Source organism: Paenibacillus sp. FSL H8-0122 (assembly GCF_038005345.1).
GTDB lineage: Bacteria > Bacillota > Bacilli > Paenibacillales > Paenibacillaceae > Paenibacillus_AQ.
This window is the reverse complement of the sequence record NZ_JBBOTB010000001.1, coordinates 230,686-692,058: the sequence shown is the minus strand read 5'-3', so window position 1 is coordinate 692,058 and position 461,373 is coordinate 230,686. Positions and strand designations below refer to the sequence as shown.

At 52.4% G+C, this 461,373-nt stretch carries 398 protein-coding genes, 18 tRNA genes, 5 rRNA genes, 2 pseudogenes, 2 riboswitches and 1 other annotated feature (1 of these 426 only partly in view); of the genes and pseudogenes, 99 read left to right on the top strand and 324 right to left on the bottom strand.

What is annotated here, in order from left to right:
- Together tig and NSS64_RS03140 are read right to left on the bottom strand one after the other, a co-directional pair.
- On the bottom strand, positions 1 to 798 hold the 5' portion of the coding sequence (gene tig / locus NSS64_RS03145) for a trigger factor (protein ID WP_340938558.1). The gene continues 546 nt to the left of window position 1, outside the view; the window shows 798 of its 1,344 coding nt (coding positions 1-798); the start codon lies at positions 796 to 798; the stop codon falls past the left edge of the window.
- 95 nt (positions 799 to 893) lie between these two features.
- Entirely contained in the window at positions 894 to 1,823 is a 930-nt protein-coding gene (locus tag NSS64_RS03140) for a hypothetical protein (protein ID WP_341139182.1), read from the bottom strand.
- 153 nt (positions 1,824 to 1,976) lie between these two features.
- On the opposite strand from NSS64_RS03140, the gene NSS64_RS03135 reads away from it, so the two are divergent.
- Positions 1,977 to 2,050: transfer RNA gene (locus NSS64_RS03135), tRNA-Arg, on the top strand.
- 1,317 nt (positions 2,051 to 3,367) lie between these two features.
- On the opposite strand, the gene NSS64_RS03130 is transcribed toward NSS64_RS03135, so the two are convergent.
- The 7 genes from NSS64_RS03130 to NSS64_RS03100 form a co-directional block, all read right to left on the bottom strand.
- A complete protein-coding gene (locus tag NSS64_RS03130) occupies positions 3,368 to 3,754 on the bottom strand; it encodes a hypothetical protein (protein ID WP_341139181.1) in 387 nt (128 codons plus the stop codon).
- Entirely contained in the window at positions 3,747 to 4,553 is an 807-nt protein-coding gene (locus NSS64_RS03125) for an RQC-minor-1 family DNA-binding protein (protein WP_341139180.1), read from the bottom strand. Before NSS64_RS03125 ends, NSS64_RS03130 begins: the two co-directional genes overlap by 8 nt.
- Positions 4,554 to 4,801: 248 nt before the next feature.
- On the bottom strand, positions 4,802 to 5,683 hold the full coding sequence (gene pstA, locus NSS64_RS03120; RefSeq protein WP_036726033.1) for a phosphate ABC transporter permease PstA: 882 nt from the start codon (positions 5,681 to 5,683) through the stop codon (positions 4,802 to 4,804).
- Positions 5,683 to 6,627, bottom strand: coding sequence for a phosphate ABC transporter permease subunit PstC (gene pstC / locus NSS64_RS03115; protein ID WP_341139179.1), 945 nt, complete (start codon positions 6,625 to 6,627; stop codon positions 5,683 to 5,685). The genes pstA and pstC overlap by 1 nt, the downstream gene beginning before the upstream one ends.
- A 91-nt stretch (positions 6,628 to 6,718) precedes the next feature.
- The gene (locus tag NSS64_RS03110; RefSeq protein ID WP_340938545.1) at positions 6,719 to 7,582 is read right to left on the bottom strand and encodes a phosphate ABC transporter substrate-binding protein; all 864 of its coding nucleotides are present in this window, start codon (positions 7,580 to 7,582) and stop codon (positions 6,719 to 6,721) included.
- Between the two features lie 44 nt (positions 7,583 to 7,626).
- A complete protein-coding gene (locus tag NSS64_RS03105) occupies positions 7,627 to 9,060 on the bottom strand; it encodes a stalk domain-containing protein (protein WP_341139178.1) in 1,434 nt (477 codons plus the stop codon).
- Between the two features lie 171 nt (positions 9,061 to 9,231).
- A complete protein-coding gene (locus NSS64_RS03100) occupies positions 9,232 to 9,675 on the bottom strand; it encodes a hypothetical protein (protein ID WP_341139177.1) in 444 nt (147 codons plus the stop codon).
- Between the two features lie 184 nt (positions 9,676 to 9,859).
- On the opposite strand from NSS64_RS03100, the gene NSS64_RS03095 reads away from it, so the two are divergent.
- The 4 genes from NSS64_RS03095 to NSS64_RS03080 all read left to right on the top strand — a co-directional run bounded on the left by NSS64_RS03095 (position 9,860) and on the right by NSS64_RS03080 (position 15,780).
- Positions 9,860 to 10,591: an ABC transporter ATP-binding protein gene (locus NSS64_RS03095; protein ID WP_341139176.1), complete on the top strand. Its 732-nt coding sequence runs from the start codon at positions 9,860 to 9,862 to the stop codon at positions 10,589 to 10,591.
- Positions 10,588 to 11,625 (top strand): ABC transporter permease, encoded by a 1,038-nt coding sequence (locus NSS64_RS03090; RefSeq protein ID WP_341139175.1) that lies wholly within the window; start codon positions 10,588 to 10,590, stop codon positions 11,623 to 11,625. The genes NSS64_RS03095 and NSS64_RS03090 overlap by 4 nt, the downstream gene beginning before the upstream one ends.
- A gap of 57 nt (positions 11,626 to 11,682) precedes the next feature.
- Positions 11,683 to 12,369, top strand: coding sequence for a TetR/AcrR family transcriptional regulator (locus tag NSS64_RS03085; protein WP_341139174.1), 687 nt, complete (start codon positions 11,683 to 11,685; stop codon positions 12,367 to 12,369).
- 66 nt (positions 12,370 to 12,435) lie between these two features.
- On the top strand, positions 12,436 to 15,780 hold the full coding sequence (locus NSS64_RS03080) for a DEAD/DEAH box helicase (RefSeq protein WP_341139173.1): 3,345 nt from the start codon (positions 12,436 to 12,438) through the stop codon (positions 15,778 to 15,780).
- Between the two features lie 470 nt (positions 15,781 to 16,250).
- Here the strand turns inward: NSS64_RS03080 and NSS64_RS03075 are convergent, their stop codons facing one another.
- Positions 16,251 to 16,628, bottom strand: coding sequence for a hypothetical protein (locus tag NSS64_RS03075; RefSeq protein WP_340994205.1), 378 nt, complete (start codon positions 16,626 to 16,628; stop codon positions 16,251 to 16,253).
- Between the two features lie 192 nt (positions 16,629 to 16,820).
- Between NSS64_RS03075 and NSS64_RS03070 the strand changes: the two genes are divergently transcribed.
- Positions 16,821 to 17,126, top strand: coding sequence for a hypothetical protein (locus NSS64_RS03070; RefSeq protein ID WP_076086516.1), 306 nt, complete (start codon positions 16,821 to 16,823; stop codon positions 17,124 to 17,126).
- A 234-nt stretch (positions 17,127 to 17,360) separates the two neighbouring features.
- Positions 17,361 to 17,582 (top strand) — a binding site (T-box leader).
- A gap of 54 nt (positions 17,583 to 17,636) precedes the next feature.
- The gene (locus NSS64_RS03065) at positions 17,637 to 19,562 is read left to right on the top strand and encodes an arginine--tRNA ligase (protein ID WP_341142750.1); all 1,926 of its coding nucleotides are present in this window, start codon (positions 17,637 to 17,639) and stop codon (positions 19,560 to 19,562) included.
- Positions 19,563 to 20,909: 1,347 nt separating this feature from the next.
- On the opposite strand, the gene NSS64_RS03060 is transcribed toward NSS64_RS03065, so the two are convergent.
- Positions 20,910 to 20,983, bottom strand: a tRNA-Arg gene (locus NSS64_RS03060).
- A gap of 190 nt (positions 20,984 to 21,173) precedes the next feature.
- Positions 21,174 to 21,530: a hypothetical protein gene (locus tag NSS64_RS03055; RefSeq protein WP_340938526.1), complete on the bottom strand. Its 357-nt coding sequence runs from the start codon at positions 21,528 to 21,530 to the stop codon at positions 21,174 to 21,176.
- Positions 21,531 to 21,678: 148 nt separating this feature from the next.
- On the opposite strand from NSS64_RS03055, the gene asnB reads away from it, so the two are divergent.
- Complete coding sequence (asnB, locus tag NSS64_RS03050) at positions 21,679 to 23,523, top strand: asparagine synthase (glutamine-hydrolyzing) (RefSeq protein ID WP_341139172.1); 1,845 nt, start codon at positions 21,679 to 21,681, stop codon at positions 23,521 to 23,523.
- A 78-nt stretch (positions 23,524 to 23,601) separates the two neighbouring features.
- Here the strand turns inward: asnB and NSS64_RS03045 are convergent, their stop codons facing one another.
- The 14 genes from NSS64_RS03045 to NSS64_RS02980 all read right to left on the bottom strand — a co-directional run bounded on the left by NSS64_RS03045 (position 23,602) and on the right by NSS64_RS02980 (position 38,176).
- Positions 23,602 to 24,351: a class I SAM-dependent methyltransferase gene (locus tag NSS64_RS03045; protein ID WP_341139171.1), complete on the bottom strand. Its 750-nt coding sequence runs from the start codon at positions 24,349 to 24,351 to the stop codon at positions 23,602 to 23,604.
- Between the two features lie 36 nt (positions 24,352 to 24,387).
- Positions 24,388 to 25,887 (bottom strand): nickel ABC transporter substrate-binding protein, encoded by a 1,500-nt coding sequence (locus tag NSS64_RS03040; RefSeq protein ID WP_341139170.1) that lies wholly within the window; start codon positions 25,885 to 25,887, stop codon positions 24,388 to 24,390.
- Positions 25,888 to 26,060: 173 nt separating this feature from the next.
- Positions 26,061 to 26,888 carry an ATP-binding cassette domain-containing protein gene (locus NSS64_RS03035; protein ID WP_341139169.1) on the bottom strand — a complete coding sequence of 276 codons (828 nt, stop codon included), beginning with the start codon at positions 26,886 to 26,888 and terminating at the stop codon, positions 26,061 to 26,063.
- A 41-nt stretch (positions 26,889 to 26,929) separates the two neighbouring features.
- Positions 26,930 to 27,715 (bottom strand): ABC transporter ATP-binding protein, encoded by a 786-nt coding sequence (locus NSS64_RS03030; RefSeq protein WP_340938517.1) that lies wholly within the window; start codon positions 27,713 to 27,715, stop codon positions 26,930 to 26,932.
- Positions 27,716 to 28,555 carry a nickel transporter permease gene (nikC, locus tag NSS64_RS03025; RefSeq protein ID WP_341139168.1) on the bottom strand — a complete coding sequence of 280 codons (840 nt, stop codon included), beginning with the start codon at positions 28,553 to 28,555 and terminating at the stop codon, positions 27,716 to 27,718. It abuts the gene before it with no gap.
- Positions 28,556 to 28,578: 23 nt separating this feature from the next.
- Positions 28,579 to 29,523: a nickel ABC transporter permease gene (nikB, locus tag NSS64_RS03020; protein ID WP_340994211.1), complete on the bottom strand. Its 945-nt coding sequence runs from the start codon at positions 29,521 to 29,523 to the stop codon at positions 28,579 to 28,581.
- Between the two features lie 148 nt (positions 29,524 to 29,671).
- Positions 29,672 to 30,508 (bottom strand): aldo/keto reductase, encoded by an 837-nt coding sequence (locus NSS64_RS03015; RefSeq protein WP_341139167.1) that lies wholly within the window; start codon positions 30,506 to 30,508, stop codon positions 29,672 to 29,674.
- A gap of 189 nt (positions 30,509 to 30,697) precedes the next feature.
- Positions 30,698 to 31,156: a cupin domain-containing protein gene (locus tag NSS64_RS03010; protein ID WP_340938513.1), complete on the bottom strand. Its 459-nt coding sequence runs from the start codon at positions 31,154 to 31,156 to the stop codon at positions 30,698 to 30,700.
- A gap of 145 nt (positions 31,157 to 31,301) precedes the next feature.
- Positions 31,302 to 32,237: an SPFH domain-containing protein gene (locus NSS64_RS03005; protein WP_083685599.1), complete on the bottom strand. Its 936-nt coding sequence runs from the start codon at positions 32,235 to 32,237 to the stop codon at positions 31,302 to 31,304.
- Entirely contained in the window at positions 32,237 to 32,671 is a 435-nt protein-coding gene (locus tag NSS64_RS03000; protein WP_076083137.1) for an NfeD family protein, read from the bottom strand. The genes NSS64_RS03005 and NSS64_RS03000 overlap by 1 nt, the downstream gene beginning before the upstream one ends.
- A 409-nt stretch (positions 32,672 to 33,080) precedes the next feature.
- A complete protein-coding gene (locus NSS64_RS02995; RefSeq protein WP_341139166.1) occupies positions 33,081 to 34,979 on the bottom strand; it encodes a glycosyl hydrolase family 18 protein in 1,899 nt (632 codons plus the stop codon).
- Positions 34,980 to 35,461: 482 nt separating this feature from the next.
- On the bottom strand, positions 35,462 to 36,103 hold the full coding sequence (locus NSS64_RS02990) for an XTP/dITP diphosphatase (RefSeq protein ID WP_341139165.1): 642 nt from the start codon (positions 36,101 to 36,103) through the stop codon (positions 35,462 to 35,464).
- A gap of 1 nt (position 36,104) precedes the next feature.
- Positions 36,105 to 36,863, bottom strand: a complete 759-nt coding sequence (gene rph / locus NSS64_RS02985) for a ribonuclease PH (RefSeq protein ID WP_340938506.1) — start codon at positions 36,861 to 36,863, stop codon at positions 36,105 to 36,107.
- Positions 36,864 to 37,054: 191 nt separating this feature from the next.
- A complete protein-coding gene (locus NSS64_RS02980; protein WP_341139164.1) occupies positions 37,055 to 38,176 on the bottom strand; it encodes a GerMN domain-containing protein in 1,122 nt (373 codons plus the stop codon).
- Positions 38,177 to 38,372: 196 nt separating this feature from the next.
- On the opposite strand from NSS64_RS02980, the gene NSS64_RS02975 reads away from it, so the two are divergent.
- Positions 38,373 to 38,972, top strand: coding sequence for a phosphatidylglycerophosphatase A family protein (locus tag NSS64_RS02975; RefSeq protein ID WP_341139163.1), 600 nt, complete (start codon positions 38,373 to 38,375; stop codon positions 38,970 to 38,972).
- Positions 38,973 to 39,014: 42 nt separating this feature from the next.
- Positions 39,015 to 39,818, top strand: coding sequence for a hypothetical protein (locus NSS64_RS02970; RefSeq protein WP_340938501.1), 804 nt, complete (start codon positions 39,015 to 39,017; stop codon positions 39,816 to 39,818).
- A 46-nt stretch (positions 39,819 to 39,864) separates the two neighbouring features.
- Here NSS64_RS02970 and NSS64_RS02965 read toward each other — a convergent pair whose 3' ends face one another.
- From NSS64_RS02965 to nifB, 16 genes are all read right to left on the bottom strand, one after another.
- Positions 39,865 to 40,437 (bottom strand): TetR/AcrR family transcriptional regulator, encoded by a 573-nt coding sequence (locus NSS64_RS02965; RefSeq protein WP_341139162.1) that lies wholly within the window; start codon positions 40,435 to 40,437, stop codon positions 39,865 to 39,867.
- A gap of 1,053 nt (positions 40,438 to 41,490) precedes the next feature.
- A complete protein-coding gene (locus NSS64_RS02960) occupies positions 41,491 to 42,486 on the bottom strand; it encodes an MBL fold metallo-hydrolase (protein ID WP_341139161.1) in 996 nt (331 codons plus the stop codon).
- 41 nt (positions 42,487 to 42,527) lie between these two features.
- Positions 42,528 to 43,265, bottom strand: coding sequence for a class I SAM-dependent methyltransferase (locus tag NSS64_RS02955; protein ID WP_341139160.1), 738 nt, complete (start codon positions 43,263 to 43,265; stop codon positions 42,528 to 42,530).
- A 319-nt stretch (positions 43,266 to 43,584) separates the two neighbouring features.
- On the bottom strand, positions 43,585 to 45,291 hold the full coding sequence (locus NSS64_RS02950; protein ID WP_341139159.1) for a glycoside hydrolase family 13 protein: 1,707 nt from the start codon (positions 45,289 to 45,291) through the stop codon (positions 43,585 to 43,587).
- A gap of 343 nt (positions 45,292 to 45,634) precedes the next feature.
- Positions 45,635 to 46,861 (bottom strand): BclA C-terminal domain-containing protein, encoded by a 1,227-nt coding sequence (locus NSS64_RS02945; RefSeq protein ID WP_341139158.1) that lies wholly within the window; start codon positions 46,859 to 46,861, stop codon positions 45,635 to 45,637.
- Positions 46,862 to 47,328: 467 nt separating this feature from the next.
- Positions 47,329 to 48,138, bottom strand: a complete 810-nt coding sequence (locus tag NSS64_RS02940; RefSeq protein WP_340938491.1) for a Cof-type HAD-IIB family hydrolase — start codon at positions 48,136 to 48,138, stop codon at positions 47,329 to 47,331.
- Between the two features lie 150 nt (positions 48,139 to 48,288).
- Positions 48,289 to 49,431, bottom strand: coding sequence for a homocitrate synthase/isopropylmalate synthase family protein (locus NSS64_RS02935; protein ID WP_341139157.1), 1,143 nt, complete (start codon positions 49,429 to 49,431; stop codon positions 48,289 to 48,291).
- Positions 49,428 to 50,180: a HesA/MoeB/ThiF family protein gene (locus tag NSS64_RS02930; protein ID WP_341139156.1), complete on the bottom strand. Its 753-nt coding sequence runs from the start codon at positions 50,178 to 50,180 to the stop codon at positions 49,428 to 49,430. Before NSS64_RS02930 ends, NSS64_RS02935 begins: the two co-directional genes overlap by 4 nt.
- Before the next feature lie 254 nt (positions 50,181 to 50,434).
- Positions 50,435 to 51,001 (bottom strand): DUF269 domain-containing protein, encoded by a 567-nt coding sequence (locus NSS64_RS02925; RefSeq protein ID WP_341139155.1) that lies wholly within the window; start codon positions 50,999 to 51,001, stop codon positions 50,435 to 50,437.
- Positions 50,985 to 51,395, bottom strand: coding sequence for a nitrogen fixation protein NifX (nifX, locus tag NSS64_RS02920; RefSeq protein ID WP_341139154.1), 411 nt, complete (start codon positions 51,393 to 51,395; stop codon positions 50,985 to 50,987). The genes NSS64_RS02925 and nifX overlap by 17 nt, the downstream gene beginning before the upstream one ends.
- On the bottom strand, positions 51,370 to 52,698 hold the full coding sequence (gene nifN, locus NSS64_RS02915) for a nitrogenase iron-molybdenum cofactor biosynthesis protein NifN (RefSeq protein ID WP_341139153.1): 1,329 nt from the start codon (positions 52,696 to 52,698) through the stop codon (positions 51,370 to 51,372). Before nifN ends, nifX begins: the two co-directional genes overlap by 26 nt.
- Complete coding sequence (gene nifE / locus NSS64_RS02910) at positions 52,688 to 54,052, bottom strand: nitrogenase iron-molybdenum cofactor biosynthesis protein NifE (RefSeq protein WP_341139152.1); 1,365 nt, start codon at positions 54,050 to 54,052, stop codon at positions 52,688 to 52,690. The genes nifN and nifE overlap by 11 nt, the downstream gene beginning before the upstream one ends.
- A 56-nt stretch (positions 54,053 to 54,108) precedes the next feature.
- The gene (gene nifK, locus NSS64_RS02905; protein ID WP_341139151.1) at positions 54,109 to 55,668 is read right to left on the bottom strand and encodes a nitrogenase molybdenum-iron protein subunit beta; all 1,560 of its coding nucleotides are present in this window, start codon (positions 55,666 to 55,668) and stop codon (positions 54,109 to 54,111) included.
- Entirely contained in the window at positions 55,665 to 57,122 is a 1,458-nt protein-coding gene (gene nifD, locus NSS64_RS02900) for a nitrogenase molybdenum-iron protein alpha chain (RefSeq protein ID WP_340994233.1), read from the bottom strand. The genes nifK and nifD overlap by 4 nt, the downstream gene beginning before the upstream one ends.
- Before the next feature lie 222 nt (positions 57,123 to 57,344).
- Positions 57,345 to 58,211: a nitrogenase iron protein gene (gene nifH, locus NSS64_RS02895; protein WP_076083080.1), complete on the bottom strand. Its 867-nt coding sequence runs from the start codon at positions 58,209 to 58,211 to the stop codon at positions 57,345 to 57,347.
- 6 nt (positions 58,212 to 58,217) lie between these two features.
- Complete coding sequence (gene nifB, locus NSS64_RS02890) at positions 58,218 to 59,585, bottom strand: nitrogenase cofactor biosynthesis protein NifB (protein WP_341139150.1); 1,368 nt, start codon at positions 59,583 to 59,585, stop codon at positions 58,218 to 58,220.
- Positions 59,586 to 60,163: 578 nt separating this feature from the next.
- Between nifB and NSS64_RS02885 the strand changes: the two genes are divergently transcribed.
- On the top strand, positions 60,164 to 60,991 hold the full coding sequence (locus NSS64_RS02885; protein ID WP_076083072.1) for a TerC family protein: 828 nt from the start codon (positions 60,164 to 60,166) through the stop codon (positions 60,989 to 60,991).
- Between the two features lie 108 nt (positions 60,992 to 61,099).
- On the opposite strand, the gene NSS64_RS02880 is transcribed toward NSS64_RS02885, so the two are convergent.
- The 3 genes from NSS64_RS02880 to NSS64_RS02870 are packed head-to-tail and all read right to left on the bottom strand — an operon-like array spanning position 61,100 to position 63,607.
- Entirely contained in the window at positions 61,100 to 61,852 is a 753-nt protein-coding gene (locus NSS64_RS02880) for an ABC transporter permease (protein WP_340938470.1), read from the bottom strand.
- Positions 61,846 to 62,628 carry an ABC transporter ATP-binding protein gene (locus NSS64_RS02875; protein ID WP_340938468.1) on the bottom strand — a complete coding sequence of 261 codons (783 nt, stop codon included), beginning with the start codon at positions 62,626 to 62,628 and terminating at the stop codon, positions 61,846 to 61,848. Before NSS64_RS02875 ends, NSS64_RS02880 begins: the two co-directional genes overlap by 7 nt.
- A complete protein-coding gene (locus tag NSS64_RS02870) occupies positions 62,609 to 63,607 on the bottom strand; it encodes an ABC transporter substrate-binding protein (RefSeq protein ID WP_341139149.1) in 999 nt (332 codons plus the stop codon). Before NSS64_RS02870 ends, NSS64_RS02875 begins: the two co-directional genes overlap by 20 nt.
- A gap of 255 nt (positions 63,608 to 63,862) precedes the next feature.
- Between NSS64_RS02870 and NSS64_RS02865 the strand changes: the two genes are divergently transcribed.
- Together NSS64_RS02865 and NSS64_RS02860 are read left to right on the top strand one after the other, a co-directional pair.
- Positions 63,863 to 64,282 (top strand): histidine kinase, encoded by a 420-nt coding sequence (locus tag NSS64_RS02865; RefSeq protein WP_341139148.1) that lies wholly within the window; start codon positions 63,863 to 63,865, stop codon positions 64,280 to 64,282.
- 251 nt (positions 64,283 to 64,533) lie between these two features.
- Positions 64,534 to 64,719, top strand: a complete 186-nt coding sequence (locus tag NSS64_RS02860; RefSeq protein ID WP_036723496.1) for a hypothetical protein — start codon at positions 64,534 to 64,536, stop codon at positions 64,717 to 64,719.
- Positions 64,720 to 64,827: 108 nt separating this feature from the next.
- Here NSS64_RS02860 and NSS64_RS02855 read toward each other — a convergent pair whose 3' ends face one another.
- The 3 genes from NSS64_RS02855 to NSS64_RS02845 all read right to left on the bottom strand — a co-directional run bounded on the left by NSS64_RS02855 (position 64,828) and on the right by NSS64_RS02845 (position 66,554).
- Positions 64,828 to 65,664 (bottom strand): alpha/beta hydrolase family protein, encoded by an 837-nt coding sequence (locus tag NSS64_RS02855; RefSeq protein ID WP_341139147.1) that lies wholly within the window; start codon positions 65,662 to 65,664, stop codon positions 64,828 to 64,830.
- Between the two features lie 51 nt (positions 65,665 to 65,715).
- The gene (locus NSS64_RS02850; protein ID WP_341139146.1) at positions 65,716 to 66,120 is read right to left on the bottom strand and encodes a MarR family winged helix-turn-helix transcriptional regulator; all 405 of its coding nucleotides are present in this window, start codon (positions 66,118 to 66,120) and stop codon (positions 65,716 to 65,718) included.
- 80 nt (positions 66,121 to 66,200) lie between these two features.
- Positions 66,201 to 66,554, bottom strand: coding sequence for a winged helix-turn-helix transcriptional regulator (locus tag NSS64_RS02845; RefSeq protein ID WP_340994240.1), 354 nt, complete (start codon positions 66,552 to 66,554; stop codon positions 66,201 to 66,203).
- A 194-nt stretch (positions 66,555 to 66,748) separates the two neighbouring features.
- Here NSS64_RS02845 and NSS64_RS02840 point away from each other — a divergent pair, with 194 nt between their 5' ends.
- A complete protein-coding gene (locus tag NSS64_RS02840; protein ID WP_340994241.1) occupies positions 66,749 to 67,294 on the top strand; it encodes an NAD(P)H-dependent oxidoreductase in 546 nt (181 codons plus the stop codon).
- On the opposite strand, the gene NSS64_RS02835 is transcribed toward NSS64_RS02840, so the two are convergent.
- The 12 genes from NSS64_RS02835 to NSS64_RS02780 all read right to left on the bottom strand — a co-directional run bounded on the left by NSS64_RS02835 (position 67,263) and on the right by NSS64_RS02780 (position 79,595).
- Positions 67,263 to 67,670 carry a hypothetical protein gene (locus tag NSS64_RS02835; RefSeq protein WP_340938453.1) on the bottom strand — a complete coding sequence of 136 codons (408 nt, stop codon included), beginning with the start codon at positions 67,668 to 67,670 and terminating at the stop codon, positions 67,263 to 67,265. The genes NSS64_RS02840 and NSS64_RS02835 overlap by 32 nt on opposite strands.
- A 151-nt stretch (positions 67,671 to 67,821) precedes the next feature.
- On the bottom strand, positions 67,822 to 68,256 hold the full coding sequence (locus NSS64_RS02830) for a DUF6398 domain-containing protein (protein WP_340994242.1): 435 nt from the start codon (positions 68,254 to 68,256) through the stop codon (positions 67,822 to 67,824).
- Positions 68,257 to 68,313: 57 nt separating this feature from the next.
- Positions 68,314 to 68,688, bottom strand: a complete 375-nt coding sequence (locus tag NSS64_RS02825; protein ID WP_341139145.1) for a retropepsin-like aspartic protease — start codon at positions 68,686 to 68,688, stop codon at positions 68,314 to 68,316.
- On the bottom strand, positions 68,685 to 68,933 hold the full coding sequence (locus NSS64_RS02820; protein WP_036723516.1) for a hypothetical protein: 249 nt from the start codon (positions 68,931 to 68,933) through the stop codon (positions 68,685 to 68,687). Before NSS64_RS02820 ends, NSS64_RS02825 begins: the two co-directional genes overlap by 4 nt.
- Positions 68,934 to 69,148: 215 nt before the next feature.
- Complete coding sequence (locus NSS64_RS02815; protein WP_341139144.1) at positions 69,149 to 70,906, bottom strand: protein O-GlcNAcase; 1,758 nt, start codon at positions 70,904 to 70,906, stop codon at positions 69,149 to 69,151.
- Between the two features lie 56 nt (positions 70,907 to 70,962).
- Complete coding sequence (locus NSS64_RS02810; RefSeq protein ID WP_341139143.1) at positions 70,963 to 72,702, bottom strand: family 10 glycosylhydrolase; 1,740 nt, start codon at positions 72,700 to 72,702, stop codon at positions 70,963 to 70,965.
- Between the two features lie 56 nt (positions 72,703 to 72,758).
- Positions 72,759 to 74,393 (bottom strand): extracellular solute-binding protein, encoded by a 1,635-nt coding sequence (locus NSS64_RS02805; protein ID WP_341139142.1) that lies wholly within the window; start codon positions 74,391 to 74,393, stop codon positions 72,759 to 72,761.
- A gap of 34 nt (positions 74,394 to 74,427) precedes the next feature.
- Entirely contained in the window at positions 74,428 to 75,318 is an 891-nt protein-coding gene (locus NSS64_RS02800; RefSeq protein ID WP_341139141.1) for a carbohydrate ABC transporter permease, read from the bottom strand.
- Between the two features lie 43 nt (positions 75,319 to 75,361).
- Positions 75,362 to 76,288, bottom strand: a complete 927-nt coding sequence (locus NSS64_RS02795; RefSeq protein ID WP_076083030.1) for an ABC transporter permease — start codon at positions 76,286 to 76,288, stop codon at positions 75,362 to 75,364.
- 24 nt (positions 76,289 to 76,312) lie between these two features.
- Positions 76,313 to 77,611, bottom strand: coding sequence for a 6-phospho-beta-glucosidase (locus tag NSS64_RS02790; RefSeq protein ID WP_341139140.1), 1,299 nt, complete (start codon positions 77,609 to 77,611; stop codon positions 76,313 to 76,315).
- On the bottom strand, positions 77,596 to 78,585 hold the full coding sequence (locus tag NSS64_RS02785; protein WP_341139139.1) for an N-acetylglucosamine kinase: 990 nt from the start codon (positions 78,583 to 78,585) through the stop codon (positions 77,596 to 77,598). The genes NSS64_RS02790 and NSS64_RS02785 overlap by 16 nt, the downstream gene beginning before the upstream one ends.
- A gap of 20 nt (positions 78,586 to 78,605) precedes the next feature.
- Positions 78,606 to 79,595 carry a LacI family DNA-binding transcriptional regulator gene (locus NSS64_RS02780; RefSeq protein WP_339311404.1) on the bottom strand — a complete coding sequence of 330 codons (990 nt, stop codon included), beginning with the start codon at positions 79,593 to 79,595 and terminating at the stop codon, positions 78,606 to 78,608.
- A 389-nt stretch (positions 79,596 to 79,984) separates the two neighbouring features.
- Between NSS64_RS02780 and NSS64_RS02775 the strand changes: the two genes are divergently transcribed.
- Positions 79,985 to 80,245, top strand: a complete 261-nt coding sequence (locus tag NSS64_RS02775) for a hypothetical protein (RefSeq protein ID WP_341139138.1) — start codon at positions 79,985 to 79,987, stop codon at positions 80,243 to 80,245.
- Positions 80,242 to 80,631, top strand: coding sequence for a hypothetical protein (locus NSS64_RS02770; protein WP_341139137.1), 390 nt, complete (start codon positions 80,242 to 80,244; stop codon positions 80,629 to 80,631). The genes NSS64_RS02775 and NSS64_RS02770 overlap by 4 nt, the downstream gene beginning before the upstream one ends.
- Before the next feature lie 123 nt (positions 80,632 to 80,754).
- On the opposite strand, the gene NSS64_RS02765 is transcribed toward NSS64_RS02770, so the two are convergent.
- Positions 80,755 to 80,979 carry a helix-turn-helix domain-containing protein gene (locus tag NSS64_RS02765; protein WP_019908812.1) on the bottom strand — a complete coding sequence of 75 codons (225 nt, stop codon included), beginning with the start codon at positions 80,977 to 80,979 and terminating at the stop codon, positions 80,755 to 80,757.
- Between the two features lie 477 nt (positions 80,980 to 81,456).
- Between NSS64_RS02765 and NSS64_RS02760 the strand changes: the two genes are divergently transcribed.
- The 7 genes from NSS64_RS02760 (at position 81,457) to nagA (ending at position 90,620) form a co-directional block, all read left to right on the top strand.
- Positions 81,457 to 82,434, top strand: a complete 978-nt coding sequence (locus NSS64_RS02760; RefSeq protein ID WP_341139136.1) for a LacI family DNA-binding transcriptional regulator — start codon at positions 81,457 to 81,459, stop codon at positions 82,432 to 82,434.
- Between the two features lie 199 nt (positions 82,435 to 82,633).
- Positions 82,634 to 83,548: an iron uptake system protein EfeO gene (efeO, locus tag NSS64_RS02755; RefSeq protein ID WP_341139135.1), complete on the top strand. Its 915-nt coding sequence runs from the start codon at positions 82,634 to 82,636 to the stop codon at positions 83,546 to 83,548.
- Between the two features lie 4 nt (positions 83,549 to 83,552).
- Positions 83,553 to 84,902, top strand: a complete 1,350-nt coding sequence (efeB, locus tag NSS64_RS02750) for an iron uptake transporter deferrochelatase/peroxidase subunit (protein WP_341139134.1) — start codon at positions 83,553 to 83,555, stop codon at positions 84,900 to 84,902.
- Between the two features lie 336 nt (positions 84,903 to 85,238).
- Positions 85,239 to 87,056: an FTR1 family iron permease gene (locus NSS64_RS02745; protein WP_341139133.1), complete on the top strand. Its 1,818-nt coding sequence runs from the start codon at positions 85,239 to 85,241 to the stop codon at positions 87,054 to 87,056.
- A 776-nt stretch (positions 87,057 to 87,832) separates the two neighbouring features.
- The gene (locus tag NSS64_RS02740; protein WP_341139132.1) at positions 87,833 to 88,711 is read left to right on the top strand and encodes a MurR/RpiR family transcriptional regulator; all 879 of its coding nucleotides are present in this window, start codon (positions 87,833 to 87,835) and stop codon (positions 88,709 to 88,711) included.
- Positions 88,711 to 89,439: a glucosamine-6-phosphate deaminase gene (gene nagB, locus NSS64_RS02735; RefSeq protein WP_340994254.1), complete on the top strand. Its 729-nt coding sequence runs from the start codon at positions 88,711 to 88,713 to the stop codon at positions 89,437 to 89,439. The genes NSS64_RS02740 and nagB overlap by 1 nt, the downstream gene beginning before the upstream one ends.
- Positions 89,427 to 90,620 (top strand): N-acetylglucosamine-6-phosphate deacetylase, encoded by a 1,194-nt coding sequence (nagA, locus tag NSS64_RS02730; RefSeq protein WP_341139131.1) that lies wholly within the window; start codon positions 89,427 to 89,429, stop codon positions 90,618 to 90,620. Before nagB ends, nagA begins: the two co-directional genes overlap by 13 nt.
- 183 nt (positions 90,621 to 90,803) lie before the next feature.
- On the opposite strand, the gene NSS64_RS02725 is transcribed toward nagA, so the two are convergent.
- Positions 90,804 to 91,547 (bottom strand): YhcN/YlaJ family sporulation lipoprotein, encoded by a 744-nt coding sequence (locus tag NSS64_RS02725; protein WP_341139130.1) that lies wholly within the window; start codon positions 91,545 to 91,547, stop codon positions 90,804 to 90,806.
- A 190-nt stretch (positions 91,548 to 91,737) separates the two neighbouring features.
- On the opposite strand from NSS64_RS02725, the gene NSS64_RS02720 reads away from it, so the two are divergent.
- The gene (locus NSS64_RS02720; RefSeq protein WP_341139129.1) at positions 91,738 to 92,808 is read left to right on the top strand and encodes a glycosyltransferase family 4 protein; all 1,071 of its coding nucleotides are present in this window, start codon (positions 91,738 to 91,740) and stop codon (positions 92,806 to 92,808) included.
- Positions 92,809 to 92,914: 106 nt separating this feature from the next.
- On the opposite strand, the gene NSS64_RS02715 is transcribed toward NSS64_RS02720, so the two are convergent.
- From NSS64_RS02715 to NSS64_RS02665, 11 genes are all read right to left on the bottom strand, one after another.
- Positions 92,915 to 93,958: a glycosyltransferase family 4 protein gene (locus tag NSS64_RS02715; RefSeq protein ID WP_341139128.1), complete on the bottom strand. Its 1,044-nt coding sequence runs from the start codon at positions 93,956 to 93,958 to the stop codon at positions 92,915 to 92,917.
- Entirely contained in the window at positions 93,955 to 94,677 is a 723-nt protein-coding gene (locus NSS64_RS02710) for a glycosyltransferase family 2 protein (protein ID WP_341139127.1), read from the bottom strand. The genes NSS64_RS02715 and NSS64_RS02710 overlap by 4 nt, the downstream gene beginning before the upstream one ends.
- A gap of 25 nt (positions 94,678 to 94,702) precedes the next feature.
- On the bottom strand, positions 94,703 to 95,278 hold the full coding sequence (locus NSS64_RS02705) for a class I SAM-dependent methyltransferase (protein ID WP_340994259.1): 576 nt from the start codon (positions 95,276 to 95,278) through the stop codon (positions 94,703 to 94,705).
- 71 nt (positions 95,279 to 95,349) lie between these two features.
- Entirely contained in the window at positions 95,350 to 96,066 is a 717-nt protein-coding gene (locus NSS64_RS02700) for a glycosyltransferase (protein WP_341139126.1), read from the bottom strand.
- Positions 96,063 to 97,058, bottom strand: a complete 996-nt coding sequence (locus NSS64_RS02695; RefSeq protein WP_341139125.1) for an NAD-dependent epimerase/dehydratase family protein — start codon at positions 97,056 to 97,058, stop codon at positions 96,063 to 96,065. The genes NSS64_RS02700 and NSS64_RS02695 overlap by 4 nt, the downstream gene beginning before the upstream one ends.
- Positions 97,055 to 97,894, bottom strand: coding sequence for a dTDP-4-dehydrorhamnose reductase family protein (locus NSS64_RS02690; RefSeq protein ID WP_340994262.1), 840 nt, complete (start codon positions 97,892 to 97,894; stop codon positions 97,055 to 97,057). The genes NSS64_RS02695 and NSS64_RS02690 overlap by 4 nt, the downstream gene beginning before the upstream one ends.
- Positions 97,891 to 98,877 carry a polysaccharide biosynthesis protein gene (locus tag NSS64_RS02685; RefSeq protein ID WP_340938402.1) on the bottom strand — a complete coding sequence of 329 codons (987 nt, stop codon included), beginning with the start codon at positions 98,875 to 98,877 and terminating at the stop codon, positions 97,891 to 97,893. The genes NSS64_RS02690 and NSS64_RS02685 overlap by 4 nt, the downstream gene beginning before the upstream one ends.
- On the bottom strand, positions 98,867 to 99,961 hold the full coding sequence (gene wecB / locus NSS64_RS02680; protein ID WP_341139124.1) for a non-hydrolyzing UDP-N-acetylglucosamine 2-epimerase: 1,095 nt from the start codon (positions 99,959 to 99,961) through the stop codon (positions 98,867 to 98,869). Before wecB ends, NSS64_RS02685 begins: the two co-directional genes overlap by 11 nt.
- A gap of 51 nt (positions 99,962 to 100,012) precedes the next feature.
- Complete coding sequence (locus NSS64_RS02675; RefSeq protein ID WP_341139123.1) at positions 100,013 to 101,548, bottom strand: glycosyltransferase family 4 protein; 1,536 nt, start codon at positions 101,546 to 101,548, stop codon at positions 100,013 to 100,015.
- A gap of 195 nt (positions 101,549 to 101,743) precedes the next feature.
- Entirely contained in the window at positions 101,744 to 102,877 is a 1,134-nt protein-coding gene (locus tag NSS64_RS02670) for a CgeB family protein (RefSeq protein WP_341139122.1), read from the bottom strand.
- A 32-nt stretch (positions 102,878 to 102,909) separates the two neighbouring features.
- On the bottom strand, positions 102,910 to 104,007 hold the full coding sequence (locus tag NSS64_RS02665) for a CgeB family protein (RefSeq protein ID WP_445322032.1): 1,098 nt from the start codon (positions 104,005 to 104,007) through the stop codon (positions 102,910 to 102,912).
- A 443-nt stretch (positions 104,008 to 104,450) separates the two neighbouring features.
- On the opposite strand from NSS64_RS02665, the gene NSS64_RS02660 reads away from it, so the two are divergent.
- Positions 104,451 to 105,212, top strand: a complete 762-nt coding sequence (locus NSS64_RS02660) for an AAA family ATPase (protein ID WP_445667769.1) — start codon at positions 104,451 to 104,453, stop codon at positions 105,210 to 105,212.
- Positions 105,213 to 105,279: 67 nt separating this feature from the next.
- Here NSS64_RS02660 and NSS64_RS02655 read toward each other — a convergent pair whose 3' ends face one another.
- The 9 genes from NSS64_RS02655 to NSS64_RS02615 form a co-directional block, all read right to left on the bottom strand.
- The gene (locus NSS64_RS02655) at positions 105,280 to 105,453 is read right to left on the bottom strand and encodes an aspartyl-phosphate phosphatase Spo0E family protein (RefSeq protein ID WP_340938395.1); all 174 of its coding nucleotides are present in this window, start codon (positions 105,451 to 105,453) and stop codon (positions 105,280 to 105,282) included.
- Positions 105,454 to 105,569: 116 nt separating this feature from the next.
- Positions 105,570 to 106,982: a glycan biosynthesis hexose transferase WsfD gene (wsfD, locus tag NSS64_RS02650; protein ID WP_341139121.1), complete on the bottom strand. Its 1,413-nt coding sequence runs from the start codon at positions 106,980 to 106,982 to the stop codon at positions 105,570 to 105,572.
- A gap of 9 nt (positions 106,983 to 106,991) precedes the next feature.
- Entirely contained in the window at positions 106,992 to 108,890 is a 1,899-nt protein-coding gene (locus NSS64_RS02645; protein ID WP_341139120.1) for an LTA synthase family protein, read from the bottom strand.
- 311 nt (positions 108,891 to 109,201) lie between these two features.
- Positions 109,202 to 110,539, bottom strand: a complete 1,338-nt coding sequence (locus NSS64_RS02640; RefSeq protein ID WP_341139119.1) for a 5'-deoxyadenosine deaminase — start codon at positions 110,537 to 110,539, stop codon at positions 109,202 to 109,204.
- A 61-nt stretch (positions 110,540 to 110,600) separates the two neighbouring features.
- A riboswitch (purine riboswitch) is annotated at positions 110,601 to 110,699 on the bottom strand.
- A gap of 156 nt (positions 110,700 to 110,855) precedes the next feature.
- Positions 110,856 to 111,383: a GNAT family N-acetyltransferase gene (locus NSS64_RS02635; protein WP_341139118.1), complete on the bottom strand. Its 528-nt coding sequence runs from the start codon at positions 111,381 to 111,383 to the stop codon at positions 110,856 to 110,858.
- A 189-nt stretch (positions 111,384 to 111,572) separates the two neighbouring features.
- Positions 111,573 to 111,965, bottom strand: coding sequence for a hypothetical protein (locus NSS64_RS02630; protein ID WP_341139117.1), 393 nt, complete (start codon positions 111,963 to 111,965; stop codon positions 111,573 to 111,575).
- Positions 111,966 to 111,981: 16 nt separating this feature from the next.
- Positions 111,982 to 112,269, bottom strand: a complete 288-nt coding sequence (locus NSS64_RS02625; RefSeq protein WP_036701531.1) for a hypothetical protein — start codon at positions 112,267 to 112,269, stop codon at positions 111,982 to 111,984.
- Positions 112,266 to 112,601: a hypothetical protein gene (locus NSS64_RS02620; RefSeq protein ID WP_036727122.1), complete on the bottom strand. Its 336-nt coding sequence runs from the start codon at positions 112,599 to 112,601 to the stop codon at positions 112,266 to 112,268. The genes NSS64_RS02625 and NSS64_RS02620 overlap by 4 nt, the downstream gene beginning before the upstream one ends.
- A 35-nt stretch (positions 112,602 to 112,636) precedes the next feature.
- Positions 112,637 to 112,930 (bottom strand): nucleoside-diphosphate sugar epimerase, encoded by a 294-nt coding sequence (locus tag NSS64_RS02615; RefSeq protein WP_081751236.1) that lies wholly within the window; start codon positions 112,928 to 112,930, stop codon positions 112,637 to 112,639.
- Between the two features lie 272 nt (positions 112,931 to 113,202).
- On the opposite strand from NSS64_RS02615, the gene NSS64_RS02610 reads away from it, so the two are divergent.
- A complete protein-coding gene (locus NSS64_RS02610; protein WP_341139116.1) occupies positions 113,203 to 113,727 on the top strand; it encodes a GNAT family N-acetyltransferase in 525 nt (174 codons plus the stop codon).
- Positions 113,728 to 114,707: 980 nt separating this feature from the next.
- Here the strand turns inward: NSS64_RS02610 and NSS64_RS02605 are convergent.
- The 5 genes from NSS64_RS02605 to NSS64_RS02585 form a co-directional block, all read right to left on the bottom strand.
- On the bottom strand, positions 114,708 to 115,439 hold the full coding sequence (locus NSS64_RS02605) for a sugar phosphate nucleotidyltransferase (RefSeq protein ID WP_339250824.1): 732 nt from the start codon (positions 115,437 to 115,439) through the stop codon (positions 114,708 to 114,710).
- Between the two features lie 47 nt (positions 115,440 to 115,486).
- A complete protein-coding gene (locus NSS64_RS02600) occupies positions 115,487 to 116,224 on the bottom strand; it encodes a glycosyltransferase family 2 protein (protein WP_341139115.1) in 738 nt (245 codons plus the stop codon).
- On the bottom strand, positions 116,221 to 117,213 hold the full coding sequence (locus NSS64_RS02595; protein WP_341139114.1) for a glycosyltransferase family 2 protein: 993 nt from the start codon (positions 117,211 to 117,213) through the stop codon (positions 116,221 to 116,223). The genes NSS64_RS02600 and NSS64_RS02595 overlap by 4 nt, the downstream gene beginning before the upstream one ends.
- A complete protein-coding gene (locus tag NSS64_RS02590; protein ID WP_341139113.1) occupies positions 117,210 to 118,055 on the bottom strand; it encodes a glycosyltransferase family 2 protein in 846 nt (281 codons plus the stop codon). Before NSS64_RS02590 ends, NSS64_RS02595 begins: the two co-directional genes overlap by 4 nt.
- A gap of 332 nt (positions 118,056 to 118,387) precedes the next feature.
- Entirely contained in the window at positions 118,388 to 123,322 is a 4,935-nt protein-coding gene (locus NSS64_RS02585; protein WP_341139112.1) for a WIAG-tail domain, read from the bottom strand.
- Positions 123,323 to 123,542: 220 nt separating this feature from the next.
- On the opposite strand from NSS64_RS02585, the gene NSS64_RS02580 reads away from it, so the two are divergent.
- Both NSS64_RS02580 and asd read left to right on the top strand, forming a co-directional pair.
- Positions 123,543 to 124,640, top strand: coding sequence for a YheC/YheD family endospore coat-associated protein (locus NSS64_RS02580; protein ID WP_340938372.1), 1,098 nt, complete (start codon positions 123,543 to 123,545; stop codon positions 124,638 to 124,640).
- A gap of 91 nt (positions 124,641 to 124,731) precedes the next feature.
- The gene (gene asd, locus NSS64_RS02575; protein WP_341139111.1) at positions 124,732 to 125,523 is read left to right on the top strand and encodes an archaetidylserine decarboxylase; all 792 of its coding nucleotides are present in this window, start codon (positions 124,732 to 124,734) and stop codon (positions 125,521 to 125,523) included.
- A 148-nt stretch (positions 125,524 to 125,671) separates the two neighbouring features.
- Here the strand turns inward: asd and NSS64_RS32705 are convergent, their stop codons facing one another.
- From NSS64_RS32705 to NSS64_RS02565, 3 genes are all read right to left on the bottom strand, one after another.
- Positions 125,672 to 125,764, bottom strand: coding sequence for a DUF2569 family protein (locus NSS64_RS32705; RefSeq protein WP_445667768.1), 93 nt, complete (start codon positions 125,762 to 125,764; stop codon positions 125,672 to 125,674).
- Between the two features lie 23 nt (positions 125,765 to 125,787).
- On the bottom strand, positions 125,788 to 126,537 hold the full coding sequence (gene gpmA / locus NSS64_RS02570) for a 2,3-diphosphoglycerate-dependent phosphoglycerate mutase (RefSeq protein ID WP_341139110.1): 750 nt from the start codon (positions 126,535 to 126,537) through the stop codon (positions 125,788 to 125,790).
- Positions 126,538 to 126,923: 386 nt separating this feature from the next.
- Positions 126,924 to 127,709, bottom strand: a complete 786-nt coding sequence (locus tag NSS64_RS02565; RefSeq protein WP_076082292.1) for a helix-turn-helix domain-containing protein — start codon at positions 127,707 to 127,709, stop codon at positions 126,924 to 126,926.
- 225 nt (positions 127,710 to 127,934) lie between these two features.
- Here NSS64_RS02565 and NSS64_RS02560 point away from each other — a divergent pair, with 225 nt between their 5' ends.
- Positions 127,935 to 129,236, top strand: a complete 1,302-nt coding sequence (locus NSS64_RS02560; protein ID WP_340938366.1) for an aminotransferase class I/II-fold pyridoxal phosphate-dependent enzyme — start codon at positions 127,935 to 127,937, stop codon at positions 129,234 to 129,236.
- 153 nt (positions 129,237 to 129,389) lie between these two features.
- Complete coding sequence (locus NSS64_RS02555) at positions 129,390 to 129,503, top strand: YjcZ family sporulation protein (protein ID WP_209875980.1); 114 nt, start codon at positions 129,390 to 129,392, stop codon at positions 129,501 to 129,503.
- A gap of 211 nt (positions 129,504 to 129,714) precedes the next feature.
- Here the strand turns inward: NSS64_RS02555 and NSS64_RS02550 are convergent, their stop codons facing one another.
- From NSS64_RS02550 to NSS64_RS02530, 5 genes are all read right to left on the bottom strand, one after another.
- Positions 129,715 to 130,935 (bottom strand): ABC transporter permease, encoded by a 1,221-nt coding sequence (locus NSS64_RS02550; protein ID WP_341139109.1) that lies wholly within the window; start codon positions 130,933 to 130,935, stop codon positions 129,715 to 129,717.
- A gap of 1 nt (position 130,936) precedes the next feature.
- Complete coding sequence (locus NSS64_RS02545) at positions 130,937 to 131,683, bottom strand: ABC transporter ATP-binding protein (RefSeq protein ID WP_036701580.1); 747 nt, start codon at positions 131,681 to 131,683, stop codon at positions 130,937 to 130,939.
- Positions 131,680 to 133,170: a DEAD/DEAH box helicase gene (locus tag NSS64_RS02540; RefSeq protein WP_341139108.1), complete on the bottom strand. Its 1,491-nt coding sequence runs from the start codon at positions 133,168 to 133,170 to the stop codon at positions 131,680 to 131,682. The genes NSS64_RS02545 and NSS64_RS02540 overlap by 4 nt, the downstream gene beginning before the upstream one ends.
- Before the next feature lie 185 nt (positions 133,171 to 133,355).
- Positions 133,356 to 134,132, bottom strand: a complete 777-nt coding sequence (locus NSS64_RS02535) for an SDR family NAD(P)-dependent oxidoreductase (protein ID WP_341139107.1) — start codon at positions 134,130 to 134,132, stop codon at positions 133,356 to 133,358.
- Between the two features lie 28 nt (positions 134,133 to 134,160).
- Positions 134,161 to 134,616: a chemotaxis protein CheX gene (locus NSS64_RS02530; protein WP_341139106.1), complete on the bottom strand. Its 456-nt coding sequence runs from the start codon at positions 134,614 to 134,616 to the stop codon at positions 134,161 to 134,163.
- A gap of 386 nt (positions 134,617 to 135,002) precedes the next feature.
- On the opposite strand from NSS64_RS02530, the gene NSS64_RS02525 reads away from it, so the two are divergent.
- Positions 135,003 to 135,905: a LysR family transcriptional regulator gene (locus NSS64_RS02525; protein ID WP_036701586.1), complete on the top strand. Its 903-nt coding sequence runs from the start codon at positions 135,003 to 135,005 to the stop codon at positions 135,903 to 135,905.
- A 45-nt stretch (positions 135,906 to 135,950) separates the two neighbouring features.
- Positions 135,951 to 136,760: a histidinol-phosphatase gene (locus NSS64_RS02520; protein ID WP_340938360.1), complete on the top strand. Its 810-nt coding sequence runs from the start codon at positions 135,951 to 135,953 to the stop codon at positions 136,758 to 136,760.
- 189 nt (positions 136,761 to 136,949) lie between these two features.
- Here NSS64_RS02520 and NSS64_RS02515 read toward each other — a convergent pair whose 3' ends face one another.
- The 8 genes from NSS64_RS02515 to NSS64_RS02480 form a co-directional block, all read right to left on the bottom strand.
- Positions 136,950 to 137,690, bottom strand: a complete 741-nt coding sequence (locus NSS64_RS02515; protein ID WP_341142748.1) for an NADPH-dependent oxidoreductase — start codon at positions 137,688 to 137,690, stop codon at positions 136,950 to 136,952.
- Between the two features lie 596 nt (positions 137,691 to 138,286).
- Positions 138,287 to 138,829: a GNAT family N-acetyltransferase gene (locus NSS64_RS02510; protein WP_341139105.1), complete on the bottom strand. Its 543-nt coding sequence runs from the start codon at positions 138,827 to 138,829 to the stop codon at positions 138,287 to 138,289.
- 52 nt (positions 138,830 to 138,881) lie between these two features.
- Entirely contained in the window at positions 138,882 to 139,817 is a 936-nt protein-coding gene (locus NSS64_RS02505) for a metallophosphoesterase (RefSeq protein ID WP_341139104.1), read from the bottom strand.
- Between the two features lie 49 nt (positions 139,818 to 139,866).
- On the bottom strand, positions 139,867 to 140,595 hold the full coding sequence (locus NSS64_RS02500) for an ion channel (RefSeq protein ID WP_341139103.1): 729 nt from the start codon (positions 140,593 to 140,595) through the stop codon (positions 139,867 to 139,869).
- A 99-nt stretch (positions 140,596 to 140,694) separates the two neighbouring features.
- The gene (locus NSS64_RS02495; protein WP_341139102.1) at positions 140,695 to 141,528 is read right to left on the bottom strand and encodes a DUF3891 family protein; all 834 of its coding nucleotides are present in this window, start codon (positions 141,526 to 141,528) and stop codon (positions 140,695 to 140,697) included.
- Between the two features lie 373 nt (positions 141,529 to 141,901).
- Positions 141,902 to 142,666 carry a succinate dehydrogenase iron-sulfur subunit gene (gene sdhB, locus NSS64_RS02490; RefSeq protein WP_036727090.1) on the bottom strand — a complete coding sequence of 255 codons (765 nt, stop codon included), beginning with the start codon at positions 142,664 to 142,666 and terminating at the stop codon, positions 141,902 to 141,904.
- A 38-nt stretch (positions 142,667 to 142,704) separates the two neighbouring features.
- Complete coding sequence (gene sdhA, locus NSS64_RS02485; protein ID WP_036701593.1) at positions 142,705 to 144,447, bottom strand: succinate dehydrogenase flavoprotein subunit; 1,743 nt, start codon at positions 144,445 to 144,447, stop codon at positions 142,705 to 142,707.
- A gap of 74 nt (positions 144,448 to 144,521) precedes the next feature.
- Entirely contained in the window at positions 144,522 to 145,187 is a 666-nt protein-coding gene (locus tag NSS64_RS02480) for a succinate dehydrogenase cytochrome b558 subunit (protein WP_076162220.1), read from the bottom strand.
- Between the two features lie 415 nt (positions 145,188 to 145,602).
- Here NSS64_RS02480 and NSS64_RS02475 point away from each other — a divergent pair, with 415 nt between their 5' ends.
- Positions 145,603 to 146,502: a LysR family transcriptional regulator gene (locus NSS64_RS02475; protein ID WP_340938347.1), complete on the top strand. Its 900-nt coding sequence runs from the start codon at positions 145,603 to 145,605 to the stop codon at positions 146,500 to 146,502.
- Positions 146,503 to 146,616: 114 nt separating this feature from the next.
- On the opposite strand, the gene NSS64_RS02470 is transcribed toward NSS64_RS02475, so the two are convergent.
- From NSS64_RS02470 to NSS64_RS02440, 7 genes are all read right to left on the bottom strand, one after another.
- Positions 146,617 to 148,266: an ABC transporter substrate-binding protein gene (locus tag NSS64_RS02470; RefSeq protein ID WP_341139101.1), complete on the bottom strand. Its 1,650-nt coding sequence runs from the start codon at positions 148,264 to 148,266 to the stop codon at positions 146,617 to 146,619.
- A 66-nt stretch (positions 148,267 to 148,332) separates the two neighbouring features.
- On the bottom strand, positions 148,333 to 149,232 hold the full coding sequence (locus NSS64_RS02465) for a carbohydrate ABC transporter permease (RefSeq protein ID WP_340938344.1): 900 nt from the start codon (positions 149,230 to 149,232) through the stop codon (positions 148,333 to 148,335).
- Between the two features lie 14 nt (positions 149,233 to 149,246).
- Positions 149,247 to 150,206 carry an ABC transporter permease gene (locus tag NSS64_RS02460; protein WP_209875949.1) on the bottom strand — a complete coding sequence of 320 codons (960 nt, stop codon included), beginning with the start codon at positions 150,204 to 150,206 and terminating at the stop codon, positions 149,247 to 149,249.
- A 648-nt stretch (positions 150,207 to 150,854) separates the two neighbouring features.
- Positions 150,855 to 151,085: a hypothetical protein gene (locus tag NSS64_RS02455; RefSeq protein ID WP_341139100.1), complete on the bottom strand. Its 231-nt coding sequence runs from the start codon at positions 151,083 to 151,085 to the stop codon at positions 150,855 to 150,857.
- A 157-nt stretch (positions 151,086 to 151,242) separates the two neighbouring features.
- Positions 151,243 to 153,510, bottom strand: coding sequence for an AraC family transcriptional regulator (locus tag NSS64_RS02450; protein ID WP_341139099.1), 2,268 nt, complete (start codon positions 153,508 to 153,510; stop codon positions 151,243 to 151,245).
- 246 nt (positions 153,511 to 153,756) lie between these two features.
- On the bottom strand, positions 153,757 to 154,425 hold the full coding sequence (locus NSS64_RS02445) for a potassium channel family protein (RefSeq protein WP_036721939.1): 669 nt from the start codon (positions 154,423 to 154,425) through the stop codon (positions 153,757 to 153,759).
- 12 nt (positions 154,426 to 154,437) lie between these two features.
- The gene (locus NSS64_RS02440) at positions 154,438 to 155,808 is read right to left on the bottom strand and encodes a TrkH family potassium uptake protein (protein ID WP_341139098.1); all 1,371 of its coding nucleotides are present in this window, start codon (positions 155,806 to 155,808) and stop codon (positions 154,438 to 154,440) included.
- Positions 155,809 to 156,049: 241 nt separating this feature from the next.
- Between NSS64_RS02440 and NSS64_RS02435 the strand changes: the two genes are divergently transcribed.
- Positions 156,050 to 157,753 (top strand): CPBP family intramembrane glutamic endopeptidase, encoded by a 1,704-nt coding sequence (locus NSS64_RS02435; RefSeq protein WP_341139097.1) that lies wholly within the window; start codon positions 156,050 to 156,052, stop codon positions 157,751 to 157,753.
- 90 nt (positions 157,754 to 157,843) lie between these two features.
- Here the strand turns inward: NSS64_RS02435 and NSS64_RS02430 are convergent, their stop codons facing one another.
- The 4 genes from NSS64_RS02430 to NSS64_RS02415 all read right to left on the bottom strand — a co-directional run bounded on the left by NSS64_RS02430 (position 157,844) and on the right by NSS64_RS02415 (position 166,054).
- Positions 157,844 to 162,418: a galactose-binding domain-containing protein gene (locus tag NSS64_RS02430; RefSeq protein ID WP_341139096.1), complete on the bottom strand. Its 4,575-nt coding sequence runs from the start codon at positions 162,416 to 162,418 to the stop codon at positions 157,844 to 157,846.
- 404 nt (positions 162,419 to 162,822) lie between these two features.
- The gene (uvrC, locus tag NSS64_RS02425) at positions 162,823 to 164,871 is read right to left on the bottom strand and encodes an excinuclease ABC subunit UvrC (RefSeq protein WP_340938334.1); all 2,049 of its coding nucleotides are present in this window, start codon (positions 164,869 to 164,871) and stop codon (positions 162,823 to 162,825) included.
- Between the two features lie 177 nt (positions 164,872 to 165,048).
- Positions 165,049 to 165,366, bottom strand: a complete 318-nt coding sequence (trxA, locus tag NSS64_RS02420; RefSeq protein WP_036701616.1) for a thioredoxin — start codon at positions 165,364 to 165,366, stop codon at positions 165,049 to 165,051.
- Positions 165,367 to 165,607: 241 nt separating this feature from the next.
- Positions 165,608 to 166,054 (bottom strand): GNAT family N-acetyltransferase, encoded by a 447-nt coding sequence (locus tag NSS64_RS02415; RefSeq protein ID WP_340938333.1) that lies wholly within the window; start codon positions 166,052 to 166,054, stop codon positions 165,608 to 165,610.
- A gap of 197 nt (positions 166,055 to 166,251) precedes the next feature.
- Here NSS64_RS02415 and NSS64_RS02410 point away from each other — a divergent pair, with 197 nt between their 5' ends.
- Both NSS64_RS02410 and NSS64_RS02405 read left to right on the top strand, forming a co-directional pair.
- On the top strand, positions 166,252 to 166,413 hold the full coding sequence (locus tag NSS64_RS02410; protein WP_155991192.1) for a YqzM family protein: 162 nt from the start codon (positions 166,252 to 166,254) through the stop codon (positions 166,411 to 166,413).
- A gap of 207 nt (positions 166,414 to 166,620) precedes the next feature.
- Entirely contained in the window at positions 166,621 to 167,994 is a 1,374-nt protein-coding gene (locus tag NSS64_RS02405; protein ID WP_341139095.1) for a glycoside hydrolase family 43 protein, read from the top strand.
- Positions 167,995 to 168,068: 74 nt separating this feature from the next.
- On the opposite strand, the gene dnaI is transcribed toward NSS64_RS02405, so the two are convergent.
- From dnaI to NSS64_RS02390, 3 genes are all read right to left on the bottom strand, one after another.
- Positions 168,069 to 169,028, bottom strand: coding sequence for a primosomal protein DnaI (gene dnaI, locus NSS64_RS02400; RefSeq protein ID WP_341139094.1), 960 nt, complete (start codon positions 169,026 to 169,028; stop codon positions 168,069 to 168,071).
- Between the two features lie 18 nt (positions 169,029 to 169,046).
- Entirely contained in the window at positions 169,047 to 170,597 is a 1,551-nt protein-coding gene (locus NSS64_RS02395) for a helicase DnaB (protein WP_341139093.1), read from the bottom strand.
- Positions 170,598 to 170,779: 182 nt separating this feature from the next.
- On the bottom strand, positions 170,780 to 171,076 hold the full coding sequence (locus NSS64_RS02390) for a YuiB family protein (RefSeq protein ID WP_025707684.1): 297 nt from the start codon (positions 171,074 to 171,076) through the stop codon (positions 170,780 to 170,782).
- A gap of 268 nt (positions 171,077 to 171,344) precedes the next feature.
- On the opposite strand from NSS64_RS02390, the gene hemQ reads away from it, so the two are divergent.
- Positions 171,345 to 172,103, top strand: a complete 759-nt coding sequence (hemQ, locus tag NSS64_RS02385) for a hydrogen peroxide-dependent heme synthase (RefSeq protein ID WP_341139092.1) — start codon at positions 171,345 to 171,347, stop codon at positions 172,101 to 172,103.
- Positions 172,104 to 172,278: 175 nt separating this feature from the next.
- Here the strand turns inward: hemQ and NSS64_RS02380 are convergent, their stop codons facing one another.
- Both NSS64_RS02380 and NSS64_RS02375 read right to left on the bottom strand, forming a co-directional pair.
- Complete coding sequence (locus NSS64_RS02380) at positions 172,279 to 172,557, bottom strand: hypothetical protein (RefSeq protein WP_341139091.1); 279 nt, start codon at positions 172,555 to 172,557, stop codon at positions 172,279 to 172,281.
- A 1-nt stretch (position 172,558) separates the two neighbouring features.
- Positions 172,559 to 173,752: an NAD(P)/FAD-dependent oxidoreductase gene (locus NSS64_RS02375; protein WP_173131751.1), complete on the bottom strand. Its 1,194-nt coding sequence runs from the start codon at positions 173,750 to 173,752 to the stop codon at positions 172,559 to 172,561.
- Between the two features lie 324 nt (positions 173,753 to 174,076).
- Here NSS64_RS02375 and NSS64_RS02370 point away from each other — a divergent pair, with 324 nt between their 5' ends.
- The gene (locus NSS64_RS02370) at positions 174,077 to 175,051 is read left to right on the top strand and encodes an NAD(P)/FAD-dependent oxidoreductase (RefSeq protein ID WP_340944420.1); all 975 of its coding nucleotides are present in this window, start codon (positions 174,077 to 174,079) and stop codon (positions 175,049 to 175,051) included.
- A gap of 131 nt (positions 175,052 to 175,182) precedes the next feature.
- On the opposite strand, the gene NSS64_RS02365 is transcribed toward NSS64_RS02370, so the two are convergent.
- Complete coding sequence (locus NSS64_RS02365) at positions 175,183 to 175,326, bottom strand: sporulation histidine kinase inhibitor Sda (RefSeq protein ID WP_036721967.1); 144 nt, start codon at positions 175,324 to 175,326, stop codon at positions 175,183 to 175,185.
- 327 nt (positions 175,327 to 175,653) lie between these two features.
- A complete protein-coding gene (locus NSS64_RS02360; RefSeq protein ID WP_340938320.1) occupies positions 175,654 to 176,316 on the bottom strand; it encodes a YheC/YheD family protein in 663 nt (220 codons plus the stop codon).
- A 199-nt stretch (positions 176,317 to 176,515) separates the two neighbouring features.
- On the opposite strand from NSS64_RS02360, the gene NSS64_RS02355 reads away from it, so the two are divergent.
- Positions 176,516 to 176,725 carry a hypothetical protein gene (locus NSS64_RS02355; RefSeq protein WP_036701644.1) on the top strand — a complete coding sequence of 70 codons (210 nt, stop codon included), beginning with the start codon at positions 176,516 to 176,518 and terminating at the stop codon, positions 176,723 to 176,725.
- Positions 176,726 to 177,066: 341 nt separating this feature from the next.
- Positions 177,067 to 179,862: an O-antigen ligase family protein gene (locus NSS64_RS02350; RefSeq protein WP_341139090.1), complete on the top strand. Its 2,796-nt coding sequence runs from the start codon at positions 177,067 to 177,069 to the stop codon at positions 179,860 to 179,862.
- 364 nt (positions 179,863 to 180,226) lie between these two features.
- On the opposite strand, the gene NSS64_RS02345 is transcribed toward NSS64_RS02350, so the two are convergent.
- The 12 genes from NSS64_RS02345 to NSS64_RS02290 form a co-directional block, all read right to left on the bottom strand.
- Positions 180,227 to 180,778 (bottom strand): GNAT family N-acetyltransferase, encoded by a 552-nt coding sequence (locus NSS64_RS02345; protein WP_341139089.1) that lies wholly within the window; start codon positions 180,776 to 180,778, stop codon positions 180,227 to 180,229.
- Positions 180,779 to 180,893: 115 nt separating this feature from the next.
- Positions 180,894 to 181,670, bottom strand: a complete 777-nt coding sequence (locus tag NSS64_RS02340) for a VOC family protein (protein ID WP_341139088.1) — start codon at positions 181,668 to 181,670, stop codon at positions 180,894 to 180,896.
- On the bottom strand, positions 181,670 to 182,479 hold the full coding sequence (proC, locus tag NSS64_RS02335; protein ID WP_341139087.1) for a pyrroline-5-carboxylate reductase: 810 nt from the start codon (positions 182,477 to 182,479) through the stop codon (positions 181,670 to 181,672). Before proC ends, NSS64_RS02340 begins: the two co-directional genes overlap by 1 nt.
- A gap of 22 nt (positions 182,480 to 182,501) precedes the next feature.
- Positions 182,502 to 183,335, bottom strand: a complete 834-nt coding sequence (locus NSS64_RS02330; protein WP_341139086.1) for a MetQ/NlpA family ABC transporter substrate-binding protein — start codon at positions 183,333 to 183,335, stop codon at positions 182,502 to 182,504.
- Positions 183,336 to 183,347: 12 nt separating this feature from the next.
- On the bottom strand, positions 183,348 to 184,367 hold the full coding sequence (locus tag NSS64_RS02325) for a uroporphyrinogen decarboxylase family protein (protein ID WP_341139085.1): 1,020 nt from the start codon (positions 184,365 to 184,367) through the stop codon (positions 183,348 to 183,350).
- A gap of 27 nt (positions 184,368 to 184,394) precedes the next feature.
- Positions 184,395 to 185,054 (bottom strand): methionine ABC transporter permease, encoded by a 660-nt coding sequence (locus tag NSS64_RS02320; RefSeq protein ID WP_076081622.1) that lies wholly within the window; start codon positions 185,052 to 185,054, stop codon positions 184,395 to 184,397.
- Complete coding sequence (locus tag NSS64_RS02315; RefSeq protein ID WP_341139084.1) at positions 185,029 to 186,072, bottom strand: methionine ABC transporter ATP-binding protein; 1,044 nt, start codon at positions 186,070 to 186,072, stop codon at positions 185,029 to 185,031. The genes NSS64_RS02320 and NSS64_RS02315 overlap by 26 nt, the downstream gene beginning before the upstream one ends.
- Before the next feature lie 42 nt (positions 186,073 to 186,114).
- A complete protein-coding gene (locus NSS64_RS02310) occupies positions 186,115 to 187,275 on the bottom strand; it encodes an amidohydrolase (RefSeq protein ID WP_341139083.1) in 1,161 nt (386 codons plus the stop codon).
- A gap of 21 nt (positions 187,276 to 187,296) precedes the next feature.
- Positions 187,297 to 187,959 carry a GntR family transcriptional regulator gene (locus NSS64_RS02305; protein WP_036722000.1) on the bottom strand — a complete coding sequence of 221 codons (663 nt, stop codon included), beginning with the start codon at positions 187,957 to 187,959 and terminating at the stop codon, positions 187,297 to 187,299.
- Between the two features lie 304 nt (positions 187,960 to 188,263).
- A complete protein-coding gene (locus NSS64_RS02300) occupies positions 188,264 to 188,746 on the bottom strand; it encodes a hypothetical protein (protein WP_341139082.1) in 483 nt (160 codons plus the stop codon).
- Between the two features lie 132 nt (positions 188,747 to 188,878).
- A complete protein-coding gene (locus tag NSS64_RS02295) occupies positions 188,879 to 189,478 on the bottom strand; it encodes a hypothetical protein (protein ID WP_341139081.1) in 600 nt (199 codons plus the stop codon).
- A gap of 172 nt (positions 189,479 to 189,650) precedes the next feature.
- Complete coding sequence (locus NSS64_RS02290) at positions 189,651 to 190,010, bottom strand: HesB/IscA family protein (RefSeq protein ID WP_076081607.1); 360 nt, start codon at positions 190,008 to 190,010, stop codon at positions 189,651 to 189,653.
- 381 nt (positions 190,011 to 190,391) lie between these two features.
- Between NSS64_RS02290 and mqnE the strand changes: the two genes are divergently transcribed.
- Together mqnE and NSS64_RS02280 are read left to right on the top strand one after the other, a co-directional pair.
- Complete coding sequence (gene mqnE, locus NSS64_RS02285; protein WP_209875907.1) at positions 190,392 to 191,498, top strand: aminofutalosine synthase MqnE; 1,107 nt, start codon at positions 190,392 to 190,394, stop codon at positions 191,496 to 191,498.
- Positions 191,499 to 191,576: 78 nt separating this feature from the next.
- The gene (locus NSS64_RS02280; protein WP_036722010.1) at positions 191,577 to 192,638 is read left to right on the top strand and encodes an NAD(P)/FAD-dependent oxidoreductase; all 1,062 of its coding nucleotides are present in this window, start codon (positions 191,577 to 191,579) and stop codon (positions 192,636 to 192,638) included.
- Positions 192,639 to 192,664: 26 nt separating this feature from the next.
- On the opposite strand, the gene NSS64_RS02275 is transcribed toward NSS64_RS02280, so the two are convergent.
- Positions 192,665 to 192,919, bottom strand: a complete 255-nt coding sequence (locus NSS64_RS02275) for a YuzB family protein (protein ID WP_063829082.1) — start codon at positions 192,917 to 192,919, stop codon at positions 192,665 to 192,667.
- Between the two features lie 82 nt (positions 192,920 to 193,001).
- Here NSS64_RS02275 and NSS64_RS02270 point away from each other — a divergent pair, with 82 nt between their 5' ends.
- On the top strand, positions 193,002 to 193,250 hold the full coding sequence (locus tag NSS64_RS02270; RefSeq protein ID WP_036701687.1) for a NifU family protein: 249 nt from the start codon (positions 193,002 to 193,004) through the stop codon (positions 193,248 to 193,250).
- Positions 193,251 to 193,432: 182 nt separating this feature from the next.
- Here NSS64_RS02270 and NSS64_RS02265 read toward each other — a convergent pair whose 3' ends face one another.
- The 8 genes from NSS64_RS02265 to NSS64_RS02230 all read right to left on the bottom strand — a co-directional run bounded on the left by NSS64_RS02265 (position 193,433) and on the right by NSS64_RS02230 (position 202,109).
- Positions 193,433 to 194,308, bottom strand: a complete 876-nt coding sequence (locus NSS64_RS02265) for a MetQ/NlpA family ABC transporter substrate-binding protein (protein ID WP_340938298.1) — start codon at positions 194,306 to 194,308, stop codon at positions 193,433 to 193,435.
- 58 nt (positions 194,309 to 194,366) lie between these two features.
- On the bottom strand, positions 194,367 to 195,026 hold the full coding sequence (locus NSS64_RS02260; RefSeq protein WP_341139080.1) for a methionine ABC transporter permease: 660 nt from the start codon (positions 195,024 to 195,026) through the stop codon (positions 194,367 to 194,369).
- A complete protein-coding gene (locus tag NSS64_RS02255) occupies positions 195,026 to 196,042 on the bottom strand; it encodes a methionine ABC transporter ATP-binding protein (protein ID WP_341139079.1) in 1,017 nt (338 codons plus the stop codon). Before NSS64_RS02255 ends, NSS64_RS02260 begins: the two co-directional genes overlap by 1 nt.
- A 102-nt stretch (positions 196,043 to 196,144) precedes the next feature.
- Positions 196,145 to 196,280, bottom strand: a riboswitch (SAM riboswitch).
- A gap of 91 nt (positions 196,281 to 196,371) precedes the next feature.
- Positions 196,372 to 197,118 carry a Cthe_2314 family HEPN domain-containing protein gene (locus tag NSS64_RS02250; RefSeq protein WP_341139078.1) on the bottom strand — a complete coding sequence of 249 codons (747 nt, stop codon included), beginning with the start codon at positions 197,116 to 197,118 and terminating at the stop codon, positions 196,372 to 196,374.
- A gap of 25 nt (positions 197,119 to 197,143) precedes the next feature.
- Entirely contained in the window at positions 197,144 to 198,916 is a 1,773-nt protein-coding gene (locus NSS64_RS02245; RefSeq protein WP_341139077.1) for a UbiD family decarboxylase, read from the bottom strand.
- Between the two features lie 61 nt (positions 198,917 to 198,977).
- Positions 198,978 to 199,913 carry a COX15/CtaA family protein gene (locus NSS64_RS02240; RefSeq protein WP_341139076.1) on the bottom strand — a complete coding sequence of 312 codons (936 nt, stop codon included), beginning with the start codon at positions 199,911 to 199,913 and terminating at the stop codon, positions 198,978 to 198,980.
- Positions 199,914 to 200,021: 108 nt separating this feature from the next.
- Positions 200,022 to 200,366: a thioredoxin family protein gene (locus NSS64_RS02235; protein ID WP_341142747.1), complete on the bottom strand. Its 345-nt coding sequence runs from the start codon at positions 200,364 to 200,366 to the stop codon at positions 200,022 to 200,024.
- A gap of 114 nt (positions 200,367 to 200,480) precedes the next feature.
- Complete coding sequence (locus tag NSS64_RS02230; RefSeq protein WP_340938284.1) at positions 200,481 to 202,109, bottom strand: putative polysaccharide biosynthesis protein; 1,629 nt, start codon at positions 202,107 to 202,109, stop codon at positions 200,481 to 200,483.
- A 279-nt stretch (positions 202,110 to 202,388) separates the two neighbouring features.
- On the opposite strand from NSS64_RS02230, the gene tnpB reads away from it, so the two are divergent.
- Positions 202,389 to 203,528, top strand: coding sequence for an IS200/IS605 family element RNA-guided endonuclease TnpB (tnpB, locus tag NSS64_RS02225; protein ID WP_445667767.1), 1,140 nt, complete (start codon positions 202,389 to 202,391; stop codon positions 203,526 to 203,528).
- Positions 203,529 to 203,722: 194 nt separating this feature from the next.
- Here tnpB and NSS64_RS02220 read toward each other — a convergent pair whose 3' ends face one another.
- The 6 genes from NSS64_RS02220 to NSS64_RS02195 all read right to left on the bottom strand — a co-directional run bounded on the left by NSS64_RS02220 (position 203,723) and on the right by NSS64_RS02195 (position 211,160).
- Positions 203,723 to 204,205: a DUF456 domain-containing protein gene (locus NSS64_RS02220; RefSeq protein WP_340938282.1), complete on the bottom strand. Its 483-nt coding sequence runs from the start codon at positions 204,203 to 204,205 to the stop codon at positions 203,723 to 203,725.
- A gap of 19 nt (positions 204,206 to 204,224) precedes the next feature.
- The gene (locus NSS64_RS02215; RefSeq protein ID WP_341139075.1) at positions 204,225 to 205,004 is read right to left on the bottom strand and encodes a Cof-type HAD-IIB family hydrolase; all 780 of its coding nucleotides are present in this window, start codon (positions 205,002 to 205,004) and stop codon (positions 204,225 to 204,227) included.
- Positions 205,005 to 205,099: 95 nt separating this feature from the next.
- Complete coding sequence (locus tag NSS64_RS02210) at positions 205,100 to 207,214, bottom strand: peptidoglycan D,D-transpeptidase FtsI family protein (protein WP_341139074.1); 2,115 nt, start codon at positions 207,212 to 207,214, stop codon at positions 205,100 to 205,102.
- 33 nt (positions 207,215 to 207,247) lie between these two features.
- The gene (locus NSS64_RS02205) at positions 207,248 to 209,314 is read right to left on the bottom strand and encodes a peptidoglycan D,D-transpeptidase FtsI family protein (RefSeq protein ID WP_341139073.1); all 2,067 of its coding nucleotides are present in this window, start codon (positions 209,312 to 209,314) and stop codon (positions 207,248 to 207,250) included.
- Between the two features lie 211 nt (positions 209,315 to 209,525).
- Positions 209,526 to 210,665 carry a transglutaminase domain-containing protein gene (locus tag NSS64_RS02200; protein WP_341139072.1) on the bottom strand — a complete coding sequence of 380 codons (1,140 nt, stop codon included), beginning with the start codon at positions 210,663 to 210,665 and terminating at the stop codon, positions 209,526 to 209,528.
- Between the two features lie 51 nt (positions 210,666 to 210,716).
- Complete coding sequence (locus tag NSS64_RS02195) at positions 210,717 to 211,160, bottom strand: hypothetical protein (protein WP_036722049.1); 444 nt, start codon at positions 211,158 to 211,160, stop codon at positions 210,717 to 210,719.
- 253 nt (positions 211,161 to 211,413) lie between these two features.
- On the opposite strand from NSS64_RS02195, the gene NSS64_RS02190 reads away from it, so the two are divergent.
- The gene (locus NSS64_RS02190; protein WP_341139071.1) at positions 211,414 to 212,592 is read left to right on the top strand and encodes an MFS transporter; all 1,179 of its coding nucleotides are present in this window, start codon (positions 211,414 to 211,416) and stop codon (positions 212,590 to 212,592) included.
- Positions 212,593 to 212,702: 110 nt separating this feature from the next.
- The gene (locus tag NSS64_RS02185) at positions 212,703 to 213,062 is read left to right on the top strand and encodes a DNA primase (RefSeq protein WP_341139070.1); all 360 of its coding nucleotides are present in this window, start codon (positions 212,703 to 212,705) and stop codon (positions 213,060 to 213,062) included.
- 107 nt (positions 213,063 to 213,169) lie between these two features.
- On the opposite strand, the gene NSS64_RS02180 is transcribed toward NSS64_RS02185, so the two are convergent.
- Complete coding sequence (locus NSS64_RS02180) at positions 213,170 to 213,787, bottom strand: SCO family protein (RefSeq protein WP_143803800.1); 618 nt, start codon at positions 213,785 to 213,787, stop codon at positions 213,170 to 213,172.
- A 31-nt stretch (positions 213,788 to 213,818) separates the two neighbouring features.
- A complete protein-coding gene (gene cyoE / locus NSS64_RS02175) occupies positions 213,819 to 214,751 on the bottom strand; it encodes a heme o synthase (RefSeq protein ID WP_340938268.1) in 933 nt (310 codons plus the stop codon).
- A 206-nt stretch (positions 214,752 to 214,957) separates the two neighbouring features.
- Between cyoE and NSS64_RS02170 the strand changes: the two genes are divergently transcribed.
- Together NSS64_RS02170 and NSS64_RS02165 are read left to right on the top strand one after the other, a co-directional pair.
- Positions 214,958 to 215,962, top strand: a complete 1,005-nt coding sequence (locus NSS64_RS02170) for a metal-dependent hydrolase (RefSeq protein WP_340938266.1) — start codon at positions 214,958 to 214,960, stop codon at positions 215,960 to 215,962.
- Positions 215,963 to 216,194: 232 nt separating this feature from the next.
- Entirely contained in the window at positions 216,195 to 216,386 is a 192-nt protein-coding gene (locus NSS64_RS02165; RefSeq protein WP_340938264.1) for a hypothetical protein, read from the top strand.
- Position 216,387: 1 nt separating this feature from the next.
- On the opposite strand, the gene trpS is transcribed toward NSS64_RS02165, so the two are convergent.
- Complete coding sequence (gene trpS, locus NSS64_RS02160) at positions 216,388 to 217,377, bottom strand: tryptophan--tRNA ligase (protein WP_340938262.1); 990 nt, start codon at positions 217,375 to 217,377, stop codon at positions 216,388 to 216,390.
- 447 nt (positions 217,378 to 217,824) lie between these two features.
- Between trpS and NSS64_RS02155 the strand changes: the two genes are divergently transcribed.
- Complete coding sequence (locus NSS64_RS02155; protein ID WP_341139069.1) at positions 217,825 to 218,796, top strand: aldose 1-epimerase; 972 nt, start codon at positions 217,825 to 217,827, stop codon at positions 218,794 to 218,796.
- Positions 218,797 to 218,898: 102 nt separating this feature from the next.
- Positions 218,899 to 219,132 carry an alpha/beta-type small acid-soluble spore protein gene (locus NSS64_RS02150; RefSeq protein ID WP_036701727.1) on the top strand — a complete coding sequence of 78 codons (234 nt, stop codon included), beginning with the start codon at positions 218,899 to 218,901 and terminating at the stop codon, positions 219,130 to 219,132.
- A 114-nt stretch (positions 219,133 to 219,246) separates the two neighbouring features.
- Here NSS64_RS02150 and NSS64_RS02145 read toward each other — a convergent pair whose 3' ends face one another.
- On the bottom strand, positions 219,247 to 219,660 hold the full coding sequence (locus NSS64_RS02145; protein ID WP_036722066.1) for a hypothetical protein: 414 nt from the start codon (positions 219,658 to 219,660) through the stop codon (positions 219,247 to 219,249).
- Positions 219,661 to 220,013: 353 nt separating this feature from the next.
- Positions 220,014 to 221,813 carry a M3 family oligoendopeptidase gene (locus NSS64_RS02140; protein WP_341139068.1) on the bottom strand — a complete coding sequence of 600 codons (1,800 nt, stop codon included), beginning with the start codon at positions 221,811 to 221,813 and terminating at the stop codon, positions 220,014 to 220,016.
- 105 nt (positions 221,814 to 221,918) lie between these two features.
- Between NSS64_RS02140 and NSS64_RS02135 the strand changes: the two genes are divergently transcribed.
- On the top strand, positions 221,919 to 222,110 hold the full coding sequence (locus NSS64_RS02135; protein ID WP_036722071.1) for a YycC family protein: 192 nt from the start codon (positions 221,919 to 221,921) through the stop codon (positions 222,108 to 222,110).
- Positions 222,107 to 222,337, top strand: a complete 231-nt coding sequence (locus NSS64_RS02130; RefSeq protein ID WP_340938257.1) for a hypothetical protein — start codon at positions 222,107 to 222,109, stop codon at positions 222,335 to 222,337. Before NSS64_RS02135 ends, NSS64_RS02130 begins: the two co-directional genes overlap by 4 nt.
- A gap of 120 nt (positions 222,338 to 222,457) precedes the next feature.
- On the opposite strand, the gene NSS64_RS02125 is transcribed toward NSS64_RS02130, so the two are convergent.
- Positions 222,458 to 223,174: a DUF2225 domain-containing protein gene (locus tag NSS64_RS02125; RefSeq protein WP_341139067.1), complete on the bottom strand. Its 717-nt coding sequence runs from the start codon at positions 223,172 to 223,174 to the stop codon at positions 222,458 to 222,460.
- Between the two features lie 17 nt (positions 223,175 to 223,191).
- Complete coding sequence (locus NSS64_RS02120; RefSeq protein WP_036722077.1) at positions 223,192 to 223,575, bottom strand: globin domain-containing protein; 384 nt, start codon at positions 223,573 to 223,575, stop codon at positions 223,192 to 223,194.
- Positions 223,576 to 224,014: 439 nt separating this feature from the next.
- Between NSS64_RS02120 and ylbJ the strand changes: the two genes are divergently transcribed.
- The 4 genes from ylbJ (at position 224,015) to NSS64_RS02100 (ending at position 229,053) form a co-directional block, all read left to right on the top strand.
- Positions 224,015 to 225,286 (top strand): sporulation integral membrane protein YlbJ, encoded by a 1,272-nt coding sequence (gene ylbJ, locus NSS64_RS02115; protein ID WP_341139066.1) that lies wholly within the window; start codon positions 224,015 to 224,017, stop codon positions 225,284 to 225,286.
- A gap of 132 nt (positions 225,287 to 225,418) precedes the next feature.
- The gene (locus NSS64_RS02110; RefSeq protein WP_341139065.1) at positions 225,419 to 226,216 is read left to right on the top strand and encodes an NAD kinase; all 798 of its coding nucleotides are present in this window, start codon (positions 225,419 to 225,421) and stop codon (positions 226,214 to 226,216) included.
- A 172-nt stretch (positions 226,217 to 226,388) separates the two neighbouring features.
- Complete coding sequence (locus NSS64_RS02105) at positions 226,389 to 227,567, top strand: stalk domain-containing protein (protein ID WP_341139064.1); 1,179 nt, start codon at positions 226,389 to 226,391, stop codon at positions 227,565 to 227,567.
- A gap of 34 nt (positions 227,568 to 227,601) precedes the next feature.
- The gene (locus tag NSS64_RS02100; RefSeq protein ID WP_340938250.1) at positions 227,602 to 229,053 is read left to right on the top strand and encodes a S41 family peptidase; all 1,452 of its coding nucleotides are present in this window, start codon (positions 227,602 to 227,604) and stop codon (positions 229,051 to 229,053) included.
- A 254-nt stretch (positions 229,054 to 229,307) separates the two neighbouring features.
- Here the strand turns inward: NSS64_RS02100 and NSS64_RS02095 are convergent, their stop codons facing one another.
- Positions 229,308 to 230,060: a YutD family protein gene (locus NSS64_RS02095; protein WP_340938248.1), complete on the bottom strand. Its 753-nt coding sequence runs from the start codon at positions 230,058 to 230,060 to the stop codon at positions 229,308 to 229,310.
- A 392-nt stretch (positions 230,061 to 230,452) separates the two neighbouring features.
- Entirely contained in the window at positions 230,453 to 231,358 is a 906-nt protein-coding gene (gene lipA / locus NSS64_RS02090; protein WP_341139063.1) for a lipoyl synthase, read from the bottom strand.
- A 233-nt stretch (positions 231,359 to 231,591) separates the two neighbouring features.
- Here lipA and NSS64_RS02085 point away from each other — a divergent pair, with 233 nt between their 5' ends.
- Positions 231,592 to 232,701, top strand: a complete 1,110-nt coding sequence (locus NSS64_RS02085) for a M23 family metallopeptidase (protein ID WP_341139062.1) — start codon at positions 231,592 to 231,594, stop codon at positions 232,699 to 232,701.
- 60 nt (positions 232,702 to 232,761) lie between these two features.
- On the opposite strand, the gene NSS64_RS02080 is transcribed toward NSS64_RS02085, so the two are convergent.
- Positions 232,762 to 234,462 (bottom strand): alpha amylase N-terminal ig-like domain-containing protein, encoded by a 1,701-nt coding sequence (locus NSS64_RS02080; protein WP_341139061.1) that lies wholly within the window; start codon positions 234,460 to 234,462, stop codon positions 232,762 to 232,764.
- Between the two features lie 116 nt (positions 234,463 to 234,578).
- Here NSS64_RS02080 and NSS64_RS02075 point away from each other — a divergent pair, with 116 nt between their 5' ends.
- On the top strand, positions 234,579 to 235,607 hold the full coding sequence (locus NSS64_RS02075) for a LacI family DNA-binding transcriptional regulator (RefSeq protein ID WP_341139060.1): 1,029 nt from the start codon (positions 234,579 to 234,581) through the stop codon (positions 235,605 to 235,607).
- Positions 235,608 to 235,786: 179 nt separating this feature from the next.
- Here the strand turns inward: NSS64_RS02075 and NSS64_RS02070 are convergent, their stop codons facing one another.
- From NSS64_RS02070 to NSS64_RS02060, 3 genes are all read right to left on the bottom strand, one after another.
- Positions 235,787 to 236,458: an alpha/beta hydrolase gene (locus tag NSS64_RS02070; protein ID WP_341139059.1), complete on the bottom strand. Its 672-nt coding sequence runs from the start codon at positions 236,456 to 236,458 to the stop codon at positions 235,787 to 235,789.
- 172 nt (positions 236,459 to 236,630) lie between these two features.
- The gene (locus tag NSS64_RS02065; RefSeq protein WP_340994370.1) at positions 236,631 to 237,209 is read right to left on the bottom strand and encodes a hypothetical protein; all 579 of its coding nucleotides are present in this window, start codon (positions 237,207 to 237,209) and stop codon (positions 236,631 to 236,633) included.
- Positions 237,210 to 237,232: 23 nt separating this feature from the next.
- Positions 237,233 to 237,769, bottom strand: coding sequence for a hypothetical protein (locus NSS64_RS02060; RefSeq protein ID WP_340938235.1), 537 nt, complete (start codon positions 237,767 to 237,769; stop codon positions 237,233 to 237,235).
- A 273-nt stretch (positions 237,770 to 238,042) separates the two neighbouring features.
- Here NSS64_RS02060 and NSS64_RS02055 point away from each other — a divergent pair, with 273 nt between their 5' ends.
- From NSS64_RS02055 to NSS64_RS02040, 4 genes are all read left to right on the top strand, one after another.
- Positions 238,043 to 239,302, top strand: a complete 1,260-nt coding sequence (locus tag NSS64_RS02055; RefSeq protein WP_341139058.1) for a DUF6385 domain-containing protein — start codon at positions 238,043 to 238,045, stop codon at positions 239,300 to 239,302.
- 158 nt (positions 239,303 to 239,460) lie between these two features.
- A complete protein-coding gene (locus NSS64_RS02050) occupies positions 239,461 to 241,533 on the top strand; it encodes a glycosyltransferase (protein WP_341139057.1) in 2,073 nt (690 codons plus the stop codon).
- Positions 241,530 to 243,290 (top strand): tetratricopeptide repeat-containing glycosyltransferase family 2 protein, encoded by a 1,761-nt coding sequence (locus NSS64_RS02045; RefSeq protein WP_341139056.1) that lies wholly within the window; start codon positions 241,530 to 241,532, stop codon positions 243,288 to 243,290. The genes NSS64_RS02050 and NSS64_RS02045 overlap by 4 nt, the downstream gene beginning before the upstream one ends.
- A 327-nt stretch (positions 243,291 to 243,617) precedes the next feature.
- Positions 243,618 to 245,768, top strand: coding sequence for a glycosyltransferase (locus NSS64_RS02040; protein WP_341139055.1), 2,151 nt, complete (start codon positions 243,618 to 243,620; stop codon positions 245,766 to 245,768).
- 123 nt (positions 245,769 to 245,891) lie between these two features.
- Here NSS64_RS02040 and NSS64_RS02035 read toward each other — a convergent pair whose 3' ends face one another.
- Positions 245,892 to 246,314 carry a hypothetical protein gene (locus tag NSS64_RS02035; RefSeq protein ID WP_340938227.1) on the bottom strand — a complete coding sequence of 141 codons (423 nt, stop codon included), beginning with the start codon at positions 246,312 to 246,314 and terminating at the stop codon, positions 245,892 to 245,894.
- Positions 246,315 to 246,506: 192 nt separating this feature from the next.
- Here NSS64_RS02035 and NSS64_RS02030 point away from each other — a divergent pair, with 192 nt between their 5' ends.
- Positions 246,507 to 247,637, top strand: coding sequence for an IS4 family transposase (locus NSS64_RS02030; protein ID WP_341139054.1), 1,131 nt, complete (start codon positions 246,507 to 246,509; stop codon positions 247,635 to 247,637).
- A 217-nt stretch (positions 247,638 to 247,854) separates the two neighbouring features.
- Here the strand turns inward: NSS64_RS02030 and NSS64_RS02025 are convergent, their stop codons facing one another.
- The 12 genes from NSS64_RS02025 to NSS64_RS01970 form a co-directional block, all read right to left on the bottom strand.
- The gene (locus NSS64_RS02025) at positions 247,855 to 248,745 is read right to left on the bottom strand and encodes a glycoside hydrolase family 43 protein (protein WP_341139053.1); all 891 of its coding nucleotides are present in this window, start codon (positions 248,743 to 248,745) and stop codon (positions 247,855 to 247,857) included.
- 32 nt (positions 248,746 to 248,777) lie between these two features.
- A complete protein-coding gene (locus tag NSS64_RS02020) occupies positions 248,778 to 250,610 on the bottom strand; it encodes a glycoside hydrolase family 127 protein (RefSeq protein WP_341139052.1) in 1,833 nt (610 codons plus the stop codon).
- 18 nt (positions 250,611 to 250,628) lie between these two features.
- Complete coding sequence (locus NSS64_RS02015) at positions 250,629 to 251,399, bottom strand: carbohydrate ABC transporter permease (protein ID WP_340995705.1); 771 nt, start codon at positions 251,397 to 251,399, stop codon at positions 250,629 to 250,631.
- A 56-nt stretch (positions 251,400 to 251,455) separates the two neighbouring features.
- Positions 251,456 to 252,343, bottom strand: a complete 888-nt coding sequence (locus tag NSS64_RS02010) for a carbohydrate ABC transporter permease (RefSeq protein ID WP_076085002.1) — start codon at positions 252,341 to 252,343, stop codon at positions 251,456 to 251,458.
- Positions 252,344 to 252,443: 100 nt separating this feature from the next.
- Positions 252,444 to 253,847 carry an ABC transporter substrate-binding protein gene (locus NSS64_RS02005; protein ID WP_340938224.1) on the bottom strand — a complete coding sequence of 468 codons (1,404 nt, stop codon included), beginning with the start codon at positions 253,845 to 253,847 and terminating at the stop codon, positions 252,444 to 252,446.
- A gap of 127 nt (positions 253,848 to 253,974) precedes the next feature.
- Entirely contained in the window at positions 253,975 to 255,741 is a 1,767-nt protein-coding gene (locus NSS64_RS02000) for a sensor histidine kinase (protein WP_341139051.1), read from the bottom strand.
- On the bottom strand, positions 255,738 to 257,333 hold the full coding sequence (locus NSS64_RS01995; protein WP_341139050.1) for a response regulator transcription factor: 1,596 nt from the start codon (positions 257,331 to 257,333) through the stop codon (positions 255,738 to 255,740). Before NSS64_RS01995 ends, NSS64_RS02000 begins: the two co-directional genes overlap by 4 nt.
- A 270-nt stretch (positions 257,334 to 257,603) precedes the next feature.
- Positions 257,604 to 258,437, bottom strand: a complete 834-nt coding sequence (gene yunB, locus NSS64_RS01990) for a sporulation protein YunB (RefSeq protein WP_341142745.1) — start codon at positions 258,435 to 258,437, stop codon at positions 257,604 to 257,606.
- 661 nt (positions 258,438 to 259,098) lie between these two features.
- The gene (locus NSS64_RS01985) at positions 259,099 to 259,713 is read right to left on the bottom strand and encodes a TVP38/TMEM64 family protein (protein WP_341139049.1); all 615 of its coding nucleotides are present in this window, start codon (positions 259,711 to 259,713) and stop codon (positions 259,099 to 259,101) included.
- 208 nt (positions 259,714 to 259,921) lie between these two features.
- Positions 259,922 to 260,806, bottom strand: coding sequence for a glycine betaine ABC transporter substrate-binding protein (locus NSS64_RS01980; protein WP_341139048.1), 885 nt, complete (start codon positions 260,804 to 260,806; stop codon positions 259,922 to 259,924).
- A 15-nt stretch (positions 260,807 to 260,821) separates the two neighbouring features.
- Positions 260,822 to 261,658, bottom strand: coding sequence for an ABC transporter permease (locus tag NSS64_RS01975; RefSeq protein ID WP_036732574.1), 837 nt, complete (start codon positions 261,656 to 261,658; stop codon positions 260,822 to 260,824).
- Positions 261,655 to 262,854 carry a quaternary amine ABC transporter ATP-binding protein gene (locus NSS64_RS01970; RefSeq protein WP_076085023.1) on the bottom strand — a complete coding sequence of 400 codons (1,200 nt, stop codon included), beginning with the start codon at positions 262,852 to 262,854 and terminating at the stop codon, positions 261,655 to 261,657. The genes NSS64_RS01975 and NSS64_RS01970 overlap by 4 nt, the downstream gene beginning before the upstream one ends.
- Before the next feature lie 255 nt (positions 262,855 to 263,109).
- On the opposite strand from NSS64_RS01970, the gene NSS64_RS01965 reads away from it, so the two are divergent.
- Entirely contained in the window at positions 263,110 to 263,664 is a 555-nt protein-coding gene (locus NSS64_RS01965; protein ID WP_076085026.1) for a GbsR/MarR family transcriptional regulator, read from the top strand.
- Between the two features lie 714 nt (positions 263,665 to 264,378).
- Here the strand turns inward: NSS64_RS01965 and NSS64_RS01960 are convergent.
- Positions 264,379 to 269,532 (bottom strand): carbohydrate binding domain-containing protein, encoded by a 5,154-nt coding sequence (locus NSS64_RS01960; RefSeq protein WP_341139047.1) that lies wholly within the window; start codon positions 269,530 to 269,532, stop codon positions 264,379 to 264,381.
- Positions 269,533 to 269,846: 314 nt separating this feature from the next.
- Here NSS64_RS01960 and NSS64_RS01955 point away from each other — a divergent pair, with 314 nt between their 5' ends.
- Positions 269,847 to 270,872, top strand: coding sequence for a LacI family DNA-binding transcriptional regulator (locus tag NSS64_RS01955; RefSeq protein ID WP_341139046.1), 1,026 nt, complete (start codon positions 269,847 to 269,849; stop codon positions 270,870 to 270,872).
- Between the two features lie 268 nt (positions 270,873 to 271,140).
- Here the strand turns inward: NSS64_RS01955 and NSS64_RS01950 are convergent, their stop codons facing one another.
- The gene (locus NSS64_RS01950) at positions 271,141 to 272,157 is read right to left on the bottom strand and encodes a ketoacyl-ACP synthase III (RefSeq protein ID WP_340938208.1); all 1,017 of its coding nucleotides are present in this window, start codon (positions 272,155 to 272,157) and stop codon (positions 271,141 to 271,143) included.
- A gap of 204 nt (positions 272,158 to 272,361) precedes the next feature.
- Here NSS64_RS01950 and NSS64_RS01945 point away from each other — a divergent pair, with 204 nt between their 5' ends.
- From NSS64_RS01945 to NSS64_RS01930, 4 genes are all read left to right on the top strand, one after another.
- Positions 272,362 to 272,931, top strand: a complete 570-nt coding sequence (locus NSS64_RS01945; RefSeq protein WP_341139045.1) for a TetR/AcrR family transcriptional regulator — start codon at positions 272,362 to 272,364, stop codon at positions 272,929 to 272,931.
- 12 nt (positions 272,932 to 272,943) lie between these two features.
- Positions 272,944 to 273,453: a flavodoxin family protein gene (locus NSS64_RS01940; RefSeq protein ID WP_341139044.1), complete on the top strand. Its 510-nt coding sequence runs from the start codon at positions 272,944 to 272,946 to the stop codon at positions 273,451 to 273,453.
- Positions 273,450 to 274,088, top strand: coding sequence for a hypothetical protein (locus tag NSS64_RS01935; protein ID WP_341139043.1), 639 nt, complete (start codon positions 273,450 to 273,452; stop codon positions 274,086 to 274,088). The genes NSS64_RS01940 and NSS64_RS01935 overlap by 4 nt, the downstream gene beginning before the upstream one ends.
- A 334-nt stretch (positions 274,089 to 274,422) precedes the next feature.
- Positions 274,423 to 274,842 (top strand): hypothetical protein, encoded by a 420-nt coding sequence (locus tag NSS64_RS01930; protein WP_341139042.1) that lies wholly within the window; start codon positions 274,423 to 274,425, stop codon positions 274,840 to 274,842.
- A 136-nt stretch (positions 274,843 to 274,978) separates the two neighbouring features.
- Here NSS64_RS01930 and NSS64_RS01925 read toward each other — a convergent pair whose 3' ends face one another.
- The 6 genes from NSS64_RS01925 to NSS64_RS01900 all read right to left on the bottom strand — a co-directional run bounded on the left by NSS64_RS01925 (position 274,979) and on the right by NSS64_RS01900 (position 282,148).
- Positions 274,979 to 276,322, bottom strand: coding sequence for a glycoside hydrolase family 28 protein (locus NSS64_RS01925; RefSeq protein ID WP_341139041.1), 1,344 nt, complete (start codon positions 276,320 to 276,322; stop codon positions 274,979 to 274,981).
- A 93-nt stretch (positions 276,323 to 276,415) separates the two neighbouring features.
- Positions 276,416 to 277,525 (bottom strand): glycoside hydrolase family 88/105 protein, encoded by a 1,110-nt coding sequence (locus NSS64_RS01920; RefSeq protein WP_341139040.1) that lies wholly within the window; start codon positions 277,523 to 277,525, stop codon positions 276,416 to 276,418.
- A 67-nt stretch (positions 277,526 to 277,592) separates the two neighbouring features.
- Complete coding sequence (locus NSS64_RS01915) at positions 277,593 to 278,468, bottom strand: carbohydrate ABC transporter permease (protein ID WP_340938196.1); 876 nt, start codon at positions 278,466 to 278,468, stop codon at positions 277,593 to 277,595.
- 21 nt (positions 278,469 to 278,489) lie between these two features.
- Positions 278,490 to 279,458, bottom strand: a complete 969-nt coding sequence (locus tag NSS64_RS01910) for an ABC transporter permease (protein WP_339251019.1) — start codon at positions 279,456 to 279,458, stop codon at positions 278,490 to 278,492.
- Between the two features lie 115 nt (positions 279,459 to 279,573).
- Positions 279,574 to 281,136, bottom strand: coding sequence for an extracellular solute-binding protein (locus NSS64_RS01905; protein ID WP_340938193.1), 1,563 nt, complete (start codon positions 281,134 to 281,136; stop codon positions 279,574 to 279,576).
- A gap of 715 nt (positions 281,137 to 281,851) precedes the next feature.
- The gene (locus NSS64_RS01900; protein ID WP_341139039.1) at positions 281,852 to 282,148 is read right to left on the bottom strand and encodes a hypothetical protein; all 297 of its coding nucleotides are present in this window, start codon (positions 282,146 to 282,148) and stop codon (positions 281,852 to 281,854) included.
- A gap of 212 nt (positions 282,149 to 282,360) precedes the next feature.
- On the opposite strand from NSS64_RS01900, the gene NSS64_RS01895 reads away from it, so the two are divergent.
- Positions 282,361 to 282,540: a ribbon-helix-helix protein, CopG family gene (locus tag NSS64_RS01895; RefSeq protein ID WP_341139038.1), complete on the top strand. Its 180-nt coding sequence runs from the start codon at positions 282,361 to 282,363 to the stop codon at positions 282,538 to 282,540.
- A gap of 633 nt (positions 282,541 to 283,173) precedes the next feature.
- Here the strand turns inward: NSS64_RS01895 and NSS64_RS01890 are convergent.
- The 5 genes from NSS64_RS01890 to NSS64_RS01870 all read right to left on the bottom strand — a co-directional run bounded on the left by NSS64_RS01890 (position 283,174) and on the right by NSS64_RS01870 (position 288,369).
- The gene (locus NSS64_RS01890; protein WP_341139037.1) at positions 283,174 to 284,109 is read right to left on the bottom strand and encodes a hypothetical protein; all 936 of its coding nucleotides are present in this window, start codon (positions 284,107 to 284,109) and stop codon (positions 283,174 to 283,176) included.
- Positions 284,110 to 284,350: 241 nt separating this feature from the next.
- The gene (locus NSS64_RS01885; protein WP_341139036.1) at positions 284,351 to 285,349 is read right to left on the bottom strand and encodes an NADP-dependent oxidoreductase; all 999 of its coding nucleotides are present in this window, start codon (positions 285,347 to 285,349) and stop codon (positions 284,351 to 284,353) included.
- 426 nt (positions 285,350 to 285,775) lie between these two features.
- Positions 285,776 to 286,222 carry a GNAT family N-acetyltransferase gene (locus NSS64_RS01880; RefSeq protein ID WP_341139035.1) on the bottom strand — a complete coding sequence of 149 codons (447 nt, stop codon included), beginning with the start codon at positions 286,220 to 286,222 and terminating at the stop codon, positions 285,776 to 285,778.
- Between the two features lie 31 nt (positions 286,223 to 286,253).
- Entirely contained in the window at positions 286,254 to 286,715 is a 462-nt protein-coding gene (locus NSS64_RS01875) for a GNAT family N-acetyltransferase (RefSeq protein ID WP_341139034.1), read from the bottom strand.
- A 124-nt stretch (positions 286,716 to 286,839) separates the two neighbouring features.
- Entirely contained in the window at positions 286,840 to 288,369 is a 1,530-nt protein-coding gene (locus tag NSS64_RS01870; protein WP_341139033.1) for an extracellular solute-binding protein, read from the bottom strand.
- Between the two features lie 184 nt (positions 288,370 to 288,553).
- On the opposite strand from NSS64_RS01870, the gene NSS64_RS01865 reads away from it, so the two are divergent.
- Positions 288,554 to 290,893 carry an AraC family transcriptional regulator gene (locus NSS64_RS01865; RefSeq protein ID WP_341139032.1) on the top strand — a complete coding sequence of 780 codons (2,340 nt, stop codon included), beginning with the start codon at positions 288,554 to 288,556 and terminating at the stop codon, positions 290,891 to 290,893.
- Here NSS64_RS01865 and NSS64_RS01860 read toward each other — a convergent pair.
- From NSS64_RS01860 to NSS64_RS01850, 3 genes are all read right to left on the bottom strand, one after another.
- Entirely contained in the window at positions 290,868 to 291,632 is a 765-nt protein-coding gene (locus tag NSS64_RS01860) for a hypothetical protein (protein ID WP_341139031.1), read from the bottom strand. The two genes, NSS64_RS01865 and NSS64_RS01860, sit on opposite strands and share 26 nt — an antisense overlap.
- Before the next feature lie 161 nt (positions 291,633 to 291,793).
- Positions 291,794 to 293,623, bottom strand: coding sequence for an APC family permease (locus NSS64_RS01855; RefSeq protein ID WP_340938179.1), 1,830 nt, complete (start codon positions 293,621 to 293,623; stop codon positions 291,794 to 291,796).
- Between the two features lie 280 nt (positions 293,624 to 293,903).
- The gene (locus NSS64_RS01850; RefSeq protein ID WP_341139030.1) at positions 293,904 to 294,320 is read right to left on the bottom strand and encodes a MarR family winged helix-turn-helix transcriptional regulator; all 417 of its coding nucleotides are present in this window, start codon (positions 294,318 to 294,320) and stop codon (positions 293,904 to 293,906) included.
- Between the two features lie 143 nt (positions 294,321 to 294,463).
- On the opposite strand from NSS64_RS01850, the gene NSS64_RS01845 reads away from it, so the two are divergent.
- Positions 294,464 to 294,937, top strand: a complete 474-nt coding sequence (locus tag NSS64_RS01845; protein ID WP_341139029.1) for a DUF2798 domain-containing protein — start codon at positions 294,464 to 294,466, stop codon at positions 294,935 to 294,937.
- Between the two features lie 111 nt (positions 294,938 to 295,048).
- Here NSS64_RS01845 and NSS64_RS01840 read toward each other — a convergent pair whose 3' ends face one another.
- Complete coding sequence (locus NSS64_RS01840) at positions 295,049 to 295,399, bottom strand: GH32 C-terminal domain-containing protein (protein WP_340938172.1); 351 nt, start codon at positions 295,397 to 295,399, stop codon at positions 295,049 to 295,051.
- Between NSS64_RS01840 and NSS64_RS01835 the strand changes: the two are divergent.
- The 3 genes and pseudogenes from NSS64_RS01835 to NSS64_RS01825 form a co-directional block, all read left to right on the top strand.
- Positions 295,392 to 295,514, top strand: a pseudogene (locus tag NSS64_RS01835) (substrate-binding domain-containing protein); the annotation flags it as partial. The gene NSS64_RS01840 and the pseudogene NSS64_RS01835 sit on opposite strands and share 8 nt — an antisense overlap.
- 5 nt (positions 295,515 to 295,519) lie before the next feature.
- Complete coding sequence (locus tag NSS64_RS01830) at positions 295,520 to 295,906, top strand: carbohydrate kinase family protein (RefSeq protein ID WP_341142744.1); 387 nt, start codon at positions 295,520 to 295,522, stop codon at positions 295,904 to 295,906.
- Positions 295,907 to 296,019: 113 nt separating this feature from the next.
- Positions 296,020 to 296,718, top strand: coding sequence for a DUF6710 family protein (locus NSS64_RS01825; protein WP_341139028.1), 699 nt, complete (start codon positions 296,020 to 296,022; stop codon positions 296,716 to 296,718).
- Between the two features lie 624 nt (positions 296,719 to 297,342).
- On the opposite strand, the gene NSS64_RS01820 is transcribed toward NSS64_RS01825, so the two are convergent.
- Entirely contained in the window at positions 297,343 to 298,314 is a 972-nt protein-coding gene (locus NSS64_RS01820; RefSeq protein ID WP_341139027.1) for a LacI family DNA-binding transcriptional regulator, read from the bottom strand.
- Positions 298,315 to 298,451: 137 nt separating this feature from the next.
- On the opposite strand from NSS64_RS01820, the gene NSS64_RS01815 reads away from it, so the two are divergent.
- From NSS64_RS01815 to NSS64_RS01800, 4 genes are all read left to right on the top strand, one after another.
- Positions 298,452 to 299,873 carry a glycoside hydrolase family 1 protein gene (locus NSS64_RS01815; RefSeq protein WP_341139026.1) on the top strand — a complete coding sequence of 474 codons (1,422 nt, stop codon included), beginning with the start codon at positions 298,452 to 298,454 and terminating at the stop codon, positions 299,871 to 299,873.
- A gap of 508 nt (positions 299,874 to 300,381) precedes the next feature.
- The gene (locus NSS64_RS01810) at positions 300,382 to 301,854 is read left to right on the top strand and encodes a hypothetical protein (protein WP_341139025.1); all 1,473 of its coding nucleotides are present in this window, start codon (positions 300,382 to 300,384) and stop codon (positions 301,852 to 301,854) included.
- A 15-nt stretch (positions 301,855 to 301,869) separates the two neighbouring features.
- Positions 301,870 to 302,556: a response regulator transcription factor gene (locus NSS64_RS01805; protein WP_341139024.1), complete on the top strand. Its 687-nt coding sequence runs from the start codon at positions 301,870 to 301,872 to the stop codon at positions 302,554 to 302,556.
- Positions 302,557 to 302,558: 2 nt separating this feature from the next.
- A complete protein-coding gene (locus NSS64_RS01800; RefSeq protein WP_341139023.1) occupies positions 302,559 to 303,977 on the top strand; it encodes a sensor histidine kinase in 1,419 nt (472 codons plus the stop codon).
- Positions 303,978 to 304,006: 29 nt separating this feature from the next.
- Here the strand turns inward: NSS64_RS01800 and NSS64_RS01795 are convergent, their stop codons facing one another.
- The 13 genes from NSS64_RS01795 to NSS64_RS01735 all read right to left on the bottom strand — a co-directional run bounded on the left by NSS64_RS01795 (position 304,007) and on the right by NSS64_RS01735 (position 318,134).
- Positions 304,007 to 304,477, bottom strand: coding sequence for an OsmC family protein (locus tag NSS64_RS01795; protein WP_341139022.1), 471 nt, complete (start codon positions 304,475 to 304,477; stop codon positions 304,007 to 304,009).
- Between the two features lie 63 nt (positions 304,478 to 304,540).
- Positions 304,541 to 305,242 (bottom strand): metallophosphoesterase, encoded by a 702-nt coding sequence (locus NSS64_RS01790; RefSeq protein WP_341139021.1) that lies wholly within the window; start codon positions 305,240 to 305,242, stop codon positions 304,541 to 304,543.
- 33 nt (positions 305,243 to 305,275) lie between these two features.
- Positions 305,276 to 305,860, bottom strand: a complete 585-nt coding sequence (locus NSS64_RS01785; protein ID WP_341139020.1) for a DUF421 domain-containing protein — start codon at positions 305,858 to 305,860, stop codon at positions 305,276 to 305,278.
- Between the two features lie 64 nt (positions 305,861 to 305,924).
- On the bottom strand, positions 305,925 to 306,722 hold the full coding sequence (locus tag NSS64_RS01780) for a dihydrodipicolinate synthase family protein (RefSeq protein ID WP_341139019.1): 798 nt from the start codon (positions 306,720 to 306,722) through the stop codon (positions 305,925 to 305,927).
- 122 nt (positions 306,723 to 306,844) lie between these two features.
- Positions 306,845 to 307,936 (bottom strand): hypothetical protein, encoded by a 1,092-nt coding sequence (locus NSS64_RS01775; protein ID WP_341139018.1) that lies wholly within the window; start codon positions 307,934 to 307,936, stop codon positions 306,845 to 306,847.
- A gap of 103 nt (positions 307,937 to 308,039) precedes the next feature.
- Positions 308,040 to 309,392 carry a HAMP domain-containing sensor histidine kinase gene (locus NSS64_RS01770; protein WP_341139017.1) on the bottom strand — a complete coding sequence of 451 codons (1,353 nt, stop codon included), beginning with the start codon at positions 309,390 to 309,392 and terminating at the stop codon, positions 308,040 to 308,042.
- 2 nt (positions 309,393 to 309,394) lie between these two features.
- The gene (locus NSS64_RS01765; RefSeq protein WP_340938150.1) at positions 309,395 to 310,054 is read right to left on the bottom strand and encodes a response regulator transcription factor; all 660 of its coding nucleotides are present in this window, start codon (positions 310,052 to 310,054) and stop codon (positions 309,395 to 309,397) included.
- Positions 310,055 to 310,488: 434 nt separating this feature from the next.
- Positions 310,489 to 310,605 (bottom strand): 5S ribosomal RNA (gene rrf, locus NSS64_RS01760).
- 76 nt (positions 310,606 to 310,681) lie between these two features.
- Positions 310,682 to 313,608, bottom strand: a 23S ribosomal RNA gene (locus NSS64_RS01755).
- Positions 313,609 to 313,900: 292 nt separating this feature from the next.
- Positions 313,901 to 315,461 (bottom strand): 16S ribosomal RNA (locus tag NSS64_RS01750).
- The 16S, 23S and 5S rRNA genes sit together here, the layout of an rRNA operon.
- Positions 315,462 to 315,656: 195 nt before the next feature.
- Positions 315,657 to 316,541 carry a hypothetical protein gene (locus NSS64_RS01745; RefSeq protein WP_341139016.1) on the bottom strand — a complete coding sequence of 295 codons (885 nt, stop codon included), beginning with the start codon at positions 316,539 to 316,541 and terminating at the stop codon, positions 315,657 to 315,659.
- A gap of 156 nt (positions 316,542 to 316,697) precedes the next feature.
- Positions 316,698 to 317,468: a dioxygenase family protein gene (locus tag NSS64_RS01740; RefSeq protein ID WP_341139015.1), complete on the bottom strand. Its 771-nt coding sequence runs from the start codon at positions 317,466 to 317,468 to the stop codon at positions 316,698 to 316,700.
- Positions 317,469 to 317,474: 6 nt separating this feature from the next.
- Entirely contained in the window at positions 317,475 to 318,134 is a 660-nt protein-coding gene (locus NSS64_RS01735; protein WP_341139014.1) for an alpha/beta hydrolase, read from the bottom strand.
- 159 nt (positions 318,135 to 318,293) lie between these two features.
- Between NSS64_RS01735 and NSS64_RS01730 the strand changes: the two genes are divergently transcribed.
- Positions 318,294 to 318,845, top strand: coding sequence for a helix-turn-helix domain-containing protein (locus tag NSS64_RS01730; protein WP_209878909.1), 552 nt, complete (start codon positions 318,294 to 318,296; stop codon positions 318,843 to 318,845).
- Positions 318,846 to 318,898: 53 nt separating this feature from the next.
- On the opposite strand, the gene NSS64_RS01725 is transcribed toward NSS64_RS01730, so the two are convergent.
- The 18 genes from NSS64_RS01725 to NSS64_RS01640 form a co-directional block, all read right to left on the bottom strand.
- Positions 318,899 to 319,153 carry a Type 1 glutamine amidotransferase-like domain-containing protein gene (locus tag NSS64_RS01725; protein WP_341142743.1) on the bottom strand — a complete coding sequence of 85 codons (255 nt, stop codon included), beginning with the start codon at positions 319,151 to 319,153 and terminating at the stop codon, positions 318,899 to 318,901.
- A gap of 390 nt (positions 319,154 to 319,543) precedes the next feature.
- Positions 319,544 to 320,536 carry a glycosyltransferase family 2 protein gene (locus NSS64_RS01720; protein ID WP_341139013.1) on the bottom strand — a complete coding sequence of 331 codons (993 nt, stop codon included), beginning with the start codon at positions 320,534 to 320,536 and terminating at the stop codon, positions 319,544 to 319,546.
- Between the two features lie 47 nt (positions 320,537 to 320,583).
- Positions 320,584 to 322,230, bottom strand: a complete 1,647-nt coding sequence (gltX, locus tag NSS64_RS01715) for a glutamate--tRNA ligase (RefSeq protein ID WP_341139012.1) — start codon at positions 322,228 to 322,230, stop codon at positions 320,584 to 320,586.
- Positions 322,231 to 322,253: 23 nt separating this feature from the next.
- Positions 322,254 to 323,459 (bottom strand): alkaline phosphatase family protein, encoded by a 1,206-nt coding sequence (locus NSS64_RS01710; RefSeq protein ID WP_341139011.1) that lies wholly within the window; start codon positions 323,457 to 323,459, stop codon positions 322,254 to 322,256.
- Between the two features lie 52 nt (positions 323,460 to 323,511).
- Positions 323,512 to 324,177, bottom strand: a complete 666-nt coding sequence (locus NSS64_RS01705) for a hypothetical protein (protein ID WP_341139010.1) — start codon at positions 324,175 to 324,177, stop codon at positions 323,512 to 323,514.
- A complete protein-coding gene (gltX, locus tag NSS64_RS01700; protein WP_341139009.1) occupies positions 324,134 to 326,797 on the bottom strand; it encodes a glutamate--tRNA ligase in 2,664 nt (887 codons plus the stop codon). Before gltX (NSS64_RS01700) ends, NSS64_RS01705 begins: the two co-directional genes overlap by 44 nt.
- Positions 326,798 to 326,817: 20 nt before the next feature.
- Entirely contained in the window at positions 326,818 to 327,405 is a 588-nt protein-coding gene (locus NSS64_RS01695; protein WP_341139008.1) for a GTP cyclohydrolase II, read from the bottom strand.
- Complete coding sequence (locus NSS64_RS01690) at positions 327,406 to 328,578, bottom strand: glycosyltransferase (protein ID WP_341139007.1); 1,173 nt, start codon at positions 328,576 to 328,578, stop codon at positions 327,406 to 327,408.
- Complete coding sequence (locus tag NSS64_RS01685; protein WP_341139006.1) at positions 328,568 to 329,164, bottom strand: HAD-IA family hydrolase; 597 nt, start codon at positions 329,162 to 329,164, stop codon at positions 328,568 to 328,570. The genes NSS64_RS01690 and NSS64_RS01685 overlap by 11 nt, the downstream gene beginning before the upstream one ends.
- 7 nt (positions 329,165 to 329,171) lie before the next feature.
- On the bottom strand, positions 329,172 to 330,425 hold the full coding sequence (locus NSS64_RS01680) for a pyridoxal phosphate-dependent aminotransferase (RefSeq protein WP_341139005.1): 1,254 nt from the start codon (positions 330,423 to 330,425) through the stop codon (positions 329,172 to 329,174).
- 8 nt (positions 330,426 to 330,433) lie between these two features.
- Entirely contained in the window at positions 330,434 to 331,678 is a 1,245-nt protein-coding gene (locus NSS64_RS01675) for a hypothetical protein (RefSeq protein WP_341139004.1), read from the bottom strand.
- 61 nt (positions 331,679 to 331,739) lie between these two features.
- Positions 331,740 to 332,741, bottom strand: coding sequence for a glycosyltransferase family 2 protein (locus tag NSS64_RS01670; RefSeq protein WP_341139003.1), 1,002 nt, complete (start codon positions 332,739 to 332,741; stop codon positions 331,740 to 331,742).
- 33 nt (positions 332,742 to 332,774) lie between these two features.
- The gene (locus NSS64_RS01665) at positions 332,775 to 333,575 is read right to left on the bottom strand and encodes an ABC transporter permease (protein ID WP_341139002.1); all 801 of its coding nucleotides are present in this window, start codon (positions 333,573 to 333,575) and stop codon (positions 332,775 to 332,777) included.
- A 25-nt stretch (positions 333,576 to 333,600) separates the two neighbouring features.
- Entirely contained in the window at positions 333,601 to 334,398 is a 798-nt protein-coding gene (locus NSS64_RS01660; protein WP_341139001.1) for an ABC transporter permease, read from the bottom strand.
- Positions 334,395 to 335,399 (bottom strand): ABC transporter ATP-binding protein, encoded by a 1,005-nt coding sequence (locus tag NSS64_RS01655; RefSeq protein ID WP_341139000.1) that lies wholly within the window; start codon positions 335,397 to 335,399, stop codon positions 334,395 to 334,397. The genes NSS64_RS01660 and NSS64_RS01655 overlap by 4 nt, the downstream gene beginning before the upstream one ends.
- Before the next feature lie 1,563 nt (positions 335,400 to 336,962).
- The gene (locus NSS64_RS01650) at positions 336,963 to 337,754 is read right to left on the bottom strand and encodes a hypothetical protein (RefSeq protein ID WP_341138999.1); all 792 of its coding nucleotides are present in this window, start codon (positions 337,752 to 337,754) and stop codon (positions 336,963 to 336,965) included.
- A 37-nt stretch (positions 337,755 to 337,791) separates the two neighbouring features.
- On the bottom strand, positions 337,792 to 339,036 hold the full coding sequence (locus NSS64_RS01645; RefSeq protein ID WP_341138998.1) for a nucleotide-binding domain-containing protein: 1,245 nt from the start codon (positions 339,034 to 339,036) through the stop codon (positions 337,792 to 337,794).
- 121 nt (positions 339,037 to 339,157) lie between these two features.
- Complete coding sequence (locus tag NSS64_RS01640; RefSeq protein WP_341138997.1) at positions 339,158 to 340,015, bottom strand: SAVED domain-containing protein; 858 nt, start codon at positions 340,013 to 340,015, stop codon at positions 339,158 to 339,160.
- A 231-nt stretch (positions 340,016 to 340,246) separates the two neighbouring features.
- Here NSS64_RS01640 and NSS64_RS01635 point away from each other — a divergent pair, with 231 nt between their 5' ends.
- Positions 340,247 to 340,849 (top strand): hypothetical protein, encoded by a 603-nt coding sequence (locus tag NSS64_RS01635; protein WP_341138996.1) that lies wholly within the window; start codon positions 340,247 to 340,249, stop codon positions 340,847 to 340,849.
- 607 nt (positions 340,850 to 341,456) lie between these two features.
- On the opposite strand, the gene NSS64_RS01630 is transcribed toward NSS64_RS01635, so the two are convergent.
- Together NSS64_RS01630 and NSS64_RS01625 are read right to left on the bottom strand one after the other, a co-directional pair.
- Complete coding sequence (locus tag NSS64_RS01630; protein WP_341138995.1) at positions 341,457 to 342,254, bottom strand: TrmH family RNA methyltransferase; 798 nt, start codon at positions 342,252 to 342,254, stop codon at positions 341,457 to 341,459.
- Between the two features lie 31 nt (positions 342,255 to 342,285).
- Complete coding sequence (locus tag NSS64_RS01625) at positions 342,286 to 342,945, bottom strand: potassium channel family protein (RefSeq protein WP_340938132.1); 660 nt, start codon at positions 342,943 to 342,945, stop codon at positions 342,286 to 342,288.
- A gap of 194 nt (positions 342,946 to 343,139) precedes the next feature.
- Between NSS64_RS01625 and NSS64_RS01620 the strand changes: the two genes are divergently transcribed.
- Positions 343,140 to 343,376, top strand: coding sequence for a small acid-soluble spore protein SspI (locus NSS64_RS01620; RefSeq protein WP_036700271.1), 237 nt, complete (start codon positions 343,140 to 343,142; stop codon positions 343,374 to 343,376).
- Between the two features lie 122 nt (positions 343,377 to 343,498).
- Here NSS64_RS01620 and NSS64_RS01615 read toward each other — a convergent pair whose 3' ends face one another.
- The 7 genes and pseudogenes from NSS64_RS01615 to NSS64_RS01590 all read right to left on the bottom strand — a co-directional run bounded on the left by NSS64_RS01615 (position 343,499) and on the right by NSS64_RS01590 (position 353,307).
- The gene (locus NSS64_RS01615; RefSeq protein ID WP_340938131.1) at positions 343,499 to 345,085 is read right to left on the bottom strand and encodes a peptide chain release factor 3; all 1,587 of its coding nucleotides are present in this window, start codon (positions 345,083 to 345,085) and stop codon (positions 343,499 to 343,501) included.
- Positions 345,086 to 345,418: 333 nt separating this feature from the next.
- Positions 345,419 to 346,969, bottom strand: coding sequence for a glucose-6-phosphate dehydrogenase (gene zwf, locus NSS64_RS01610; protein ID WP_036731156.1), 1,551 nt, complete (start codon positions 346,967 to 346,969; stop codon positions 345,419 to 345,421).
- A 275-nt stretch (positions 346,970 to 347,244) separates the two neighbouring features.
- On the bottom strand, positions 347,245 to 348,072 hold the full coding sequence (locus NSS64_RS01605; protein ID WP_341138994.1) for a YwmB family TATA-box binding protein: 828 nt from the start codon (positions 348,070 to 348,072) through the stop codon (positions 347,245 to 347,247).
- Positions 348,073 to 348,169: 97 nt separating this feature from the next.
- Positions 348,170 to 349,828 (bottom strand): ABC transporter ATP-binding protein, encoded by a 1,659-nt coding sequence (locus NSS64_RS01600; protein WP_341138993.1) that lies wholly within the window; start codon positions 349,826 to 349,828, stop codon positions 348,170 to 348,172.
- Between the two features lie 94 nt (positions 349,829 to 349,922).
- Entirely contained in the window at positions 349,923 to 351,248 is a 1,326-nt protein-coding gene (locus NSS64_RS01595) for a Cys-every-fifth radical SAM/SPASM peptide maturase CefB (RefSeq protein ID WP_341138992.1), read from the bottom strand.
- Positions 351,249 to 351,479: 231 nt separating this feature from the next.
- A complete protein-coding gene (locus NSS64_RS32700; protein WP_445667766.1) occupies positions 351,480 to 351,737 on the bottom strand; it encodes a Cys-every-fifth RiPP peptide CefA in 258 nt (85 codons plus the stop codon).
- Between the two features lie 249 nt (positions 351,738 to 351,986).
- Positions 351,987 to 353,307 (bottom strand): annotated as a pseudogene (locus NSS64_RS01590) (IS4 family transposase).
- A 193-nt stretch (positions 353,308 to 353,500) separates the two neighbouring features.
- Between NSS64_RS01590 and NSS64_RS01585 the strand changes: the two are divergent.
- Both NSS64_RS01585 and NSS64_RS01580 read left to right on the top strand, forming a co-directional pair.
- Positions 353,501 to 353,830, top strand: a complete 330-nt coding sequence (locus NSS64_RS01585; protein ID WP_341138991.1) for a PadR family transcriptional regulator — start codon at positions 353,501 to 353,503, stop codon at positions 353,828 to 353,830.
- On the top strand, positions 353,827 to 354,480 hold the full coding sequence (locus NSS64_RS01580; RefSeq protein ID WP_341138990.1) for a DUF2812 domain-containing protein: 654 nt from the start codon (positions 353,827 to 353,829) through the stop codon (positions 354,478 to 354,480). Before NSS64_RS01585 ends, NSS64_RS01580 begins: the two co-directional genes overlap by 4 nt.
- Before the next feature lie 95 nt (positions 354,481 to 354,575).
- Here the strand turns inward: NSS64_RS01580 and NSS64_RS01575 are convergent, their stop codons facing one another.
- The 14 genes from NSS64_RS01575 to NSS64_RS01510 form a co-directional block, all read right to left on the bottom strand.
- Positions 354,576 to 355,235 (bottom strand): response regulator, encoded by a 660-nt coding sequence (locus tag NSS64_RS01575; RefSeq protein WP_173140636.1) that lies wholly within the window; start codon positions 355,233 to 355,235, stop codon positions 354,576 to 354,578.
- A gap of 16 nt (positions 355,236 to 355,251) precedes the next feature.
- Positions 355,252 to 356,286, bottom strand: coding sequence for a sensor histidine kinase (locus tag NSS64_RS01570; RefSeq protein ID WP_340938120.1), 1,035 nt, complete (start codon positions 356,284 to 356,286; stop codon positions 355,252 to 355,254).
- Between the two features lie 38 nt (positions 356,287 to 356,324).
- A complete protein-coding gene (liaF, locus tag NSS64_RS01565) occupies positions 356,325 to 356,972 on the bottom strand; it encodes a cell wall-active antibiotics response protein LiaF (RefSeq protein WP_076081998.1) in 648 nt (215 codons plus the stop codon).
- A 197-nt stretch (positions 356,973 to 357,169) separates the two neighbouring features.
- Positions 357,170 to 357,877: a PspA/IM30 family protein gene (locus NSS64_RS01560; protein WP_036700284.1), complete on the bottom strand. Its 708-nt coding sequence runs from the start codon at positions 357,875 to 357,877 to the stop codon at positions 357,170 to 357,172.
- A 3-nt stretch (positions 357,878 to 357,880) separates the two neighbouring features.
- Positions 357,881 to 358,360 (bottom strand): PspC domain-containing protein, encoded by a 480-nt coding sequence (locus NSS64_RS01555; protein WP_076082064.1) that lies wholly within the window; start codon positions 358,358 to 358,360, stop codon positions 357,881 to 357,883.
- 4 nt (positions 358,361 to 358,364) lie between these two features.
- Positions 358,365 to 359,045 (bottom strand): PspA/IM30 family protein, encoded by a 681-nt coding sequence (locus NSS64_RS01550; protein ID WP_340938118.1) that lies wholly within the window; start codon positions 359,043 to 359,045, stop codon positions 358,365 to 358,367.
- A gap of 47 nt (positions 359,046 to 359,092) precedes the next feature.
- On the bottom strand, positions 359,093 to 359,395 hold the full coding sequence (locus NSS64_RS01545; RefSeq protein ID WP_036731138.1) for a LiaF transmembrane domain-containing protein: 303 nt from the start codon (positions 359,393 to 359,395) through the stop codon (positions 359,093 to 359,095).
- 237 nt (positions 359,396 to 359,632) lie between these two features.
- Positions 359,633 to 360,604: an EamA family transporter gene (locus tag NSS64_RS01540; RefSeq protein WP_341138989.1), complete on the bottom strand. Its 972-nt coding sequence runs from the start codon at positions 360,602 to 360,604 to the stop codon at positions 359,633 to 359,635.
- A gap of 110 nt (positions 360,605 to 360,714) precedes the next feature.
- Positions 360,715 to 361,170: a hypothetical protein gene (locus NSS64_RS01535; RefSeq protein WP_341138988.1), complete on the bottom strand. Its 456-nt coding sequence runs from the start codon at positions 361,168 to 361,170 to the stop codon at positions 360,715 to 360,717.
- Between the two features lie 48 nt (positions 361,171 to 361,218).
- Positions 361,219 to 363,648, bottom strand: coding sequence for an ABC transporter permease (locus NSS64_RS01530; RefSeq protein WP_341138987.1), 2,430 nt, complete (start codon positions 363,646 to 363,648; stop codon positions 361,219 to 361,221).
- Positions 363,645 to 364,319: an ABC transporter ATP-binding protein gene (locus tag NSS64_RS01525; protein WP_341138986.1), complete on the bottom strand. Its 675-nt coding sequence runs from the start codon at positions 364,317 to 364,319 to the stop codon at positions 363,645 to 363,647. Before NSS64_RS01525 ends, NSS64_RS01530 begins: the two co-directional genes overlap by 4 nt.
- 89 nt (positions 364,320 to 364,408) lie before the next feature.
- On the bottom strand, positions 364,409 to 365,545 hold the full coding sequence (locus tag NSS64_RS01520) for a HAMP domain-containing sensor histidine kinase (RefSeq protein WP_341138985.1): 1,137 nt from the start codon (positions 365,543 to 365,545) through the stop codon (positions 364,409 to 364,411).
- 38 nt (positions 365,546 to 365,583) lie between these two features.
- Positions 365,584 to 366,258, bottom strand: a complete 675-nt coding sequence (locus NSS64_RS01515) for a response regulator transcription factor (protein WP_341138984.1) — start codon at positions 366,256 to 366,258, stop codon at positions 365,584 to 365,586.
- Between the two features lie 3 nt (positions 366,259 to 366,261).
- Complete coding sequence (locus NSS64_RS01510; protein ID WP_341138983.1) at positions 366,262 to 366,840, bottom strand: GbsR/MarR family transcriptional regulator; 579 nt, start codon at positions 366,838 to 366,840, stop codon at positions 366,262 to 366,264.
- A gap of 223 nt (positions 366,841 to 367,063) precedes the next feature.
- Here NSS64_RS01510 and NSS64_RS01505 point away from each other — a divergent pair, with 223 nt between their 5' ends.
- The 5 genes from NSS64_RS01505 to NSS64_RS01485 are packed head-to-tail and all read left to right on the top strand — an operon-like array spanning position 367,064 to position 372,073.
- On the top strand, positions 367,064 to 367,945 hold the full coding sequence (locus NSS64_RS01505; protein ID WP_341138982.1) for a carbohydrate ABC transporter permease: 882 nt from the start codon (positions 367,064 to 367,066) through the stop codon (positions 367,943 to 367,945).
- A 36-nt stretch (positions 367,946 to 367,981) separates the two neighbouring features.
- Complete coding sequence (locus NSS64_RS01500; protein ID WP_341138981.1) at positions 367,982 to 368,824, top strand: carbohydrate ABC transporter permease; 843 nt, start codon at positions 367,982 to 367,984, stop codon at positions 368,822 to 368,824.
- Positions 368,825 to 368,858: 34 nt separating this feature from the next.
- A complete protein-coding gene (locus tag NSS64_RS01495) occupies positions 368,859 to 370,208 on the top strand; it encodes an ABC transporter substrate-binding protein (protein WP_341138980.1) in 1,350 nt (449 codons plus the stop codon).
- A 40-nt stretch (positions 370,209 to 370,248) separates the two neighbouring features.
- Positions 370,249 to 371,133, top strand: coding sequence for an HAD family hydrolase (locus tag NSS64_RS01490; RefSeq protein WP_341138979.1), 885 nt, complete (start codon positions 370,249 to 370,251; stop codon positions 371,131 to 371,133).
- A 58-nt stretch (positions 371,134 to 371,191) separates the two neighbouring features.
- Entirely contained in the window at positions 371,192 to 372,073 is an 882-nt protein-coding gene (locus NSS64_RS01485; RefSeq protein ID WP_341138978.1) for a metallophosphoesterase family protein, read from the top strand.
- A gap of 91 nt (positions 372,074 to 372,164) precedes the next feature.
- Here NSS64_RS01485 and NSS64_RS01480 read toward each other — a convergent pair whose 3' ends face one another.
- From NSS64_RS01480 to NSS64_RS01400, 17 genes are all read right to left on the bottom strand, one after another.
- Complete coding sequence (locus tag NSS64_RS01480) at positions 372,165 to 372,992, bottom strand: MetQ/NlpA family ABC transporter substrate-binding protein (RefSeq protein WP_445667826.1); 828 nt, start codon at positions 372,990 to 372,992, stop codon at positions 372,165 to 372,167.
- Positions 372,993 to 373,047: 55 nt separating this feature from the next.
- Complete coding sequence (locus NSS64_RS01475; RefSeq protein ID WP_340938103.1) at positions 373,048 to 373,710, bottom strand: methionine ABC transporter permease; 663 nt, start codon at positions 373,708 to 373,710, stop codon at positions 373,048 to 373,050.
- Positions 373,703 to 374,464: a methionine ABC transporter ATP-binding protein gene (locus tag NSS64_RS01470; RefSeq protein WP_341142742.1), complete on the bottom strand. Its 762-nt coding sequence runs from the start codon at positions 374,462 to 374,464 to the stop codon at positions 373,703 to 373,705. Before NSS64_RS01470 ends, NSS64_RS01475 begins: the two co-directional genes overlap by 8 nt.
- Before the next feature lie 305 nt (positions 374,465 to 374,769).
- Complete coding sequence (locus NSS64_RS01465; protein WP_340938102.1) at positions 374,770 to 375,732, bottom strand: carbohydrate ABC transporter permease; 963 nt, start codon at positions 375,730 to 375,732, stop codon at positions 374,770 to 374,772.
- Positions 375,732 to 376,706 (bottom strand): ABC transporter permease, encoded by a 975-nt coding sequence (locus NSS64_RS01460; RefSeq protein ID WP_036700357.1) that lies wholly within the window; start codon positions 376,704 to 376,706, stop codon positions 375,732 to 375,734. Before NSS64_RS01460 ends, NSS64_RS01465 begins: the two co-directional genes overlap by 1 nt.
- Positions 376,707 to 376,796: 90 nt before the next feature.
- On the bottom strand, positions 376,797 to 378,497 hold the full coding sequence (locus NSS64_RS01455; protein ID WP_341138976.1) for a sugar ABC transporter substrate-binding protein: 1,701 nt from the start codon (positions 378,495 to 378,497) through the stop codon (positions 376,797 to 376,799).
- Positions 378,498 to 378,608: 111 nt separating this feature from the next.
- On the bottom strand, positions 378,609 to 380,156 hold the full coding sequence (locus NSS64_RS01450) for a response regulator transcription factor (RefSeq protein WP_341138975.1): 1,548 nt from the start codon (positions 380,154 to 380,156) through the stop codon (positions 378,609 to 378,611).
- A 3-nt stretch (positions 380,157 to 380,159) separates the two neighbouring features.
- Positions 380,160 to 381,983 (bottom strand): sensor histidine kinase, encoded by a 1,824-nt coding sequence (locus NSS64_RS01445; protein WP_036731099.1) that lies wholly within the window; start codon positions 381,981 to 381,983, stop codon positions 380,160 to 380,162.
- A gap of 93 nt (positions 381,984 to 382,076) precedes the next feature.
- Positions 382,077 to 383,624 (bottom strand): response regulator transcription factor, encoded by a 1,548-nt coding sequence (locus NSS64_RS01440; RefSeq protein ID WP_341138974.1) that lies wholly within the window; start codon positions 383,622 to 383,624, stop codon positions 382,077 to 382,079.
- Between the two features lie 784 nt (positions 383,625 to 384,408).
- A complete protein-coding gene (ltrA, locus tag NSS64_RS01435; RefSeq protein WP_341138973.1) occupies positions 384,409 to 385,701 on the bottom strand; it encodes a group II intron reverse transcriptase/maturase in 1,293 nt (430 codons plus the stop codon).
- A 150-nt stretch (positions 385,702 to 385,851) separates the two neighbouring features.
- Positions 385,852 to 386,031 carry a hypothetical protein gene (locus tag NSS64_RS01430; protein ID WP_341138972.1) on the bottom strand — a complete coding sequence of 60 codons (180 nt, stop codon included), beginning with the start codon at positions 386,029 to 386,031 and terminating at the stop codon, positions 385,852 to 385,854.
- Positions 386,032 to 386,358: 327 nt separating this feature from the next.
- Positions 386,359 to 387,753, bottom strand: a complete 1,395-nt coding sequence (locus NSS64_RS01425; RefSeq protein ID WP_341138971.1) for an ADP-ribosylglycohydrolase family protein — start codon at positions 387,751 to 387,753, stop codon at positions 386,359 to 386,361.
- A 3-nt stretch (positions 387,754 to 387,756) separates the two neighbouring features.
- Positions 387,757 to 388,713: a nucleoside hydrolase gene (locus tag NSS64_RS01420; RefSeq protein ID WP_341138970.1), complete on the bottom strand. Its 957-nt coding sequence runs from the start codon at positions 388,711 to 388,713 to the stop codon at positions 387,757 to 387,759.
- Between the two features lie 34 nt (positions 388,714 to 388,747).
- Entirely contained in the window at positions 388,748 to 389,683 is a 936-nt protein-coding gene (locus NSS64_RS01415; protein WP_341138969.1) for an ABC transporter permease, read from the bottom strand.
- Positions 389,680 to 390,726, bottom strand: coding sequence for an ABC transporter permease (locus tag NSS64_RS01410; protein WP_036731087.1), 1,047 nt, complete (start codon positions 390,724 to 390,726; stop codon positions 389,680 to 389,682). The genes NSS64_RS01415 and NSS64_RS01410 overlap by 4 nt, the downstream gene beginning before the upstream one ends.
- Positions 390,719 to 392,281 (bottom strand): ABC transporter ATP-binding protein, encoded by a 1,563-nt coding sequence (locus NSS64_RS01405; protein WP_341138968.1) that lies wholly within the window; start codon positions 392,279 to 392,281, stop codon positions 390,719 to 390,721. The genes NSS64_RS01410 and NSS64_RS01405 overlap by 8 nt, the downstream gene beginning before the upstream one ends.
- A 40-nt stretch (positions 392,282 to 392,321) precedes the next feature.
- A complete protein-coding gene (locus NSS64_RS01400; RefSeq protein ID WP_209878974.1) occupies positions 392,322 to 393,461 on the bottom strand; it encodes a BMP family ABC transporter substrate-binding protein in 1,140 nt (379 codons plus the stop codon).
- Positions 393,462 to 393,787: 326 nt separating this feature from the next.
- Between NSS64_RS01400 and NSS64_RS01395 the strand changes: the two genes are divergently transcribed.
- The gene (locus NSS64_RS01395) at positions 393,788 to 394,543 is read left to right on the top strand and encodes an AraC family transcriptional regulator (RefSeq protein WP_076085625.1); all 756 of its coding nucleotides are present in this window, start codon (positions 393,788 to 393,790) and stop codon (positions 394,541 to 394,543) included.
- A 200-nt stretch (positions 394,544 to 394,743) separates the two neighbouring features.
- On the top strand, positions 394,744 to 396,984 hold the full coding sequence (locus NSS64_RS01390; RefSeq protein ID WP_341138967.1) for a helix-turn-helix domain-containing protein: 2,241 nt from the start codon (positions 394,744 to 394,746) through the stop codon (positions 396,982 to 396,984).
- 947 nt (positions 396,985 to 397,931) lie between these two features.
- On the opposite strand, the gene NSS64_RS01385 is transcribed toward NSS64_RS01390, so the two are convergent.
- The 3 genes from NSS64_RS01385 to NSS64_RS01375 all read right to left on the bottom strand — a co-directional run bounded on the left by NSS64_RS01385 (position 397,932) and on the right by NSS64_RS01375 (position 401,477).
- Positions 397,932 to 399,533, bottom strand: coding sequence for an extracellular solute-binding protein (locus tag NSS64_RS01385; protein ID WP_341138966.1), 1,602 nt, complete (start codon positions 399,531 to 399,533; stop codon positions 397,932 to 397,934).
- Positions 399,534 to 399,680: 147 nt separating this feature from the next.
- Positions 399,681 to 400,574: a carbohydrate ABC transporter permease gene (locus NSS64_RS01380; protein ID WP_036700398.1), complete on the bottom strand. Its 894-nt coding sequence runs from the start codon at positions 400,572 to 400,574 to the stop codon at positions 399,681 to 399,683.
- Between the two features lie 36 nt (positions 400,575 to 400,610).
- Positions 400,611 to 401,477, bottom strand: a complete 867-nt coding sequence (locus tag NSS64_RS01375; RefSeq protein WP_235192047.1) for an ABC transporter permease — start codon at positions 401,475 to 401,477, stop codon at positions 400,611 to 400,613.
- Positions 401,478 to 402,046: 569 nt separating this feature from the next.
- Here NSS64_RS01375 and NSS64_RS01370 point away from each other — a divergent pair.
- Positions 402,047 to 402,928, top strand: coding sequence for an AraC family transcriptional regulator (locus tag NSS64_RS01370; protein ID WP_341138965.1), 882 nt, complete (start codon positions 402,047 to 402,049; stop codon positions 402,926 to 402,928).
- Positions 402,929 to 402,978: 50 nt separating this feature from the next.
- Here NSS64_RS01370 and NSS64_RS01365 read toward each other — a convergent pair whose 3' ends face one another.
- Complete coding sequence (locus tag NSS64_RS01365) at positions 402,979 to 406,044, bottom strand: glycoside hydrolase family 2 TIM barrel-domain containing protein (protein ID WP_341138964.1); 3,066 nt, start codon at positions 406,042 to 406,044, stop codon at positions 402,979 to 402,981.
- Between the two features lie 107 nt (positions 406,045 to 406,151).
- Positions 406,152 to 406,544 (bottom strand): MerR family transcriptional regulator, encoded by a 393-nt coding sequence (locus NSS64_RS01360; RefSeq protein ID WP_341138963.1) that lies wholly within the window; start codon positions 406,542 to 406,544, stop codon positions 406,152 to 406,154.
- A gap of 159 nt (positions 406,545 to 406,703) precedes the next feature.
- Between NSS64_RS01360 and NSS64_RS01355 the strand changes: the two genes are divergently transcribed.
- Both NSS64_RS01355 and NSS64_RS01350 read left to right on the top strand, forming a co-directional pair.
- Positions 406,704 to 407,624, top strand: a complete 921-nt coding sequence (locus NSS64_RS01355; RefSeq protein WP_341138962.1) for an aldo/keto reductase — start codon at positions 406,704 to 406,706, stop codon at positions 407,622 to 407,624.
- A gap of 178 nt (positions 407,625 to 407,802) precedes the next feature.
- Positions 407,803 to 408,783 carry a serine hydrolase domain-containing protein gene (locus NSS64_RS01350; RefSeq protein WP_341138961.1) on the top strand — a complete coding sequence of 327 codons (981 nt, stop codon included), beginning with the start codon at positions 407,803 to 407,805 and terminating at the stop codon, positions 408,781 to 408,783.
- Positions 408,784 to 408,911: 128 nt separating this feature from the next.
- On the opposite strand, the gene NSS64_RS01345 is transcribed toward NSS64_RS01350, so the two are convergent.
- Positions 408,912 to 409,871, bottom strand: coding sequence for a carotenoid biosynthesis protein (locus NSS64_RS01345; RefSeq protein ID WP_341138960.1), 960 nt, complete (start codon positions 409,869 to 409,871; stop codon positions 408,912 to 408,914).
- A gap of 164 nt (positions 409,872 to 410,035) precedes the next feature.
- Here NSS64_RS01345 and NSS64_RS01340 point away from each other — a divergent pair, with 164 nt between their 5' ends.
- Positions 410,036 to 410,605 (top strand): TetR/AcrR family transcriptional regulator, encoded by a 570-nt coding sequence (locus tag NSS64_RS01340; protein ID WP_341138959.1) that lies wholly within the window; start codon positions 410,036 to 410,038, stop codon positions 410,603 to 410,605.
- 70 nt (positions 410,606 to 410,675) lie between these two features.
- On the opposite strand, the gene NSS64_RS01335 is transcribed toward NSS64_RS01340, so the two are convergent.
- A complete protein-coding gene (locus NSS64_RS01335) occupies positions 410,676 to 410,891 on the bottom strand; it encodes a hypothetical protein (protein WP_341138958.1) in 216 nt (71 codons plus the stop codon).
- Positions 410,892 to 410,912: 21 nt separating this feature from the next.
- A complete protein-coding gene (locus tag NSS64_RS01330; protein ID WP_341138957.1) occupies positions 410,913 to 411,434 on the bottom strand; it encodes a MarR family transcriptional regulator in 522 nt (173 codons plus the stop codon).
- Between the two features lie 209 nt (positions 411,435 to 411,643).
- Here NSS64_RS01330 and NSS64_RS01325 point away from each other — a divergent pair, with 209 nt between their 5' ends.
- Both NSS64_RS01325 and NSS64_RS01320 read left to right on the top strand, forming a co-directional pair.
- Positions 411,644 to 412,321: a FadR/GntR family transcriptional regulator gene (locus tag NSS64_RS01325; RefSeq protein WP_340994448.1), complete on the top strand. Its 678-nt coding sequence runs from the start codon at positions 411,644 to 411,646 to the stop codon at positions 412,319 to 412,321.
- A complete protein-coding gene (locus NSS64_RS01320; RefSeq protein WP_341138956.1) occupies positions 412,318 to 413,583 on the top strand; it encodes a CynX/NimT family MFS transporter in 1,266 nt (421 codons plus the stop codon). Before NSS64_RS01325 ends, NSS64_RS01320 begins: the two co-directional genes overlap by 4 nt.
- Here the strand turns inward: NSS64_RS01320 and NSS64_RS01315 are convergent.
- The 21 genes from NSS64_RS01315 to NSS64_RS01215 all read right to left on the bottom strand — a co-directional run bounded on the left by NSS64_RS01315 (position 413,580) and on the right by NSS64_RS01215 (position 423,481).
- A complete protein-coding gene (locus NSS64_RS01315; RefSeq protein ID WP_341138955.1) occupies positions 413,580 to 414,374 on the bottom strand; it encodes an SDR family NAD(P)-dependent oxidoreductase in 795 nt (264 codons plus the stop codon). The genes NSS64_RS01320 and NSS64_RS01315 overlap by 4 nt on opposite strands.
- 50 nt (positions 414,375 to 414,424) lie before the next feature.
- Positions 414,425 to 415,453: a helix-turn-helix transcriptional regulator gene (locus NSS64_RS01310; protein WP_341138954.1), complete on the bottom strand. Its 1,029-nt coding sequence runs from the start codon at positions 415,451 to 415,453 to the stop codon at positions 414,425 to 414,427.
- Between the two features lie 161 nt (positions 415,454 to 415,614).
- Positions 415,615 to 415,693: transfer RNA gene (locus NSS64_RS01305), tRNA-Leu, on the bottom strand.
- Between the two features lie 29 nt (positions 415,694 to 415,722).
- Positions 415,723 to 415,796, bottom strand: a tRNA-Cys gene (locus tag NSS64_RS01300).
- Positions 415,797 to 415,804: 8 nt separating this feature from the next.
- Positions 415,805 to 415,879 (bottom strand) — tRNA-Gly (locus NSS64_RS01295).
- Positions 415,880 to 415,885: 6 nt separating this feature from the next.
- Positions 415,886 to 415,960, bottom strand: a tRNA-Gln gene (locus tag NSS64_RS01290).
- A 19-nt stretch (positions 415,961 to 415,979) separates the two neighbouring features.
- A tRNA-His gene (locus tag NSS64_RS01285) sits at positions 415,980 to 416,055 on the bottom strand.
- A gap of 48 nt (positions 416,056 to 416,103) precedes the next feature.
- Positions 416,104 to 416,179: transfer RNA gene (locus NSS64_RS01280), tRNA-His, on the bottom strand.
- 27 nt (positions 416,180 to 416,206) lie between these two features.
- Positions 416,207 to 416,280, bottom strand: a tRNA-Trp gene (locus tag NSS64_RS01275).
- A gap of 6 nt (positions 416,281 to 416,286) precedes the next feature.
- Positions 416,287 to 416,372: transfer RNA gene (locus tag NSS64_RS01270), tRNA-Tyr, on the bottom strand.
- Positions 416,373 to 416,378: 6 nt separating this feature from the next.
- Positions 416,379 to 416,454: transfer RNA gene (locus tag NSS64_RS01265), tRNA-Thr, on the bottom strand.
- A gap of 15 nt (positions 416,455 to 416,469) precedes the next feature.
- Positions 416,470 to 416,545: transfer RNA gene (locus tag NSS64_RS01260), tRNA-Phe, on the bottom strand.
- 133 nt (positions 416,546 to 416,678) lie between these two features.
- Positions 416,679 to 416,756: transfer RNA gene (locus NSS64_RS01255), tRNA-Asp, on the bottom strand.
- Positions 416,757 to 416,834: 78 nt separating this feature from the next.
- Positions 416,835 to 416,908, bottom strand: a tRNA-Met gene (locus NSS64_RS01250).
- Positions 416,909 to 416,940: 32 nt separating this feature from the next.
- Positions 416,941 to 417,016 (bottom strand) — tRNA-Val (locus NSS64_RS01245).
- Positions 417,017 to 417,054: 38 nt separating this feature from the next.
- A tRNA-Glu gene (locus tag NSS64_RS01240) sits at positions 417,055 to 417,129 on the bottom strand.
- A 23-nt stretch (positions 417,130 to 417,152) separates the two neighbouring features.
- Positions 417,153 to 417,242: transfer RNA gene (locus tag NSS64_RS01235), tRNA-Ser, on the bottom strand.
- A 3-nt stretch (positions 417,243 to 417,245) separates the two neighbouring features.
- Positions 417,246 to 417,321: transfer RNA gene (locus tag NSS64_RS01230), tRNA-Asn, on the bottom strand.
- A gap of 63 nt (positions 417,322 to 417,384) precedes the next feature.
- Positions 417,385 to 420,311, bottom strand: a 23S ribosomal RNA gene (locus NSS64_RS01225).
- A 228-nt stretch (positions 420,312 to 420,539) separates the two neighbouring features.
- Positions 420,540 to 422,100 (bottom strand): 16S ribosomal RNA (locus NSS64_RS01220).
- A gap of 505 nt (positions 422,101 to 422,605) precedes the next feature.
- Positions 422,606 to 423,481, bottom strand: coding sequence for a nucleotidyltransferase-like protein (locus tag NSS64_RS01215; RefSeq protein ID WP_341138953.1), 876 nt, complete (start codon positions 423,479 to 423,481; stop codon positions 422,606 to 422,608).
- Positions 423,482 to 423,609: 128 nt separating this feature from the next.
- On the opposite strand from NSS64_RS01215, the gene NSS64_RS01210 reads away from it, so the two are divergent.
- Positions 423,610 to 423,975, top strand: a complete 366-nt coding sequence (locus tag NSS64_RS01210) for a DUF2614 family zinc ribbon-containing protein (RefSeq protein WP_340938068.1) — start codon at positions 423,610 to 423,612, stop codon at positions 423,973 to 423,975.
- A gap of 126 nt (positions 423,976 to 424,101) precedes the next feature.
- Here NSS64_RS01210 and NSS64_RS01205 read toward each other — a convergent pair whose 3' ends face one another.
- The 21 genes from NSS64_RS01205 to NSS64_RS01105 all read right to left on the bottom strand — a co-directional run bounded on the left by NSS64_RS01205 (position 424,102) and on the right by NSS64_RS01105 (position 454,057).
- A complete protein-coding gene (locus NSS64_RS01205; protein WP_340938066.1) occupies positions 424,102 to 425,823 on the bottom strand; it encodes a glycosyl hydrolase family 18 protein in 1,722 nt (573 codons plus the stop codon).
- Positions 425,824 to 426,017: 194 nt separating this feature from the next.
- Positions 426,018 to 426,449, bottom strand: a complete 432-nt coding sequence (gene perR, locus NSS64_RS01200; protein WP_340938063.1) for a peroxide-responsive transcriptional repressor PerR — start codon at positions 426,447 to 426,449, stop codon at positions 426,018 to 426,020.
- A gap of 125 nt (positions 426,450 to 426,574) precedes the next feature.
- Entirely contained in the window at positions 426,575 to 428,503 is a 1,929-nt protein-coding gene (locus NSS64_RS01195; protein WP_341138952.1) for a DUF4097 family beta strand repeat-containing protein, read from the bottom strand.
- A 37-nt stretch (positions 428,504 to 428,540) separates the two neighbouring features.
- Positions 428,541 to 429,014 carry a GNAT family N-acetyltransferase gene (locus NSS64_RS01190; protein WP_341138951.1) on the bottom strand — a complete coding sequence of 158 codons (474 nt, stop codon included), beginning with the start codon at positions 429,012 to 429,014 and terminating at the stop codon, positions 428,541 to 428,543.
- Positions 429,015 to 429,103: 89 nt separating this feature from the next.
- Positions 429,104 to 430,549, bottom strand: coding sequence for an Asp-tRNA(Asn)/Glu-tRNA(Gln) amidotransferase subunit GatB (gatB, locus tag NSS64_RS01185; protein ID WP_341138950.1), 1,446 nt, complete (start codon positions 430,547 to 430,549; stop codon positions 429,104 to 429,106).
- A 31-nt stretch (positions 430,550 to 430,580) separates the two neighbouring features.
- Positions 430,581 to 432,038 (bottom strand): Asp-tRNA(Asn)/Glu-tRNA(Gln) amidotransferase subunit GatA, encoded by a 1,458-nt coding sequence (gatA, locus tag NSS64_RS01180; RefSeq protein ID WP_341138949.1) that lies wholly within the window; start codon positions 432,036 to 432,038, stop codon positions 430,581 to 430,583.
- A gap of 26 nt (positions 432,039 to 432,064) precedes the next feature.
- Positions 432,065 to 432,352: an Asp-tRNA(Asn)/Glu-tRNA(Gln) amidotransferase subunit GatC gene (gatC, locus tag NSS64_RS01175; RefSeq protein WP_173139646.1), complete on the bottom strand. Its 288-nt coding sequence runs from the start codon at positions 432,350 to 432,352 to the stop codon at positions 432,065 to 432,067.
- A gap of 174 nt (positions 432,353 to 432,526) precedes the next feature.
- On the bottom strand, positions 432,527 to 434,020 hold the full coding sequence (gene araA, locus NSS64_RS01170; RefSeq protein ID WP_341138948.1) for an L-arabinose isomerase: 1,494 nt from the start codon (positions 434,018 to 434,020) through the stop codon (positions 432,527 to 432,529).
- Between the two features lie 19 nt (positions 434,021 to 434,039).
- On the bottom strand, positions 434,040 to 435,089 hold the full coding sequence (locus tag NSS64_RS01165) for an aldose 1-epimerase family protein (RefSeq protein WP_341138947.1): 1,050 nt from the start codon (positions 435,087 to 435,089) through the stop codon (positions 434,040 to 434,042).
- A gap of 34 nt (positions 435,090 to 435,123) precedes the next feature.
- Positions 435,124 to 436,002, bottom strand: coding sequence for a class II fructose-bisphosphate aldolase (locus NSS64_RS01160; RefSeq protein ID WP_341138946.1), 879 nt, complete (start codon positions 436,000 to 436,002; stop codon positions 435,124 to 435,126).
- A 13-nt stretch (positions 436,003 to 436,015) separates the two neighbouring features.
- Positions 436,016 to 437,533, bottom strand: a complete 1,518-nt coding sequence (locus NSS64_RS01155) for an FGGY-family carbohydrate kinase (protein WP_341138945.1) — start codon at positions 437,531 to 437,533, stop codon at positions 436,016 to 436,018.
- Between the two features lie 9 nt (positions 437,534 to 437,542).
- A complete protein-coding gene (locus NSS64_RS01150) occupies positions 437,543 to 439,612 on the bottom strand; it encodes a TIM-barrel domain-containing protein (protein ID WP_341138944.1) in 2,070 nt (689 codons plus the stop codon).
- Between the two features lie 34 nt (positions 439,613 to 439,646).
- Positions 439,647 to 440,528 carry a carbohydrate ABC transporter permease gene (locus tag NSS64_RS01145; RefSeq protein ID WP_042139988.1) on the bottom strand — a complete coding sequence of 294 codons (882 nt, stop codon included), beginning with the start codon at positions 440,526 to 440,528 and terminating at the stop codon, positions 439,647 to 439,649.
- A 14-nt stretch (positions 440,529 to 440,542) separates the two neighbouring features.
- Positions 440,543 to 441,451 carry an ABC transporter permease gene (locus tag NSS64_RS01140; protein ID WP_442950218.1) on the bottom strand — a complete coding sequence of 303 codons (909 nt, stop codon included), beginning with the start codon at positions 441,449 to 441,451 and terminating at the stop codon, positions 440,543 to 440,545.
- A gap of 18 nt (positions 441,452 to 441,469) precedes the next feature.
- Positions 441,470 to 443,092 (bottom strand): extracellular solute-binding protein, encoded by a 1,623-nt coding sequence (locus NSS64_RS01135; protein WP_341138943.1) that lies wholly within the window; start codon positions 443,090 to 443,092, stop codon positions 441,470 to 441,472.
- 41 nt (positions 443,093 to 443,133) lie between these two features.
- Positions 443,134 to 446,376 (bottom strand): DUF6259 domain-containing protein, encoded by a 3,243-nt coding sequence (locus NSS64_RS01130; protein WP_341138942.1) that lies wholly within the window; start codon positions 446,374 to 446,376, stop codon positions 443,134 to 443,136.
- A gap of 36 nt (positions 446,377 to 446,412) precedes the next feature.
- Positions 446,413 to 447,831, bottom strand: coding sequence for a family 43 glycosylhydrolase (locus tag NSS64_RS01125; RefSeq protein WP_341138941.1), 1,419 nt, complete (start codon positions 447,829 to 447,831; stop codon positions 446,413 to 446,415).
- Between the two features lie 9 nt (positions 447,832 to 447,840).
- The gene (locus NSS64_RS01120) at positions 447,841 to 449,484 is read right to left on the bottom strand and encodes an extracellular solute-binding protein (protein ID WP_341138940.1); all 1,644 of its coding nucleotides are present in this window, start codon (positions 449,482 to 449,484) and stop codon (positions 447,841 to 447,843) included.
- 98 nt (positions 449,485 to 449,582) lie between these two features.
- A complete protein-coding gene (locus tag NSS64_RS01115) occupies positions 449,583 to 451,253 on the bottom strand; it encodes a response regulator (protein ID WP_341138939.1) in 1,671 nt (556 codons plus the stop codon).
- Entirely contained in the window at positions 451,250 to 452,911 is a 1,662-nt protein-coding gene (locus NSS64_RS01110) for a sensor histidine kinase (RefSeq protein WP_341138938.1), read from the bottom strand. The genes NSS64_RS01115 and NSS64_RS01110 overlap by 4 nt, the downstream gene beginning before the upstream one ends.
- A gap of 186 nt (positions 452,912 to 453,097) precedes the next feature.
- Entirely contained in the window at positions 453,098 to 454,057 is a 960-nt protein-coding gene (locus tag NSS64_RS01105) for an acetylxylan esterase (protein ID WP_341138937.1), read from the bottom strand.
- A gap of 103 nt (positions 454,058 to 454,160) precedes the next feature.
- On the opposite strand from NSS64_RS01105, the gene NSS64_RS01100 reads away from it, so the two are divergent.
- Complete coding sequence (locus NSS64_RS01100; RefSeq protein WP_341138936.1) at positions 454,161 to 455,024, top strand: PocR ligand-binding domain-containing protein; 864 nt, start codon at positions 454,161 to 454,163, stop codon at positions 455,022 to 455,024.
- A gap of 247 nt (positions 455,025 to 455,271) precedes the next feature.
- Here the strand turns inward: NSS64_RS01100 and NSS64_RS01095 are convergent, their stop codons facing one another.
- The 11 genes from NSS64_RS01095 to NSS64_RS01045 all read right to left on the bottom strand — a co-directional run bounded on the left by NSS64_RS01095 (position 455,272) and on the right by NSS64_RS01045 (position 461,106).
- Positions 455,272 to 455,655: an ATPase gene (locus tag NSS64_RS01095; protein ID WP_339314978.1), complete on the bottom strand. Its 384-nt coding sequence runs from the start codon at positions 455,653 to 455,655 to the stop codon at positions 455,272 to 455,274.
- A gap of 157 nt (positions 455,656 to 455,812) precedes the next feature.
- A complete protein-coding gene (locus NSS64_RS01090) occupies positions 455,813 to 456,586 on the bottom strand; it encodes an ABC transporter permease subunit (protein WP_341138935.1) in 774 nt (257 codons plus the stop codon).
- Positions 456,583 to 457,497, bottom strand: coding sequence for an ABC transporter ATP-binding protein (locus NSS64_RS01085; protein ID WP_341138934.1), 915 nt, complete (start codon positions 457,495 to 457,497; stop codon positions 456,583 to 456,585). The genes NSS64_RS01090 and NSS64_RS01085 overlap by 4 nt, the downstream gene beginning before the upstream one ends.
- On the bottom strand, positions 457,497 to 457,688 hold the full coding sequence (locus NSS64_RS01080; protein WP_036726214.1) for a PLD nuclease N-terminal domain-containing protein: 192 nt from the start codon (positions 457,686 to 457,688) through the stop codon (positions 457,497 to 457,499). Before NSS64_RS01080 ends, NSS64_RS01085 begins: the two co-directional genes overlap by 1 nt.
- Before the next feature lie 40 nt (positions 457,689 to 457,728).
- On the bottom strand, positions 457,729 to 457,956 hold the full coding sequence (locus tag NSS64_RS01075) for a hypothetical protein (protein WP_341138933.1): 228 nt from the start codon (positions 457,954 to 457,956) through the stop codon (positions 457,729 to 457,731).
- Between the two features lie 2 nt (positions 457,957 to 457,958).
- Positions 457,959 to 458,279 carry a YxlC family protein gene (locus tag NSS64_RS01070; protein WP_209879987.1) on the bottom strand — a complete coding sequence of 107 codons (321 nt, stop codon included), beginning with the start codon at positions 458,277 to 458,279 and terminating at the stop codon, positions 457,959 to 457,961.
- The gene (gene sigY / locus NSS64_RS01065; RefSeq protein ID WP_209880030.1) at positions 458,269 to 458,811 is read right to left on the bottom strand and encodes an RNA polymerase sigma factor SigY; all 543 of its coding nucleotides are present in this window, start codon (positions 458,809 to 458,811) and stop codon (positions 458,269 to 458,271) included. Before sigY ends, NSS64_RS01070 begins: the two co-directional genes overlap by 11 nt.
- 58 nt (positions 458,812 to 458,869) lie before the next feature.
- The gene (locus tag NSS64_RS01060; protein ID WP_036726218.1) at positions 458,870 to 459,076 is read right to left on the bottom strand and encodes a hypothetical protein; all 207 of its coding nucleotides are present in this window, start codon (positions 459,074 to 459,076) and stop codon (positions 458,870 to 458,872) included.
- A 217-nt stretch (positions 459,077 to 459,293) separates the two neighbouring features.
- Positions 459,294 to 459,923, bottom strand: coding sequence for an MBL fold metallo-hydrolase (locus NSS64_RS01055; RefSeq protein WP_036726226.1), 630 nt, complete (start codon positions 459,921 to 459,923; stop codon positions 459,294 to 459,296).
- 5 nt (positions 459,924 to 459,928) lie between these two features.
- Positions 459,929 to 460,495 (bottom strand): thioredoxin family protein, encoded by a 567-nt coding sequence (locus tag NSS64_RS01050; RefSeq protein WP_036726219.1) that lies wholly within the window; start codon positions 460,493 to 460,495, stop codon positions 459,929 to 459,931.
- Complete coding sequence (locus tag NSS64_RS01045) at positions 460,492 to 461,106, bottom strand: DedA family protein (protein ID WP_036726220.1); 615 nt, start codon at positions 461,104 to 461,106, stop codon at positions 460,492 to 460,494. The genes NSS64_RS01050 and NSS64_RS01045 overlap by 4 nt, the downstream gene beginning before the upstream one ends.
- Positions 461,107 to 461,373: the final 267 nt, after the last annotated feature.

Genomic DNA, 461,373 nt, shown 5'->3' with positions numbered 1-461,373 from the left:
TTCCTCCAGAGTGTCGAATTCACTAACATCCTTGGCGAATTCATCATCCAGCTCAGGAAGCTGTTTGCGCTTGATTTCGTGCAGCTTCACTTTGAATACAGCAGCTTTGCCTGCCAGTTCAGCAGCGTGGTAAGTCTCAGGGAAGGTTACTTCAACATCCTTGAAGTCTCCAGTGGACATGCCCACTACCTGCTCTTCGAATCCTGGAATGAAGGAATTGCTGCCCAGCTCCAGGGAATGACGCTCAGCCTGTCCGCCTTCGAATGGAACGCCGTCAACGGAACCGTCAAAATCAATTACTGTGATGTCGCCGTTCGCTGCTGCTCCTTCTTCGATGACAACAAGCTCAGCGTGACGCTCTTGCAGACGCTTCAGTTCAGCATTCAGCTCTTCGTCAGTGACTTCTGCCTTCTGTACTGGAACTTCCAGACCTTTGTACTCGCCCAGCTTCACTTCCGGCTTAACTGTGATCTTCGCTTTGAAGATGAACGGCTGGCCCTTGGCGAATTGCTCGATGTCCACTTCAGGACGGTCTACAGGGAAGATGTCAGTCTGTTCAACGGCTTCGCCGTAAGCTTCAGGAAGAAGAATGTCGATCGCATCCTGATACAGGCTTTCAACACCGAAACGGGATTCAAAAATCGGCCGCGGTACTTTACCTTTACGGAATCCAGGTACGTTTGCTTTCTTTACCACTTTATTAAAGGCTTTGTCGAGTGCTGCAGCTACGCGATCTGCTTCTACTTCGACTTCAAGAACTCCGAGGTTCTTCTCTATCTTTTCCCAAGTTGCTTTCATAATATACTTTTCCCTCCAAAAATAGGTTACATGTTTACTTAAATAGTCCAACATTTCACGCACAGAATAACCACTATATTATATACAACATTACTTTATTTATCAAGTAGAGAACTCTTCACGAATCCCCTGAGCGAACGGTAGGCCCCCTCAAATTGGAAGCGCATGCTATCGGTGATGCCGTACATCCCCCGTGTTTCCTCTTCTTTGCGGTTCCCGTTCAGGCTCTCCGACACCATCTGGTGCAGGGCCCCCGCCCAAATATCCAGCTGCGAATACTCCCCGTCCAACAGCTTGCGGTAATCCCCCGTCCCGTAGATGGACATGACAAACTGCCCCCACAGCTCCTGGGCAAAATAATACAGCGTCGGCTCATGCACCTCCGCCTGCTCCGCCACCCGTTCCAGCACCTGGCTGATCTGCGGCGGGAACTCGTCGCTGTGCAGCGGCACGGTCTCGATCTCCACCTCAGCGGCCTCATGGCCCCGGCTCAGCCTGATTGCCCCCTGAGCTCCTCTGCGCCGCAGCGTCTGCAGCGTGCGGAATTGCAGCAGCGGATGCACCTCGGCCTGCTGTAGCCAGCCGGTCAGCGCTTCATCCACCCCGCTCCCCTCCAGGTAGGAGAGCTGCTCCAGCGCCAGCACCGTCGCTTCAGACAACGGTTCGTTCATCACCCGCTTCAGCAGCTTATCCGGGTACTCCGCGTCCTCCTCCAGCTTCGATCTGGCCAGAATCCGGGCCATGTCCTCTTCCCCCAGATCCATCTCCTCCGCATCCGTGGCACCTTCCCCGTCACCGCCCTGCGCCGCGTGGGGGAAGGCTGCCGCCAGCCAATCCAGCAGCGACCGCCATTCCTCGTAGTGCCGCTCTTCCTGTCCCTGGCACTGCAGCAAAAAACGCAGCAGCTCCATCGCTTCCCCGTAACGTTCATTCTCCAGCATAACTGTGAGCTGAATCTGGTAGTAATCCAGGGTCTTGGGAAACAGCACGATGTTCTCTTTGGCGGGGGAATTGAATTGATTCATGAGGGCACCTCCTTTTCTCCGAACTGTAATCGCTTCTGAACCTTAATCAATTGTAGATTATAACATATCCCTGCACGGTTTCAAAAAAACAAGTTGAAAAAGTTAACTATGTATGATAACATAATTTTTGCTTGCTTTTCAGTCAGTGTTCATGTCCCGGTAGCTCAGTTGGATAGAGCATGCGCCTTCTAAGCGCACGGTCGGGGGTTCGAATCCCTTCCGGGACGTCAAAACAACAGCCTTCCTTCAGGAGGGCTGTTTTGTCGTCCGGGGGATGAGAACCCTTGGCGCCAGCCGGGGACGTTGGAGCATACGCTTCGATAGCACTACTTCGCAATCAGCCCGTATGGGCTGTATCCCTTCCGGGACGTCAAAACAACAGCCTTCCTTCGGGAGGGCTGTTTTGTCGTCCGGGGGATGAGAACCCTTGGCGCCAGCCGGGGACGTTGGAGCATATGCTTCGTTAGCACTACTTCGCAATCAGCCCGTATGGGCTGTATCCCTTCCGGGACGTCAAAACAACAGCCTTCCTTCGGGAGGGCTGTTTTGTCGTCCGGGGGATGAGAACCCATGGCGACAGCCGGGGACGTTGGAGCATCAGCTTCGTTAGCACTACTTCGCAATCAGCCCGTATGGGCTGTATCCCTTCCGGGACGTCAAAACAACAACCTTCCTTCAGGAGGGCTGTTTTGTCGTCCGGGGGGAGTCTTAGTTTTGAGCGGGATGTACTTTGGCACTTGGGTGAACGCTGCGCGAACGGACCGTTGTTACAATCGCTGTTGTCTCCAGATTTTATTTATTTCCCTAATCGGTAAAAATCCGGAGACAAAGGCGACCGCTATCGCTTTTCCACAATCGTTCCGTCCTCTCCGCTGTTTGAGCGGGAAATGACCTTCACAGACCCTCCCTCACTCTTTAGTAGTGGAGGAAGGGAATCCTGCACGTACTATGCGGACTGGAGATCCCTTATTCCGGCGGATCACGCTGTCCGCAGGGTCATGCGGACTCAGAGGCCGTTAAGTAACCTGTTTCTCCGCACTTCCTGCTCGAATGCACAGTTTAACGTCCTCTGAGTCCGTTTAAGAACAAAAAGTTGGTTTTTTCGACGAATAGCGTACCCTCAGTCCGCATAGCTCAGCTGGTGGCTACATTCTATTCGTTCACTTTGTCGTGCACATTGAACCGGCTACCTGGTGAGGATGCCGGAGTAACAGCGAACCGTGCACGTACTATGCGGACTGGAGATTCCTTATTCCGGCGGATCACGCCTGTCCGCAGGGTCATGCGGACTCAGAGGCCGTTAAGTAACCTGTTTCTCCGCACTTCCTGCTCGAATGCACAGTTTAACGTCCTCTGAGTCCGTTTAAGAACAAAAAGTTGGTTTTTTCGGCGAATAGCGTACCCTCAGTCCGCATAGCTCAGCTGGTGGCTACATTCTATTCGTTCACTTTGTTGTCCACGTTGAACCGGCTACCTGGGGAGGATGCCGGAGTAACAGCGAACCCTGCACGAACCCTGCGCACATTTCGCAGACTGGAGATCCCTTATTCAAGCGGATCATGCCTGTCCGCAGAGCTTGTTATTACATAATGTGTCGAATAACGCTGTTCCATCGTTGGATCTCCGGTCTTGGAGAAGCGAAGCGGACGCTTGGGGCCCTTGCCCCACTTCATATAAACGGTGTGAGATGGCTTCAGTTCATGCTCCCGTGCCTTCTGACGGATCAGTGAGAGGATGAAGTTGAACTGCGACAGATTGCCGCGAAGGACCCGTTCCAGATAAGGAACTTTGCCCAGACGCCACTCTTCTACCTGTTCAGGACTGACTGCTCCAAGTCTGAGGAAGACTTCCAACGGAGCGACAACGCCCTTTCCTGCAATGAGCTTCTTAACAATTTCGCCCACTTTCTTGTTCAATTCCTGCCTATTCATGCATGCCGTCCTCCGTATTCCTGCAACGCCCGCACTTCTCCGGGAAGTAAATGCCATCTGCCCGGTAGCAGCTAAAATCAAGGTGATCGAACACAAACGGACCGTCGCATTCCTGACACATAAGTATAACGGGATCTCGCGAACGTACAATCAGCGATTGCGCACGTTCACGCAGCAGCTCATGCCACTCCATCTCCCCGAGCCGTTCACGCTCATTCAGTTCTGCTATTACCTGCCGGATCTCAGCCCGTACCTTCCTGAACTCTATGGGCTCCCATTGCTGTAAAAAAGGAATGTATTTCCGGTCACAGGAACACAGGATTTTGAACAGGAACATCAGAATCATCCCCCGGTTCCGGTCCTTCAAATACTCCATACTGACCGGCGTGATCCCTTGGTCCAGCCAGTTCTCCCACTCCCGCAGCAGCTCTTCCGCCGCCCGCTCCCGCCGGACAGTCCAGCCGTAGACAGTGAATTCGATCATGGGAAGCTTCCCGGACAGCTCGGTCTTCAGGTACCCGGCCTCTATAAGGACGTCCACCTTCTCCATGATCTGCTCCATCGTCAGTTCGCGGTAGAAGCCATAGGCGGGTGTGTCATCCAAGTCGAGCTCGAGCAGCTTCTTCTCCTTCGAGCCCTTCAGGATCTTGGCCAAAAGCGTACGCCCTCCTGCACCGATAATCTCATCAGCTGCCTGCAGAATGGCAAGCAGCTCCGGTCTCGGCAGCGGTGTATTTAATGGATACGCGGTCGTCTGCTTCCGCTTCGGCTTACGGCGGCTCTTCTTCTGCGTACTCACAGAGTTCTTCCTCCTTGTCCTTATCATGGGCACAGGCTAGTCCAGCCTGCACTTATTTTATAGCCGAATTATAACATATCCAGACCCGGAAACAGGAAATTCAGGGTGAATTACAGCCCTTCCCTGAGCACTCCGAAGCTCCCTCCATTACACAGCAAACAGGCTGCCCGCCATGGATTGTCCATAGCAGAGCAGCCTGTTCTTACAGGGTTATAGCGATAGCGTGAATCCGCGCATCCGTATCCCTCTCAGCGTCCCCGGCGGCGGTTGCCCAGCCACAGCGGGAAGCGGAACATGAAGTTGATCAGCAGCACGACAAAGACCAGCACGGCGGCAGACTTATCCGCGATTTGCCGCGCATCCTCGACAATGGCCTCGGACTGCACGTACCACAGATGTACAGCCAGGGTCTCGCCCGGCGAGAACAGGTTGAAATCCCACATCTCGCCGGAGGTGCTGAGCCCGGCGGTCAGGATAATGACCGCCGATTCCCCGAAGGCGCGGCCGGCCACCAGGCAGACGCCGGTGACGATGGCCGGAAGGGCTACCGGCACGACGACCTTGCGGATGACATGGAACTTGGTCATGCCGAGGGCATAGCCGGCTTCACGGATCTCGCCTGGGACCGCGCGCACTGCTTCCTCCGTGACGCGGGCCAGCATCGGCAGATTCAGCAGCGCCAGGCTGACGCCCCCGCCGAGAATCGTTAAGCCAACACCGAAGTACTCGGCAAAGATCGCCAGGCCCAGGAGGCCGAACACGATGGACGGCACCGAGGACAGGGATTCCACGCAGATGCGCAGCGCGCCCGTGAAGGCATTATCCGGCGCGTACTCCGCCATATAGATCCCTGCCCCGATCCCGATCGGAACGGAGATCAGGAGGGAGATGAATAGGATATAGAAGGAATTGAACAGCACGGGACCAATCCCGCCGCCGGGATCGATCTCCTCCGGCTGCTTGAGCAGGAAGTCCGGTCTGAGCGAAGGCAAGCCTTTGCTTAGAATGGTGAACAGCAGCCAGAAGATCAGCAGCATGACCAGAACGCCCAGCGTATAGAAGCCGATGGTCGCCAGTTTATTACGCCGCTGGGCTCTGGCCGTATGGCGTGTGCGCGTGAACCCGTTCATCAGGCATCCCTCCGTTTGCGGCCCAGGAGCCGGATAATCAGAATCAGTACAAACGAGATCAGCAGCAGCAGGAAGGCCATCATATGCAAGGAATAGTTCCAGGTGGAGTCGAACTCCACGTTGGAGATCTGCATCACGATATTACTGGTCAGCACCGAGGTGGGTGCGAACAGGCTCTTCGCCAGCTGCGGCGTATTGCCGATGACCATCACCACCGCCATGGTCTCCCCGACTGCGCGGGTCATGCCAAGAATGACCGCCGAGATAATGCCCCGGCTGGCAGCGGGCAGAACGACGCGCATAATGACCTGAAGCCGGGTCGAGCCGAGCGCATAGGCAGCGTCACGGTATTTGCGCGGAACAGCCACAATCGCATCATCGCTGATCCGGCAGATGGTCGGCAGCACCATCAATGCCAGCACGAGTGCGGCGGCAAGCAGTCCGTCCCCGAGACCTTCTCCGCTGACTCTGCGCAGGAAGGGCAGCAGCACGGTCAAGCCCAGATAGCCGTATACAATAGAAGGAATACCGACCAGCAGATCAAGCACCGGACGGATGAAGCTCTTCAGCCAATTCGGGGCAATCTCCGCACAGAGCACAGCCATCCCGACCGAGATGGGCACGGCGATGACCAGGGTCAGCGCGGTAAGCGACAATGTATTTACGATGAAGGCGGCGGCGCCGAAGGCCTCCTCTTCCGGCGTCCAGTTGAACGAGAAGAAGAAATCCTGCGGGGAGATGCGGGTGAAGAGCAGCAGCGCCGTTTTGCCGATGAATACAATCACTAGTCCCAGCACAAGACAGAGCGCAAGGATGCTGAATAAAAAATAATAACGGGAGATGCTGTTGCCCATTAGATGTCTGCGGTGCCGCTTGGTGTTACGTTTAACTTCCTCTAGGCTTGTCTGTGTCTTTGCTGTCAGGCCATGAACCGGTGCCCCCATACTTTCCCTCCTGTAAGAGGCCAACCCCGTAGTTCCCGGAGCTGGCCGCTGTTACCTATCCATCTATTAGGCTTGCTTGTCTTGAGTGATCTTAGGATTGCATCGCAGAGATTGGAATGAACTTAAGCTTCTTAAGCGAGCCCTGCTGGAACTTCTTGCTCTGTACATATTCGATGAATTCTTTGGTCGCGCCGGTCGGCTGGCCCTTCGTCATGTAGTAGCCGTAGGCCCAGATCTTGTACGAGCCGTTGATCACGTTATCCGTAGTAGCTTCCACACCATTGAACTTTACAGCCTTGATATCATTGCCGGTTACATATACAAGGTCGATGTAGCCGATAGCGTTAGGCGTTGTACCTACAGCTGTTTTCATGTCGCCGCTGGAGCCGGTTTCCTTGTAGTTCTTCTCTTTCTTCACGATATCTCCGCCGCCCAGCGCCTTGGCCTGATAGTTAACGCGCGTACCGGAGCCGAAGGCACGGGTGATCACTACGATATTCGCGTCCGATCCGCCGACCTCTTTCCAGTTCGTGATTTTACCGGCGTAGATGCCTTTAAGCTGCTCTGTAGTCAGGTTGTCGACTCCGACATTCTTATTAACAATGGTTGCAAAAGGAATCACCGCGACCTTGTTCGCCACCTGTCCGTCAAAGGCCTTGAAGCCCGGAACATCAATGCTGGCATCCCAGTCACAGGCTCCGATATCGGCTATCCCCTTCTTCACGGCCTGAGGCCCGGTCACGGAGCCTTTGCCGGAAGCGGCGATCTTCACTTTAGGGTGCAGCTTCTGGAATTCCTTAGCGGCCTGCAGCGTCAGCGGAAGCAGGGCCGTAGAACCGTTAACGGTGATTTTACCTTTGAGGCTGTCCGCTGCTGCGGCTACCCCTGCAAAGGATGCGGTAACCGCGATCACCGCGGTAAGTGCTGTAACTGTGAATTTTTTGAACATCTTCATGTCTGAATTCTCCTCCCGGCGGTGTGCGCCGATAAATGTTGTAATTAATTAGCAGCTTCCGGTGAGACTGACAATTGCAGCGCTTTGCCGTTCTGAATGACCAGTACCTTGCCGTCGCTGATAATAGCCAGCTTGCTGCCGTCTGCCGATACCGCCACTTCCGATACATCTTCAGCTGTCCGGTACAGTTCAACTGGAGCTGCACTGCCTGCAATAGAGTAGATTACCGTGCTGCCGTCCGCTGTAGTCCCGGAGACCACAAGACCCGTGCTAACCCCTATGGACCAGTTCACCTCTGCACCGAGGGCAACATCTGTGCTTTTACCGTCTGCTGCAATCAGCTTCAGTGTGTTAGCCGCATTGCCGTCTGCATCTGCACTCAGGTAGGTCACGCTGCCGTCTGCCAGAATCTCAGGATACAGCTTGTTGTCAGGCGTAGTAGTCAAGGCTGCCGGCTTAGCACCTTTGGTCGTAAGATCCAGCTTATAGAGCTGTTCTCCGGCCTTGCTGAAGTCTACAGTAAGTGAATCTTCTGTGCTGTCGGCATCATTCTTCGCGGTACCGGTGATGTTGACGATGTACACTGCACTTTTGCCGTCTGCCGATATGCGAAGCTCCGATTTGTTCTCCACTTTATCCTCAAGCAGAGCCTTGATCTCTCCGGTCTCTACTGAAATCTGTGCCAGCTTCTCCTGCTTGTCGCCCTGGACGAAATAGAGCGTCTTGCCGTCACTGGACCACACGATATCTGTCTTCACGCTGGTGTCCTTGCCGAGCGGACTGATTAAGCCGGTGGACAGGTTGATCAGCTTCAGCTGGCCGGTCTCATCGCTGAATGCGCCCCATTGCTGGTCGGCGGAGACTGCGAAATCCACCGCGCCATCGCTGGAAGAGAACAGATCATAGTTGCCTGGAGTCTGGGTGAATTTATAGAGCAGGGTGGATTCAGCGTCGTTTCTGTTCGCAATCAGGCCGCCGTCAGCGCTCCAGTGAAGAGTATCGAATGAACCGGCGGGCCGGGCAAAGCTCAGAATCGTATGGGTATCGGCCGCAAGCTCACCGCCAAGCGCCGTAACCAGCTTCGTCAGCTCCACATACGTTTTGCTGTTACGTACAACCGGGGCCACTGTGAATTCCAGGGTTTCGCCATCCACCTGATAGCTTTTCACGCCAGGCTGGAGCTGCACACTATGTAGACCTTTGCTGTCATTCAGCTGGATTCCGCTGCTGCCGTGCACAAGTCCTGCTCCCAGCTCTGCGGCTACCTGGCTCAAGGAATAGAGCTTGTATCCGCCGCTGTTAATGGTGCTGAGTGTAACCGGCGTACCGTTGATGCTCCAGGACATGCTGCCCTCTACGGCTGCTGTTTTCACAGCTGCAGCACTTACTTGGCTGCTTGTGGCCAGAACACTAACAGCTCCCCCTGTTACGAGAAGTGCAGAAGCCAGAGCCGCGCCGATCCATTTACTATTCTTCAATTAGATTCACCCTTTTCCTATAGGTAACTGCTAATGTTATTTTCGTCTACGAGTGTCAATTCTGTTGCGCAGGAATGTTATGGAAATATTAACTGTAAAAATAATTACAAGCCCAAACCAAAGAAGACCCGCCCGGGAACCCTCCCGGACCGGCCTATTGTAAATCCTGTGTTAATTCACAATCCACGTCACGATAATCTCATTCCCGCCGCGCTCTGATTCCGAGGGACTGCCAATAATAGAATACGAATATGAGCCGTTCACTTTGCCGTTAATCAGCAGGTTATGGCTGTCGACAAGCTCTGTACCGAGTTCCAGCTCCTTCTCTCTTACATACTTCTGATATGTAGTTCCAAGAGCGGCCATGCTCTCCTTCGTCTGATAGATCAGCATAGAGGATTTCTTCCCCTCTGACTGTTCACCTTGGGTAAAAGTAATACCTGCCCCTTCGGGAATCGGCAGATCCTCCGGCAAATATTGCCTTGCCTCCGTCTTCTCGTCTGCCAAGGTATGAAACCGTCCGCCACTGCCAGACTTGTCCGCACCGCCGCAGCCGCTAAGTCCAGCCGCAGCCAGCACAGCTGCCAGAGGAAGGAGCAGCTTATGTCCTGCCATAATTCCACCGCCTTTAGTGAATTGGGTTTCAGGATGCCGGTAACCATAGGATGTCCCTTTTATTACCCGGATGAGGGGTGGGAGTAACGGATAATCCTTACAATTTTATTTACTTTTGAGCAGAGAATCATTAGTATAATGAGTGAGCGCTCACTCATTATTATGGTGGATGGAGGAGATTGGTATGGATGAGGGGAAACCTGTCATTGCGGTTACTCATGTGAACCGGGCTTTTGGTAATAAAACGGTGTTGAAGGATATTACGCTTCAGGTGAATCAGGCAGAGACCTTCGGGATTCTGGGGCCATCCGGCTCCGGCAAAACCACGCTGGTCAAGCTGCTTACAGGTATAGACGAGGTAACCTCCGGTGAGGTCACCGTGCTGGGGGTGCGGATGCCGAAGCTTGCCATGCTCCAGCAAATCGGATATATGGCCCAGTCGGATGCCTTGTATACCGAGCTTAGCGCCAAGGAGAATCTGGAGTTCTTCGCCGCGCTCTATGGACTGAAGGGCGGCAACCGCACGCGGCGGATCGGGGATGTGATGGAACTGGTGAACCTGCAGGAGCATCTGCGGAGGCGGGTGGACCAATATTCCGGCGGCATGAAGCGCCGGCTGTCCCTGGCGATTGCCCTGCTGCACGAGCCGCCGCTGCTCCTGCTGGATGAACCGACCGTCGGCATCGATCCGGTGCTGCGCCAGTCCATCTGGAAGGAGCTGAAGGCGCTGAACCGCAAGGGAACAACGATTGTGCTGACCACTCATGTGATGGATGAGGCGGAGAAATGTGACCGGCTGGCGATGATCCGGGACGGCGTGCTGCTGGCGGCTGATACTCCGGCCGGACTGCTTGAGGCTACCGGCACCGCCAGCATTGAAGAAGCCTTCCTCTGCTATGGAGGTGTACGCCGATGAGAATCCGGGCCATTACCCTGAGAATTCTGCAGCAGTTCATTCATGACCGGAGAACCATGGCGCTCATGTTCATCGCTCCCCTGCTGGTGCTTAGCCTGATGAGCCTGGTATTCGGCAGCGATGCCTATGAGCCTAGGATCGGCGTCTCGGAAGGTGCGGCAAGGTTCAGTTCAGCGCTGGAAGCCCAGCAGGCTGAGGTTACTAGCTATGCGGATGAAGCATCCGGGCATGCCGCCCTGAAGGCGGGAGACATCGATGCTCTCCTTACAATGAAGGGAGACGCTCCGGCTGTTGTCCTTGAAGGCAGCAATCCGGCGGCTAACCGTGCTGTGATCATGGCGCTCCAGGAAGCTGCCCAGAGCCTCCGGCCGCCAGCTCCGGGCGGCGGACAGCTCCAGCCGCAGATCAGCTACCTCTACGGCGCGGAGGATATGAAGACGATCGACCGCTTCGGCCCGATTATGATCGGAGTGTTCGTCTTCTTTTTTGTCTTCCTGATTGCCGGTGTCTCCTTCCTGCGGGAACGGACCACGGGCACGCTGGAGCGTCTGCTCTCCACCCCGCTTAAGCGATGGGAGATCGTGATCGGGTATGTCTGCGGCTTCGGCATCTTCACCGTCTTCCAGGCTCTGCTGATCTCCTGGTTCTCGATCCAGGTGCTGGGAATTATGATGACAGGCAGCTTCGGCTACGTGCTGCTGATGACGCTGCTGCTGTCGATGTCGGCGCTGACGCTCGGCACCTTGCTCTCGGCGTTCGCCGCCAATGAGCTGCAGATGATCCAGTTCATCCCCCTGGTCATTGTGCCGCAGATCTTCCTCAGCGGATTATTTCCGCTGGATACCCTGCCGCTCTGGCTCCAGCGCATTGGACTCGCCACCCCCATCTATTACGGCGCTCAGGCGCTGATGGACATCATGCTGCGCGGCAAAGGCTGGACCGACATCGCCCCGGATGTGCTCGTGCTGGCCGGCTTCTCCCTGCTGTTCATGGTGCTGAATGTGCTGGCGCTGCGCAAGCACCGACGCATGTAAAGGGAGAACAGGCTATGGTACACTAGGAGGAACTGCAAGAGTCTGGAGGTTCTATTGATGGAGAATAACCCTGCTGCCGATCAGGGGCAGCTGGAGCAAGACCAGTGGATTCAGGAGCTGCTGGACCTCAGCGAGAAGGAGCAGGTCACGCCCAAGCAGCTGTCCATTCTGCGGGCGGCGATTGATGTTTTTGCAGAGAAGGGATTCTCGGCGGCCGCCACCAGTGAGATTGCCCAGAAGGCCGGCGTGGCCGAAGGCACGATCTTCCGTTATTACCGTACCAAAAAAGATCTGCTGCTCGCCATCGTTGTGCCCACCATGAGCCGGATGATCGCCCCGTTCGTGCTGCGCAACTTCAGCGGTGTGCTGGATGTGCCGTTCGAGAGCTACGAAGCCTTCCTTAAGGCCTTCATGGTGAACCGGCTGGAGTTCGTCCGCAGGAATCTGAAAATCGTCAAAATTCTCATTCAGGAGATCCCCTTCCAGCCTGCGCTGAAGGAGCAGCTGACCGAGAATATCTTCGAGCAGGTTCTGGCGCGTGTCACTGCAATTACCGAGCATTTCAAGGCGAAAGGTGAAGTGATTGATGCGCCCACTCCTGCGATTATCCGCTTTACCATCTCCGCGATTGCCGGATACCTGCTGACCCGGCTGGTGCTGATGCCGGAGCAGGACTGGAATGATGAGGCAGAGATTGAACAGACAATAAGCTTCATTCTGCACGGGATCGGCGGGAATGGATAATCTTTAAGTACGATATCCCCCGTGGGGGTGGCTTAGATAGAAGCAATAAAAGGAAGTGAGTATACGGTGGGTTATCAGGTGCCGGAACGGGTAATCAAGCTGCTGTGCGGCAATGCCGCTTTTGACCAGGGAGCGGCTTATTATCATGCCCATAAGGTGGATCTTGTCTATACGGAGCATAACGAGGAAGACGAATATTCCAAATACCGCGCTGAGGTTCATGGCTTGGAGAGCTATGAGATAGCGCTAATTATCGACAGCGACGGGGATGTGCAAGGGGAATGCACCTGCCCTGCTTATGTTCACGGCGGCCCCTTCTGCAAGCATATTGCAGCGGCGCTGGTGGCGGTCCTCTACCGCAGCCGGGCGGCCGGAGTTGAACAGGCTGAGGATATGCAGGCAGATGCGGGGGAGGCTTATCCCGCAAAGGCTGGCAGTCCGCCGCTGGGGCAAGGCCGCTCCGGCCCCTCGGGGGCAGAGCACAGGGAGCGCAGCGGAGACCGGCAGCTGGTGAGCAGCATGCTCGGAATATTCACCGGCGGGCGGCAGCTGCCAAGCGGTGCAGGCACGTATATCGACCTGCGGACACCGCTCCAGGTCGAGTTCATCTGCCGGCCCTTCAACATCGGCTACAGCAGCACGATGCTTGGAATCGAAGTGAAGCTGGGTCCTAAGCGCCTCTATATCGCGCAGAAGATCAGACCTTTTCTGGAGCAGGTTCACCGGGGTGAGCCTTTTCAATTCACAGCGCACTTCAGCTATGATCCCGCCCTGCACAGCTTCTCCAAGGAAGATAATGAGGTCCTGCTGAAGCTGATTGAGATCATGCAGAATGAGAAGGTCTACAACAGACTCAACGATCCGTATGCCACCCGCTCCAACACTCTGGGGAATGACCGGCTGCTGCCGGTGGCCCCTTTTTTCTGGGAGAGTCTGTACCCCCTGCTAGAAGCAGCACCTGCCGTACGCCTTCAGCATGGACAGCTTCTGCTGGACCGATTGTCCCTCTCGGAGGAGCCGCTGCCGCTCAGCTTCCAATTCGATCAAGCACAGGAGGAAGGCTACCGGCTGGACGTCCGGGGGCTTGAGCAGCTTACGATACTGGAGAGCTACGGGCTGGTCTTGACCGAAGGCAGGCTGCTGAAGCTCCCGGCGCAGGAATGCGGGCGTCTCTCCGAGCTGAAGCGGATGCTCAGCGGCAGCCGGCGGGATAGCCTGGCGATTGCACCTGAGCAGATGGAGCCCTTCATGGAGACGGTCATTCCCGGACTGAAGAAGCTTGGCCGGGTAAGCATTGCCGACGCCATCGCGGACCGGATCGTCCAGACCCGGCTACACGCCAGACTCTACCTGGACCGGGTGCGGGACCGGCTGCTGGCCGTACTGGAATTCCAGTACGGCGGGATCGTCATCAATCCGCTGGAGGAGAAGGCGCATGAGCGGAGCAGCGAGGTCATACTGATGCGGGACGGGGAAGCGGAACGGCGGATTCTGGACCTGATGGCCCACGAGTCCTTCTCGCGGACGGAGAGCGGATATATCATGCGTGACGAGGACGGGGAATTCGACTTCCTGCACCATACCATCCCGCTCTTGGAACCGCTGCTTCAGGTCTATGCGACCACTGCGGTCAAGCAGCGGGTGCTTACGGAGCATGCAGCGCCCAAGGTCAGCCTGAGCTGGAACGAGAAGACGGACTGGCTGGACTTCAAGTTCGCCATGGAGGGCATCACGGAGAAGGACATTACAGAGGTCCTGAAATCTCTCCAGGAAAAACGTAAATATCACCGGCTCAAGGACGGAGCCCTGCTCCCGCTGGATACCGCAGAGTTCCAGGAGATTATCGCGCTGATGAACGAGCTGGGCGTCCGCAGCGTGGATATCCGAAGTACGGAGTTCTCCCTGCCGCTGGTCCGTGCCCTCCATCTCCATGCAGGCACCGTCCAGGGGCAGACCATCCAGACCGGGCGCTCCTTCCGGCGGCTGCTGGCCAACATGGCGAGTCCCGAGAATCTGGACTTCCCGGTGCCGGAGAGTCTGGCTCCCGTGCTGCGGGATTATCAGCAATACGGCTTCCAGTGGATGAGGACGCTGGCCCATTACCGCTTCGGCGGGATTCTGGCGGACGATATGGGCCTTGGCAAAACACTACAGAGCATCACCTTCCTGCTCTCGATGCGGGAAGACATCCGGCAGAGCGGCGTGCCTGCGCTCATTGTGGCGCCGGCCTCCCTGCTCTATAACTGGCTTAACGAGCTGAAGCGCTTTGCCCCGGAGCTTCAGGCGGTCATTGCCGACGGCACCGCCGGTGAACGCAGCCGGGCCCTGCGGAACACGGCCGGGCATGATGTCATCATCACCTCGTACCCGCTGCTGCGCAGAGATGTGGATGAGTATGCCAAGCGGTCGTTCCATACGCTCATTCTGGATGAAGCGCAGATGATTAAGAATCATGAGACCCAGACTTCGCAGGCGGTCAGATTGCTCCAGGCCCGCTACCGGTTTGCGCTGACCGGAACACCGGTGGAGAATGCGCTGGAGGATCTGTGGTCGATCTTCAGCGTCGTTTTCCCCGGCCTGTTCCCCGGGAAGAAGGCTTTCCATGACCTTCCCCGGGAGACGGTCGCCAGGCGCGCCCGCCCCTTCCTGCTGCGCCGCCTGAAGAGCGATGTGCTGAAGGAGCTGCCGGACAAAATCGAGTCCCTCCAGGCCTCCGAGCTGCTGCCGGAGCAGAAAAGGCTCTATGTCGCCTACCTGGCCAGATTGCGCAAAGAAGCGCTTAAGCATCTGGACAGCGACAGCTTCGGGAACGGCCGGCTCAAGGTGCTGGCCGGACTGACCCGGCTGCGCCAGCTGTGCTGTCATCCCGCCCTGTTCGTGGACGGGTACACAGGCGGCTCCGGTAAATTCGAGCAGCTCCTGGAGATTATCGACGAATGCCGCAGCTCCGGCAAGCGGATGCTGATCTTCTCGCAGTTCACGCAAATGCTTGGCATGATCAGTCGTGAACTGGCGCTGCTGGGGATTCCGCATTTCTATCTCGACGGACAGACCCCGGCCTCCCAGCGGGTTGAGCTGTGCAGCCGCTTCAATGAAGGCGAGCGCGACCTGTTCCTGATCTCGCTGAAGGCGGGCGGCACCGGCCTCAACCTGACCGGCGCCGATACGGTCATTCTCTATGACCTGTGGTGGAACCCTGCTGTCGAACAGCAGGCCGCCGACCGCGCCCACCGGATCGGGCAGAAAAAGATCGTCCAGGTCATCCGCCTGGTAGCCCAGGGTACGGTGGAGGATAAAATGTACGAGCTGCAGCAGAAAAAGAAAAACCTGATTGACGAGGTGATCCAGCCGGGGCAGGAGGCGTTGTCGAGCCTCAGCGAGCAGGATATACGTGAAATTCTCTCGATCTGAGGCATCTGCGAGTTGTTACCAGACCCGGCCTGGGAGATTTTCTGCTGTTCTGCTGCATTTTGTACACTAGAATAAGGCCATATCGGCTGAGAAATCCGATCTGTTGCACTTTGTACACTAGATTTTTACGTATCTGCTGTTTCCGAGCAGAAATTCAAAAATCAAATGTATGAAATGCAGTAGAATGGTTTTTTGCGTCCAAAAGTACAGTTTCTATTGCACAGAATACAATTACCAGCAAAATGCGTGCTTTGAAGACGGGACAAGAACCTGAAGCGAAACCCGGTTTGGATGCATCCGGCAAGTCCGGTATACAGTAGGGAAGGCATTGGATGCCTGCCGAGGCTTGCGATCTGGTATAGTCCGCTCTGCTCTATTCACAATATAAACAGGGACCTTCTGAGCGAGCAGCTCTGCAAGGTCCCTGTTTCATTTTACAACCGGGAAGTCCGGATCATTACCCTACCACTCTATAAGTCTGAGCTTAATACCTCTGAGCTTAATTTCTCATGCGTCACCACACGGTGTGCATTCACCAGCTGGCCGGTTGATGTCTTGCCCCACACGGATATTCCGATCTCATCCACGTCGTCTGGTTCATCGGTTAAGAACACAAATTCATAGGCATTCAGATCGGCAAAATAATCCCGAGTTACCACTTGATTCGGAGCAAGCGCAATCACCTCACTGACATACAGCGTTCTTGTGTTGCTCAGCACATACCCCTGAATACTGACGGTTGAGCTGCCTGAGGCACTGTTCTTGACAATTCTTACCGTCACCGTCTGCGTAGGTCTGACTCCCGAAACGGCATTGTTCTCTATCGGTCCTGTTGACAAAATCGCCATCCTGTCTCGTCCTCCCTTGAAGTTCTAGTGTCAAAGTACGATATATTCATATTCGGACTTTTCTATAACGGTGTGGACACAGGCCTGAGCCTATTCACCAATGACCGCAGGCACGCATATCCTTGAATAAGGAAAGACCGCCCATGGGCTGCGCTTTCTTCATACGAACGCCGAACGGAAGAAGGGAGTCCCATGCCCCCTCCTGGAAAAGGAAAGAAGCCCGCCGCCAAAAAAACACCGTCCAGCTCCAAAACCCAGACACCTAAGGGGCTTGAATTTGCCGTAGCTGCCCTTCTGTTGACCGGCAAGCTGAAAGTAGACTCTATCCAGATGTACACGGACGCGTCGATGTTCGTCAGTCTGGTAGGCAAATATAAAACCTTAAGCGAGCTAAGTAGTGACAACGTCGATAAGCTGGTCAGCTTCCTCGATGACAACAGCAGCCTGACGCTGAACGAGATCATGGCCGCTCTAAAAAAGAAAGCCGAAAACACATGAACACATGCGAAAAGTGAAAGTGAGGTACAAGGCTATGGACAGTTTTGACGGAGAAGGGTTTGCCGGCGGAATTCTGCTGGTCATTGTAATTATGCTGCTGATTTATGGTTCAACGGACATCAAGAACCTGACAGGGGCGCCCAATGACGAGTAACTCTTAACGGTTGGACTCCTGCTGCACGGTAATCCGCTCTTGCTTTCTCGCAGAAATTCGCTATACTGATACAAATCCATATTCAATCGATGACCGGGAGAGTAATGGTCTTATATCTAGTCCCCAGCGAGCCGGGAAAGTGGAAGCCGGTACAGATTAGAACCATGAAGCGCACCCGTGAGATGGACTTCTGAACCCTGTAGTAGGAAGCCCCGGCCGAGGACCGTTAACCTGTAAGGTGGCTGAACCGTAAGGCTCAGCAACGAGAGTGGTACCGCGAGCGCACAAGCCTCGTCTCTTAGGAGATGAAGGCTTTTTTTGTCGTTATTTTATTCAGGAGGTTGTTATTCATGCCAATGCTAAGTGAGCTAATCCAAGAGAGCTTGAAGCAGTCTGTTCACAAAATCGCGCTAACCCTGGGCGTGCCCGCCATCGCTGAAGTAAATGTTGCCCTGGAGCAGCCGGCGAGTGCCGACCACGGGGATTATTCAAGCAATATCGCCATGCAGCTGGCCCGCCCCTTGCGCAAAGCTCCACTGGCTATCGCCGCACTGATCGTCAACGAGCTCGAAGCTTCGGGCTCTGTTCACGGACTGGTGCTGAGAACCGAGGTTGCCGGTCCGGGGTTCATTAATATGTATCTGGATTGGCAGGCCTGGGCACGGGCGAAGGGGAATTTCACGCTGCCTCAGCATACAGAAGGGTCGAAGGTGATCGTGGAGCATACCTCCGTCAACCCCAATAAAAGTATGCATATCGGTCACCTGAGAAACTCCTGTATCGGGGACGCGCTGGTGAGAGTACTGCGGGCAACCGGCCATACCGTTGAGGTACACAACTATGTGGATGATCTCGGCAATCAGCTGGCAGATACCGTAGCCGGTCTGCTGAATGTTCCGCTGGCGGGAGAACATGTCCGGTTCGGGGATTACTGCTGGGATATTTATGCCGAGATCAACAAAACGTACGCGCAGCAGCCGGAGATGGTGCAGAAGCGGACCGGGATTCTTCACGCGCTGGAAGAGGGCCATGGCAACACCGCCTGGATTGGCACCCTCGTCGCCGGTCAGATCGTGAAAGAGCATGTGGAGGAGATGCGGGGCTTCGGCATTGACTACGATCTGCTGGTGTGGGAGAGCAGCATTCTGAAGGAGGGCTTCTGGGCCTCGGCATTCGAGCTTTTGTCGCAGACGGAGATCTTCGTGCAGGAGACGGAAGGCAAGCTGGCAGGCTGCTGGATTCTGAAGCAACCCGCTGAAGACGCTACACCAGACACGCTGGAGGAGCATCAGAAGGATAAGGTGCTGGTGCGCTCGAACGGAATTCTGACCTATACTGCCAAGGACATCGCCTATCATCTGTGGAAGTTCGGACTGCTGGAGAAGAATTTCAGCTACAGCGAATTTCAGAGCGGACTGTGGACGACCGGCTTGAGCGGACAGGCTCTGCCTTTTGGACGGGCGGACCAGGTTGTGAACGTCATCGATTACCGGCAGGAATATCCGCAGCAGATGGTCAAGCAGGCGCTTAAGGCACTGGGATTCGGTGCGCAGGCAGACGCGCTGCATCATGTCAGCTATGGGGTGGTCTCGCTGAGTCCCGCTTCTGCGGCCGGGCTGGGCATTGATACCTCCAGCGGCAAAAGCTCCTACGCCATGTCCGGGCGCCAGGGAATCGGCATTAAGGTAACCGAGCTGGTCCGGCTCATGGAAGACATGATTGAATCCACCCGTTCGGACAAAAACGGCCTGTCCAGCCGCCTCATCGCCACCGCTGCCATCCGTTACTACCTGCTGCGCTTCAATCTGGGCACCGAGATTGTGTTCGACTTCAAGCAGGCAATGGAAATCTCCGGCAACACCGGCGTCTACCTGATGTACGCCTACGCCCGGGCGCAGCGCGTGCTTAGTAAGGCCGCTGCGGCGGATGGCGGGAGCAGTGTTAGCGGGAGCGATGTTAGCGAGTCTGGCGTTGGCGAGTCCGGCGTTGGCGGGGTGCCGCTATTCCCGGCGCAGCTCGAAGCAGCTGAGCTTGCCCTGCTGAGACAGCTCAGCTTATGGCAGGACACACTCTATACAGCAAGCCGGGAGCTTACGCCGAATACGATCTGTAACTATGCCTATTCCCTGGCCTCGTTGTTCAGTAACTTCTACTCGGCTTGCCCGATTCTCAAGGGCGGGAAAGTCAGTATTACCTTCCGCCTGTGGCTGACCCGGTGCTTCACCGAGACGCTGGGAGAGGCGCTCGACGTACTCGGTCTGCCTAAGCCGGAGCGGATGTAGACACACAGAGTCTTCATCCGTTTAAGAACATACTTGCTCTATGGGATGAATGAGCAGGAACCTATGCGGGTCCGTGTAGCTTGCGTGGGCTGCTCCCCTTTCTCCATCTGCCCACTTCTGAGACATTCTACTTATTGAGGTGCACTAATGCACCTCATTTTCACATTTCGCCCGCTTCCGGTAAATTCAAGTGCACTTTTACACCACATTTTCTCATTTTGGCCGCTTCTGTTAAATTCAGGTGTACTTATGCACCTCATTTGTTCATCTCGCTCGCTTCTGTTAAATTCAGGTGTACTTATACACTACATTTGCTCATTTTGCTCACATCTGGTGAATTCAAGTGTACTTATGTACCTCATTTGCTCATTTGGGCCGCTTCTGTTAAATTCAGATGTACTTATACACCTCATTCGCTCATTTGGGCCGCATTCAGCAAATTTAGAGTCAATTGGTCTGTTCTAAATTGAGCGTACTAAGATCGCTCCTTTGGAATGGATGGTTTTTGAGCTTTTTTGGATTGTTATGTATTTTGCACCCCGCTTATACAGCGGAGCGGACGGAACGATTGTGTAAAAGCGATAGCGGTCGCCTTTGTGTCCGGATTTTCACCTCTAAGGGGAATACATAAAATCTGGACACAACAGCGATTGGAACAACGGTCCGTTCGCGGAGCGTCCACCCAAGTGCCCACGTTGATCCTACTCAAAATAAAATGAGGGTTCTCATCCCCGGACGCACAAACAGCCTCCCCGAAGGGAGGCTGCTGTTTTGACGTCCCGGAAGGGATACAGCCCCTTCGGGCTGATTGCGAAGTATTCCTAACGAAGCTTATGCTCCAACGTCCCCGGCTGGCGCCCAGGGTTCTCATCCCCCGGACGACAAAACAGCCCTCCCGAAGGAAGGCTGTTTCTTGACGTCCCGGAAGGGATACAGCCCATTCGGGCTGATTGCGAAGCAGGTGCTAACGAAGCGTATGCTCCAACGTCCCCGGCTGGCGCCCAGGGTTCTCATCCCCCGGACGACAAAACAGCCCTCCCGAAGGAAGGCTGCTGTTTTGACGTCCCGGAAGGGATACAGCCCTTTCGGGCTGATTGCGAAGTATTGCTATCGAAGCTTATGCTCCAACGTCCCCTCGCTCACGCGCCGGGTTCTCATCCCCCGGACGACAAAACAGCCCTCCCGAAGGAAGGCTGCTGTTTTGACGTCCCGGAAGGGATACAGCCCCTTCGGGCTGATTGCGAAGTATTCCTAACGAAGCTTATGCTCCAACGTCCCCGGCTGGCGCCCAGGGTTCTCATCCCCGGACGCACAAACAGCCCTCCCGAAGGAAGGCTGCTGTTTTGACGTCCCGGAAGGGATTCGAACCCCCGACCGTGCGCTTAGAAGGCGCATGCTCTATCCAACTGAGCTACCGGGACATGTAGGATAACGTTGTATCACTTGAAGCTTTTGAAGAGATATGTATTAACGCAACGTTATTCATTATACCTGATTCACCAGAATTAGCAAGACCAAACTCTTCCAGTTAAGAAGCTTCCCGCAACCGCCGTCACGGAAAGCCTCCTGCTCTATAGTTAAGCCTGGACATGACCTGCGGAAGATGTGGGCTCAGGGAAGCTGCCTGAAGTGCTCGCCCAGTTGACGCTTCAGATCGCCGAAGATCAGCAGCTCGCGCTGGAACTTGGAGCGTTCATCCTCCGGGGTCATCACCGTACTGCCGGTGAAGCCGCTGACCGTAACGTCCTGGAAGGCATCATGCAGATTATTGTCGAACCAGTCGGTGGCCGTATCCGCATCATTCGTCAGAATCCGGACAATTTCATAGCCCTCCTCGCGCTGATCCTCAACAATATACACCAGCAGTGCGGAATCGCCCACAGCTCCCGGCAATACGCCAACCTCTGCGCATGGTGCACCGTCGTAGTCAGTCATTCTGCGGATTTTGGCGTCTTTAATGTAATACACTTGTCATCATCCCTCCTGGCAAATTTCCCTCTCCCCTAGTGTTCGGATAAGGACATACATTTTATCCCTTCAATCGGCATATATCTGTATTACTTGGCAAAAAAGAAAGGACAGACAACAATCGCACAAAAGAGAGGATGAATCAGACATGTGCGGAATAACCGGATTTGTCCAGTGGCGCGGTGATCTTACCGGGCACTCGCAGCTGCTCGTCAGAATGACCGAAACGTTAGCCAACCGCGGACCGGATGCAGCCGGAACCTGGATTTCAGGGCCTATTGCCTTCGGACACCGCCGACTCAGCGTCATCGATCCCGAGAACGGTGCACAGCCGATGATTGCCCGCCATGAGGATAAGTTATACGCTATAGTATATAACGGCGAGCTATATAATGCCCCTGAGCTGAAAAAAGAGCTGAAGCAGCGCGGGCATCATTTTCTCACGGAATGCGATACCGAGGTTCTGCTGCATGCCTACATCGAATGGGGGCCGGATTGCACAGAGAAGCTCAATGGCATCTTCGCCTTCGCCGTCTGGGACAGCTTGCGCGATCAGGTGTTCCTGGCCCGCGACCGTCTGGGCGTGAAGCCGCTGTTCTACAGCCAAGTGGAGGACGTCTTCGTCTTCGGGTCCGAGCCCAAGGCGCTGCTGCAGCATCCCCTGGTCCAGCCGAAGGTCGGGCCGGAGGGTCTGGCCGAGATATTCATCATCGGTCCGGCACGGACTCCGGGACAAGGGGTATACAAAGATATATTCGAGCTTCGCCCGGGTCATGCCATGATTTACAGCCGCAGCGGAATCCGCAGCTATGCTTACTGGAAGCTGGAGAGCGTCCAGCATGCCGATAACGTGGATGAGACGGCAGCACGGGTGCGTGAATTGCTTCAGGATACGCTGGAGCGCCAGCTGGTCTCCGATGTTCCGGTCTGCTCGCTGCTCTCCGGCGGACTCGATTCCAGCGCCCTGACTGCGCTTGCCGTGGATTATTACAAGCGGACCGGCCAGGGCCGGGTCGACACCTTCTCGGTCGATTATGTAGACAACGACAAGCATTTCAAAAGCCACACCTTCCAGCCGGGAGCAGACGGCCCCTGGATTCAGCGGATGGTCGATGAGCTGGACACGAACCATCACTTTATCGCTTTTGACACACCGGAGCTGGTAGCCGCTCTCGATAATGCCCTGTACTCCCGCGATTTGCCGGGGATGACCGATGTGGATTCCTCACTCTATTTGTTCTGCCAGGAGATCAAAAAGAAGGCTACCGTAGCCATCTCAGGCGAAGCAGCAGACGAAATCTTCGGCGGCTATCCCTGGTTCCACCGTGAGGAGATGTTATCTTCCGGCACCTTCCCCTGGTCAGTGGCCCCCAATATGCGTGCCGGATTATTATCGCCGGAAATCCGGGAGTGGATACGTCCGCTGGAATATTTAGGAGACCGGTACAGCGATGCGGTGGCTGAGGTACCGAAGCTTGACGGCGAGACCGGCAAACAGGCACAGATGCGGGTGATGTCCTATCTCAACATAACCCGCTTCATGCCGACCCTGCTGGACCGTAAGGACCGGATGAGCATGGGCGTGGGGCTGGAGGTACGCGTTCCGTATTGTGACCACCGGCTGGTGCAATATGTTTTTAACATTCCATGGGAGATTAAGATGGTAGGCAACCGGGAGAAAGGCATCCTGCGCAAGGCGCTGGAGGGCGTACTGCCGGACGATGTGCTCTACCGCAAAAAAAGCCCGTACCCCAAAACGCATAACCCTGCCTATCTGAACAAGGTGCGCTCACAGGTACTAAGCATTCTGGACGATCCTTCCTCCCCCATTCTCCCGCTCCTTGATCCGGCCAAAATCCGTGAAATCGCCGCATCGCCAGAGTCCTCCACCAATCTGCCATGGTTCGGCCAGCTGATGTCCGGCCCGCAATTATTCGCTTATCTGGCCCAGGTCAACCTGTGGCTGAAGACATACAATGTGTCGATCGGCTGATGCCGCGTCAAGCCAAAAACAGCGGCTCTCATTAAAGAGAGCCGCTATTTCTATTTTATCGGTAAAAGCCGGTCCGCCTCATTTCTCAGCGCAAATCATGAACATCGGTGTGGACCGGTACAAGACCTGCTGTCTCTCATCCAACACCTTACCGTTCAGCTTCTCTTCCGTATAGACAGCAGAGAAGCCCAACTCTTCTAGTACCCGTACATCCCACTCCGGCCGCCACTCTCTGGTCAGCGGTAAGGCCAGGCTCAGACGGTCAGTCTCTTCGATGTTCTTATGATGCGGAAGCTCACCATAGCCCCTGTCGATATAGGCCTGCTGATCCTCTGCGTGCTTCCGCGCCATCTCTTCATCCCATAGATGACGATTCCAGTTGGCATCGAAGACCAGCAGCCGTCCCCCGGGCTTGAGTACTCTTCCCCACTCCTTGTAAGCTGACTGCGGATCGGTAAGACTCCAAGTCACATTGCGGCACACGATTAGATCAAAGCTCCCGGCAGCAAAATCCAGCTTATGCGAGTCCATCTTGCGGAACGTAACGTTGACGCCTTCCCGGCTGGAGTGCAGACGCGCCTCTTCCAGCATATTGTCTGTACAATCAATGGCCGTAACCAAATGCCCGGCACTTGAGAGAATGACCGAGAAGAAGCCGGGACCACAGCCAATATCCAGAACATGCAGGCTCTCCTTCTGCGGAGCATGATCCAGGATAAGCTTCAGCCAGGCCTCCCGCTGGAAACCGTTCAGTTCCTTTTGAATGCCTTCACTGTACAGCTCTGCTTCGCCTTCCCAATACTGTTCTACCTCTTGTTGTATACTCATTATCATTCGCTCCTTCTTGGCAAGTACTGTATCTTATCATTTACTGTCTACATCCAGCTGGTTCCAAAAGACAGGTGTGAACGTGGTGTACCCCGGCTTAAATCCGGTCACTCTATGATTTACAGCCAATATGTCATCAGGGAAATACACAGCTGCAAACATTGCTTCCTTATACATGCTTAAAAATATGGAATCATAAGCACTCTGACGTTCCTGAAGATCCATGGCTCCGACTGCGGTATCAATCTGTGCTTCCAGTTCCGCATCAGACCATACTACAGCAGGGGCTTCAGCCGACCGGTGGAACAGGGACAGCAGGAATGAATGAGGGTTATAGGCATCATCATAGGTCCGGTACAGGATGAGATCGTAGGCTTTGCTTGTCCATAAGGCATCATAATAGGCATTTGGCTCCAGCACCTGAAGATTAACCGCAATCCCAATCTCCTTAAGCTCCGATTGAATCAGCTCACTGATGGTCTTCCATTCCGGATATTCAGCCTGCTGAAGTACGAAATTGAATTCAAGCGGGTTTCCGTCCTTCTCGGCAATCCCATCTCCGTCCGCATCCTTATAGCCGGCAGCTGCCAGCAGTTGCTTCGCTTCCCCGGGATCGATGCCGTACCATGTGTTATTGGACTCTGTGACATAGGGAACGGTCAACGGGAATAGGCCCTTTGCCTCCTGTCCAATACCGTTCATGAGATCGTTCACAATGCTTTTTTTGTTCATTGCCAAATTAATTGCTTTGCGGACATTCAGGTCTTGCAGAGCAGATGTATTATAGTTAAAAATCATGAAATGCGAGCTTGTTCCTGGTGATTTTTGCAGAGTCAGTGAGGAATCCGCTTCGATCACGGGTACACTTTCGACTGGAAGCTTCCCCATTTGTCCCCCGGCAATATCTACATCCCCGCTTTGCAGCGCCAGTACTCTGGACTGTGGATCAGGAATGACCTTCATAATAATTTTGGACAGCTTCGGCATGTCTCCCCAATAATTAGGATTGCTGACCAGTACGGCTTCCTGATCCGTCTTATAGCTCTCTGCCATCCAGGGACCGGTTCCAATCGCCCGGACGAATGTACCGTTAATATCACCTGCCGGCTCCACTGCGGTGGGGCTGATAATCCGTACAGGTCTTGCAAAGGATAGCTCGGTCAAAAAAGGATAATAGGCTTTGTTGAATGTCATAGTAATAGTATGCTTGTCTACGACCTCAAGAGATTCCATGGCGGTAGCTACATTCAGCGAATTGGCCGGATCTTTAACCCAGCGTTCGAAGGAGAACTTGACTGCATCCGCATTAAATTCCGTACCGTCCGAGAATTTGACACCCTGACGAAGATGGAAGGTATAGACCTTCCCATCCTCAGAGATGTCCCATGACTCCGCAAGCGAAGGCAGGATTTCGCCCTTCTCGCCGTACTCCACTAATCCGTCATATATCATCGCATGTACATTCATCGAACCCTCATAGGCCCCGGCATCCAGCCGGTCAAGACCGGTATCAGCCGCTATGGCAACAGTAATCACCTTGTCCCCGGATTCAGAGGTTTGTACCGTTCCATTGCCTGCAGCAGAATTGGAATGAGTTGATGAATTGCTTCTGTTATCCGAACTACTGCAACCTGAAATTCCTATAATTAGCATAAGAAGCAGGAAGAATAGCGACGTTGTTAATACACTTTTTGACTTTGAGCTGGCTCTCATTCTCTGTACTCCTTTTCTCTATCTTTTCTCCTTAAGCGGGGGTCTTGCACCGGTACCGAGGAAAGCAATCTTCTTGTATACGGGTGGTCTGCCTGCTGCATGATATGCGCACCTGATTGCTTCTCCACAATTCCCCCTTGATACATAACCGCCACACTGTCGCAAAAACGGTTTACTACCGACAAGTCATGTGTAATGAACACGTAGGATAATCCCAGCTCACGCTTCAACTCCTGCAACAGATCCATCATCTGCTTGCGCAGGGTGACATCGAGACTGGAGAACGGTTCATCACAGATGATCAGCTCCGGGCGCAGTGCAATCGCTCTGGCAATTCCGACCCTTTGCTGCTGGCCGCCGCTGAGTTCATGCGGATAGCTATGAATGTGCTTCTGCTCAAGTCCAACAAGCTCAAGCGTGTCAGCTACCAGAATTCTCCGCGCGCCGGCCTTCCTCTCCCCGTAGTTCCGCAGAGGCTCTCCGATGATTTGCTCTACTGTGAACAGTGGATTAAAGGAAGCCAGACTGTTCTGGAACACCATCTGCATCCTGCTGCGGATCTTACGCATCTCGCTGAAGCTCCAGTCTGTATAATCCGCACTTCGGTACAGCACTCTTCCGGAGGATGGTTTCTCCAGTCCCAGCAAGAGTCTGGCTAAGGTACTCTTCCCGCAGCCGCTTTCACCCACCAGTCCCAGGGTTTCTCCGCTCTCCAGACTGAAGGACAGATTCTTCACAGCATGCACACTCCTGATATCAGATGTGAACCACCTCCTTTTCATTCCATACTTCTTATTCAGGCTTACTGCCTCCAGCAGCTTCATGGATCACCACCTCCCCCGTAGAACATATAATTCTGTAGTTGTTATCTGCAATCCATTAAGTATCTAGTGTAGGAATGCATCGGACGTGCAAAGATGTCAAAGACATTGCCCGATTCCACAATTCTTCCAGATTTCATCACATATACATAATCCGCAAGCTCGGCGACAACACCGAGATCATGCGTAATGAGCAGGATGCCCATATTATTCGCCCATCTGATCCGGTCCAGCTCCGTAAGAATCTGTGCCTGGATGGTTACATCCAGAGCCGTTGTAGGTTCATCTGCAATAAGTAAGCTTGCCCCGGAAGCCAGCGCGATAGCGATCATGACCCGTTGGCACATCCCGCCGCTAATTTGAAAAGGATATTTATTGAATAGCTGCGCCGGATCGTTAAGGCCCGCTTGCTGCATTTGCAGCATAGCCAGCTGCTTGGCTTCTTGTCCAGTGACTTGCCGGTGCATGGTAATCGTCTCCATGATCTGCCTTCCAACCGGAAGCACCGGATTCAGCGCGTTCATGGGATCTTGAAAAATAACCGCCATTTCTGTTCCCCGGAGCTTCCTTAGCTGGCGGGTAGAGCACTCCCGGAGGTTGTGGCCGCGAAGCCATATCTCTCCGCTGTCAATGCAGCCTGGAGGATCTACCAATCCGAGAATAGACATCGCCGTAACACTTTTCCCGCTGCCGCTCTCGCCAACCAGAGCAACAATCTGCCCGGACCTCACCTCGAGACTGACATCCTCTACAGCCCTGACTTGCTGACTTCCGGTATGGAAGCTGGTCGATAAGTGACTAACCTTCAGCAGGGTGGATTCACTGTTCATTTACCGGACGCTCACCTCCCGGGTATCGTAATCACGCGCTGAGCGGCGCAAGCCTTCCCCCAACAGATTGAAGCCCAGCACCGCCAGCAGGATGGCCATTCCCGGGAAGAGCATGAGCCGCGGCTCAGTCTGAATATAGGCCCGGCTGTCGTTCAGCATCATCCCCCATTCCGGTGTAGGCGGCTGGGCTCCCAGACCAAGGAAGGACAAGCCCGCAATCGAGAGCATAATTGTACCGGTCTCCATAGAAGCCAGAACCAGAATGGGACGCGCCGCAACCGGCAGGATATGCGTGAGCACAATTTGCAAATGGGAAGTACCCGACGCTGTGGCGGCTGCGATATAGCCGCCTTCCTTGATCTGAAGCACCAGGCTGCGGATCACTCTGGCATATCCCGTCCACCAGACGGCTGCAAAGGCGATTAACAGATTCTTCATACTGGCGCCCAACATGGCTGTAATTGCGAGCGATAGAATTAAGCTGGGAAAAGCAAGTAAGATGTCGATGATCCGCATAATCAATTGATCAATTTTGCCGCCAGCGTAACCAGCCAGTAAACCAACGGGGATGCTGATGGCAAAAACTACAGTCAAAACGGCAAATGAATAGTAAAGCGTGGTTCTTGTCCCATAGATTAAACGGGATAGCATACAGCGCCCCAGATGATCCGTACCCAGCGGGTATTCCCAGGAAGGCATGCTCAGCTTATGCTCCATGTGAATCTGCAGCGGGTCAGAGGGGGAGAGCCAGGGGGCAAAGAGTCCCGCTCCAATGAACAAAAGGATAATCCCTGCCCCCAGCTTCGCTCCGTTATTCTTAAATAAGCTACTTCGAAACATAATACCTTACTCCTTTTACAGCGTCACCGCAGCCTGATTCGCGGGTCCAGCATCAGATGCAGTGCATCTACTGCCAGGTTAATCAGAACAACGACGACAGCCATCCATAATACATAACCCTGAATGACAATATAGTCTTTTGCAAAAATCGCCTCAATCACATACTTTCCGATCCCCGGCCAGGAAAATATAGTCTCTACGACCACAGAACCGCCGAGAAGCCCTGCTATGTTAACCCCAAGTAAGGTAAGACTCGGAAGAAGTGCATTACGAAGCGCATGTCTGGTGATGACTCTCCATTCCTGCAGCCCCTTTGCCCTCGCCGCCTTGATGTAGAGCGTACCCAGAACCTCCAGCAGACTGGAACGAATCAAACGGATGTACACCCCCGCCATGCCGAACCCAAGTGTAAATGCAGGTAGAATGACACTGGAGACCCCATCCATTCCTGTTACAGGTAATAGCTTCAGCTTCACTGAACCATAATAAATCAGGAGCAGACCCAGCCAGTAGCCTGGCATGGATACGCTAAACAGAGCACATACTCTTCCCAGGCGGTCAAACCATTTCCCCGGATACAGTGCAGAGCCTACACCCATAGGCAGAGCTATAAGAATAGCAGCCAATAAGGAACAGCCGCTCAACAGCGCAGTAGCCGGGAACCGATTCATCAGCTCTGTGAATACCGGGCGATTGCTGCTGTAGGATATGCCCAAATCGAGGTGGAGCACACGGTACAACCAATGAACATACTGCATATATACAGGTCCATCCAGACCCAGTGCATGTCTGGTCGCCTCAATGGCTTCATATGTAGGCTTAATACCGTCAGCACGCAGCATAATCTCTGCAGGATCACCTGGGGTCAGGTGCATCAGCGCAAAGGTTATGACAGAGATGCCTAGCAGCACAGGAATGAGCTGCAATAAGCGTTGCAACAAAGTTCGTATAATGGCATTCAACTCCACTTATTTAATCGTAATAATTACGATTATAACATAAAAAATTTAAATGAATAGTCCTAAAAAAAATGCCACACTGCCGCCAAATGCAAAAAGCAGCCCCCTTGAGGAGGCCGCTCTTTGCATCTACAGCTTATAATGCTCTAACTGTAGCTTAGAAATTGAAATTATCCGGGTCCGGGCCGAAGCGGTGGTTCTGGTTGAGATCCTCGATTGCTTTCACATCCTCATCGCTGAGTGTGAAGTCGAAGAAGCCGGCGTTCTCGATGATCCGCTCCTGATGGACCGACTTCGGAATGGTGATGACACCCTGCTGGAGATCCCAGCGCAGAACAATCTGTGCTACCGTCTTGCCGTAACGCTCTGCCAATTCCTTCAGCAGCGGCAGGTCCAGATTACCCTGCATGAGCGGACTCCAGGCTTCCAGCTGGATATCATGCTCCCGTGCATACTTCAGCAATTCACGCTGGGTCAGCAGCGGATGGAATTCCACCTGGTCCACCACCGGCACCACGCCGCTGTCGTCGATGATATCCTCCAGATGATGCGGCTGGAAGTTGCTCACCCCGATGGATTTGACCAGCCCTTCCTTTTGCAGATGGATCAGCGCTTTCCAGGTTTCTTTATATTTGCCGGCCACCGGCCAGTGGATCAGATACAAATCTACCTGCTCCAGACCCAGCTTCTTGCGGCTGACTTCAAAGGCCTTCAGTGTCGATTCATATCCCTGATCCGGGTTGCGGACCTTGGTGGTAATAAACAGCTCTTCCCGGGGGACTCCGCATTCACGGATGGCCTGCCCCACACCCTCTTCATTGTTATAGCCGGCAGCCGTATCAATACTGCGATACCCCGTCTCCACCGCAGACTTCACCGCGCGGATAACCTCCTCGCCATCCTTGGTCTGCCATACGCCAAGACCCAGCCACGGCATAGTTACTCCATCGTTCAAGGTAGGCCCGCCTGTAAATGGTGCGTTCATTTCACTCATATGGATACCCTCCAAGCCTAATTTGAATTCAACAAGCTTCCTTAACCGTATTACCGCTCTCATAATCATCCAATTGCGAAATCTGTTCCCGTTATAGCGAATAGGTTGCCAAATCGTGAAGATTGTATGCCTCTTATGTACAAAAATGGAGCACAGCCCCTTCCCGGCCGTACTCCATTACAAACCTGCTTATTTCTTGTCAATCAGCTTGAAATCGTCAAAGTGGAACTCCGGCGACACGATGCAGGAGACGAGCGCCGGTTCTTCGCCGAGCGGGCGGGCTGCCTGCCATACGCCTGGAGGAATCACTACCTGCGGCTGCTGGCCTGCAGCGATATCCAGACCCAGAATAACCTCCGTTACGTTCTCCGGCTCTGCGCCATTGCCTCCCAGACTAAGCACGATCGGGCTGCCGGAATGATACAGCCAGATTTCGGAGGACAGCACAGTGTGCCAATCCGAACTCTCGTCAGCATGAAGCAGGAAATAAATCGATGAAGCTGAAGCACGCGGGCCCGAATAAGCCTCGCCCAGCGTGTCCCGGGGAATCTCAAACGGAGAATTCCAAAGTCTCTTGTACCATCCGCCTTCCACGTGGGGCTGCAGCCCCAGGGTTTCTACGAGCGGGGAAATTTCTTTTTGCGTCACGGTATCTTCTCCTTCAAGTTCTGCACAGCGGCAAAACAGTCTTCATAAGCAAAGGCTTAAGAGGTACAAGAGTACCTGCTAAGCCTCGGCCTGATTGTGCTATTAACTGTAACGGAATCTTCAGCAATTGTAAATTGTCTTACGCTTATTTGCCTTCTTTGCTGGCCTTGAATACTTCGGCGATCGCTCCCAGGCTGCCCAGTGTCTCCACCGCACTAGTCGGCAGGAATATTTTGTTCGCAGGTCCCTTAGAGATGTCAGTCAAGGCTTCAAAGGATTGATAAGCCAGCACTCTTTCATCCAGTCCTGCGCTGGCAATCATGGCAATCCGGGCTTTCTCCGCCATCGCCACTGCTTCGATCGCCTTGGCCTGACCAAGGGCTTCAAGCTCCTGCGCCTGACCGAGACCTTCCGCCTGACGGATGCGGGCTTCCTTATCGCCTTCCGCCTTCAGGATCTTACTCTGCTTATCCCCTTCAGCACGAAGGATCATATCCTGCTTGGCAGCTTCCGCCTCCAGGACAATCGCGCGCTTGCTGCGTTCTGCCTTCATCTGTTTGTCCATGGCTTCCTGAATATCGAGCGGCGGCTTGATGTCGATCACTTCGACACGCTCAATGCGCACGCCCCACTTCTCTGTCGCTTCATCCAGCGCGAGACGGATGTCGGAGGAGATTTTCTCACGGCCGGACAAGGTCTCATCCAGCTCCAGCTTACCGATAATCTGACGCATGGTGGCTGTGGAGATATTCCGTACCCCGTACACATAATCGGAGATTCCGTACGTTGCTTCTTCCGGACCAACCACCTGATAGAAGATAATCGTATCGATCTGCACCTGCACGTTATCCTTCGTGATTACCGTCTGCGGCGGTACATTCGCCTGTTGAATCCGCAGGTCATGATAGACCCGCACCTGATCAATTACCGGAATGAGAATATTCAGACCTGGTGTGAGCAGACGGTGGAATTTACCCAGACGCTCTACAACTCCAACTCTTTGCTGCGGGACAATCTTGATCGTCATTGCGATAAATACTACGACAACAACAATAATAATTCCGATAATTATCAATTCCATTAGTACATATCCCCCCATCGTTCTACTTCAATAATGGTAGTGCTTCTTCTTACTACAATTACCTGCTGACCCTTACCCAGTGCCACTGTTGAGGTTGCACTCCATGTATCGCCGCCAATCTTGACCTGCCCGTAACGGCCAGGCTCAATCGGTTCGGTCACCAGACCCTGTCTGCCGATAATCTCGGTACCCGTATCCTTGAAGCCCCGCGCATTGCGCAGCCGCTCAGACAAAGGCTTGGTGAAGAACGTCAGGACCAGGGCTAACAGCGAACCTGCTACGACCTGCAGCAGCCATGCATCCGGCAGCACAAGCGCAACCAGTCCGGCAGCCAAGGCTCCCAGGCTAAGCCATAACAAATAGAATGTAAACGTAAACATCTCTACAACAAACAAGACGCCAGCGGCAATCAACCACAATACCCACATACTCATTGGTGAACCCACCACCTTCCGCTATATACTACTATAACGAAATAATCGGCATCACGTTTCACAAATTTTTAGAGGCCGGGACAGCCGCCTGTCTGTTCATTATATTTCAGCCTGTGGAAGCTTATGAACCTTAAGCGGGATACAGGACGGCTAAATTGTATTTAAACATAAATATATCCAATCGAAGCGAAAATAACTCATGAACCGGAATTTCCGTACCCGGGAGCTCGCGGCAGATGAAGCAAGTGTCTGCTCACGCTTTCTATTAGCAAACAGAATCGTACGCAGCAGCACAACCTGTTCAGAAAAACACAAAAACGGTGCCAGCTTAAAGCCGGCACCGTTCCTTCTTCTATACTTAGGCATATTCATGCCTTATGGCTGGATTTCCGCGCTGCCCGCTCCGCCTTTAGTTTAGCTTCCAGAGCGCAGGAGTGACATTCGGTTCCCAGCCGGCAAGTGAGGTATGCGCCTGCAGGCAGGTGTAGGATTGGCCGCTGTACGTTACGGTACTGCCGACACTATAAGCGGTGCCCGCTTTCCAGGCAGCAGCGCCTGGGGTAGCCGAAGGGACTGGCGTCACTACAGGCGTTGGCGCTACTGTTGGCGTAGCCGAAGGGCTTACTGTCGGGAGTGGCGTAGCTGTCGGCTGCGGAGTAGCGTTACCGCAGGTTCCGGTCACCCGCCATACCCCGGAGGTACCGCTGAGGTCCGGCCGTTCTCCTTGTGTCCACCACTGGGCTTGGTACAGCAGCCCACCATAGGAGACTTGCTGGCCCTGTGTGTAGACAGCGGTGGAACTCCAGGCTGCCGTAGAGCATTGCCCCGGCGTAGCCGTTGGCGTCACGGTCGCGGTCGGCGTAGCCGATGGCTTCACCGTGGCCGTTGGCGTAGCCGATGGCTTCACCGTTGCTGTCGGCGTCACTGTCGCGGTCGGCACCGGCGTAGGCGTTGGTGTCACCACTCCGCCACCCAGCTCTGCGCTGAGCTTGGTCTGCAGCGTCTTGTTGCGGTCTCCGCTGGTCTCCCAGAACATCGCACCGGCCAGGCCCTTGGATTTCAGGTAACTGGCTTTGAAGCCGATGGATTCGGCATCATCATAGCTGATGAAGGTCTGATTGGAAGCGTTATACAGATAAGGGACCTTTGAGGTGTTGTTCCAGTAACGGGTATAACCATTCTTATTAATGTAATTGGCTTCCAGATCACTGAAATCGTAGTTGCCCTTCTCCCAGGTTCCGGTGGAAGAGATCCCGGCGGATACCTGATATTGCCCGTTCCCCGCAGCAGGAGCCCCGCCCCAGCCCCGGCCGTAGAACGGCATGCCGAGCACCAGCTTATTCGCCGGTACGCCTGCACTCAGATAGCTGGTCACTGCCTTATCGATATTATAGTTCGCCGGCTCGGTCAATCCTGACGAAGCGGCTGCCGGGTCATAATACAGCGGCGCATTGTGGCCGGTAGTAGGGTTCCAGCTGCCGTTGAAGTCATAGGTCATAATGTTGATCCAGTCCACCACGGAGGCGATTCCGCTGAGATTGTTGTTCTGAATGTACGTTGGTCCTGCACCGGAGGCGATGGTCAGGAGATACGTTTTGCCGTCGGCAGCTCCGGCGGCATTCAGCTTCTCCCGGATCTTCTGGAGCAGCAGGATGTAGTTCTGCTTATCCTCGGGGCGGTAGCTGTTGCCCGCAAGTCCGCCGCTGACCGGGTATTCCCAGTCCAGATCGACGCCGTCCATCTTGTATTTGCGGATGAAATCCACGGAGGAGTTCGCGAACACCTCACGGGTTGCCGCCGTGGCTGCCACATCCGAGAAGCGGTTGGACCAGGTCCAGCCTCCGACAGAGATCATTGTCTTCAGGTTCGGATTCTTATCCTTCAGCTTCCAGAGCTGCTTCAGATTCCCCTTGATCGGGTCATCCCATTTGTCATCGCCGAAGCTTTTCTGGGCATCGATCCAGGGATCGCCCAGTACTACTGTACCGTTGGGGACGCTGATCGCCTGTCCCTGCTCGTTCTGGCAGGACCAGGTGACCGGATTCGGCCCGGTCGGATCGGGATTGCCGTGTATGCCGTTCCAGCAGATGTCGGCAAAGGCATAGTTGATGACATTCATTTTGCCGGGATCGATATCCGTGACATTATAAGCCCGCCCGTAGGCGGCCCATGAAGCATAGTAGCCGACAATCTTGTAGTTACCGGCTGCATGAACAGTTCTGCTAGTTGCACCAAAAGCCGAAAAAAGAGTAAGGAAAAGGACTGCCGCCAAGCCAAGCACAAAGGATTTGCTTTTGATAAAGGCCATTTCGTGATTACCTCCCCGTTTCAATGCGTAACCTGTAAGCCTGCTTCATGGACATACATGCGCCTCTGCCATCAAGGATATTAAGTGACCGTTCTTCCCTTGCCGCGAATGAGAAAGCTCAACGTTCACCTCCCGGACCCGATTGACCTTGACCTTCACCCTGTGAAACTATTAAATTCCTTGCAGTGTGGCTGGTAGACTAGCAATATACAGCTCAAAAAAGCACAGTTCAGCAGCATACGGATCACTCGCTCCGCTGCGGTAGCATTGTTGTTTGGTACAGGGCAGGGTGGATGGATTGCGGCGATTGTCGGAAGGATGCAGGATCTGCGAAGGGGTGAAGTCAACTCTTATTCTCATACAAAGCCGGAGGATATGCTAGGGATAAATTTCCATAATCAGGGGGGATTATTATCTAAAAAAACAGAAGCAGCCCCAAGCATATTCTGCTTACGGGGCTGCTTCCATAGGTACCAAATCTTCTATTGACCGCCGCTCTGCGCGGCAGCAAGCTTCTCGGTCAGACGCCGCAGCGCCGTCCCGCGGTGGCTGACCGCCTGCTTCTCCTCAAGCGTCAGCTCAGCCATCGTCTTCTCGTATTCCGGGAGATAGAACAGCGGGTCATAGCCGAAACCGCCGGCACCCGCCGGCTCTGAGGTAATCCAGCCTTCGACCGTGCCTTCAGCCGTCCATTCCCGGCCGTCCGCCGGATCATAGAGCGACAGGGCACAGACGAACCGGGCGGGACTCAGCAGCGGCTGTCCGGTATCCTCACCCTGCTTCAGCCGCTCCAGCTCGCTCAGCAGCTTCAGATTATTCGCCTCATCATCCGCCGCCTCGCCGGCATAACGGGCCGAGTACACGCCGGGGCTTCCGTCCAGCGCCTCTACGCACAGACCGGAATCGTCTGCCAGCACAGGCAGCCCAAGAGCGTCCCCTACGGCACGGGATTTCTTGAAGGCATTCTCGGCAAAAGTGGCCCCGTCCTCGACCACATCCGGCAGATCCGGGTAGTCATACATGCTTTTGACCGTAAGTCCCAAGGGAGCAAAGGCATGCTGGAACTCCCGCACCTTGCCTTTGTTCTTCGTCGCGACAATCAGAACTCCGCTGCCGGACTTCATCCTACACCTCTTGGCCGGTCTGGCCGGCAGGGATTTTGAGCGCGATGGCGCCAAGGACTTCTTTTTGCACAGCGATCAGCTCGTAGATCCCCTTCTCTCCGAGACCCAGCAGCTGGTCCAGCTCCTGGCGGGTGAACGGACGCTCTTCGCCTGTGCCCTGGACCTCGACAAACGCGCCGCTGCCCGTCATGACCACGTTCATATCCACCTTCGCCTTGGAATCTTCTTCATAATTCAGGTCGAGCAGCGTCTTGTCGCCAACTACACCCACACTGATGGCCGCCAGGTAGTCTGTAATCGGGAAGACCGTCAGCTTATTCTGGAGGGCAAGCTTGTTCATGGCGAAGGCCATCGCTACAAAAGCACCCGTGATCGAAGCCGTCCGCGTTCCCCCGTCCGCCTGAATCACATCACAGTCCAGCGTAATGCTGCGTTCGCCGAGCGCCTGCAGGTTCACCACCGAACGCAGGGCCCGTCCGATCAGACGCTGGATTTCCATGGTCCGCCCGGTCAGCTTGCCGCGTGCCGCTTCACGCTGGTTGCGGGTCTGGGTCGCGCGGGGAAGCATCGAATATTCGGCGGTTACCCAGCCCTTGCCTTGTCCCTTCAGAAACGGCGGGACCTTCTCATCCACGGTTGCCGTACAGATAACCTTGGTATCTCCCATCTCAATGATGACGGAGCCTTCTGCATATTTGTTGGTCTGGGTCGTTATCGTTATTGGCCGGAGCTGGTCTTCGTTGCGTCCGTTTGATCTCATCTTTTCTGCCTCCTACATCGTATAGCGCAAAGTTTGGGTATGCATTCATCCGTATCTTATACGCAGAAACGGGTGCCGCCCCCTATGGAAGAGAACGGCACCGCTGCTCCTGACCCGTTATTCGGATGAACAATACTTTATTCTATCAAAGAGTAGGCACAAAAGCATCTTTTTAAACCGGCGGCTTCGGCCTAAAGCGGCAGCTCGTTCACATATTCCGGCGCGGAGACCGGCTGGCCGTAATCGACGTTATTGGTGCCCGTAACCGTATCCTTGCCGTTCAGACGGATCTGTACCAGCGAATCATCTGTATTCTGGGCCACCGTCAGCACGACCGACTCCAGCATCTCCTCGGGAATGCTTGTGCTGCCTTTGAACATATCATCGGTCAGCGATACGGTGACTACCCCGTTCTGCCCTGCTTTTACAGAATCAACTACCGTTCCCTGCGTCATGACCATCTCCAGGCCGTTCTCGGACTGCGGTCCGGCAATCAGCTCGCTCAGAGCTGCCTTCACCGTATCCCCGCCAGCGGGTACAAAACGGGTAACCGGAACATAATACTGATGGCCGCTATCCGGTGAAGCTGCAGCGAAATAGACCGTAACCGCGCTGGAATTCATCATCAATGCGTTATGCTTCGGCAGGTTAATGCCCATTGTACGGGACAGCGGGCGATCCAGCGGTGTACCCTGCAGCGGCATTTCAGTCAGCTTTTTGCCATCGACCCAGAGCTGTACTCCCTTGATGTCATCTTGCCCGGTCAGTGTCCAGGTCAGCGCTTCAAGGATTTTGCGTTCATCTGATGGATCGTAGTCGTTAAACGCCGAGTTAAATTCAACAATTGCGACATGATCCTGGCCGACGGACACATTGTTCACCTTCGTTCCTGCGGGCAGTACGCCCTGGAAGCCCTTAGGCAGGGCAGAGGCGTAATCCCCCTTGCTGACCAGTGCCGTGAGGGAATTCTTCAGCATGACCGTATCCTCGCTTTTCGGAAAAGACAGAGCCACCGGAGCCAGCAGACCGTTCTGATCCTCCAGATACACAGTAGTCCGCTCCCCGGCTACAGCAGGCGCACCGGTATCCTTCACCCCGGCAGACAGATCAGTCTCATCCATGGAGGCCGGTCCGAATACACCGGTATCCAGCGTATCTTCCCCGCTCACTTGCAGCATCTGCGCTTCTACGGCGGCGGGAGGCGGGTCCACAGCGGCGGATTCTGAACCGAACAGACTGCAGCCGGAGAGCACAAGCGGAACGGCCAGCAGGCAAGCCGCAGACGCCCCGCGGAGGTGTTTCACTGGTTTCATCAATCTTCATTACCCCTTTCTAGCGTTAAGATCAGTTTGTACTGCTATGTATACGAGCCCTGTGTCCAAAAAATAACAACAGCTTATCCTAAATTACAGAAGTTCTATTCCGGACGTTTCTGGACATCGGTCTGCCGCTTGCGTACAATTTAGTACATACCCACATCACACCCGACTCACGAATGGAGGACTTCCTATGACTGATGCCAAAATTCCTTACAGCCTCAACAGCAAAGCCGTTGCCGAAGCGACCCGGTACTGGCTGCACAAGCGCGGGGTAACTCTGGAGGAGATTGCCGAGCTTGTCATGATGCTGCAAAAGAAATACTATCCGGGCCTGACTATGGAGGAATGTATTCATAACGTTGAGATGGTTCTCAGCAAGCGTGAGGTGCAAAATGCGGTTCTGACCGGCATCCAGCTCGATGTGCTGGCGGAGGAGGGCAAGCTGTTCCCGCCGCTGCAGGATATGATTGAGAACGATGAAGGATTGTACGGGGTAGACGAGATTCTCGCCTTCTCGATTGTTAATGTATATGGCAGTATCGGCTTCACCAACTATGGTTATGTGGACAAGCTCAAGCCGGGCGTACTGGAGAGACTGAATGACAAAACCACCGGCCAGATCCATACCTATCTGGATGATATCGTAGGTGCTGTAGCCGCAGCGGCCAGCAGCCGGATTGCCCACCGCAAGCAGGCGGAACGCGAGCAGGAGCTGGGCCTGCCCCATGCCCCGGAGGACGCGGAAGAGGCTGCACGGCGCAGCCGGCTGGAGGAGACGTTGCCGGAATAAGAGGAGAGCTATTATTCATAAAAGGAAAGGTGCGAAGTATGCATGACCTATTCGTTCGTAGTGGAGCCGCTGGCCGTCCAGGATTTCGAGAGTGAGGATGAGCGGATTGAGCGGTGTAAGGAATGGAATCTTCTGCCCGGTTCAGCTACCCGGGTCAAGACTTATCTGTACAAGCGGCAGGGCCTGACCCTGCCTTGTGAAATTATAGGGTTCGTGGATAATCAGACGGTGGTGGTCCAATTCGAGAATAAGCAGCAGCATTGTATCCACCCGGCGTACCTCAAAGAAATGCAGACCGCCAGCTTCGGCCAGCGCGCGCAAGCAGCGGCGGATGCACGGTCCGAGGACCCGGCAGAAGCTGCAGGAGAGGCCGCAGCTGAGGAGCTGCTGGAGAACCACCCGGTTGAGGAGGGTGCGGGGAGTGCTGGTGCTGTGGAGCGTTCAGAGAGCGGGAGTGCTGCTGAAGGCGTGACTGCTGCGGAGACAGCAGCTCTTGAAGAGAAGCCGCGCAAGCCAGCCGCCTCCAAAAAGAAGCCCGCCCTGCAGCTGCCGGAAGACAAGCTCAAGGTTACAGCGGTTGTCAAGGAATTCACGACCGTTCCCAACCACTTTTCGGATAACGATGATGAAGTGATTATCTATGACAATGTAGCGATAGAAGGGCATGAGCTGGCCATTGACGAAGTCTGGTCAAGCCATAGTGCGACGCTGAAAAAGCTGGAGCTGAAGGAGGGCGACCCTGTTTCTTTTGAAGCGAAGATTGTGGCTAAGAAGCTCTCCCAGCACCCGGTCAAATACAAAATCAACAACCCGTCCAAGATGAAGGTGATCCAGCCGGATTCCTAGGAATGGGATAACCGCAGGCCACTGGACGACACCGGCAGCTCATTGTCTAGGGCAGAGCGTCCAGCGGCGGCGGTCCCATCTGATTGCGTTCGAGGAGGATACTAATATCCTCCATCAGCTTTTTGGCCGAAATCGGCAGCGAGTGTGTAATCCACCATTCCATTACGCCCACAGTAGCCGAAGCCATAAAATGCAGCAGCATCTCCTTGTTCATCCCCCGGTTCACCCCATCCATATCGATCTGCTCCGCCAGTCCCTCCATCAACATTGCATGCAGACGGCTTCTGAAGGCAGGAATCCCGCTGTTATTAATTAGTGTAATGAAGACGGCAGCATGCTGCTCCACATATTCAGCCGTACGCAGCAGAGGACCGGAAGAGGTGAAATCCAGATTCTCCTGGACGCCCATACAGCGGTCACGCAGCTCCGTCATTTCCTTCTCCACACACTGATCCAGCAGATCATATTTGTCCACAAAATGCAGATAGATAGTCCCTCTGCTGACATTAGCCCGCTCCGCAATCTCATGTACCGTAATCTGCTCAAAGCTCTTCTCTTCCATCAGACTAAGAAACGCCTTAAAAATAGCATCCCGCGTCTTCCCAATTCGCCTGTCCACCGCCATCCCTCTTACATCTCCTTCCCCTGAGCTCTTAGTTGGGTTCATTATATTTAACAGTTGTCAAAAAATCAACAGGTGTGCAAGATTATGGAACACTTGTGCTCTTCATTCACGCTCCCCACCCGCTTTCGGCGAATTCAGGGGCATTTGTGCTCTTCATTTACGCTCCTCGGCCGTTTTCGGCGAATTCAGGGGCACTTGTGCTCTTCATTTACGCTCCCCGCCCGTTTTCGGGCGAATTCAGGGGCACTTGTGCTCTTCATTCAGACTGCTTAAAGGGATTAATCCCTTTCATTTCTACACAGCTGCCATTTCTAGCTGAATCAATGGGATTTATCCCTTTCATTTCTACACATCCGCCACTTCCAGCTGAATCAATGGGATTTATCCCTTTCATTTCTGCTCATCCGCCATTTTCAGCTGAATCAATGGGATTTATCCCTTTCATTTCTACACATCCGCCATTTTCAGCAAAATCAATGGGATTTATCCCTTTGAATCTCATACCTCACCGCTTACAGCCGACTTTGGAGGAGGGAGGAGATGAGTAGTGTTGTTTTCAGGCTACAAGTTTTCACCAACAAATTAGCCATTTCTTCCAGAAATTCCAGTTTTCTAGGTTTTTAGAATAGTGTGAGGGTAACAACAGGCTAATGAGCGGTTTTCGGTCAGCGGGTTGTGTGCAGTGGGGCATTACAGCGTGTTATGGGGGCTACATGTCGTGAGTTGTGTAGGCGTGTTATGGGGAGCTACCTGTCGTGAGCTGTGTGGGCGTGTTATGGGGAGCTACCTGTCGTGAGCTGTGTGGGCGTGTTATGGGCTACGTGTTGTGAGCTGTGAGGGCGTGTTATGGGCTACGTGTCGTGAGTTGCATGTTATGTTATGAGCCACGTGTTATGGGCAACGTGTGATGAGTTGCGTGTGATGAGCCACGTGTGATGAGCTACTGCATGTCATGAGCTACTACATGTCATGAGCTGCGGGTTGGCGGCAGCAGATTACAATATGATGTAATCTGCTGCCAGCTGTCTGCTCATTTCCCGCGCCAGCCTACTCCACAGCCGTGAACAGCAGGTCGCCGCCTGGCCCGGCCTCCGTCTCGGCCGCCCGTCCCCGGCGCACCAGCTCGGCCAGATGGGCCAGCGCCTCGCTCATGGCGAACCGCATCTGGTGCGCTGTCGCGACCCGGCTGCGGAACAACCCCTCGCAGACCGCGAACCCGCTCTGCGGTCCGCCCGCGAGCAGCGCGGCTGTAGCATCCAGCCGCTCCTCATGATGCCGGAGCAGGCTGTCCGCCCGCGCCGTGAAGCCCGGGAACGGTTCCCGGTGGCCCGGGAACGCCAGCGTAACCCGCAGGCTGCGCAGCTCCCGCAGCCCCTCCAGGAACGTCAGCAGCGGCTGGGGATCGCTGCCCGGCTGCAGGCCGACATTGGGCGAGATCTGCGGCAGCACAGCATCGCCGCAGAGGATCTGCCCGCTGCCGCCGTGGTAGAACGACACATGCCCCGGCGCATGCCCGCCTGTGATAATGGGCTGCCATTTCCGGCTGCCCATCACAAACGGCTCCGCGGCATGGATATAGGTGACCTCCGGCTGCGGGGTCACCTCGGGCAGGAAGCTATCCAGATGCTCCCGGATACCGAGAAGCCACTCCTCCGGCATGCCATGCCGCCGGAAAAAGAGCGGCAGCGCCTCATTCAGAATCGCCTCGTCCCCCCAGGCCAGGGCAGCCTCGGCATGCGCCCGCTCGCTCATCCACACCCGCGCTCCGCTGCGGGACTGCATCCAGCCTGCCAGCCCGTAATGGTCGGGATGATGATGGGTCACCACGATATCCCGCACCTGCGTCCAGGTAAGGCTCAGCGCCTCGAGTACCCCCTGCCAGGCAAGCTCGGCAGCCGGTGTATGCGGGCCCGGATCAATGACCGTAACCCTGCCGTCCTTGTCCGGCAGAAGATAGCTGTTAACCTGGCGCAGCGGCAGCCCCATTGGTACAGATACCTGAAGAACTCCTTCGTCCCAAGCTTGAATGATCTCCTTGTTCAACCTTCCTTCGCCTCCTCTAAGCCCTCTCCCTGATGCCATCTCTAAGGTCTACCTCCCATGAAGATCATGCGGGCTGAGGCTTCAGCGTCATATTCCTCTTCATCGTAGCCGCCGTGAACGGTATCCAGCCGCAGCCCGGCAGCGTCAAGCATTCTGCGGAAATCCTCCAGCGTGTAGAGCTTCACCCGTTCCTGGCACTTGCGGGCCGGAGCGCCCCCAGCCTTCGAGGTCAGCAGGATCTCCTTTTTCACGTACCCCTCCTCGATCCGGCGGGTCTCGTCAATCGTGATATCTCCATCCTCCCGGACCGAATGGGGCACCAGATGGCGGATGACGTAGGCCGGGTTCAGAAAATCAATGAGGAACCGGCCACCCGGCTTCAGCATCCGGCGGATCTCCTTAAGCACCTTAATCTGCTCCTCATCCTCTTCAAAATACCCAAAAGAAGTGAACAAATTGACCACAGCATCGAAGCCGCCCGTAAGCGGAAGCTCACGCATATCCGAGCGCAGCCAGGTTACCTGCTCGGCACCCGCCTGTGCACGCGCCTCACGCAGCAGCACCTCCGACAGATCCACACCCGTTACTTCATAGCCAGCCTGCGACAGAGCCAGCGAATGGCGGCCCATGCCGCAGCAGAGGTCTAGTACCTTCGCGCCCCGGGGCAGGCCAAGCCACTGGATCAGGCTCTCCACCTCATGACGCGCACCGCTGAAATCCCTGTGTTTGTATACAATCAGATAGTCCTCGCCAAAACATTTCTCATACCACTCACTCATCTCTCTCCTGGCTCCCTCCATACCCCGCTTCACCGCACGGGCTTATCCCTGTCTCTAATAACGCCTATTGTACCGCCTTTTACTATAGAAGCCCAGCGAAGTCACAGACCTGCAACACATAATATTTTATTTATAATTAGAGGAACCGGATCACAGTGTGGACAAAAAACAAAATAATTCGCAATACCTCGCGGCGCATATGTATTCAGTCTTCCGCATAACAAACAGCAGTCCCGGCGTTCCCGCCAGGCCTGCTGCACATCTATAGGTTCGGTTCTGCATTCGTTCGGTTCTATGCTCAATTATCGCTTGGATTCGCTTAAGCAGGACCCTTATCTATCCGCTGCAGATACACGCGCGCTTCATAAGGGCGGAGCTTCAACTGCTGGAGATCCTCCTCCTGAGCAGGCTCATAATTGGAGATCAGCAGCTCCAGCTTCGCGGCCGGCTGAAATTCCTCCGGCAGCTCGAATACCGGCTCATGCCCGAAGAAATTCAGGATCACGAGCAGGCGCTCGTCCTCCAGCGTCCGGGTATAGGCATAGATTTCGGGATGCTCCTTCAGCAGCAGTCCGTATTCACCATAGACGATGACCTGATGTTTTTTGCGCAGCTGGATCAGCTTCTTATAATAGTTGAAAATAGAGTCCGGGTCCTTGACGCTGCTGGCAGCATTGATCTCCCGGGAGTTCGAGTTAACCCTGATCCAGGGCGTACCTGTGGTGAACCCGCCTTCCTCGCCATCATCCCATTGCATCGGAGTCCGGGCGTTGTCACGGCTCTTGGTATGAATTGCCGCCATGATGTCGGCTTCGGGAACACCGGCGTTGCGCTTTTCCTCATAATAGTTCAAGGTCTCCACATCCCGGTAATCATCGATCGACTCGAAGGCTACATTGGTCATGCCGATCTCCTCACCCTGATAAATGTACGGCGTGCCTTCAAGCATATGAATGAAGGTGGCGAGCATCTTGGCCGACGGTACCCGGTAGTACAGGTCATCCCCGAACCGCGATACCGAGCGCGGCTGATCATGGTTACACAGATAGTTGGCGTTCCAGCCCCGGTTATGCAGCACGGTCTGCCAATCGCTGATGATGGTCTTCAGGTCCGTCAGCTTCCAGGGCACGACATCCCACTTCCCGCTGCCCGGCGAAGCGGCATCCAGATTCATATGCTCGAACTGAAAGGTCATATTCAGCTCGCGGCGTCCGTCACCGACATAATCCAGCGCCTGCTCCGGCCCGAGGCCCGAGGTCTCCCCTACCGTCATGATGTCGTAGTAATAGAGCACCTGATCGTGCAGATTCTGCAGCAGGGTATGCACATGATTCAGGTTCGAGAACATGTCATAGGCGCGGACAGTGGGGGTGCCGCCGGGATTCAGGGCATCCGGGTAGCCTTCCGCCTTCACGATATGGGCAATTGCATCGAAGCGGAAGCCATCTACACCCTTCTTCAGCCACCACTGCACCATCTCATGCAGCTTGTCGATTACAGCAGGATTCTCCCAGTTGAGATCGGGCTGGAACCGGGAATACAGATGCAGGTAATATTCATCCGTACGGGGATCAAGCTCCCAGACCGAACCGCTGAAGTAGGATTCCCAGTTGTTCGGCGGACCACCGTTTTTACCTTTTCGCCATATATAATAGTCACGCTTGGGATTGTCCTTCGAGCTTCTGGATTCCACGAACCACGGATGCTCATGCGAGGTATGATTCAGCACCAGGTCCATCATCAGCTTCATGCCGCGGGAATGCATCTCGCGCAGCAGCAGGTCGAAGTCATCCATCGTGCCAAATTCCTTCATAATGTCGCAATAGTCGCTGATATCATAGCCATTGTCATGATTCGGGGATTTATAAATCGGGCAGACCCAGATCACATCCACGCCGAGGTCCTGCAAGTAGTCAAGCTTCGATAAGATCCCGCGCAGATCTCCAATGCCGTCACCGTTACTGTCCATGAAGCTGATCGGATAGATCTGGTAGACAACACTCTCTTTCCACCATTTAGGGTTCACTTCAGATACCTCCGCTTCTCTCGATTCCTGCTGCATAAGACACATTAATATATTTTAACCAGAACAACCGCCTTCAACCAACCTTCGTATTCACATGCCTGATGGACCTTTGCGGCAAAAAGAAAGGCCGGATACCTGATCGGGTACCCCGCCTTCTGCCGGCACGTATCCGGCCCAATAAGTGAAAATATTCTGGTCGAAAACCGAGCGATGACGCTACATACGGTACGCCTAATTGCATTCCGTACATCTAAATCGTCTAATTTATTACCGGTGATACGTTAAACCGAACCCCATAAATTGCTCATGGTGAATGAATTCACTTCTTGGTACTGATGCTGTACTAAGCCAGCTGCTTAATGACAATCGAAGCATTGACATTGGCTTGTGTTCCTCCAGCCAGCGTCTGCAGAGTGACTGCGGCAGCCGAGCTGTGATTCCGAAGCGTCAGCACATCGCCTGACGATAATGCGATGATCGCCTGCCCGGTGTTCTGCTGGGTGCCTGCACCCGAACCATAGACTGTTCCCGGAACCTGCGCCCCGTTTACGAATAATGCAAATTGGCCGGGCTCCACTCCGGATACGGAGAAATTAACCTCATAGCTCCCCGCATTGGTTACCGATATTGTAGTTGTACCAGGGGCATGTGTGATTCCGGGAGTTAACAACCCATTCGTATCAAAAGACACATCTGCCTCAATCGGCACTACCTGCGCGCCGAGGTTATAGACGTATCCGAACTGGGCAATTCCACCGGCTGCCCCTGTGGCACCCGTCGCTCCCGTTGCCCCGGCTGGACCGGCAACTCCTGTTGCACCCGTTGCTCCAGCGGGCCCCGCTACTCCCGTAGCACCTGTGGCCCCCGCTGCTCCTGCCGTTCCCGCTGGCCCCGCCGGGCCGGTAGCTCCTGCCGTTCCCGCTGGCCCCGCCGGGCCGATGGCTCCTGCCGCTCCAGCTGGCCCCGCCGGGCCGGTAGCTCCTGCCGTTCCCGCTGGCCCCGCCGGGCCGATGGCTCCTGCCGCTCCAGCTGGCCCCGCTGGGCCCGCCGGACCGATCCCGCCCAGCGCTCCGGCCGCGCCTAATGCTCCGGCCGCTCCCGCAGCGCCGAGCGCACCTTGGGTACCGGCTGCGCCCAGCCCCCCGACTGCTCCGGCTGCGCCCAACAGCCCGGCTGCACCTGCGGCTCCACGGGCACCTGCGGCACCGGCTGCACCTGCGGCGCCAAGTGCTCCGGCCGCGCCAATTGCCCCCAGTGCCCCTGCGGTTCCCTGTTCGCCCAGCGCTCCGGCTGCTCCCGCTGCACCGAGCGCACCTGCTGCACCTGCGGCTCCCGCAGCTCCCAGCGCTTCAACAGCGCCTGCCGCGCTTAAGGCTCCTGCCGCACCCGCGGCCCCCAGCGCACCTAATGGAATATTGACGCGGACAATTTGCTGTTTGACGATAATTTTCTTGCAGCCGCATTTGTTGTCCTTCCGTTTTGTCGCGGGACGTTTCGCTCTTGGCAGAGGGCATCCGGCAAACTCCTCTGTGCAGCTCCGCTTTTTCTTCTTATGTTCCGTACGACCCATATTTGACACCTCCTATAGACTTTATGTATCCTACTCCGTTTACCCAGAGGGGGCATGGACATTCATCCCGTAGGCAAATATTTATTTTATGGAAAAGTGGTTAATTGTACAGGATGGACAAGCTCAATTCACCCCGTCAGGCCGAAATTTGTTCTCATACCCGCTCACCACCCGTCCACCAAAAACATATACTATTGCCGGACAAACCGCCTTCATTGCCCCGGTGATCACACTTGATTGCAGTTCATACAGTAGATTTCGGTGCAGAGTCCTCAGATGGACCTATTCGTCTACTTCTCTGCTGTATAGAGTGCAATAGAAACCGTTCAAAATGCAAAAAAAAGAGTATTCCATTGCATAAACTGCAATCGAATACTCGTCCAGTAAAGCACCATGCTAAATCCGGGAGTAAGAATATCCCCTTAAGAGTTCAATGAAGTGAGACCCTAGCAACCGAGTGCCCCTATCTACAGCAGCCCGACCATCTTCAAGCCTTCATAGATCCCGTCCTCACGGACAGACTTCGTAATGAAGGAGGCCGCCGCCTTCGCTGCCTTCTCGCCGTTGCCCATGGCAATGCCATACCCGACATACCCCAGCATCTCCACATCATTCAGGCCATCGCCAAAAGCATAGACCTCTTCCTTCTCCACCCCGATCACCTTCAGCATCTCCGCGATCCCGTTCGCTTTGGAGCCGTTGCCGGGCAGTACATCCATACAGAACGGGTGCCAGCGGATGAAATTCAGCTCCGGGTACCGCTCGGCATAGATCTGCTGACTCTCCTGCGGACAGAAGATCATCGCCTGATAGATGTCATTCTTCAGGAAATATCCAGCGTCATGCGTCGGAAATACCAGCTTCAGCGAACCTACGCTCGTATTGATGTACTCATGATCGGCCACATTCACTCTCATGCCCGCCGTATCCGTATACGCAACAGGGTGATCCAGCTTCTCCGCGAACAAGGTCAGCTCCTCCAGCACGCCGGTCGCAATCGGGTTCTTGTACACCGGCTTCCCTTCATAGACTGCATACTGCCCGTTCAGCGAGACATACGAGTCGATTCCCAGCTCCTCGCGCAGTCCCTCGAACATATAATCCGCTCTTCCGGTAGCAATCGCTACATGGTGCCCGCGTCTCTTCAGCTCCGCTATCGCTTCTCTGGTGGAAGCCGGAATATTCTTCTCTTCATCATAGATCGTACCGTCAATATCGAAAAAAATCGTTTTCTTCAAAGTGATGCCTTCCCTTCTCCATACGCTCTGCCTATTCATAACCTGCTCAAATTGTAACAAAATCCTCCGCCAAAGTGGAGTCTATTCTCCCCCCGGCCTGCCAGACCCGGATATATTTTCAAAAAAAAGCTGCGCCGCACTCCACATGGAGGACAGCCCAGCTTATGCATCCGTATAGTTAAAAATATATTATACCGCATTCTGTGCGCGCTGCTGCTCTTCCATCAGCCACTGCAGCAGCATGACTTCCGGCACAGTGCCCTTACGGGCCTCCGCGTATGCCCGGACCTTCTCCAGCAGACGGCCGGCAGTCTCGGCGCTGACTGCAAGTCCCAGCTGCTCCAGCACATGGGCCACGCCGCCGCTGCCGGAATGCTTACCCAGCACATAGCGGTGCGCGCGGCCGACCACCGCCGGATCGAAGAACTGATACGTCTCCTGCTCCTTCATCAGCCCGTCCACATGAATCCCGGATTCATGGGTGAAGGCGAGCTGTCCCACGACCGGCTTCGCATCGCCGACACTGCGGCCGGACGCGGCAATGACCTTGTCGGCGAGGACCTGGAGCCCCTCCAGCCTGACCTCGCATTTCCCGCCGTACAAATAGCGCCAGGCCATGGCAACTTCCTCCATGGCCGCATTGCCGGTCCTCTCGCCGATCCCGGCCACCGTCGTACTGGCCCACACCGCTCCGGCAGCTATGCCACTGAGTGTGTTCGCGCAGGCCAACCCGAAGTCATTGTGGCAGTGTACCTCCAGCTCCACATCCTCAGGCACTTCTCCCAGCAGCCGGCTTACCCGCTCTGCCATCTGGCCCGGATGATGGGCCGAGACGGTATCTGCATACCGGAACCTGCGGATTCCCTCCTTGTATAAGGTATTCACCACTTCGATCAGGAAGCTCAACTCCGCCCTGGAGGAATCCTCCATACCTGCCGATACGGTCATGCCTTGCCGCATCCCGTATTCCACGGTACGCAGCAGCTTGTTCAGACCTTCCCGGGGCGTCAGCCCCAGCTTGCCCTGCAGCTGAATCTCCGACACCGGAATGGAGATATGGCTCCAGTTCACGCCGGTAGCCTTGGCCTTGTCAATATCTCCGGGGACCGAGCGGTTCCATGTCATTAGCTTCATCGGTAATCCCAGCTCAGCCACAGCGGCAATATCCTCCTGCTCCCGCTTGCCCATGGCAGGAATGCCTACCTCTGCCTGCTCTACTCCGCTCTCCGACAGCAACTTTGCGATTTCCAGCTTTTCCGCCCTCGTGAATGATACTCCAGCCGCCTGTTCACCATCCCTCAGTGTCGTGTCACATAGCTTGAGACGTTTCACGGTTTACCTCCCTCTCCGCAGCAAGCGCAATTCGGATTACGGGCAATACGGACGCTATAACAGGCGAAGTCGAGTGAGCTGAAGCGATGCATTACGCCCGCGTAAGTTGTCCCTACCCCTGTAATCCATTTTACGGCCTCCAGCGCTGCCAGACAACCGGCAATCCCGGAGGTGGCGCCCAGAACCGGGAACCCCAGCGGCTCCCACTGCGGCGGCAGTTCCGGATACAGGCATTCGAGGCATGGTGTAAGCCCGGGAATCACTGTAGTGAGCGATATTTCAAAGCCATACATGGCTGCCTCCACCATCGGTGTATTCGTATCGACACACAGCCGGTTCAGTGCATACCGCTCAGGGAAGTCGTACCGGGCATCGATCACAAGATCGGCAGCTTCTACCCAGGGGCGTGCCTGAGGATATTCAATTCTGGAATTATAGCCTTCAATCTCTACCTGCGGATTCAGCTGCTTCAGCCGGGCAATCGCCGTACTCATCCGCTCCCGGCCGAGATGCTCACTGTCCATTAGAATCTGCCGGTTCAGATCCGGGGCCACAATTACTCCCTCATGAGCCAAAATAAGCCTGCCCACGCCAGCCGCCGCCAAATAGAGGGCAGCCGTTCCGCCAAGCCCGCCGATTCCGGCGACCATAACCGTCGCTTCCTTCAACGCCTTCTGCCCGTCTTCCCCGAGCAGCTTCAGCTGCCGGGTGTACCGTTCCAGCTCCAACCCTCCGGCAAGCTGCTCCATCCCTGACTCCCCCTGTTACCAGTTATATAAGACGCACTTAAGGTTTAAACTTGAAGCTTTATCGTCACTGCGGTGAACATTTGGACTTCCGGCCGCTATTGTCAACAGATTTCTTGAATTTTCCCGCTGTTCGCGGTCGAAATCCGTTGACAAAGGCGGTCGCTACCGCTCCTTCAGTTCCAAATTTCCCCTCCGCTTCTTTTGCTTTTTGTTATTTTTTTTAGTGTTTCTTATATAGATATTCCTTTCTTCCCCTAGCCCTCCAGGCTAAGCAGGCCATGCGCTGAAGTCAGCTCCTTATATTTCTCCAGCCAAACCATTCCTTCTTCAATACACTCCACCCCGTACGAAATCGTCTTCTCAGCCGAAGTGAACGGGAAGGGAAAGCCGGCCCGCAGGCTCTTAAGCACCACAATGACTCTGCCGCTGTAGAGCAGCCCCCGTCCGAAGCCCTCGCCGTTAATCTCCGCTGTACTCTGGATCATCAGGCCGGTTCTCTCCTCCATGACGCCCGCCATGGCCTGGAACAGCAACGGCACCTGCTGGCGGACCTTGGGCGACACCGCGCAGTTGAATTCCGATTGATCCTTGTCCCCGGCAGATGCCAGGAACAGCTTCGCGATCTTCTCCAGCGGAGGAAGGCTGCTGCTGCGTCCGAAGAAATCTCCAGCATCCAGCAGATGACACAGACGCCGGATCAGGGCATCTGCGGTCTCCGGATTCAGCTCCTTGCGCGCTCTGGGACTGCGCTGTCTCAGCGCCGAAGCTCCCGGAATTACCGTACCCTGCCACGCCGCACTCTCATTAGCCATGGGTTCCATCCGCATCCCCTCCTTCATTCTTTTCCGCTTCCTCTGCCCGCAGCACCTTGGCCAGCCACATCGGCGGCTTGCCCTGAAGCATCTCAACCAGCCGCTTCAGCTGCTCCTCGATAGGGCTGCCGGGCGGAACCTTCACCGGCATAATCTTCCGGCGTGTTACCCGCGCAGCGGCCGAAGCGCCGATCTGCATGATGAAGATCAGGGTGCAGTCGCCTACGGAATCCAGGCGGCTGTCGATTTTGCCTGCTTCATCCTGGTTCGGCACAGCTGACAGCCTGCGCAGCTCCACCAGCTCGGCTCCTGCTTTCGTTACATTATATACAGCGAACATCGGACTCTGTCCGAAATGCGCATTCACACGGCTTCCATCATCTGTGGCGAACGCTACTTTCACGGCTGCCTGCCTCCCTTTGCATGAACAGATTCCCTGCCTTATTACTCCATTCCATCGCTCCCCGGTACCCTACGGAGACGGACATGTAAGCCCCAAGCTCATTCCAGACCGGGAACCCGGCCGGCATGAAGGCGGCACCCGTCCGCTGCGCCCCGGCGATCCCGTGGGAATTGCTGATCCACAGATCCGCCCCCTTGCCCAGCACCTCGGCATCATCCAAATCGCCCACCCATACCTCGCGCTCCATTCCGGCAATGAGCGGGGTCTCGAACGAAGTGATCAGCGCCTTCTGCTCTACGCCCAGCTCCTCCAGCCACCCCGAGACCGAATGCAGATGATCCGGTTCCAATGCGGCAACCACCGACATTCCGGCAAATTGAAAATGGGCGTCCAGCATGCTGTCGAGGAGATTCTCCCGCTGCCAGCAATACCGCAGCGGCACCGGCTCCCCGCTGATCTGATGCAGGAAATGCAGTAGTTCATCGGTCGCCTTAAGCCCCATTGCCCCTTCGAATACCTTATACGGAGTGCCTATGGCATTATGCAGCCGTCTGGCCGGACGTTCCATGCTGCCGCCCACGGCAATCGTCAGCCCGGACTGCAGGCTCTGGAGCATAGAGTCCAGCGGAACCCCGCCGCGCGTCAGCGGCGAGAAGCCGGTAAGCAGATGGCCGGACAAGGAGGTCGAGATATCCGGCAGAGCGATCACCTCGAAGCCGAAGGAGGAGATGATCTCCTTCAGTTCCATCACATCGGCCGGGGTTAAGAACGAGCCGGGCAGCAGGGTAATCTGCCGGGCATTCACGCTTCTTTGCCCCCGGTGTCCTACTTGCTGGATCATCTCGTCAATCATGGCCTCCACCGTAGAGCTGAAGCCCGATTCCAGCGATCCGCGAAAATCAGGCAGCACAACCGAGAAGGCGAGACCTCCGCGCAAATTCCGCTCTCTTTTATACGACTTAAGCATATTCTGATAATCCACACCGGCTACATCGGTCAATTCCGTCCCAATGATGCCGATAATATCCGGGCGGTGCTTGCTCAGCACCAGATTCAGCGCCTCCTCCAGATTGCGGTTGGCATCGAAGATGACATCCATCTCCTGCAGCGCCGAGGTCTGCACGGCAATCGGTTCCCGGAAATGACGGGTCAGGAGCGCCTTCGGAAAAGCGGAGCAGCCCTGGGAGCCGTGAATCAGCGGCATGGCCCGGTAGCAGCCCTGCAATGCCAGTACGGCACCCAGCGACTGCCCGATCTTCATCGGGTTGACCGAGGCGGGCTTTTTTCTCCGGTTAACGGTCATAGGGCGGCGCCTCCTTATCCCAGGGAGCAGGGCTTGCCGCCAGCTTCCAGATCGGGTTCGCAAGCGAATAGGTCAGCTCTTTGGCCAGCCGCAACAGCCCTTCATATCCGGCATACGCTTTGTGGCGCTCCTGATTAATATCAATGAAGGGAATCTGCTCTTTCATTGCCACATACATATTGCGGCCGCCGGCAATCATAATATCCGCCTTGCGCTCTCTTACCGTCTTGATAATCCGGCTGGCCCCGCCCTCGGGAATGTATTCTGTATCATCGCCCACACGGTCGGCAATCCGCCGCACATCCTCCTCCGTGCTTTTGTTCGTGCCTACCCCGACGACCTGAACGCCCAGCTCCTTCAGGGCCGAGATGACGGACCAGCTTTTGACCCCGCCCGTATAGAGTACGGCCCGCTTCCCCCTCAGCAGCTTGCGGTAAGGCCGCAGCTCCTGGCTTAAGCGGGCCTCCTCCCGCTCGGTGAGCCGGTCCACACGCCGCTCCATCTCCCGGTCATTCATCAGATAGGCCATCTGGCGCAGCGAATAGGTCGTCTCCTTCGCACCATAGAACGAGCCTTCGAAATACGGGATGCCGTATCTCGACTCCATCTCCTTGGCAAGGCCGAGCAGCGCCCGGCTGCAGACCACCATGTTCACTCTCGCCCGGTGCGCCCATGTAATCTCCTTATAGCGGGCATCCCCCGTAATCCGCGAGGTTACAGCGATCCCGGCGCTGTTCATCAGCTTCTCAATATCCCACATCTCACCGGCGATATTGTACTCCCCGATCAGATTAACCCCGATATCCGTCTCCGGCTCCGGCTCTCCCGTCCCGATGACATACTGCAGCAGCGCATCCCCGGCCAGCCGGTTCCCGAGATTCTTGCTGCCGACGAAGCCAGGGCTGTTCACCGGGATCACAGGAATCCCGATCCGGTCCGCCGCCTCCCTGCAGACCGCATCCAGATCTTCGCCGGTCAGCGCGGTCACGCAGGTTGAATATACAAATATTGCCGGAGGCGCAAAGCGCCCGGCAATATAATCAATGCTGTCCTTCAATTTCTTCTCGCCGCCAAAAATAATATCAGAATCCGTAAGATCCGTAGCGAAGCCGTATTGGGACAGAGAGGGGCCGCTGGATAACGCGCCTCTGCTCTCCCAGCTGTTTCCGGCGCAGGCAATCGGTCCATGAACCAGATGTGCAGCATCCATAATCGGCAGCAGCGTGATCTGGGCTCCGTCGAAGGAGCAGCCTCCAGCAGCTTCGCCCGGCTTGGGCCTTGGACAGGGCTTCGCCTTAGGCGCTATGCTCCCGCAAGCCTGGGAATCAAATTCATCTTGCCGTAAAGGGTCCATTGGCTCTTCATCTCCTTCGCTTAAGATGCTGGAATTCACACCAGGCTTACGCGCAGTTAGCGCACCAGCTCAAAATTAAAGCCGGAGTTATGATCATCAAGCTGCTGCAGAATCGTGTTCACGATCAGACTGAGCAGATTAAGTGTTCCCTGATACCCGATAATCGGATAACGGTGCATGTGATGGCGGTCGAAGATCGGGAAGCCGACCCGCACCAGCGGCACCTCCGCATCCTTGGCGGCAAATTTCAGATGGGAGCTGCCAATCGCCAGATCCACCTTGTCATTCAGCAGCAGCGAGCGCATATGCCACAGGTCTCTGCCGACATGCACAGTAGCCTCGGTGCCATACGGGCTTGCCGCCAGCAGCGCTTCGGCTTCGTCCTTGAACTTCACTTCATTGAAGTCCACATCACCGTTCGAGCAGATAATGTGCACCGGCTCCATCCCGGTCTCCAGGCAGAAGCCGATCAGGCCAATAAGCAGATCCGGGTCGCCTACCAGCGCTACCCGCTTGCCATGCAGGTAAGGATGACTGTCCATCAGCGCATCCACGACACGGCCGCGTTCTTCCGTAAGCACTGCTGGAATCGGGAGGCCGGTCAGCTCACTGATCGTAGCCAGCAGCGTATCTGTACCCTTAATGCCCAGCGGCGTGGATAACGCTGCCAGCTGCTGGTTCCAGGTGCCGCTGATATATTCCTGGGTCTTCTTCAGCGTATACTTTTGCAGGGACAGGGTTGCAAGCGCATTGGCTGCCTGCGGAACATCCACAAGCTTGGTGCCGCCGTAGTAGTATTCATACTCACCGGTTGCCGGTGAATCGTAGTTCCCGCTGTGGTCTCCAAGTATGGTGTACTTGGTATCGAAGGCTCCCAGAATCTTGCGCAGCTCTGCAAAGTTGCCGGTGTACGGCTCAAAGCCCAGCATCACATTCAGCTTCTCTCCGCTCTCCGCACCGCTTCCGGGATGGCTCTCAATACCCGAACGGGTGTAGAGGTAGCTCAGGATAACCTTGATCATGGCATCGTAGCCAGTGATATGAGAGCCGACGAAGCTTGGCGTGTTGCAGTAGGCCACCGGATATTCCTCACTGATCACCCCTTTAATGCGGGCATTGCCGATAAAAGAGTTCAGGTCATCCCCGATGACCTCAGCCATACAGGTGGTACAGATTGCAACCATCTCCGGTTTGTACAAGGCGACACTGTTCTCCAGACCGTCAATCAGGTTATTCATCCCGCCGAATACAGCTGCATCCTCTGTCATGGACGTGGATACGGACGGCGTAGGCTCCTTGAAGTGGCGGCTGAGATGGCTGCGGAAGTAGGCGTTGCAGCCCTGCGACCCGTGTACGAACGGCAGCGTCTTCTCGAATCCGAGTGCGGCCATGACTGAACCCAGCGGCTGGCATGCTTTATGCGGATTGATCACCACATTCTGGCGGCTGAAATTCTTCTCCATATATTCGGCGGACTTGGAGTAAGCGAGTGCTTCGGCGGTCTCCTGCTCGCTGCAGGGCGCTTCGAACTGCTTCTTGTTCTCCCGCTGCTGCACATAACGCTCTTCCTTGAACAAGCTGGTATTATCTTTAATATTCAGTTTATCCCTGCTCATACGCCCGCCTCCTCCGGCTTCCTTGTGCCTTGTCTGCCCACCAGATCCCATACCGGGCTGTTCACGGTCATATCCATATCCTTAGCGAACACCTTAAAGCCGTCAAAGCCGTGATACGGGCCACTGTAATCCCATGAATGCATCTGGCGGAACGGCACACCCATTTTGTGATAGACATATTTCTCCTTCACGCCTGAGCCCACCAGATCAATGTTCATCTTCTTCGTGAGCTCTTCCAGCTCATAAGCTGTAGGATCATCCATGACAATGGTTCCCTCGGCAAGCATCGGGAGCATCTTCTCATAGTCATCCTTGTGGGCGAATTCATAACCGGAGGCTACGATATCCATCCCCAGATCTTCATAAGCTCCGATGGTGTGGCGGGAACGCAGGCCCCCGATCATCAGCATGACGGTCTTATTCTCCAGGCGCGGTCTGTATTTGCGGATCACCGCATCCATAACCGGCTTGTATCTGGCGATCATCTGCTCGCAGTTCTCCTGAATCGTGTCATCGAAAAGCGCTGCAATCGCCCGCAGGCTCTCATACGTCTTCGTAGGTCCGAAGAAATTGTATTCCAGCCAAGGGATGCCGTAGGCCTTCTCCATATGATCCACCATATAGTTCATGGAACGGTGGCAGTGGATCAGGTTCAGCTTCGCCTTGTGGGCTACCTCCAGTTCGTTCAGAGAGCCGTCACCGGACCACTGGGCAATGACACGCAGGCCCATCTCTTCCAGCAGGATACGGGAGGCCCAGGCGTCGCCGCCAATATTATAGTCACCTATGATATTCACATCGTAGGGACCGGTCTCAGCCAGCTCGGCACGGCCCATCACGAAGTCACGGATCGCATCGTTCGCAATATGATGGCCCAGCGACTGGCTGACCCCGCGGAAGCCCTCGCAGCGTACCGGAACAATCGGCATTTCCAGCTCCTTGGACATCTTCTTCGACACCGCTTCGATATCATCGCCGATCAGCCCCACCGGACATTCCGACTGGACAGAGATCCCCTTAGCCAGCGGGAACATCTCGGTAATCTCGCGCATAATGACGGCCAGCTTCTTATCCCCGCCGAACACAATATCCGTCTCCTGAAAATCACTGGTAATCTGCATAGCCGTAAAATTATCGATGCCAAGCGTCCCGTTCGCAAAGTTACGGCGCGAGCCCCAGCTATACTGTCCGCAGCCAACCGGGCCGTGACTGATATGGACCATATCCTTGATCGGACCCCAGACCACCCCTTTGGAGCCGGCATAGGCGCAGCCGCGCGGGGTCATGACACCCGGACGGGATTTGATATTGGACTTCACCGCACAGGTGCTGCAATCAATGGCCTTTTCATCCGCCACCTGAAAATGCTTCTCGCGGTCCTTCCGCGCCTTTTTGGGATAGGCTTCCAGAATCTCCTCAACCAGCTTCTGATTCTCTTCAATACTCAGTCCCATGGTTTGATCCTCCTTCTGTTAATGGCTTACTTAAGAGTTGAACGTTAAGCGTGGTCGTCACTGCGGTGAACATTTGGACTTCCAGCCGCTGTTGTCTCCAGATGTTTTTTATTATTCCGCTTAGCGGATAACATCCGGAGACAAAGGCGGACGCTATCGCTCCTCCAGTTCCAAATTTCCCCTCCGCTTCTTTACGCTTTTTGTTAAGTTCTTCAGTAAGCCTTATTGCCCGGAAGCCTGCAGCTTCTTGATCGCAGCTTCTTCATCTTCAATGATGCCGAATTCCATCAGCAGCTCTTCCAGCTCTTCCATCGAGATCGGGGTAGGGATCGTCAGCATTTTGTTATTGAGGATTTTCTCGGCCAGTATTTCATATTCTTTCGCCTGCTGGTGCTCAGGATTATATTGGGCTACGGTCATTCTGCGCAGCTCGGCATGCTGAACGATGTTGTCGCGGGGAACAAAGTGAATCATCTGCGTGTTCAGGCGGCGGGCCAGCTCCATGATCAGCTCATCCTCACGGTCTGTATTCCGGCTGTTACAGATCAGGCCGCCGAGTCTTACGCCTCCGCTGGTCGCATATTTCAGGATACCTCGGGCGATATTGTTCGCTGCGTACATCGCCATCATCTCGCCGGAGCAGACGATATAGATCTCCTGGGCCTTGCCCTCACGGATTGGCATGGCGAATCCGCCGCATACTACGTCACCCAGTACGTCATAGGAGACGAAATCCAGATCCTGATACGCGCCCTCCTGCTCCAGAAAGTTAATCGCAGTGATAATCCCGCGTCCGGCGCAGCCTACCCCCGGTTCCGGCCCGCCGCACTCTACGTTGATAATGTCGCCGAAGCCTGTCTGCAGCACATCCTCAAGCTCCAGGTCCTCTACGGAGCCAAGCTCCGCCGCCAGCTCCAGCACGGAGTTCTGGGCTTTGGTATTCAGAATCAGACGGGTGGAATCTGCCTTCGGGTCGCAGCCTACGATCATGACTCTTTGTTTGAATTTGGTTGCCAGCTGAGCCAGGGTGTTTTGTGAAGTTGTCGATTTACCGATACCGCCTTTACCGTAGAACGCGATTTGTCTCATTGTTCATCATCCCTTCGAAATGTTTAATGTTTCAAAATAAGAGCTGTACTTCACGCTTTCGAGAATGGCTTCCTGAATGCCGCCTTTGCGGACAAGAGGCAGGACACCGCTTTGGTTCAGGCTGGCCCTTGGGGCCTCCCCGATGCCTGAGCAGAGAAGAATGCGGCAGTCACTTAGAATCGATATAATTTCTTGCAGCGTAGCAGCTTTGTCACCGTTACAATCGGCCTTGCCATGGCAATAGGCTTGGATCTTGCGGACACCCAGGAGCTGTACATCCGTTCCGTCAGTGTCGTAGACCAGGAACTCAGTGGCATGACCGAAATGCTGATTCACCTTGTCGCCGCCTCTGGTGGCTACCGCGACCCGCGTCTTCGGCCCTCCGGCCTGAATGCGTCTGGCTTGTTTGGCTAAGACCCGCTCACGGATCTTGGTGTCCAGCTCCCTCTGGAACATCGCCCGGGCTGCTTCATTAATGACCGGCTCAGCCTCCATCGCTTCCAGCGGGAAATCGGGATTACGGTCCTGGCCCAGCAGCCCGATCGCATCGGCCCGGCATTGCCGGCAGTGACGCATAACCTTCATTCCCCCGCGGCCCAGCTGTTCCTGCAAATTAAGCAATTCCTTCGGACGGGGTGCCTTGCGGCCATCCGCTTCATACTGGCTGCCCGGTGCGATAATAAGCGGTGTTACATTGTGCAGCGTGGCCCCGAGCTCTTTTACCCGCGCCGACACTGCGGTCAGATGATGATCGTTAACCCCCGGAATCATAATGGAATTCACTTTGACCAGAATCCCCAGCTTCGCCAGCATTTCAAGTCCCAGTAATTGACGGCGGATCAGCAGCTCGGCTGCCTCTCTGCCTTCGTACCGGATCCCTTCATCGAACACCCAGGGATAAATCGCCTGGCCGACCTCGGGGTCGATGGCGTTGATGGTAATAGTGACATGGCGGATGCCCAGCTCCATAATCTCATCCACATGCCGGTACAGCGTGAGTCCGTTCGTGCTGAGGCAGAGGGAGACATCAGGTACATGCTTCCTGACCCGGGCAAAGGTATCGAAGGTCTGCTCCGGATTCGCCAGCGGATCTCCGGGTCCGGCCACACCCACTACCGAGAGCTGCATCAGCCCGGCGGCAACTCCCCGCACCTTGCGCTCCGCCTGCTCCGGAGTAAGCACCTCACTGACCACGCCCGGCCTGCTCTCATTCACGCAATCGAACTTGCGGTTACAGTAATTGCACTGGATGTTACAGGCGGGAGCAACCGGGATGTGCATCCGGGCATAGAACCGGTGGGCCTCCTCGCTGTAACAAGGGTGGCGGCTAATCTCCTCCTCCGCTTCACTTGATAGACATGACGGCTGCATCATTTCCCACCTCCTAAAAGCTAAAAGTTTTATGGTTCAAATAGCCTTTGTTTTGGTTAATGTTATTTTAGTTAACATCAACTTCACTTGGCCGCTTTAATTAGTCTCATCATATTTTCATTACGGGGGATCGTCAATTAGTCCGACGTTCATTTCGTCCTTTATTTCCTTTTGTTTGCAGTTTCGCCATATCATATGTCAACTTATATGACTCACACTTATCATGTTTCCGTTTTCAGGCCTGTCACTTTCTAATGATATGTGTTCTCACAAAAACATTGACAATGTCTCTTAACTCGGATATGATACGTTTAGCCAGAAACGAATACTATAAAATTTCATATAATCCCGTAAAGGGGAGTAGCTGTTAGATAAAATCGTCAATACGAGAATATGAGGATATTCTCCGGTTTTATCGGCAATAGATTATTGTTAGCGAGACCTTTACCAACCAGGTTACCTTTATTCCAAAGGCTAATCTGTTTGGTAAAGGTCTTTTTTATATATATTTTTGGTTAAACTAATGGTATCACCGTTAGTTTCGCAAAAAGCAGCTAAACCCACTTGAGGAGGAAACAGCAATGGATTGGGGATTATTATTAGAATACGGATGGGTATTGCTCGTTCTCGTAGCACTGGAAGGGCTGCTTGCCGCAGACAACGCACTTGTACTCGCAATTATGGTTAAGCATCTTCCTGATGAGGAACGTAAGAAGGCATTGTTCTACGGATTGGCCGGAGCGTTTGTGTTCCGGTTCGGATCACTGTTCGTCATCTCCTATCTGGTAGACATCTGGCAGGTACAAGCCATCGGTGCGCTTTATCTGTTATTTATCGCGGGGAATCACATCTTCCGAAAAGTGTTATTCGCTAAGCCGGTCACGGAAGACGCCGCTGAAAGCGGAAGCCCTGGAGCTGTAAATAAGAAGAAAGCCAGCTTCTGGTTCACCGTACTTAAGGTCGAAGTAGCAGATATTGCCTTTGCCGTAGACTCCATCCTTGCAGCCGTAGCCCTGGCCGTTGCTCTTCCGGCAAGTGGTATCCGCAACATCGGCGGCCTCGACGGCGGACAGTTCCTTGTAATCTTTGCGGGCGGCTTCATTGGTCTCGTTATTATGCGGTTCGCTGCTTCCTTCTTCGTTAAGCTGCTTCACACCCGTCCGGGTCTTGAGGTTGCTGCCTTCTTCATCGTCGGCTGGGTAGGGGTTAAGCTCGCAGTCATCACACTGGCCCACCCTGCTCTGGGTGTATTGTCCGAAGACTTCGCACACAGCACCTGGTGGAAACTGACCTTCTATGTAGTTCTGATCATCATTGCAGCTACAGGCTGGTTCATGAGCAGTGTCAAGACCGAAGAGAATGTCGGCGAGAACCCGGTCAAGGAAGTTGATAAGCAGCTCGGTAAATAATCCGGGAAAGATCTTAAGCGCTTCTGTTATGCTTTAAACATACCAAAAAGCCCGTTTCCTCCATTTGGGGAAGCGGGCTTTATTGTGTTGAATGGTTATACTCTGCGGCTATCTCCGCCACTTCATGAATCTGTAATCCAGCACATCCACCAGCAGGAACAGCACGAATCCCACCAGACTGAACAGCATAATTCCGGCATACATCTCAGGGTAGTCCAGCCGCAGCCAGGCATCCATGATAAAGAAGCCCATACCATGCTCCGTACCGTAGATTTCGGTGAAAAAGAGTACTGAAATCGCTGTGCCCAGCGAAATACGAATCGTACTGAGGATCACCGACAACGCGCCGGGAAGCGTCACATTCCAGAATTTCTGCATCGTGCTGGCACCAATACTCGTCAGCACATCATAAGTACTCTCGGGGATGGCCTTCACACCATCACGTACCGAGATAATGACCTGAAACAGCAGGATCAGCATAATCATCAGCACCTTGGAGGTTTCTCCCAGGCCGAAGAAGAGCATGACCACCGGCAGCAGCGCAATTTTGGGAATCGGATAGGTCAGATAGACGACCGGGTCCAGTACCCGGTTCCAGAAGGGAGAGCGGCCCATCAGCAGACCGGCCAGCAAACCCAGCAGCAGAGCCAGCAGCACACCTTCAGTGATCCGCATCAGACTGTAGCCGATATTCAGCGCCACATCATGGGCCCCCAGCTGAAACATTGCCTTATAAACCGCGCCCGGGCTGGGCAGAATCGCGTGATTCATGAGCAGATATGCGATATACCAGAGCGCATTCATTCCGGCAAAAACGAGCAGCAGGCGCAACAGGTGAACAAAACGCCGTCGTTTTACCATTTCTCCATCATTACCTTTCGGATTCTCTTGGACTGCATAAAGTACTCCTCGCTCTCCCGCTTCTCAGAATGCTTCATTGCAAATACAGCAGCGTTATCGAGAATCTCCGGCGGCTCCTGCTGCCTGGGCAGCAGGATGATAATCTTCTGTCCCAGGAGAATCGCCTCCTCCACATCGTGGGTGACGAACAGCGTGGTCGCCGGATGCGCCTGCCAGTTGTCGATAAAAATCTGCTGCAGCCCTTCCCGTGTAATGGCATCCAGCGCCGAGAACGGCTCATCCAGCAGCAGAAGGGTCGGCAGAATGGCAAAGGCGCGGGCAATGGCCACCCGCTGCTGCTGACCGCCGCTCAGCGAGAGCGGAAACCGTCCGGCGAGCTGCGCAATTCCCATGGATTCAAGCCAATGCATAATTTGACGGTCCTGCTCCCGCCGATTGTGGCCTTCCCCGCCCGGACGGGCGATCCGCATCGCAATCCGGATGTTGTCACGGACCGTCTTCCAGGGCAGCAGGCCATAATTCTGCGGCACCAGCCCGATCAGCGTCTCCTTTTCATGGACAGATCTGCCATTGAAGAGCAGTTCCCCCTTGTAACCGGGCAGCAATCCGGCAATCGCCCGCAGCAGCGTGGATTTTCCGCTGCCCGAGGGACCGATCACCGTATAAATCCCGTGCTCCGGCAGGGTCAGGTTCATTTCACCCAGAGCCAGCTGCCCGTTCTGATAAGCTACATGCAGCTGATGAATGCGGAGACCGCTATTTTTTAAACTGGACATCGGAGATCACATCTTCAGCCGATAGCGTTTTGGTCAGCAGTCCTTTTTCACGGGCCCAGGCAAAAGCAGCCTCCACTTCCTTCACATCCACCTGGTTGGCAGGCAGATACTCCGGCACCTTAATCTCATTCTTCAGCGTATCAGGATAGCCCACTTCCTTAATAATCAGGTCGATATATTCCGATTGGTCATGCGTCTTCATATAATCGACAGCCTCATCATAGGCGGCGTACATATCGCGGATTCCCTGACCCTTGGCATCAATGGCACTCTGCGGAAAAGCCAGCACAAACGGATTGATTCCCGCACTGTGGGTGGAGCTGAGAACGCGCAGACCGGCAGTACGGCCCATCGTTACAAAAGGCTCCGGCAAAACAGCCGCATCCGCCTTATGATTCTTAAGCAGCTCCAGACGCGTTGGAATCTGCGGCACTTCCGTTACAGTAATATCGGCTTCCGTCAGGCCGGCCTGCTTCAGCATCATGGCAACGGTATACTGGGTTGAGGTATTCTTGGACAGGATGACGGTCTTCCCCTTCAGATCCTTTACCTCTTTCACTTCATCATTTCCGGTCAGCAGGTCGAATTCACCTGTGGTCGTACTGGTGATTTTGACATCGAGTCCTGCTTCATTATAGATCGAGATCGCCACCAGATCCGCACTGAGGCCATCTACCTTACCCGCCTGAAAAGCCACATCACGATCCTTCGCGCTCTTGAAGGTCTGGATATCCAGGTTCACATGATGCTTCTGATCAAATCCCTGCTCATGGGCAATAATAAAAGGAATCGCATCGATGGATGGCAGCAGTCCCAGTGATATCGTAACAGCCTCAGCAGGTGCAGCTACAGCAGCTCCAGTATTAGTATCTTTGGCATTTCCTGCCTGTTTTGCGCTACCGCATCCGGCAGCTACTACACTGACAGCAGCAGTCAGCACAACTAGCTTCATAAGGTGTTTCCAGTTTCTTGTCTTCATGAATCCTAATTCCCCCATCTCTTATCGGTTACGCTTCATGCGAATTTATTCACATACATAGTACACCTATTGTCCTATTTTGTATATTTATAAATTTAAGTATCAGTTTTCTAATGTCCAATATGTTCATGGAATTCTTTTGACAGCAGCACCCAATAATGACGCAAATATGCTATAATAACCTGTACCTATTCCGCAGGTATCCCCTCTTCAAGCAGCAGTCCTATTCCAACCCTATCTAAGGAGCTGTGCCCTATGAGCGATGGAATTCTCCAGCAGATTCTTGCCGAGCTGCAAGGAGTAAAGTCCGAAATTAACGGAATGAAATCTGAAATTGCAGGAATCAAGTCTGAAATCACTGGAATGAAGTCCGAAATCGCAGGAATCAAGTCCGATCTTAACAATCTTCAGTCAGAATTCGCTACGTTCAAGTCTGAAATTGCGGCCGAGCTGGTGATCATCAAGGCTGATATCGAAAGCATCAAGGAAGATACGAAGCTAATTCCGCTTATTCAACAAGCGGTGTCTGAAGTCAACGCTGAAGTCGTTGCTGGCCGGGATTCTCTGGAGCGGATCGACCGGAGCCTGCGCGGACATGACGCAACACTGGATATACTGGCCCGGCGTTCTATAGATCAGGAAGCTGAATTGAAACGTTTAGCTGCTTCTGCATAACACCCTGCCCCGAAGCGACCGCCCTCCCGGCTGCCGCTTTTTTGTTGCCTCCATACAGTCCATCCTACAAGGACATTGCTCTCTTATACAAACACAAACCCAGTAATCACGACATTATTCCTTATTTATTTGTCTTTTACAGGCGGACATCACATTGATTTATTAATTATCTATGCTATAATGAAAGCGTAACCAGGATAGATGTCCCAGAGGTTCATTACCGTATTTCATCGCCAAGGAGGATGAATGCAATGCTGGCAGGAATTAAGGAACTGAAGAATTGGGTAACCGGAATGTGGCAGCCGGGGATGGCTTCCGGAGAAGAAGATTACCGGAGAATGGAATACAGCGCACACCGCCATCTGCACACACCGCCAACACCAAGCCCGCTTACTTATGAGCAGGAATCGCGCATCAAGACCGTCAAATTTCACTAATCTCCAGTTAGATGTATATATAGAACACCCTTCACCTATCAGGTTAAGGCCGCTAAGGAACGGGAGCATCCCGGTTCAAGCGGCCTTTTATTTGTTGCACTAGATTCATTATCTCGCCAACCACCGCAGGATCGTCTGTGCTGCTTCCAGATAGCGCTGTCCTACGAGCAGGCCGGTATGGGTGGTGCTCCAAAGACCTGCATAGGCTGCGCGGAAATACGCTGCATTGGCTCTGCCCCGGCGCTCATCCTCATCACTGTTAACCGCATAGATCGCCAGACAAGGGCAAGTAATGGACCCGCTGTCTACAGATACCCCTGCTGCTCCGAAATGATAAGAAAAGGTTCGAAACGCCTTGGCGGACTCCATCGTCAGGTATTTGCGCTGAAACGCTATGTCTTCTGCCGTCTCATCCAGGCTGGTCTCCTCTTCGCGGACCGGAGCGGGCACTACATTACCTGGTACCGTTCTGACGATATCTGTATACGGCACCTCCTCATGAACCTCCCTGCATAGACTTGAATCCATCAGCACAAGCCCGGCCAGCCCGGCTGTCTCCCCCACCTTCTGGCTGAGGATCCCGCCCATACTGAACCCGATCAGGACAGGAGCAGCTCCGCATTCAGTCTGAATCAACTGCACTATCTCATGGATATCCTGCAGATAATCTTCAAAGGTAATCTGTGTCATATCCAGCACCCTGCTCCGGTAATGACTTCTCAGATTCATCACATAACAGGTCCAGCCTTCGCGGATGAAATGGGGAAGGTACTTGCTCCACATCCAGCTTCCGGTATACGCACCGTGTACAAACAGCAAGGGTACGTTAATCTTCTGTTCGTGGCCTTCTCTCGCCTCCTCTCCCTTATAAATCTCCAGGAAGAGATCATGCTCACCGACATATTTCTCTGTATGCGGCGGTAACTCATCAGTGTAGTCTCTCATTGTAATGTCCTTTCCATAATTAGTTTGACATCAAACTATCATACAAATTTTTTAGAAATTATGATTGATTTTCATTAAAATCGTCAGCAAAGTCTTCTGCTCTTCTTCCGTGATATCGCGGTAGAACTGCTTCAGCATGGCAGAAGAGACCGATTCAAATACCGGCTCCAGCTCCTTCCCCTTCCCGGTTAGAGTAACATATACGTACCGGGTGTCCTCCTGATCCCTCTCCTTCATGACCAGCCCAAGCCGCACCAGCTTATCCACAAGTGCCGTAACTGTAGATTTGTCCTTATGAATTTTGGTGGAGAGCTCTGCCATAGTCAGTCTGTGTTTATGAAGCAGCGCATAGATAATATCCCCGTGTGAGGTGGCAATGCCGTTTACTCCCTGCTTCGCCATCTCTTGTACGATGAACCGGTTAACCTTCTCGCGGATCTTTGATATAAGTGACATAGCATCTCTGGTTTCCATAAATGAATTATAGTTTGATATCAAACTATTGTCAATAGTTCAGTATTTCAGTGTGCTCCTATTCAAGAGTCCTCATCAAGCAGCATGACTTCCTCGCCCCGCTGCTGCCGGATCGCAATATTGGTTCTGCCCCAAGAGCACATCAGGTCAATAATCTCATTGGCTGTGATCCCATACTCGGTGATGTAATATTCCACCTTGGGCGGCATTTGGCTATAGACCACTCTGCCGATGATCCCATCCCGTTCCAGCTCGCGAAGCTGCTGAATCAGAACCTTTTGCGAGATGCCTGGAATACTGCGCTGCAGTTCACTCGTCCTCTTGGTCCCCGACATCAGTATACATATGATCAGCGACTTCCACTTCCCGCCGATAATCTCAAGCGTCGCCTCAATCCCTAAATGATATTGCTTCATCCCCGGCACCTCCTCAGCAGTCATAACAATGCGCTGATCTAATGATTACTATTCTGCCACATCCGGCACCCGATTCCAATGCACACCTGGAGGTAACCTGGTTACTTCATTGTGTGTATTTACATTTTAAGGAACTTACAAAATAATAGAAGCAGCTGCACAACACAAATTATACACCAGAAAGGTGATCCCTAATGACAACCCTGGTAATCCTGGCACACCCCGATATAGAGGCTTCAAGAGTGAACCGGAGATGGAGACAAGAGCTGCTGCTGCATCCGGAGGACGTTAAGGTCCATGAGCTCTACAAGGAGTACCCGGACTGGAGCATTGATGCTCTGCGGGAGCAGCGTTTATTGGAGGCGCACGACCTGATTATTTTCCAATTCCCCTTATACTGGTACAGCTACCCCCCGCTGCTGAAAAAATGGCTCGACGATGTGTTCACTCACGGCTGGGCTTACGGCTCGAGCGGAAATAAGCTGAAGGGTAAGAAGCTGGGCATAGCTATGACCATCGGCGATAAAAAGGAAAACTATCTGCCAGCCGGGTCTGTTTCTTTTACAGTAGATGAGATCATCGCCCCGTTCCAGGCCAGTGCCATCCATGTCGGCGCAACCGCCCTGCCGTACTTCGCCGTGTTCGGCGCTTCCTTCCAGGCGAGTGATGATGATATTAATCAAAGTGCCGTGGATTATTTGCGATATGTCAAACAAGATACAGGTCAATTTCTTCTATAGCAATGACTTCAACTTCATTACAGTAAAATTTAAATCGGCCCTCCTCTTCAAAATCTCCCACATGAAATCTATACGAGTCCCAGCCTCTATCGGAAATATCTAAAATCTGAAACAAACTCAATTGAACTGCCGCTCCTCCAGAAGCTAGCTGAAGGTTGCCTACATTGGTGAATTGAAGGGTGACCTTGTAGGTTGGCGCTCCCGTACGAATTAAAATAAAGTCTATCCGAAGCATGGGAATGTTATGTTCATCAAACAAATTCACTGTATCTATTTCAATCCAATATCTGAAATCCGTAATGAACTTAAAATCGTAAAAAGTGAAACGGTCTATCAGGCTGGTTACCAAGTCCAGTTTTTTTATATTCCGAGTCACACCTGTCCCTCCATTTCAATGGTCTGCAGATTTCGGCAATTGTCTTTGTTGCTCTTACCTAATCTTTATCGAAGCGATGACTGTCCAGGCTTGAAAAATAGACCAAATGATGCCTCCTTACCCGGACGGCAGTCACTTGGTCTATTCCTGTTTATTTTTCAAAATAATCATCCGAAACGATGATTCCATTTACTGAGAAAAGTTTGTTGAACGGATTATTTTGCTCAGAGACCTGTGTGGCAAACTCGCCTCCAAAATGCCCCATTTTGAACATATCGCGTAGTAACTTGGATTTCTGTGAGGTGGTACTTTGAGCAGCACCGTAATATTCACAGATGTCATGCACAGAGACGTAAGGCTCAAAGCTTTTATCAAATAAAAAGTTAATCGTGCCAATGGCGTGAATAATGCCTGCTGCCCAGATTTCCAGCTTTCCGCTCATAAAGGGAACTGTCCGTTTTCGTCCAAGCTTCTCTACCATTTTGCAGCACAGCTGTTCATAATCCTCATCCAGATATTCCTGGCAGAACCCCCGCACCAGTTGCAGCAGCTGTTCTTTCTTCTCTAACATCTTCGGATCTTTCATTCTCGGCCTCCCTATGTACAAATTTCGCATCACTACTATACCTTGGCAGCTATATTATCAGTGCGAACGCAACTCCATCTTTTGCATATCTACGATAAAACCATAAGTCTGCAAGATGTCTAGTCCAAGCAATCCTTTGTGAGACTTCGGAAGTATTCCCACATCAATCTCCACATCTTTAATTATAAATGCATCAATTTCAATTCGATCCATCACTTTAGTGTAAAAAGGTACCGTTCCCCCAATACCATATGCTTCATAAACAGGGTCTCCGTTTTCATAAGTTACACCTATCTCTTCGAGTACATCAGGACTAAACACAGTATGCGAGGAACCCGTATCAATAATAATATCTTTAATTTGCAGTGTTCTCCCTTGGTAGCATACGGAAATATCTATTGTCAGGAGTTGTCCATCATAAGCTATCTTCATGACCGCCGCCTCACTCTCATCAATGGGTCTCTGCGCAGATGAATAACGCACTCCTCATTGGCAGTGTGATAGACAAGATTGCCAGGTTCGGCGCTGAAAAATTCCTGGTTGGCGTTCTTCTCAGATACTGCACGAACAGGAGCTACTTCCGTTATAATTTTCTTATCATCTTCCTCGCGATAGTCAAGAATGGAAAGCAAAACAAATTGGTCAGGAAACAATTCTCTTACTTGCTGCCATTTCATTCTTTCACACCTCCCGGGTAGCCATCGATAAAAAAGTGGTTCTAATGAATTCATTTTATCATAGTTTGAAATCAAATTGAGAGTTGGCAAACAACAAAAAACCTCCCCTCACCCGAAAGGGTAAAGGAAGGCTTAAACACATCACCTCTGAAGCACGGCAGCTAAATTCTCAGCTCTCCAAGCCTATTCAGTTAGGAATACCTGTTGCGAACGGCCTATACGTCAGCTGTACAGTGTTGTGCTGCTAAGATTACCTTCTCAGCTTCCAGAGTCAGCCGGTAGCCGTTCTTGCCCTCCCGGACAGCAAATCCCCAAGCCTCAGCGGCTGCCCAGGCGGGATCACTCCCCAGCCGGACCTCGAAGGCCTGACAGGCTTCGGCCCGCCTGCGCAATTCTTCACCGGCCCTGGGTTCATTCTTCCCGGCAACCTTCTGCCGCAAGGCTCTCCACAGCTCTACATCCGCCAGGGCTCTGTGCAGCCAGGGGCCTGCTTCCGTCTGGAACTTGGAATTCTCCATTTCAAGCAGCCGGCAGGAGACGCTCTCCAGGCGGTCGAAATACGCGTCAAGCCAGCGGATATCTCTGCTGTGCACAGCCTCTTTCAGTTCCTCATATCCTCCGCTATAGAGCTGGCTATTGAGATTCTGGCTGCAGAAGAACATCAGCTCCTCTGCCAGCTCTCCGGCAAATTCGCGGACCGACAGCTCCCAGGACAGCTCAGGCATATAACGCTCACTGTTCCACATATAGTGGGCCATGGTGTTCAATGTAATCTTGGAGCATTCCCACTGCACCATCGGATTCGCTACCACGGCCTGATGTCCGGTCTGGTCAAGCCGGGAATAACGCCCGCGAACCGGGTCCAGAAACAACCGGTCATAGTCGGCATCATTGACGGGGATGTTGTCCCACAGCCACAGCTCATGTCCGTAATGGCTGTAATTCTCCTGTGCCTGTCTGCTCCCGACCTGCCGGGCAAAGACGGCAGAGCCGGTCCAGAATACCTTGATCTCCGAATGCAGCTTCTCGCGGATATCCCGCTTATATTCGGTATCCCAGGAGGACCAATACTCAGAAGGGCACATTACCAGAGTAACCTTCTGCAATTGACGGCTTAGATAGTCATAGACACGGTTAGCCACATAGGCATGCGCCACTCCGGACCGTTCCAGGTAATGAAGGTTCTCCCCGGACAAGGCGTAGTCGATGTCGTCCATCAGCAGGGCGAAATGCCGAACACCAATAGCGATCATCGCGCTCAGCTTCCCCTCCAGACTGGCAAAATCATCTTCACTGCGAAACTGCAGATCGTTCCCCGGACTAATGCAATAATAGAAGTCCACCAGCTGCGTATCACATTCCTGCTTCAGCTCACGAATCTGCTCGAACAGATTCTCAGGATAAGGCTCACGCCATAGCTCGCGGTGATAGGGATCATCCTTGGGAGCGTGCATGAAGGTATTCATCCGGTGAGCTGCCAGATAGCGCACCGCATCCATCCGGTCCTCCCAGCTCCACGGCGTGCCATAGAAGCCTTCAATAATGCCGCGGACTGGAAAAGAGGGCTCATCATGAATAGTCGCCACAGGCAACCGGCACTTGCCTTCATCTACGCTCAGCAGCCGGTGCAGAGCATCCATTCCATACCGTAGTCCCCTCTTATTGGAGGCAGCTATCGTAACTGTGCCGTCCTTACGGATATCCAGCAGATAGCCATCCGCCTTAAGCGATCCCTCGTATTCCAGCTCCAGCTTGATATTGCCAGGGTCGGGTGTTTCCTCATTTTCTCCAGGCGGCTCAAGGATCACAATCGGGCCTTCGGCGGCAAGCGGCCACTCCCACTTCTGGATCAAGGAAAATTTTGAAGTCAGCCCGATTCTCAGCTGCTGCCCTTCCAGCACCAGCTCCTCACCCTGATCGTAGTAGTCCCGGAAGTAATACTGCCGTTCTCGTAACGGCATAGTCATAGTCATACTCACGCCCCCTTTAGCCTTCATAGCAAGTTAACTCTATCTCCCGGCTATTAGGCTTAATCCGTAACCTTCACGTTTCCGAACACAGCCTTGTTCCGTGAATCATTCCCGGGATTGCTGAGGGCAATCCCGATATATACTTTGTGTTTCATCGGGATCTGAATGGTTCCGACCGTCTGCCAGCTGTTCCCGTTTGAAGAAATCGACCCTTTGAACGTATTTCCGGTTCTCGTCAGCTTCAGCCATTTCGGAGCCGAAGCAGTTGCTGTATGGTCAGCCATACTGCCTGCGGTTTCTGTACGATACTGGAAGGTAGCCCCATTCGAGGGGGTAAGCAGCATATCCGCGTGCTTGGAATTATGGCTCAGGGACTCCCGGATCATAATACCGGCCTTGGCCCAGCCGTCCAGCCAGCTGGTGGACTGCACCTTAACCACAATCTCCGCATTGCCGCTCACGGGCTGATAGATATAATTCAGCTGATCCCCATTCCCCCAAATATCCGTAGAGCTGCTGCTGAGTGTAAATTGCTTATTGGAAGCATTGTAGGTGGCGCTCCCCGGCATGGAACCGATATTCCGCGCCTTCCATACTGCAGGCAGCTGGGCCGGATAATCTTGCTCTACCGGAGCCGTCCAGCCCGGCGTCGGCCAGGTCTCACGTTCATGGATGTTCGCCAGTTCATCTTCCGGCCAGGCCCCATAGGCAAAGAACGACAGGCGCTTCACTCCCGGATAATTCTCGCGGATTCCCTTGTAGACCTCCTGATATTGATCATCGGACCAGTCATTATCCAGGGTAGCTACAATGTCCACATCACTGCCGCTGATCCGGTCGCTTGTATCCTTCAGGATGCCGTAGGAGGTGCTGTATACCCAGTCACTGTTGAATTCCCAGTCATCGAAGTACGCCATCGGTGCGACAAAGTCGATCTCGTCCTTGAACTTGGCTACATTCTGTCCAACCTCTGTAAATTCCGGAGGCAGAATATACACACCAAGCTGCACATCCGGATTCGCAGATTCGGAAATGTCCTCACGGATATCGCCTACATACTGTCCGATTTGTTCGGTTCTCCATTCATTCCACTGCTGACGCTGCGGCGAATCCGTATCGAAGTCAATGCTGAGCGGCGAATACCCGAACTCCGCCTGATACTTCGCAACCGTGTAATCACTGACGTCCATGTTGTAATTGTCGAAGCGGATCCAGTCCAGCACAACGCCGTCCACATCATAATTCTCGATCACTTCCTGAATAATAGAACGCTCATACTGCTGCACTTCATGGTGAATCGGATTGACGAAATATTCGTTACCGTTAGAGCCCGTAAACGGAGTCTGAACCCCGTTCACCAGCGACTGCATCTGCCATTCATCATGAGCGAGGAAGGCCTGCTGGTCATGGAACTGGGGAATCCAGGCATGAACCTTGATGCCTGCGGCATGGGCTGCCGTGATGACAGCCTGCAGGGCATCGAAATTTTGGTAGCCCTGGGCAATGGGGGCGATATCACTCTGATAAAATACACTGCCGGACGGAACCTCATCATCTTCATCCTGCTTCACATTCATGCTGATGACATCGACCCCGTAGCTGGTGGACAGCGCAATGAAATTCTGGACATCCGTCATGTTCTTGAACTGGTTCACGGTCCGTACAATCACTTCCGTCTCAAATGGGGGATTGCTCTGCTCCTCGGCCTGGACAGGAAGGGGAAGGGAACTACCCGCTGCCGAAGAAACCAACACGATGCCTAACATTGCCATGAATCTCGATCTCAGTGTAAATGCCATAATATCGCCTCCACATCATAGTCTTATTGAACTCAGTGCTTCCTATATATCAAGAATTATTTCGTAGCGTTAATTTTCTTTACATTCTCCTGCCATTTTTCGGTTCTGAACTCTAGCAGCTTATCCAGCCCGGCTTTTGCGGTGTTCTTTCTGGCGGTATCCAGTGCCGCAAGCACCTCTTCATCCGACTTGGCCTGAACCATCTGAGCATAAGCAAGGGTATAGATATCCGCGACATTCTGGGCGATGATACCGGTCTCCGTATCGGGAAGCGGATCGGTATTTACGAATTGTGTAATGTCCAGCGCGGTTTTCCAGGTCACTGTGGACTGGGCCACGGTCTCCCATGATTTCTGGTTCGCGGAGAGCAGCGCCTCGAGGCTCATTTTGGCCGTATCAATGAAGGTCGTATTCCCGGCCCAGTTGAAGTCCTCGAATTTCCGCATCGTATCCGTGCGCTCGTTAGCAGGCGTCGTCTTGTATTTCTCGTTCGGAATCGGCGCTCCATCCGCATCCTCTTCATCCCAGTACAAGCCCTTAGGGCCGAAGAACAGCACCTTTTGCCCCTCCGGACCCGTAATCCAGTCAAAATAAGCGAAGATCGCCTCCGGGTCCTTGGCTTTTTTGGTAATCACACTGACGTTCCAGCCCAGCGTCTCAAAGCCGCTTACAAATACTTTATTCTTATCAATTCCGGCTTTGTGGACCGGCCAGATAATCTCATAACCGCTGTCCGGATTGCTTGCTGTCAATGCCCGGTGTCCCTCGGCTCCATACGTAGTAATATTGGATTCGACCATGACTGCTACCCGGCCGGTATTGACCTTCTCCTTGACCGCATCCTGGGTTTGCTGCAGTGCATCCTGCGTAATCAGCCGTTCACGGTACAGCTTGTTGATGTACAGCACCATCTCCTCATAAGCAGGATCATCCAGGATAGATGACAGCTTGTCGCCATCCGGGTATCCCATGAGTGTAACGAACTTGCTTGTGGAGTTCTCCTTGAAACCGCCATACATTATCTCCAGACCTGCCCCCTTCTCTCCAACCTCCAGAGGCACTACATCAGGATACTTTGCTTGCACCATGTGCAAATATTGATACAAGTCATCAAAGGTCTCCAGCGCCGGCCGGCCGAGTGCGTTATAGATATCCTTATTCACCATCCATCCGCCGTTGCCGAATTGCCCGGAGGTATACCAGTTCGGGATTTGATAGATTTTCCCGTCATCGGAACGGAGCAGATTCAGTGTCGATTCCTTCACATATTTCTTGAAGTTCGGATATATCTCATAGTAATCATCCAGAGCAACGAGCTGCCCGGCCTGCACCAGCCGTTCTACGGAAGACCCCCGGTCCGTAAAAATAACATCCGGCAAATCACCGCCGACGATCATCGTGTTCAGCTTTTCTCCGGCCGCTCCTCCGGATTGGATCGGTTCAACCGTAACCTTGCGGTTCTCCTGAATCCACTTCGTCGCCTCATTCTCCCCCCATGGTGATGTCGTGAGCCAGTCGTAGTTGCCATAGAAGCTGAAGGTGACAGGCTTGATCCCGCTGCTGTCATCTGTAGCGGCCCCGGTATTCAGATTGTTCTGTGAATTGTCAGAATTCCCCCCTCCACTGCAGGCAGCAAGCAGAAGCACTAGCGAAGTCAGCAACAGAGCTACCCATTTCAGGCGTTTGCGCATTCTTTTTCCTTCTTTCTACGTAAGATGGGGACTGCTATTCTTTCAATGAACCGACCATCACGCCCTTCACAAAGTACTTCTGGAGAAAAGGGTAGGTCAGGATAATCGGAATAGTAGCGATCATCATCGTAGCCATGGTCAGTGACTTCGTGGTAATCGTCCGATTCCGGTTCATATGATCCAGCGCAATCGCATTCGATGAGCCAATCTGGGTCATGATGTTGGAGTTCATTACCTGCCGCAGCAGCGTCTGTATAGGCAGCAGGCGATCCTCGGTAATGTAGATCGCTCCCGTAAACCAGTCGTTCCAGTAACTGACTGCGGTGAATAAGGCTATCGTAGCCAGCACCGGGCCGGAGACGGGTATCACGATCCGGAAGAAAATGCCGTAGTTGCTGCTGCCGTCGATTTTGGCGGATTCCTCCAGTCCCTCAGGCAGAGCATTGAAGAAGGTGCGGATGACAATCATGTTCCAGACGCTGATGATGCCGGGGATAATCAGAACCCAGAAGGTATCCAGCATCCCCAAAGAACGGATGAGTAAATAACTGGGGATAAGCCCTCCGCTGAAGAACATCGTAATCATGAAGAACACCATATATTGTTTGCGGAAAACCAGAGACTTCTTGGACATACCATAGGCTAACAAGGCTGTGAAAAAAACGGATAATGCCGTGCCGCTGAGCGTTCTAAGAATGGTGATCAAAAAAGAATTCAGCAGTCGGTCATCCTGAAACACAATATAATAATTCTCCAGGGTAAATGCTCTCGGCCACAGGGTTACACCGCCGAGCGCCGTATCGCTCCCCAGATTAAAAGAAATGACGAGCGCATTCCAAAACGGGTACAGCATGAGTAGCGCCAGCAGTGCCAAAAGGATATAAATACTCCGCTGCATCACTTTGTCGCCCAGGCTTAGTCTCATTGTTCGGCCCTCCTAAAAGGTTTATGGAGCATTGTTGTGGTATCTACCAGAGACTTACATCTGCCCGGCGGGCGATTTTGTTGGCTGTCACCAGCAGAATGACACTGATTACCGCTTTGAACAGCCCTACCGCTGTCGCATAAGAGAATCTGGCATTTAATATCCCGACGCGGTACACATAGGTATCGATCACATCGGAGTAGGGCCTGAGGATTGGATTGGTTGCAAGCAGCAGAATATCCTCGAAGCCCGCACTGAGCAGACCGCCGATGGCAAGAATCATAAAGATGACGATAATGGGGGTAATGCTGGGGAGTGTAATCAGGTGAATTTGCTTGAACCGGCTTGCTCCGTCTATGGATGCAGCCTCATACAGGGTCGGATCAATGCCGGCAATCGCAGCCAGATAGACAATACTTCCGAATCCGACTTCCTTCCACACATTTACACTTACCAGAATAGACCAGAAGTATTTGGGTACCGCAAGGAAGTTAACCGGCTCCTGGACCAGATTGAACCGCTCCAGCAGATAGTTCACCGTTCCGTTATCAACGGATAACAGCGAAAATACGAAACCGGATACAATAACCCAGGACAGGAAATAAGGTAAGTAGCTGACGGTCTGGATCACGCGCTTGAAGCCCATATGCCCGACTTCATTCAGCATCAGCGCAAGCAGTATCGGGGCAGGAAAAGAGATAATCAATTTTAACAGGCTAATTACAAGGGTGTTACGCATCACATTCCAGAACTCCGGCGCCTCGAAGAACATTCTGAATTGCATCCATCCTACCCAGGGGCTATTCATCATGCCGCCGAAAATATCGTATTGCTGGAACGCCATAACCACGCCATACATCGGAATGTAACTGAAAATGAATACAAAGATAATTCCCGGCCAAACCATAGACTGCAAATCCAATTGACTGTTAAATTTCTTCCACCTGCTCGGTTTCCCGGCCGTATTCATCCGCTTGACCTCCTCTGGACGATTCTATTGAAATAACGGCAAAAACGGTTTGTTCTTCTCCAGCATTTCATCCAGCAGCTGTTCAGCTACGGTGACCGAAGGCATGAGCGGATGATGAACCATCGCCTGCAGGGCCACATCCCGGTCTCCGTGCACAGCCGCCTCGATCGTAAGACTCTCATATTGCTTAACCGCAGCCAGCAGGCCTCTGACAGACTGGGGCACCTTGCGCAGCGGAATCGGCAACGGCCCCTGCTTGGTGACCATACAGTTCACCTCAATCGAGGCATCGTCCGGCAGGAAATCAATAATCCCGTTATTCTTTACATTCAGCGTCTGGATATCGCGGGAATCATTATGGATAGAGCGCATCAGCAGCACTGCCGCCTCCGAGTAATAGGCTCCGCCGCGCTGTTCCAGCTGCTTCGGCTTCTCCTTCAGCTCCACGTTCCGGTACAGCTCGAATAGCTCCTCCTCCACCTTCTTCACAACTTCAGCGCGTGATCCGGCCGTTGCCGCTGCTTCCTTCTGTTCCGCCAGCATCGCGTCCGTCATATAGTAATAGCTCAGATAATAGGAAGGGATAGCTTTCAGACCGTTCAGAAACCGGTAGTCCCAGGAATCAAACGGCACATTGCTTGCCTTATAGCTCTCGGGGTAATCAATAAGCTCCTGCAGCTTGCTCTTCCCGTCAATCACGACATCGGATACCCAGTGCAGATGGTTGATGCCGACAAACTCCGCATAGATCTTCTGCATGGGAAGCCCGAAGAATTCGGAGAGCCACTTCTGAAATCCGATCGGCGAGTTGCACAGGCCCACGCTTCTAACCGATGAATATTTGTGAACAGCTTCAGTCACCATCCCGGCCGGATTCGTAAAATTCAACAGCCAGGCATCCGGGGCCAGCTCCTCGATATCCCTGCAAATGTCCAGAATAACCGGGATGGTCCGCAGGCCCTTCATCATTCCTCCGGGACCGGTCGTCTCTTGACCGATGACACCGTACTCAAGCGGAATCAATTCGTCCCATTTGCGTGCTTCAAGCATCCCTACCCGGATCTGCGTGCAGACGAAGTCCGCTCCGGCAATGGCCTCCCGGCGGTCAAGCGTCGCTGCAACGGTAATCGGCAGTCCGGACTCGGCAATCATCCGCTTGCTCAGTTCCGTAATCGTATGTAGCTTCTCTCTTCCTTCTTCAATATCCACCAGCCATATTTCGCGGACAGGAAGCTCCTGGTGGTGCAGGATGATCCCTTCAATTAATTCAGGCGTATACGATGACCCCGCTCCGATAACAACCAGCTTCAATGTTTCCCCCATGATAATTGCTCCTCCTTACCCTGTGATAGATGATCAAGAACCTCCTGATTCACATGCAACCCGCTGCTTTCCATCGCCAGAACGACCGATCCTACAACCGGCTCCCGGGTTAAAATCCTTAATGTGCCGTCCGGGGCCGCCTGCTTCACTCTTCGCTCAATGGCCCGGCGGATGATGCCCGCACGGTCTCCCTTGGTCAGCAGGCTGCCTGCAAGCACGATGTCGAAGGACTCCTCCTCCATGGCCAACCGGCGGATAGCCGAGGCAGCCGCCAGACCCAGCTCATCCCCTTGCTTGACCAGCAGCCCGGTGGCCACCGGGTCCCCTTCCTCTGCCGCCTGAAACAGCAGCTCCGCAATTTGGGGAGGCAGGTCTCTGAAATGATCGAGGTAATCCTCTCGTAGCTGCGGGACATTGGAATAGCCCAGCAACTGAGTTAAGCGTTCGCTTAAGACCGTCTTCTGTTCTCTTCCGTCATCCGCCCTGAGGACGCTGCGGAAAACCTCCATACTTAAGTCATAGCCGCCGCCGAAATCCCCGAACCGGTAGCCAAAGCCGCCGCATTGATAGGTAGCACCCGCCGGATTTTTGCCGCTGCAGTTCACGCCTGATCCGCAAATCAGCACGATCCCGTAATTCTTCTCTGTCCCTGAACGCAAGGCATTCCAGGTATCGCAGGAAATCTCCGTCCGGGGAAGGCCGAGGCGGCCGATGATGGGCCGTAAAATTCTAAAATCGGCCTCTCTGTCCGCTCCCGCCAAGCCGAACCAGGAGTAATCCAGCTGATCCCTGGTCAGTCCAGAGGCCTTAATGGCTTCCGATACAGCCTGCTGTAAGCTGTTCTCTGCCTGCTCACGGTCCAGTTGATGATTCCCGTTCCCGCCCTTGCCTACGCCGAGAAGCTTCCCCTGTTCATCTGCAATCATTGCGTAGGTCTTACTGCCCCCTGCATCCACTCCCAAAAAATACTTCACAGATCATTCACTCCTAAATTTCAAGTTAATCGAACAGAAGCGGTAGATTCACGGATGAGAAGCTGAGGAGCAAGCTTCGTTACCGCAGGCGGCATCACCTCCCCATTGATCATTTTCAGCAGTAAGTCTACGCCGATATTGCCCATCTGCGCCTCCGGCTGTCTGACCGTCGTGAGCCGCGGGTAGAATTCACCTACGAACTGCTGATCATCAAAGCCGACGACTGAGATATCCTGAGGCACCAGAATCCCCTCCTCACGCAGCGCTTGAACAACCCCGAGGGCAATAAAGTCGTCTCCCGAAAAAATGGCTGTTGGCAGCTTATCTTCACGAATCCATCGCTTGGCCACCTCATAACCGCTGCTTACCGTAAAGCCGCAATATTCCGTGCTAAAGGGCGTTAGTCCCGCTTCATCCAGCGCCTGGACATATCCCCGTTTGCGCTCGGTTACACTCAGGAACTCCGAAGGGCCGCCGATATAAGCGATCTGAGTGTGTCCAAGACTAATCAAGTGCCTTGTCGCTTCGTACCCTCCCTGGTAGTTATCCACGAGGACACTGGGAACATCCTCATGCTGGAACTGGTTATCGAGCAGAACAACCGGAATGTTCTTACGCTTCAGCTCCTCCACATATTCCTTCTCCTCCAGCGGAGACAACAGGATAATCCCGTCCACGCGGTCCTTCTGGAACAGGAAGTTCACCCCATCATCGTCATTCTCGGCGATGGACAGGGCCAGGAAGTATCCCTGCTCTGCCAGCTTCCGGTTCACTACGCGAATCACCCGGTCATAGAAAGAATCGTTAAAGTTGTTAATCGACATCCCAATGACTCCGGTCTTGCCGCGCACCAGACTCCGCGCCGCTGAATTGGGCTGATAATTTAATTCCTCTATCGCATTCAGCACTTTCTGGCGGTTGCCTTCACGTACAGAGGGTGAATTGTTAAGGACTCTGGATACGGTCACCACCGAGAGCCCCGACTTTTTGGCTACATCATGAATGTTCATTTAAGTATCTATGCCTCCACGTTCGAAAGTTTAAACGATTTAACTTTTAGAGAAATAAAAAAGATTTACTCAGTATGCTACAACTTACAGCCTGACTGAAAAATCGGACATTGTACGTCAGCTTTGCATTTACCAAAAGCTTTAAAATCCTTTATAAAGTTTAAAGGTTTATACTTTACACAGATTTTACAACCAATTCCCCTATCCGTCAATCCATAAAATGCATCCGGACTTGACTTAATATTTCGGGAGGTTGGATCGCCGGGACTAGCTAAGAACAAAAAACCTCCCCTTCCCCCGAAGGGTAAAGGAAGGCTTAAACGCGGTGGGCTTGAAGCATTGAAGCTATGCTATACTAAAGATATGATAAGCCAAGTGAGGTGAAGCCAATGAACTGGGGAGAGATTACAGAATTACACCCAAGCCGCTTTGTACTGGTGGAAGCCATTAAAGCAAGCTCAAGTAACCGTATGCGTCAGTTAGAGGATATGGCAGTCATACAAGATTACGATAACCCGCAAGAAGCGTGGAGCGGCTATAAAAAGCTGCATAAACTTCATCCAAACCGTAAACTGTATGTCTTTCATTCAAGCAGAAATGATGTTGAGGTTGTAGAGGAATTCTTCGCAGGGGTACGGCAACGGATATGAAGTTACACCTGCTGCATGGCCTGCCTATTGTTTCTTTGACACTAACTCACGAAGGGAAATCCAGTTCTCTTAGAAATCTTTTATTTGATACTGGCTGTGCTGCAACCGTTTTTGATTCCGATCTACTAGCTGTAATAAGTATCAATATCGATTTTATTAACGGAAAAGCCAAGCGAATGTATGGGGTAGAAGGAACAAGCGAAATTTGTTATGAGCAGCAAATTCCCAACTTTTGCATTGAAGATATCGATTTGAGTGATTTCCCCATACAGCTTGGTTCGATTCAAGAGCCTTACGGCTTTGATGGAATTATTGGCATTGATTTTATGATGAGAACCAAATGTAAGGTAAATTTTGAAACCATGACCATCGAACTTGATAATTAAACCAAGCGATGCCCCCATCAGAGGTCGGCAAGCGCTTGGTTTATTTTTGCCCGCAACAAAAAACCTCCCCTCACCCCGAAGGGTAAAGGAAGGCTTAAACGCATCACCTCTGAAGCATGGCAGCTATATTTTCAGCTCCCCAAGCTTGATCAGCTCGACAACCGCTTGCGAACGGCCTTTTACGTTTAATTTTTGCATTACGTTTGAGATGTGGTTGCGGACGGTTTTTTCGCTGATGAATAACAGTCCGGCAATATCCCGTGTAGTTTTGTCCTGCACAAGAAGCTCGAATACTTCGCGTTCACGATGCGTCAGCAAAAATTTGCTATGATGTTCGTTGCCCTTCAATGGTGTCACCCCTCCTTGCCCTGGGTTTGTTTGGTATAACAAGGTAAAGGGATACAGTCAAAACATACTATGTGGAGGGGCAGTTAATGGTGCTGTCGCAGCATTAAATTGGGCGGGGGCAGGCGCGGAGCATGGACAAACCCGGTACTTCTGACCGGAATGCACACAAAAAACGGCTGCTGCTCCTTAGTCATTAAGGCGGCATCCGTCGGGCAATGTCTATAGAAACCACGCTGCTAAAGGGTTGCTCAGGAAAAAAATATTGCTGAACATCCTTCCTGCCCGCAGCGTGAAATGGCTAACGTTACCGGTCCGTCACGCCCTTGCGGTCACGCCGGTTTCTCCGGTAAGGCTTGTTGCACCCCCAGTGTAAAGTATGAAATGGATTCCATAGCAAGCTTTTTATCGGCCGAAAAGCTGTTCATTTCTATGTTAGAATAATGAAATAACAGTCTCACACAGGAGGCGCAGAGAAGCGTGGCTAATATTAAAGAAATCGCCCGGATGGCCGGAGTGTCTGTAACGACCGTCTCACGGGTGCTCAATAATCATCCGTATGTCAGCAAGGACAAAAGAGCCGCTGTATTGCAAACGATTGAGCAGCTCGACTATACCCGCAATATGAACGCCGTTCATCTGATTACCGGACGTACCGGTGCGGTGGCGGTGATCCTGCCGTATATTCATGCTTTTTATTTCTCGATTATTATGAATGGACTTGCCCACGAGGCGCTGCTCTCGCAATACCGGCTGATTCTGTGCCAGAGCAATTACCTGGAGGAAGAAGAAATCAAAGTGCTGGAGATGCTGCGCCATAAAGAGATTGACGGTGTTGTGATTGTATCTACTGCGCTGAAACCGGACATCATCGAGGAGTATACGGCCTACGGTCCAGTTGTCACTTGCCAGGACAACGGAGAGCGGCGCTTCTCTTCTGTCTATATTGAGCATTATGCGGCTTTCAAGGAAGGGCTGGAGTACTTGACCGGCAAAGGTTACCGCTCCATCGGATATTGCGAAGGAAGGAGTAACGGCAGCAGCGCCGTGATCCGGCAGGCTGCTTACCGCGAATTCATTGCTGAGCATAAGCTGGCTTTTGAAGAGGAATGGATGATCTATGACTGTACAACGGAGGAAGACGGCGCAGCCGTTGCACAATCCCTGCTGAAGATGCCACAGCGGCCGGAAGCCATGATTATTACGGGAGACCATGTAGCTGCCGGGCTGATTATTGAAGCGCGCAGAGCCGGCCTCAGCATCCCTGGGGACCTCGCAGTTATGGGCTTCGATAACCAGCCGATTGGACGTCTGCTTCAAATCACCACCATGGACAACCACCTGTATGAGATGGGGGCCGCCGCCTTCCGCATTATCCATGAGCAGATTCACTCGGAGCACCCGAAGCCGGTCTACCGCAAGCTGGACTACCGGATTATTAAGCGGTCCACGGTGTAGTATAGATCAGCCGGAAATTCATATATACGAACTGCGTCTTCCGCCTGTCGGGAGGCTTTTTTTGCATTTTATTTGTGCGAATTAGCATGGATATGATAAATATCACTTTTTTATTGACAGCTAATAGACAGAGATTTATGATAAGTCCATCATTGATAACGATTATCATTTTCATAAATGAAAAGGGGTATCCATACAGATGAAAATAGGCTATGCAGTACCTGCGGGTCTGCTTGCAGCGTCCCTCCTGTTTGCCGGATGTGCGGGCAAGGACAACAGTAATAACGATGGCAACAATGGCAACAGTGGTAACAACTCAGGGAATAATGCTGCAGCCCAGGCAGGCAGCGGGGCAGAAAGTGTAGCGAAGGCCGGAGGTGAGACGAATGCAGATTTCACCACTGCCATCGACGAATACCGCAAATATGTCATTGAACAATGCGACGAGTTCGTTAAACAGACCGAGGGCTTCACGGATGCCGTCAAGGCGGGCAAGCTGGATGTAGCCAAGGCGCTGTATGCTCCGGCACGCATGCATTATGAGCGGATCGAGCCGATCGCTGAAGCGCTTGGGGATCTGGACCCGAACATTGATGCCCGTGAGAATGATGTAGATGCTGCGGACTGGCGCGGCTTCCATAAGATTGAACAGGCTCTCTGGCAGAACAATACAACGGAGGGCATGACGGATGTCGCGGACCGTCTGCTGAAGGATGCGCAGCTGCTGCGCGCCAAGGTAGAAACTGCCGGAATCGATGCCAATCTGCTCGTTACCGGGGCTGTTGAGCTGCTGAATGAGGTCTCCTCCTCCAAAGTAACGGGGGAAGAGGAGCGTTATTCCCATACGGATTTGTATGATTTTGTGGCGAATGTGGAGGGGGCACAGAAAATCTATGAGCTGCTGAAGCCGGAGCTGGCCAAAAAAGACCCGGCCCTTGAGCAAACCATCGGCGAACGGTTCACCGCCTTAATGAATGAGCTGGCGCCGTTCAAATCGGGGGAGGGCTACGTCTCTTACGAAACGCTCAAACCGGAGGAGGTCCGCAGGTTAAGCCAGAATCTCGACGCCTTGGCTGAGCCGCTATCCAACATGGGAACGATTCTGGGAGTGTGACGATATGAACAAGAAAGATAAGAATTCCCGGAGTCAAGCTGACGCGGATCATGGCATTCCTGCGCCGGAGACCCAGCTGTTCAACACCAAATTAAGCCGCCGCGATATGCTGCGGCTTACCGGTGCCTCGGGTCTCGGGCTGCTGCTCGGCGGAGGCGGTGTGGGCGGCATTATGGCTGCACGCCAGGCAGCAGGACGGGCGGTCCCGGCCGCCGCAGCCTCCGGGCAGAATGAAGAACAGGAGGATACGATCCCCTTCTACGGTAAGCACCAGGCGGGGATTCTTACCCCTGCGCAGAATTTTCTATGCTTCGCTTCATTTGATCTGACGACTGCCAGGATCAGTGACGTGCAGAAGCTTATGCAAGCCTGGTCTGCCGCCGCCCCTGCCCTGACCTCGGGCACGATGATCGGCACAGCGAACGACAAGCCCAATCTTCCGCCTACCGACACCGGCGAGGCGGATGGGCTCACCCCTTCCAAGTGTACGCTTACCTTCGGGGCAGGTCCGGCCTTGTTCGACAGCCGCTTCGGCCTCTCCGGCAAACGGCCCGCCTCCTTCACCGAGCTCCCGGCATTCACAGGTGACAGCCTGGAGCCGCAATGGTGCGGCGGCGATCTCTGTGTGCAGGCCTGCGCGGACGATATGCAGGTGGCTTTCCATGCCATCCGCAATCTGGCCCGCATCGCCCGGGGCACGGCGGTGCTGCGCTGGACACAGGAAGGCTTCCAGCGCAGCGGCAGCGCCGATCCGTCAGGCGGCACCCCGCGTAATCTGCTCGGCTTCAAGGACGGCACGGGGAATCCGGACGTCACCGATGACGCGCAGATGCGAAATATCGTCTGGAGCGGCAGCGCCGATGGCCCGGCCTGGATGAACGGGGGCACGTATCTTGCGCTGCGCCGCGTCCGTTTCCGTATTGAGGTCTGGGACCGCTCCTCGCTGAGCGATCAGGAGGCCACCTTCGGGCGGCACCGGCAGAGCGGCGCACCGATTGGAGCCGGGGATGAATTCGCCGAGCTGGATCTGGAAGCAGCCGATGCTGCCGGCAAGCCGCTCATCCCGCCGGACTCCCATTCCGCTCTCGCCCACGGAGACGGCTCGGTCCAAATGCTGCGGCGCTCCTACTCCTATTCCAGCGGCATGGATCTTAAGACCGGACAGCTCGATGCCGGTCTGGTATTCATCAGCTTCCAAAAGGACCTGATGGAGCAGTTCGTCAGCATCCAGCAGCGCCTCGCCAAAAATGACCGGCTGAATGAATATATGGTTCACACCGGCAGCGCCGTCTTCGCCTGCTTCCCGGGTGTGCGCGAAGGCGGCTATATCGGGGAGCAGCTGCTCGAGGGATGAAATGCCTAGGCTGTGACCGGTGACGCTGAGGAAGCAGGAGCTATGGGGATTGCGAGGCCGGAAGCGTAGCGGCCATTCGGGGACCGGAGAGGACGGAAAGGTAGCTGATCGTTACGGACTGAGAGGCCTTTATTTTCTCTTTTCGAGCATATTCAGCTACTTGAGCGGACTGCACGGCGCTTATTTCCGCTACAGCGGGCGTTTTCCTCCCAATTATTTGTACATAAGCTCCACTGAGTCCGTTTAACTTGCAGAAACGTTAATATTACTAAAATAAGCGCAGCTGAGTCCGTTGCAAGTGACCCCTCCTCGCTAAACTTGAAGGGAATGATCCCGATGATGATCACGGTTACACAGAGTCCATGGCGGCAGTTCAGGGCAGCGCTGCTGCTCCTCTGCCTGCTTGTGCTGCTGCCCGGCGCGCCGGCTTCTGCGTCAGGCGCGCCGCTGGATGAGCTGCTGCCGCCTGTAGGCAGCGCGCTGGTCGAGGCCGGCCAGAGCCGCTGGGCGGAGGCGGAGGCCGATGTTGATTCGTTCGCGGCGCTGTGGCGCAGCGCGAACGAGAGCACGCCGGACCCGGCACTCGCCGGTCCGGCTGCTGAAGTGGACGCCGCGCTGGCCGCCGCGGCGGAAGCCTTGGCGGGCGGCGGCGGAGCGCACGCCAAGGCGGCCCTGTCCACGCTCGCCCGCAGCGTGGACGCGTTCGTCACCGCCGCCGCAGGCGAAGGCGGCGGTGACACGGGCGCCGCCGGACGCGCAGCGGCGGCGAAGCTGCTGCCCGCGGCGGAGCGCACGCGGGATGCGGCGCGGAGCGCCGACTGGGCCGCGGCGGCGGAAGCCTACCGCGCCGTGGTGAACGGCTGGACGCCAGTGGAACGCGGCATCCGGGCGGACAATCCCGCCGTCTACGGCTTGCTGGAGACGAAGATGAGCCTGCTGCGCATTGCGCTGCAGGCAGAGCCGGTCCGGGGGGAGGCCGCGCAGGCGGAATCGGAAGCGCTGGTAACGCTGCTGTCCGGTTACAGCGAAGGCCAGGCCGTTGATACCGGTGGTGTGCCAGCGGAGCCGGCTTCCATTGAGGGGCTGATCAGCTATCTGAAGCAAGCTTCCACCGCCGCCCAGGCTGGTGACAGTGCGGCAGCCGCAGATACAATGCAGCAATTCATCGCTGCCTGGCCTTCGGCCGAAGGCCAGGTTCAGCTGGCCTCACCCAAGGTCTATGCCAGCATCGAGAACGAGAGCACCGCCGTCACCGGTTATCTGCTCTCCAGCCCTCCGAAGCTGGACCAAGCGCTATCGCTGATGGACACAATGCTCTCTGAGCTGACGCCGCTGTCCGGGGAACGGACTTATTCCGCATGGGATGCGGCACTCATTCTGCTGCGCGAGGGGCTGGAGGCGATTCTTGTACTTGCTGCCCTGCTTGCCTATCTGCGCCGGGAAGCAGAACCGGCGGCCCGCCGCTGGGTCTGGTCCGGCGCAGCGGCAGGTCTGGCCGCAAGCATCGGCCTCGCCGTATTGCTGACCTATTCCCTCTCCCAAGCCGCCTCCGGCGGAGCGCGTGAGCTGATCGAAGGCATCACCGGCCTCGTCGCTGTGGTCATGATGCTCACCGTCGGCCGCTGGCTGCATGGGAAATCCAGCACAGCGGCCTGGAACAAGTATGTGGACCGCCAGATGCAAGGGGCCCTGGCCAAAGGCAATCTGTGGTACCTGTTCTTCATCGCTGCGCTGGCCATTCTGCGCGAAGGGGCGGAGACTACGATTTTCTATGCTGGGATGGCACCGGCCATTGACACCTCTCAGCTGCTGCTCGGGATTGGCAGTGCACTGGTGGTCCTGATTATCCTCGGCTATGCCATGATTGCACTGAGTGCCCGGTTGCCGGTTGCCGCCTTCTTCCGCGCCGCTACCGTACTGATCTACTATCTGGTGTTCCGTTTCCTTGGCGAGAGCCTCCACGCATTGCAGATCGCCGACAAGCTGCCTGCCCATAACGGGCACAGTCTGCCTTCCATCGGCTGGCTTGGCATGTATCCGACCTGGGAGACAACCATCCCGCAGCTGCTGATTCTCGTCTTCATTCTATGGGAACTGCTGCGCGGCAGACGGACTGCCAACAGGACAAAGGCTGCAAACGGGATCACGAAGTAATCATAATAGTAGAGCGCCAGACCTAAAGAAGTTGATGCAGTTCAACCATGCAGTGCTTTATGGCGTGTAGTTCCAAGTAGACATTCAGGGATAGTTGCATAATGTACACTTAAAAACAGCGAAAAAGAAGGCTTGCCTCTTATAGCTGTAATCTGTACAACTAAATCTGCCCCAACGGGTGGAAACTCGGGAAAGCGGGGATTTTAAGTGTACGAAATACAGCTAAACGTATACTGGGGAGCAAACCAGGCGTTTTAGTTGTACAAAATACAATTATGGCTATCGCCTATGAGTAGGTACGGTACTCGGGGCGTTGCAAAAATAACGGTTTTCACTAATTTAAATCTGATACTGTACTAGTTATGTAAAAGCTGCCATCTGTCCGTGTGCTCCTCAAACACGCAGATTGCAGCTTTTTGTATCTCCTGCCACTTGTCAAACCTTGCGGGATGCATTTTCACAGTGAACTAATTGACTATGATCCTCATACAGGGATGTCCAAAGAGTTTTTGCTACGGTTCTAAAGTTTAATGAGCGCGATCTCCCTCTCCTTTTTCAACCCCAAACAAACTGCCTATTGCAACCTTCCGCGATTTGTTTTATTCTGAATATGAAAATAATTTTCTTTAAAAACGTATTAATTGTGTAAAACAATTTCATAATCGGTACATTAGGCAAAGCTAAGTATATCCATACTACATGTCCATTTCTGCATTTTCATTCTATACGTAGAGAAAGCTACATGAATCTGAATCTATAGAAAAGAAGGTGAACGCTTGTCTCCCATTCTGCATGCTCTGGAGCATGGCAAGCCCAAGCTGTCACAAGTGGAACGCAAGCTGGCTGAACGCATTCTGGCCTCGCCCGGGGAAATTGTCCATATGGGCATCACGGAGCTGGCGGAGGAATGCGGCATCAGCACGGCGACGATTACGCGCTTCTGCAAAGCGCTGCACTTCAAGGGGTATCCCGATTTCAAGCTCAAGCTGGCGGCTGAGCTGGCGCATAGCGACGGCTCGCCGGAGGCGGGCAGCTCCTCTTATCAGGACATCGTGGCCGGTAATCCGCTGCCATTCATTGTAGAGGCGATGCAGGCCAACCACCTGGCCTCGATCCGGGACACTACCTCGCTGCTGGATCTGAGCCGGCTGCAGCAGGTCATTGATCTGCTGTGCCGGGCACGGCGGGTTGATCTGTACGGGATGGCAACCTCATCCATCGTAGCCCAGGATTTCTATCAGAAGCTGATCCGCATCGGCGTGAACTGCACCGCTTTTGCCGATTCCCATATGCAGATTACTTCCGCTTCCTCACTCTCTTCCGGCGATGTAGCCTTCGCAGTCTCTTATTCGGGGGAGACCCCGGAGACAGTCGATGCCTTAACCTGTGCGGCCGCAAGCGGCGCAGCTACAGTGTCGTTAACCTCCTACGGAAGCAGTACTCTGGCTACACTCGCTGATTTCCCGCTGTTCTCCTCGTCTCTTGAGCAGGGCATGCGGCGCGGAGATATGGCGTCAAGAATCGCACAGCTGCATATTATCGATATTCTGTTCACCGGTATGGTCAGTACCCGGTTCGGGGATTTCATCCCGAGACTTGAGCAGTCCTACAGGAACGTCCAACATTACCGTCATAAACGGGGAGGTCAAATCTAATGAATATTTTGAAATTTCAGCATGAAGAAGATTTCGCAGCTACAGGAGCCAACCTGATCGCCAGCCTGCTGCAGAGCAATCCCAGAGCCGTTCTGGGACTGGCTACCGGAAGCTCACCTGTCGGGGTATATGAGAAGCTGGTGGAGATGCACCGCAAAGGCAATGTCAGCTTCGCCAAAGCCTCGTCCTATAACCTGGACGAATATGTCGGGCTCCCTGTGGATCATCCGCAGAGCTATCGCAGCTTCATGAATGAGCATCTGTTCAACCATATTGATATCGATTTGGCCCGCACCCATGTCCCTAACGGAAATGCCCCCGATCTGGAAGCCGAATGTCTGGCTTATGACCGGATGCTGGAGGATAACGGCCCTGTGGATCTCCAGATTCTCGGCATCGGCAGCAACGGCCATATTGGCTTCAATGAGCCGGACGCCAGCCTGAGCAGCGGGACGCATGTGGTTGACCTGCTGGAAGAGACCCGGGAGGCCAATGCCCGCTTCTTCGAGCGTGTGGAGGATGTGCCGCGCCAAGCCGTAACGATGGGGATTGGCGGCATTCTCAAGGCGAAGCAGATTGTCCTGCTTGTCCGCGGGGAAGAGAAGGCGGAAGCGGTTAAAAATGCGCTGGAGGGCCCAATCACTACCCAGTGTCCCGCCTCGCTGCTGCAGAGCCATCCGAATGTGGTCGTCCTGTTGGATGAAGGAGCCGCGAAATGGCTGAAATAAACGGTACGTGCGGAGAATTGTTGTACGGCAAGGTGCTGACTCCTGACGGAATCATCGAGATGGGTGTAATTGCCGTAGCGAATGGCTTGATTCAATATGCCGGAGAGGCTTCCTGGCTGCCCGCAGCCTATGAGAGCTGGCAGACAATCACCCGGGAGCCGCAAGGTCTGCTGATCCCCGGATTCGTCGATGTGCATGTGCACGGCGGAGCCGGACATGACTTCATGTACAGCGATGCAGATGCTCTTGACGACATCACTCGGTTCCATGCCTCACACGGAACGACCTCTATGCTTGCTACAACCATGACGGCTGCCAAGGCAGATATCGATCAGGTGCTGGCTGAGGTACACTCCTACCGCGCCCGTGAAGGCGGCATGCCTTATGCAAGGCTGGTAGGCGCGCATCTGGAGGGACCGTTCATCAGCGTAAGATGGCCTGGAGCGCAGAATCCTGAGCACATTGTTCCGGCTAATATAGAATGGCTGGAGGAATGGGAGGAAAAGTATCCGGGATTGATCCGTCAGGTCACCCTGGCCCCTGAGCGCGAAGCTGCCCTGGAAGCTATCCAGTGGCTGCGCAAGCATGGTATTACGGCTGCGCTCGGCCACACAGATGCCACATTCGAGCAAGTGATTACCGCTGCCGATGCCGGGCTGAACCAGGCGGTGCACATGTTCAATGCCATGACGCCGCTGCATCACCGCAAGCCGGGAACGGCCGGTGCCGTCCTGTTCGATCCCCGGATCAGAGCCGAGGTTATTGCCGACGGTATCCATGTTCATCCGGCAGCCATCAGCCTCATTACCCGGCTCAAAAACAATCATAATCTGCTGCTGATTACAGATGCCATGTCAGCAACCGGACTCAGCGACGGAGAGTATGCCATCGGTGATCTGCCTGTGATCGTCAAGGACGGCATAGCCACGCTGAAGGAGCACCCCGAAGCGCTGGCCGGCAGCACACTGACGATGATAAGCGGGTTCCGTTATCTGGTTCAGGAGGTCGGTCTCAGCCTGCTGGAAGCCTCACAGGCTGCCAGCCTTAATCCGGCGCTGTCGCTCGGCATGCAGCGGTCTATCGGAACGCTTGAGGCAGGCAAACGCGGCGATATTCTGCAGCTGGATCAAGACCTGAACCTGCGCGGCGTATGGATCGGCGGACGCAAGCTGGAGGCCTAATCCGGATAAGACACAGCTTCGTATCCTTATAAACGCAGGCAATGCAGCCCTCTCACCCGGCTTTCCGGGTGCGGTGGCTGCATTGTTTGCGTCTATCTCTATTCACTGGTGCCCGTCATTTGAATAAGCCTCATATCCCTCTGGAATACTATCTACATTCAAGGCACAATGCTGTAGCGCTGCTTACTGTCCGCTGCGCGCAGGGAAAATCCGTTCCGCCATGATGCGGAATTCATTCGCGAAGCCTTTGAGCGGATGTCCGGCACGGAATTCCCGGGCATAATAATCAGCCCGTTCCACGAAATCCGGGTTCGCCGAGACATAGACATTGCTGACGTATGTGTTGCCTTTTTTAACCTCTGCGGCGATTTTGTTCTTGATCTCCCCGGGAAGCGTGTCTTTATCATCCCCCATATTGCTTCTGGACATCAGCCCGTTATTGCCGTTCCCCGGATAATCTTCGGGAGCCGCTATGCCTGTACCGCCAATGGTTCCAGTGCCTGTCAGACTTCCCGGAATGCCGGCCATGGAGCCGCCTGTTCCCGTCATTCCGGGAACCCCCGCAGCAGTTCCTCTTCCGGTAGCTTTCTCGCGGGTGGTACTCCGGGTGTGAACCTTGCCCGAAGCATCCTCCAGCATTACAGCGACATAAGCGCTTCTGCCAACCATAATAACGTTAGCCGAACGGACTTCGGGCATAGCCGCAACACGGTCAGCCAATTCCTTGCTGATCTCCATGCTGCCGAAGTCATCGTCACGGTTCATGTCCCTTGCGGAGTTCACGTGGATTCGCCCGTCTGTCCCCCGTACACTTTTCGTCTGCATATTACCGCTATCTGCCGAATGGCCGGCACCGCAGCCAGTTAAACTCATGGCGCCGAGCAGCAAGGCTGCAGACACGGACAAGCCGAATTTCGATCGCAACATTCCTTCATCCCCCATCACAGAATAATGTAGTGTAGTGTGACAACCCTTAGCATGGCTCCTCCGCTGCCCGGTTATCCAGAAAGGATTTGGCAGAGCTGCCCCCACAGTCACATGTAAGAGAACTCCGGCGTATCTTATATAACAGCAGACTGTGTTTCTCCGCAGGCAGTTCAGATCAGGAGGGGTAAGCTTGAGAATACTATTTACGTTTTATGTACCGAGCGGCGGGGTTGAGACCCTGAACAGACTGCGGTGTGAGAGCCTTCAGAAGAACGGCATCGAATGCCATGTGCTCTATCTCATGCCGGGGTCCGGCACCGACAATAGTGTAAGCTTCCCGGTATTTATCACGAACCAGGATGAAGAGATCAGAACTGTACTGAATACCCATCATTATGACGCCATTATCGTAACCTCCGATTATCTGCTGCTGGAACGCCTGCGCCGGTTGGGGTATGGCGGCATCCTGATCTACGAGTCCCAGGGTCTGGGAACACGAAGCGAAGCCCGCAATGTGATTATAGATTCCGTGCCATATCTGCAAGCCTTCTGCAATGCCGTGCTGATTCCCCCCACCGATCATTTACTGGAGCTGTTTATCGAGATCTGCCCTTGGCTGCAGCGCTATGTTATTCCGAACATTGTTGATGTGCAGGCCTTCCAGCATGTCCCCGGCGAAGCGCCCGTTGATCCGGTTATCGCCTGGGTCGGGCGGCTGGAACCTAACAAAAACTGGAGTGAATACCTGAAGGTTGCCCAGCAAGTCCGGCGGTTCAAGCCTAATCTTCATCTGTGGATGTTCCATGATCCCGCTCTTGCTACTGAAGGCCAAAGGGAGCAATTTGACAAAGAACTGCTGTCCCTCGGCCTGAATGACCGGCTGAATGTGTTCACGAATATACCTAACCAGATGATGCCTGTCTACTATTCATCGATCGCTGCTTCAGGAGGCTTCCTGCTGTCCAGCTCTGTCACAGAAGGCTTCGGATATGCCGTAGCCGAGGCTGTCTGCTGCTCCTGTCCTGTACTCAGTACGGATTCCGACGGGGTCAGATCCTTCATCACCCATAATATTACCGGCAAATTCTATCCGCTTGGCAATGTGGAGGCAGCTGTGAACGAAGGCCTGGAGCTGATGAATAACATTCCGCTGCGTGAAGCCATTTGCTATCAGGGCCGCCAGCATATGGTTACGCATTTCGGATTCGATCAGTATGCGCATTCCTTCCGCGAGATGATGAATTCCTTCTCTATCTTCTAACTATTGCAAGCTTCATATCCCCTGTCTTCCGGCAAAAAAACCTTCACCCCCCAGCATCAGCCGGGGGGTGAAGGTTTCTCCGTGTATGGCATTCTGCCCTGAGGCATTACGTGCCTTGTCTGGACACCATCTCAAACAGCTCAGCCTGGAAAATCTGCACGCTTCTCTCCCAGGTAAACTGTAAGGAATCCTGCTCTCCTCGGGCAGCCAGACGCCGGCGAAGCTCCCGGTCCTTAATGAGCGTCACGATATCCGCAGCAAGACGGTTCTCATGCCGATACGACATCAGACAGTTCTGCCCGTGTGCGCAGTATTCGAGGTTCCCTCCTGAATATACGGTGACCAGCGCCGCACCGCAGCGCATCGCCTCCAGCCCCGGCAACGAACCGGCGTCATTGGTACTTGCGCTGACAAAAATATCTGTCTCATTATAATGATAAGCCAGCTCATTGTCATTCGCGGGTGTCCGAAGCTGATAGCGCCCGGAGTTAAGCAAGTCCTGCAGACTCCTGGAAGCGGCATATTCCGCAGGGGGAGTCATAATATAGATCTCCACCTCAGGATGAAGCCGCTTGACCATGTCGAGCTGCTGAATCAGGTAATCCTGTTCCCGGTGACCGGAGAATCCGCCCTCGGGACGCCGCATAATGACCGATACGATCAGCGGCCGGTTAGGGTTGTCGCGAAAATGCGTATTATGAAAATCCGGATCAACGCCGACCGGAACAATTCTGCCTTTAATGCCGTGATTGATCCGTATGACCTCCTGCTGCCAGCGCGACAGTACAAGCAGGTTGCGGGTAATGCCGTAGGAGGCGAACGACTGATTATTATCCGGCAGGAAATTCGGCTCATAGCATAAGGCCAGCCGGATATGCAGCCCTTTGCCCTGCCGGCTGGCACGCTCGGCAACCGGAACGGTTGTATAATAATTGGAGATAATGACATCCCCGTAGGGAAAATGATCTTCTGTAAGTACCGGGGCGGGCACAGGGATAATCGGACATTTCATCTCATACTCCACAATACCCAGGCTGGGCATAAGAACAACGACCTCATGGCCAATTTCAGCCAGACGGTTAGCCAGCTCGGTGATCATCCGCTGCGCGCCACCCCTGGATAAGGTCAGAACCGGAAAGGTCAGTCTCAATTCCTTCTCTCCTTTCTGAGCAGCTGTGTTAAATTGCCCCTGTGCATGAACTGCACCATTGCAATTTCCCGGTTCTGCGCTTCGTTGTGCAGGACCGAGCCCATCTCACTGTGAACACGGTAATCCAGCAGCGGCTCTTCTATATAAGACCATTCATAATGAGGCAGAATCCGCAGCCACATATCATAATCCTGTGTATACAGGAGACTCTCATTAAACCTGCCGACCCTGGAGAGAATGTCCATATCAAACAGCACCGTGCTGCCGTTCACCGGACAGCTGGACATCATGGTCTGTATGAGGGCCGGCCTGCTGCAGGCCGGCATTCGGACAATGTCCTGAATCCGTTGCCCGTGCTCATTAATATAGTAGTAAGCCGTATGATTGAAGGAGGTTCCTGAGCTGCGGAGAGCTTCTATTTGCTGTCTGATTTTATCAGGATGGAACAGATCGTCCGCGCTTAACCAGGCAAAATAAGCTCCGCTTGCTGCCTCTATTCCCTTATTGAGCGCCGAGCCGGTGCCTCCGTTGGTTTTGCGGACATATACAATCCGGCTTCTATAGGGATCAAGCTTCTCCGTATGGAGCGTTGAACCGTCATCCACCACGATCAGCTCGATATCCATGTAGCTCTGGGCCAGCACGCTTTCGACCGCCAGATGCACGTAGGGACAATTATAGAACGGAATCACCACCGAGACCTTGGTCTTCTGGTTCATGCCCCGGCCTCCTCCCTAAGTTCATTTATACTGTCTTGCAGGCGAGCAGGGCATCCAGCGGCGCATGATTCTCACCGAAGGCTTCCCGGAATGAAGGATTCTCCGCATGGTGAAAGCCCTTCAGTACGGTTACAGCGTAGCCCAGCTTCAGAAAATCCTCAGGCTCCCAGCCGCTCCAGTGTTTCTGGTAATACTCTCCATGCAGATTGAAATGGTCCTTGCCCTCCTGCGGGAAGAAGCCCCGCGGTGTAAATACGATGACACGGTTCGCAGCGATAAGCTCCGCCTTACGCAGCAGCTCCATGCCCTCACTCATCGAGAAATGCTCCAGAGAATCGATCAGAGTGACCGCAGAGAAGGTTCCCGGCAGGAACAGCTTATCGATATGGCCGGCATCGGCATGAACCGGAATGATATGGGGAGCCTTGTATTTACGGTGCAGCAGATAAGGCCTGTGGATATCCAGCCCCAGCACCACACCGGCTTCATACCGCTCCAGCAGCGTACCGGTACCGCTGCCGATATCCAGTATACTCTCGGAGAATTTCAGCTGCTCCAGCAGGACCGGCAGGAAGTCTTTCACTTCGATTTCCCGGTACATATGCTCTCCCTCCTAAGCGTTAGTTGCCTGACCTTGGGCTGTGCTGCCGTGCCGGCTGTGCGCTCCGGCAGCTAGCCGCCCATGGAAGCAATCAAGGCGCTTAACGGAGCGTGATAACGGGCACTGGTTGCTGCAGCTTCGGCCATGATGACATCGTAGTGTCTGAGCGTGCCCATCCCCTCATGCCGGCGGTACGCCGTCAAGGACTGGTTCAGCATCACCGGCGCATAACCGTTCAGAATGGCCCGGTACCACAGATCATAATCATGGGTATACGGCAGCGCTTCATCGAACATCCCGATGGCTCCGAAGATCTCCCGTTTGAACATCACCGTACAGCCGTTGATGGGATTGCCGTACAGGAAGCAGCGCAGATATTCAAGCTGGTTCGGAAACACAGCCGCAGCATTCAGCTCCGTAGCCTGCGAGTTTCCGTTAATGTAGTTGAAGTTGGTATACGAGATTAGTAAACGATTCTGTTCCATGAACAGAACCTGATTATTGATCTTGTCACGATAGAACATATCATCCGAGCTAAGCCAGACTACATAATCTCCAGTGGCATGGGCAATGCCGTGGTTAAGAGCCGAGGCGGTACCTCCGTTGGCTTTGCCCAGATAGTGAATGTACGGCGAATAGGGGGCGATTCGCTCAGCATGCATTGTAGAGCCGTCATCCACTACGATAATCTCATAAGGCTGCCAGGATTGGCTCATGGCGCTCTGCAGCGCCTGCTCAATATAAGGGCAATTGTAAAAAGGAATAACTACGGATACTCTGGGCTTCATAACAACCTTCCTTCCTTACCGGCCCTTGTATAGCCGATAATATCCGCCAGCGAACGGTCCAGCGCAATCTCCGGCATCCAGCCGGAAATAACAGCATAGTCCCCCGATTCTTCAGGCGGTACCTTACTATCAGCAGATTCAAATGAAGGCTTCGCCGGAACGGCAGGTGTCGGGGAAGGATTGCCCCGACTGCGCTCCTCCTGCGGGCCCCAGTCCATCGCAACCGGAGCTGCGGCATGGGCCAGCAGCTTCGCCGCAACCTCCCCCAGCTCCCGCTCTGTCCCGGAATCAATGCGGTAGATCCTTCCTGTCTCGCCTGAATCCAGAATGAAGCCATAGGCCCTGACCGCATCACGCACATCCAGAAAGTCACGCAGCGCATGGCGCGAGGAGAGCCGAAACGCCGCAGGTGCAGCCGATCCGGTTACAGCGGCTGCTTCACTGCGCACAATATGCTGTGCCAGCAGGGAACAGAAGCCGGTGGACGGACCCGGACCAATCAGGTTCGAGGGCTCCGCCATCAGCACCGGCTGTGCAAACAGCGTTGCCCAGGCCAGCGATACCAGCTCCTCCAGCGTCTTGCTAAGGCTGTAGGGGTGGGGCGGGTCTGCCGCACCCGGTCTATACTTAAGCCGGGAGCCGGCCACCAGAATACGGCTGGCCGGCTGGACACGCAGCGCCTCAAGCAAATATAGAGTAGCCATTACATTGGTTTCCATGTAGAGCAGCGGGTCCCGCCAGGACTCCGGGACCGAATTCTTGCCTGCCAGGTGCAGCACCTGATCCGGCTTCACCGCTCCAATCATTGCCGCCACAGCCCTGCGGTCCCCCAGGTCACAGACGTACTGCTGAACGCCTTCCGGAAACAACTCCGCAGCTGGCTTGCGGCGGACTACAGCAGTCACCTCCGCTCCTCCGGCGGCAAAGTAGGCCACGGCATGCCTGCCCGTAAAGCCGGAAGCTCCGGTAATAAGGAGACGCCGCCCGCTCATGTCAGCAGCTCTGAGCTGCGCATAAAGTCGGCAAGCTCGCTAAGCATCCGGGGATAGGAAGGCAGCTCAATCGTGACATCGCTTCTCGTACTGATCAGCGTCCGGTCCTGAACCGGCGTCTGCTGCGGGATGATCTCAACATCCTCTTTATGAAATGCGGTCTGCATCATCTGCAGCAGCTGATATTTGCTTACGGGCTGCGGGTGGGCCAGATGAATCAGCCCGGAGAGATCCGAGTCCAGCAGGGAATCGATGGCTTTGGCCAGCTCCAGGGTGGTGACTCCATTCCACATCACGCATTCATATCCGGTTACCCGGCCTTTCTGGGCCAGGAACCATTCCATGAGGCCGATTCCGCCGGAGCGGATCTCGGGCCCGATAATGGAGGTACGGATGGTGAGATGTCCGGGATCACGCACTTCTCCAAGACTCTTGGTGAGGGCGTAGACCGAGGTTCCATCCGCAGCATCCTCCTCCGTATATCCGCCGCGTGTTCCTTCGAACACGCAGTCGGAGCTGATATGGATGAGCCGGGCATGAATCTGGTCCGCTGCCCGCCGCAGGCGGTGGGGCAGAAATCCGTTGACATGATACGCGCCGATCCGGTCCGCTTCGGCGAATTGATTGAGTACCCCCATCGCATTAATAATGCAATGGGGGGAGACGATTTCAACCAGCTTCTCTACGCCGGCAATGTCGTCGGCGTCTACATACAACCCTCCAAGATCCTTCTTATCCCGGGTTGTATGGAAGATGTGGTGCTTGCCCTGGCGGCGAAAATACTCCGCCAGCATATGACCTGCCATACCATTTCCGCCGAGAATAAGGAGCTTCACTGGAGGAACCCTCCCCGGATCAGGATATCCTTGATTTCAGCCTGCTCCATCAGATGATTCTCCGAGCTGAAGCTGCTGAAGGACACATGGGGGTAATGACGGTAATGCTCCTTCAGCTCCGGCATATCAAGCGTAGGCAGAATAACCAGGTACTGCTCATCATAGACCACTGTAGTCAGGCTCTCGAAATCGCTCATCAGGATCTCATGGATTTTCTCACCCGGGCGGATGCCGGTCTCGATCATACTGACATCCGTCCGGCCGGAAGCTTCGATCAGCACATCGGCCAGATCCACGATCCGGCAGGTCGGCATGGTCATGACGAAGATCTCGCCGCCGATGCTGACATCGGAGGCCTTGAACAGCAGGGTAATCGCATCGCGCAGGGTGAAAAAGAACCGGGTCATGTTCATATCCGTTATCCTTACCTGTCCCTTGTCCTTGATCTGCTTCATGAACAGATGGACCACACTGCCGTTCGTCCCCAGCACATTACCTCCGCGCACGGTGACAAACTTGGTGCCTGAGCCGATCAGATTGGCATAGACGAACAGCTTCTCGCCGATGGCCTTGGTCATGCCGTAGAAGTTCGACGGATTGGCCGCCTTGTCGGTAGAGATATAGATCGCCTTCTCCACATTGTTGGCAATCGCAGCTTCAATGACATTCTGTGTGCCGACCACATTCGTCTTGAGCGCCTCATACGGCTGGTCCTCGCAGACAGGCACATGCTTGAGCGCGGCCAGATGAAAGACATAATCCACACCGCGGCAGGCAGCTACCAGCGCATCCTTGTCACGGATATCGCCAATGATGAAGCTGAGGTGCTTATCTTCAAATTCACGGCTCATGGCTACCTGTGCAGACTCACTGCGGGAGAATACGATAATTTCTTTGGGATGCTGCGGCAGCAGCTGCCGGATCAGCTCATGCCCCCAGGAACCGGTACCGCCTGTAACCAGAATCCGTTTATTATTGAACATGCAGGTTCCCTCCAAGCAGAAATTTAACTACCTTTACCGAGACACCTTGGGCAAGATACCCTTCCGGCGCCTCCCAATCGGGCTTAAGCGACGTCATCAGCACGGTGCAGCGCAGGATGCTGTTCTGTTCTACCCCGGACACTACATTACTTCCGCAATCTACGGTCTCCGGGCGTTCTGTCGTCCTGCGTATGGTCACCGTAGGCACTCCCATCAGGCAACATTCTTCTTGAACGGTGCCGCTGTCGGTAATGGCGCACAGGGCATAACGTTCGAGATGAACAAAGTCAAAAAATCCGAAGGGTTCGTGAAACTCCACCAGCGGGTTCATACTTAGCGGGAACTCCTCCGTAAGCTTGGAGCGTGTACGGGGATGGATGCTGCAGATCAGGCGGAGTCCCAAATGCTCAGCCACCAGGTTCAGCCCGGACATAATCTGGAGCAGCGACTCCAGATCATCGACATTCTCGGCCCGGTGGGCTGTCACCAGCAGATACCGGCCGGCTTCCAGCTTCAGCCGGGACAGGATGTCACTGGCCGCGATCTGCTCGTCGTAATGCGTAATCACTTCATGGATGGGATTTCCGGTTAACACGATACGCTGGCTGGGGAACCCTTCGCTGAGCAGATGTCTCTTACTCTGCTGGGTATACGGCATATTTATGGTGGAGACGGCATCTATGACACGGCGGTTTTTCTCCTCCGGCACTTTCAGATCGTAACAGCGGTTGCCTGCTTCCATATGCACCACAGGGATGCCCATCCGCTCGGCCAGAATGGCACACAGCGCACTATTGGTATCACCCAGCAGCAGTACGCGGTCCGGCTTCTCCTGAAGCAGGATGCTCTCCAGGCTGCCGAACATGGCGGCCAGCTGGCCCCCGAGCCCGGCCTGCTTATCCTGCAGCACGTAGTCCGGTGCGCGGAGTCCAAGCTCCGCGAAGAATACCCCGCTGAGGCTGGCCGTGAAATTCTGTCCGGTATGCACCAGCACATGCCGCTCCGCATGCCGGTCCAGCAGCGGAATGATGACACTAAGGCGGATGATCTCGGGCCGGGTGCCCAAAATCGTCATGATCTTCATGGGTTCACTCCCCTTTGATTATGGCCTGCCCTCAGGAACCGGGCAGGCTGCTCAGGATGCCTTACGCCGCCGCTTGCTCCGGCGGCTTCCGGCCTGGCCCGCGCGGCGCTTCTTGCCGCCGCTGGCCCGACGGCGCGCGGAGCCTGCCGCGCGCTTCTTACGGCGCGGGCGCGTCCCCGCCGCGCCGCTCCGGGACTTGGCGCGGCGCAGCCTGCCGCGCCGCAGCTTCGCGGCCCGCAGCCGTGCGGCGCGGCGCCCGGTCTTGCCCCGCGTCGGCTGTGCCGCGGGGGCGCTCTTCCCGCCCGCTGGCACAGCTGCGGGCGGGGCTTCCGGGCCGCCGATGAGCTGTGGCGGCTGGAGGCAGTAGCGGAGATGCCACCTCTCCGCTAAGCCTTGCAGCCGGGCGCGGTAAGCCGCCGGGCCGTAGACGGCCTCGATGCGCTCCCGCGCCTGCCGGCCAATGCCGGCCGCCATCGCCTGGTCGGCCAGCAGCGCGTTCACCCGCCCGGCCAGCGCATCCATGTCTCCCGCAGGCACTAGCAGCTCGCCGCAGCCTGCGGCGTCCAGAATCTCCCGCAGGCCGCCGGAATCATAAGCGACAACCGGCTTGCTGAAGGCATAGCCCTCCAGGGCCGTCATGCCGAAGCCTTCCCGGATCAGGCTGGGGACAACAAGCAGATCCATCGCGCAGTAAGCGGCCGGCAGACATTCTTCGTACCCGACAAACCGGAAGCGTGAGGTCAGACCCTCCAGCTTCACCTTGCGGACACAGCGCTCATAGTAGCTTTTATCCCCGGGAGTCCCCACTACAAGGTAGCGGGCAGCCGGATGCTGCTCATGCACCAGAACCGCCATCTTGACGAAATGCTCCAGCCCCTTCTCCTTATTAATGAAGGAAGAGACATAGCCGATCAGCGGGTCCCCCGGGGCGATCTTCAGCTCACTCCGCCGTTCCCCGCGCAGCTTGCTCCAGGCCTCGAACATCAAATCCGCGTCGCTCCATGACGGAGGAAGCTGGGTCACCTTGCTATCGCGGATCTCCTCGGGGAAGCACGCTGCCGCTGTCTGTGAAATCGCCAGAATCTCATCGCTGTTGTTGTGGATCAGCTCTACGCTGACCGGGGTGAACTCGTTGTCTGTAATGGTCTCCGAAATCTTCCAGATCACGGGTATGCCCATTGACTTCGCCGCGATTGGCGGCAGGGCATGCACACAGGTGCTGGTGATCACGAAGGACGGACGAAGCTCCGCAAGCCAGTGAGTCAGCTCATGATATTCCCGGCCCTCCTGCAGCTTGCGGATATCTGCCGGAAGACCGGCATAGGGAGTGTACACTCCATAGACCAGCGGAATAGACATCAGCCGGACTTGAAGGCCGTAGCTCCGGGCCAGCTGTGTCAGCTTCCCGTCCTGCGGGGCTACGAGGATACAATTGAAGTAAGGAGACAGCTCCCGGCTGAAGAATAACAGCAGCTTCTCCGCACCCGTAATACTGCGCGTGTTGGAGACATGGGAAAAGAGGACGATCGTCGCTTTGTCGGCCATGGTGTCTCGGCGCTCCCCTGCGAAGGGCTGTGGAGCAGCCATTCACCTCCTAATTTTGAATGCACACAATCTACTATCACTCAGCAGTGCTCCTGCTTGGGACGGGTATATTAGCTGACAGGCTAACATCTCTGCCCGGTACTCCAGTATATTGAGGGGGCACAGCTGCCGGCACGACACCTGTCCCCTGTGATACGCACATTTGCTGACAGCCTGTTCTACGATTGCCCTGCTGGCTTACCCGTAAATAATAGTGAGCAGCTGACTAAGACGTCTGGTATACGTATGATCCCTGAGCGTCCGCTCGAAGGCGCGGAGGGACATCTCCCGGCGTTCTTCCTCATGCGTCAGATAATACTGAATTTTGTCCATCAGCTCGCGAGAGCTGGAGAAGGTGTCGATCTCTTCGCCCACCTTGTAGAAGGAGCCGAGATCGTCACGGGCATCGCTGAGCTGCAGCGTGCCGCTGGCAGCAATCTCGAACGTACGCGGATTCGGCGATACGGCTGGAATATACAGTGCGTTGTTGTTGACTGCATCGTCAATGTGCGAGCGGTGAAGGTTAATCACAATCTTCGAGCCGCTGTAGGCTACAGCCGTCTCCTGGGGGGACATCCATTTACCGATCTCAATCCGGTCGCCATAGAGCGGCGCTTCCGGCAACCGGTCCCACCAGATTCCGTTAATGACCGTGTTATAGCTCATCAGCTCCGGCATAATATCGCGGAAGAAATTAATCCGGTTCCAGTAGGCAGACCCGATGAAGCTGACATCCCGGCTGAACGGCGAACGTCCGGTAGTCGGACGGTAATGCTCACGGTGTGCGGCAAAGGGCAGATAGTGGACCTCCGTGCAGCCAAGGCCGCGGTAGATCTCTACGCAATTACGCTCCAGTGTGAATACATAGTCATAGTGAGCCACAATCTTCATTGTGAAATCGGTGTAATACGGATCATCGGTCAGCCAGATCGCGGTCTTAATGCCCTGGCCCCGCAGAATAGCCACCTGCTCCAGCGGTAAATCCAGACCATCCAGCACCAGCACGAGGTCGGGACGCTGGGCAGAAGCCAGCTCCACCAGATTCTGCCGCACATCAGTAATCGTGACCTGAACCGTTAACCGCTGCAGCGCGAAGAGCACGGCATCATCCAGCGGTGAATACGGATAGCCCTTGCCTGAAGCCACGTACATCACATGGATATTCCTTACCGGCTGCGGCTCCTCCGGGCGTCCGTCCAGAACGGCCAGACGTCCCCGCAGATATCCTTCGTCATAGCCTCCCTTGAAGCCGGTCAGACGTCCCCGCAGCTTCTCTTCCTCCGCAGGGGTTCTCGGCAACGGCGGGGCAGGCATAATAAATTCGTTGTTCATGAGTATTCGCTCCTTTTGATCCATAATGAAATTCACCCTCTTGAAGTAAGAACACCCAGTAAATGAGGCAGACGTGAAGTAAAGGTATGCCGGCGCAGCGTGGTCTGCAGTCCCCGCAGCGCATACTGCCGGCGCTCCTTGTCGTGCTTCAGGTAATAATCAATTTTGCGCTTCAGCTCATCGGCAGAAGCGAAGGTCTCCAGATCCCGGCCCGGCTTGTAGTGAATATCCAGATCCTGCCGGATATCGGTCAGCTGCATCGTCCCGCAGGCGCTGACCTCATAGGTCCGGGGATTAATGGAGAGGGACGGAAGCTGGAACGTATTCCGGTTATCCATCCCTCCCTCCCAGGGCCGGTGGATATTAATGACCAGCTTCGCGCCGCTGTAATAATTGGCTGTCTCCTCCGGCGGGATGAAGCCCTCCCGGATGTACGGGGACAGCTCCTCGAAGTGGGCCAGCCGCTCCCAGAACCCGCCGGCGATCAGCACCTTCTTTCCCCGCAGGAAGGGGACCAATTCATCGAACAGCTCCGTACGGTTGCGGAAGGCGTTGCCGATGAACACGACATCATAGTGATATTGCGGTCCGGTGTGGCGCGGGTAGAACATCTGGGGGTTGACGCACAGCGGAAGGTAATGCACAGACGCCGTCCCCAGCGAACGGTAGAATTCCACACAGCCCAGTTCATGCGTGAACACATAATCGTAATGCCGGCAGATGACGGATGTGTCCTCGGTGAAATAAGGATCATCCACAAACCAGATCGCCGCCGGGATACCCAGCTGTCTTATTGCCGTAATTTGTTCCAGATGATTCTCCGGAAATACATGCAGCCCGTTCATCACCAGCACCGCCTCAGGCAATTCGCGCGATGCCACCTCCAGCATAGTTTCCGGAGGACAGATGATCAGCTCGCTTACCAGCAGCCGCAGCGCTTCTGCGACTCCCGCATCGATGGCCTGAAACCCTTGGGGAACATACATCAGTTTTAACGGCTGGCGTTCTCCCACTTCAGGAGTATTCAGGCGCTTCACGGCTTCGCACAGGCCGAGATGGTACCCTTGCAGATAGCCATCCCGGTAATCCCGTGGAAGCCCGCCTCTCTTTTTTGTTTTCACGGCCTTCACCCTGCCCCGTTATATTCTCAAGACAGTAGTACTATATGCGGAGTCAGCATCCGCCTCATGGACATCTGTCTGTATCACGCCGAAATTGGCATATGCCCCCCGGTCTTTCGCCCGCTTGGCCCGAACCTCTACAGAATTCATCCACTCTTGTCCATGCAAGTGCATGCTCTGCACTCCGATGCTTACTCAAGTACTTTGCGGGGACCCCATAACAACCCCACAAAGTGAGGCCAGACTCTGAAGCTTACTCAAGTACTTTGCGGGGACCCCATAACAGCCCCACAAAGTGAGGCCACACTCTGAAGCTTACTCAAGTACTTTGCGGGGACCCCATAACAGCCCCACAAAGTGAGGCCACACTCTGAAGCTTACTCAAGTACTTTGCGGGGACCCCGGGAATCATCTACAATTAGAGGCATCACCTTTCGAGGAGGAATTGAGATATGAGTTCAATCTATGGTCCTATGCTGTATCTGCGCCATGTCGAGCTGCTGCGCGAGGCGGTCCCTTCCTTCGGAAGCTATCCGTTTCATCTGCCGGTGGTAAGAACCTTGGAACGGCTTGCTTTTCAGAAGCAGGTCACTTTTCTTGTAGGGGAGAACGGTAGCGGGAAGTCTACCTTGCTGGAGGGCCTTGCTGCTGCCTGGGGATTCAATCCGGAAGGAGGGACGCTGAATTTCTCATTCAATACCCATGCCTCCCATTCAAGCCTCTATGAATACCTGCGGATTGCCAGAGGCGTACGGCGGCCGAAGGACGGCTTTTTCCTGCGTGCGGAGAGCTATTACAACGTGGCTTCTTATATCGATGAGTTGGATGAAGAGCCGGACGCAGGCAATCTGATTAAAGACTCCTATGGAGGAAGCTCGCTGCATGAGCAGTCTCATGGAGAATCCTTCTTCTCTACGTTCGTTCACCGCTTCAGCGGACAGGGCCTTTATATCCTGGATGAGCCCGAGGCGGCCTTGTCTCCTGTACGGCAAATGTCTCTGCTGGCGCGGATGCATGAGCTGGCTGAGCAGAATTCCCAGTTCATCATCGCCACCCACTCCCCGATTCTGATGTCCTATCCGGGTGCGGAGATTCTCCTGCTGGAGGGAGAGAGCATTACGCCTGTTGCGCTGGAAGACACGGAGCATTATACGGTCACCCGCGCCTTCATGACCGACCGGCAGAAGATGCTCCGCGAGCTGCTGGGAGATTAAAAAAGACACCTCAAGGCGTTGAACGCCCGAGATGTCTCTTGAATTGGCATAGCTGCTCTGTATTTCTCTAATAAAGCTGATCATCCTTCTCCGTATTACAATCACTGTATTCGTTCAGAAGCGCATCCAGCTTCACCGATTGGCGGAGTACCCGGACATCCTGCATCCCGTACTCCAAGGCCAGTTTGTTCAGTTCCTGTCTTGCCTGTTCGATCTTATTCTTGTATTCGTCATTCCCCATAGCGGCCCCCTTATAGGATGAGGCTGTATCAAGCCATTTCCACTCTTTTACTAAAGTTCCAAACACATTGTATTCTATAATCCGCTAGGGGTCAATTAAGGGTTTGACATGATAAGTTATTTCAGCAGCTTCGTCAGCTTATGCAGCGTCCAGCCCAGCATCGCTACCGCCATCATATCGAAGCAGACATTGAACAGGAACAGATGCTTGCCGATATCCGCGCGCCCGTCACCGAGGATCGGAACCAGGAACGAGAATAGCCCGATCAGTCCCAGCAGCATCATCAGTTCTCCGGCAATCCGCCCTGCCGCCTCCCGCGTACGGAAGTATTGATAGAGCAGTCCGGCGTAATACACCAGGTAGAAAATCGCCAGGAACCCGAGGGAATGGGGCAGATGCTTGTTCTTGAGCTCGCTCCACCCGCTGTACATTCCCGCTACCGCGCCTGCAGGCTTGCCTTCGCTTTTCTCATAGCTTCCGAGATAGTAGGGACGGATGGACATGCTGTTAGCAGCCGCATACTTCATATTCTCTATTAACCGGCCGGGATGCTTCATATAAAAGAATAGCACATCCTTATGCGATACACGGTCATAGAAATCCGGGCCCAGCGATGGATCATCCTGCTTGATCGCCGTATCCCCCTGGAAATAATTCGTCCCCGCCAGTACCTCCAGCCGCTCCGGCAATCCCAGATCACGCAGATCCCCGCGAACATCCGGAGACTCATTCAGAATGCCGAAGAACACCGTCTGGTACAGGTTGATATGCTTAAGCTCCTTCGGCGCAGTCACATACAGGACCACTGATACCAGCGCCGTGGCCACCCCTAAGCTAAGCGCCAGCTTGCGCCAGCTGCCTGTTCCATTCAGCGTCCGCAGACGCAGGAAGATCAGCGCGAAGGCGAGGCCGACGGGGGCATTCTGGATTTTGGAGCAGACCAGAAATAGCACGGCAATGAAAAATAATACCAGCCCTTTCGAGGACGGCCGCTCCTGCCCGGTAAGCCTCAGACCCAGGGCGAATGTAAGCAGCATGAAGACCATTGACACGGGTTCACCGAACAGGGAGTTAAAATAAGCCAGATAGCCGATATCGTAGAATACAAACAGCATTCCCGCACCCAGCAGCAGACCTGTGGCATAGGAGCTCTTCGCGCCCAGCTTGACGATCATCCACGTGGCAGCCAGCAGCAGCACTGCATATACAACTGCCAGAAGACGGATATCGAAGTAGCTGCCGTGAAATAAACCCGCAAGCAGCCTTGGCACCAGCACCAGCAAAATTTGCGAGGAGGGGTAGAAGCCCTTGAACAGATCATCATAAGCAAACTTAGAATGACTGTAGCTGAAGAAGCGGTCGGCATAGTCCTCCCCGGCATCAAAATAATTCAGTCCGACCGTATTCATCATCCGCAGGAAATCGCCGTTATCGGCAACGCCTGTGAAGGGCCGCACGAACAGCAGATAGAGGATCAGCACAGCGCCGGCCAGCGAGATGAGGTACTCGGGTTTCCATAGTCTTTTCATAAAATCCTCCTAACGCTGCGGAAGCAGCTTCACATATTCATCAGATAAGCCCATCAGCTTCAGGATATAGTCGTAATCGCTCTGATAGGCACTGAAATCCTTCACCGGCTCATGCGTATCCAGCGAGACCGCCTCACCGTCCGAGAAGCTCTTACCGGGCACAAACAACACTTCATCATTAAAAAACGAGCCTGTCGGCAAATAATAGCGCATGCCCACCACGTTGCGGTCCACATTCAGCAAATCATGCCCGAACGCCGTGAACTCTTCGTCCTTCAGCGATACCCCGAGCAGATTGGCTACCGTCGGCAGCACATCCAGCTGTCCGCCGGTCCGCTCCACAACCTGTCCCTGCTTCATACCGGGCACGTGGATCACGAGCGGAATGTTGAACCGGCTGATCCGGTCATCATACTTGATGCCCAGCGCGTCCTCCACCTGCTCCGCCGGGACGTCCTTCGGCTGCAGGCCGAAATGGTCACCGTACAGCACCAGCACAGTATCCTCCCACATCCCCTGCTGCTTCAATCCGTCAATCAGCGTGCCTATCGCATAATCCGTATAGTTCACCGCGCTCAGATAATCGCCCAGCATCGTGCCCTGAAGCTTGTCCGGTACCTGAATACGACGGAAGCTGTCCGGCACCTTGAACGGATGATGGCTGGAGGCTGTCACCAGCTGGGCGTAGAAAGGCGTTCCCTTCTGATGCAGCACCGACAGCTTCTCCACGGCAGTAGCATAGAGCTGCTCATCGGAAGCCCCGAACGAATTGAAATGGTCATTCTTGAAGGAATCTTTGTCATAGTAGCCGTTGAAGCCAAGCGCCGGATACAGCTCATTCCGGTTCCAGAAGCCCACCTTATTCACATGGAACGTGTACGCCTCATACCCCTTATCCCGCAAAAGCCGCGGCAGTCCCGGCAGCTCCCGGTCCCCGAAGCCTGTGGACATGGCAAGCGAAGCGATCGGATAAATCGAGGTGTTACTCATAAATTCCGCATCCGAGGTATTGCCCGGACCTACCTGCTGGTACACATGCGGGAAGTAGAAGCCCTCTGCGGCCAGTCCATTCAGCACCGGAGTCAGCTCCTGACCCTCCAGTGACTGATGCAGCGGGAAATTCTGGAACGCCTCCAGTTGGATGATGATGACGTTTTTCCCTTTTTGCGATCCGAAATGCTCTGGCAGTCCGCTTGTCACAGCCTTGTATGGATAGGTAGCCTCCAGTGCCTGCACCTTGGCTATCGTCTCCTGAATATCACCGGTCCCGATGAGGCCGTTATCCTCCCGGGCCTTGATCGCTGCCACCACCTCATAATTCAGGAATCCGGCCGTCTCCGCCTGGACCAGCTCATTGGTAATTCCCCGGGCCGAATGAATCGAATACGCCGACAGCGAGCCGCCTCCAATGATTGCCACCAGCAGCACCACCAGATAGATGCTCCGGGTTCTGCGAGCAGGCTGGCTGACTCGCTGCCACCGTGCAGGCCCCCTCTTCCATCTGCGGAACAGCGAATAGACCATCACTATGATTAGATCGGCAAAAAACAGATAATCGACCCACTCAATCGTAGATTCCACACTCTCTTTGACCTGAAACACCTGGTTCAGCTCATAGAGCGCCAGATAGGTAGGCACCGATCCGAAGTGATTGAAGTACACACTGGCCGCGAAGAGCAGCAGCGACAATAGCCCATTGAAGCTCCAGAAGACCCCTTTTCTCATCCGCCGGGGCGAAATTATAGCCAGCACACCGAGCAGCAGGAGTACCGGCGCCAGATCCGCAGCGATCCACTCCCAGGCAATCCGGTCAAAGAACAGCCCTCTCAGCAGCAGCAGCTTCAGCCACAGCAGTCCCGCCACGATATAGAAATGAGCCTGCGCAGACGCAGGTTTGCCCTCTCTCATTGCAATCCCCTCTTACTCTCTTCATTAATAGTGGTGTAAAAACAATTCCTTATTTCTGTAAAAAGCTCACGTTGCTCTAGTATAGCAATACTTGTAGAGGGAATCAAAAGAGGGCCACCCTATTAAACAACTGAGCGGGAGAAAAGGTTCATTATGGTTATTATCAATATCCGGACAAAAAAAAGCAGAGGCGCAAAGTCCCCTGCAAGTCTACAGTTTGAATCTAAGATGCTTCTGGGCCAGGCCGCAATCATGCCTCCGGTCACTATAGTCAGTTTGACTGGAACAACTGGCGTTGGAGCTCCTATCGCTCAGGATAGCCGCGCGCTGCCCAGCAGTCTTTTAATGGAAAGGTTCGCTTCATGAAGCACGACTTCCTTGTCGATGGTCTTCAGCAGCCCTGTGTGCATGAGAATCTCACCGTCAACCATCGTTGTCTCCACATCGGCACGGGTGGCCGAGTAGACAATCCGCGAGATCGGGTCCACATCATAGGAGGGGAAGGTATGGAAATTATAGAGATTAAGGATAGCCAGATCTGCCTTCTTGCCTACCTCGATGCTGCCAATCTGATCCTCCATCCCCACTGCCTTCGCGCCCCCGATGGTCGCCATCCGAAAGACGCTCCGGGCATCCATCGTAACCGGGCCATGCGCGGGCTTCTGGATGACTGCTGCCAGACGCATCTCGTTGAACATATCCAGGTTATTGTTGCAGGGGGCGCCGTCTGCACCCAGGCTGAGGTGAATATGGTCATGTAACATACCAGGCGTATCGGCAATGCCGGAGGCCAGCTTGAGGTTCGAGCCCGGGCAGTGGCTGACATGAACACCGCGCTCCCGCAGAATCCGCTTTTCCTGCTCATCCAGCCAGACACAGTGAGCCAGAATCAGACGTTCGTTAGCCAGCCCCAGGTGATCCAGATAGACGACATTGCGCATACCGGTCATCGCCTGCACAAGCTCGATCTCGCCCAGATTCTCAGAAGCATGGGTATGCACCTTCACCCCGTAACGGGCCGAGAGACTCTGCACCTCCCGCAGCAGCGGCTCCGTACAAGAAATGACAAACCGCGGAGAAAAAGCATACTGAATCCGGCCATTCGCATATCCGTTCCATTTCTCCAGCAGATCCACACTCTCCTGCAGCGAAGCCGCCGTCTCCTCCTGCAGAGCCGCCGGTGCCTCAGGGTTCTTCCGGTCCATCATGACCTTCCCTGACAAGGCGCGGATACCGCTCTTCGCAATCGCCTGGAAGGCATAATCCGTATGATGTACCGTCTCCATATCCACGATGGTCGTTGTGCCGCTGGTGATTAATTCCCCAATGCCGAGCATGGCAGAATAGTACAGTGACTCCTCGTCATGTGCCGCCTCCAGCGGCCAGATCCGCTTGCGCAGCCAGTCCATCAGCTCCAGATCATCCCCTTTGCCGCGGAACAGCGTCTGGCACAGATGAATATGCGTCTGGATGAAGCCGGGAATAACCGTCCGGTTCTTAGCGTCTATGACAAGCTCATCCCCAATCCCTTCAAGACCGGTGCCGATTTCCACAATCAGATCGCCCTTGATACGTATATCGCCATATATAATGTCCTCCTGCTTGTTCATCGTAATAATCTCCGCATGCTTGATCAGGATATTCGCCATTGTCTTTTCCCCCTAGTCTTGTTGATGTCCGGCTGCCTGTAACACAAAAAGGCCACAAAAATATGCCTCAGCATATTTTCGTAGCCAGAAATTTACGGTTCCCGGTAGAGACCCTTAAACCAATTATTAAGGATATACGAAAAGGACTATTCCATTGCTTATGAATAATCCCATCATAGTCCAAAGACAACTTACCTGTCAATAAGAGTTATTAAAGTTAACACAAACATTCAATAAAGTGAGTTCAGGGCATAAGTAAACATTTTAATCACAGAAATTCAGCCTTCAATGTAATGTTAACTCACTTAAAAAGAAATCATCTCTCCATATTATCTGGCAGCACCTTCTCAAACACCGGAAAAGCAGCGGTACGGCCGGGAAAACAAATCTCGCCTCTCTGCGAATATCCGAGCGAAGGATACAGCTTAAGCACCCTGTCATTCTTCGCATATGTATCAAGCCGGATGCTTCTATAGCCGCTGCTGCGGGCGAATTCCTCAGCAAAGGCGATCAGCCGCCGGGCAATCCCCCTGCCCTGAATCTCGGGATGTACCGCAAGCCGGTGCATGATCAGATGCGGCCCCTGCTGCTGTTCCCATTCAATGCCTGCATACTGCTCCGCCTGGTTCTCATCCAGCACAAGAATCCCGGCAATCGCCTCATTCTCCAGGCAGACAAATAAGGTTCCCTTACCGATATCTTCACTAATGACTTCTCGGTTAGGGTACCCTTCATCCCATTGATCGCTTCCGCCTGCCTGCATAACTTGTACACATTTGGCAATCAGATCCATGATCTCCTGGATTTCCTCACTCCGCGCTCTTCGTATCTCATTCCCTATCATGTGTGTTCCCCGCTTTCCTGCCTGAATAGTGACCCCGGTAAAGATTCTGTTAAGAAGTCTACCATATCCGGCCGGAAATTCCGAGAGCCCGTCTTATCCCAAAGTTCCCCATGTGCTATAGGGGCGGCGCAATATGCGCCAGCCCCTATATAACCGCAGCCCTGGTCCGCTGCTGTTCCTGCGGCTCTGTCAGCCAAGCTCCAGCTTATGCCCGTCCTCGAAGCCCTTGGCGAAACCGGCGTCGAACCCCACGTTGTATGCTTCGGTGTAGCCCTGCTGATAGGCGTCTCCCGGCGGCAGTTCCGGCGGGACGCCCAGATCCGGGGGGAGCGGAATCACCTGCGGCACCAATGGTGTTTCGATTGCCGGTATGACCTGCACAGCGCGCACCCTGCGCAACCGGCGGCGGAGCCTTCTTTTTTTGCGCAGCAGCAGGGATTTCCTCCCCAGCTTACCGGGCAGACCCTTGCGCGATTTGCGTCCGGGACCTTTGCGTATCCGTGTCTTCCGCGACAGCAGCGGTCTGCGTCTCTTGCCCTTGCCCGTGGAACCAAGCTTGCCCAGTCTCTTTCTCTTCATCATCTACGCCTCCTGTACTTCATCTACTTCTGGCGGTCCCCTCTGAGCAGACCTTGCTCAGCCAGGGGGCTGCAGGCACTCCTTCTTTGGGCTCATGCAGCGAAATACCGGATATCATCCGGCACATCGAACTCTGGTATCCGCTAAGAATCCTGATATTGTCGCTCAGCTTGCGGGCTGTCAGCTCCGATTGCCCCGTCACTTCAGCAATACTCTCGAGGATGGCTGCAAGCGCTGCCTGGCTGCGGGCGATCGAGCGGATCATCTCCAGCTTGACGGCATGTTCGGAGAGCAGCCCGCCGCTCATTTGCTGTCGTCCCCGAAGCTGAAGCCCTCGCCATCCCCGCCGAAATCGCCGCCCTCGTCTTCCCCGCTGCCCAGCACCGCCTTCAGGTTGCTGTACAGCCCGTTCTCCAGCTTCGTCAGCCCCTCTACCATTTCCACGATTACCTCGTGAATAGAGATGGATTCCTTCAACTGGTCTTCGTGGGAGTCGAACGCTCTAGCGTGGATGTGATGATGGGTCCACTGCTTCACTTTTTCCGCTTCCACCGCTTTGGCCTCGAGAATCATCGCGATGTTCCACTGGATGGCAGCGGTCGACTCCAGCATTTGCAGATATGCCTTTTCTCTGCTCATCCTCCGCCTCCTTGCTCAAGTTACACGACGTTTTTCTACTCTTCTTCCTGACCGTTTAATTCCTTGATTACCCTGCCTACTCCCTCAGCCATCGCCTCTTCGAGATCAGCAAGTGCATTGAGATAAGCAATGATATTTTTGTTGACTTGGCCTGAGCTTTCCACCAGCCCACTGAATCCGCCGAAATCAGGGTCCGCATCCGGCAGATCGTGAACTATTTGCGACATACGGACGGCTACGTGGCGTTCGGCGTCGAGAATCCGTGCCATTTGTTCGTGCGTATGGGCCATGTGCTGCAGGACTTTTGTAATTTTACTCTGCACCTTCATGTCTCCTTTGCTCAAACGCCCTGCTACAGCATATGCGGCATCCGCCTTGACGGTGCCGGAGAAGCGCCGCAAGTTGGGCTGGGACATGCCGCAAGATGACCATTAATTTCAACGTTCGAATCCCCGTGTCCGCTTCCGCTTCAAGGTAAGGAGAATGCTGCAAGCTGGAGCATATTGACAAGGAACAGGACGGCAGACTATGCTTGGCTGAAAATACTTCCTAATGGTGTATGTCCGCATCTATGTACCCGCATTAGAACTGGAGGCAATCTATGAAACTTACAGGTGAACACCTGGACCTATCTCCTCTAAGCGCATCCGAACTGGCTTTGGCCTTAGAGAATTACGCCGGGCTGGAGCAGGCGCTGGGCCTGAACGTGACGGCAACCGCAACCCTGCTGGACGATGAAGAGATGCGCTATGCGCTGCGGGTCAGGCATGCCAAGGTACTACAGGATGAAGAGAACTACTGCTGGCTGACCATGTGGGCCATCATCCACCGGGAGCAGCAGCAGCTCATCGGCTTCCTGATTCTCAAAGGCCGCCCGAACGAGCAAGGGGAGGTCATCGTTGGTTATGTCCTGGACGAGAGATACCGGGGCCAAGGCTATGCCACAGAAGCGCTGCGGCAGATCACCGCCTGGATCTTCAGCCATCCCGGCGCACGCTGGGTCACTGCAGATACCGAGAAGGACAACCTCGCCTCCCACCGTGTCCTGCAGCACCTGGATGCAGAGCTGTACCGCGAGACCGAGGATTTGTTCTGGTGGCGTATCGCCCGGCCAGCCAGTGACTGATGGTGATGAGCTGAAGACGTTAAGCTGAGGGCGTTGAGCTGAAGGTTGCTAGCTGGGGCGATATGCTGCGAACGATATGCTGCGAACGATATGCTGGTGGCTGCATGCTTGGGCAATAAGTAGAGACGTTTAGCTGAGACTGCTAGCTGGTGACGATAAGTTGAAGACGTTAAGCTGAGGCTGTAAGCTGGCGGCGATGAGTTGAAGACGTTAAGCTGAGGCTGCATGCTGGCGGCGATGAGTTGAAGACGTTAAGCTGAGGCTGCATGCTGGCGGCGATGAGCTGGCTGCTGCACTGCCCATCGGGGCAGCTCGAACGACTTTGGATCCCTGCGCCCGCTGGCGGCGGGTTCAGGGGCATTTCTGCCCCTCATTTCCGCCCAACCCCGACTTTTGCCCAATTCAAGGGTATTAGTGCTCCTCATTTCCGGCCAACCCCGACTTTTGCTGGATTCAAGTGTATTTGTGCTCTTCATTTCCGCCGAACGCCAACTTTCTCCGGATTCAAGTGTATTTGTACACTTCATTCCAGCTTCCAGCCCACTTCCAGCGAATTCAGAGGGATTTATCCCTTTTATTCCAGCCGACAGCCCATCCCCGGAAAATTCAGAGGGATTTATCCCTTTTATTCCAGCCGCCAGCCCATTCCCGGCGAATTCAGAGGGATTTATCCCTTTTATTCCAGCCGCCAGCCCATTCCCGGCGAATTCAGAGGGATTTATCCCTTTAGTTACCTTTGACCACTCAAGTTTCCTACCATCCTCAATCTCTTCCTATGTAGACCAACTAATTACTATTCCCTTCCCCCTTCTCTCTACCTCGCCTTCCCCACCTCTCCGCCGCCCTACATTAATCGCCCCCACCCAGCGGAAACGGCTTTGCCGTCCTTTTAATGGACAGTACCGTTTCGGCGAGAAATAGAAGGATAAGTTATCGTGTGAAGCATATAATTTCTTCTATTTCCAAAAAAACGCCGCCCCTCAGGGCAGCGTATCTCTCAGCTTATCTCCGGCTTCGCGCAGAGACTGGAAGGTTCCCGCGTCACTCCACCAGCCTTGCAGCACATCGTAGCTCAGCTTGCGCTCGGCAGCATACAGGTTGTTCACATCGGTAATCTCCAGCTCGCCTCTTCTGGAAGGTGAAATCCGGCGGATGATATCGAATACTGCTTCATCGTACATATATATGCCTGTAACACAGAATTTTGTCTTCGGCTGCTCCGGCTTCTCTTCAATGTAAGCAATCAGGGAGGCATCGGCGCTGTCAAACACCGGAACCCCGTATCTGCGCGCATCCTCGACAGGCTTCAGGAGCACCTTCGCGGTCCCCGCCGGCTGCTGCAGATAACTCTTCACGTAAGGCTCCAGACTATCCTTGAACAGATTATCCCCCAGCAGCACGACAAACCGTTCTCCCGGCAGGATGAATCCTTCCGCCAGCTCCAGCGCTTCCGCGATGCCGCCTGCCGCCTCCTGGATTTTGTAAGTCAGCGATACGCCGAATTCCGCGCCGCTGCCCAAAAAGTCAGTGTACTGTCCTGCGGACTGTTTGCTGATGACCAGGAGAATATCGGTGATCCCCCCCTGGCGCAGCCGCTCAATCCCGTAGCACACCATAGGGTATTTGCCGACCGGAAGCAAATGTTTGTTCATCAGCCGGGTGAGCGGGTATAGCCTTGTTCCTGTTCCGCCAGCCAGTATGACTCCTTTCACTTACGTTCCTCCTCTTTCTCTACGTCTTTTACCTTCAGCCAGCGGCCTCAGATGAACTGCGACGGGTCCACTTGCCATTTCTCTATAAAAAACCTGCGGTTGCGCTCCACCAGCTCCTGCAATGAGGCGGAATAGACCTCCTTGAAGCTGGCGCTGCCTTCATGATGAACCAGGCAATCTCCGGCAATCAGCAGCCGGTATCCCTGCAGCCGGGCACGGTAGCAGTAATCGTCATCCTCATAATGGCCCGGCGAGAATCGTTCATCGAGCAGGCCGATCGCGTCCATAAGCTGTCTTTTGAATAAAAAGCACAGACCTACAAGCCTTCGGGTCTCCACCCACTTCGCTGCATCGGGAATATTGGCCCGGAGCGCCTCGGCATGGAAGCCTGCGATATCGGTATAGCCGGTCTGCACCTGCTGCCGTCCGCTGGCATAATTCGTCACCGGTCCGACAATTCCTATATCGGGGGCACTGTACAAGGCGCTCTTCAGATTATCCAGCCAGCCTTGCGACACAATGACGTCATTGTTCAGCAGCAGCAGCTCCTCCCCCGCAGCCAGCTGCAGCCCGATATTGCAGGCCAGCGGAAAACCGCGGTTCTCCGGGAGGGAAATGAACGTCAGCTTGCTGGCGCGGCAGTAGGCTTCGGTACCATCATTCGAGGCATTGTCCACTACAATAATCTCATAGGGGGACCGGGTATGCGCTCTGATCGATTCGACGCAGGAACGCAGCAGCCCAAGCCTGTTATACGTAGGAATAATAATGCTCGTCAGTGTCATAGCGCGTTCCTCCAGGCGGCAATCTGCCGGCGGTGCTCCAGCAAATTCTCGGCCGGCAGCTGCCCGCTGCTCTGTTGGTGGGCAATCACGCAGACCAGGGCTTCCGCGTGATCACCTGCAATCAGCTGCTCCATGGCATTGCCGGCTCCCGTGTTCCCCTGGCGCAGCCGGTTATGCTTGATCACATTCACTCCTCCGGCCTTCTCCACCCGCAGCCCGGCCATAATGGAGAGCGCCAGCGCCCGAGGCGGAACCATCAGCTCGCGGTAGCCGATTCTCTCCAGCGCCCGGCGGGATAAGGCATGCGGAACCGCCGTCATGGAGCTTGCTCCAAGTTCAGGGCGTCCCAGAACCTGATTCAGGTAGAGCTTGCAGCGGGTAACCGCATCACTTAGCCCGAAGGGGGGCAGGAGCGGATCAAGGTCATTGAGCGCCACATCCACCCCCCGGTCCACCGCAGCCACAAAAGAAGACAGCTGCCCGGCGGAGATCACCATATCCCCGTCTAGAAACAACAGGATATCTCCCCGGCTGAGCTTGGCGCCAAGAGAACGCCCTACATCATGTCCGGCAGATTCCGGAATGTACACTATACTCGCCTGAGCGCATAGCCGGGTCCGCTGAAAGCTGCGGTCATTACATCCATTGAGCACAACAATAATTTCTTGCGGCTTCAGGCGTTCCACCTGCTCCAACAGCTTCGGCAACGTCTGCTCCTCATTCCTGGCCGAGATAATTACCGACAGCGAACCCTGCGATGCCGGCAGGGACAGATCCCTCCGCCCGGAAGCGGTCTTCCGCTTGGAGCGGGAGAGGCCAGGGCCCGCCGCCGCAGGCTTGTTGCGGCGCTTCGCGGACCGCCGCTTAGCCGCGCCTCCACGCACTACTGCGCTGCGTCTGGCGGCGCGCCCTGTAGAGCTGCTACTTCCAGGCGCAGTACGCCCCGCTGAAGACCGGCCGCTGACGGATACTTCCCGCGCTCCCATCATCTCACCATCTCCCTTCGCCGGATGCCGTCCCCGAAGCCTGCCCGGCCGCCCTTGCGTTCCAGCACCATTGCTACGGCATCCAGGTGGTCTCTGAGGATAGCCTCCTGCAGAAGATCACTGCCGCTGTGCTTCCGGCGGACCGCATTCATCCTGCCCACAGGCACGTTATGCACTGCCTTCACCACCAGGCCCTCCAGCACCGCCTGCGCATGTGCGAGCGGCGGCCTCGACAGCAGACTGCTGCCCAGGACATCCAGCGCCCTGCGGCTAATCGCATGAGGAACGGCAGTCAAGGAGCAGCCCTTCAGCTCAGACCTTCCGAGCAGAAGATTCAGCACATGCTTGGATAACACCACCGGATGCGGAAATCTGCTGCGGACCGGGCCGGAATAATCATTCAAGGCCAGATCCGCTCCGCCGCTGACCGCGGTCACGAAGGGACGCAGCTGCGGGGCGGGGATCACCAGATCCCCGTCCGTGAACAGCAGAACCGCTCCCTTCGCCGCCGCCGCGCCTACGCTTCGCCCGACATCGTGTCCGAGCGGCTGTTCATACACAATTACGTGAGCTCCGCAGGAGCGCGCAATATCTGCGGTCTGATCCGCAGAACCGTTAACAATCACAATAACCTCACAGCGGGGATGAACGCCTCTGGCTCCGGCAATCACTGCGGCAATCGTCGCCGCCTCATTCATGGCCGGAATAATAACCGACACCTCAGGCTGCGGATGATTCACCGCAGGCGGCAGTGCAGCAGGCCGTACCGGCCTTGCCACCGGCCGCCGTGCTGTCCGGGTTGCCCGCCGCCCCGTGCGGCGGGCAGATGCTCCTTTTCTTTTCATGCTCATCCACCTTCCTTCACAGGGCTGCTCCCGGGCTGAGGGTTACACCATAGTCTATGTATCCCGCCACCCCCGGTAACGGCAAGTGTCTCCCTGAGCGCAGATAATTGGACAAATGCCGCTATGCGCCTCCGCCCGGCTGCCTTGCTTGTCCAATCAGCAGATTCATTCCGCCACCCACCCCGGAAGAAATCGAAGGGAACCAGCTATCTCAGCAGCAAGCAATAGTAGGATAATGTATAGCGTCATGCCTATAAATGCTGGCGTAATCATGCACAAAAGGCGCAACCCACGGCTGCGCCCCATGTACAATCTATTGTGCCCTGGATCAATTAATCAAAAGCACGATGCTCCACAGCAGGTTTGACCAGCGGAGTGCCGAGCGCAATCCACGACAGCACGCCATAGAAATGCTGGGTCTCGCGCAGCCGTACCACCTCAATCGTCGCTCCTCCGCCCGTTCTGTTCTTAAGCGAGGCATGGAAGTACGGCTGGTTAGCCATGGCAACCAGCACATAGCCGGTATGGCCGAAGCTCTCGTCAAAAGAAACCGTCACCTCCACACTCTCCGCCTCACCATTGAACATGAACGCCGTCATCCCGAACTGCTGCAAAACATCGCGATTCCCGACACTCTGCACCGGATGGAAGGACAGATGCTCCGCATTGACTGATCCGGGCGCCAGATGATCCCCGTTCACTGCACCCTGAGCAATATGATGGCTCTGGATGCTGTCTTCTTCCAGATGCCGGGACTGGACGGCAAAGGGAGCGATTTTGGCAGCCTTCACCGCCTCATCCTGCAGTTCAGAGCTTCCTACCGCACCTTCAGCCAGATGGCCGGTGCCGACGCTGTGAATCGCAAGCTTCGCTCCGTTCACACTATGGTCCGGGAGCAGCTCTGAGGTCAGCGCATCCCCGGCCAGATGCTCCAGGCCGATGCTGCCAGGACGGATATGGCGCCCGTCAACGATTCCGGGAGACAGATGGCCCCCGTAGATGCTGCCCGGAGCCAGATGATTAGGCCCCACCGCTCCTGGCGCCAGCTTGCTGCCGTCTATGCTGCCTTCTCCCAGCAGCTCAGAGGTCAGCGTGCCCTCGGCCAGATGCTCCCGCTGGATGCTGCCCGCACGCAGATGGCCGCTATCCACTGAATCAGGCGCCAGATGATCCCCGCTCACCGCACCCTGAGCAATGTGGTAGCTCTGCACGCTGTCCTCTTCAAGATGCCGGGACTGGATGGCGAAGGAAGCGATTTTGGAACCATCCACTGCCTCATCCTGAAGCTCTGAGCTTCCCACTGCGCCTTCCGCCAAATGCCTGGTTCCAATGCTGTGAGGAGCAACCTTCCCCCCTGTAATACTGCCGTCTTGCAATAGCTCGGAAGTCCGCGCATTCTCGGCCAGATGCTCCAGGCCAATGCTGCCGCCTCGGATATGACGCCCGTCAACGGTTCCGGGAGCCAGATGGCCTCCGTAGACACTGACCGGTGCCAGATGGTTAGATCCGACAGCTCCTTGCGCCAGCTTGCTTCCGTCTATGCTGCCTTCTCCCAGCAGCTCAGAAGTCAGCGTGCCCTCGGCCAGATGCTCCCGCTGGATGCTGCCCGCACGCAGATGGCTGCTATCCACTGAATCAGGCGCCAGATGATCTCTGTTCACTGCACCCTGAGCAATATGATGGCTCTGGATGCTGTCTTCTTCCAGATGCCGGGACTGGATGGCAAAGGAAGAGATTTTAGAGCCATCCACCGCTTCATCCTGAAGCTCGGAGCTTCCCACTGACCCTTCTGCCAGATGCCTGGTTCCAATGCTGTGAGGAGCAAGCTTCTCCCCTGTAATACTGCCGTCCTGCAAAAGCTCGGAGGTCCGGGCATCCTGAGACAGATGCTCCAGGCCGATGCTGCCTGGACGGATATGACAGCTATCCACGGCTTCAGGCGCCAGGTGACCTCCGTAGATGCTGCCGGAAGCCAAATGGATAGAGCCCACAGAACCTGCGGCCAGCTTGCTTCCACTAATACTGCCATCCGGCAGCAGCTCCGCACTTCTGGTTTCCTCCGCGAGATGCGCCAGCCGGATAATTCCAGGCCCCAAATGGCGATCCCGGATTACTCCGCCTGCAAGATGTTCTGCGTTCACGCTCTGCGGCTGGAGATGCTGCGAACCCACTGCGCCTTCAACCAGCTTGCTGCCACCTATACTGCCATCCGGCAGCAGCTCTGCACTTCTGGTTTCCTCCGCGAGATGCGCCAGCCGGATAATTCCTGAGCCCAAGTGATGCTCCTGGATGGCTCTACCGGCAAGATGCTCTGCGTCCACGCTCAGCGGCTGAAGATGCTGCGAATCCACTGCGCCTTCGGCCAGCTTGCTTCCACCTATACTGCCATCCGGCAGCAGGTCCGCACTTCTCGTTTCCTCTGCCAGATGCGCCAGCCGGATAATTCCTGAGCCCAAATGACGCTCTTGAATCACTCCGCCCGCAAGATGCTCTGCATCCACGCTCTGCGGCTGGAGATGCTGCGAATCCACTGCGCCTTCGGCCAGCTTGCTTCCGCCTATGCAGCCATCCGGCAGCAGGTCTGCGCCCCGCGTATCGGAAGCCAAATGACTGAGCTGAATGCTGCCGGCGCGGATATGCCGGCTGCTTACTGCATCCGCAGCCAGGTGGCCGCCATACACACTGCCTGCAGCCAAATGGAAGGCCCCTACCACTCCCGCCCCCAGCTTGCTGCCTGCGATGCTGCCATCCGGCAGAAGATCCGCGCTGCGCGTCTCTTTGGCCAGATGGGCCAGCGTAATCTCTCCGGCACCGATATGCCGGGCTTCCACCGCTCCCTGCGCCAAATGAACGGCCTGAACACTCGCTTCAGCCAAGTGAACCGACTCTACAGCACCCGCTGCCAGCTTCTGCGCGCCAATGCTTCCGTCGGGCAGTAGGTCCGCACTGCGGACCTCATCTGCCAGATGCGCCAGGCTAATGCCGCCATCTGCGAGATGCCGCCCTTCCACTGAGGCCTCAGCCAGCTCGCTTCCGCCTACACTGCCAGGAGTGAGATGACGGGAAGCTACAGCCCCCTCGGCCAGCTTGGTGCCGCTGATGCTGCCATCCTGAATCTGGATCGATGAGACAGAGCTTGGAATAAGATGTCCGTTGCCGATCGACATCGGCCGGATATGTGCTCCGCCCACGCTGCCAGCCGCCAAATGTCTGCCTTGCACAGACGTATCCTTAAGCGAATCCGGGCCGACCGCGCCTGCCGACAGATGCTCAGTCTGCACTGCTGAGGCTGCCAGCTTCTCCGCGCTTACACTGCCGTCCGCCAGCTTAATTGAAGTGACGGCCAGATCACCGAGTTTATCCGTTGAGACACTCTCCGGCGATAGCTTCAGCGAAGTGACTGCATAGTCGGCCAAATGATGCGGCTGTACAATCGCAGCAGTGAGATGGGCCTCCTTGACGGCACCGGAGGACAGCTTATCTGCCGTTACCGAACCGGATTGCAGCGCGGATGAAGTCACACTGCTGTCTCCCAGATGCCGGCGTTCGATGGCGCCGGATGCCAGATGACTGGCGTCTACAGCCTCCTCCTGCAGCACCCGCCCGCTGATGCTGCCATCCGCCAGGTGCTTCTCCTCCACGGCGCAGACCGCAATATGCTCACCGCTGACCGCTTCTTTTGCCAGAATCGTCCCCCCGACCGCGCCCGTGGCCAGCTTGGCGGTAATGATGCTGCCGTCCGCCAGCTTGGCTGCAGTAATACTCTGGGGGCTAATATGTTCTCCTGTAACGGATTCATACCCCAGTTGTTCTTCCGTAACTGCTCCTTTGGCCAGATGGCCGGTCAGGACGGAATGCTCCTGCAGCTGGACTGAGCCTACAGACTCTGCGGCCAGATGAGAATGATCCACGGCCTCGCGCTGCAAATGTGCCGATGTGACAGCCTGCGCGGCAATCTGTGCGCTGCGCACGGCAGATTTCGCAATATGGCGCGTCATCACGGCTTCGTCAGCCAGCTTATGGGCCAGAATGCTCTGATCCGCAATTTTGGAAGAGGTAACCGCCTGCTCAATCAGCTGTGCAGTTCCTACCGCGCCGTCCGCCAGCTTCACAAAAGAAATGCTGCGGTCCGCCAGATGACGGCTGCCAACTTCACCTTCGGCAATATGGTCGGCATGGATGCTCTCCGGGTTAATGTGCTGGCTGCGGATAGCCTTCGCCGCGATCTGCCGGGACCCGGTTGCCCCGTCTGCGAGATGCCCGCTCTCAATAATACCGGGCTGCAGCTGCTCCTTGCCGATCAGGCGTGCCGCCAGCTGCTCCCGTCCAATGGCGCCCGGTGCCAGATGCTTGGCAGTAATGACGCCTTCCCCCACATGCCGGCTCTCGATCACCGCATCACCCAGCTTGACACCGCTGATCTCGCCATCGGCGATTTTGTCGGCAGACACCGCTTCGTCAGCCAGCTTAGAGCGGTCAATACTGCCGTTGCTGAGATGGCGGCTGTCAATGCTGCTGCTGAGAATCTTCTCACCAGTCACTGCCCCATCGTCCAGCAGCTCCGCTGTGATAATGAACTCACTGAGATGTCTGCTGCTAATGGCACCGTCGGCAATATGTCCTCCGCTGATCATCCGGTCTGCCAGCTTCTCCGGGCCGACGCTGCCATCCTTCAGCTTCTCGCCGCCGATGGAGTGATCCAGCAGCTTGCCCCCGCTGACACTGCTCTCCGCCAGATGCTCACCGGTAATGGACTCCGGCGCTATCTTCGAGGAGGTAACCGACCGGTCCGCAAGGTTGATGCTCTGCACCGCATAGTCCTGCAGCCAGGGTGTGCCGATGATGCCATGCTTTAGTCTGGACCCGTCAATGGTCCGTGGAGCAATCTTGGCACCGGTGACGGCGCCATCGGACAGATCATCGGTGTATACGGGCTGCAGGCGTTCTTTTTCCGGTGGAGCTGTTACCTCCGCTTCTGGCAGGGCAGCAGTGCCTTCCTGCTGGCGCCCCTCTTCCGTCACGGCTTCCTGTTTCCCCTCCGGTGCAAGCACAATCTGCTGGAGTGGCGCGGTCACTTCCAGCATCTCCACCCCGCTCACCTGCAGGGCAAGGTCTTCTCCCTCTGCCACTTCCGTCCATTCCAGTTCCTGGTTTTTTTGTGTTTTGGGACTGCTGTCTAGCATGCTAAGTTCAGTCGTATCGGGATTATCCACGTAATAGAGCGGTCTTTTGGAACTGCGCTGCTGTTTTCGTTTGGGACTCTTCACAAGCAGTCTCCTCCTTCCATCTGTTGTATCTTCTAGGCATCATATGCAGCAGCATGGGCGGATGACACCCTTCCCCTTGCCGGTAATCCAATCTTCTCCTTTCAAAAAAGGGCATCTGCCGCCGCGCATCCGTCCAACCCTTACGGGCACGTACATACATACAATGACAGGAGACATAAAAACAGCCGGGAAGTACTTCAAGATAACAGGAGGAACGAACATGGGGCAAAAGCTCGTTGGGATACTGCTAAATGCCGCTATGCACGGGGGCGTTCCCCGGTTAAAAACCGGACAGGAATCTCTGGCCAACTACGAAGAGGCCGCCGCCGCATACGGATTAACCCCTTGCTTTGTGAAGCTGTCCGACATCGACGTGGCGTCCGGCTTCAGCAGTGTCTATATGAAGAAAGGTCCGCAAGGCTACCGCAGACAAATCGTCCCTACGCCGGAGGTCATCCACAACCGGGCAATCTATGATCCCCGCAGCACCGGCGTCGAGCGCCTGCTCCGGCAGGGAATTCAGGTCTATAACAGCTGCAACCGCTACGGCAAGGATCAGATTCACGGCCTGCTGGAGCGCAGCCGCGAACTGCAAGCTTATCTGCCGGTCACTGCAAGCGGACTCTCCGGTCTGAGGGAGATGATGGGCCGCTACCCGGATCTGATCCTCAAGCCTTGCCGGGGCAGCGTGGGTAACGGTGTGATGCGGCTCACCCGCAGCGGCGAAGGGCGCTGGCTCTGGAGCTACTCTCTCTCTGGCTCAAGACGCAAGGTTAGCAGAGCCGTTAACCCGGACGCCCTTCCCCGGGTCCTCCGCGCCCGGCTCTCTTCTGTGCCCTATCTGGTCCAGGAACGGATTCCGCTGGCTGAGATTAACGGACGCCCCTTTGACCTGCGTGTCACGGTACAGCGGGGCTGGGGCGGAGCGTGGCAGGTCACCGGCCTTTTCGCCAAGCTGGCTGCGCCCGGCGGCTTTGTATCGAACATTGCCAGAGGGGGCGAAGCCCTGAAGTCCTCTTTTGCCCTGGAGCAGGCATTCCCTGGAGAAGAGGCAGCCAGAATCCGTATGTCCGTCCTCTCCCTCAGTCTCGCCATCGCCCGTGAGCTGGAGAAGAGTCTGCCGGGGCTGGCCGATATCGGTCTGGACATCGGTGTCACGAAGCACGGACATCTGTATTTCATTGAATGCAACGGGCGCGACCAGCGTTACGGCTTCCAGAAGGCCGGACTGCGCGGGGTATGGAAAGACAGCTACCGCCAGCCTATGGGCTATGCCAGATATCTGTACGAAGAAGCATTAAGAATGAACTCTTATTGATTTGTCTCCTATTCTATGTCAATATAATGCAGAGCGGGTGGAGTCCCTTTGGCACGGGATAACACTGCTGCATGATGGAAGGGAGATGGGCATGGTTAAACAATTGCTGCGGCTGATGACCGAGCTATCCTCGCACAGATGGCTTTCCAGGTTGATGGGGGCTTTATCCCACAGCAGACTCAGCCGCCTTATGATTCCGGTATTTATTCGTTCCTATCAGATTCCTGCCGCCGAGGCGGAGAAGGCTGCCGGAGAATACCGTACACTGAATGAATTCTTCAGCCGCCGCCTGAAGCCGGGGACGCGCCCGGTGGCCAGCGGTGAGCATGCCGTAGCCAGTCCCGTGGACGCGATGATTACGGCAATGGGCGAAATCAACTGCGGCACGATAATGAATGTGAAGGGGCAGGATTATACGCTGGAGGATTTGCTTAATCACTCGCCACACCTCGAACTGTACAAGAAAGGCTATTATTTCGTCCTCTACTTAAGCCCTACCGATTATCACCGGATTCACTCCCCGTTAACCGGACAGCTCCGGGAGAGCGATTATATCCGCGGACGGGCTTACCCCGTGAATGATTTCGGCATGCGCCATATGAAGAGTGTCCTGAGCCGTAACGAACGGCTGATTACTTATATAGCCGGCAGCTATGGCGAGACCGCCGTGGTCAAGGTAGGCGCAATGAATGTGAGCAGTATCCGCTACACCGATGAGGCGGCCAGAGAATGGCAGCGCGGCGACGACCTGGCTTATTTCGAATTCGGTTCCACAGTCGTCCTGCTGATGGAGAGCGGCACCTTCACCCCGCGCCCCGGGCTTGCCCCGGACACGAAGGTGAAGATGGGCGAGCTGCTGGGAGAGATGCGGCGGCCGGTCTGACACCAGGCGCTTCCAGCCTGCACTAACTACTACTTAATCTACAGAACAACCCCCGCCCAAGGACACGAAGCCGTGTACCTTGGGCGGGGGTTATTTGGACTGTAATGAGGCTTCCGGGTGGGCGCATGCTTGCGTTCGCCGGATCTTTTTAACGGATAAAGGTGTACCTTACGCGCTCCGATTTCCGGAAGTAGGCTGTCCATATCGCACAGGTGAATAACGCTCTAATCAGATCACGCACTGCTGAACGCAGCGCCGCTCCGGTTACTCCGTAACCTTGCTCTGGTTCGCCACCTCGCGGGCCTTCTGCTGCACCTCTTCCGGTTCGCCTAGATAGAAGCGGCTGATTGGCTTCACATCGTCGTCGAGCTTGTAGACCAGCGGAACGCCGGTCGGGATATTGAGATCCAGCAGTGCGGTCTCGTCGATATCCTCCATGTACTTGATCAGGGCCCGCAGTGTGTTGCCGTGCGCCGAGATCAGAACCCGCTCCTTCTTGCGGATCAGCGGTACAATCCGGTTGGTCCAGAAATCTCCAACCCGGTGCACGGTATCCTCCAGGCTCTCGCCGCGCGGGATGTCACCCGGACGCACTTCCTTGTAGCGGATATCATGTCTGGCATAACGCGGATCATCCGGCTCCAGCATCGGAGGGCGGACCGAGAGGCTGCGCCGCCAGATATGGAGCTGCTCCTCACCGTATTGAAGGGCCGTTTCACTTTTGCTGAGGCCCTGTAGTGCACCGTAATGGCGCTCATTGAGCTTCCACGACTTCTGCACAGGAATCCACAGCAGGTCCATCTCATCCAGCACATAGTTCAGCGTCTTGATCGAACGCTTCAGCACCGAGGCGAACGCCAGATCGAAGGTGTATCCGTTCTCCTTCAGCAGCCGGCCCGCTTTCTTGGCCTCCTCCACGCCCTTATCCGTCAGATCGGGATCACTCCAGCCCGTAAACAGATTCTGCCGGTTGTATTCACTCTCACCATGCCGTATCAGAACGATTTCGTACATAAGTATTCTCCTTCTCCCGTGTATGATTGGCTTCTCTTGCTTCTATTCTGTCACAGCGCAGTGTGCGCTTCAACTTCAGGCCTGCCTTGCGGACTGGGAAGCCGCTATTTCAGCTATTTTGCCAGATAACGCAGGGTAAGTGGACTCAGATGCTCTTAAGTTAGCCCATACGCCTCCATTTCGGCCTCAATCAGCCAGATAACGGCCCCTGAGTCCGCAGCGAGGGGATAAGTGGTCTTTTTGCAAAATAAGGTCCTCACGGTCCATAGCGCACATTGGCACATCTAGCACACATAGCAAACATAGCACACGTAGCACATGGCACACATAGCACATCTAGCACATTTAACACATCTGCCACTCAGTACGGTACTCACCCCGCCGCTTCAGCGGATCTCTGACGGGCTCTTCCCGGTATGCTGTTTGAACTGGCGGCTGAAAAAGAAGATGTCCCTGTAGCCGAGCGCATCCGCCACCTCCGTGACGTTCATGCCCGCATACAGCAGCAGGTGCTGAGCCCGTTCGATCCGTGCGCGGATCACATAGGACTGGACCGAGGAGCCGGTGATCTCCTTGAACTTGATCGAGAAATAACGCGGGGACAGCCCTGCACGGGCGGCCAGATCCTCTACCCGGTGCGCCGCCCCGGGATGCTGGCTGACATAGTTGGCGACCTCGTGGATCACCTCCGCCAGCTGGTTGCTGACATGGCGCTCGACCGGCCTTGCCTGATCCTGCCGCAGCAGATGAATCATGAGCTGCTTCAGAATCAGACGGCCCTCCTCCTCCGCAGCATAGGTCTGCACCAGGAACAGCCGGACATAGCGGGCCAGCAGATGCTCGAATTCCACCGTCTCGCTCAGCTCATGGTAGAACGCAGGCACCTCGGTCACCTCTTCGGTAACATCGAAGTGAATATATGTAAGCACAAGCGGCTTTTGCGGATTATGTGTGGCGCTGGTATAATCCCCCGGGCGGAACAGGAAGCAGCTTCCCTTCCCTACCTGATAGGGCACTCCACCGCGCACAACAGTCCCCTCCCCGCTCCAGACGTAGAATAAATCGTAATTTTGCAGCGGCTTCTCTCTTTTTTGCCACTTCCAGCCCGGTTCACAGACAATCTTCGCCAGAGCCGGGAGGATTACAAAAGAGGATGGCGATGCATGCAGCATATGATTCCCTCCTATAGATATAGCGTAAGCTTACTTTTCATAATACCTTGTCCGGTTCCCATTTGTACATCTTCCGGGCTACGCATGGGGACGGGACGCCCCCTTCGTTTCCAAAACTATTTATGAAAACGCAGCATTCCTAAGTGACGGCGGCAATCCGCGGTGTTATAATGTTAGGCAATGTTAGCGTATATATCCCAGAAGAATACCGGAAGGATGAAACTGATGAATCCACTGGCTGGACAATTGAATGACAGCATCAAGGCAGGCAATGAACATGTATACGATATGCTCTCGAGTCTCGGTAAAGCGATCTATTTCCCCAAAGAAGGGATTCTGAGCCAATCCGCAGAGGCAACGGCTCATGCTAAAAAGTATAACGCCACCATCGGGATTGCTACCGAGAACGGGTTGCCGATGCACCTTGGTGTGATCCAGGATAAGCTCTCCGCCTACAGTCCCAAAGACCTCTACGGCTACGCACCTCCAGCAGGCAAGCCGGAGCTTCGCTCCGTATGGCGGGAGAAGATGCTGCGGGAGAATCCGTCGCTTGAAGGCAAGTCTTTCAGTAATCCAGTCGTCACGAATGCGCTGACCCACGGGCTTAGCATCGTTGCCGATCTGTTCGCAGAGCAAGGGGATGCCGTCATTTATCCGGACAAAAACTGGGAGAACTACGAGCTGACCTTCGGCATCCGCCGCCAGACTGAAACCGTGAATTACCCGCTCTTCACGGAGGATATGAGCTTCAACAGCGAAGGGCTGCTGGATGCCCTGCTGGCCCAGAAGGACCGCGGCAAAGCCATCGTCCTCCTTAATTTCCCGAATAATCCAACCGGATATACGCCAGGCCTTGCAGAAGGCGAGGCCATTGTTGCCGCTATCCTGCGTGCTGCCGAAGAAGGCGTTAATGTGGTAGTGGTCAGCGATGATGCTTATTTCGGACTCTTTTTCGAGGATTCACTCAAAGAATCTCTATTCGGCAAGCTGGCGAATCTGCACCCGCGCGTACTGGCGGTCAAGATTGACGGAGCCACCAAAGAAGAATTCGTCTGGGGCTTCCGCGTCGGCTTCATCACCTACGCTTCGGAGAACAAAGAGCTGCTGGCAGCCCTGGAGCAAAAAACACTGGGCATTATCCGCGCCACCATCTCCAGCGGAGCACATCCATCGCAGACCTTTGTCCTGGACGCGCTGAAGGCGCCGGAATTCGCCGCACAAAAGGAAGAGAAGTTCCAGATCATGAAAGGCCGGGCCAACAAAGTGAAGGCGCTGCTGGACAGCGGTAAATACGGCGATGATGTATGGACGTATTATCCGTTCAACTCCGGGTACTTCATGTGCCTGAAGCTCTTTACCGTCTCTGCGGAAGATCTGCGGCTTCACCTGATCCACACCTACGGCCTGGGCACCATCGCCCTTGGCGAGAGCGACCTGCGCATTGCTTTCTCCTGTATCGAGGAGGATCAGCTGGAAGATCTGTTCGATCTGGTCTATGCCGGCATCCGTGATTTGGAGAAGGCCTGATCATCCGCCTTTGCATACCTGCATCAGTCCCGGAATGCCGGGGCTGATTTTTTTTGCCCGGTGCTACGGCATTGGCCTATACACGTTCTGCCCTCCGCACATACAATACGATGTACTCAAGTACAACAACTCACACGCGAAAGGGGAATGAACATGAGCGAAGAAGTTAGAGGCGGATACGGATACGGCGGCGGGTTCACAAGCACTGGAGCGATTCTGGTTCTCTTTATCCTGCTGGTCATCATCAGCCGTTCACTCTTTGTCTAACAGGGAGTGAGTCCCCTGGAGGGAGCTGCGTGCTCTCTCCGATCCACGTGTTATAGCATTCCCTGCTCCACCTGATATGAAGAGGGAATTCCCTTTTATACATTCTTATCTTCTGAAAATGGCCTCAGACTCCGCATCCGCGAGAGTCTGAGGCCATTTGTGTTAAGCATACCCGCTTGCGGGTACGCCTTGTCGGCTGCGGCAATCTGTTCTACAGGTCATCTTCATCCACACGCGCTTCCTTGCGGGTGGAGCTTACCTTGAACAGATACGCCAGCAGGAATCCGCAGGCGAAGGTGCCCAGCACTTCCAGCGGGCGCTGCCCGGCCTGAAGCAGGAGCGGCAATCCGGTCAGCAGCGCCAGGACCAGATGGACCCGGAATACAAACTGGATCGTTCCCTTGCCCTTGCTGCCCTCCGGCAGCGGGTAGACGGTCAGCCAGAACGATTCGCTGTGCAGCTTGCGCAGCGCCGTCAGCTGAATGCCCATCAGGAAGAGGAAGAATACATAGATGCCGATGCCGAGATAGCTGTCCTTCATCATCCACACCAGGAACAGGTCCAGCACAGCCATCCGCAGGACGATGCCGAAGACATCACCCCGGGCGAAGCTTTTGGTCAGGAGGAACCGGTAGGCGGAATCCCGCTGCCAGCTCAGGCCGCTGCCCCAACGCGACAGATAACGGCGGGCATAGACCCGCTGCTCGCGTCCCGGCACATCGACGAACCAGCCGAGGACCATCAGCGCCCGGGTCCCCTGGTTCTTCTCCATGGTGATCAGGCGTTCCCACGGAACAGCGTGCCGGCCGGGAACGGCCAGCGCGGCCGCATAGGCTGCGGCCAGAATCAGGATGAAGATCATGGCGCGCATGGACGGCTGCCATAACCAGGCGCCAGCCATCAGAGCGCCAACTGCCCAGCGCAACAGGTTATAGCCTGCGGCAGCAGGGCGGGAGAGCATCGCCGTCTCCCGCCATAACCCGTAGCTGGATAACAGCTTGACCAGAATCAGCACCAGCAGGGTTGCCAGCAGACCCCGCGGTGACTCCTCGGTGCGTATGTACAGCGGCCATAATGTAATGAGGATAAAGGCCAGTCGCAGAATCTTCCACACATTGCCGCTGATCCAGGACGGGGCGAAATACTCTCTCATCCGGTGGCCCTGCGGCAGCAGGAAGATCGTATCCGGGGTCTGCAGATACGTCCGGAAGCTGCTGTGTACCGCTGCAGGCACCAGCAGGACGAACATAATCCAGCGGATCGGTAGGCCAGGCGGAATATCGCGCAGCAGCGCTGTGTACCAGGCGGAGAAGATGATCAGCACCAGCAGGAACACCATGGCGACACCGCTCTGAATGATATACCCCATATAAGGGACCAGGCTCCCTGTGAACCGGCTGCGCCGCTGCCGGCGCAGCTCCTTCAAATCCATATCATTTCCCTCCTTGAACCAGTTCGTAGAACAGTTGCTCCAAATTCAAGCCCTGCCGCCCGGCCTTCGCGGTCATCTCGGCGAGGGTCCCCTCCGCAATCACCTTGCCGCCGTGCAGCACAATGAACCGGTCACAATAGTTCTCAATCGTAGAGAGAATATGCGAGCTGAGCAGAATTGAAGCTCCCGACTTCTTCAGGTCCAGCATGAAATCCAGCAGGGAGCGGATACCCAGCGGGTCGAGGCCGAGGAACGGCTCGTCGATGACATACAGGGCCGGACGCGCTACGAATGCGCACATAATCATCACCTTCTGCTTCATGCCCTTGGACAGATGAGAGGACAAGGTATCCATCTTGTCCTCCATATTGAAGAGTGCAGCCAGCTGGCTGGTGCGTGATTCATAATCACTGCGCTCCACGCCATACGCTCTGGCAGTGAATTCCACATGCTCACGAACCGTCATTTCCTCATAGAGCAGAGGAGATTCCGGCACGAAGGACAGCGCACTGTGGTAGCTCTCAGGATCGCTGCTGCGCGTCTTCCCTTGTACCGTAATCTCACCCTTATGCGGGGACATCAGTCCCAGGATATGCTTCATCGTGGTGCTCTTGCCTGCACCGTTCAGTCCGATTAACCCAACCATCTCACCGGGCTGCACCTGCAGGCCGATGTCATGCAGCACCGGCTTGTTCAGGCTGTAGCCTCCGCTGAGGCCCGTAATTTCCAATACGGGAGCTGTATTCATTGACCGTCACCTCTCGGGGTTTTGTTCTTGAGCCATTTCGGGGCTCCCTTATTCTTGCGGTTCTGCTCCCGCTCCGCCTGGCTGCGGGCCTTGCCCCCGGGCCCCGCCGCGCTGCGCGTGCCGGCGCTCACTCCCGGCCGGTGCTGCCCGCGCCGCACCGTAACCCCATTACCTCCAGCCGCTGCGCCCGGCTGGCCTGCCGGCGCGTCGCCGCCGCTCCCTCCGGCTGCTGTTCCAGCCGCCTCGCTGCGCACCTGCGGCTTGCCGGTGCGCGGCGCTGCAGTTCCGCCGCGCGGTTCAGCCCCTTCGCGGCGCTCCTTCGCGCCGCCGCTGCGCAGCTCAGCGCGTCCGCCTTCCGCCAGCGCCTTGCCGAAGGCCATCTCCCGCTCGTCCAGCTGGATATCCAGCTCGCGGGCGAATTTGCGCATGATGAACGTCTGCTGCTCTGTAACGATCGTTACGGATAAGCCGCGTTTACCCATGCGCCCGGTCCGTCCGGCACGGTGGACATAGTGCTCGGAGTCAAAGGCCGGATCGAAGCTGACGACAAGCGTCAGATTCTCAATGTCCAGGCCCCGCGCTGCTACGTCACTGGCCACCAGCACCTTGAGTTTGCCGTCCCGGAAGCGGGTCAGCACGTTTGCGCGCGTCACCTTGTCCGCATCCCCATAGAGCGCAGCAGCCGGAAGCCCCAGATGGTTCAGCTTCGCGGTCACTTCAGCGATGTCGTCCGTAGCGTTCACGAACACAATGGCCCGGTCCGGCTTGTAGTGGCGGATGACCCGGCGCAGCATATCGATCTTGTTCCGCTCCTCGCACACCACATAGTGATGCTCCAGGCTCGCTGCGGTCATCATCTCCGGTTCAATGCCCACCTCCGCCGGATTCTTCATTTCCCGGTTTGCCAGCAGACGGGTCTCCGGTCCAATGGTGGCTGACAGCATGACCAGCTGCCGCGTACGCAGCGCACTGCTGACGATCTTCGTCACTTCGCCCGCACCGCTAAGCTGGAACATCTGATCTGCCTCATCGAGAATAATCGTGCTCACCTCGTGCATCTTGAGCTTGCGCAGCCCGATCAGCTCACGTATGCGTCCCGGGGTGCCTACCACCAGATGCGGATGCTCACGCAGCTTGTCAATCTGGCGCTTGATCGCCGCTCCGCCAATCAGCCCCATGGCCCGGATGCCCCGGTGTGCCCCGTAGCGCTCCGCTTCACGGAGAATTTGCATCGCCAGCTCCTGGGTTGGGGCCAGCACCAGCTTTTGCAACGATTTCGAGTCCGGGTTAATCCCTTGCAGCAGCGGCAACAGATAAGCCAGTGTCTTGCCTGTTCCTGTCTGGGATGCGGCCAGAACATCTCTTCCTTCCAGCAGAAGCGGAATCGTCTGCTCCTGTACAGGGGATGGTTCAGTAATGCCGAACTCAGACAATCGGGCAGCAAGGTCTTCCTGGATGCCGATAGCCGCAAAAGAAGCTTTATTCATAATAGGGTTTCATCCTTTTCACTTAAGATAATATGTTCATTATATGCCAAAAAGGCCTCTCCACCAAATGGAAGGCCATAAAATCTAAGTTGGGGCCGTATTTAACACGGTCATACCAACCTGTATACCAAAGGGGGACAAGCCGTTCACGCCACAGACGGTAATTATGATCTATACTTATCTGGTCATTTTCTGTTCATCAGGTTATAGGTCAGCTTGTCTGCCAGCCGCGGGAACAGGCCATAGAGCCGGATGCCGAAGCCTGCCAGACCGGGCAGATCCACTTCCTCTTTGCCCTTGTCCATCAGCTTGACGATCTTCGCGGACACATGCTGCGGCGTCATCATGATCCGGCTTACGCTTCGTTCATAATTGCCTGAAGGGTCGGCGGTCTTGAAGAATTCGGTGGCGATTGGTCCGGGGTTCACAGCCGAGACAATAATACCGCTCTTACGCAGCTCCTGGCGGAGCGCATTGGTGAAGCCGAGAACAGCATGTTTGGTGGCCGTGTAGGACACTGAGCGTGCGGTTCCGATTTTGCCGGCCATGGAAGCCACATTCACGATCTGACCGCTGCCGCGTGTAAGCATATGAGGAACGACAGCCTTGGTGCAGCGTACAATTCCCATATAATTGACATCCATCATGTCAGCGAACTCTTCAGACTCCATCTCTGTAAAAGCCGCAAACTTGCCGTAACCGGCATTATTGAGCAGAATATCAATTCTGCCGTATTGCTCCAGGATCTCCGCAAAAGTATGCTTAACTGCCGTTTCATCGGCCACATCACAGACGAACAGCCCATGCTCCCCCTGAATGCCCGCCGCAACAGCCTGCAGCTTGTCCTTGGACCGGGCTAACAGAACAGGAACCGCACCGTGCCCGCTAAGCATCTGCGCCGTAAGCGCGCCAATCCCGCTGGAAGCGCCTGTAATTACCACAATTTTGCCTTGTAATGCCATGGAATAGATTCAACTCCCGATTATCCGCCTAAGAGATCATAACCTGAATATCAAGCTCGCCGATCCCTTCCATCACAAGAGGAATACTCAGCGCTTTGCGCGGCAGAACAGACATGCTCTCGGACTTCATCAGCTTCGGCGGGGTAATGTCTACCGACACCCCTTGATTGGAGAGAATAGTACTGGCATTGCCGCTGATCATATTGCCCAGCTCGGAAATGGCGCTCTGGCCCATCTCATCCATCTCTGTTATCACATAACCGCCCATCATGACCGACACCATCTTAAGTGCTACCGGTTCGGCAATCCCGAAGATAATATTCCCGCTGAGCTGACCTGTCATTCCCACTTGAATCCATATATGATTATCGATCAGTTCAATATCCTTAATCCCCAGCATACCGGTGGACGGCGAGACTTGGATCACCTGTTCAATTACAATGCGCGCAGACTCTAAAAACGGATTGATTACTTCTGCTTTCATGAAAGTGCTGTCCCCCTCGACCAGTCTTTAGTCATATACCAAAAGTCCTAAGCAATAAAATTTATTATACTTCATATATCGGCATTATTCACCAAAAATTAATGGTCTTGTCGAATGATTTCTGAAGATAGTTTGGAGCGCAACATTGCCCTCCCGGGAGGAATCTCCTATAATTTAATCAATAAACGTAAGATCTGCGGCGTCATACCCTCCGAGTGCAGCACTCACAGCGACCCTTGTACCTATCTACTTTGTCAGAATCCGCGGCTTACAGACTCTAATTCTGGAAGCCGGCATGTGCGCATATGCCCTCCGGAAAGCTGCGGCTTTCCCTGTTTGTACAAATATACGGCGGCACCATCCGGTAGCCATAAGGGGGACAGTCCATGAATATCAGCCAGCTCGAAACATTGATCACCATCTCCAAAACCATGAGCTTCCGCAAGGCGGGTGAGCTGCTCAACCTGACACAGCCGGCGGTCTCGGCCCAGATCAAAAGCCTGGAGGAAGAGTTCAAGACCCAGCTTGTTGACCGGAACCAGCCGGTGACGCTGACGGACAGGGGCAAGGTCTTCCTCGCCCACGCGGAACAGATTGTCGGAATCGTAGATGAGCTTAAGCAGCGCCTTGCCGATCTCGAAGAGAATCCCCAAGGGCATATTATTCTCGGTACGACCACCTCCATCGCCATCCAGATTCTCCCCCGGGTGCTCTCCTACTTCCAGGATCAGTTCCCTCATATCAAAACCTCGATCTCATCGATGTCCTCCTCCCAGATCTACCAGCAAGTCGAGAACGGGATTGTGGATGTCGGCATCGGCTATCTGATCGGCCGCAATCCGGGGATGACGACCTCGGTCCTGTATTATGATACTTTTGAACTGGTTGTTTCGCCCCGACATCCGCTGGCCCAGGTCAAAACAGCCGGGATCGAGGCACTGGGCACCATCCCGCTCATCCTGCTCTCACCGGATACGGTCGGCCGGAAATTTGTCGATGAGGTGCTGGCGAGGCACGGTATTCAGCCGCTGGTAATTATGGAGCTGACCAGCAGTGAGGAAGTGAAGCGGATGGTCGAGCTTGATCTGGGAGCGGCGGTCATCTCCAAGCAGTCTGTCACTGCCGAGGTCAGAAGCGGCACTCTGCGGATCGTCCCGATCATCGAGCTTGAGGTTACCCATCCTGTAGGTGTTATTACCAAATCCGGCAAGTATGTCAACTCTGCGATGAGACAGTTCCTGAGCGACCTTAAGGGAATGCCCGAGACCCAGTTCATCGGCTCAGAGTAACCTGCACCCTATTTCGCCATATTGGCCTAAGGAGATGTTCCCATTATGAAGTTCGACCTGCATACCCATCATTTCCGCTGCGGCCATGCTGACGGCACGATCCGGGATTATATTGAAGCCGCAATAGCGGCGGGGCTGGATGTCATCGGTATTTCCGATCATTCACCTTACTTCGGAAGCCCGTCCGAGCAGGCTTTTCCGCGCATTGCCATGGCCAAGTCCGAGCTGGTCCACTATGTAGAGGAAGTATTGTCGCTGCAAAAAGAATACGAAGGCCGCATTGATGTCCTGCTCGGCATGGAATCCGACTTCTTCCCGGAGCATGCGGAGCTGTACCGCAAGACCTACGCCGCATACCCGTTCGATTATGTGATCGGCTCCGTGCATCATGTGGAGGAGATCAGTATCTTCAACCAGGGCCGTTGGAAGGGACTTGACCCCGCGCAGAGGCTTGCCTCCAAAAGTAAGTACTACCGGCTGATTGCCGAATCCGCACGCAGCGGCATCTTCCAGATTCTCGGCCATATCGATGCCATGAAGGGGAACTATCCGCCGTTCTCCGAGATCGCTGCCCCCAAGGAGATTGACGAAGCCTTGCGCGTAATAGGCGAATGCGGCCCGGCCATCGAGATCAACACCTCCGGCGGCACCAAGCTGTGCGGCGGCTGGTACCCTTCCGATGAGATTCTGGAGCGGGCCCTGCATTTCGGCGTGGAGGTCAGCTTCGGCTCCGATGCCCATCTCCCTGCCCGCGTTGCCGACCAGCGCAATCAGGTGGCTGCGCGGCTGAAGGAGATTGGATTCGAATACTGGGTCTATTACAAGCGGCGCGAGAAGGTTAAGGTTGCGTTATAGGCAGTGTAATGCAAAAACCTCGCTTTGCAAGAAATCTGGCAAGACGAGGTTTTTTATTGGCTTGAAGCGCTACCGTTAGAGCTCCTCCTCATACAACCAGCACCGCGCAAACAGGCAGCGTAACGGGACACTCCCCGTCACGCTGCCTGCTGCTGCGGTGCTTTTTTGCGCTGTACAGCTATACTGTGCTTATTCCTTATTCAGATTCTCACAGGTGAAGCCCTGCTGCTTCAGCGTACGCTGCGAGTCCCCATACTGCGGATTCAGAGCGTAGAAGCGGGCAATCATGCTGGTCCAGCTTCGCTCCGTCAGCCCCTGGGACTTGAGCAGCCCCCGGTGCGTCTCATTATATTCTTCGATCAAGTGTTGCTGATCCGGGTTATAGACTTCTTCATGATATACAGCCGCTATAGGCAGGCGTGAACTCTTCGGCTGTTCTCCCGCCGGATAGCCAATGCAGAGACCGACCACGGGGAATACATACGCTGGCAACTGCAGCAGTTCAATCACCCCTGCTGTGTTGCGGCGCACACCCCCAATCGGGATAATCCCCAGCCCCAGCGACTCGGCAGCAGCTACTGCGTTCGATAGTGCAATGCCGACATCCGTAGCCCCAACGAGCAGCGCGTCTATATCCGCAGCCGTTTCAAACGACTGGCCTTCCAGCTCTGCCGCAAGCTTGGCCCGGTGAAAGTCCATGCAGAACACCAGGAATACCGGTGCTTCCGCCACATGCTTCTGGTTCCCGCTCAGCGCCGATAGCTGCTGCCTGCGTTCCTCGCTGCGTACCGCAATTATCGATACTTGCTGGCCATTCACCCACGACGGTGCCGCCTGGGCTGCCTCAATAATCGTCTTCAGCTTCCAAGGCTCCACCGCCTGCCCGCTATAGTTTCGGAATGAACGGTGGTTCATAAGTAATCTAATCACATCATTCAAAAGTTCATTTCCTCCCCCATCTATACTTGTCTTATCCATGTACCATTTACACTATCATAGCTCAATCCCCTTGGAGACTGCCAGTACAACAATGTTTGATGCCACAAGTATGGTCGCTACGAATTCAGGTGCACTAATGCTCCTCATTCGGCCACTTAGCCAACTATTTACGAATTCAGGTGCACTTATGCTCCTCATTCGGCCACTTAGCCAACTATTTACGAATTCAGGTGTACTAATGCTCCTCATTCGGCCACTTAGCCAACTTCCAGCTGAATCAAAGGGATTTATCCCTTTCATTTCCTCATCCAGCCCACTTTCCGGCCAATTCAAAGGGATTTATCCCTTTCATTTCCTCATCCGGCCGTCTTCTGGCCGATCCAAAGGGATTTATCCTTTTCATTTCACCATCCGGCCGTCTTCCGGCCAATCCAAAGGGATTTATCCCTCTCATCGGGAGTCCATGTCAGCACACGCCCAAAAAAAATGGACCCGAATCATCGGGTCCCAACAGCAGTTATATTTTCAAAAGGGGGTCATGTACTTAGTTTAACCGCTGACTGTTAGAGTTTGATAACGGCATTATTTCAATTGTGTAACAATGTGAAGACTTTCATTACGTCGCCCGAGCCGTCCGCCATCGGCAGGGTCCGCTCCAGGGTCAGGCCGTTCCTCAGCATGACCTGAGCGGACCGGTAATTATCCCCCCGGCAGCGCCCCTCGACCTTCCTCAGGCCAAGTTCCCTGAAACCGTAGGCCAGCAGCAATCCCAGTGCCTCGGTCGCATACCCGCGCCCCCACCATAACGGATTCAGCATATAGCCCAGCACCGCCTGGCCCTCCTGCCGGTTCCAGTTCTGCAGGGAGACTGAACCGATCAGCTCCGGCTGGCCTAAGATATAGATTCCTGCATGCAGCGCGCCGGGATCATAGCCGTGCAGCATCCGGCTCACCAGCTTATCCAGCACACCCTGCCGGGAAGTGGATGCATGGCGCAGCTGAATATGCGGCTGTACCTCCGGGTGGGAAAGCAGCGACTTCAGCAGCGCTCCGTCGCCGGACGCCATATTCTTCAGTTCTACCCTAGAGCCTTGCAGTGACATCCCCATGATCATCTCATAAGTGCTCATGAACTTCTCCCTCTTCTTCCCCCGCCTATGGCGTCCCTCTCTTGCAGTCCGGCTACCCCCGGCGCAGAGTCAGCACAGTAAGCTCCGGGCGGCACAGGAAGCGCAACGGCATCAATGTCTCGCCGAACCCCCTGTTCACATACACTGGCATGGCCTTATTCTCTGTATAATACAAGCCGTCTATGTATTTCTGAGATCCGTAGGGCGTGAACGGCGCGCCGACCAGCGGCAGGCGAATCTGACCGCCGTGGCTATGCCCCGAGAGCTGAAGGTGAAACGGGTACGCTTCCGCCACCTCGGCGTAATCCGGCTCATGCATCAGCAGTACCGTGAAGATGCCGTCCGGAATATCCCGCACAGCTGCCTCCGGGTCCGGCTTGCCGTGCAGCATATCATCCAGTCCTGCTACAGCAATCGTCGCTCCGCCTTGCTTGATCAGATAGGACTCGTTCCGCAGGACGCGGAATCCGGCCTCCGTCAGCAGACGGGTCAGCAGCTCCGTATTCTTGTAATCATGATTCCCGAGGATGGCATACTTCCCAAGCGGAGCCTGTAGCTCTGCCAGCAGGGGGACTGAGTCGGTCAGATCCTCGGCATAGCTGTCTACGATATCCCCGGTGAAGCAGATCAGATCCGGCTGCTCTTCCCTGATATGCTTCGTCAGCCGGGCCAGATCCTTCGCATCCTTGTTGAAGCCCAGATGCACATCGCTGAAATGGACCAGCCGGGTCCCGGCGAACGCGGACGGCAGCTCCGCAAGCGGCAGCTCCCGGCGGGTCACCTCTAACCAGTTCGGCTCCCCTTGCCAGGCATAGCCGCCGGCGAGGAGACCCGCCCCTACCACCGCTCCTGCCCCCCGGGCCAGGAACTGGCGGCGGGTCATCTTGCGGCCGCTTCGGCCTTCCGGCAGCGGGGGGCCCGTTCCTGCGCCGTCTGGCGCAGCGGGAACTGTACGCCCGGGAGAGCGCCCGAACGGCTTTTTGCTCATAGGGAGATTCTCCTTTCCATCATGAAATTTATTGGGTTCATATTGCTTATTATTTCTGCCTGAAATCCTGAGTTCCCTGCTCCTCCAGCTCCTCTTCCTTATCCTCTACGGCTTCATCCACCTTATCATCAATATCTACTTCAATGGCCGCCTCAATCTCTTCCTCCGTGGTATCCCCCCCAAGAATCTTGCGGAACAAGCCCAGCATGGACAGTGCATAGGCGACCGTAATGAAGCTGAAGCAGATCTGCATAACTACAACCAGCCTTGAGGTATTATCTATGGGAGCTATATCCCCGTAACCGACTGTCGTAAAAGTAGCCACGCTGAAATAGAGGAATGTAATCAACTGGCTAAGCAGATCCTGGCCCAAGCCTTCTCCCTGGAACGAGGACTGTCCAAACAGCTTATATATCGATGTATATACGACTGTAAAAAAAAGAATGCAGGTGAACGCAGCGATGCTGATCCGGACCAGCGTCTGCTGCATTCTGACTTCCTTGCTGTTGGAATCCCTGATTTCATGGAAAATAAACAGAATATAAAACAGGACTGAAGCCAGGACAAAAAACAGAATCAGTCCGCGCAGTCCCCGATTGCCGGGCACAATCGTCCCCAGATCGATCAGGTTCAGCAGATCCTCCACCGAGATCAGCGCATAGATCAGAATAGGAGCGAGCAGCACGCCTCTGCCCATCCAGTTCAGCTTCAACCGGGCAAACCTCACTACCAGGAATACAATGACAATGATATTAAAAGCCCAGATCCACCATGCCATGGCTTTTACGCTCCTGTTCTAAGCTCCCGGCTTCCCGCCGGGAAGGTCCTCATCCGGTCCTGCCGGCACCCGCAAAGCAGCGGCTTGCCCGGACTTATACTACCCCTTAGTGTGCTGACCGGCTCCGGTCTTAGCCCGCGAGTCCTCCTCTGGTCCGCTAATGACCCTGATCCGGCATTCTTCCTCAGGAGCTTCGCGGTAGGCGCGGGCAATTCCCTTATCCTTAATGTCCGCCCGGCTGACCCGCCGCTGCTTGAAGCTTACTTCAACCTCCTGTGTGAACGGGAACGGAGTTAGGGTCAGCGTCGCACTGTCCTGCCACTCCGCCTCAATGGCACGGCCGGAGGTGAAGCTGAATTCCTCGCTGCCGGAGAAGCCGTCTACGAACCAGGGGTGCTTCTCGGATTCGGCGCTGCCCGGCCTACTAAGCGCCAGAAACAGCGACAGATCATCGCAGAATTGCAGCAGTCTGGTGTCATAATACAGCTCGCCTTCTTCAAGCGGCTTGCTCTGCTCCAGCTCCCGGTGGATACGGGCGCGGCGGTCCGCTTCACCCTCCAGATATTGCGTCAGCTCCGGGCACTCCTCACCCGACACCTCAATCAGCCGTTCAAAATGCGAGCTGCACAGCAGCGCCCCGTATGGCGTCTTCGCTTCCACCTCATCGATTCCCCGTCTATAAAAGGTCAGCTTCGGCACAACCGGGAAATCGAGGAAGCTGTAAGGCAGCCCCTCCGCATCATTCCAGAACGGTGTCTCATCCAGATCAATCCAACCCCGGTCATGGTTGCTTACTGCCCACAGTACCTCAGCCCGGCGGCCTTCCGCGGGCGTATGCTCTTCCTTGAACCACTTAGCAAATTCTCCAGCCAGCAGCCCGTGCTCATGCTGCTTCGTCATTACAAGCGTTCCATCCTGTTCACGGCAAATCACAGTCATTCCTCCCCGTTATCCGCTGTCAGGCGGCAATCTCCAAAATATAAGAATTTATAGGTTTTACGCTATAAATTATCCTTCTATTTCTCGCTGAAACGATACCGTCCTTAAAAGGACGGCAAAGCCGTTTCCACTTGGCTATGTAGATTATAACATATTCACCTATATTTATTGGAACCTGCACACGTATGGCTATTCTATGCAGCTACAGGCTCTTCATTACAGGCTGTCTACACATGTACCCTTTTTCCAGCCGACCAGAAACATCCGTACCTGTTACTATGCCAGGCGCAGCCAAACAGGCCACTCAGGAATGACACCTGAATGGCCTGCTACGATTCTGCTTATAGACGAATGGTCTAAGATGCTGTCAGACACCCAGCCAGCGCTTGAACATATGCTTCGTTGTCTGCTTGTTGATCTCGGCAATGGAGGTCGTCAGCGGAATTCCCTTCGGGCAGGCCCGCACACAGTTCTGCGAGTTACCGCAGCCGTCGATGCCGCCGTCATCCATGAGCGCATCCAGGCGCTCTTCAGCATTCATCTCTCCTGTAGGGTGAGCGTTGAACAGGCGCACCTGGGAGATGGCTGCCGGCCCGATGAAGTCAGTCTTCTCATTGACATTCGGGCAAGCCTCCAGACAGACGCCGCAAGTCATGCATTTAGACAGCTCATACGCCCACTGGCGTTTCTTCTCCGGCATACGCGGTCCCGGACCAAGATCATACGTGCCGTCAATCGGAATCCAGGCCTTGACCCGCTTCAGGGCATTGAACATCCGGCTGCGGTCAATCACTAGGTCGCGGACGACCGGGAAGGTCTTCATCGGCTCAATGCGCACCGGCTGCTCCAGATTGTCGATCAGCGCTGCGCAGGCCTGACGGGGCTTGCCGTTGATCACCATGGAACAAGCACCGCAGACCTCTTCCAGACAGTTGGATTCCCAGCATACAGGAACTGTATTATCGCCTTTTGCGTTCACCGGATTACGCTGAATCTCCATCAGTGCGCTGATCACGTTCATCCCCGGGCGGTAGGCAAGCTCGAACTCCTCCGTATAGGGGCTGGTCTCCGGTTCATCCTGGCGGGTAATAATAAATTTCACATTTTTGGGAGCTGCTGCTGTTTCCGCCATGTCAGTTACCTCCTAGAAAATTTGGTTAGTCTAACCGGTCAGTCCTTCGAGTAATCCCGCACGCGCGGAGGAATCAGTGATACATCGACTTCCTCGTAGGAGATCTGCGGGCCGTCAGCCGTCCAGGCCGCTTTGGTGGTCTTGAGGAATTCCTCATCATTACGTGTCGGGAACTCCGGCTTGTAATGTGCGCCCCGGCTCTCATTACGCAGGAGGGCTCCAAGCGTCATCGCCTCCGACAGCTCCAGCATGTTCCACAGCTGGCGGGTGAAGGCCACGCCCTGGTTGCTCCAGCGCGAAGTGTCGCTCATATTGATATTTTTGTAGCGTTCCTTCAGCTCTTTGATTTTGCCGATCGTCGCTTCCAGCTTCTTGTTCTCACGCACCACGGTCATGTTCGCCGTCATCCATTCGCCAAGCTCCTTATGGATCACGTAAGCATTCTCTGTGCCAGTCATCCCCAGCAGCGACTCATATTTATCGGTCTGCGTCTTGTGGAAGCTGTCGAACACCGTGGAGGAGATATCCTGCACCGATTTCTTAAGGCCCTTGATGTATTCCACAGCCTTCGGACCGGAGACCATCCCGCCATAAATGGCAGAGACCAGGGAATTCGCTCCCAGACGGTTGGCCCCGTGGTATTGATATTCACATTCCCCTGCCGCGAACAAGCCGGGAATATTCGTCATTTGATTATAGTCGACCCACATGCCGCCCATCGAATAATGCACAGCCGGGAAGATTTTCATCGGAATCTTGCGGGGATCATCCCCCATGAACTTCTCGTAGATCTCAATAATGCCGCCCAGCTTAACGTCAAGCTCCTTCGGGTCCTTATGCGACAGATCCAGGTAGACCATGTTCTCGCCGTTAATGCCCAGCCCCTGATCCACACACACATTGAAAATCTCACGGGTAGCAATATCGCGCGGCACCAGGTTACCGTACGAAGGATATTTCTCTTCAAGGAAGTACCACGGCTTACCGTCCTTATAGGTCCAGATCCGCCCGCCTTCACCGCGCGCCGATTCCGACATCAGCCGCAGCTTGTCATCGCCGGGAATCGCCGTCGGGTGAATCTGAATGAATTCCCCGTTCGCATAATGCACACCCTGTTGATACACGGCGCTTGCTGCGGTTCCTGTGTTGATGACCGAATTCGTGGTTTTGCCGAAAATAATCCCCGGACCCCCGCTGGCCAGAATGACCGCGTCCGCCGGGAAGGTCTGAATCTCCATCGTCTTGAGATTCTGGGCGCTGATGCCGCGGCAGACCCGCTCGTCATCAAGAATCACCGAGAGGAATTCCCAGTTCTCGCTCTTGGTAACCAGGCCTTCCGCCTCCCAGCGGCGCACCTGCTCATCCAGTGCATAGAGCAGCTGCTGACCGGTAGTCGCACCCGCGAAGGCTGTACGGTGGCGCTTGGTTCCGCCGAACCGGCGGAAGTCAAGCAGCCCCTCCGGCGTACGGTTGAACATTACGCCCATCCGGTCCATCAGGTGAATAATGCCGGGTGCCGCTTCGCACATGGCCTTCACCGGAGGCTGGTTGGCCAGGAAGTCTCCGCCATAGACGGTATCGTCGAAATGCTCCCAGGGCGAGTCGCCCTCGCCCTTGGTATTCACGGCGCCATTGATGCCGCCTTGCGCGCAGACGGAATGTGATCTTTTGACAGGGACCAGTGAGAATAGATGTACATGCGCGCCGGATTCAGCGGCCTTAATGGTAGCCATCAGGCCGGCCAGACCGCCGCCCACGATGATGATATCGGCTGATGCCATGATTGTTCCCCTCCTAAAAGTTTTGTGAGCGTGTCAGCAGCAAAAGTTAACCGCTTCCACGCACCTCTATATTCTTAAATAAAACTGCGCACTGACTGCATCGCCGTAGCGGCAGTTTGGAATTCATCGTTACGGAAGGTAACCAGCGACAGGACGAACATGAAAGTAACGATAACAAAAATACCTAGGCAAAGTACGGACGATACTCTCTGCGAACGCGGACCCACCGTGATTCCCCAGCTGATCAGGAACGACCATAGACCGTTGGAGAAGTGGAAGCAGGCAGCCACGATTCCGACAATATAGAGAGTCATCAGCAGCGGCTGGGTCACAATGTTATGCATCACTCCGCCAAGCTGATCATGCTCCACCTTGCCGAGCGCTACCTGGACGCGGGTGTCCCACAGATGCCAGACAATGAAGATGAAGGTGACGACTCCGCTGATCCGCTGCAGCGTATAACGCCAGTTGCGCTCAAGATTGTAGCGGTTCAGGTTCGGCTTGGACTGGTACGCGATGTACAGGCCGTAGACTCCATGGTACAGCAGCGGCAGCCAGATGCCGAACAATTCCAGGAAGAAGACGAGCGGCAGGCTGTTCAGCCACAGCACACTGTCTGTGAAACCAGAAGCGCCACCCTCTACTGCTGCGAAGTTCGTCAGCATGTGCTCAAGGAAGAATGCCCCGAGCGGGATAACGCCGAGCAAGGAATGAATCTTTCTGGAATAAAATCCTCTCATGCAAAGTGTCCCCTTTCCATATAAAACAGCGTTTTCACAAGTCTTTTTAAAGAGCATACACCGCCGGGAGTACAGTTGAAACAGGGCAGCGGCAGGCTTGATTTACCGGCTAATAGTCTGTTTTCACCACTATCCATTGTTTTCCCGGACTTTGCTGAATAATTCACAATATGTGAATATCTTGTGTCACTTTTCATGTTACTCTTTTTTTGCTTATAAGGGAATTGCAATCTAATTATTAATCGTTATACAATAATTGCATAAGAATATTTTTAATATGATAATAATTCTCATTTAGCTTCATTAATAACTTACAATTTAGGGTTGCCTTCCTGCTCATCAGGAGAACCTTGGATCATCGGCTATACTTTTTATCACAGTTGGATGGGAATTTGGGAGAGAGGAGCACTTTGAAATGTATGATGATTTAGATGCGTTTGCTGCGGTGGTGGAGCACTCCAGCCTGAACCGGGCCTCGCGCCAGCTCAACTTGTCCCAACCTGCCCTCTCCCGCAAAATCTCCAAGCTGGAGGAGCGGCTCGGCGTCGCCCTGTTCAACCGCTTCGGCAAGCGCCTGGAGCTTACAGAGGTTGGCCGGCTTACCTACACCTATGCGCTGGAGCAGCGGCAGCAGCGTTCCAAGTTCCTGGAAGCGTTATCGAAGTTCAAGGAGGGCGAGCCGCAGCTCGTAACCCTAGGCGCCAGCCTGACCACATTGCAGACCACCCTGCCTCCTCTCGTAAAAGCGTACACCGAGAAATATCCGGCAGCCGAGCTGAAGCTCATCACCGGGAAGACCCATGAGATGGTTACCGCTGTCAGCGAAGGCAAATGCGATGTCGCCATTATCGCCTCCCAGGTCCGGGAGCCGGGGCTGCGCTGCATCCCGCTGTTCGAGGACCAGCTCCGGCTGGTCGTCTCCGAGCAGCATCCGCTGACCCTGACGACGCGGCTCACCATGGAGCATCTCTCCCGGCTGCCGATGATTCTTTTCTCCAAGGGAACCTGGTACCGCCGGACGACAGACGATCTGTTCCAGCGCTGCGGGGTTGATCCCGATGTACGGATGGAGATCGATTCCTTCGAGGCCATCGTCCGTCTGCTGCCCACCATCAAAGCTGCGGCCCTGCTGCCGAATTCGTATCTGCGCCCGGAGCTGCTGAACGGCGGGGGGCTGGTATCCCTGCACATCAAGGAGCTGGAGCAGACGCAGCGGACCACTTGCCTCATCTACCAGAGCAGCGGCGGACTCAGTACGGCAGCGCGCTGCCTGGTGCAGGTGACGGAGGATGTCTTCCTGAACAGCCGCGAGTAGCGGCGGGGAACACAGCAATCACCCGGCAAGCCTCCGTAATGCTACGGATCGGCCTGCCGGGTGAGGATACTGCCGGGTAATTCTTTTGCTATACTAAGCCAGGCTTACATCGAATTAACGGAACTTGCCTGCATCAATTGCCGCCTGCTTCTCATCGAGAATCTCCTGGTAGCCTGCCTCCAGATACGTCTTCTTGGCGGCTTCATACGTAGCATCGAATTCTGCCTCCGGAGCGAGCACCACCTTCACGTACAGCTCCTGGAACAGCGTATTCAGATCCGCCTTGTATTCGTTCACCTTCTCCAGCACTACATTGAACAGGGCATCCGGTGTACGGAATTCGGCAACCTCGTCATAATACTTCACCAGATCATCCGCCAGCGGCTCATAACCGGCCGGTGCCCAGTTGCGCAGGTTGGCCTTGCGGGTCTTGGCTTCATCCGGGTACTGGGCAATTTCCGTCACCAGACCCCAATAGTCCTTGTTATTGTTCTGTGCCAGCACCGCTTCGCCCTTATAATCCGGGTTCTTCAGCGCAATGCCGTCTGCGTCAAGCGTATAGTTCTCCCCTTCGATCCCGTTCTGGAACTTGAACAGGTTCTCCGGCTGGCTGAGCCATTCCAGATACATCCACACGGCTGCGCGTTCTTCCGGCGTGGATTCATAGTTAATTCCCATAATGAAGCCGAACGGCCAGTAAGCGCGTCCCTGAGGCTTGTTGCCTTCCGGAACTCCCGCATACGGAGGCACTACGGCAAATTCAGCATCCGGATTATTCTGCAGCGTAGCCGCAAAGACATCGGTGTTGTTCGCCAGATAGAAGCCGAAGTTGCCGGTTTTGCCTGCCACGAATTCAGCCTTAATCTTCGGTTCATCGTTGCGCAGATAGAATTCCTTATCGATCAGGCCGTTGTTATACTGATAATTGAGGTTACGCAGGTAAGCCTCAGTCTCCTCCGTAGTCAGATCGGCCACGCTGAGATCGGAATACAGCGCACGATATTTCGCATCCACCGGCCATTTACGGAACGGATAGTTGAAGTTGAAGAAGTTCTGCAGCAGATTGCCGCCGCTTACGCCGAGTCCGGCTTCCTTCCATTTGGCCAGCATTTCGTTATACTTCTCCAGCGAGGTCAGATCCTCAACCTTCATGCCTACCTTTTCCACCCAGTCCTTGCGGATAATGTTGACGAAGTTGTCGGCTTCAGGACGCGCAGCGAAGAAGAAGGTCTTCTGATCATCCACGGTACCATACTGTTCAATCGTCTCACCCATACTTTTCCAGTAGGTCGGCGCATAATTCTGAATCTCTGCATAGTCGAGCGGCTGCATCACATCCTCACCATAATAAGTAAGCGCTTGCGGCATATCATAGTGGAAAATAATATCCGGAGCCTTGTGCGAAGCCAGCAGCTGTTCGAAATCCGTTACTTCCTTGGAGCGGGTAATCGGCACATAGTTAACTTCTATATTATATTTGTCGCCGAACTCCGCCTGCACCCAGCGGGTATAATAGTTATCGGACACGTTCCAGCCTTCATAGGCACGCTCATAGACCGGAATGTCGAGCGAGACTTTTTTCTCGAAGCCCTTGGAATAATCAGGATAGGCTCCTTCGGCTTGGTTCGTAGCAGCGGCAGTCTCGGCCGGCTTACTGCTGGCTTCGGCTGTATCCTTGGTGTTATTTCCCCCTGAGCATCCGGCCAGCAGGCCGGCCGTCATGACGGATGCCATCATTAACGAATACACGCTTCTTTTACTCATCGCAATTCCCCCATTTTTTTGAATTTTCGTGATTCCAAAAAATGCCTATATACAAGGGACGCAGGATTACTCCTTGACGGCTCCAAGCATAACACCTTGAACAAAGTATTTCTGGACGAACGGATACACACAGAGGATAGGCAAGGTAGCGAATACAACGACTGACGCCTTCAAAACTTCGGGATTGCTGAGCTGCACCTGGCTGGCCTCCAGCTGGAAGCTTTCACTTGCCTGAATGACCAGATAATACAGCTTGAGCTGAAGCGGCCGGAGCGAGGTCTCATGCTTGATATAGAACAATGCGTCCTGATAAGCATTCCAGCGTCCCACTGCATAGAAGAGAGCGAGTGTCGCCATAATCGGCTTGGATAAAGGCAGCACAATGCTGAACAGAATCCGGAAATGCCCGGCACCGTCGATCCGCGCAGACTCTTCCAGACTTACGGGAATCCCGTGCGTTAGAGAAGTCTTCATAATCAGCAGATTGAAGGCACTGAAGGAGAGGGGCAGCACCAGTGACCAGATGGTATCCATCAGCCCCAGATTATTGATGTTCATATAGTCGGGAATGATGCCCCCGCTGAAATACATGGTGAACAGGAAGATGAAGGTGATCACCCTGCGGCCCTTGAACTGGGTTCGGGACAGCGGATAGGCGGCGCAGATGGTCAGAATCATGCCCAGAATGGTGAACAGCACCGTCACGATGACCGAGATATACAGGGAACGGAGGATGCTGGCATCCGCGAAGATTTTGTTATACGCTTCAATGGTGAAGCCCTGCGGCCACAGAAAGACCTTGTTGGCAATGACAAAGGAGTCCGAGCTCAGCGATTTCGATACGACATGAATGAACGGCAGCAGGCAGATCAATGAGATGATAATAATGACGAGGCGGATCAGCGTTTCCCAGATATCAATACGTGCTTTATGGGGTGCGGCAGTGCCTCCGGCAATTGCTTTCATGGTTCCTCTCCTTTCTACAAAATCCCATCCTCACCAAGCTTCTTGGCTACGCGGTCTGCGGAAATAACCAGAATAATCCCGATGACGGACTGGAATAATCCGATGGCAGTCGCCCGGCTGAAGTTGCCGCTCTCAATCCCCCAGCGGTACACCAGGACCGGTATGGTGGTGGTGAACTCCGTGGTGGCCTTATTCTGCAGCGCATAGATACGCTCGAAGGAGCCGTCCATTACTTTGCCCAGCGCCATAATCAAGAGCGTCACAATCGTTGCCCGGATCGATGGAAGGGTGATATTCCATACCTTTCTCCAGCGCCCTGCCCCGTCCACCGTAGCCGCTTCATACATCTCAGGGTTGATGCCGCTCATCGCCGCCAGGTAGATAATCGTGCCCCAGCCCATGCTCTGCCAGACCCCGATCACGAGATAGCTAATGAGCCAATTCGTATCCTGCTGCAGGAACGGAATCCGGGTGCCTCCCATCAGCTCTATGAGGTTATTGACAACGCCGCCCCCCTCACTGAGGAGCTGATACGCGATGGCTCCGATAATGACCCAGGAGAGGAAATGGGGCAAATACAGCACCGTCTGATTGATTCTTTTGAACCGTACACTCTTGATCTCGTTCAGCAGCAGAGCCAGCACAATCGGCATCGTGAAGCTGAAGCACAGGTCAAGCACGTTCAGCAGCAGAGTGTTGCGGACAGCCCGGATGAAATCAGGCTTGGCGAACAGGTCCTGGAAGACCTGCAGCCCGGCCCATTCACTGCCCCAGAAACCTCTGGCAATCTTATAGTCCTTGAAGGCGATTACAAGTCCGGTCATGGGCAAATATTTGAATACGATGACAAAAGCCAGCGGAAGCATCACCAGCAGATAGAGCTGCCAATCCCGCTGTAAATAATAGCTGAACCCCTGTTTCCTTCTTAATAATGGACTGTGATTCGTTTGTGAAGCGCTTGCAGCTTTCAACATATTCACCTCCTGCCTTGAATTCTTCTTGCCGGCTTCCGGCTCGTGTTCTCCGGCCTGGCTCCTATGCTACCGCCTTTGCCGGGGCTTGAATATCATGAGTATTGATGATCACCTATCACAATTGATTCACAAATGATTGTTGCCCGGCGCACCAAGCTTCAGGCCAAGGTGAATAATCAAAACTGATAGGCATTCCCAAAATTAATAAAGCGCTTTCACTTAGGAGAGCAGGTACAAGTCGGATAGAAAGGCATGGCGAGGGATGGGGCCGGGGGAGATTGGAGTGATTGGAGTGATTGGGGCGATGAGGGAGCGATCAAGGAGCGATGATAGCTAACAGGGAGCGATTCGGGAGCTATGAGAGCTAACAGGGAGCGATTCGGGAGCTATGAGAGCTAACAGGGAGCGATTCGGGAGCTATGAGAGCTAACAGGGAGCGATTCGGGAGCTATGAGAGCTAACAGGGAGCGATTCGGGAGCTATGAGAGCTAACAGGGAGCGATTCGGGAGCTATGAGAGCTATCAGGAATGATTAGGGAGCTACTGTTGCTCGCCCCGCCCGCTTTTACTAATATAGATTTGAACACTCCTACTTTCCACGAACTCAGGGGCACTTGTGCTTTTCATTTACTCAGTTGGCCAACTTTTCTAAAATTCAGGGGCACTTATGCTTCTCATCCGCTCACTTTCGGCTCCATCAGAGGGATTTATCCCTTTCTTTTCCGCATCCAGCTCACTTTCAGCACTATCAGAGGGATTTATCCCTTTCATTTCCGCATCCAGCTCACTTTCAGCACTATCAGAGGGATTTATCCCTTTCTTTTCCGCATCCAGCCCACTTTCGGCACCACCAGAGGGATTTATCCCTCTCATTTTCATCGCCTGCCCACTTTCCACCGACAAGCCGAAAAACCAAGATCCTTGAAACGAGATACCGGTCCGCCGGGGATGGGTTTCTAATGGTTTCTAATGGTTTCTACGGGTTTCCATGAGCTTTTATGGGCTTTTATGGGCTTTCATCACCATCTATGAGCTTCTAAGAACTCTTACTCTTCGCTGATTTGTAGCCGCTTGGCGGCATGCCTTCATACTTGCGGAAAAAGCGGTTGAAGCTCTGCACATTGGCGTAACCGACCTCTGCGGCAATCTGCTTGATCGTCAGCCCCGAATCCAGCAGCAGCTCCTTGGCCTGCTCGATCCTTAGCTGGTTGACGAAATCAATCATGCTGCTGCCGGTCTGCTCATAGACAAGCTTGCGCATATAAGAGTAGCTGATGCCAATCTGCTTGGCCATGTCCTCGAAGACAATTTCTTCGCGGTAGTGCTGCTTCAGGTACTCCATGATCCGCTGCGCATAATTGGTCTCATGGGTGCTGCGGTCCAGGCTCTGTACAATCTCACAGTAAAAATCATACAGGTACTCCTCCAGCTCATCCAGCGTATCCATCGCGGCGAGAATCGAATACACGTTGCCCCGGCCCATAATCATCCTTCCGGTTCCGAGGTGGTTCTCCCGGAGATGCTTGATCGTCGCGCCCATCAGCTGATGATAGATGAACATAATATTATCGTAGGAGATATGTTCCTCTGCGGAGATCTGGCTGCGGATGCTCTGCAGCTCCTTGAAGATTCCCACCAGGTCGCCGGCATCCAGGAAATTCAGAATTCGCCGCTCGCTGCTCTCAGAGTCAACATACTTGCGGCTGTTATCCTCCCCGTCGTGCCAGTACATGATGCTTCCGGCCCCCTTGATCATCCTGCGCTTAATCACCTCCATCGCCTCGAACAGCCGCAGCGCCACCCTCTCCGGAGCATCCGTCCGCTCACTCACCCCAATCGTGACCGAATGCTCCAGCAGCTCAAGAGACTGATCGCGGATCTCCTCCAGCGCCTGATGAATCAGAGTACTATGCGCCTCCCCCTCCTCCGGGGCAAAGTTCAGTACAATCACTGTACAGCCCTCATTATGGTAGACACAGCGGGCCACCACCCCCTCAGCGAAAACATTCTCATACTTGGCACTCAGCAAATACCGGTGATAACTGCGCGTCTCCACATTAGTATGGCCCACGTATCTTCTATATTGGTCGATGGAAACCACCACTACTCTGTAACAGGCATGCGGAAAAACCTCCGTAATCCGCGGCGGAATCTCACCGCGCAGCAGACGGTGCACGGCCAGACTGCGGGTATCCTGTTCGCGCTCCTGCAGCAGCTGGAACAGACTCTCTTCCTCCTCCTGCATCCGTTTGAAGGCCAGATCCAGGAAGGCCAGCTCATTCTTGTTCACTACGCCCAGATCCAGCTTCGAGCGCATCGTCTGCACCAATTGCCTCAGGGGCCTGGATAGCCAGGTGGCAAGGAAGATGGCCAGCAGCGTCCCCAGTACAATGATCGCCCCCGTCAGCAGAATAATATTTCCCTGCATCTCCCGGGATTTGGTCATTAGCTCATCCATGGAGCTCCAGCTGACATTCCACCACCCGGACAAGGAGGAGCGGCTCCAGGCATACACCGTCCGTTTGCCCTCCAGCTCGCGGAAGGTGTAGCCTTCACTGGCTTCCTGATTCAGAATCTCCTGTAAGAACGGCAGCTTACGGCTGTCGGAGAGCAGCATGGACCGGTCATTGAAGGAGATCACCGTACCCGCAGCGTCCAGCAGCAGGTAGTTGCTGTCACCCACCTCGGTAGCATGCAGATATTTGCCGATCTGGCTCTCCTTCATGTTGACGACAATCACTCCCCGGGTGGTGGTGGACAGGCGGTTGAGCGGGTACACATAAGACACCACATTCTCGCCCGACGCAAGCTTACGGGGCACCCATACCCCGCTGATCCCCCTGCGCCCCTTAAGCGCTTCTGTGATCCATCCGATAGGCTCATAGCGGGCAAGCGTCGTGATGCTGCTGTCGGTAGAGAAGACATAATCGGAATCCTCCAGGACAAAGAATGAAGAGTACACACCGTCCACCCGGCGGTTCAGGTTCAGCAGCTCTTTGGTCACGGACAGCGCCAGACTTACATTGTTATAGTTGGCGTTAATCTCATCGTAGGTCTCGAAGCTGCGGATACGGTCAAAAATATTCGTCGCCGCCAGACGCGATGTATCCTGGGCCAGATTGGCCAGCGCGTTCTCGTTCAGCCTGCGGTTGGCATTAAGCCCGGCCAGCGTGGATTCCCCGATAGCCGCTTCAGAATTCTGTATAATCTGTGACCCGCTGTACCAGGTCAGGACTGCTGTAGGAATAGCCATAATGCAGAATAGAATCAACGCCAGCTGCAGGATCATCGGTGTTTTTTTCATCACATATCCCCCTAAGCATTTCTATGTTACCGCTTACAATATTTTTATTTTATCATTTTAGGATACATTTTACATATGTGTATAGGAAAATTTTTCAACCCCCGCGCGGCATGTTACAGGCTGATGTGCAGGCGTTCTAATGTGCGGCTGCAGGCTTACGCCGAAACAGCAAAAACGCCTGGATGCATTGCCATCCGGGCGTTTGTAGCTTTCTTTTATCGGGATAGGCTGGCTGGCAGGAAGTCCTTACTCCGCATTCACCGCTTCATCCTCGAACTCCTCGATGCTGTCGTTGGAGCCGATCACCACCATGATGTCTCCCTGATGCACATGATCATGCGCGGTCGGGGCAACGATGATGCCATCCTCGCGGTTCAGGGCAATGATGCTGCAGCCGTATTTGGCGCGGGTGTTCAGCTCAGAGAGGCTTTTGCCGTTCATGCAGGCGGGCACCGTCAGCTCAACGACCTTGTAATCCTTGGAGATCTCGATATAATCGAGCAGATTCGGCGTCACCAGCTGATGAGCCACGCGGATACCCATATCCCGCTCCGGGAAAATCACCCGGTCTACCCCCAGCTTCGACAGCGCGCGGCCATGCAGAATGGAGATGGCTTTGCCGACCACCTGCTTGACGCCCAGCTCCTTCAGCAGAATCGCGGCCAGAATACTCCGCTCCATATTATCGCCGATCGCCACAATGCCGCAGTCGAAATTACGCACCCCGAGCGAGCGCATAATCCCTTCATCTGTAGCATCCGCCATGACTGCATGCGTCAGCCGTCCGGTCATCTCCTCCACCCGCTCCTCCTGGTGGTCTATGCCAAGCACCTCGTAGCCCATGGACATCAGCTCCAGCGCCAGACTTGAGCCGAAGCGGCCCAGGCCGATTACAACAAACTGCTGTGGTTTCATGACTTGATTCCCCTATCCAATTATCATTTTGCCTTCCGGATATTTATATAATGGTTTACCCTGTCTTGGACCGAGCGCATACGCCAGCGTCAGCAGTCCCAGCCGTCCGGCGAACATGGTCAGGCAGATCAGGATCTTGCCGACCTGTGTCAGCTCCGGGGTCAGTCCCAGACTCAGTCCGACATTGGCAAACGCTGAGATCGTCTCGAACAGAATCATCAGATACGGCAGCCCCTCGGTAGTCGAGAGCATCATCGAGACCGTAACGATCAGCAGCAGCGCCAGCAGCGTAATGGTCAGTGCCTTGAACACGCGCTCCTGAGCCAGCCGGTAACGGAAGAGCACGATGTCTTCGCGGCCGCGCAGCATGGAGATGACAGCTCCGATCATCAGCGTGAAGGTTGTGGTCTTAATGCCGCCGCCAGTAGAACCGGGGGAAGCCCCGATGAACATCAGAATCACGATGAAGAATTGGGTCGCCTGACGCAATCCCGTGATATCCAGCGTGTTGGCCCCTGCCGTACGCGGTGCCACCGATTGGAACAGGGAGGCCCATAGCTTGCTCCCGAGGTTCAGCGGTCCCAGGGTCCGCGAATTGGTGAACTCGAAGATGAAGATGACCACCATTCCGGTCACAATCAGTCCGGCTGTCATCGACAGCACCACCTTGCTGTGGAGCGACAGCCGGCGTGTGCGGCGGTATTCGGCCAGGTCGGAGATGACGATGAAGCCGATTCCCCCGGAGATGATCAGGAACATAACGACCAGGTTAATGACAGGGTCTCCGACATAGCTGATTAAGCTATGATCATGCCCGCCGAACAGATCGAATCCGGCGTTATTGAACATCGACACCGCGTGGAACACCCCGTAGTAGACCGCGCGGCCCAGCGGCATATCCACCGCCCAGCGGATGGACAGGAGAAGCGCTCCCGCAGCTTCAATGACCAGGGAATAGAGCAGCACCTTGCGGATCAGCCGCACAATCCCTTCCATCGAGCTCTGATTCATGGCTTCCTGAAGAATCAGCCGGTCACGCAGTGAGATTCTGCGCCTGAACACCAGCGCAAACAGCGTGGCCATCGTCATGAACCCGAGCCCGCCAATCTGGATCAGCACCAGAATGACCGCTTGTCCGAAGCCCGTAAGATGGGTACCGGTATCCACTACAGCCAGTCCGGTCACACAGGCGGCAGAGGTGGCCGTGAACAGCGCGTCCATGAAGCGGAGCGGCTGCCCGGGTACGCTGGATACCGGAAGCATAAGCAGCAACGTGCCGATGAAGATAACCGCAGCAAAGCTCAGCACTAGGATTTGCGGAGGAGCCAGCTTCAGGAATCGGAAGCCGGTGATCTTGGAAGACGGTGACGCCAAACTTCTCATCCTTTCAGGGTTCCATATTAGAAGTTACGAATCGGTCAGTATCAGATAAGCATACAAAATTATATACGTTATTGCCTAACTTCACAAAGACTCATTTTGATAAGAAGACAAAAATAACAAGCCTTTAAGCATAAGCCGGGACTTCTTCACGTAAAAGGATAATAAGGCATTTCTTTGTACCTGCCCGGCATGTAATACTATAATGGATGGATGAGAGCATTTTATTTCAAGGAGGCGTTCCATGAATCCCGTCGGCCAGCCCCTGCATCAGCGGCCCCTTACTACCAAACTTATCCTTGCCGGAATTCTCGGACTCATTCTATTTGTCATGTTCCAGGTCGCTCCCCAGCTCCTCTCCAGTTCAGACGGGGATACAGCCATTCTCAGCAAAAGCGAAATCCGGGAGAAGGCCGCCGCCTTCGCCGCCGGGCAGCTCGGCTATGAAGCCGCAGCCGGAGATGAATGGGTGATCCTGTACAAGACGGACTCTTCCTTCTACGGCTATATGTCCCGTGAGAAGCTGCTTCCGGACTATTCCAAGAATAAGCTGGACCAGCGTTATCCGTTCGATGTGTACCATGCGGTGCTCTATACGTCCGGAGAATCGGCAGCCCGGCTGGCAGTCGATCTCAATATGTATACCGGCAAGCCTGCGGCTTTTGCTGTTGGCGCCGATGCCGATGCTGCGTCCGGGCTGAATTACGGGGAGCGGCCCACGGCGGCAACCAAACGTACCGATCCTGCCAATCCTGTAAGCAGCATACCGGAGCTGAGCCTGGAGGCAAAAGAGAGGCTCGCCCTTCCCTGGCTGAAGCTATGGGGGGCCAATCCTGCCAAGCTGAAGATTGAGGCTAACCTTGAGGGATACGGGCTTGTCTATTCCGACAACTCCGTCACCATAGGTGAATTACCGCTTAAGTACCAATTCAATTATCTGAACGGCGAGGTCTCGTACTTCCGTGCAGGATTCTCGGCTCCTGCCTGGCATGATACTTATGTGGACGGGCAGACCTCGCTTGCCAAGAAGCTCACCTTGTTCGGCTACGGCCTGCCTACCCTGCTGCTCGGCATCCTGGCGATGATCTACGGCATTCTGCGCAGGAAGCATACTTCCTGGAAACGCGGAATTTTCCTGAGCTCCGTCCATTTCCTGATCATGATGGTCAGCAGCTACAATGTGGTATCCGAATCCGGCAGCGGCGGCGCTGAGGCAAGAGTTACCGCAGTAGTCATGTTCATCATCTACGTTCTGTACAGTCTGCTGATGTCGCTCCTGCTCTACTTCTCTCTGGTCGGAGGGGACGGCTTGTGGCGCTCTGAGGAGAAGCTGAATCCTTGGCCCCGGGCCTCCGAGCCCGGCTACGGCCACTATGTACTGAAGAGTATTCAGGCTGGTTATATCTGGGCCTTCATCCTGCTTGGCGTACAGACCGTCATGTTCATTATTCTGTCCTATACGCTGGATAACTGGTCCACCACTGACGCCAGCCAGTCGCCTTACAATATGAAATATGCCTGGCTGCTGCCGATTGTAGCCTGGCTGGCCGGGCTCTCGGAAGAGGCGGTCTACCGTCTGTTCGGTATCCGAATGCTGAAGAAGCTGGTCAAGAATACGCTCATCGCTTCACTGATCACGACCCTGATCTGGGCACTCGGACATACGCTCTACCCGATCTATCCCGTCATCTCACGGCCGATTGAGCTGACGGTCATCGGTCTTCTGTTCAGCTATATTTTCATCCGGTACGGGTTCATCGCGGTGATGTTCAGCCATGTGGTATTCGACAGCATCCTGATGGGCGCGACACTGATCTTCATGCAGGATAAGGTGAATATCGGCGCCGGCATCGTGACCATCATCCTGCCGTTCATCGTCGGTTATCTGGTGTATCGCTTCAACCCTCCACGGGAGCCGAAGCAGGCCGAACCGAATCCTACTCCATAAACACCAGAAGCGGCTGCGCCTCCTCCTCCGGGATAGCGCAGCCGCTTCTGTATTGTTATGCTGTCCAGACTGACTTGTGCATTCTGTGCATTAATAGACGGACAATTCCCATAAAGAGTAGCCATATTGTGTGCCGCGCTGCGTCCCGTTCACTTTCACGTACCGCGCGCTGACCGGGTTGAAGCTGATATCGTCGATGTCCCCATCCCCGGTTGTTGTGGAATAGGCCGTTGTCCAGTTCGTGCCGTCTGCTGACGTCTCGATTGTGTAGGCTTTGGCATACGCGCCCTCCCAGTTCAGCAGCACACGGCTGACCGTTTGGGCAGAACCCAGATCCACCTGAATCCACTGCGGATCACTGAAGTCCGACTCCCAGCGGGTGCCAAGATCTCCGTCCACAGCACCGGCTGCGGGCTGCTTCGGATTCTCCGAAGCGGTCACCGCCTTGTTCAGCGCAAGGTTCACAGTTGGCGTTGTGCCGCCGGAAATCACCTGCTGCACCGAAGCATCATTATATCCGGCCGCAGTGACTGTAATCGTGTAAGTTTTCCCTGCAGGGAACAGCGCAGGGTTCAGGGTGATTGTACCGGCTGCCACGGTAACATTCGCTGCCGCTGCTGCCACTCCATCCACCCTCACCGCAGTAATTGCATTTCTCCAGGCCGCATTCTCCGTGAACGTCAGCTCAATCGGCTGGCCTGCTGCGTTCCCGGTGGTATCGGCTGTCAGGGCAGGCGGAGTAAGCGGTGTTACAGCGCTGCCGCTGCCGTACACTTCCAGTTCCCATAAGGAATACCCGTACGGTGTACCGCGCTCTGTGCCATTAACCTTCACATACCGCGCGCTGACCGGGGTGAAGCTAATGTCATCGATGTCCCCGTCTCCGGTTGTTGCCGAATAGACCGTTGCCCAGTTCGCTCCGTCTGCCGACGTCTGGATCGAGTAGGCTTTGGCGTACGCGCCCTCCCAGTTCAGCAGCACACGGCTGACCGTCTGGGCAGAGCCCAGATCCACCTGAATCCACTGCGGATCGCTGAAGTCTGATTCCCAGCGGGTGCCCGGGTTCCCGTCCACAGCTGCGGCAGCGGGCTGCTTCGGATTCTCCGAGGCAGTCACCGCCTTGTTCAGCGCAAGGTTCCCTGTCGGCGTTGTGCTGCCGGTAATCACCTGCTGCACCGAAGTATCGGTATATCCGTCTGCCGTCACTGTAACCGTGTAAGTTTTTGCCGTGGGGAACAGCGCGGTGTTCAGCGTGATTTTACCGGCTTCCACAGTATAATTCGCTGCCGTTGCTGTCACTCCATCCACCTTCACTGCAGTGATTGCATTTCTCCAGGCCGCATTGTCCGTGAACGTCAGCTCAATCGGCTGGCCGGCTGCGTTCTGAGTGGTATCGGCTGTCATGGCAGGCGGAGTAAGCAGCGTATCCGTGGTGACCTTCGTCGGGTCCACCTTCACCAGCTTCTTGGCTTCGACTACAGCCGAGCCTGTCACTCCTCCGCTGTTGCGGAACGTAACGGTTATGGCCGCATTCGTCGGATTCCAGACCAGCGCGCGGTAGGCGGAACCTTTTTTATATACCGTTGCACTGTAGCCGTTCTCCGCCCAAATGTCCTTGGTGCGTGATCCAAGTGTGGCCATATTGTGCACGAACCAGTACGTGTTGTACAATTCGTTCTGCTGCGGCAGTGCCGGATTCCATTTATTCAGCACCGCCTGCGGATCGCTCAGCGCCTGGATCGGCCAGACAATATGGTACCAGTCCGGTTCCGGCCCGCCGTTATCGGCCACGAAGCCGCTGTATAATCCAGCCGCCTTAGCCGTATCGAACCCGTAGCTGGTTAAATATTCTGCTGTAGGCAGCCAGTGGATGCCATAGACATACACCGGATTCCCGTTGAAAAAGGTGCCGAAGAAATTCGAGCTTCCGTAAATCTGGCCCACCGTTTTATGCGTATAGCCCGGCAGCCAGTTATCCTGGTCGTAGTTGAACCAGTACTGCTGTACTGCTCTAAGCTCCGTCGTGAAGCCCATAATGGACGCATCGCGGAAGGCTGTATTGCCGGTCAGCGTGCTCCACATATATTGGCCGACCCAGCCGAACAGCGATTCCCCTGCTGCTTCCTGGTTATTGCCGCTGTCATTGTCCGCATACCCGCCGGCCCAGGAATGACCTTCATACGGGTCGAAGTTGCGGAAGTACGGGTACTTAGGGTCTGTCTTCGACGGATTGGCATAATCCCGGATCAGCTCATCGACCATTCCGCTGAATTTATTTCTGAAGTCGGTATCATAGGTGGCGAGCACGGCCGATGCAAAAACATAATAGCCATACGTAAAATGATGGTCCGTGATGCCGGAGTTCGCGCCGAACTCGCTGTTTTTATAGATCAATGTTCCCCAGTCAGAGTTGTAGTCGAAATAATAATCGGTTTCCCCCGAGGTGTACGTATACCAGTCTGTAAGCACCGTCTTCATCCGGGAGAGGAACAGATTCTTGTAGCTCTCATTGCCGATCTGATCGGCGATCAGCACACCCATGGCCAGCGGATGCAGCTTCTTGCCCTGCCAGTACGCATCGGCCTGCATCAGATTGGTGGCAGTGTCCGTATCCAGCAGCGCCAGGTAATTCAGCAGATCCTGACGGGAATAGGTAGAATCGCCCGGCTCGGTGAACTGCGGCACAATGCCGTGGAATTTATCCGTAGTGGCGAACGAATTGCCCTCTGTCACCTTCATCGTTCCGCGGATGGACGGGAAGGAGACAGCGGTCAGCGGTGTTGTGGTCACCTTCCACTGGTGGGGAAGCTGGGCCATCAGCGTGGTATTCGGGAAGCCTGAACGCTTGAGTTCTGTTACCGCATTGAAGGTAGTTGTGACATCTGAGGTCGTCTCGTTGAAGGTATAGGCCACCTTCGTGTCCGTCACGAAGGCATAGCCGTGCTGGTAGAAATAATTCAGATTGGACGGTGCCGGAAGAGCCGACAGGGACAGGTAATTCTGGCCTCCTCCCAGCTGAATTTTGAGCTTGGCGCCGACCCGCTTGAAGGTTGTACCGGCCGGAGCATACAGCCCATAGTGTCTTGTTACCATTTCAGGCGTTGGTGCCCCGTTGGAATTGGTAACCGCAATGCCGATATGGTCTGCAGTCACGGTGTCGCCGTCTGCAGCCAGAATCGTAGTATTGCTGTCATTAAAGAAGCGGGCCCCGGCGGGCAGATACACTTCAGGACTGGACGGATCACTGAACTGCGAGTAGAGGTAAGGCGAGCCTTTGACGAACGTTGTCTTCAGCTTCTCCGCAGCGCCATCGCTTAACACCGCAGTCGCCGACCAGTCGCCGTAACCGGTAATCCGGTTCGACATCCCCGAAGTATTAATGTTGCCGGCCATCAGGAACAGGTCCGGGCTTCCCGCCGCTTCCTGTGCCTTGCCGTCGGCGCTTAAATAGCCTGCACCCGGATTCAGAATGCTGAGGCCCTGCTTGGTATATTTCGATTTGAGCGGAAGCGTGATAATGCCGTTGCCGAGCTGATTGATCATAATGGACTGCCACCAGTCATTGGAAGGCAGCGGCGCAGTCAGCGCATCCGATTTGTACAGCGGATATTTAGGCTGGGGAACCGAGAGGTCATTCGCGGCATGGCTGCCTTGGCCTACGGGTACTGTGGTCAGTGTAGGCAAGGCCGGAATGTTATAGACCGGCTTGGGATCGCCTGCCACATAATCATAGGCCTGGAATTCAAAGATCGAGTACCCGAAGGAGGTGGCTCTGCTGATGCCCTTCATCCGCAGATAGCGGCCGCTGGCATAGACCGGCAGATTAAGTGTGCCACCGTCGCCGTGCAGCTCCCGGTATACCGTAGTCCATGTGCTTCCGTCATTGGAAACCTGAATATCATAGATCCGGCCGGCAGCGGCCTCCCAATTAATGACCACCCGGCCCAGCGTACGTACGCTGCCCAGATCAACGCTCAGCCATTCATTATCGGTCGCGTTGGAAGACCAGCGTGTGTTCAGGTTGCCGTCTACCGCCAGTGCCGGCAGGGTAGAGCCAACAGGGAGATAGTCGGCCACCTGATAGGATGAAGCCGTCGCGGGCTTGTTCAAGGCCACATTCGGACCCAAAACTACCGGAGGAGGATTAACGCCGCCAGTGCCGTATACTTCAAACTCATAGAGGGAAATGCCGTATTGCGTCAGGTTCCGCTCTGTGGCGAATACCCGGACATAACGGCCGGTGCCGCTGAGTGTAATGTCATCCACACCGCCGTCTCCAGTAGTTGTGGAATAGATATCACTCCAATTCAATTCGTCTGCGGATACCTGGATCTTGTAAGACTTGGCGTAAGCCCCTTCCCAGCGGAGCACAACGCGGTCTACCGTTGCAGTTGCCCCGAGATCCACATAAATCCAGTTCGGGTCCGTCCCCCATGAACTGCTCCACCGGGAACCTGTATTGCCGTCCACCGCCAGATCCGGGGTATTATTGCCCTCCGTGCCCGATGCATACGCGGGCCGGTCTGTGGAGAGCAGATAAGAGTCCGCGGCATATGCCCGTCCGGGCGGAAGAACCTGCACGAGACTCAGCAGCATGACGATGCTTAGAATAAGAGCGGTCCCGCTGATTCCCCTCTTGCGTCTTACAGATTTTGAATATACCATTCCCTTTATCCTCCTCTTTACGATTGGATTGCAGCTCTTCAGCCTGTAAACCTGACTTTTTCCGGAGTCCATTTCCCGGAGTCTGCATCAGCCCCTTACCCTGGTTCTAGAAGTCCACAGCTTTCAGACAAGCGCTTTCATAGATTCATAATAAGCGTACCCCTTACCGAAACCGGTTGCAATTGGTAAAAGCGACGATTTATGCAAAATATGAAGATTTATCTAATTGTGCAGCGACAGATTACGGAACTTCACCCCATTTGCTCATCATGTTCGGTTTTCCGCACACATTGGCCTTCCGGGAATGTAGCGGGATTTCTGAGTATACCATCCATTCCTGACCACAACCAAAGAAGCCGGCCCACATGGGGCCGGCCTCTGTTCCGTTACCGTTCAACTCTATTTTAGATTGACGGCTCCTCATCCTTCAGCGCCTCCAGAATCTGACCGGCCAGCTTCTCGCCGATGGACAGCACCTTGAAATCCTCGATGGAGGCTTCCTTGATCTTCTTGAGTGACCCGAAATGCTTCAGCAGCAGCTTCCGGCGCTTATCCCCGATGCCCGGAATCGAATCGAGCTTCGAGGTGACCATTGACTTGCCGCGCTGCTCCCGGTGGAACGTGATCGCGAAGCGGTGAACCTCATCCTGGATACGCTGCAGCAGGTAGAACTCCTGGCTGTCTCTGGCGAGCGAGACCGGCTCGGCAGAGTCGCCGACCAGCAGCTGGGCGGTTCTGTGCTTGTCATCCTTGACCAGACCGCAGACGGGAATGAATAACCCCAGCTCATTCTGCAGAATATCGATCGCCGAAGAGATCTGGCCTTTGCCTCCATCGACTACGATCAGATCCGGCTGCGGCAGATTCTCCTTCAGCACCCGTTCATAACGCCGCCGGATCACCTCGCGCATCGTCTCATAATCATCCGGCCCCTGTACGGTGCGGACCTTATACTTACGGTATTCCTTGCGGGCAGGCTTGCCGTCGATGAAGACCACCATGGCCGAGACCGGATTGGCCCCCTGGATATTCGAGTTATCGAACGCTTCGATCCGGTTCAGCGAGTCCAGCCCCAGGCTCTGCCCCAGGCTGCTGGCCGCCCCGGAGGTGCGCTCCTCGTCCCGCTCGATCAGGCGGAACTTCTCATTCAGCGCGACCCGGCTGTTCTGGCAGGCCATGCCGATCATCTGCTTCTTCAGCCCGCGCTGCGGCACCAGCACCTTAATGCCCAGCCATTCCTGCAGGGCGGCTGCGCCTCCGGCCGCATCCACGGTCCCTTCGGCAGCCGCCTCCTGCTCTGCCTGCTCCTGCACAGCTTCGGCAGCCGTGGAGAGATCAGCCGCAAGCATCTGACCAGCGGCGTCCAGCTCGCGCAACTCCTCTCCGGCCTCCGTCTCGTCCTCTGCGCCCAAGGCAGCCATCAGCGCCTGTCCGCTCGGCATTCCTACAGCCTCCGGTCCGCCGCTTCCCTGACCAGCGGCGCTGCCTGCTTCCGGCGGAAGCATTCCGGCGCTGGCCATATCCGGCAGCAGGATTTCCTGCGGCAGCGCGGGATTGTCGCTGTAATACTGCGTCACATAAGACATGAAGTCACTGTACGCCTCTCCGTAGAACGGGAAAGCCGACGAGTGGCGCTGAATCATTTTCCCCTGCCGCATGTACAGGATCTGCACACACATCCAGCCCTTGTCTACCGCATAGCCGAAGACGTCGCGGTCCTTGGTATCGGCTGTATTGATCTTCTGCTTCTCCATCACGGCATCGATGTGCTGAATCTGGTCGCGCAGCTCCTTGGCCCGCTCGAAATACAGCTCCTCGGCTGCCTCCTGCATCTTCTTCTGCAGATCCTTCTTCACCGCATCATGTCCGCCCCCGAGGAAGGAAGAGATATTCTGAATAATCTCCTCATAGGCTGACTTCGGCACTTCCTTCTCGCATGGCGCGAGGCACTGGCCCATGTGATAGTACAGGCAGACCTCCTTCGGCATCACCCCGCATTTGCGCAGCGGATACATCCGGTCGAGCAGCTTCTTCGTCTGCTGGGCGGCGTAGCTGTTCGGATACGGTCCGAAATATTTCGCTTTATCTTTCAGCACCCGGCGGGTAACCTCCAGGCGCGGATGGGCTTCGTTGGTGATTTTCAGATAAGGAAAGGTCTTGTCATCCTTCAGCAGCACGTTGTAGCGCGGCATATGCTTCTTGATCAGATTGCACTCCAGAATGAGTGCTTCCATGTTGCTCGACGTCACGATATATTCGAAATCAACAATATTGGCGACCAGCCGCTGCGTCTTCCCGTTGTGACTGCCGGTAAAATAAGAGCGTACACGGTTCTTCAGCACTTTGGCCTTGCCGACATAGATGATCGTACCCTCTTGATTCTTCATCAGATAGCAGCCGGGCAGATCAGGCAGCAGCGCAAGCTTGTTGCGGATATTATCCATATAATCCATAAGTTCTCCCCCACCTGTTACTACACGGTTATAAGGTAAGTTTAGAATAGAATGTACTACACATTCAAGCCTTAATATAGAACATCCGTTTCTATAGGACAGACAAAGCGCCTTCGATAATCCGAAGGCGCTTTGTCTGAAGGGCCGCATGGCCCGGTTACAGCAGGTTATAATCCATTATTGATGCTTGGCTACGATATTCTTAAGGGAGTCCTTGGAGTTCAGTCCTACGACTTTGTCCACAGGCTGGCCGTCTTTGAAGAAGATCAGAGTAGGAATACTCATTACTCCAAAACGGGAAGCTGTCTCAGGATTCTCATCAACATTCAATTTAGCGATCTTCACATCGTCACCCAGCTCGGTGGACAATTCCTCGAGAATTGGGGCAAGCATTTTGCAAGGGCCGCACCAAGGTGCCCAGAAATCTACTACTACAGTACCTTGACCTTCCACTTCATTCACGAAGGATTGGTCAGACACGTTTACGATAGCCATGATATTGTTCCTCCTTAAGATAAGTTTTGTGAGCTTAAGCTGTACGAAATAACTTCCGCTTCTATAGCCTGAGCCAAGTCCGCAGAATTTACTCCGAGATCATAGCGGGATAAAATGCTTCATGTAATATGATAACCAGATTATCATTTACCGACACATTCACAGTATAACATAAATACAATGCATTTGTTATATATTTCGAGAAATTATATTGTATAAAATTAATTTGTCTTTTAACGGTTTAGACTTTGTCCCTGAGATTCAGCTTCATCGTCCACGAGGTACCGGCTGTCCCGACATACTCGAAGCCGAGCTTGTGATATAACCGGACGGCCGCCTGATTCTCCGGATCAACACTGAGCGAAAGTGACGGGTATCCATCGGATACGGCTTGCTGTATGATGCCCTTCATAAGCCTGATTCCCAATCCCTGCTGCCTGTAGTCAGACCGAATAGCAACGCCTAATTCCGGGGTTGTAGCATCCACAAATCCGTAGCCCTGGTTCGTCTCGTCAAACAGCCTGTACCAGGCAGCACCTGCGGGCTGATTATCCACCAGTGCGATTACCGCCCTGTCGCCTTGTCTCCCCCAATGTTCGTTGTACTTCGCAATCCCCGGGGAATTCAGCAGCTCACTTCTGGGAGGCTTACCTTGTTCAATATGAATGGACTCATAATGCATATCCATAAGAAAATCATACTCCTGCGGTTCCATAGGTCTTATATTTAGCATAGAATCACCCTTTTGGCATACGATCTTATCTTTACAACTTCCCTGCATCTTCGTATACTTGAAGAAAGCGCATTAATTGTCAATGACTTCGCTCACATGTATAACTGTAACCCACTTCATGCAGTCATGCAACAGCAAGGAGGAAGAAGCGAATGGACGTCAATGTCAACGCACAGGTCCGTGACCCGCGGGAGCATATCAATGAGGAGCCCCGCAACGATCTCGGTGATCTGCTGGCCGGTTTCTTCGGGATGACCGGCTTCATGACCGTGGTCTTCTTCGGAATGGTAATCATCAAGTATTTGTCCGAATAGCTGCTAGCTGCAGTGTCCGGTATTCTTCGCCCAGGCCTGGGCGGGATGCCGGATTTTTTTTGCGTTCATTTTGCGATCCGTCAAGTGCCGTTAAGAATAACATAAATTTACAATTTAATAAAAAGAAAACACATTTTTGTTTCACAGGAGCCGTGTTACTCTGTATGCGAAAGCGCTCTTATACTCTATTTTGAGGAGGAAGGAAGAATGAAAAAGCTTGTCAGCCTTGCTGTCGCAGGCTTGTTGGCTTCTGCGCTGTATTCCCCGGTATCGTTCGCTGACAACCCTGTTGTACAGACCATCTACACGGCAGACCCGGCCCCGCTTGTATACAATGATACGGTCTACCTGTACACCGGACATGACGAAGACAACTCGACCTACTATACGATGAATGATTGGAGGGTCTACTCCTCCAAGGACATGGCGAACTGGACCGATCACGGGTCACCGCTATCCTACAAGGCGTTCAGCTGGTCGAGCGGAGAAGCCTGGGCCAGCCAGGTGATTGAGCGCAACGGCAAATTCTACTTTTATGTCACGGCAAAAAGCACTTCGCTCGGACGGCCCGCCATCGGCGTCGCCGTTGCTAACAGCCCGACCGGCCCGTTCGTGGACGCTATCGGCAAACCGCTCGTCTCCAGCAGCTGGGGCGACATCGATCCTACGGTATATGTAGACAGTGACGGCCAGGCCTATCTCTACTGGGGGAATCCGACACTGAAGTATGTGAAGCTGAACCCGGATATGATCTCCTACAACCAGAGCACAGGGATTGTCCAGGTACCTATGACCACAGACAGCTTCGGTGTGCGAAACGGGAATGCTGACAGACCAACCCTCTACGAAGAAGGACCCTGGTTCTACAAACGCGGCAGCTTATACTACATGGTCTACGCCGCAAGCGGTATTCCAGAGAATATCGCCTATTCTACCAGCTCTTCGCCTACCGGCCCGTGGAAGTACAGAGGGATCATTATGCCTACCCAAGGCGGGAGTTTCACGAATCACCCGGGCATCATCGACTTCAAAGGGCGCTCTTATTTCTTTTATCACAATGGCGCGCTGCCTGGCGGGGGCGGCTTTACCCGGTCAGTGGGGGTAGAGCAATTCACCTACAACGCAGACGGAAGCTTCCCGGTCATCAACATGACAACCGCCGGGCCGCAGCCCATCGCCACCCTTAACCCCTATGTCAGAACGCAAGCCGAGACCAGTGCATGGGCGGCCGGGGTAGAGACCGAGACCACCTCAGATACGGACGGGGGAATGAATGTCGGTTTCATCGATCACGGCGATTATCTCAAAATCAAAAATGTGAACTTCGGCGCCGGAGCTTCCGGCTTCGAGGCCCGGGTAGCGTCAGCAGGCAGCGGCGGTAATATTGAGCTGCGGCTGGACAGTCCGACTGGAACACTGGTCGGCACCTGTGCAGTGCAGAATACAGGGGGCTGGCAGAGCTGGGTGACCAAGACCTGCACGGTCAGTGGGGCAAGCGGGACTCATGACCTTTACCTGAAATTCACAGGCGGCAGCGGATATTTGTTCAATATCAACTGGTGGAAATTCAGCGCCAGCTAAATCCGGCTAACTCTTCACATAACAGTAAAAAGGGGCCCCAGCCATCACATCGACTGGGACCCTTTTTCTATTCATTACCCTCTGGCCCTGCCGCGCTGGTTCTCCCCATGCAGCGGAATCACCTCTACGAACGGGGCAATCCGGTCCATCAGCCGCTGGCCCTTGTAGAGCTCTTCCCCGTCCTTGCTGGTGATGCTGAGATGCTTCTCCAGCCCGTCCAGCGGATAATTCGAGGTATAGAAGGTCGGCTTACGGTTCATCCGGTAATTCAGAATCGCTCCGAGCACATGGTCACGCGCCCAGGGATTGAGATTCTCGGCTCCGATGTCGTCGAAGATGAGCAGATCACAATTCTTCATCGTATCGACCATTTCCTTCAGCTTTTGGTTATCCATCATAATCAGCTTCAGTTCCTCGATGAAATCCGGCATATAGACAATCACGCCGCTGTAGCCCGAGATCGCCAGCTCATGGAGCAGATAGCACATCAGGAAGGTTTTTCCGGTCCCGAAGCTGCCCTGCAAATAAATGCCCCGCGAAGTCAGGCCCTCTGCCCGCACTGTTGCTATATAGTCAAATATTTTGTTCACGGCTGAGGCCCGCCGGGGGTCCTTGCCCATAATATCCATCTCATCATATCCGCCGTTCAACACCCGCTCGTCCACATAGAAGCTGCGAATCCGCTTGCGGACATTATCCTGATTATCCTGTGCAATCTTCAGCTTGCACGGTGTCTTGCGCTCATACAGATCCGTTACACCATTAACCGTCTCTACGGTAAGCTTGCTGTAATGCCCCTGGAAATCATTCGGGCAATTCGCCAGGCCGGGGCAGTTCTTACAATGCCGGTCCTCTTCGACATACTGGTACAGACGGCTTAAGTGCAGCCGCAGCCGGGACTCGTCCAGCTCGGGATGCTCAGCCTGAAGCTCCTTGACCAGGGGATGGTTCAGCAGGGTCTGCTCCAGGTCACGGGAGCGCTGGCGCAGAGCGGGGTTGTTCATCGAACGCAGCACTTCGCCCATGGACTCCATCGCTGCACCTCACTTTCTTCAGGGCGTTCTCAGAACGCCTTTTTTCTTGCTGGCCTTGATCTCGGCCGCTTTCTTCATCATCGCCGCGAATTCCTCTTCCGATACGGTTCCGGCGCTGCCGTCATCAAGCACAATCGGAATCTCCTGCTTGCCGGACCGCCCGCCGCTCTTCGTATATGAACGCGGACGGCTTCCCGTCGTGCCAGTGCCGGAGGAGGCGGAAGCCGCCCCCTTGCCCTTCACCTTGGACTGGTCGCGGATATAGCGCACGGCCTTCTCGTAAGTATTCACCTGCTTCACCAGCATATTGGAGGCAATCGCCTCCACGAAGTTGCGGTTCATCCGCTGATCGCCGCCGGAAGCCACCATCGTCATCAGATAATGGATCAGTACATTGATTACTTCACCGCTGAGCTTATAGTTCAGATCAATCTTCTCGAAAATATCCATCAGCTGGCCCGGAACCGCCCCCGGGAAGAACGTCTGCAATAGCCGTGTATAAGGCTCGTTGCGCAGCATCATATTATATTGGTGAATGTCGCATTTGGACAGAAATTGCGGAGGGACTTCTACATAGAACTCCATTTCGACAGCCTGCTCCACCGGCACTGCGGAGGGATCACTCTCTTCCTCAGCGGCGGAGCGCAGCGACACTACCTTGGCGGCAGCAATCTCTCTTTTCTCCTGGCGCTTCCTATCCTGACGGAAATGCTGGCTCGCCTTGTACTGCAGCGTATCCAGAATCACCTCTCCGTCCGGCGTGAAGACATCATCCTCATCCAGCAGACGGCATACATCCTGCGGGCCAAGCTCGTATTTGCGGGCCACATAATTAATGACACCCATCTGGTTATGGTCAAAACGCAGCTTTTCAACATGCGCACGGTTCACCGATTCACGCGGGAAGCGCAGGATAATATCGCTGTAGGCTATATTCGAATCAGCGTCCTGGGTGGTGCCGGGCTGACGCACGGAGGCTACCTCGGCCAAGGCCTGCTCCAGCTCATAGTCGATGACATGGGTATTCAGCTCAAAAATATCATAAAAGGGCAGTGAAATATTCTCTTTCCCGAGCGACCGCCCGCTCCATTCCTCGGGTTCCCGGTGCCAGAACTGCTCACGCAGCGACAGCACAGCGAACTTGCCGATCTTATCCCGGAGCAGCAGCGTCAGATGCTGGGTTGCAAAGAAATCAGCCGGCGACAGCGGCGGCATTAACTCGTATTCGTACATATAATCATCGTTCTCCGCGGCATACAGCCGGCAGGTCTGCAGCAGTCCAACCGCCTCCAGCCGGGAAGCCTGGTCTACCATATATTTACGGCCCTTCTCGTTGGGTTCAACACCCAGGGTCATAAAGAGCCTGCGCTGCTGCTCCACACCGGAGTAACCGATAGATTCAGCCGGAATATGCTCGAACAGCAATCTGTACAGGCTGATGGCGAACGCACCTACCATTGGCTGATAGACTGAGCCCAGCATACGTCCGTCCAGCTGGCTTAGACCGAATTCGCGGGACACGCAGTACCGGTGATGTTCAGTGAAATGATGCAGGTTGCTCATACGCATCTGCGGTTACCTCCCCCTCTTCTATACCAAATCATATAGATTTCTATTCTATCACAAAACACCCGGCCGGAAATGTAAAATAAAGATGAATTCTTGGGCTTTCTGGCGGAAAAGAAAAAAACGGCTCCCCCCCCATTACAGGAGACTAGCCGTTTCTTGTTGTACCGCCCTTCAGGCAGCGCTTAGAACATTTTGTATCCGCCCAGCCGCAGCTTCTGAATCGTCCAGCCGCTCAGAACTGCCCCGGCAAGACCGGCTATGCCGGTAAGATAATCCACAATGTGGAAGGTAGAGAGGTGCTCCCATAGGGACATCGCGCTCCGGTCCCAGATGGAATAGACCACCACCGGAAGAATGACAATGACGAACAGATAGGCAGGGAACCAGGTAGTCTTCATCAGCATGTTAAGAATGAAGCCAATGCCGAACATCATCACAAAGAATAAAACGGCCAGAACAAACACCGGAATAAAGCCCATCGTACCGCCATCCCCTCTCTCTATAAAGAACCGCACACCCAAGCTTATATAATAGTAAGTTTACTAGAAAAAATGTAGCGAAGCAATGAACATTATCGTGCTACATACCGGAATTCGCGTGAATGGGGGCCTCGGCGTTTGCTCTCTGCCGCCCGCTGCGCTACAATGCAAATAGCACCCGACCTATGTTCATACATATTTAAGGTATGCGGACAAAGAAGATTTTACGCGAGGATATTCCACCGATAACCTATAAGGAGTGAACAACTTGAACGAAGCCGCTTTGACACTGGAAGGCTGGTATGCGCTGCATGACTTCCGCTCGCTGAACTGGACAGCCTGGACGGCAGCCGATGACGAGGAACGGGCAGTGGCCCTGGAGGAGCTGCATGCCTTCATGCAGGAGTGGGGACCTGTCGAGGAAGCGAAGGAGGGCAGCACTGCCGTCTATTCCATCGTAGGCCAGAAGGCAGATTTCGTGATGATGTTTCTGAGAGAGAGTCTGGAGGCGCTGAATGCGCTGGAGACCGCTTTTAACAAAATCGCCTTTGCCCAATATACAACGAAGGCCTACTCCTATGTAAGCATTGTTGAGCTCAGCAACTACGCCGCAGGAGGAAGCGCCGGAGACGGCAGTGACCCGATGCAGAACCCGCATGTGGCTGCCCGGCTGAAGCCTGTACTGCCGCAAATGAAGCATATCTGCTTCTACCCGATGAACAAGAAGCGTGAGCTGGCCGACAACTGGTACATGCTGGATATGGAGAAACGCCGGGAGCTGATGTATTCGCACGGCCTGATCGGACGCGGCTATGCCGGCAAGGTGAAGCAGATTATCACCGGCTCCGTCGGCTTCGATGACTGGGAGTGGGGCGTAACTCTGTTCGCCGAGGATGCCCTGCAGTTCAAGAAGCTCGTCTACGAGATGCGCTTCGATGAAGTCAGCGCCCGCTACGGCGAGTTCGGCCCCTTCTATGTCGGCAACCTGCTGAACGAAGAATCGTTCGAGGAGATGCTGAAGCTGTAAGAGCATAAACGCAAATAGACCGCCCCCCTCTAGCAAAGGTATGCGGTCTATTTGTCGTATCCTATTTGTCCGAGGCCTACCGCCCTTAAAAGCGGCTATTGCACCCGAGAGCCGTGTTGCAAGCACGGCTCTCTTTGCATTGTACGTCTTTTCTGCTTCCACTATACCACACCGCTTATGCCGAAGGCTCCTTATCGTCCTCGTCCGCTTTGTCCTCATCCCCGTCACGCAGACTCTCCAGATATTCAGCCGTCGCCCGGTCACGCGCGCGGCCCTTATCCTTCAGGCGTTCGATGGCCGGAAGAATGAGAATATCGATTTCCTTCTGGATATTGTAGGCCAGATCATACCGCGTCTGATCCTCCAGATAAGAGCCTACCTCAATCAGAGCATTATAGCGGTCCAGCTCCTCGCGCGTCAGCAGTCCGCGTACTTGCACGCTGCAGTGGCGCATCTTAGAGGAATCTTCCCTTCTTGAGGACGAGCGGGATGCCGCCGATGATGAGCAGGTAACGCATATCGACAACCTTCTTCAGCTGTGCCGCTGTCCAGCCTTTGTATGTCTTATCGCCGACTACGGCAATTCCCTGGCCTTTACCCAGCGAAGCTACGGTCCCCTTGTTGCTGAAGGCGAATTTCTTCGGCTGCTGGCTGCGGATGGCCGCTACCAGATTATGCGCACAGCATTCTCCCTGCTGCATGGCAATCTGTGCCGTCGGCGGGTAAGGACGCCCTTCCGGATTAATCATGAGGGAGCCGTCACCAATGATGAAGATGTTCTCATGTCCCGGAGCCCGCAGATATTCGTCTACCTTCACCCGTCCGCGCATCGCTTCGAAGCCGGCAGCCTCGATCAGACGGTTCCCGCGGATACCGCCGGTCCATACAATTGTGGAAGCCTTGATCTCTTCACCCGTGGCCAGAATCACGCCGCCAGGCAGGCATTCCTTGATCGCTACGCCCATCTTGAAGGTTACACCCTTCTTGGTGAGTACAGTCATGGCATGCTCAACCAGCTCAGGCGCGAACCCCGGCAGAGCCGTAGGCGCAGCTTCTATATTATAGATGTTGACCATGCTTGGATCGACATCAAATTCTTTGCATAGTGCAGGGATCCGGTCAGCCAGCTCCGCTACAAATTCAATCCCGCTGAAGCCCGCACCGCCAATGACGAAGTTGATATGCTCCTGTGCATTATTCTCATTCTTGTATTTGGCGAACTGGTACTGGATATGCTCCCGGATCAGCCGCACAGAGTTGATGCTGCGGATGGTCAGCGCATATTTGTCGAGTCCCGGAATCCCGAACGTTTCAGGCTCACCGCCAAGGGCAATCACGAGGTAATCATACGAGAGCGTTCCGTCCTCCAGAATAACCTTCTTCTGCTGGGTGCGAATCTCCTGCACCGAGGATTTGACAAGATCGATCTTGAACTCATCGATTAATTTGGAGATAGACACGCGTGTATGCTCGATGCTGTCCGTGCCCGCTGCAGGCATATGCAGATGGGTCGTGAAATAGTGATATTCATGGCGGTTAACCAGGGTTACATCGGCTTCATTATAGTTCAAAGCTTTCTGCAGCCGCTGGGCGGTCAAAATCCCTCCATACCCCGCGCCTAGAATAACGATTTTGGGAATACTGCTCATGTTCCGGCTCCTTCCAACAGGTGAATCTGTCTATGTGTTATTTTTTGTAAAAAAATCAGGTTTCTTTTGTGAATTTATACACTTAAATTCAGAAGAATTTCCAATAAAACTTAAAGGATTTCTAAAATAACCATATCCATTGTAAACCTTAGTATCGTTTTAATCAAATATAATCATACAACAAAATGTCACATTTTTCATTGAAATCAAAGCCTTTGCAGGCAGGTGAGACTATGTTTATAATGAGTAGGTACGCTTGTATGGCAAATTGAAACTATCAACTCGGAGGTGTAATATTACGTGACATTAGAGCAAACCGTTCCTATGAGCGATCTGCTGATTATAGGCGGAGGTCCAGCCGGTATGTTTGCCGCTTTTTACGGCGGTATGCGCCAGGCTTCAGTAACCCTTATTGAGAGTATGCCCCAACTCGGAGGGCAGCTTGCTGCTCTGTATCCTGAGAAATATATTTACGATGTCGCCGGCTTCCCCAAAATTACCGCACAGGAGCTGGTGGATAACCTGTCCCGGCAGATGGAGCTGTTCCAGTCCGATATCCGTCTGGAGGAGAAGGTCGTATCAGTTGTGAAGCAGGGCGAGCGTCATTTCACCGTCACCACCGACAAGGCTGAATATCACAGCAAAGCCATTATCATCACGGCAGGCGTAGGCGCATTTGAGCCGCGGCGTCTTGAGGTACCGGATGCACAGCGCTTCGAGAAAGCCAACCTGCATTATTTCGTAAATGATCTGAATGCTTATAAGGATAAAAAGGTGCTGATCAGCGGCGGCGGCGATTCCGCTGTGGACTGGGCGCTGATGCTGGAGCCAATCGCTGAACAGGTAACCCTGATTCACCGCCGCGATAAATTCCGTGCGCATGAGCATAGTGTAGAGAATTTGATGGCCTCTAAGGTAAATGTGATTACGCCGTCCGAGATCACTGAGCTTCACGGTGAAGAATTCATTACCAAGGTCACCTTGTCCCATATCAAGACCAAGGAAACTCAAGAAATCGAAGTAGACAGCGTTATTGTCAATTTCGGCTTTGTCTCCTCTCTGGGCCCGATTGCCGAGTGGGGAATCGGCATTGAGGGCAACTCCATTGTAGTTGACTCCCGCATGGAGACCAGCATTCCGGGAATCTTCGCCGCTGGCGATATCACGACTTATCCGGGCAAGCTGAAGCTGATCGCTGTAGGATTCGGAGAAGCGCCGACAGCAGTCAATAACGCCAAGGTGTATATTGATCCGGATGCGAAGCTGTCTCCGGGACACAGCAGTAATCTTAAGCTCTAGGTTGTCTATAACCTTATAGCCATAATAAAAGGGTATCCTTTCAGGTTGATTCCACCTCAACTTGAAAAGATACCCTATTCCTTGATGCTTGCGGTTAATGAAGTCCAATGCTGCAGGATGTGCTCTGATCTTTAATGAAGAACCGCATGGTCTGGAGAGTGTAAGTTCCGTTTGCGAATTTCAGCGAGAAGCAGGGCGATGAAATCATGCTCCAAATGCAGCTCTATCGCTCTGTGATAAGAGTCTAGCAGCATCTCATCCGACAATTCAACCATAACGTTCACCTACCTTTCCTTTATTTGGATCTGAATCTATCATAGCAAACTATCATTATTCGAACAAGCGTTCTCATTATCCACAAGCTGCTGTGGAAATCCTGTGTATAATATGTGAGTAAGGGTTATAATGTCAGCAATTGCACAGTGGACTATGGGGATAACAGTTATACACAGGGCTGAAACCTGACATCTCCACACAAAAACTTTTTTAGAATGTTCATAATTGGCTGGGATATTTCTTGTTGTATTACCTCAAAATCTAAACAACTAAACGCAATATTAGCCTATTACTGTATTTATCGTCAAATATAAAAATTTTATTAATCATTTTGGTCTTGTATTTACTTCCAGAATCCATATCTTTCCCCGATGATCTACAGCATAGTCGAAGCCCAGTTCACCGATCCCCGGAAAATGCCGCTCCAGCAGCTCGGTACAGACTAAGGTCAGCCTGCGCATCTCCGCTTTTTTGGATGAGGTCCCTACTCTTGGCAATGATCTTCGCAGTCCCTGGCGGCAGCTGAGCATCGTTCCTCCTTTGCAGAGATTCGTAACGAACAAGCCCGGCCGGGCTACTCTCCCGACCATAGATCGGAACTCCCAGTGCTCGCCGTTCTTCACTACTTTGACCCGGTAATCAATCGGACGCCCGGAGATCCGTGCAAGGGAAATTCCCTGCTGGATCAAATATTTCCGTTTCACCTTGAATCTGTCCAGTGCCTGGCGCATAGAAGTGAAGTCTCCATAGATACGTGTGCTCTTCATATACGTGAAGCCGTACCCCCTATGATCCCGGAACACCTTGATGACACCATATCCTCCTCCGCCTACAACCGGCTTGATGACAACATTGCCGTATCTACCAAGCATCGCGGACAATCCGGCAGCACTATATTCCCGCGTTCTCGGAATGTAACCGGCAACCCGTGAATCGCTAAGCAGCGCCGCCGTCTTCAGCAGCTTGCTTGCCAGTTCTCTCCCCGCCATTATTTGCCCTCTCCTTTCGCATTCCCAGCCTACCCTATAGATTACTCACAAAAGGCCTTGCCCTCCTGTATGATTGTCCGTGGTATAGCTGGCCAGAGCAAAAAAGGGCATATGGCTGCGGGGCCTTATGTCCCTGGTACATTTGACTGGAAAACCTTTAAAATTCGTTGTATTATTGCCTGAAAGGGAGGGTTTCCTAATGGCTGAGTTTTTTGAAATCCTGTATTGGTTTGCGATGATCGGCATGTCTGTTGTACTGGCAGGAACGACAATACTCGTCTGTGCGCTTGGCTTCAAATTCATCAAGGACCGACGCAGAGTGCTCGGTGCCGGCTGCATCGCCTTTTCCCTGGGGGCCTCCGCCCTGATCGTGTTCATGATTAACCTGAAATTTATTATCCCCGCCTGAAGCATGTTCCCGGCAGCAGTGGCCCAGGAAGCGGATTGCGCGTTCCCCTGCCGTCATTGCTGCCTTCGGGCGGAACTCTTAAGCGTCATTCTTACACGATTCATAGATTCGCCCCGTTACCATATTCTATGAAAATTGCGTCAGGCTGGCCTGTGCGGACAGACGGCTTCATTCGCTGAGCAGGTTCCGGCCTATTCCCCACTTTTTCGCTCCCTTTCTCTTCTGCAAGATACTCCAATCTTTGAAATTTCCGTTCAGACAACAACTTTTTCACTTTATATCCGTAATATGTATGTGCAATAAATTGGAAGACCTACTATTTTGAAAAAGGAGATTCTATCGTGTCGAAACCTGTGTACGGAAAACAGGCGGCTTCTGTCAAAGCTACGGACAAGCTTTCAGGGGCGGCTTGGATGCTTTGCGCTGCGTTCCTGCTGTTCCTGGGCTGGTCCGCTTTTCAGATCGGATTGTTCAACGGAATGACGGCGGATTTCGAGAAGCCCATTTATGTTGCCGCCTTATTAAGCTGTCTGCTCCTGCTGGCCGCTGCCGTCCTGTATTTCAGATCCTTCCGGCTGGAGGGACAGCGTGATCTGCTCACCGTAGCGGCCATTCTGCTTCCCGTAACCTATGCCCTGTCGCTATTCGGCGCAGCTTCCCGGTACTCGGCGATGAACATGCTGTTCACCCAGTTCACCTATGCCGCAGTCTTCATCATCAGCATCCTTCTGCTCCGGCACAAGCGGCTCAATTCCGCCGTCCAGCATGGCGTGCTTACCCTCGCTTACCTGATCGTAGGCTTTGGACTGCTCAACTGGCTCGGAAGCTGGAAGCTGGCTGGAAGCCTGGTGGGCTGGTTCTCGAAGACTGTATGGAGCGGCAGGTATAGCGAAGCGGTAATGACCGACTCGAACGGCCTGCGTCTGACCTCCATTTTCCAATATGCCAATACATATGCAGCCTTCCTGATGGCGTTTCTGTTCGTGGCCGTCTTCGCGCTGATCCGCTCCCGCAAATGGTCCGGGCAGCTGCTGCACGGCTTCATGCTGGTGCCTATCATCGTCTCGCTGCTGCTTACCTTATCCCGTGGCGGACTGGTGCTGCTGCCGGTGGTCTTCATCCTCCTGCTGCTCTTCCTGAAGCCTGTGCAGCAGATTCTGTGGATTGTCCATCTTGCGATTGCCGGCCTATTCTCTCTGCTGATTACCAGCCCGGTCACGAGACTTGGCCTGGAGCTGAATACGGAGTTCAACTCGTCTGCTGCCCTTAAAGGCTGGGGCTATCTGCTGGGAGCATCTGCCTGTGCAGGCGTGCTCTGCCTGGTGGTTCAGCGTTACCTGGCACCTTATCTGAGCCGCAAGCTCGGCGGACTGGAAGCCCGCCGCATGAGCGGATTATGGATTCCTGCCGTTTCGGTGGCTGGCGTTGCGATCATCGCCTTCCTGTTCATCGGCACCAGCGCTCGCAATATCCTCCCGGCGAATATCGGAACACGCCTGGAGAATATCAATTTCAGGCAGCACAGTGTCCTGGAACGGTTTACCTTTTATCAGGATGCCATGAAGGTCGTCAAGGATTATCCGGTACTTGGCACTGGCGGAGGCGGCTGGGCCACACTCTATGAGCATTATCAGAACAACCCTTACTTGAGCCGCCAGGTGCATAACTTCTTCCTGCAATATCTGATTGAGGTGGGCATTGTAGGCTTCCTGGTGTTCATGGGCTTCATCCTGTTTATCTTCTACAAATTCAGCAGACAGTACCTGAGACGGGAGACCGATGACTATAGCAACGGATTCTTCTATCTTATTATCGCCTTGTCGATTCTCGTTCACAGCCTGCTGGACTTCAACCTCAGTTTTGCCTTCATGGGTATGCTCGTATTCCTCGCTCTGGGGGGAATGGCCGTGGCCATGGAGAGCAAGCCGCTCCGTCTTCAGTGGAACAAGCTGTGGATCAGAGCGGGGTATTTCACAATACTGGGCATTGGCACGGGCTATTTGCTCTTCCTGTCTCTGAGTTACATTCGTTCCAGCTCTGAAGCTAGTAGAGCCAAGAAGCTGATCCAAGTGAGCCAGTCCTATGAGGAGATCAAGGCCCCTTTCGTAAAAGCACTCAACATCCGCCCATACCACCCGGAATCCGCTGTGTACCTGTACCTGCTGGATCAGAAGGTGTATGAGCAGACCAAGAACGAGCAGTTCCTGGACGAGGCCTATGCGGTATTGACCCGCGCACTGAAGAATGAGCCGTCTAACAAAGAGCTGCTGACCCAGCTCGCAAGCTACTATGACCTGAAGGGCCAGAGCATAGAAGCCTATCAGGTCTATCTGGACAACGCGGACAAGTTCATGTGGGATATCAACTGGTATGCCAGCCTGATCAGCCGGGCTTCCCTCCTTGGACAGCAAGCTTACTCCAAGCAGGATGAGACCGGACAACAGACGTATTTCGCTTCCGCACTCTCCGCCTACAGACATGTAACGGACGGCATTGCGCATCTGAAGAGCCTCCCTCCCGAGCAGCTTCAGGGCCGTGAATTCTTCGTTACGCCTACGATAGGTCTGAGCATTGCGAGAGTACAGCACCTGTCTGGAGACCAGGAGGACGCAGCCGCTGCACTGAAGCAGGGCTTTGCGGGCGGTTACGAGGATCTGACGGACAGCGGAAGCCTGTGGACGACCGCCTGGTACAGCGGAGTGATTGCCCGGTCCCAGGAGCTGGGAGCCGCAGCCCAGAAACGTTCGCAGGAAGCTGCGGCTGAGGGGAAGCTGGAGATCAGGGACCAGGAGACCCTTAACAAGCAGCGGTATTTCAAAACTGGCTTGGATGCTTATACTTACGCCGCCGCAGATCAGGATGCACAGCAGCAGGGCGTCACAATAACACCGGAACTGCTGCTGAATACTGGTAAGATCCAGTATATGTCGCAGGACATGCAGGCTGCGGAAGCTACACTGAAGCAAGGTCTCAGTGAGGACTACAGCAACCCTGTTAACCGCGAGCTTGCCCGGTGGCTGCTGGCCGTTCAACAGAGACTGCAAAGCGCCCAGGATCAGGCGGTCTATCAGAAGCTGACCGCCGCTGATCCGGAAGAAGCGGCGAGAATTAATGAAGTGGCGGGAATGCCGCTGTAACCGCCGCTTAAAGAACAGCAAAGAGCACCTGGCCGTTTAAGGCAGGTGCTTTTTGCTGTCTGCGGGGGCAGTGCTGCCATTTCATGGCTATTGCCCCCCTTTTTTTGCTGGATTTTTTCTGTTTTTGGTTCTGTTGTATTTCCTACAATAGATACCTCTGAAATTCACCCAAAAAGACATTCTATTGTACTTCATGCAGCAGAATCTCAGCAAATAGGCATTTCCAACCCAACATCCAAAAATCAAATGTACGAAATACAGCAGAATACATTTTAAGGTGAAATGAAGTGAAATCTAGTGTAGGAAATGCAATTGCAGTGAGAGGGCCGCCTAACTGGCGGTCTACAGCATCTGCCCATGAACCTTACAGTACTGCGTGCCGATGCCGCGCCTTATACTCATCCTCCAGAATCGAATATTGATAGGAATCCATCCACTTCTCTTTATGATACATATGTCCTCTAAGATGCCCTTCGTATGTCATGCCGAGCTTCTGCATCACCCGAGCGGAACTTATATTCCCGGGACGGCAGGTGGCATAGATCCGGTGAAGCTCCAGCTTATGAAAGCCCAAGTCCAGCAGCACAGCAGCAGCCTCGCTCGCATAGCCCTGTCCCCAGTATAACCGGTTGAAGCAGTAGCCGATCTCCCCTTGGCCTGCTCCGGTAATGTGCAGGCCGCAGCCGCCGATCAGCCGCCCGTTCTCCTTCAGAACCACCGCGTACTCGAAGCCCTGGCGCGGCTCCTCCTGCTGCAATGTCAGCGTATGGCGGATATATTCGCGGGTATCCTCCAGTGAATTGGGCCCCCAGATTGAATGCGTCACTACTACGGGATCGGACGCATATTCATGTACCTGCACCATGTCTTCTTCGATGAATTCCCTGATGATCAAACGTCTGGTCTCAAATTCCATATCTCTGTGACCTCCTTACGCTCTCCTTATATTAGTGTAGAACTTTACCACAAAAAGAACAGGCCTGCCACCGCAAACTGCGGCAAAGAGCCTGTCCCATATACTTGTCCTGCATTTATTCAAACACGTACTCGCCTTCACCAACAGTCAGCGTCTGTCCCTTGAGCTGAGGTGAATCCGTCCGGAACACAATCCGGCTGAGCCGGTTCTCTTCGCCTGTCACGAACTCAAACATCTGCTGATCTCCTGCCTTAAGGCTGTAGCTGCCGTCGAAACCATCCGCAGGTCCGCTCACCGGGATGCCGAACAACTCACTCCAATGACTGGCGGCAGCGGCCGGATCGGAGACACGGAAGACCGCACCCGCCATGTCCATCTTCCCGGCAGGATGAGGCTGATTGATTCCGGCTGCATTCAGGCTGTCCAGCCGCTCCTCATCCGATTGACTCCACTGGATAATGAACGGATAGACCAGCCCCTGAAAGTCGCCGTCAATAGTCATCATCCGCCACTCGATCAACCGGCCCTGATCATCCAGACGGCGGCCGTCAATGACCGGCGACAATAACAAACCCGCTTGCCTCAGCGTTGCCTCAACAGCTTCAATATCATCCGTGCGCAGCACCACCCGGCTAAGCACTTCATGCTCCGGCAAAAGCGTGACGGCATCCCGCACAACCACATTATGCTTGGTCGCACGCGCCAGCTCCAGGTTCTCGATCCCGAGGAACTCCAGGTAGGTGAGCCCGAAATAACTCAAGGCGTTATACGTTCCCCAATCCTTATGCGATCCGCCCCGGAAGGCTGTTAGTCCATGCTCCGCGAAGAGCTGAACCGGCTGGTCCAGATCATTCACATAATGTACAAGGTGATCCCATTTCAGTACGGCCATTACTTCTTCACTCCCAGCTCCGTGGTCCGCTTCACCGCGGCCAGTACACTCCGCTGCAATCCGGCAGCGAAATCACTGTTGTTCAGCTCATACAAGCCGTGCATACCGACGCCGCCAGGCGAGTTGTTGATGTCCAGCAGTTGTCTTGGGTGCAGTCCGGTCTGCTGCAGCATAGCCACCGCTCCCAGCATATTCTCCAGCGCCACCTTCCAGGCTTGCTCCCGCGGCAGTCCGGCCAGAACGCCGGCATCCGTGAACGACTCAATGAAGTAATAGATATAGTTCGGTCCGGCTACCCCGAAGCCGGTGAAGATATCAATATAGGATTCCTCCAGAACCTGCACCTTGCCGAAGCCCAGCAGGAATGCTTCCACCTGCTCCAGAGAAGCGGCAGCATTCAGAGCTACACCGCTGTATCCGTAACCGGTATCGGTCAAGGTATTCGGGATCACCCGGACAATCGGACGTTCTGCTCCGAAATAATCTCCGAGCTGGGCTATTGTTACTCCCGCCACAATCGATACAATGACCGCAGACGGTGCAGCATACTCGCGAACCTGTGCTCCAAGTGCAGCCAGATCATCCTGCGGGCGGACAGCGATGACGATCAACTCTGCGCCGGAGAGGGCCTCTTGCTGCGCGCAATCCGTGTCTACGTTATATTTGGCTTTTAGAAGCTCCAGCCGTCCCTCATTAATATCCGACACACTAATCTGACCGGCTGCCAGCGTACCGCCTGCCAGGCAGGCCCGGATGATCGCTTCCGCCATCTGCCCGCCGCCAATGAAATGAATCTTGCCTTTTGACACTTCCACTCACTCCCTGATTAGGTTAGTTATTGGCCCAGGCCTCCGGCAGAATGAACCCGGCATATTTCTCCTGTCCCAGGATGTATTCTTCGAACTCCTTGGATTCATAGGCAGCCTTCAGGTCCTTGGCCCACTGGGTATCCTGGTCCTTCTTGTTCACCGATACGATGATTCTATGCTGCATAGGCGTATTCTCAATCTTCAGCGCATCTGTAATCTTGCGGTCGGGAGCGTTAGCGATATAATTCCCGTTCACCACACCATAGTCAACATCCTGCAGCGAGACCAGAATCTGCGCCGGGTCCAGCACCTTCAGGTCAATCTTGAACTTGTCCGGCTCCACGCTGTTCACATTGAAGTCCGCTACCCCGGCGCCCTCTTTGATCTTGACCCAACCCAGCTCCTCCAGAATCCGCAGCGCACGCTCCTGATTCACCGGGTCGTTCGGAATCGCGACGGTAGTGCCGTCCTTCACATCGTCAAGCGTCGCGTGATTAACGGAATACAGCCCCTGCGGAGCGCCCGGAACATAGGCAATCCCCACCATATCGGCACCAATTTCCTTATTGATCGCATCCATATAGGCCGTACTCTGGAAGATACTCGCGTCAATCGAGCCTTCCTTCATGGCCGGGTTGACCTGCATATTCTGTGAGAAGGTTTTGATATCTACAGTATACCCTTTTCCTTCCAGGATCGGGAGAATGGATTGCCGGAACTGCTCCTCATACGTACCTACACCGAATCCGACTGTGATTTCCTTTTTGTCCCCGGAGCTTGCCGCTTCCTTATTGTTACCGCAAGCCGCCAGCACCGCCATCGAACTAATCAGTAGAACCGCCAGTAATTTTCTCATCACTCTCATCCCCTATCCTAATACTGTGTTTTTAAAATGCACTAATGCCTCGTCTGTAACCGTCAGCGGAATGGCGCAGTTGGGCGACAGAATAAACGGCTGACCCTTCATCTTGGCCAAGGCTTCCTTGGCCTGCTGTTCAATCTGCTCCAGATCATTTCCGGCAAACAGCCCGTGATCCACTCCGCCCACCTTCGTAGCCTTGAGATCGGCGTCCAGCCCGGGATTCCCTTCGGCTACCGTATCCCAGCTGATCCCGTCAATCCGGTAATCATTGAATTTCGCAGGCTGGGCATGAGCACCGCAGGTATGTAAAATATTCTTGCCATAGCCCGCTGCCTCCAGAATGATAGAATCATAGGGTCTGGACAGCTCATCGAACATCGCTTCATCGAATAATCCGGGGTGGGCTGTGCCTGTCACCGCATAGAACAGACCATCTGATCCCGCCTGCCGCAGCTCCTGCACATAATCAGCCAAGGTCAGGGCAATCGCATGCAGGGCATGGTGCGCGGCGGCGCGGTGTTCCTTGAAGAGCGATTCCAGCGTCACCGGCTGCTCAATCCCGAATACGGTCTCCGTAACATAAGCAGAACGTCCTACTATGAACAGCAATACCGTGAGCGGTGAGAATACCGTCTGAATCAGCGGCGTATCCGGCAAGCCCTGGCGGATCTTCCTTACCGCCTCCAGATGCTCCAGCAGCGAAGGGGTTTGTGCGGCTTTTTTCACCTCAAGATCCCAGAGATTCGCGGCTGCCGGAACTGCCGTAGTCAGCTGTCTCGGAAATACCGTCCGGTAATCTGCGAAGTTATACTCATTTCCCCAGGCTTCCGCCAAATAGGTCGCTCTCGGGTTGATTTTCACCCAGTCCCAATCATATTTCTCTGTAAAAGAAATCGTAGACGACGCCAAGTCCTCAGCGTTCTGCTCCTTGTCAATAAAGTGGCGCCATCCGCTGATCATCGGCCGGTCCGCAAGTTCCCCGGATAAGATCGCCTGAAAACGCTCCTGCTTGCTCCATACACTCATCTGCCTATCCCCTTTGTCTCGTAATCTCTAGTAACGGCGAATCTTGCGCGCCAATGTGTTGCCCAGGGACTGAATCCCCTGCACCAGAATGATCAGAATAATGACCGTCGCAAACATGACCACCTCGTCAAAACGCTGATAGCCGTACACGATTGCCAAGTCGCCGACCCCTCCGCCGCCTACTGCCCCGGCCATTGCCGTAGCCCCGATCAGCCCGATCGTCGCTGTGGTCAGGGAGAGAATTAACGAGCCCACCGCTTCCGGCAGCAGAAAATACCATATCACCTGCAGTGGTGTTGCGCCCATTGCTTCCGCAGCTTCGAGAATGCCCGGATTCACCTCCAGCAGCGAATTCTCCACCAGCCGTGCGATATAGGGGGCGATATAGATAATCAGCGGAACAATTGCGGCACTGGTCCCAATCGATGTGTGAACAATTGCTCTTGTTAGCGGAATAATGGCAAACAACAGAATGATAAACGGAACCGAACGAATGACATTAATTAAGGGATTCAGTAAGGTATACAGCCACTTGCTCTCCAGCACGCCGCCCGGACGGGTAATGACCAGCAGGATGCCCAGCGGAATACCCAGCAGCGAGCCGATGAATAGCGACACGCCCACCATCTGAATCGTTTCAATAATCGCCTTCAGGAATTGCTCACTTGTGATCGATGTCGAGAACATATGACTTCACCTCCTCTACCCGGACCTCATGCTGCTTCATGTAATTCAAGGCCGCTTCCATCTGTGCCGGATCACCTTGCAGTTGAACGATAATCGTACCGAGCGTCGTCTCTTGAATCTCTGTCGTATTCGCAAACAGGATGTTAACCTTAACGCCATAAGACCGGATGATCTCATACAGCACAGGCTCAGAAGCGCTCTCCCCGGCAAAATTCAGCTTATACACCCGGCTCCCCTGCTCAGTCTTCAGAGTTCTGCGGACGCTTGTAGTCATGCTGTTCTGAATGACCGTCTTGACGAAATTCTGCGTTGTCAGATGCTTCGGTGCTCCGAACACATCCAGCACGCTGCCCTGCTCGATAATCCGTCCCTCTTCCATTACGGCTACCTTGTTGCAGATCTCCTGAATCACCGACATCTCATGCGTGATGATCATCACCGTGATGTTGTATTCCGCGTTGATCCGCTTGAGCAGCTGCAGGATGGACTGTGTCGTCTGCGGGTCCAGAGCGGAAGTGGCTTCATCGCACAATAGTATTGAAGGGTTCGAGGCAAGTGCCCGGGCAATCCCGACCCGCTGCTTCTGTCCGCCTGACAGCTCGCTCGGATAGCTTCCAGCCTTGTCGCTTAGCCCGACGAATTCGAGCAGCTCCTCCACCCGCTTGCGGATTTCCGCCTTGCTCTTTTTCAGCAGGATGAGTGGAATCGCCACATTGTCGAACACCTTTTTGGACTCCAGCAGATTAAAATGCTGAAAAATCATGCCGATGTTTTTCTTGGCTGCCCGCAGCTCTTTGTCGCTGTACGCGCCCAGATCGTACCCGTCCACCAGCACCTGGCCCTCAGACGGACGTTCCAGGTAATTGACCAGGCGGATTAACGTGCTTTTTCCGGCTCCGCTGTAGCCGATGACTCCGAAGATATCGCCCTTTTCCACCTTCAGGCTGATCCCCTTGAGCGCTTCAATCTTCACCTCTTTGCGGGTGAACGTCTTGTACACATTCCGTAGTTCAATCATAGTTGTTCCCCTCAATCATCTGGTAAATTTAGGATTCAGGATTCAAGCCTGCTGCTTTAGCTTCACAAGCGCCCCCTCTGCCAGCAGAGCGAAATACTTGGCTGCCGGCAGGATGGCCGCCTCATCGACATCGAAGCGGGGATGATGCAGCGCATGGTTCGGGCCGGTGCCGATGTTCACAAAAGCACCCGGGATCTGCTGCAAATAATAGGCGAAATCCTCTCCGCCCATCTGCGGCGGAATATCGTGTACCTCATAGCCTGATTGTGCTGCGACCTCTTTGGTGAAGTCTGTCCATGCTCCGTGATTGACCGTAGCGGGCGGGCCGGGATACCAGTGCAGCTTCGCCTCTGCTCCGGCTGCGGCTGCAATCCCTTCGATGATCCGCGTCATTTGGGCCGGGATGCTGCTGCGGATCTCTTCGTTATAGGTACGTACTGTACCTTCCAGCTCCACCTTCTCCGGCAGGACATTCCAGGTGAAGCCCCCGTTGATCCGGGTCACACTGAGCACGACCGGCTCCTGCGTGTTATTCAGGCGGCTGACTACGGTTTGCAGCATCGTAATGATCTGCGCGGCGGTAACAATGGTGTCTACCCCTTTCTCCGGTGTAGCGGCGTGAGCGCCGACCCCTTGCACCGTAATCTCAAAGCGGTCCACACCAGCCGTTAAGGCTCCCGTTCGGGTACCGAATGCCCCATTAGGCAGGTCCGGTGAATTATGTAATCCGAAGATAGCCTCCACCCCGCTTAGTCCGCCGGATGCCAGTACATCCTCCGCGCCGTGCCCCGTCTCTTCAGCCGGCTGGAACAGGATTCTGACCTTGCCCGGCAGTTCATGCTCACGCTGCTTCAGCAGGCTGGCCGCGCCCAGGATCACAGCGGTGTGGAAGTCATGGCCGCAGGCATGCATCGCTCCCGGAATCTCTGATGCGAACGGCAGGCCCGTCTGCTCCTCAATCGGCAGGGCATCGATATCGCAACGGATCGCTACTATGCTGCCGTCACCCTCCCCTACCTCTGCGATCAGTCCGGTCTTCAGAGGAAGGTCCAGCACCCGTATCCCCGCTTCACTCAGCCACCCGCGTAGCTTCTCTGTCGTTCTGAACTCTTCATTGCTAAGCTCAGGTTCACGGTGCAGGTTCCTCCGCACTTCGGTCAGCCGGGCTGCCAGTGCTTCTTCCGTCTCATGCTGTGGTCTCATAGGACTGCTCTTCCCCCTTCATTACGTATGTTCAATTCCTCTAATCCGCTCCAGTGCAGTCGCGAGGCTGCTTAAGATATGCTCCCGCATCGCCCGCTCCGCCCCCTCTTCATCCCTGGCTACAATCCTCTGCAGAATCACAAGATGCTCCTCATCCGCCTGCGTATTCCAGTCCCCGTGCAGAGAGACATAACGACAATACCGGAGGGAACGGTCTCTTAGCTGGTTCAGCACCTTCTCAAAAGTCTTCAGCGCGCTGATCTCCCACAAGTAATCATGGAATTCGAAGCCATAGGATACAACATCCTGCTGATCCCCCATCTGGAAGGATTGCTTCAGCTTCTCCAGAATCAGCGTTAACCGCTGAATATCCTTGATCGTAGCGTTTCTGGCGGCGCTTCTGGCGATATGACCTTCAAGCATGCTGCGGATCTGGAAGATCTCTTCGACCTCCTTAATCGTTAAAGGGGCTACCCGCAGCCTGCCGTTGGGCTGGCGCACCAGGAAATCCTCATTCTCCAGCCGCTGAATCGCTTCCCGTAGCGGAGTCCGGCTGACTCCGAGAAGTGCCGCCAGGCTCTCTTCGTTAACCGCCTGATCCGGCTCCAGCTCGCTGTCTATTATTTTTTGCTTAAGTGCATAGTAGGTATTATCCTTCGACAATCTTCGTGAACGCATTTCCATAGATTTCATTGCTCCTCGCCACTCATTTGCGGGTCGCCCGGTCAACTGTATAATTGTATACAATTATTAATGATGAGAGAGATTCAAGATAAAATGAAAGTATCAGTTGAAAATCTCTCTGTGCAATCAAGCTTTTTTCATACTATAATCCTATTAATCCCACTAGTCAAGTATGTTTTATAGGGGAATTAATAATCGACACGAATTGGACAAAAAAAACTGAAGATGCAGGGTGTTCCCTAACACCTTCAGGAGGCTAATCTTCCGCATGCTACGGCTTCCTTCATTGATCGTGAGTTTGACTTTAATCACTTACCTGAACAGACTTTCGATCTGTTTCTATTTTATAGATTTCACTACCTTCTCCGCTTTGAACCGAAAATTCCGCAAGCGCCGAAATTTCGTATGTGCCCGATTTTTCAAACCGATATTGAGACTTTTCTGAAATGATATCTCCATCCGACATTTGACGTACAACTCCAACATCCTTTCTTGCACTTGAATTAATCACCTTGTCGGTATTATCCCGAACGGCAAAATAAAATATCGGTTCTCCAGTTGTAATCTCCAGATCCCGTCCAGCTTCATTTTTTAACTCAATAGAAATTTTAAGTTCCTGATTTGCTTTAACTTGTTCCGGAATTGAGATATGAGCTGAAAAAAGTTCGCTTTTAATATTTTCTGAGGCAGATGGGATTGGTTTCGTCTTGGCAGCTATGGATTCATTCGGTTCCGAGGAATCGCACGAAATTAAGGCCATGAAAAGGAGAATAATCAGTTTGTTCAAAATAAACACCTCCAACTTCATTAACGTAATGGCAGCCTGGATTAGACGTTGTGGAAAGTGGATTGTTTGAGATATAGCGCAAACGATAAATAACCCTCCTACACCTACAGATGTGGAGGGCTATTCACCTTACTAAAGTTCAAATACTATCTCATCACCTGTCTCACTCCTGTTGAAAGGGAAACTGTATTCTTTGAACCTAAATTGAATTCCTGAAATCTCATCAGGTAAGGGTGGAGAGACTACATATTTATATGATGCATGGTCCGATCTGCTTCCACCATTAATCATTCGGCAATCATATTGGTCATTAATATATAGTTCGTAATGGCTATGCTGATGAGATGTGAATTCAACTTCCGGCTCATCGTCCCAATCTATATTTAGTGTTAATACACTTGCATTACTGTATTGTCGTAAGGACGTTAGAGTATAAAAACGCTCCCCTTTCACGACTGACTTCAGAATTGCAATGTGTTTTCTAAATCCTGAGGGTTCGATCATTGGTTTAAATTGTTTTTCATTCATCATACTTGAGAATAAGGAGTTTAGGAAATCTTCATAGAGTTCAAAGGCTTCTGACCATTTAGTAATATACTCCAACGGAGGAAATCCTGGATTATTATCCGAGACCTCCTTTCTCTTCTTGATCAAAGAGCAAATTTCTTTATCGATATCCATAATTCGTTCATCATAATGCTCTGTTGGGCGTTCAAATGGCATTCGTATCATTTTTATCCTCCTCACAGCTCCATTAATTCTTTCATCACCATATTTTAACATATAATGGTTTAAGTCAACATAAAAAACCTCCTAATTAAGTACAGTTTGCACCATACACAATTAAGAGGTTTCGAAATCCGCAACCCACGCTTACTTTATCAATAATTCATCATTCACAAGCTTAGCAAGGCTCAGCCGCCGGATTCCCCGCCTCTTCCTTCGTGCGGAACGAAGAGCCGCAGCCACAGGTGGCGCTGGCGTTGGGGTTGTTGATGGTGAAGCCGCCGGTCATGCCGGATTCCTCGAAGTCGATCTCCAGGCCGTTGAGGTAACGGATATCGTCTTTGCTGACGACCACCTTCAGACCTGCAACGTCCATGTAGATGTCCTGCTCAGTCTCGGTATCATCGAAGCCCATCGCGTACGAGAATCCGCTGCAGCCCCCGGCGGTTACGCCCAGACGGAGAAACATATCCGGCACTTCCTGCTCTGCAAGCATAGCCTTAATTTGGCCTGCAGCTGTCTCACTAATGTTAATCATAATTACAACCTCCTTAGGGATCACTGTATTGGAATCAAGCAGCCTTCAGGCTGTACGTAATGAAGTCAATGCCTTGCTTGAGAAAATAATGAGTATGATGTATATCATTTTCATCGGCTCTTTCAATCAGTATACTCCACTATTCTTCTGCCCTCAAGTCGTAAACCGGGCGCAGGTAAGCGATTTGTCCCGGAAGACCTGCCGTTTCTGGCGGTTGCTCACCCTACGGGAGAAGTTTATAATGAGAAAAGCGATAAAATTTCGATAAATTGTCACGGAGGTTGCAGTTAACCTCTATTTATAATGCCGGCTGCTGCCGGATATGCTCAGGTACACGATTATGCGATGCAATTGCCTCGCCAACCTTCAGGAGGAACTTATATGTCTACCCTTATTACACCCCACACGGATGCCCGGATGGCGAACATCATTGAGAAGGTTCGCGGCGGAGAACGATTGAATTTGGAAGACGGCGTTTATTTATATGAGAGCAACGATCTGTTAACGATCGGGCAACTCGCTAATGAAGTCAACATGCGAAAAAACGGGAATAAAGTCTATTTTATCGAGAACATGAGTCTATATTTCACCAATGTCTGCGAATCCCGCTGTGCCTTCTGCAATTTCCGCAAGGATGAAGGCGAAGAAGGGGCTTACACCCTCTCCGGCCAGGAGATGGTGGAGTATGTACAGCAGCATATTCATCCCGGCGTGCGCGAGTTCCATATTGTAGGCGGGCATAATGATAATGTGCCCTTCCAGTACTATGTTGATTCGCTGCGTGCTCTGAACGAGCATTTCCCCGAGGTGACTCTCAAGGCATATACAGCGGCAGAGATCGACTTCTTCACCCGCATCAGCGGACTTAGTATCCGTGAAGTGCTGGAGCAGCTGCGCGCCGCCGGACTGAAGACCCTTACCGGAGGAGGGGCAGAGATTCTGTCTGACCAGTACCGCAAAAAAATGCGCGTCGACAAAGCCAATGTCGAGGAATATCTCGAGGTGCACCGCACCGCCCATCACCTTGGCATGAAGACCCATACCACGATGCTGTACGGTTCGATTGAGTCCCGTGAAGACCGCATCCGCCATATGCTGCAAATTCGTGACCTGCAAGACGAGACCGGCGGTTTCATGGTATTCATTCCGCTGTCCATGCAGCCTAAGAACAAGAATGCGGGCATTATGCGCCGCAACTCCGCGAATGAGGATCTGAAGACCATTGCCGTCAGCCGCCTGATGCTGGACAATTTCGATCATATCAAGGCCTACTTCATTAATATCGGGCCCCAGTTGACCCAGGTTGCCTTGAACTTCGGCGCTTCCGATGTGCACGGAACGATCCTGAAGGAACGGATCAGCCACGCTGCCGGCGCGCTGACACCGGAGGGCTTGACCCGGGATGAGCTGATCTGGCTCGTGAAGGGCGCAGGACGGATTCCTGTAGAACGGGATACCTTCTATAACGAGATCAAGGTATACGAATAAGAACAGAACAAGCTTACCTCAGCCAGTGAACGCAGAACTGCCTTGTCCATTATGTACCCGAAAGGAAGATCAGTTGGCATGAGAACCCTACTTGTCTTGGGCGGCGGCTACGGCGGTCTTGCCCTCATTCAGCAACTGCTGGATAATCATCTCCCTCCTGATGTGGAAATCATCCTGGTGGACCGGATGCCGTATCAGGGGATCAAGACCGAATATTATGCACTGGCCGCAGGCACCGCCACCGATTACCATCTGCGGATTCAATTCCCGGTACACCCCCGCCTGACCGTACGTTACGGGCAGGTGGGTTCCATTGATCTGGAGAGCAGGCTGGTCCTGCTCGATTCCGGGGAGCCGGTAGCCTATGATATCCTGGCGATTGCCCTCGGCTGTACGGATAATTACCATAACATTCCGGGTGCCGAGGAATACACCTGCAGTATTCAGAGCTTCGCCGGAACCCGGGAAACTTACCGCCGGCTGAACGATGTGAAGCCTTATGGAACCGTCAATATTGTCGGCGGGGGACTGAGCGGCGTAGAGATTGCCTCGGAGCTGAGGGAGAGCCGGCCGGATCTGAATATCTCTCTGATGGACCGGGGAGAACGTATTTTATCTTCTTTTCCGGCCAAGCTGTCCAGGTATGTCGAGGAATGGTTCAGTGAGCATCAGGTGGAGACGATTGGCGGGGTGTCGGTCTCTCATGTCGAGAAGGATGCCATCTTCAATGGCACCCAAGCTATTCCGGCGGATGTGACGGTATGGACTGCCGGGATTCAACCCGTGAAGGTCGTGCAGCAGCTGGAGCTTCCGAAGGACCGTGGAGGCAGGCTCATTGTGGGGGAGTATTACAATATCGCTGAATATCCGGAGGTCTATGTGATCGGGGACTGTGCCAGCCTGCCCTTCGCGCCCAGTGCACAGGCGGCGGGTGCCCAGGGCGAGCAGGTGGGACAGATATTACAGGCGTTATGGCGGGGGGAAACCCCGAAGCTGAATAAGATTAAGCTGAAGGGAACCCTCGGTTCACTCGGTAAAAATGCCGGCTTCGGCCTGATGGGCCGCCGCTCCGTCATGGGCCGGGTTCCGCGCCTGCTGAAGAGCGGCGTCCTGTGGATGTCCAAACGCCATTTCGGCTAAAGAATCCCGGCTTGAATCCAGGCGGCTTAGTCTATCTCCAGGTTGTCCCAGGCCTCTGCCTCTCGTATAGCGGCTTCTATGGCCTCTTCCAGAGCAGCGGGGGAATCAGCCTCAATGATCTCCCCGTCAACCATGGCGAACGGCTGGAGATAACACTCTCCGCAGTTGTTCAGACAGCCGTACTCCACTACATCATATTCAGGGTTTTGCTCCAGCTTAAGCTTGAGCGGTTCAGTGCCGTGGCCGATGTTGCTGGCACAGAATTCTATAATTGGTCTCATGATGATCTCCCTATTCTGCTGTAACCATTTTATTTTTTAACTTTTTGTACTATAATAAACATACGAAAGGAGTGATTGAGAAATGAGTGAGAATGTACAAAGCGCAACCATGTACGATGAAGTACTGGAAGTCCTTGATAAACTTCGTCCGTTCCTGCAGCGCGATGGCGGTGACGTGGAACTGATTGATGTTGAAGACGGCATCGTTAAGCTGAAGCTTATGGGTGCATGCGGCAGTTGCCCAAGCTCCACGATCACGCTTAAAGCCGGGATCGAACGCGCCCTGATTGAAGAAGTAGAAGGCGTGGAAGAAGTCGTTCAGGTATTCTAATCCCGTTTCATAAACCATCCCGGCCTCCGCTAAGAGGCCGGGATTTTTTTTATTATAGAGGATTTCGCCTGCAGGATCAACCATCTGGATATTCAAAAAGACCAGAAGCCGCTCCGCCAGCCATTTCTGGCTACGGGCTTCTTCTGGTCTCATTAGATGATTCAACATCCCTAGGTTCAAGCTTAGAATGCCGGGATAATTGCTCCGTCATATTGCTTTTCGATGAATTCCTTCGCTTCCGGGGAAGTCAGCGCTGCTGCCAGCTTCTGAATAGCATCGGAATCCTTATTGTCAGGACGGGCTACCAGCAGGTTGGCATACGGAGAATCTCCGCCTTCAATGAACAACGCATCCTTCGTTGGAGACAGCTTGGCATCCAGTGCGAAGTTGGTGTTGATCAGCGCCAGGTCTACTTCATCCAGCTGACGGGGCAGCATGGCTGCATCCAGCTCAATGATATCCAGCTTCTTGGTGTTCTCAGTGATATCCGCTTTGGTGGAAGCAATATTCGTGTCATCCTTCAGCTTGATCAGACCGTTCTTCGCCAGCAGAATCAAGGCGCGGCCTCCGTTCGTTGCATCATTCGGAATCGCAACCTTCGCACCTTCTGCCAATTCATCAATCGATTTGATCTTTTTGGAATAGGCGCCAAATGGCTCTACATGAACAGCAGTTACAGATACGAGATCTGTGCCGTTCTTGGTGTTCTGATCATCCAGGTAAGGCTTGTGCTGGAAGAAGTTCGCATCGAGCTGCTTCTCGGCAAGCTGTGTATTGGGAAGAATATAATCTGTGAATTCTTTGATCTCCAGCTTAATGCCTTGGGCTTCAAGCAGTGGGGCAATTGCTTTGAGGATCTCCGCATGCGGTACAGGAGAAGCACCAATCACCAGGGTTACCGGGTCCGCAGCAGGCTCTGTCGTCGGCTCTGCAGCAGCCGCTTCTGTAGGTGCCGTTGTGGCAGCAGAATTCGTGGTGTTATTCGCCTTGTTGTTTCCGCAAGCGGCAAGCACCAATATCAAGGTCAGGCTGAAGAATGTAAGCAGTACTTTTTTCATCTGTAAATCCCCCTCTAATCCATATGGTTTATTGAATAAGGCTATATGTGGACGTACCTTATTTCCGTGTAAAATGTCTTACCAGCCGGTCACCGGCCATTTGCAGCAGCTGCACCAGAATCACCATCAGCGCTACCGAGATAATCATGACTTCCTTCTCATAGCGGTAATATCCGTAGCGGATCGCCAGGTCACCCAGGCCGCCGCCGCCGATCATGCCGGACATTGCGGTATACGAGACAAGGGTCACAACAGTAATGGTTATACCGGCAAGCAGACCCGGACGAGCCTCCGGCAGCAGCACGCGCATCACGATCTGCCCGGTGGACGCTCCCATGCCCTGCGCCGCTTCAATAATTCCCCGGTCAACCTCCCGCAGTGCCGTCTCCACCAGTCTGGCGAAGAAAGGCGCCGCGCCGATCACCAGTGCCGGAATCGTTCCAAGCACACCAATCGAAGTGCCCATAATGGCCTTGCTGAACGGAATCAGGGCAACCATCAGAATGATAAAAGGAACCGAACGCAGGATATTCACAACGAAGGATAATACCGAGTAAACCACCCTGATAATAACGTTATTTGACTTGCCCCATAAATATAACACAATTCCAAGCGGTAAACCAAGGATTATTGTAAATATTCCTGAAATTGCGATCATTTTGAGTGTAGCAATCGTAGCTTCCAGCATTTCTTCCCAATTGATTGTGCTAAAGTCCATTACAAAATCACCTCCACATCAAGACCTTGCGCTATGAGCTCAGTGAGCGTGGCTTCAACCGCACCCTCAGGTCCTTCGAACCGGACGATCAGCTGGCCGTAAGGAACATCCTTGATTGTAGAGATGGTGCCATGGAGAATGGCGAAGTGAACCCCGGTTCCCTGAACCACCTGTGAGAGCGTCGACCCGTAAGTCTTTTGCCCGAGAAAAGTGATTTTGACCGACTTCGTGTAACCCGGCTGCACAGCATCAATCGCTTGCCGGAGCGGTCCGTCCGACTGGGTCTCACTGCGGATGAATTCTTTGGTCACCTCATGCTTCGGCTTCAGAAAGACCTCGGCCACTTCACCCTGCTCCACAATACCGCCGCCATGGATCACGGCAACACGGTCGCAAATGCTCTGAATGACATGCATTTCATGGGTAATCAGCACGATGGTCAGATGGAATCTGCGGTTGATATCCATCAGCAGGCGCAGTATGGAGTCTGTCGTCTGCGGATCAAGCGCCGAGGTCGCCTCATCGCATAACAGAACGTCCGGATCACTCGCCAGTGCCCGGGCGATTCCGACACGCTGCTTCTGTCCGCCGGATAACTGGGCCGGGTACTTATTCCAGTGCTCCTCCAACCCTACCAGGGCGAGCAGATCCTTAACCTTTTGTTCAATCTCGTTCCTTCCGGCTCCGATCAGCCGCAGCGGAAACGCGATATTGTCATAGACTGTAGCCGATGAGAGCAGATTGAAATGCTGAAAAATCATCCCGATCTTGCGCCGCTGCTCCTGCAGTTGTCCCTGGCTGAGCGTTGTCAGCTCGACCCCATCCACCCACACCTCGCCCGCAGTCGGACGCTCCAGCAGATTAATGCAGCGGATCAGCGTGCTTTTGCCGGCCCCGGAGTGACCGATCACCCCGAAGATTTCACCCTTCTTAATCGACAGGCTCAGCGCAGAGAGTGCAGTTGCCTGCTTACTGCCCTTGCCATACACCTTGGTTATATCCTTCAATTCTATCAACCGCTGCGTCCCCCTTCTGTATTAACTTCCATCATTGCAATAAAAAGACCCCCTACGATCCATGCAGATCGCAAGAGGCCCTGTGTGTATAATGACAATGCCTTCTCATCTGCCAAATACCCCTTAACCGGCGGCATTGTAGGAATTAGCACCATGACATTTGGATGCAGCTTAAGGCTGTATTCAAACCGGTTGCCGGGCTTCATCGGGCCTATCCCTCCGCCGCTCTCGATAAGATAATAGTATGAAGTTATATATTCCGTATCCTGTCAGAACTTAATGTATGCCTAAGTATATTCAGTTTCGAGTTTTTTGTCAAAGGTAAGTTTTTACGGACGGACATGCCCTGATTTCGGGCCTGGGGCCGCTTTGTTCTTGTGCCATTGTTCATTCCCGTACCTGTATGCGGCGGCCAGCGATTGGCATACCATCTCCAGGCTCTGCTTCAAATCCTCCAGGTGGCTGTCGAGATCCTCCAGACGAATCTTGTCATGCAATCCCTGGTGACGCTGCCAGAGGTCATCGGTCATCTCCGCGTTCATGTAATGGATCTCAGCGTTGCGCCGCTTGCGCAGATTCTCCACCGGCTCCCGGTAGGAATTCCTGATTCGCTCCAGCTTATCCGCCAGCGGATGATGCGCATGCAGCAACTGAAATTGCCTCAGCACCGTGAAGTAGGAGAAATGCGTCTTCACCTTGCCTGTATTGAGATTGTATAGATTATTCAGCACCGTGCCCAGCTTGTCCAGCAGCGAGAAGACACGGATGAAGCCATCCTTGTAGAAATACACATATCTGGCGTACTCCCCCTGCTCCGTGGACGACATGTCGTCCATATAACCGGCTATCACTGACTTCCGGAAAAAGGCGGCTGCGAACCAGCTCTGCTCCAGCTCATCCAGAGAGGAGATCAGGCCGCGTGTCCAGATTTCCAGCTTGCGGTATTCATGGTCATGGTCTTCATGTGCCGCCATCTCCTTGCGCAGCACGGAGGCAGCCTTCGCCATGGACTCCATAGCTTCAGCCAGCACACCGCTGTTCACGCGGGGCGGCTCTCCAAGTAATGTCCGCAGCATATTTTGACCCTCCTTAAGTTCACTTCTACGCTAGAGGAAAATAACGGTTCCAGTTGCGGCCTACCCGCTTCGCAATATCCTCATTCGGAGTCAGCTCCTCCGGGTATCCCGGCTTCATCCGGGCATCTATAATAATCGGCAGCGTATAGCTGACGCTGCCCCGGTGTACCCCGCCCGCCGAATAGATATCATCTGCCGGATTGAAGCGGGTGAATACGGACCACAGGAATGAGGTCTGCGTGCTTACCGCCTCTTCCGCCCGATCGACCAGCACAATCAGCGGCCAGGCAGTCTCCCTCTCCTTGAAGGCAGCCACCAGCCGCTCCGGCAGCTCCGGGTCCTCTTCATAGGATGCACCGGAAACGGCTAAACATCCTCCGCAATAAGGCACAGCGGCGGTGATTGATGGAAGCTGACCCTCTGTATAGGTCCTTGGCAGCTGACGGACCGGGCTGCCGATGCCCGCCATCACCGCCTTACTGCCATGATTCAGCTTACGTCCGGTATAATCCAGTGTATCCATGGAGGTATTGGCAAAGATCGTCAGATCCGATTGCGGATTGAAGCGCTCAAGCACCGTTTCCAGCAGCTTGGGGAAATCGGTAAGCTCCACCTGCACATTAGTCAGCAGCAGGAATTTGGTTAAGGAGAGCTGACCTTCCCCTAAGATACGAAACGCTGACACCATATACTCGCGCGGATAGCTCTCCCTCACGACCGCTGAGGTCAGTGAATGCGAACCGGATTCGGAGTAGGACCACAGCGCTTTGACCGAAGGGATCAGCAGAGGATAGGCTGGAGCGAGCAGCCGCTGCAAATAATCCTTCAGATAATAATCCTCCTGGCGCGGCTTGCCGGTAATGGTCGCCGGGTAGATGGCATCCTTGCGGTGCCACATCCGCTGAACATGCATGACCGGGAAATCATGCTGCATGGAATAGTAGCCGGACTGGCTGCCGTACGGCCCTTCCGCTCTCCGCTCCAGCGGAGACACGCGCCCCCGGATGGAGAATTCCGCCTCAGCCGGAATCCGGTGCCCGCCCAAGGGGTCCTGCACCATAGGAAGCTTGCCGCCCAGCATCAGCGAGGCCAGCAGCAGCTCCGGAATCCGTTCCGGGACCGGAGCCACTGCCGCCGCAATCAGCGCCGGCGGCCCGCCGATGAAGACAGACACCGGCAGCGTCTCGCCGAGATGCTCTGCCTGCGAGTGATGGAAGCCGCCGCCCTTATGAATCTGCCAGTGAATACCTGTGGTGCTGTCGTCATACACCTGAATCCGGTACAATCCGAGATTATGATCCTTGGGGTTGGTGATACTCTCCGTATAGACCAGAGGAAGCGTGATGAACGCCCCGCCGTCCTTAGGCCAAGCCGTAATCCGGGGCAGCTCCTTCAGCGGGTCACTGCTGCTGCAGACACCGAGCACCGGAGCCTCTCCTTGCGGTATATTCTTGGTCCCTGCTCTCAGCAGCTCAAGCAGCACCGTTTTCTCCCGCCATAAACCGGCGGCTGAGGGCGGAACCAGCTGCTCCATCGCCGTTGTCAGCGACTTCAGCAGCTGCTCCGGTCTTGTCCCAAAGGCCTTGTTGACGCGCCGGACGGTACCGAACAGATTCGTAGCGACCGGGAACGGCGTTCCCTGCACGTTCGTGAACAGCAGTGCCGGGCCCTCCTCCTCCACCACCCGGCGGTGAATTTCGGCAAGCTCCAGATAAGGATCAACAGGGGTATCTATCACTGCCAGATCCTTATCCCTGCGGAGCTGCTCAATCCATTGTCGTAAATTACCGTATCGCACTATAGTGTTCCTCCTCAAACAGGACCTTATGCTAATCCCGTCCACCGTTGCCGTTACCTTATCACTTGCTGCCCCTGCCAGCTCCGCTTAACTGCCAGACCCTTACACTCATGTAGCACAGAACCCCGAAGAGTCCGGAGATCAGCACGATATGAGACAACGCAGCAAATATGTACAATCTTTCATTATTCAGTGTGTATACCACAGCCGCTCCGCTGAATACCTGCATCAGGCAGAGCAGAACTGCCGCCACGCCCAGAGCCCTCAGCTCAGGCAGCTCCTTATGCTTCCAGAAGGCCAGATGCCCAAGTATAGCAGTCAGCAGGAATAGAACCGCCGCTGCAATCCGGTGCACGAATACAATCCCTACTCCGCCGCTCATTTCCGGGATCCATTGTCCGTTACACAGCGGCCAGCCGGAGCACCCGCCCTGGGAGCTGGTGTGGCTTACGTAGGCCCCGATGTAGACAACGATATATGAATATACTGCAGTAACCCAGGTTAAGTTGCGGAAGGCTATACGGACTTTAGGACTTCCTGTGCTGAGTTCCGCTCCCGGAGAGAATGCCCGCCTAGTCCCAAGCGCCAGCATCAGCGAACCGGCGAAAGCAATCAGCGAGAAGCCCATATGCAGGGCCATAACCGCAGCCGACTGCGACTTCACAACTGCAAGCGCTCCCATCCCGCCTTGAATGATGACGAAGATCAGGGTCAGCAGGGCATAGGCCAGCAGATCCTTACGGTGCCTGGCATAACGCCAGAAGGCAACCATGGAAGCCAGGGACAGCAGGCCAGCCAGGCCGCTGAACAAGCGGTGGGTATATTCAATCAGAGAGCCAATCGTATAGGCCGGAATCAGCTTTCCGTGGCACAGCGGCCACTGATTTCCGCATTCCAGTCCCGAGCCGGTCTTGGTCACCACAACCCCGCCGAACAGCGCCATGAACATAATGAGACAGGTCAGATAGCTGAGCCATTTTAATTGAATTGTCGTCAATAGTATCACCCGTATTGTATAGGAATGAGTATGAAACATATAACTGCTTATATGATTAGAAAAAAAGCACCGCTTCTGCTCGGATAGGGCGAAAGCGGTGCTGCGGAATTACTTGTGAATGCTGAGATAAACGTCCAGCGCCGTATCAAGAAACTTCTCGATTTCCTCCCGGGACTTCCGGAGCTTGTTCACGAACCGGACCAGTTCCCGTCCATCGGTGTACGCAACAAAGCTTGGAATGCCCAGTATATTCTGTTCCTGGCTGACATCACCTATGGCATCGACATCCACTTCGACCAGGGTAAGACGCTCTGCATATTTCTGTTCCACATCCGGCATGAACGGATCAATGAATTTGCAATCCACACACCAATCTGCCTTGAAGACTGCCACCGTCAGGCGCGGAGACTGAATTGCCACCTGGAACTGGGCAGGCGAGCTGATTTTGTCCATCAATTGACCATTCCCTTCTATCAGAGAGTTCCACACGAAGCTTACTCTTTAAGTGAAGCAAAATGTACGGAATAAGTCAAACAATAATGACAAATCAAGATAATAGTCATATCATTATTCACCGGCACGCACACGGGCAGGCTGCAGTTTCATCAAAGGACCCAGCAGCTTGCGCAGCGGACGGGGATAACCGGCAATCTCCTGGCTGCTGAGTACGCCCAGAATAATCAGGAGAACCAGATAGACAATCACCACTGCCGCCCCAACCACCAGACAGGTAATCAGGAAGGCTAAGCGGGCCGGCATCAGATCAGTCATCAATAGGCCTGCTTCATTCAGACCATAGCCGATACCGGCCGAGGCCAGAACCGCAATGGAGAAGCCTCCCCAGCGTTTACCGAGAATGGAGAAGGGCACGATTTTTTTGAGCATCCGCAGATTCAGCAGTGTAATGACAATGAAGCACAATGCCGTAGAGCCGATAATGCCGTAGATGCCGAACCACTGGCTGAACAAGAAGTTAGAACCAAACTTCACGAGGATACCAACAAGTACATAATACATCGATATCCGCGATTTGCCCATTCCAAGCAGGATCGAGTTGGTAGTCATCATCGTAATCTGGAAAATGGTACCCAGCGTCAGCATCGCCACAATGCCGCTTCCATCGAGTGTTTTGAACAAAAGGCCATTCACAGAATAAGCAGCCACGACCAGTGAGAGCACAACCGGTGTGCCGGTCAGAATGGATACCCGCATGGCGAGTGTGACCTGACGCTGCAGGTGCTGTTCATCTTTGCGGGCGAAGGCGGCAGATATAATCGGAATCAGCGATGCACTGAGGGCGATCGACAAGACCGGAGGAATCCCGGCCACACTCTGTGCCCGGCTGCCGAAGATCCCCAGCGTCCACGTAGCTTCCTTCAAGCCGATTTGTCCGCTAAGCAGCGGCACAATAAAGGTAGTATCAATGAAGTTCACTACAGGCACCGTAACGGAAGACAATACAATCGGTATGGACAGCTTAAAAATATCCTTGTAAATCTTCAGCAGCGGGATACGGGCCTCACTCGATTCATATAATGCAACCTTCTCCTCGCTGCGGCGCAGCTTCATGGCATAATACAGCATCACACCGAAGGCGCCGATACTGCCGAGCACACTCCCGAAGGAAGCGCCTGCTGCCATCCAGGTGTTGCTGTAGCCCTGGCGCAGCAGAATGAATGCAAGCAGAATGGCCGTGGATACCCGGGCAATCTGCTCGACAATCTGTGAGATGCCGCCGGCCATCATATTGTTACGCCCTTGGAAATACCCGCGCATCATCGCGATCGCGGGGAATAGCAGCAGCGCCGGGGCAATCGCCCGTATGGCCAATGTACTCTCGGGAACCTTGCTGGATTCCGCATAATAAGGAGCAGCTATGTAGAGCGCCACACTCATAATTACACCAACCACAGCCGCAAAAATCAGCGCCGCCCGGTACACCTGCTGTGCTTCCTGCGGGCGGTTCAGCGCATAGCGCTCGGACACCATTTTACTAAGTGTGCTGGGTATGCCGGCTGTCGCCAGCGGCAGCAGCAGCAGATATACGTTGTTGGCTTGTGTAAACGCAGCGTTACCGACTTCATTGAATAAATGCTCCAGCGGCACCCGCTGGGCAAGCCCTAGGACACGGGCCACCAGCGCGGCTGCCGCCAGAATAAGCGTGCCTTTGACAAAGGATTCTTTCTTGGTGGACAAGCTGTTTCGCCTTCTTCACAATAAATTTAATTAGCTGTTGTTAAAATTTCCCCACCTCTAAAGTGGCGAGATGAATGACATTGTTTTAAGCTTGGAATTTTGAGGGAATTAGGTTATGCTATATAAAGCGAATATATGTTCTTGTAATGGTTTTAGTTGGTCTTTTCGGTGACCACATCCATGGTTCGTTTTTCAGCTGAAACTTTGTTCTATTCTGCGGACTCATCTTCTGTTTTAACAGCAAATGGAAGGCGATTATAGTACATAGGAGGCATACTTGTGCTCAAAGCGTTCAAATATCGCTTGAAACCCACAACACAGCAGGCGGAACTATTCGCCAAAACGTTTGGTTGCGTACGCAAAGTCTATAATCTCATGCTCCATGACCGGATTGAATCATACAAAAAGCATCAAGATACGGGCGAGAAAATCAAATTCCCAACACCGGCACAGTACAAGCACGAGTTTCTTTTCCTTAAAGAGGTCGATAGTCTGGCCCTCGCCAATGCGCAGCTCCATCTTAATGCCGCCTACCGCCAATTTTTCCAGCAGCCCGCCTCCGGGTTTCCCCAGTGGAAATCCCGCAAACATCCCGTCCAATCCTACACCACGAATAATCAGCACGGAACGATTGCAATTAAGGAGGGTCGTTACTTAAAGTTGCCCAAAACGGAGCCGGTGCGAATCAAATTACATCGACAGCCGCAGGGAGTCATCAAGTCTGCAACAATCTCCCTCACGGCATGCGGCAAGTATTTCGTTTCCCTGCTGTGCGAAATGAATATCCCGCCCAAACCCAAAACGGGTTCTGTAATTGGGATTGATCTCGGCCTTACGAATTTTGCGATTTCATCGGATGGAGTAAAAATACCGAATCCGAGGACTCTCTCCAAAACGGCCGTTACACTGGCAAAAGCGCAGCGCAAACTATCGCGCCGGGCGCAGCATGCGAAGAAGGACGGGCGTCCGCTTAGCGAGAGCCGCAACTACCAGAAGCAGCGGATACTGATCGCCAAGCTGCATGAAAAAGTGAGCAACCAACGAAATGATTTTCTGAACAAACTCAGCACGGATCTCATCAATAACCACGATGTAATCAGTGTGGAGTCGCTGAATGTCAAAGGGTTGGTGCGCAATCACAAACTCGCCCGGTCGCTTCATGACGTCTCGTGGTCCAGCTTTATATCCAAACTGACCTATAAAGCGGCCTGGTACGGCAAGCAAGTCGTGCAGGTGGAACGCTGGTTCCCTTCGAGTCAGCTGTGCTCAGCTTGTGGGCATAGAGGCGGGAAGAAGGCGCTCCGCATCCGGGAATGGAACTGCCCAAGTTGCGGCATACACCATGACCGTGACCTAAATGCGAGCTTGAACATTCGAGCAGAAGGGCTTCGCCTGCTGCAAGGTGCAGAAACACTTTAACAGGACAACGAACCGCAGGGACTGCGGGGATCGCTTGGGTAGCGCGTTGAGTTGGTGCGAAGGGAGGGGGTAAACCGCTCCATCCAATTGCTTAAGCGTGCAATAAATCTGACCTCTGCTCACGGGTTATGCTGCTTTGAGCAAGTGCGGGTTGTTTCCAAGAATCCGCCACCTCTACAGGTGGGGGGAGTTCACTAACGTCCGATCCAGATAAAGAAGAGGACGATCATCACAATCTGCAGAATAATCTTGACAACTGTGCTGCTGAACAGTCCTAGCAGCGCGCCAAAGCTGACCTTAACCGCTTTGCCCGCCTTCTCGCCGGCAATCAGCTCGCCGATGAAGGCACCCAGGAAGGGGCCAATCAGCAGGCCGAACGCCGGAATCAGGAACGGACCGGCAATCAGACCGATGGTGCTGCCGATCACGGAGGCGCGGGAGCCGCCGAACTTCTTGACGCCCCAGGCCCCGACCACATAGTCGGCAATGAACAACACCACAACAATCAGCGTCTCTGCAATCCAGAACCAGGGACCGAAGGAGCCGAAGGAAAAGAACCAGCCATATACAAAGAAAGCCAGGTAAATCGCAAGCGCCCCCGGCAGGATCGGATATACCGCCCCTGCCATTCCGATTGCGAACAAAGCAATGATCAGAATCCAGCCCAGAATTGTCAATTCCCTCAACTCCTTAATCTTAAGCTCGCTTGGATATGCGTCCGGCCGAGGTTCCGGCCTCTGTCAGGATGTACTTCTGAATCACTTCCGCGATCCCGTCTTCATTGTTCGTAGCTACTACCGCATCCGCTTCCTGCTTGACAGCCTCCTGGGCGTTGCCCATAGCCACCCCGAAGCCGGACTGCTGGATAGCCGCCAGATCGTTGAGGCTGTCGCCTACGGCAACAACCTGGGACATGCTAATGCCCAGCAGCTTGCATACTTCAAGTATCCCTGATGCCTTATTGACGCCCAGCGGATTGATCTCCAGGTTGAACGGCGAGGAGTTGGTGATCTCAAGCCCGCCCAGCTCCTGCAGGCGCATAAGCAGCTTATGGCGGATATCGTTATCTTCGGTGGAATAACCGAATTTCAGCCATTCCCTGCTGTCAATCTCCCCGTCCCAGCTATCCCGGTTGTACACTTCATCTACGGAGTAGGCCCAGAACCAGATATCGAATTCCTCAGCAATCTTGTGCATCTCTTTGACCAGCTCCACATCCATCAGAGACCGGCGGTACAGCTCATGAGGCGCACGCCAGACTTCACTTCCGTTCACCATGATCATCGGAGTGTTCAGGCCAAGCTGTTCAGCATACGGCATCGCACTGCGCGAGGAGCGTCCGGTAGACAAGCAGACATGTACGCCGGCCTCCATCGCTTTTTTGATCCATTCCACCGTAAGCGGAGTAATCTTCTGTTCGTCGTTCAGTAGGGTTCCATCCATATCCAAGGCTAGCAGGCGGTATTTGGCAGTCATTTGCCACCCCTCCATTCTTGGTTGCTCTTTCGTTTGAAGGCAACCGTATATTTGGTATTTCTCGCAGATCCATCTCCACCATGGCTATAATATCATCAGTTTGTTGCGGCAGTATTATCGGAACTGTCACCGGAAGCAGCGCCGTCATTTGGATTCGCTGTTTTCAGGCTTTTCTTAGGCACGCCGTCCAGTCCGTACTCCCAATCATAAGCATCGAAAATTTTACGCGCCACCGGAGCGGCACTGTTGGAGCCGAATCCGCCTTCCGGAATGACCACAGCAACCGCTAACTTAGGATTATTACGCGGGGCGAAGGCAATAAATACCCCGTTATCGCGCAATTGCCCTTTACCAAGCTGCTGTGAGGTCCCTGTTTTACGGGCAAAATCATAAGGGAAATCTGCGAATGCGGAGACCTTACTGTTCATGCCCTTTTTAATCTCTCTCCAATAGGACTTGTCAAAGGTCGTTACTTCATCCAGCACCTCACGCTCAAACTTCTTGACCACCTTGCCCGCTGAATCCGTGATCTTACTGACAAGCTGCGGCTTGATCCGCACCCCTTCATTCGCAAGCGTCGAGGCATACTGGGCTAGCTGCAGCACCGTATAACGGCCCTGCTGTCCGAAGGAGGCATAGACCAGCGCGGCTTGCGCACTGCCCGCTGCCTTAGTATCTGTGTAGTTGATCTGTCCCAGGTATTCATTAGGGAGACCGCTCTGTGTTGATACGCCCAAGCCGAATTCCTTCATATATCTATCCCAGATATCAATACCTTTAGCCTTATATTGCTCATAGAGCTTCTTGCCGATCATATCCACCATGAACACGTTGGAGGAATCCTCAATCGCCTTAGCCGGACCCATCCGGCCGTATACGTGACCCGAGGAATTTCGGACTGAGGATTTATCATCCTTACCGAAATAGGCAATCCCTTTGTCTGTGTACGTAGAATTAATGCCGAAGAAGCCTTCATTCAGACCGATCAGCACCGTCAGCGGCTTAATGGTGGAACCGAGCAGTACCGTGGAACCAAAGCCATGACCGGACAGGCCCGAGGAATAAGGGGTGATCGTCCCGTTCTGGTAGTTGCCCATGATCTTATTCCAGGTATCCGAATCCAGCTTCTCCGCTGTCCAGACATTGGTATCATAATCCGGCATACTGGCCATGGCCACGATATTGCCGGTATCGACCTCCATCGCCACCGCGTAGCCTGTCTTGGCGTCAGGATGGGTCTTGCCCTGTACAGAGTTGCGGTGCAGCCAATTAATCTGTTCGGTGATGGCCTGCTCCGTCTTAAGCTGAACATTCTTGTCAATCGTCATCCAGATATCATTACCCTTGACAGGCGGCACTACCTCTTCCACCTTCTCGGCCATGTTCTGCGGATTCACCGAGATGACCTGATAGCCGTTCTTGCCGCGCAGCTCCCGCTGATATTGCAGCTCCAGGCCGTCGAAGCCGACGAATTCATCGTCTTTATAATTCAGGCCGGGATCTGCGCCGATCTTCTTCATGGCGCTCTGAATATTCTTGTAGATGTTGAGCGTGTTGGAGGATTTGAAGGGCTTGATATAGCCGACCGTCTGCACGGCAACGGTATCCTTGTCATAATGGCGCACGCCTTCTTCCACGATCTCAAGGCCGGGGAATTCGCTTTTGTGCTCCATGAAATAAGCGATTTCCTTGGTGGTCAGACCTGATTTGATCTTGCGGGCCATATAGCCCGAATATTTCTTGAAATATAAATCCAGAGAATTAATCACTTCATTAACGGTCAGCTTCTCGCCGTTCGGGTCGCCATATTCGTCAAATTTCGCAACCAGATTATTCGCCAGCGCATACGCATTGGCTCTTGCCTCCGGCTTCAGCGAGCTAATGCCCGTCTCCTTATCCACTGCCTTGGCTGTATATTCCTTCGTAAGCGTAACATACAGCGTTTGAACGGAGGTAGAGTAGGCAATTTGCTCGCCTGCGGCTGCGCGGATGCCTCCGCGGATAGAGGCGAGAGGGACACTTTTGGTATCCCGGCTGGTCTCCACCTCGGTCAGCGTCGGTCCCTCAACGAATTGAATAACTGCGAGACGAATAATAATGACACAAAAAATAACAAACGTGCTGAAGAAAAACACGTTAAGCCGCAGGCCAAGCGAGCTCTTGCTGTCCTTCTCTTCCGGGGGGGAGGCCTGCTTTCGGAAAACACCCACAGCTTTTCACTCCTCTACATCAAAATAAACCGTTTAATCCACCCTTGACTCTGGCACATTCTTCTTAGGGACTCCATCCAGTCCATACTCCTGGTCATAGGCTTCAAAGATCTGGCGGGCTACCGGTGCGGCACTGTTCGCTCCAAAGCCGCCTTCCGGAATAATCACGGCCACCGCCAGTTTAGGATGCTCACGCGGAGCATAAGCAATGAATACCCCGTTGTCTCGGGTGGCCCCAAAGGCTTCCATCTCGGAGGTTCCTGTCTTGCGGGCGAAGTCATACGGGAATCCGTCAAACGCCTTAACCTTAGTATTCATCCCGCGCTTGATCTCCTTCCAGTAAGCAGGGTGAAACGAGATGCTGTCCAGGACTTCCCGTCCAAATTGCTTAACCGTCTTCCCATCGGGATCTGTAATCTTACTGACGAGCTGGGGCTTAATCCGTACGCCTTCATTCGCAAGTGTTGCCGTATACTGGGCAAGCTGCAACGCAGTGTATTTCCCCTTCTGGCCGAAGGAGGCAAGTACCAGCGCCGCTTGGGTAGAGCCTGCCTTCTTGGGATCAAGATAATCGGCTACTCCGGCACTTTCACCGGGAAGCCCGCTTTGCGTAGACACGCCAAGGCCGAATGCCTTCATATATTTATCCCATATAGCAATGCCTTCCTTGGGATACTTCTTGTACAGTGCATTGCCGACCCACTCTACCATAAAAGCATTCGAGGATTCCTGAATCGCCTTCGCCGGACTAAGCGGGCCCAGGACATGGCCGGAGGAATTCCTGACCGAGGAGCTGTTATCCTTACCGTAATATGCGATTCCTTTATCCATATAAGTATCGCCGGTAGTGAATAAGCCTTCTTCCAGACCAATCAGGACACTTAAGGGCTTAATCGTGGAACCCAGGTAGATCAATGACTTCAGCCCGTTGCCGGAGAGACCGGAGGAAATATCGGTAATCGCCCCATTCTGATAATAGTCCTCAATTTTGGCCCACACTTCTGTCGGCAGCCTCTCGGCATTCCAGACATTCGTATCATAGTCTGGCATATTCGCCATTGCCACTACATTGCCTGTATCGACTTCCATCGCAACGGCATAGCCGGTGAGCGCATCCTTATGAAGCTTCCCCTGTACAGGGTTGCGGTGCAGCCAGTTAAGTTGATCCATAATCGCCTGTTCTGTTCTCATCTGCACCTGCTTGTTAATCGTCATCCAGATATCGTTGCCCTTGACGGGCGGGACCAATGCGATAACCTCTTCCGCCATATTCTGGGCATTGATAGAGATCGTCTGATACCCGTTCTTCCCTCTAAGCTCGCGCTGGTATTGCTGTTCAAGACCATAGATGCCGACGAACTCATCTTCCCTGTAGCTAAGTCCCGGGTCTGCACCCGTTCGTTTCATGGCGCTGCGGATATTTTTGTATAAATTATATCCTTTTTCTGTAGAACGGAATTGCTTCATATAGCCCACCGTTTGGACGGCCACCGTGTCCTTGTCATAATGGCGGACACTCTCCTCCACAACAGACACCCCGGGATAACGCTGCCTGTTCTCCATCAGATGGGCGACTTCCTTCATCGTAAGACCGGTCTTGATCTTGCGCGGGACATACCCCAGTGACTTCTTATATTCAAGATCAAGCAGCAGCAGGATATCCTCCTTAAGCAGCTTCTTCGCAGAAGGATCACCATACTGTTCAAAAACGGATGACAGCCCCTCCACCAGCGCCTTGGTATTCGCCTTGGCTTCAGCGGTGGGTTCATATAAGCCGGTGTTCTTATTCTTGACCTTCGCGGTGTATTCCTTGGTTAACGTAACGAATAAGGACTGAATCGGTGTGGAATGGGCAATGTCTTCCCCGCCCGCCGCGTGAATAGTCCCCCGGATCGCCGCAAGCGGAACATCCTTGGTCTCCCGGCTGGCCTCCACCTCGCTAAGCTCGGGACTCTCCACAAACTGCAGTCCCGCAAGCCGGATCATAATGATCACAAAAATTAAAAAAGTGCCGAAAAAAAACAGATTTATGCGTAAGCTCTGGTAGTTGCGGGTCTCTCCATTGCCCGGGCCGGAGCCCGGCTTACCGAACCATCTCACAGCAAGTCCTCTCCTTGTATGGTTTGCAGTGCTGCTTATCCGTCAGATCACGGGCAAGAGCTCTTCTTGAAATATAAGAATTTATATGTTGCACACGATAACTTATCCTTCTATTTCTCGCTGAAACGGTACCGTCCTTTGAAAGGACAGCACAGCCGTTTCCACTTGCCCGCTGTTATTGTACCATAGATACAAGAGCATCCGCTCCTTCTCAGAGGATGTTCTCCTTGATATGTGTGGAGTCGAAATCCCCCGGATTGAACCAGTCGCCGCTGCTGGCCCAGGTGGAATCGAGCGGAATCCAGGCTGCGCTGCCGCTGATATAGACCTCATTCCAGGCATGCGGACCATAACCGCCTTGTCCGTCATAGCCCTTGCCGGTGACGACACGCACCTGGAGACCTTGCGAGCGGGCCATCATGGCATAGAGCCGCGCGTAATCAATGCATACCCCAAGCCGCGTATCCATCGTATCCTGCGGGGTCTGCTCGTGCCAGATCCGTCTCTGTTCATAATTCTCCGCCTTGGTGTAGTCGTAGGCAATGCGCGATCCTACCCAGTCATAGAGCAGTCTGGCCTTCTCTTCATCCCCGCTGGCTTGTCCGGCAATATCTGCGGCTGCACCGGCAATATCCGCCGATATATCATGATCAATCACCTCATATTTGCGACGGAGAATGTCACTCATCTCGGCGGCTACCGCCTTGGTCAGTACCGGAAGCTTGCCTCTGACCTGTTCACCGGCCAGCGGCTCAAATACCGCTTCCGCGCTCTGGCTGTAGACCGGCGAGGACTGCACATAACGGCTGAAGCCGCTGTCCGGGTTCAGGGCGACGCTGATGAACAGGACAAAGACCAGCACCAGGGCACGGGTAAGCCCTGCGGCGGTGCCAAGCACTGCCCCGACCAGCCGGCTGGCGCCTGTGATCCGCCCCGGCCCCCTCCCGAACTGGCGCGGCAGGCGGAACGGCAGCAGCAGGAACAGCAGACCCAGCAGCAGACGAATCAAGGTATAGCACAGCAAGAGCAGCAGCAGAAACCGCACTACCGGTGAATTCGCCAGTACAGAGGCACCGGTATAATATAGCTGCTGCCATTGGCTTAGCTTGTCCTCCGGCGGAGTAATGCCGGAAGCCCAGTTCCCGGCAGCAGGCGAGAGGTATACGGCTGCGGGAATCGCCATCACCAGCGAAGCTGCCGCAAGCACTCCTGACCCGAGCATGCCGAACAGCCCTCCGGCTGCTCTGCGGAAGCCCCGCCCCCAGCCCTGCAGTGCAGAGAAGAGAACTACCAGCAGCAGAACAATGGAGATGATATTGGCTTCACGAAGACTTTCTATCCAGCTATTCAATGAATCACTCCTCCTTCTGCTGCTGCAGGTAACCCTGAGCCCGCTGCACTATTACTTGCCCGCCTGCTTCCGGGCTTCGTCGATGAAGGTCTTGGTTGTATCCGTAACGCTCCACTTCCCGAGGCTGACTCCGCGGAAGACCACTTCCACCTTGTCCTCTGCGGCGGAGCCCTTCACCTCCAGATTAGGAGTAGTGATGGTGAAGGTGCCGTCACCGCCAGAGGTATAGACTGCCTCCTGGGCTTCTTTGAGCATAACCTCTTGCGCCTCATTCTTCAGCGTGCTGACCGTCCCGTCCGCCACTTTGTTAACGGCATTACCGATCTGATCCATGGTTACCCCGCTATAAATGAACAACCCCACCACAATAACGACGACGATAGCCCATTTCAGCATAGTCTTAACGATGTTAACAACTGCGAACAGCAGGACAAGCGCAATAACGATAACAAGCCAATTCTCTCTGATAAACTGTGACCACACTTCCGGATTCATCAATTTCACAACACCCCAATCGCAAATTTCGCCACGCCGGGACGCTGTCCCGTCAGACATTTCATTAATATTAATTATTATACATGAATGACCCTTATAATTCATGGTTGCCGGAATGCAGAACTGCATACAGGGGCTGGCCAAGAAAATGGTATAAGCCCCCGCTACCGCACGTAAAGTACAAGTAGGCTGTTCCCTCTGCTGGAATCCGTTCCGTCATCAGCGGCTGGCCGCTAATCTGGAGGTGTTATCCGTGAAAACTGCAATGTGGCTGTACCTCTTCATGTTCCTGGCGTTCTTCGATTTACATGCCCAATACCCTATCCTGACACCCTTTGCCATGTCCCTGGGAGCGGGCCCGGCCTTCATCGGCTGGATGATGGGGATGTATTCCCTGACCCACCTCCCGGGCAATCTGCTGGCCGGTGTACTTGTAGACCGCAACGGCAGCCGCCGCTATATCGTATTCGCCCTTACTGTTGCAGGACTGATCCTGCTTCTGCAGGCGCATGCCCAGCTGCCCTGGCATCTGCTCCTGCTGCGGGCAGCGAGCGGGTTCGCCCTGGCGTTCCTCTCCCCTGCCTGTATGACCCTCTTGGCCTCGCTCTCGTCTGACCCTGCGACCCAGGGTAAATACATGTCAGGCAACGGAATTATTCACACGCTGGCTTCGGTGGTCTCCCCTGCCGCCGGAGCCTTCATCGTCGCCAAAGCCGGTTACTCCGGCACGTTCAGTACATTGGGTTGGCTACTGATCTTCACCGGTGTGATGGCCTTCTTCAGTGTACCGAAGCACAATCCGGCTCTGGCCCTGCATAAGCCTGTCCTTCCGCTCAAGGAGAATCTGCCGCCTGGGGCGGCCGCTACCGGCCAGCCTACTGTCTCCAGGCGTTATTATCTGCTGCCCTTCTTCGTATCCTGCTCCCAGGGTGTACTGTTCTTCGAGCTTCCGCTGTCACAAGGCCAAGACGGAATGGTCTCTACCGGAATTCTGCTCTCCCTGCTCAGCCTTGGAGCGCTGGCGACCCTCTGCCTGTTCTTCCTGAACCGCCTCTCGCCGGGCATCCGGATTGCCGCTGCCCTGCTGGGAATGGCTCTCTGCTTCTTCACCCTGGCTGCCTTCCGCAGCATCCCGGCCGGAGTGGTTCTCTTCCTGCTCGGCTCTGCCAAAGGCGTGTTGTTTCCGGCTATGGCCTCCCTCTTCATCAGTCTGGGTGGCGCAGGACGGCTGGGCCGGACCTTCTCGCTGCAATCCATCGCCATGTCCCTCGGGGCATTCGCCGGACCCGTAGCCGCCGGACAGCTAAGGGAGTACGTCTCCCCTTACTTCATCGCCTTCGTCCTGCTGATGACGGCCCTTATGCTGCTGCCTCCGGGCAGATCCGGCCGTCTCTCTTCCTACGCTCCCGGCTGGAACAGCCCTGCCGCCTGAATGCGACATTTCCCGGGGAATGAATACATATTGTTCCGCCCGGCTGTTAAAAATAGCGCAGCTTAGGTACAATATCGTCATAACAACTAAGATCCGGGGGCTGATTGCATATGTCCATCACCATTATTGTCGAAGGCAAGAACGACCGCAGCAGACTGAGGCGGCTGCTTGAACCGGAGGTCGACATTCTGTGCACCTTCGGTACGCTGAATACCCTGAAGCTGGAATCCCTGCGGAATACCATCCGGGACGGGGAAGTCTACCTGTATATGGATAATGACAGCTCAGGAAAAAAAATCCGCGCTGTGCTGCGCGACGCCTTTCCCGATGCCATTCATATGTATACACGTAAGGGTTATGCCGGCGTGGAAGGGACGCCGGATGAATATAACATCACCCAGCTGGAGAAGGCCGGGCTTGAAGAGTACATTATCTACCCCCAGCCGTATCCTCAGGGAATAGAAGGATAATTCACCGCATGAAGCATATACATTCTTAACCATTCATCACAAAACGAGGGTGCCCTGTGCAGCAGCTCCACTGCTCCACGGACACCCTCGTTTATTTCATGCCTATGCTATTCACGGGCCAGCTTCTTGACCGTTCTGGCCAGGAACTCCGGCGTAACATTCTCCGTATCCCCGGCATCATACAATCCCCGGAGCTGGTTGTTCTTGTCCACCAGACCAATGAGGTTCGCATGAGCGAAATCATCCTTGCTCGTGCCGTAGATCAACACCTTGAAGGATTCCGCTGCGAGCTTGCGTACCTGCTCCTGATCCCCGCGCAGGAAGTACCACCCGCTGTAATCGGCATGGAACTTGTCGGCGAAGGCCTTGATCGCTTCCCGGGTATCATTCTTCGGATCGAAAGATATGGAGACGAATTCAACGTCCTTGCCGAAGCTGCCGTCCTTAACCAGGATATCCTGCGTCTCTGACAGCATATAGGTGGTAATCGGACACACATCGGGACAGACGGTGAAGAAGAAATAGACCAGCCTTGCCTTGCCGGCCGTATCCGCCAGACTGATCTGCTTCCCGTCCACATTCTCCAGGGAGAAGTCCTGTACCTGACCGATGACCGGCAGCTTCTCACCTCCGAAATCAAATGATTTGACTGCCAGATAGACCGCCATAATCACTGCAAGCAGCAGCAACAGCCAGGTCCATTTGTAACGTTTCAAGGTCTGCACAGGACACCTTCCCCCTCTATCCTAAGAATGCTTACACATGAATGGTATTCAGCACAAGGGCAATCAGACTTAAGGTCAGATAGTTAATGGAGAAGAGGAAGCTTTTCTTCGCCCAGACCTCATCATCCTTTGCCTTGAATCCGATGAGGGTTAAGTAGAGCCAGCCAACCGACAAGACCAGTGATACAATCAGATAATAAATACCTGCATAATCATAGGCGTACATCAGCACAGGCACCGGAAGCAGCAGCGCCACATAAGGAATCATCTGGAATTTGGTGCGGCGCGTCCCCTTGACAACCGGAAGGAGCGGGAATCCTGCAGCCCGGTATTCCTCCTTGCGGCGGATGCCAAGCGCCCAGAAATGGGGCGGCTGCCACAGAAAGAGCATTGCGAACAGCAGCCAGGCGCCGAGATCCACTGTTCCTGTAACAGCCACATAGCCGATGACAGGAGGCATGGCCCCCGAGATCGCACCTACCGAGGTGCTCCAGGTAGAGGTTCTTTTGAGCCAAAGGGTGTACACTACAACATATACGAACATGCCGACTATGCCGAACAATCCGGCCAGCACGCCGCAGAATGCGAACAGTACGGCCAGCCCGGCAATGCCGAGTCCAATGCCATAGATAAGTACCGTTGTCGGCTTCAGCCTGCCTGTAGGCAGCCCGCGTTCCCGTGTCCGTTCCATCTTCATATCCAAATCGCGGTCAAAATAATTATTGAAGACACAGGCTGAAGCCATGACCAGCATGGTGCCGAGCAAAGTCAGAATCAGACGGCCATACTGTACATCCCAGCCTGATGCCACCCAGTAGCCTGCGAAGGCCGCAATCAGATTGGAGCGGATAATGCCGGGCTTCGTAACGGTAATAAAGTCGCGCCAGCTTGCACCTTCCGGTGGAGACTTGGCAGACATTGATGCGGAATCAGAAGAAGCTTGATATCTCAATTGATTGTCCACGTATCGGGTTCCTCCTTCTAGGGAACTTCTTACACTCCGCTATTAACTTTATCATAGCAAACTGGGAAAGACTTTGACAATCATTGACCAAGATGTTCATTAATTCGACAATTACGTGACGATATTTATTTCCCCGTCCTTAAATAACTTAGCCCAATAATGGGTAGTTATTAATAGAGAACTTCCGTACAAAGGAGATCTGACTAATGGATACTGCCACACATTTTGTTATGGGACTTGGACTTGCAGGTCTGTCCTTCGTCGATCCGCTCGTCGCTTCGAACGGTACGCTTGCCGGAGCGGTGATGGTAGCTACTGTACTGGCTTCTCAGGCACCGGATGCCGATACCGCCCTTCGTCTGAAGGATAACGCGGTATACATCCGCAATCACAGGGGGATCACCCATTCCCTGCCCTTCTTACTGCTGTGGCCGGCATTGATCACCGTGGTCATCGGGCCGTTGTTCGGTTTCACGGACCTGAGCACCTTAAGCCATATCGCGCTCTGGAGCTTCATCGGCGTTGCCGTCCATGTATTCTCCGATCTGTTCAACACCTACGGGACTCAGGCCGCACGCCCGTTCACCGAGAAATGGATCGCCTGGAACATCATCCATATCTTCGATCCGTTTATCTTCGGCAGCCATGCAGCGGCGATTATTCTCTGGATCAGCGGAATGGTGCCGCCCGCTCCCCTGTTCATCACCTTGTATGCCTGCATCGTCTTGTACTACATCTGGCGGACCCTCGTTCATGCCCGCATTACTCGCAGCATCAAGAACAAGGATGTTCACCATAGTGCAGGCGACCGTTACTATGTGATCCCGACCATTTCGCCAACGCGGTGGAATCTGGTCAAAGCCAAGCCGGACGGCAGCTACAATGTCGGGCTGCTGAACAGCGGGCGGCTGGAATGGTTCAAGCATGCGGTGTGCTCCACTCACCCCGCCGTCGAGCATTCCAAATCCCATCCGGATATCCAGGCCTTCCTGTACTTCACCTCGTACGCTGTCGCGGAGGTGGAGGAGCTGCCCTCTGGTTATATTGTACGCTGGGGAGATGTCCGTTATTTACACCGTAAGCAATTCCCGTTCGTGGCTGTGCTGGTCATGGACCATGAGTATAGACCGCTGAATACTTATGTCGGCTGGCTGAGCAGCGAGAAGCTGGATGAGCGCTTCGCCGTTGATCCGGGAACCGTCAAGCTGTAGCAGGTTAGCACAGGTTATCACTATGTAGAGGGCTGTCCCGGAAGCCAGGAATGAATTGGCTGCTTGGGGCAGCCCTCTTGACGTAACGGGACCGCATAAGGCACAATCAACAACAAAAGCGGTTACAATTCAAAGCCTATATACGCTCACTTTACGTAAAATCCCGGCATGCTGCGAGGCACACCGGGATTCACTTGTACACTATTTGAAGCAGAAAGGAAGGCTGGAATATATGGGTAAAGGTCTGTCACTGTGGTTCGCCTGCTCTTCAATTCTACTCCTCACAGCAGCTTCCATCTCGATCAGCTATAACATTTGGCTGGCGCTGCTGCTCGGCGCGCTGTGCGTGCTTAACATCGGCTGGGGCTTCATCGTCAAGGCCAGGCTGAGACGCAAGGCGGAGAGCAACCAGCCTGCCCCTTAACTTAACGGGTAGGCAGGAAGCCCATCCGTTCCTTCACGCCCTCCAGCGTACGGGCGGCACTTATGCGTGCACTTTCGGCACCCTGAGCCAGAATATCGCTGAGCATCCCTGAGCTCCGGATGTCCTGATATCTTTGCTGGATTGGCTCCAGCAGCGCTACGACCGCTTCAGCCAGCTCTTTTTTGAAGCCGCCGTACATTTGGCCTTCATATTTGTCGGCAATCTGCTGCAGGCTCATTCCCGAGCACTCGGCATAGATGCTCATCAGATTGCTGATCTCCGGCTTAGCCGCCGGGTCGAAAATAACCTCACGGCCGGAATCCGTTGTGGCCCGGCTAATCTTTTTGCGGATTACATCAGGCGGGTCCAGGAGTCCGATTCTGCTGCCGGGGTTGGGATCGCTTTTGCTCATCTTCTTGGTGCCGTCATCCAGGGACATGATCCGCGCCCCGACCTCCGGAATGTACGGCTCAGGGACGGTGAAGAAGTCACCGAACCGGTGATTGAAGCGTCCCGCCAGGTCACGTGTCAGCTCCAGATGCTGCTTCTGATCTTCGCCTACCGGTACCAGATCCGCATTGTAGACCAGAATGTCGGCGGCCATCAGCGACGGATAGACGAACAGACCAGCGCCCACGGATTCTTTGCCGGCCGACTTATCCTTGAACTGTGTCATCCGTTCCAGCTCCCCCATGGCAGTGAGCGTAGTCAGAATCCAGCCCAGCTCGGCATGCTGCGGCACATGGGACTGCATATAGACATGTGCGATCGATGGATCAATGCCTGCAGCCAGATACAGCGCGGCTACCGATTCCGAATTCTCGCGCAGAGCTGCGGGGTCCTGGGCTACCGTAATGGCATGCAGATCGACCACCATGAAGTAACATTCGTATTCCTTTTGAAGCTTGACGAAATTCTTGATTGCCCCGATATAATTACCTAGTGTGAGTGAACCGCTGGGCTGTATGCCCGACAATACTTTTTTAGCCATCCTCTTATCCTCCATCATCATTATAATTGTCCGCTGGCGCAAGGAACGCAAAAAGGCCCCACATCCGCAAGGGACGTGAGACCGTGGTACCACCCTTATTCGCTGCCTGGAGTCCCCGGAGGGATCTATGCAAACAGCCTTGGCTTCCGTTAACGGGGAAGAGACGGCCGGTCTACTTAAGGCTTCTGCAGCCTGTTCGAGCGCGGCGCTCAAGGGTCCATTCAGTCAGAGGTGCACCACCGGTTCACATCAGCCACCGGCTTTCTGGAGGTACAGTCCATGCTTACTTGTCCCTGTCATCGCGTTACCTGTGTTAATTGATGCCTCCATCATAGATCGGCCCGGAGAAGTTGTCAAATCCCTAACCTCCGCCGGATAAATCTGGTATGATAAAGGTATTCGTGTGTATGTAATCTGATTACAGCTTATCAAAGGAGCATATCTCTTATGAAACAGGTGACCAAAGGGCAATGGAACGGTTATGATACGTATATTTTGCATAGCCGGGAACTGGAAGTCACGCTTCTGCCCCGGCTGGGTAATAACGTAATTTCATTATGGGACCGCACCATGGAGCGGCAGATCCTCCGTCAGCCTGAAGAAAGCGACTTGGCATCATATATGCAGAAGCCTTATCACTTCGGCCTCCCGCTTCTTGTGCCGCCTGGCCGCATACGCGGCGGAAGCTTCCTCTTCGACGGCACAAGCTATCAGTTCGACCGGAATGCGGGAGAACATCATATTCACGGGCTGCACCGTGCCCAGTCTTGGTGTGTCAGTGATATTGAGGAGGACGAGTTCGGCTGCGCGGTCACCACTGAGTTCATAACCACGGATGATCCCGAGTGGATCAGACAATTCCCCGAGCCGCTGAAGCTTGAAATGACCTTCCGGCTTCAGGATGACCGGCTGCAGCAGACGCTTAAGGTCACTCATCTCGGCAGCAAGCGTGTTCCTTTTGGCGCAGGCTACCATACCTGGTTCATGCTTGACGGAACGCCGTCCCGCTGGAATGTTACCCTTCCTGCCGGAGCCGTCTGCGAGCTGAGTGAGGAGCTCCTGCCTACCGGACAGCTATTGCCGCTCGGAGAGCTTACGGGCCTGCACACCCGGCTGAATCTTCAAGGTGCGGACTTGGATACCATCCTGCGTATAGCAGAGGGCCAGCCTGCCGAGGCCGTGCTGATGCGGGATGATGGATACGGGCTGCGTTACTCAGCCGATCCTGACTTCTTCCGCCACTGGATTCTCTATACCAAAGGCGAGGCCGACCAGTTCCTGTGCATTGAACCGCTCACCTGGCTCCCGGATGCACCTAATCTCCAGCAGGACGCCTCTGCTACCGGGCTGATCACGCTTGAACCCGGACAGACGCTAGTGCTGGGAGGCACCCTGCAGATGATCTACCCGCAACGATAAATTTCATAATAATTACCATCCTATAAAACTTCAACATCCGTGCATGAATTCTCCCTCCCGCGCTCATACTATCTTCACAACGGGCGAAGGAGGTGAGCACACATGGGTCAAGCAGGTCAACAAAGTCGTGGTAGCCGTTCTAACAACCTGGTCGTTCCTCAAGCGAATGCAGCGCTGCAGCAGTTGAAATATGAAGCAGCACAAGAGCTTGGAGTAACTATCCCGGCTGACGGTTATTATGGGAACTATACTTCCCGCGAAACAGGTTCTTTGGGAGGATATATCACCAAACGTCTGGTGCAACTGGCAGAGCAACAACTGTCCGGTCGTTCGTAATCGCTACCTTATCTTTACAAACCGTCTAAGCCGTGAGGCATAGACCGAGCAGCTTCACAGCCCTCCCGCGCTTCTCGTCGAAGCGCAGGGGGGCTTTTCTATATGTATATAGAATCAGCCGAAGGATTGATCCGAGACATCGCCGTGGCTGCTGCGCGGATAGCGGATCATCAGATTCGCCATATTGTAATTGGACTCCAGCGTGGCATCTACCACCACCATTCCCTGGCGTACAGCAAATTCGTAGCTGATCTCTCCATGTGTCCACCGTTTCTTATATTTCAGGCTCTCCAGCGCCATGACGCGGAAGGAGGATTGCTGACCTGAAGTCAGCCCCTCCTGCCCGGCTGCGAAGCTTCCGCTGCGTCCGGCGAGCGGATTGTGGCGGACCCCGAACTTGCCGATGATATTATTCCTGATCTGTACAAATACGGTCCCTGAATTCAGTCCTGACAATTCCTCCTGCAGCTCATGAAATACCAGATCCATCTGTCTTGCAAGCGATAATTGTTCCGTCCTCACATGCATTTCCTCCTAAAAGTCTTGTGGGTGATGCAGCCTCATGGCTCTGCTTCACACAACACTTGCTTCGTAAGCAGTTGTTTGAATTTTGTGGGTCTAGCAGCGCTTATATAAGGCTTTAGGCTCATTATAGGTTACTAATTAAACACGTACAACATTATTCAACATAATTGGGTTATAATCCCTATAAATGCGCAAATTATTTAGTGTTAATAGCAAAATACAAACTTTTGTCGCCATTTATCGACAAATAAACAGCATAAAAAGACCCCGAAACCGGGGTCTTTGCGCATTCACACCATATTCAACCGCCATCATTTTACTGCAAAAAAACAATTCGTCTCATTTCCGACAAATTCTTAGCCACGTTGTTCCGTCATTTCCAGGAATTCGTTAATATCGGCAACGATTAAATCCGCAGCCCCCTGCCAGAAATCCGGCTTGGACAGATCAACGCCCAGATGCTTCGACACCAGATCCTCCAGCGTCATCACTCCGGTATCCTGCAGCAGGCTGTCATATTTACCGGCAAAGGAAGCCCCTTCCTCCAGCGCGAGCCGGTATAGACCTGTGCTGAACATATACCCTACCGTATACGGGAAGTTGTAGAACGGCACGTCTGTGATATAGAAATGAAGCTTCGACGCCCAGAAATGAGGATGATATTCGGAGAGGACCCCGCAGAAGGCTTCCTTCTGGGCTTCCTCCATCAGCGCAGATAATTCCTCACTGCTTACAAGGCCTGCCTTGCGCTTCTCATAGAAGCGGGTCTCGAACAGGAAGCGGGCATGGATATTCATGAAGAACGCCACACTGTTCTGGATCTTCGCTTCAAGCAGCGCCAGCTTCTCTTCGCTGTCCGACGCAGATTTCACCTGAGCATCCGACACAATAACCTCCGCGAAGGTTGAAGCTGTCTCCGCCACGTTCATCGCATAGTTCTGGTTGAACAGCGGCTGGTCCTCCAGCAGGAAAGAATGATAGGCATGGCCCAGCTCATGCGCAAGGGTGGACACATTGGATGGCGTACCGCTGTAGGTCATGAATATACGGGATTCCTTGCTCTCCGGGAAGGAGACGCAGAAGCCCCCCGGACGCTTCGCGGCCCGGTCTTCGACCTCGATCCAATCCTTGTCGAAGGCGCGTTCGGCGAAATCCGCCAGCTTCGGACTGAATTTGCGGAACTGGGTCACGATGTCGGCGGCTGCCTGTTCATAGGGAATTTTGCCGGAGGATTTGCCCACTGGCGCATCCACATCGACCCAGGCGAGTGATTCCAGACCCAGAATTTCCGCCTTGCGCTTCAGATAAGATACCAGGGCAGGCTTGCTCTTCGTGATTACCTCCCACATGACATCCAGGGTCTCGCGGGACATCCGGTTGATGCCCAGCGGCTCCTTCAGCACATCCTCCCAGCCGCGGCCCTTGTACAGCTTCAGGCGGAAGCCTGCCAGATGGTTCAAGGTATCTGCACAATAGTCGGCCGCCCCGCCCCAGGCCTCTTCCCATTTGCGGAACATCGTACTGCGGACCTCAGGATTCTCATCCGCCAGCTTGTTGAAGGCTTGCCCGGCAGAGAGCAGCTTCTGCTCCCCGTCTTCTTCACAAGGAATCTGGATCTGTCCGACAATCGTCTCATAATGCTCGCTCCAGCCATGATAGCCGTCAACGGCAAGCTCAAGCGCCAGGCTCTCCAGCTCAGGGCTCATCTTCTCACGGGCCAGATTCCGGCTCTCACTGAGCACGAAACTCAGCGGGGCAATCTCCGGCCGGGCCATCCACTCGGCCCATACCGCGTCAGAGGTCTGACGGAGCACGTTATCGAAGGCAGCGCTGATGCCCTCATAACCGGCGCGCAGCCCCGTTACCTTGGAGGACAGTCTCACCGCCCCTTTGTCGAGCTGATTCTGTGCTCCCAGACAGCCGGCGAATTCCGAGGCCTGTGTAAGGCGTCCGGCACAGCTCTGCAGCAGCTCAATGACCGGGTCCAGCCCCTTCGTTGAAGCCGCATCAGCCGGTGCGGCAGCGGCAGCCACCTGTGTGCGCAGGAGCTCAATATCGGATTCGAGCTGGCTGAGGAAGCTCTCAAACTGCGGGGAGGCAGAGCCTCCCGGAAAAATCGATTCCAGCTCCCATGTCAGTGATAACGGTTGTTTCATATATACTCACCATTCCTTCGTTATAGAGTAGTTTTCTTTGTATTTGCGGTACAGCCATGGTAAAGTGAATCATGATACTCCACTAATTGTAAGGAGGGCATCCTAATGAAGCCACTGCAAATATCGCCGGAGACGGCCATCACCTTATCGAAACAACTCGGCGTTCCGCTGGAACACCTGATGCATATGCCCCAACATATCCTGCTGCAAAAGATCGCTGAATTATCCAAGAAAGCTGCTAGCGAGACCCCCGAAGGCAGCGTGCCTGCTCCCTCTGACGAGAAGGACAAGCAATGATCCCCTTCAGCCATACCTGGCCTTATGACATTATTCTTGGCGACATGTACGTGCAATACTGCCCCTTCTGCGACCATGAGAATGTTCTTCTGCCGATGAAACCCAAGGAGCTGCAGCACGTGCGTGACGGCAAAAAAAAGCTGCTGGTCTTTCCCTGCTGCAGTGCAAGTCCCACCGTCATTGATAATGACAATGACTACTTGTTGTTTGACCGGGCGGTCCGCTAAACGCGGTTGTCCGGCAGTTCGCCCCGCTTAAGCGGGCAGAGGCGTAGAAGAGGCATCCCTTCTACGCCTTTTTGCGTTCCGGTATACCGGATAGACACTCTGACACCCTCATTCCGCCTTCTATGTACCTGCGGGAAGCCCGTCCGGATCAACGTCCAGCCCGCGCATCTGCTCACGCAGAATGGCCCATTGCTCGCGCGAAGCCCGGATCATGGCCGCGTCCGTAATCCGCTGGTCATTAATGACCCTTGAGAACCACCGCACAGCAGCGGCGAACTCCCCGATCCGGCGGTTCAACTCACCAATCAGATACATCAGCCGCGCATCATTACCACCGGATGAATCATTCTCGAACACCTTCACATACTCGTCCAGCGAATAGGCCAGGAAACGCTTCTCCTGCACCGAATCCCCTTGATAACGGTACAGCCAGGCAATATGGTGAAGCAGGCTGGCAATAATACGTTCCTTGTCCTTAATGCTCTGCGCGCAGATCAGCGCCAGCTTGTACGTCTCCAGAGCCTCCTCCCAGCTACGCTTCTCTCCGAAGTCGCGGGCTTGCCACCGTCTTCCTACTTGTGCATCGAAGGACTTCCGCTGCCAGTCAGCCAGCTTGTCCGCTGAATTCTCCGTGGAGGCAAAGCCGCACTTCGGACAGACCCGGACCACATAATAATCGGGATTCTCCGCCTTGTAATAGGAGCAGAAGTCCGCATCGCGGCGGATGGCCTTCTTCAGGCTGGGACGTACTCTTGAGGTTGAAAATTCATGTTCACAGTTACAGCAGGTAACCTTAATCGAGTAAAGCGGTATTAATTCCGGCACGGGTGCCCTCATCCTTTCACAACTACACTTTATTCATGGGGCATATTGACAAAATGATGGGCGGGACCCGCCAGCCGGCTCAGAACAAACGTACGCAGGGACTCCTCCACACCAATCTCTTCCAGCGCCGCCTTCATGCAGGCGAGCCAATCCTCCGCCAGAGCAGGAGTGATGGGGACATGCATATGTCTGGCTCTCATCATGGGATGGCCGTGCTGCTCGGAGAACAGGGCAGGGCCTCCAAAGAATTGGCTCAAGAACTGATATTGCTTCTCCAGCACCGGAGTAATATCTTCAGGGAATAACGGGCTGAGCTGCGGGTGAAGCTGCACCTTGGCATAGAACACAGTCACCAGACGGTGAATTCCCTCAGCGCCTCCCAGGCTGTCATACAGGCTCTCTTTCGGATTCATTTGGAGGTTTCGCCTTCTTCCGTATTAATCTGATAAGCAGTTGCTTATCATTATACCAAAAAACAGGCTGCACAGTTATCCCTGCCTTAAGACATGCCTGCTAAGCCTATGAAAATAAAAATTTGAACAAAAAAAGGCGCCAAACCGGAGTTCAGCGCTCGTAAGCTAATCAGTATGTTCTAAAATCTTCATCACCAGGCGGGACAAGGGAGACCCGGATCACATATACAAAAGCACAAACGAGCACTCCGGCAACCACACTCATCACCATCACTCCATCCCTGAAAATCCATCTCAACAAGATGTGCATTAATTAAGTTTATAATACCATAATTTCAGTGAAAAAGCACCGGTAAATGTAACCGTTTTCCTCGTTTTTTTGTGCTGTTTGTCCAGCTTTCGGCATACAACTAAGCATAGAACTGGAGGCGAGAAACCGATGACTCTGAACAAAATCGCAAGCCCGCTGCTCGGGATCGTGCTGGCGGGCTGTATGCTGCTGATGCTGGTCCATCCCGCTAGCTCTCTGGATGCGGCGCTGCGCGGGCTCGCCGTCTGGTGGGATGTGCTGTTTCCCTCGCTGTTCCCGTTCTTCGTCATTTCTGAAATTATGCTGGGCTTCGGCATCGTCCATCTCTTCGGCGCTCTGCTTGATCCGCTGATGCGCCCGCTCTTCAATATACCCGGCAGCGGCGGCTTCGCCCTAGCAATGGGATATGTATCAGGATACCCTGTCGGCGCGAAATTAACCGCCAAGCTGCGCGAGCAGGGAATGATTAGCAGAATCGAAGGCGAGCGGCTTGTCGCCTTCACGACCTCCTCGGACCCGATTTTCCTGCTGGGCGCAGTCTCTGTCGGATTCTTTCACGATGCCTCTCTGGGGCTTGTGCTTGCCCTTGCCCATTACGGGGGAGGGCTCATCGTAGGTCTGCTGATGTCCTTCCATGGCCGGGGCAGGCCGGAAGCAGCAGCTGAGAACACCGCCCTCCCCCATTCAGGCAGCTCTTCTGCATCTCCGGAAGGACAAGGCCCCGGAAGGCTGCGGACTGCCCTGAACGCGATGGCACATGCACGCCGGGTAGACGGCAGAAGTCTCGGCGAGCTGCTGAAGAGTGCCGTTACCTCCTCACTCCAGCTTATTATTGTTGTCGGCGGGCTGGTTGTGTTCTTCAATGTGCTGATGGAGCTGCTCGCCCGTGCCGGCGTAATGTCCGCTCTGTTCAGCATGACCGGACGCCTGCTGTCGCTGGCCGGCTTCCCGCCTGAGCTCTCAGCCGCCTTGGTCAGCGGCTTATTCGAAGTGACGCTCGGCGCCCGGTCGGCGGGCGAAGCTGCCGGAGGCGTTCCGCTGCAGTTCAAGGCAGCGGCGGCAGCGTTCATCCTCTCCTGGGGCGGCTTGTCGGTTCATGCGCAGGTCGCCAGTATCTTGAACGGTACCGGTCTGCGCTATCTCCCGTTCATGGCCGCCCGCCTGGTGCATGCCCTGCTCTCAGCGGTTCTGCTTCTCCTGCTCTGGAAGCCGGTAGTCAGCTCGGGACTGGCCGGTCAGTGGTCCGTACTACCCGCCGCTTCCGGGCTGGCCGCTCCAGAAGCTGCCCTGATCAGCAGCATCAGCCTGCTTTGCCTTCTGCTTGCAGTCATGCTGGCCCTGTCACTGGTAGTCTTTCTGCTGGGAAAGCTGTGGCGGCAATCTTATGCGCACCGCAGCTAATTCGATATGTCACGGCTCTACTGATGCAGCACTGAAGCGGATTCCGGCTTTTCACAGCGCTAATATTGTGTTCGGGGTCAAGATTGATTATGATCGGTGTATGACTGAATTACACAAAGGAGCCTGTACACCTTGAGATATTATGTTCTGGACCGCGGAGATGAATTATCCATCCAACTAGCGGAGCAATTTCACAAGCTGGCGCAAGGCCGGAATCTGGAGCTGGATGCCAAGTCACCGGAAATCGTGATCTCTATTGGCGGTGACGGCACGATGCTGCACGCTTTTCATACGTTTATCGATCAGATCCCGAACCTCGCATTTGTTGGCGTGCATACCGGCCATTTGGGCTTCTATGCGGACTGGCAGGCCGAAGAGCTGCCGTCCCTGATTAATTACATGTGCGGAGAGGTTGGGCCGCATAAACCCCGTATCGTACAGTACCCGCTGCTCGAACTGGAAATACATAAGAAATCCGGCTCCAGCAAGCACATTGCCCTGAACGAATTCACCCTTAAGGGCGTGGACGGGACGGTTGTGATCCAGGTGGATATTAATGATGTGACCTTTGAGATGTTCCGCGGGGACGGCCTGTGTGTATCCACACCCTCCGGCAGTACCGCTTATAACAAAAGTCTGGGAGGCGCTATGGTGCACCCCTCGATCGAGGCGCTGCAGATTGCTGAAATTGCCTCCATTAATAACCGGGTATTCCGGACCATGGGCTCGCCGCTAATGCTGCCCAAGCATCATCACTGCGATATCTTCTCGCGCAAGGATCAGCGCCTGCTGCTGACCATTGACCATAATAATATTCCGGTGGATGATCTGATTTCGGTACGTGCTCAGGTCGCGGATCACAAAATCAGCTTCGCCCGTTACCGCCCTTTCCCGTTCTGGAACCGTGTCCGGGAGGCCTTCTTGGTCTAGTTAGTATATGCCTGTAAAGCCGGAGATGCCCCCGATCTCCGGCTTTATCATGCCGGCTGACGGCAACTCTATTGAGCCTGGAAGTAACCCTTAGAATAAATAGACAGACGGAATTTCCAAATGGTATAATGGTTCTATTTTACAAAGTTTTCTATTTGAAGGAGCGAATCTATTGAAGAAATTAGTATCCCTGCTAGGCATCAGCCTGCTGGCTCTTGTGCTGGCGGTTCCCGCTTTTGCCGCAGACAAACCCATTAAAGTGTATATTAACGGCAGTAATCTTGCCTTCACAGCAGGCACTCCATATCTGAAGAATAATACGGTGCTTGTGCCTTTCCGCGTTGTTTTTGAGAAGCTTGGCCTGCAGGTGCTGTGGGACTCCAAGACGGGCACGGTAACCGGCACCGGAACAGGGCTGGATATCAGCCTTAAGGTAGGCAGCAAGCGGGCCAGCGTCAACGGAACCGTCAAGCAGCTTACAGTCGCTCCTGTATCGAACGCCGGGACCACTTACATACCCTTGCGCTTCATTGCCGAAGCCACCGGGGGCACAGCGGTCTGGGATGCAGCCAGCCGCAGCGTGAAGATCACCGTATCGCCGTCCTCCGCCTCCAGTGAGCAGGAGATCAAGGCTATCATTCACTTAGCTAACCAATATTATAATGAAGAGAAGGCCAGCAGCTTCTATTCGCTTGTCGATGCAGGGTCAGACAAAACGGAAGCTGTAAGCAATATGAATGCCCAGTTCGAGCTATATGACATCAAGAACACGATTGAGAGTCTTAAAGTTCTCAGTGTTACAGGCAATGAAGCTACGGTCTATACTGTCGAAAAAGCAGTACGAACCGGCGGTTATTATACTCCGGATGAGCAATACGAATATTTATATACGCTGACCCGTCAAGGCGGCGCGTGGAAGATCTCCGAAATGGAGCTGCAGGAATCCTCTGTGCTGCTGACGCGCGAACAAGGCATGAAGCCCGCTGTGCTTCCACAGGGTGATCAGACCGGGATTAAGGATACGCTGAGCAAATACTACCAGGGTATGAATGACCGTAATATAGATAACGTCCTTGCCGTGATGACCTCGTACGGGGAGGAGAATGATAATTCGTACAAAGATGAGCTGCGTGATTATTTCATCAGCTACGAGCTGAGTTATACGGTATCCACCTCCAATGTCTTCTACTACACTGACTATGAAGCAGCAGTCTATGCGGAAGTGGTGATTACGGACGGTGAATCGAAGGAGACCTATACCGAGTCTCTGATCCTCCTGCTCTCGAAGCCGGAGAGCGGGGCCTGGACGATCGACACTACTTATCATATCGGCTTCGACGCGCAGTCCTAAATTCAAAAATTCATCTAAAGGATGTAATGAACTCATGAAATCAGCCAAAATCGTTACCGCACTCTTAAGCGGCTGTCTGGCGCTATCCATCGCCTGGGCCCCTGCGGCTTCAGCGGCAGATGCTGCTGCCTCTACAGAAGCGGCGCAAGCCTCGAAGACGGAGATCATCAATGAAATTATGCAATATCTGGAGTATTACAACGTTGAGGGTGTGGACCAGGATACACTTATCCGCGGTGCAATTGACGGTATGGTAAGCACATTGGACGATCCTTATAGCCAATACTTCACGAAGGAGGAGGCTGCTGACTTCGGTCATCAGGTCGATCTGGAATATGTCGGCATCGGTGTCCGGCTGATGTATACGGCCAAAGAGCTATATATTGAAGAGGTCATGAGCGGTTCACCGGCCGAGGCCGCGGGGCTAAAGCGCGGCGACTCCATTCTCAAGATCAATGGCGTGCGGGTGGCTGATACGAACGGCGATGAGCTGAGCGGCAAAGCGGGCACGAAGGTCTCTCTGCTGATTCAAAGAAACGGAGCTAACAAATCCTATACGGTTACCCGCAGCGAGATTGCTACAAGCTCCGTAACCAGCAAGATGCTTAGCTCCAAAATCGCCTACATCTCCATCAACGGCTTCACCCAGACTGCCGATGAGGAATTCTCCGCAGCACTGGACAAAATGCGTTCAGGCGGCATGAAATCGCTGGTTCTTGATCTGCGAGATAATACGGGCGGTTACATGGACAGCGCCCAGAATATCGTCTCGAAGTTCATGGATGCCGGCATTATGATGTACACCTCCGATCAGACCGGTACACTGAAGCCGGTCGCAATTACAAACGGCAGCAAGATCGGCGTGCCTGTGGTCGTATTGACCAATGAGTATACGGCCAGCGCCTCCGAAGCCTTAACCGGTGCACTTCGTGACAACAAGCTGGCTACAGTTGTAGGCACGCGCTCCTACGGAAAGGCCCGGATTCAGAGCCTGATTCCCATGTCCGGCGGCGGCGAGCTGAAGCTGACCACCATGAAGTATCTGACTCCGAACAAGGAGGACTTCAACCATATCGGGCTTGCGCCTGATATCGAGGTCAAGGGCAAAACTGCCCAGTTGATTACCGCTCTGCAAATTGCCGGAATGAAAGAGATTGTCGCGTCTGGTGACCATCATATTCTGGATATCAACGGCACTGCTTTTGCCGGTAATGTAGGTCTGATCAAGCAGGGCGATAAAGTGTATGCCGCCTCCCGTGTCCTCGCCGCGCTAGTGGAGAATGAGGTCTCCTGGGATGCCAAGAACAAAAAGGTAATGCTGACCACCGGCGCCGGTAACGTATCCGGGTTCACCCTGGCCTCCAAGGAGGCGCTGTTCCAGGACGGAGAGTCCTTCATCGAGCTGAATGCCTTCAAGAAAAAGTTCCCTGCGCTCGTATGGAGCTACAATGCTTCACTGAAACAGCTGAAATTAGCTGTGAAATAGAATCTGCCCGCTTACGGGGGCATCCGGTAAAAACAGGGGCATTAGTGCCCCTGTTTTTGCTTATTTGTGCTTCGTTCGGCCCATGCGCGGTAGCATCAGCTCACCGACTGTATGCTGTTTTTCGCATACATTTGGCCCGTGCCCTCTCGCCCGCCCATTGAATTAGAAAAAGCCCCTTCAGCTAATGTGCTGAGGAGGCTTTTTAAGTTACATTGAGAAACCGGGGGTACATGCTGTCCCCCTTGGCTATCGTTCTAGTTGTCCTGCTTGCTCTGGTTATTGTCTGGTCTGTCCTGCTTGTTCTGGTTACTATCCTGTCTGTTCTGGTTCTGGTTCTGGTTGTCCTGCTTCTCCGGTCTATCCTGCTTATTCTGATTCTGGTTATCCTGCCTGTTGGGTCTTTTCGGATTGTGTTCTCTGTTCTGCTTAGAGTTAGGATTACCCTGATTTCCGCCCTGGCCTCTGCCCTGGAACTCTTTATGGTTCTTCTTGCCCTGGCCTTCTTTGTTGCGGTGATTGCGGCTCTGGTGCTCACGCACCGGTCTGTCCTTGGTTGCATGCTCCCGGCCAGAGCCGCCTGCGGCATCCCTGTCCCGGCCTGTACCCTTCGTCTGCGGCTCCCGGTGTTCTTTTACCGTTACCACCTGTTCAGCATCCTGCTCCAGATCCTCGTCTAGCCCCGGCTCCGGGATTTCCTTGATCAGAATATCCTTGAAGCTTCCCTCCTGCGGAGACTCCTTCAGCTTATGCAGCACAAAGTACGCACAACCAAAGTTACAGTATTCGTTAATATAATCCACCATGCCTGAGATGGCCGTGTCGCGGTTCACTTTAGGGTGATTATCCCGGTAAAAGCCTTTGAGGCGCAATTGGCTGTAGCCCCAGTCACCGATGATATAATCGTACCGCTCCAGCACTTCGCTGTATCTTCCGCGAAAAGCCTCCGGGTTCCAGCCATCCTTATGATCGAGCATCAGCTCGTAACCTTTTCCACCTATAACGATCAAGCGTGTGTCGCCTGCCTTTCAATGAGAAATGGGGGGGCGTTGATAAGCCGTCATTCCGCGGGATTTTGAATTTCCGGCCGCTGTTGTGGTCTGATTTCCTCATTTATCCGCTGAGCGGTTGAAATCAGACCACAAAGGCGGACGCTGCCGCTCCTACAATTTCAAAATCCCTCTCCATGACTCCATCAACGTGAAGGGGTGGTATAACCGTACACCCCAGGACCTCGTCGCTACGCAGCTTCGGTCCTTTCCCCTTTTGTAACAAAAGAAATCTACATCATAAACCAAAACATAAAATCAAAACCTATTTTCTGTGACTCCGTCACGCGGCAAACTTGTTTACACAAGTTTTTATAAAATCGAACCCAACGAAAATAGACTAAAAGACCTACCTATGCCTGTGAAACGGAACGCGCCTCACGGGCCACGGCAGCAGACTTCACCTGCTCATGGGCACGATAAGAGCTGCGCACCAGCGGGCCGGCCTCCACATGGCTGAAGCCGCGCTTCAGGCCCTCTTCCTTCAGCACCGCGAACTCCTCGGGCGGATAGTATTTCTCCACATTCAGATGCTTCGGCGAAGGCTGAAGATATTGTCCTAATGTCAATATATCACAATCTACGGCTCTAAGGTCATCCATCGCCTGCAGAATCTCATCCCACTCCTCACCGACGCCAAGCATAATACTCGATTTGGTCGGAATCTCCGGCTTCATCTCCTTGGCCCGGCGCAGCAGCTCCAGGGAACGGCGGTATTTGGCACGGGCCCGGACACGGTCTGACATCCGCTCCACGGTCTCGATATTGTGGTTCAGGATATCCGGATTACTGTTCATCACGGTCTCCAGGCTCGCGCGGTCTCCCAGGAAATCAGGAATCAGCACTTCTATACTGCATAGAGGAAGGCGCTTACGGATCGCGGACACCGTCCCGGCAAAAATCGCCGCACCCCCATCCTTCAGATCATCGCGGGCCACGCTCGTAACCACACAATGCTTAAGCTGCATCCCCTCGGCAGCCTCTGCCACACGTTCCGGCTCCAGCAGGTCCAGCTCGGTCGGCAGGCCTGTATTCACCGCACAGAAGCGGCAAGCGCGCGTACAAATACCCCCCAGAATCATGAAGGTCGCCGTGCGGTTCGCCCAGCATTCATAAATATTCGGGCAGCGTGCTTCCTCGCATACGGTATGTAACGTCTTCGAGCGCATCATACCCTTGATTTCCTGATATTCCTCACCGGTGGTTAACTTGATTTTGATCCAGTCTGGCTTGGGCTGTTTGGCTGTTCGATTAGTCAAAGTGATGAGACCCCGCTTTCGATCTGAATGTCATGTCAATTTATTTCACAGTCAAAAGTTGCTGCCTCATATTATAGCATGTGAAGTAGTCCTTTGCCTGTTTTTGTGAACCTTGGAGCAGTCATGGATAAAAAAAGTCCTTTTGCTTCAATCTAAAGAAAAGCACCTGGCCCGGGTGCCGCTTCCGCAAACATATATGCAATTCATGCGTCCAAACGCAGGAGGATGAGATCATGCTGGCCTTATTAAATAGCCCCTACACCCGCAGAACCTTGATGTGCATGTCTGCCGCCGCCCTGCTCTGGAGCGGTAGTCCTGCCGAAAGCACCCAAGCTGCCCGTTATCATAAAATTCCCGAACTGAGCTCGGGCAGTCCTGCTCCCGCAGACAGCAAAGAGACTGCCGCCGCTGACCGCAAGCAGCTCTTTGAGCAGATGGGCGCGGCAACCGGCATCCCCTGGTACCGCTTCGCTGCCATCGATCAGTACGAACGGTCCATCGCCAGGAAAAGCAAAAAAACAGCCGCCGCAGAAAGCCCTGCTGCAGCGGCTAAGCCACGGCTTACCGGAATTATGATTCCGGCGCCCGTATGGTCCGGTCCGCTGAATCCGGATCAGGACGACAAGCAGCCAGAGTCGATCCGCTTCTTCGGCGGCTTCGGGCTGGACGGCTCGGGAGACGGCATCGCCGATCCCGAGAGCGATGCGGATGTGCTCTACAGCATGGCCCGCCACTTGCTCAAGTACGGGGATTCCGCTACGGATTTCAATATAGGGATCTGGGAGTATTATCACAACGGGCGGGCCGCCCAGCGCGTCTCCCAGTTCGCCAAGCTATATGAGCATTTCGGACGGCTGGATCTGTCCGGCAGTGCATTTCCGCTGCCGATAGGGACCAATTATGCCTACCGCAGCACCTGGGGAACCGGCCGGAGCTGGGGCGGCGCGCGCATTCATGAAGGCACGGATCTGTTCGCGCCGCATGGCTTGACGGTGCGCAGCACCTGCTTCGGCATTGTGGAGACCAAGGGCTGGAACCGCTACGGCGGATGGCGCATCGGTATCCGCGATATCGAGAACCGCTACCATTATTATGCCCACCTGATGGGGTATGAGAAGTCCCTGCTGCGCGGGGATATTGTCACTCCGGGGCAGACCATCGGCTGGGTCGGCAGCTCCGGCTACGGCAGCCCGGGCACACAGGGCAAGTTCCCGCCCCACCTGCATTATGGCATCTACCGTGACCGCGGCATTACGGAGTGGGCCTTCGATCCTTATCCGCTGCTCAAGCAATGGGAGAACAAGGAATTCCGGCTGCTGAGACTGAACAAAAAGAAGAAATAACACCTGCCTGCTGCGCCCCTCAGGGTCCGTTACTCTTTTACCGTGGACAGAGGTTACAGGTTAGTGCAGCATCAGACAGCCGAACGGCTCAATCTCCACAAGAAGCTTGCTTGAGCTGCGGAGGGTGAGTCCGCTTAACAGCTCAGTCAGCACTTTGGTGTCCGAACGGTAGGCGGGCAGCTCCAGATGGTAGCGGTTGGGGGAGTTATTGATAATCAGCCCCATCCGGTCCTGCCCGCTGCGCCGGACATAGCCCAGGACACCGCGCGTCTCATCTGTGAACCAGGGGCGGAAGGCCCCTCTGCGCAGCACCTCATGCTCTTTTCTCAGCGAGATCAGCCGCTTGTACCAGTCCAGCAGTCCGGTATGCTGAGCCTGCTCCTCCCAGAGCATCGGCCGCCGGCAATGCGGGTCTGTAGCGCCTTCCATTCCTACCTCATCCCCGTAATAGATCATCGGCAGCCCAATATAAGTCATCTGGAAAAAAACAGCCAGCCGCATCCGGCTCATTGCCGTAGCTTCCCGGTCCCAGCCCCGCCCCCCCTCCTTGCAGGCGGTCAGGAAACGCAGCGTATCGTGGCTGCCCAGCAGCTGGAACATTGCCGAATTGGCCTGATCATTGTACAAGGCCTCCTGATGCAGCAGCTGCTCCATGAACCGGGACGGCCCCGCAGACTGCGCTGCAAAAAACTCCAGCACCGCATCCCGCAGCAGGTAATTCATGCCGCCGTCGAACTGGTCTCCCCGCAGCCAAGGTCCGGAAGCATGCATAATCTCGCCAATGAGCAGCAGGTCCGGGAATTCCGCCTTCAGCTCCCGCCGCAGTCTTGTCCAGAAGGCCGGAGTCACTTCGTTAGCCACATCCAGTCTCCAGCCGTCGATCCCGGCTTCCCGCACCCAATACCTGGCAACGTCCATCATGTAATCCGCTACCTCAGGGTGATCCATATTCAGCTTCGGCATACTCGACTCCGCCTTGGCGAAGGTCTCATAGCCGGGAGCCGGCTTAGCGCTGACCGGGAAGGAATGAATAAAGAACCAGTCCTTATAGCGTGAGGCCTCTCCATGCTCCAATACATCCCGGAAGGCAAAAAAGGTATCGCCGGAATGGTTAAAGACCGCATCCAGCAGAACCTTCATCCCCAGCCGGTGTGCAGTCTCAACCAGCATCTTCAGATCCTCAAGCGTCCCGAATCCAGGGTCTACCTTATAATAATCGGAAGTATTATACTTATGCCCGGAAGGCGATTCAAAGATTGGCGTCATATAAATAGCAGTCACGCCAAGCTCTTGCAGGTATGTAAGCTTGTCTGTAATGCCTTGAAGCGTCCCCTGATGATAGCTCTCGGGGTAAATCTGATAGACCACCGCGTCTGAACTCCAGGCAGGCAGTGTGATAGCCTGCGGGCGGTGAATATAGGCATATTGAAAGGCACCCGCCTGGTCCCTGTTCTCGGAGCTTCCCCGCTCCCCATACCATATGTATTCACCTGCGGGATTCCCGATATGGAACAGATACCGGCATTTGCCAGTCTCGGCCGGAATAAGGGCTTCATGAATGTCATACGCTCCCGCACAGCCGATCCGCTCCATCTCTTGCGGAAGCTCATGGCCGGGTGAATCATAACGGTCAGCGTGGACAACTGTGCAGGACAAGGACTGTCCGGTCTGCACGAATAGTCTGAGTTTAAGCAGGCGGGGGCCTGCCGGGAAGGCAAAGGGGTCCTCCGCTGTGTGATATACGAATAACCGGGTAAGCATACTGTATACTCTCCTTTTATGCCGCATAGAGCAGCCTCAGCAACTGTGTTATTATGACAGGTAGAACAAAGTTCGCCATTAAGGCGTACCATACCGTAAGGACGGGAGGGAAAGCTATGAAAGTTACTATTAAGGATATCGCCCAGGCAGCGGGTGTCGCGAAATCCACTGTATCCAAGGTCATGAACGACTCTCCCAAAATATCCGAGGAAACGAAGGCCAGGGTCCGGGACATCATCAAGCAGATGAACTATACCCCAAGCAGCATCGCCACCGGACTTGCCAGACAGAGCAGCAATACGATAGCTATCCTCATTGATATGTCCAAGGAAAGTGAGTTTCTCAATCAGTTCTTTTATAACATTATCGGCGGGGTGGAAAGCATCATTGGTCCTCTGAAATATGAGCTGACCATTGCCAATATCCAGCATGACCATGCGGAGGGGCATTTCCTGCAGAGGCTGGTGCTGAATAAGCGGGTGGACGGCATTATTGCCAACACCTCGGTGCTGACTCCTGAGCTGTGCGCGGAGCTGAACCGGCTTGAGTTCCCCTATATCTCCATCGGTGAGATCAACGCCCCGGGAATCTGGGTCGATTGCGACAATGAGCTGGGCGGATTCATGCTGACCCGGCATCTGCTGGACCAGGGCTACCCGTCTGTGGCCTTCATCGGCGGCGAGAAGGATGAGCCGCTCTTCCTGCGCCGTGCAGCTGGCTATCAGCGGGCACTCGGCGAGGCGGGAATGGCTGTGCAGAGCGGCTGGATCATCAATGGCCGGGCGGCCCAGGAGGATGGCTATCAGGCAGCCAAGCAGCTCCTGCAAAGTGCGAATCCCCCCGGCTCCATCGTCTGCATGAGCAACTTCTCTGCTTACGGCGTGCTGCAGGCGGCCCGGGAATTGAATATCTCCATTCCTTCACAGCTGGGCATTGCCACGTTCGATGAATATCCCTTGTCCCCCTACACCACTCCTCCGCTGACTTCACTCGATATGGATACCTTCCAGCTCGGCGCATCCGCAGGACGATTATTAATGGACAAGCTGGATAACAAAGAAGCTGCCGTGAGCGGACAACTGCTGGAGCCGGAGTTGATTCCCCGGTTATCTTCCAAGCGAAGCGGCGGGGCTGCTGCGGAATAACTAACGGAATCAGGCAATAACGGAATAGAAGAATAGAGGGAGGACGGTAATCATCCTTTTCAATAGGAAACCGGTTTCCTTAAGCTGAAAATACCACGCCCCCTCCTCAATGTCAACGTATAATCATAGAAGCAGCGACAGACCGAAGAACCCTTTCCAGTGCTGGAAGGGTTCTTCGTTTACCCGGAATGACCGGCGCGGCGGATAAACCGGAGCACTTCATCCATCATGGCGGGACTCTCCGCGCTATGGCAGACCATATGTCCGCTTTGCTCCATAATCAGCACCTGTCTGCGTTCCGAGGGAATCGTCTGCCGGAGATAGTCCGCACTTTTGAATTTCACCAGATGATCCCGCCTGCCCTGTACAATCAAGGTCGGCACCTCCAGCTGCGGATAGACCTCGAAGCTCTCACGAACCAGCCGCTGGAACTCCCGTGTGGCCCTCATGGGTGTAGAACCCCATTTGCTGAGATAATTCCTGAGCATCTCCGGGCGGACCAGCGTACGCAGAATCTCGGCCGGGTTGAGCGGATACACCGGGGTTGACAATAAGGTGAGCGACTGAATCCTGGAAGAATATTGAACCGATAGCCGCGACGCAATCAGCGCTCCGGTAGAGAAGCCGATCAGATGTACTTTGTCGGAGCTTGAGAATAGCTGCTTCAGTTCCTCCTCGGCGCTTAGCTGCCAGTCCTCCCGGCTTGAATGGAGCAGCTCCCTTCTGCCGCCTCCATGTCCATGCAGGGTAAACATTCTGGACACATAACCGTTCGCCTCCAGAAACTGCGCAAGCGGAGAAATCTCGTATTCGCCTCCGGTGAAGCCGTGTATAAACAGACAGCGCTCCATGCTTCCTCCTCCCCAATCCTCTAATTCATCCATTTATAGAAAAATAAACCTTAGTCACCTTGAAGTCAAGTGGGCTCGGCTCTGCCGTGCTCTAAGCGGCGGTACCGTTTCAGCAAGAAATAGAAGGATGTCTAGCGTGAAACAGCTATAGAGGTGCTTAAGCACCGGCCTGCTATCTCTCCCACCAGTTCAGGCTTAACGCAGATATAATTGTCCCGACTGCCGCGCTTGAGGAGCTTACGCTGATGCTGATGACATTGTTCGGAGGGACAATAATGCTGCCGGTAAAAGCCGGGCTGAACACTCCCGGCGCAATCTGAACATTCGCCAGCACAGTGCCCCCGGAAATAGCTGCGGTGGAGGATTGGACCGTCATGCTGCTTGCTGCCGTGCTGGCCAGATTATTATTCACCGGCGTCACCGTGGACGGCGAAGAAATCGTGCCTCCCTTGACAATGCTAAAGCTGCCAGAGATTGAGGTCAGCACCGAGGTGCCGCCGATACTGCCGCTGATCCGGGACAGATACAAGGTCCGGCCGCTGCCCGCAGGATTACTGATGCGGACTGAAATAACAGCCGAGAGAAGCGACAGCACGATCGTTGCTGAATTCGAGGCATTCGCCGAGAATAATACGGCTGCCTGCGAAGCGCTCATCTCAGGCGGGGCGCTGATATCCGGGGCGCGGAAGGTATTCGTCATTTCCACATAAACCGGCTGGTCATTGTCATTGATCACATAATTATTGGGCATGGTTCATCCCTTCTCCTTCCGCTCTAAAATTCCCACCAGCTGATGTTGCCTGTTGCCGAAGTGCTCCCTGACGCAATCGTTACCGATATCGTGAGCGAGTTGCCGGGCGGCAGAATAATCCTGCCGTCCATATTAAGGATGACCGGACCTATAGCCAGCAGCATCGACATTAATGTCGCCGGGGAGCCTGTAGGTGCAGCCGTAGCGGTCCGGGCAGTACTGACGCTTGTGACCGCACTCCCGAAGTTATAGTTAACCGGAGTGACCGCCATGCCCCCCACCGTTGCATTACGCAGCAAGGTTAAGGTGACTGACGCTGTTCCCGTGCTTGCGATGATGCGGGAGATATACAAGGTACGTCCGCTACCGCCGGGATTAGCTATCTGCATGACAAGCGGCGTTGAAGTACCCACCGTGGAGGCAAAAGGAATCCCAAACAATAAGCCTGACATCGCGGCTCCCGCTTCAGGCAGAGTGTCGATCCCGGGTGCAATATAGGTGTTCACCTGCTCGGTATACAGCGGCTGGCTATTCTGGTTAAACACAGTCTCATTTGGCATATTCTCACTCCTTCTGTCGGTCTAGCATATTTTCATAGTATGCGAAGCTGTCCGGCAGGTTGTTTGGCGGCTGCGTATTTTTGCAGAGTTAACCCAGTCATTCTCTTAAAAGCTCCATATCCTAATATCACACCATTCGAATGGTCCTGCCCAACTCATGCTTCTCTCTATTAACCCGGCAGCCTATACATGCTTATGGACCCAGACGACGGTTTGGGTCTTTTCATGAGCAGGCTGACGGTAGAAATTGCCCACAGAAAGGATGACTCTATTTTGCCAAATTTCAGTTCATTTCAGGCGAATCCGGATAATTTGCGCACACTTATTTTTGGCCGGGACCCCTCGACCCTGATCGACCGGCCGCTAACCACGGATGCCAGCGGGAATCTGACCACCGTCATCTTGAACGGCACCATCTCTAGCATACTTGGCACGACTATTACTGCTGGTACATTAACCTCGGCCGGTACAATCACGAACATCCTTGCGGGTACGATTACTAGTGTGCTTGGTGCTACTATTACTGCTGGTACATTAACATCTGCGGGTACAGTGACCAACCTGTTAGACGGTACAATTACTAGTGTGCTTGGTGCGACTATCACTGCCGGTACTCTATCATCTGCGGGTACAGTGACTAACCTGCTAGACGGTACGATTACTAGTGTGCTTGGTGCGACTATTACTGCCGGTACATTAACATCTGCTGGTACAGTGACCAACCTCTTAGACGGTACGATTACTAGTGTGCTTGGCGCGACTATTACTGCTGGTACATTAACATCTGCGGGTACAGTGACTAACCTCTTAGACGGTACGATTACTAGTGTGCTTGGTGCGACTATTACTGCCGGTACATTAACATCTGCGGGTACAGTGACCAACCTCTTAGACGGTACGATTACTAGTGTGCTTGGTGCGACGATCACTGCTGGTACGCTATCATCTGCTGGTACAGTGACCAACCTCTTAGACGGTACGATTACTAGTGTGCTTGGTGCGACTATTACTGCCGGTACATTAACATCTGCGGGTACAGTGACTAACCTCTTAGACGGTACGATTACTAGTGTGCTTGGCGCGACTATTACTGCTGGTACATTAACATCTGCTGGTACAGTGACTAACCTCTTAGACGGTACGATTACTAGTGTGCTTGGCGCGACTATTACTGCCGGTACGCTGAGCAGCGTAACCTCTATTTCCCAGCGCAGCTTTATTGAGCTGCCTACTACCGCAATTGCTACCTCAGATACCTATACGCCTCTACCAGCCAACAATACTAGCGTCCTTGGCACCTATTCCTACTTCATTGTGAATACCGGAGCCAATCCGGTAAATACACGGGTCGAGATCAGTGCAGACGGAACCAACTATTTCGTCGATACGACCGGAGACAATCCGTTGGCAGCAGGTTCTGTAGACGTAATTGTGCCTGCCCGGTTCCTGAAATACACCCGCCTTTCCTATCAATCCGCCACGCCGGGCGCAGCTTCTACGCTTAATGTTATTTTTGATGCACAAGGAACGTAAGTATAGTTTCCGTCATACGATGCAAAAGCCAAGAGTGCATGGGTACCCATGTACTCTTTCCTGTGCGGTATTCCGCATCTACATATGACGGCAGCGGCTTTACATGCTCATTTTGCAGAATACCCGGAGGAACTAAGGCCCGCGAAGGAGGAACGATCTTGAATCCATCTGCCAAACCTACACTCGGCGTACAGCTCATTGTTAACAATGAAGCCGAGCTGCTCCCACGTTGCCTAGCTAGTCTGCAGGGCGCCGATGAAATCATAGTGGTCGATACCGGCTCCACGGACCAGTCCGTGGAAATCGCCCGGAGGTACGGGGCAACGGTCATTGAAGCCCAGTGGAACCACCATTTCTCAGAGGCACGCAATACCGGTCTCCCCCATGCAGCCAGCAGCTGGATACTGGTCCTCGATGCCGATGAAATCCTTCAGACTTCCATAGAGTCAATTAAGGAGATTCTCGGAGACAGCACAGCTGAAGCCTACACGGTGCGTATAGAGAACCTGCTGGGAAGCAGGCCGGAGGATCGTCTGTATCACCATCCTGTGCGGCTGTTCCGGGGTGGGCAGGGCTATCTTTTCAGCGGAAGAATTCATGAAAGTGTAGAGTCCTCTATTCTCACAAAACATGGGTCCGCCGCCATCGAGGCCAGTCCAATAGAGATTCTTCACTTCGGCTACCTGCCCCCGGTCATGAGCGCCAAGCATAAAGTCAGCCGCAACGAGCAGCTGCTGCGTCTTGCGCTTGCAGAAGAGCCTGACGATGTGTTCGCCCGTTATAATCTGGCGGTCACCTGCTGTCAGGATGGAAGACTGGAGGAAGCCGGAGAACTGCTGCGCCAGAGTCTTACTCTCGCTCCGCTTCAAGCCTCTTACCGTCCCTCGATCATTCGCGATCTGTGCAAAATCGATCTGGCCGCCGGTCATGTAAAAGCGGTCGACAGCCTGCTGACCCGCGAGCTGACACGTTATGGAGATTATCCCGACCTGCATTACATGCAGGGCCAGTCCTGGGAGAGCCAAGGATTCTATGAACGCGCCGTCCAGTCTTACCAGCACGCCATAGATACCTCGTCTGCCCCGGCTCCGCGCAGAGCCTACGTCACCGAACAGGGCATGGACAGCTTCCGCCCGCTGCACCGGATGGGGGTCATCTTCCAGCAGCTCGGGAAGCAGAAGGAGGCCGCGCAGTTGTTCCATCGTGCGCTGCAGCAGCACTCTCTGTATCTCCCCGCTCTGGAGGGGATCGCCTCTGCTTTTCAGGAGCTGGAGGTGCCAGAGGGAGAGATTGCCGCGCTGTTGATACAGCTGACCGGTACAGCGCAGCGTGCTTCGAGAACCGCAATGATCGGTACTTTATATCAGTTGGGCGCTTATAAGACGATTGCAGAGCTGCCGTCCGCGGTCTGCCCGCTGGAAGAGGACACCTTGCTGTTCCTGCTGTCTTCCTGGATCATTACCGGAAAATATCATTCGTTCAGGAAGACAGCCGCCAAGCTGCGGGCCGGCACTCTACATCTCTCAGCCGGAGGATTGGACACAGAAACGCTGCGGCAGCTATGGCTTCTTGAAGCCATGGTGACATGGGAACTGGACGAGAAGCTGCAAGAGGAGTTGTGGCTGCAATCACCTGCGGAGGTGCGTTCCGCATTGCTGGAGATCGACGCAAGGTTGTCGTCCGATAGTGCCGTGCAGCAAGCGGAGTTCGCCGCCTTCGGGGAATCCGCTCTGCTTGCCGAGGTGATCCGGCTCGCTGTGAAGCACCAGTTCATCGCGCTGGGCAAGCGGCTGGTTGGACGGTTCCCGGCACATACAAGCACTCTGGCAGAAGCGCTCTATGAGGAAGGCTGGCGTGCAGAGGCGGGGGAACTGTTCATTTGCCTTGCAGGCAGCAAGGAAGCTTCAGGTGCAACCCTGCGGTATCTCGGAGAACTGCTCATCGATAACGGGCATTATGCGGAAGCTGCCGGCTGGTACCGGCTTGCCCTGGGGGAATCCCCTGCAGACGATGCAGTTAGCACCGGACTGGCGCTCTGTTATCTGCATCTGGCGGAGCAGCGTCTCGCAGAAGCTGTAGAACGTCTCCAGGGGGTGGGACAGCCGGTTCAGGGTCCGCTTCAGGAGGACAGGGCAGCGGTTGCCCAATCCATCTCTGTGCTGCGCTGCACCCCCTGGCATACGAAGTGGAATTACACGCAGCGGCAGAGAGGAGCGGATCTGAGCTTATGACCACGAAACCGCAACAACCGCTGATTTCCTTGTGCATGATCGTCAAAAATGAAGCCGACAACCTGGCCCGCTGTCTGCGGAGTGTACGCGGAGCTGTGGATGAAATTATCATTGTAGACACTGGCTCTACCGACACCACCTGTTCGATTGCCCGCAGCTTCGGTGCCCGGATTATCGATTATCCGTGGAACGGGGATTTTGCCGCCGCACGCAATGCCGGTCTCGCCCTGGCACGCGGCACCTGGATTCTGGTGCTGGATGCAGACGAGGAGCTGGATCCGGGGAGCCGGGATGAGCTGCTGGTGTGCGCGAAGCATACGGAGTATGAGGCTTTTTTTGTGCGGATTCATAATCATCAGGGGACAGAGCGTGCTTCGCAGACGCTTACGGTTAACCCGATCCTCCGAATGTTCAAGAACCGCCCGAATTATCGCTTCAGCGGCATTATTCATGAGCAGATTGCGGCTGTCATTGTGCAGGAGACCCCGGATGCCGCGATGCATATGGGCACCGTCATTGTCCATCACTACGGCTATGCCGCCGGGGTCGTGGAGCGAAAAGATAAAATCAGCCGTAATCTCGGATTGCTGAAGCAGCAGCTGGAGGAGAGTCCTGGAGATGCTTTTCAGCATTTCAATCTGGCAGTTGAATATATGCGGCTTGGCGACTACGGGCAGGCGCTGGAGCATATCGGCACCTCGCTGAACCTGGCCGAGCCGGGGACCAGCTATATTCACCTGCTCTATAAATACAAAGCCCGCTGCCTGGCGGTAACAGGTGATTCCCCGGGGGCGCTGGAGGCGTGCGGGCAGGGAAGCTCGCTCTTCCCGGACTATCCCGATCTTCACCATCTCAAAGGTGCGCTGCTGCTGCAGGTCTCAGCCTTAGCCGAAGCCAAGGCGGCACTGCGCAGGGCACTGCAGATCGGTGCCTCACCTCCCCTCTACCATACGGAATCCGGGATAGGCACATATCTCACCCACACGCTGTTGGGGCAGGTCTGCCAGCAGATCGGCGAAGACCATGAAGCGGCAGCCTGCTTCACCAGGGCAGCCCAGCTCCAGCCGGACCCCTGGCCGCTGATCCCCCGGCTTACGCGCTTGTTCAAATGCACGGGCCGCGAGCCAGAGCTCCACGGCTGGTTGGCCGGACAGCTGCCCGGCATTCTGTCGGAACAGCGCCAGGAGCTACTACGCCTGCTGGTAAGGGATGGCTGTTATACAGCGGCGGCTGATATGCTTGGGGGCGGGGTGAGGGCTGGTGTGGCAGCGGGAGAGATGGATGGCGGGGTGCAGAATGCGGGTGAGATAGATACTGTGATGCGGGATGCGGGAGCATCGGGTGCAACGATGCAGAGTGCGGGAGTGATCGATGCGGCGGTGCAAGATGTGGGAACGGTGGATGCTATGACGCAGAGTGCAGGTGAGATCGATAGCGTGATGCAAGGTGCGGGGGCGGTGAATGATGCAGCGCTTGAGGTGCCGCCTGCTGCTGATTTGTTGGAGCTGTTGCAGCGGGCAGAAGCAGCTTCCGCAGCTGAGCTGGGCTACGATGATATCACCGGGTTGCTTAGTCATCCTGCAGTTGTCCCGGCGGACCGGAATACCGAAGTCCCTTTATCTGCTATTGCTGCGGCTGTGCAGCCCTGGATTCTTTTGGCTGACAAGGTTCTGGCTGCACTCATAACTTCGGCCATATATTCACCGGCGGCTGCGGCTGCGCGCCTCTCTCTACCGCTTCCCAGATCAGCCGATTAGTGTATCACCAGATGATGGGAGTTACCTCTGTATAGTTCATTTTTTCAGGAGAGTGCCGGTGTGACAGAGCGTTGCGGACTGAGGATCGTTTATTTTAGAGAAAACGCATGCTTGGGAAGGGTTACGGACTCCAGTGCGCTTAAAGGCGGATATGCTGCCCACAATCATCGGTTAGAGAATCAATAGGGTCCTCTCAGTCCGCCACTCCGTAAAAAGTACTGTTTTTGGGGAAATAACGGCTCTCCAGTCCGGCAGGAATATACCCGCTCCGCTTGCTGTGCACTCCCAATTTTTCAATCAAATACTGTTAGAAAGGAGCTACAGACCATGGATACTCCCGGGATCTCGCTCTGCATGATCGTCAGGAATGAGGCGCAGCATCTGGAGCAATGTCTGCTGTCTGTTCAGGGTATGGTCTCGGAGATCATTATCGCTGATACCGGATCAGAGGATAACAGTATGGCTATCGCCCGCAGGTTCGGTGCCCGGGTGGTCAGGCTGCCCTGGGAACACGATTTCTCCAAAGCCCGTAATCATACCCTGCAGCTGGCCTCCTATGGCTGGATTCTGGTACTGGATGCAGATGAAGCCCTTGCTGACTGGAAGGCGGAGGAGTTAGAGCGTCTGCTGGAATCGGAGCATGCGGACGGGTATTTCCTGCCTTTTATCCATTATGTAGGAGAGGGCTTCGGGTGCGAATACACAACAGACAATGTGTGCCGGCTGTTCCGTAATGATTCACGTATCTGTTTTCGCGGGAGCATTCATGAAGAGGTGGCCTCCAGCATCTGGAGCCTCCCCGGAGGACATATCGCTTATGCCCGTCTAACTGTACACCATTACGGCTATCTGGATGATGAGCTTCAGTGCAAAAATAAAGCCAGCCGCAATCTGGAGCTGATCCGCGCTGCTCTGCGGCTTGAACCGGACAGCGTTCCTCTGCGGTATGCACTGGGCACGGAATATTACCAGCAGGGGCAATATCAGGCTGCGTCGGACCTGCTGCTGCCACTGCTGGAAGAAGCTCAGCCCGACTCCGGCTATACCGCCGACCTGTATCTCAAGACAGCCTTCGCCCTTCAGGCGGGAGGTCGGCCCGAAGAGGCGGAGGCTATCTATGAAGCCGGGAGTATCAGATATGCAGATTTCACTGATCTGCTGGAGAGCTATGCGGGGCTGCTGCTGGAGCAAGGGCAGGTATGGCGGGCGTATCCTCTGCTCCAGCGGGCGCTGGATAGCGGGGATACCGCGCATAAATACCCTTCCTCCTCCGGCAGCGGAACCTACCGCACCCGCCTATTCGCCGGGCGGGTCTGCGAGCGGCTCTTCCTCTACGCGGAAGCCATAGAGCATTACAGGCAGGCGATCGGCTACTCGCCTGACGATCTTGCCGCCTGGGAGCAACTGGCCACACTGTGCCTGCTGTCCGGCCAAGCGGAGCAGCTGACGGTGTTCACGCGTCAGCTGCTCCCTGCCCTGCCCCGGCGAGTGCTGAGCAGGCTGGTGCCTGCCGCACTCAATGCCCGCGCCGCCCCGTGGCTGGCGGCGCTTCTCGCAGCACCGCAGCTGCCGGAGGATATCCGGCAGCTGCTTCAGGTGCTGCTGGGGACGCTGTTCCGGGACCCGGAACAGCCCAGGGACGCATCCGCCGCGCTTGCGCGGATGCGGGGGGATACGCCGGATCACCCGTGGGTATCCGGCTATCTGTGGGCCTTGTCCTGCCGCAGCGGCGGAATCGCCACGGCAGGACAAGGCTTGGGGCGGCTGGCGGAGCTGCCGCCCGGGCTCGCAGCCGCGCATCGCCGGCTCGCGCAGCAGCAAGCCTGCCCGGCGGAGCATCGGGCAGGCTCTAACCGCATGCAGGAGCGCCCAGTCGCCTCCCCCTACGCTGAAGCCAGCCATTCCAGGCTGCCACAATGCCCAGCCGAAGAGCAAGAAGACCCTTCTGTTCCGGCAGAAGGTTCCTTCCCGGCCCCCGATATCGGCAGCTTAGCCGATTCGGAACACCGCACAGACGCACCGCTTCGCTCTACAGATTGTTCCTACGCAGCCCAACTGCTGCTTCAAGCAGGCGCTTGGGACACATTGCTTCTGCTTGGCAGGCTTACCGGCGCTGCGCGCTTTCTCTGGAGCAGACTTCCCCTGCCACTGCTGCGGGGACTGCTGGATGCACCCGTTTCATTTAGATTGCAGTGGTGTGCGAATTACATCGAGCAATCACAACACTATAGCCTTCCTGGTGACGCTGCGGAATGGCTGCTCTATGCAGCCCTCGCTCAGTCTTGCGGGCAGCTCCCGCAGCTTACGTCCGCCGATGAACAGACGCTGCTGCAATCCGGCAGCGCTGCCGCAATCACTGGCCTCAGCTACCACATGCTGCTTCTTGCCGCAGAGGTTCACCCGGAGAGCAGCATCCCCGCTACCGGCAGCATTCCGTGGTTATTGCTTGTGAAATCGGCGCTACAGGGTAGGGGATGACAGGAGATAACAATGTCTGGGGCTAAGCTTGGTTTCAAAGCTTTACTCATTCTCTTCAAACGCTCATAGAAACGAAAGACCCTGAGGGATAGCTCCCTCAGGGTCAACTTTACAACGTTCTGCTCAGTTATAAATATTATACTCCTTAGCAATTACCCATCCATTAAGACCATATGAAGCGGAGATCACATAATAGTTGTAATTTTTATGTAGTAAATATTCAAGCAAATCCTCTATTTTGTCATAATACACCGGCCAAGCGGAGTCCTTTTGCTTCTCTAATAACTCCTTGTTATTTGTGACAAATAAACTTATTTCGAATTGGCTGATATCAAGAAGAATACTCCCTAGCAACTGTGTTTCAAAAAAATAAGCCAAGACTTCAATAAACTCAATTATGACAGGAACCTCATTGTCTTTGCCGCCCAAAGTTTGGAATGTAATTTTGGCATTTTGTAAATCAACATTATAGGAAACAATTTCATTATCATGAACACTTGGCATTCCCCCTACCTCCCAGTGAAAATCCTGCTCAAAATACAACATTCCCCTGCTCATCCCGGCTACATTCCAATATTGTTGCATAAAAAGCAGGATTTTTCATCCTCCAAACGCTTAGCGGGGGGCAATTCTTGCATTTTATATAAGCGTGTTGATTTCCCAAAAAAAGGGACAAAAAAGGCCGCCATTTCGGGTAATGGTAAGTACGACCAAACCAAACCGAAATGAGGCGACCTCATGAATAATAATACCCCATTCTTGGCCGTGTTCAAACAAGTATTAACTTCAGAAGAAGTCCAAAGGGTGACCGGGCAAACCAAGGACTACGAGGATACCGGAACCAAAATGACCGTGGGTGTGTTGTTCGATTACTTTATCCAAGCCTGCTACCACCAATGGGATGGCTTTCGTCAAAGTGCTCGGGTGGGCTCGAACTACGATTTGCCCAAGGTTCATTACTCCACCCTTTCGGGCAAAGCCGGTGAAGTGCCTTACGATATCTTCAAGCGTTTGTTTCAACTGCTCGTCCAGAAATGTAATCGGCAAACCCGTCGGCACCTAAATCTGCCTAAAGATCTTCTACTGATTGACTCTACGACGGTTACGGCGGCAAACTCCCGCATGTCTTGGGCTCCGTATAAAAAATTCAGAGGAGGCATCAAGCTGCATGTCGCTCTTTCACATGGACAGCATTCACCCGTGAATGTGGTCGAATCGATTGCCAGGCGCAATGACGCTCCATTTGGAGAAGTTTTGGCCGATAAGGACTACCTTTTAGTTCAGGATCGGGCGTATGGAAAAATCGGTCGATTGGATCAATATGTGCAGCAAGGTCAGTCCTTTGTGATTCGTCTGAAAGACAATCTCCATTTGGTGATGCCGCGAAAGCTTCAGCGACCGGCGGAGGGAGACACCAAAATTGTACGCGATATCACCTGTTATATTGGTCAAGGCAAACACCAATCCGCCCAGCGCCACCGCGTCGTTGAATTTGAAAATGACCGGGGTGAAGTGGTACGAATTGTGACCGATTTGAGAAAAGAGTCCGCTCATGTGATTGCTGAAATGTACAAAGCACGCTGGGAAATTGAAGTCTTTTTCCGCTGGGTGAAACAGCATTTGAATGTCCCTTGTCTATTTGGAACCACCGAAAATGCAGTATATAGCCAATTGTTTGTAGCCCTTGCCACGTATGTGCTTTTGAAATACATTTTTGATGAAATTCACCCGAAGGTACCGGTCTTTGCTGAGCTGACTCTTTGGGAATTTATGCAGCACTGGCGTATATTTAATCTTCCGCTGGAGTGGCAGGTTCAGTTTAATCTGCTCAGGCGTAAAGAACATTTAGGTGTTTTTGTCATCCCATAATATGGGTAATCAACACGCCTGCATTTTATACAATAACTCTATTAAATCCCCGGATATCCAGGTCTCCGAGTTGCAATATGTACAACATTATGGGAATACAGTGGTGAAAAACATTAATTGAATGAAGAGTCCCTCCAGCATCACGACAAAAGAGGCCCCGGCGTAAGCCAGCCAAGGCCTCACTTCTCCTGTATTCACCTACGATAAGCCGGCAAGCTTACCACCGGTCGGTCATCCTTACCGGCTTAATGGCCCCGTCAGCGAATTCCAGTCTGTCGATGCATAACATGCGGTTGCCCGGCTCCGGGTCGCCGATGAGTCTGCGGTGATAGACGATCAGCCATTCATCGCGTTCCGGCAGATGCAAATATCCGTGATGTCCGGGGCCTTCCGCCACGGGCTCCTGCCGCTCCAGTATGGTCCCCAGGTTCGCGAACGGTCCCAGCGGGTTGTCGCTTACGCCATAAGCGACCCGGTAGGTCCCGTTGGTCCACCCGCCCATCGACCACATCAGGTAATACAGGCCGTCCTTCTTGATCATACACGGCCCCTCCACATAACCCGGCGGGGTGACGGAACGGATGACCTCTCCGTCCGGGAACGGAATGAACCCTGTCATCTCCTCATTCATCCGGGCCACGTTGCAATGGCCCCAGCCTCCGTAATACAGATAGATTGCACCGTCCTCATCCTTGAACAGATGAGCATCGATCGGCTGCGCGCCGTGAATGAACCCGCCGATCAGCGGCCGGTGGAGATACCCTCTGTAGGGGCCTTCGGGAGCATCCGCAACAGCAATCTCCAGACCGCCGGCTTCGCCGTCCTTCTGGATATCGTTGGAGGCAAAGACCAGATAATGACGGCCGCTCTGCTCAATCTGGGTCGGAGCCCATACCGCTCTCCAAATCCAGGGGAAATCATCCATTTCGATGATTCCCTCGTGGGTCGTCCAATGAACCAGATCCGTGGAACTGAAGACATCCAGGTTCATCTGCCGGGTATATTCCGTAAAAGATCTGGTGGCATACACATAATGCCTGCCCTCATAGGTTCTTGCTTCAGGGTCTGCATACCAGCCTGGCACAATCGGGTTCGTGATTCCCCGCAAGCGAACCTCACTCCTTTCTACGCAAAAGCTTATCAATAGCTGTACAGGCTGCTTCCTTCCAATTCCCGGACCCAGACCTGCATGAATCCGGGCTCCCTGTTATCCCAGGCATAGTATGGGATGAACCGGAGCGGCCTGCCGTCTTCATCCCGGCTCAGCAGCACCGTTACCCCGCCCAGCAGCTCCGGCAGGTGCTCCACCCGGAACTTCGCCCCGGACGGAATGGAGTATCCATCATACGATAATCCGGGATGGTCCGTCTGCTCCAGACAATATACAACGGGTCCCCGCTGCACGGCAACACGCCCTCGGTCGGCCTCCACCTCCGTCCGGGCCCGCACCTTATTCACGGGCATATCCAGCTCAAGCACAACCTTATCTCCCGGGTACCACTTCCGGTCCAGCACCAGATACCCCTGATCCGTCAGGGCTTCCGGTCCTGCGCCTCCCGCCTCCACCCGGTATCCGCTGCACCACTCCGGCACGCGCAGCCGGATACTGAATTCGGCGCTTGCAGCAGGGTTCAACTCAAGCTCTATCCGGCCATCCCAGGGATACCGGGTGCTTAGCTTCAGCCTGACGCCCAGCCCGCTGCCCAGCACCAGCTCCGCTTCGCTGTTCATATATTGATTCACCGCCAGGCCGTCCTCTGTAACAGCATAGGCGTATTGGCCCAGGGAAGGCAGGAAGCGGGCCAAATTGGTCGGACAGCAGGAGGTTTCAAACCACGGCACACGATGATGCCCGCCCTGTGAAGCCAGCGGATTCTCATAGAAATATTGATCCCCAGACAGGGAGATTCCCGACAAAGCGCCGTTGTACATCTCACGCTCTACCACATCGGCATATTTGCCGTCCCCGAACGTCAGGTTCATCCGGTGATTCCAGAACACCATGGCAATGGCGGCGCAGGTCTCGCAATAGGCGGTCTCATTGGGCAGGTCGTAATCGGTAGTGAAGCCTTCATTATGTCTAGACGGCCCAATGCCGCCCGTTACATACATGTTCCGCTCCACCGTATGTGTCCAGACCCGGTGCAGTGCCTCCGCATAAGCGGAGTCGCCGGAAGCATCGACAATATCCGCCATTGCCGTATACAGATATACCGCCCGGACGGCATGGCCGGTGACCTGCTTAATCTCGCGGACGGGAACATCGTCCTGGCAATACGGCGGTCCCCACTCCGGATTGTCCCAGATCGCGCCCTTGCCGTGACCATGGCCGCGCTCCTCCAGCAGCCACAAGGCCAGCTTCCAGTAGCGCTCCATCCCTGTGGCGCGGTACAGCTTCACCAGCGCCAGCTCGATCTCCTCATGCCCTTCCACCCAGTGCCGCTTGCCGGGGCCGAACACCCCGTCAATATGATCGGCCAGACGGCAGGCCACCTCCAGCAGCTCACGCTTGCCGGTCGCTTCATAGTAGGCAACCGCCGCTTCGATCAGATGGCCGCCGTTGTACATCTCGTGCTTCTCCATGTCCGTCCACTTGCCCTCAGGATTCTCCAGGGTGAAATAAGCACACAGGTAACCGTCTGCTTCCTGCGCAGCCGAGATCAGCCCGATGATCCAGTCGGCCTCAGCCTCCAGCGCCGCATCCCGCTCTGACATCAGGGCATAGGCCACGCCTTCAAGCACCTTGTAGACATCCGAATCATTATAATACTTTCCTTCGTAATGCCCTTCCAGCAGTCCCCCGGCCTTGGCGAAGTTATTGATGCGGCCGGTCTCCTCACATTTGGACAGGCAATCCGGCAGCGTGGTCTGCCGGAGCACCTTCAGACGCGGCAGCCAGAACTGATCATCTATCGTGACTCCCGTAAAGGACACGCCCTGCCAGGCATGAATCCTCGCTTGTTGCTGTGCCATTTCCGTTTCCCGCCTCCTTTATCCTTTTAATCCTGTTAAGGTTATGCCCTCCAGAAAGTAACGCTGTCCGGCCAGAAATACAATAACACAGGGCAGCACGACCGTGGCCGAGGCCGCCATTAGCAGATCCCACTGCGCGGTGTAGGTCCCCTGGAACATTTGCAGGCCCAGGGCGAGGGTGAAGAGACTGTCGCTTTTCAGATAAATCAGCGGACCCATAAAGTCATTCCAGGAGGCCAGAAAGCTGAACAAGGCGACCACGATGATAGCAGAGCGGCTTAAAGGAAAGATGATCCGGGTATAGATCTGCCAGTAATTCGCCCCGTCCACAAAGGCTGCTTCATCGAAATCGCGCGGAATCGTCAAATAGAATTGCCGGAGCAGGAAAATATTGAAGATCCCCCCGCCGAAATAAGCGGGTACAATGAGCGGGTACAGCGTATCGTATAACCCCATCATCTGCCAGCCGAGGAAGCTCGGGATAATCGTGACCGCCGCCGGCAGCATCATGCTGGTCATCAGGATCGCGAACACTGTATCCCTGCCCTTCCACTGAATCCGTGAGAATCCGAACGCTCCGATGCTGCTGGTAATCACGGTCCCCACAAGCACCGTAACTACGATAATCAGCGTGTTCTTGAAGAACACATCGAACGGCAGCACCGTCAGCGCCTTGTGAAAGTTGCTCCATTGAAACGGCCTCGGTATCCATTCGGGAGGCATGGTGAAAATCTGCGACAAATTCATCAGCGAGCTGCGGATCAGCCAGACAAACGGAATGATGAACATGCCGGAGATCAGGATCAGCGCTCCGTAGCCTGCGGTAAGTGAAAGCTTCGATGGCCTCAAGTCCGGTCCCCCCCTTCGTAATACACCCACGACTTCGAGGTTCTGAACACGATGAATGTGAAGAACAGAATGATGATGAACAAGATCCAGGCCAACGCAGAAGCATAGCCCATTTCGGCATCCCGGAAGCCCGTTCTCCACAGATAAAATACATAGAACAGACTCTGGTTGTTCGGTCCGCCCTGCGTCAGAATGTAAGCTTCGTTGAAGACCTGAAAGGAACCGATAATGGTCATGATGGTATTGAAAAAGATCGTCGGGGTGACCATCGGAACCGTCACATGGCTCAGCTTGCGGAACCAGCCGCCCCCGTCCACCTCAATGGCCTCGTAATACTGCCGGGGGATGCCGGAGAGTCCGGCGAGGAAAATAATCACCGTGCTGCCGATCCCCCATAGCGTGGTAAGTACGACCGAGGGGATAACGCTCCCTTCCCCGTACAGCCAGTTGCTGGTCGGCAGATGCAGGCGGCTCAGCAGCGAATTGATGAGGCCCAGATCGGGGTTAAGCAGCCACATCCAGATCATGGCCGAGGCCACCGCCGGAACGATGCTCGGAAGATAGATGATGGTACGGAAGATCGCCCTTCCCTTCACATTGAGATTCAGCAGCAGCGCAATCCCGAAGGAGAGGAGAATCACCGCAGGGACACGCAGCACGACGAAATAGAAGGTGATCCCCAGCGATTTGTAGAACAGCTCATCCTCCCCTGAGAACAGCCGCGTGAAATTATCCAGACCCACAAAGGCGGTCTGTTCCTTGAACACATTGTAGTCGGTCAGGCTGAGCACCAGACTGGCGATCATGGGACCCAGCGTAAAAATGGCAAATCCAAGGATGGCGGGGGCCGTGAATAACAGCCCATAGAACATTCCCTTTCGCATACCGGCCTCCAGTCTCGAAATCGCATATCCATTCTTACAGTGCACAAAAAGCGGCGAACGAGGCAACGGACGCCGCTCCATGCTGTGATTTCGCAGTTAATTATTCCTTGATATCGCGCCGCCCCTTAATCTGGGCCTGGGCCTTCGCGGCGATGGAGTCCATCGCCTCCTGGGCCGTCTGCTGGCCGAGCCATACCTTATCCAAGGCGGGATTGACGAGGTCCATAATATTGTTGAAGTTCTTCACATATCCGGTCGGCGTCTGATGACCCTTGCTCAGAATCACATCCACGATGGCTTCTTTATAGCCGGACGGTCTGGCATCCAGATTCTCTGTCCATTTGGCCAGCAGTGCAGGATCGGTGTACCAATCCTTAGGTGAAGGCATCCAGGTTCCGGCTGTCAGCATATCAATGGAAGCTTCAGGATCGAGCAGCGCCTTCAGCAGCTCCCAGGTCTCCTGGGGATGCTTCGTGGATTTGAAGATGGAGAACATGCCGCAGACCACGGTGGTAACCGGTTCCTTCATTACAGGCATGACCCCGACATTGAAGTTGAACTTCGATTGGGCGAGGCCTGCGCTTGCCCATTGCCCGTCTACAGTCATCGCCACCTTCTTGGTCTGAAGAGCCACATTCGTTGCCGGAATATTCTTGGACTGCACAGGTGAAGGGGAGACATGATGCACATTCATCAGATCAGATATTTTCTGGAGGGCTTCCACCGCCTCCGGCTGGTTCAGGCCGAAGGTTTTGCCGTCCGCCGAGATGAAATCCCCTCCGTTGGAGTAGATAAAGTTGCTGTATACCCCCCACCAGGTGGAGATATTTGCGCCGTATTGCTTGATTTTTGCCGGATTGAAGCCCTCCTGGTCTGCCGTCTTGCCGTTCGTGTCTACTGTGAGCTTCTTCGCGACTTCGACGAATTCATCCCAGGTCCAGGCATCGGCCACATTCGACGGGGGAGGTTCAATTCCGGCTTCCTTGAAGATATCCTCATTGTAGAACAGGCCGAAGGATTCAGGCCCCGGACCGATCCCGATAACATTGCCCGGCTCCAGCGAGTAGGTAATATTGGGAACCAGCGTATCCGGACTGATATCGGCATCCGTATCCAGGAATTCCTGAAGATTATAGAATTTGCCCTGCTCCGCCATCGGAAAAGCAATTGTGCCCGATTCCATCATGGCAATGTCCGGAACATCATTCCCGGCGACCATAGTCGTCAGCTTGGTATCATAATCGGCGGCAATATGCTGAAGCTCGACCTTAACGCTCGGATGCTTGGCCTCGAAATTCTGAATCGCTTTTTTATAAGGAGCCACTTCCTCCGGTGAGCCCCAGACCGTCATCCGCAGCTTAATATTCTCCTTCGATCCGGAATTTCCGGAAGATGCGGAAGTGTCAGGGCTTGCAGTATTAGACTTCGAGCACGCAGACAGCACGGCGGCAAGCATCAGAACCAGAGCCAATGTGATGAAGACTGATTTCCTGGGTTGCGACATATTCCAAGCCCCTCTCGATTTCTAAGTTCAACGGGTTCATAGCTGCAGTCTATGATGCCTTTATTATAAAATATAAGATAGCGCTTACATAACCCTAATCTCTTTGGATTGGTGGACCGGGATTGGCTTATAGCGGTAAAGTAATCACTACCTTCGTGCCCGTTCCCGGAGTCGAGAAGATGGATATCCCGTACTCGCCCCCGTAGGTCATCTGAATGCGGTCAATAGTATTCTTAATGCCCACGGAGGAAGATTTCTGATACAGAATCCTGTGTACCGTCTCCGCACTCATGCCCCGGCCGTTGTCAGCTACCTCGTAATGCCGGGTTCTGCCGTTAATCCAGCCGCGGATACCGATAATGCCACCTGACTCGGTCCGGTCGAAGCCGTGAAGAATCGCATTCTCCACAAAAGGCTGGAACAGCAGCCGCGGCACATCGTACTCCAGGAGCCGAGGGTCCATATCATACTCCACGGTGAACTTGTCCTCGAAGCGGATCGACATAATATAGAAGTAATTACTCATCCAGCTCATCTCTTCGGACAAAGGTACGGCGTCCCATGTCTTCCTGGAGGTGTAATGCAGCATATTGGATAAGCAGACAAGCATTCTGCTAAGCTCCTGCTGATCATTCTCAATCGCCGTCCAGTTCATCACATTCAACGTATTGTACAGGAAGTGCGGATGCATCTGCATATTCAGCGCCTGTATCTCGGCCTCCTTCTCCTTCAGCTTGATCTCGTAATTCTCCGTCACCAGCAGGTGAATCCGGTCATTCATCCGGTTAAAGCGCTGGGTCAAAATGCCGAACTCGTCATGGCTCACCACATCCACGCGGGTCTGGAAATCTCCTTCGCCCACCGATTTCATCGCGCTTAGCAGCCGCTTGATCGGCCTGGTGATTTTGCCGGCAATGAAGAAGGCGAAGACCAGAGCCACGATCCCCATCACAACGGCCAGCACGGTAATCGAGGTGCGGATCACCGGCACGAAGCTGCTCACCAGCCCTGCCTCCGGTATCCACACCACAGACATCCAGCCGGTCACCTCCGAACGGTCGAAGCAGACGATCACCGCTTCGCCGTCCAGCTTCATTCTCCGTGCCCCGCTGTTCTCCCGCTGCAGCTTGTCCAGCCCTGCCTCCTTATAGATCTGTGCAACCTGACCCGGCTCACTGCTGGCAACTACCCTGTCCTGCGGATCAAGCACCATGTAGCGCGAGTTTCCCGGAAGGCTGTCTGCATACAAGGATTTAAGCACCTCGGATTTGAAGCTTATGGCAAGTACGGGGCGTTCCACTCCGGCATCCATTTTGGCAAGCTTCGTATTGCTCAGATAGGTGAAATCCAGCAGGCGTGTAGCCGAGAAAAGAAAACGGAACTCCAGATTCCCGCTTTGCAGATAGGGCTGGTTGAACATGGACGCGAACTCATAAGTCGGTATCCATACCAGCTTCCCTCCGGCCTGCCGGGCCATACGGTAGATATCCGATTGCGTCGGCTCTCCTTGAGGCAGGGGTTGTCCGAAGGTGAAGTAGGAGGTCCACAGCTGGTAGGCAAAGATATCCTGGTTCTGGGAAAAGGTTTTGCCGAGCACCGCCGTCACCTGCCGGTCGGCTGCGAACAGCTCCGCTTCATTCGCGGGGTCCAGCTGGTTGAAGATGCGGAACAGATCCTTATCGAGGAACAAGGACATGCTGTTCTGGTCCACGATCCGCAGCTTGGTGTCCATAACTTCATTGTTCTTCCTGACAATCTCATACACATTCTTCTGCGCCTGCTCTGTAATAATCTTCAGGCTGGTCCGGTAGAACAAAGCCCCCAGAACGAGCAGGGGAATCGCGATCAGCAGGATGTAGCTGGCCAGCAGCCGGTATCGGAAGGTAATCTTCATGCTTCCCGCTTCCTTTGCGACAGCGCGTGCTTATAGGCTTTGGGCGACATGCCGTAATACTTCTTGAATACGCGGCAAAAATATTTCGTATCCTGAAATCCGCATTCCAGGGATATCTCATATATTCGGAGCGGCTCCCCGGCAAGCAGCACCTTGGCCCGCTTCATCCGGGCCGCCGTCACATGCTCAGAGAAGGTTTTTCCCGTCCTGTTCTTGATCAGTGTACTGAAATAGGAAGGGTTAAAATGGAAATGCTCGGCTGCCCGCTCCAGTGTGATGTTCTCTCTCGTATGTTCCTGTATCCAGCCCAGGCATTCAGCAGTCACCACCTCGCCCTTATCCTGTCTGAAGCAGGCCAGGGCAAGATGCACTTCCCGGAGCGCATTCTCCAGATCGTCCACCAGCTCCGGGTACGAGCGGCAGGAGCGGATAAGCATCGCAGCCGTACCGGTCAGCTTCTGCTGCGCTCTCTTATCCAGAATGTCCTGATGCTCACTCCGGATCTGCAGCAGCATCAGCGATGCCTGCTCCTTCAGCAGCATAGGACTGGTATGTCCACCGTCCGCAAGCTGACAGAGGGCTTCCCCGCAAGCTTCCAGAACAAACGCAGCATCATCCATTTTCAACGCCTCATAGACCTTGCTCCAGTCAGGAACGGCCTCGCGGGAAGAAAACCTGATCTCATCAGAAAACAGCAGCCCCTGCCGGAAATCATAGAAGTTGTAACTGTTGGCCGTTCTGGCCGCCAGATAGGACCGCGGCGCTTCCTCCCGGAGGGAACGGCATTCCGGGCCAATCCCGTGGGTGAGCTCTCCGGTATGCGTCCAATCCGCCGCCAAGGAACGGGCAATGGACCGGGCTTCTTCCCGCTTGTCCCCGGTAAGGGCTTCCAGAGTAATCAAGGTAACGGCGGCAAGAGGGCCGTCCTCCGTCATCCCGCTCAAGGGAATCGTGATGGCTTCCCCCCACCTGCTCCAAGCCTGCTCCAGAGCACGGATGAACACGCCGCTGTCCTGCCTCTCCCCGCTGTCCCCGCAGGAGTTCAGCTCCGAATACACTGCGACACCGCTCTCCCGCAGCCAATCATAACCGTCCAGCTCCGCCAGCTCGGCCAAGGACGCACTTCCGTTCAGCCAGGACAGCATGAGCCGGTTCAGGTAGGCGGAAGAAGCGAGCTTAAGCCGGTGCTGCAGCTCTTCCTCTTCACGGCGCTGCCTCTGTTCCGCTGTCAGCAGAAGGTCAATCCGGCTTAGGACATCTGCTACTTGGCCAATCTCCACCGGCTTCAGCAGGTAATCATAAGCCCCATAATGGACTGCCTTTTGCGCATACTCGAACAGATTGTAAGCGGATACCATTACAACCCTGGTCTGGAACCCTTCGTGCTTAAGCCGTTCAAGAAATTCAAGCCCATCCATTCCGGGCATGCGAATATCCGTCAATATGGCTTCGGGCCGGTGAGCCTTCACCATCTCCATAGCCGACAAGCCATCCTTCACCGCCACCACCTGATCCTCCGGCCGAAGGCGTCCGATCAGATTCACCATCCCCCTCAGATGCCTGGGCTCATCATCTACAATCAATATTCTCATTAGTCTCAGCCCCCCAAGATTGGCTTACAGCCCCTGTCAGCCGCAGCGTTGCCCTTATTATAGAAGTCCATCCGGCTGATTCATAGTGCATTAATATTGTATAGGTGGACTATAATTGGGAGGAGTGTGGAGGCAAAAAGAACACAAACCTTAGGACTACGCACTTCATATTTTAATAAAAGAACCGCCTGTTCTTGGCGGTTCTTCTTGGCTTCTGGATGTATAGCGTGCGGCTGAAGCCTGCTATTCTCCCGTATTCTTTTCACCATACTAATTGTCTCCGCCCACATTGCCGTCTCCCCCGGACGCATCAGGCACAGTAGTAACGCCTGCGGCAGGCGCGGGGCTCTCCCCGCTGCCCGCATGTCCGCCTGATCCGCCGGAGCCCGAGCTGCTGTTGCCGCCGCCTGCTGGTGTGCTGTCCACGCCGGAACTGCCCTTCTCAGTACTCAGCGAAGGGGCCGGGATGGCGATGCCCGGGGCGCTGCTGCCGTTCTCGCCGACAGGCTTGCCCTGATTGTCATAGTAGTACATTGGAACGTCACCGACTACCATCAGGTAGGAGACGGGAATCTCGGTATCCACCACCTGCGGCTCCATGTCAAATGGAATTACAACCGCTACCTCGGTCACAATATGAATATAGACCTCAACCAGAATCATATTGATTCCGGCATTTTGCTGCCGGGTGTTCAGCTCTACCTTCACGGCCCCCTGAGGCTCGATCTTGATCGGGATATCGGGTCCAAAGGAGGCAATCAGCGGGCTGCCGAGCGCCTGGCCCAGCGGTATACGCTCGCTGCGGTTATGCAGCTCCTGCAGCGTAGACTGTATCACCTCGGCGGCCTGCGAGGTGATTCGCATATGCTCCTTGTAGTTGAGCATGAAGCCGGAGATTTTGCCGTTCTTGTCTGTCTTCCAGTCAATCAGCGCTTCGGCATTCCCGCCGTCCGCCACCTGGGACGTAATCGCCTTGTTAATCGATTCCGTGGCGATCTGCTTCACCCGGATCTGCGCCAGATGCAGGATCGGCGGCTTCATATGCTGCTCCACATAACGCAGCCCCTGCAGCACCGCCAGAATCAGCAGCAGGCTTACGATGATCCAGAATCTGCCCCGTCTGCGCGGCTTCTGCCCCTTGCCCCCGGCAGCTTCCTGCCGCTTCCCGTCCCTGCTGCCGAACAGGCGGAAGCCGCGCCCCCCGCGCCCGGCCTTGCGCCAGACCCGCTGGCCCGGAGCGCCCGCTGCTCTCCCGGACGGCTTCGCTGTCCCGTAATCCGCTCCGCCGGACCTGGAGGGCTTCGCCACGAAGCCCCCGCTCCGCCCCCAGCTCCGGCCAGCCAGCCCGACGCCGGGTCTTGACGGCTTCGCTTCGAACCTTGCTCCCGAACCCGCGCCCGGCGGCCGGATTCCCGCTCTGGACGGTTTGGCCTTGAAGGCCTGGCGGCGCCCGCCCGGCCCCCTCAGACCGCTTCCGCTGAAGTCCGGCAGACGCAGACGCCCGAAGAGCGGTACGCCTGTGCTCCGTTTCCCCCATTTTCTGATTCTGCCCATGCCCTGCCGTCCCTCCCGACATTCCTGCGGTCAAGCCGCCCCTGTACTACTAAGCTATTCAGCACCCGTACGAAATAACCCCACAATGTGGGGCTTTCGCTTTGATGTTCCACTTTCAGATCATTCACAAGCTCCTCCTTCCAACTCTATGCCCGCCTTAAAACAACAAAAAAAGAACATCCCCGCGGCAGAACACCGCAGCAACGTTCTTCTAATGCCCCGCCCGCTTACGCTTATCCTCCTGAAGATGCCCCCAATGCAGCCGGACAAAGATAGCAAGCAGAATCAGCATAAATACGCCATACCACAACAGAAAACCGTTCCAGTCCTCACGCGGGACAATGAGCGAGGAGCTGAGCGTACCGAACAGCCAGATAAAAGACAGATTGCCGAGCACCGTCCCCCAGACATACGCCGCCGGCTTCATCGGAGACACGGCTGACATCAGATTGATGATATTGCTGGGCACCACCGGAATCGTACGCAGCAGCACCAGGGTCCAAATCCCGTAACGGTCCAGATAGACCTGCCATTTCTCATACTTCTTGAGCTTGTAGCCCCATTTGCGGTCGAACCAGTCGAAGAGATAGCGCCGGAAGAGAAAATAGACGACTACCGCGCCCAGGTTGCAGGCCAGCCAGCTGACAGCCATCCCGCCGATCACTTCGAATACAGAAACATGGAGCACAATCAGAATCGCCAGGGGGAAAAATCCGAACAAGCTTTGCAGCACGGCGAGCGGAAAGGTAGCAAAAACAATATACGGCCCGCTAAGTCCCAGACTTTGCAGCAGCCAGTCAATCCAGGCATTGATGATTTCGGTCATAGAGCGCTCTCCTTTCCTGACTCTTAGCAGCATGTAAAGGAACCGCTCATTAACGTTGAAGAAAAACACCCCTTGCGGGGTGTTTATTGAACATCTAACTATAGATTCTGCGACATAAGCGTACAAGTTACAGAATTGTTGCTTATTTTCTCTCATCATAGCACACATCGGTCATCGCCGCCAGATCACTGAACCCTACAGAGTTCACTTAAGCAGAGATGCCAGCCGTCCACTCCTTAACCTTGGCTTCATTACTCTCTACCCATTCCTTGGCCGCTTCTTCAGGCGATTGTCCGCCCTGAATCTTGACCATAACCTGCTCCATATCCTCTGCAGTCCATTTGAATTGGCTCAGGAACTTGTGCACATCCGGCATATCTTCCTTCAGACCTGAGCGGACCATGGTATGAATCTGCTCGGCACCGCCGTAGACATTCTTCGGATCGTCCAGGTACTTGAGGTCCATATTGGCGAACATCCAGTGCGGCGTCCAGCCTGTCACTACAATCGGTTCATTCTTGTCAAAAGCCTTCTGCAGCTCCTGCGCCATCGCTGCCGATGAGCTCTCCAGCAGCGTATAATCGCTCAAGCCGTAGGCTTCGAGCGCTTTTTCCGTGGCCGTCATAATTCCGGCCCCCGGCTCAATTCCGATAATCCGCTTATCCAGCGTTGCCGCTACTTCCGCATTATTCAGATCTTCAATGGAGTTGATCTCCATATAGGCCGGAACAGCAAGCCCGGTCTTCGTTCCATCCAGATTCACACCGGCATCCTCAATGTCCTTGCCGTATTTCTCCAGATAAGAGGCATGTGTGCTTGGCAGCCAGGCGGCTACCATGGCATCTGCGCTTCCGTCAGCAATCCCTGCCCACATCGGTCCGGCATCGACCTGCAGCATCTCCACCTTCACGCCGAGCTTCGTTTCCAGCACTTCCTTGACTACATTAGTACTGGCGATCTCGGAATCCCAGGCCACATAAGCCAGCTTCACCGTACTGTTAGTATTGGACGAACAACCAGCTACCAGAATTACAGCCATTAGCAGCATCAGCAAGACCAGGGGTCTGCGCTTTATCGATTGGATTCTTTTCATATTAATCATACACTCCTATTCTTGTGGTTTGGATTTGAACAGCTTCTGGGTCAGACGATCCAGCAGGATGGCAATAATAACAATCGCAATCCCCGCCTCGAAGCCCGCACCCGTCTTCGCCTGTGATACTGCACGGTATACATAGGCACCTACACCCTGGGCACCGATCATGGACGAGATGACGACCATAGACAGCGAGAGCATAATCGTCTGGTTAATTCCGGCCATAATGGTCGGGAGCGCGATCGGCAATTGCAGCTTGAACAGCTTCTGCCCTGCGGTTGAACCGAAGGCATCCGCCGCTTCCACCAGCTCCGGTGAGACCTGGCGAATCCCCAGGTTCGTTAACCGGATCGTTGGCGGAATAGCAAATATAATAGAAGCAATGACGCCGGGAACGACACCCAGCGAGAAGAACGACACAGCTGGAAGCAGATATACGAACGCCGGCATCGTCTGCATGAAGTCTAAGATAGGGGTGGCAATGTTCTGGAAAGTCCGGCTCTGTGCACACAGTACTCCGAGCGGAACCCCGATCACTACAGCCAGCAGAGAGGCTGTCAGTACCAGGGCCAGCGACTGCATCGACGGCCCCCATAATCCAAGATTGTCAATCAGGAGCAGTCCGACCACCGCAAACAGCGCCATCCGCCATTTGCCGATCCAGTAGGCCAGAGCAGCGATCAGAAGGGTCAGCACCATGGCGGGCAGGAAATTCAGCGCCGCATCAATCCCGCTCACCATTCCGCCAATCACAGCATGAATGATATCAAATATAGGGCCAAAGTAGGTCGTGAGCCAATTTTCAATCCATTCTACGCCCTTTCCGAGCGGTATTTTGGGTAAATTCATGAACCAATTCCTCCTTCAGGAACCGCGTTACCGGCCAGGGCAGACAACACGGCCCCTTTGATAACAATGCCCTTCAGCTTCTCGCCTTCCCCCACTACAGCAACGGGCAGATGCGTCTCCGACATCAGCTCGAACAGATCATTCAGCAGGGTATCCGGCTGAACCCGGGGAATGTCGCGCAGCATCACATCCAGAATACTGCGGTTCTCCTTCAAGGCCTGTGAGGCATTATCCGCTGTCAGCAGACCTTGCAGCCGCATCTCATTATCTGCGACATACAGGCTGGAGACCCCGCTGTCCCGCATGAGCTGCAGGGCTACCCGGGGACCGCGTTCCGGGCGGATCATCTCCGGCTGGCGCATGACATGGGAAGCGGTCAAGACTTTGGACAGATCCACATCCTCTACGAAGCGTTCCACATATTTGTTCGCAGGCTGAATCAGAATTTCTTCCGGCGATCCGATCTGGACAATGACCCCGTCCTTCATCAGGGCAATACGGTCCCCGATCCGCAGCGCTTCATCCAGATCATGCGTGATGAAGACAATCGTCTTCTTCACTCTGGATTGCAGCTCCAGCAATTCCTGCTGCATATCCTTACGGATCAGCGGATCAAGCGCACTGAAGGCTTCATCCATCAGCAGAATGTCAGGATCATTGGCCAGACCGCGCGCCAGGCCGACACGCTGCTGCATGCCTCCGCTGAGCTGATCTGGACGGTGATTCTCCCAGCCCTTCAGCCCCACAAGCTCAAGAGCCTCCATCGCCAGGCGGGTTCGTTTGCTTCGCTCCACACCCTGGACTTCCAGTCCGTATTCTGCGTTAGCCAGCACACTGCGGTGCGGGAACAGCGCGAACTTTTGAAAGACCATGCCGATATTCTTCCGCCGGAATTCCCGAAGCTGCTCCGGATTCATCTTGACAACATCCTTACCCTTGAACAGCACCTGTCCTCCGGTAGGCTCAATCAGCCGGTTCAATAGACGGACGAGCGTGGACTTACCACTGCCCGACAATCCCATAATGACAAATATTTCTCCCTCTTCAATGCTGAATTCGGCTTTATTCACACCGACCGTCAGCTTGGCTTCCCTGGCGATCTTTTCTTTAGACCAGCCTTGTTCTAATAATGGAAGCGCCCGTGCTGCATCATGACCGAATACTTTGGTTAACTGTTTCACCTCTATAATTGCCATGGTGACCTCCTTCTCTCCCTTTACTTTCGGGTTAACGCTACTGACCTAGTGTAACGGACTTACGAAAAAATAAGCAAAGCGCATATTCGGTTAAAATTTAGTGTACAGTTTTAACTTTACAAACTTTACGTATAGAATACTCTGTTTAACGCCGGATTCCGTTCCGGATGAATTCTTTACTTCTGGATAGGGATTTGATTACAATACAGTAGGAGAGGCATGTAGCCTGTCAGCCTATTCCTCAGGAGGGACATCATGAACGATTTAGAGGGGCTTTTGCCCGAGCAAATAGAAAAAATCAGCAAAGCCCGTGAACGGGTCATCGACTCTATCGGCAAAAATATGGATTTATACGGCATCACCTTGTCCATCGGGCATTTATACGGTTATATGTACTTTAATGAGGGCCCGGTCACCCTGGATGAGCTAAGCAGCACCATGGGCATGAGCAAGACCTCTATGAGTACTGGCGTACGTACACTGCTGGATTTGAAGATGATCGATAAAGTCTGGGGCAAGGGCACCCGCAAGGATCTGTTCGAGGTGGTTCCTGACTGGCATCAGAACTTCAGCGATTACTTCTCTATTAAATGGAGAAAAGCAGTTGAAGGGAATATGACCGCCCTTAACAAATCACTCGCCGAAATCCGGCAGATGCAAATCGATTACGCGGACGAGCCCGACCTGTCGCGCCTGCTCCACACCGACGAGCTCAAGATTGAGGAAGCCATTAAATATTACCGCTGGCTGCTGAAGCTGATCGAAGCGCTGGAGACCGGCAAGATTTTTGAATTAATCCCTAAAGAATAATATCAGCTATTGGCGTTCAAACTATTCTGCTCATGCTGAAAAGGCTGTCCCAAAAGGGGGTGTTCCATAAGCCATGAAATGGCAGGGACACCCCTTGTTTTGGAGTTGGATGGACGTTTGCGCTCGGTGAGGACGCTCCGCGAACGAAACGTTGTTACAATCGCTGTGCTCGTAAGAATTTTTTTCATTCCCCTATTCGGTGAAAATCCGGAGACCAAGGCGACCGCTATCGCTTCTCCGCGGGTCGTTTCGTCCTCTCCATTGTTTAAGCAGGAAATGGAACTACCAAAGACTTCAAGGGAACCTAGCCCCGCATACATTTGAGCCATCGCCTACGTTTGAGCACAATGTATGCTGTTTTCCGCATACATTCGGGCCATCACATGCGTTTGAGCACAATGTATGCTGTTTTCCGCATACATTCGGGCCATATGCCTGCGTGCGAGCACAATGTATGCTGTTTTCCGCATACATTCGGGCCATCGCCTGCGTTTGAGTACAATGTATACTGTTTTCCGCATGCATTCGGGCCATATGCCTGCGTGCGAGCACAATGTATGTTGTTTTTCACTTTCATTTGATCCCATATAATGCTTTATCAGGGAAACTATAGTTTCCATACAAGTATCAAAACGGCCGCGACCCTTGAATTCAAGGATTGCGGCCGTTGTCACATGCCATGGTGCGTTCTTTCGTTAGCGTTCTTTCGTTAGCTTACGGGTTCTCGATCAGACTGACATCATCGATGAAGATATGATTGCCTGCTTCGATAGCGGCATTCGTCTCTGCGCTGTTGCCGGGATTCAGCCCCAGCAGAAAGACCAGATGAACACCTGCATCCGTTCCGCCGTTCATGGTGAAGGTGTAGCTGAAGCGCTGCATGTCGCCTGTCAGGGCCGTCGCCGTCACCGGCAGATATTTGGTGTAATCGCCGCCGTTATGCTCAACTGCCACCTCAATCAGCCGTTTGATATCCGAACGGGCGCTGAAGGCCAAGGTATAGCTTTTCCCCTGAGTCAGCTTCAGATCCCTGTAATCTACCTGGGCGGCGTAGTTGGCAGATCCCGTGAAGCCCAGCGACACCTCAAGCTCTCCATTCTGGACTGCGGCATTTCCAGCACCCTCGAAGTACTGGGTCCAGCCCTTAAGAGCCGGCTGCGCATCGAATGTGCCGTTATCCAGCGTGCCGCTGGCAGGCTCAGTGTCCGGTCCGTCCGTTACCTTCCTAAGCACGATATCGTCAAAAGAAATCGTATGCGCTATATGGTTCGCCGTCTTATCCTCACCCAGCGTGGCTCCGATCAGATAATTCAGCTTCAGCGGATTGTTATTCGTCACACTGAACTGTGTGCTGTAGGTCGCCCATGTAGCTGTTATGTCGAACTTCGCTTGGGCTGCCTGAGCAGAGGTCCCGCTATACTCCACGACAATCTGCCGGGGAACGGTAGATTTCGCTCTGAAGCTCAGCTCATAGGTTGCGCCTGCTTCAAGCGGGATTTTCTCCTGATAGAGCTGAGTATGCCAGGCTTGTGACCCGGCCGCCGTGATCAGCACCTCCGCTTCTCCGTTCACCACTTGGAAGGACGAGGCTCCGCCTTCGCCGGACCAGGTTGACCAGCCTGAGCTGCCGCTGGTGAATGAGCCGTTAACGACCAGATTGTTATCATTCGCCAGTATAGTCTGAACCACACTGGCGTTGACATACCCTTCGGCTTCCACGGTAATGATATAGCTTCCCTCTGCCGGGAAGGCGGCAGGCTGAATTGTAATTGCTCCCGTTCCTACATGGTACAGCTCCGCCGCAAGCGTAACGCCATTCACCTTAACGGACTTAATGCTGCCTGACCATTCTGGCTTATCGATGAAGATAAGCTCAATCGGCTGTGATACCCGGTTGGCTGTGGAATCTGCGAGCAGTTCCTGCGGCTTCGCCGGGGCGTCCTTAATCTCGAATCTGACATTGTCGATGATGATGTCATGACTCTGAGGAACACTCACTCCGCCTACCTTGCCGAGCAGGAATTTCAGCGAGAGCATATCATTCGCCCCCTGCCGGAATTCGAACCGGTAATGCTTCATCTCTGGTGTCAGCTCCACTGTCTTATCGATGGAAGGGGAATAGCTCGCATTCTCTGCCTTCACATTGATCTGCCGGACCACGCTGGCACTGGCATCGAATTCTACCACATAATTGAGGCCCGCCGCTGCCTTCAGGTTATTCTGGAAAAGCATCACCGAATACGCCTGATTGCCGGTCTTCGTAATGCTGAATTTCGCTGCCCCATCCGCCGCTGCCGCAGTGCTCTGGCCGCCGTCTTCTGTCAGCAGCCGCTCCCAGCTCGTAAGCCCGAAGCTGAAATCCCCGTTCAAGAGCGGGTAATAGGTCAGATCAGGATCATAATAGGAGCTGGTGCGTACCAGCACGAATTGATCCAAATGGACCGTTCCGGTGCTCCCGCCAAGCCGCAGCACGAATTGTCCGAGATGATCCGTAGCTCCCGCGAGATTCTTGAACACCGCCTCAACCTGCTGAGGTCCCGCACTCAGCTGTACCGGCTCCGAAGCATAGACTTCGCCGTCATGGCCGCACAGTTCAATAATTGCTGTCCGTGCAGAGGAGCTATCCGCCTCGAAGGTCAGCTTATAATCCTGGCCTTGCACCAGGAAGATCCCCTTTTGTTGCAGCGTAATCCCGCTGCCGCCAGTGTCCGCGCCTGTAATGTCCAGCTTCAGGCGGCCGTCAGCCTCAACCCCCGGGGTAACCTCCGCACCCCCTGAAGCATCGATATGCCAATAGCTCATCCGATCCGGTTCCCCCAGATCGAAGCTGCCGTTGTACAGGTGGTTGCCGCTGCCGAGCGGCGCCTTGGCGCTGTCATGATCGAAGGGAATACTGCCGATCTCTTCAAGCCGTGCATTGCCAAGCCAGACCGGGGAAGCGTTGGTCCCCAGATTGAACTCAATCCGCGCGGCATTATCCGAGCTCTCCTTCATCTGGAACATCGTCTCGTAATGCTGAAGCTGCGGGGTCAGCACCGCCTTGAACGCCGGAGAATAGGACGGGAAGCCCAGCGGTGCGCCACCTGTCAGCCGGGCAGTGAACTCCCTGGCTGTATCCGTTCTGGCATCGAAGCTCAGCTTGTAGTATCTGCCCTTCGCCAGCGAGACAATGGCCTGCGGCTGAATCGAATAGGAATTGCCCCCCGGCTTCAAAATGTTTACCTTCAGGAGATTCACGCCGCCGGCCTGCTCCAGAGAGAGAGCCGCATCCGCGCCTTCATCCTTATACAGTACCCAGTGGGCTGTATTCGGGATGCCCAGCCCGGGATCTCCCTCCACCTGCTGCGTGAACCCGCTGTTATAAATGAAGTTGCCGTCTGCAAGCGGCGGCTTCGCCCCCTCCAGATAAGGCTCCTTCGCCAGCTCTACCGGTACCGGCTGCCGGTATTCGCGTCCGGTCAGCTCATAGATTCTTACATAGTCAATCTCCATGGAACTCGGAAATACCGTTTCTTCCGTAGGATTACCGTCAAAGTTGCCGCCGACTGCCAGATTCATCAGCAGATGAAATTTCTGGTTAAACGGTGCCGGATACGCATTGATAGCCGGCTGTCCGCTGCTCTTGCTGTACCAGTCATTCTTGGTCGAGAACAGCACCCCGTCCACATACCAGCGGATCTCCCCCGGCTCCCATTCAATGGAATAAGTGTGGAACTCTTCAATAGTGGAACCGCCCGGCAGCACATATTCCTTGCCGGAATAGACATTATCCGGCCACTGGGAACCATAGTGGATCGTCCCGGCAACTACATTCGGACGGCTGCCCCAGCCTTCCATAATATCCAGTTCCCCGGAGGCCGCCCAATTGCCGTACACATAATTTTCCGGCAGCATCCAGATCGCCGGCCACAGCCCCTTGCCTGCCGGTGCCTTCGCCCGGATCTCGAATTTACCGTACATTTTGCTGTACAATCCGTTCGTCTTAATTCTTGTGGAAGTGTACGGCTTGCCGCCCACCGCTTCTTTACGCGCAGTAATGATCAGCTTGCCGTCCTGCTCCTTCACATTCTTCGGATCATTGGTGTAATACTCCAGCTCATTATTGCCCCAGCCCGGATTCCCGACAGCGGTGCCATCTCCGAGATCATAGGTCCACTTCGCGGGATCAATGACATTGTCATCGAATTCATCATTCCACACCAGACTCCACGGATCACTGGTCGGCGCTGGTGTGGGTGTTGGACTTAGTGTTGGTGTCGGCGTTGGGGTTGGTTCCGGTGTCGGTATTGGCGTCGGCTCTGGCGTAACCTCCGGTGTCGGTATTGGTGTCGGCTCCGGCGTAACCTCTGGTGTCGGTATTGGCGTCGGCTCTGGCGTAACCTCTGGTGTCGGTATTGGTGTCGGCTCCGGCGTAACCTCTGGTGTGAGCGTTGGCGTGGGCTCCGGTGTAGCCGTCGCCGTCTCCCCGCCACCGGCGGCAACAGGCGGCTGGCTGGCCTGCGGCGAGGCCAGATTGAGATTGCTGCGGCTGCCCGGATTGAGAGCGACGCCCCCGGCTGTGACACCTTCGGCCTGATTCAGCACGGTTCCAAAGCTGCCGCTGCCCAGAATCACGGTGCCCCGGGCATCGGCTGTAAGGAGCAGCTCTGCCACCTGCGCCTGATTCATCAGCACCAGCTTGCCGGGAGTGCCCCAGATCAGCTTGGATAGCTTGCCCGACAAGCTCAGCGTGAGGTTGCCGCCGGCCGCATCAGCGGTGGATACAACCCCATAATTGCCAATAAGAGTGACCGCCTGCTCCCCTGGCGGGAGGACAACACCAGCGAATCCTTCCCCGGTAATCGCACCTTCTTCAAGGATAGCACCGGAATCAAGCTGCACTGTTCCGGCTGTTGTCGTCCCGCTGGCAACGATGCGGACACTCCCCTTCGGCTTCGCCACCTGCACAGCCCCAAGGCTGCTGTCCGCAAGGCTCACTCCCTGCCCTCCTCCGCCGCGAATATAGGTTGTGCCTGTAACCTGCACCCCCTGAAGCCGGATCACTCCTTCCCCGATCCCCTCGGTAAGATAGAGATTTCCTTCTATGATAGTGTCCCTGAGTGTAATATCCTTATGGCTCAGCACCACATTGCCCTTCACCTTGCCCAGCTTCACTTCCCCGGCGGCGGAGCGCAGCTCCGTCACCAGTGTATCCGCCAGCTTCGCCAGCTCGGCACGTGTGATCCTCCCGCCCGGCTTGAATAAGCCTCCGGGATAGCCTTGCATATAACCGGCTGCCGTAAAAGCATCCGCCGCAGCGCTAACTGCGCTGTCGGCTCCCGCCAGGTCGCTATACATCCCCTTCGCTTGACGCTCTGTCTCCAGCCTCAGTATCCGTTGAAGCGCAAGGACCGCCTCCCCGCGCTTGAGCGGAGCCGCAGGTTCGATTCGCTGATCTGCGCCAGCGCTCAGATACCCCGCCGCTACCGCTTTGGCGATATCGTCCTTATACCAGCCTTCCGCCGGGACATCTGCCGGAAGCACAGCCGCCATGTCCGTATAGCCGAATATACGGTTGACGATCGCCGTAAATTCTGCCCGGGTTACCTGCTGCTCCGGCCGGAAGCTGCCGTCCCCGTAGCCGGAGATCACCCCGCTGCGGCTCCAGCGCTGCACCGCATGTGCCGCCCAGCTGCCCTCTTTTACATCGGTAAACGCTTTCAAATCACTAGCAGCCAAGCTCCCGCTCTGCAAGGCGGCTGTGGTCTCCGCAGACGCTGTCAGTCTACCCTGAACAGACTTCGCCTCAGCCCCGCCGCTGCCCAGCGGCGATAGAAGTCCGGTAACGATGACAGCGGCCGCTAACAACGCTGATAGATTTCTTTTCATTCCGTGTATGCCTCCTCAGGATTTGAGTCTCCTCTTACCGCATTTCCATCGCCCCGCGCCTTCAAGCTCCTCTCAGCTCCATCTACAGTACCCTCAAGCTCCCTAATCGAAATCGGTTTCGATTTTCTCCATGCCATTCCTCTGAACGCAATTAACCTTTGACTTGTTTCGGCAAGTTGAATAGACTCTAGAAAGGACTGCTGTTTGACAGCAGAGAGCGTCCAAGTGAACGGTCAGTAGCCTTGAGAAACCCTGGCATACCCGTCTTTTGGCCCTGTTATAACTATGAAGCGGGGGTGAGCATAGCCATGCAAATGAATATCAAAAAAATTGCCGAAATGGCCGGGGTCTCTGTATCGACTGTCTCCAAAATCATGAACAATTACAGCGATGTTTCCGAAAAAACGAAACGAAGAGTGCTCGAAATCATCGAACAAACCGGATATACCCCCTCAAGCTCCGCCAAGACGCTGGCTACCAAGAAGTCCAATCTGATCGGGGTTATTTTTGCTGGTGAGCTGAATGTGGAATTTACCCATCCTTTTTTTGTAGAGGTGCTGAATTCGTTCAAGAAGCAGATGGGCGTACTGGGGTATGACCTGATTTTCTTCTCGAATGAGAAGTTCATTAACAGCGGCGATTACTACTCGCGTTGCCTGCATTTCCATGTGGACGGCTGTGTCATTATCTCGGGAGAACAGATGGAGCCTGCGATACAGGAACTCGACCGGAGCCATATTCCCTGCATCGGCGTTGACCTGGAGCTGACCGGCAGGAAATCCGGCTATGTCATGTCAGATAATTACCAGATTTCTTCCAAGGTGGTGGAGCATTTCTACCTGCTCGGACACCGGGAGCTTGGCTTCATAGGCAGCAGAGCGGATTCGGATATCTCCAACCGGCGCGAAGCAGGGTATGTCAGAGCCATTGCAGGCTTCGGCCTGGTCATGAATCCTAAGTGGTTCGTGCATGGTGACGATTTCTTCGAGCCCAGCGGGTATGCGGCAATGAACTCGTTAATTGCATCGGGAGATTTGCCAAAAGCGGTCTTCGCCGCCTCCGATCTCCTCGCTCTCGGCGCAGTCCGCGCCTTGAAGGAGCAGGGTCTGCGTGTTCCCGAGGATGTGGCCATCATCGGCTGTGATGATATCGAGGCCTGCCAGTATACCAGCCCTACGCTAACTACCATCCGCCAGAACAAGGAACGCCTGGGTGTGCTCGCCGCCCATATGCTGTTCGATCTCATCAATAACCAGTCTGAAGGCGGCTCATTTGTAGTTGAACCGGCGTTAATCGTCCGTGAATCCTGCGGCAGCGGGCTGAAGCACTTGAACCGGTAAACGGCTAAATCCCTGAATTACTGAATTACTGAATCGCTTGAATCGCTTGAATCACTGTACTCCTGCTTCTCCCGGAATTGCCCTTCAATCCCTCCCCTCCAGCCCAGAACTTCGCTTGGCTGCACTATGCACCCACCCGAAAACGCTTTCGATACTATAATCGCTCATTTAACGGACTGCTTCAAGGCACCGTTTTTCTGGTTTTGGGGACCATTTTTCGGCTTGGCCCCCACATTGGCCTGTCCTTGCTTCTCTATCCCTGTCCGCATTACAGCGGAGCAGGCTCGGCTGCCTGAGGGTCCAGCGACAATCTGACCAGTTGACCCGCATGACTAAGACCCGCACCGAAGCCGTACAGCAACACCTGCTGGCCGCTGCGCACCTTCCCTTCGCGGATGCCCAGATCCAGCGCAAGCGGAATACTGGCAGCCGAGGTGTTACCGAAGGCTTCAAGACTGTACAGTGCCTGCCCGAGCGGATAGTTCAGCCGTTCACAGATGGGTTCAATCATCCGCAGATTGGCGCTGTGCGGAATGAACCAGTCTACTTCCGCAAGCTCTGCTCCGGCGTTCTTCAGCACCTGCTGTACTCCCTGCGGAACCGTACGGACCGCCCACTTGAAGACTTCACGCCCGTTCTGTACCAGCATGCCTGAACCGGCAAGCTCCACTCCGTTCACCTTCTCCGCCAGCCCTGTGCGATAGACATGCTGCGCTCCGCTTCCGTCACTGCCTAGGTGGTATCCCATGAAGTCGTCTGACGCCCCGCTCCCGCTGCTCTCCACCAGCACAGCCCCTGCTCCATCCCCGAACAGAATGCAGGTACTGCGGTCCGTATAATCTGTGATCTTGGATAGCGTGTCGGCACCGATGACCAGCACCTTATGATGCAGTCCCGAAGACACCAGCGCATGAGCCGTATGGAGAGCATATACGAATCCGGCGCAGGCGGCGCTCAGATCGATCGCTCCCGCTGTCAGCGGAATGCCAAGGGTATTCTGCACAATGGACGCCACAGATGGAAAAGAAAAGTCAGGCGTGCTGGTCGCCACAAGCACCATATCGACATCCTGCACGCTTTTGCCATAACGCTTCATCATATCCCGGACGGCAGCTGCACACAGATCACTGGTATATTCATCCGCGCGGCTGATCCTGCGCTCCCGGATACCCGTCCGCTGCACAATCCACTCATCATTGGTATCCACCATCTGCTCCAGATCCTGATTCGTAAGTCTACGGGCCGGCACGTAAGATCCGATCGCTGTTATTTTTGCACCTGTCATGTGAACCACCTCAGCTTTTCAGTTTATTAGTATCTGATATTAGTACTTGGTACTAATTATAACCTGCTCCTGACTATTTTGCAAAATGTATACCCGGAATCGCCCGTCTGCAATCACATCTTAACATTGTAAAGATCATAAACACATGCTACAATCTTTACAATGTTAAGATGACAGGCAAGTATGAAAGGAAGCATGCATACCTTGAAAGATAAACCCTACCACCGCGGCAATTTACGCAACCAGCTGATCGAAGCTGGTATCAAGCTGATTAACTTGGACGGCATGAATAGCTTTTCCCTGCGCAAAGTAGCCGCCGAATGTGCAGTCAGCCATACCGCCCCCTACAGCCATTTCAAAAATATAGATGAACTGGTAGCCGCCATGGGGGAACATGTCACGAGCCAGTTTATGGACACCCTGCATGCCTCCGTTCAAGGACAGGCGGAGAACCCTGATACGATTATCCTGCTGGGGCAGGCCTATATTGATTTTTTCATAGAGCATCCACAGTATTTCCAGTTTCTGTTCTACCATTCAGGCATCGTTATTGATCTGGACAACTACGATTCTGACAGCTATCCGCCATTTGCCCTATTCCGGACAACGGTCTATGAAGTGTTCCGCAGCAGCGGGCTGCCGGAACCGGAATTCACCAAGCACTTAGTTGCACTCTGGTCCATGGTGCATGGAATTACGGCTTTGCTTACCAATAACGGAGTGCGTTATTCGGGCAACTGGCGCGATCTGCTGGAGCTTAAATCTATCTTTTAGGGAGATGAAGTCTTGAGAACGATCATACACGATCTGCAGGAGCAAGAATTCGCGGGCTGGCTGGGGGATACGGCGCAAGAGGAAGTAACGGTCATCTCGGATAGCGGTGCGATCCGTTCGTGCATGGGCTGCTTCGGCTGCTGGACCCGGACTCCCGGGACATGCGTCATTAAGAGAGATGGCTACGACAATCTGGGGGAGCTGTTCTCCCGCAGCGATGAGCTCATGATCATCAGTAAATGTATGTACGGCAGCTATAGCCCCTTTGTGCTGAATGTGCTGAACCGGAGTCTCTCCTACATGCTGCCCTATTTTGTCACCACACACAGGGAGACACATCACCGGCCCCGCTATCAACACCAGTTCACATTATCCGTACATTTCTATGGCAGTGACCTTACGGAGGCTGAGCAGCATACGGCCCGAATGCTGGTCGCGGCAAACGGCCTGAATCTGTATTCGTCAGAGAACAACGTCTATTTCCACACCAGCCCGCAGCACATTAAGGAGGCCCTCCAATGAACATCGCGCTGATTAACGGCAGCCCCAAGCCAAACGGCAGCAACTCGGGCATACTGCTGTCCATGCTGGAGCCGCTGATTGCGGACGGGAACGAACTGCACACCTATACGCCGAATAAAAGACCGCTCGCCCCCGGGCAATACAGCGAGCTATGTGGCATGGATGTGCTCGTTCTGGCCTTCCCGCTGTATTATGACGGAATTCCGTCACACTTGTTCCAGCTGCTGGTTACCCTGGAAGGATATCTGAAGACCGAGCGCGAACGGGAGATTTACGTCTATGCGCTGATTAACAACGGCTTCTATGAGGGACAGCAGAACCACATCGCGGTGGAGATCCTTAAGAATTGGTGCGCGCGCGCCGGTGTTCACTTCGGGCAAGCCATAGGCCAAGGAGCCGGGGAAATGCTGGGCTCCATGGATAAGGTTCCTCTGGGCCGGGGGCCGCTGAAGAATCTGGGCCGTGCCATGCATAGCCTGGCCGAGAGCATCCAGTCCAGAAGCGCCGGAGAATCCCTGCTCTTCAGTCCGAACTTCCCTCGCTTTGCCTGGAAATTCTATTCCACCCGTTCCTTCTGGCACCGCACAGCCAGGGAGAACGGGCTGAAGCCGAAGGATCTGCGGCGGAGGATATAGCGAATAGTGTAACCCATTGCATACTGGTGGGTTGCCGTACCCGATTACGATACGAGTGGAGGACTTAATATAGGGCTTAGTTGCACTCCGTACACTTAAATCACCTGATATTGCACCAACGATGCGTTTAGTTGTATTTCGTACACCTAAACTCCATCAATACCAGGCTTCTCCCCCATTCGGGCAGATTTAGTTGTACAAACTACATTTAGAAGCGGCGAACCTTCCTTTTCACTGTTTTTAAATGTATGGAATACAGCTATCTCTTTTATTTTTTATAATAAATCATAGTATAGAGTACCTGTTACATAGTCTGCTGAGAAAGGGGATGCCTATGAACAGGATAGGAAAGTTATTGTTAGCACTTATTCTTATAGTGATGATCACCGGGTGTAGTAGGCTTAGCTCCATGCCTTTACCCGAAATGAGCGCTACTTTGGATACCGGTGAAGTTGTTCCTGTGGATATTAGTACATATAGTTGGGGTGCCAAAGAATTAAACGGTGGTCCATGGGAAACTATGGAGGAGAAAGATGCGGAAATTATTCCTGCTGGAGCTGAAATTCAAATCAAATTCGATAATCCGCCGGATTCAATGCTCGTAAGAGAACACTTCAGTAAGTATAAATTCAAAGATATTACTGACTTGAATCAATTCAATGTACCGGGTAGTCCCGGCACCTACATCTACGGGGTAATGGCTACCTGGAAGAAAGGTACTGCTATTTACGCCTTGAAAATCCAAGTTAAATAGTACAAAACTCTCTGTATGTAACCTTAAAAGCCCGGTCCCCAACAGGGACCAGGCTCTTTCACTTACAACCTCTATTCGCATGCCCAAAGGAATGCCTCCCCCTGATCTCACCAGGTCTAACCGGCCCCCCAGGCTTTTATCGTTCCGCCAGCGACACTGTAACCTGTTCCACCAGCTTCTCCGGCTTGGCCGTGTTCCTGGAGCGGCAGTTCAGGAACTCCACTTCTTCTCCGTTCTCAATATAAAAGGCCGGGCCGTCATGGTTTTCAATTATGACCTGCTGAAACTGCACCTCGTGGACATTGCCGAGGAAGAAGCCCCGGCGCTGCATGTCCTGAAGCCCTGCCATCATGTCGGGCTGGCCAGGCACCGCGTGCTCCGCCATCGAGATATCGATGTTGGTGAAGGTGATTTCCGAGACCGCCTGCTCCGCCAGCCCGTACAGGAATCCCGCCGCCGCATGGACATTGCGTGCTGTAATATTGGCATAATGAATCCGCCGGAACTGCGGGGTCTCCTCCGTCACCGGATACGGGTTCTTGTCCCAGACGTATTTTTCCTTGCCCCGGAGCCCACAGAAATAGTAGAGATTCAGCGTGAAGGGACAGATCACATCCTCCATCACAATGTTGCTGATCCGGATATCCTCAATAATCCCGCCCCGTCCTCGCCGGGACTTCATGCGGATGCCGCGGTCCGTCTGCTTAAATACACAATTGCTGATCGTCACATTGCGGATATCGCCGCTCATCTCACTGCCCAGCACCACCGCGCCGTGCCCGTGAACCATCACGCAGTTCGTAATCGTGATATTCTCGCAGGGAATCCGCTCCCGGGTATCCTCGGTGCCTGCCTTAATGGCAATGCAGTCATCACCGACATCGATATGGCAGTTGCTGATACGCACATCGCGGCAGGATTCGGGATTAATTCCATCGGTATTCGGGGAATCTGCAGGATTCAGAATCGACAGATTATCGATCATCACATTGCTGCAATTGATCGGATTCACCGTCCAGCTTGGGGAATTCACCAGCGTTAGATCGCGGAGCGTCACCCGGTTGCAATCGTCGAAACCAATCAGTCTCGGACGGGGATACTCCAGCTCTTCCGGGCGGCTGCGGTGCTTTTCCCACCAAGGTTCTCCATTCCCGTCAATGGTTCCGCTCCCGGTAATCGAGACATTCCTCAGGCCCGCTCCGTAGATGCAGGCGGCATGAACCTCCCGCTTCACCCCTTCCCACCGTGATTCCACGGCAGGATAATACGCCGGATCGGTACTGAAGGACAATACCGCACCAGGACTGAGATGCAGCTCAATATTGCTGTATAGACGGATTGCACCTGTCAGGAAGGTACCGGCCGGAATATATACCGTTCCGCCACCGGCACCGCGTGCTGCTGCAACCGCGTCCGCAATCGCTTGCGTTGCCGGTACTCCGCTGTCCCGCTGCGCTCCGTAGTCCACTATGTTATACACTGTCCGCCTCCTCTTCTAATCCGCTGCCGGTCCAGACAGCTTTATGCTCTATTACTCCTATGCCTGAACTAGCAGCTCCTAACTCCACTCAGCTTATGCCGGATACAAATCCTGCATCTCCACACAAGCCATCACCAGCGCACCCACGCCGTGCAGATCATTACTGACCTTCGGACGGGTTACATAGTTACGGTAATCTCCCGCCGAGGTCCCGATGCAGATATCCGGCAGCAGCAGCCGGCCCTGCTCATCCCACTGGAGCACCTGAATTAAGCCTTCGTAGCCTTTACGCGCTGCTTCCGCCGCTTCATCTATAGCTTCAGCCGGAAGGATACCCAGCTTCACTGCTCTGGCAATCGTGTAGACGAACAGACAGGAGCCGGAGGTCTCCAGCCAATTGTCAGGCTCATGTCCCTTATCTACCACCTGATACCACAGGCCGCTTCCCGGGTCCTGATAACGGATCAACGCCTGTACGAATCCGCTTAGCTCGGCTGCAAGCTCGGCCCGTCCAGGATCAGTCCCCGGCAGTTCATCCATGAACTGTGAGACGGCAAGCCCGTACCAGCCAAGCGAGCGGCTCCAGAATTCCGGCGAGCAGCCGGTGGCGGGATTCGACCATGGCATGCGGCGGCTCTCATCCCAGGCATGGTAGAGCAGGCCGGTCGCCTCGTCCTTCATGTATTTGCGCATCAGGCGCTCCTGGTGCAGCACCTCGGCCCGCAAGGCATCGTCTCTATAAGTATTCGCGTACTTCAGCGAGAACACCCCGGCCATGTACAGTCCGTCCAGCCACATCTGGTTCGGATATTTGTCCTTATGCCAGTACCCTCCTTCGGAGGTCCGGTTCAGTGTCAGCAGCAGATGGCGAAGCTTGACCGCCGCCTCCCGGTATTTCCGCTTGCCGGTCCGTTCATACAGCGTGAAGAGCAGCAGCCCCGCCTGGACGGCATCCAGCTCATCCCGGGCAAAGTCGAAATTCCCCTGCTCATCCACGAGATCATCCACATACTGCTTAATATAATCGATATAGCGGTCCTCCCGGAGCGTCTTCCACAGCAGCTCCATCCCGCACAGGAATACGCCCTGATGATAATGCCAGCGGTGCGCAGGCGGGAGTTCCCACGCCTGATACGTATCCATTAATGAATCACAGGCTTTTTGCGCCCATTCAATTGGTGTTTGCGGCAGACTGCCAATCATGATAATACCCCTTTCATCGTTTAGAAGGTCCCACCGTCCCTCGGCGTCCGTCAACATCTGTCAGTCATCAGCCCTTCATCGAGCCCAGCATCGCACCCTTGGCAAAATGCTTCTGCAGGAACGGGTACACCATCAGAATCGGCAGCGTAGCGACCACGATAACCGCCATCTTGATCGTCTGATCCGGCGGCGGAACCGTGCCGTCCAGTGTCGCACTGTGATCCATTCCGCTGGCCAGCACGACAATCTGCCGCAGCAGGACCTGAATCGGCCATTTGGCGCTGTTATCCAGATAGAGAATGGCACTCATATACGTGTTCCAATATGTCACGGCGTAGAACAGAGAGATCGTGGCAATCGCCGGCAGCGACAGGGGCAGCACGATTTTGAACAGAATCCCGAAGTCATTGCAGCCGTCGATCTTGGCCGATTCCTCCAGCCCCTCAGGAATGTTCTGGAAAAAGTTCTTGAGGATAATCATATTGAACGCACTGATCGCGGAAGGAAGAATCAGTGCCGCATACGAATCGATCAGCCCCAGCTCCTTCACCACGAGGAACGTAGGAATCATTCCCCCGTGGAACAGCATCGTGAACACTACCAGGAAGTTGAACACCCGGCGGCCGTCCAGATCCCTGCGGGAGAGACCGTAGGCCATCAGCGCCGTAATGAACATACTGAACAGTGTGCCTATCAGCGTGACTCCAATCGATACCCCTAAGGCTCTGAAGATCGTATTCGTGGAGAAAATAAATTTGTACGCCTCTAAGCTCCACACCTTCGGAATCAGCACAAACTTGTTGGCAGCCAGCTCAGCACTGGTTGTGAAGGAGCCTGCTACCACGTGGATGAACGGCAGCACCGTTACCAGTGCGATCAGGGCAAGCAGTATAAAGTTGACGGCAGAGAATAGTCTGCCGCTGAATGTGCGGTCTTCTACCATTTGAATTCCTCCTGCGGCATTTTAATATACGCCTTCTTCTCCTATTTTCTTGGACACCTTATTGACGGTCATGACCATGATCAGGCCCACAATCGACTTGAAGAAGCCGATGGCTGTACTGTAGCTGAACTGCCCTTGCCGCAGACCGGCGGTGTAGACATACGTATCGATAATTTCCGCAACCTCGCGGTTCATGGAGTTGAGCAGCAGGTAGACATGCTCGAAGCCCAGGTCGAGAACGGAACCGATTTTCAGAATAAACAGGGTGATGATCACTCCCCGGATGGCCGGAAGCGTAATATGCCAGACCTGTCTGAGCCGTCCGGCTCCGTCCATACGCGAAGCTTCATAGAGCCCCGGATCAATAGCCGCAATGGAAGCCAGATAGATAATCGTCCCCCAGCCTGCTTCCCGCCAGATGACCTGAAGGATATACATCGGCCGGAACCAGCCCGGACTCAGCAGGAAATTGATCTTGGCGAATCCGAAGTAAGCCAACAGCTCGTTGATAATCCCCCCGTCCATCGTCACCATAACGAAGGAGATCGAGACGACGATCACCCACGACATGAAGTGCGGCAGATACACTAAGGTCTGGAAGAATCTTTTGAAGAAGGTGCCTCTGAGTTCATTAAGCATCAGGGCCAGAATAATCGGAATCGGAAAATAAATCAGAATATTCATCCCGAACAAAATCAGCGTATTGGCTAATATGTTCAAGAAATCAGGCTCGGTGAACAGCCGGCTGAAATGCTTCATGCCCACCCATTCGCTCCCGGTAATCCCTTGGTAAGGCTTGTAATCCTGGAAGGAAATAATCAGTCCGTACATCGGCAAGTATTTGAAGATAATGAAATACAGCACGCCGGGGATCAGCATCACATAGAGTAATTTGTTGCGCCACAGCCGCTTCTTCAGCTCACTGCTGCTCTTGTATTTCTTCGGCTGCGGTTCGGGAACTACGCGGGGCGGGGCAGATACTTCCTGCATGATTCTCTTCCTTTCTCTGTAAATTATTCTATAGTGGAAAAAAAGGCCGCCGGAGCGCTAACCCGGGGCAGCCTCTTCCTGTGTTCAGTCCGCTGTTATCGCGGCTGCGCTCTGTTTATTTTTTGTACGCGGCGTTATATTCTTCGATGATCTTCGCCCCGCCCCGGCTCTTCCAGTTCTCGACTTCCTTCTCGAAGCCGGCTTTATCCAGCTGACCGTACATGTACTTGTATGTCGCATCCGCAATAATCTGCTGAAGCTCAACGCCCTTGGACGTATAGGTAGCCGAGTCGAGCGCAGCCGTAGGATCTGCGACCCCGTATTTCACATTCTCCAGCACCAGCTCCTCCGCATGAATCCGGCCCGGCAGCACGTTCAGACTCTGATACATGCCGTTCGTTTCGTATTCGCCGATAACGCTGTCCTTGAAGCCTTTGACTTCGCGTTCAATGAGCTCTTTATTGTCGGTCGCTTTGGCTTTGCCGTCCACCACGGTATAGTGTGTGCCTTCAATGCCCCAGTACATCAGATTCGATACTTCAGGAGTCATCATGTAATCGAAGAACTTCAGGATCTTCTTCAGCTCCGCTTCATCCTTCACCGCCGATTTCGGGAACAGCACTACATTGTTATAGCCGGGAATCATCCACTGGGCGAACTTGCCGTCAGCTCCAGCCACCATACTATGCGTATCCAGCACGGCATCCGGCACGTTCTTGATCAGGTCCTTATTCAAGGAATCGATATCCTGCATCGAGCCGCCGATATACAGCCCGGCTTTGCCGCTGGTGAACATATTGACCGCATCCGTCTTGCTGGTTGCTGCGAAGTCCTGGTTCATGTAACCGCCTTCACGCAGCTTTTTGAAGAAATCCATGGTATCGATATATTGCGGAAAAGTGAACTCGGGCGCAAGTTGGCCGTCCTTCTCGGCCCAGTTGTTCGGGGTGCCGAACCAGGAGGAGACCGTTTTGAACGCACCATACACCAGCTCGTTGCGGTCCACCACGCCGATGGTATCCTTTTTCCCGTTGCCGTCCGGGTCCTGCTCAGTAAAAGCCTTAGCCATCGCGAACAATTCCTCCGTGTTGGCCGGCGCTTTCAGTCCCAGCTTATCCGCCCAGTCCTTGCGGTAGATGATGCCCTGGCGGGCCAGCGGACGGCCGATATACAGGGTATACAGCTTGCCGTCTACCTTGGTGTTATTCAGGATCTCCGGCTTCAGCTTATTCAGGTTAGGGAATTCGCTGAGCAGCGGCCCGATCTCCCAGAACTGCCCGTCCTTGATCGCTTCCTTCATCTGCAGGAAGGTCGTCTGATTCTTCAGATACGTCACCTGCGGCAGGGAGCCGGTGGCGAACGAGGAGTTCAGCTTCTCCTCATACGTATCGGCCGGGAAGAACTGGTAGGTCAGCTTTGTATTCGTCAATTTCTCCACTTCATTCTTGATCGTATCCGGTGGAGTATCTGTCGTGTTCAGCGGGAGCATGATTTTGATCTCAGTCGGCTTCTCCGGCTCAGCAGTGGCTGGGTCCGTGGTTGCGGTGGTGTTGGTCCCGGTGCTGGCGCCCGGGTCTTTCGTAGCTGCCGCCTCTTTGTTGTTGTTACCGCCGCAAGCGGACAACATGCTGAGGGTCAGCAGCGAGCTTAGGAGCAGGGTGAAGGATTTTTTCGTCATTCCTTTTTGACCTCCGTTTAACTTGTATTGGTTACAAGCCTCACAATACAGGGCACGAAGGATTACGAATACAATCATTTGCTCATAAAGGTGCGCTGCGGCTGGAGGTGTGGGTTAATGATTATCGTGTGATGGGGGGATAGGCATTGAAAGCTAGAGCGTGGGAGTGGTGTTGGCATGACGGAAATGGCGGCGGGCGGAACTGCGATGACAGGATGGGTGCGGCGGCGGGTAGGTGCGGCGGTGGGCGGGACTGCGTGAGCTTTGGACTTCCGGCCGCTGTTGTCTCCAGATGTTGTTGATTATATGCTTCCAGCAGATAACATCCGGAGACAAAGGTGGACGCTATCGCTCCTACAGTTCCAAACCTCCCTCCGTCCCTTTCTGCCGCTCAGTTGGAGAGGGGCTTTCAAGGCCTATCCTTGAAAGGGAGCAAAGGGAATAGCCCCGCCGCTTCGCGCGGCGGGGCCTTAGTAGATAAGGAGGCTGATTAGTCCGCTATTACTCAAAAATCCTGCACAAATTGCAACATTCCATTCATAAAACTAACCATAATCAAAAAATGTTGCAGAAAAGGCAGCATTCCTTCTCTTCTAAGCCGCTCAAAGAAAGAATTCCTGCATTTCGTGCAACATTCCTTTGTAGTGTCCTGATATAGGCGGTCCAGAGATGCATTATGTGCAACATTTTAAGGGAATAGCTTATATACATCGTTTTACAGATCATAGCTTGGTACGTATTCAAACCGAATAGACAACTTTCCTTCCGCATCATATCCCCAATACGCGGAGACATAACAATTAGAATATTTATCTGTATTCTGTTCTAATTTTGCTGCCAATACGGCTTCAAAGTCGTGAGCATCCACTAGCCAACCGCTTAAGTCTTCGATATACCAACCATGTTCATTATTTGCGCAATCATTCCCTTCTCCTGAATCAATCACAAATTCTTTTCCAATCTCACGTGCCTTTGAAATCACGTAATCCATAAATTCATCACTTGGCTCCAAAATCTTACCTCCTATGAAGTAAATGGTGTCTTTGTACTTGACCTCTCATTAACCCACTCCTCTCCCTTTACCATTATTCTTATCTTGTTCTGCACTTTTATTGTTGTTAGCTTCATTTTTTGGCTGAAAGATAGATCAATCATGAAGGAACTCATTGACTTTTTTGTCCTGATAATAATATATTGTTATCAGGACAAAAAAGGGGCGATGTAATGTCCTCTAAAAAGTTGGGGCGTCCACTATCTGATAATCCCAAAAGCAAAAAGATTGAAATACGTGTCGATCAGGAAATTCTGAGCAAGCTTGATGCTTCTGCAGAAAAGCTTAATATGTCACGTTCCGCAATCGTTCGCAAGGGAATTGAAAAGGTGTTTGACGAGCTCCAAAAATAAAGAAGGAAGCAGCGTAAGTCCCGCAAAGAACACCGCTACTTCCTATCCCGCAACCGCTTGGATAAGCAGACTGCATAAATATCCTACCATGTGCAGGAATCTCATTCAAGCGGTGCTATTATGCCGATACTTCTGCAAATCGTTCAGGTGTGTACTTGAAGTCTGGTGCGAGTGGGCGACGACGGTGATTGGATGAATTTTTGAATGAAGATCAGCAGTGTAGAGGTAATGGTTCGATTGAGGATTGTAGGAGAAATAGCTTGTTCAACTGTTAGCTGTACTGCTTCTGGAATGCTTAAGTATACTGATAAAAGTGCCCAAGATCTTATGTTTCTCATCGTTGATCAACTGATACTGTTGAACCGACTTCGTTAGAAATTCCAATCCGCTGTGATATTCACCTCTGTCAGACAGTACTTCGCCAGTTCCAACAGTAAATTAGCTTGACGGTCTAGAACTAATTTGCGGGAATATCTGACCTGGACCAGATCAGTAACACTCTTCTCTAAGTCCTGCTTAAATTGTTGTAAAGTATCATCGATATTAAAGTTGTATTTATTAGCAGCCTTGAGCATATACAACAAACCGGTAACTCTCTCCTCTTGGTGTGCTTTAAGATAGACTGAATATTGCTTAATTACTGTTGAGTCTCCGCTTAACAGTTTGGTGAGAATAATATTTGCCTTGGACCATAAATAGGCTCTTCCAATGCTCCGTCTCATCCCCCTGCTCTCTTACCCAGCCCAAATCAGCATAGCTCCTTATGTAACCTAAAGCTCCTTCATAATCACCTAATTCATCGCAGACATTTCCGCGCAGCAGATCACTGTAAGCAATGTAAAAGAACAGCGGTCTGCCGGGAAGCTTGACCGGTTCCGATGCTCTGTGTTCGTCACGGACCTTCAGGTCATATTGAATTCTGGCCTTATGGCCCATCTTAGCGGCGTATTCCTCAACCTTGTCCCAGCGCTGTAGGGAGCGGTATGTATTGGCAAGCTCTTTGAGTGCATCGAGCTGATCAACTTCATCTAACCGTTCGACAAAAGGCTCGAACCGATTCGCAGCCCACAGGTTCCGGTTCTGGTCATCGCTGAGCGCAATGGTAAACAGCCTGAACTGGCATAGGGCCAGCCGTTCCGAATGCTGATAACGTTCAGATTCGGCGACGATCTCATAGATTGCGGCGGCGGCATCCCTTTTCCCGGCCATGAAAAGTTCTTCTGCACTATCAAACAACAGGGGAGCGTACATCAGATTGTCCATAATATGGCGGGCCATTCGCTCAATACTCTCCAGCTTGTTCAGTTCGGCACAGCGGAGCAGCAGCGGTCCAATCCTCCGCCAGTCGGAAGAGCCGCCGATAATATAGTCATTAATGTACAAGTCGTAGAAATACCCTTCCTCCTGTCCCATGGCCTGAGTAATCCGGTCCAACTGCTGCATCGCAACAGGCCGGTGCCCGCGAAGGATATTGCTGAGTGTCCCGGAAAGAAGCTGAGAACGCTTAGCGAACTGGGTAAATACCCCTCCAGTTCCGATAATATCGTAGTCGTTGTCTGCAATTCGCAACCACCTTTTCTCTTCAATTTGTGATTTATAGAATAAAATCCCTTTTATATTACACAAAATATATCAATGCACGATACGTTAATCAAGTACTGTTTTATGTTTTTTCCTGAACTTTAAAATTTTGGCATTACGATTGCCATTCTGATGAAATTGAGTCTTATTTGTGTTAGATACTACGCAAAAACGGCTACACTATCCTTCAAAGGATGGCGTAACCGTGGTGGAGCTTGGAAAACTGATATCACTTTATTTTCAATATAATTTTACCTTTGGCTCTGCCGGATTCGGAATACTCCATTGCCTTCTGCGCTTCTGCCCAAGGGAATACGCGGTCAATCACAGGCTGTATTGCTCCTGATTCCATATATTCAGTAATGAGCTCCAATTGTCTGCCGCTCGGTTTCATGAACAGGAAGCTGTATTTCACCTTGTGCTGGCGTTCCAATCTTGTAAGTTTTCGGGTGACGAGCCGCAAAAGATTAGTCTTCAGGAAGCCTAACCCGTATTCTTTTCCAAAACGGGCATTGGGCAGCCCTGATACCGATACGACTTGTCCCCCAGGTCTGACAATGCGGAATGCTTTCTCTAACGTTTCTCCGCCAATGGTATCGTATACTCCGTCATAATTGTGCAGCACCTGATCGAACTGCTCTGTTTTATAATTTATGACCTGATCGGCTCCAAGTGACTTCACGAGTTCAGCACCGGCTTCACTTGCAGTAGTTGCAACGTATAGCCCCATCGCTTTGGCAAGCTGAATTGCGAAGGTACCTACTCCGCCCGCTCCCGCCTGAATCAATACTTTTTGTCCAGCCGACAGCTGTAAAATATCATGCAGTGCCTGGTACGAGGTGAGTCCTACGAGCGGAATAGAAGCCGCTTCTTCAAACGATAGGTTACGGGGCTTCAGCGCGATATCGTCCTCATGAACAGCGATATACTCCGCGAAGGTGCCGATTCTGCTTTTTCTGGGCCGGCCGTAGATTTCATCGCCTCTTTTGAATTTCTTCACCTTATCGCCCACCTGGATAATCACACCTGAGAAATCATTGCCCAAAATAAGCGGCAGTTCATATTTCAATAACATACGCAATTTGCCATCCCGGATTTTGAAATCGATCGGATTGATACTTGCTGCATGGATTTCTGCAAGCACATCTTGCTCACCGATTTGCGGCATTGGGAGGTCCGCTGACAGAAGCGGTGTTTTTCCGTATTTTTCGATAACCATGGCTTTCATGATGGAACCCCCAGTTTGTGTCTAATAAAAACGTTCAATAAAGTCATCGATATGATTCACCACATTTCTCAGCGTACCGAGGTTGGTTCTGACGTCCATGTAATAAAAATTTTTGGAGCCTTCTTCTGGCACATCCTGAAATCCTCCTTGATCAAGCGGGCAGCTTGCTGCTTATCCATGTCACTCCCCCTCTCCTTCCGCCTTCCGTTCAAAAAAGTGAACCGTTTGCTGCTGAGTATGGCATACATGGATGGGTCCTGCAATATCAGGAAAGAAAATCGAGACCACAAGGTAATTTTCCACATACGTTAGATCAGCCAATCTCACACATGAAAATGAAAAATACCTGCAAGCTCCAAAACGGAACTGCGGGTATTATCTGATTCTTATAAGGTCCAGCGCTGGGCTGGATAACGGTATTGAGCATCACATCGTATACGCCAAAATAATATCCCCGTTATCTTCAAACTCCCCGGTCTCGGTGAATCCCACATCCTTATAGAGCTTATTGGCCGTTAGATTATGCGGAATATGCGATACCCTAATCTGTTTGCAGTCCTCGCGGCTACTCAGCATCTTAATGACTTCTTTAATAGCCGATTTCCCATAACCTTGTCCCTGATATCTCCCGTCAATCATAAATCGCAGAATCCAATAGTAGCCGTCTGTATATCTTTCATTATCAAAAAGGATAAATCCGACCATCCTTCCTTCAGCAAAAATACCGTAGGGTATCGATGTGGGCTCATTTACCGCATGCACAAGGGAATCTGCATTACTTGCCACCAAGTCCAACTGCTCCGTGCTCACGCTCAATTGAGTACATTCGTGTTCCAGCTCGGGGGTAATCTTATGTAATTCAACAATAGTCAAAGTGTTCACAACCTTCATTATGAATTGATCTTCAGTCAAGCTGAATGGTATAGATGATCTCCCCATCCTGGTTCAAGCGCTGCTCGCTGGTGAATCCTAATCCTTCATACAGCTTCTGTGCTACTGAATTCTCTTGTTCCACCGTTAGGGATATTAGGCTGCACTTCGGATGAACTTCTTTAATGAACTTAATGATTTCTATCATTGCTTGTTTCCCGTAGCCTTTTCGTTGGTGCCTGTGGTCAATCTGAAACCCGCCAATCCAGTAATTATCTGAGCTTCCGGGAGTAAATGAAAGATAGAAGAATCCGATAATTTCGCCATCAATGGACAGAATATACGGATCTAACGCTTCATCCCACGGCTTGATATAGGCATATGCTAGCGACTCCATCACTGAAGGAACGAAGTGCCTATGCTCTTTACAGACAGATATCTCTAGAGCTTCTTCCCAATTCTGGGCGTTGACAGGTTGGATAACGATTGATTTCATGTTTTCTCCTTATAATCCAGAAAGTTAGAATAACCCTTATCTTACCACAATTTAGAAGTTGTAAGCGAACATGGAGCGGGTTATCTCTGAGTTGGCTGTAATTCCGTCTCTGCCCCTGTATCCCTCACTCCTCCAACCCCCGCACCCTCCCCCCCGCCTCCCCATACTCCTGAATAATCAGGCTGCCGCCGCTGGTCTTCCATTTCTCAACCTCTCCGGCGAAGCCGGCGGCGTCGATATTACCGAGAATATAATTGTAGGTGGCATCTACGATAATGGCAGACAGCTCGGCGTTCTTCTCGTCATAGGTCGGCGAGGTGAGTGACACGGTGGGGTCATCGACGAGAAACTGCTCGTTATCCCGGCTGAGCTGGTCGGCCAGGGCGGTGAGCTGCTCCTTTTGTGCGACCTCCTTGATATGGGTATTGCCTACATCAGCGATCATCAGGGAATTGAGCGGATTGACCTCATACACCCGCAGCTGGGACGTTTCTTCCGGAAGAATCACTTTGCCGTATACATCCAGCTTATAATGACGGCCCTCGAAGCCGTAAGCCATCAGGTTAGCTACATCCTCATCCATCGTGCGGTCGAAGAATCCGAGCACCTGCTTCAGCTCCTGCTCGGTAGCAATGGCTTTACGTGAAAAGAGGTACAAGCCGTTGTACTTGGGTATGGACCATACCTTATATCCGTCCGGCCCCTTAATCCGGTTAATCAGCGTCAGCTCTGCCTTAGGGTTGATCGCCTTGGCCTCAATGGAGAGCCGCTGCACATCCGTCATGCTCCCGATGAAGATCCCGGCCGTTCCCCGGATGAATTTGTCCCGCTGCACTTCCTTGCTGGTCAGGGCGAAATCCTGGTTAATGATCCCCTCCTTGTATAATTTGCTCATGAAGTTCATCGTGTCCATATATTCAGGGGTGGCGAATTCCGGGATGAACTGTCCATCTTCGATTTTCCAGTTATTCGGCGTGCCGAAATAGGAGCTTAACGTCTTGAATACCCCGTACACCAGATCGTTGCGGTCCACCAGTCCGAGGGTGTCTGCCTTGCCGTTGCCGTCCGGGTCATTGATGGTGAATTGCTTCATCACCTCATACAGCTCCTCCAGCGTTCCGGGGGAACTGAGGTGCAGCTTCTCCAACCAGTCCTTGCGGATAATAATGCCCTGCCGGGAAGCCGGTCTTTCGGTATACAGGCCATAGATTCCCCCGTCCACCGAGGTCTGCTTAAGAATCGCCGCATTCAACTGACTGAGATTCGGAAATTCTGCCAGATAGGGACCAATCTCCCAAAAAGCGCCCGAGCGGATCATATTCTTGACTGGATTATAATCGGTGAATTTCACGAACGTTACTTTGCCGAGGGAGCCGGTGGTCAGTGCGGTATTCATTTTGTCCGTGTAGACGCCCTCCGGCACCCAGGTAATATCAAGCTGTGTCCCGGTCAGTCTCTCAATCTCGGCGATCAGCTCCGCTGAAGGCGTCTGCGGAAAATGCAGCGGTGCCAGAATCGAGATCGGTGCCGGTACACCTGCTGAATCAGAACGCCCAGACTTATCCCCGCTGCAAGCGCTTAACATCATGAACGATAAGAATAGGATGAAGCACCCTGCAAGAGCTTTCTTCCTGCCCGTTAACCGGTTGAACATTCCATAACCCCCTGAAGCGTAATATTTATCTGCCTTAGAAGCCTATCTATTGAATAATGTAGCTTATGTATGAATGATTAGAGAAAATGATTATTGCGGCACCAGATGATTATTGTTATTATCCTTCGTGATGCATACACTTAAGACAGTGATTTCCTATTTCATGCAAAGGTGCTGAACGCTGTTGAAACATCTTAGCTTTCTCAGTAAATTAACTATGTTCGCGTTCGCCATCAGCATCCTGCCGGTGCTGTTTATTGGTTCGTTCTCCTATTTCACATCCTCCAGTGAAATTCAAAAAAATGTTAACGAAAGCAAAAAGGAGCTCATTTTACAAATTACCTCAAATGTAGAGCATAAGCTGAATACTGTCAACCAGACCTTGAACCAGGTCGTGAACTCTTCGGTGCTGAAGAAGGCGCTGAACAACCCGCTTAGTGAAAACGATTTCATTTTATATAACGACATCCGCAATGAGATCCGCAATATGCAGTCCTTCGATACGAAGCTGGAGGATGTCATCCTGCTCAATCAGCGCCAGAACTGGATGATCAAGAATTCCGGGCTCTACCGGCTGAATGAATACCGCAATTACGAGCAGCTGACGAATCTGCTGAATGTGGAAGGCAGCTCTTCTTGGGTGCTGAACCCCTCCTCCCTGTTCTACAGTGAAGAGAGCATTAACGTGACCGGCTGCAATTACAGCATCAGCCTGATTAAGAAGCTGCCGGTGACCAAGCTGCAGAAATACGGACTGGCTCTGGCCAATATTCCGGCCTGCAGTCTTCAGGACTTCATTAATCCCGATATGCAGCCGCTGGATAGTATTATGGTGCTGGACAAGAGCGGACGGATTCTGCTGCATTCAGACCGCAAGCTGATCGGAGAGCCTGCCGCAGCGGCCGGGTTCACGGGATTCGAGCAGATCGCCGCTGCCACTGAGCCATCGGGACAATTCAAGACCAAGCTTAATGAAGCCGATTACTCGATCACCTATATGCGTTCCCAGTTGAACGGCTGGATCTATCTGTCGGCCACCTCCATCAAGAGTCTGACCCGCGAATCCGGCAAAATCGGCACTTACACGGTATTTGTCTGCACGTTCATGCTGCTCTTGTCTGTGATGCTTGCCTGGCTAGGCTCCCGGCGTATGTACACCCCCATCGAACGGCTGCTGACCCAGATTGGACTGCGCCGTCCCGGTCTGCGGGCAGGGCGTACGGATGAATTCCAGCTCATCGGTGAGCAGGTCCATTCCCTGTTCCAATCCAAGTCACAGCTGGAGAAGGAGGTCAGCCAGCATCTCGGACAGGTGCGGACCTTCTTTCTGATTCAGGCGTTCGGAGGCAATCTGAGAAGACGCGAGCTGATGGAGGAGCTGGAGCAATACGGGTACGGCAAGCAAGTCGAGGAATGGAAGACGATGGCTGTCATTACGCTGAGCATCGACTTCTCCGAGGAGAACAGCTATGAGAAAAAGGATCTCAATCTGCTGTTATTCGCAGCGCATAATATGACTCAGGAGCTGGTCTCTGCGCAGCACAGGCTAACCCCTGTGATGATGGGCCATGCCCTGGCGGTCTTAATCGGCAGCCCCGATGAGGACACGGAAGCTTTTCACCGGATGCTCTATGCGCTTACGGAGAAGCTCCAGCAGGAGATTAACGGGGTCCTGAAGCTGCAGGTCAGCATTGGGCTGAGCCTGCCGTTTCATTCGTTTGACAAAATGTCCATTGCCTACCGGGAAAGCCTGGAGGCCCTGAAGCACCGGATTACCCTGGGCAAAGGCATCATTATCCAGTACGAGAATATCAATTCAGGCAAGCATTATCTCAATTTGAACTACCCGACCCACACGGAAAATGACCTGATGGATGCCATCAAGCTGGCTGACAGCGATAAGGCGAAGGAGCTGCTGCATAAGCTGTTCAAGTGTATTTTTGCGCTGGGACTGTCGCCGCAGGAATATCAGATTCCGCTGACCCGGCTGCTGAACAATACGCTCATTATGATGCAGGAATCGGGAATTACGCTGAACCAGATCTACCACGCGGGCGGTTCCCTGTTCGAGGAGCTGACCGATCTGCATATCGTGGCCGAGATTGAAGACTGGTTCTGGACCATCGTCATCCAGCCGGTCATCGTCATCTTCCATAGCAGGCAGAACGCCCAGTATCATAATATCTCCGAGAAGCTGATCGACATCGTCCAGCATGAGTATGACCAGGATCTGACGCTGGAGGAGTGTGCTTCCCGGCTGCATTATAACGCCAACTACATCAGCAGTGTGTTCCGCAAGGAAACGCAGTATTATTTCAGTGATTACCTGACTATGTACCGGTTCAAAATGGCCAAGAAGTGGCTGGAGGAGACCGATATGCCCGTGAAGGATATCGCCTCCCGCTTGAGATACAACAATTCACAGAATTTCATCCGTTCCTTCCGCAAGCAGGAGGGGATGACCCCCGGCCAGTACCGTGACAGCTTCCACACGAAGCTTAGAGCGGTCCCGGACGATGAGTAGGCACAGGCCCTTCAGGCGGGGTCTTGGACCTCTTCAGCTTTCTTTTTCTGATAAACCATGTAAGAAGTACAGCCAGAATCAGTAAGATACCGCCCGCTGTAATTGCAATATTCTTGATATCCGGTACATAGACTACCAGCTGAATCGGCTCGGAATCCGCAAGGGACACATGCCAGGTTAACGTGTTGCCGTCTTGCTCGGCCGCATTATTAGGCCCGTATAGATCATAGGGAATCGTTAATTTGAAATCGGCGGAGAAGCTGCCCATCAGCAGCCGCACCAGGGACTTAGGGACATTCAAGCTGCCAAGGCCGTCAATAATCTCATCCGTGTAGGCATTCAGCTTAGGCTGGGCCACCACATCGTATTTGGTATACAGCCACCTGTCCGTCTGTCCCGCCTTGGCCTCTACAATATCGAAGCCGCTGCTGCTGTTCTTCAGCTCCTCCATCGAAGCATACGATTTATGAAATTGATATTCCGTTGATTTGCCGCTTGCTGTCTTCTTCAGCTCTATGCCTGCGGCCGCCAGCCGGGTGGTTAGGAGCTCCTCCACCTTGCCGCTGACCAGCTTCTCAGCCCGGGCATCCAGCAATAGACTGAAGGCCAGATCCAGGGAGCCGTCCTTCTTCACGGTTACATGGGCCGTGCCTTGCGCGCACCCTGTAAGCAGCAGGACAAGCATAAGCATCATCAGTATTGCCTTAATTCGAGTCCCGTTCAACCTGCGTTTCTTCAACCTCTGTCCCTCCATCCGCTGACTGTTACTACTAGCTTAACTCAACCTTGAAGAAGCAAATCTGCACTTATGGAGTCAAGCTTATCACATGCCGGGGAGGTACAGAAAGCCCCCAGCCTGCGGATATCCGTAAGCTGGAGGCTTCCATGCGCATAATCCTGTTATTTTTTCAAATGATAAGGAACGGTAGTGATAATTACATTGCGCCGGTACAGCAGATGTGCGCGGATCAGCAGACTGGACTGGTTATGCAGAATGTTATGCCAGCCCTTCTTCGGTATGAATTGAGGGACAATGACGGTCACCTGATAATTCGACTCGCTGGCCTTGCGCTGAACCGTATCTATGAACTTGGTCAATGGATGAATGATGCTGCGGTAAGGCGAATACAGCGTCACTAACCGCACCTCCGGGTGGAATTTCTTCCACTTCTCTTCGAAAATAGCGTCATCCTCCCGCTCGAACGGGATGTGGACGGCGATAATCTGCTGCGCACTCAGCGACTTGGCATACCGCAAGGAATTCTCCACCACATGGGTAATCCCTGCTACCGGCAGGATGATGATATTCCCTTCAATCGCAAGCGGCGGCTCCCCGCAGGTGGCTACCCGCAATTGGTCGGCGACCGATTCATAATGCTTGTAGATGCGGTAGAAGAACAGGATAATCAGCGGCAGGAAGACCAGGACCGGCCAGACCTGCGTGAATTTGGTCAGGAAGAACATCATTGTGACAATGAAGCTGATCAGCGCCCCGATTGCATTGATGATCAGCTTAGGCAGCCAGCCCTCCGGCTTGTGCCGGAGCCATTTGACGATCATGCCTGTCTGCGACAGGGTGAACGGGATGAAGACCCCGACTGCATACAGCGGAATGAGATGCTCCGTCCGCCCCTCAAAGGCAATGATCAGGATGATCGACAAGATGCCCAGGCTGAGAATGCCGTTCGAGTACCCCAGCCGGTCTCCGCGCACGGTGAACATCCGGGGAATGAATTTATCCTTCGCCAGATTCACAGCCAGCAGCGGAAATGCGGAATATCCGGTGTTCGCCGCCAGAACCAGAATTAAGGCTGTCGTGCCCTGCACGACATAATACATGAAGTTGCGGCCAAAGACATGCTCGGCAATATCGGACACCACCGTGACCTGTTCACGCGGAGCAATGCCGTAATAATACGCCAGGAAGACGATGCCTGAGAATAACAGCGCGAGCAGAATTCCCATCGCCGCTAAGGTTTTGGCTGCATTATTCGGTGCCGGTGCCTTGAAATTGGGGATCGCATTCGATATGGCCTCCACCCCAGTCAGCGCCGAGCTGCCTGAGGAGAACGCCCGCAGCAGCAGGAACAGGCTGATTCCGGCCACCGGTGTTCCCAGTGAGGTGTGAAGCTCCGCCGGTACTCTTCCGGTCAGCACATTGAACAGGCCCAGCCCGATCATAATGAACATCGCCAGGACGAACAGATAAACCGGATACGCCAGGAAAGAGGCAGACTCGGTGACCCCGCGCAGATTCAGGGTCGTGATCAGCAGGACGAAGATGATGGCAATCAGCACATTATAAGGATGCAGACCCGGAAAAGCTGAAGTAATCGCATCCGTTCCCGCAGAGACACTGACCGCTACGGTAAGTATATAATCGACGAGCAAGGAGCCCCCGGCAATCAGACCCGGATATTTACCCAGATTCTCCTTGGATACGACATAAGCCCCGCCGCCTTGGGGATAGGCAAAGATGATCTGCCTATAGGAGAGTATCAGGGCCAGGAGCAGCACCAGTACCCCGCCTGCAATCGGAATGGAATACCAGAATGCGGCTGTACTAACGGTGATCAGCACCAGCAGAATCTGCTCCGGGCCATAGGCCACAGAGGATAAGGCATCCGAGGACAGAATGGCTAGGGCCTTGGTTTTGTTAAGCTTCTGTTCTCCCAGCTGATCGGACTTCAGCGGCCGTCCGATCAGGAACCTTTTAACCGAAGACATCATTATCACTCACCGACTTTTTTTGTAGTTATATTACCCCTGGTGCACGAATAAAATCTGGACCTATAATTGGATACAGACACTATTTTTGCTGCCGTTCGATACTACATTAATTCTTTTATCACCATCTGTATATATGCAGATATCCTAGACAAACCCCAAACCATGAATAACAAATGATATTCGCCGAAAGACACAGCAAAAGGGACCAAGCAGGCTTTCCGCTTCGTCCCGTTTGCTTATTTCAGCTTTTTTTGCTATATTCAGCCATTTTCAGGAGGTCTCAGAGCCAGTCCTGTGTAAGCAGCGTCCGCAGCAGCTCCACCTGCTCCCTGCCGATCCGGGCCGTGATTTCGTCCTCAATAGTATGCTTGATCTCCAGCATACTCCGGCAAGCCGCTGTCCCCTTCGCAGTGAGCACGATAGGCTTGTCCCGGTTGTTCCCTTCCTTAGCAGAGGTACCCACGTAACCTTCGGCCAGCAGATTGTTGATCGTCTTCTGCGTGCCCTGGCGGGAAATGCTGATCAGCCTGCTGATCTCCGAGATGGACAGAACGCCGTGCTGCTCCAGCATCGCCAGAATATGCGTCTCCGTCTTATTCAGCGGCTCGCCGCTCATCTGGTTTACCTTGTCCCGCAGCATCTTATGCTTCTCGCTGATCATATCGACCAGATTCAACCCGCTCATATACTCCTTCATTTACAAGACCTCCATTAGAGAAATGCAGTTCCGCCTTACCGGGAATCTCTGTTGCCTTAATTGTCAACCAAGTTGACAATAATCCCTCCCACTGCTACTATAAGTGAAGTTTGATAAACTTACATTTAAGGGAGTTCGGAAACATGGGCAGCAACAAAAAAGAAGCTTTAATTTTCACCAGTATGATGTGTTTTTGCATGGTCGTCTTTATGTCTTTCTATAATGTAATTATTTCTAACGGATTCAACAGCAGGCTGTTCACGGATGTGGCTGTGGGCTTGCTCCCGGCACTTGCCGTTGCCCTGTTCTGCGATATTGTGGTGGTTGGCAGAATTGCCAGGGGGCTGGCCTTCAAAATAGTGAAGCCTTCCGCCCCCCAGATCCGCAAAGTGCTGACGATCTCGTGCTTCATGGTCTGCGGCATGGTCATTCTCATGTCTCTATACGGCACACTAGCACACTTCGGATTCGGGGACAACTTCTTCCGTCATTACTTCTCCATCCTGGGGCTTAATTTCATCTGCGCCCTGCCGCTCCAGCTGCTGGTGGCCGGTCCGCTGACCCGGTTCCTGTTCAGCCGGATGTTTCCGGTCCGTACGGCAGCACCGGGCGTCTAAGGCTGGCGTGGACCGGTGCCGCGGTCCCGCCATACCAAAAAGGGTGTTCAGCCAGCCATGATCTCATGGCTGTGCGGAACACCCTTGTCCGGGATTCATTCTATTGATTATTTATTCCATGAAAGACAGGCGCCCGCCCTGGAGCTGTACACTGCCGCCCTTAGCATAGAAGCTTAGGCCCGAGCAGATGCCTCCAGGGAAGACCAGGCTGGTGATGGCGGCGAGGCCGTCATTGGCGAACACCTCCACCGAACAGGCATCCAGCAGGATACGCAGGCTCTTCAGGCTGCCGATTCCCCCCGTGCTCTGGAGATCGGGAAATATGTCCGAGAAGCCGGTCTCGCCGGACTGATCTCTGTGCAGGGTTAGAGTGTCTTCAGCAGCAGAGTAGATGAGTTCAGTATACTCAGTAGCTGTATGATGAATAATAAGACCGAATTCTTCCGCTTCAATCCGTGTCATGAAGTCACTTAAGAACAGAGGAATCAAGGTGCCGGAGCAGGTAGCGGTCTGCGGCTTCGACGATGCCTCGGAATCCCGGATCATCGAACCCCATCTGACAACGGTTCATATTTGGCCGATCTGGTAAAGGTCAGCGACGAGGAGCTGCAGCTGATTACAAGCGAAGCGGACCGTGATGCCGCCCTTGATATGCTGCATGAATGGGGAGCCGGAGCAGTAGCCGTTACTCTGGGCAGAGACGGCACCCTGATCTCCCCGGACTCCCGGCTGCTGATTCCGAGCATCACCGTGAAGTCCATCGATTCCACCGGTGCCGGCGATGCCTTCATCGGAGCGCTGCTCTGCCGGATCAGCCAGCTGGCCCATCCGGCAGACTTCACCCGCAGCGCGGAGCTGCAGCAAGAATTCGTCACCTTCGCCAACCGGGTGGGGGCGATGGTCTGCACCAAGGTCGGGGCGATTGCCGCGCTGCCGACACTGGACGAGGTCCAGGAGTTTGCAGGGTAAGCTGCGGAGCTGCTGTTAAACCAATCTTTACCTGCTGTTTTCATCACAGACAGGGGAGCATGGCACGTAATATGATAAGCACATTATCATATGGTTGAAGGAGCAGCTTTTGCATGACGATGAAACAAGAATTCGATAATCTCATGGCGTTTGCCAAGGATTTAATCAATGAGAATCTCGGCTTTTATTATGATATCAATTATGGTTATTTCCAGCCCGAGACCCACCCGATTGTGGACTTCATCCGGCTCATCGGCAGACGTATTCAGAGCCAGCTCATGCTGATGCCCGCGCTCTACGGGGAGGTCGACCAGTTGGAGCGGATGTTCTCGGACAACCTGTTCTTTGATGAATGGGCCGAGGTTACGCTGGATGGACGGAGCTTCCACTTCCTGATGCGGCAGATTGACAACAGCAGCAGAATCATCAACCTGGCACGTGACCTGGTCTTCCCCTCCCCCTGGATTCCCCGCAAGCTGCGCGACAGTCTGATCCGCATCGGTGAAGGTACCCTGAACGGAAGCTGGCGGCAGGATAAGGATCATCAGGTTACCCTCTGGCTCCCGCTTGGCATCTCCTTCGTGGAAGGCTCAGGGCATCATTCCATAACAGCGGGGATCGCCAAGGGCGAAGGGGAGCTCTACCCCACCTCGGTGTATGACATCAGCCTTATCTACGATCACGTGTATACCGACGGCAGGTATTACTACAGAACGCACGACCATTCAATTATCTCCGAGGTTCATTTCGTGGAATGCGCCGCCATCTTTGAGATCGGCCGGATCATGGCGGCGCAGAAGATTATTTTCTGAAGGACGACATCCGTTTCAGCAAGTGCAGCTCAAACAAATCACCCTGACGGGTGAACGATGTTAAATGCCTTATGCCGCTCTTAAGAGGCTTTTCACTCTTCTCCCTCCGGCCGCTTTTAAGGAGCAGTAATGTTGCTCTTTTTGCAGGATTCCTCTATATCTTTTACGGGTTGAAGTACATTGTTGCATGATTTGCACAAATTTCGGTGTTTAGAGCAAGTTAGCGCTGAATTTGTTGCAGTTCGTGCAGGATTTCAGCATTGACCGCTTCTTTGGGGCAGTATTGTTGCATTTTTGGCAGGATTCCTCTTAAAATGTTACTGCCTATGATGCATGGGGCCCTTCCCTCCGCGCAGCGGCACCCATTGTATTCAGTTTTTCTGTGAAAATACGTCTCTTGCGATAAACGCACGGCCTACGTGGCGCTCCCGGTCCCATTGTGTTCGGTTTTAAGCATACCCTCAGCCTTCAGTCACATTCAGCATCAAAGTCATTCTACGAATCATTCAAAGAACTCTTATCCACAAATTTACACACACCTTTTCCACAGCAGAAGGAAGCTATAGTTTCCTATACAAGCACAAAAGCCGCGAACCCGCCCAAATCGGACGGTTCACGGCTTATTCAAGTAGTAGCTCTCTGTACGAGCTGGAATTCAAGCTGCTGCTGCCCGGCTTCTGTTCCCCCCAGCTTGCCGATAATCAGATAGAGCGCATTCTGCGCCTGTGCGGCAATCGGATTATCAATCGAGGTGATTCCCAGCGTATGGGCCAGCTCCGTATTGTCGAATCCGACAATCGCCAGCTCCTCCGGCACCTTCACCTTAAGCCTGCGGGCCTCGCTCAGTATCCCTGCCGCTACCATATCATTGGCGCAGAGGATGACATTCGGACGCTCGCCGGACCTCAGCAGCAGCTCCCGGATCAGCCCTTCGCCCTGGCGGATGGAGTGGATGCCCGTCTGTGACCAGTCCGGGTTAACCGTCAGAGCGTGTGTGCGGGCTGCATCCTGATACGCCTGTATCCGCCCGGAGGTATTCATACTGGTCGGCCTGCCCCAGGCATTGGCAATCCGCGTATACCCCCGTCCGATCACATGCTCAAGCCCCAGCATGTACCCGTCATATTGATTCATGGCGACACTCTGAATCTCCGGAAGCTCCATCCGCTGCCAGGACACAATTGGCCCGTATTTGCAATAGGAGCCAAGGAGCGCCTGATCGTTGACGCAGGTGCTGATCACCAGCGCATCAACTCTTTTGCGCCGCATATCCTCGAAGGCTTGCAGCTCTTTGGCCGGATCGCCCCCTGAGGTATAGATGATCGTCTGATATCCGTGCCGGCTCGCAGTCTCCACGAAGCTGTTCAGAAAAGGCAGCATCACCTCGTTGATCCCCTCTGTAACCATCCCGATCTGCATCGTCTGTCCTCTGGACAAGGAAATGGCATTGCCGTTCGGCACATAGTCCAGCTCTTCCATAATCTTCAGGATGCTCTCCCGCGTCGCCTGACTTACATGGGGAGAACGATTCAGTACTCTTGATACCGTAGCCTTGGAGAATCCCGACAGTTTGGCGATTTGATCCAGATTCGACATGATGGCACTCCTTACATAAATTCTGATCTTTTAAATAATACTTGACATGTAACGCGTTACAACATTTAGCATGGAATTATGGGACATATTAATAGCTTACCATATCTGACCATAACTATAAAAAGGCGGGATTATCCATGAGTACTCCATTTCCTGAAGGCTTCCTGTGGGGCGGCGCAGTAGCTGCCAATCAATTGGAAGGCGCATATAACGAGGACGGCAAAGGCCTGTCCACTCAAGACGTAGCTCCGCAAGGAATCAAGGGCCCCATCACCGAGGTGCCTACCGAGGATAATATGAAGCTGGTCGGCATCGACTTTTACCACCGGTACAAAGAAGATGTTAAGCTTTTTGCTGAAATGGGCTTCAAGGTCTTCCGCACCTCGATTGCCTGGTCCCGGATCTTCCCGAACGGTGATGAGCTGGAGCCGAATGAGCAAGGCCTGCAATTCTATGATGACCTGTTCGATGAATGTCACAAATACGGCATTGAGCCGCTGGTGACCCTCTCCCATTACGAAACGCCGCTGCACTTGTCGAAGCAGTATGACGGCTGGGTCAACCGCAAATTAGTCGGCTTCTACGAACGGTATGCCAGAACGGTATTCACCCGCTACAAGGATAAAGTGAAGTACTGGCTGACCTTCAACGAGATTAACTCCATCCTGCACGAACCGTTTATGAGCGGCGGGATCTATACACCGAAGGACAAGCTGAGCAAGCAGGATCTGTATCAGGCGATTCATCATGAGCTGGTAGCCAGTGCTACTGCGGTCAAGATTGGACATGAGATCAACCCCCAGGCCCAGATCGGCTGTATGATCCTCAGCATGCCAACCTACCCGCTGACACCTAACCCGGACGATGTGATTGCAGCGATGAAGTCGGAGCATATGAACTACTTCTTCGGGGATGTTCATGCGAGAGGCGTATATCCCGGCTACATGAAACGTTATTTCAGAGAGCACGGCATTGAGATTCACATGGAGCCCGGAGATGCAGAAATCCTCAAGCACACCGTAGATTTCATTTCTTTCAGCTACTATGTGAGCATCTGTGAGACGGGAGACCGCAGCAAACGCACCCAGGAAGGCAATCTGATCGGGGGCGCACCTAATCCATACCTGAAGGCTTCCGAATGGGGCTGGCAGATTGACCCGCAGGGTCTGCGTTATGTGCTGAATATGTTCTATGACCGTTACCAGAAGCCGTTGTTCATTGTAGAGAACGGACTCGGGGCCAAGGATGAGCTGATCACCGGCGAAGACGGCGTGCCGACCGTTAATGACGACTACCGGATTGAGTACCTGAACGACCATCTGGTGCAGGTGGGCGAAGCTATTGAGGACGGCGTTGAAGTCATGGGCTACACCTCTTGGGGCTGTATTGACCTGGTCAGTGCGTCAACCGCTGAACTAAGTAAGCGCTACGGCTTCATCTACGTAGACCGCCACGACGACAATACAGGAACACTGGAGCGCTACCGCAAGAAATCCTTCCACTGGTATAAGGATGTTATTGCTACCAATGGACAGAGCCTGCGGCGCTCAGGCGAATAGAATAGCCAGACCATATACAGGGTTGTCCCGAAAAGCCTAAAAAAGGCTGATTGGGACAGCCTTTTTTTCATTGTAGGAATCATGGCTTCAGATACAGTCTAACCCATGCCGCCCAGTCTGGGTTAGACTGTAGGAATGGTAGCGACAGCGGCCCATTCCGCCGGTCTTTGCCTGCCCCTCCCCCGATAACTGAAGATATCAATTTCAGTTGAATAAGCCATTAACAAAAAGCGGGAAGGAGCGAAGGGGAAATTTGGAACTGTAGGAGCGGTAGCGACCGCCTTTATGTTTGGATTTCTACCGCGCCCAGCGGGTTCAATCAGGAAATCCAAACATAACAGCGGCCGAAAGTCCAAATGTTCACCGCAGTCGACGAGTTTAAGCTTTGCGTTACTACCCTTCCATCTCAGATTTATATCTTCAGTCAGCTCCTTTACCATTTTGAAACTAATTGCCCGAAAGGTTAGGATATACTAGCCACAGATGAATCCTAAGGAGCGTAACTGCAATGAACAAATATACCTTCGGCCTCAGCAGCCTCTTATTCTTAAGCCTGATCGCCTCCGGCTGTGGTACCATGAAGACGCCGAGCGATCTGCTTCAAGCCCCGGCACAGGGGAATAGCGACGGCAATCTTACCGGAATCGTCAAATCCTTTCTACCGGCCAACGCGCATTTAACGGTTCCCATCCACTCGGAATCCGGCAGTGCGATTCAATTACAGGATCTGGACAAGGACGGGCAGGAGGAGCTTCTGGCCTTCTACAAGACAGACAAAACCGATTACGAGATCAATACCCTCCTCCTCTCACAGCAGAACGGCAAGTGGACCAAGCTGGCTAACCTTACCGGAGTAGGCAGCGAATTGAATGAAGTGTCCTTCACAGATGTTACCGGTGACGGAGCGGAGGAGCTGCTGCTCGGATACGGCGGCGGGGAGGGCTTAAGCAAAGAGCTGGCGGTCTACAGTCTAAGCGGCGGCAAGCTGACCGAGCTGCTTAAGCAGCCTTACGACCAGCTGGTCCTTGGCGACCTGACCGGAAGCGGGCATACCGACATTGCCTTGCTTCAGAGTACCTACACCACAGATAACATCCGTGAGACCCATCTCCTGTTGCTCCGGCTCAAGGACGGTACGCTGCAGACCTTATCTGACCAGAAGCTGGATGGTAATGTCATCGAAGCCCAGTTCGGCAAGGCGTCCCCTACCCGGGACGCAATCGTCATCGATGCCGCCATTGGCGCACATGCTTCCTATACTTCACTGCTGACTTGGGAAAAAGACAGGTTTACTGATATACTGGCAACAGATGATTATCAGCGTACCGCGCTCGCAGCAAGCAAGGATCTGGTGCTGTCTCCGCCAGCTGTCTCTCCTGACCTGCTTGGCAGCAGCAGTATGGCAATTAAGGACTACCCGCAGTCCAGCCTGGATGTGAATAATGACGGGATCTTGGAATTCGGCTTCCTGGTGCCGCCAGCCGGTACGGAGAGCATGGCTCCCTTGGCGACCCCATTCATCACCAAATATTATCAGTGGGACGGACAGACCGGCCTGACCTTCGTGCAGGAGCTGTTCGACCGCTGGGGCTTCAACTTCCGTATTCCCAAGTCCTGGGCGGGCCAGACCCTGCTGGAGGTTCCGGGAGAATCACCCCAGCCCTGGGAGAAGCTCCAATTCAGCTACAAGAATGCCGGGTCTGCTGTGAAGGCTCCGCTGCTGGAGCTTCGCCTGCTGACGAAGAAAGCCTGGGCTGCCGCAGAGGTCCAGCTGAAGGCTGAGAATAGAGAGTATAAGCTGCTGTATGAGCAGGGGAACTCTAACAATGACACGGAGCCTACGCTATTCGTTGCCGTAATGCCCGCAGCGGATGCCGCCGGCAAGCTGCAGGGGGCCGATCTGCAGAATTATAATCAGCTGAAGCTGACACTGGATGAAGTCGTTCAGCTGGCCGGCACACCCCAGAAGCCCCGGCAATAAGAAGGAGAGCTGTTCATGAAAGTGCTGATACTGGAAGATGAGAAGCCTATCCGTGATCTGCTGTGTATCAACCTTAAGCGGGCAGGCTTCGAGACCGCGGAGGCTTCTACCGGTGAAGAGGCGCTGCGCATTGCAAAAGAGCAGAGGGATTTTGACATCGCGATTCTCGACCTGATGCTGCCCGGACTTAGCGGGTTCGAAGTGTGCACCCTTCTGCGGACACACTTCCCCCGGCTGGGAATCATTATGCTCACCGCCAAAAGCCAGGAAATCGACAAGGTCATGGGCCTGGAATCCGGCGCAGATGACTATGTGGTCAAGCCCTTCAGTCCGGTGGAGCTGGTTGCCCGGGTTCGCTCACTCTACCGCAGGATGTATCCGGGAGAAGCACTGCCGCAGGAGAATCTCATCGAGCTTGCGCCTTTTACCCTAATGCTGGATGAACGGAAATTATTGAAGGACGGGCAGGATATCCCGCTGACCCCGACCGAGTTCATGATCGTTAAGCTGCTGATGGAACAGCCGAACAAGGCCATGAACCGGGATGATATTCTGACAGCCGTATGGGGGCAGTACTTCATGGGAGATCTTAAAATTGTAGATGTGAATATCAGCCGAATCCGCCAGAAGATCGGACAGGAGTCCTCCGGGCCGCAGTTCCTTGAGACCGTGTGGGGATTCGGATATATTTGGAGGGGCTAATTGTGCTGAAGGGAATCAGGTCCAGACTTATCGTCTATATTACCCTTATGCTGCTCCTGATCGTGCTGCTGCTGGAGGGAGTGTTCATCGCTGCTGTCCACTATTATTATCTGGGCAGTGCGATGGAGACATTGAATACAAGGGCCACGACTTCAGCGACCTTTTTCAATAAGTATCTGGAGAGTTATAGCTTGAATGAACGGGCGCGTTATATTCTGGAGAATCTCTCCCCTGAGGAGAGCAGTAAGGTGGAGGTGCTGAGTCCAGCCGGGCATGTGGTCATTAATTCCTTCGGCTTCTCCAGTACAGAGCAGGTGAGTACCCCTGATGTGAGAGCAGCCCTGGCCAACGGCAAAGGAAGCTTTCAGAGCATCAAGCCAGTGAACGGGGAACGAATTATGGCAGTCTCTATCGCGCTGAAGGAGTCGGGGAGCACGATCGGCTTGCTGCGCTACTCGGTTTCAGCAGAGCCTCTATATAACGTTATTCTCAAAATTGCGCTGAATGCAGCCATCGTCGGGCTGCTCGTCATTGGATTCGGCTTCATGCTCAGCCTGATTATCGCCAAACGGATCGTAGGGCCGATCCAGCAGCTGACCGGGGTCGCCAAGGAAATGGCCACCGGTAATTTTGCCGTCCGGGCAAAGAGACGGTATGACGATGAAGTCGGCACCCTTGCGGTAACGCTGAATTATATGTCGGAGGAGATCCTCAAGAGCGAGAAGCTCAAATATGATTTCATCTCCTCCGTCACTCATGAGCTGCGGACCCCGCTTACCTCCATCAAAGGCTGGGGGGAGACCCTGCTGGTTGGTGATCTATCGGATAAACAGGAGACCCTGCAGGGTCTTGAGGTTATGACCGGGGAGACAGACCGGCTGATCGGCCTGGTGGAGGATCTGCTGGACTTCTCCAAATTCCAGGCCGGAGAGATCCGCATTGTGCGCCAGCCGTATGATCTTAGAGGCCTGCTGGAGGATCTGCTGCTGCAGTTCAGATACCGGGGGCAGACAAAGCAGATCCGCCTCTACGCCGACCTTCCCGATCAGCCGCTGCCGGTGGACGGTGATTTTAACCGGTTGAAGCAGGTGTTTGTCAATTTGCTGGATAATGCCTTCAAGTTCACCCCTGCGGAGGGCGAGGTCCGCCTTACAGCCGTACTCGAAGGCGAGCGGATACTCGTCACAGTCGCCGACAACGGCGAAGGTATCGAGACTGAGGATCTGGCACAGCTTGGCACCAAATTCTTCAAAGGCCGCTCCCGCCAGTCCGGAAGCGGCCTGGGCCTCGCCATCTGCAAAGAAATTATCGAGCTGCATGACGGGCAGCTGCGAATCCAGAGCGAATTCACCAAGGGAACCACAGTAATTGTAGAGCTGCCGCGTTACGAGGTGGAGCAGCATTTTGCCTCACCAGTGTAGCTCTAGCTCTGTATCCCGCTGTGCTTCTATTACTCTATCCGGGCTTGTCCGCTCCCTCGCGAGATTTCCACAATTGGCTTAGTCTCTATAGAGACGTTACCGGCCACGGCTCTGGAGATCATACAGGAGGCTTCAGCCTTATGTGCCAGCCGCTCTGCCATCTTCAGCTGCGCCGGTGCCGCACCAGCCTGGAGCACAATGCTAGGCTTGTGCACAATCTTTTCGTACGTGAACACATTATTCGTGACATCTACTGTCGCTTCAGACGCCAGGGTCAGCTCCTCTGGAACAATCTCCGAACGCTCCAGCATTGCGGCCAGGGTAATCAGGTAACAGGTCGCTGCTGCACCCAGCAGCATCTCATCCGGGTTCGTGCCGGTTCCCGGTCCGCCCATCTCCTGCGGAATCGATATAACCGTCCGCAGTCCGCCCGCATCAATATGCCCTTCGCTGTTCCGCCCTCCATTCCATACCGCCTTCAGGTGAAAAGGATGCTTCATCTCACTCCGTCCTTTCTTTTCTTCATATCAAATTAGTACTATTGTCTTGTGTCACTCCTGGGGCTAGATACGTCCGATCCGTCTGGTCACCAGCCGCTGGTCTGCCTGCCTATACACATGGCAAGTCTTCTCCGTCAGATTCACCAGCCCAAGCGACCTTTCTTCAAGTATCGGGTAGGTATTAGACCCCAGATCGCAGTTCATCCTGACGCCGTCACCATAGATCCGTTCAACCGGCGTATGCCCGTGAATCACCGGCCTGCCATTCGTTAAGGCCAGGAGCGCTTCACGCGGCTGGCGGTAGAATTCATATTCTGTCATCCATAGAATCTCCCGGCTCTGCTCCTCCAGAGGCTGCTCTGTATACAGTCCGGCATGTGTATATACATATTCATCATCCTCAAAATACAGCGGCAAAGAATAGGCCCATTCCATCAGCTCCTGCCGTTGTTCCGGGTCGGGATAAGCCTGCTTCAGGCTCGCTAGCGTCTCGCGCCCGCCATGGCTCAGCCAAAGCTTGTCTCCGCTTTTTATATAATCCCCCATCATTTCTTCATGATTGCCAATCAGCGCATGGACCTGGCCCGGATGCCGCTCTGTAAGCTGCTTAAGGTAAACAAGCACTCCGGCCGAGTCCTTGCCCCGGTTGATCATATCTCCGCCGATGACCAGCTGGTCCTGCGCCCAGTTCATTCCAGACTGCCGGAGCAGAAGCTCCAGACCCGTCTTATCGCCATGGATATCCGTTATGAAGAATTTGCGCATGAACTCCCTCCTTCTACAGCATCCAGTCTATCTTTATTGCAGTTTAATCTCTTCAAAAAGCCCCGTCTGCGGATCAGGCTGATCCAGGTGTCCAGCCTCGTTCGCTGGACCGCTTCCACCCAGATATTTAGCAAAGAGCGCCTCAATCTGGGCCATAGTGGCCGGCTTTGCGGAATCCTGCAGTTCATATCCGAGCTGTCCGTTGGGCTCAATCGTCGCTGTTTTGACATCGCTGAGCCTGGAGATGCCCTGTCCCCGCAGGCTCATCTCCAGCTCATCGACGGTTAATCTCAGCTTCCGCAGATTCTTAGGCTGAAGCTGTCCCTCCGCAATAACAATAACCGCAGGCCCCTTGATCAGCCGCTCCAGAGCACCCCAGCGGACCTGCAGCCATTCCACTACAATTAACACTATGATGAATACGGCTGCTGCAACTATGGTAATCAGAATACTATGATCGGCAATCGGCTGTACAATAATCGTCCCAATTGAGATCATGGCGATCGTCGTAGGAATCGTCATCTGCGAGATCGATTTGCGGCCGGCCAGCCGCAGCACCAGCATCCCGACAATGATCAGCACCAGCGCCTTCCAGATTTCGCTCCAGATTTCATGCATCGCTCCGTCTCCTTTTGATAGTAGATAGGCTAGTTTTTGTCTTACAGGAGGCGAATATGCATCTCTAGAGAATCGGAGCCCGGCACACGCCCGCCGGAATCCCCAACCGGTTGTAATGCTGTTTGATGTTGACAAGCGCATGGCAGCTGAACACCTGCGCCACTATGTCCTCCAAAGGTCCAGCCTCCACCTGCTCCTTCCGCAGCAGACGCTCCACCGCGCTCTTGATCTCCAAGGGGTACAGATTTCCGGCCACACTGGAGAGACCATTGCAAGGGCCTGCGGCGAAATTCTCCACAAGCCTCATATCCCCTGCTGCAAAAAGAATGAACCCCTCCGGATACTCTACTCCCACATGCCTCTGCAAATCGCCTGTTTCTTTGTAGCCTACAATATTCGGGTGGCGGCGGATTAACGTGTACAGCGACTCCGGCGCCAGATCGAATCCGGTCCGGCCGGGATTATTATACAGCGCTACCGGCTTGCTCGTATGGCTAAGCAGCTCCTCCACATAAGCAACCGCCTGTTGCTGCGTAGGCCGGATGTATGGCGGGAAGCCAATCATAATGGCATCGATTACCGATGTCTCCAGCGCCTGAACCAGCGTTACCGCGTCCCGGGTTCTGATGGCAGAAGCCCCGAACACCAGCTCTATCCCTTGGAAGCCCTGCTGATTGAAGTACTCAATGATCTCCATTCTCTCTCCGATACTCAGCGAATGCTGCTCGCCAGTGCTTCCCGAGATCAGCAGCGATTCGATACCGTTCTGCTTCTGGTAGGCGACAATGGCTTCGAATCCTTCTACATTCAGACCCTCATCACTGTGAAAAGGTGTAGGGATCGCTACATTTAATCTTTTCATATTACACTCCTTTTGGAATAGACCTCGCATCTTCTATCTCCAATGTAACAAAAAATCCTGATGAATCAAGAAATACTTGATCATCAGGACAGATTCAGTTCTATAGCAACACGGCTTCCCGCTTATTTAGCCTTACCGGCAGGCTCATAGATCAGACAACGCAGCTGCTTACCCGGATAGCGTAATTCCGCATTATATTTGCTGCCGTCTTCCAGCAACACATCTACGGCCACCATCCCGCGTTTATTGTTTACCTCGGTGTTCGTCAGATACGCCCTCACTATCTTTCTTTTCTCTCCCTGCTTGTCCTTTACAATCCGGGTAGCTTCCTTTATCCAGCTGTCATCCTTCTTCATGGCAGCCGCTGCTGCCGCGTCGATCGGGGTTCTTTTTATAATAGAGTTAAAAGCTGTAGTATCTACCACCACCCCGGTGTCAGGATCGATCTGTACACTATATTGCCAGTATTCCTGACCTTGTCCAAGCAGAGTAAGCGACTTATATGGTGCAGAATGAACCGACCAAAATGAGGGTATGCCATAACCCGGTTCCACCAGCATAACATTTGTTTTCAGCTTGGAGACATCGGCATCGAACAGCTTGCGCACACTTTCAGCCGCCCGTGCCTGTACTTCAGTCTTGCTGAATTTCTCCGGTACGGCCACGGCAGGAGCAGTTATATTACGTTTGGATGACAGAAGATTAAGCCGGTAGTACCAGTCAATCATTTGCAGCAGCTCTTCATCCGTCCAGGTGCGCTCCGGTTGATGATACGTATTGGTCTTTATATCGAGATACAATTCTCCTTGACTCGCCTCTAGCGGCAAAGGCTTCTGCGGCCGCACACCATCATATACATACTTATCCTCCAGCACCCGCCTGCGGTTAATCTCCGCATCGCTCATCGCCCGGCCTGAAATATGGGGATCGCCTGGGAGCTCTAGATAGTCGTAGATTTGCTGGATTTGTTCCTCTGTCATCTGCTTCAGCAGCAGATCATCATTCACGGTAGATACCGGCACGGGTGCCTCCACCTTAAGTACAGGAACATCGCTTCCTGCCGGACTTGCCTTAGCACTGACCTGAGCTGCCGTACTGTACTTCGCGACGACTGCTGAGTTCGCCAGACTGGGGACAAGGAGTCCGCTGAATGCGAACATACCGCCTGAGCATAGGACAACTGCCATAGTAACAGACCACTTTTTCTTGTTCAATTGTATTACCTCCATCAGGATTCAGGATATTAACTCTATCCATAGCTTAATCCCGGGATATTATAGAGTAGAGGAGCAGTTGTTATGGAGTTGTAAAATAGCTTCACACAGTGGAGCTTAAAAAAAGCCGGATGCTCGTCCCCTCACCCGGAGCAGATAGCAGTTCAATTCTGGCCTGATGCGCTTCAGCAATCTGGCGGCATAGAGAGAGACCCAGACCTGCATGGCCATAGGACCGCGAACGTGAAGGATCTGCACGGTAGAACGGCTCAAATGCCCGCCTGCTCTGCTCTTCTGTCAATCCACTCCCGCTGTCCTGTACTTCAAGCACCCCTGCTCCGTCCTGCTGATAGGCCAGCACACGGATCGTATGCCCTGGCCTGGACACCGGAATCGCATTCTCGATCAGATTCACCAGCAAAGCTGCCAGAAGATCAGCATCTCCCCATACGGCAGGAATGGAGCTATTCAGCTCCAGCAGTAATCCGTTATCTGTTACCCTCTGCTGTTCGGTCTGGGCCACTGTGTCGAAAAGCGAAGCCACGTCTACCTCTGCCAGCATCAGCGGCTGATGCCGCAGAACGGACAGATCCAGCAGTTTGAAGGCCAGATTCTTCAGCCTCACGGTTTCACTAAGAATATAATGGCCCGCCTTGACCTGATCCTCCTGATCTATGTTAGCTGTGGTCAGCAGCTCTGCGAATCCCTGCATACTGGTCAGCGGTGTCCGTAGCTCATGAGCCAGATTATCGACCATCCGCTGCTTATCCTCAGCCATGCCTGCGAGATCGGTTATCCGCTGCTCGATCACTGAAGCCATCCGGTTGAAGTTTACGGCCAGCTCCCCGAATTCATCCCTGCTGTTCAGCTCCACACGGTTGGAATAATCGCCTTCGGCTATCGTCTTCGTTGTCTCCGACAACAGCTTGAGCGGCTTGGTCAGATGCCTGATCAGAAGATAGAGCAACCCCACGAGGAGCGGACCGACAATCCAGTTAATCATCACAAAAAAACGGTTAAGCTCCTCCTGCTGAGCGTACAGCCCGCTGATATCGCGCTTGTATACCAGCTCCAAATGTTGATAGGGAGCAGGGAGCGGCATCGCTAACGTCATGATATGTTCTTCCTGTGCTGCATGCTGTTCTTTCTCACCAGGATAGAGCAGCAGTCCATCATCCCGCAGCTCCAGCTCTATCCCCTGCTTACGGTAGTGTTCTCCATAGGACTTAGCCACACTGACCAGCAGTGCCGGGGTAAGAGAGACGCCTCTTGCCCGAATGGAATCCAGATTCTCATAGATATTATTCGTAATTAGCAGCTGTTCGCTGGCCGCACGTTTGCTCTCACTGGCCATGTTCAGCTGCCAGCTTTTTTTCATTACCATCACGACACTTACATCAAGTGCCGCTATAAACAGCACCAGGACAGCAAGGAGAATCTTATGCCAGAACCGCATGGCTAGACCTGAACTTCCAGCCGGTAGCCCAGCTTGAACACGGTTTTGATCCGTTCTTCCCAGCCCAGCTTTTTGCGCAGCTGCCGGATATGTACATCCACGGTACGGGTATCACCGGCATAATCATAGCCCCAAGCCAGCTCCAGCAGCTTCTCTCTGGAAAGAGCAATATTCCGATTGCGAATCAGCACTTCAAGCAGCTCGAATTCTCTGGCCGTCAGATCCACCAGCAGCTGTTCCACCCACACCTGACGCTCCTTGAACCGGACTTCAACCTCATCGCATACAAAAGCAGAGGCAGCCTGCTCATTCCTCCGCAGCACAACATTAATCCGGGCCAGCAACTCCAGAATCTCAAAGGGCTTGATAATATAATCATCCGCACCCAGCTCGAAGCCCCTGATCCGGTCTGAGAGTGCATTCCGGGCCGTAATCAGAATGACCGGAATCTTAAGCGGAGCAATCTGCTGCATCACCCCGAACCCGTCCAGACCGGGAAGCATGACATCCAGCAGGACGAGATCCGCCCGTTCCTTCTCCAGCAATTCCGCAACCTCTGAGCCGGTATAGGCTTTGGAATACGTATGTCCCACCAGCTTAAGGTTCATAGTTATTAAATCATTAATCGCCTGTTCATCCTCAACAACAAGTATATGAGCCATCTATCGAATATCCTCCTAACTCTGTAGCCACAGGGTACCCGTACACAGGTAACCTAATCTTAATCATACCAGATTCCAGAGCATCCATAACCTATAAGCCGAACCTGACCTTACACACCCGCCTGCCAAAAAATCCCGACGAATCAAGAACTGCTTGATCGTCAGGACTAGTTAGTTCATTGAACATAAGCTTCCCGCTTATTTTCCCTTATCGGCAGGCTCATCAATAGGCGTTCTTATCGCTGCCAAATTAACTGCTCTCGTATCCACAACCACTGTGGGCTCCGGTGCTTTCGGGACGACAACAGTCTCTACCACTACACTACTCTCTACATGTTATAGAGTAGAGTGACAGTTGTTATGGAGTTGTAAAAAGAGAGCCTTGCCCGGAATACAAAAAGACCACTGCCTGAAAATCAACAGTGGTCTTGTGTGCTTGGCAACGTCCTACTCTCCCAGGACCCTTCGGTCCAAGTACCATCGGCGCTGGAGGGCTTAACGGTCGTGTTCGGGATGGGTACGTGTGGAACCCCTCCGCTATCGCCACCAAACGGGCATTTACAGCGTAAATGCTTCAGGAATTGATTCCTGAAAACTGAATCCGAAACGAATCTGCGTGTTAGAAATTTGGATAAGCCCTCGACCGATTAGTATTGGTCAGCTCCATGCATTGCTGCACTTCCACCTCCAACCTATCTACCTCGTCGTCTTCAAGGGGTCTTACTAATTGGGAAATCTCATCTTGAGGGGGGCTTCACGCTTAGATGCTTTCAGCGCTTATCCCGTCCGTACGTAGCTACTCAGCCATGCTCCTGGCGGAACAACTGATGCACCAGCGGTACGTCCATCCCGGTCCTCTCGTACTAAGGACAGCTCCTCTCAAATTTCCTGCGCCCACGACAGATAGGGACCGAACTGTCTCACGACGTTCTGAACCCAGCTCGCGTACCGCTTTAATGGGCGAACAGCCCAACCCTTGGGACCTACTTCAGCCCCAGGATGCGATGAGCCGACATCGAGGTGCCAAACCTCCCCGTCGATGTGGACTCTTGGGGGAGATAAGCCTGTTATCCCCAGGGTAGCTTTTATCCGTTGAGCGATGGCCCTTCCATGCGGTACCACCGGATCACTAAGTCCGACTTTCGTCCCTGCTCGACTTGTAGGTCTCGCAGTCAAGCTCCCTTATGCCTTTGCACTCTGCGAATGATTTCCAACCATTCTGAGGGAACCTTTGAACGCCTCCGTTACTCTTTAGGAGGCGACCGCCCCAGTCAAACTGCCCGCCTGACACGGTCCCCGTACCCGCTAAGGGCACTAGGTTAGAACCTAGATACGATCAGGGTGGTATCCCAACGGCGCCTCCGCAGAAGCTTGCGCTCCTGCCTCACCGGCTCCCACCTATCCTGTACAGATCGTACCCAAATTCAATATCAAGCTGCAGTAAAGCTCCATGGGGTCTTTCCGTCTTGTCGCGGGTAACCTGCATCTTCACAGGTATTAAAATTTCACCGGATCTCTCGTTGAGACAGCGCCCAAGTCGTTACGCCATTCGTGCGGGTCAGAATTTACCTGACAAGGAATTTCGCTACCTTAGGACCGTTATAGTTACGGCCGCCGTTTACTGGGGCTTCGGTTCACAGCTTCGGGTTACCCCTAACCGCTCCCCTTAACCTTCCAGCACCGGGCAGGCGTCAGCCCGTATACTTCGCCTTGCGGCTTCGCACAGACCTGTGTTTTTGCTAAACAGTCGCTTGGGCCTTTTCACTGCGGCCCCCTCGGGCTATTCACCCTACCGAGGCACCCCTTCTCCCGAAGTTACGGGGTCATTTTGCCGAGTTCCTTAACGAGAGTTCTTCCGCGCGCCTTAGAATTCTCTTCTCGCCTACCTGTGTCGGTTTGCGGTACGGGCACCTTCTCCTGACTAGAGGCTTTTCTTGGCAGTGTGAGATCATGACCTTCGCTACTGTAATTTTCGCTCCCCATCACAGCCCAGCCTTACGGTGTGCGGATTTGCCTACACACCAGCCTCACTGCTTAGACGGACATCCATCAGTCCGCGTCACTACCCTCCTGCGTCACCCCATCGCTCATAGCGGATTACGGTGGTACAGTAATTTCAAACTGTTGTCCTTCGACTACGCCTGTCGGCCTCGCCTTAGGTCCCGACTTACCCTGAGCGGACGAGCCTTCCTCAGGAAACCTTGGGCTTTCGGCGGATCAGATTCTCACTGATCTTTTCGTTACTCATACCGGCATTCTCACTTGTATACTCTCCAGCGCTCCTTACGGTACACCTTCAACGTATATACAACGCTCCCCTACCCCAGATACATACGTATCTAGCCATAGCTTCGGTGGTGTGTTTAGCCCCGTTACATTTTCGGCGCAGAGTCACTCGACCAGTGAGCTATTACGCACTCTTTCAATGGTGGCTGCTTCTAAGCCAACATCCTGGTTGTCTGTGCAACTCCACATCCTTTCCCACTTAACACACACTTGGGGACCTTAGCTGATGGTCTGGGCTGTTTCCCTTTTGACAATGGATCTTAGCACTCACTGTCTGACTCCCGGCAAGAAGTAAATGGCATTCGGAGTTTGACTGAGCTTGGTAACCCTTGCGGGCCCCGCACCCAATCAGTGCTCTACCTCCACCACTCCATTCACCGAGGCTAGCCCTAAAGCTATTTCGGGGAGAACCAGCTATCTCCGAGTTCGATTGGAATTTCTCCGCTACCCCCACCTCATCCCCGCATTTTTCAACATGCGTGGGTTCGGGCCTCCAGTGCGTGTTACCGCACCTTCACCCTGGACAGGGGTAGATCACACGGTTTCGGGTCTACGTCCACATACTAAATCGCCCTATTCAGACTCGCTTTCGCTGCGGCTCCGGCTTCTCACCTTAACCTTGCATGTTAAACGTAACTCGCCGGTTCATTCTACAAAAGGCACGCCATCACCCATAAAGAGGGCTCTGACTTTTTGTAAGCACACGGTTTCAGGTTCTATTTCACTCCCCTTCCGGGGTGCTTTTCACCTTTCCCTCACGGTACTGTTTCACTATCGGTCGCCAGGTAGTATTTAGCCTTAGCAGATGGTCCTGCTGGATTCATACGGGGTTTCACGTGCCCCGCACTACTCGGGATCCGTCTCGGAGAGAACACAGTTTGGGCTACAGGGCTTTTACCTCTATCGCGGGCCTTTCCAGACCTCTTCGCCTACTCTATTCCTTTGTAACTCCATGTGAGACGTCCCACAACCCCAAGAGGCAAGCCCCTTGGTTTAGGCTGTTCCGCGTTCGCTCGCCGCTACTGACGGAATCACTATTGTTTTCTCTTCCTCAGGGTACTTAGATGTTTCAGTTCCCCTGGTCTGCCTCTGCGTATCCTATGTATTCAGATACGAGTAACTGCGAATTACCACAGCTGGGTTTCCCCATTCGGACACCCCCGGATCAAAGCTTGCTTACAGCTCCCCGAGGCAGTTTCGTTGTTCGCCACGTCCTTCGTCGGCTCCTGGCGCCTAGGCATCCTCCGTGTGCTCTTAGTAGCTTAACCTCGATTTTTCCGTCAGGAAAATATCGGACAATGAATTTCTTCAACGTCTGTATTTCCTTCAAGATCATCGTAGCATCGCCATTAATTCAAAACTTGTTTACACAAGTTCAGCTTAAAGGAATGTTCTAAAACGCAAATTCGTTTCGGTATCCAGTTTTCAAGGATCAAGGTAAAGATGAGAGCTTAAACTCTCAAAACTGACCAACGAGTGAGTATTCGAACCCAAGGGTTCTTTGGTGGAAGCGAAGCTTCCGATTTGAATGTTTCCGTTGCAGGAAACGATTCTCCATAGAAAGGAGGTGATCCAGCCGCACCTTCCGATACGGCTACCTTGTTACGACTTCACCCCAATCATCTACCCCACCTTCGGCGGCTGGCTCCCTTGCGGGTTACCCCACCGACTTCGGGTGTTGTAAACTCTCGTGGTGTGACGGGCGGTGTGTACAAGACCCGGGAACGTATTCACCGCGGCATGCTGATCCGCGATTACTAGCAATTCCGACTTCATGCAGGCGAGTTGCAGCCTGCAATCCGAACTGAGACCGGCTTTGCTGGGATTGGCTCCACCTCGCGGCTTCGCTTCCCGTTGTACCGGCCATTGTAGTACGTGTGTAGCCCAGGTCATAAGGGGCATGATGATTTGACGTCATCCCCACCTTCCTCCGGTTTGTCACCGGCAGTCACTCTAGAGTGCCCAGCTTCACCTGCTGGCAACTAAAGTCAAGGGTTGCGCTCGTTGCGGGACTTAACCCAACATCTCACGACACGAGCTGACGACAACCATGCACCACCTGTCTCAACTTTCCCCGAAGGGCACCTGATGCATCTCTGCTTCGTTAGTTGGATGTCAAGACCTGGTAAGGTTCTTCGCGTTGCTTCGAATTAAACCACATACTCCACTGCTTGTGCGGGTCCCCGTCAATTCCTTTGAGTTTCAGTCTTGCGACCGTACTCCCCAGGCGGAGTGCTTACTGTGTTAACTTCGGCACCAAGGGTATCGAAACCCCTAACACCTAGCACTCATCGTTTACGGCGTGGACTACCAGGGTATCTAATCCTGTTTGCTCCCCACGCTTTCGCGCCTCAGCGTCAGTTACAGCCCAGAAAGTCGCCTTCGCCACTGGTGTTCCTCCACATATCTACGCATTTCACCGCTACACGTGGAATTCCACTTTCCTCTTCTGTACTCAAGTCACCCAGTTTCCAGTGCGACCTCAGGTTGAGCCCAAGGTTTAAACACCAGACTTAAATAACCGCCTGCGCGCGCTTTACGCCCAATAATTCCGGACAACGCTTGCCCCCTACGTATTACCGCGGCTGCTGGCACGTAGTTAGCCGGGGCTTTCTTCTCAGGTACCGTCACTCCGGTAGCAGTTACTCTACCGGACGTTCTTCCCTGGCAACAGAGCTTTACGATCCGAAAACCTTCATCACTCACGCGGCGTTGCTCCGTCAGGCTTGCGCCCATTGCGGAAGATTCCCTACTGCTGCCTCCCGTAGGAGTCTGGGCCGTGTCTCAGTCCCAGTGTGGCCGTTCACCCTCTCAGGTCGGCTACGCATCGTCGCCTTGGTGGGCCGTTACCCCACCAACTAGCTAATGCGCCGCAGGCCCATCCCCAAGCAGCAGATTGCTCCGCCTTTCATTCTCTCCTCAGGAGAAAAAAGAAATTATCCGGTATTAGCTACCGTTTCCGGTAGTTATCCCAGGCTTGAGGGCAGGTTGCCTACGTGTTACTCACCCGTCCGCCGCTAAGTCTGAAAGGAAGCAAGCTTCCTTTCAGACTCCGCTCGACTTGCATGTATTAGGCACGCCGCCAGCGTTCGTCCTGAGCCAGGATCAAACTCTCCAAATTGGTATTTAGAAAGAGCGATTGCTCATTTTGAAACATCTGACGAGAATTTACATTCTCTCATTTTGGATCTCACCGAAGTGATTTCCGATACTCACTCGTTGTTCAGTTTTCAAAGATCAAGCTCGTTGTTAGCGACGATTACCGCGTCACCAGCAACTTTTATAATATAACATGGATCAAACAACTATGCAACTATTATTTCAAAAGTTCTTGCTGAAGCAATACCATCAGTTCTTCCGCAGTCTCCCAAACCAGCGGACGTATCTCCTGAAGATGGATCCTTAATGTATCTGCCTCGTCGCTTCTGACCGTCCAGATTACCGGAATGTTCAGCCCAAGCGCATAGCCCGCTGCCAGATACACCTCAGATGACTGGCCTGTGAGGTCCGCAATAACCAGCTTGCTGTCCGCCACAGGCACCAGCGAATTCGCGGCTTCGTTCTTGCTGGCAAGCAAACGTGGGAAATAGCCAAACTGCTCGATTTTGGCCCACAGCTTGTCCTGCCATTCCGCCTGCAGCTTCTCATCATCCGGCAGAAGAACCAGGCATTGTTGTAAAACCCGGCCGCCTGCGATTGCAGAAGCTTCCTCCCACCCCATAGGGGTCAAAGAGAAGTTCATACCTTCCCGGACTAACAGATTCTCATTTTGCAGCCTGTCAATAATATAGACCAGCTCCTGCAGATTGGGAGAATACGTCAGATTGTAGCTGCGGGACAGGGGATGAATCACTACGGGCTCCCCGGAGCCACTAGAATGCCTATGCAGATACTGCAATAGCCGGTCCCCTTTATCCTCAGCCGTTACCGGAATACCCGGGGCATTCACAATATCCTCCAGATCGCTGAACGCAAGGATCACCTTCTCGCCACAATCTGTCTTTTCACGGATATAACCTGAGATCAGATGCAGCATGTCCCGCTTCTGCTGGAACGAGAGCGCCAGAATTGATTCATAGCTATCTCTAAGCAGACCGTAGCTTCCGCCAGGAGAGCAGGAGCAGTCGATATACTGATCGTACTCGCCGTCTGCTGTAATGCGGACAATCTGATCGCAGAATGCACAATGTTTCTTTTGCATAATCTTCACCTCTTCAGAATAGCAGTCCCCCTACCTTACCAAGAATGTATTGAAAAGTGGACCGGAAATTCCTTCCTCCCCGACAGCTTGACATGCCTGATTTCGGAAGTACACCAAGGAGATTGCCGAATCGGAGCGTTCAGAGTTCACCACATTTTAATTAAACTGCCAGCAGCTCAAGCTTAGATTACCATACTGATAACTCCGGTGAAGCAGCTGCGCATTACGCCCCGGGTCTCCCGCTCCCATAGCGATGAACAGCGGAATAAAGTGCTCACTCGTTGGGACCGCCATCTCCGCATAAGGAGCAAGCTCCTCGTATTGGAACAGCGCTTCTGTATCCCATGCTTCCACCTTCTCCTGAATCCAATGATCGAACTGCTCGGCCCACCCGTTGATCTCATCCGAATTCCAGTTCAACCTCCGCAGATTATGAACGGTTCCCCCGCTGGCGATGATAAGCACATCCTGTTCACGCAGCGCCGCCAGCGCCTTGCCGATCTCATACTGCCGGGCATTAGACAGATCACGATTCACAGACATTGCCACAACCGGAATATCCGCTTCCGGGTAGAGGAGCTTCAGCACAGCCCATGCGCCGTGGTCGAGTCCTCTTTGTTCATCCCTGACATTCTTCACCCCTCCCGCGGTCAAAAGCTTCTGAATCTGCTCCGCGAGAGCCGGATCGCCATGTGCCGGATACGTCATCTGGTACAGCTCGTCCTGGAACCCGCCAAAGTCATAAATGGTATCATACGTTGCCGCCGCGCCCACGGACTGCACGGGTTCCTCCCAATGCGCTGAGAAGAGAACGATGGCTTTCGGTTTGGGCATATGGTCTTTGAACTCTTTCAGCAGCTTGGTGTAGGCATTATCTTCAAGAACAATAGTTGGAGCTCCGTGAGCAAAAAAATAGGAAGGCATCATCGATAATCACTCCTTATTAATGGTTAATCCGGCGTCCTGCTTGAGCCACTGCAAGAAATCATGCTGGTTCTCTTCAGTTACGCCATGGTCGGACGGATATAGTCTGAAGGTCAGCCGTTCGGTTTGCCCCTCCAGATAGGCGGCAGTCTCATGTCCAATGCGCACCGGGAACACCGAATCGTATTCACCATGCGAAGCGAAGACAGACACGTTCTTAAGGCTACGGAGCTTATACTCCATTTTCACAAATTCGGGAATATATCCATTCAGTGCGACAATCCCCTTCAACTGCTCCCCCATCGTAAGCGCAAGCGTCATGGACAGAATGGCCCCTTGGCTGAAGCCGAGCAAATAACGTCTGTCCGGATCGACCGGATACTGCTGCGTTGCATAGTGAATGAAGGCCTCAAGATCGCTGACAGCTTGGTCAAACATCCCGCGGATGGGGTTGCCCAGGCTTTTCAAATCATAATATTGATACCCCGTACCCAGTGCCAGATTCCCGCGAACCCCGATAATAATGAACTCCTTAGCCAGCGGCGCCACCAGACCGAACATATTGCGCTCATTAGAGCCCTTGCCGTGAAAAGTAAAGATCACCGGGTACTTCCTGCCTTGCTCAAGCCCATCCGGTAAGTGAATATTATATGAATACTTAGGGTTCATCTTATTTTCCTCCATACTGAAGTTCCTCGCTCGAATATTAGTTATAATAATATATTTTTTATATGAGTAATTTAACGCAATCCACATTGACTTGTCAATCATGAAATTGTTAATATAAAAATAAGTTTAGTATTACAAATATTACGAAGGTGTGATCCTATGGATATCGGTGCTACAATACGGGCAATCCGCAAGCGGAAAAATATCACCATCGCGCAAATATGCGACACTACCGGCCTCTCCCAAGGCTTCATGAGCCAGGTCGAAACCAATAAGACCTCACCTTCCATCGCTACACTGGAGAATATCGCCCAGGCTCTGAAGGTTCCGCTTGCTTATTTGCTGCTAAAAAAAGAAGAGCGCATGCAGATTGTCCGCAAGGATGAACGGAGAATCACCACCAGCGGCGCAGCTGAGCTAAAAGTCGAACACCTCAGCTCCACCCAAAATGTACGGATGTCGATCGTCGAGTTCCCTCCCGGTGCCATGATTGGGGATGCCCCCCATGCGCATGAAGGACAGGAGGTCCATGTCGTCATTAAAGGGACTATCTATGCGCAGCAAGGGGAAGACGGAGCTGAATTTACTGAGGGTGATTCCTTTAGCTGGAATGCCTGCACCCCCCATTCCGTCAAAAATACCGGAGAAGACACCGCGATTGTGCTGATCTCCATCTACACAGAAAGCGAAAACGGACAGGATGTCCTCTGAACATTCAAAAGCCCGTACTCTGGCCGGATAGGCGGAGTGCGGGCTTCTTTTAATCACATATTCACTATCTCATTATATTCAGCATGCTTCTCAATCTCCGTCACGATCATCCGCTGATTGATCTTTTGTATCTTATAGGCCTTGGCCTGTTCTCTGGAGGAGATCACTTTATATTGATCATCTTTATAAATAATGGCGCAGTGATTCTCAATGGCTATGCCTGTTGTATCCATTCCCTTAACCATTTCCAAGAAATCTGCCTCGCGGTTGTCTTCATTATAATGAGGACAGTGAATCCCTGGTAATATCCCTCCTCATATTGTCGCCACCAACATATATAAAATATGCCGATAAGCGTGTTAACTCCCCATAGTATGGGACGATAAAATATCTGGGTACACTTTATACTTAGGCAAACTAAATTGGTTCTGCCACTCCGTGGGAAGACCAAACATAATCCAATGCTGCATTAATTCCCAAAGGGTTGGTTGAGCAATGATAGATACATTTGGACTAATTTCACAAAATTGTATATAAAAAACATTTAAGTGATAAGAAGTACAAAAAATATAGTAAACACCATATTTCCCATGGTCCCTAATAGATAAGGAACATTCAAATAATATTTTCTCAAAATTGCGACCCTGTTTGCCCCTTTTTCAGGGCACCAATACAATTGAATATTCTCCGACACTTACTTAACCTTTAAACAAGGCCTTCATTAAAGCAATATAGTCATTCATTAAAAGAGAATTTTTCTTTTCGAAGAATTGTCTCATAATTTCATTTGCTTCAAAAAGAGTAATTTGATCTTTAAAATATCTTAGAAACAGAAAAACTTCAATTGTCGGATACTTTTCTAGAAAATAAGAGAAATTCCGGGCGAGTTCCTTACTTTCATTTTTACCACGTTCATGGGCTTGATGATAATTTATTGCCTTTTTATTGAAGATAAATTGATGATTGCTTAAATAAAGTTGATATGAAAAATCCGTATCTTCCAGTCCCCAGCCTAAATATTTTTCATCAAACACTATATTAGAAGCCAATTCTCTCTCATATCCCATATTTCCGGTAGTTGCCAAAATCCACGGGAAGTGAAAGTTCACAAGATTTTCGGAGTACACGTTTATTAAATCTTGATAATTGTCACGTGTTTCGGAAAGATATGCTTTTTCAATTACTTCATTAAAATTACTTATTAGATGCTCTGAATCAAAAATCGTGAATTCTTCTTTAGTTATGATTGCTTCTTGAAGAGAAGGGTTTTTCTTAAGGTAATCAAGCAATACTGGATAAGATATTCTTAAGTTTCTATTGAATCTAGACAAAATTAGCGGCTTAAATCCAATGCTAACAGTCTTGGGTTTAGTTTGAATGGTTTTAATATGTTCTTCAATAAAAACTGGACAAGGAATTCTATCGCTGTCTACGTGTATGCAATACTTGCCTTCAGCGATATCAACAGCTTTATTTCTCGCTGCGGCAGCCCCCTTTTCATGATGATACAGATATTTAATTTTTAATTTATCTGCATATTTATCAATGACATTTTTTGTACAGTCTGTGCTAGCGTTATCAGAAACTACTACTTCAAAATCTTGTTCTGTCTGCAATAAAAAACCCGCTAAAGTATTCTCCAGAAACATAGCTCTTTCATGTGAGGGAATTATAATTGTCGCTAAGCTCATCTTCACATCTCCATTTAATCACATTGTTATAATACACGAAAGTATCCTTATATTTTTAACCGTGACCTTACTTTCGAATGTCCCAATACTTGAATAACTTCATATAGATCTGGAGTATTCCCCCTTCCTGTAATTGCGATTCGCAAGACCATACTGATATCTCCAACATGACCTCTATATAATGTTTTGTTCGCTTTGAATAATTTCATTTCTGGTGCAAACCCTATTTCGCGGGCTATTTCTTTAATCTCTTCAAACCATTCTTCGTTTGAATAGTTTTTCTCATTATCCTTAAATCTCGCTATATATTTTTGGGTGATAGCTGCGATATCCTCAGCTGAAATATTCTTAGGATAGTCCTGTTTCACATCCGGTTTTTGAAATAACTCATCAAAAAAATATCCGTATATTTCTCGAATTTCTGACCATTGGGAAATGTCCTTCCGCGGCTTTTCCCCACTTCTTCCGATACTGATGATTTTCAACCCATATTCTTTTTTTTCTGTCAGTAATTCCGCCAACGGGGGATCATAGGTTTTTGCCCATGCTACCGCTTCTTGGTACACCTCCTCCGCTTTCATTCCGGCAATAACATCTTTGCTAATATTCATCAGCTTCTTTAAATCAAATAATGCACCGCTACTATTCATTCGATGGAGCTCCACGTTAAACGCTTTATTGTTGGCCCCAGCATGCTCATTTCTCCACTGCTCATAATTGGAATTGGCTAAAGTCAGCAGATATTCGATAACTGATTTCTCTGGGACTCCTTTTTCTTGATAGTATTGGACCGCTGCTTCCGGATCCTTTCTTTTGCTCAGTTTTCTCTTGGAGTTTCCTTCCTCTTTCATAATGGGCGATATATGTGCATAACAAGGAGGAGTCCATCCAAAATATTCAAACAGCTGTATATGAACCGGTATAGAAGATAACCATTCGTCTCCTCTTATTACATGTGTCGTTCTCATCCAATGATCATCTACCACATGAGCCAGATGATAGGTTGGCAGACCGCCAGATTTTAACAAGACGATATCCTGATAATTTGTCGGCAGTTCCACTTCACCCCTGATCAAGTCATGGAACACGAGCTTTGGTTTTAAAGGATTAGCCTTTAAGCGAATAACATACGGTCGGCCTTCTTTTAAGTAGTCCGCTACCTCTGAAAAAGATAAATCGCGGTGGACCGCCCATTCTCCATAGTAGCCAGTCTGCACTTTTTTAGCTTCCTGGCTCTTTCTGATTTCCTGGATTTCTTCCTCTGAAACAAAGCACGGGTAAGCCTTTCCTTCCTCCATTAGCTTTCGGACCATAGCCCGATAAATATGTGCGCGTTGGCTTTGAATATATGGACCGTATCTACCAATTTCCTTACTCAATCCAATGGGACCTTCATCAAAATGAATCCCATAGTGAGTTAGCGCCTGAATGAGACTGCTGACGCCCCCTTCAACTTCTCTGCGCTTGTCTGTATCTTCAATCCGCAGATAGAAGCACCCTTCAGTTTGTTGGGCTAAACGTTGGGAAATTAACGCTGCAAAAACTCCGCCGATGTGTAAGAAACCGGTCGGGCTCGGGCCGAACCGGCTTACAAGCGCTCCCGCTTTTAGCGCTCTCGGGGGATATACTTGATCATAGTCCGTCTCCTGTTCTTCTTTTCCGCCAAACAGCAACTCAGCTATTGTTCTGCTCATAATCACAATCTCCTCGAAATAAATTAAATCTGCATAACGAAGGGAACAAACATTTCGTGTTCCGTCAAAGCACCATGCTCATACTCATACATATTACCTGCCGATTTAAAAGAACTGCTTCCAGCAATAGCAATAATATCCCCAATTCTCTGAGGCGCAACAAAGCCTGGTTGTAATAATTTGTACTTAACCAAATCATCTTTCCTAAGTATTATTCCCGTATCTTTAACCATCGATTCTACCCACCCAAGCGCCTTTTTTTCTTTTCCTATTTGTGGATAGAAATACAATACTCGCCCTGCTCCTCCTGTATTTGAGGAGAATAAGGAGGGGATTTGCGATTCCCTCAGTGCATTAAAGGAAGTTTTATCTTGTTTAACCTGTCCATGATCGGACATCAAAATAAATTTACGTTTCTCACTTTTATATCCGTCCCAAAAGCTAAATATATCATCCCAAACTTTGCTTGAAGTCAAGCAGCTGTAACCATATTCATGAATATAATCATCAAAATCAACATAAATCCATATTAGTTTTTTTTTATTTTTTTCATTAAGCAGAGCTGGAACTTGTTTCAATAAATTATCCAGCAGCAGTCGAGGCTGTAGCTTCGAATTTGGATAGTCCCATGCAGGCTTAATATGTTCTGCTCCTAGAGTTAAATGGTGACGAATTGGATTTAGTTCACTTACGCCATGATTCCCCAAATAATACGAGACAACATTTTTCTTTTGTAATTTTTGAAATATTGTTTGTTTTGGAGTCAGAGTCAAATTAAACGGATCATCTTTCCCCAGAAAAGTGCGCATATCATTTATATTGAGTGTATTGTTAATCCATAAATAATTGCCCTTCAGTTCTTCTTGATAGAAAGAAGTTCCATATACACCATGTTCCGATGGCCATGAACCGGTCACAACGGTTAACCAGCTACTGGAAGTTGTCGTTGGAAAAACAGAGGATAACACTGTCGTAAATTTATCGTTCTTATTTTTGACTAACGGAAAGACATCATTTGAAAAGTAATGAAAGGAAATAGCATCTACAGCAAACACTACCAACTCTTCTGTTCCCTCAGTAAACACATCATCTACAATATCAAAAACTGTTTTAATTGAATTCAGCTCATCCGGTTTATACCCATTTAATTCTTTAATATAATTGATCCGCTTTATTTCTGAATAAGATTGTTGAATTCCGGAAATATCATCTACATTACTTAGCCGCAAACGAAAAATATTGCTCCCCCCAATGTATATTTTTTTTCACAAAGGAAAAGAATCATTGAATAAAGGTAGTGCTAGGGTTTTTAATACATGTGAGATGTAGAAATTCGAAATCAGAAGTATATTTTTCAACCAGCTTAAGTACCTGATTTCTATCTCTTTCAATTAAGGCGTTCACCTCATCATTAAAAATGGAAAGGGGGAGTGCTTCTTTCAACTGAATAATCCACTTCTTGGGTGATGCCGGAAAAATGCCATACTCATCAAGAATTAGTTGGATTAACGGATACGTTAATGCATTGAGAATAAAATGCTCTTGGTTATCTGCCGGCGTACTATGAAGTTTAGAGGCTAATACTTTGATTCTATATTTAATCAAAACCTTTCTCTCTTCTGGAAGCTTATAACTTTTCTTTTTTTCAAAAGCTCTATTATATATTTCATCAAAGTAGACTCTATCCCCATAAATCAAATTCATCTCTGTGATAAAATTTATGCAGATCTCATCTACATTATTAATTTTTCTTAACATACCCTTTTTACTATCAACAAATAATTCTATCCACCTTCCATCTTCATCCTGGAAAAGATGAAAAGAGGAATGGCCAGCCTTAACAATACAATAGATGTCTATATCATAAGAGTCTTTATGCTGTGATGTAATAAAAAGAACAGAGCTAAGTGAGACATATGGCTTGATTTTCTCTAAAATATTTTCCATATTGTCCTCCCAATATACTTATTATTTCATCGATTTTCCCATTGGCTTCTATAATGTTTCTTTTTGGCACGGGGTTCTTTATGTATCGCTCAAAAGCAGTATTGGAGATATTAATAATATTATGGATATTATCATTTTCTACAGCTGCAGGATAAGAAACATCAATTATTAAGGATTCTGCTGGCATAGATTTCAAATCTTCTTTATTCAGTAAATTTGAACGATTACTAATTGCTAAAAAAGCGGTATCCACTATCGGCAAGAAAGACTTACAATCTTCTAATTTACAGAATACAATACGATTACTATTAAATTTTTCGTTGTATTTAGCCTTGTTTAAAACAATATCTCTAACCTTCTTCAAATCTCGATTTACCCAAATTATTTTTTCGAATTTTTCGTATACTTGTTCAAAGAAAAACTCAGCCATATATCCGCCACCAATGATCATAATAATTGGATTATGCTTGTTAGTGATATGCTCAAATAAAAGATTCCCGCCAATAGTTGAGTAATTCTCATCGGAATTCACCTGATAATCTTTTCTAATGCTTTGACTTATTTTTATTACTTGTTGTAATCCTTTGTAGTCACTATCCGTTATTGCACCTTTAGCATAAGAAAAGTTAATACTTTTAGTTACTTGATTATAGATTTCCCTCTCGCCGATAATTTCGGACTGTAAACCACATAAAGTGGATAATAATCTTCTCAGAGCCATTAATCCTTCTGCATAAAACAATTCATTATTAATCTCTACTGCTTCGTCCAATCGATATTGTTCATGCCGCAAGCATGTATTTAGTAAAAAACCACTATGATGCTCATTCCAATGCATATGTTTGCTGACTTTACTTACATAATCCTTTGATGTTGTTCTATGATCAATAAATAAACACGATAATTTTGAAGACAAATTGACCATTTCCCAGGGTATATGATAATCAAAAGATCTGGCATGTATTATACGCTTGCTATTTTCCAGTCTCCTCATCACATTCGAATGTCCCAATACTTGAATAACTTCATATAGATCTGGAGTATTCCCCCTTCCTGTAATTGCGATTCGCAAGACCATACTGACATCTCCAACATGACCTCTATATAATGATTTGTTCGCTTTGAACAATTTCATCTCTGGTGCAAACCCTATTTCGCGGGCTATTTCTTTAATCTCTTCAAACCATTCTTCGTTTGAATAGTTTTTCTCATTATCCTTAAATCTCGCTATATATTTTTGGGTGATAGCTGCGATATCCTCAGCTGAAATATTCTTAGGATAGTCCTGTTTCACATCCGGTTTTTGAAATAACTCATCAAAAAAATATCCGTATATTTCTCGAATTTCTGACCATTGGGAAATGTCCTTCCGCGGCTTTTCCCCACTTCTTCCGATACTGATGATTTTCAACCCATATTCTTTTTTCTCTGTCAGTAATTCCGCCAACGGGGGATCATAGGTTTTTGCCCATGCTACCGCTTCTTGGTACACCTCCTCCGCTTTCATTCCGGCAATAACATCTTTGCTAATATTCATCAGCTTCTTTAAATCAAATAATGCACCGCTACTATTCATTCGATGGAGCTCCACGTTAAACGCTTTATTGTTGGCCCCAGCATGCTCATTTCTCCACTGCTCATAATTGGAATTGGCTAAAGTCAGCAGATATTCGATAACTGATTTCTCTGGGACTCCTTTTTCTTGATAGTATTGGACCGCTGCTTCCGGATCCTTTCTTTTGCTCAGTTTTCTCTTAGAGTTCCCTTCCTCTTTCATAATGGGCGATATATGTGCATAACAAGGAGGAGTCCATCCAAAATATTCAAACAGCTGTATATGAACCGGTATAGAAGATAACCATTCGTCTCCTCTTATTACATGTGTCGTTCTCATCCAATGATCATCTACCACATGAGCCAGATGATAGGTTGGCAGACCGCCAGATTTTAACAAGACGATATCCTGATAATTTGTCGGCAGTTCCACTTCACCCCTGATCAAGTCATGGAACACGAGCTTTGGTTTTAAAGGATTAGCCTTTAAGCGAATAACATACGGTCGGCCTTCTTTTAAGTAGTCCGCTACCTCTGAAAAAGATAAATCGCGGTGGACCGCCCATTCTCCATAGTAGCCAGTCTGCACTTTTTTAGCTTCCTGGCTCTTTCTGATTTCCTGGATTTCTTCCTCTGAAACAAAGCACGGGTAAGCCTTTCCTTCCTCCATTAGCTTTCGGACCATAGCCCGATAAATATGTGCGCGTTGGCTTTGAATATATGGACCGTATCTACCAATTTCCTTACTCAATCCAATGGGACCTTCATCAAAATGAATCCCATAGTGAGTTAGCGCCTGAATGAGACTGCTGACGCCCCCTTCAACTTCTCTGCGCTTGTCTGTATCTTCAATCCGCAGATAGAAGCACCCTTCAGTTTGTTGGGCTAAACGTTGGGAAATTAACGCTGCAAAAACTCCGCCGATGTGTAAGAAACCGGTCGGGCTCGGGCCGAACCGGCTTACAAGCGCTCCCGCTTTTAGCGCTCTCGGGGGATATACTCGATCATAGTCCGTCTCCTGTTCTTCTTTTCCGCCAAACAGCAACTCAGCTATTGTTCTGCTCATAAAGCTCACCTCACTTGACTCTATATAAAACTTATTGAATGCCCTAGTTTCTCACGTTTAACCTCTAAATATTTTCTAACGTGCTCGTTTACTGGATAAGTTAGCTCCACTTGCTCAATAACTTTATATCCGCCTGATTTTAACACTGTAATTTTCCGAAAATTATTACTGGCTACCTTTATAGTTTTAGAAAGATTTAAGTCTCCCAATGCTCTTATCGCAAACGAATATTCTCTGGGATCAAGCTCAAAATTAAGTCTTTGAAATGCTTGAACGGTATCAATCTCATATTCTTGTTCCAGTCTCATAGCCTTTATCTTATTATCTAAACCATGCCCTCTGCCTTCCTGATATAAATACACTACAATACCTTTTCCTAATTGTCCTATTCTCTCCAAACAGCCTGATAGTTGTAATTTGCAATCGCAATCCAAGGAGTGGAAAGCTTCACTGAATAAGCAACTAGAATGAATTCTAACCAACGGTGTTCCTTCCGTAATATCTCCCATATGAAACGTAACACATTCATAGTTCGGCTCAAATTTATGCAATGTTACAGTAAAAGATCCATATTGCGTAACTAATGGTGTTGAACTAGAAATTGTCATTCAAAAACTCTCCTTTAGATTCTCAATTTTCATCCCTTGAATTTTATTCCAGAAAGATGATTTATCATTGAATTTTTGATATATTGGCAGCAGACTTGTCTGTGGCGCATATATGTTCGCCTTTTGCAGCGATGCATATATGCTTTTTTCCAGTAATAAAGGATTTTTAATTAAAGCCAACTTCAGAAGGTTATTGACCTTTGTTTGGTCCCCCCCCATCTTCATGACCAAAAAAGCCTTATTTATGAAATGATGTGCTCCGCTATCAATTTTTAACGCTTCATCAATATAGTTAAGAGCTATGTCATAGGATCCTCTTATTTGATATATTGAGGCCAATGCAAAGTAAAGGCGGTCTCTGCTAGTATTTTTATTCTGTAATGCTTTCGTTAATAATTTTTCCGCTTCATCTAGTTCACCCTGAATAATATAGTATTGAGCCATAAATCTAAGCGCGAGATAATAATTCCCTTCTAAATCGAGAGCTTTTTGGCAGCATTCCAAGGCTTTCTCAAAATTATCTATCACAAAAAATTCAAGACTCAATAAAGAAAATAAATTGGGATTTGGATCTGTATTTAAAGCATCCTGAATCCTTTCGATATTTCTGTGTCTCTTTTCCAAACTTCGATCTCTTCCTCTAACCTCTAAATGGTGAAGTGTAATGTCATTCATCCGAGCCATAGTTTTATTGCTCTTATCAATAGACGGCTGAACGGATTCGTGCCATTTGCCTGACCATATAATTTGTGGGTCATTTCTAAATAATCTTAATTTATATACAAATGCCCAAAGGCCATCTCCGTAGTAATTGTAGTTTGGGAATGAAATAGCATCGGCGTCTGTTTCTTTAACAATTTCTCTAATTCTAATAAGATCCCGTGTATGAATGCACTCATCCGCATCTATCACTAAGACCCACTCCGCACTAGCAAGTTCAAGTCCGATATTTCGCAACACATCTAATGATGTAGCTGAAGCTTTTACTACTTGTGCTCCTGCTTCCATTGCAATATTATAGCTGTCGTCCGTTGAATAATTATCGACTATTATGATTTCATCAACATATGGCTTCATGGATAAAAGCAGTTCATTTAAGTATCTCTCTTCATTTTTAATAATCATACATAGGCTAATAAGCAACTTATCCCCCCCTTTATCTTCATATTGCAAGCCTCTCTAAATCCTTTTTCAATTGATTTGAATTCACAAACCTCAAAGTTTTGATCCCTAGGGTTGCTGCTGTATTAATATTTCTCTGGGAATCATCAATTAATAAAACTTCTTCGCTATTTAAGTTGTATTTTGAAAGTACATATCTGAATGATTCTTTTTGCCTTTTAACATAACCAATATCGTAAGAATAAATAACAATATTGAATAATCTTTCATAATCAAAATGATTTTCCATATACTGAACCCATTCTTTAGAATTTACGGATAAAAGAATTAATTCATATTTGGAACCTAACCTCTCATATATTTCTCTTGTTCCTTCTATTTCAATGAAATGCTCTCTTATCATCTGTTTAAAATCCGTAATTGATAAATCATACTGAGGACTTGAAGATAGTAAAGAATGGATGAACTCATCCTCCGTGACTTTCCCTAGCCATAGAGGGGAGAAGTCAAACATGTATAACTTATCCGAAATTTTTTCTTCAGATACGCCAATTTTTTTCGAAATCTTGCTCTCTATTCCTTCAATTCCTTTTATTAATACATCCGATAAATCACATATAATTGTTTTAATCGCCATAATTCACCTATTCCAAGAATTTTTTCAGTCTATCCAATCCATAATTCAAAACTTCCTCATTTATTCCGTATGTCAGCCTAAAATACATCAAGGATTCATCTAACCCTAGTCCAGAACAAGGTAATAAACTTATACTGCTGTCTTTCAATAGTGCTTTGAATAAAGCTATATCACTCTTGTATTTATAGTTATTAATCTTAAAAGTAATATTAAAATTTGCTTCTGGTATAATAATATTTTCAACACTCGGAGATTTTAATAAGTGATCCATGCTTAGATTTCTCAAATAGAGCATCCGACGGTTATTTTCTTCCATTTGAGTTATAAAGTCACATTGTTGACATGAGCATTTTTCGTTTCTTAGAACGGCTAATTCATGTAGTGCGATTTCCACCCAGGCTTCATTTACTGCTAATGGTGCATTTCCTATATCATCACCAATAATCTTGATAAACCCTTTAGTCTTATCGCCCATAAAAGTCTCATCCGCTAAGACATAGCCAATTCTGTACTCAGCAAGAAGGTATTTCTTTGAAGCGGTTACAATACGAATGACGTATTTATTGTTAATACCGGCTGGAAACCTCTTTAGTCTTTTGTCCCCCTCTCCTTGATAAAAAGCATCTCCTGATTCATCAATAATTAAATAAATACGTTTCTCTTCTAAAAATGGAATGATCTTCTCGAAAAAATCCTCGGAATAATACAAATAGGTAGGGTTTGTCGGATTTGCGATAAATATCGCTTTTGTATTCGCATCGATAGAATCTATCAATTCCTCCGCTGTTATCTGAAATTGTTTCTTTTCAGAACCAATGACGGAATCAATTTGTGCTAATCTCTCGACCCGGTTCAGCATCCTATAGTATGTGGGACCTACAACGAGAAGTTTCTTGACCTTGTTCTCCCCTTCGAATATCGCTTCTAATATTCTATTAAAGCCATAGGTTGCTCCAGCCACCATGCAAATATTTCTGATTGAATAGTTTGTACTATGTAAACTATTCTCCAGCTCTATCAGTATTTCCCGCAGTGGTTGAGATCCGGCATCCCATCCATAACCTTGTCTTGGTTTCTCCACTCCATTTATTTCAACCGCCAGCTTGGAAAGTATTACTTTAGGCAAAGGAAACTCACCAGGCTCAGGATATCCCGTTGATAATGCCACGACTTTTTGCTTTATATTTTGAGAATAGGTTAAATCCAAATATTCTCTGAATCTCAGATACGTAACTTCATGAATTGTTTTAGTTACTATCATATTTCCTCCTAACTATTAAAGACCATAGGTTTGTGAATGTGCTCCATACCAAATCCATAGTTCACATTAATAAATTTGCTATTAAAATCAATAACATCTTTCTTTACATACTCATCTCTTAAAATTTTCTTTATGAATACTGCAATCTGTTCTATATCTTTTTCTTTCATCCCCCTTCTTGTTACTTCTTGTAATCCTAACCTCAAAAACAAATCATTTCCCAGTGCTTTGCTAGTATTAACGGACATATTGTTATCTAGAAATCTTTTTACAATTATTTTATTCTCTTCCTTTACGTAAACATGCAGTTGATGATTTTCTGTAAATTTGTTCTGGTCAAGCTTTCTTACATTATATCCATACTGCTCCAGACAACTTCCTAAATGATTCGAGTTTCTAATGATTTGATCTGCATATTCTTTACCCCATATATCCATTTCTATAATTGTTATAGCCAATGCAATAACACTATTGATATGTGTAGAGGAGTAAAAATTATTATGAATAATTTTATTGAAGTCTTGGGCATCTGCTTCATCCCTAAATGCAATTAAACCATGATGTGGACCTGGTAAAGTTTTATGCGTATTGGCGACAATAATATTAGCCCCTTCCAATAAGGGAGACTGGAATTTACCGCCCATAATCAAACCAATCGTATGGCTGGCATCGTAAATAATAATGGCTTCATTACCGAGTGCTTCCCTTAGAAGCTTAATGGGATGGGGCTTTAAAAGCACAGAGGTGTCCAGATATAACGCCTTACAATTATTTTTTTTAAAAATCTCGGCTATACCATCTACACTAAAAGTAAGATTGGCGTGATCATACTCGGCAAATACATGCCCCCTGCCACTTCTCTCCACAATCCCTTTAGTGCAGAAATGTCCACCATGCTTTGAAGACACCGTCATAATCTGATCTCCTGGATCTGTAGTACTTAAAAGGACGCTAATCATGGCATGGACACCGGATAAACAATTTAAATTGACCAGACCTGCATTTAGCATTACTTTCAATTTAACAGATGCATCGTTTATCAATTCAGAAATTTCTGGCATTCCTTTAGCTGCAAAATTACTATGAACAAAGACTCCGTCTACGCCTTCCCCCATATTGTAACGATGAGCTAATTTGGAGCGGTAAAAATGTAAAGCTAAGTCAGACATAACATTTTCATTGGCTGTTAAATGTAATATTTCATCATAATCACTCTCGAGTGTAGTTATTTGTTCGAAATAAGAAGGCACCATTCTTTCTCCACCTTTTTAAAATAATGTATTACTCATTAATTAATTTCAATTCCACCTCATCCTAACAGTATTTCTCCTTTAATAAGGATAAAATACTCTCTCTCAATACTCCATTCGGTAATTTCTCAAAATCTTTCAGCATCTTGTCCGCTTCTAAGAACGTGAAGTTATCTTTGTATTCCGTTACTTTACGCCATAAAAGTATCTCTATAGCATCAGGATACTTAGCACACATCCTTTTTATATTATTTATCAGCTGTTCAAACTCACCTGGTGCTCTTGGGTGCTCTTGATGATAGTTCGAAGCCTCTGGAGTAAAATGAAATTCATACCCACGTAAATATAGCTGGTAAGCAAAATCTGTATCTTCCGCTCCCCAACCAATCATTGACTCGTCAAAGCTTAAATCATTTATATCATTGCGTCTTAATGCCATATTCCCAGTTGTAGCCGCTATCCAGGCAAAACTGAAATCACTGAACCGGTCTGAAAAAACTTCACGAATCGAATTAAAGTTATCTGGAGGTTCAAATAAATAAAAAGTCTTTATAGCCGCATCCAGATTCTGTCTTAATACTTCCGAGGTAAACAGCGCTTCCTCATTTAACAATTTTTGAGTCACCCCGGGATTACGTTCTATAAAGCGTAAAAATTCTGCCTGTGCATTAAATGGAATACGAAGTTTACTGGTGTATTTTCTTAGTATTGAGTATTTTGAACCAATGCTTACTATCTTCTCTTTTGCACGTAAAGCATTGCAATGTTCTTCTAAAAAGGAAGATGAGGGTATCCGATCACTATCAACAAAAACAATTAAATCACCACTAGCCAACTGTAATCCGCGATTTCTTGCGCTGGCTCTCCCCTTCGATTCATCGTAAGAATAAACGATATTCATTTGATGAGAAAAGGAACGAATCATTTTTTGTGTATTATCTGTGCTTCCATCATCTGCAACTACAATCTCAAAATTCTTGTTCGTTTGCTGTGTAAAGCCTGACAAAGTGCTTTCCAAGTCACTTAACTTGTTATAGGTGGGAATTACCACAGAAATGGAACTCATACCATCGCTCCCTTCTAAGCTAAATACATCTAATTAATTTCCTGCGCTCTCATATCTTTTCAAGCCTGCTTTAAAAAGAAAAAGAGAACTCCAGATACAATATATAGAAACAATTGGACAGAGAAACCAAAAGTATTTCCATATTGTTTTCTCAAAAAGAAATGATGCTGGTATAAACCCTATAAAAGCATAAGGGAGAACAAAAATTAAAATTAACTGTATGGCATGGTTATAAATATTTATTGGATATTTTCCGAATTCATGAAATCCATTAATAGAAACTGGAAGAGAAATTCCTGCATTTTTGTACCAGAATGATATTGAATTGGCAGCCAGATTGATAGAAGCTGATATTATACTTACGAAAAGAAAAATAAGTAAAAAAGTAATTACTTTTCCAGTAGTCCAATCTATGCCTGTGTTATTTAACGAATAGCCTACAATAACAAGACCAATTACAATATTGCCTAACCCGTTAACTCCAATTTTTGAGCTTATCACCTGTAGCGTCATTGAGAGCGGTCTCAAAAGATATTTGTCAAGTCCGCCTGAATTAATTGAAAAAGGCAGACTCCATACACCTTCAAATAATAACGAAGCCAGTCCTTCTGAAAATGTGACCATACCGTATATTAACAGCATTTGATCGAGTGACCATCCGTTGATTTGAGGTATTTTCTCGAAAATAACTCCAAGAAATATCAATCCCAGTGTGCATGTGAATATGGAGGAAAGCGACATAATTAATAAATCGATCTTATACTCCAATAGAACTTTTACTTGTTGTCCCATAAGCCGAAAATACATAGCTACATTTCGTTTGATTAACTTCATACACTCACCCATCTCAGATTATCGGCTAACCTCCATATACTGTTAATTTTTTCATTGCTTTTCTCCAAAATAAGGAGCCAAGTAACCACATTACCCCAAACCATAATATTTGCACTCCTATCAGTGTAAAAGCAGTATAGATATCGACCTTCTGCAAGAAAATTGAAGCGGGTGTATGCAGTAGGGATTGAAATGGAGAAAATAGCGCGACCGTCTTGAACCAATCAGGAAAAAAATTCAAGGGTATTAGCGCACCAGAAAAAAGATTGATAAGCGCAGTACGAAATGCCACAATTCCATTTATGCTTGTAGTCCAAAAACACAATAGACTGAACAAAAAAATAAGTGTGTATCGAACCCATAAGGAGCAAAGTATGCTAATTGCAGTCATGATCCATGTTTGTGGATGATTAGGTAATGATATATCAAAAGTCAATTTGAGAAGTGTTCCGACAAAAACAGTACTGAAAGTACCTTCAAAAATGCTTGCACCAACAGTTTGAGCAAAATTCGCTTTCTGAAAATTAATAGGCCTAAGCAGATCCATAATGACACTGCCTACCATAATTTTTTTTGAAATTTCATAATCGGTTTTAAGCGATAGCAAGTTATTACATATATAAGATATTAATAGATATTGCTTTAAATTTTCCCACCCAAATCCATTTACTACTTCATTACTTGCAAAAATTGCCTTCCATATATAAAAAAGGCATACCATTTTCACCACACTGAAAAACAAATTACTAAAAAAAGCTGTCCTATACGCTATTGAATCCTGAATTGAAGACCTCATAATTGCTATGTATTTATTATATTTCATATTATTTTCTCTTGAGATCGGTCGTTTATATTTCTGACTACTTGATTAATTCCAGGTTCTTCGATGGAAAAATCTACAACCGCTGAAAAATTCATCACCATATTTACAATGCTTCCCGCAGTATGTTCAAATCGGTCGAAAGTTAAAGAAATTTGTCTTTCATCTATGCAGCCTGGATCGAAATGGGATAATTCTTTCGAAATAACGTTGATATCAACGGAATCTTTAAGCTTTATATGAATAACGCGTTTCCTTGCAAAGGTATCCTTTGCTTGCTGCAATTCACCATCATGAATAATGTTACCTCGATCAATGACGAGAAGTCTTTTGCAAATATCATCAATGTCATCCAAATCATGCGTTGTTAATATAACTGTCGTTTCCTTTTCCTGGTTTAGCTTTTTGATAAAATACCGAACTCTTTGTTTCACTTCAATATCCAGGCCAATAGTCGGCTCGTCGAGAAAAACAATTTTTGGATTATGTAAAAAAGCTGCCGCTAAGTCTGCCCTCATTCTCTGGCCTAAAGATAAGCTTCTCGCCGATAAATGAATAAATTCTCCGAGTTCCAATATATCTTCAAATGTGCTCATATTATCTGCATATATTAAATCTGGAATTTCATAGATTTCCTTTAGCATTCTGAATGATTCAAGGATAGGTATATCCCACCACATTTGAGTTCTCTGGCCAAAAACTGCACCAATAGACTTCGTATATTGAATTCGATTCAGATGCGGAATCAGCTTATTAATTAGAATATCTCCGCCTGTTGGAACTAAAACACCTGTCATCATTTTTATTACTGTTGATTTACCCGCTCCATTTGAACCTAAGAATGCAACAGATTCTCCTTCTCTTATAGACAAGCTTATATTGTTTACAGCGATTTTATCTACATACTTTGGTGAGAACAAATGCTTCATTGCCCCCGCAACACCTTTTTCTTTTATCGGTTGCCTGTAAATCTTAGATATTTTCTCGAGAGAAATCAATATCACTCCAACCTCCATTTTTTTATATTTATAAGATTATAAAGAATAATGCAGCTAATACGTATCATTATTAATATTGTTAAATAACTTTCATCTTAATTTAAATTCCTTTATTTAACTTTATAACTCTCTAAACGAGTTGTACAGTATCTATTTTTCGGTTTAAGTCCCAATTTTTCGGAAATCAATTATAATTTTTATAGTTAATGTAATGAATAATAATGGTAGGGTATAAAGTAAAAGTAATATTAAGAGAGCAAAAGGTTTAATCCAAAAATTTTCTTATTAAACCAATAAAATGGTAAATTAATAAGTTGGGGCAAGTTTGTTCGAAGTAATACTACTTCCAAATTACATTTTATGAGTAGTATTATTACTACAAGACTGGTTAGATTTAAAAATAGTACTTAACAAGTGATTATACTTACAAAAACCTGTACGGAGTTTTATGTAATTATTACTAGTAAGTACTGGATTCCAACCAACTCCTTCGGGTAGAAGGGTCACCCTAATGATAACCCGAATCCTATCATCTTTTTACCACGCTGTTCCTTACAGTGTTTCCATAGCCTTCGTCCATCATTCCGAGACTCGGCTTCGTCTTTTCCCCTTTGTAGAACTCTTCTGACAACGCGACAGAATACACTTGATGTTGTGGCCTAGGTTGTTGCTCGTCTGGTCTCTGACTGTTATTTTGTCGATGCGCTTTTACACACAAATTTCGCCATGCGCAAGCTTCTTAGAGGTTCTTCTCTTGGTTGGACTTTAACCAACTAGATAATGCGTGCCTATGTGCACCTAAGCAACAAAAAAATCCTGTTAATCAAAAGGTTCTTGACTATCAGGACTAATTTCGTTTTTTCGGAATTTATTATAAATCCGTGACAAACTGTTATAAATGAAGAATTCCATCTCCCTCAAACTGTGTCTACTTCCCAAGCCTCGCCCTATACACCGAAAATAAAGTCGTCTCATTCCCCCCCCCCCTTGCCCCGCCTGGCTTTCGCCGTTTTCTCCCTTTCCCAAAAAAACCAAAACAAATAAATTCGTTTCACGATAGGAAAAACGCCTGCTAAAGACTATTGAGAAAGGACTGGGAAATGAAAATAAAGTCATGATGGTAGAGGGAATAGATTGGGAAATTCCTAAAAAATAGAGTGAACATCAAAAAAATCAAAGAAAAAATTGGGAAGAGCCTTAGGGGATAGTTGCGTATTCTGGCCTTCCCTCGTGCTCTTCCCTTGGATTTCTCTTGATATGACGAGGATTGTGGGCTATTCGGGCCGCAATTGTCCCCTCTTGTAGCACTTGCCGCATTTGCCCGGGGTTGGTTTGGAAGATGGGAGAGGACGACATTTATTTTCTTCGGATGAGTTTATTTTTAAAAATGTGAGTAACGGCTATAGTTGAGACTTAAAAGCAACCAAAGGCTGCTTTTTTCAATATATGCTTGAGACAATAAAAAACTATAGATGAGATAAATCGTATTTGTAAGTATTACAATTGAGATAATTCGTAAACAGCAAATATGAAGAATGAAGAAATGCAAGTTGGTACTAAAGAAATCATTTAAAACACATCTTTTTCTACTAACGTCTGCAAAGCTTTCTCAGGTGTTATAGGTGTTTTTAATGCTGCATATACTTGCGAAGACTCTTCTAAGAACAATATCTTTAATTCTTCATTATCTATACAAACACGCTTGTCCTTCAAAAGAACAATACGTTTTATAATACCTGGGGCTATAAACGCAATGGGTTCCAGCGGATTAAACGCTCTCTCATTAAGATTCGGCTTTCCATTAAACCATGTGGCATTACTCGGTCCATTTACATCGAGATATAGAACATTTAAATATTTCCTAAGAGATTGATCAAACTCCTTTAGCTTATAAAGATGTTCCGCCATTCGAAGTATAGTATTGCGATAAAGCCCCCACTGATTATTTTTAGCATGTTCGATTAATTCATCTAATAGCAAATGCCACTCAATATCACTTCCACTTGGTTCAATTCCCCATAATTTGTTTAAGGATTTTTTCTTACTTTCGTACTTTTGAATTCCCTTCTGCATATCATCATAAGTTCCATTTACTTTTGCCCATGCAATATCAATGTTCTCTGCTTGTTGTTCAGTAACTGCCACACGTATCCTCTCTTTATCATTTTTAAAAGGAAGAGTGCGTACAAAAATGTCATGTTGACACACGGGACAAGTTTTTTTACGGGATAATGGTTTTTCAAAATTACTATTACAATATGGGCATTTTGCATCTTCTAAGGGTACCATTCCTTCTTTTAAACTATGTTCTGTTGGAATATTTAAAGAAAGAAGATTTTTAATAATTCGAACAAATCCCATTTACTCATCTCTTTTCAGTATAAGAGTAAGAAGTGTACTAAATTCTAATTGGAACATCAATTCTCGCCTTCGCTACACACTCTCCACTTTTTATAATATAACACTCTACATAATGGTCTCCCCTAAAAGAAGTAGGTTCGATATGAATCAGTTTATTTGTTCGCACTATCTCTCCTCGAATACAGTCTTCTTCAAGCGCTACCGACCCTCGATTTTTCACTTTCCAATATACTTGGTAGGGGGCAGGAACACTCGTTTTTGCCTCAAAGTGTAGAGTATGCCCTGGAAGAAGTGGCTTATGTTGTCTCTTCATTTCGTTTAGCCACCCCACCACACTATCACCTTTTTTAACTTTGCTATCAAGAGTAACCTCATATTTCCTATTCACGGGAAACATAGTGTCTATATATTCCTCTGTCTCTCGGTAATCATAGTAGATTTGAGATTCAGACAATTGAGAATAAGATTTGGCCATCTGTGCTCGTTCTTCTTGTTTTAAGTCAGTCCAATAGGAATGATTAAAGAAGCCTTCCCAGGCTTCAACAGCTTGATTGTAAGTACAATCTGAATCAAATAAAATATCCAGCTTTCCTAGCTTATCTTTAAGCCTATTATAGAGATTTTCCATTTTAACACTGTCACCACTCACAAGTTTTAGGCTATTTTCAGGATCAGTAGGATTAAAAACTTCTTTGTGGTTTGCCAATCTATCTCTAATTTCCGTCATCGTATGATAGAACCTTTCATCAGCCCGTTCATAAAGCTGAAACTTTTCATCAGCTATTACACTTTGAATGAGTCCACCAGGCATATTGACCCAAGCACTCCTGGATTTTGAGAACATTTTCATTAGTCGAACAATTTCTCTAAGTTTGTATTCTTTCTCCTTGTTCTGATCAAGAAACCATTTTGTAATTGCTCGTGGATCCCTTTGTCTCCATTCGCTACCGCAATGCTCGTATTTGTAATTTCCATCTTCATCAACGACTCGACGATAAATTGCAAAATCGATATGGTAATTCTCTGCATAAACTATCCGAACACAATTAGTTTTAGCTTCGGGTTCTACATTAAATTGAGAGCACTTCTTCTTAAGTGCATTAACAATCATATTTTTAGCCGCAGTCGTTCCATCAGGAAGATTATCAAAGACGATGGCTACATCTATGTCATAATCGTTATTCTCATTTTGCACAACCGTAGACATCGCAACACTTCCTTGTACAATAGGAGTCTCTGCTAATTTATAATCAGTCCCCTTTTCCTCATTATATTCTTCCAAACCATCCTTCAACCTCTGTACATTAATATTTTTTTGTTGAATAATAATTGTTTCTCGTTCTTTGGAAGAACAACTTCCTTTTGATAAAAAGTTTTAAATTTACTATTTAAATCAAACAAATTTAATTCCTCCATTCATGGATTGTTAATTCAATAGGTTTTTCTTTTCGAGGCAATCTAATTCTCCATTTGTATTTAGGATTCTCGATTCGAATATGATTGTATATCCATATCTCGGCATCCATTCGGGAGCTAATCGCACTGCCCAATGTATATGTCAATGACGGTTGACCTGCAATAAATAAGTGAATTGTTTGCAAATGAGGATACTGCTGATTAACTTGATCTAAGAGATCTCGAAATTCCTTTTTGTATGCTTTAAGCTGTTCTGAACTTATGATCGCATTTCTATGAGGTGGGTTTAAATGCAGGTAGTAGGAGTTTAGGTCTTGTAGTTGAAGTTCATAGATATCTCCATCGGGAATAGGATAGGTAATTCCCACTTTAATTACAATTTCTTTTGTTATTTGAGTATTCTGTGCCATTTCATTTTTATCTAAAAATAATGGTGGATACTGTAAGGTTGGCTTAGACTTAATACTATCCCATTTAAATTCATTTTGGTTCCATTCAAAAAAAGAAGCATTCAACTTATCTGATAATCTAAATCCCAATAGTACCGTCAAAGGAATATGGGCAAGTCCCAGATAGGCCACCTCTATATCAGAACTGCCATCTATTCGTGAACTGACACGTTCGGCTGCCTTCTCTTGCTCTCTAAGAGCATGCAGAATATTCCCACTGTCGATAGTTTTCATTTCTTCTATCTGATTGATAGAATAGGTTTCCAAATTGAAACCAGAAAAATCCTTATCGATAATTGCATAGCTCACCGCTTGAATAGAAGAATGCTGAATGAGCACTATAGATTTTAATTTTTCTTGTTTTTTAGTACTGAAATAAAATTTCAAACCTAACACTACGAGAGCTCCACCTACAATCACAGAAAGAATTATGTACCAATAATTAAAAGAGTCTTCTGGATCAGGTATGTTTCTGTTGAACTGATCATTATAAATATTAATAAAAAAACTCATCCAAACGTTTTTAGAAAATGCCGAAATGATTATAAGAATACTTCAGCTAACAGAAAGAAATTAGAGGAAGTTATAAATGAACATAGAGATATCGCTTATGAAATTAGCATTTGCTTGAATAGTGGCTTTGATAACATTGATTATGTAATGGCAAATCGAAAAACACTTGCAAAAGTATGGATACGTAATGTATATGAAGATAATCAATTTTTAAAACGATTCTTAACCGAACATTATTCTGAACGGGAATATGAATTATTGTTTTATTTAGATAAACTAAATGAAATTGACGGCTTGCAAAAAATCAGTACACGTATCAAAGAAAAAGACACATTTTATAATGGAGTAATGGGCTATTTCGTTCATTTATCCTCTAAGCTTAAGGGTTTTGAAGTACTTCGGCCTTATAGCCATTCACAAGAAGAATTAGAAACCTATTTTTTCACTCCCCAAGGACTAAAATATATATTTAGAGCTAAACCACTGACTAGGCTTAATTCAAGGAAAATAGATAATTGGGAAGAGAGTGAAATAATTCAGGCTCTACAAAATGATGAAGACTATATGTATATGCATATTCTAGAGTCAATTATAAATGCACTTGAAGCTCAATTTGCACTTCTTCAGTACGCTGATTCAGCTTCAAAATATTTAAATTTGAATAGCGATTTATTGGGTAGGAATATCAGAAGCCTGTCTAATAAAGATAGTTGGTGAGTTCAAGAAAACGATAAATGAAAGCGAAGTTGTTGGAACTGTCTATTGCACAGTTCCATATGCTCATCTAGTGTTGCCTCCGGTTCAAGTTTCACTTGATTTAGCATTTAATCGCCAGATATCAGGAACATGAATCCATTCTTCTTTCCCATCATAAACAGGCACTTCTATTGGCTGAACATAATAGCGAACTTCGTTATCTAGTTCGAGGAAGTAGCAAAAAAGCCGTTGAGATAAAGCTTCCTATTCATCTGGTCTTCCATTATTTACGCTAAAAAACCCCCGATGATATGAGGGTGAAAGTGACTTCTCCGATTATTCACTTTGCGTTTAGGACACAACATGTAGTCATTGTTCCATACATGATTTTCCCATTCCACAAGCACACCCCATTTCAGAAATAATCAATTATAAGCGTATTAACCAATTAATTTTCTAATTTATCTTTACCCACTAATTCCAAATGCATACCTACAATATAATAAAAAAACCAGTATTAGCAAAGATTCTGTTACTACTGGTTTTTTTATCTCAAACATATCAGCAAAAAAGTCTCAGTTATCGATTGAATTAGTCTCAAGTATAGCCATTACTCACAGAAAAACACTTACCTAACGTAATTCCCCCGCTGCCGCATCCCCTCAAACAGCAATATCGTCGCGGCCATTGCAGCGTTCAGTGATTCGGCGCGGCCAGCCATCGGGATCAGGATGCTTTTGTCGACTAGCCGGGCTGTCTCTGGCGAGATGCCTTGGCCTTCGCTGCCGATCAGCAGCCACTGGCTGCCGTGAAAATCATGGGTGTAGCAGGAATCCTCCGCCGTCAGCGAGGTGCTAACCAGCAGCGCCCCGCCCTCCCGCGCCTGCGGGAGAATGGTACTTAGCTCTCCCTCCACTACCGGGAGATGGAACATCGAGCCCATCGTGGACCGGATGGTCTTCGGGTTAAAGAGGTCGGCACAGCCCTGGCCGAGGATGACGCCGTCCGCGCCCGCCGCATCCGCGCTGCGGATGATAGTGCCTACATTGCCGGGGTCCTGGACCCCGTCCAGTACCACAACCAGGCTGTCCGGCTTCGCCAGAATGGCCTCTATCCCCTTCTGCTCCTTCCGCACAATGGCGAACACCGGCTGCGGTGTGCCTGTGCTGCTGCACTTGGCAACCACCGCCGCCGACACACCGATGACCTCCATACCCTGTACGGCCTGAAGCAGCGGCTTCAGCTCAGACGGCATCCCTTTATCGAGGTCGTACGCTAGGCATTCCACATCCGCTTCGGCTTGCAACGCCTCCTGCACTAGATGAATGCCTTCTACGATATATTTGCCGGACCGGTCACGGTGCTTCTTCTCCTGCAGTCCGGCCCATTCCTTCACCCGCGTGTTCTGCGGCGACATAATTTCCATAGGGTCCTACCTTTCTGTTGCTTACAGATTCCTATTGATAAGCCATTTCCAGCTTCGTCAGATTATCCTTCCGTCCGACAATGACAAGGACATCACCCTCGGTCAGGCGGTCCTCCGCTCTGGGGGAGATATTCATTTCCTCGCCCTTACGGATCGCCATAACATTGCACCCATATTTGGCGCGTATATCAAGCTCCTGCAGGTTCTTGCCCAGCATCGGTCCTGAGACCTTCATGTCCAGAATGCTGTACTCCGGTGACAGCTCGATGTAATCGAGGATGTTCGGAGAAGCGAGATGATGCGCCACCCGCATCCCCATGTCCCGCTCCGGGTAGATCACCTTATCTGCTCCGATTTTACCCAGCACCTTGCCGTGCAGCTCGCTTTTGGCTTTGGCGATAATCGCAGGTACGCCCAGATCCTTCAAGATCAGCGTTGTCAGAATGCTGGCCTGAATATCCTCACCGATGGCAACTACCACCACATCGAAGTTACGGATGCCAAGTGCACGCAGCGCCTCTTCATCCGTGGAGTCTGCAGATACGGCATGGGTCACAATATTGGAGATTTCCTGGGTGCGCTGTTCATCTGCATCAATGGCCAGCACCTCATAGCCCATCCCGCTGAGCGCCTTGGCCACACTTGAACCGAAGCGGCCCATGCCGATGATGGCATACTGTTTTTTTGCCATTAAGCCTTGTCCCTCCCGCACGTATAATACATCTCACACAGTATAGCATAAGCCGTTATAAACTTGAATGTTCAGCGCTCCCGCAGGGCACCTTATAAGAAGGCTGCTTACCTGACTAAGCCCCTGCTTTCGAAGTCAGTTTTGCGATGCTGATTCAGGAAGCAGATGCTCACAAAACTTTAAGGAGGCCGATTATGCCAGTCACCCTTGATTTGCGCCAGGCCATCATTCACAAGGTGCACGGCCAGTCCGAAGAAGGTCTGCGGGAGGTCATTGAGAATTCCGTAGACGGGCCGGAAGCCGCGCTTCCCGGACTGGGTGTCGTCTTTGAGATGATCTGGAAGGACCTCGACCCTGCGAAGCAGGACCGGGTTCTCTCTATGCTGCACAGACATCTGGACAAGCTTACCCCAGGGTCCATCACCTCCTAGAGGAGGCCCATCCCGTCAAAAACCTCCGCACCCCACCATGCTGCTGCACAGGTGGAGACGGAGGTTTTTTATAGCCTAGTCGTACATATGCTTAACTGCTCATCCTGCTTCTATTACACCCTTCAAGGCGCAGTCTCCAGGAACTTCGCGGTCGGATTCTTCTCCATCGCGGTCCGCATGGCGTATTCGTTCTCGAACAGCACTACGTAATTCCCCTTCTTGTCGGTAACCAGAGTGGAGTTGATCCGGAACTTGCTGGCATCCGGCTTGTTCTCATCCACGATCCAGCGTGCGAACTGGTAGCTCATCCGCTGCAGCTGCACATCCACGCCATACTCACCCTTCATGCGGTATTCGAACACCTCGAACTGCAGTTGTCCGACTACACCCAGCAGAATGTCATCGAAGTTGACGGTACGGAACACCTGGATCATGCCCTCTTCGGTCAGCTGGTCAATCCCCTTCTGGAATTGCTTCGACTTCAACGCATTCTTAATGGTGACTTTGGAGAAAATCTCCGGCGAGAAGGTCGGCAGCTCATCGAATTCAATATCTCCGGCCTGGCTGAGCGTGTCGCCAATCCGGAAGATGCCCGGGTCGAACAGACCGATAATATCCCCCGGATACGCCTCTTCCACAATGTCCCGGTCCTGGGCAAGGAACTGCTGCGGCTGGGAGAGCTTGATGTCCTTGCCGGCACGCACATGCTTCACACTCATTCCACGCTGGAACTTGCCGGACACGATACGCAGGAAGGCGATGCGGTCACGGTGTGCGGGATTCATGTTCGCCTGGATTTTGAATACATAGCCGGTGAATTTCTCATTCGTCGGTTCTACAGCACCTGCTGTACTGCGGCGTGGTTCAGGCTTCGGCGCAAGCTCCAGGAAATTATCCAGGAACGTCTGCACTCCGAAGTTGTTGATAGCACTGCCGAAGAATACCGGAGTAATCTCCCCGCGCAGCACCTTCTCATAGTCAAACGGATCGCCCGCTACATCCAGCAGCTCCAGATCCGCGCATAGCTGATCATGCAGGTACTCCCCCGCCATCTCCCGGATAATCGGGTCGCGGTAGCTCTCCACCTTCTGTACTTTAATTACGGAATGGTCATCGCCCTGGAACAGCTCGACCTGATTCTTCATCCGGTCATACACGCCGCACAGCTCACGGCCCATCCCAATCGGCCAGTTCATCGGCACCGAGCGGATGCCCAGCACATTCTCCAGCTCCTCCATCAGATCAAACGGGCTGCGGCCTTCACGGTCCAGCTTATTAATGAAGGTGAAGATCGGAATGCCGCGCTTCGCGCAGACCTGGAACAGCTTGATTGTCTGTGTCTCCACACCCTTGGCTACGTCGATCAGCATCACCGCGCTATCAGCCGCAGTGAGCGTACGATAGGTGTCTTCACTGAAATCCTGGTGACCCGGAGTATCCAGAATGTTCACCCGGTGGTCCAGGTAATCAAACTGCATCACAGAGGACGTAACCGAGATTCCGCGCTGCTTCTCAATTTCCATCCAGTCACTGGTGGCGTGCTTGCTTGCCTTACGGGCTTTGACTGTACCTGCCAGACGGATGGCACCTCCGAAGAGCAGCAGTTTCTCTGTCAGTGTAGTTTTACCCGCATCCGGGTGGGAAATAATCGCAAAGGTTCTGCGTTTGTCGACTTCACTCTGAAGCTTATGGTCCGTTGCTTTATTCATTGCACATATCCCTTCATCTATAAATTCATGCTTACTTCTGCCTCTATTGCCGGATCGATCAAATCGGACTGCTATTCATGGATTCAGATCCTTTCCTTAGAGATTCAACGTCTATTTCTTGAACGTAACGTTTACCATGTATAGGATCATCTATAGCGCTAGGCTTAGAAATCTTTATGTTGAAAGCATCCTTCTCAGTATAGCAAAATCCGGCAGAGATTATCTACAAAAAAGCGCCTGTAGTGAAATATCTTGTAATATAAATTCACGTTCAGCAAAAAGATCCCCCCGCAACGAGATGCAGGAGGATCTGTAACAGTTCTTCTTCAGGGACTAGCGGTTAACCTGCCAGACCACATTGTCTTCATCCTGGCCGTTGACCGGCCACCAGTGGAAGCCTTCTCCGGCAAGCAATTGGTCGGCTTCAACCGGACCCCAGGAGCCCGCAGGATAGGAAGCCAAGTCGTTGCTCTCTTCCTTCCACGCCTTGGCAATCCGGTCCACGAAGGACCAGGCCGAGGACACTTCATCCCAGCGGGTGAAGTAGGTGGAATCGCCGCGTGCAGCATCATGCAACAGACGCTCATACGCCTCCGGCGAGTTGATGCCGATCATGCAGCTCTGGCAGAAATCCATGGCCAGCGGCTGAATCTCGGATTCCGAGCCCGGCTTCTTCGCATTGATCTTCACGTAGATGCCTTCCATCGGATTGACACGGATGACGAGCAGGTTCGGCTCGAGCTTGTGCTTCTGGCCCAAGTAGACGTTGGTCGGCATTCCTTTGAACTCTACAACCACTTCGGTGGTCTTCACAGGCAGGCGTTTGCCGGTACGGATATAGAAAGGAACTCCAGCCCAGCGGAAGTTATCCACGAACACACGGGCTGCGAAATACGTCTCTGTATTCGATTCCGGGTCCACTTTGTCTTCCTGGCGGTAAGCCGGAAGCGTCTTGCCCTTGTAGAGACCTTGAGTGTATTGGCCGCGAACTACGTTCTCGCGGACTTCATCAGCGGTCGCGTAAGGACGCAGCGAACGTAGAACCTTCACCTTCTCATCACGGATATCTTCAGCCAGCAGACGGCTAGGCGGTTCCATAGCGATCATCGTCAGCAGCTGCAAAATATGGTTCTGGCCCATATCGCGCAGCGCCCCCGCATGATCGTAATACCCGCCGCGTTCTTCCACGCCCACCGTCTCGCCGAGTGTAATCTGAATGTTGGCGATATGCTTGTTGTTCCACAATGGCTCAAAGAAGGCATTGGCGAACCGGATCACTTCAATATTCTGAACCATTTCCTTACCCAGGTAGTGGTCAATCCGGTAGATCTCCTCTTCCTTGAAGACTTGGCGGATCTGTTCGTTCAGTTCCTCAGCGGATTCGAGATTGTAGCCGAACGGCTTCTCGATGACCAGACGGTTCCAGCCTCTGGCCTGCAGCATCCCGCCTGCCTTGAGGTTGAAGGATACGCTGCCGAACAGCTCAGGCGCAAGCGCCAGATAGAACATGCGGTTGCCCGGAATATGGAACTTCTCCTCCAGCCGCTCCGTCTGCTCATTCAGCTCACGGAAGCCGTCAATATTATTGATGTCGAGTGACTTGTATTCAAAATGCTGTACGAACTCGTTCCATTCCGCAGCATCACCTGCCTGGTAACGGCAGAATTCGCGGATGGATTCCTTCACATCTTCCCGGAATTCATCCTGGGTGCGGGGACGCCGAGCCACGCCAATGACCGCAAAATCTTGGGTCAGCTTGCCTTCACGGTACAAACTGTAAATCGCCGGAAAAAGCTTACGCCGGGCCAGATCTCCGGTTGCCCCGAAGATAAAGAATACAGCACCGGGTGTATGCAGTGCATCAAGGGTTTGATTTTCAGCCATGGCTCCTCATCTCTCTGTATGTAATATAGTTGACATTCATTCTCATCGCCTGGTATGAAACAACATACGACTATAGGCGTGATGTCATTTTATCATAATTGCACGGAGGATGCCATCACATTCCTGACAGTTTTTCTCGGGATTTCGCACTTTTCCATTACTCTTTCTTATGCCTTCACCGGATTACGCTTATATTCCTAGCATCTCACATCTTTTCTTGCCAAGGAAGTACACCACCATTATAACGTCACAACATACATCCAACAATTCAAAGCCTAATATTCTATAGTAATAAGAGGGAGTCCGATTGTCACCCTATTGCTGTTATCCTTGTCATTTTTATGTACAGCCATTTGCATGCCAATCTTATGGTCACCGCTGTTCACGAACCGTTTGATACCTGGAACCGCATAGGATCGGCTGATCGTGGACACATCCTCATAACTTTCTACTGCATGCAATCCACTCTTTTCTGCTTCAATAGTACCTTCAATTGCTGTAATTGCCTCCCCAGGTGATTCCAACGACGAGGCTGTGCCCTGTAAAGATGCGTTCCATTCTGGCGTGATTCCAGCCGCCATCATCAGTTTACCCGTTTTCTCTGCCGCATCCTGAGACCATTCTGCCTTCAGCGGATTCTGGGTTTCGAAGGTTACAAACACATAACTTCCACCCTGTTCCAGATTAGTCCAGAGCATGGATAGCTTGCTGAAATCACCTTGGGAAGCAGCGGCTCTATACGTCATATACCCATCCTTATCACTTCTGGCAACCTTTCCGAGACCAAGCTGTTCTGCCAGCATGGTGGCATTCTCTTCCGATTCATCGCTATCCCCGCTGTATTGTCCCTGCCATTTAAGGACAACACGTAACGTTGTACCTGGAACTATTACCTCTTGCCCAACTGATGATAACAGAGACAACGACTCCGGCAGACCGGCAAAAACTGAAGATTCAGAATCAGTAGCTGATGATACTATGGCTGTGAGCTGTTTATCTCCACTACGGAATCCGGCCAGCATAAACAAAGTTAGACAAAGACAAAACATCAGCAGTGCCAGCTTCCCTTTATTTTGACTGCAACCCCGATCATTCTGCTTCATCTATTCATCTTCCTCTCACTGACTCTAGCAATCTACTACATAGGATAGCCAGAAACAGTAGAGGGTATACGTAGAAAACTAAGTTAGATTAGGAAGATTAGCTTGTTAGTTTTTTAGAGGCTTTTGTAGAATTACTAACTTTAATCAACTTATCAGCTGCATTTAATACAATATCATCATGTGAAACAATAATTATAATTTTATTACTTTTTAACTTATCCAAGTAGTCCATAAATAGAATTGTACTTCTGAGATCAAGGGCCGATGAGGGTTCATCAAAAATCAATACATCTGGATTCTTTAGTAATTGCCTGATTATTGACAACTTTTGTTTTTCTCCACCTGAAAGATTATTAGACTGATCATTTATAATTGTATGAAGACCATCAGGTTGTCTTTCTATACATTCAAGCATATTAAAGTATGTAATAAGTATCTCTATTGGAGTTCTTAACAAATCTGCTTGTTTTCCCATAATTATATTATTTAAGATACTGTCCTCAAACAGAACAGGCTCTTGTTCGGTAAAACCGATATTATTCATTCTTGAATGGACTAAATTAATCTCCTTTATATTCTGTCCATTGTAAAATATATCTCCGGAATATTCGTTAATGTGAAGCCCCAGTATCAAATTAATAATTGTACTTTTTCCTGATCCATTTTCTCCGGTAATACAATAAATAAATCCTTTCTGAAATTCTAAACTCAAGTTTTCAACTACATAGTTCCCATCATATTTGAAGTTAATATTTTTCAATTCTATATTGTTTATGTTATCAACCATTTCACTTCCATCTGGTTGCTCTTCCTTATTGAGAAGTTCAACTATCCTCTCATGGGAGACTAAACTGTCTTGATAGGTTTTTCCCAGATTAAAAAAATACCGTGCAGCCCCCATAAGCATATTAAAATAATTTATAAGAACAGTAAAAAGACCTATTGTTAGATTTCCTTTAAAAACTTCGATTCCTCCTAATATATAAATAAGTACCTGTGCCATAGTTGAAGTTATATTGTCAAATCCTGTGAATATGTATGACATTTTCTGATACGACAGCACTTTAGTTAATAATGTCTTAAAACTATTATTCAATCTATTTTCAAATATCTGATTTGAGGAATGTGACTTAATAAAACCAACGTTAAAAAGCTGTTCGTTTAAGGAAGCAAAAAAATGATTTTGTGCTTCCCGGTGCTCCATACTCCTCCTAAAAAGAGGTTTCCTCAGATATTTATAAGTCAAAGCATAAATTGAAATAAGCACCATTAAAAGTAACGCAATCTTATAGTTGCTTTTAACAAGAATATAAGAAGTGAAAACAATGATAATAAAGTTGATAATTAGGTTAGAGATAATATTTATACAAAAAATTATAATATTATTAGCATCATTATTAATTCTTTGATTTAAATAAACCGTATTCTGATTTTTAAAAAATGTTACTGGTAACTTCTTTACATGATTAAGAATAAAGGTATTAAAATTATATCCAGCAGTAGATTGAAGCTTTGCATATAAGATATTGATTGTATATCCCAGTACTACATTAAGACTACTCAACAGAATTAGCATAATGCAATATTTAAAAAGATAAGTTACATCATTACCACTAACTAATACATCTATAAAGCTTCCAGTAAACAAAGGAAAAACCACGCCAATAATACTTGAAAAGAGTGTGAAACTGATGTAAGCTAACATTCTTTTTTTCTCACCAAAAATAAACGGTTTGCAAAGATTAAAAACCTTCATACTTATCACCTATTATCTTCATAAAGATCCGGAACAACAACATGGACTCAATAAATGAAGCATGTTGTTGTTTTCCGGTTTAACCAAGAATATTTCAGGTTTCTACGGGTACTTCATTAGTTTTCTTTTGAAAAAAGCGCTTTACCTGCTTCTCAAGTACTCCTCTTGTTTTGAAGCAACCACTCTCATGATAACTTCCATGTTCATTAAAGCTAACTACACCGCAACCTCCGCCGCAAGCTGGTAAATAAACACACTCCTTACAGTCAGCAGTTTCTAACGGGTTTCTAGACATCCAATCATAGAAGGCATATCTCAGGTCTGATAAAGCCCCTTCTTCGTCAAGGCGACCAATCATATGCTCTTCTTCACCCACGTGCTCCCAGCATTTATAGACTTGACCATTCGGAGCTACTGTATAAGAGGAATCGCCATATAAGCCACAGTACATCCACTTTCTAAAAGGTTTAGTGCTCATATGAAAACCATGTGATCCAGCAACATCCCATAACTGCTCCAAAGTATCTCCCAGTTCTTCTTCAGAAAAACAATGTCCCGAATAAGATGAACAGGCCGCTGTAGACCCTCTTACAATACCAAAATCAATATGGCATTCAGACAGCCCCTCTTTACTCAACACCTCCAGTAGTTGATATGTTTCGTAAAGATTCGTCTTGTCAACATTTATTCTAATAACTGGTTTTAGCGATCTTGCGCTTGCTAATTTTATTCCAGATAACACTTCATCAAAGGAGCCTTTACCATTCTTGTACATTCTTCTATTATCATGAATATCTTTTGTTCCATCTAATGTAATTTGTATCATTTTGCAGTTATAAAATTCTAACTTGGTTAATATCTCTTCTGTAATCAATGTTCCATTTGTAATGATGCTTGTAACAAGCGACTTGTTTTTTTCTATGCAATAATTATTTAGTTTTTCTAAAATATAAAATCCCATATCAATTTTCAGCAAGGGTTCTCCCCCAAATAAATTGATACTGATTGTATCTGCATTTTTAGTTTCAGCTTCATTTTGAATAAATTTAATGAAATTATCTGCAGTTTTTTCATTTAAGGTAGCATTTCTGGTAAGCCCTGCACCCTCATAACAATATGTACATTTTAAATTACACGCCCAAGTAAGGAGAATAGTAGAAGAAACTGTCCCAACTGAAAATTTTTGTTTATTATGGAAATATGAAAAATACCTATTTTCATCTATATTTTCATTAACAGTAATGCTGAAGTTTTGAAATAATTCTTGTGTATCTAGGTCTAAATCAAAAATATTATTCTGTTCAATCATTTTTTTTGTTATGGAGTCTATCATTACAGAGTGGCCTGTCAGAGTGTTAAAAAGAATATATTCGTCATATCCTTCTCCCTCAATGATGACATTAAATTTGGAATATTTCATAAAATCTCCCTCCAATTTGATCCACCCTTGTCAGTTTTTTCAGACAAGGGTGGATGTTAATTTTTAAGTATTATTTCTCAGTAATACACCATTGAACTGCACAACCGTCTTCAGAGTCTGACCAACAAAAGTTAGTAAAACAAACAATAAAGCATCCGGCAGTCTTGATATCGCTCTCATATATGTTTCCAGCGTATTTATTATGTTTCATAATTTATTACCTCCTTAGTATTAGCTAGCTTGTCCAGGCGCTGAGAACAAATCCACAATACAAGCATCTATCGGGCAGGCATCTACCGGACACATCTGTATCAAACAAGCATTACCTGCGCAAGCAACTGCAGCGCACCCTGCAACTACACATCCAACTACCCCACAAGCATTACCAAGGCAAGTTGCACTACCACATATGTTATTAGTTCCACATGCATTTCCCGCACACGGAGATGTGCCAGTTGGACTATAAGCATTTCCTAAATATGTTGCCATAATCTAATTCTCCTCCATTTTATTTAGTCGTTTTAGCTAAGTTCCTAACTTCATGCACAAAATATCGGGGGGCTTCTTTTCAAGAATTTCACCTCTTTTTAATTTGAATGTATGTATAAAGGTATAGAACCCTCTTACATATGAAATGAACTCCAAATATCATTTATTATTTTTATGTAATTGCATCTACTAAATACATTATAATTCCATATAATACTTTTTAATGTGATAAAAAGTATAATTATGTAATCAAATTCCGCAGCCTAAATCTCCAAACAAAACCTTGATATAGCTGGGTAAACTAGAGATCCAATCCTGGAGTTGACAAAAAACTGCTGTTTTGTTCTTCTTGGTTTTGGCCTCTGACATTTCAAGAAATAAATTCATGAGTTGCTGAAGCGCGGTCTGGTAATCCAGATCGCGGACTTCATCTGCAAAGAGAAAAAAGAGTCCTCCCAGTGTCCGGTCATCACTCGATTGACGCCGTTCGTATTCAATCGCCAAATAACGGCTGAATACAATCGTGGTATGGCTAATCAATTGATCGAAAGGAACGACCCTGAAATTCAGTTCCCAGTTTCAAATAACTTTTGGTAACTTTGAAAAAGGTCTCAATACTCCAGCGCATGCCGTAGATTCGTACGATTTCAGCTGCATCCAGCGTGATATCTGTACTCAAAATCGCTAGCCACTTCCGTTTTTTATTCCGGTTGCGGACAAACACAAGCTTCACGGGCAGACCGCAGGTTGTGTGTACGATGACGGAGCCTTTAATGTCCTTAACAGTCGATGGGGGAAGACTTTGAAACACTTCGCACAGCGTCATTCGCATACCTTGAACCAGATAGCGTTGTTTCATTTCTTTCACCATGCCAATCACGTAAAGACCTTTGGCAGCAAGCTCGCGAAGCAGTGGAGCTTGCGTAAACCAGCTATCCATAAGGACCGTAGTCGGCGGTGAAACCTGCACGTAGCGCTTGATCCAGCAAGGTCACAACCGCATCCGGTTTCCGGGAAAAGGCCTCCATCCGCCGTTTGTATCCATTGCTGCGTTTGGAAAGATTCGAAGTCATTTCGCATAGGCGATTAGCCAGTTTAGCTGAAGACATCATGACAAAGTCAAGCGAAGCGAGGTTAAACCGTCCGACCAACAGAGTGTTAGCATGTTGTACCCTTTGATGAATTTACCCGTGGAATGGTCAAAGACTCGTGCCAAGAGCTCTGCTTTTTTGCTCCGGTTTCGGCTCAACACGGAATCGTCGATAATTAATACTCGCACACGCGTAGAAGAAATAAGCGATTAGAAGCCCTGCACAATTTGAAGACTTAAGGTCTGCAAAAAGCGCCGTCGAGCAAAAGAGGCTTGATTTAAAAAACGATATATGACATCTTCGCCGAGAAGATCCGCTCCACGGTCACTTTCCAGAAGACGAAACCAGTTCTTTCCTTCGAAGACCAAGGAGAACACGATTTGAAAAATCGCCAGGCTCGAAAGACCAAAGGACTTTGAAATGCCTGCGTGCCGTAAGGCCTTCCCAATACCAAACAAGCAAAGGTGTTTTTTATAAATTCGGCTAAATGTAGCGAATTCTTCTTACGCCCTCAAGGGTTTAAGTCGATTTTCTTGGTGCGAAAGTTGAGTTATGTAATTAAAGCAATCCTATTTTGAATTTTTTTACTTATAATCTTGATTTATCAATTATAGGGTATATAATCAATCTATATATGTCGCCAAACGGAATAAAATTATAGGAGAGGATGAAATGGGGGAAAGTCTGAGCAGTGGAGCCTTGACTGAAGCAACGTATTTAATATTAATGGCTGTCCATAAACCTAGACACGGATATGCCATTATGAAATTTATTCAAAACTTAACGAATAATCGAGTGAACTTAGGCACAGGTACACTATATGGCGCTTTAAACATTTTGACAGGGAAAGGCTGGATCGAGATCCACACCAATAATATTCAAAACAACAAAAAACAATACATAATTACAGAGGCTGGAAAGGAAAGTGCATTGTTAGAATTAAAAAGACTTCATTCACTCTACCAGTTAGGACTTCAAACTATTGAGGAGGCTGAAACATGAAAAAAAGTGTCTTTAAAGTCTTTATTAATGCTCTCGAAAGTCAGGAAAAATGGCTTAATTCTATGGTAGCTGATGGCTGGCGGCTGGTTCAGGTTCGAGGGTGCTTTTACAGTTTTGAAACCTGCCATCCGAGAGAGTATGTTTACAGAATACAGTTTGTAGCCGATCAGTCTATTCAGCAGTTGGACCAATATAAAGAATATTTAGATGACTTAGGTTTAACTCATTTTTCTCAGAGCTTGAACATCGGGAAGTTTGCGATAGGCAATAAGCGTTGGCGTCCCTATGGGAAAGGAGCTACTTCATTTGCAGGTTTGCCTGGAAACATTAATTCCGAGCTATTGATTCTGGAAAAAAAGAACGACGGAACTCCCTTAAATATTTTCACTGAACGAACGGAAGCGATTCAGTATTACACCAAAATAAGGAATGCCTTTGCTATTGCCTCAATTCTTCTTGCACTCACCTTTTTCGTAAGCAATCCTTCACTTTATTCCCTTATCGCAGATTTATATGAAAACGGCACTGCGGATTGGCGGATTTTTTTAAAATTTTTAATCTTTCTCCTACTTGTGCCTTTCTGCTGGACTGTGTTTACCTTCACCCGTAAAATAATAAACATCAAGCATGAGAGTCATACATACGAATAGCTTTATCATAAATAAAAAAACAGACCACGGTATCTTGAGCATACCTGGTCTGTTAATAAATTCCTATTGTTATAGTAAGTAAACTCCTACTTAGCTTACTCCGCCAGTCCATTCTTATATGCATAAATAGCCGCCTGGGTCCGGTCTTCAACCCCCAGCTTGGCAAGAACATTCGTGACATGGAATTTCACCGTCTTGATTCCAATAATTAATTGATCGGCAATATCCTGGTTGGATTTGCCCTGGGCTAACAGCTTCAGCACTTCCATCTCGCGTTCAGTAAGCTCTTTGTAAGCCGGTGCCTCTCCTCTTGCATTGGAACGGAACCGGTTCATCATCTTGGAAGCCACCTGCGACTCCAGCACTGACTGGCCTCTGGCGGCTGCCCGGATCGCATCAGCGACTTCGCTGGCCCGTGAGGTCTTAAGCAGGTAACTGAAGGCTCCCGCTTCAATCACCGGATACATCTTCTCATCATCTAAATAACTGGTCAACACAATCACCTTGCAATCCGGGTACAGCTTCAGCAGCTGTCTAGTCGTCTCGATTCCGTCCATGCCGTCCATGACCAGATCCATCAGCACCACATCCGGTGTATACTCCTGGGCCAGACGGATGCCCTCTTCGCCGCTTCCGGCTTCACCTACGACCTCGATTCCATCCTCGGTGCCAAGCACCGCAGCAAGTCCGATCCGGACCATCTCATGATCGTCTACAAGCAGGACCTTGATTGCTTCCGCTTCATCTATCTCCATGGTTACAACTGCCCTCCTATTCATTGACTACCGGTACGGTAATATCGATCCGCATTCCTTTGCCGGGGGCGGTGATGAACTGGATCGAGCCCCCGATCTCTGTGATCCGCTCCTGCATATTCGACAGCCCGTAGGATGTCTGTTTGCTGTCATCCATCTCGAAGCCGATTCCGTCATCACGCAGCGTCAGCCGGACGGTGTCGCCGCGGCGGTGCAGGCGGATCTCCATCTTCTCCGCTTTGGCATGGCGCAGCGTATTGGAGATCGCCTCCTGCACAATACGGAATAAATGATTCTCCACGCCCTTCAGCAGCTGTACGCCCTGATCCATCTCGAACACAATATCAATCGGCACCTTGATCTTCAGTTCCTTAATCAGCTCCTGGAGACCTTCCTCCAGCCCCTTGCCTTCCAGATACACAGGTCTTAGATGCAGCAGCAGTGCCCTCATCTCCGACTGGGCTACTGCTGACATCTCCTCGATCAGCGCGATTTGCCGCTGTGCCTTGTCGAAGTCCTTCTCCAGGGTCCGGCCTACTGCCGTTGCCGTCATGGAGATGGCGAACAGCTGCTGTGATACCGCATCATGCAGCTCCCGTGCCAGCCGCTGCCGCTCCTCGATAATTGCCGTAACCCGCGCCTGCTCGGCAAGCTTCGCATTATTGGTGGAGAGCCGCTGCAGCGTGTTCACCTGATTCTCCCATTTGCCGCTGATCCGCCCGAGCTGTTCCCCGAGCCGCCCCAGCTCATCATTGCCGAGGTCCGGCATGGCCGGGGTGAGATTGCCTTTCTCCCAGGCGACCAGGGTGGCCCGCAGTAATTCCAGCTTGCGCTTGCTGCGGAAGCCCTGATAGAAGCCGTACCCGATTCCGAAAGCTAGCGGCAGCAGAATCAGCGTCAATCCTGTCCTTACGCCAATCCGCCAATCCTCGAACGGCCGTAGTAGCCCATATGTATACATAATATATGCAATAACGAGCAGCATGAACAGAGAGAACAGAGCTCCCTCACCCATACTGCGCGTTACCATGTTACTGCTTTTTTTGTCCATGCCGGGAGCTCTCCCTTCTCTCTTGGTCTAACATACTCTTAGGGGAAGCGTATGTCCAGATCCCCCATCAGATAAGAAATGTTAAACTTCACTTTATGCTCGCAGCTGTCATAGTTAGGTGACTTCCAGTTCAGCCGGTTCAGCATCCCCGTATCGCGGTTACTGCCGGTCTCAATCGAGCCGAACAGCACGAATGCCTCAATCTCCACCCCGTAATCCTCAGACAGCAGGATATCCACATCACCAAAAATCCCCTGATACAGCATAATCGTCTCCTGCTCTTCCGCCATGGCCAGGGAAAGATCCACATCCACCTCACCCAGCACATGCCAGGCGCTCAGGCTGCGCATCACCCAAGGCGAGAGATCCCAGTCGAATCGGGAAGAAAAGCTTTGCTTCTGCACAAACCCCGCCTTGCGCTGCATTCTTTTCGATTTGACAAAGAACATCCCCAGCGAAAGCAGGCAGATGCCAAGCACCAGCAGCAAATGATCCAGCAGCAGCAGTACCGCTCCGACTCCCATTAGCTTATAGCCTTGCTTGACCCTGCCCGACGTCGTCCGGTAGATTCCCAGCAGCAGGAACAGGAGTGCGACAATGGAGAAGAAGCCGAGCCATTTGCCAAATATCATCAAGCAGCCTACACCAATCAATCCGATGGCAATCAAACGGTTCCGTTTATCCATTTCCGCACCTCCTGCGCAGCATATCAATTCTTATATTTGAAGCAAAACTGACCTCATAAGCATTAGCTGAAGTATCGCGAAGCTACATCTTCCACATACTGCATCCGCTACAAAAGCCATACCGGTATGGAGAATCCATACCGTATGGCTTTACCTTGATCAGCATATCATATCCGGCTGTTCTTTAGGAACAGGGATTATTGTTCTTTTTTATTCAAAGGAGGGGCTGCTGGAGTTGAGTTCAGCTTGTTCTTGAGTGCGGCAAGCTGCTCCTCTACTTTCAGTTCCTTCTCAGGATCTACCGGCTTAGCATATGCGGTTGCCGAAGGACTATACGGAGCGCGCATGACATCTGCTTCCGCTTCAAGCTGCATGATCTTTTCTTCCATACGGTGGAAGCCAAGGGAGGCACTTCCGCTTTCGATGGAATGTACGCTGCTGATCTGGGACATTTGCTTCTTGGCCTTAGCCATCTGAGCGCGGGATACCAGTTCATTGCGTTTGTTGCGCATTTTGTAGAACTCATCCTTCATATCATGAAGCTGCTGCACCAGTTCCTTGGCCTGTACTTCAGCCTGTGCGTGAAGCTCGCCATACTCGGTAAACTTCTGGTCGAAGTAGATCTTCTCTTCCAGCAGCTTACGGGTAACTTCCTCCTGCCCGTTCTTCAGCGCAAGCTCAGCCTGTGCCCCGCGTTGTCCGGCTACCTTGGCAGCTTCGTCCACACGCTGTTTCATACGGCGTTCATTAGCCATCTGCTTCGCTACCGTTACTTCAGCCTCATGAATCTCAGCCTCCATATCGCGCAGATACTGATTCAGCATCACAATCGGGTCCTCTACCTTATCCAACATATCATTTACCGACGCCTTAGTCATATCTTTAATCCGTTTGAATACTCCCATAATTTACACTTCTCCCTTCTCGTATTTAGCAAGTTTTTGTTTGAGCTCTTCCACTTCTTTTTGCAGTGCCTTCTTCTCGATATCCTTCATCATGGCATCCAGGCCAGAATCGGGAGCTGTGTGAGCACTTGCCTTGTCATAGCTGGGATTGTAGCCCGGCTGTCCGCCATAGGGGCCATATCCCTGAGGTCCTTGGTGAGGAGCCTGTGGTCCGCGGCCATATTCAGGTCCGCCGGAGTAGGGTCCGCCGTACGGGCCACCCGGCCCACCCGGTCCGGGACCGAAGGGATTGTACTGGTTAGGCTCCTTGGCAATCACCATTGCTGCGATAAAGTATACGAGGATTGTAGCTCCACCGCTAAATGGAATACTGATCACCAGCAGAATCCGGAACAGTGTAGAGTCAATGCCGAGAGTCTCGGACAATCCGCCTGCCAGCCCAGTCATTACTTTGTCTCTTGTTGAACGATACAATCGGGTCATACTACTACTCCTTTCTGCCATCATTGTTCAGCTTCTCCTTTAGACGGGCCATTTCTCTTTCGAGTACGGTTGCCACGGTCTCTCCGGCCTGCACCGCATATTCCTGTCCCATCCGGCGCAAGTCGCTCAGGCTTTTGGCTTCAAGCTCCCAATCGTTCATCTTGTCTTCCAGACGGCCGAACATTTTGGGAACATCTCCGCCGCCGCCATAAGCACCGGCTCTTTGATTCATGCGCTGCTGCAGCCGCAGCGACTCCATCCGTGCTGCATAGAACTGGCGTTTGCTGTATACCGTCTGATACTCCATTTTGAGCTCGTTCAGCTGGGATTCCAGTTCGAAAAGTGATTGCTGGCTCGTCTCCAGCAGCCCGCTGTATTGCTCCAGCTTTTCCTCGTGGATAATTTTCTCCTGCAATGCCAGCTTGGCCAGATGATCTTCGCCTGCCTTGAGTGCGAGGAGCGCCTGCTCTTCACGTTTGTTCCTCATGGCGGTGGCCTGATTCACCTGCTGCTGCAATTGCTTCGTATGAGAAGCGTACTGCTGGTACAGCCGTTCGGCCTCCCCGATCTCTTCACGGGTTGAATGTAGAAATTGATCAATTAGCTTCACCGGATCTTGGCTCTGCTCCAGGCGTTCATTCAAGTTGGCTACGGTGATGTCCCTCATTCTGCGAAAAACACTCATGATTTCCTGCTCCCTCCCTGCTTCTTAATAAGTATGGACTGTGTGTATTAGTATGTTCTGCTTTGTTTGCCCCTCAGTACCGAGATGCCCCACACTACCAGAGCAATACCCAGCAGCGGACCGATAATCCAGGAAAGCTTGGAGATCAGGGACATGACACCGATGAACAGCACCACCCAGCCGATAATCTTGCGGCCGCTCTTAATTCCGTAGTATCCGAGCACAACCAGCACTGCCGGGAACAGGATACCGAAGATTCCTGAAATCAAGTGAGGCAGAATGCCAAGCAGCATTACCGCTCCGATTACAATCAGCGCAATCGCAAGTCCGTTACCTTTGTTTCTTTGCATTTGTTATCACCGCCTTTCGCTGCTCTCTTTCTTATACCCTTATTCTAGGGCAATCCCGCATCTTTCAAAACAGACTGTGGACGGTTTTATGTACTGGACCTTAGTCGGGGATGGTTGCAGGACTGGGAAGGTCTAGCCAATGCTCGTCGGTCGAAGGGCTGCATGCACATGGGGTAAAGGCATACCAAAAAAGCCGGATGCTCTGTTAGAGTACCGGCTGTTGATACGTCCTTACTATTAGTGTAACGGCCGCTGCTGCGGTTGTATATCAAGCGCTGCTTGAGTAGCCGCCGGCTGTGGCTTACTACGGAAAAGAGTCACCAAAACCACAGCCCCGATAATGATCACGGCTGCGATCAGGGTGTTCAGGGTAAGCTGTTCGCCTACCAGCATCCAGCCAAGCAGCACAGCGACTACCGGATTAACGAAGGCATACGTGGAGACGAGGGTGGCGTCAGCATTCTTAAGCAGCCAGATATAGGCTGTGTAGCCGACAATGGAGCCGAAGGTGATCAGGTAGGCCAGTGCCAGGTACGAGCGCATAGAAATGCCAGAGATATGAAGTGTGGACCAGTCGCCGGTAAAATAAGAGAAAATCACCAGCAGCGCGCCTCCCGTTAGCATCTGCGCCGCTGTCGCCATCAAGGGTGAACCCGGCATGGTCGCGCTTCGGGAGTACATGGACCCTGCTGCCCAGCTTATGGAAGCTGCCAGCACGGTAATAATTCCGATCAGATCGGTAGCGGTCCCCGTCTCCCCCTTCCCCGGCTGGAAGACCAGTACGGCGATACCGAGCAGTCCAAGAACGATTCCTGCGATAACTCCGGTATTCGGCCGTTTGCCGCCGCGCCCAAGCCAGCCCATCAGCATCATCCAGACAGGCACTGCCGCCACGATGAGCGAAGCGATGGAGGAAGAGACTCTTTGCTCTGCCCAGGCCACAACCCCGTTGCCCCCAAGCAGCAGCAAGGCGCCGACAATCGCAGAGGCACGCCATTCACGCTTTACCGGACGTTTCGCTCCGCTTACTCTGGCAATGAGGTACAGGACCACACCTGCCGTGAAAAAGCGGACCCCCGCCATCAGAAAAGGCGGTATGGTCTCGATGGCAATCTTCATGCCGACATAGGTGCCTCCCCAAAATAAATACACAAATAAGAGCGCTATTCCCACCACGTATAACTGATTCATTTTCTCCTTATGCTTCATGCCGCATCATCCCTTTTCTCTAAAAAACAGGTTTGTGAGGGGCTCCCGTTCTATCATTTATAAGAATATCCCCTGGGCAAAATTATAGCATATCCCTCCCCATACATTGACTAATCGTTAGAGTATCTCAATGTTAGCGGCTGGTTCTCATCAAGCCCAACTTTCTCAATATCTCCCTCTTCAATAGTATTATTAATAAAAAGTTTCCAGTGCTTCTCTTTATCATTTTTTATATCATCTACCTTAATTATTTGTCCTTTCTGATTTTTTTCGATTAGCATCCCCTGCTCAGCATTGTCTGAAATGGCCTGAAGGGCTTTCCAGACCGTGGGGTTATCATCAATAATCTTAACGGTCTGAAGAAACAAAATATCATCTTCATTATAAATAACTACATTAACTTTTGTTTCCATATCTCCTTGACCTGTGTATTTTACGCCATGATACTCAGGAGAAATCCCATCCCCCTTTTTACTTCCGCATGCTGTTAACGCTAATGCAATAACCATTACCACAACTAATATACTATAAACGGGTTTTGTAGAATTCACTTTAGATTGGAACACTATTATTGCCCCCTTAAATATTATATTCAGCTATTTGCTTTCCCTCACTCATTCACTAAACCGGATTCGTTCCATTAAGCTCTCCTTACTCAAGCGCCACTGCATGTAGAAGGTAGTCAGCACTTGAACTACAAAGTATGCGCCAATTAGGATTAGCATGGCATTCAGAGGTAATTGATATTGGACATAAGTGGCGGATTTCTTAAAAAATCTAACTCCAAAGTATCCGGCAGGTATGGCTATTGAAAAAGTGATTAGTAAACTGATTATAATTACAAATAAACCTTCACTTCCCAACTGCAAAGTTAACTGACTCCGTGATAAGCCAAGGGCTTCAACTAAGCTAATCTCCCGTTTTCTAGAATGCATACTGGTTAAGTTAGAATTTATTAAATTAAATATACTGATAATCAGTAATGCTGAAATAAGGCCATTAGCCGCCAACTGAAGCACTTTTTTCATTCCATTGAACTCTTGATAAATCTCCTGGAAAGAAGTGAATGTTATTCTTCGATCAGCAGTTGCAATACCTTTTAATTTCTGTTCCACTTCCCCTTGTTGTCCTTCATTAACTTGAATACTAACCTGCTTAATACGTTGATCTAAGTCCAATCGTTTGAACAGGTTCTGATGCGCAATAAGAGCTCCCCCCTCTGAAGTACTACCTTTATACGTAACATAATTGGGCAATACACCGACAATAGTGAATACACGTTCTTTATGGCCTTCTCCATACTTTGCCAATCGTATTTTATCACCCACTTGGTACCCTCCATCTTCCGCGACCGCAATGAGATTATCACCATTTCTCAGTTCTGTAAGCATAGAATCATCTTTCCCGAGCATCTTGAGTGTAATTTTCATTAAGGCATCATCGTAAGCATAAATATCCGTTCGAATTTCCGGGTTTTTCATACTCGCCAAGTCCTTGAGATGAAGGTTTGCATCCTGCTTATTATAAGTCGAGACAGCATACATTTCTGTCATTATTTTCTCAATCCCTGGTATAGCATTAATTTGTTTAAGGATTTTCTCATTCAACAAATCGAGTTGTACGTCAGACTCAAGGCTATCAGTGACACTTAGCTTATAATCACCAGGTACCATGCTTCCGGCCATATTATCAATATTCATACTACTGAAAATACTCCCTGTAACCACGAAAATAAGCCCTGTCAGAGTAATTGACGTTACAGTCACCCAGGTGCGCTTGCGATATCGAATAAGTTGTGCTGCCACCAGAGAGAAACCGCTAATTGAATTTTTAAATTTATTCTTGGTTTCGGAGTTCCTCTTTCCCACGTCTTCGGCGGGATTATAACGAATAGCTGCAATCTCTGAAATTCTCCCTACTTTTTTTGCAGGAATATAAACAGATAGCATAACGAGAAACATACCTATAACAAAAACAGCACAAACAATATAAGTGGAAAATTCAACATATAATGCCGAACTCCCATTAGCCAAATTCCCAAAGAAGGGGATAATTGCTACACTTCCTCCTCCCCCTAATAAAAGACCAATGGAGCTCCCCGCCAGTGAAACAATAAGCCCTTCTGAAAGGATCATCCTTCGTAGTTGTCTAGGAGTCATTCCTATTGCTTTCATCATCCCAAATAAACGGATCTGCTCTGATATATATATATTAAAAATGTTATAGATAACCATGGCTGCACTAATTATAATCACAAAAACAACTATGGTTGCTTTTAGGATAGATACAGGATTCTGCTCATATGCGCCATTGTAACGTTCATTGATTTGTATTTGGTCATCTTTTAGCTCAGAGCCCTCACCAATTTTGTGCGCCGTAGATGAAGCATTAAAGTCTGAATTTAAAAGAGCAAATAAAACAACATCCGGGTTAGGACTATATTGCCTGGAAAGGTTTTGAGAAATAAACATCAGACCAGCTCTAACCGTTTTACGTACGGCGATATCATCAATAATGCCAACTAGTTTAAAGTTTTTTGTTATATGTTCTGTTTCCCCTGCCTTCATAACTTGTAAATTCACTGGAATTACTACTCCTATGTTAGGAGAAAATCCAAGTTCCTCAATTACCCATTTATCCAATACAATCTCGTCGTCAGTGACCGGAGCCCTCCCTTGCATTAATTGAATCAGTCCTTCATTAATTCCCTCTATATAACTTATAGCCATATTAATATTCAATTTTTCAAACGTGTCCGATTTAACATTTTTACTGATATAGGAAACATAGTGCTTTTTTATCTTCGGATTATTCTCAATAGCTTGTTGCTGCTCCGGCAACAAATGCTCATACTGCACATGATAGGCACCTAGCTCATTAATCGCTTCTCGCTTGCTCCTCTGGTCGTCAGAGTAAAAATAAGTCAGCACCACAAAAATTAAGGCTACGGCTAAAGCTACTGTACCTACAGTCAATAAGGTCCGGCTTTTGTGATGACGTAGATTTTTCAGGGATACATTGTGAACAGTAATCGTATTTTTCATCCTTCTACCTCTACTGCTATGGAACCGTCCACCACTCGAACAGTCCGACCTGCAAGCTTAGCCACTTCGTCATTATGCGTTACAACAATCAAAGTCTGATTATATTTCTCTACGGATAAACGCAGCAAATCCAAAACGTTATTGCTAGAACGGCTATCGAGATTTCCTGTGGGTTCATCTGCGAGGACAATAGCCGGCCTAGCTGCCAGTGCACGGGCAATTGCCACTCTTTGCTGCTGACCGCCAGACAACACTGTGGGCAGACTGGCCCGCTTTTCATAGATCCCCAAAGTATTTAAAATATCTTCAATATAGCTAACATCTGCTTTCTTCCCATCCAGCCCAATGGGTAAAATGATGTTCTCCCACACATTAAGTGAGGGTACCAAATTAAAAGCCTGAAACACAAATCCAATCTGGCGACGGCGAAATACGGCTAATTGACTCATTGGCAATGTATAAATGGAAGTCCCATTTATGATGACCTCCCCGCTTGTAGGCGAATCCAAGCCCCCAATGATGTGCATTAATGTACTTTTGCCTGCACCAGACTGTCCAACAATAGAGATAAACTCACCTTTCGCCACTGAGAAATCAACATTGTGGATTGCCTTCACTTGACCTTCTCCGCTGCCATAATATTTACATAACTTTTTTCCTTCCAGAATCATATCGGCGCCTCCCTTTATATATGGATACAAAAATATCCTCCCCTAAGTTGTTCTCTAGGAGAGGATATCCAATAAATATCTATTTTTTATCAACTTTGGTGCAGCAAAATCGAAACTTTCACACAGGCGCCGCCTGACTTATTGTTTGTTAGCTGAATACCGCCCCCTAGCTTCTCAGCCAGTACCTTGCAAATATTCAACCCCATACCGTAATGGCTCTCCTCAGCTTCCAACCTGCTAGTATAAAACGGAGTGGTAGCGAGCTTCAGATCCTGGCTTGAGAACCCTGTACCATCATCACTCACTGTAATTGAAAAGAATCCCTTAACAAATTCAAAGCGTACAGAAATCGTCCGACTAGCATAACGAAGAGAATTGGAAATCACATTTTCATATATCCTGGTAACCATTCCAGTATCCATGCACAGATATTGTTCAACGATTTGATTTTCAAAAGAAAATTCCAGTGACCGTTCCCGTGCCAGAAATTCAGCCAAACTGCTTAGTTGTTCCAAAAAAACGAAAACCTCTACTTTGGTCCATGCTATCGGTATATCTTCGAGTTTTTGGGCTTCGCCCATAATTTGCACATATTTCTCCAGCCGTAATATATGTATACTCATGGTTGTTATCGTATCCAGTAGCTTCTCCTTACTTATTTTACCTTCTGGAAGATATCTATTTAAAAAGTCAGCGTATCCGCGCAATACGGTCAGTGGTGTCCGTAAATCATGTGAAAAAGCGGCATTTAACTGTTTTCTGTCCTCTATTGAACGCCACATATGACGGTTATTATCCTCTAAAGCAACTCTCATGCTCTCAAAAGACTTGCATAGCTGTCCCATTTCATCTTCGCTATAATGCGGAATATGAAAATCCAAGTCATTATTAGATATTTTAGCAGAAGCTTCGCGTAAAACCCCAATCGGTTGTTTGAGCTTATTATGGTAAAACAACAAAGAAGCCGCCAGGGTAGCTAGCCCAAAAAATATCAAAATGGACCAAGAATCCAGAAAACTACAAAACTTAATAATCTGTTCATCTGTATAAGAATAATCCGTATTAAAGTCCTTCATATTATAGACAATTGCTGGATTATTAATATCCGCCAATGTATAGGAGTCGTTATACTTCAGAAACATATTATTACGTATCTGGCCTACCCCAGTAATGGTAATCACACTAAGGAGTCCGGCAATAAGTACAAATATAAGCATATAGATCATAAATGTCACCCTGATGGATAAGTTACGAAAACCTTTTGTTAACCTACCCATTTATAGCCCACACCCCATACTGTTGAAATGTATATGTGATTACTAACCTCATTGAGTTTGGCCCGAATTCTTCTGATATGCTCTGCAACAACGATGCTATCTCCTTCATGGTCCAGGCCCCAGACTTTTTCATAGATATGGTCCTTATCAAAGACCTGACCGATGTTCATGGACAACAACTCAATAATACCAAATTCTTTCTTGGCAAAAGAAAGTGGCCGTCCTTTGTAATACACTCCTCTCGCGGAGTAGTCGATCACTAAATCATCTGAAAATCTGGTTTGTGTCTTAACAGATTGTCTTCGTTCACGGCGCAGATGTGCCTCTACCCTAGCTCCAAGCTCATCAATGCTGAATGGCTTCACAATATAATCATCCCCGCCCACACGAAAGCCATTAATTTTATCTGACTCTCCCACTTGCGCAGTCAGGAATATAATAGGGCAGGATACGAAATCCCGTATACGAGTGCACACCTCAAGACCATCAATTTCCGGCATATTAATATCCAGTAAAATAATGTCTGGATTATACACTACTTTGCGTAATGCCTCCCCGCCGCTCCGCGCGGTTAAGACCTTATAACCATTTATCTCAAAATAATCTTTAAGCAGATTAACTATATCCGTCTCATCATCAACAATAAGAATCTGATTATTCATAGCTCATACTCCGCCTTCCTCGCCGGTACTTCCCCGTTCGCCGCCAAAAACAACCCCCTCCGCAAGTCCCGATACGAAGCGCTGCAGCCAGACGTAATATTCAGCCGCATGCTTCAGCTTCTCCAGATCTCTGAGGCAGGCCTGCCGCTCCTCTTCGGGTGTGTCTGCTGCATAGGCCAGTGCCTGGAGGCCCGGGACCCCGGCTCCCATCGCTTCCTGCATCATATCGATCTCCCGCTGAAGCTTCAGGGTGAAGAAGTTGCGGAAGGCCTCGAAGAAGTCTGTCTCCGCTGCGTACAGCTCCTTCCGCTCACGCTTCTCGGGAAGCTTCGTGACCATCCGGGAGGCGATCAGGGAGCGGACTCCGTAGCTCATATTGCTTTTACTCATATTCATGACCTGCTTCATTTCCTCCAGCGTCATCGGCTTGTCCTCGAAGAACATCACCCCATACAGCTGCCCGAAGGAATAATTCGCTCCATATAAATCCATGGTCTGTGCTATGGCATCGATCACCGGGCCGAGCAGCTGCTCCCGGGGCGAACGGTGCGGATGTTCCTCGCCGAATGCGGCCTGCTTCATCAGGTGGCACCTCATTTTCACATAGAATCGTTCTCTCTACCTTACACAATACCGCAGCTTTACGGCAATCATTCTACAAATTTTACAGAAAATCCGAACGGGCTTTACACCCGCTTAACCACAAGCCTGCCTCATGAGTGTACAATTTTTTTTGAACAGAGGAGCTGTCCTCTGCATTATACCGCATCAACCAATGTGGAGGAAATGGAGAATATGGACGAAAATGACACGTTCAAAGTTATTCAGCGGCTTGAAGCCCGTGCTGTTCACTCTGCCGGCCATGATCCCGTTCGCCGTGTTCTGGCTCACGCCGCTGCTGTATGTGCTGTATCTCAGCTTCACGGAATGGGATTTCATGAGCCCGGAGAAAACCTTTGTCGGCTGGGAGAATTATACCGATCTGCTGGGCAACCCGGCTTTTTACAAAGCGCTGAGGGTGACCGTTCTCTTCTGCCTCGGCAGTGTGCTGCCGGTGATCCTGCTCGGACTGGGTCTGGCCCTCCTCATGAACAGAAAGCTGAAGGGCTCAGCCCTCTATCAGATCCTGCTGTTCTCGCCTTGGGTGACACCGACCGTCGCTGTGTCTATCGTCTGGTCCTGGATTTATCAGCCTGAAGCCGGACTTGCCAATGCGGTGCTGAACTTCTTCGGTCTGGACTCAATCGGCTGGCTGCAGGACCCCAAATGGGCATTAACCGGCGTCCTGCTGGTCACGATCTGGAAGTCGGTCGGCTGGGCAATGATCTTCTATCTGGTGGCGCTGCGCAATGTGCCTTCCGACCTGCTGGAAGCCGGGGAGCTGGACGGGGCAAGTCCGGTGCAGAAGTTCCTGCGGATTACATGGCCGCTGATCTCGCCGACTACTCTTTTCTTATTCGTGGTGCAGCTAGTCTCGGCGCTTCAGGCCTATGACCAGATTAATGTGCTGACCCAGGGCGGCCCGTCCGGCTCTACCCGCACTCTGCTCTATCTGTATTATCAGTCCGCCTTCGAATCGTTCCAGATCGGAGAGGCTTCTTCTGTAGCTGTCGTCCTGGTCTTGATCTGCATGCTGCTGTCTGTCCTCTCCTTCGGGATCAGCAAGCGGACCACTCATTATCAATAGAAGCTTTACCATCAGCCCTTAAGGAGGTCTCACCGCTTGCCTATATTCACACGTATCAGCGGGCTGGTCCGCCAGATTTTTTTCGCCGCGCTTGCTCTTCTGATGGCCTTCCCGTTCTATTGGATGGTTACGAGTGCCCTCAAGACCAATGATGAGATCTGGCGCTCCCCGCCCACCCTCTGGCCTGAAGTGCCGCTGTGGGGTAACTTCGCCGCAGCCTGGAACGAAGCGCCGTTCGCCAGATATATGGGTAACAGTATCTTCGTCGCTGTCTCCATTGTCCTCCTGCAATCGATCAATTCCGGGATGATGGCTTATGCGCTGACGCATATGAAATTCCGCCTGAAGGGCGTTTTTGCCGGAGTGATTCTGTTCGGTTATATGGTTCCTGCAACGGCAGTCTACCTGCCCGGATACCTGGTCCTCTCTGAGCTGCACTTGCTGAACTCCTATGCGGGCCTGATTCTCTCCAACTGTGTGAGTATCTTCTCGATCTTCCTGATTAGGCAGGCCTTCCTTCAAGTCTCGCATGAGCTGGTGGAGGCCGGTGAAGTGGACGGTGCCTCGCATATGCGGATTCTATGGACGATCCTTGTGCCGGTCACAAGATCCTCATTCGCCGTACTGGCGCTGATTACCTTCATTGACCAGTACAACAATTACTTCTGGCCGATGCTCATTACGAAGGAGCCCAGCTTGCAGCTGGTCTCGGCCGGTCTGCGCAGCTTCTTCGTGGAAGGAGGTGCTTACGGACTGAAATGGCCGCTCATCATGGCCGCCAGCGCCTTCACGATTGCCCCGCTGCTGCTAGTCTTCCTGCTGGCTCAGAAAACGATAATGCAAAGTGTCAACATGACCGCAGGCTCCAGTAAGGGCTAATCCCTAAACTTCAATATCCAAGAGGAGAATGATGATGAACGTAGTTAAAAAAGTGTCTGCAGCATCCCTGATCGCCGGACTTTCCGTGCTCACCGCTTGCGGCGGAAATGCCGCTCCCGGCAATGCATCCACTGCGGACGGCGCAGCCGCCGCAGTCCCTGCTGCCAATGCTGCTCCGGCAGGAGGCGCACCGGTCACGATTGAATTCTGGTATGGGCTCGGCGGCAAGCTGGGTGAAAATATGGAATCGCTCATTCAGAAATTCAACGCCTCCCAGCAGGAGGTCATCGTCAAGGGGATCGTGCAGGGGGATTATACAGAGACCGAACAGAAGCTTCAGGCAGCGATTGCTTCCGGGCAGGTCCCGGCGGCGGTCCTCTCCTCCAATATCGATTGGGCGCGCAAGGGTTATTACGCCCCGATGGATGAGCTGATTGCCGGGCAGCCGGACTTCAACAAAGAGGATTTCGTCCAGACCTTCCTGAACCAGGGCCAGGTGGACGGCAAGCAGTATTTCCTCCCGATGTATGGATCGACCCAGGTGATGTACTACCGTAAGGATGCTTTTGCGAAAAGCGGCATAGATGCCAGCCAGATTAAGACCTGGGAAGACCTCGCTGCGGCCGCGAAAAAGATGACCGTCTCCGAAGGCGGCAAAACCACCTTCTACGGCTGGGAACCGATGTGGGGCTCCGGCAATATGATTGATGCCGCTCTCAGCAAAGGAGGCAGTATTCTTAGTGAGGACGGCACCAAGGTCACGATTGATTCCCCGGAGTGGATCGACACCTGGGAGTTCTTCCGCAAAGCAATTCATGAGGACAAGACGATGCGCATTCATTCGGGCGGACAAGGCTGGGAGTACTGGTACAAGACCATTGACGATGTGATGAAAGGCCAGGCGGCCGGATACACCGGCTCCAGCGGCGATCAGGGCGACCTTGATTTCAGCGTCGTCTCCGCTATGGAGCAACCGGGCTGGGCCGGAGCTGGGGAAGGCAAACCTGTCGCTGGAGCGAGTATGGCCGGTATTCCTGCCAAAGCCGGAGACGCCGAGAAGCAGGCAGCGATGAAATGGCTGACCTACTTCACGAACTCCGAGAATACGGCCTTCTGGTCCATCAACACCGGCTATATTAGCGTCCGCCAGTCTGCGCTGGAAGATCCGGCATTCGTCGCCTTCAGTAAGAGCAATCCGCAGATCAATATTCCATTGCAGCAGGCGGCTCATGCTTCCGCTCCGTTCCAGGACCCGACCGGCGGCAAGATCAACGATGCCTTGACCATCGCTGCGGATAAGGTGCAGATTGAGAATATTCCGGCAGCCGAGGCGCTGAAGGAAGCACAGCAGACGGCTCAGGCGGCACTGGATAAACTGAAATAGAATTGCTGAACAAATTTCTATTAATAAAGGGGGACGCTGCGTGATTGAGCTTAACACTCCGCAAGGGAACTATCCCGTATCGGCCATCCTATTCGACAAGGATGGAACCTTACTACAGTTCGTATCCCTCTGGGGAAGCTGGGGCGAGTGCTTCCTGGACCAGTTCGCCCGCAAGCTTGAGCAGCACGGACTGAGCTTCCCTGAGCAGCACCGGGCCTCCCTGCTGGGAACAGTTCATGATGCCGCAGGGAAGATCACCGATTACGACCGTAACGGTCCGCTCGCCATGGGCACAATGAGCGATCTGTACGCCATTGCGTCCTGGCAGGGTTATTCTCTCGGCCTATCCTGGGCCGAAGCCGTCGAACTGGTGGACTCCTGCCGGAATGCAGCAGATGCGATGCTGGAGCAGAGCCGTCCGGTCCGCCCGCTCCCCGGGCTGGTGCCCTTTCTGGACGCGTGCGCAGCCCAGGGCATACCTATGGCCGTAGTGACTGCCGATGAAACGGCGGCAGCAGAGAGTCATCTGCGCTGGCTGGGCATCCGCCAGTATTTCACCGCCGTGATCGGCACCGATCAGGTGGAGCAGGGCAAGCCCTTCCCCGACATGGCGCTGCTTGCCTGCCAGCGGCTCGGGGTATCTCCGGCTGAAGTCGCCGTGATCGGCGATACGAACGGAGATATGCGGATGGCGAAGGCAGCGGGCGCTGCGGCGGCCATTGGGATTGCCGGCGGAATTACCGCCGGGCTGGCGGCTTCAGCTGCGGCGGCAGGACCGGCCGCAAATGCGGGCGGGGACTGGCAGGCGGCGGCAAACCGGGTTATTGCGGCGGCAGACACGCGGGCTGACGGGACTCTTTTGCCGGATGCAGATTGTATCGTGTCCTCTTATGCAGAGCTTGGCGTACGAAGGATCGCACGATGAAGGCCGAAGGGGCATTAGCCTAACGAATATAAAATATTTCAAGGAGGCTTCGCTTGCTATGAATACATCTTCCATACCCGGCGTTACTGAACCGCTGCTGACGTTCCAGATTATCACCGATACCCATGTCACCGCCGATCCGGAACACGAGTACAACCAGAACTTCGGGCGGGCATTGCAGGATTTGGCCTTACACGCACAGGGCAGCAGCGGCATCATGCATATTGGAGATATTACGAACAATGGCTTCCCGGAGGAGTATGAGGAGGTCCAGCGTATTCTTGAACAGCATCAGGCTTCACTGCCGCAGATTCGTTACACTCTGGGCAACCATGACGTCGGGCTCGGCCATTGGGATTCCCGTCTTGCGATGTATACTTCCCGTATGGGGATGCCGGGTCCTTATCATGATCACTGGATCGGCGGGTATCATTTCATCTTCCTGGGTACTGAGGAAGGGCTGCAGACGTTCTGCAGTCTATCCGACGGACAGCTCCAGTGGCTGGACCGGAAGCTTGGGGAACAGGCGGCAGCTTCCGCGCAGGATCAGCCCGTCTTCCTCTTCCTGCACCAGCCGCTGAAGGATACGGTAGCCGGTTCGCTGGAATCTCAGGAATGGTACGGGGTCACTCAGGATCAGGAGCTGCGTACTATTCTGTCGCGGCACCCGCAGACCCTGCTGTTCACCGGGCATACCCACTGGGAGCTGGAGGTCGGCAATACTATGTATCCAGGCAACGGACAGACCGCCACGATGTTCAATGCAGCTTCTGTAGCCTACCTCTGGACGGATGCGGATGAGCACAAGAGCGGCAGCCAGGGCTATTATATAGAAGTCTATGCTGATAAAGTGCTCGTGCGGGGACGGGACTTCACTACAGGGACCTGGATTGAAGCAGCGCAATATGAGGTGGCGTATCCCGTTAACGCTCTACGGTAAATTAGGGAATCATTGATGTATCAAGCAGGAGCAATGTGCTTCCTGCGCAACAAAAAACGGCCCTCTCTCCCAAGAGAAGGCCGTTTCTCTTCTATTTAAATGCAGGCAGCGCGATGTCCGCGTAATTATCCTCCAGGAACTTCTTCACTTCCGGGCCGCTGATCGCCTTCGCCAGCTTCTGGATGGTCTCGGAATCCTTGTTGTCCTCACGGGCAACGAGGGTGATGGTGAAGGCGGAATCTTCACGCTCGGTGATCAGCGCATCCTTCTTCGGAGTCAGGCCCAGCGGGCTGGCATAGGCCGGCGTCATCGCTACCAGATCGGCATCATCCAGCATCCGGGCCAGCATCAGCAGATCAACTTCCTCGAACTTATAGTTCTTCGGATTAGCAGTAATGTCAGCTTGGGTAGCCTGAATTCCTACCCCATCCTTCAGCGTGATCAACCCGGCATCTGCGAACATTTGCAGCGAGCGTCCAATATTGGAAGGATCATTCGCCATCACGAGCGTTGCTCCCTCAGGCAGATCGGCAATGTTTTTGAAGCGTTTGGAGTACCCGCCATAGATGGCATCATATACAGGCTGAACCGGCACCAGCTTTGCCCCTTTGCTGGCATTGAACTGCTCCATGTACGGGACATGCTGGAAGAAGTTCGCATCCACCTCTTTGTTCGCCAGTGCTTCGTTCGGCTGCACATTATCGGACAGTACGACAACCTCCATATCCACGCCTTCTTCCTTCAGAATTGGCTTCACAATATCGAGGATATCCGTCATTGGCGGAATCAGCGAGGCTACCTTGATCTTCACAGGTCCGGTGCTGGTTGCCGCCGGTGTCTTTTCCGCTTCTTTGCTGTTGCCACAGCCTGCAAGTGCAAGCGTCAATACAAGCAGTACCAGTGTAAACGTGGTGGTCATTCTTCTTCCTGTTCTCTTCATGATATCTCTCAAGCCCCCATTATTGTATAGTATTCTAGCGTTTGTCCAGCAGTCTGGCTATCGTGCTTCCCGTGAACTGGATGAGCTGCACCAGCACAATCATCACGAGAATGGCGTAGATCATCACCTCGGTCTCGAAGCGCTGATACCCGTAACGGATGGCGAAATCGCCCACCCCGCCGCCGCCGACAACCCCCATTACGGTTGAAAAAGAAATGAAGCTGATCGTAGACGCCGTGAGTCCCAGCACCAGCCCCGAACGGGCCTCTACATATAGAAACTTGAAAATCATTCCCGGCTTCGATGCCCCCATCGACAATGCCGCTTCAATCGTTCCCCGAGGAACCTCCAGCAGTGATTGCTCTACCAGCCGTGAGTAATAAGCAATGGCAACGATGGACAGCGGCACCGTGGCCGCCAGTGTGCCAATCGACGTACCTACGACCAGCCGCGTGAACGGAATCAGCGCCACCACCAGCAGCAGGAACGGAAACGAACGTATGACATTGACAATGCTGTTCAGCACCAGAGACAGCCCTCTATTCTCATACAACTGGCCTTTGCGGCAAAAATACAGCAGTGTCCCCAGCGGAAGACCCACCAGCAGCGCAGCGCCTATGGCAATGCCGACCATGACAAAGGTCTCGCCGATAGACTGCCACATCTGATCCTGGTATTTCAGCATACTCTCAAACATGGGCCTCCCCCGTTCTGCCGGTGATCCGCTCCCGGAAGGAGCCTGAATGCGTTGCCGGCGGAAGGAAGCCGCCCTCGCCGCGGGAGAAGGAATCTACGATCCGTCCGCCCTCCATGACGGATACCTCAGAACAAATGCTCCGCACAACGTCCAGCTCATGGGTAACGATCACGATGGTTACGCCCAGGGAAGCATTGATATGGCGCAGCACCTCCAGAATATCCGCCGTGGTGCCCGGATCAAGCGCAGATGTCGGTTCATCGCACAGCAGCAGCTTCGGATTGTTCGCCAGTGCGCGGGCAATCGCTACCCGCTGACGCTGTCCGCCGCTGAGCTGGGCCGGATATTGCCCGGCTTTGTCCGCAAGGCCGACGAATTGCAGACATTCCTCCACCCGCTTCATCCGCCCTGCACGCGGCACTCCGGCTAGTTCCAGAGAGATCGCCGCATTCCGGCTGACAGTGGCATTGCCGATCAGATTGAAATGCTGAAAGATCATACCGATTCTCTGCCGCTGCCGGCGCAGCTCCTTGTCCGGCAGCTCCGTAAGCTGTTGCCCGTCAACCGTAACCGTTCCTGCATCGGGCCGCTCCAGCAGATTCATCAGCCGCAGGAGCGTGGACTTCCCCGCCCCGCTGGCGCCAATAATACCGTGAATGGCACCCGCCTGGACTTCAAGCGATACCTGATCGACAGCCGTATAAGGGCCGTCCTTCAGAGTGAAGCTCTTGCTAACCTGACTCAGCGAAAGAATATGAAGCCCTCCCTTACAGACTGCCTGAACGTACTCTCTGAACTACAGGACTTATTGTACTATAATTATTTAAAATCTGTTTCATTAAAAATCTCTTTAAATAATAAGGTATTTCTTCCGCTGTGTCATCATTTTTTTCAAAACGATTGCTAAGTCCTTGGAAGAGCAGAGCATTATAAGGATGCTCGGGGCTCTATGAGATTATTCAAGAGACGCAGAATCATAGCACAAAAACGGGTGCAGTCCCTGGTAGGACTGCACCCGTTTTGCTATTTTGCATACATCAGTCTATTCGCTCTGAACGCTTATTCTTTCACACTGCCGACATTAAGACCCACTACGAAATACTTCTGCATGAACGGATACACCAGCAGTATAGGTACGGAGGCGACCACTGTGATAGCTGCCCGGATCGAAATCGGCGTGACCATCGCCCGTGCTGAATTCTGATCCATCCCCACCCCGTTGGTTACGGTAGGGTTCCCGTTAGAGTTCATCGTTGAAGACAGCAGCTTCATCAGCTCATACTGCAGTGTACTCAGATGCTGCTTGGAGGAGGTGTAGATGAAAGCATCGAACCAGGCATTCCAGGCTCCGACCGCCACGAACAGCGCAATGGTCGCGAGTACCGGCTTACAGAGCGGGAAGACCACCCGCATAAAGATTTTGAAATCCCCGGCCCCGTCGATTCTGGCCGATTCCATCAGACTCTCCGGTATAGTCCCGATGTAAGTGCGGATGACGATCATGTTGAACGCGCTGATCATCGATGGAATAACATAGACCCAGAAGCTGTTCAGCAGGCCCAGGTCCTTAATCAGGAAGTAGTTCGGGATCAGACCTGCGCTGAAATACATCGTCAGCACGAATACTACAGTAATAAACTTACGGAATACGTACTCCCTGCGGCTTAAGGTATACGCCAGCATGGTAGTCAGAAAAATATTAAGCAATGTAGAAATCACTGTACGTGCCACTGAGATCAGGAAAGCATCAAAAATCGTTCCGGTGGCAAAGATCGCTTTATAATTCTGAACGGTCCATTCTCTTGGCCATAAATAAATACCGCCGCGGATCGTATCATTCCCTTCATTAAATGAAACAGCAATCGTATTGATAAATGGATATAAAGTCACAACCACCAGACAGACCATGAAGACCGTATTGAAGGAAGTGAACAAAAACGGTTCAAGTCTGCCGGTGCCTAAGTTTCTTTTCGCCGTAAAGCCTGCTTTGTGCCCAGGGCTAATCTGCCGGTTATCCGCCATTATAACAACCTCTCTTCCCCAAGCCGCTTTGAAATCCCGTTAGCCATAAGCAGCAATGTCACGCTGACCACCGTTTTGAAAATCCCGCCAGCGGTTGCGAGTGAATAATTCCCTTGTGCAAGTCCGTATTTAAGCACGAAAATGTCTATCGTTTCGGCCCAGTCTACAACCAGTCCGTTGCCGAGCAGGTACTGCACTTCAAAGCCTGCTTCCAGCACATGTCCTATGGACATAATCATCAGAATAACAATGGTTGCCTTGATGCCAGGCAGGGTTACGTGCATCATTTTCTTGTAACGGTTCGCACCGTCAATCTCTGCAGCCTCATACAGGGCAGGGTCAATGGAAGCGATGGCTGCCAGATAAATAATGGTATTCCAGCCCACTTCCTTCCACACATGTGAAGCCCCTACAATTCCCCAGAAATACTTGCCTTCACTGAGCCACAGAATCGGCTCTTTAATCAGATGCAGCTTCATCAGAACGATATTTACAATCCCGTCATTGATGGACAGCGAGGTCGCCACAATACCGGTAACGATAATCCACGATAGGAAATGGGGCAGATAAGAGATCGTCTGCACGGTTCTTTTCCAGAATACTTTCTTAATCTCGTTAAGCAGCAACGCCAGCACGATGGCTGTGACGAAGCCGAGGATCAGATTGATAACCCCCATAGCCAGCGTATTGCGCAGGACACGAATGAAGTTATCATCGGTGAATAAAAACTTGAACTGCTTCAGTCCCACCCATTCCTGCTCACCGAAGGACTTGGCCGGTCTGTAGTTCTGGAACGCCATGGTCCAGCCCCACACAGGAACGTAGGCAAAAAGGATAATGTAGAGCATTAAAGGCACAGACATCCAGATCAGCTGATTCTGATTCTTAATCACACGCCAGGTAATCGGCTGCTTTTTCTTCTTGTTCTTCTTCGGACGCCGGACGCCAGTATCTATTTCTAAGGTCTCATCCATATTCGTTGTCTCCTACTCCATCAAATTAATGTAAGGCGGAAGGCCGGTTGACGGCCTTCCACCTTCTAAAACCCGGTACCAGACCTTACGTTATTTACTCCAGTTCTCAATTCTCCACTTAATCTGCTCATTGATCTTGTCTTCGTAAGCCTTTACATTGGCTTTCTCAATCTGTTCCGTATAGTCGGTCCATACGGAATCGAATTCAGCCGGCTTGGCAAGAATGGCTTTCGGCAGGAACTTGGTCTGCAGCTCATTTAGCTTGGTACTGGCGATTTTGGCATCCGAGCCTTCAATCAGGTCGATGGACCAGGCAGGATAATACACAGGATTTGGCGGCGGATCGCTGAAGAAGTCCACATAGGAGTTGAAGCCATAGGCATCCAGAACTTCCTTATCGTACGGCTTCAGACCTGCTTTGTATTCTTCCGGCTGTGCAGCGGCATCCGTAGAGTTGCCGTCGCTGTAGCTTCCTTCGGTTTTAGGCAGATATTCGAACAATGATTTGGCCTTGTTGGCCAGCTGCCATGTGGCATCCGCTGCGTCATCACGCTGCTTCTGGGTTCTCATGAATCTGCCGTTCTCAACAATATAATCCTCGCCTTCCACACCCCAGGAGAACAGCTTCTGCCACTTCTCATCCATCAGGGTGTCGAGCAGCTTGATAATCTTCACCGGATCTTTGGCATTAATGCTGATGCCGAAGCCATTGTTAAGATTGAGCACCGCAAGATCGCGGTAGTGGTCTTTGGTCGACTCATCGTATACCAGCGGAAGACCTACATAAGTGCGTTCTATTTTATTCTGAGTCGTCAGTGAATCCTCAGCAGCGTTGAAGTTCCAGTGCTGGTCGAACATTCCCAGAACGGTTCCGCTGGACAGCTTTGCCATATACTGGTCGTAGTTCTGCACGAAGGTTTCTTTGTCGATAATGCCCTTCTCGTTCATCTCATTCAGCTTCTTATAGTACTGCTTGGCATAATCCTTATTGGCAAATACCTCGGCTACGCCGTCCTTCACGACTACGCCGCCATCATTCGGATGTCCGATCAGATGCTGCGGAGCGTTGAACAGTCCCCAGTTTTTCCAGTCATAGTTCAGAATTTCGAACCCGATGGTCGGGCTTCCGTCAATTTTCGGATACTTTGCTTTATATTGCTCAATCAGGTCAAAGTACTGATCCAGTGTCTTAACCTTCGGATAGTTGAATTCCTTAAGCACTGCTTTTTGAATCCAGAAGGCCGGTCCCGAATACCATGAACTGTTGACCTTACCGTTATATACACCGTAGTTAGGCAGAATATAAATATGTCCGTCATTCGGGTCCTTCATCATGTTCCAATATTCTGCATAATGCGCTTTCAAATTCGGCGCATGCTCTTCAATCAGGTCTTCAAGCGGGATATAAGCACCTGCTGCTGTAAGCTTGGTGCTCCCGGTCATAAGGTCCGGATAATCCTGACCGGCAATCATAACGCCCAGCTTCTGGTTAATGTCGCCTGCTAAGAATTCCATATCGAAGCTGGCACCGGTCTCCTCTTTGATCTTCTTGTAGATCTTGTTATCCGGTGTCGGCTGTTGCCCGGCTACCCCGATAAATGCGCTAACCTTGAACGGTTCAACCTTTCCTCCCGTGTTAGCTGAAGCAGAATCCGCTGTTGTTGTCGCCTTTGATTTGTCAGTTGTAGCAGCATTCTTGTCGTTGCCCCCGCCGCAGCCTGACAGTGCGAAGCTTAGGGTTAATAGAGCAACCAGGGAATACTTAAACGTCACTTTCGACTTGCCCCCCATAAAGCACCTCCATAGTGTTTGTCTTTAATTTGTAAGCACTTACACAAGTAAATTATAGAGGTGAACTATCCGCTAAAATACGACCGAACTAAAGGTGTACCCCCGAAAATTTTAGAACTTGGCATGCCGGTACTCATTCGGGCCCATGTGCAGCTCCTTCTCGAACCGCTTCAGAAACTGTCCGTAATTGGCATAACCGACACGTTCGGCAATCTCTGAGAGCTTCAGCCTGCTCCCGCGCAGGAGCTCAGCCGCAGCCTGAATCCGCAGATGATGCAGCTGCTCATTGAAGGTCATCCCGTTCTTCTTAATCAATAATTGCCCCAGGTATACCGGATGCAGGAAGAAGATCTCGGCCAGCTTCTGAATGCTCAGGCTCTCCTGATAATGCTCCCCGATGTACTGGTTGATCTCCCGGACAATCCCATGCGACTTATAATTCTGCTCTTGCACCAGCAGATCTATGGCCTTCCCGCCGTAGGACAATAAGCGGTTGAGCAGCCCGCTCAGCGGGGTCATCGCCTGCTGAATCTCTGATACCTCAACACCCGAGGCCACTCCGCCCTCTTCGCCTGCGGCTTCTGCCCCGGGTGCGAGTGCGAATATCCGGTACATGAGGTGGATTACGAATTTGCGCACCACCTCCGGCGCCACCTGCTGTTCCCGGAAGCTGCGGGCCGCTGCCTCCAATGCCTCCCGGTAGCCAGCCGCGTCCAGGAGATTCACGCAGTCCAGCAGAGCATCCATCAGCCCGATGTGGTCATAGTGATAACTGAAGGGCTTGTCCTGCACCGCGCTGTAAGCCAGCACCCCTGCCTGCTCCGGCTCGTAAAAGAAATGTAAAAGAGTCTCTTTGGCCCGGCCATAACTGCCCTCTATGGACACTAAGGAGTCTTCGGGGGTTCCCAGAGCGATGTGGATATTCTCTCCCCCGTACTCGCGCAGCAGGGTAACCAGCACTTCAGCTATTCCGGCAGCGTCCCCGCTGCCTTCCATCATCCCGTACACGATCCCGAGCAATCCTGCTTCCAGATCGATCGTCACCACTGCCTGATATCCGGCCAGCAGGGAGACTGTGCGGCTCCTCACCTCTGTATACAGCTCCGGGACTGTCCGGATCAGGCAGATGTTCCAGGAAGTGCTTTCCTTGAAGCCGGGCAGAGTCTCCAGCCATTCCATAAGCTCGGGTTCTCCCTTTTTGCCATATAACAGCCCCTTGATTAAGGTTGCCGCCTCTTCCCCGGAAGCGGTCTCATGGATTCTTCTGCGGTTCGCCTCCTGCTCCAGCTCCAGGCGGATCTCCCGCAGCTCCTCGGTAGCCTCCTCCGGGAAAACCGGCTTCAGCAGATAATGATTGATTCCGTAGCTGATTGCCTTACGGGCGTATTCAAACTCACTGTAGCCGCTCAGAATGACGAACTTCGTCGAATCCGTCCCCTCCTGCCGCCACTGCCCGATCATCTCCAGACCATTCATCAGCGGCATATGGATGTCGGTAATGACCAGATCCGGCTGAAGCTGCTTCATCATCTGCAGCCCCTCCCGGCCGTTGCCGCAGGTTCCGCACAGCTCGAAGCCCAGCTCCTGCCAATCGATCCACATCTCCATACCTTCCAGAGCGCTAGGCTCGTCATCGATTAATAGAACTTTGTATTTCATCGTCTATACCTCTCTTTCCAGGGAATAATTCTTCTCAAGCAGCTTCAGGGGAATGCCAAAGGTCACTACGGTTCCCTGATCCGGCGTACTGGATATCTCGAAGCGCACCTGATCTGCGTAATTCAGCTCCAGTCTGCGGTATACATTGCGAATCCCGATGTGGGTGCCCGAGTAATCCTCCTTGCGGACCGCGAACATCAGCTCCTTCAGCTTCTCCGGCTCCATGCCCTTACCATTGTCGGATACTGTAATCTGCAGCCTGTTATCCAGCACGACCGCAGCCACTTTGATTACGCCCAGCCCCTCAATCGTCTGCAGGCCATGCTTGCAGGAATTCTCGACCAGCGGCTGCATACTCAGTTTCGGTATTTTATAATCCAGGGACTGCTCATCGATCTCAAAGGTATAATCGAATTTATCCCTGAACCTGAATTTCTCAATCCTCAGATACATGTCGATAAATGCGATCTCCTCGCGCACCGGCACCAGATCCTCCTTCCAGCTCAATAGTCTGCGCAGCAGCTTCGACAAGCTTTTTATAATATCGGTGACATCGTTATATTTGTTCTTGGTGCAGACCACCAGTATCGCATTCAGCGTGTTGAACAGGAAGTGGGGGTTCATCTGGCTCTGCAGAAAATTCAGTTCCGCCCTGACGCGCTCCATCTCCAGGTTCTTGCTCTGGATCTCCAGCTTGTACACATCGTTGATCAGGGAGTGGATTCTGGAGGTCATCCGGTTAAAATTGTGGATTAGCCCGCCAATCTCATCCCGGCCCTCATCGATGGCGATCAGCTCGAACTTCTCGTTCGTCACCTTCTGCATATGCCGGGACAGGCGTTTCACCCGGTAGTTGTAGGAGCGCAGCATGATATATATGAATATGCTGGTCAAAAGAGTAAGCGTGGTGGCTAGGCCCGCTGCGTACAGCCGGATGTCGAGAACCGCCTGGGAGATCCGCTCCCCTTGCGTAATTCCGACAATCCGCCAGCCTTTGAGATAATTCGCCGTCCCTACAGCCATTACCCGCACCCCCTCGCTCTCGTCCTGGCTGTCCCCCCACTGATCGAATACCGGATAGGGATCATCCGTAATATGCTGATAGCCGCTGTCCGCTGACATCACGATCTTGTTCTCCCCATTGATCAGATAGAGGCTCAGGTAATCCCGTTCCCGGACGATAATGTCATAGATCTCACTAAGGTCCAGATCTATCCGCAGCACCTTCTCATAGTTGTTCAGATTACGGTAATTGTCCATGGTCTCAATAATGCTGAGCGTCGGGGTGGATGAAGCCAGATTCTTGTTCTCCATGATCCGGTAAGCAGCAACATAGACCTGGGTAGTGGCCTTCTTGGCCTGCCGGTACCAGTCACTGAACCATACTTTATCGTTCATTACCTGATAATTCCCCCCGGATACAACCGTCTGGTTGTTCGTGAATATACTGATTCGTTCCAGCTGGTTATTGACAGGCATATAGCTGTTCATCCGGTCTCTCAATTGTTCGTTGAACATACTGTAGAATTCGATAGAGTCCGTATAGGTCCGGTCCAGCATCTCGTACAGATTCTTATCCGCAGCCAGCGTGTAGCCGACAGAGACTCCCCCTTCAATAAAATCATGAATGTCCTTCCGCGCCCGCTCCATGGAAATCTCCAGATTCTGCTGCTCCCTCGATTTGATGAGATCTGTAATCCGCTCCAGGAATACCAGATTCAGCACCATGATCGGCAGGAGCACACCCACAATGTAGATGAGATAGAACTTGTAGCTTAGCGGAATATCATTGACGATGGTGCCGAATTTAAACCGTTTTGTCGCCATCCCTCACACACACCCGGCTTTCTTAAGATTTCGGGGTCCCCGCAAAGTATCTGAGTAACCTTCGAAGCCACAGCCCCACTTTGTGGGGTTACTTTAGAGCTGTTTATTGTTGTGGGCATTCTTGTACACCGAAGGTGATGAACCCACCTTATTCTTGAACTTGTCGATGAAATAATCGGTATTGGAAAAGCCCACCTGCACCGCGATATCCGATATCTTGAGCTGGGTGCGCTTGAGCAGGCTTTTGGCCGCTTCGATCCGCTTCTCATTCAGATAATCGCTGAAGCTGCGCCCCGTCTCCTTGCGGAACAACTGGCCCAGATAGGCAGAATTCATGTGGAACTGCCTGGCGAGATCCTGGAGCTGCAGCTTGCTGCGGAATTCCAGATCCACGTATTGGATCACATTATAGATGGTGTTCCCCTCGTTATGGGCCCGCAGCTCGGTGAGGTACGCTGCGGTCTCCAGGCAGAGCCGGTCCACATACAGGCTGAGCTTGTAATAGTCCCTGAGCCCGCCCATGTTGCCGTACTCCTTGTGCATCGCACACATGATCTGGTCGGGGTCTCCCTGCATCTCAGCAATACTCCGGCATAAGGTCATCTCCAGATGGGCTACCTCAGCCTGTGCAGCGTCAATACTCACCCTCTTGGCGGTCATGGCTGCGAAGGCTTCCCTGGCAGCAGCCCGGATTCTCTCAGGCACGCCTTCCTTCACCTCATCCAGCACACGCGTAAAGTGCCCGTCAGTGAATTCGGGAGACAAGCGGGCCGTACGCAGATCATTGTAGTAGAAAATTCCGCCCCGCTCCTTCCGGTATTTAAGCCCCCAGACCTCAAGCGTCTGGGTGTACAGCTCCTGGACGGCGCGCAGGCCGTTCCCCCGGCCGCTGATCATTACAGCCACCGGTACCCCCAGCTTCGCTGACTGCACCTTCTGCACCTGAGCGGCTGCTGCCTCCAGTGCTTCCGTGGACAGTCCGGCTGAGCGAATCAGAAGCCCGGCCCTTCCGGCCGGGTCCTGGAACACATAGCCCAGGTGATCCGGGAAGCCTTCGGTATCCCCTTCATTCAGGCTCACCGTACCTGAACCTGAAATGGCAGCAGCAAGAATGCATTGCAGCTCTGTATCAGGCTGAAGCCCCAGCAGACCGCAGGCGGCGTGTTCCAGCTCCTGACTCCAATCCCCCTGGACACAACGGCTGATCAGATTATGCACCAGAATATTATGCTTCTTCCGTTCCTCTAGTCTGGAAGCGGTTTCATAATGGATAATAGCTCGGATCTTCCCGAGCAGTTCCTCGATCTCCTCATCATCCACCGGCTTCAGCAGGTAGCCGTCCACCTTGTGGCGCAGCGCAGTCCGGGCATAGTTGAAATCGTCATATCCGCTCAGGATCACGAACCGGGGCGGCGGGTCTACTGTTTCCTTCACCGCCGCAATCAGCTCCAGGCCGCTCATCACCGGAAGATTGATATCCGTCAGTAGCAGATCCGGCCTGTGCTCCCGGATCAGCCGCAGGGCCTCCCCGGCACTAAGCGCTTCAGCGCATACCTCGAATCCGGCTTTCTCCCAGTCCACCATCGTCCGGAGTCCTTCCAGAACCCAGGGTTCATCGTCCACAATCATGACTTTCAGCATGAGCTCCGCTCCCCTCTCAATAATCAAAATTTGGTAAGTACTTGAATTACAAGTAATGCTAACATACAAGTTCAATCATGTGAATGTTAAGTTAAGCGAGGCTTTCTTTAAACGAAACAGGGAAGTCCGCAGCCAGTATGGTTTGGCTGGAGACTTCCCTGTTATCAACTTACCTTCTTAACGGCCTATTGTATTCGGTTTTTCACATACATTCGGCAAACTTTCCTTCCCATACAAGTGGAAACGGTATTGCTGTCCTTTTTAAGGACGGTACCGTTTCGGCGAGAAATAGAAGGAAAATTTGTAGGGGGAAACCTATAAATTCTTATATTTCGAGAACAAAATGTCTGCGGCATCCCCATTGTAATCGGTTTTTCGACCATATTCGGCCCACGCGCCTCTGCCGCACCGAATGTGGTCGGTTTTTCGACTACATTCGGTCCACACGCCTCTGCCGCACCGAATGTAGTCGGTTTTTCGACCATATCCGGCCCACATGCCTCTGCCGCGCCGAATGTGGTCGGTTTTTCGACTACATTCGGCCCAGACGCCTCTGCCGTGCCGAATGTGGTCGGTTTTTCGACTACATTTAGCCCAGATGCTCACGCGCTGCCCATTTTGTCCGGTGAAATCAGCGAAGTACATAAGACACTTCCACATCGGACGCAAATCATCATTTCCTCTAGAGTAAAGGGCTGGAGTAACCCAGCCCCTCCTCATCAAACCGTACGTGAGGTTTTCCCTCATACGGCTTTCCGATGTTTGTCATTCATGGGCATGCAGATTACAATAGCGTTTTTAGTCCGCACTTATTGGCCATATACTTGACCTCCGGGAATGAACTCATCCATCTCCTCCGATTTCTCTTCTTTGCATACCACCGGGTGAATCGCTGCAGAATATACCAATCCAGCTTCGCTAACCTCTTTTGGCTATACTTCGTGTAATAATAATTTCTCCATCCCTGTATCTTGGGATTGAGCCATTCCACGTGTTCCTCAAACGATTTCCAGCGCATGCCGGGTGGTGCTAATCGGTCTTTGACCACGCCCCGGATACGTTCCTCTGCCTTCTTCGTTAGCCACTGCTGTGTGGTATAGTACACCTTCCCTTGAGAGGTTTCTGCTTTCGTTTTTCGGTGGTGCATTCCTAAGAAGTCGAAGCCTTCGTCTCCTGTCCACAGACCTACAATGCGGGTTTTGGTCGGATGTAGCGTGAGTTCCAGACGTTCCATAATGTTGCGGATGAGTTCATACGCATGTTCCGCATCCTTTTTGGTTTTACAGACCACAACGAAGTCGTCTGCATACCTCGTCAGTTCTCCCAGCCCACTTCCGTGTTTCTCCCATAACCAATCAAAGTAGTTCAAATAGATATTCGCCAGCAGTGGCGAAATCACGCCACCTTGGGGTGTCCCTAAATCGGAGCGCCGTACGTTTCCTTCTTCCATCACTCCCGCATGTAGCCACTTCCGTATCAGCTTCAAGATCCGCCTGTCATTGATACGCATTTGTATTAACTTCATGAGCTTCTCCTGATTGATATTGTCGAAGTAGCCTTGGATATCGATGTCGACTATCCAATTTCCTTTGCGGTTGCAGGCTTTACGGATTCGCTCCAACGCTCCTTTCGCACTTCGTTTCGGACGAAATCCGAAGGAGACTTCTTTAAAATCGGCTTCAAAGATGGGTTCAATCACCAGTTTCGTTGCCATCTGTAGGACTCGGTCACGCACGGTAGGGATGCCTAGCGGTCTTGGCTTCCCGTCTTTCTTTGGGATATAGTGCCGACGTACGGGCTGCGGATGGTAGCTGCCTTCTTTCAGTTCTCGCTCGCATTCCTTGAGGAATCTTGTTTCTCCTTGTTCTTCAATATCTGCGAGCGTCACGGCATCCACTCCCGCAGCTCCCTTATTCGCTTTCACCCGTTTCCAGGCTTCGCCTAGCACATCCCACCGGTAGACTTTGTCATACAAGGCGTGGAATTTACGCTTGTTGTTCTCCTTGGCCGCATGACCTAGCTTTTCTTGGAGTTCTTGAACTTTTTCCTTGGGTGTCGTTAGCCGCTTGGCATTCACTCACTCGTACCTCCTCCAAAAGCGTAAACAAAGCAGGGCTCCTTCCCTCCCTAAGGTTATGTTGTCCTTAGGTTCTTCGGTACTATGAGCCCCTCGGACTCCCTTCCCACAGACGGTTCACTTCGTCTTCTGGACTTATAGAGCGTCTCTTTACGGGTTCCTTAAAAAAATTTTTTTCTTTTTTTTTCTCCCGTGTGGGGGAGGGTCTCCCCAGTTCACTGCATTATCTTTCAATCCATGCCGTTCCCTATACGCCGGAGGATTCTTCACTGCTGTTCCAAGTTCTGTACAGTTTCCTTGGCCTTCGTCTATTGATTCGAGACTCGGCATCCTCTCATCCCCTTCGCAGGGCCTTTTTGACGACGCGGCAAGATTCACTTCATGTTGCGGCCTGGATTGTTGCTCGCCCAGTCTCTGACCGGTACTTTTGTCGATGCGCTTTTACGCACAGATTTCGCCATGCGCAAGCATCCTAGCTACAAAGGTGGCTTGGTCCCTCCTTTGGTTGGACTTTCACCAACTAGATAATGCGTGCCTCTGGGCACGCAATCAACAAAAAAGCCGCTCAATCGCACCGGATGTTTTCCCCTGAAAACATCCGGTGTGAGGCGACTTCATAGACACGCTCAAATATAATTAATATCTATCTTAACCCCGTTACTCTTCTCCCAGCTCGGCCCGCAGCTTCAGGAACACCTGATAGCTCCGCTCCGCGACCTCAGAGATGGCGATCGGGTGGAAGCCCGGCAGATCCGCATACAGCAGATCGTTCAGCGGTGCGGTCCATTGGACCGGCAGCTTAGCAGCCCCCAGCTTCGCTCCCATAATGGAGCCGACGGTGGCCCCGTTGCAGTCGGTATCCATTCCGGCAGATACGGAGGTGACCACCGCTTTCTCGAAGTCATCGCCACCATAGATCAGCGATGCGGCCACAATGGCAGCGTTGTTGTTCGTATGCACCGGGTCGTAATGGCTGAACTCGTTCCAGAGGGTGCTGACCAGCTCACGCTCACTGCCTGCCTGCTGTGCAATTTCAACTCCCCGCAGCACATCCTTAGCCAGTCTGCTCGTCTGCGGAATCTCACTCAACCCGATCTGGACAATCTCCTGGTTGCTGAGGCCTGCGAACGCCGCTGAGATCATGGCTGCATTGAACATCTCGCCGTAGATCCCGTTCTTCACATGCGAGAAGGAAGCATCCCGCCAGCCCAGCTCCGCAGCCAGCTCGGGATGTCCGGCCGCTCCATAAGCCAGGGCATCCGCGCGGATCGCTGCACCGATCCATTCCCGGTACGGATTCAGATGCATCCGTACCCGCTCCTGCCGCAGCGGCCAATCTGCCGGCTTCTCCCCGTGCAGATGGGAGGTCTCCTGAGCAAAGTTCATATAGCTCTGCGTTTCCGCCGTGCAGACCTGACTGTAGGTCAGGTGCCCGTGCCACAGCTTGCCGATATCCCAGGAGTCCCAGTTCAGCCCTTTTTGCTCCAGCAGCAACAGGCCAAGCACGGTATAACGAATATCGTCATCGCTCTCCATGTAGCTGATCTTCTCACGCGTACTGGTGAATGACCAGTCGCTTAAGCCCAGGCCGTATTCCTCCCTTGCCGTGGAATGCTCAGGAGTATAACCTGTAATCGGCCAGGCATCCGCACCGCGGAACCACAGCTCGATATTCTCCCAGCCGGTCCGGCCATCCTTCCCGTACAGGTAATCCCAATATTCCAGCGGCTTGCCCAGCGCGCAGCCTACACTCCGCCCGAGCCAGGCCCCGTAGAACCTGTCTCGCCACTGGTCCGGCGTCCAGTCCACCGCTAGCTTGCGCGGACCTTCCGGACGGAGCTGCCTGATCCCCGCCAGATCCGAAGGCTCCTTATAAGGGAAATCAGCGGATACAGAAAGTGCCATCAGCTCGTGGTAGACCTCCATCAGCTTGTCCTCATCGCTCCCGGCCGCATCCAGCTTCTCCGCCAGACTGCCCGGCTGGCAGCCTTCCTCGATCCGCTGCTGCAGCTCGAACCTTACCGTCTCCTGCAGACGTTCCCAGCCCGCCATCCGTTAGGATGCTCCTGCCGGAGACCCCAGCTGCCGGTCTAACCGTTCCAACGAATCGAACAGCAGCTTGATGAAGGCTTCGCGGTCCACACCAAGCAGTACCTCCGTATTCGCAGGCTGGTCCGGCTTCTTGCGGCGGTCGGCCACGGTCATGCCGCGGGTAAGCTTGCCTTCGGTCTCTACTGTTACATACAGGTGCTCGGATTCGAACAGCTCCGGGTGCAGCAGCCAGGCAATGGCGCAAGGATCATGCAGCGCATTGCCGACAAAGCCCATTTTCTTCCCGTAGATCGAATAGAAATCCAGCAGCTCGCCGACCATGACGGACACGGGGCCGCGGGTCTTCAGCTCCTGAATCTCCTCTTCGAAAATCGCCGCTTTATCCGTCACATCCAGTCCGCTCATGACAATCGGAATGCCGGATTCGAAAACGATCCGCGCCGCCTCCGGGTCTACATAAATATTGAACTCCGCTGTCCGGGTCACATTGCCGTAAGCCAGTCCGCCGCCCATTAGAGAGATCTTCTCGATCCGCTCCTTCACTTCCGGGTACGCCGTAATCAGCAGGGCGATATTCGTCAGCGGGGCGGTAGGCACCAGAGTGATCTTCTCTTCCGAGGCGCGGATAATCTCCAGCATGAATTCTACTGCCCCCTGCTCTACGGGCTTGAACTTGCTCGCCGGCAGCGCCGGGCCATCCATGCCGGACTCCCCGTGGGCTTCCTCCCCGGTAACAAGCTTGCCCAGCAGCGGCGCCGCAGCGCCCTTGGCTACAGGAATATCTGCATTTACAAAGCTGAGAATCTTGAGCGCATTGTCGGTGATTTTATCCAGAATCTGGTTGCCGCCAACGGTTGTAATCCCCCGGATATCCAGCTCTCCCGGATGTGCCAGCGCAAGCAGAATGGCAATCGCGTCGTCATGCCCCGGATCGCAGTCAATAATGATAGGTGTTGGCATCGTTGTCGCTCCCTTGTAGGTTGATCTTTCCTAATTATTTCGTAGTAGTCTTAAGCTTCTTATTCTTCTTCCGTGTCTCCGAGATTGCGTAGATAATCAGACCGATCACCGTTGCCACATAAGGCAGCGTAGCGATCAGCTCAGCCGGAATCTTCAGCACCTGCAAAGCATTGGAGAGCGCGTCAGCTGCGCCGAAGAGCAGCGAGGTCAGCGCTGTGCCCACGGTGGTGCTCCGGCCCATGGATTCAGCAGCGATGGCAATCCAGCCCCGGCCGGCAATCATATCGCGGGTGAACAGCGACAAGTAGCCCATCGACATATAAGCTCCACCCAGGCTGGCGAAGAATCCGCTGAGCAGCAGCGCGCTGTACTGGATGCGGACCACACTGACGCCCACTGATTGGGCCGCATGCGGATTCTCGCCTACGGAGCGGATTCGTAGTCCAAGCGGTGTACGGTTGAGCAGATAATAGACTACGAGCACTGACAATATAGAGAAATACGTCAGAATGTGGTGCCCCGACAGAATCGGGCCCAGCACCGGAATATCCTGCAGGAGCGGAATATCTATACTCGGCAGCACTTTACTCGCCAGGGAGGTGGAAGAGCCTTTGTCACCGCTCAGCAGATACAGAATAAATACCGTACCGCCGGAAGCGAACATATTGATCGCCACCCCGCCGAGAATAATGTGGGTCTTGAACTTTAAGGTGAAAAAAGCCAAAATACCCGCAATCAGCGTTCCCGACAGCACCGCCCCAAGCAATCCCACCCAGGCGCTCTGCGTATAGGCGCTCACAATAACCCCGGCCAGCGCCGAGACCAGCATGATCCCTTCCATCCCGATGTTGATGATTCCGGCACGGTTCGAGATCAGCGCCCCCAGTGCAGCGAACAGTATCGGCGTGGTTACACGCAGGACAGAGAAGGCAAAATCCGTCGTCAGAATGACATTCAGCAGACTGTTCATGCTTCCTTCGCCTCCTTCAGCAGCATGCGGTTCTTCCAGAACTTGAGGAACTGCTCCGCAGAGATCAGCAGAATAATCACAGCCTGGATAATCGAGATCATCTCGGACGGCACATCGGAGAGGCGCGACATCATATCGGCGCCAATGCGGATATAGGCCAGGAAGAGCGCCGATACAATGACGGAGAACGGATTATTCTTGGCCAGCATGGCCACCAGCGCACCATCCATACCGTAGCCCGGCAAGGAGGTCCACTGAAACCGGCTGTACATCCCGAGCACTTCCACCGAGCCGCCCATACCGGCAATGAACCCGGCGATCAGATGGACCAGAATGATCACCTTGGCCGTCTTCATGCCTGAATAACGGGCGAAGTCCCGGTTAACCCCGGTCATCCGCAGCTCATAGCCCCATTTGGTCCGGTACAGGAACAGGTGGGCCAGCACAATAAGCACCAGCACAATAATAAGTCCGGTGTGAATCCGCGTCCCTGCAAACAGCTTGCTGAGCTGGGCCGTTTTCTCGAATTTAAAAGAAACGTTGGCAAAGGCCTTGGCATCCCGCAGATGATAGTTCAGCAGGTACAGCCCCACCCCAAACAGGATGTTATTGAACATCAGCGAGGTTACCAGCTCATTGGCGTTCCACTTCGCTTTGAGAATACCGGGGATGGCTGAGAGCAGTGCCCCTACGATCGAGCCCGCAAGAATCGCCACTACCGGATGGAACCAGCTGTTCAGGCTGAGATGAATCGCCAGCGCAGTAGTCACGACACCGGAGAAATAGAAGATCCCCTCCGCTCCCAGGTTGAACATATTGGCCCGGAACAGCAGGGAGACCGCAAGACCAGTGAACATCAGCGGAATCGCCATCTCAATGACGTTGCCGATATGGCCCTTCGTGGACAACGGCTCCCAGAGGAAGATTCCGATCGTCTTCACCGGGTGATCACTGACCAGCGAGATAATCAGGAACGCGATAATAAGTGCAATGACGATGACCGCCGCTGTGCGGATCGCCTCGAAATATTTGACTTTAAACATGATTTGCGGCCCTCCCGGTCTGCTCTTTGTCCTGCCGGTTAATTCCCAGCATGTAGAGCCCCAGCTCTTCCTCACCGACTGCTGACGGATTATCGAAATAGGCAACAATCTGGCCCTCATACATCACGAGAAGACTGTCGCTCAGCTCCAGAATTTCATTCAAATCCGCTGATACCAGCAGCGTGGCACAGTTCGCCGAGCGCAGCTCCAGCAGCTTCTGGTGAATGAACTGGGCAGCCCCGATATCAACGCCCCGGGTCGGCTGCTCGGCGATCAGCAGCTGCGGATTCGTGGAACACTCCCTGGCTACGACTACCTTCTGCATGTTACCGCCGGACAGCATGCCGATCGGCTGCTGCGGGCCGGAGCAGCGCACCTTGAATTCCTCCACCAGCGCAGAGGCTAGCGCAGCAATTCTTGACCCGTGCAGGAAAGGCCCTTTATTCATATCCTTCTGACGGTAGCGGGTGGAGATCAGATTGTCGGCAATGCTGGCATCTCCGGCAGAGCCCTGGCGCATCCGGTCCTCAGGGATATAGGATACCCCCAGGTTGCGGATGTCCAGAATATCCAGCTCACGGATATCCTTCCCCTTCACCTGTACCGACCCGCTGCCGCCAACCCCGCGCAGGCCGCCGGTCAGCGCCTCGATCAGCTGCGTCTGTCCGTTCCCTTCAACGCCGGCGATGCCGACAATCTGGCCTTCACGGACCGAGAAGCTGATCCCGGAGAGCAGCGCTTTGCCCTGGCTGTCTGAGACGCTCAGCCCTTCCACCGCAAGCACCGGCTTGCCGTAGGGAAGATCGCTTTTGTCATACTTTAGCACCACATCCCGTCCAACCATCAGCCGCGAGATCTCCTGCTCTGTTACTTCCTTAGTATCGAAGACGCCTTCACTCCGGCCGCCGCGCATGATGGTAATCCGGTCACAGATGGCTTTGACCTCTTTCAGCTTGTGCGAGATGAACACAATCGTGTGTCCCTGCTCCTTAAGCTGCTGCAGCTCATGGAACAGCTCCTCCGTCTCCTGCGGAGTCAGCACTGCCGTTGGCTCATCGAGAATGAGAATCTTGGCCCCGCGCACCAGCGCCTTCAGAATTTCCACCTTCTGCTTCATGCCGACACTTAGGTCCTCCACCTTCGCCTTGGCATTCACTGATAGATTATATTTACGTGCAGTTGCTTCCGTCAGGCGCACGGCCTCTGCATAATTGAAGCCAACGCCCTTCTTCGGCTCCATACCGAGCACCATATTCTCCGCCACCGTAAAAGAAGGCACCAGCATGAAATGCTGATGCACCATCCCGATACCGCGGTCAATCGCGTCCTGCGGGGACTGCAGCTTCACTTGTTCTCCCCGGATGTAGAGCCCGCCTTCACTTGGGCTCTCCATTCCGAACATAATTTTCATCAGAGTCGATTTACCGGCTCCGTTCTCACCCGCAATCGCATGGATCTCGCCTTCGCGCAGGGAGAACTCAACGTCCTTGTTGGCAACCACACCGTTCGGATACACTTTGGTGATTCCCCGCATTTCCAGCAGAGCATTTGCCATGGGTCATCAACGCCTTTCAACCAAAGTTTTATTCATGTCCTTAAGGTTTAACAGCATTACGGATTGCTTCCACTTCAGAAGTCTCCATACCCATTGCGTTATCCACCTTAATTTCCTTATTGATCAGCTTCTGCTTCACTTCTTCAATCTTGGTCTGCAATTCCGCCGGGAATGCCGCCTTGTAGATCTCGTTCTCGGCAATGCCCACGCCGTCTTCAACGAAGCCAAGCACATCGCGTTTACCCATTTCAAGCGTGCCGTCCTGCAGTCTCTTCACTGCACCAAGGATAGCCGAATCAATTTTTTTAATTGCAGAAGTAACAATCAGGTTGGCCTTCGCACTATCCGTATCCTTGAGCAGCATCGCCTGGTCAGAATCGACGCCGATGGCATATTTGTTCTTTTCCTTCGCTGCATCGAAAATACCAAGGCCCGTACCGCCCGCTACGTTGAAAATAATATCCACACCCGAGTTATACTGGATCAGCGACAATTCCTTGCCCTTGGCAGGGTTTACGAAATCTCCGGCATAAGAGACAGCTACCTTCACTTCTGGATCAACATACTGTGCTCCCTGAATGTAACCAACCAGGAAGGCATTGATGCCGGGAATGTCCATTCCGCCCAGGAATCCGATCACATTGTCCTTGTTGGCATTAGGCATATCAGACTGGGTAGCAAGCGCCGCAGCCGCTCCGGCCAGGAAGGAGACCTCATTGGTCGAGTAAGACATATTGTACATATTGGCAGGCGCTTCCTCGATGTCGGTGTCATAGTTGATGAATTTTTTATCGGGATTTGCTTCTGCCGTTGCATTGAACATTTCTGTAATTTCCGAGCCGCCGGAGATGACAACATCCCAATCCTCAGCAGCGATATCATTAAAAGTCGGCTCCCATTTCGTCTTGTCAGCGCCCATTTCCACAACCTTCGTCTCTGCGCCAAGCTCGCTTTTCACCTTCTGCAGACCATTGTTCGCCGCATCAAAAAACGACTTGTCCCCCAGCGTCCCCGGAATCAGCAGCACCACCTTGAGCTTGTCCCCCGCAGCCGCGCCGCCTTCCTCATTCGTTCCCGGAGTTGCTGTCGCACCATTCCCGTTCCCGGACTTGTTGTTTCCGCACGCAGCGACCAGTACCATAACTGCCAGTAACATTAAAGTGAGCATTTTCTTTTTCATTTTCTAAGTTCACACCCCTATTTGTAATAGATCCACCCTGCTGAATAGCATAAAATCCCAATTACACGTTTTGTTGGTCCCATCGAATCGGGCAGCATGAATAAGCGACTGTTGAAATTCTGAAAATAAGCAATTTACTCTGAAAACCAAACATTTCATGTTACATTTCGCTAAAAAACCGTAAAATATCCGAACAAGATGGCCAGTCCAGTTGAGAATCTTCGGTTTTATTGATAAGATCATATCAAATGAAAACATAAATATTTATATATTTTCGGTCATGTTTTTGTACGATTCGGCTAAATGACTATCAAGGGAGGCTCATCATGGATCGTGTCCTATATATTGTAAATGCAGAACATGAAGCAGGTACCTATATCCCTCCGCACCAGCATGAGTGCTTCGAGCTTGTCTATTACATCCACGGTCAGGGCACCTGCAGCATCGGCCAGCGCAGCTATCACTTCCGGCCCTCTACCTTCGCCCTCATTCCGGCAGGCTTCAAGCATGACGAGAATCATCAGCCCAGCCCGGAGGTGCTGTTCGTCGGCTTCCACTGCGGCAATCCGGTGATCAATTCGCTGTCCGGTGTGTTTGACGATGATAAAGAGCACACAGTGCTACAGACCCTGCAACGGATGAGCGCTGAGTTCAAGCGCAAGCGCGACGGGTTCAGCGAGCTGCTGAATCTGCAGATGAGTGAAATTACCGTCTATCTCCAGCGGCTGCTCAGCGCCTCCGATTTCCATTCCCCGGCAGAGGATCAGATGCAGTACGTGCTCAATTATATGAACGAGCATTACCGTCACAAGCTCTCGGTGGCCTCGCTGGCAGAGATGTCCGGCTACAGCTACGACCGCTTCCGGCATTTGTTCAAGGAGCGGTTCATGCACTCTCCCCACCGTTATCTTTTACTAAAACGCCTGGATTATGCCAAGTCGCTCCTCCTGCACAGCCAAATGCATATTTCCGAGGTCTCGGCTGCAGCCGGATTCGTCAACGACGCCCAGTTCTGCAATATGTTCAAACGGGAGATCGGCCTCTCCCCGCGCACCTTCCGCATTCAGAGCAGAGTCATATAGGGAATAGTCCCCTCCCCTGTCACAAGTAGCTTTTGTACACGAATCTTGCATTTGTTCACTGCGCAGGGGTCCAGCCTGTTCACAGTTATAAGCTTGTTCTACTGTCCTGTTCATAGGCTGGAGCTTATAATCGTACTATGAACATTTACGACAAGGACGGTACCCGCAAGAATACACAGTGAGTCAGGGGGCTACTTTGGATGAGACTGAACAAGATCGGCAATCAACGGGCATTGTACAGCAGACTGCTAGTCAGCATTACGCTTTGCGTCTCCTTAACCTTTCTGGTCTCCACCATCATTTATTACAACTACTATATCGGCGTAGAAAAGAAACAGACCTTCCAGTCCGACCTCGGCAACCTCACACAGACCAGCCGGGAGGTCGTGAACATGACGGATGCTGCGCAATCGCTTTCTTTTCAAATCTACCGTAACAGCACCATCTCCAAAATCGTATTCTACGATAAGCCGGACATCTACGATGTCACCGCCGCCATGTCCGAGCTGGGCAACTATCTAAGCTCCATGCCTTATATCGAATCCATCTATGTATATAATCCCAAGGGCGGGCAGCTGTATGTTGCCTCCTCCCATGGCCAGAACGGTGTGTATACCGAGAAGGAGCTGGTCGATACCTCCATTCTGGATATCCTGAGCCACTATCAGAACTATAAGGCGTTCACTCCCATTCCTAGAGTCTATTCCAACGGCGCACAGGAGAACGATCAGGTCCGTGCCTACACCTTCCTGTGTCTGGATGCGATCGGCTGGGACCGGGCTATTAATTCGGCGGTAATTGTGAATATTTCGGCTCCGTGGATCAACAAAGAGATCGCCAGCCCGGCGGATTCCACCAGTGCGACCTATATTCTGGATGATCAGGGCGCCTTCCGCTCCAGCAACAGCCTGAAGCAGCAGGAACTGACCCCGGAGGAAGCAGGATTCATTGAGCAGCGGATCAAGGGCCGGGAGGCCGGCTATTTCATCGCTCCCTTCGGGGGCGTGAACTCGCTGATCTCTTATACGGCACCGGATGATTTAAGCTGGCAGTATGTACGAATTACGCCCTATGAGATCATTACGAAGCAGACCAACAACATCCGCAACACCACCTTGCTGATCGCAGGTCTGGTGCTGGTGGCCGGCATCGGCCTCTCCTGGATCATGTCCAGAAGCCTCTACCTGCCGATGAACCGGATTGTCAGCGAGATGCATATTCTGGAGACAGAGAAGCGCGACAGCATGTTCATGATCCGGCAAAATACACTGCGGGACCTGATCCTCGGCCTGAAGCCGCTGCAGTCCATGCAGCAGGTAGAGAAGCTGCGCCAGCTGGGCATTCATTTCACCTTCAATGATGATTACCGGCTGATCCTGCTGCGGATTGACCGTTACCGGGAGTTCCGGGAAGCCCGCTCCTCTTATCTGCTGGCCTCCAAGTTCGCCATTATGAACATCGCCTCCGAGATCTGCGGCCAGACCTACCGCGTGGAGACCGTAGATATGAACGATGATGGTATCCTGGTGCTGCTGAACATTATCGATCCCGTGGAATATACGGATACCGGCCTAATCGAAGCCCTGCTCCGGCAGATTCAGCAGGCTTGCTCCGACTATCTGAAGATCAGCCTTACCCTGACCTACAGCCATATTGACCGTAATGCCAGCCAGCTGCATCAGCTCTATCAGCAGGTCCGCGAGGCGTCGAATCACCGCCTGTTCTATGGGCATGGCTGTATCCTGAATGCCCGGGACATCTGTGCGCTGGAGTCCAGCACTTATCATTATCCGGCGGACAAAGAGAAAAAGCTGGCGGATGCATTGCTGAGCGGTAGAGTGGACGATGCCGCCGAACAGTTCAGCTCGATGATCCGCGAGACCGGGGCCTTCCCTTATCAGACCGCGCAGTTAACCGTGTCCAGGCTCAGCGTCACCGTCAGAGAGATCGTAAATTCGATCCAGAAGCGTAACCGCTTACAAATTGATGGGTTGGCCGAGCTGCCCAGCCTGGAAGCCATCGAGACGATAGAGGAGCTGGAGGCGGCTTTCGCCGCCCTCTTCCATACCCTGCAGGAGCAGCTGGCCGGCAAAAAGAACACCAAGCAGCACGACCTCATCTGCCAGATCAACGCCAAGATCAACGAGGATTACATGAAGCCTCATCTGAGCCTGAACCAGATCGCCGATGAACTGGACATGTCACCCATCTATATCAGCCGCCTCTACAAGCAGCAGACCATGAACAGCATCGTCGATGTCATCCTGGAGGTGCGGATGCGCGAAGTGTGCGCCCTGCTGGAGAACACCGACCTGCCCGTCACCGCCATCTCCGAGCGCTGCGGCTTCACCAGCAGCAGCTACCTGCACCGGATGTTCAAGCGCAGCTTTGGTACAACGCCTACGGATTATCGCCGGTTGAAAAGTGTGCGGATGGATTGAATTTCGGACATGAGGATGCACCGCTGGCAGTTGCTCTTGGTAACCTTAGTTGTACTATTGTGGTGGTTACGCTAATTAGCTGCAGCAGTCATCTGTACCGCCAGCTGGCGCTATCATCCACAGTAGCTACTACTACCGCCAGCACTCTCTTTCAGCCGCAGTAGTTACCACTAACTTTTCAGTTCAGTCCACACCCCAGGGGCCGTATGCCAGCAGAAGCCTGAGATTCTCAAGCTCATACACACCAGCAAGTTGAAATGTTGCAAGATTTGCAACTTAGATTTTTAATCCTGGGCTATTCCTATGAATTGTTGCACAAAATGCAGCAATAGCCTCGGATATCGACCATTTCCAGACAAAATCCTGCCTTTCCTGCAACAATCCCTGATTTGAGCCGATATCTCCGAGGGTAATGTTGCAATTTGTGCAGGATTTTTGCATAGAGGGTCTGCCCGCTTCGGTGCCTTGCCTTTTTGCTTTGGTGGAACACCAAGCCCAGTCCTTTGCCCTTAGCAGTTGTTTTTGGCTATGGCAGTTCCCGCTTTGGTGGAACACCAAGCCATTCTTTACGCCTTGCCTTGCAGTTCGCGCTTTTGTGGAACACCAGCCCGTCTCCAGATTCGTGGAGACGGGCTCTCTGCTCTTCTCTCCTGCCGCGGAGGCCGTAGGGCTGACGCGGCCTCCGCAGCTGTGCTCCGGTTGCGCCTAACGCTTAAACAGCGGAGAAAACGGAATGAATGTGGAGAAGCGGAGCGTTCGCCTTTGTGTCCGGATTTTCACCGCTAAGGTAGAATAAATAAAAATCCGGACACAACAGCGATCGGAACATCGTTCCGTTTTCGGAGCGTCCACCCAAGCGCCATCGCCACTCCAGCACCAGCACTCACTCCAGCTCCCGCGCACACAAAAAGCCCCAAAAGCCATACGGCTCCCGGGGCTCCCCTCATCTACTTAAGACCTTTCTCCGCCACATAAGCCTCCCACTGCTTCGTCCACTCCGCCTGAATCTTCTCCAGGCCCGCCTGCTTGGCCTTCTGCATGAAGGTCTCCAGGCCCTTATCCACATCATCCACCAGTCCGGCCTCCAGCGGGAACAGGTACTGCTTCTCTACCTGCTCAAGTGCAGCCTTCTCTGCCTGATAAGAGCTGTAGTCCTCAGCGAAGCCAAGGAACAGGTCCGGCTTCTGGATTTTATCCAGCTCATCAAAGATCGCCTTGACCCCGTCAAATCCCTTGTCGAACAGCATGAACTCCGGATTTCTCCACGCCCAGCCGTTCATGCCCTCACGGGTGAAGCCATTGGAGGTACTGGTGCCGACCAGCTTATAATAGCCGTCTTCTACTGTGTAGTTCTTGCCTTCAATGCCGTATTGCGTCAGCTGATTATACCGTTTGTCGAGCACCATCTTCTGATAGAAGGCAAGCGCCCGCTCCGGGTTCTTGCTGCTCTTCGGAATAGCGAACCCGTTGTGAATCGGATGTACAGGGGTCGCATAGCCGGTGGTTAAGCCGAAAGGAGAATACGCCAGCTCCCAATCCGGATGAGTCGTGCTGATCTTCATCTTCATATCATTGAACCGGTTAGGATTGTCCCCGAACATGCTGGCCGCTTTACCTGAAGTGACCGGGTCCTGCATCGTATCCTTAATATTCAGCACGTTCTTCGGAATGAAGCCTTTATCGGCCCAGCGCTTCATCATCTTCAGCTCTTCTTTTTGCTCCTCGGAGCCCCAGTAGGAGTAGACCGTGGACGGAGAATCATATTTCACACCCATGCCGTACGGCAGCGCGCCGACCATTTTATGCAGCTCCGTATAGATATAATGGAGATTGTTGCCCACATCGCTGTTGAGGGACATCGGCATCATATCCGGCTCGTTTTTGACAATGCCGTCCATGTAAGCCTCATAGCTGGCCAAGTCCTTGGGCTCGGGGAGATTGTATTTCTTGCGCAGATCCTCGCGGTAGACGAACCCGTTGGTTACATACTCCTTGAAGGTCGCCGGAACCGTGTAGATTTTACCGTCAACCTTAACATCCTCCCACATTTTCTCAGGGACGAACTTCTGCAGCTCGGGAGCCGCCTTCGGCAGCAGATCATCCAGTGCCAGGAAGGCACCGCGCTTCGCATAGGATTGATATTGCGTCCAGTCCGCTGTAAAAATCAGATCTATCGCCTGTCCGGAGGACAGCAGCAGCTTATACTTCTGATCCCAGTCCGTCCAACTGGTGAAGTTGAACTTCACCGTGGCGTTCAGGTCCGCTTCAGCCATTTTGTTAACCTCCGCCTGGATGGCCGGAAGATCCTTAGGAGCATCGCCGAGCATATAGAATTGCAGCTCCACCTTCTTCGAGGTGTCGATCCCGGTATCCGCTGCCGGGGCAGCTCCCTCTGAAGCAGCCGGAGTGCCGGGATTTCCGTCTTTTCCAGTATTCCCGGCGCTGCCAGTGTTGCCGTTGTTTCCCCCGCCGCAGCCGGCCAGGAGCGATAGAGCGAGCAATCCCGTTGTAAGCGTAACCAAAGATCGTCTGTCTGCTTTCTTTCTCATGAATGAACCCTCCTAGAATTTGTTGTAAGCCCACGCTTCCCCGCTGCCCTCGTGCAGTTCTCTCCCCGGAAGCATACCATCCTTGTGTGTGACTCTATGTTAGCCGATATAGCAGATGTACGGTAAGGAACAATCTGCCAGCCGGTTCTAACCTTTGACCGCTCCGATCGTCAGCCCCTTCACGAAATAACGCTGGATGAACGGATACAGGAACAGAATCGGCCCCGTGACCACAATCGCCATCGCCATCTTGGTGGATTCTGTAGGCAGATCACTGCCTAAGCTGACCCCGGTTCCCGCGCCCATATTGGCGATGAAGGAGGCCGAGTTGATGACATTGTACAAGTGAAACTGCAGCTGATACTTATGCGGATCATTAATGAACAGCGACGAGGAGAACCAGTCGTTCCAGTAAGCCAGCGCAAGGAACAGGCCTACCGTAGCAATTCCGGGCATCGAGAGCTGCAGCACAATGCGCCAGTATATTTTGAAATCCCCCGCCCCGTCAATCTTGGCCGATTCGAACAGCTCCTCCGGCACCGCCGAGCGGATGAAATTCTTCATCAGAATAATCAGGAACGGTGTCATCAGCCCCGGGAAAATCAGCGCCCCATAAGAATCGGTCAGATGCAGATACTTAGTGATCATAATGTACCAGGGCACCAGCCCCCCGCCGAACAGAGTCGTGAAGTAAATATAGAACGAGAAGGTATTGCGGTATTTGAAATCCTTGCGGGCCAGCACATATCCGGCCATCGTCATGAAGAACAGTCCCAGCGTCGTCCCCGTCACCGTAGTGAACAGCGTCACCCCATACGCCCGCAGCACCTCATCAGGGAAGGTGAATACCGTCTTGTAGCCCTCCAGCGAGAACTGCGCCGGGATGAAATGATAACCATCCTTGATGATGGACTCATTAGCCGTCAAGGAAGCCGAAATAATCAGCAGGAACGGAATCAGACAGGCTAAGGAGCCCAGTATAATTACCGTGTAAGCCACTCCCTGGAGTAGCCTGGTGTACGAGTCGTCTTTGATTTGCATGCTCTTTCTCTCCTTCCGCAGCAGGTTCCGCACAACCTAGAACAAGGCGTAATCGTCATTTATTTTACGGATGATATAGTTGACCGTCATGATCAGGAAGAAGCCGAACAGCGATTGATACAGGCCGGCCGCCGTTGCCATCCCGACATCGAAGGTCACCTTGAGCGAGCGGAACACGTACGTATCCAGAATATCCGTTGTATTGTACAGCACCCCGTTATTGCCGATCAGCTGGTAAAAGAGGTCAAACTGCCCCTTCATAATACTCCCCAGCGAGAATAGTAGCAGCATGACGAAGGTCGATTTCAGCATCGGCACCGTGATATACCAGATCCGTTGAAAAATGTGGGCACCGTCAATTTTGGCCGCTTCATAATATTCCTCGCTGATGCCCGTGATGGAGGCCAGGTAGATGACCATGCTGTAGCCGAGATTTTTCCAGAGATAAAAGAGAATGATCAGGAAAATCCAGATGACCGGATTATTATAGACATCCACCGGATTCGCCCCGAACTGAGTCAGCAGCGTATTCAAGAAACCGTTATCATAATTGAACACATTGTAGACGATAACGCTTAAGATAACGAACGATACGAAGTACGGCAGGAACATGACCGACTGGGTCAGCTTCTTGAACCACTTCACCCGCAGCTCGCTGAGCAGAATCGCACAGATAATCGCCAGCACATTCCCGAGTAAAATAAAAGCCAGATTGTAGCCGATCGTATTGAGCGTCAGCTTCACCAGCGTGCCGGATTTCCAGAGGAATTCAAAGTTCTTCAGCCCCACGAAAGGAGCATCGAACAGCCCGGAATTGAAATCAAACTGCGTGAACGCATAATAGACCCCGACCATCGGAAAATACGAGTTAATTAGAAAGAACAACAGCGTAGGCAGCAGCATCAGGAACAGAATCCGGTTATGGACCAGCTCATGCACGAAGCCCTTCTTCCTTGTCTTCCGGGTGCCGGACTCAAGCTGCGGGGACAGCCCGCCCGTTCCCTTCAATGGAAGCTGGGTGACTAGCGGTATCCCGGTCTTGCGTTTGCGGTGTCTCAAAGCCTTCACTCTCCTATGCCTATAGATAAGTTGCCGCGTCACTGGGTTCGAAGCCTCTGTCCTTGGGCCTTGATGGCCCCTGCGGCTTCGTGAAATCCAATGTATGACCTGAGTATAGAAGAAGGCTCCAGCGGCTGAACAGTGAAGCTTCGGGATATTCCTGTACTTTACGGCTAACCGCACTGTGCACTTATCATACATTTGTGCAGTAATCGCAAGTTCAACGCAAATAAGCCCCCGGAGTACTCCTTAAGGAGAAGAATCCGGGGGAATTCGGGTGGTCGCGCTGGACCTATCTATAGCCTTACGATTTAAACTTGCCTGTAATAAATTATAGGTGATATACTCTGGGAAATGTACTAATTCTCCAACCTAAACTTTCAATATCCAAACTTTCTTCAGGAGGCCAGCCCATGAACCCGCTTCTGTTCCGCATCCCTCCCCTGCCGCATTATATAGCCAGCGGCCTCAATCACTGCCAGCCCGGCTATCAGCACCGGAGCCGCCAGCAGATCAAGGTATTTGACTTGCTCATTGTCCAGCAGGGATGCCTGTATATCGGCGAGGAGGAGCAGCGCTTCACCGTGAAGGCAGGCGATGCCTTGATCCTTCGCCCCGACTGCCACCACTTTGGAACTGAAGGCTGCAAGGAGGATACGGCCTATTATTGGCTCCACTTTCAGACCTTCCATGACCTGCCCGCCTTATCGGTGACAGGGTCCGCTTCCGGCAATCTGACTGAGACTTCAGGAGAGCTTCCCGCTTCTCTATTCGATATCAGCTCCTTCAATCTGGTGTTATCGCAGTTTGTTAACTTACTTCTGCCGGACAGAGCTTACGAGGTATTGGAGCAGCTCACGCAATTGCAGGCCACCGCCCACCTCGAAGCCGTCCGCTTCCGGCAGCAGCTCCTCTTCCAGGATCTCCTGCAGCAGCTGGCCGCTTCTGTGAACCCGGAGCACCGCAGCTCTCAAACCACCCTATGTGCCGAGCAGGCCGCCTCCTATCTCCGCACCCACTACCATGAAGAGATTACAACCGCCATGCTGGGAGACAGCCTCAACTTCCATCCGGTCTATATTGCCCGTTGCATGAACAAGGTATATGGCTGTTCACCCATGGAATATCTGCTCCGCTACCGTATCGGACAGAGCAAGCTGCTGCTGATGCAGACCAGCTTCCCGATCGCCCGGATTGCCGAAGAGGTCGGCTTCAACCAATCCTCCTACTTCAGCTCCAGCTTCATGAAGCTGGAGGGGTTGTCGCCGCGCGAATACCGGCAGCGCTTCTCATGAAACAGGCCATCAGCGAAGGATACGCTGATGGCCTGTTTACTTAGTGATTATTACGCCTCCGGCAATGCCGCCGTCAGCGTGAACTCGAATTCCAGCCGCTGACCGGCGGCGATCCGGTATTCCGGATGCACCGGCGCCCCCCAGCTGTCATCCCCGCCCACACCCATCTGCTGTGCCGCGAGGGTGACAACCGTATAGTGCACCTTAGGCAGCTCATAAGCATGTGCTGCCTGCTCCAGCTCGAACGCTGTATACGGTGACAGCGTACATTCCAGCGGCTGTCCCGCAGCCGCCTGAACCTGCAGCCCATACCCCCGGCTGTCCGTGATGCTCACCTCACGGACGCCCGTCCGGTTGCCGGATTCCTGCGGCACCAGATACGGTGACGGCAGCTCCGTCACCTTACGCCGGAAGCGGGTGAGCCGCGCTCCATGTGCGCGGTCACTGTAGTTCTCTTCCGGTCCGCGGGCATACCACTCGGTGGCCTCGTAGTCTGCCGGCATCCGGAAGGATACCGCCACTACCGGCACATCCGGCAAGCCGTCTGCTCCGGTGTAGACCATCCGGACACGGACGCTGCCGTCGGCATGGACCGTGTATTCAATGCTTGCCTTCAGCTCACTGCTGATGCTGAAGGCATAGTCGAAGCTGACCGTTGCCCGGTCTGCTTCGGTGTGCAGGCTGACCGCCGTACACTGGCGGGCCAGACTGGCCGCGAACCAGCCGCCGGCATGGTAACCCAGCGCAGTCCCTTTATCATTGTCAGTCGTTGCCCGCCAGAACAGCGGAGCCGGCGGAGTCGCAATCATCTCGTGCCCTCCGTAGCAGAGCGACACCAGCGAGCCCGCCTGCTTGGAGAACAGGGCGGAGAAGCCGCGTCCGGTGATTCCGATGTTCACATCCCCTTCAATGACGCCGAACTCCCCGGACGCAGGCAGCAGTGCCTTTTTCCCGCCTGCCGTTCCTCCGGCTGCTTCAACGCGGAACACATGCTCTCCATAAGCGGTCTCGAACCCCGGCTCTGCCCATAGCTCCGCTTCCTTCAGCACCAGACTTACAGCCAAAGTGTACTCCCCTGGAGCTGTGGATACATCCGGCAGTTCCAGCGGTATCTGTGATTCCTCCTGCGCGGCCACATGAAGCTCCTGCTGCCCCTTGAAGATCTCCCGTCCTTCTCTGAACAACCTGAACTCCAGCAGCAGCCGCTCCGTTCCCTCGAACAGATTGCCGTTGATCACCGTCACGGCGTCCCGTTCAGGAACAAGCCGGATGTTCTGGTAGAGGAACTTCACCTCCTGCATCTTCGGCGTGATCGTCCGGTCAGCGAAGACAATCCCGTTGCCGCAGAAGCTATAGTCCGTCGGCCGGTCAGCGAAATCCCCGCCATATGCCAGATACTCTTCACCGTACCGGTTCTTGGCCACCAGCGCCTGATCGATGTAATCCCAGATGAACCCACCCTGATAGAGCGGATACCGGCTCTCCAGCTCGATATATTTATGGAGTCCCCCGACCGAATTGCCCATGGCGTGCATGTACTCACAGCTGATATACGGCTTATCCGGCTGATTCTCCAGGTATTCCACAATGTCAGCGGGCTTGGCATACATCCGGCTCTCCATATCACTGCTGTCATTATATTTGCGGTTGTGGAAGACTCCTTCATAATGCACCAGCCGTCCCGGATCAGCCTTGCGGAAGTAATGGGACACCTTCAGAATAACCTCACCCGCATAGGATTCATTGCCGCAGGACCAGATCAGGATCGACGGATGATTTTTATCGCGCTCCAGCATCGACACCGCCCGGTCCATGACAATCCCCTCCCACTCCGGCTTATCCCCGGGGATGTTCCAGGATGGCTCAACGGCGCCCATCTTCTGCCAAGAGCCATGGGATTCCAGATTCATCTCATCAATCACATACACCCCGTATTCATCGCACAGCTCATACCAGAGCGTCTGATTCGGATAATGCGAGGTCCGCACCGCGTTGATATTATTCTGCTTCAGGATGATGATATCCTTAATCATATCTTCCCTGGAGATGTTCCGTCCTGTGCGGGGGTTGAACTCATGGCGGTTGACGCCTTTGAACATGATCCGTTGGCCGTTCAGCAGCATTAGCTTGTCCTTCAGCTCGAACACGCGGAAGCCCGCCCGCTGCACAATCGCCTCCACCAGTTTCCCTTCGCCATTACATACAGAGATACAGACGTTATACAGGTACGGATTCTCCGCGCTCCACAGGAACACCTTGCCTGCATCCATACTCAGAGCCGCCTTGCCCGCCACTGCCCGTCCTTCTGCTTTTGCCACCACAGTCCCGGCCGCATCCTTCAGCTCCATTCTGATCACAGCTTCGGCCTCTGACGCCATGCGAAGTTCAGCCGTTAACTTGCCCTGCTCATAGGAAGCATCCAGCCCAGCCTGAATCCGCAGATCCTGTACATGCAGCTCAGGAACCGTATACAAATACACTTCACGAAAAATCCCCGAGAACCGCCAGAAATCCTGATCCTCCAGCCAGCTCCCCGTACAGCGCTGATAGACCTCAACCGCGAGCTTATTGGCTCCTTCCTGCAGATAGGGTGTCAATTCAAATTCCGCAGGGGTGAAGCTGTCTTCACTGTAGCCGACGAAGTGCCCGTTCAACCAGACATAACAAGCCGCCTCAACCCCCTGAAAAGAAATAAAGACCGGTCCCTTGCCCATATTCTCCGGCACCTCAAAAAACTTCACATAGCTGCCCACCGTATTACTGCTCACCGGAATCTCCGGCGGTCTTACAGCATCCAGACCGTCCCAAGGGTACATCGTGTTCGAATATTGCGGCCTGCCGTACCCCTGAAGCTGGATATGACCCGGCACCTGGATGTCCCCCCAGCCTCTCGTATCAAATTCCGTCTTATAGAAATTCTGCACACGGGCTGCCACATTCACTGCATAACTGAATTTCCAATCTCCGTTCAGCGAGTGGCGCAGCGCCATGGGGGCTTGTGTCTCTGCTTCCTCCATCGTTCTATAATAGCGGTGGTCCGAATGCGCTTCCAACCGGTTCACCTTAAATACAGATACATCGCTTAGCCAATCCAGACTCGGTTCATTGCCTGACATTATATGATCCTCCTTCATCTTCTTTCGGTGAATCTGGCTCTTATTCTATCCCAAGTTCACGCTAGTTCCCAGTGCAGGATTACAACTTAGATGCAGTTAACTGACTTTCAGCTGGTTTTATGATTTCCAGAGGCTTCCGCTTCATTCTCCATTGAAGCAAAATAAGCAATCTTATGGTCAATCTTCTGCGCAAAGCTCTGAAAGAACCTGATCTTCTCATCGATATGCTGTTTATGCTCCTGCAGCAGCTTGCGCTGATCGGGCAGACGGTCCCTGCCTTCCTGCGAGAACGCAATGAATTGCTTAATGTCCGCTATAGCCATTCCGGTATCCTTCAGGCAGCAGATTAGCGAGATCAGCTCCAGATCCTCATCATTGAAGCAACGGTTACCGTTCACATCCCTTGCCACAACCGGCAATACACCCTCCCGTTCGTAGTAACGCAGCGTATATTGGCTCAGTCCGCTTTTTTGTGCTATGGTTTTGATACTGTATCCCATCCGTACAAGCTCCTCTCTGCCAGCCGTTGCCGGCTTCACCTATATGTAAAGGTAACACCAAACCGTTTCTATGAACAGCCACTCTATGATTCTATTGACTTACACCTAACTCTAAGGTCTAAGCTTACACTATACCTTCATTTAAGGAGTGAATAATTAATGGTAAAAAGAATTAATGTGGCTAACGGTACACTTGAGGTGTCCGAGATTTCACTCGGCTGTATGCGGATCGCTGATTTGTCTCCCAAAGAGGCTGAAGTCCATATCCACAGCGCCCTTGAGGTGGGCATAGACTTTTTTGACCATGCAGATATTTATGCCGGCGGCAAAGCGGAGGAAGTATTCGGTAACGTACTGGCTGCAAATCCCGGCATGCGCGACCGGCTGATGATTCAGGCCAAATGCGGCATCAGGAATGGCTTCTTTGACTTCTCCAAGGAGCATATTGTCAGTTCAGTAGAGAATAGCCTGAAGCGGCTGCAGACCGATTATGTAGATGTCCTGCTCCTCCACCGTCCTGACACCTTGATGGAGCCGGAAGAAGTAGCCGAAGCCTTCGATGATTTGGAGCGCAGAGGGCTGGTCAAGCATTTCGGCGTCAGCAATCAGAACCCGCTGCAGATTGAGCTGCTCAAGAAGAACGTCAAGCAGCCCCTTCTGTTCAACCAGCTTCAGCTCAGCATCATGGTTACCGGCATGATTGATGCCGGCTTCAACGTCAACATGACGAATTCCGGTTCTGTAGTCCACGATGGTGGTATCCTGGAATACAGCCGCCTGCACGATATGACCATCCAGCCATGGTCGCCGTTCCAATATGGCTTCTTCGAGGGCGTATTCCTCGGCAACGAGAAGTTCCCTAAGGTGAATGAAGTGATTAACCGTCTCGCCGCAGAAAAAGAGGTAACCGATACCGCCATCGCGACCGCCTGGCTGCTTCGCCATCCGGCTAAGATGCAGCCCATTGTCGGCACCACCAACACTGCCCGCCTGCTCGACATCGCCAAGGCCTCAAGCATCACCCTCAGCCGCGAGGAATGGTATGAGATTTACCGCGCAGCCGGGAATGTGCTGCCTTAAACCAGACCATCTGTATGAAAGACCCGCAAATCTCCTCTTTAGAAAGGGGTTTGCGGGTCTTTTTGTATTTGCACCCAGGACTTCAAGCAAGTTTTATAATAGGCTCTTGCAAAAAAATTTATATCATAATACGCTTTTCACAGACATCGATGTACTTATATTTAGAAGGAGAACAAGTATGAATAACAGAATTCTAGATTTCGAGAATCTGATTAAAACAGAGTATGGTAATATTGCTGGTATTGTAGTACTGCTCGGCAGCGAAAAGGTATATGAAGGCTATTTTGACGGCTACACCGCTGACGATCCGATCCATATTGCATCGGTGACGAAGATCGTTGTGTCTGCACTGATCGGCATTGCCATAGACAAAGGCTATATTAAAAGCATTGACCAGAAAGTATTGGAATTTTTTCCTGATTACACGGTCAAACGCGGTGAAAAAACGATACAGAATATCACAATAAAAAATATACTGACAATGACCGCACCGTATAAATACAAGTCGGAGCCATATACAAAGGTCTATACCAGCGAGGACTGGACCAAAGCTGCACTGGACTTGTTGGGTGGCAAGGACGATCCAGGAGGATTCAAGTATTCCACAATCGGCCTACAGGTCCTGTCGGGAATCCTCACCAATGCAACCGGCCAATCTGTACTTGATTTTGCCACAGAAAATCTGTTTGAACCACTGGGGATCAAAGCGCCCCCTAATGCGAATATACATTGTAAAGAAGAGTATTTGGCGTTCCTCAAAGATAAATTTGTTAATGGTTGGATCATAGATCCCAAAGGGACGAGCACCGCCGGTTGGGGACTTACCTTAACCCCCTTGGATATGGCAAAGATCGGTCAGCTATACCTAAATGAAGGTTTGTGGAACGGCAAGCGAATGCTATCCGCAAAATGGATCAAGGACAGTACCCAAGAAAACAGCCGATGGGGAGAGTTACCTTACGGGTATTTATGGTGGATTGTTAACAATGAGGGACAAGGTTGTTATGCGGCTTTGGGCGACGGCGGAAATGCGATTTACGTAAATCCCGACAAGAAAATCGTAGTTACGATTGCTTCGCGTTTCATGCCGCGTGCGAAGGACAGAATTGAATTAATTACAAAGTATATCCTACCGTTGTTTGAGCCGACAAAGGAGTAACCGACACCGCCCTCAGCCACGAGGAATGGTACGAGATTTACCGCGCAGCCGGGAATGTGCTACCTTAACGAAGATAGCAGCAAAACACCACCAGCTTTAGAGTCTAAAGCCTGGCGGTGTTTTTTTAACTACCTCGCGGTTGGACTTGCTTTTTTACCCATCCTATAAATTCCGATCCAGGCTACCATTAATACGATTTGAGCCAGAACGACCAGCCACAACACTTCTGTGAAACCTCCTATGAGGCAAAACATAGTGTTAACCAGGGGGAACCCTACGAAAGTAAACATGATCGGAAAATCTTTTTTGGGAGTGATTGAATAGTTAGCCTTCCGGTCCCAGAACTTTGTGAAAGCTAATGCTAAAACTCCGATTGTAATGACAGAAAGTGCAATCAACATCACCCATTGCATATTAGATTCTCTGGCGAAGAACGGACCCATGTAATTAAAGAAGTTGGATAAAGGGGAGAACATACAAGCCAATGACGCAAGGGCCGCCAAAAACGGATAGATATAACCCACGGTTTTACTATAGCCTTTCTTTTTATGCCACCATTCACCAATTAGAATAAAGACGGTCCAATATCCGGCGATATAAATCCATCCTGTAAAATTCATCACGGGTTCCCCATAAATTTGAGGTTCACCGGCCAGCGGATAATAAGTCCATCTTGCAATGGTTCCATCCATGGTCTCAAAAATCTGTTTAACGGCCACCGGGTCGAGTGAAAAGTCAAACACCATCGCACTTAATCCCGTAATAAACGGTTTCGTCCAAGACGGTATATTTACAGACTTTAGCACACGCAAGGTGGAATAAATAATCAGGAACTCAATAATAGGGACAGTAATTGGTATGTTAAACAACATTAAAATACTGCGCCCATAGGCGTAGAAACCTTCCCCAAGCGATGAAGCAGTAATTTCAAAAACGGCGGCGTAAAAGAACACAAAACCTATAAATTGCAGTAAAACCGTTTTGGGATGTGTTTCCTTATCAAGGATATAGAATACCATTAGGACAGCAGCAATTAAGACAAGAATGTCTTGAATAACCCATACAGGCACTACAGTTATACTACCCATTTTCTTCCTCCAATTAATTTAATTTGAATCGAATGTTTAAATAAATTATAATATCATCATGTTAGTTAAACAACAGGCTGTTCGTTTGGATTATGTTAGTTATTATACAATTCATATTAGATTTGTTCATTTACTATTTTATTATTTTAAATTAGGAGGATACGATGTCAGACAAAAAAACAGATCACCGGGTCAGATATACAAAAATGGTTATCAAAGAAAGCCTGTTGAAGCTGTTGACAGAGCGGTCTATTAATAAAGTTACCGTGACCGACATTTGCAGTGAAGCAAATATTAACCGCAACACCTTTTATTCACACTATGCGAATCAGTTTGAGCTTCTTTCGACGATCGAAAATGATCTTTACGAAGACATTAAGCAAGTTGGGATGAGTTCGTCCAATCCTCAAAAGCTATCTTATGAATTATGTAAGTATATAAAAGCGAATAAAACGATATGTGAGGTTCTGTTCTCTGAGCATGGCGATAAAGAACTATTAGAAAGAATCCTTTATATCAGTCACGATCTAACGATTGAGCGATGGAAACAGGAATTAAAATATTTTGATCCGCAATTATTTGAGTCCTGGTATACGTTCACCGCTCATGGCAGTATAGCCATTATTAAAAAATGGGTGAGCAGTGGCCTGAAGGAAAGCCCGGGTAAGGTTGCAACTTTTATTGATAAAGCCACAGAGGCCGTATCCAAAGCATTTTATGCAGAGGAATTATAATCATAAAAATGAAGCGTCCCTCTTTTTTGAAGGCCGCTTCTCTTTTTCCCAATATTCATTTTCTTCCTGTTCATTCCGATTGATCTGATTGATCCTTTGCTTGTTGTTGTAAAAGTGCGGCCTCATGAGCGGAAAGCTCATTTAAAGTTGTAAAAAAGGGTTCAATCGGTACCATTACACCACAGCTTGAGCCGAGTCCCAACATCAATCTGAGGTAGAATTGAACCTTCCTTTTCTCCCTGGCAATCTGCTGTAATTCGGACATGTCCGGGTTTTTCTTCTTCATCAGCCGATGCTTCCTTCCATCTTAATCCTTAGTGTCGTCATTCTCCGATCCTTCCCTTGCGTAGTACTTTTCAGCACGCGCCAACAGATCACCCATGAATTTCCCGATCGTCTGTAACTCAGTCTCTGAATAAGAGTCAATGAACTGGTAAAAGCTCTCTTCTTTCTCTTGATGCATCTTTTGGTGCAGTTGATATACCTGTCTTCCCTTATCCGTTAGAGTGAAATAACTTTCCTTCCGGTTGTTGTTCATTTGATTTCTCACAATGAAACCCATCTCCAATAACTTTGAACTAATATTTGTAATACTTGCTTTGGACAGATTCATTCTTTTAGTAATTCCGGTATGGTTAATGGGCTCATGATCACCAATGCAATCAATAACATGCACACTGGTAATATTATTGGAGAGCATATCAATCTGAAGCTTGTGGGCTTGCTCCCGAAACACGTTAATTTCATGTTCTGTATACAATTCGTTCAAATGCAGCATTCTGATATATTGCCCGTAAAGGTGACCTTTAGCATGATTTGGAAACTCCAATTTACTTCTCTCCTCTCATGTATTTAGTTGCAGACCTTATTCGATGCAGCGATAGATTCTTCTTCTTTTTTTGTTCAGCACTGAACAAAATCATATTAGCATGATTGATATTGATAATCAATATCATTTTCATCTTTTCAAGCCAAAGGTAATCTGCTATAATTCAACCAAAGTACCAAACATCCTACGTTTGTAAAGGAATGATTCGATTGTTAGCTCAGACTCAACGTTTAACCTTGGTGGAACAGGTAGCCTACCAGATCCAGGAGAAGATCGAAAGCAGCGAATGGCAAGTTGGGACACGTATTCCTCCAGAGCCCGAGCTAATGGAGCAGCTTCAAGTCAGCCGTAATACCTTGAGGGAAGCCATTCGGGCTCTAACCTATGCAGGTCTGCTGAAGACCAGGCAAGGGGATGGGACTTATGTCTGCTCCTCGAGCGTTTTGGGGTCAGTGATTAGAAAAGTGATTCAGCATACCGATAGGCTTGAGAGCCTGGAGGTCCGCTATGCACTAGAAAGAGAAGCTGCTGCCCTGGCGGCGCTCAGGAGAGGCGAGGAAGATTTGGAGGCACTGCGGGCATGCCTGGACCAATGCAGACAAGCAGCCGGCCGGCAGGATCTCGAAGCTTATGCCCATTGGGATGTGGAGTTTCACAAGATGGTGATTGCTGCATCACATAACCAATTGATGGCCAACTTGTACAATCATATCTCCGAGGCGCTTCAGAGCATGGTTTTGGAAATGAAGTATTTTAAACATGTGGATTTTTATCTCGACTCTCATGCCCTGCTCTATCAAGCTATTGCCAATCAGGATAGTCATCAAGCTGAAGAGGCTGTACGTTTATACATTGACAAGGCCCGTACACAGGAGGAACATCTATGAGTTCATCAGAACAATTGTTAAACCAACAGGATGGAAATGGAATGTCGGGCACCGGCATTCGCAAGCAAGCAACACTCTGGTTCATGGTCATAGGAATTATTTTTATCGCAGCGAATTTGCGCGCTCCCCTCACATCCGTAGGACCCTTGGTCAGTCTTATTCGGGACAACGTGCATATTTCAAATACATTAGCAGGCCTGATTACCACCGTTCCACTAATCGCATTTGCCTTGTTATCACCTTTTGTGCCGAAATTAGGACATAAATATGGGGTAGAACGAATGATCCTGGTTTCCCTTATTTTTTTGGTCACCGGTATTGCTATCCGGTCGTTATCCGGAGCAGTGACCTTGTATGTGGGAACAGCAATTCTAGGATTTGCTATTACGATATGTAATGTATTACTTCCCAGCCTGATCAAACGGGAATTTCCGCAGCAACTGGGTACGATGACGGGGGTTTATTCGGTTTCGATGAATCTGTGCGGGGCAATCGCTTCCGGGATCAGTGTTCCCTTAGCTGTGGGGGCAGGCTTGAGCTGGCAAGGGGCCTTGGGAATATGGGGGATACTCAGCGTGATCTCCATTCTCTTCTGGATACCGCAGCTCAAGACTCCAGTGAAACCAGCCGCTGCTGCTGGCAGTGCAGCTAACAATCGTCAGGTTAATATCTGGCGCTCTCCACTCGCTTGGCAGGTGACTCTATTTATGGGAATACAATCGGCCATTTTCTATGTGCTGGTGGCCTGGCTGCCTGAAATCTTGAAAGATCAAGGCATCAGTTCAAGTCAGTCGGGCTGGTTTCTCTCGGTTCTGATTATGGCTTCGCTCCCCTTTGCCTTTATCGTTCCTGTGATGGCAGGCCGTATGTCTAACCAGCGGTTGTTAGTGGGGATTACAACCATTCTGCTTTTGATTGGAACCCTAGGACTTCTCTATAGCAGTATCCATCTGCTTCTGCTTTGGGTGATTATTCTTGGCATTGGATCGGGCTTTGCCTTTAGCTTGTCCATGATGTTCTTCGGCTTACGTACCCAAAGTGCCCACCAGGCGGCCGATTTATCGGGCATGGCCCAATCCATCGGATATCTGCTGGCAGCTACCGGCCCGGCGCTGATTGGATACTTGCATGATGCCAGTCATAGTTGGGGCGCTCCACTTCTGATATTAGTCGGCGCGTCTGCTCTCCTCGGCATCGTTGGTCTCGGTGCGGCCAGAAATCAATTTGTGGGTTCGTCGGATGATCGGCGCGCAAAAAATTAAAAGATTGTCGGTACCATTCCCCCATCTATTCGGATCGGGGATCCTTTGAAGGCGGAGGCCATCGGACTGCACAGGAAAGCAGCCAACCGGCCAATCTCCACTGGTCGGATAAACCGCCCGATTTCGGATTGAGGCAGGTTCTTCGTCATAAAGTCCTTCTCTTTAGCCTCGAACATCATCTCTTCGTTCGAATATATGCTCTCGATGATTTTAAGCACATTCTCGGAGAGGGTCGGTCCCGGCAGGATCGTGTTCACTGTAACTTCGGCGCCACGGGTCAGCTTGGACAAGCTCTTGGACAATGACAACAGCATGGATTTGGTCACACCGTATTGAGGCATCTGTCCTGAAGGCATAACGGCTTCCTCACTCGCGATGAAGATAATACGGCCATATTCACGACTCAGCATGGAAGGCAAATAAAACTTGGTTAAGGCGTTGGCGGCAAGAAAGTTTGTGCGGAAGTACTTCTCCCATACGGCATCGTCTACGTAGTCATAGGACATGATCTCATAGATACCCATGCTGTTGACCAGGATATCGACGTGGGGAAAACTTGCGAATAAAGCTTCTCTTTGCCGTGAATCGATGAGATCAGCGGTTGCATTCCGCGGTTCCGTTTCCGGGAACGCTGCTTGAATCTCAGCTACCGTACGCTCTACGTCATCATTGTTGCGTCCATTTATGAGAACATGAACACCTTCCCTGGCAAGTTCACAGGCGATCGCTTTTCCTATGCCTTTAGTTGATCCCGTTACTAAAGCTGTCTTGTTCTTTAATCCCATATCCATCTGTCTGCACTCCTTGTGTCTAAGATAGGGATCATATTACATCGTTTCGTCTACTCGGTAACTAGCATAGAGCGCCAATTATCTTGCGTGACGCGCCAATTGGCAGGAGTCTCCCCTGTCCATGCGCGAAAAGCGCGATAAAACGAATTTTGGTCCTCGTAACCAATAAGAAAAGCGACCTCTTTGATCTCCAATGCAGGGTCTGCCAAGTAAGCAACGGCCATCTCCCGCCTCGTTTTCGCCAGCAGCTGCTTGAAGCTCCCGCCTTCTTCCGTCAGCCTGCGCTGCAAGGTACGCTCGCTCATCCCCAACTCGGAGGCTACGGAGTGGATATCGATTTTCCCTTGAGTCAGGCACCGTGAGAGAATCCACTGCACCTTAGTGCTCATTGTGAGCTGGCTCTGTCGCTCTTCCAGCGTACGATCCAAGGAGGGGGTCAGAATCTCAAGAAGTTCTTCATTGTACGACGTGAAGGGGCGATCCAGATCTTCGCGATTGAGCGTTAGCTGATTGCGCTCCGTCCCCGTCCGTACTCGACAGCCGAAGTAACCTTCAAGGGCTTGAACGTCGCCCATATAGTTAATGAATTCTACGGAATGTGCCTTAAGGAAACGGCCGGTTCCCCGGCGTCCGAGCTCGAGCAGGTAGGCGAGCGTAATGCCGACAAGCACCGGCGGTCCGGATAGCTCGGCATGCTGCCATTCCAATTCAATCAAATATAGCTCGCCTTCTTCCTGAATCCTCAAGTTTTCCGGGGGGCACAATTGCTTATAGCGCGCCATTCGGTTTAGCGCGTCCCGGTAATTGCGAGCGTGAAAGGTCGCCAAAGCAGCCGGCGGATATTGAGTTGTCTTGTATGCGGCCGCAAGCTTGACGATTCCCGTAGCGATGTCTCCGACTAGTTCGGAATAGGCTTGCCAGATCGAATAATATTGGGCGGTCGTGACTACCGGTTCGGTGATGATGGTTAGCGGCAGGCATGCCTTGCGTGCTACATCAATAGGTTCTACCCCTATTCCCTTCAGGCTGGTCCAGAAACCGGGCGCGATCTTAATACGGTCTGCGAAAGGGGCATTCATGGCTGTCGACCTCCAAGAACTAATTTCAATTGCAATGATCCACCAATCGTAGATCATTGATTCTTCTGATTATAGCCGATCGAAATAATAAGATCGGTGCAATAAATATAAAAAAAGCTCATTAGAATTATTCTCTAATGAGCTGTCTGTTATTAATATGATACCGGCGAGAGGACTCGAACCTCCACGGTTTCCCACTCGATTTTGAGTCGAGCGCGTCTGCCATTCCGCCACGCCGGCGTACTACATATATAATTCCAAAAAAATAATGGAGGTGCCACCCAGATTTGAACTGGGGATAAAGCTTTTGCAGAGCTTTGCCTTACCACTTGGCTATGGCACCACATGAAATGGAGCGGACGACGGGAATCGAACCCGCGACCCTCGCCTTGGCAAGGCGATGCTCTACCGCTGAGCCACGTCCGCATATAATGGCTGGGGATATAGGAATCGAACCTATGAATGACGGAGTCAAAGTCCGTTGCCTTACCGCTTGGCTAATCCCCAACATCTTATTAAATAAAAATGGGGCGACTGATGGGTCTCGAACCCACGAATGCCGGAACCACAATCCGGTGCGTTAACCCCTTCGCCACAGTCGCCATATGAAGCTTTTAAGTTATGTTGCTATGTAATTCTTATAAAAGAAATGGGGCGACCGATGGGTCTCGAACCCACGAATGCCGGAACCACAATCCGGTGCGTTAACCCCTTCGCCACGGTCGCCATATGATTCTTTTATATGAAATTACTTGGCAGGGGCAGCAGGAATTGAACCCACACCAACGGTTTTGGAGACCGTTGTTCTACCTTTAAACTATGCCCCTAAAAAATGGTGGAGGCTGATGGATTCGAACCACCGAACACGTACGTGAGCAGATTTACAGTCTGATGCGTTTGGCCACTTCGCTAAGCCTCCACGGTATGGTGCCGGCGAGAGGACTTGAACCCCCAACCTACTGATTACAAGTCAGTTGCTCTACCAATTGAGCTACACCGGCATATTAAGTTGTGTATGGTGGCGCGGGAGGGAATCGAACCCCCGACACAAGGATTTTCAGTCCTTTGCTCTACCGACTGAGCTACCGAGCCATAAAAGTAATTTTGTAAAGATGGCGGAACAGGGCGGGATACTCTTCACTCCGTTACGAGATTGCGAAGTATTCCTTACGATGCCTATGCTTCAACGAACCCAGGGAATTCTCATCCCTTAAGCCATTAAAAATGGCGGAACCGACGGGATTCGAACCCGCGATCTCCTGCGTGACAGGCAGGCATGTTAGGCCAACTACACCACGGTTCCAAATTAAAAGTACTTATGGGGTCCCCGGAAAGTATTCGGAATATGCTACAGAGCACATCTTCACTTTGTGGGGATTAATTGCGGGGGCAGGATTTGAACCTGCGGCCTTCGGGTTATGAGCCCGACGAGCTACCGGGCTGCTCCACCCCGCGTCATTGTACAAAATCTATTCGGTTAAGATAGATGGTGGAGGCTGAGGGGTTCGAACCCCCGACCCTCTGCTTGTAAGGCAGATGCTCTCCCAGCTGAGCTAAGCCTCCATATATGACTCTCTCTTCCCATCATTCAAAGAAGAAATTGGTGACTCGTATGGGATTCGAACCCATGTTACCTCCGTGAAAGGGAGGTGTCTTAACCCCTTGACCAACGAGCCATGCTGTGTGAAAAGTAACGCTACGGAGAGAGAGGGATTCGAACCCTCGAGACGCTTGTGGCGCCTACACGATTTCCAATCGTGCTCCTTCGGCCAAACTCGGACACCTCTCCATATGGCTCCCCGAACAGGACTCGAACCTGTGACAACTCGATTAACAGTCGAGTGCTCTACCAACTGAGCTATCAGGGAATATACATATCAAGCTTGATCGCCTGAAAACTGAATCCGAAACGAATTTGTGTGTTAGTGTGTTTGGATAAGCCCTCGACCGATTAGTATTGGTCAGCTCCATGCATTGCTGCACTTCCACCTCCAACCTATCTACCTCGTCGTCTTCAAGGGGTCTTACATACTGGGAAATCTCATCTTGAGGGGGGCTTCACGCTTAGATGCTTTCAGCGCTTATCCCGTCCGTACGTAGCTACTCAGCCATGCTCCTGGCGGAACAACTGATGCACCAGCGGTACGTCCATCCCGGTCCTCTCGTACTAAGGACAGCTCCTCTCAAATTTCCTGCGCCCACGACAGATAGGGACCGAACTGTCTCACGACGTTCTGAACCCAGCTCGCGTACCGCTTTAATGGGCGAACAGCCCAACCCTTGGGACCTACTTCAGCCCCAGGATGCGATGAGCCGACATCGAGGTGCCAAACCTCCCCGTCGATGTGGACTCTTGGGGGAGATAAGCCTGTTATCCCCAGGGTAGCTTTTATCCGTTGAGCGATGGCCCTTCCATGCGGTACCACCGGATCACTAAGTCCGACTTTCGTCCCTGCTCGACTTGTAGGTCTCGCAGTCAAGCTCCCTTATGCCTTTGCACTCTGCGAATGATTTCCAACCATTCTGAGGGAACCTTTGAACGCCTCCGTTACTCTTTAGGAGGCGACCGCCCCAGTCAAACTGCCCGCCTGACACGGTCCCCGTACCCGATGAGGGCACCAGGTTAGAACCTAGATACGATCAGGGTGGTATCCCAACGGCGCCTCCGCAGAAGCTTGCGCTCCTGCCTCCACGGCTCCCACCTATCCTGTACAGATCGTACCCAAATTCAATATCAAGCTGCAGTAAAGCTCCATGGGGTCTTTCCGTCTTGTCGCGGGTAACCTGCATCTTCACAGGTATTAAAATTTCACCGGATCTCTCGTTGAGACAGCGCCCAAGTCGTTACGCCATTCGTGCGGGTCAGAATTTACCTGACAAGGAATTTCGCTACCTTAGGACCGTTATAGTTACGGCCGCCGTTTACTGGGGCTTCGGTTCACAGCTTCGGGTTACCCCTAACCGCTCCCCTTAACCTTCCAGCACCGGGCAGGCGTCAGCCCGTATACTTCGCCTTACGGCTTCGCACAGACCTGTGTTTTTGCTAAACAGTCGCTTGGGCCTTTTCACTGCGGCCCCCTCGGGCTATTCACCCTACCGAGGCACCCCTTCTCCCGAAGTTACGGGGTCATTTTGCCGAGTTCCTTAACGAGAGTTCTTCCGCGCGCCTTAGAATTCTCTTCTCGCCTACCTGTGTCGGTTTGCGGTACGGGCACCTTCTCCTGACTAGAGGCTTTTCTTGGCAGTGTGAGATCATGACCTTCGCTACTGTAATTTTCGCTCCCCATCACAGCCCAGCCTTACGATGTGCGGATTTGCCTACACACCAGCCTCACTGCTTAGACGGACATCCATCAGTCCGCGTCACTACCCTCCTGCGTCACCCCATCGCTCATAGCGGATTACGGTGGTACAGTAATTTCAAACTGTTGTCCTTCGACTACGCCTGTCGGCCTCGCCTTAGGTCCCGACTTACCCTGAGCGGACGAGCCTTCCTCAGGAAACCTTGGGCTTTCGGCGGATCAGATTCTCACTGATCTTTTCGTTACTCATACCGGCATTCTCACTTGTATACTCTCCAGCGCTCCTTACGGTACACCTTCAACGTATATACAACGCTCCCCTACCCCAGATACATACGCATCTAGCCATAGCTTCGGTGGTGTGTTTAGCCCCGTTACATTTTCGGCGCAGAGTCACTCGACCAGTGAGCTATTACGCACTCTTTCAATGGTGGCTGCTTCTAAGCCAACATCCTGGTTGTCTGTGCAACTCCACATCCTTTCCCACTTAACACACACTTGGGGACCTTAGCTGATGGTCTGGGCTGTTTCCCTTTTGACAATGGATCTTAGCACTCACTGTCTGACTCCCGGCAAGAAGTAAATGGCATTCGGAGTTTGACTGAGCTTGGTAACCCTTGCGGGCCCCGCACCCAATCAGTGCTCTACCTCCACCACTCCATTCACCGAGGCTAGCCCTAAAGCTATTTCGGGGAGAACCAGCTATCTCCGAGTTCGATTGGAATTTCTCCGCTACCCCCACCTCATCCCCGCATTTTTCAACATGCGTGGGTTCGGGCCTCCAGTGCGTGTTACCGCACCTTCACCCTGGACAGGGGTAGATCACACGGTTTCGGGTCTACGTCCACATACTCAGTCGCCCTATTCAGACTCGCTTTCGCTGCGGCTCCGGCTTCTCACCTTAACCTTGCATGTTAAACGTAACTCGCCGGTTCATTCTACAAAAGGCACGCCATCACCCCTAAAACGGGCTCTGACTTTTTGTAAGCACACGGTTTCAGGTTCTATTTCACTCCCCTTCCGGGGTGCTTTTCACCTTTCCCTCACGGTACTGTTTCACTATCGGTCGCCAGGTAGTATTTAGCCTTAGCAGATGGTCCTGCTGGATTCATACGGGGTTTCACGTGCCCCGCACTACTCGGGATCCGTCTCGGAGAGAACACAGTTTGGGCTACAGGGCTTTTACCTCTATCGCGGGCCTTTCCAGACCTCTTCGCCTACTCTATTCCTTTGTAACTCCATGTGAGACGTCCCACAACCCCAAGAGGCAAGCCCCTTGGTTTAGGCTGTTCCGCGTTCGCTCGCCGCTACTGACGGAATCACTATTGTTTTCTCTTCCTCAGGGTACTTAGATGTTTCAGTTCCCCTGGTCTGCCTCTGCGTATCCTATGTATTCAGATACGAGTAACTGCGAATTACCACAGCTGGGTTTCCCCATTCGGACACCCCCGGATCAAAGCTTGCTTACAGCTCCCCGAGGCAGTTTCGTTGTTCGCCACGTCCTTCGTCGGCTCCTGGCGCCTAGGCATCCTCCGTGTGCTCTTAGTAGCTTAACCAATGCGTTTTCCCTAAGGAAAATCACGGTAGCAACTAATAACTATTTCAACTTGCTTACACAAGTTTCAGCTAAAAGATGTTCTAAAACGCAAATTCGTTTCGGTATCCAGTTTTCAAGGATCAAGTTGAGAGCTTAAACTCTCAAAACTGACCAACGAGTGAGTAACTAGCCGACCGGCTAGATTTAAGATTTGAATGTCTTCATTGCAGAAGACGATTCTCCATAGAAAGGAGGTGATCCAGCCGCACCTTCCGATACGGCTACCTTGTTACGACTTCACCCCAATCATCTACCCCACCTTCGGCGGCTGGCTCCCTTGCGGGTTACCCCACCGACTTCGGGTGTTGTAAACTCTCGTGGTGTGACGGGCGGTGTGTACAAGACCCGGGAACGTATTCACCGCGGCATGCTGATCCGCGATTACTAGCAATTCCGACTTCATGCAGGCGAGTTGCAGCCTGCAATCCGAACTGAGACCGGCTTTGCTGGGATTGGCTCCACCTCGCGGCTTCGCTTCCCGTTGTACCGGCCATTGTAGTACGTGTGTAGCCCAGGTCATAAGGGGCATGATGATTTGACGTCATCCCCACCTTCCTCCGGTTTGTCACCGGCAGTCACTCTAGAGTGCCCAGCTTCACCTGCTGGCAACTAAAGTCAAGGGTTGCGCTCGTTGCGGGACTTAACCCAACATCTCACGACACGAGCTGACGACAACCATGCACCACCTGTCTCAACTTTCCCCGAAGGGCACCTGATGCATCTCTGCTTCGTTAGTTGGATGTCAAGACCTGGTAAGGTTCTTCGCGTTGCTTCGAATTAAACCACATACTCCACTGCTTGTGCGGGTCCCCGTCAATTCCTTTGAGTTTCAGTCTTGCGACCGTACTCCCCAGGCGGAGTGCTTACTGTGTTAACTTCGGCACCAAGGGTATCGAAACCCCTAACACCTAGCACTCATCGTTTACGGCGTGGACTACCAGGGTATCTAATCCTGTTTGCTCCCCACGCTTTCGCGCCTCAGCGTCAGTTACAGCCCAGAAAGTCGCCTTCGCCACTGGTGTTCCTCCACATATCTACGCATTTCACCGCTACACGTGGAATTCCACTTTCCTCTTCTGTACTCAAGTCACCCAGTTTCCAGTGCGACCTCAGGTTGAGCCCAAGGTTTAAACACCAGACTTAAATAACCGCCTGCGCGCGCTTTACGCCCAATAATTCCGGACAACGCTTGCCCCCTACGTATTACCGCGGCTGCTGGCACGTAGTTAGCCGGGGCTTTCTTCTCAGGTACCGTCACTCCGGTAGCAGTTACTCTACCGGACGTTCTTCCCTGGCAACAGAGCTTTACGATCCGAAAACCTTCATCACTCACGCGGCGTTGCTCCGTCAGGCTTGCGCCCATTGCGGAAGATTCCCTACTGCTGCCTCCCGTAGGAGTCTGGGCCGTGTCTCAGTCCCAGTGTGGCCGTTCACCCTCTCAGGTCGGCTACGCATCGTCGCCTTGGTGGGCCGTTACCCCACCAACTAGCTAATGCGCCGCAGGCCCATCCCCAAGCAGCAGATTGCTCCGCCTTTCATTCTCTCCTCAGGAGAAGAAAGAAATTATCCGGTATTAGCTACCGTTTCCGGTAGTTATCCCAGGCTTGAGGGCAGGTTGCCTACGTGTTACTCACCCGTCCGCCGCTAAGTCTGAAAGGAAGCAAGCTTCCTTTCAGACTCCGCTCGACTTGCATGTATTAGGCACGCCGCCAGCGTTCGTCCTGAGCCAGGATCAAACTCTCCAAATTGGTATTTAGAAAGAGCGATTGCTCATTTTGAAACATCTGACGAGAATTTACATTCTCTAATTTTGGATCTCACCGAAGTGATCTCCAGATACTCACTCGTTGTTCAGTTTTCAAAGATCAAACTCATATTTCGTCGCCGTTTTTTGTCTCAGCAGCGACCTTTATAATATATCACAGCGTCCTTGTTTTAGTCAACCTTTTTTTTAATTTCTTTTTTCGGCTGATTTACGACTGCATTGCTGCGCATCGTTATGTCAGAGGGACGAGTTATAATTTATCATAAGAACTGCACCCTAGTCAACCCTAAATATTCAGCTTCCCTGCAAACCTGGGCAAATAAAATAACCCCACAAAGTGAGGCTTTAGCGTAGGTGATGACTCAGGTACTTTGCGGGGGCCCCCAAACATATAAATTCTATAAAAAAAGAGAGTACATTCACCCTCTCCATTCTCCCGCTAATGCTATCTATATAGAGCTGTTACCGCCAGTAGGCGATATGTTATCTTAAAGGGTATAACGTATGGCATGACCATCCCCGGCATCAACTGCCCACGAGGCGATCTCCCGGATTAATGAACGGGATACCAGCTTGCGAAGCACAAGCGGCAACTCTGCCTGGAGCGGGCTGAGCCCCGAATGCTGCAGAAGCTCCTTAATGCTCCACGCCTCCTTACGGCTGCCCAGGATATGAAGCAGCATGATACAGCAATCCTCCATTTTTGACATAAGGGCAAATTCACAGGCAAGCAGGATCAGTTCGATTCTCTGGTCCAGTGTCTCTGTGCTGATAGTCAATTCTTCATATAGCTTATGGACCGGGGAGTTCAAGCTTTTCACCTGTCCCCATACTGCCGGTTCCGGGAAATACCCCGCTTCACTCACTTCAATGCGCGCCCAATGATACAAGGCAATGAGTACGCAATTATAGGCATCCATGGTACAGCCTGCTTCAATATAACGCTTGGACTTAATATACATATGTAAAAAACGGGAGAATTCCATGAACAGCACCCGTTCTTTAAGCGGGCCCTCAAACTGGGTGAGCTGCTTACGCATCTCCGCCAAGATCCCCTTCGGGTCCCAGAGTACCTCTCCGGATATCAGGCTGCTAAGAAGCTCGTTATTATCTCCGGCCATGACAGCACGTTCCAATGCAGATAGACCTACATGCACCGATTGTGTCCGCTTATCACCGGCAATGCTATGGGTTATGATGCGTTCCGTCTCCTGTTCCTCATGCAGCAGAAGGAGCACCATATCAAAATCGTGCAGCAGCGCACTTTGAAACGTGGCATCTCCTCTTTGCCGCCAAGCAACGGCTCCAAGAACATTCTCCTCAAATGTCTCCCCGCTTAATAGGGTCAAATTGGACAGTTCCATACTTCCCTCCATCAAATTTGGCGATTTTGCGTCCGTCAGTTATAATCTCTATACATAAGCTTATTCTACATATTCATGCCAGTTCCTCCTGAACAACCGAACTATATTTCAGTTAGGAGATCGTACTCATGAAATTTAAATCGGCCAAAATCAATGCTTTTCGCACCTGGGGACTGCTTCTGACCATGCTTGGCATGGGTCTCATGATCATGGGAACCGCAGGTATTGTATTCTGGGGATCTGCCGGCAAAGTCGTTGCTGCTGTCGGTCTTGTCATTGGACTCGTCTCCATGATGGCCAGTCTGGCTATTTATTTCTGGGCGGGCATGCTCTCAACCAGTGCGGTTCAGGTGGAATGTCCGGAGTGTCATAAGCTGACCAAAATGCTGGGCAAAACCGACCGCTGCATGTTCTGCCACACCATCCTCACCATGGACCCTGCACAAGCTACCATTACTGCCGAAGAGCTGGAAGCCCAGCAACTGAAACACTAATCCTATCCAAGCCGTGCTTACTGACATTATGTATTTATTAAGAGACAAGGTAATGTAAGAATAGTATTGTCTGCCAAAAAAGGTGTTGTCCACTGTAGGACAACACCTTTTTATATTGAGATCATCTTATTTTATAATTCCCTTCAATGCTTCCCATGCCTCCGGACTGGCGAAGCTACGGTTCCAGGCTGCCACACCGCCCAGCTTCAAGGACTGGGCCAGCTCTACTCTGGCTGTGAGCGAGGTGGTGTCCTCGATCCAGATTTTGCGGAGAACATCCTCTTCCTTATACTCCACGTAGTTCTGTCCGGCTTCCTTATCGAATACGGGTGTCAGCTTCTTCTCGGCGATAATCTCCTTGACCGCATTCATGCTGACAGCCTTGGAGCTTACCTTGGTCTTCCCCTTCTCGGTAGCTTCCGTCCAAATCCGCGTATAGAGCGGCACTCCTAGAATCAGCTTCTCAGCCGGCACCTCATCCTCCTCGATAATCCGGTTCATAGAGGTCTTAACCCACGGTAGAGAGGCTACTGATCCTGCAACCGGACTGGCTGCCCAGTGCTCGTCGTAGGCCATTACAACCAGGAAGTCGGATACGGCGGCAAGCGCCCGGCGGTCGAGGAACAGGGACCACATCTCGCTCTTGGACTTCGGCGTAACATCAATAGAGACAATCAGATTCCGGCTCTGGGCCATCGGCTTCAGTTCCCGCATGAACTGCGTTACGTTCGGTCCATCCTTGGTGTACACATTCTCGAAGTCGATATTAATCCCGTCTAAGTTATACAGGTCTGCATACTTTAGCATCTGAACAATGGCATTCATCCGATTGTCATATGTGGATAAGGCTTCAGTAGTCAAATCGGGTTCAAAGCTGTTGCTGAGCAGCCCCCATACCTCCATCCCTTGATTATGCGCCCAATCCACATAAGAGCGGTCTGCCTGGCTGCGCACATTCCCCTTCACATCAATAATGCTGAACCAGGTGGGGCTAACCACATTAATTCCAGGCAAGGCTGCGAATTTGGCGGGATTCGGCTTGCGTTCGTACACAGCTTCCCAGAACATATTAACCGGCTTATCCTTCCAGCTGCGCTGCGCACGTGTAGGTGTTTCGGGCTTTTTCTCTACAGTTCGGGTACCGTCTTCGGTAATATCATCCGCCTGGGCGTAACCCGAATAACCATTATCAAGCTGAGCGAATACCCAGTCCTTCGTGTCCGTATTCCAGATTCGTACGACATCCCCGGGGTTCATATCAGCAAAAATCGGTGCATGCACCGAGGGTTCACTGCGCAGGGCTTTCGTTTTCCCGCCTTCTTTGCCCTTCACCTTGCCAAGCGGCACCGATTCACCTGCAGTCATTAGCAGCACTGCACCGGTATTCGTATCCTCTTCGATCTCGAAGCCGTACAGATTCTCCAGCGTATCTGCTGGAAGATAGGTCACTTTATCTTTAACCTCGGGAGCAAGGCGAAGCTGCAGAGGTTCATTGTTCAGCGCTGCGGCTGTTGATTCCTCCTGCATGTACAATAGACTGCTGTCCGTTGAGAGAATAACTGATTTGCTTTCTTTTTCATAACGGATAGAAGAATCTACATATTCCTGCAAAAAAGGCAGCGGTAAAAGCAGCCCGTCCCCCGTACCCGATGCTGAATAGCCGGTAAGCTGTCCCTTCACAAAAATCGGCTTGTCCAGCCCCTTCCAGTCCGGGTCCACATGCTGGCGGTTCGGCAGTACATAATAAACAACCCAAAAGGCTGCGGCGGCTATGATGACAAGTCCCAATAAGCGGCGAGTAAGACTTCCACGCTTCGTGACGCGTCTTTGTCTCTGTCTTCTGTCCAAAATAGGTCCTCCAAACCATTCGTTGATTTTTAAAAGCAGGCATCACTTCTGTTAAGTATACGCCATGCAGCCGAGCTTGGTTGCGCGAATCTCTTGGAAGGTTTGTATTTTTGTAACAGCATCTTTCTCTCTCCTTACAAAAAAGCGTGCAGAATCCGCATTCGGACTCCACACGCTTATAGATGTTATTCCATTCAGTGCTGCTTCTCGCTGCAGCCTTTGCACACACCGTACAGCTCCATACGCAATCCATGAATCTTGAAGCCCGTGGCCCGTTCGGCCTGCTGCTCTACCTCATGAAGAGTAGAATAGCTGAAATCCTCAATCTTGCCGCATTCCTGGCAGATAACATGATAATGATCAGATACATTGGCGTCGAAACGGCTGGAATTATCACCGTAGGTCAGCTCACGGACCATACCTGCTTCCATGAACATCTTAAGATTGTTATACACAGTTGCCACACTCATACTCGGAAACTGAGGCTCAAGTGCCCGGTAGATATCGTCTGCCGTAGGATGATTCATCGCTTCCATCAGATACGTTAGAATCGCATGACGCTGAGGCGTAATACGGACACCGGTTGTCTTGAGTTGCTCCAATGCATGCTGTACGCCACTACCCATCCATGCCACCGCCTTTGATTATACAACTTAATAATAATTCTAATGTAATTGTATGACTCTGCTTTCAACGTTGTCAATGAAGTCATTACATTATATTCATTATTATATAATAAAAATTCCTTATTTCAATATTTGCTCACATTTAAATTGCTGTTTCCGTCTACACGCAGCTTGAATTCACCGGTTCCGATCTGGCCGGAAAGCACCTTTTTGTCAATCACGAGCCCTGGCAGGTCTGTTACGATATCTCCATATCCGCTGGAGCCTTCCACCGTATAATTACCTGTTAGCGGCAGGAACAGTTCAATATCCCCCACGGCACTGTATACATCCCAGTCTCCCCCGAAATCCCCGGAGCGGATGCTGATCCGGCCGTTCAGGGATTCGGCATGCAGCTTGGATCTTGCTCCGGATACCTCTACATTGCCATTCTTCGTGGACAGATCCAGCGTATCCCCGCTGTCATATGCCGTGATGTTGCCGACCGCCGTTGACAGCTTCAGGGCGCCTCTAACGTCCCAAGCCCCCATATCGCCTCCGTTTGTCCCCAGCTCCACATTGCCCAGGACATCTCTGGCGCGCACCGCACCGTTTAGGGTTTTACCTTTTACATTGCCGTAAATGCGGTGCAGAATCAGCTCCCCGTTCCCGGTCTCCAGCGAGATGTCGGCAATGGCTTCCACATTCTGCAGGGTAATTCCGCCATTCATCGTACGGACGTTCAGGTCGAACCGCCGGTCTTCCGGCAGGGAGATATCCAGGTTGATCCGCGGCTGGCGTTTGCCGGATTCACCGTACGCCTTACTCTGGGGTGTGATCTTGATCGTTGTTCCCTCTGTCACCTCGACAAAAGACTGGTCGGCTATAGATTCAGCCAGTACCCCGTCCAGCTGGTCCACCCATACGGTTGCCGTAATCTCGATATCCTCCACAGCAGCCCGGTGAACGAGAATGTCTCCATTAATAGCGTCAATATTGACCTTGGAGGTGTTCAGTTCGACCGGAACCATCAGCGGAGCCTTCTGATAAGAGCTTCCTTCCGCTTCCCCGTAATCGACTGCCGCCACGGTCAGATTAAGACTCACCTTGTTCCACAGATGCAGATAGTGCTCCTGCTCGGTTACGATAAACACACAGGCTGCCAGTATTACCGCAGAGAACAATCCCCGCAGATCCATCCGCGCTCTTCCGGCAGTACCGCTCTGCTTCAGACGGCGGAAAAGAACATAGATCAGCAGATACTCTACTCCCCATAATACCGGAATGATAGGCCACCATTTGAGCAGCAGCATCATATAATCTGTTCCATCACGCCAGTCCAGGAGAAGCAGGATTCCGACAGCAGCCAGCGTTACTGAGGCCGTATATCTGCCGATCCGCCGTTTCTTCCGCTCCTTGTCCTGACGCGCCATGGAGTCCCTGGCCATCTCTCTGATCCCCATAAGAAGGCCGAGGCCTATCAGCACCACGGAGGCGGCAGCACCGGCAGAGGTTTCAATGAATCCCCGAAGCCAGGGCGGCTTTTGCTGGAAAAGAAAGAGCATCGCCCCGCCGATAAGCAGCAGGAGGCCAAAAGATATCCCCGGCTCGCTGATCCTTACCCGGCGTCTTGAGGTTGTTGTACTGGATTGGATGGTCTCCAGCTCTTCAAGATCATGCTCATCAGGAAACCGCAGAATCCGGTCTGCGTTCTGAAGCGCGTCAAACACATTATAGAAGTATAACACCGGAATCAGCAGCCCCAGTAAAATCAGCAGCGGTACATTAATTTGCATCCCGATCGATGAGAAATACAGCAGTGCCACAATATCCAGCACAATAAGGAAAATGACAGAAACCCCTTTGCGGAGCAGCCCGAGATAGAGATGTCCCGTGCCGGGAAGCACTGCAGCAAGCAGGCCGGCTATAAATTTACGTTTACGCGGACGGCGTTTGGGACGGGGAGGGATGTAGGGATGGTTCAATTCTACGTCAGCTTCAGACAGCGGCAAGCCTGCCTCATTCTCTTCTTCCCGCACGGGAAGCTCCTCATGATTCTGATGGCCGGAACTCATTCTCGGTACTCCTCCTTTCTAAAATGGGATGTACTTGTCATTTCAGCCTGCCTGTCCGGTGGAATTCCAGCAGCTCTACTCCCGGAACCACCTCTTCGGACCCGGCAGGAATGAACCCGTGCTTGGTATAGAGCGTCACTGCCGGAAGGTTCAGCTTCCCCGTTGATACGATAAACTGCTCCATCTCCGCATATCGGGCAAAGATAAATTCTAACAGTCTTCCGGCCACGCCTTGGCGGAAATGGTCCGGGCTGACCATCATCCGGGTAACGGTTAGCTTGCCGGGAGACTCCTCTATGACTGCAACAGCGCCGAGCAGCTCCTCCGTCTCATCGAAGCAGCCGTAGAACTCCTCTGTAACCCGGCTGAGCATATCCCTCGTCTCCAGCAGCGGCGGTATGTCACGAAACCCGATGATCTCCGCCTCCAGGCGGTATGCCTTATGCTGAAGGCTCCACAGCTCATCCAGTGTGAACTCATCCTGCAGATTCAGCTTCACGATTGTATCCATCCGTATATTCCCCTTATATACCGCACAGAGCCTGCCGTTGCCGACAAGCCCTGTGCCCAAGATTCTATGATCTATTACCCAAAAGCAGTCTATCTGTTCAGCACTTCTGTGAGCAGAGTGTTCGCAAGCCCCGGGTTAGCCTTCCCTTTACTCGCCTTCATGACCTGTCCTACAAGGAAGCCGATCGCTTGTTTCTTGCCTGCCTTGTAGTCTTCGACCGATTGCGGGTTGGCCGCGACCACTTCCTCCACAATTCGCTTGATCGCCCCTTCGTCGCTGATCTGAACAAGGCCTTGCTCTTCTACAATTACCGCCGGCAGCTTCCCGCTCTCCAGCATTTCTTTGAATACGGTTTTGGCGATTTTGCTGCTGATGGTTCCGCCTGCGATCAGGCCGATCATCTCGCCCAGTCCCTGCGGCGTAATCTTCACCTGGGATAACTCCAGATTATTGCTGTTCAAATACCCCAGCAGATCGCCCATCATCCAGTTGGCGACAGCCTTGGCATCCTGCGTGAAGGCAAGACTGCCCTCGAAGAAGTCTGCAAGCGGCTTGGAGGAGGTAAGTACTCCGGCATCATAGGCAGTCAGACCAAACTCCGCACTGTACCGGGCCTGCCGGGCATCCGGCAGCTCAGGGATCGTGGAGCGGATCGCTTCCTTCCAGTCCTCGCCAATATGCAGCACAATCAGATCCGGGTCCGGGAAATAACGGTAATCATGGGCTTCCTCCTTGCCGCGCATGGACAAGGTCTTGCCTCCGGCTTCATCCCAGCGGCGGGTCTCCTGTACAACGATCCCGCCGTCATCCAGAATCTCCCCCTGACGGAACTGCTCATACTCCAGCCCGCGCAGAACCCCGCGGAAGGAGTTCATATTCTTCAGCTCCGCACGGATACCGAATTCTTCCTGGCCTGCCGGCCGAAGGCTGATGTTGGCATCACAACGCATGGAGCCTTCCTCCATCTTCACATCGGACACATCGCAGTACTGCATAATGGCGCGAATCTTCTCCAGGTAAGCACGTGCTTCCTCCGGTGAACGCAGATCAGGCTCGGAGACAATCTCAATAAGCGGAGTGCCTACCCGGTTGAAGTCAACCAGTGAAGCAAATCCTCCATCCACGTGAGTCAGCTTGCCCGCATCTTCCTCCAGATGAAGACGGGTGATTCCGATCCGTTTGGTCTCGCCGTTCACTTCAATATCAATCCAGCCGCCGAGGCCGATAGGCTGATCATATTGCGAGATCTGGTAGGCCTTCGGGGAATCGGGGTAAAAATAGTTTTTGCGGTCGAATTTGCTGACATCGCCGATCGTACAGTTCAGAGCCATTGCCGCTTTCATGGCATACTCCACCGCTTGGCGGTTCAGCACCGGCAGTACACCGGGGTGACCAAGACAGACCGGACAGGTGTGCGTATTAGGCGGCGCGCCGAATTCAGTAGAGCAGCCGCAGAAGATTTTGGACTTGGTATGAAGCTCCACATGAACTTCCAGCCCGATGACCGTTTCATATTTAGACATAGATAATCTCATCCCTTAAAAGTTTATGGTCAACTACTTCAAGCTACAGTTGCGGGCGGGCCTTGTGATGCTCTGTATGCTGTTCAAAGGCATGCGCAACGCGCAGTACCGTACTCTCATCAAACTCCTTGCCGATAATCTGCAAGCCGACAGGCAGGCCCTCGGCGAAGCCGCAAGGAATGCTGATGGCAGGAATACCGGCCAGACTGACAGGAATGGTCAGAATATCATTCAGATACATGGTCAGCGGATCTTCAGTCTGTGAGCCCAGCTTAAAGGCTGTGGTTGGCGCAGTCGGCCCGATCACGACATCATATTTCTTGAATACTTCATCAAAATCCTGCTTAATCAAGGTGCGTACCTTCTGCGCCTTCAAATAATAAGCATCATAATATCCGGAGCTGAGCGCATAGGTGCCGAGCATAATCCGGCGTTTGACTTCAGGACCGAAGCCTTGACTGCGGGAGTTATGGTACAGATCCAGTAATCCGCCCCCATCATCCACACGCGTCCCGTAACGGACACCGTCAAAGCGGGCCAGGTTGGAGGAAGCCTCCGAGGAGGAGAGCAGATAATAAGCGGCTACGGCATATTCGGTATGCGGAAGGGAGACCTCTTCCCATACTGCGCCAAGGCCTTCCAGTACTTTGAGCGCTGCGAGCACCGATTCACGGACCTGGGCATCCACACCTTCACCGATGTACTCCTTCGGCACAGCAATGCGTAGACCGGAAATATCACCGGTGAGCGAGCTCAGGTAATCCGGGATGCTGACCTTGGCCGAGGTGGAATCCTGGGCATCGTAACCGGCAATTGCCTGCAGGACGTATGCGGAATCCTCCACAGTACGGGTAATCGGACCGATCTGATCCAGGGAGGAAGCAAAAGCGACAAGTCCGTAACGGGAGACCAGGCCATACGTAGGCTTGAGGCCGACCACTCCGCAATAGGAGGCTGGCTGGCGGATGGAGCCGCCTGTGTCTGAGCCGAGAGTGAAGAAGACTTCCCCGGCTGCAACCGCTGCTGCCGAGCCGCCGCTCGAACCGCCTGGTACACGCTCCAGATCCCATGGATTGCGCACAGCGCCAAAGCTGGAATTCTCATTGGAGCCGCCCATGGCGAACTCGTCCATGTTCAGCTTGCCGATCGTTACCGCATCGGCCTGGCGCAGCTTGGAGACTACTGTGGCATCATAGATTGGCTGGAAATTGGCCAGGAACTGGCTGGCACAGGTGGTGCGCAGACCTTGGGTCACGATATTATCCTTAATACCGGCAGGCAATCCGAACAGCAGCCCTCTTGCAGCACCGGTTGCCAGCTTGTCATCAAGCTCGCGCGCCTTAGCACGGGCCCCCTCTTCATTCAGTGTCAAAAAGGCATGAACCTTGCTGTCACGCTCTGCAATGACGGACAGCGATTCCTCGGTCAGCTCACTGACCGAGACCGCCTTGGTGTTCAGCATGTTATGTACTTCAGGTAATCGGTATTGAAACAGGCTCAACTTGCTTCCTCCTCTCAGGTATGGGGTTATTCCAGAACAGCGGGAACCTTGAAGTGTCCGTCTTCATGTTCCGGTGCGTTAAGCAGCGCTTCCTCTTGGGTCAGGCTCTCCTTCACCGCATCGTCACGCATCACATTGCTGACTTGCAGCACATGGGTGGTCGGCTCTACATTCTCGGTATCCAGCTCATTCAATTTCTCGGCATATTGTAAAATAGCATTCATTTGTTCGGTGAAGGTAGCCTCTTCTTCCGGGCTTAATTGCAGTCGGGCCAGCTTGGCCACATGCTGCACATCTTTGACGGTGATGCTCATAATGAATATCCCTCCTGTTTAAAGGGCTAAAGCGCCCGGATAACGTTTTTAATTATAGGGTAGACGGCCTTACAATTCAATGCGCTTGTCGATGGAGGGAGATATATACAGCAAAAGACCCGCACCTGCTGATTGTGGCAGGAAGCGGGTCTTGAGTGCTTAAGCTTAATCCGGCTAATGATTCATCCGGTAATACAGGTCATTCCAGCGCAGCTCATTCTCAAGTGAAATCATGGTGCTGGAGGTGTCGATGACAAGGCACTCGACCCCTGCCATACGCGCCCAATCCCGGAGCTGTTCACTTGTTGTATGGAAGGAAAAGGCGAAGTGATGTGCACCCCCGGCCAGAATCCACGCTTCCGATGCACGGGTCAAGGACGGCTCCGGCTGCCAGAGGAGCCGCGCTACCGGCAGATGAGGCATTCTATGTTCATTCTGTACGGCATTCACTTCATTGACGATCAGGCGGAACCGGTCGCCCATATCCACCAGGGTGGCATTGATTCCTGTGCCGCTTGCGCCGTTAAATATTAGACGGGCCGGAGCTTCCTTGCCGCCGACAAACAAGGGATGCACTTCAATCCTTGGTCTGTCCGCAGCCAGGGAAGGGCAGATCTCCAGCATATGGGAACCCAGCACCATTTCATTGCCCTTCTGCAGATGATACGTATAATCCTCCATGAAAGAGGTGCCTTGATTGCCGGCCATAATCTTCATCATCCGCACCAGCGCGGCCGTCTTCCAGTCTCCCTCACCGCCGAAGCCGTAGCCTGCCGCCATCAGCCGCTGAGCCGCCAGCCCCGGCAATTGCTTCAGTCCATGCAGGTCCTGGAAGCTGGTCACGAACGCTGTATATCCGCCCTCCTCCAAAAACTCGCTCAGCGCAATCTCCATCCGCGCCTGTTCACGAATGGCTTCCCGTTCAGTGCCATCGGCGCGACCCTGATCCGTAAAGTCGTATAATTCCGCGTATTCATCCATTAGCGCACGCAGCTTGGCTTCGCTGACACTCCGAACCCGTTCAGCCAGATCGCCGGCCGGATAACCGTTGACCGTCCACCCCAGCTTGATTTGCGCCTCCACCTTATCGCCTTCCGTCACCGCGACATCACGCATATTGTCGCCGAATCTGGCGATTCTCATCGTCTGGCTCCCGGTATAGCCCGCGGCCGTCTTCATCCACTCTCCGATTCTTGCACGCACCTCTTCATCCTTCCAGTGGCCTGCAATAATCTTTCGGGCCACACGCAGGCGGGCGCCGATGAACCCGAACTCACGGTCGCCGTGCGCCGCCTGGTTCAAGTTCATAAACTCCATGTCGATACTGTCCCAGGGAATCTCGACATTGTATTGGGTATGGAGATGGAGCAGCGGCTTGCGCAGCTGGGCCAGCCCCGAGATCCACATTTTGGCCGGCGAGAAGGTGTGCATCCAGGTAATCACCCCTGCGCAGGTCCCGCTGGAATTGGCTTCAAGGCACACTCGCAGAATCGTTTCCGGAGCCGTGACCGTTTCGCGGAACTCAATCGGATACGGAAGGCCCCCTTCGCGGTTTAGCTCCTCGACCATTTTTCTGGAATTATCCTCCACTTGCTCAAGTACATCCTCTCCGTACAAACCTTGGCTCCCTGTTACAAACCAGAATACATATGGCTTAGCTTGCAGCATATCTAATTCCTCCGTTCGTTCAGTTCGTTTTGAATTTCAATTCAATCTCGTAATGAACGGCTTCTCCAGGCTCCAGCAGCTTCAAAGAATGCGCTCCGCGCTCTTCCGCTCTCCCCCGGGTCCAGCAATTGGACGGCTCGAGTCCCAGCACATGTTCGCCTGCTCCGGGCATTCTCCACTGCACCAGTCTGGGCAGCGTCCGCTGATCCCACTTCAGCTCTGCCGTCAGGCCTCCCGATGAAGAGGATAAGCCGGGTACAGGAAAAGAAGGGCTGCTGATTTGAGCGCAGATGTACGTTTGCCGTTCCAATGGCTCATGGTAGTACACTTGCTCCTTAAAACGATGATCCGGCGCCTGCCATTCATCTATCCGTGATATCTCCATATCATCATCACGCGGAGCACAGCTGCTCTCCGGCAATACGATCCGGGTATCCTCCGCAAGCAGCGGAAATCCAAAGTTGAAATGATACAGCATCAGATGCGGGGCCGGTGTAAAGCCTGCATTCTCCACGCAATCGTTAAGCAGCAGACTGTTCTCTCCAAGCCTGCTTGTAATGGTGCGGGTCAAACGCAGCTTATGTCCAAAAATGGACGTCTCCTCTATGACTCCCCGCAGTCGGATCTCATATTCATTGCCTTGCCATTCCGCCTGATACGAAGCTTGGCGTGCAGGCGTATGATGGATCTGCCCATGCAATCCATAAGCTCCGTATTCGTCCCGGCCAGCTGCACCTGCCTGCGACAATCCGCAAGTCATCAGCAACCCGCCGGAAGCCGTGTGTAGCCAGTGATTCCCCTCATCCCTGAAATAAGCGGCATGGGGATCACCGTTGGCGGCAGACCAGCTAACCGGAATCCCGCAAAATTCAGCCAAAGAGATATCCATTCCCTTGCCGGGTTGCACCCAATAGGAGAGGCCAGAGCCGGTCCGCACACGGAACACTTCCTGACCGGCCTCCGGCCCTTCTCTCATTACAAAGGGCTGCACTCCCGCAAGCTGCTCTATCCGGCCAACTCTGGCTTCCAGCTCACGACGGGTCCATTCTCTGCCATAAAGTCTTGCCATACCACCATTCCTCCTGCACCCGGGAAGGAAAGCCTCAGGCTTGTCCGGCACTCCCGAAAATTCTCATCGTACGAACAATATCCTGCTGCACTGCTTCCATAGCCCATCTGGACAGGTCATGATAATAGCTTTTGTGCTGCTGCGCGCTGTTGGCCGCCAATTTCGCCTGGAGGGTATTGGCCACTTCATGCGCCATATTGGAATAATAGTTAAGCTTGCGGATGCCGCACTGTATGGAAGTTACATAGGCAGCTTCATCCAGTCCAGACCCGCCATGCATCACCAGCGGCAGACCGGTAAGCTCTTTGATGAGCTTCAACCGCTCAAAATCCAGAACCGGTTCTGTCAGATAAACACCGTGCGCGGTCCCGTAAGCAACGGCGAGCGCATCGACATCGGTATGTGCAATAAAGGTCTGTGCCTCTTGGGGATTGGTGTATACATCGTCCGGATCATATTCTTCGATCTCTTCCTCCGCTCCGCCGCCCTCCGGACGCAGAATCTTGCCAAGCTCGGCTTCTACGGAAACTCCGAGCGCCTTGGCGATTTTGCTGATCTCATTGGTCTGGCGGATATTCTCATCCAGCGGAAGATGCGCGCCGTCGAACATCACCGACGAGAAGCCGAGCTGCATCGCCCGGATCAGAATTTCGTGATCCTGGCCGTGGTCCAGGTGTACTGCAACGGGAACCCGCGCTTGCCTCGCAGCCGCCAGTATAATGGGAGCGATCACCTCCAGCGGAACCAGCGGAATATGCACTTCCGCAAAGGACAGAATGACCGGTGAGCGCGCCTCCTCGGCCCCGGCAATGATTCCCCGGATCATCTCCAAATTAATCACATTGTACGCGCCGACGGCATAACGCTTGGCTTCGGCATCCTTCATTAACTCTTTCAGGGTCACTAATGGCATTCTTCAGCATCTCCTATGGGTTCGACATGACGTTATTCACTGCTTGATACAGCCGTTTATATTTGGCGTAATTCTCATCATAGTGCCTGCGGTTCTCCGGGCGGGGATAGAAGGTCGTGCCCTCCTTCACCAAACGGCTGGCAGCTTCTGCATAGGAAGGGAATACTCCCAGCGCCACCCCGGCCAGAATAACCGCTCCGAGAATACCTGCCTCTTCGATATCGAGGGCAATGACAGCCCTATTCATGATGTCCGCCTTGATTTGCAGCCACAGGGCGGACTTGGCACCGCCGCCGCAGGCTTTTATCTTCCTGATATTCATACCCGCTTGCTCCAGACAATCCAGATTGAGCCTCATCTCATAGGTGACGCCCTCCATCAAGGCTCTGTACAGTTCACCCTTCGTGGTGTTGAAATTCAAGCCCGCGATGACTCCAACCGCAGCCGGATTCATGTAAGGTGTGCCTGAGCCGGCAAAATGCGGCAGTACCAAAATGTCTGTAGGACCTTCTCCGGCGCTCTCGCCCATAATCTCATAGACACTCCGGCCGGACTCATCTGCCGCACATTTCTCTTCATAACCGAACTGGTCCCTGTACCACTTGAGCAGGGAGCCGCCGGTGAAATTAAACGCATAGGTGGTATAACTCCCCTGGATATAAGGAACCAGCGCCAGCTTGCTGAGCGCAAGCGCTTGGTCATTGACCTGCATTTTATCGAAGACCGGCGTGAGGCACTCTACGGTGCCAATGCCGTCTACGGCCGAGCCTTCTTCCGTGACTCCCGCGCCAAAGGCAGCACATACCTGGTCATGTCCGCCGAGCACCAGCTGAAGGTGGGCAGGCAGCCCCAGCACCTCAGCCGCTGCGGGTGAAATCCGGCCGAGCCGTGATCCAAGCTCCAGCGCCTGGGGAAATATCCCGCTCCTTAAGCCTGACGCCCGGATAATCTCCTCATCCCACTCAAGCCGGTGAACATCAAAGGCCATCGTTCTGGATGCCAGCGAATAGTCGATCACGGGTCCTGCACCCAGCTTGTAGAGAATAAATGATCCAAACGGCAGAAAGGTATGAAGCCGCTCATAAATGTCCGGCCGCTTTTCCCGATACCACATCAATTTGGAGAGGGTGTACATCGGATGGGGATGAAGACCCGTCTTGCCAATGATGTTCTCTTCTCCGATATGCTCCACCAAAACCTCCAGTTGCTCGCTTCCCCGCTTGTCAATATACAGCAGGCTGTTTCCAAGCACGCCGCCCCCGCTGTCGAGCAGAACGGCAGCCTCCCCAAAGGAAGAAACGGACAGTCCGGCAAGCATGGCAGGCGGTCGGTCATACTTAATCATTGCGGAACTGATCACAGCTTGAACCGCTTCCCACACCCGCTGCGGACTCAGCTCATAACAGCCGCTTTCCGGCGATTCCATGGGGTATTCCCTGTATGCCTGGGCCAGCACCTCACCCGTTGGAGCCATAATCAGGCATTTCGTTCCTGTTGACCCGATATCTAAGCCTATGAGATCGACGGCCATGTCCCCGATTCAGCCCCTCTCCCCATCCGGGACGTATTTCACACCGGCTAACTTATAGCGCTCAGAGATTATGCCTTGTTCCTCTATGCTCAGACAGCCTTCTTGGGTCACCTTAATTGTGGCAAAAGGCAGGCTCTCAGAAATCATGGAATAGCTGACTGCATCATCACATAAAAGCGAACATTCCCCTGCTTCCGCGCCGTACAGAACAGGCTCTATATTAAAAACGGTATCGTCCCGGACACATAGAACGGGCTCTGCCCAAGGAATTAGCGCGCCCTGTTTGATATACAGAGGAACTTCATCCTCAGCAACCTGGCGGGTGATCCATTGTCCGCCGTTCAGCCACTCTCCGGTCAATCGTTCGTACCAGCGGCCTTGAGGCAGGTAGAGCTTACGTGTGTCACCGTTACCATAGACAACAGGAGCAGCCATAAGATCCTCTCCAACCATGAACTGGTCGAAGCAATCCAGCACCTCAGAGTCACCCGGGTAATCCATCACTAAGGGACGTATAGGCGGTACCCCCTGCTGACGGTATCTGCCAAATGCGGCATACAGATAAGGAATCAGACTCATTCGGATTTGCAGAAGCTTCCTGCATTGCTGCGCCAGTTGCGGCCAATCCTCCAGCCATTCACCGGCATGGTTCTTGTCATGATCGAATTGCTTCCACGGCGGCGAAGGAATCATATAACAGTTAAGCACCGCCAGAGGCGAGAAAATCACAGCGCCAATCCGGCGCAGCAGCTCTTCCCTCGTTGCTGTCTGGCGGACCTCCGGCGACCAGAGCAGACCTGAGAAGGACGCTGTGGCCAGCCCCCGTACGAAGTCTTCATGGTCGTAGAGGTCGCTGTACAGTACATAGGGATAGGGCGCCGCGAGCGCATGGGAAGCGCGCACCTGTCCATAGGTCCGGCGATCCGCTGCCTTGAACGGGGCGAGCATCGTTTGCTGATAGAGCTGGCCGAACAAGCTGTGCATCTGCTCCCCGTCCGCCCCTCCCGGAAAACGGGCGAAATCGGGAAAACCCCAGTTGCCGATATAATCGCCGTTATCACATTCATCCAGCTTGAAGCCTGACAACCCCGCCTCAATGAAAGGCTGATGGATGTCCGTGAAGGCTTTCCGGGCCTCAGCTTGGGTGAAATCCGGCACCAGACCGTCCCATACATAGCTGTCGGCCGAATAAGGCTTCAGCTCCGGGAAGACAGGACTATCAGGATGCACATAAGCATGTTCCCACAGATTAAGCCGGTACCCCATATCATTCAGATCCTGGATCAGCCTTGTTTCATCCGGAAATCTGTTGCTGTCCCACACATAAGTACAGGAGTAGGCGTTCGTCTGCCAGCCGGGCTCCAGACCAAACATGTCGCAGGGCATCTCATCTTCCCTGATTTGCCGGGCTAACTGCAGGACATCTTCCTGATCCGCATGCCAGTCTGCTCGGTACATCACACCCAATCCCCACATCGGAGGTAACGCCCCGCCGCCGCTGAACAGATTATAGCGGCTGACCGCGTCCTTCATATCCCCGCCGCAAAACACATAAATATCTACTCCTTGCGCCGCAGGGATATCCACCAGCATATTGCCGCTTCCCTTTTTCACTTCCCAGTGCCCCTTCTCGGTGCCTGCCGATTCGAAGCCTTCCAGATCCTGCCTGCTGCCAACTCTCTTGCACCCTCCGCTGAAAAAGGTCGCGTACCGGGCCGTATCCACCAGAATGGCATAACCGGCAGTACTTACATAAAAGGGAACCGGCGCATGGGAGTCGCCCAGATCCGCGGACGGGTCGGAATTCGTTCGCAGCTTCTTCTTGCTGCCGCTCTGTCTGAACGATTTAAGCTGTAAGCCCAAACCGTATACTTCCTCTTCCGGCTCCAAGGGAATCTCCAGCAATACGGAGCCCTGGCGCGGTTGGAAATGAATGTCCTCCCTTAGAAAGGGAAGCGGATGATCTTCAAGCGCATTCAGCGCTTCGAGACATGTGACGGGCTTCAATACCGATACCGGTGTAAATTCTTCGGGTGTTCCGAAGGTCAGCTTAAAGATTCCACTGGCAATTTTCTGCATAATCCATTTCTCCTACTGTAAATAGTTTTTGGAACTATCCCTTCACGCTTCCCAGGACCAGACCAGACACGAAATAACGCTGTAAAAAAGGGTAGACGCACAAGATGGGCAACGTGGCCAGAATGATCTGCGCGCTCTTGGTCGTGCGCGGTGAGATGCTGGCCAGGAGGGCGGCGTCCTCAGACCTCACATTGCTGAAATCGAAGCTGACAATAATGGAGCGTAAATAGGTGGCGAGCGGATAGTTCTCGGTCTGGTTCATGAAGATCATTCCGTCAAACCAGCTATTCCAATGCCCTACCATAGCCAGCAGCAGGATGGTCGCAAAGGCAGGCAACGACAGCGGGAAATATAACCGCCACAGGATGGTCCAGTGTCCGGCTCCATCTATGCGGAAGGACTCATCCAGTTCCCGGGGCAGTCCTCTGAAGAAATTGATCATCAGAACGATGTTGAAGACCGCCAAGGCTGTCGGCAGAACCAGTACCATCATGGTATCCAGCATGTGGAGGGATTTCACCTGCATGTACAGGGGGACGATGCCTCCACTGAACAGGATGGTGAACATGAAAAACCATACATAAAACGTCCGCATGCTGAAATCCCTGTTCTCCCTGGAAAGGGGATAAGCTGAAATGAAGGTAACCAGCATCTGCAGGGCGCTGCCCACAAGCACACGGATCACAGCCACGCCCAAGGATCTTAGAAATTCCGGACGGGTAGCGATAAATTTATAAGCGTCCAGTGAAAAGTCCGACGGAAAAAACCGCACCTTCCCCATCGCCACCGCCGAGGCGGAGCTGAAGGAAATGGCTAACGTATTGACAATCGGCGCAATGCAGAGGATTCCCAAGAGAATGAGAAACACTTTGTTGAATACTGCGAACACGGTGCTGCCGTTCAAACGGTATTTCACCCTTGCTCCCCCTTTCAAAAAATGCGGTAATCGGCAAACTTATAGGCCATATAATAGGAGACTGAAATAAGTACTCCGGATACCAGCGATTTAAACAGTCCTACGGCTGTCGCTACGCTGTACTGCGCCTGATTGAAGGCCAGCCGGTAGACCAGCGTATCCAGGATATCGCCGGAATCGACCACCAGCGGATTGAGCAGCATGAATACCTGTTCGAACCCGGCGTTCAGCACATTGCCCAGACTGAGAGTAGCCAGAAGAATGATCGTAGGACGAATGCCGGGCAGTGTAACATGCCAGATCTGCCGCCAGCGGCTGGCTCCGTCAATCATGGCTGCTTCATATAAATCCGGATTGATGGAGGTTAGCGCAGCCATATAGATAATCGTATTGAAGCCAAAGTTCTTCCACACTTCAGTAGTGACCAGTACGCCGGGGAACAGCCGGTTGCTGGACAGGAAGCCCACCGGCTCTCCGCCAAAGGCCTGGATGAGGCTGTTAATCACCCCCTCCAGACTGAGGACATCCAGAATGATGCCGCCGAGCACCACCCAGGACAGGAAATAAGGCAGGTACATCGCGGTTTGCAGCACCCGTTTCAGCTTCTGGCCGCGCATTTCGTTCAGCAGCAGCGCAACAACGATAGGCACAATCAATGAAAATACAATTTTCAAAATCGAGATATAGATCGTGTTATACATGACTTGCCCGAAGCGGGGCATGGAAATAATATATTGGAAATTGTCCATCCCGACCCATGGACCCGCAAGCCAGCCCTTGAACACGCTAAAGTTCTGGAAAGCCATGACAATCCCCATCATCGGAATATAGCAGAATAGAACAGCCAGTATAATTCCCGGGATCAAAAACAAATGGTACGGTAATTCATGTCTGAAGCGGCTCTTCAGGTGCAAAGCTCTCACAATAGGCTACCCCTTTCATCACAAGCTGGCGTTGATCTCGTCCAGAATCTGCTGGCCGCCCAGCTTGTGCCACTCGGATACGAAGGTATCGAAGGCGTCAATAGGCTCCGCACCCATGATGATCTTCGTGAAAATTTCACGTTCATAATCGCCCAGAATGCCCATTTTGTTCAGCATCGTTTCCGTGGTGCCTCCATAAGCCTGGGGAATCAGATGATCCGTGCCATAGCCCTCCACAATCGTTTTGAAGGCTTTGACCTGGTGATACTCCATATAGCCGGTCCCCTTGCCGTCCAGATAAGCTACGCTCGGTTCGTATTTCCCCGTCTCGGTCAGAGCCTGATCCAGCTTGCTGGGATCGCGCTTCTCGATGGCTTCGATCAGGTATTCCAAAGATTTCACGGTAGCATCATCAGTCGTAAGGGTCCGGGCCAGGGACAAGTGCCCCTGTTCTACAATGGTCTGCCCTTTTTCGAAAGCAAAGAATTTCTTGACCTCGGGATCATTCCGGTTCGGACCGTAAGCCATCTCGTTGTAATCATTCAATAATTGGACGAGAATTTCGGGATGCTTATAGTCTTTGTTCACCGCATAGTAACTCACCACGGTTGTGCCTACATTGGCAAATACATCCTCGCCGTCGGCGCTTGGGGCCGCCAGTGGAGTCCAGACCATATCCGGCTGGCCCTCCAGGCCCGTACCGTACATGTATACGTTCCAGCAGCGTCCGTAGCTGATGCCGTATTTGCCGCCGCTGACCTCCTCCGTTACCTTGGTCGTATCCTTCATGCCAAACTCAGGATCAATCAGGCCGGCCTGATACATTTCTCTGAGCTTAGCCAAGGCATTCTTCATTTCAGGCTGCACGCTGCCGTAGGTGATCTTGCCGTCATCTCCTTTGAGCCAGCTCTGCGGATAGGCATGGTAGCCGTTGAAGAATCCGGTGGTGGAGGTAATCCCGTCGAATAGCCAGTTGCTGAACGCCAGCCCGCCGGTGTCGTCGATGCCGTTGCCGTCCGGGTCCTTTTCTTTGAAGGCCTTGGCCACCGCAATCACATCGTCAATGGTCTTCGGCACTGGTAAGTTAAGCTTATCCAGCCAGTCCTGCCGCACCCATAGCAGACTGGGTTCATAGATGACCGAGGTCGTGTAAGGCAAAGCCATGAGCTTGCCGTCAAAGGTAGCCGAATCCATCGCAAGGCCGCCGTCACCGGTGAGAATCTCCTTCGTCAAATCAGAAGCATGCTCCTCGAAAACATCGGTCAGATCCGCTGTCATATCTGCCTTTACCATGGTCTCCAGCTGGTTGGTGGAGGCTTCGATGACGATATCCGGAATTGATCCCGAGGCAATGACGATGTTCAGCTTCTCATTGTATTCATTCTGCAGAGCTGTCCATTCGTGTATGACGTTCAGATTGAACTTGTCAGCATAATGCCGGTACCAGATGTTGTTCGCAAAATCATCCCCTGCGGGATACCCCCAGGTGGGCAGGGAATAACGGCCTACCCGCAGGTCAATGGGTTGCTTCGGATCGGCACTGGAGCTGGCAGTGTCTTTGGTATTGGTATTGGATGGTGAGCTGCAGGCTGTCAGGGCCAAAAGAACGGTACTAATAGATAAAGCGGCAATTTTTCTCATGATTTTGCTTCCCCCTCATATTCGGTTTCTGCATGATCTCTTTATTGCACAATCAGAGCCGGCTGGCCCCAGAAGGCCCTGTCATATCCGTAGTCGCCCAAAGAATCAGTGATCAGGGTGATGATGACCGAAGTTCCGGCATATTCGGCCAGCGGGATACTGAACGGCGTCCAGGCCCCGCCCGGCATGATATCCTGCGACCACTTTACCGTTCCGTTCACCGCTATGCGGAAGCCGGCGCCCTGGGAGTCCTCCGATCCGTCCTTAATGCCGGCGAATCCCTGCAGTACAGCCTGCGGGTCTGCGGGCAAATTCAAGGCATATTCAATATGCGTCTGCCCGTGCTGCGGCGGGTGGGCATCCAGCCCCTGCTTCTCAACGCCGAGTACAGAGCCGCTTCCCGGGAATCCGCCGAACGGAGACTGGGCTTGCCCTTCGCTTCCGTCCTCGAACACCAGGCTCGAATGATATGGAGCTCCGGGTAACGATAACGGCAGCTGCACAGGAGCAGACACGTTGTGAATCAGATACACTGTACCCGAGGCAGGTGCTGTAATTTCGTAGTGATTGTTACCTAGACTTACAGACGAGGCTGCTCCGTAGCTGGATTGCACCACAGTTAAGGGCAGCGGGCTGTTCACCTTGAAGTTTACGCTGCGGTTGCCGCCGTAAGTTGCGACGGCTACTGTGGGCGCCACCCATACGGCAGAATCATTGTCCACCGTCACACCGGGATGCGTCTCCAGCCGGAGGGTCACTTCTTTGCCTGCTAATTCCGACAAATCCAGCTCCATGGCTGTAGGTGAGGCGCTTCTGCTGAACTGCTCTTCACTCAGCACCGTACGGTCCCCAGGTGCTTCTGCCTTATCCCAAGCGGATACCTTGAAGGTGACACCGTCACTGCTCGCAACATTCTGCTCGGAGCCCAGCTGCACACCGGCTTGAAAGCTCGCTGCCGCTGCTGCGGGCAGACTGATATCAAATTCCAGCCAGGTATGCCCGCCCTGCCACTGTCCTGCGTAAGGCGGATGGGCCAGGATCCGGTCGCCCCAGTGCTGCACAGTTCCTCCTCCGGGGAAGGAGTAGGAGAATCCGCCCGTGGTAGGGAACGGGGCAGCGGTTGTATGGACGGTACCGTCTCCCAGGACCTCTCCTGCTCTAACCGGTCCCTCGTAATTCAGCAGATCTATATCACCGGACTGAAGCTTGTCGTCCATAACGATGGTGGTGTGGGTGGAGCGGCTGGACAGCCGTTTTAATGCCACATCCTCCGGCCACTCATAGACATGGAATCCCTCGGGATCGCGGACCTGGTTCAAATACAGATACGTTTTGTCCGGGTCCAGCCCGAACAGCTTCTGTTCGTCATAGAGCAGCCACCCCGGAATGCTTCCCGGCAACGGATAGGTCTCTGCCCCGTACAAATAACGCATGATGTCGGTGCCCCCGCCGGAAGGGTTCCCGTCGTAGGCGGTCAGCTTCTCGCCATAGGAATCGCGTACATATTTGGCACTCCCGCCGTTTGCTGTCCTGAAAGCAAACAGAGTGGGATCTGACATATTGCTGAAATCGGCTGTAGGCTGTGCGCTCTGGTACCAGCCCGCTTCATCCAGCAATTGTTCCATCAGCGGGGTAGGATTGGCGATCTGGCCCAGATTAGGTCTTGTGAGCATGGGAATGGCCCCGAGCCGGTTCTGAACGACCTTATGCCAGGCCATGAAATAATCCTCCGTGATCGGGTTCGCATGATCAGGATGACCGTAAATGGTCGTATACGGGGCAAAAATCGCTGAGCTGGCCGGAACCACCTGATTGATTTTGCTGTCATCCCACGTTCCGCTCGCGGAGAAGATGCCATAGGCATGGCGCTGCGCAAAGGACTCATACCGTGTCGTGATTTCGTTCAGGCTCTCCCCGCCCAAGGCGATATCCGGCAGCGCTTCTCTAAGCTCGCGGTGCAGGGCGATATTGCCTTGCATCATGTTGTTGCCGTCAATCAGGCCGTTGGCATCGTTATACATGAGCAGCGACTGGTCCAGGTGCAGCGCGTCCGGTCCGACCTCATTCACCAGGGCAGTCATCTTGTTAACGAAGAGTTCCCGCCACGCCTCCGCCGCCGGATTAATAACGGCAAATGAAATCTGTTCCGATCCTGCTGTATACTCCCAGCGCTTCCGCTCCAGGGTGAACGGATCCTTCACCTGATAGGGCTGCATCTGTGTATAATTATCGTTGTTAAATGATGTTCCGAATATATTGACATACAGCATCACGCGGAATCCCAGCGCCTGGGCAGCGTCGATCCTGGCTGCGATATCCGGCTTAGGCTCATAATTGGGAAAATTCACATCATAGGGGTCCGCTCTCCAGCCGGGAACAACCAGCAGCGTCCGCTCCGCATCTACCCGCTGTGCAAGCTCCTCCAGCATCGGCTGGTCTTCCAGATCGGTCAGTACCGTGAATCCGATATCCTTGGCCCAATCCGGTGCCTTCGCGGAAGATTCAGCTAACCCAAAGGCGCCATCTGCCCACTCCCGGTACATCGCCGATCCTTTTGCCCAGTCACCGGCGTAGGCCTTAAGCCGCCAATCCGTGGAGACCGACTTGGTCGTTTGCTGAAACGGAGCGGGCGATTGCGTCTCTATTCCAACATAGAAGCTGCCGTTCTCATGCTTCACATGCAATGTTTTGAAGAAATCTGCATTGTCATCCGCATGAACCAGCAATCCGCCCTCTGCCCCCTGCACAAGAAACATCTGCGCCTCCCAGACATCGGGATAGGTGAACTGGGAGAAGCCATAGGCGGCGTCCGGTGATTCGGCAGTGAGCCGGATCCCGCCCAGTGCAGGAATAATCAGATCATACGTATCGGGGATAATGAATCCCCATTGCACGCCCGATATGCCTGGCTGCTCTGTCTGCGCATGCTGGCTGACGGTCAAGGTACCGTCATATTTACGGGCCACCGTCGTCTCCAGCTCAGCCAGCGAAGTGCCTGACCCCCAGGTATGTTCATAGGTGACATGCCCTCTCTTCGCTGAAACGGTGGAAGCTGCCGTATCATTCCACAGATTGTTCTGCGCCAGATGGCGGATACCGGTCAGCTTGCCTTCGTTGCCGCGGGCCAGATTTATCGTTCCATAGGTGAAGTCGATGGCGGCCGTGCCGGAATCAATCGTCACCTTCACATTAGCTGTATCTGCAAAACTAAGACCCGGCAGACTGCCACACCAAAGGATACACGCCACACATACCATCACTGTTCTTCTGACAACATTGATCATTACCTATCCCCTCTCTTCATCCGGAATGGAATGGACCTACATTGCAAACTGCCTGGTAATGAATTCCGCACTCCCCTCACTCACGAACAGCCCCATCCCTCCTTGCTGGAAATCATACAGCCGTGTGCTTAACGCAAGCTCCTCGTTCACATAGACTACGCATACCTGATCTTCCAGATATATGCTTAACGAGCAGGCGGTTCCGGGCAGCAATTGCAGCGGCCGCTCCATGCCGACGGCGTAGGGGACATCTCCCTTCCTCGGCCACTGGTCAACAACAATCCGGTTACGGCCCGGCTCCAGCCGGATCATATACCCCTGCCCGAACTCCTGATCGGTCCGCAGAATAATGCCGCAGCCCCGGGTGCCGGCAGCGAACGTTATCGTCGCCTCCAGCTTGCAGGCGCCGTCCGGTAATGGCCCCGCATAGGCACCGGCGAAGGAATCGGTTGCCGTAACCGCAGCCGTGCTGCCGCTGAACTTCCAGCGTCCGAGCACTTCGGTGAAGGATAAAGCGCTTTCCTGATTAAACGCAGCATTCAGGGTATCCGGCACTTTTACAAGCAGCGCACCATCCGTGCCCTGTACGACTTCATGCACAACCAGATGTCCGCCCCATTGCCAGGTGCCCCCGTCATGCTCGCCTTCCCGCGTCGGGTTCCATCCGAATGCATAACGCCGCTCACCGTCGGTCCAGGTCTTGGCGGCATAGAATGCCCGGGTATCAAGTGCATCGTTCTCGGGCGCCAGCCAAGGCCCCTGCAGCGAGCGGCTCATCCGGTAATGCGTGACCGTGCGGTCCGAGAATGTCGAGTACAGAAGGTACCACCAGTCCCCCATCCGGAACAGGTCGGGGCATTCGTGAGTCGTATACAAGTAGGGAGCCCAGAACGGATCGCGTACCTCCCAGCTGGTCAAATCCTTGGAGGCGCATAGGGCAACGCAGCCGCGGCGACCCGCGGGGCCCTTCTTCAACCGGGCGGCAAGGAGCATCCAATATTCCCCCGCCTCCTCGTTCCAGAACACAAACGGATCACGCCAGTCATGCTCCTCGTAGGCGTCCGTTGGTGCATAGAAGGCTTCCTCCGGCCGTTTTTCCCAATGTACAAAATCGCTGCTGACCGCATGCATCACTGCCTGCTGCGCCTTGCCCTCTGCCGGATAATGAAAATTGTTTCCGGTATAGAAAATATGATACAGTCCGTCTTTCTTCAGCACGCATCCCGTATAGATATACAGGTCCTGCTCAGATATCCCGCCCCTCGGCAGAACCTCTCCGTATTCCTTGTAGTGAATGAAATCCCGGGTCCCCAGCAGAAACCAGGGCGTGCCTTCACCGTGTCCTTCCCTGTCGCGCCAATCTTTCAGATACAGCAGCTTGAACTCGCCGTCTTCATAGAACGGGATAACGTCGGCCAGCCAGCCGTCTTCAGGCTTGTAGAATAATTTGCTCATGCTGCTCGTTCACTCTCCTCCATACGGTTCATTAATTTCTTCCAGGATCGCCTTACCGCCAAGCCGGTTCCAATCCTTTACGAATCTATCGAATTCATCAATGGAAACCGCCCCCATAATAATTTTGGTGAAGGTTTCCTTCTCGAGTCTGTCCAGCATGGCCCACTTCTCTGTCATCGTAGGGGTCTGTCCGCCGAAGGCAGTCATCAGCAGCCGGTCGCCGCTATAATGATCCATGGTTGTCTCGAACCCGAAATATTGATGGGCAACGGCCCAATTGTCCATATTCCCGGTTGTCAGGTAATCAAGGGTCGGCCCGTATTTGTCGGTTTCGGTGAGCGCATCCTTCAGCAGGCTTTCATCCTCGTTCCTGATGGCCTCGCGCAGTAACGACAACGACTCTGCCACATCCTCGTTGGATACGCCGGATTGGACAAAGGACAGCCTGGAGGTGTTGATCCGTCCGCCGGCTTCTTCCACGGTAATGAATTCGCCTTCGCCGCGTCTTGAGCCGTGAACCACCTCTTCATGCAGGTTCAGCATTTTCACCACGGCTTCCGGGTGCTGATAGCCTTTGCGCACTACGACATATCCGCTGGCCGAGAATCCGACGCTGGCCTTGGCCGGCACGCCATCCACCGAAGGCACCGCATACGGCTTCCACTCCATTCCGGGGTTTTGCCGTACGGCATCCAGAAATACATAGGGATTCCAGTTGGCGCCGAACGTCATGCCGAGCTTGTTCGCGGAGATATCCTCCACCACCTGGTCGCTGTCCTTGACACCGAATTCCCGGTCCAGCTGCCCGTTCCTGTACATCTCCTGAAGCTTGCCCAGCGCACGCTTCATCTCCGGCTGAATGGAACCGTACATCACTTGACCGTTCCCGTCCTTGATCCAGGTCTGCGGATAAGCGTGATACGCATTGAAGAATCCGGTAACCGAGGCAATGCCGCCATACAGGTAATTATTGATGGCCAGGCCAAAGGTATCCTGCCGGTTGTTGCCGTCGGGATCTTGCCCCGTAAATGCATCGGCAATCGCAAACACCTCCTCCAGCGTTTTGGGCTCAGGCAGACCCAATTTGTCCAGCCAGTCCGTTCGCACCCACAGCAGATTGGCTTCGTAGATCGGAGCATTGACGATGGGAATGGCCAGCAGTTTGCCGTTGAACGTGGCGGAAGCCAAGGCCGCACCGCCGTCTCCCAGCTGCAGTTTTTTGGTGCGGCCGGAAGCGAAGCGCTCGTATACCGCCGTCAGATCTTCCAATTGATCCGCATCCGCCAGCTGTTTGAGCTGGCCTGCCGAGACGGAGAACATCTCCGGCAGACTGCCCAATGCGATCAGGACATTCAGCTTACGGCTGTACTCGCCCGGCAGGGCGGTCCAATCGTGTTCAATTTCGATGCCCAGCAGGCTGCGGTACTCCCGGTACCAGATATTATCTTCAATGCTGTCACCGCCGGGATACGTCCAGGTCTGATCGACCGGACGAGCGATATGAAGCTGAATCGGCGGATCGTATTTTCCAAACGGGTAGACTTCATGTTCCGCAGAGTTCAGAATTATGCCCGTTCCGGGACTGCTCGCGCTCAGCAGCAGCGACAGAACGATTCCGTAAGACGTCAAGACTGCCAATCTCTTTCCCTTCACTTCTTATCCCCCTTCAATCTTGGAGGAGCTTCGTGAAAGTTCGCCTTATTTAGCATTATTATAGGCTCGCTTCCCCTGGCCCCTCTACTCGCCGATTTTCACTTTTGATTATCCGATTTGGATAAGGTATGCCGCTCTCTGTATTCCTGGGGAGTAATGCCGGTCTCCTTCTTGAAAAAGCGGTAGAACGATTGCTCCGTCATAAAGCCTACCGCTTTCGAAATGTCCTGCACAATCAGACTGCCGCCCTCCAGCAGCTTCTGGGCTTCAGCCAACCGGGAGGAAGCCACGTAATCCGGCAACGACTGGCCCGTTAAACGCTTATACAACCGGGTCAAGTAATACGGATTGTAGCCGACGACATCACCGATCCGGGTCAGGGAGAGATCGCCGGCCAAATGGTGCTCTACGTATAACCGGACGCGGGTAATCAAATCATGCTCGCGGTAGACCTGGTCATCCTGCTTTTGTTCAAACAGCTGCATGGCCAGCGCCGACAAATAATCTTCCGCGCTCTCCCAGGAAGGGTGGGCCTCATATCTTGTAAGCTTGTCCAAATTCATGGACTCTCCGATGACCTCATGCAGTTCCCAGCGGTTCATATAAGACAGCAACAAACACATGAGCGAATAGTAGATCTCCAGCTTCAGCCGGCTGTCGGTGCCGCGCGCAGGGGAGGCCAACGCTGCCAGCTTGCCGAATTCGAGAAAAAAATGCTCCTGCTGTCCGTTGTCCAAATAAGCCGCCATGGCTCCCAGCTTCCCCAACTGGCTGCTAATTTCATGATTGTGCAGCTCTGCCTGCTGCGCCTCCTCTCCGGCTTCCTTGCGCTGTTCGATCAGGACAAGCTCCTTGCCCATGCCGAGTCCCCGTCCCAGCAGCGCCTTCAGGGTGCTGAACTGTCGGGGCGCCTCCTCCCAGGGGCGAAATGCTGCACCCGCCGAGAACGACAGCCGCAGCTTCAGCAGCCGCTTGCAGCTCATGGCGATCGTCTCAAGCGTCCCATGGATGAACCGGAGCGCCCGCGCCCTGTCCTCCGGAGCGTCTGCCATAGGCTGCAGCAGCCATAGCAGCTTGTTCTTCTCATAACGCAGACTGAGGCAGCGCACGGAGGGGAGCCAATATTCTTCGGCAATATTCCGGATAGCGTACAGCATCAGCTCCCTGTCTGCTACACTAAGCTCGTCCCGCCAATCGTCCACACGCCCGATGGTGAGCAGTACGCCGCGGGCAGCATCCAGTGGGCATTCCAGCTCCTGGAATTTATGTGCAAGCTGGCTTACGCCCGTGCTATCCCCCTGCATCAGCTCCAGCAAATAATCACCCAGCAGCAGCGGACGGACAAGCTGTAGCTGCCGGTGCGCGCGCTCAATCAGCTCCTCTGCTTCCACCGCCGCATCCAATTGCGCAGCGGCCTGCTCCACAGCGTGAAGAATCGCTTCCTCGCCTTCTGTCTTTAACAGGTAGTCCACCCCGCCGCCGCGCATGACTTGCTGTATATAATCAAATTCGTTATATCCGCTCAAAAAAATAATTTTGCACCACGGCCAGTGACGTCTGATTTCCTGCTGCAGCTCAAGCCCGTCCATTCCCGGCATACGGATATCGGACAATACAATATCGAACTTCATCTTTCCGAGCTGCTCCAGTGCCTCCGCAGCGGAATACGCACCGTATACCTCCAGCTCCAGCTTGTCCCAATGCCCGAACAGATCAAGCAGGTTCCGTACAATCCACCGTTCATTATCGACAATCAGCAGTCTGATCATGGCTGTCTCCCTTCTTCCCGTCTTATCATCAGCAGCACCTTCAATCCGCCCAGTTCACTGCGTGATACTTCAATTCCGAACGCCGGACCATAGTTCAACTGGAGCCGGCGGTGCACATTGAGGATTCCTGTCGTCTCCATCGCTTCTTCAGCAAGAGCCAGCGTTCTGCGCAGCGCATTCAGCTGTTCTTCGTCCAGCGATTCTCCGTTGTCTTCCACCCCGATGACCAGCCGGTCCTCCCCTTCCTCCCGGAAGCTTACCCGCAGCATCCCTTCTGCCAGCTTGTTCTCCAGCCCGTGGGCATAAGCGTTCTCAATTAATGGCTGGACAATGAGCCGAGGTACCATGGAAGCCTCCCACCCCTGCGGTATGGGCTCCAGTTCGGCTGTGACCGTACCAGCGAAACGTATATTCTGAATCTCCACATAAGACCATGCGTGCTTCATCTCTGCAAGCAGACTGACCTGCTCCGCTCCACTACGTGTAATAAACTGAAAATAGCCGCTGAGGTGGTGAAGCATCCGCTCGGCTACTTCATGTTCCCTCATACGAACGAGACCCTGCAGAATGAAGAAGGTGTTGTAGAAAAAATGGGGGTTAATCTGCGATTGCAATTGCTTAAGCTCGGATTGCTGGGATCTGATCTGCTGCTCATACACCTCATGAATCAACTCCTGAATCCGCTCCAGCATATGGTTGAAGTGGTTATATACATAATTGAATTCATCCTGATTGCCGTGATAGAGCCTGACACTCAGATCACCCATCTCCACTCTCCGGAAGGAAGTAATCAGCCGCCTCATCGGCTTATGAATAAACCTGTATATCCAGTAAGAGAACACTACGGCGAGCAGCAAAGCGACCAGCGACTCTCCCCAAATCCAGTTGCGATGCTTGTTCAGCGGCTCCAGCACCGTCTCCGCAGGGACAAACACGGCCAAAGTCGTCCCCAGCAGCGGTGAAAATTCACTGGCTCCAAAATAGTCAATGCCTGCCGACTCCAGCCGGTATTGGCCGGACTCGCCGCTGTCGTTGAGCAACTCCCCGCGGAGAGCTTCCCCGAACGCAGCCAGCAGCGAGTCCTCCACACCGGAGGCAATCTGCCACTGGCCGCCGGTGTCCATCCATAGAGCTCCGCCGCCCTCCCCCTCGGCCATGCTGGAGAGTGAGCGGAGAATCTCCGGGCGTGACAGCTGAATTTCGATGGCCAGCACAGGCGGCCGGCCGGCGTACACCGCATCGGGATAGACGGCACTCATCAGCAGCTTCTCGCCCATACCGAAGATCGGTGATTTCATGTGGGCCGGGTTCAGAATGCCCTCCAGTTCTTCAGGCGGCATCGCACTGTCGAAATTGTTGGCATTGATGCTTCGGTCCAGGGAAGGAATATACAGCTTAACGTTCTCCACGAACGGGCTGGAGCTTTTGAGCAAATATAATTTGCTCTTGGCGGATAACAAGGCGCGGGTCCGTTCATAATCGTTCAACTGGTTCGGAACCGTCGCCAGCAAGAGCAAATCATCGTCATTGACATACTCCAGCTTCAGCCGCGTCAGCCGTGTCAGCTCTGTCTCCAGCGAAGTCAGATAGAAGTGGACACGGCTGGCCATGGATTCCGAGATTTGCTTCTGGACAACCTCCTGTCCGGATTGATTCATGACCAGCCCCCACAGGTAGAGCGGAATAATGACAAGCAAGAAAGCCATAACAAGTTTGGGATAAATTGAAAGCGTTCTCATAAATCTGATCAACAATATCTCTCTCCTTCCACAAGCCTCCCCTGTAGTCCCATCATACCTCTGCAGCAGGCCCTTAAACAATAATAAAGAGAGGCGGTTAGCCTCTCACATTTCAAGCAGAAATTGTATGGTTTTGTCCTCGAAGCCCGGCAGCCGTTCATGAATGAAATCGGGATAGATCTCCAGTTTCTTCTCGCAGCGGATTCGGTTGTAGGCGGCGAATTGCGTCGAAGGCGGACACACCGTATCCAGCAATCCCACACCCATCATCACCTTGCCGCTGATCCGGTCCGCCAGGTGTTGAACATCAATATAGCCGAGCCGTTCAAAAATCTCATCCTCCCGCAGGTGCTGGGGATCGCGGTGACGGAAAAACGTCCGCAGTTCCTCGTAGGCATCTCGGGCCAGGTCCATTTCCCATACCCGTTTATAATCACACAGGAACGGAACACTGGGTGCAGCCCGGTTGATCCGCGGCTCAAGCGCCGCACAGGCCAGCGCCAGCCCCCCTCCCTGCGATCCGCCGATTGCACCGACGCGGGCGGTATCCACTTCCGGCATGTCCATTACAATTCCGGCGAGCTGTGCCGCATCAAGATAGATCTGCCGGAACAGCAGCCGTTCGGGCGCATCATCCAGTCCGCGAATCAGATGCCCTTTATGTGTGGTTCCTTTGACCCCGCCAACATCTTCGGACAGTCCTCCCTGGCCTCTGCAATCCAATGTGGCTATAGTAAAGCCCAAGGAAGCATAGATTAGCTTGTCGGCCCAGTCATCCGAGTGGTGGGCGTACCCATGGAACTGCACTACCGCCGGGTGCCGACCTGCAACATGCTTCGGCTTGACCAGCTTCGCATGGATACGCGCTCCGCCTGTCCCCGTGAAATACAAATGGAAGCATTCGGCGAACGGAACCTGAAATTCGCTTCTCACCAGTTCCACACGGGCATCCGTATTTCTCATCTCTTGCAGTGCTTGTTCCCAATAAGCCTCGAAGTTGGCCGGACGGGGATTGCGTCCCTCATACGTTAATAATTGTTCTAACGGCATATCGACTAGCGGCATTAATAAGCACCTCCGTCTCTCTTGGTTTGTGTGTCCTATATCAAATACAGTACAATGTTGCCAGCAACGAAAGAAACAACCCGGAAGAAGAGGAGGCCGCACCATGAGCTTGTTGTTCAACCTGCCCGAAGTCAAGGAATTGCTGCGCAATTTCTATACATTGACCGGTATCCGCACCGTGATTTTCGACAATTCCTTCACTGAGCTGGCCGCATACCCTACCCGTCATTCGACATATTGCCATATCATCCGCAGTGATCCGCGCGCGGAGGCCCAGTGCATCCTCTGTGACCAGGCAGCCTGCACCCAAGTGAAAAAGGAGAAAGCCCTTTACACCTATCAGTGTCATGCCGGACTTACCGAAACGGTGGTTCCTATTCAAACGGACAATCAGGTCATCGGATATATTATGTTCGGCCAATTGCTGCAGACCGGGTCCCGTGATGAGTTATGGGATAAGGTCTGTGAGAATATAAGCCCCTATAATGTGGATATGAATAGACTGTACAGCGCCTTCCAGCGCAAAAAATACATCTCCAAGGAAGTCATTGATGCTTACGCCAAAACCATGGAGATGAGCGCCAGCTACCTGTATCTATCCCGGATGCTGGTGCTGAAGGAGGATACGCTGGCACAAAAGATCGACGGTTATATTACAGAGCATATCCAGGAACCGCTCTCCGTTCCCGTTCTGTGCAAAGCATTCAGCATCAGCAAATCCCATCTCTATAAGCTCTCGGAGCAGAACTTTGGCATGGGCATTGCAGAATATATCCGTAGCCTCCGTATCCAAATGGCCAAAAGGCTGCTGGGTGAAACCGACAGTCCGATTTACGAAATTGCGGAGCAAGTCGGCATTCCCGATTATAATTACTTTACCAAAGCCTTCAAAAGGGTCACCGGCACATTGCCCAGAGTCTACCGCAAAGAAAACACTTTACAAGGACGCACTCTGGACCGGTTCTAATTATAAGTGGAAGCGTATACAGCATGGGAGGCGCCATGGCTGTCTCCCGTAAGCAGCTGATTTTTATCACCCCCGGTTTATAGCTATATTGCCCTGCTCTTTGCTGATCTTATCATCCGTTCCCTGGACCAAAATAGTAATAATCGTTTGAATTAATAGTCATTTTGTTCTCAAAGGTGTGTACTATAAACAGCGCGCTTAGCTGGGCACGCGGAGACAAAAAAAGCCGGCATTCGCCGGCCCTTACTTAAATCCAAGCGCGAAGATTCACCTGCTTGATGAAATCCGCCTGGGACAAACCTTCTTGGGATGTTGTCTCTATCTCTTCCACTTCAACTTCTTCGCCGTTCATCAGGTGATGGAACAGCTTCTCGTTGTACGTTGACAATGCATAATCTATCAGCGCTTCGTGCGTGGCTCTCTCGGCTTCTGCTACCAGCAATTGCTCTTCGGCCTCAATATCCTCTGCCGTAACATAGAAATTCCGGTTAGCTTCGGGAACACGAATGACATAATCAAACGCATTATCAGGATTGCGGTCGTAAGCAATCAGGTAGCCATAGTCTCCGATAGGAAGACTCTGCTCAAAAGCGTCCGCGACAATGACAATCTTCTCTCCTAAACGCAGCATCATCCTACCTCCTGACCAAATCTATCATGGATCTGCTTGTTTCAACAGTCTACTAAAAAAAGATAGAGCTGTCCAGCAGCAGGATGATGGTAGGATGAATTTCCGCAGAAAACAGTCTGAAAATTCATGAAAGATAGCTTACTTATTGCAAAGCTTGCTAAACTGGCAATTTATTCCTTCCAGCCAACAGTGAGGCACCGGCAATGCAAATAATAATCAGGAGCACTGCGGAGACAATGGGCGCCAAGCTTACTCCGGTGCCTCCATCTGCAAGTACACCGGCAGACATTCCCGGCAGAGAAGCAGGCATCCAGTTCAGCTTAACCGGCAACAGGCCATGGACGAGGCTCATGACCGCTGCCAGCAGGAGAGCTAGACCGGCAGCAGCAGGCCCGCGCAGCCAGGCACTGAAGAGCAGCGTAAGCGACACCGCACAGAGCAGCCACAGCGCATACAGTCCGGACGCTGCAATCACATCCCGCCAGGATAGAGCCCCCATAAGCTGTACTGTATAATAAGCCGCTCCCGCTGACCCCAGCCCAATGGCAATAACCAGCACTGTGAAGTTCGCGGTCCATTTGGCTGCAACAACGGATATAGAGGAGACCGGCTTCGCCATTAACAGTTCAGAGGTACTGCTGCTGCGCTCTCCTGCCAGGCTGTTCATCGTTCCCAACACCAGAATCAGCATCCCAATTGTTCCATACTGGCCCAGGGCCTGAGCCATTACAGAGGACGCGGCCAGTCTCTCCATATTCTCCATCAATCCAGCCGGGACATTGGAAGAGAACGCCAGGATATCCGCCATATAAAAGCTGACCAGCGGCTGCATAATTCCCAGAACAATAAACACCACCGGAATCCAAATCAGCTTATAGCTGCGCACACTCTCCAGCATCTCCTTCAAATATAGAGCCCAAAGTCTCCTCATGTTCCCACCACCTTCATGAACAGGTCCTCCAGTGTCGATGAGCCTGCTTCAAATTGCAGCAGCGGAATATCCAGCTCCACAGCTTCCTGCAAGAGCGTCCGGCGGGCGAGTTCTACATCTGTGACGTTGAACACGGCCTTACCATCCGAAATTAGCGCCTCTTCAATAAAATCCTTGTGTCTAAGCGCTTCAAGCCAGCGGATAGCCGAATCTTCTTTCCCTGTAGTGAGCCGGATTACCGGCAGACTGTACTCTGCGCGGAGACTGGACAAGGTTCCTTGAACGGCTATAGTCCCCTTGTTCATCAATACGACATCATCGCATATCTCTTCCGCATCATGCAGCACATGCGTGGAGAAAATAACAGTTGTCTCCTCCCGGATGTCCCTGAGCAGCTCCATGACTTCCCGGCGTCCGATAGGATCAAGCGCGGAGACAGGCTCATCCAGCAAAAGCAGGCGCGGTCGGTGTACCAGGGCCTGGCCCAGCCCAAGGCGCTGCTTCATCCCCCCGGAATAACCGCCAATCCGTCGCCGTGCCGCAGAGCCTAGTCCCACACGCTCCAGCACAGCGCCCGATGCCGCCGCAGCCTCCCGTGCATTCATGCCGCTCATCCTGGCGGCAAATAAGATGTATTCGTGACCGCTCATCCAGTTGTAAAAAGCCGGGGCTTGGGGGAGATAACCCAAATACTGACGGTAATCCGTCCCCGGAGAGCCCCCGCCAAAAGTGATCGTTCCGGCAGTCTGCGGCAGAAGACCGGCAAGCATACGCAGCGTTGTAGTCTTCCCGGCTCCATTGGGTCCGAGCAGCGCGACACAGCGTCCTGCTTCAATTCCAAAGCTGATGCCGTTCACCGAGGGATGCCCCTTAAAGCTCTTGTGAAGATCCTTGACCTCAAGCAGCGGCATCAGAATTCTTTCCTTCCCAGAGTGAAGTAAGCCACGCTGCCCAGCAGGTTACCAAAAATCAAGAACAGAACCCACATCCATTTCGGTCCGCGTACTTGCTCTGTCTTGCTCAATGAAATCAGACCGATTATTGCCAGCACTACCTGCAGTGCAAGCAGCGGCCCAATCAATCCCCAATTCAAATCCTTCATAAAGGTATCCTCCTTGTCTCCCTGGCAAGGGACTATTGTCTCAGCGGCTCCTTCCAGTCTTCCGTTTGCGCTTATCTGGAAGAACTACAAACAGCAGGTAACATACTGCCGGTGACGGTGCACCGGTAAGTCCCCAGATTCCCCAGAACCAGGCCTTCATCCCCTGACCTCTGTCCCTGGCATCACGGAACAGCCAGGTTCCCTGCAGCAGCAGCACAACTGCAAGAATTATCCAAATCCAAACAGGTATCTCCTGCAGCTCTTTCACGATTATGATTCCTCCCGCCCGTGTCTGATCCGCGCTGCTCCCAGGCTGCCAAGTGCGCTCAGAATGAACACTGCCTGCAGACTCCAATACAGCACCGGCGCCGTACTTAGAACAGAAATCACTATGGTAACCAGCACAAGAGCCACTAGAATGAATAGCAGCAGTTCCTTACGGCGCCGCTTCCTCCGGCGGACAGCTTCCCCGGCAATAAGCTGCTCCAGCTCCGGCAAGGAGGGCGGAGTAACATCGGCGTACAGCATATCCAGATGATCCAGTTCTTCGGACAGCTTACCCAGCAGCTCCTCGTCACTCTTAAACCTCATCCTCATTCAGCTCCTTTCGCAGTTGACCCAGTCCGGCAGCTACCCGTGATTTGACCGTTCCGGAAGGGATCTCCAGCATCTCCCCGATCTCATCGTAGCTGTATCCGTAATAATGCTTCAGCAGCACAGCCATTCTGTGCGCAGAGGATAGACGCGACAAGGCATCGAGCACTTCACTCCACTCCATATTCCGGCTCTCAAAGCTCCAGCGCAGACTGCGGTTCCCCTGCTCCTGCATCTGCCCTTCCCGCCACTGTGCCTCCCGGCTCCAGCGCCGCTTACGGTCAATATACAACCGGCTGCCAATGGTAATTAGCCATGAAGAGAATGCCGAGGTCCCATTATAAGTCCCGATCTTCTCCATGCATCTGACCATCGTGTCCTGAGCAATCTCTTCCGCAAGCAAAGGGTCAAGTGTCGCTTTGATCAGATACTTGTACAGGAAGGGATAATGCTCCCGCAGCAACACCGCCAGTGCGGCAGCGTCACCCTGCTGTGCCTGACTGATCATCTCCAGCGTCGTGTCGCCCATAGCCCCTCCCCTTATCTCTTCTGTCACACCTGTAATACGTCTATGTAATAGTTATCGTTCATTCCGAGTCAGAATTATTCTGCAGCTCCCACAGTCTGCGTCTCCATGGCTGAATAGCCCCCTTGCCTCCGGGAAAGCTCCAGAACAGCGTATACTTAGTATCACTCTTCCCGGCCAGATCATTCACTTCATTCCGCTCCGCTATCAATGAATCTTTCGCTTCCAATTCCCCATAATCCAACTGGCAATGCATATTATCCTTCATTCTGCTTCCCCCAATAAAATTCATCTCTATAGGCAAAAAAAAGAACGCAAACCGGGATTATTCCACAGTCTGCGTGCTTCGCGAGGTAAATGTTACATTTAATTAACCATATTGTAACAATCTGGCCCCGGCTTGTCTACCTCTAATTTCCCGGTTTGTGTCAAATCCGGCCAAAAGATGTCGTTACACGGCAAACGGAAACGGCTATGGCGTCCTCTTACATCGGGACATAAGGGTTGTGAAGCTTTTCATAGCCGATTGAGGTTCGCGGACCATGTCCGGGAAACACTCTCACTTCCTCATCCAGCCGGTAGAGCTTGCCGCGGATCGAGTCAATCAGATCCCGTTCTCTGCCGCCCGGAAGATCGGTACGTCCCACTCCCATTTTGAACAAGACATCACCGGCGAACAAATCATTCCCGCACAGGAAGCTGACGCTTCCCGGTGAATGTCCCGGTGTATGCAGCACCCGGAAAGAAAGACCTAGCAGCTTCAGAATCTGGCCTTCCGCCAGATCGTATTCTGCCGGATCTGTGCTGACGGGAGGCGTGGTATCAGGCCACATCAAGGAGCCGTTCAGCTTCGGGCTGCCCAGCCACTCACTCTCCAGCGGATGGATATAAACCGGGCACTTCTTCGCTTTGCGGACCTCGTCCAGCCCGGCAATATGGTCGAAATGGGCATGCGTCAGCAGAATCGCTTCAATCTCCATTCCCTCAGCGCCGCGGAGCAGACCCGCAGGATTAGCACCCGGATCAATGATGACACCGCGCTTAGGGTCTGCCCCCGTCAGAAGGTAGGCATTGGTCTGGAGTGCCCCTAGATTATAAGAACGAATATTAAGCATCGGCATTAGAATCCGGAGATCAGACTGCGCAGCTCTTTGGCGATAACTGCGTGTGATTCCGTTCCTTCTCCGTAGGCTTGCCCCATTGCTTTGCGCACTTCGGTAATTTTGCTGTCATAGTCCGCTGCTTCGCGGTCCGGGTTCTCCCGTTTGAATTCTCTCATCAGGGTCTGGACATGCTCCGGACGCGGTCCCCACTGCCCCAGTACATAACCTCCGGTGTCCGCAAAAATCACGATGGGAACGGAACGGCCGCCCATGGTCAGGAAGTTGTCCATCAGGTCCTGGTTCTCTTCGAGAATCAGCACTTCCGTCTTGATACCCGCAGTCTCCAGAATCCGGAAGACCACCGGGACATTGCGGACCACATCTCCGCACCAGTCCGCAGCCAGAATCAGCACACGCAGATCATCACGGTGATTCAGGCTCTCGAAATATTCTCGGTCACTCTCGTCTTCCCAGGTGAACTTCTCGTACCAGGATTCAAAAGCCTGCTGGTTCTTCGTCATGGCTTCCACGAACTGGCGCGGAGTCAGGCCTTGGCCAAATTTGGATGCTACATTCTGCTTCATACTGCACTACCCTTCTTTTTGGATTTGTACCACTTGAACAGGAAATACAGAATAATTACCGCAATAGCGCCAAGAAGAATCTCATGAGTGTACTTGGCTGCGACCTCATCAATGGTCTCCCACTTGTCTCCAAGCGTATACCCCAGATAGACAAACAACGCGCTCCATGGAATGACTGCAAGGGTTGTCAGCAAAGTGAATTTGCCCAGCGGCATGCGGGAAATACCGGCCGGGACCGATATGGCATGGCGGACAACCGGGATAAAGCGGGCGGTGAAAATCACACCGGTTCCATACTTTTGAAACCATTCTTCAGAGTGGTCAATATGCTTTTTGGAGATGAAAATGTACTTGCCGTACTTCTCCAGCACAGGCCTGCCGCCATAACGGCCAATCCAATAAACAAAGATCTGGGCGATCACTCCCCCGACGGTACCGAACAGCACGGCGCCAAAAAAGTTAATATCGCCTTGTGAGACCAAATAGCCGCCAAAAGCCAGGACAATCTCACTTGGAATGACTTCAATCATGAGCCCGATCATAATTCCAAAGTAGCCCAGAGACTGAATCCATTCAAACAAATGTGAAATGACATCAGATATAAAGTGCACTGCAGGTCTCCTCCCGTATGGCGTAATAGCCTGGTATTCTGCTGGCAGAACCCATCTGCTTAACCGCTCTATGTATCCAGCTTCTCCTAGCCTATTCTAGCATATGCAGGCTTACGACTTCTACTTATGGAAAACAAGCGTAAACGGCTTTGGCATTCTTTCAAAGGATGGTAGCGGTTCGGCGGGAATAATCCCTTCTACAGCATATATGAGTTTCTGTATTTACAAAGATTGGAATCGAGTCGTATTATATATTTAGATAATTAT

Bases quoted from the DNA above. Each gene is read 5' to 3' on its own strand.
- NSS64_RS01705 (WP_341139010.1), bottom strand. From the start codon at position 324,177: ATGGAAAATATTTTAGAGAAAATCAAGCCATATGTCTCACTTAGCTCT.
- NSS64_RS02870 (WP_341139149.1), bottom strand. From the start codon at position 63,607: ATGAAGACAAGAAACTGGAAACACCTTATGAAGCTAGTTGTGCTGACT.
- efeO (WP_341139135.1), top strand. From the start codon at position 82,634: ATGAAAATAGGCTATGCAGTACCTGCGGGTCTGCTTGCAGCGTCCCTC.
- NSS64_RS01400 (WP_209878974.1), bottom strand. From the start codon at position 393,461: ATGAAAAAGAAAATGCTCACTTTAATGTTACTGGCAGTTATGGTACTG.
- NSS64_RS02875 (WP_340938468.1), bottom strand. From the start codon at position 62,628: ATGTCCAGTTTAAAAAATAGCGGTCTCCGCATTCATCAGCTGCATGTA.
- NSS64_RS01090 (WP_341138935.1), bottom strand. From the start codon at position 456,586: ATGAGGAGACTTTGGGCTCTATATTTGAAGGAGATGCTGGAGAGTGTG.
- NSS64_RS02080 (WP_341139061.1), bottom strand. From the start codon at position 234,462: ATGCTTACCCGGTTATTCGTATATCACACAGCGGAGGACCCCTTTGCC.
- NSS64_RS02375 (WP_173131751.1), bottom strand. From the start codon at position 173,752: ATGAGCAGTATTCCCAAAATCGTTATTCTAGGCGCGGGGTATGGAGGG.
- NSS64_RS02310 (WP_341139083.1), bottom strand. From the start codon at position 187,275: ATGAGACCACAGCATGAGACGGAAGAAGCACTGGCAGCCCGGCTGACC.
- NSS64_RS01395 (WP_076085625.1), top strand. From the start codon at position 393,788: ATGGATCGTGTCCTATATATTGTAAATGCAGAACATGAAGCAGGTACC.
- NSS64_RS02885 (WP_076083072.1), top strand. From the start codon at position 60,164: ATGGATTGGGGATTATTATTAGAATACGGATGGGTATTGCTCGTTCTC.
- NSS64_RS32700 (WP_445667766.1), bottom strand. From the start codon at position 351,737: ATGGCAACATATTTAGGAAATGCTTATAGTCCAACTGGCACATCTCCG.
- nagA (WP_341139131.1), top strand. From the start codon at position 89,427: ATGGCTGAAATAAACGGTACGTGCGGAGAATTGTTGTACGGCAAGGTG.
- NSS64_RS03095 (WP_341139176.1), top strand. From the start codon at position 9,860: ATGGATGAGGGGAAACCTGTCATTGCGGTTACTCATGTGAACCGGGCT.
- NSS64_RS01405 (WP_341138968.1), bottom strand. From the start codon at position 392,281: ATGGCAAATGCTCTGCTGGAAATGCGGGGAATCACCAAAGTGTATCCG.
- NSS64_RS01790 (WP_341139021.1), bottom strand. From the start codon at position 305,242: ATGCGCAAATTCTTCATAACGGATATCCATGGCGATAAGACGGGTCTG.
- NSS64_RS01160 (WP_341138946.1), bottom strand. From the start codon at position 436,002: ATGCCATTAGTGACCCTGAAAGAGTTAATGAAGGATGCCGAAGCCAAG.
- NSS64_RS02590 (WP_341139113.1), bottom strand. From the start codon at position 118,055: ATGAAAAGAAAAGGAGCATCTGCCCGCCGCACGGGGCGGCGGGCAACC.
- NSS64_RS02060 (WP_340938235.1), bottom strand. From the start codon at position 237,769: ATGCCAAATGAGACTGTGTTTAACCAGAATAGCCAGCCGCTGTATACC.
- NSS64_RS02445 (WP_036721939.1), bottom strand. From the start codon at position 154,425: ATGAAACCACAGCAGTTTGTTGTAATCGGCCTGGGCCGCTTCGGCTCA.
- NSS64_RS02305 (WP_036722000.1), bottom strand. From the start codon at position 187,959: ATGGAAATGCGTTCACGAAGATTGTCGAAGGATAATACCTACTATGCA.
- NSS64_RS02595 (WP_341139114.1), bottom strand. From the start codon at position 117,213: ATGATGGGAGCGCGGGAAGTATCCGTCAGCGGCCGGTCTTCAGCGGGG.
- NSS64_RS01680 (WP_341139005.1), bottom strand. From the start codon at position 330,425: ATGATAGTAACTAAAACAATTCATGAAGTTACGTATCTGAGATTCAGA.
- NSS64_RS01840 (WP_340938172.1), bottom strand. From the start codon at position 295,399: ATGACACGGATTGAAGCGGAAGAATTCGGTCTTATTATTCATCATACA.
- NSS64_RS01665 (WP_341139002.1), bottom strand. From the start codon at position 333,575: ATGAAGTTAATCAAACGAAATGTAGCTATGTATTTTCGGCTTATGGGA.
- NSS64_RS03140 (WP_341139182.1), bottom strand. From the start codon at position 1,823: ATGAATCAATTCAATTCCCCCGCCAAAGAGAACATCGTGCTGTTTCCC.
- NSS64_RS02540 (WP_341139108.1), bottom strand. From the start codon at position 133,170: ATGAATAAAGCTTCTTTTGCGGCTATCGGCATCCAGGAAGACCTTGCT.
- NSS64_RS02165 (WP_340938264.1), top strand. From the start codon at position 216,195: ATGGGTAAAGGTCTGTCACTGTGGTTCGCCTGCTCTTCAATTCTACTC.
- trxA (WP_036701616.1), bottom strand. From the start codon at position 165,366: ATGGCTATCGTAAACGTGTCTGACCAATCCTTCGTGAATGAAGTGGAA.
- NSS64_RS01350 (WP_341138961.1), top strand. From the start codon at position 407,803: ATGAATAACAGAATTCTAGATTTCGAGAATCTGATTAAAACAGAGTAT.
- NSS64_RS01970 (WP_076085023.1), bottom strand. From the start codon at position 262,854: ATGGCAATTATAGAGGTGAAACAGTTAACCAAAGTATTCGGTCATGAT.
- NSS64_RS02525 (WP_036701586.1), top strand. From the start codon at position 135,003: ATGAATATCAGCCAGCTCGAAACATTGATCACCATCTCCAAAACCATG.
- NSS64_RS02510 (WP_341139105.1), bottom strand. From the start codon at position 138,829: ATGAGCACTTATGAGATGATCATGGGGATGTCACTGCAAGGCTCTAGG.
- NSS64_RS02430 (WP_341139096.1), bottom strand. From the start codon at position 162,418: ATGGTATATTCAAAATCTGTAAGACGCAAGAGGGGAATCAGCGGGACC.
- NSS64_RS01515 (WP_341138984.1), bottom strand. From the start codon at position 366,258: ATGAATAATCAGATTCTTATTGTTGATGATGAGACGGATATAGTTAAT.
- NSS64_RS01450 (WP_341138975.1), bottom strand. From the start codon at position 380,156: ATGAAATACAAAGTTCTATTAATCGATGACGAGCCTAGCGCTCTGGAA.
- NSS64_RS01895 (WP_341139038.1), top strand. From the start codon at position 282,361: ATGTCCTCTAAAAAGTTGGGGCGTCCACTATCTGATAATCCCAAAAGC.
- NSS64_RS02840 (WP_340994241.1), top strand. From the start codon at position 66,749: ATGACAACCCTGGTAATCCTGGCACACCCCGATATAGAGGCTTCAAGA.
- NSS64_RS01545 (WP_036731138.1), bottom strand. From the start codon at position 359,395: ATGCAAAGAAACAAAGGTAACGGACTTGCGATTGCGCTGATTGTAATC.
- NSS64_RS01155 (WP_341138945.1), bottom strand. From the start codon at position 437,533: ATGGCCGTCGATCTCATAGGCTTAGATATCGGGTCAACAGGAACGAAA.
- wsfD (WP_341139121.1), bottom strand. From the start codon at position 106,982: ATGAAAAGACTATGGAAACCCGAGTACCTCATCTCGCTGGCCGGCGCT.
- NSS64_RS01695 (WP_341139008.1), bottom strand. From the start codon at position 327,405: ATGACAATTTCTAGTTCAACACCATTAGTTACGCAATATGGATCTTTT.
- NSS64_RS01960 (WP_341139047.1), bottom strand. From the start codon at position 269,532: ATGAAAAGAAATCTATCAGCGTTGTTAGCGGCCGCTGTCATCGTTACC.
- NSS64_RS02195 (WP_036722049.1), bottom strand. From the start codon at position 211,160: ATGAATCCGGAAGTGTGGTCACAGTTTATCAGAGAGAATTGGCTTGTT.
- NSS64_RS01935 (WP_341139043.1), top strand. From the start codon at position 273,450: ATGAACATCGCGCTGATTAACGGCAGCCCCAAGCCAAACGGCAGCAAC.
- NSS64_RS02850 (WP_341139146.1), bottom strand. From the start codon at position 66,120: ATGTCACTTATATCAAAGATCCGCGAGAAGGTTAACCGGTTCATCGTA.
- NSS64_RS02215 (WP_341139075.1), bottom strand. From the start codon at position 205,004: ATGACTGCCAAATACCGCCTGCTAGCCTTGGATATGGATGGAACCCTA.
- NSS64_RS02280 (WP_036722010.1), top strand. From the start codon at position 191,577: ATGAGAACCCTACTTGTCTTGGGCGGCGGCTACGGCGGTCTTGCCCTC.
- NSS64_RS02940 (WP_340938491.1), bottom strand. From the start codon at position 48,138: ATGAATAGGCAGAGCGTATGGAGAAGGGAAGGCATCACTTTGAAGAAA.
- NSS64_RS01605 (WP_341138994.1), bottom strand. From the start codon at position 348,072: ATGAAGCAGAATGATCGGGGTTGCAGTCAAAATAAAGGGAAGCTGGCA.
- NSS64_RS02660 (WP_445667769.1), top strand. From the start codon at position 104,451: ATGAGTTCAATCTATGGTCCTATGCTGTATCTGCGCCATGTCGAGCTG.
- NSS64_RS01620 (WP_036700271.1), top strand. From the start codon at position 343,140: ATGCCAGTCACCCTTGATTTGCGCCAGGCCATCATTCACAAGGTGCAC.
- NSS64_RS02770 (WP_341139137.1), top strand. From the start codon at position 80,242: ATGAAGTTACACCTGCTGCATGGCCTGCCTATTGTTTCTTTGACACTA.
- zwf (WP_036731156.1), bottom strand. From the start codon at position 346,969: ATGGCTGAAAATCAAACCCTTGATGCACTGCATACACCCGGTGCTGTA.
- NSS64_RS02005 (WP_340938224.1), bottom strand. From the start codon at position 253,847: ATGTCGCAACCCAGGAAATCAGTCTTCATCACATTGGCTCTGGTTCTG.
- NSS64_RS01600 (WP_341138993.1), bottom strand. From the start codon at position 349,828: ATGAAGGTTTTTAATCTTTGCAAACCGTTTATTTTTGGTGAGAAAAAA.
- NSS64_RS01210 (WP_340938068.1), top strand. From the start codon at position 423,610: ATGAAATTTAAATCGGCCAAAATCAATGCTTTTCGCACCTGGGGACTG.
- NSS64_RS02325 (WP_341139085.1), bottom strand. From the start codon at position 184,367: ATGAGTGTATGGAGCAAGCAGGAGCGTTTTCAGGCGATCTTATCCGGG.
- NSS64_RS01440 (WP_341138974.1), bottom strand. From the start codon at position 383,624: ATGCTGAAAGTCATGATTGTGGACGATGAACCCTGGGTTCTGGAAGGA.
- NSS64_RS01930 (WP_341139042.1), top strand. From the start codon at position 274,423: ATGAACAGGATAGGAAAGTTATTGTTAGCACTTATTCTTATAGTGATG.
- NSS64_RS01520 (WP_341138985.1), bottom strand. From the start codon at position 365,545: ATGATCTATATGCTTATATTTGTACTTATTGCCGGACTCCTTAGTGTG.
- NSS64_RS01825 (WP_341139028.1), top strand. From the start codon at position 296,020: ATGACGATGAAACAAGAATTCGATAATCTCATGGCGTTTGCCAAGGAT.
- NSS64_RS03070 (WP_076086516.1), top strand. From the start codon at position 16,821: ATGCCCCCTCCTGGAAAAGGAAAGAAGCCCGCCGCCAAAAAAACACCG.
- NSS64_RS02625 (WP_036701531.1), bottom strand. From the start codon at position 112,269: ATGAGCGGCGGGCTGCTCTCCGAACATGCCGTCAAGCTGGAGATGATC.
- NSS64_RS01575 (WP_173140636.1), bottom strand. From the start codon at position 355,235: ATGGAGATAGATGAAGCGGAAGCAATCAAGGTCCTGCTTGTAGACGAT.
- NSS64_RS02480 (WP_076162220.1), bottom strand. From the start codon at position 145,187: ATGAGAGGATTTTATTCCAGAAAGATTCATTCCTTGCTCGGCGTTATC.
- NSS64_RS01615 (WP_340938131.1), bottom strand. From the start codon at position 345,085: ATGAATAAAGCAACGGACCATAAGCTTCAGAGTGAAGTCGACAAACGC.
- NSS64_RS02275 (WP_063829082.1), bottom strand. From the start codon at position 192,919: ATGAGACCAATTATAGAATTCTGTGCCAGCAACATCGGCCACGGCACT.
- NSS64_RS01370 (WP_341138965.1), top strand. From the start codon at position 402,047: ATGAACCCGCTTCTGTTCCGCATCCCTCCCCTGCCGCATTATATAGCC.
- NSS64_RS01770 (WP_341139017.1), bottom strand. From the start codon at position 309,392: ATGCGGTTCTGGCATAAGATTCTCCTTGCTGTCCTGGTGCTGTTTATA.
- NSS64_RS02820 (WP_036723516.1), bottom strand. From the start codon at position 68,933: ATGAAATGGCAGCAAGTAAGAGAATTGTTTCCTGACCAATTTGTTTTG.
- NSS64_RS01215 (WP_341138953.1), bottom strand. From the start codon at position 423,481: ATGGAACTGTCCAATTTGACCCTATTAAGCGGGGAGACATTTGAGGAG.
- NSS64_RS02290 (WP_076081607.1), bottom strand. From the start codon at position 190,010: ATGATTAACATTAGTGAGACAGCTGCAGGCCAAATTAAGGCTATGCTT.
- nifD (WP_340994233.1), bottom strand. From the start codon at position 57,122: ATGGGACTGAGTATTGAAGAGAATCAGAAGCTGGTTGAGGAGATTCTG.
- NSS64_RS03085 (WP_341139174.1), top strand. From the start codon at position 11,683: ATGGAGAATAACCCTGCTGCCGATCAGGGGCAGCTGGAGCAAGACCAG.
- NSS64_RS02990 (WP_341139165.1), bottom strand. From the start codon at position 36,103: ATGAAGTCCGGCAGCGGAGTTCTGATTGTCGCGACGAAGAACAAAGGC.
- NSS64_RS01915 (WP_340938196.1), bottom strand. From the start codon at position 278,468: ATGGTAGAAGACCGCACATTCAGCGGCAGACTATTCTCTGCCGTCAAC.
- NSS64_RS02565 (WP_076082292.1), bottom strand. From the start codon at position 127,709: ATGCTGCATGCATCGCCATCCTCTTTTGTAATCCTCCCGGCTCTGGCG.
- NSS64_RS02550 (WP_341139109.1), bottom strand. From the start codon at position 130,935: ATGGATTTGAAGGAGCTGCGCCGGCAGCGGCGCAGCCGGTTCACAGGG.
- NSS64_RS01560 (WP_036700284.1), bottom strand. From the start codon at position 357,877: ATGGGAGTATTCAAACGGATTAAAGATATGACTAAGGCGTCGGTAAAT.
- NSS64_RS01540 (WP_341138989.1), bottom strand. From the start codon at position 360,604: ATGAAGCATAAGGAGAAAATGAATCAGTTATACGTGGTGGGAATAGCG.
- NSS64_RS01555 (WP_076082064.1), bottom strand. From the start codon at position 358,360: ATGACCCGATTGTATCGTTCAACAAGAGACAAAGTAATGACTGGGCTG.
- NSS64_RS03035 (WP_341139169.1), bottom strand. From the start codon at position 26,888: ATGAAGCTGCTGGAGGCAGTAAGCCTGAATAAGAAGTATGGAATGAAA.
- nikC (WP_341139168.1), bottom strand. From the start codon at position 28,555: ATGTTTCGAAGTAGCTTATTTAAGAATAACGGAGCGAAGCTGGGGGCA.
- NSS64_RS01630 (WP_341138995.1), bottom strand. From the start codon at position 342,254: ATGGAAATTATGTCGCCGCAGAACACGCGGGTGAAGGAATGGGCCGGA.
- NSS64_RS02855 (WP_341139147.1), bottom strand. From the start codon at position 65,664: ATGAGAGACTACACTGATGAGTTACCGCCGCATACAGAGAAATATGTC.
- NSS64_RS02330 (WP_341139086.1), bottom strand. From the start codon at position 183,335: ATGAGAAAATTACTGGCGGTTCTACTGATTAGTTCGATGGCGGTGCTG.
- NSS64_RS03000 (WP_076083137.1), bottom strand. From the start codon at position 32,671: ATGAGTATGTGGGTATTGTGGTTGATTGCCGCTGGCGTCTTGTTTGTT.
- NSS64_RS02390 (WP_025707684.1), bottom strand. From the start codon at position 171,076: ATGGGCTTTATTCCGGTGTTTGTTCTGGCCGTTTTATTCTTTGTGATG.
- NSS64_RS02365 (WP_036721967.1), bottom strand. From the start codon at position 175,326: ATGGTTGAATTGTCGGATGAGATGCTGCTAGACTCTTATCACAGAGCG.
- gltX (WP_341139009.1), bottom strand. From the start codon at position 326,797: ATGAGCAGAACAATAGCTGAGTTGCTGTTTGGCGGAAAAGAAGAACAG.
- NSS64_RS02125 (WP_341139067.1), bottom strand. From the start codon at position 223,174: ATGAGGGCACCCGTGCCGGAATTAATACCGCTTTACTCGATTAAGGTT.
- NSS64_RS02980 (WP_341139164.1), bottom strand. From the start codon at position 38,176: ATGAAACCAGTGAAACACCTCCGCGGGGCGTCTGCGGCTTGCCTGCTG.
- NSS64_RS02320 (WP_076081622.1), bottom strand. From the start codon at position 185,054: ATGTTCTCGACATCGATCACAAGTGAGCAATTCCTGAAGGCGATTATT.
- NSS64_RS02860 (WP_036723496.1), top strand. From the start codon at position 64,534: ATGCTGGCAGGAATTAAGGAACTGAAGAATTGGGTAACCGGAATGTGG.
- NSS64_RS02675 (WP_341139123.1), bottom strand. From the start codon at position 101,548: ATGGCTGCTCCACAGCCCTTCGCAGGGGAGCGCCGAGACACCATGGCC.
- NSS64_RS02470 (WP_341139101.1), bottom strand. From the start codon at position 148,266: ATGAGTAAAAGAAGCGTGTATTCGTTAATGATGGCATCCGTCATGACG.
- NSS64_RS01365 (WP_341138964.1), bottom strand. From the start codon at position 406,044: ATGTCAGGCAATGAACCGAGTCTGGATTGGCTAAGCGATGTATCTGTA.
- NSS64_RS02655 (WP_340938395.1), bottom strand. From the start codon at position 105,453: ATGGGGAATGACGAATACAAGAATAAGATCGAACAGGCAAGACAGGAA.
- NSS64_RS01430 (WP_341138972.1), bottom strand. From the start codon at position 386,031: ATGCCGAGTCTCGAATCAATAGACGAAGGCCAAGGAAACTGTACAGAA.
- NSS64_RS01650 (WP_341138999.1), bottom strand. From the start codon at position 337,754: ATGGGATTTGTTCGAATTATTAAAAATCTTCTTTCTTTAAATATTCCA.
- NSS64_RS02545 (WP_036701580.1), bottom strand. From the start codon at position 131,683: ATGAATACAGCTCCCGTATTGGAAATTACGGGCCTCAGCGGAGGCTAC.
- NSS64_RS01510 (WP_341138983.1), bottom strand. From the start codon at position 366,840: ATGAAGCAGGCCGCATTCGGCGAGGAACATCCGCACCGTTCGCCCCGG.
- NSS64_RS01310 (WP_341138954.1), bottom strand. From the start codon at position 415,453: ATGAATGCCCCTTTCGCAGACCGTATTAAGATCGCGCCCGGTTTCTGG.
- NSS64_RS01670 (WP_341139003.1), bottom strand. From the start codon at position 332,741: ATGAGTTCCATTTCTGTGGTAATTCCCACCTATAACAAGTTAAGTGAC.
- NSS64_RS02135 (WP_036722071.1), top strand. From the start codon at position 221,919: ATGAAGCCACTGCAAATATCGCCGGAGACGGCCATCACCTTATCGAAA.
- NSS64_RS02475 (WP_340938347.1), top strand. From the start codon at position 145,603: ATGTATGATGATTTAGATGCGTTTGCTGCGGTGGTGGAGCACTCCAGC.
- NSS64_RS02505 (WP_341139104.1), bottom strand. From the start codon at position 139,817: ATGAGCAAAAAGCCGTTCGGGCGCTCTCCCGGGCGTACAGTTCCCGCT.
- nifN (WP_341139153.1), bottom strand. From the start codon at position 52,698: ATGACCGTTAACCGGAGAAAAAAGCCCGCCTCGGTCAACCCGATGAAG.
- NSS64_RS01815 (WP_341139026.1), top strand. From the start codon at position 298,452: ATGAGTACTCCATTTCCTGAAGGCTTCCTGTGGGGCGGCGCAGTAGCT.
- NSS64_RS01745 (WP_341139016.1), bottom strand. From the start codon at position 316,541: ATGCAAAAGAAACATTGTGCATTCTGCGATCAGATTGTCCGCATTACA.
- NSS64_RS01730 (WP_209878909.1), top strand. From the start codon at position 318,294: ATGGATATCGGTGCTACAATACGGGCAATCCGCAAGCGGAAAAATATC.
- NSS64_RS02535 (WP_341139107.1), bottom strand. From the start codon at position 134,132: ATGGCATTACAAGGCAAAATTGTGGTAATTACAGGCGCTTCCAGCGGG.
- NSS64_RS01875 (WP_341139034.1), bottom strand. From the start codon at position 286,715: ATGAAATCAATCGTTATCCAACCTGTCAACGCCCAGAATTGGGAAGAA.
- NSS64_RS02315 (WP_341139084.1), bottom strand. From the start codon at position 186,072: ATGATTGAACTACGGAATGTGTACAAGACGTTCACCCGCAAAGAGGTG.
- NSS64_RS01070 (WP_209879987.1), bottom strand. From the start codon at position 458,279: ATGAGGTTTAAGAGTGACGAGGAGCTGCTGGGTAAGCTGTCCGAAGAA.
- NSS64_RS02000 (WP_341139051.1), bottom strand. From the start codon at position 255,741: ATGAAGATTACCTTCCGATACCGGCTGCTGGCCAGCTACATCCTGCTG.
- NSS64_RS02555 (WP_209875980.1), top strand. From the start codon at position 129,390: ATGAGCGAAGAAGTTAGAGGCGGATACGGATACGGCGGCGGGTTCACA.
- NSS64_RS01345 (WP_341138960.1), bottom strand. From the start codon at position 409,871: ATGGGTAGTATAACTGTAGTGCCTGTATGGGTTATTCAAGACATTCTT.
- NSS64_RS02360 (WP_340938320.1), bottom strand. From the start codon at position 176,316: ATGGCGGGGAGAGAACTGGCAAGCAAGCTGCTGAAGACGGCGGCGCTG.
- NSS64_RS02415 (WP_340938333.1), bottom strand. From the start codon at position 166,054: ATGGATATGCATTATGAGTCCATTCATATTGAACAAGGTAAGCCTCCC.
- NSS64_RS01445 (WP_036731099.1), bottom strand. From the start codon at position 381,983: ATGGCGACAAAACGGTTTAAATTCGGCACCATCGTCAATGATATTCCG.
- NSS64_RS01095 (WP_339314978.1), bottom strand. From the start codon at position 455,655: ATGCTGCGTTTAGGAGAGAAGATTGTCATTGTCGCGGACGCTTTTGAG.
- NSS64_RS03075 (WP_340994205.1), bottom strand. From the start codon at position 16,628: ATGGCGATTTTGTCAACAGGACCGATAGAGAACAATGCCGTTTCGGGA.
- dnaI (WP_341139094.1), bottom strand. From the start codon at position 169,028: ATGGAGTCCATGGGCGAAGTGCTGCGTTCGATGAACAACCCCGCTCTG.
- gltX (WP_341139012.1), bottom strand. From the start codon at position 322,230: ATGAGCAGAACAATAGCTGAGTTGCTGTTTGGCGGAAAAGAAGAACAG.
- NSS64_RS02140 (WP_341139068.1), bottom strand. From the start codon at position 221,813: ATGAAACAACCGTTATCACTGACATGGGAGCTGGAATCGATTTTTCCG.
- NSS64_RS02560 (WP_340938366.1), top strand. From the start codon at position 127,935: ATGAATCCACTGGCTGGACAATTGAATGACAGCATCAAGGCAGGCAAT.
- NSS64_RS02235 (WP_341142747.1), bottom strand. From the start codon at position 200,366: ATGGACAAAATCAGCTCGCCTGCCCAGTTCCAGGTGGCAATTCAGTCT.
- NSS64_RS02020 (WP_341139052.1), bottom strand. From the start codon at position 250,610: ATGGCACAGCAACAAGCGAGGATTCATGCCTGGCAGGGCGTGTCCTTT.
- NSS64_RS02815 (WP_341139144.1), bottom strand. From the start codon at position 70,906: ATGACTATGACTATGCCGTTACGAGAACGGCAGTATTACTTCCGGGAC.
- NSS64_RS02270 (WP_036701687.1), top strand. From the start codon at position 193,002: ATGAGTGAGAATGTACAAAGCGCAACCATGTACGATGAAGTACTGGAA.
- NSS64_RS02530 (WP_341139106.1), bottom strand. From the start codon at position 134,616: ATGAAAGCAGAAGTAATCAATCCGTTTTTAGAGTCTGCGCGCATTGTA.
- NSS64_RS01195 (WP_341138952.1), bottom strand. From the start codon at position 428,503: ATGAGTTCCGGCCATCAGAATCATGAGGAGCTTCCCGTGCGGGAAGAA.
- NSS64_RS02685 (WP_340938402.1), bottom strand. From the start codon at position 98,877: ATGTTCAATAATAAACGGATTCTGGTTACAGGCGGTACCGGTTCCTGG.
- NSS64_RS01795 (WP_341139022.1), bottom strand. From the start codon at position 304,477: ATGAAGCATCCTTTTCACCTGAAGGCGGTATGGAATGGAGGGCGGAAC.
- NSS64_RS01125 (WP_341138941.1), bottom strand. From the start codon at position 447,831: ATGAGCAAATTATTCTACAAGCCTGAAGACGGCTGGCTGGCCGACGTT.
- NSS64_RS02830 (WP_340994242.1), bottom strand. From the start codon at position 68,256: ATGAAAGATCCGAAGATGTTAGAGAAGAAAGAACAGCTGCTGCAACTG.
- NSS64_RS01625 (WP_340938132.1), bottom strand. From the start codon at position 342,945: ATGGCAAAAAAACAGTATGCCATCATCGGCATGGGCCGCTTCGGTTCA.
- NSS64_RS02440 (WP_341139098.1), bottom strand. From the start codon at position 155,808: ATGAGAAGTTTGGCGTCACCGTCTTCCAAGATCACCGGCTTCCGATTC.
- NSS64_RS02085 (WP_341139062.1), top strand. From the start codon at position 231,592: ATGCTGGCCTTATTAAATAGCCCCTACACCCGCAGAACCTTGATGTGC.
- NSS64_RS03045 (WP_341139171.1), bottom strand. From the start codon at position 24,351: ATGAGTATACAACAAGAGGTAGAACAGTATTGGGAAGGCGAAGCAGAG.
- NSS64_RS01855 (WP_340938179.1), bottom strand. From the start codon at position 293,623: ATGATGTCTTCGGTTAAAAGGTTCCTGATCGGACGGCCGCTGAAGTCC.
- NSS64_RS02825 (WP_341139145.1), bottom strand. From the start codon at position 68,688: ATGAAGATAGCTTATGATGGACAACTCCTGACAATAGATATTTCCGTA.
- sdhB (WP_036727090.1), bottom strand. From the start codon at position 142,666: ATGGCGGAAACAGCAGCAGCTCCCAAAAATGTGAAATTTATTATTACC.
- NSS64_RS01910 (WP_339251019.1), bottom strand. From the start codon at position 279,458: ATGCAGGAAGTATCTGCCCCGCCCCGCGTAGTTCCCGAACCGCAGCCG.
- NSS64_RS01390 (WP_341138967.1), top strand. From the start codon at position 394,744: ATGAGACTGAACAAGATCGGCAATCAACGGGCATTGTACAGCAGACTG.
- NSS64_RS02795 (WP_076083030.1), bottom strand. From the start codon at position 76,288: ATGAATACGGCCGGGAAACCGAGCAGGTGGAAGAAATTTAACAGTCAA.
- NSS64_RS02265 (WP_340938298.1), bottom strand. From the start codon at position 194,308: ATGAAAAAAGTACTGCTTACATTCTTCAGCCTGACCTTGATATTGGTG.
- NSS64_RS02185 (WP_341139070.1), top strand. From the start codon at position 212,703: ATGTCCATCACCATTATTGTCGAAGGCAAGAACGACCGCAGCAGACTG.
- NSS64_RS01785 (WP_341139020.1), bottom strand. From the start codon at position 305,860: ATGCATGAAATCTGGAGCGAAATCTGGAAGGCGCTGGTGCTGATCATT.
- NSS64_RS01550 (WP_340938118.1), bottom strand. From the start codon at position 359,045: ATGAGTGTTTTTCGCAGAATGAGGGACATCACCGTAGCCAACTTGAAT.
- NSS64_RS01415 (WP_341138969.1), bottom strand. From the start codon at position 389,683: ATGAACAGTCTGCTGAATGTCATTCTGACGACGGATTTTGCCTTCTCT.
- mqnE (WP_209875907.1), top strand. From the start codon at position 190,392: ATGTCTACCCTTATTACACCCCACACGGATGCCCGGATGGCGAACATC.
- NSS64_RS01905 (WP_340938193.1), bottom strand. From the start codon at position 281,136: ATGACGAAAAAATCCTTCACCCTGCTCCTAAGCTCGCTGCTGACCCTC.
- NSS64_RS01595 (WP_341138992.1), bottom strand. From the start codon at position 351,248: ATGAAATATTCCAAATTTAATGTCATCATTGAGGGAGAAGGATATGAC.
- NSS64_RS02100 (WP_340938250.1), top strand. From the start codon at position 227,602: ATGAAATCAGCCAAAATCGTTACCGCACTCTTAAGCGGCTGTCTGGCG.
- NSS64_RS02370 (WP_340944420.1), top strand. From the start codon at position 174,077: ATGAGCGATCTGCTGATTATAGGCGGAGGTCCAGCCGGTATGTTTGCC.
- NSS64_RS02975 (WP_341139163.1), top strand. From the start codon at position 38,373: ATGACTGATGCCAAAATTCCTTACAGCCTCAACAGCAAAGCCGTTGCC.
- NSS64_RS01975 (WP_036732574.1), bottom strand. From the start codon at position 261,658: ATGAATTTACCCAAAATACCGCTCGGAAAGGGCGTAGAATGGATTGAA.
- NSS64_RS02345 (WP_341139089.1), bottom strand. From the start codon at position 180,778: ATGGAATTTGAGACCAGACGTTTGATCATCAGGGAATTCATCGAAGAA.
- gpmA (WP_341139110.1), bottom strand. From the start codon at position 126,537: ATGTACGAAATCGTTCTGATACGGCATGGTGAGAGTGAATACAACCGG.
- NSS64_RS02250 (WP_341139078.1), bottom strand. From the start codon at position 197,118: ATGCTGCGGACATTACTTGGAGAGCCGCCCCGCGTGAACAGCGGTGTG.
- NSS64_RS01055 (WP_036726226.1), bottom strand. From the start codon at position 459,923: ATGCTTAATATTCGTTCTTATAATCTAGGGGCACTCCAGACCAATGCC.
- NSS64_RS02010 (WP_076085002.1), bottom strand. From the start codon at position 252,343: ATGCGAAAGGGAATGTTCTATGGGCTGTTATTCACGGCCCCCGCCATC.
- NSS64_RS02145 (WP_036722066.1), bottom strand. From the start codon at position 219,660: ATGCATGTGAGGACGGAACAATTATCGCTTGCAAGACAGATGGATCTG.
- NSS64_RS03100 (WP_341139177.1), bottom strand. From the start codon at position 9,675: ATGGCAGGACATAAGCTGCTCCTTCCTCTGGCAGCTGTGCTGGCTGCG.
- NSS64_RS02075 (WP_341139060.1), top strand. From the start codon at position 234,579: ATGAAAGTTACTATTAAGGATATCGCCCAGGCAGCGGGTGTCGCGAAA.
- NSS64_RS01420 (WP_341138970.1), bottom strand. From the start codon at position 388,713: ATGCCAACACCTATCATTATTGACTGCGATCCGGGGCATGACGACGCG.
- NSS64_RS01980 (WP_341139048.1), bottom strand. From the start codon at position 260,806: ATGAAAAGAATCCAATCGATAAAGCGCAGACCCCTGGTCTTGCTGATG.
- NSS64_RS01995 (WP_341139050.1), bottom strand. From the start codon at position 257,333: ATGAGAATATTGATTGTAGATGATGAGCCCAGGCATCTGAGGGGGATG.
- NSS64_RS01380 (WP_036700398.1), bottom strand. From the start codon at position 400,574: ATGCAAATCAAAGACGACTCGTACACCAGGCTACTCCAGGGAGTGGCT.
- NSS64_RS02355 (WP_036701644.1), top strand. From the start codon at position 176,516: ATGGCTGAGTTTTTTGAAATCCTGTATTGGTTTGCGATGATCGGCATG.
- NSS64_RS01340 (WP_341138959.1), top strand. From the start codon at position 410,036: ATGTCAGACAAAAAAACAGATCACCGGGTCAGATATACAAAAATGGTT.
- asd (WP_341139111.1), top strand. From the start codon at position 124,732: ATGGTTAAACAATTGCTGCGGCTGATGACCGAGCTATCCTCGCACAGA.
- NSS64_RS02630 (WP_341139117.1), bottom strand. From the start codon at position 111,965: ATGATGAAGAGAAAGAGACTGGGCAAGCTTGGTTCCACGGGCAAGGGC.
- NSS64_RS02800 (WP_341139141.1), bottom strand. From the start codon at position 75,318: ATGAGACTAAGCCTGGGCGACAAAGTGATGCAGCGGAGTATTTATATC.
- nifE (WP_341139152.1), bottom strand. From the start codon at position 54,052: ATGGACCCTTTACGGCAAGATGAATTTGATTCCCAGGCTTGCGGGAGC.
- NSS64_RS01530 (WP_341138987.1), bottom strand. From the start codon at position 363,648: ATGAAAAATACGATTACTGTTCACAATGTATCCCTGAAAAATCTACGT.
- sigY (WP_209880030.1), bottom strand. From the start codon at position 458,811: ATGGGCGACACGACGCTGGAGATGATCAGTCAGGCACAGCAGGGTGAC.
- NSS64_RS02035 (WP_340938227.1), bottom strand. From the start codon at position 246,314: ATGTTGTATTTTGAGCAGGATTTTCACTGGGAGGTAGGGGGAATGCCA.
- gatC (WP_173139646.1), bottom strand. From the start codon at position 432,352: ATGAGCATCACCGTCAAAGATGTGCAGCATGTGGCCAAGCTGGCCCGA.
- NSS64_RS01580 (WP_341138990.1), top strand. From the start codon at position 353,827: ATGAAAAAAAGTGTCTTTAAAGTCTTTATTAATGCTCTCGAAAGTCAG.
- NSS64_RS01525 (WP_341138986.1), bottom strand. From the start codon at position 364,319: ATGATTCTGGAAGGAAAAAAGTTATGTAAATATTATGGCAGCGGAGAA.
- NSS64_RS02780 (WP_339311404.1), bottom strand. From the start codon at position 79,595: ATGAACATTCATGATGTAGCCAAAAAGTCGGGGCTCTCGGTGGTGACC.
- NSS64_RS01080 (WP_036726214.1), bottom strand. From the start codon at position 457,688: ATGAAGGATTTGAATTGGGGATTGATTGGGCCGCTGCTTGCACTGCAG.
- NSS64_RS01485 (WP_341138978.1), top strand. From the start codon at position 371,192: ATGAATACATCTTCCATACCCGGCGTTACTGAACCGCTGCTGACGTTC.
- NSS64_RS01335 (WP_341138958.1), bottom strand. From the start codon at position 410,891: ATGAAGAAGAAAAACCCGGACATGTCCGAATTACAGCAGATTGCCAGG.
- NSS64_RS02410 (WP_155991192.1), top strand. From the start codon at position 166,252: ATGGACGTCAATGTCAACGCACAGGTCCGTGACCCGCGGGAGCATATC.
- NSS64_RS01385 (WP_341138966.1), bottom strand. From the start codon at position 399,533: ATGAGAAAGAAAGCAGACAGACGATCTTTGGTTACGCTTACAACGGGA.
- NSS64_RS02805 (WP_341139142.1), bottom strand. From the start codon at position 74,393: ATGCGCAAACGCCTGAAATGGGTAGCTCTGTTGCTGACTTCGCTAGTG.
- NSS64_RS01660 (WP_341139001.1), bottom strand. From the start codon at position 334,398: ATGAAATATAATAAATACATAGCAATTATGAGGTCTTCAATTCAGGAT.
- NSS64_RS01845 (WP_341139029.1), top strand. From the start codon at position 294,464: ATGGGCAGCAACAAAAAAGAAGCTTTAATTTTCACCAGTATGATGTGT.
- NSS64_RS01805 (WP_341139024.1), top strand. From the start codon at position 301,870: ATGAAAGTGCTGATACTGGAAGATGAGAAGCCTATCCGTGATCTGCTG.
- NSS64_RS02725 (WP_341139130.1), bottom strand. From the start codon at position 91,547: ATGTTGCGATCGAAATTCGGCTTGTCCGTGTCTGCAGCCTTGCTGCTC.
- NSS64_RS02395 (WP_341139093.1), bottom strand. From the start codon at position 170,597: ATGCGTATGAGCAACCTGCATCATTTCACTGAACATCACCGGTACTGC.
- NSS64_RS01375 (WP_235192047.1), bottom strand. From the start codon at position 401,477: ATGCTGCTGCCTACGCTGTTGTTCTTTCTAATTAACTCGTATTTTCCG.
- NSS64_RS02380 (WP_341139091.1), bottom strand. From the start codon at position 172,557: ATGCGCCACTGCAGCGTGCAAGTACGCGGACTGCTGACGCGCGAGGAG.
- NSS64_RS01955 (WP_341139046.1), top strand. From the start codon at position 269,847: ATGAATATCAAAAAAATTGCCGAAATGGCCGGGGTCTCTGTATCGACT.
- NSS64_RS02640 (WP_341139119.1), bottom strand. From the start codon at position 110,539: ATGGCGAATATCCTGATCAAGCATGCGGAGATTATTACGATGAACAAG.
- NSS64_RS02295 (WP_341139081.1), bottom strand. From the start codon at position 189,478: ATGATACGAATGCCATTTGAACGCCCAACAGAGCATTATGATGAACGA.
- NSS64_RS02170 (WP_340938266.1), top strand. From the start codon at position 214,958: ATGGATACTGCCACACATTTTGTTATGGGACTTGGACTTGCAGGTCTG.
- NSS64_RS03110 (WP_340938545.1), bottom strand. From the start codon at position 7,582: ATGAAGATGTTCAAAAAATTCACAGTTACAGCACTTACCGCGGTGATC.
- ylbJ (WP_341139066.1), top strand. From the start codon at position 224,015: ATGACTCTGAACAAAATCGCAAGCCCGCTGCTCGGGATCGTGCTGGCG.
- NSS64_RS02580 (WP_340938372.1), top strand. From the start codon at position 123,543: ATGGGGCAAAAGCTCGTTGGGATACTGCTAAATGCCGCTATGCACGGG.
- NSS64_RS02810 (WP_341139143.1), bottom strand. From the start codon at position 72,702: ATGGCATTTACACTGAGATCGAGATTCATGGCAATGTTAGGCATCGTG.
- NSS64_RS01130 (WP_341138942.1), bottom strand. From the start codon at position 446,376: ATGATCAATGTTGTCAGAAGAACAGTGATGGTATGTGTGGCGTGTATC.
- NSS64_RS02970 (WP_340938501.1), top strand. From the start codon at position 39,015: ATGACCTATTCGTTCGTAGTGGAGCCGCTGGCCGTCCAGGATTTCGAG.
- NSS64_RS01190 (WP_341138951.1), bottom strand. From the start codon at position 429,014: ATGGATACAATCGTGAAGCTGAATCTGCAGGATGAGTTCACACTGGAT.
- uvrC (WP_340938334.1), bottom strand. From the start codon at position 164,871: ATGGATTATATGGATAATATCCGCAACAAGCTTGCGCTGCTGCCTGAT.
- NSS64_RS01320 (WP_341138956.1), top strand. From the start codon at position 412,318: ATGAGTTCATCAGAACAATTGTTAAACCAACAGGATGGAAATGGAATG.
- NSS64_RS01920 (WP_341139040.1), bottom strand. From the start codon at position 277,525: ATGATTGGCAGTCTGCCGCAAACACCAATTGAATGGGCGCAAAAAGCC.
- nifK (WP_341139151.1), bottom strand. From the start codon at position 55,668: ATGAGCAGGGATAAACTGAATATTAAAGATAATACCAGCTTGTTCAAG.
- NSS64_RS01425 (WP_341138971.1), bottom strand. From the start codon at position 387,753: ATGGCGGGCTGGGAACGTCTGCAGGAGACGGTAAGGTTCGAGCTGCAG.
- wecB (WP_341139124.1), bottom strand. From the start codon at position 99,961: ATGAAGATCATGACGATTTTGGGCACCCGGCCCGAGATCATCCGCCTT.
- NSS64_RS01850 (WP_341139030.1), bottom strand. From the start codon at position 294,320: ATGAAGGAGTATATGAGCGGGTTGAATCTGGTCGATATGATCAGCGAG.
- NSS64_RS01475 (WP_340938103.1), bottom strand. From the start codon at position 373,710: ATGTTTGAGAGTATGCTGAAATACCAGGATCAGATGTGGCAGTCTATC.
- NSS64_RS02930 (WP_341139156.1), bottom strand. From the start codon at position 50,180: ATGGAGCAGCTTGCCGGAGGGTTGGAGCTGGAACGGTACACCCGGCAG.
- NSS64_RS02620 (WP_036727122.1), bottom strand. From the start codon at position 112,601: ATGAGCAGAGAAAAGGCATATCTGCAAATGCTGGAGTCGACCGCTGCC.
- NSS64_RS02260 (WP_341139080.1), bottom strand. From the start codon at position 195,026: ATGGACTTTAGCACAATCAATTGGGAAGAAATGCTGGAAGCTACGATT.
- NSS64_RS02880 (WP_340938470.1), bottom strand. From the start codon at position 61,852: ATGGTAAAACGACGGCGTTTTGTTCACCTGTTGCGCCTGCTGCTCGTT.
- NSS64_RS02520 (WP_340938360.1), top strand. From the start codon at position 135,951: ATGAAGTTCGACCTGCATACCCATCATTTCCGCTGCGGCCATGCTGAC.
- NSS64_RS03130 (WP_341139181.1), bottom strand. From the start codon at position 3,754: ATGAATAGGCAGGAATTGAACAAGAAAGTGGGCGAAATTGTTAAGAAG.
- NSS64_RS02070 (WP_341139059.1), bottom strand. From the start codon at position 236,458: ATGGAGCGCTGTCTGTTTATACACGGCTTCACCGGAGGCGAATACGAG.
- NSS64_RS01115 (WP_341138939.1), bottom strand. From the start codon at position 451,253: ATGATCAGACTGCTGATTGTCGATAATGAACGGTGGATTGTACGGAAC.
- NSS64_RS01675 (WP_341139004.1), bottom strand. From the start codon at position 331,678: ATGGTGCCTTCTTATTTCGAACAAATAACTACACTCGAGAGTGATTAT.
- NSS64_RS01135 (WP_341138943.1), bottom strand. From the start codon at position 443,092: ATGAGAAAAATTGCCGCTTTATCTATTAGTACCGTTCTTTTGGCCCTG.
- NSS64_RS01315 (WP_341138955.1), bottom strand. From the start codon at position 414,374: ATGGATATGGGATTAAAGAACAAGACAGCTTTAGTAACGGGATCAACT.
- NSS64_RS02150 (WP_036701727.1), top strand. From the start codon at position 218,899: ATGGGTCAAGCAGGTCAACAAAGTCGTGGTAGCCGTTCTAACAACCTG.
- NSS64_RS02705 (WP_340994259.1), bottom strand. From the start codon at position 95,278: ATGTACCGGGAAATCGAAGTGAAAGACTTCCTGCCGGTCCTGCTGGAG.
- NSS64_RS02435 (WP_341139097.1), top strand. From the start codon at position 156,050: ATGAATCCCGTCGGCCAGCCCCTGCATCAGCGGCCCCTTACTACCAAA.
- NSS64_RS02925 (WP_341139155.1), bottom strand. From the start codon at position 51,001: ATGGAACCCATGGCTAATGAGAGTGCGGCGTGGCAGGGTACGGTAATT.
- NSS64_RS01460 (WP_036700357.1), bottom strand. From the start codon at position 376,706: ATGGATGAGACCTTAGAAATAGATACTGGCGTCCGGCGTCCGAAGAAG.
- NSS64_RS02955 (WP_341139160.1), bottom strand. From the start codon at position 43,265: ATGAGTGAGTGGTATGAGAAATGTTTTGGCGAGGACTATCTGATTGTA.
- NSS64_RS02130 (WP_340938257.1), top strand. From the start codon at position 222,107: ATGATCCCCTTCAGCCATACCTGGCCTTATGACATTATTCTTGGCGAC.
- NSS64_RS01050 (WP_036726219.1), bottom strand. From the start codon at position 460,495: ATGAAGCAGAATGTAGCATCCAAATTTGGCCAAGGCCTGACTCCGCGC.
- NSS64_RS03030 (WP_340938517.1), bottom strand. From the start codon at position 27,715: ATGAACAGTGAATCCACCCTGCTGAAGGTTAGTCACTTATCGACCAGC.
- perR (WP_340938063.1), bottom strand. From the start codon at position 426,449: ATGGGTAGTGGCGTACAGCATGCATTGGAGCAACTCAAGACAACCGGT.
- NSS64_RS01100 (WP_341138936.1), top strand. From the start codon at position 454,161: ATGAGCTTGTTGTTCAACCTGCCCGAAGTCAAGGAATTGCTGCGCAAT.
- NSS64_RS01765 (WP_340938150.1), bottom strand. From the start codon at position 310,054: ATGGCTCATATACTTGTTGTTGAGGATGAACAGGCGATTAATGATTTA.
- NSS64_RS01810 (WP_341139025.1), top strand. From the start codon at position 300,382: ATGAACAAATATACCTTCGGCCTCAGCAGCCTCTTATTCTTAAGCCTG.
- NSS64_RS01870 (WP_341139033.1), bottom strand. From the start codon at position 288,369: ATGTTCAACCGGTTAACGGGCAGGAAGAAAGCTCTTGCAGGGTGCTTC.
- NSS64_RS02600 (WP_341139115.1), bottom strand. From the start codon at position 116,224: ATGACACTGACGAGCATTATTATTCCTACGTATAACAGGCTTGGGCTG.
- NSS64_RS03090 (WP_341139175.1), top strand. From the start codon at position 10,588: ATGAGAATCCGGGCCATTACCCTGAGAATTCTGCAGCAGTTCATTCAT.
- gatB (WP_341138950.1), bottom strand. From the start codon at position 430,549: ATGAGATTATCTATGTCTAAATATGAAACGGTCATCGGGCTGGAAGTT.
- efeB (WP_341139134.1), top strand. From the start codon at position 83,553: ATGAACAAGAAAGATAAGAATTCCCGGAGTCAAGCTGACGCGGATCAT.
- NSS64_RS01455 (WP_341138976.1), bottom strand. From the start codon at position 378,497: ATGGGGGGCAAGTCGAAAGTGACGTTTAAGTATTCCCTGGTTGCTCTA.
- NSS64_RS02610 (WP_341139116.1), top strand. From the start codon at position 113,203: ATGAAACTTACAGGTGAACACCTGGACCTATCTCCTCTAAGCGCATCC.
- liaF (WP_076081998.1), bottom strand. From the start codon at position 356,972: ATGGATAAACGGAACCGTTTGATTGCCATCGGATTGATTGGTGTAGGC.
- NSS64_RS02120 (WP_036722077.1), bottom strand. From the start codon at position 223,575: ATGAATCCGAAAGAGAGCCTGTATGACAGCCTGGGAGGCGCTGAGGGA.
- NSS64_RS02635 (WP_341139118.1), bottom strand. From the start codon at position 111,383: ATGATAGGGAATGAGATACGAAGAGCGCGGAGTGAGGAAATCCAGGAG.
- NSS64_RS01480 (WP_445667826.1), bottom strand. From the start codon at position 372,992: ATGACCACCACGTTTACACTGGTACTGCTTGTATTGACGCTTGCACTT.
- NSS64_RS01780 (WP_341139019.1), bottom strand. From the start codon at position 306,722: ATGAAAAGATTAAATGTAGCGATCCCTACACCTTTTCACAGTGATGAG.
- NSS64_RS01110 (WP_341138938.1), bottom strand. From the start codon at position 452,911: ATGAATCAATCCGGACAGGAGGTTGTCCAGAAGCAAATCTCGGAATCC.
- NSS64_RS01355 (WP_341138962.1), top strand. From the start codon at position 406,704: ATGGTAAAAAGAATTAATGTGGCTAACGGTACACTTGAGGTGTCCGAG.
- araA (WP_341138948.1), bottom strand. From the start codon at position 434,020: ATGCTGCAAGCTAAGCCATATGTATTCTGGTTTGTAACAGGGAGCCAA.
- NSS64_RS01740 (WP_341139015.1), bottom strand. From the start codon at position 317,468: ATGATGCCTTCCTATTTTTTTGCTCACGGAGCTCCAACTATTGTTCTT.
- NSS64_RS02845 (WP_340994240.1), bottom strand. From the start codon at position 66,554: ATGAAGCAATATCATTTAGGGATTGAGGCGACGCTTGAGATTATCGGC.
- NSS64_RS02340 (WP_341139088.1), bottom strand. From the start codon at position 181,670: ATGGCCGTACTGAAATGGGATCACCTTGTACATTATGTGAATGATCTG.
- rph (WP_340938506.1), bottom strand. From the start codon at position 36,863: ATGAGATCAAACGGACGCAACGAAGACCAGCTCCGGCCAATAACGATA.
- nifB (WP_341139150.1), bottom strand. From the start codon at position 59,585: ATGATGCAGCCGTCATGTCTATCAAGTGAAGCGGAGGAGGAGATTAGC.
- pstC (WP_341139179.1), bottom strand. From the start codon at position 6,627: ATGGGGGCACCGGTTCATGGCCTGACAGCAAAGACACAGACAAGCCTA.
- NSS64_RS01965 (WP_076085026.1), top strand. From the start codon at position 263,110: ATGAACGATTTAGAGGGGCTTTTGCCCGAGCAAATAGAAAAAATCAGC.
- NSS64_RS01735 (WP_341139014.1), bottom strand. From the start codon at position 318,134: ATGAACCCTAAGTATTCATATAATATTCACTTACCGGATGGGCTTGAG.
- NSS64_RS01410 (WP_036731087.1), bottom strand. From the start codon at position 390,726: ATGTTTAAAGTCAAATATTTCGAGGCGATCCGCACAGCGGCGGTCATC.
- NSS64_RS02465 (WP_340938344.1), bottom strand. From the start codon at position 149,232: ATGAAAGCAATTGCCGGAGGCACTGCCGCACCCCATAAAGCACGTATT.
- NSS64_RS01885 (WP_341139036.1), bottom strand. From the start codon at position 285,349: ATGAAAGCCATGGTTATCGAAAAATACGGAAAAACACCGCTTCTGTCA.
- NSS64_RS02015 (WP_340995705.1), bottom strand. From the start codon at position 251,399: ATGTTCATCATTCCGTTTGTCTGGCTGATCCGCAGCTCGCTGATGAAT.
- NSS64_RS02695 (WP_341139125.1), bottom strand. From the start codon at position 97,058: ATGAGCGGGCGGCGTCTCCTTATTACCGGAGCTTCCGGCTTTACGGGC.
- NSS64_RS01465 (WP_340938102.1), bottom strand. From the start codon at position 375,732: ATGGCGGATAACCGGCAGATTAGCCCTGGGCACAAAGCAGGCTTTACG.
- NSS64_RS02405 (WP_341139095.1), top strand. From the start codon at position 166,621: ATGAAAAAGCTTGTCAGCCTTGCTGTCGCAGGCTTGTTGGCTTCTGCG.
- NSS64_RS02775 (WP_341139138.1), top strand. From the start codon at position 79,985: ATGAACTGGGGAGAGATTACAGAATTACACCCAAGCCGCTTTGTACTG.
- NSS64_RS02615 (WP_081751236.1), bottom strand. From the start codon at position 112,930: ATGAAGGTGCAGAGTAAAATTACAAAAGTCCTGCAGCACATGGCCCAT.
- NSS64_RS01150 (WP_341138944.1), bottom strand. From the start codon at position 439,612: ATGCAGAAAATTGCCAGTGGAATCTTTAAGCTGACCTTCGGAACACCC.
- NSS64_RS02645 (WP_341139120.1), bottom strand. From the start codon at position 108,890: ATGAGAGAGGGCAAACCTGCGTCTGCGCAGGCTCATTTCTATATCGTG.
- asnB (WP_341139172.1), top strand. From the start codon at position 21,679: ATGTGCGGAATAACCGGATTTGTCCAGTGGCGCGGTGATCTTACCGGG.
- NSS64_RS02700 (WP_341139126.1), bottom strand. From the start codon at position 96,066: ATGAAGCCCAGAGTATCCGTAGTTATTCCTTTTTACAATTGCCCTTAT.
- NSS64_RS02045 (WP_341139056.1), top strand. From the start codon at position 241,530: ATGACCACGAAACCGCAACAACCGCTGATTTCCTTGTGCATGATCGTC.
- NSS64_RS01360 (WP_341138963.1), bottom strand. From the start codon at position 406,544: ATGGGATACAGTATCAAAACCATAGCACAAAAAAGCGGACTGAGCCAA.
- NSS64_RS01950 (WP_340938208.1), bottom strand. From the start codon at position 272,157: ATGACAGGTGCAAAAATAACAGCGATCGGATCTTACGTGCCGGCCCGT.
- NSS64_RS02455 (WP_341139100.1), bottom strand. From the start codon at position 151,085: ATGAAAATGAGAGGGATAAATCCCTCTGGTGGTGCCGAAAGTGGGCTG.
- pstA (WP_036726033.1), bottom strand. From the start codon at position 5,683: ATGAACGGGTTCACGCGCACACGCCATACGGCCAGAGCCCAGCGGCGT.
- NSS64_RS02995 (WP_341139166.1), bottom strand. From the start codon at position 34,979: ATGGCCTTTATCAAAAGCAAATCCTTTGTGCTTGGCTTGGCGGCAGTC.
- NSS64_RS02155 (WP_341139069.1), top strand. From the start codon at position 217,825: ATGAAACAGGTGACCAAAGGGCAATGGAACGGTTATGATACGTATATT.
- trpS (WP_340938262.1), bottom strand. From the start codon at position 217,377: ATGGCTAAAAAAGTATTGTCGGGCATACAGCCCAGCGGTTCACTCACA.
- NSS64_RS02945 (WP_341139158.1), bottom strand. From the start codon at position 46,861: ATGGGTCGTACGGAACATAAGAAGAAAAAGCGGAGCTGCACAGAGGAG.
- nagB (WP_340994254.1), top strand. From the start codon at position 88,711: ATGAATATTTTGAAATTTCAGCATGAAGAAGATTTCGCAGCTACAGGA.
- NSS64_RS01085 (WP_341138934.1), bottom strand. From the start codon at position 457,497: ATGCCGCTGCTTGAGGTCAAGGATCTTCACAAGAGCTTTAAGGGGCAT.
- NSS64_RS03015 (WP_341139167.1), bottom strand. From the start codon at position 30,508: ATGAGTGAAATGAACGCACCATTTACAGGCGGGCCTACCTTGAACGAT.
- NSS64_RS03005 (WP_083685599.1), bottom strand. From the start codon at position 32,237: ATGGAATTGATAATTATCGGAATTATTATTGTTGTTGTCGTAGTATTT.
- NSS64_RS02450 (WP_341139099.1), bottom strand. From the start codon at position 153,510: ATGAAAAAAACACCGATGATCCTGCAGCTGGCGTTGATTCTATTCTGC.
- sdhA (WP_036701593.1), bottom strand. From the start codon at position 144,447: ATGGCATCAGCCGATATCATCATCGTGGGCGGCGGTCTGGCCGGCCTG.
- nifH (WP_076083080.1), bottom strand. From the start codon at position 58,211: ATGAGACAAATCGCGTTCTACGGTAAAGGCGGTATCGGTAAATCGACA.
- NSS64_RS01060 (WP_036726218.1), bottom strand. From the start codon at position 459,076: ATGAAGGATAATATGCATTGCCAGTTGGATTATGGGGAATTGGAAGCG.
- NSS64_RS03065 (WP_341142750.1), top strand. From the start codon at position 17,637: ATGCTAAGTGAGCTAATCCAAGAGAGCTTGAAGCAGTCTGTTCACAAA.
- NSS64_RS01570 (WP_340938120.1), bottom strand. From the start codon at position 356,286: ATGGACAAAAAAAGCAGTAACATGGTAACGCGCAGTATGGGTGAGGGA.
- NSS64_RS02790 (WP_341139140.1), bottom strand. From the start codon at position 77,611: ATGGGGGAAACATTGAAGCTGGTTGTTATCGGAGCGGGGTCATCGTAT.
- NSS64_RS01685 (WP_341139006.1), bottom strand. From the start codon at position 329,164: ATGGCGATTAAAACAATTATATGTGATTTATCGGATGTATTAATAAAA.
- NSS64_RS01585 (WP_341138991.1), top strand. From the start codon at position 353,501: ATGGGGGAAAGTCTGAGCAGTGGAGCCTTGACTGAAGCAACGTATTTA.
- NSS64_RS02030 (WP_341139054.1), top strand. From the start codon at position 246,507: ATGAATAATAATACCCCATTCTTGGCCGTGTTCAAACAAGTATTAACT.
- NSS64_RS01985 (WP_341139049.1), bottom strand. From the start codon at position 259,713: ATGACCGAAATCATCAATGCCTGGATTGACTGGCTGCTGCAAAGTCTG.
- NSS64_RS01495 (WP_341138980.1), top strand. From the start codon at position 368,859: ATGAACGTAGTTAAAAAAGTGTCTGCAGCATCCCTGATCGCCGGACTT.
- NSS64_RS02865 (WP_341139148.1), top strand. From the start codon at position 63,863: ATGAGCGATGGAATTCTCCAGCAGATTCTTGCCGAGCTGCAAGGAGTA.
- NSS64_RS01505 (WP_341138982.1), top strand. From the start codon at position 367,064: ATGACACGTTCAAAGTTATTCAGCGGCTTGAAGCCCGTGCTGTTCACT.
- NSS64_RS01165 (WP_341138947.1), bottom strand. From the start codon at position 435,089: ATGGCAAGACTTTATGGCAGAGAATGGACCCGTCGTGAGCTGGAAGCC.
- NSS64_RS02710 (WP_341139127.1), bottom strand. From the start codon at position 94,677: ATGAACCAGAAGACCAAGGTCTCGGTGGTGATTCCGTTCTATAATTGT.
- NSS64_RS01720 (WP_341139013.1), bottom strand. From the start codon at position 320,536: ATGAGCTTAGCGACAATTATAATTCCCTCACATGAAAGAGCTATGTTT.
- NSS64_RS02670 (WP_341139122.1), bottom strand. From the start codon at position 102,877: ATGAACAACGAATTTATTATGCCTGCCCCGCCGTTGCCGAGAACCCCT.
- NSS64_RS02460 (WP_209875949.1), bottom strand. From the start codon at position 150,206: ATGTTGAAAGCTGCAAGCGCTTCACAAACGAATCACAGTCCATTATTA.
- NSS64_RS02500 (WP_341139103.1), bottom strand. From the start codon at position 140,595: ATGGCATGGTGGATCTGGGCTTTTAATATCATTGTCATTGTATTCCTG.
- NSS64_RS02745 (WP_341139133.1), top strand. From the start codon at position 85,239: ATGATGATCACGGTTACACAGAGTCCATGGCGGCAGTTCAGGGCAGCG.
- NSS64_RS02040 (WP_341139055.1), top strand. From the start codon at position 243,618: ATGGATACTCCCGGGATCTCGCTCTGCATGATCGTCAGGAATGAGGCG.
- NSS64_RS01105 (WP_341138937.1), bottom strand. From the start codon at position 454,057: ATGCCGCTAGTCGATATGCCGTTAGAACAATTATTAACGTATGAGGGA.
- NSS64_RS02065 (WP_340994370.1), bottom strand. From the start codon at position 237,209: ATGCCCAATAATTATGTGATCAATGACAATGACCAGCCGGTTTATGTG.
- NSS64_RS01820 (WP_341139027.1), bottom strand. From the start codon at position 298,314: ATGTCGAATCTGGATCAAATCGCCAAACTGTCGGGATTCTCCAAGGCT.